We start from the raw sequence: 461,373 nt of genomic DNA, 5'->3' as shown, positions 1-461,373 counted from the left end.
CTGCCTGCCAGCAATTGGCCGGCGTCAGGGCCTTGGCCTCGCCCCTGGCGCTTCTTGTCTGATGTCGACCTTCTGCCCAGTCTTCTAGCCAGTCAGCCCGATAGACCTGGTACTGGTCGAACAGGTCCGCCAGACGCTCAGCCAATTGATAGCGTTTGCGCAGATCGGTGTCATGGGTCAGGAAGCGCTGCAGCGGCTCGAAGTGTGGCTGGTTGATCAACTGCGGCAGCAGACGCATCAATCGCCAGGTCAGCGGGGCTTTATCGAGCAGGGACTTGGCCGGAATTTCATCGCGCCCCAGGACCATGCGATAGAGCTGCCACATGAAACTGCCGGGCAACTGCACGTCGATGGCGGCGGCAATGCCGCAGCCGCCCATGTCGTCTTCTTCGGCATCTTCCGCCAAGGCCAGCTTCAGCCATTGGGCAATGCCGTTGCTTTGCACCAACGCGATTTCATTCTCCAGGGGAGCCAGCGGGTAGCGCCGCATCCAGCTGACCACCAGGCTGCGCAACTCGTCCAGGCGGTTGCCGTGAACCACCATGAATCCAGCACTGAGGGACGTTGCGTCCGGCATAAGGCTTCCTTGGAAAACACAAATTCGAGGGACGACTTTAGCATTTGTAGGAGCGAGCTCGCTCGCGAAGGTCGTCAACGATGACGGGGGTTGTCTGGGGTAATGCGGTGCCCTGAAGTTCTTCGTCGGAACGCCGCCCGGAGCAGGCTCGCTCCTACAGGGAACAGCGTTTGAGGTGTATGGAGGCGCAAAAACAAAACCCCAACTGCTTTCGCAATTGGGGTTTCGGAATTTAATCTTGACGATGACCTACTCTCACATGGGGAAACCCCACACTACCATCGGCGATGCATCGTTTCACTTCTGAGTTCGGGATGGGATCAGGTGGTTCCAACGCTCTATGGTCGTCAAGAAATTCGGGTACCGAGTCGTGGCCAGAGGGCCTCGCTTCAGCAAATTGGGTATGTGACAGCTGGTGTTTTGTGAGCATCTCGAACTTTCGGTTCGTTTCGTCTTCACACACCGCAATCTGGTGCCTTTTCAGGTCAGCAAATTGCTTGGGTGTTATATGGTCAAGCCTCACGGGCAATTAGTATTGGTTAGCTCAACGCCTCACAGCGCTTACACACCCAACCTATCAACGTCGTAGTCTTCGACGGCCCTTCAGGGGACTCAAGGTCCCAGTGAGATCTCATCTTGAGGCAAGTTTCCCGCTTAGATGCTTTCAGCGGTTATCTTTTCCGAACATAGCTACCCGGCAATGCCACTGGCGTGACAACCGGAACACCAGAGGTTCGTCCACTCCGGTCCTCTCGTACTAGGAGCAGCCCCTCTCAAATCTCAAACGTCCACGGCAGATAGGGACCGAACTGTCTCACGACGTTCTAAACCCAGCTCGCGTACCACTTTAAATGGCGAACAGCCATACCCTTGGGACCGGCTTCAGCCCCAGGATGTGATGAGCCGACATCGAGGTGCCAAACACCGCCGTCGATATGAACTCTTGGGCGGTATCAGCCTGTTATCCCCGGAGTACCTTTTATCCGTTGAGCGATGGCCCTTCCATACAGAACCACCGGATCACTAAGACCTACTTTCGTACCTGCTCGACGTGTCTGTCTCGCAGTCAAGCGCGCTTTTGCCTTTATACTCTACGACCGATTTCCGACCGGTCTGAGCGCACCTTCGTACTCCTCCGTTACTCTTTAGGAGGAGACCGCCCCAGTCAAACTACCCACCATACACTGTCCTCGATCCGGATAACGGACCTGAGTTAGAACCTCAAAGTTGCCAGGGTGGTATTTCAAGGATGGCTCCACGCGAACTGGCGTCCACGCTTCAAAGCCTCCCACCTATCCTACACAAGCAAATTCAAAGTCCAGTGCAAAGCTATAGTAAAGGTTCACGGGGTCTTTCCGTCTAGCCGCGGATACACTGCATCTTCACAGCGATTTCAATTTCACTGAGTCTCGGGTGGAGACAGCGCCGCCATCGTTACGCCATTCGTGCAGGTCGGAACTTACCCGACAAGGAATTTCGCTACCTTAGGACCGTTATAGTTACGGCCGCCGTTTACCGGGGCTTCGATCAAGAGCTTCGCGTTAGCTAACCCCATCAATTAACCTTCCGGCACCGGGCAGGCGTCACACCCTATACGTCCACTTTCGTGTTTGCAGAGTGCTGTGTTTTTAATAAACAGTCGCAGCGGCCTGGTATCTTCGACCGGCGTGGGCTTACGGAGCAAGTCCTTCACCCTCACCGGCGCACCTTCTCCCGAAGTTACGGTGCCATTTTGCCTAGTTCCTTCACCCGAGTTCTCTCAAGCGCCTTGGTATTCTCTACCCAACCACCTGTGTCGGTTTGGGGTACGGTTCCTGGTTATCTGAAGCTTAGAAGCTTTTCTTGGAAGCATGGCATCAACCACTTCGTCACCCAAAGGGTAACTCGTCATCAGCTCTCGGCCTTAAGATCCCGGATTTACCTAAGATCTCAGCCTACCACCTTAAACTTGGACAACCAACGCCAAGCTGGCCTAGCCTTCTCCGTCCCTCCATCGCAATAACCAGAAGTACAGGAATATTAACCTGTTTTCCATCGACTACGCTTTTCAGCCTCGCCTTAGGGACCGACTAACCCTGCGTCGATTAACGTTGCGCAGGAAACCTTGGTCTTTCGGCGTGGGTGTTTTTCACACCCATTGTCGTTACTCATGTCAGCATTCGCACTTCTGATACCTCCAGCAAGCTTCTCAACTCACCTTCACAGGCTTACAGAACGCTCCTCTACCGCATCACCCGAAGGTGATACCCGTAGCTTCGGTGTATGGTTTGAGCCCCGTTACATCTTCCGCGCAGGCCGACTCGACTAGTGAGCTATTACGCTTTCTTTAAAGGGTGGCTGCTTCTAAGCCAACCTCCTAGCTGTCTAAGCCTTCCCACATCGTTTCCCACTTAACCATAACTTTGGGACCTTAGCTGACGGTCTGGGTTGTTTCCCTTTTCACGACGGACGTTAGCACCCGCCGTGTGTCTCCCATGCTCGGCACTTGTAGGTATTCGGAGTTTGCATCGGTTTGGTAAGTCGGGATGACCCCTAGCCGAAACAGTGCTCTACCCCCTACAGTGATACATGAGGCGCTACCTAAATAGCTTTCGAGGAGAACCAGCTATCTCCGAGCTTGATTAGCCTTTCACTCCGATCCACAGGTCATCCGCTAACTTTTCAACGGTAGTCGGTTCGGTCCTCCAGTCAGTGTTACCTAACCTTCAACCTGCCCATGGATAGATCGCCCGGTTTCGGGTCTATTCCCAGCGACTAGACGCCCTATTAAGACTCGCTTTCGCTACGCCTCCCCTATTCGGTTAAGCTCGCCACTGAAAATAAGTCGCTGACCCATTATACAAAAGGTACGCAGTCACCCAACAAAGTGGGCTCCCACTGCTTGTACGCATACGGTTTCAGGATCTATTTCACTCCCCTCTCCGGGGTTCTTTTCGCCTTTCCCTCACGGTACTAGTTCACTATCGGTCAGTCAGTAGTATTTAGCCTTGGAGGATGGTCCCCCCATATTCAGACAAAGTTTCTCGTGCTCCGTCCTACTCGATTTCATGACTAAGAGATTTTCGCGTACAGGGCTATCACCCACTATGGCCGCACTTTCCAGAGCGTTCCGCTAATCTCAAAGCCACTTAAGGGCTAGTCCCCGTTCGCTCGCCACTACTAAGGGAATCTCGGTTGATTTCTTTTCCTCAGGGTACTTAGATGTTTCAGTTCCCCTGGTTCGCCTCTTGCACCTATGTATTCAGTACAAGATAACCATCTTATGATGGCTGGGTTCCCCCATTCAGACATCTCCGGATCAAAGTCTGTTTGCCGACTCCCCGAAGCTTTTCGCAGGCTACCACGTCTTTCATCGCCTCTGACTGCCAAGGCATCCACCGTATGCGCTTCTTCACTTGACCATATAACCCCAAGCAATCTAGTTATACTGTGAAGACGACATTCGCCGAAAATTCGCGATTAAACTCACAAATTTTACCTTAGCCTGAATAAACACCAGTGAAAGTGCTATCCAGTCTATCTTTCTATCACATACCCAAATTTTTAAAGAACGATCTAATCAAAAGACTAGAAATCAATATTCATTGCAGAATATTCATTTCTAAACTCTCAAACTTTCGAAGCAGTTAATGGTGGAGCCAAACGGGATCGAACCGTTGACCTCCTGCGTGCAAGGCAGGCGCTCTCCCAGCTGAGCTATGGCCCCATACAAAATTGGTGGGTCTGGGCAGATTCGAACTGCCGACCTCACCCTTATCAGGGGTGCGCTCTAACCAACTGAGCTACAGACCCAATTTCGAGCGCGTAACTGTTAGCGTTGAGCTATCAGCTTGGAGCTTAAAGCTGCTTCTATCGTCTTCTTCAATGAATCAAGCAATTCGTGTGGGAACTTATGGAGCAGCTGAGTCGTCGATTAAGGAGGTGATCCAGCCGCAGGTTCCCCTACGGCTACCTTGTTACGACTTCACCCCAGTCATGAATCACACCGTGGTAACCGTCCTCCCGAAGGTTAGACTAGCTACTTCTGGTGCAACCCACTCCCATGGTGTGACGGGCGGTGTGTACAAGGCCCGGGAACGTATTCACCGCGACATTCTGATTCGCGATTACTAGCGATTCCGACTTCACGCAGTCGAGTTGCAGACTGCGATCCGGACTACGATCGGTTTTGTGGGATTAGCTCCACCTCGCGGCTTGGCAACCCTCTGTACCGACCATTGTAGCACGTGTGTAGCCCAGGCCGTAAGGGCCATGATGACTTGACGTCATCCCCACCTTCCTCCGGTTTGTCACCGGCAGTCTCCTTAGAGTGCCCACCATAACGTGCTGGTAACTAAGGACAAGGGTTGCGCTCGTTACGGGACTTAACCCAACATCTCACGACACGAGCTGACGACAGCCATGCAGCACCTGTCTCAATGTTCCCGAAGGCACCAATCCATCTCTGGAAAGTTCATTGGATGTCAAGGCCTGGTAAGGTTCTTCGCGTTGCTTCGAATTAAACCACATGCTCCACCGCTTGTGCGGGCCCCCGTCAATTCATTTGAGTTTTAACCTTGCGGCCGTACTCCCCAGGCGGTCAACTTAATGCGTTAGCTGCGCCACTAAGAGCTCAAGGCTCCCAACGGCTAGTTGACATCGTTTACGGCGTGGACTACCAGGGTATCTAATCCTGTTTGCTCCCCACGCTTTCGCACCTCAGTGTCAGTATCAGTCCAGGTGGTCGCCTTCGCCACTGGTGTTCCTTCCTATATCTACGCATTTCACCGCTACACAGGAAATTCCACCACCCTCTACCATACTCTAGCTCGTCAGTTTTGAATGCAGTTCCCAGGTTGAGCCCGGGGCTTTCACATCCAACTTAACGAACCACCTACGCGCGCTTTACGCCCAGTAATTCCGATTAACGCTTGCACCCTCTGTATTACCGCGGCTGCTGGCACAGAGTTAGCCGGTGCTTATTCTGTCGGTAACGTCAAAACACTAACGTATTAGGTTAATGCCCTTCCTCCCAACTTAAAGTGCTTTACAATCCGAAGACCTTCTTCACACACGCGGCATGGCTGGATCAGGCTTTCGCCCATTGTCCAATATTCCCCACTGCTGCCTCCCGTAGGAGTCTGGACCGTGTCTCAGTTCCAGTGTGACTGATCATCCTCTCAGACCAGTTACGGATCGTCGCCTTGGTGAGCCATTACCTCACCAACTAGCTAATCCGACCTAGGCTCATCTGATAGCGCAAGGCCCGAAGGTCCCCTGCTTTCTCCCGTAGGACGTATGCGGTATTAGCGTTCCTTTCGAAACGTTGTCCCCCACTACCAGGCAGATTCCTAGGCATTACTCACCCGTCCGCCGCTGAATTCAGGAGCAAGCTCCTGTCATCCGCTCGACTTGCATGTGTTAGGCCTGCCGCCAGCGTTCAATCTGAGCCATGATCAAACTCTTCAGTTCAAACATCTTTGGGTTTTGAGAAAACCCTAAACTTGGCTCAGCAATCGTTGGTTACATCTTTGATTTCTCGCGGAGTAACTTGCGATGCTGATAATCTGTTGACTAGCAGTCTGACTCCACAAGCACCCACACGAATTGCTTGATTCAGTTGTTAAAGAGCGGTTGGTTAAGATCTTTCGTCTCAACCGAGGCGCGCATTCTACAGCAGCCTCACTTGCTGTCAAGTGATTTTTTTTAGAAGCTTTCAAGGAATCCTTAACAACTTCAACCACTTGCGCCTTCGATCTCTCGTCAGCGGGAGGCGAATTCTACAGCGTTACACGCTGCTGTCAACACCTCTTTTTCAACTTCCTTGGCGCTTCGATGACCTGAAGCAACCTGCTGTCGAAAACTGCGTAACTCTTTGTTTACCAAGGAGTTTTTCGTTTCGACTGCGCCGGAAGTGGGGCGAATTATAGGCCTCCAGAATCTGCCGTCAAGCACTGTTTTTCACAAATCTGTCATATAGGTCAAAAAAGCCTCTAAAACAAAAAGGCCGACCCAATGGGTCGGCCTTCTACGCCCTTCTACTTACAAGCTAGGGAACGCGAACTGCGAAGCTTCATGGCTCGCACGCTGCGGCCAGCGCTGGGTGATGGCCTTGCGGCGGGTGTAGAAACGCACGCCATCCGGGCCGTAGGCATGCAGGTCGCCGAACAGCGAACGCTTCCAGCCGCCGAAGCTGTGATAGGCGACCGGCACCGGCAACGGTACGTTGACGCCGACCATGCCGACTTCGATCTCGTCGCAGAACAACCGCGCCGCTTCGCCGTCACGGGTGAAGATGCAGGTGCCGTTGCCATACTCGTGATCGTTGATCAGTTGCATGGCTTCTTCCAGGCTGTTGACCCGAACAACGCACAACACCGGCCCGAAGATCTCTTCTTTATAGATACGCATCTCTGGCGTGACGTTGTCGAACAGGCAACCACCCAGGAAGAAGCCTTCTTCATGACCGGCCACGGTCAGGCCACGACCATCCACCACCAGCGTCGCGCCGGCGGCTACGCCGTCTTCTACATAACCGCTGACTTTGTCGCGAGCCTGGCCAGTCACCAGTGGGCCCATGTCCAGACCGCAGGAAGTACCGGCACCGATTTTCAGCGCCTGGATTTGCGGAACCAGTTTGGCCACCAGGGCGTCTGCGACCTGGTCACCGACACACACGGCCACGGAGATCGCCATGCAGCGCTCACCGCAAGAACCGTAAGCCGCGCCCATCAGTGCGCTGACAGCGTTGTCCAGATCCGCATCCGGCATCAGCACGGCGTGGTTCTTCGCACCACCCAGGGCCTGAACGCGCTTGCCGCGCTTGGTGCCTTCGGAGTAGATGTATTCGGCAATCGGCGTCGAACCGACAAAGCTCAGCGCCTTGACTTCCGGCGCTTCGATCAACGCATCCACCGCCGTCTTGTCGCCGTGCACCACGCTCAGTACGCCTTTAGGCAAGCCGGCTTCCAGCAGCAACTGGGCAATCAGCAGCGTCGAGCTCGGGTCACGCTCGGACGGCTTGAGGATGAAGCAGTTGCCGCAGACGATCGCCAGCGGGTACATCCACAGCGGCACCATGGCCGGGAAGTTGAACGGCGTGATACCGGCGACAACGCCCAACGGCTGGAAGTCAGACCAGGCATCGATGTTCGGGCCGACGTTGCGGCTGTACTCGCCCTTGAGGATTTCCGGAGCCGCGCAAGCGAACTCGACGTTCTCGATGCCGCGCTTCAGTTCACCGGCAGCATCTTCCAGGGTCTTGCCGTGCTCTTCGCTGATCAGTTGCGAGATGCGAGCCTCGTTCTGCTCCAGCAGTTGCTTGAAGCGGAACATCACCTGGGCACGCTTGGCCGGCGGCGTGTTGCGCCAGGCCGGGAATGCAGCCTTGGCCGCGTCGATGGCGCTCTGGATGGTTTCGCGGGTCGCCAGCGGCAACTTGTGAATAGCCTGGCCGGTAGACGGGTTGAACACATCAACCGCGCGACCGTTCTCGGTCACCAGTTCGCCATTGATCAAATGCGGAATAACGCTCATGGAAGCTCCTGAAAAGTTGTCCACAGGCGCCCGTTCCCGAGCGCCCGTTGTTTATAGGTATATAGAAGGAGAAATCAGTCGATCTTGCTCAGCACTTCGCCGACCGCGTCGAACAGACGATCCAGGTCCTGCGGCTTGCTGTTGAAGGTTGGGCCGAACTGCAGGGTGTCGCCGCCGAAGCGGACGTAGAACCCGGCTTTCCACAGCGCCATGCCGGCTTCGAACGGACGCACGATCGCATCGCCGTCACGTGGTGCGATCTGGATCGCACCGGCCAGGCCGAAGTTGCGGATGTCGATAATGTTCTTGGTGCCTTTGAGGCCATGCAGCGCGTTTTCGAAATGCGGTGCGACTTCAGCCACGCTCTGTACCAGGCTTTCCTTTTGCAGCAGGTCGAGTGCTGCCAGGCCCGCCGCGCAAGCCACCGGGTGTGCCGAATAGGTGTAACCATGAGGGAACTCAACCGCGTATTCAGGCGTCGGCTGATTCATGAAGGTCTGGTAGATCTCGGAGCTGGCAATCACCGCGCCCATCGGGATCGCGCCGTTGGTGACTTGCTTGGCAATGCACATCAGGTCCGGGGTCACGCCGAAGGTGGTGGCGCCGAACATGGTGCCGGTACGGCCGAAACCGGTGATCACTTCGTCGAACACCAGCAGGATGTTGTGCTGGTCGCAGATTTCCCGCAGACGCTTGAGGTAACCCTGTGGTGGAACCAGCACGCCAGCGGAACCGGCCAATGGCTCGACGAATACCGCCGCGATGTTCGACGCATCGTGCAGTTCGATCAGCTTGAGCAGTTCGTCAGCCAGGGCGATGCCACCCTGCTCCGGCATGCCACGGGAGTAGGCGTTGCTTGCCAGCAGAGTGTGCGGCAGGTGGTCGACGTCCATCATCGCCTGACCGAACAGTTTGCGGTTGCCGTTCACGCCGCCGAGGCTGGTGCCGGCGATGTTCACACCGTGGTAGCCACGGGCACGGCCGATCATTTTGGTCTTGGTCGACTGGCCTTTCAGGCGCCAGTAGGCACGGACCATCTTCACCGCGGTGTCAGCGCACTCGGAGCCCGAGTCGGTGAAGAACACGTGGTTCAGGTTGCCCGGGGTCAGGTCGGTGATTTTTTCGGCCAACTGGAACGACAGCGGATGACCGTACTGGAAAGCTGGCGAGTAATCGAGGGTGCCCAGTTGCTTGGCGACCGCTTCCTGGATTTCCTTGCGGGTGTGGCCGGCGCCACAGGTCCACAGACCCGACAGCGAGTCATACACCTTGCGGCCCTTGTCGTCGATCAGCCAGCTGCCTTCGGCGCCAACGATCAGGCGCGGGTCGCGCTGGAAGTTACGGTTGGCGGTGTAAGGCATCCAGTGAGCATCGAGCTTGAGCTGGCTGGCCAGCGAAGTCGGGGCGTTTTCAGGCAAGTTCATGGGCAAAACCTCGCAAGGCAATAAGCGGCGTAATGATTGAAAACCGTTGTTGCAGCTAAATTGCCACGGGGATAAAGTCGGTGAAATGCAACTCTTCTAATGTTCAGTCAGACAATCACTAAACTTTCGAGTAACCCGCATGAGCACTCGCCGTCCCGATCCGCTGGCCCAGGTCAGCGACTTTGATATTCGCCTGCTGAGGATCTTTCGCAGCGTGGTGGAATGCGGCGGCTTCTCCGCGGCGGAAACCGTGCTGGGCATTGGTCGTTCAGCGATCAGCCAGCAGATGAGCGATCTGGAGCAACGCCTCGGCCTGCGCCTGTGCCAACGTGGACGCGCCGGTTTTTCCCTGACCGAGGAAGGTCGCGAGGTCTATCAATCGGCGTTGCAACTGTTGAGTGCGCTGGAAAGCTTCCGTACCGAGGTCAACGGCCTGCACCAGCACTTGCGTGGCGAATTGATCATCGGTCTGACGGACAACCTGGTCACCCTGCCCCACATGCGCATCACCCATGCCCTCGCGCAGTTGAAAGAGCGCGGCCCGGACGTGCAGATCCAGATCCGCATGATCGCGCCCAACGAAGTCGAACAAGGAGTACTCGACGGCCGCCTGCACGTCGGCGTGGTGCCGCAGGCCAGCGCGCTTTCCGGACTGGAATATCAACCGCTGTATAGCGAGCGATCGCTGTTGTACTGCGCGGTCGGCCATCCGCTGTTTTATGTCGACGACAAACAACTGGACGACGAGCGCCTGAACAGTCAGGACGCCATCGCCCCCACCTTCCGCTTGCCCGCGGAGATCCAGGCTCACTACCAGGCGCTCAATTGCACCGCCAGCGCCTCGGACCGCGAGGGTATGGCGTTCCTGATCCTGACCGGGCGCTATATCGGTTATCTGCCGGATCACTATGCGAGTCTTTGGGTGCAGCAGGGCCGGTTGCGAGCGTTGAAAGCAAACACGCGCTTCTATGACCTGAGCCTGGCGTCGGTCACACGCAAGGGCCGTCGCCCGCATCTGGTGCTGGAGAGTTTTCTCGAGAGCCTGGCCGCGACACGTTGAACAATCACGCCCCCTGTAGGAGCTGCCGAAGGCTGCGATCCTTTGATCCTTGAAATCAAGATCAAAAGATCGCAGCCTTCGGCAGCTCCTACAGGGTTGTGGCGGTTTCGGTTTTACGCTATCAACGCACTGGCTGCACCCACCTACCTGTTCGGAAGTGCCTATGACCTTTGAAGTCCCAGCCCACGGCGGAAAACCCGTCAGCCGCATTCGTCAGAAGAACGAAGAGACCATCATCAAAGCCGCCGAAGACGAGTTCGCCCGTCACGGGTACAAAGGCACGAGCATGAACACCATCGCCCAGAATGCCGGGCTGCCCAAGGCAAACCTGCATTACTACTTCACCAACAAGCTCGGTTTGTACGTGGCGGTGCTGAGCAACATCATCGAGTTGTGGGACAGCACCTTCAACACCCTCACCGCCGAGGATGATCCGACCGAGGCCTTGACCCGTTACATTCGCGCCAAAATGGAGTTCTCCCGCCGCCAGCCGCAAGCCTCGCGGATTTTCGCCATGGAAGTCATCAGTGGCGGTGAATGCCTGACCGAGTATTTCAACCAGGACTATCGCGCCTGGTTCCAGGGCCGTGCGGGCGTGTTCCAGGCCTGGATCGACGCCGGTAAAATGGACCCGGTCGACCCGGTGCACCTGATCTTCCTGTTGTGGGGCAGCACCCAGCATTACGCCGACTTCGCCACGCAGATCTGCCGCGTCACCGGGCGCACCAAGTTGACCAAGCAAGACATGGAAGACGCCGGGGACAACCTGATCCGCATCATTCTCAAGGGCTGCGGCCTGAAACCTGCCATCTAAATACATATGCCTTTTACCCTCAGCGGTTTTTGCGAATACCGCGAAGAGATTCGCAAGAGCCGCTTCATTACCTTCGCCGCGCCGATCTCCAGCCCGGCCGAGGCCCAGGCGTTCATTGAACAGCACAGTGACTTGAATGCCTCGCACAACTGCTGGGCGTGGAAGCTCGGCGATCAATATCGCAGCACCGATGATGGCGAGCCCGGTGGCACGGCAGGTCGGCCGATTCTGGCGGCGATCGAGGCGCAGGATTGCGATCAGGTCGCGGTGCTGGTGATTCGCTGGTACGGCGGCATCCAACTGGGCACCGGTGGTCTCGCCCGGGCCTATGGCGGCGGTGCGAACAAATGCCTGCAAGCGGCGCCAAAGGTTGAGTTGATCAGCCGGGTGCCGTTGCGTTGCGCTTGCGGGTTTGCCGAGCTGGCGTTGGTCAAGCTGCGGGTGGCGGAGGCAGGTGGACTGGTTGTGGATGAAAGCTTCACCGCCAATGGGGTCGAGTTGCGGTTGGCGGTGGGCGACGCGCAGATCGATACCTTGCAGTCACAGCTGGCCGATTTGAGTCGTGGACGTATTCTTTTGCAGCGCTGAAAACAAGGGCAAAAGATCGCAGCCTTCGGCAGCTCCTACAGGGGATCGTGCTGCGATCTTTTGGGGCACGCCGCTTTTCCACTTATTCCATATTTGCCCACATCTGCTGTGCACCCGGCTGTGGATAACCTGAGCACATACCGCTGTAACCCTTCTGTCATGCGGCTTTGCGGACTTTGCTCAATTTTCGTCCAATCTGCCATCAAGCGCATCAAATTCAAGTAAAAACAAACAGTTACAACGATTTATCACCTTTAGAAGAAAGCCACCCAGTGCTTATGCCCATGCCTTGAGCTTGCGCACAAATACTGTGGAGCAATCTGTGGATAACCCGTTCATGGCCGTCTCGGCACCCTGCACGGTATGGCTTGTGGTCGATTGATCATTTTTTAAGCAAAAGCCTACGAGCAAAATCGGGGCTTGATTTGCACCCTTGCCCCCATCTGGTGCCGGGTTCTGCGTGGCTCATTTGAAAGCCGCGGGCTCAACACCTCGGCTCACAGGACTTGAAAATTTTCCTGACCTGATGGCCAGAAAATTGCTTTATCCACAGGCACAAGTCCAACAGCACCGAGCCTGTCATGCCCAATCACGCTCCAATCCCGGATCCGGTTCCGCGCCTGCAACTGCGCGCAATCACAAAACGCTACCCCGGTTGCCTGGCCAACGATGCCATCGACCTGACCATTGCCCCTGGCGAGATCCATGCCCTGCTTGGCGAAAACGGCGCGGGCAAAAGCACGCTGATGAAAATCATCTACGGCGTCACACAGGCCGATTCGGGCGAGGTGATCTGGCAGGGGCAGCGGGTGAGCCTGCGCAACCCGGCCCAGGCGCGAGGCCTGGGCATTGGCATGGTGTTCCAGCACTTCTCGCTGTTCGAAACCTTGAGCGTGGCGCAGAACATCGCCCTGGCCATGGGCGCGGCGGCAGGCACACCCAGACAACTTGAGCCGAAGATTCGCGAGGTGTCGCGACGCTATGGCATGGCGCTGGAACCGGAGCGACTTGTCCACAGCCTATCGATCGGGGAACGGCAACGGGTGGAAATCATTCACTGCCTGATGCAGGACATCCGCCTGCTGATTCTCGATGAACCGACTTCGGTGCTGACGCCGCAAGAGGCCGACGACTTGTTCGTCACCCTGCGCCGGCTCGCCGCCGAGGGCTGCAGCATTTTGTTCATCAGCCACAAGCTCGGGGAAGTCCGCGCGTTGTGCCAGAGCGCGACGGTACTGCGCGGCGGGCGCGTGACCGGACATTGCGTGCCAGCCGACTGTACGGATCAGCAACTGGCGCGCCTGATGGTCGGTGAGGCGGCCGAGCTGAACGCAAACTATCCGAAGGTGACCGGGGGTGATGCGTTCCTTGAGGTACATGGATTGTCCTGGCACAACCCGGACCCGTTCGGGTGCTCGCTCAAGGACATCAATCTTGAAGTGCGCAGCGGTGAAATCGTCGGCATCGCCGGGGTCGCGGGCAATGGCCAGGACGAGCTGCTGGCCCTGCTCAGCGGCGAACAACGCCTCAATCGCAACGAAGGCGCAACCCTGCGCTTTGGCCAGGAACCGGTTGCCCATTTATACCCCGATGCACGTCGCAGACTGGGCCTGAGCTTTGTCCCTGCCGAACGCCTGGGCCATGGTGCGGTGCCAGAGTTGAACCTGGCAGACAACGTGCTGTTGACCGCTTTCCAGCAAGGACTGGTGAGCAAGGGTCTGATCCGGCGCAGCAGAGTCGAAACGCTGGCCGAGGAAATCATCCGCCGTTTCGGGGTCAAGACACCCGATAGCCAGACCCCGGCCCGCAGCCTGTCCGGCGGCAACCTGCAGAAATTCATCCTCGGCCGGGAAATTCTTCAGCAACCCAGGCTGCTGGTCGCCGCGCACCCGACCTGGGGGGTGGACGTCGGCGCCGCCGCCACCATTCACCGCGCCTTGATTGCCTTGCGCGATGCCGGCGCGGCGATCCTGGTGATTTCCGAAGACCTCGACGAACTGTTCCAGATCAGCGACCGCCTCGGCGCCCTGTGCGACGGTCGCCTGTCGGCGCTCCACGCCACGGTCGATACGCGCCTGAGCGATGTCGGCGGCTGGATGGCCGGTCAGTTCGCAGCCCCTCAATCACTCGCATCCGCCACGCGCTAACGGAGTGTCACATGCCGCTTTCTCTTGAACCCCGTGGCCAGCAATCGCGGCTGATGCTGTGGTGCTCGCCGTTGCTGGCGGCTGCGCTGACCCTGGGCTGTGGATCGTTGTTGTTCATCGCGCTCGGGCATGACCCGCTGCTGACCTTGCACACGCTGCTGATCGCTCCGGTCAGCGACCTGTATGGCGTCTCTGAATTGTTGGTCAAAGCCCTGCCGATCCTGCTGTGCGCATTGGGCCTGGCCGTCGCCTACCAGGCGCGCATCTGGAACATCGGTGCCGAGGGTCAGCTGCTGCTCGGTGCATTGGCCGGCAGTGCGCTGGCGGTCAATATCATCGATATGCAAAGCCGCTGGGCGCTGGTGGCGATTCTGCTCACCGGCACCCTGGCCGGTGCCGCCTGGGCCGGCCTGACCGCATGGTTGCGCACGCGCTTCAACGCCAATGAAATCCTGACCAGCATCATGCTCAACTACATCGCGCTGAACCTGTTGCTGTTTTGCGTTCACGGTCCGTTGAAGGATCCCGCCGGGTTCAATTTCCCCGAGTCAGCGATGTTCGGGGATGCCAGCCGCTTGCCGCTCCTGATGGAGGATGGACGGGTTCATGCCGGGGTGTATTTCGCCCTGCTCGCCTTGGTGGCGGTGTGGGTGCTGTTGCAGAAAAGCTTCATCGGTTTCCAGATCAAGGTGCTCGGGCTGGACAAGCGGGCCGCCGGATTCGTCGGCTTTCGCGAGAAACGTTTGATCTGGCTCGCGCTGTTGATCAGCGGCGGTCTGGCCGGCCTTGCCGGTGTGTGCGAAGTCACCGGGCCGATCGGTCAGTTGGTGCCGCAGGTCTCGCCGGGCTACGGCTATGCGGCGATCACCGTAGCGTTTCTCGGGCGCCTGAATCCGCTTGGCATCCTGTTTTCCAGCCTGTTGATGGCGCTGCTGTACATCGGCGGCGAAAGTGCACAAATGAGCCTGAACCTGCCGCAAGCGATCACCCAATTGTTCCAGGGCATGATGCTGTTTTTCCTGCTGGCCAGCGATGTGCTGATTCTCTACCGGCCGCGCCTGAACCTGCGCTGGACCCGCCGTGCCCAAGCCACCGCCGTACACGCAGGAGCGTTGTGATGGATATCGATCTGCTGAGCAATATTTTCTACGCCATGGTCCGCTGCGGTACGCCGTTGCTGTTGGTGGCGCTGGGGGAACTGATCTGCGAGAAAAGCGGCGTCCTCAATCTGGGCCAGGAAGGCATGATGCTGTTTGGCGCGGTGATCGGTTTCATCGTCGCGTTCAACACCGGGAACCTGTGGCTCGGCGTAGTGCTGGCGATGTTCGCCGGGATGCTGCTGTCATCGCTGTTTGCGCTGGTGGCGCTGGTGTTCAATGCCAATCAGGTGGCCACCGGTCTGGCCCTGACGATTTTCGGCGTGGGCCTGTCGACTTTTGTCGGGGCGGCCTGGGTCGGCAAGCCGCTGGCGGGTTTCGAACCCTTGGCGATTCCCTATCTGAGCGAGATCCCGCTAATCGGGCGGATGCTGTTTGCCCAGGACCTGTTGGTCTATCTGTCGTTCACACTGTTTGCGCTGGTGGCCTGGGTCATTCTGAAAAGCCGTGTCGGGCTGATCATTCAAGCCGTCGGGGAAAATCCCGCGGCCGCCAGTGCCATGGGTTTGCCGGTGTTGTCAGTACGTACGTTGGCGGTGTTGTTTGGTGGCGCCATGGCCGGATTGGCCGGGGCCTATCTGTCCCTGGCGTACACGCCGATGTGGGCGGAAAACATGAGCGCCGGGCGCGGCTGGATTGCCCTGGCGCTTGTGGTGTTCGCCAGTTGGCGGGTGTGGCGCCTGCTGCTCGGCGCGTACCTGTTCGGGCTCGCCAGCATCCTGCACCTGGTGGCGCAGGGATTGGGGCTGGCGATTCCGTCGAGCCTGCTGGCGATGCTGCCGTATGTCGCGACCATTGTGGTATTGGTGCTGTTGTCACGGGATGCGCTGCGGACACGGTTGTATGCGCCGGTGTCGTTGGGGCAGCCGTGGCAGGCCGGGCATTAGGTGGTGACCGGGCCGTCCCCTTCGCGGGCAAGCCCGCTGCCACAGGGAGTTGGCGTGAACTCGGTCAAATGTGGGAGCGGGCTTGCCCGCGAAGGCGTCCGAACAGGCAACACTTGAGCAATGCCCCAAACCAATTCAAACACCAGAAAAACCACCAGAATCGAACTCGCCCCCTGGATCAGGGCATAAGCCTGCCAGGCCGAGAACAGGAATCTGGCCACGGCGTCATACCGCCCGAAAACCTGCTGCGGATCACGAATCCGCAGCACCGCCCATACGCAGACGATCGAGCCCAACAGATTCGCCATCAACATGTGCAGCGGTTCGAACGGTGGCAACTCACCCGGCAAACTCAACGCCTGGCTCAGCGCAGTCAAAACCCCATGCAACGCTGCAAAACTCCACGGCGTGACAAACGCCATCGTCACCAACAAGTCATACCAGGCACTGCCTTGCACCAACCGGCGATATTGCGCTGTAGTCCACATCGTCATTGCTCCATCAATTCAGGGAGCAACAAGGCTAAAGCCTGGAGTATGCTCCAGGGTCAAGCCCCTTCGAGACGTCATGATGCGCATCGGTGAATTAGCCCGGGCCAGCGCCGTCAGCCGCGACACGTTGCGCTTCTACGAGCAACGCGGATTGATCGCGGCGCAACGCAGCGCCAACGGGTATCGCGACTATCCGCCAGACATGGTGCAACTGGTGCAGTACATCAAGACCGCTCAACGGCTGGGCTTTACCCTCGGCGAGATCGGCAACAGCGTCACGGCAATCTGGCAGTCGCCCGATCCGGACAGCGCCGTCACGCAACTGCTGCAAGACAAACTCAAACTGATCGAAGCCCGCATGGCCGAACTCGGCGCGCTACGCGAAGAGTTGCAACAACGGCTCGGGCAACAGTGTCCATTGAATCCACGATCCTGAACTCTCAAGGAAGCCACTCATGTCCAAGGCAAAAACCGCGCTCATCATCGGCGCCTCCCGAGGGCTCGGCCTCGGGCTGGTGAAAACCCTGCTGGCCGATGGCTGGCAAGTCACTGCCACCGTGCGCGACCCGCAAAAGGCCGAGGCCTTGCAGGCCCTGGGCAAGGTGCGGATCGAAAAGCTCGACATGGACGATCAGCCCGCGGTGTCCGCCCTGAGCCAACAACTCAAGGGCGAGGTGTTTGACCTGTTGTTCGTCAATGCCGGGGTCAAGGGGCCAGATGTCCAGACACCCAACGGTGGCGCGACGATGGCCGACGTCGGACAGCTGTTTTTCACCAACGCCGTGGCGCCGATCAACCTGGCCCAGCGTTTTGTCGAGCAGATCCGCCCGGACAGCGGCGTGCTGGCGTTCATGAGTTCCGTGCTGGGCAGCGTGACCATGCCCGATGCGCCGGAGCTGGCGCTGTACAAGGCCAGCAAGGCGGCACTGAATTCCATGACCAACAGCTTCGTCACTCAGTTGGGCGACACAACGCTCACTGTGCTGTCGCTGCACCCGGGCTGGGTGAAGACCGACATGGGCGGTGAAGGCGCGGACATCGATGTCGAAACCAGCACCCGTGGCCTGGTTGATCAGGTGAATGCGTACGTCGGCAAGGGCGGGCATCACTTCATCAATTACCGGGGTGAGACCATTCCCTGGTAACCCCTCAGATCAAAATGTGGGAGCGGGCTTGCTCGCGAAAGCGTAGTGTCAGCCAACATCAACGTTGCAGTTACACCGTCTTCGCGAGCAAGCCCGCTCCCACAGTATTACTCTTCGTCTGGTCGGGTTGGGCTTGCCCGCCAGAGCGTTTTGATCGAAACTGCCCACCTCGCCTCCCCGGCGAACCTGGATCAGCAGACAGGGCAACACTGAGCTGGCAACCCTGAACCCAATTTTCAGAGGAGCCGGCCAACATGCCTGCGACCCGTACCTGGTTAAAAAATCCCCTCGCCATTTTCACCTCCAACGGTCTCGATGCCCGAGGCGGCCTGGTGCTGCAAGACGGTTTGATCGTCGAAGTGCTAGGCGCAGGCCAGCAACCATCCGCGCCGTGCAATGAAGTGTTCGATGCCCGCGAGCATGTGATCCTGCCGGGCCTGATCAACACCCATCACCATTTCTATCAAACCCTGACCCGCGCCTGGGCACCGGTGGTCAATCAGCCGCTGTTCCCGTGGCTGAAAACCCTGTACCCGGTCTGGGCACGCCTGACCCCGGAAAAGCTCGCCCTCGCCACCAAGGTCGCACTGGCCGAATTGCTGCTGTCCGGCTGCACCACCGCCGCCGACCATCACTACCTGTTCCCGGAAGGTCTGGAAAATGCCATCGACGTGCAAGTCGAGAGCGTTCGCGAACTGGGCATGCGCGCCATGCTCACCCGCGGCTCCATGAGCCTCGGTGAAAAGGACGGTGGCCTGCCGCCGCAACAGACCGTGCAGGAAGGCGAAGTGATCCTCGCCGACAGCCAGCGGCTGATCGCCGAATACCACGAGCGCGGTGATGGCGCGCAAATCCAGATCGCCCTGGCACCCTGCTCGCCGTTCTCGGTGACCCCGGAAATCATGTCGGCCAGTGCCGAACTGGCGAACACACTCGACGTGCGCCTGCACACCCACCTCGCAGAAACCCTCGACGAAGAAGATTTCTGCCTGCAACGCTTCGGCCTGCGCACCGTGGATTATCTGGACAGCGTCGGCTGGCTCGGCCCACGCACCTGGCTGGCCCATGGCATCCACTTCAACCCGGACGAGATCGCCCGCCTCGGCGCCGCCGGAACCGGTATCTGCCATTGCCCGAGTTCGAACATGCGCCTGGCCTCGGGCATCTGCCCGAGCATCGAATTGACTGACGCCGGCGCCCTGCTGGGCCTGGGCGTGGACGGTTCGGCCTCCAACGATGCCTCGAACATGATGCTCGAAGCGCGCCAGGCCCTGTACATCCAGCGCCTGCGCTACGGCGCCGAGAAAATCACCCCGGAACGCGTGCTCGGCTGGGCGACCAAAGGTTCGGCCAGTCTGTTGGGACGTACCGATATCGGCGAGTTGGCAGTAGGCAAGCAGGCCGACCTGGCGCTGTTCAAGCTGGATGAACTGCGCTTCTCCGGCAGCCATGATCCGGTCTCGGCCCTGCTGCTATGCGGCGCCGATCGCGCGGACCGGGTGATGGTCGGCGGTAAGTGGCGAGTGATTGACGGGCAGGTCGAGGGGCTGGACCTGAAGGGCTTGATTGCCGATCACAGCCAGGCGGCGCGACAGTTGATCAGCGGCGTCTGATCGGACGCTATCGCCGGCAAGCCGGCTCCTACAGGTTTGCGGTCGACGCATAATCTGTAGGAGCCGGCTTGCCGGCGATGCTTTTTTACAGGCCCAACAAAGACAACATGATAAACGTCGCAAACAACACGAAATGGGTCATGCCTTCGATGGCGTTGGTTTCGCCGTCGTTGAGATTGATCGCGCTGACGATCAGGGTCAGAAACACCATCACGGTCTGCACCGGGGTCATGGCCATCTGGAATGGCTGGCCGGTATAGAGCGCCATCGCCTCCATCACCGGCACCGTCAGGATCACCGTCGACAATGACGCGCCCAAGGCGATGTTGACCACCGACTGCATGCGGTTGGCCAGTGCCGCGCGTAATGCGGTCAAGATCTCCGGCGCCGCAGAGATCGCCGCCACCAGGATCGCCGTAATCACCGGCGGTGCCCCCGTTCCTTCCAGCCCCAGATCAAGGGTCCTGGACATCACTTCGGCCAGTGCGCCAATCACCACCACCCCGAACACCAGGGTGCCGATACTCAGCACCAGATTGACCGACTGCGGTTCCGCGCCGGGCTCCTTCCGGCGGCGCTTGTCCGGGTAGCTGTAGCTGAAAAAATAACTGTGCGGCCCGACCTGCATGCGCAGGAACAAGGCGTAGAGCACCACCATGGTGCCGATGGTAAAGGCCGAATAGAGCTTCCATCGCGCTTCGGGAATGAACTCCGGCACCACCATCGAGACCCCCATGGCGGTGAGAATCATCACGCTGTAACTGCGCGCCGAATCGTCGTTATAGGACTGTTCGCCATGCTTGAGCCCGCCCATCAACGCCGCGAGGCCAAGGATGCCATTGATGTCGAGCATCACCGCCGAGTAGATCGTATCGCGCACCAGCGTGGCCGAGGCTTCGTTGCTCATCATGATCGCCAGGATCACCACTTCCACCAGCACGGCGGCCAGGGTCAGGATCATCGTGCCGTAGGGATCACCGACCTTCTCCGCCAGCAACTCGGCCTGATGGGCAACGCGCATGGAAGCGGCGACGATGAAGGCGATCAGCACCAACCCGCTGATCAATGCGATGCCCTGGCCGCTGTGCAGCATCCAGTGCTCCAGCGGATAGGCCACGCACGCGGCGATCAACGCCAACAGCAGGAAGCCTTCTTGCTTGAGGGTGGTGAGCATGGCGAGCCTTTTTGCCGAGTGGTGCCGATGAGCTACTGACTGCGGGGTGACGTTAACGTTTCGTTTTACCTTAGCGCACCATGGGCAGGCAGGAAGGTGCATTGGCGCACCGGAGTGTGTCATCGCTGGCAAGCCAGCTCCTACAGGGGAACGGTGATCCGGCTTTTGTAGGAGCTGGCTTGCCAGCGATAGCGCACTCACAACCGCCGCAAAACCTTCAGCCTTTAATTTTGTTGTCCGGTTGGTCAGCCATTTGCATTGCCCCTGCCAACCACAGAACAAAATGGAGCTCCAATTCATGCACAACCGTCCGTTGAAGAAGCTGCTTTGCGCCATTACCGCCGCCATCGGCCTCGGCGCCAGCCTGAGTGCCAGTGCCAACGACCCGCTGAAAGTCGGCTTCGTTTACATCGGCCCGATCGGCGACCACGGCTGGACCTATCAGCATGAACAGGGACGCAAGGAGCTCGCGGCAAAATTCGGCCCGCAGATCACCACCAACTACGTGGAGAACGTCGCCGAAGGTGCCGACGCCGAGCGGGTGATCCGCAACATGGCCAAGGACAAATACGACCTGATCTTCACCACGTCCTTCGGCTACATGAACCCGACCGTGAAAGTCGCCAGGCAGTTTCCCCAGGTGACCTTCGAACACGCCACCGGCTACAAGCAGGACAAGAACCTCGGCACCTATCTGGCACGCACCTATGAAGGTCGCTACGTCGGTGGCTTCCTCGCGGCGAAGATGACCAAGACCAAAAAAATCGGCTATGTCGCCTCGTTCCCGATCCCGGAGGTGATCCGCGACATCAACGCCATCCAGCTGGCCCTGAACAAGTACAACCCTGGCACTGAGATCAAGGTGGTGTGGGTCAACTCCTGGTTCGATCCGGGCAAGGAAGCGGATGCCGCCAATGCGCTGATCGACCAGGGCGTGGACGTGGTGTTCCAGCACACCGACAGCCCGGCGCCGATCCAGGCCGCCGAACGTCGCGGCGTGTATGCGGTGGGCTACGCTTCGGACATGGCGCACTTCGGGCCGAAGGCGGTGCTGACCTCCATCGTCAACGACTGGGGGCCGCACTACATTCAGGCAGCCCAAAGCCTGATCGACCATGACTGGAAGTCCCAGGACTACTGGGGCGGCTTGAAAGAGGGCACGGTTGAGCTGCCGATCAGCGACCTGGTGCCGGCAGCGGTGAAAAGCGAAGCCGAACAGCTCATCGCCAATATCAAGAGCGGTACGCTGCAGCCGTTCACCGGGCCGATCAAGGATCAGGCCGGCGTCGAAAAAATCCCGGCGGGCGTGAGCGCGACCACGGCGGAACTGGCGTCGATGAACTACTACGTGGAAGGCATGAAGGCGGAAATACCGAAGTAACACACATCCCCTGTAGGAGCTGCCGCAGGCTGCGATCTTTTGATCTTGCTTTTAAAAGATCGCAGCCTGCGGCAGCTCCTACATCGGAAATTCAGCGTTTTCAAGGATTGCGCATGACCAGCCTCCCCATCATCGACATCGCCCCGCTCTACAGCGACGACCAGAACGCCTGGCCAGCCGTGGCCGCACACATCGACCACGCCTGCCGCGAGTGGGGTTTCTTCTACATCAAGGGCCATCCAATCAGTGCCGTCCGCATCGACGCCCTGCTCGACCACGCCAGACGCTTCTTCGCCCAACCCACCGCCGAAAAACTCAAGATCGACATCACCCAGAGCCATCATCATCGCGGCTACGGCGCCATCGCCACCGAACAGCTGGACCCGAGCAAGCCCAGCGACCTCAAGGAAACCTTTGACATGGGCCTGCACCTGCCGGCCGACCACCCTGACGTACTGGCGGAAAAACCCTTGCGCGGCCCCAATCGCCATCCGTCCCTGCCCGGTTGGGAAGCGCTGATGGAGCAACACTACGTCGACATGCAGGCCCTCGCACAAACGCTGTTGCGGGCAATGACCATTGCGCTGGGGATCGAGCGCGACTTCTTCGACACTCGCTTCAATGACCCGGTCAGTGTGTTGCGCCTGATCCACTACCCACCGCGTCACACGGCCAGCTCCACCGAGCAGCAAGGCGCCGGCGCCCATACCGACTACGGCTGCATCACCCTGCTCTATCAGGACGCCGCCGGTGGCTTGCAGGTACGCAACGTCAAAGGCGAATGGATCGACGCGCCCCCCATCGACGGTACGTTCGTGGTCAACCTCGGCGACATGATGGCGCGCTGGAGCAACGATCGTTACCTGTCGACGCCGCACCGGGTGATCAGCCCGCTCGGCGTGGATCGCTATTCGATGCCGTTCTTCGCCGAGCCGCACCCGGATACCCGCATCGAATGCCTGCCCGGTTGTCAGGATGCATTGCACCCGGCGAAATACCCGGCCACCACCTGCGCCGGGTTCCTGCTCTCGCGCTTCGCCGATACCTACGCTTATCGACGGGAACAGGAAGCGGTGTGATGAACCGCCTGGTCAGGTTTTACCAATTGTTGCGGCAACCCTCTGTAGAATGGCGACCATTGCACCTGATGAGAAAAGAATCATGTATGACTGGCTGAACGCCCTGCCCAAGGCAGAATTGCACCTGCACCTGGAAGGTTCGCTGGAACCCGAGCTGTTGTTCGCCCTGGCCGAGCGCAACAAGATTGCCTTGCCATGGAGCGACGTCGAAACCTTGCGCAAGGCGTATGCCTTCAACAACCTGCAGGAGTTCCTCGACCTGTATTACCGGGGTGCCGACGTACTGCGCACCTCCCAGGATTTCTATGACCTGACCTGGGCATACCTGCTGCGCTGCAAAGAGCAGAACGTGATTCACACCGAACCGTTCTTCGACCCGCAGACCCACACCGACCGTGGCATCCCGTTCGAGGTGGTGCTCAATGGTATCGCCGCCGCGCTGAAGGATGGCGAGCAGCAGCTGGGCATCACCAGCGGTTTGATCCTGAGCTTCCTGCGCCATCTGAGCGAAAATGAAGCGCAGAAAACCCTCGACCAGGCACTGCCGTTCCGCGATGCGTTCGTCGCCGTGGGTCTGGACAGTTCCGAGATGGGCCACCCGCCGAGCAAGTTCCAGCGCGTGTTCGACCGTGCCCGTCACGAAGGCTTCCTGACCGTCGCCCACGCCGGTGAAGAAGGCCCGCCCGAGTACATCTGGGAAGCCATCGACCTGCTGAAAATCCAGCGCATCGACCATGGCGTACGCGCCATCGAAGACGAGCGCCTGATGCAGCGGATCATTGACGAGCAGATCCCGCTGACCGTGTGCCCTCTGTCGAACACCAAACTGTGTGTGTTCGATCACATGTCGCAGCACAACATTCTCGACATGCTGGAACGCGGTGTGAAAGTGACCGTGAACTCCGATGACCCGGCGTACTTCGGCGGTTATGTCACGGAGAACTTCCATGCCCTGCACACTCACCTGGGCATGACCCAGGACCAGGCCAGACGCCTGGCGCAGAACAGTCTCGATGCGCGGTTGGTGAAACCCTAGGGGCAAACGCAAACCGTGTAGGAGCTGGCTTGCCAGCGATGCTGGATGGGAGGCCGCCATCACTGGCAAGCCGGCGCCTACAACGCCATTTCCAGCTCGGTTTCCAGGGCAAAGCGATGAATTTCGCGTTGCCCGGAGGCCGTCACTTGCAAGGCCCGGGAATCGTTGGGCAGGCTCAGCCACCCCGACTGCATGAACAGCTGCAACAAGGCCGCCCCCAGCGAGCCGCCCATGTGCGGGCGTCTTTCGCTCCAGTCAGGGCACGCGCAGGCAACCCTGCCGTTGTGATGGGCCAGCGCCTGGATGAACACTCCCCGTGCCGCCAACTCCGTCGCGCCCTTGAGCGTGACCGTGACCCGCTGATCCGTATGTTCGATCCAGCCCGCTTCCAGCAGTCGCTGATACAGGTCGGCGGACAGGGTACCCCCCAAGTGATCGTCGCACAGCCGGGCACTCAGCAGTGACGAGCGCACAGCCCGAGGTTTGACGAGTGGCGCATTGCGCTTGAACACCTCCGGAATATCCTGGGGCGCGCTGGCGAAGGTCGCGCTGGCCAGCGCCTCGATAGCCGCCCCGACCTCGGGGGCAGCCAGGCGGAAGAAGCGTTTGCGGCCACGGTTTTCAACCCTTAACAGACCTCCAGCGGACAAACGTCCCAGGTGTGCACTGGCCGAAGACGGTGACAGGCCGGCCAGCAATGCCAACTCTTCGGTTGCTCGCGCCGAACCATCCATCAAGGCCCACATCATTGCGCTGCGCTTTGGGTCAGCCAGCAAAGTGGCGATCTGGCTGATGCAAGGTGCATGTTCCATGTATTCACTCCCTGTTGAATCGTTTCGTCTTCTGACCAGAAACATCTTGACCAGTAATGTGTCGTCGGCCAATCCGCGGAAACTGCCAAGAATCCGGCAACGCCTTGCTCACCCATCAGCGCTGCCTGGCCGATACCGCGAAGGCCAGAAGGATGACCGTGCTGCCGGGCCGACTCGAACGTGGACCCGCCATGGGGGGGATCGACGCTACTGACATGATGAGGGCGCTAGTATATGCGGGTTGGTCGGCGGATCCTGTCCTCCGCCCGGCATAGGTGGTGATCGTTCCTGAGGGAAATTTCTCTTTTTTTGTGCGACTAATCAGCGATATCCGAAAAACCCGAAAATTGACTGCTCAACAGGGCGCATCGGCTGACAAGCATTTCGCGCAACAGGTTCACCGGCTTACTCAATTGTGCGCGATGGGCGCACAACAGATTCAACGGTGCGCGCTCGCAGAGCAGTTCCGGCATCAGCACCTTCAAGCGGCCGGCCAGTACATCGGCGGCGACATCGAGCCAGGATTTGTAGGCGATCCCGGCACCGGCAACGGCCCAAAGCCGAACGACATCGGCATCGTCACTGAAGCGATCGCCGCTGACGGTCAGGCTGACTTCGCGTTTGCCGTCGTGAAAACTCCAGTGATCGTGGACCCTGCTGCCGAGCATGTACAACAGGCAATTGTGCTGTGCCAGTTGCTCAAGGTGCCGCGGTTCGCCGTGGCGAGCCAGATAGTCGGGAGCGGCGCACAACACCCGGCGGTTCTGCGGGGCGATGGGCAGCGCCACCAGGCTGGAGTCTTCCGGTTCACCGTAGCGCAGGGCAATGTCTACCGGCTGGCGGAACAGGTCGGCGATGCGATCCCCCAGCAGCAGGCGCACGGTCAGTTTCGGATGCTCGCGCTGAAACTGGTCAAGCCAGGGCAACAGCAGATGGCGGCCAAAGTCCGACGGCGCCGACAGTTGCAGAACCCCGCTGACCTGGTCCTGACCGCTGGCCAGTAATCGCCGGCCCTCGTCGAGATTGCTCAGGGCCGCGCGGGCATATTCGAGAAAGCCCTCGCCTTCGGCGGTCAGGCGCAAGCTGCGGGTCGAACGGGCCAATAGACGGGCGCCGAGTTGCCGTTCGATGCGCTTGAGCGCTGCACTGGCCACCGCCGCCGACATGTCCATACCCCGCGCGGCGGCGGACAGACTGCCCAGGTCAGCCGCCCGGACAAACAACTGCAAGTCATCGAAACGCAGCATCAAGAGCACCGATTATCAAAAAAACATTGAAAGAGACTGCTCTTTTAGCCGGTTTTATCTTCAGGAGAAATAGCCAATCATCTCCCCCATCGAATCACTTCTTTTATTAGTGTTCAGGAGTCGCCCATGAAAGCCATTGCCTACTACGCCTCGTTACCGATCAGTGACGACAAAGCCCTGCAAGACATCGAGCTGCCGGAGCCGGTTGCCGGACCTCGCGACTTGCTGGTGGAAGTCAAAGCCATCTCGGTCAACCCGGTGGACACCAAGGTGCGCCAGAACGTCCAGCCCGAAGGCGGTGCGGCCAAGGTGCTGGGCTGGGACGTGGCTGGCGTGGTCAAGGCCGTGGGCAGTGACGTGACGCTGTTCTCGGTCGGCGACAAGGTGTTTTACGCCGGTTCCATCGCCCGGGCGGGCGGCAACAGCGAATTGCATGTGGTGGACGAACGCATCGTCGGCCACATGCCCAAGACCCTTGGTTTCGCCGAGGCCGCCGCCCTGCCGCTCACCGCGATCACGGCCTGGGAACTGTTGTTCGAACGCCTGCAAGTGCGCGAAAGCAAAACCGACGAGGGCCAGAGCCTGTTGATCGTCGGCGCGGCAGGTGGCGTGGGCTCGATTCTTACGCAACTGGCTCACCAGCTGACGGCCCTGAAAGTCATCGGCACCGCTTCGCGTGCGCAGACCCAAAGCTGGGTGAAGGAGCTGGGTGCCGACCTGGTGATCGACCACGGCCAGCCACTGAGCGAAGCACTCAAGCGCGCCGGTGTGGATCAGGTCACTCACGTCGCCAGCCTGACCCAGACCGACCAGCACCTGGACCAACTGGTCGAGGCGTTGGCGCCCCAAGGCAAACTGGCGCTGATCGATGACCCCAAGTCGCTGGACGTGACCAAGCTCAAGCGCAAGAGCCTGTCACTGCACTGGGAGTTCATGTACACCCGTTCGCTGTTTGAAACCGCGGACATGATCGAGCAGCACAACCTGCTCAATCGCGTCGCCTGGCTGATCGATGCCGGGACACTGAAAACCACAGTGGGCGAACACTTCGGCACGATCAACGCGGCCAATTTGCGCCGTGCCCATGCCCTGCTGGAAAGCGGTAAGGCCAAGGGCAAGATCGTTCTGGAAGGGTTTTGAAACGCTGAAAAAAACCCTTTGCGGTTTCATCGTTTCTGCGTTTTTTCGTCTGCGACCGGAACATCCCGGTCGCAGACAACCCCTTTGGAGCGCCTCGAAAAGTCGTGTTTTTTTTAGTTACAAACCGTCAGTCCGACAGTTGATCCTTGTCACAATGCTGCTCGTATTCAGGACTACAATCGAATCTCCTGCGAGGCAGTCTTTTGCGTAACGTCTTTTACGAGAGGTGATCCGCTGTGAAGATCCTGATAAAAGAACTGGCAAAATCCCAGTGGCAAGTCCGTCTAGACCAGCATGCGGTGACGTTCCGCAGCGAAGCAGAAGCTCGCGCTTTCACGCGTACCCTCGAAGCCCGCATCCAGGCTCCTCACCAGATTCCCATCCTCCACCCGCAGCGTGCTGCCGGCTGATTCCGGCCTCAAGCCTGGGCTTGCGCCAGCGCCCGGGCATTTTGCAAACGCCGGGTGAGCACTGCAGCGCTCACCACCAGAATTCCGCACAGGCTGATGACCATGGCCATCGGCACGGCGCTGCCATCGTGCAAAACGCCCACCAGCGCGGAGGCGCCGGCCGCCACACTGAACTGCAGGCAACCGAGCAGCGCCGACGCGCTGCCGGCCCGTGCGCCCTGTCCGCTCATCGCACAGGCGGCGGCGTTGGGGCTGATGCAACCGAGGCTGGAAATACAGATGAACAATGGAATCAGCAGCGGCCACAGTTGGGCCGGATGCAGAGCGCTGACAGCGAGCAGGGTCAGACCGGCCGCGAGATAAACCCACACCGCGCGCGCCAGCAAGAAGGTCGGGCCACGTTTGGCCAGCAGCCGCGCGTTGACCTGCGCCACCAGAATGAAGCCCGCCGCATTGGTGCCGAACAACCAGCCGAAATGCTCGGCCGGAACGCCGTAGAGCTTGATGATGATGAAGGGTGAACCGGCGATGTAGGCAAACATCCCGGCGATGGCGATGCCCCCGGTCAAGGCGTGGCCAAGAAATATCGGGTCGGCCAGCAGCCGACCGTACTGGCGCAGCGCGCCCGACAGCGGTTGGCGCGGTATGTGGGCCGGCAAGCTTTCCGGCAATCCCGTCGCCACCGCCAACCCCGCCAACGCACTGAACCCGGTCAAGGCCAGGAAGATCGACTGCCAGCCAGTGGTGTTGACCAGCAACCCACCCAGCAAGGGCGCGAGGATAGGCGCGAGCCCCATCACCAGCATCAACTGGGAAAAGACTTTCGCCGAGCCCACCGCATCACATTTGTCGCTGACCACCGCCCGGGAAATCACCATGCCCGCGCAGCCACCCAACGCCTGGACGAAACGCGCACCGATCAGCCACTCCAGGTTCGGCGCATAGGCGCACGCCACGGAGGCGGCGGTGAACAGGCCGACACCGGTGAGCAACGGAATGCGTCGCCCGAAACGATCCGCCACCGGGCCATAGGCCAACTGACCGATGGACAAGCCGAGGAAGTAGGCCGCCAACGTCATCTGGACGTGATTTTCGTCCGTGCCGAAAGCCAGCGCCATGGCCGGGAAGGCCGGCAGGTAGAAATCGATCGCCAGCGGACCGAAAGCGCTCAAGGCGCCGAGAATCAGAATGGTACGGAAGTTCATCAGGCATCCAGTGAGGCAGGAGTCGGCAGCCCGACAGTCTAGCCGCGCATGGACGCCTTGAACATTCCGGTAGCTCGCTAACTATCAAAATCAGGCCAGTTTGACGCCATACCCCTCTTCACTGATCGCCTCGATCACTTGCTGGGCAGTCAGCGCACTTTCGACACCGACTTCTTTAGCCGCCAGATCGACCCGCACACTGGCTGCCGGGTCCCTGGCCTGCACGGCCTGAGTGATGGCCTTGACGCAGTGGCCACAAGACATGCCTTCAACGTTGAACACTTGCATGGGATGACTCCTTTTCCGAGGGTTGAGTCCAGTTTCGAGCTTGCCACCATGGCAAGGTCAAGTTCTGAAGTTAGCTGCCGGGCTGGCAATCGGCGCTACGCTCGGCCAAGCTGCGTCCATCAATGACTCGAACTCAGGAGATTCAGCCATGCGCTGGTCGGTTTTCAGCCTGTTTGGCTTTCTCAGCCTTTTCGCCGCCGTGCCTTCGGTCAATGCTGCCGGTCAGGATTATGGCGTGCTGATCATTTCCCGCGAGCGCCTGGAAGTCGCGACCAGCTGCGAGATCGGTGTGTACATCCAGGACCAATTGGCGGCGCGGCTGTTTCAGGAGCAGAGCACCTCGTTCAACCTGCCGCCCGGCGTTGTCTCGCTGCGCCTCAAGTTACTCCCGGGGCAGATGCCGGGTTGCAATCCGGGCATGCTCGCGCCGGGGTCGCAGGATATCCAGCTCAAGGCCGGCGATGTGCTCAAGTACCGGATCGCGATGACGCAGGAGGGCATGTACCTGAAACGCGCCGGTCTCGGCTACTGACACACCGTCCCTGTAGGAGCGAGCTTGCTCGCGATGAACGCCAACGGTAACGCTGGGTTTCTGAATGTACGCGTTGTCTGGACGTTCATCGCGAGCAAGCTCGCTCCTACAGGGGATCAGCGGTGGGTATAAGATTGGCACTTGACCTTGCCAGCATGGCAAGGTTGATCCTGTGGTCATCTACTACAGGGAGTGCGACCGATGTCCGAATCCACCACGTTCGACCTGCCGATTGCCGGCATGACCTGCGCCAGTTGCGCCGGGCGTGTCGAGCGCGCCTTGAGCAAAGTCATGGGCGCCAGTGCCGTCAGCGTCAACCTCGCCACTGAACAGGCCCGGGTCCAGGCACCCAGCGACAGCCTGCCGGCCCTGATGGATGCCGTGGCCAAGGCCGGCTACAGCGTGCCGCAGCAAAGCCTGGAACTGAGCATCGACGGCATGACCTGCGCGTCCTGCGTCGGTCGGGTCGAGCGGGCGCTGGGCAAGGTGGCGGGCGTGAAAAGCGTCAGCGTCAACCTGGCCAACGAACGCGCCCATCTTGAACTGCTCGGCCAGGTCGATCCGCAAACCTTGATCGCGGCCGTGACCAAGGCCGGTTACGCCGCCAGCGTATGGGAAGCCGAACACCCGCCGGCCGACAATCAGCAACAGCGCCTGCATCGCGAACGCCTGGCCTTGATCATGGCCATCGTCCTCGCCTTGCCGCTGGTCCTGCCGATGTTGCTGCAACCGTTCGGCGTGCACTGGATGCTCCCGGCCTGGGCGCAATTCACCTTGGCCACGCCGGTGCAATTCATCTTCGGTGCACGGTTTTACGTCGCGGCCTGGAAAGCCGTACGCGCCGGAGCCGGCAACATGGATTTGCTGGTGGCCCTGGGCACCAGCGCCGGTTATGGCTTGAGTGTGTATGAATGGGCCACCGCCGCCGGGCGCATGCCGCACCTGTATTTCGAAGCCTCGGCGGTGGTGATCGCCTTGGTGTTGCTGGGCAAGTACCTGGAAAGCCGCGCCAAGCGCCAGACCGCCAGCGCCATCCGCGCCCTCGAAGCCTTGCGCCCGGAACGAGCGATTCAGGTGCTCGATGGCCGCGAGCAGGAAGTCGCCATCAGCGCCCTGCGCCTCAATGACCTGGTGATGGTCAAACCCGGAGAGCGCTTCCCGGTCGATGGCGAAGTGATAGAAGGCCAGAGCCACGCCGATGAAGCCCTGATCAGTGGCGAGAGCCTGCCGGTGCCCAAACAGCCCGGCGACAAAGTCACGGGCGGCGCGATCAACGGTGAAGGACGGTTGCTGGTGCGGACCCAGGCCCTCGGTGCGGAAACCGTACTGGCACGGATCATCCGCCTGGTGGAAGACGCCCAGGCCGCAAAGGCGCCGATCCAGAAACTGGTGGATAAAGTCAGCCAGGTGTTCGTGCCCACCGTGCTGTTGATTGCCCTGGCAACCCTGATCGGCTGGTGGCTGTATGGCGCGCCGATGGAAACCGCGCTGATCAACGCCGTGGCGGTGCTGGTGATCGCCTGCCCTTGCGCACTGGGCCTGGCCACGCCGACGGCGATCATGGCCGGCACCGGCGTGGCGGCACGCTACGGGATTCTGATCAAGGACGCCGAAGCCCTGGAGCGCGCCCATGAAGTCAGCTCGGTGGTGTTCGACAAGACCGGCACCCTGACCTCCGGCGCCCCGCGCATTGCTCATCTGAGTGCCATCGACGGCAATGAAGCGAGTCTGCTGCAACTGGCCGGCGCCCTGCAACGCGGCAGTGAGCATCCGTTGGCCAAAGCTGTTCTGGATGTCTGCGCCGAACGCCACTTGAAGGTGGCCGACATCAGCGACAGCCAATCCCTGACCGGCCGCGGCATTGCCGGCACACTGGAGGGGCGTCGCCTGGCCCTGGGCAATCGTCGCCTGCTGGAAGACAGCGGCTTGAACGCCGGACCGTTGGCCGACTCGGCGATCGCGTGGGAACAAGAAGGCCGGACCTTGTCCTGGCTGATCGAACAATCCCCCGATCCCCAGGTGCTGGGCCTGTTCGCCTTCGGTGACACTCTCAAGCCCGGCGCGCTGCAAGCGGTGCAGCAACTGAGCGCACGGAACATCAGCAGCCACCTGCTGACGGGCGATAATCGCGGCAGCGCCAAGGTGGTGGCCGAGGCGTTGGGCATCACGGATGTGCATGCCGAAGTACTGCCGGCGGACAAAGCCGCCACCGTCGCCGCACTGAAAGAAACCGGCGTGGTGGCGATGGTCGGCGACGGCATCAATGACGCCCCGGCACTGGCCGCCGCCGACATCGGCATCGCCATGGGTGGCGGCACCGACGTCGCCATGCACGCGGCCGGTATCACCCTTATGCGCGGCGATCCGCGACTGGTACCGGCTGCATTGGAGATCAGTCGCAAGACCTACGCCAAGATTCGGCAGAACCTGTTCTGGGCCTTCGTCTATAACCTGATCGGCATTCCGCTGGCGGCGTTTGGATTCCTCAATCCAGTGCTGGCCGGTGCAGCCATGGCGTTGTCGAGCGTCAGCGTGGTGAGCAATGCGCTACTGTTGAAAACCTGGAAACCCAAGGACCTGGAGGACAACCGATGAACATCGGCCAAGCGGCCCGCCACAGCGGCCTGAGCGCAAAGATGATCCGTTACTACGAATCCATCGGCCTGCTCAAGGCCGCCCATCGCACCGACAGCGGTTATCGGGTGTATGGCGATGACGACCTGCACACGCTGGCGTTCATCAAGCGCTCGCGGGACCTGGGGTTTTCCCTGGAGGAAGTCGGCAAGTTGCTGACACTCTGGCAAGACCGCCAGCGCGCCAGCGCCGATGTGAAGGCTTTGGCCCGTCAGCATATCGATGAGCTGAACCGGAAGATCCGTGAACTGGGGCAGTTGCGCGATACGTTGCAGGATCTGGTTGAGCACTGCCATGGCGACCATCGGCCGGATTGCCCGATCCTCAAGAATCTGGAATCCGGCTGCTGCACTCCCACCCTGTAGGAGCTGCCGCAGGCTGCGATCTCTTGATCTTGCTTCTAAAAAACAAAATCAAAAGATCGCAGCCTGCGGCAGCTCCTACAGGAGGTACAAAAAACCCGGCCGAAGCCGGGTTTTTCTTTAGCCGATCACTGCATCCACGGTGGAGGCGGTTCTTCGGTCTTGCCCGGCGGTGCATCGTCCGCCGCGCGTGCCGCTTGCTTGCGCTCTTCATCCAGGCGTGCGGCCTCGATTTCGCGCATGATGCCGCCCACGTCGGCCAGCTCCTCCGTGTCGGCGAACTCGCCGGTCAGGACGCTGGCCGGGTGCAAGGTGCCAGCCTCGTACAAGGCCCACATTTCCTTGGCGTATTTGGTCTTTTTCAATTCCGGCGCAAACCGACCGAAGTAGGACGCCATGTTGCCCACGTCGCGCTCCAGCATGCTGAACGCATGGTTGTTGCCCGCCGCATCCACCGCTTGTGGCAGGTCGATGATCACCGGGCCGGTCGGCGTCAGCAGCACGTTGAACTCGGACAGGTCGCCGTGCACCAGACCGGTACACAACATCAGCACGATTTGCGAAATCAGGAACGCGTGATATTCCCGTGCCTGGTCCGGTTCCAGCACCACATCGTTCAGACGCGGCGCGGCATCACCGTACTCGTCGGCCACCAGCTCCATGAGCAGCACGCCTTCGAGGAAGTCGAACGGCTTGGGCACCCGCACACCGGCATTGGCCAGACGGAACAGCGCCGCCACTTCGGCGTTCTGCCAGGCGTCTTCGGTTTCCTTGCGGCCAAACTTGGAGCCCTTGGCCATCGCCCGGGCCTGACGGCTGTTGCGCACCTTGCGGCCTTCCTGATACTCGGCCGCCTGACGGAAACTGCGTTTATTCGCCTCCTTGTAGACTTTCGCGCAACGTAACTGGTTACCGCAGCGCACCACATAAACAGCTGCTTCTTTACCACTCATGAGTGGGCGCAGCACCTCGTCGACCAGACCGTCCTCGATCAGGGGTTCAATGCGTTTTGGAGTCTTCATCAGCTTTTATTGTGGGTCCTTTATTACCAAACACGCGAAAGTCATTCGTTATACGGCAATCCACTCACGGGGGGGAGGGGTTGCCGACTTATGAACATTGCACAAGCACACAATGTGCCGATTTCCACAGGTAAAACCGACGACCGCCACGGGCCGCTCCGGATCATAGCCGAGCCTGCGCCACTTGTTGTGCAAGGACATTGAGGGCAATTGCGACAGAAGCTGACACCACCTCTCAAGCCTTCCGTAGGATTTTTCTCAACAGGCCTCAATTTCCGCCGACAACAGCCGAAGTCCTTAGTGACAAAGTGATTTGTCCGACAATCGCTGCCACAACAAAAGCGATGCCGCACTCAAGGACCCGGGTTGACCAAGAACGATTACGGCTGCCAATAAACCGCGAGTCATCTGCACTGCGTGGGCCTACAAGAAAATCTGGAGCGCGGATGAACATCAAACAAAAGTTGACCTGGGCGTTTGCAATCATCGCCTGCCTGCCCGTGGTGCTGGTCGCCACCCTCGTTGTGCTGAACCTGCGCAGTGATGCCAGAGACGAATTTATCGACGGCAGTGCCCGAGAGATTCGTCAGGTCAGCAACGCCATGCAATTGTTTTTTGACGGCATCAGCCAGAACGTCGATTACCTGGCCAAGCAGCCGCTGATCCGAAACTCGGACGACAGCCTCAAGACTTACATGGCTGCCAACGCCGAGAGCGTTCCCCAGGGCGAGATGGACAAGAAAGTCTTCACCCTGCTCCAGGACCTGGGCAACAGCCACCCGTCCTACGCCTATGCCATCCTCGGCACGGCGGCGGGCGGCTACGTGTCGTGGCCGGATGATCCGAAACTGAGCAACTACGACCCGCGCCAGCGCCCCTGGTACAAGGCCGCCCAGGCCAAACCGGGCAAGCCGTTCCGCACCGAGGCCTACTACTGGGCCCAGGACGACGCGACCTACGTCAGCACCGTGCGCACCATCGACAACAAGCTGGGCACCAACGGTGGCGTGGTCAGCATCGACGTGACGCTCAAGCAGCTCACCGAAATCGTCAAACAGATCAAGCTCGGCGAAACCGGCTACCTGATGCTGCTGGAAAACACCGGCACGGTCCTGGTGGATCCGAAACAACCGGAACACAACTTCAAACCGCTGAACAGCCTGGGCGAGGGCTACGCGCAACTGGCCAAGGCCGGCAAGGGCCTGGTGGAAGTGGAGTTGAACGGCGAGCGCTACATGGCCAACGTCTGGCCGTCGGAGCAACTGGGCTGGACCTTCATCGGCCTGATCAAACAGAACGACGTGATGAGCTCCGCGACCCAGTTGACCTGGTTGATCGCCATCATCGCCGCCGTCCTGGCCGTCATCTTCGCCATCGTCGGCGCCAGTTTTGCCAGCCTCATCGTGCGTCCGATCCGCAGCGTGGCCAGCGGCCTGGAAGGCATCGCCCAAGGTGAAGGCGACCTGACCCAGAACCTGCAAATCCGTGGCAACGACGAAACCGCGCAGTTGGCCAACTGGTTTAACCAGTTCCTGACCGCGATTCGCAACCTGATCCAGAACATCGGCGGCGCAGCGGGCAAGATCCTCGCCACGTCCAAGAGTTCGACCCAGGTCTCCAGCGACATGGCCGAAGCCGCCGGACGCCAGCGTGAAGCGGTGGACATGGTGTCCACGGCGTTCCACGAAATGGTCGCCACCGCCAACGAAGTCGCGCGCTCTTGCAGCCAGGCCGCGGAATCCGCCGACAGTGGCCAGCGCCAGGCGCGCGAAGGTCAGCAACAGATCGATGCGGCCGTGAACAGCGTGGATCGCCTGAGCCAGGAAATCGAACAGTCGGCCCAGTCGATGCAACAACTGGAGCGCGACAGCAATGACATTCAGTCGATTCTCGGGACCATCCGTTCGATCGCCGAACAGACCAACCTGCTGGCGCTGAACGCCGCGATCGAAGCGGCACGGGCCGGTGAACAGGGTCGCGGCTTTGCCGTGGTGGCCGACGAAGTACGGGCCCTGGCCAAGCGCACGGCCGACTCCACGGCGGAAATCGACGGGCTGCTGGGCAACCTGGCCAAACGCACCAGCCAGGTGACCCAACAGATGCACGCCAGCCTGGAAGTGTCCCAGCAATCGGTGACGCGCATCGGTGAGGCGCGCAACAGCTTCGGGCAGATTCGCGAGTCGGTGGACGTGATCCGCGACATGAACACCCAGATCGCCACGGCGGCGGAACAACAGCATCAAGTGGCCGAAGACATCAACCGGCACATCAGCCAGATCCATGGCGATGCGCAACTGGTGGCGGAACTGGCCAACTCGGCACGCCTGGATTCCCAGAGCCTGGCCGGGCTGTCGAGCGAGCTGGACGGGCTGGTGCGCAGGTTCCGCACCTGAAAATCAAAAGATAAAAGATCGCAGCCTTCGGCAGCTCCTACAGGGTAGGTGTAGGAGCTGCCGCAGGCTGCGATCTTTTGTGCATCAACGCTCGATAATCGCTGTAACCCCCTGCCCGCCCGCCGCACAAATCGAAATCAGTCCCCGCCCCTTGCCCGCCGCATCCAGCAACTTCGCCAGGTTGGCGACGATGCGCCCACCGGTGGCGGCAAACGGATGCCCCGCCGCCAATGAACTGCCCTTGACGTTGAGCCGACTGCGGTCAATCGAGCCCAAGGGTGCATCGAGCCCGAGACGGGTCTTGCAGTACTGCGGATCCTCCCAGGCCTTCAATGTGCACAGCACCTGCGCGGCGAAGGCTTCGTGGATTTCGTAGTAGTCGAAGTCCTGCAGGGTCAGGCCATTGCGCGCGAGCAAGCGCGGCACGGCGTAGACCGGCGCCATCAACAACCCTTCGGCACCGTTGACGAAATCCACCGCCGCCGCCTCGCCGTCACGCCAGTAGGCAAGAATCGGCAACCCTCGCGCCTGCGCCCATTCCTCGCTGCCCAGCAGCACCAGTGACGCCCCGTCGGTCAGCGGCGTGGAGTTGCCCGCCGTCAGGGTGCCCTTGGCGCTTTTCTCGTAGGCCGGCTTGAGTGCGGCGAGCTTTTCCAGGGTCGAATCCGGGCGCAGGTTGTTGTCTCGAGTGAGTCCCAGGAACGGCGTCATCAGGTCGTTGTGCCAGCCTTCGGCGTAGGACGCCGCCAGCTTCTGATGGCTCTCAAGCGCCAATTGATCCTGGGCTTCGCGAGGGATGTTCCAGGTCTGGGCCATCAGTTCGCAGTGCTGCCCCATGGACAACCCCGTGCGCGGCTCACCGTTGCGCGGGAACTCGGGGATCAGATGTTTGGGACGCAATTGCAGGAAGGTCTTCAGTTTGTCGCCGGTGGTTTTCGCGCGGTTGGCTTGCAGGAGGATTTTGCGCAGCCCTTCGCTGACGCTGATCGGTGCATCCGAGGTGGTGTCCACGCCACCGGCGATGCCGCAGTCGATTTGGCCCAGGGCAATCTTGTTCGCCACCAGCAACGCCGCTTCCAGCCCGGTGCCGCACGCCTGCTGGATGTCGTAGGCCGGGGTGGCGGGCGACAACCGCGAGCCGAGTACGCACTCGCGTGTGAGGTTCATGTCCCGCGCCAACTTGAGCACGGCCCCGGCGACCACTTCGCCGATGCGCTGGCCATGCAGGTTGTAACGCTCGATCAGGCCTTCGAGGGCAGCGGTGAGCATCACCTGGTTACTGGCCGTGGCGTAGGGGCCGTTGGAGCGGGCGAAAGGAATCCGGTTACCGCCGATGATCGCGACGCGGCGCAGCTGGGTCATAAGAACTCCTGATGAAAAAGGAAACTGAAACTACCCCTGTAGGAGCTGCCGAAGGCTGCGATCTTTTGACTTGGCTTTTGGAATCAAGATCAAAAGATCGCAGCCTTCGGCAGCTCCTACAATGACCAAGCGTAGGCCTTATCTCGTGGATCGAACGACTGATCACCATTCATGGTCCACACTTTGAACCCCAGCTTTCGGAGCGCGTTCCATGTCTGACCGCTATATCGACTTCGCCAATTCGTCCATCGGCCATCGCCTGGTCGGTGCCCTGGGGTTGCCGACACCGACTCGACTGGAGCGCTGGCAGGCAGGCCGGCTGCGGCCCGTGGAAGGTGCGCTGCTGATCGGCGGCGGGCCATTGGCGGAACACGTCAGCGCTTTCGCCAACCGCCTGACCGACGCGATCTACAGCTACGGCACCGAGCCTTCGATGGCCACGGCCTGGATTCCCGGCCACGGACCGAAACTCAAGGCCGTGGTGTTCGACGCCAGTGACCTGCTGCACACCGATCAGCTCAAGCAACTGCGCGAGTTCTTCCAACCGTTGATGAAGAACCTCGATCACTGTGCGCACCTGGTGATTCTCGGACGCGATCCACAAACCCTGCGTGACCCCTTCGCCGCCAGCGCGCAGCGTGCCCTGGAAGGTTTCAGCCGTTCCCTGGCCAAGGAATTGCGCAGCGGTGGCACCCTGCAATTGATCTACGTCGGCGAAGGGGCCGAGGCGCAACTGGAAGGCCCGCTGCGATTTTTCCTCTCGCCGAAAAGCGCCTTCGTGTCCGGGCAGGTCATTCGCCTGAATCCGTGCTCGACGCCCGTCAGCGACTGGACGCGCCCGCTCGCCGGGCGCAAGGCACTGGTTACCGGCGCAGCACGCGGCATTGGCGCAGCCATCGCCGAGACCCTGGCCCGCGACGGTGCCGACGTCATCCTGCTCGATGTGCCGGCGGCCAAAACCGACCTCGAAGCCCTCGCCGCACGCCTCGGCGGACGCAGCATCAGCCTCGACATCTGCGCCGAAGACGCCGCCGCGCAGTTGATCGAACAATTGCCCGAAGGCCTCGACATCGTGGTGCACAACGCCGGCATCACCCGCGATAAAACCCTGGCCAACATGACCCCGGACTTCTGGGACGCCGTACTGGCCGTCAACCTCAACGCACCGCAAGTGCTGACCAAAGCCCTGCTCGATAGCGGCGCCCTGCACGACAACGCCCGGGTGATTCTGCTGGCCTCTATCAGCGGCATCGCCGGCAATCGCGGGCAAACCAACTACGCAGCGAGCAAGGCCGGGCTCATAGGCCTGGCACAAGCCTGGGCGCCGCTGCTCACCGAACGCGGCATCAGCATCAATGCCGTGGCACCCGGATTCATCGAAACGCAAATGACCGCGCACATCCCCTTCGGCCTGCGCGAAGCCGGACGGCGCATGAGCTCTCTCGGCCAGGGCGGCCTGCCACAGGACGTCGCCGAAGCCGTGGCCTGGCTCGCGCAACCGGGTACCGGCGCATTCACCGGGCAAGCGTTGCGCGTATGCGGGCAAAGCGCTCTGGGGGCTTGAGGATGATCACCGACTGGCACACTCTCAACCGCGAACCCAGCCTCCCGGGGTTGTACGCACGAGCGGCGACACGGCGAAAAATCACCGGCACCGCCCTGCCCGATTCGGGTTTGCGCTGCTGGGTCGACGTCGATCCCGAACGCCTGGCAGCCTATCGCAAGGTCTGTGGCTTCGCCGACAACGGCCTGCTGCCGCCGACCTATCCGCATATCCTCGGCTTTGCCTTGCAGATGCAATTGCTCACGGCCAGGGACTTCCCGTTCCCGCTGCTGGGGCTGATTCACCTGAGCAATCGAATTCGTCTGCTACGCCCCATGGGCGGGGTGAATCGGGCGCGTGTCAGCGTACAGGTGCAGAACCTGCAACCCCACGCCAAAGGCGCGACGTTCGATTTGCTGACCACCCTCGACGATCAACTGGGACCGCTGTGGGAGGCACAAAGCCGGATGCTCTGCCGCGGCGTCAAACTCGAGGGTGAACCGCTTGAGGAGAACCTGGTAACGAGTCTGGACATGAACCAAGTCGAGCACTGGAAAGCGCCCTCGGACATCGGTCGGCAATACGCCAAGGTGTCCGGCGACTACAACCCGATCCACCTGAGCGCGGCCAGCGCCCGACTCTTCGGTTTCCCGACCGCCATCGCCCATGGATTGTGGAACAAGGCGCGCACACTGGCGGCACTGGCCGGGCATCTGCCTGTGGCGAACGTCGAGATCGCGGTGCAGTTCAAGAAGCCGGTACGGCTGCCCAGTGAGGTGACGTTGCTGGCCAGCGAGGCGGGGGCGAGCGGGGACTTTCAGTTGGTGGGTGTCGGAGAGCTGGAGCACATGGTCGGGCATTGGCGGCCGGTGGCCTGATAAGCTTGCTCCTACCTTTGATTTTGACAATGTCGAAAGGGTGGAAGATCAAGATCAAAAGATCGCAGCCTGCGGCAGCTCCTACAGGCCGAGCGTTAGCTCGCCTGCCGCTCTTGATCTTGATCCACCCGCCCCCTCGGCAGGCTGAGCGGAGGTGTTCATCCGGGGATGGGCGCGCAGCGCCGTTCGACGCAGTCGAACTCATTGCATGTAGGTCGAAGCGAAGCCGACCGGAGGGCAATGCCCCCGGATGAATACCGGAGCGAAGGAACCCCGAGCCTCAGCGAGGGGCCGTACGTAAGGGGCGAGACTTTTTGGTTCCTTTTGTGTCGTTTGACAAAAGGGACTCGCCGTAAGGGCGAAACCATAAGTCGCCGTTACCTAAGAACCGGATATGTACTCAACCCAGAGGTCACCCAATCACCCCTTGACCAAATAAACCTGCGGCAACGGAAACAGATTATTCAACGTCTCCAACAACCGCACGTGATAAATCGGCTTGCGAAAAAGATCCAGCACCTGCAAGCGCAACATATCACTGACATCATCCATGCCCGCATGCCCCGACATCACAATCACCGGCAAATGTTCGCGAGACGTATGCTCGCGCAACCGTCTGATCAACGACATGCCGCTCTCCTCCGGCATGCGCAAGTCAGTGATCACCAAAGCGATATCGGGGTGCCGGGTCAGATGCTGCAGCGCAAGCTTGACCGAAGTGGCGGTAAAACAATTGAACCCCTCACCCTCCAGCAACTCCGCCAACTCAAGCAATGCGTCCTCTTCGTCATCCACCAGAAGCAGCTGTTGGCGTGGCTGTGCGTGAGCGTTCATGAGGTGACACCTGCAAGGGACGAAGCGCTGACGTTAGAAACCCTGTGAAGCGACAGCAAATTATCGACTTCCTCGTCAAAGCGCCGCTTGAATAGTGTTGAACGTGGCCGTGATGGCGCTCTGGACACCCGGGCTGAAACCGGCGAGCACCACCGCGACCATGGCGGCAATGATCGCGTACTCGATACCGGACGCACCCTCGGTATCCCTTGCCAGGCCCTTGTAAAAAACGATCCCGGATTTGACCTTCTCAACAAGCTTGGAAAAAGACATGACATTTCTCCTGGACGACGACGGGTGTTGCACGGACGCAACATGATTCCCCAGTGCCAGCACCAGCATTGTCGGCATTCCCCGGCCCAACAACTGTAAATACGCATTAACACTAAAGTATTAACCGTTTCGTTGACGTCAAAAACGGGTCGTTTTATCGCAACTTTGCACTTTCGTTAGATATTTCCCCCCGCGCTAATGGCATTTTGCTCTACCTGCGCTACGGTCAAATAGCGAAATAGTTCCATGTTCATAGCTGCCTGATTGCGAAGTTGTCTCGTCGGACTTGACGGGGTTTGCGCAGCAGGAAAGGGAGAGCCTTCATGAACAGCCGTGTCACTCTGGGTCTCGCCGGATTGTTTCTGGTCGGTGCCATCATTACCGGTTACTGGGGACTCACATTGAGTCGTCAACCGGCCCCCGAGGTCGTTGCCCAATCCACCGTCAATGCACCGCCGGCCATCCCACAGGGGCCACTGTCGACAAATGACCCGACCCGCCATCCCGTGGTCGTGCTGGTCAACGATGTCGCGCCCTATACGCCGATCACCGCCGCCGATGTCGTGTTGGAACAGTTGCACACCGCCCCGGCCGGCAGCCTGACCAGCCTCGACCAGGCGATTGGCCGCAGCCCTTGGCGCGCCCTCAGCGCCGGCAGCTGGCTCAACGACGAAAGCTTCGAAGCCGGCAGCAAGCTGTCGCGGATGATCCGCCCCAATGAACGCGCCCTGGCGGTCGCCACGGACGAAGTGGTCATTGTCGGCGGGCAACTGACGCCGGGCGACTATGTCGATGTGCTGCTGTTCCTGCGCATGGACACCCTCAATCCTCAGCCAACGGCCCAACTCGTGGTGCCGGCCTTGCGGGTGCTCGGGGTCGGCGAACAGTTGGGGTTGACCAACGACGGCCAGCCTTCCAGCCCGGCACGCAACGCCGAGGAAAAACTCAAACAGGATCAATCGCGCGCCGCAGCCCGGACCGTGTTGCTCGCGGTTCCTGAACAACTGGTGAGCCGCCTGATGCTCGCGACCCAGGCCGGCGTGCTGCGCCTGGCCGTGCGCAGCGCCGATGAGAAACGCCTGGCGCGCTACTGGGCCGGCGAAAGCAACTCTGCCGCCAACCTGGCCAATGCCAACCGCGAGTTATTGCAATTCAGCCAGCTGGCCATGACCGGGCCACCCAAACCTGTCACCACCAGCCCTGGCGCCGCGCCGCGCAAGCAGAGCGTGGAAGTCATTCGCGGTAACGAGATCACTCAACAAACACCCTGAGTCGAGCAAGGATGCCTTTCCATGCGCAGACCTTTTACGCCATTGTTCAACGGCTTGATCCGGGCCACTTTGCCCGGCGGCCTGCCGGCAAGTGCGATATCACGTAGCGAGTTATCGCAATGAGCCAGAACCTGAGTCAAACCTTCCTCGCGATCACGCGTAACAGCACCGACCTGGAATGGCTGCAAGGCGCCCTTGCGCCCTTGGGCCAGGTGGTCAGCGCCGGTGGCGGCAGCCTTGACGAACTGTTGGCACTGGTGGACGTGACCTGCGCCAGCCTGGTGTTCATCGGCCTGGACCGCGACCACGTGGTCACCCAAAGCGCGCTGATCGAAGGCGCGCTGGAAGCCAAGCCGATGCTGGCGATCGTCGCGCTGGGGGACGGCATGGACAACCAGCTTGTACTCAATGCGATGCGCGCCGGGGCCAGGGATTTCGTGGCCTATGGCTCACGCTCAAGTGAAGTCGCAGGCCTGGTGCGACGCCTGAGCAAACGCCTGCCCGCTGTCGCGCCGAATACGCACCTGGGCCGCCTGACCGTGCTGTATGGCGTGCAGAGCAGCGCCGACGGCGCGTTGCTGGCCATGCACATGGCGCAAGTGGTGCAAAAAAGCGGACAACACACGCTGCTGCTGGACCTTGGACTGCCCCGAGGCGATAGCCTGGCGCTGCTGGGCCTGGAAAGCTCGTTTCATTTCGGCGATGCATTGCGCCACTTGCGACGCCTGGACGCGACACTGATCGACAGCGCCTTCACCAGTTGCGAAGCCGGGCTGCGCATCCTCGCCTACGCCACTGGCGATGAACCGCTGGAGCACACCAGTGCCGCCGAGCTGTACATGTTGCTCAGTGCCCTGCGTCAACACTTCCAGCACATCGTGGTAAACCTCACCGGCCAACCCGACAGTGAAGCGCTGCGCACCTTCGTCAGCCATTGCGACAAACTGCTGTGGTACACCGATCAGAACGTGCTTGACTGCCGCCGCAACCTCACGGTGCTCAACTTGTGGCGCGAAAAAGGCATGAAGCTCGATCACGCCAAATTGCTCGTGGACCGCTACCTGCGCAACGTCGCACCGGACTCCGATACCCTGGGCAAGACGTTTGGCCTGGAGATCATCGCCACCCTCGCCTACAGCCCGGAAGTGCGGCTCAACGCCAAGAACCAGGGCCTGACCTTGTTCGAACTGGCCCCGCGCGAGGGCCTCACCCAGAGTCTGCGCGCACTCGGCGAGCGCCTGGCCAGGCACTCCGAAGGCCTGGTCAAACCCAAGACCGGCTGGTTCAACCGCTTGAGGGGCGCACAATGAGCAGTGAAAAACTCTTCGGCTCCCCCCATCGCGGCGCGGTCGGCAATACCGACCACGAAGGCCTGAAACTGGTGCTGCACCGCTACATCATCGACGCTATCGAAGAGTCGGGGAAAAACCTGCTGGAGGGCACGCGCCAGGCGCTGTCGCAATTCGTGATCGACAAGGTGGCCGAGTACATCGCGCGCCTGCACCTTGCGATTTCCCGCTATGAGATGGAGCGTCTGGCCGAGGAGATCGTCGACGAGCTCACCGGTTTCGGCCCGTTGGAAGTACTGCTGCGCGACCCGGCAGTGACCGAGATTCTGGTCAACGGTCCACACCGGGTATTTGTCGAACGCGAAGGCTTGCTGCATCTGAGTGACTTGCGTTTTATCGATTCGCACCACGTCGAACGTGTCATGCAACGAATTCTCGCGCCCCTGGGCCGACGGCTCGACGAGTCCTCGCCCATGGTCGACGCGCGCCTGCCGGACGGCAGCCGGGTCAACGCCATCATTCCGCCGATAGCCCTCGATGGCCCGTGCCTGTCGATCCGCAAATTCCGCCAGGACATGCTCAAAAGCTCTGACCTGGTGGCGATGCAAACCATCGATCACGCGATCTTCGAATTCATTCAGGAAGCCGTGGGCAAACGCTGCAACATCCTGATCAGCGGCGGCACCGGCACCGGCAAGACCACGCTGCTGAACATTCTCAGCCAGTTGATCAACCCTCAGGAACGCCTGGTCACCATCGAAGACGTCGCCGAACTGCAACTGGGCCACCCTCACGTCGTGCGCCTGGAAACCCGTCCACCGAATGCCGAAGGCCATGGCGAAGTAAAAGCCAGCGACCTTATTCGCAACGCCCTGCGGATGCGCCCGGACCGGATCATCCTCGGCGAGATTCGCGGCGTCGAAGTGGTCGATGTGTTGACGGCGATGAACACTGGCCACGATGGCTCGATGAGTACCGTACACGCCAACAACGCCCAGGATGCGTTGCTGCGCCTGGAGACCCTGGTGGGCCTGACCGGCCGCAGCATCGCCGAGCGCACCCTGCGGCAGATGATCTGCGCGGCGCTCGACGTGGTCATCCAGCTCACGCGCATGCCCGACGGCCGCCGCTGCGTCAGCGAAGTGGTGGAAGTCGTGGGTGTGCGCGACGACGTGTATGTCACCAACACGCTGTTCCGTTTCGACCGCCACACCGGGTTCGGTTTCCTGCGCGAAGCCCTGAACCCGGCTGGCGACAAATTGCGCCGGGACTCGGCGCTGTCTCCCTCGGCATACTGAGGCCACGGCATGCTCAAACCGGCGCTGCTCATCCTCGTTTGCCTGATCTTTCTCGGCCTGGCGCTGCGCCTGCTCTATAACGGCTTGCGCCAGACGGGCAACGAACGGATTCTGGGACGCCTGAGCCAGGGGCAACCCCTGCGGGTCGAGCAGAAGTCGTCATGGGCGGGCCTTGAGCGCGCGTTCCTGCGGGCCGGACTCGGACGTCCCACCGAACGCCTGGGTCGATGGCTGGTGTTCTGGATACTCGGGGTGCTGCTGGGAATTGCCCTGGGTGGCTGGATCGGCGCGCTGCTGGTGCTGCTGGTGCCTCCGGTGGCGTTACGACTGTTCGTCAGCTGGCGTTACCAGCGTCGCCTCAGTCGCATGATCGAACAGCTGCCGATGTTGCTCGACCATGCCGTGCGCAGCCTGAAGTCCGGGCGGACCCTGGCCGATGCCGTGCTCGGCGCCATCGATGCGGCCGAAGACCCGCTGAAAAATGCCATGGGCCGGATTCAACGCAATGTGCAACTGGGGGTCAACCTGGCAGACGCCGCTTCGGACTTCGCCGAGTTGTACGAGAAAGACGAACTGCGCTTGCTCGCACTCGGCTTGAAGGTCAACCACCGCTACGGCGGCAACGCCAGTGAGTTGCTGGAAAACCTGATCAAGATGATCCGCGAACGCGAGCAAGCGGCACGCCAGTTGAAGGCCATGACCGGCGAAACCCGTATCACTGCCGTGGTCCTGGCCCTGCTGCCGGTCTCGGTCGCAGGCTATTTCCTACTCACCAATCCGACCTACCTGCTTTCCATGTGGCACGACAGCTCGGGGCAAACCATGCTGGCGAGTGCCTTCGGATTTCAGGTGATCGGTTGCCTGGCGCTTTGGCGCATGTTGCGTAGCCTATGACTATGAAGATGCTCTTGCTGGTGAGCGCGCTGCTGCTTTTCGGGGCTGCGCTGTTGTTGCTCAGCGCTTTGCTGGAGCAAAGCCGACGGGCACGCCAGGTGGCCCAGCGACTGGATGGCAAGGCGTCGGGTGATAGCCACCTCACCCAACTGCTGCAAGCCCTGGGTGCCAGCCGCCTGGGGCAACAGTCGGTCAAAATGGACAACGAAACCCAGACCCTGCTCAACCGCCTGGGCTGGCGCAGTGTACGCCAACGCTCACTGTTCGCCGCCTTGCAGGTGGGCGTGCCGGTGCTGGCGCTGTCCTTGTGCCTGTTGATCCAGGGGCTGTTCTACCCGAATGTGGAGAACCACTGGATCGCCCCGATGCTCGCCACCAGCATGGGCTACCTGTTGCCCAAGCGCTGGCTGGCCGCCGCGGCACAGCGTCGGCAAAAACAACTGGCCACTGAAACCTCGACCTTCATTGCACTGCTGCGCACCCTGTTCGAATCGGGCATGGCGGTGGAGCAATCCCTGCGAGTGCTGAGCCAGGAGGGCAGACAGTTGTTGCCCGCCCTGACCCATGAACTGCGCCTGATTCTGACCCGCGTCGATTCAGGCCTGGAACTGGGCGAAGAGCTGAACAAGACCACCCGCTTGCTTGCGGTAGACGAGTTCACCGACACCTGCGTGATCCTTCAACAATTGATCCATCAGGGTGGCGGCGCGATGAAGTCCCTGCTGGCGCTCAAACAGTTGCTCGACGACCGGCGCCTGACGCGCCTGCAGGAATACATCTCCAAGATGTCCGCCAAAATGTCCGTCGTGATGATGCTGTTTCTCTTCCCGGCGTTGTTGATCGTCCTGGCCGGACCGGGCTTCACCGCCCTGGGTCGGGCCTTTGTCCACTAATCCTGCGGATCGAGATTATCCAGCGCCCGATTCACCTCCGCTCCCACAGGACAGGTTGGAGGGGCTGACTTGACCTGATACCCCCCTGTGGCGAGGGAGCTTGCTCCCGCTGGGCTGCGAAGCGGCCCCGACTCCGGCAAATGCTTTTTTCCTGACTCACCGTATTGGCTGGTTTTGCGGGTGCTGCGCACCCGAGCGGGAGCAAGCTCCCTCGCCACAAAAGCTCCGTTGTTCAGTCTTGCGGATCGAGATTATCCAGCGCCCGATTCACCGCCAGCTCACCCAGCATGATCACCTGCGCAATCCCCAGCATCGTATTGCGCTGCGAGCCCTGCAGAAACCCCGCGAAATCACTCGCCATCACACTCGCCGACGCCAGTGATTCACAGGCGTGGGCCAGCAGGGTTTCGGTGTTGATGTCCGGAGCGATGACGAACATCGTGCCGGGTTTGCGGGGGACAGGTTGTTTGGGGGGATTTGGGGTGGGTTTGATCATCGTTGCACCTCTGGGATGAAATGGAGCCACGTCCAAATTGCCGCGAAACAAATTGGGGTGGCAGCTGTACGCGGGTTCGCGGACCGATCCCAGAGGCAGCTCGGCATACCCGAAGGTATCCCGCGCACAGTCGCCATGACACAGAACAACAGACACACGAAAGTGTTGTCGTCAGGTGGAGCGATTATGCCTTAGGAATCGAGCCGCGACGCCCGGACGCTGAATTTTCAGCGACCGACAAATGCTAGAGATCGCGCTTCCGACGGACAACCTGAAAAGCGTGTCGGAGATTTCCCGGGGATTTGAGGAAAACTACACGGGAATGTGTTGGCTGGAAGGACGTCATCGCGAGCAAGCCCGCTCCCACAGGGTCGAGGTACATCCGCCAGATTCAGGTCGGCCGGCAGGCCGCCTTCGCGAGCAGGCTCGCTCCCACAGAAGAGAAAAGGCAGATCGGCGTACACCCCCGCTCTTCACCACTCATCAGGCCGAGCGTTAGCTCGCCTGCAGCTCTTGATCCACCCGCCCCCTCGGAAGGCTGAGTGGAGGTGTTCATCAGGGGGCAGGCGCGCAGCGCCGTTCGACGAAGTCGAACACATCGAGAGGAGGTCGTCGCGAAGCAGACCGGAGGCGATGCGCCCTGATGAATACCGGAGCGAAGGAACCCCGAGCCTCAGCGAGGGGCCGTACGTAAGGGGCGAGACCTTTTGGTTACTTTTGGCTGGGCCGGCACTCCGGGCGTTTGCCAAAAGTGACCCGCTGTAAGAGCGGAACCGTAAGCAGCCGTTACCGCAGCAACGGATATGTACTCCATCCAAAAAAGTTCAGTGCGCCGTAACCCGTTGCCGCCCCCCGGAACCATTGGGCGACAAAGCCAACGCCAACTGCGTCCGATTATGCATATGCGTCAACCGCAAAACCTGCGACACATACAACTTCACCGTGTTCTCGGTAATCCCCAACTCACAGGCAATCTGATAATTGGTCTGCCCCTTGCCCACCAACCGCGCCACTTCCAGTTGCCGCGGAGACAGCTGATTGAAAATCGCCGGAACCTCCACCGCATCAGCTTCAGCGACACCCCGACCACCCGCGTCTGCCGCCTGCGGCCCGCGCCGAACCTTGTCCAGGTCCTGGTACAGATCATCGATCGACTCGGACAAATACTGAAGCTTCTGGTTCAAATGCCCCAACTGCAGGTTCTTGTGCCTTTCCTGCAAGGCCACTTCCTGGCGCTGCAAACCTTCGAACAACTCATTCAGATCGATCGGTTTCTGGTAATAGTCAGACACGCCGGCGCGCAGGGCCTTGATCACATCCTGCTTGTCGGCACACCCGGTGAGCATGATCGCCTCGAACACCCGGTGCTTGCCCGACAGCCGTTGCAATTCCTGCATCAGCTCGATGCCGTCCATGCCGGGCATGTGAAAGTCCAGCAGCACCAGGCCGATATCGAGGTCTTCACTGAAACGCTTGATCGCCTGATAGCCCGATTCGCAGGGAACACAGCGGTAACCTTTGCCCTCCAGAAATTCGCAAAGCTCTTCAACGATCAATGGCGCATCGTCGACCACAAGGACTTTTACTGCCGAAGTAAACTTGCTCACGAGTAACTCCCTGTCAGGTCAAAGGTTGACCCGTCCCACACCGACAGCCAGCGGCTGTACAACGTCTGTCTGAAAAGTAGACGCAGTTTCCGGCTATGTACACAAAAGGGTCGACTAGTGGAGCCAGGCCAATGTCAGCATCAGCCCCGCCAGCACAAAGGGTGCAAATGGCTGCCTCTTTGACATTTCAGGCGCCATATAAAAAAGATGGGTTCTAAGCCCTTGACTCATATGGAGCCAGACTCTTGGCGCCAGCAGCAGCCAGAAAACACTGGCCAAACCGGCGCCAATAAACGTGCCGAGCACGTGCATACCGTCCGTCGCAAGACCCAGGGCGGCCATGAGTTTCACGTCCCCGCCGCCCATTCGCTTCATGGCGTAACCCGGTAGCGTGAAGCCCACGGCCAACAAAAAAGCCCAGCCGCCCTGTTGCGCCTCGGCCCCCAGCCAGGTCGTGCCGTTCCACAGCAACCACGCCAGGGCCAGGGCGCCGGCGCCCAGGGTCAGGCCATTGGCGATGTGCCGTTGCCGGGCATCCTGTGCGGCGCAAAGCGCCAGCCAGATCAATAGGACAAAGCTCTGCATTCGGTAAAAAACGTCCGTTTTGGCTGAATGATTCTATGCTGACATTACTCAGTGTTGGTCAGGGTAGACGCACTCATGAAAGCCAGCCTCCCCCACAAACAAAAAGGTGCCGCCGCGATTGAGTTCGGCCTGGTGTTCATCATTTTTTTTGGCGTGTTCTACGGCATCGTCAGCTATAGCCTGCCGCTGCTGTTGATGCAGTCATTCAACCAGTCGACCGCCGAAGCCGTGCGCCGCAGCGTAGCGCTGGACCCGGCCACCCCCGGCTACAGCGCCGCGCTGATTGCCCGCGCCACGACGGAGCTGACCACGCAAACGGCCTGGATTGCGCCGGCCCTGAACTTCAATGTCGCCACCGACGCCAACATCACTTATGTGGGCGGGCTGCTGACAGTCCGCATCAGTTACCCCACCAATAAAATCAGCGCCGTCATTCCGTTCCTGAATCTGCCCGGGATCGGTCGGGTACCCAATCTGCCGGCCACCCTCACGGCCAGTGCGAGCCTGCAATTTTGAGTGCCGGGGATAAACTGTTCGGGCGCCTGCTGCATCGCCACCCGCCGCCCCCACCGGAGCCGCCGGAGGCACTGCAGGTGCACAGCTTCGGATTGCAGATGCAGCTCAATCCCGATGGGCGTGTCGTTCAATTGAGCGGTCCACTGCGCCACTTGCTGGCCCAGCAAACCCCAGGCGCACAGGCACCGCACCTGCTCGATTTCCTGTTGCCCCACAGCGGCCTCGTCATCGAAGGCGCGCCGGCGCAATGGCAGGGACAAACCCTGGACCTGGACTTCTACAGTCTCAATGGTCCGCCCCTGCATTTGCGCGGCTGGGTGCAACCCTTGGCCGATGCCTGGTTGTTGCAGATGCTCGACATCGGCGACTTGTTGCTCGAGCGCCGGCAATCGCGCAACCGCGAGCAATGTCAGGTGTTGGCGCTGCATATCGCCGAACAGTTGCGCCTGTGCAGCCTGACACGCCTGCCCGAGATGCTGGGCGAACAACTGCAAAGCCTGGCCCAGCGCTTTCAGATCCCCTGCATTGCCCTGGCCTTGCTCGATGAGCAGGAACAGGGTTGGCAGATTCACCAGCACTACACGGCTTTCGATGCACCGCAGCTATGGCAAAACGAACAGCGCCTGGGCACGGGGCTGGACAGTTTGAGCGGCTCGGCACCTCAGTACCTGACCCCGCGCGAACACCCGCGCCTGCAAGGCACGTTCGGCAATACCGATGGCTTCGCCGTGCCCTACCACGATGCGCAAGGGGTGGTCGCCTGGTTACTGTGCGGTTTCTACACGCCACAACAACGCGCCCCCGATGTCACCGAACGCGACTGGCTGCAAATCACCGCCGCGCTCGCCAGCCCCTTGCTCGAGCGCCTGCGCGAGCACCGGCATCACCTGCAACTGGAACGCCTGGAGTCGCTGCAAGCGTTGCTGGGCACAGGCTGGTGGGAAGTCTTCAGCGACAGCGAAGAGGTGCAGTTGGCACCTTCGCTGGCGACAACCCTGAACCTTGGAGCATCGCGTTTATCCGTACAGGACTGGCTCAACCAGGTGTATCCCGCCGACCGTGAAGAGCTGCGCATCCGCCTGCAGGACTTGCAGGCGTCGGGCATGCCGCTGCTGTTGTGCGTGCGCCTGTATCGTCCCGACGATGCACTCGAACCCGTCTGGTACCGCCTGCAAGGCCAGGCGCTGGGCGTGGGCAAAAACCGTCGGCTGGTGGGCTTCATGCACGACATCAGCGACATCAAGAATCAGCAGCAGAGCGCCGCCGCCGCCCATGCACGCCTGGACAATCTGATCGCCAGTTCACCGGCGGTGATTTATGTACAGCACTATGACGAAGGCGCTCTGCAACCGGTGTTCTTCAGCGACAGCCTGTTCCCGTTGCTCGGCTGGACCCTGGCCGACTGCGCACCCGGAACACTGGTGGAGCGGGTGCATCCCGACGACCGCCTGCAGTATTTCGAGCGCACACGGCTGTTGCTGCGTGAAGGCTCGGTGCGCGCCCGCTATCGGTTGCGCGACAGTCACGGTGACTATCACTGGCTGCTCGATGAAGCGAAGTTGCTGCGCGACGACCTCGGCTTGCCGGTGGAAGCCGTGGGCCTGTGGCTGGACGTCACCGAAGCGACCCTGGCGACCGAGCAGGTCAGGCAGAGTGAGGAACGCTACCGGATTCTGGTGGAAGACTCGCCGGCGATGATCTGCCGCTACCAGCCAGACCTGACCCTGACCTTCGGCAACCGCCCGCTGGCCACCTATCTGGAATTGGCGCCCGAGCAATTGCCGGGGGTGAATCTGGGCAACTGGATGTCCGGGGAACAGCGCGAGGCATTCACCCGGCGGCTGAACCAGTTGAGCCCGGAGTTTCCGGTGAGCACCGCCGAGATCAACCTGCAACTGCCCGGGCGCGAACACGCCTGGTGGGTCTGGTCCGATCGCGGGGTGTTCGACGAACAGGGCCGTTTGCTCGAGGTCCAGGCCGTGGGGCGCGACAACACCGAGGTACGACGCTCGCAGCAGCAGCTCACACAAAGCGCGAAAATGGCCACCCTCGGTGAAATGGCCACCGGCCTGGCCCATGAGATCAACCAGCCGCTGAACGTGATGCGCATGGCCATCGTCAATGTCCTCAAGCGCCTCAACAACGGCGACGTACAGGTCGATTACCTGATCGACAAGCTCAGCCGTATCGACACCCAGGTGCAACGCGCCGCGCGGGTGGTGGACCACATGCGGGTGTTCGGCCGTCGCTCGGAAATCGAGCAGCAACCGTTCAACCCGGCCCAGGCCATCGAAGGCACACTGGCGCTGTTGTCCGAAGGGATGCGCGGCAAAGGTGTCGACCTGCGCATCAGCGAGACCGGTTTTGAAGTGCTGGTGCGCGGCTACGTCGATCAGCTTGAGCAGGTGCTGATCAACCTGATGGTCAACGCCCGGGATGCATTGCTCGGCAAGCGCGAGGCCAACCCCGATTTCAAACCGTGGATTTCGGTGTACGCCGAACGGGATACACACGCGGTACGCCTGTGGGTCGAGGACAACGGCGGCGGTATCGACCCGCGTTTGCTGGAGCGGATTTTCGAGCCGTTCTTCACCACCAAACCGGTGGGTGTCGGCACCGGTCTGGGGCTCTCGGTGAGCTATGGCATCGTCGAGAACATGGGCGGAAAACTGAGCGTGCAAAACGCCACCGAGGGTGCGCGTTTCTGCATTGAACTGCCGATCGTGACGCCGGACTAGATCACCAGCGCCGCTCGTCCCGAGTGACAACTGAGGTTGGCGCCCACCTCGACTTTGTTCAGGTCGATCCCCAGACTCGCCAGCAACGTATTGATCAGCGTATCCAGTAACGGACTGAGTACCGTATTGATCGCATTGACCAATGCAGTCGTCACCTCACTCAAAATACTGCCCAGGCCACCGACGATACTGCCCGACGGCCCATACATGTTCACGCCCAGGTTACTCACGGTGGTGCTCAGGCTGTTGACGATGTTGGTCGTGGTGTAGGCGTAGTAAAACGGTGGCTGATTGATCTCCGGCAGGTTGGTGGCCGCCGGCGCGGAATAGACGTGAGGCATGTTGGCATTCTGGGCAACCGCGGTGTTGACCATGATATCGACGCTTCCGCCAACGCCAGGCTTATGGTTGTAACAGGTTGGCGGCAAGATCAGCAGCCGCTGGCAGGTCTTCACGCCGATATCGATGACCTTCAAGGGATTGACGGTGTTGCTGGGTGGGACAGTGGGCGAGCCAAACACATCGGCAGGGTTGATCTGCCCGATCTTCAATCCGATCAGTGTGGTGGTGGTGTTGGTCGTCAGGCTTTTGTTCGTCGCACTCACACAACTGTAAGCCGTGACATAACTCCAGGCCCCGGCGGCCTCCAGCGCCACGTCGATGCGTATCGGAGGTGGCAAGAGCTTGATGTCCGGCGTGTCGCACGGCACGAGCAACGCGCAGGTCAATGAGTTGACGACGCCCACCAGGTCCAGATCAAGCAAAGCGTTCAAAGTGTTGGCCAAGGGCGCAGCGAGATCGATGACGGCGTTGACCAGAGGCGTGATGGCGTCCAGCACGGGCAGGTTGATCGACAACAATGTCTTGACCTGGGCCGTGCGTACATAGATGCGGTTGGGTCCCAAAGGGGCCAACGCCGCGTTTTTCGGATTGCCGATGGCCGACAGTTGCGGCGGCTCCATCACCTGCACCCGTGCAGTGATCTGCGCCAGGCCCGCGAGGTTGATCGGCAAAGTCGCGACCAAGGCATTTTTCTTGTTGGCCAGCTGCACAAACCCCTCAATCAGATCGAAGGCCTTGAGATTCACGGCAAGGGTCGAGATGTCGGTGCCACTTTCAACATGCAACATATTTCCCAGCACAACGGACGTCGTACCCGCTGCCACCTTCAACGCTTGCAGGCTGACAATGGTTGCGGAGGCTCCCAGTGTGCCGTTGGGGTCCAGTACGTTGATGGCGGTCTGGATCAACTGGCTGACATTGACCGTACTCCCGAGCACCTGGTCGTAGCCGCCAGCGATCAGGCCGAGGTCAACTTTCAACCGATTGAGGTAGCTGAGCAGGCTGATGTCGGTGTTGACCAAGCCGTTCCAGCCCGCCGCACTGATACTGACATTGCCGCCCAGCAAGCCCCCGAACAGCAGACTGGTAATGGCCGCCTTGCTGGTATCGAAAGTCAGGGTGGCACTGCGGATCGTCAATGAAGCCACGGGGGGCGGCAGCGCAGCGACCGCCGTAGCGCTCAGCGTCAGCGTCGAGCCCGCCGGTGCACCGCCGGCCAAGGCGCCGATGCCACCGGCAATGCTCTGTTGCACGACATGGCTGGCGATAACCCGGATAGCCTCGCTTTTGCTTGGGTCTGCACCGAATACCCGAAGGTTGTTGGCATCCAGGGTCAGCGTACCGCAGGCCACCGCCAGTGCGCGTCCTGTGGAGGGAATGGCGAAACCATTTCGTTGCGCGCTGGCCGTGGCATAGGTGTTCGCGGTTGATCCGGCGGAACAGTCTCCCCCCCTTGTGGCCGCCTCAAGGGCAGCCATGTCAGCCACGCGCTGCAAACTGCGTTTTTCCAGGTACAGCCTGCCGGTATCGACCACCAACAACATGAATGCCAAAGCCAAGGTCAGGGTCAAAGCGGCCATCAAGCCGATCGCCCCCCGTTGCCGGACCGGGCCGCGAAACTGCATGCGGGGAGACATGGCGCACTCCTTTGCCGGCGCACTGCCGGGCGCGACCTCCGTTGGTGAAAAGCAGTGTAGACAAGGGTGGCGAAGACTGCTGGCAACTCGCCAGCGCAGGCAATAAAAAACCCCTGTGAGGCACAGGGGTTGAGAGACTGGCTGATTCTAGGAGGCGTGCGGTGGATAGTTGGCCAATATCCGCGTGACTGTTTCCAGGATGGCATCACGACGATCCGACGGGTTCGGTGTGCGGCTCAGTATCTGTTCGTCACTGCCGCGCCACACCAGTTTGCCGTCCTTGCCGTCCAGCAGGTCGATCTGGATGGTGGCGACCTTGTAGCTGACGTTGCGGGTTTCGTTATACATGGGCGCGCCGTAGTAGCCATACCACGGGTACCCCCACCCGCCGCCGTAGTTGGTGGTCACCTGCTGTTGCCGCTCTTCGACAATCAGGTAGGTCTGCACATTCAAGTCACCCTTGGCACCCGCGGCGGCCGGGCGCAGACCGCGCTGGTCCAGTTGATCGGCAACCGCCTGACGGATGCGCTGGTCGGTCAGGTCGCTCTTGATCCGTGGATCATCGGGACGATATTGCACGGCGGGTTCTTTCCACGCCCAACTGCGATAGGCAGCAAAATCGCGGCTGGCGTCAAAATCATGATTGACCTGGTTGGCGGCGCAGGCACTGAGCAGCGCGACCATGGCCAGTAGAATGAAACGGCGGAACATGATGGTTCTCCTGCGAAATGCTTCTTATCTACAGAAGCTAACTGGGAGGATACGCCGACATCGCCTTTTCCACAGCCTCCCGTATGGCATCGGCGCGCTCGCTTTCGCTGCCCCGGTTGCCGGTTTCAGCGCTGGAGCTCCATATCGGCTGACCGCTTTTGGCGTCATACATATCCACCTGAACCACCACGACCTGTTCCTGATAGGTCCGGATGATCGGCACGGTGGCGTATGCGCCATATCCAGGGCCGTAGCCGTTGTAGCCGCCATAACCGCCGCCGTAATAGTCGTCCTGAACCTGACGCAAGCGGGTTTCCATCCGCAGGTCTGCGCTGACAAACAGGTCCGCTGGACGATTGTCGTGTAGCGGACGCAAACCCCGCTGATCCAGCGCATTGCTGACCGCTTCGGCAATCTGTGCGGAATCAGCCCAGGCCGTGCCCGGTGGCAGGTGCCCGTCGAGCCAGGCCCAACTGCGGTAGCGCCCATAGTCACGGGGTGCTGCCGGGTAAGCGCTGCGATCGAAGGTCTTGGCGGCCTGGGGCGGTGCCGGCGGCAAGGGGTTGGACGTGGCGACATAGGGATTGCTGCCCTGACAGGCCGCCAGCCCCAGGCAGAACAGCAGTACACCTGAATGACTTTTCATTGCGTGCTCCGATCAGACAGGCCGACAGATCCAGTGCAAGTAACGCCCAAGCCCGGCATAGGCTGGATGACGGCGGTGGGCCAGTTCCATTTCCAACAGGTCCACCAGCTCGGCGCGGGCCTGGAATTCCACCGGCATGTAATCGTGAAAAACCCGCACGCCACTCTGGGTTTCGACCCGCCACAGACCTTCAAGTTGCGCCGCCAGTTCACGCGGATCAAGGGGCTGCTGCGGGGTCAGGCTCTGCTTTTCACCGGCCATGTCGTTCTTGCGCATCTTGCGGAAATGGCCCTTGAGCAAGTTGCGGTAGATCAGCGCATCACGGTTATAGAACGCCAGGGACAGCCAGCCGTCCGCCTTGGTCAGCTGATGCAGCACCGGCAGGATGGCGTGGGGTTCGGCCAGCCATTCCAGCACGGCGTGGCACAGCACCAGGTCGTAAGGCTCGGTGAGCTGCCCGAGCAGTTCCTGCCAGGGTGCCTGAATGAAGGTGGCGCTCTGCCCGGCTTCGGCAAAACGTTGGCGGGCGCCTTCGAGCATCGGTTCGGCAGGTTCGGCGAGGGTCACCTGATGGCCGCGCTGGGCCAGCCACAACGACATGTGGCCAAGGCCCGCGCCGATGTCCAGCACGCGCAGCGGGCGATCGGGCAAGGCTTCGGCCAGATCGGCCTGCAACACCGCCAGACGGATCGCACCCTTGGCACCGCCGTAGATTTTTTCGGCGAAACGGGTCGCCAGTTGATCGAAATGACGGTCGCTCATCAGCTGAACCTCCGCTCGCTGTCCGCCAGTTTGCTGCGCACCACGGCCTCCATGTCCAGGCCCAGCTCGCTGCACAACAGCAACAGATAAAGCACGATGTCACCGACTTCCTGCCCGGCATGGGCGAGTTTGTCCGCCGGCAACTGGCGTGACTGGTCTTCGGTCAGCCACTGGAAAATCTCCACCAGCTCGGACATTTCCACGCTCGCGGCCATGGCGAGGTTTTTCGGGCTGTGAAATTGCCGCCAGTCATTGCGGTCACGGATGGCGTGCAGGCGTTCGGTCAGTTCAACAAGGTTCATCGGGCTCTCCTGAAGGCGTATAGCTTCGGGGGGATGACCGAGGATGGCAAGTGACAACGGTTGAGTGCCGTGCAGGTTTTTTGTGGGAGCGGGCTTGCTCACGAATGCGGCGGCACATCCAACATTGATGTGTCTGATCCAATGCCTTCGCGAGCAAGCCCGCTCCCACAGTTGCGGTGCAACCCTCTATGCTTGTGGGAACTCGGCAGCATGATCGACAGCCCAAGGCTCAATTCTCTTTAATCAGGACGTTCACTCCATGCAGGTAGAAGGTTTTTCCGAATGGCTCGGCCAGGTACTCGGCTCGATCATCCGCTTCATCGTTGATGGCCTCAGTGGGCTGTTCAATCTGTTGAGCAACGCCAGCAGCAATTTTGTCGAAGGCTTGTCCCAGACGCTGGGCATGGAGACTTCGGTCGTCAGCATCCTGACCTTGATCCTCGGGCTGATCCTGCTGTGGTCGGCTATCCGCGCCTTTCTCAATGCATCCTTCATCATGGGGATCATCTGGTTGATGCTGGGGCTTTGGCTGCTCAGCTGGATCATCCACTGACACCACCGGACACTGTGGGAGCGGGCTTGCTCGCGAAGACGGAGTGTCAGTCGAATCATTATTGACTGGACGACCGCATTCGCGAGCAAGCCCGCTCCCACAATTGATCAAGGCATGCTCTGAATGTGCCGCTACAATGCCCGCTCCCCAAGGAGCCTGCATGTCCAACCTGACCGCCGACTGGCGCGACCGCCCTACCCATCGCCGGGTCTGGGCACTCGCCGCGCCGATGATTCTTTCGAACATTTCCGTACCGTTGGTGGCACTGGTCGACAGCACCGTCATCGGTCACCTGCCCCATGCCCATCAACTTGGCGCCGTCGCGGTCGGGGCCAGTCTGTATACCTTCCTTGCCTGGGCCATGGGTTTTCTGCGCATGGGTTCCACCGGGTTCGCCGCCCAGGCGGCCGGGCGCGGGGATGGTGCGGCCTTGCGGCAGATTCTGTTGCAAGGCCTGTTGCTCGCCTTTGGCCTGGCCCTGGTCCTGGGTGCGGTGGGCGTGCCATTGAGTACGGTGGCGCTGCACTTCATGCAACCCTCGGCGGAGCTTGACCAGCTGACCCGCGAGTTTTTCCACACCCGTCTGTTCGGGCTGCCCGCGGCGCTGGCCAGTTATGCACTGGTCGGCTGGTTTCTCGGCACCCAGAATGCCCGGGCGCCGCTGGCGATTCTGCTGAGTACCAACCTGATCAATATCGCCCTGAACCTGTGGTTCGTCCTCGGCCTCGAATGGGGCGTGGTCGGTGCGGCCCGGGCCTCGGTTATTGCCGAATGGACAGGGGCGCTGATCGGTTTGCTGATGACCCGCAAGGCCCTGCGCGCCTATCCCGGGCATATCGTCTGGGCGGCATTGGCGCTGTGGCACAGTTGGCGGCCATTGCTGGCGGTCAACCGCGACATCTTCATCCGCAGCCTGGCGCTGCAATCGGTGTTTTTCCTGATCACGGTGCAGGGCGCGCGGCTGGGCGACGCCACGGTCGCGGCCAATGCCCTGCTGCTCAACGGTTTGCTGCTGACCGCCCACGCCCTCGATGGCCTGGCCCACGCCGTGGAAGCGCTGTGCGGGCATGCCCTCGGCGCCCGCGACCGTGATGCCCTGCGACGTTCACTGGTGGTGGCGGGCGGCTGGTCGTTGTTGGCAAGCCTGGGCTTTGCCGCGCTGTTTCTGTTCGCCGGGCATTTGTTCATCGAGATGCAGACCGACATTCAAAGTGTGCGCGACACCGCGTTCATCTACCTGCCCTACCTCGCCGTGCTGCCGCTGATTGCCGTCTGGAGCTACCTGCTCGACGGCCTTTTCATCGGCGCCACCCGCGCCAGGGAAATGCGCAACGGCATGGTGCTTACCGTGGTGCTGGTGCTGCCTTTCGGCTGGGCACTGCAAGGCTGGGGCAACCATGGCCTGTGGATAACCTTTTTGTTGTTCATGCTGCTGCGCAGCCTGACCCTCGGCGTGATCGCCTGGCGCCTGCGCCGTCACGATGGCTGGTTTGCCGGCAGCACTCACTGAGCGGATCGAGCTCATGGCCAGGGGCGGTCGTTCTGCCACAGGTGGCGCAGGCTATCGAGGCGTTCCTGCTGCGTCCTGCCCGGCAATGGCTGCACGGGCACGGCGTCGGGATACTGCAAACGTAGCCATATCCAGCCATCAAGCACCGGGCGCTCGCTGAAACCCAGCGTCAACCCTTCCTGCACATGGACCCACAGGCGGGAGAAATCGGCACCGGTGGATCGGTTCCAGCGCCAAGCATGTTGTTCGAGCAGGCAGGTTTGCAGTTTTCCCTGTTGCCCGACACTGAGGCTCTCCTCGACGGCCAAAGGGCTGACCGCCAACCCGGGGCTGGACAAGCGCTGCCACCCCTCACATCCCGTTGCCCGATCGGCCCAACTGCCGCCGAACCAACGCAACTGCTGGATGGGCCCTAGCCAGCGACTCAGTTCAGCGGCATCGCAGGCATCGAAAAAATAGCTGGCCGTGATCGGGTTGTAGTAGTTCAAAAGGGCCCGGTGCAAGCCAAGCGTCACCGTGAGCATGCGCCGTAAATGCGCGAGCAACGATGCAGCGTCGGCCTCGCTGACCATCAGCAATCCGGGCCAGCGTTGGCCGTCGACGATGCACAGATCGGCCAGTGCCGGGCAGGTGCGCAGATCGACCAGGAGCGGTCCCTGCTCACGCAGCGCATGCCACTCCGTACCTTCGAACAACTTGTACCACCGGGCTTGTGCAAACATCTGCCGAAGCATGACACCCGCCTGCGGCGTGCCCGGCACATCCAGCAACAACCACTGCGGGGGCGCCTCGGGCGTACGTGTGGCGATCATGCTCCAGAGCTCTGGCCAAGCTGCGTCGCCAGACGACAGGTGCACAACGCCTGTGCGCAATGATTGAAACTGCCACCGCCGGGCAGCAGGCACAGCATCAGCAGCGGCTCTGCCGAGTGCAACCATTGCTCCAGGCCCTCATCAGGGGTGCAAATGGCCTGGGGAGTGTCCGCGTTGGTCTCCTCGATCGTTGCCGGCGCATGCAGCACTCCGGTTATCTGCGGCTGGTCGGGATCACCTTCGATGAAACTCACGACCAACTCGGTTCCTTCGCGCAATGGCGAGCATGTCTCGGCCTGCAACGGCCCGGCCAATGGCAGCCAACAGTGACTGGGCGCTGCCCCTTCGCCCTGATAGAGCCAGTCGAATTGCACCGGGACCGGCCTTGCCGGATCGGGGGTTTGCTCATCGACCTCCACGACCCACGCCCGCTGCAGGCTGTGCATCTGTGGTTTGCTCGTCGCACTGGGTGGGTCGAAGCGGGTCGGCCATTGCAGGGCACGGGCCTGGTTGTGGTACGGCGTCGCCGTATCCTGGCAGCCCCAATGTTCAACGTGGGTCACCAGCCAGAGCCGATTGCAATCGGCAACCGGATGACCGGACAGCGGCATCACCCGACCGCTGCGCAAGGTCGCCAGGTCTGTCCGGCATTCGACACTTTGCGCCGCTGTCGCAGCGCTACGCTGGCGTTCGAGCTGCCGCACTCCCGGCTGATCGCCCTCGCAGCGCAAAACCGCAGGCTCTGCGGTTCGAAAATGTTGCTGATCGTCGCTGAACACCACGCAGTGCCCCCCGACGCGGTTTTCGAAGTGGTAATGCAATCCTTCCTGGGCGCACAGTCGCTGGACAAATTGCAGGTCCGACTCTCGATATTGCGTGCAGAAATCCCGGGGCGGGTGGTCGCCGCTCAGCGCCAGGCGTCGATCTTTACCAGTAATGCCGTGCTCCTTGAGCACCTGATCGAGAATTTGCGGCACCGAACGGGCGCTGAAAATTCGTTGGCTGAAGCGCTGGGCCAGACAAGCCAGTCCTGGTCCCAGGCGCACCTGGCAGAGTCGGGGCCCCGAGGCATGATCACGCTGGACGAGTTCATGCAATTGCCCATGCACATGGTTTCCGGCTGGCCCGAAATGCAAAGAGGCCGGGCGGTACAGCAAACTGGCAAGGTCAAGCACCGGGTCATCGATCAGCAGCTCCAGGTCGAACACGAACGGCTCGCTGATGGCTTCTCTACCGGTAAAGGCCAGGACCTCAAGGGAGTCGGGCAAACCTGCAACATCCAGACGAAATGGCGGTTCGCTGACTGGGTTGAACATCGGCGTTTCTCTACGGGAGGGGCGGCCGGGGATTCTCGCTGAGAGACATGGCCGAGTAGAGTGCCGAAATACAAATTAGGAAATAACCTACGCGAAAAGAAGACCAAATGCGTTGGGTAGTCGAAAAGGCAGGGAGTTTCCCGTGGAATAGGAGAATTGCCGCACCAGGTCATCTGAAAATTCCGAGGCAAAAGGAAAATTTTCAGACAACCTGATGAGCGTGGTGCTTACCTCAGGAAGACAGGTAAGACGAACGGGTCAGCCCCAGACGCAAGGCATCGAGGAACTGCGTGCGCTCGGTTGCACTGATACGGGCACTGGCGCACTTGTCGCGGTAGTGAGTCATCAGTTCCTCCGGCGACAAGTGCACGTAACGCAGCATGTCTTCGATGGTGTCGTGGGTTTCGATACCGGCGTGGTACACGCTGCCGTCGGCGTTCTGGTAGATGTTCACCGAGTCGGTGTCACCGAACAGGTTGTGCATGTCGCCAAGAATTTCCTGGTAGGCACCGACCAGGAACACACCCAGCAAGTAGTCTTCACCTTCGTTCAGCGCGTGCACCGGCAAACTGGTTTCGATGCTCTGCTCGTCGACGTACTGGTTGATCTTGCCGTCGGAGTCACAGGTCAGGTCTTGCAGCACCGCACGACGCAGCGGCTCTTCGTCGAGGCGGTGCAGCGGGATGATCGGCAGGACCTGGTCGATGGCCCAGGTGTCCGGCAGGCTCTGGAACACCGAGAAGTTGCAGATGTACTTGTCGGCCAGTTTGTCGTTGAGTTCGTCCAGCACCTGACGGTGGGAACGTTGGCGCGCCTTCAGCGAGTTGTGCAGGCGACGGCATACCGCGAAGTAGCATTGCTCGGCCAGGGCTTTCTCGGCCAGGGTCAGCTTGCCGTCGGCGTACTGGGAGGCAACGTCACTCATGTAGTGCGTGGCGCGCCAGTAGGTTTCGGTGACCATCTCGATATCGGTCGGGCCCAGCAGGTCCACCAGCCACTGTACGGTTTCCGGCAGTGCTTCCTTGTTCTCGATCTGTGGCACGTCGTCGTTGTGCTTCTCGACGTCGGTCACCTGGATCACCAGCATGGCGTGGTGCGCGGTCAGGGAGCGGCCGCTTTCGGAGAAGATGTTCGGGTGCGGCAGGCTCTGCGCATCGCAGAACTCCTTGAGCATCCCGACCACGACGCCGGCGTAATCGTCCATGTCGTAGTTGATCGAACTGGCGTTACGCGAGTGCGTGCCGTCGTAGTCCACGCCCAGGCCGCCACCGACATCGATGTGGTCCACCGGCAGGCCGAGGTTGCGCAACTCGCCGTAGTAACGGATCGCTTCCTTGAAGCCGTGCTGGTAGTCCGCCAGGTTGGCGATCTGCGAGCCCATGTGGAAGTGCAGCAGGCGGATGCCCTGGTCCAGGCCGGCCGCGCGGAAACGCTCGACCACCGACAGCAGTTGCGCCGCCGACAGGCCGAACTTGGATTTCTCGCCGCCGGTGTCTGCCCACTTGCTCGACGCCAGGGACGACAGGCGCACGCGCAGGCCGACCTGGGGCTTGACCTTGAGCGAGGTCGCTTCTTCGATCACCAGGCCGACTTCGGATTCTTTCTCGATCACGATGAACACGTTGTGGCCGAGCTTCTGGCCCATCAGCGCCAGGCGGATGAACTCACGGTCCTTGTAACCGTTGCAGACGATGGTGCCGCCCTTCGGCGCGAGTGCCAGCACCGCCAGCAGTTCGGGCTTGGACCCGGCTTCCAGACCGATGGAAACGTTCTGGGTGGCGATGATGTTTTCGATCACCGCTTCCTGCTGGTTCACCTTGATCGGATACAGCGCAGTGTACTTGCTCTGGTATTCCAGACGCTCGATGTTGGCATCGAACGCGCCCGTCAGCTGACGCACGCGGTCTTGCAGAATGTCCGGGAAACGGACCAGCAACGGCAAGGACAGGCCGCTTTTGCGCAGCTGGTCGACTTGCTCGAACAGGTCGATAGGCGAGCTGCTCGGACCGTTCGGACGAACTTCGACGCGACCGGCGTCATTGATCGCGAAATACCCGGCCCCCCAATGGCGAATCCCGTAAACACTGCGGCTGTCCGCAACTGTCCATTGGCTGCCATCGTCTTTGCGTGTGCGTCGTACGGACATCGAAGTCCCCTATAAAGAAGTCATAGTGCGTCGCCTGGGTTCAGGCCGGCGCAGTCTAAAGAATGAAAATGACGGTTCGTCAACGAGGCAATAGACCCCGCCGACCGCAGTGAGTTTAGAAACCGGTCATGAACAGGCTCTGTGAAAACCATGTGGACGGCGCCAGACCTGAATGCCATCAGGACCGGGTCAAGCCGAGGGTGGTTTTCACAGAGGCTGCTAGCCGCCGGACTTCTTCGCCTTGAAACCGAGCTTGATCAGTTCTGCCAAGAGTAGCTCGACATGATCGCCCTGGATTTCGATGACACCGTCTTTCAACGCCCCACCGGTACCGCAACGCTTCTTCAACGTCGTGGCCAGGTCCTTGAGCGCCTCTTCAGCCAACGGCACGCCGGTGATGGTGGTCACCGTCTTGCCGCCACGGCCCTTGCTTTCGCGACGCACGCGCGCAATGCCGTCGCCGGCCGGGATAACGGTCTGTTTGCAGATGCAGGCGTCCACCGGTTTACTGCATTCCGGGCAATGACGACCTGCGTCGGTGGAAAATACCAGGCCGCCCAGGGCGGCGAAGGATGCGGCTTTTTTGGCCACCGGCAATCCTCTTCGGAGGACAAAGACTGGTCGCAGCACTTGGGAAGGCTATCGACCGCGAAGCCCCACTCAGGCAGGGGCAGCGCTACTGAAACGGCAGAGCTTTTTCGAAACACGCTAACGTCCATCGGACAAAACGCATCTTCTATGTAGGAGCGAGCTTGCTCGCGATGAACTCAAGGACGACGCGTTCATTCTGGATGCCCGCGTTATCGTTGACGTCCATCGCGAGCAAGCTCGCTCCTACAGTTACAGCGATACCGTTACAGTTTAAAAAGGTCGCGCAGTGTAACGGCAAAAACGCCGATTGCTAAGAGCCAATCGGCGCCAATTTATAGCTGTTTTGCGACGTTGCTTTGTTGAGCCTTCAGATAGCGCTTCAACGCTGCCAGAGAGTCCGGGCAGTAAGGCTTTTGCTCGATCTCCTGCATGACCTGATCGATGGGGATAAAGCGGGCTTCGAGCACCTCTTCCGGTTGCAGGGTCAACGGGCCATCCCACACCGCCGAGAACGCCGAGCACCACAGGCGATTGCCCGTGTCCTCGAAGAAGAAATGGTCATGGGCGGTCAGCTCCACGCCACTCACGCCCAGTTCTTCTTCCAGTTCCCGGGCTGCCGATTCGGCGTAGGTTTCGGTAGCGAGCACCATGCCCCCCGCTGCCACGTCCCAGTAACCGGGATAGATCGCCTTGCTCAGGGTGCGGCGATGCACGCACAGCTCGCCAGCGGAATTGAACAACATGATGTAGGTACCGCGCCCGATCAGCCCGCGCTCGCGCAAATCGGAACGGACCAGGGCGCCCAGCAGGTTGTCCTGCTCGTCGACCCAGGCGATGTGTTCGGCATCGGAAGCCGCACGGTGTGCGGCTTCCCTGGTGTTTTCGACCATGACTCAGCCCTGATTGAGCAGTTGACGCAAATCGATCACCGCGGCGTTGGCCCGGGAAATGTAGTTGGCCATGACCAGCGAGTGGTTGGCCAATACGCCGAAGCCACTGCCGTTAAGAATCATCGGGCTCCATACCGGCTCCTGCGATGCTTCCAGCTCACGAATGATCTGGCGCACGCTGACCGTGGCGTTTTTCTTGGCCAGCACATCGGCGAAGTCGACTTCGATGGCGCGCAACAGGTGCGACAGCGCCCAGGCCTGGCCGCGGGCTTCGTAGAACACGTTGTCGATCTGCATCCACGGTGTCTCGACGATTTCCTCGTCGACCTGCGGCACTTCGCCCGGTGCCACGACTTCGGTTTTCAATGCGGTATTGAGCTTGACCCGACCCACACTGGCCGACAGCCGTTGCGACAGCGAACCCAGGCGGGTACCGACATCACCCAGCCAGTTGTTCAGGTTGTCGGCACGAGCATAGAACAGCGCGCTCTTCTGGTTCGGATCGGACAGGCGTGCCTGATAGCGACTCAGGGAGTTGATGCCTTCCTGGTACTCGGACTCACTGGACGGCAGCACCCAGCTCTTGTTGTCGAAGTTGAAACGCGGCTCGGCCTTGGCCAGGTCGGCGTCTTCGGCGGACTGCGACTGCGAACGGGCGAAGTCTTTGCGCAACGCCCGGCTCAGGTCGCGGACCTGCACCAGCACGCCATATTCCCAGCTCGGCATGTTGTCCATCCACAGGCCTGGCGGGAAACGGTCGTTGGATATATAGCCGCCCGGCTTGGTCAGCAAGGTGCCGGCGACGGTCTTGAGGGTTTCCACCGTGGTGTAGCCGACGACCATCTGCTTGCCTTCTTTCTCGGCCGCCAGTTGTGCGGTTTGCTGGACCGGGAAGAGCGCCGGCTCCTGGCTCCAGTACCAGCCCAGGACACTCGCCACCAACAGGTAGATGCCCAGTAGAGTGGCCAGCGCCCGGCTGAACAACAGACCCCCCAGGTAACTGCGGGCCTCCGACTTCGGTTCAGCGGTACGTTCAGGCGCACTGCCTGTGCGGTTCTTCCAGTCCAGCATGGCGGTATCCTTTCAATCTCTTGAGTTCAACGATTCGACCACAACCATACAACAACGTGCCTTGGCCCGGCACCCGCCATTGCATCAATGGGGGAAATTACCGGGCTTGTGGATGAAAAGTGTTTCTACCCACGCAACGATGCGGCGGCCGTCGAAATCCCCCTGAGGGTTTGCATTGTCCTCTCTAAGGGAATCCCTGATCCCCTGAAGCCAAAGAAAACAGCCAGATCAGCACGGGCCAAAGATCATGAATGATCAACTATCAGTCACGCGCCAATTGCCGGCCCGCGCCCACCAAGTGCCCTGAATAAAGCACTTCACCCCCACACACCGCGACTTTAAAGGCCCGAACCGGACTACCCGGTCACAAACTGAATAGGGTCGCATTGCAGATTATTGACGTACAGCACTCGTGTAATGGGAAAGTGATGCTAGCATAGAGCCACCAGTCGACCTCAGTGTGCACCCTAACTAGTAGTCAGGATATGACCGAGCCAGAAGACCCGAGCCGCGAGCGCCTCAAGCACCACTTTGCCCAGCGGGTAATTCATCAGGCTCGTCAGATTCTTGAGATATGGCAGCGCCTGCAACGCAGCGAGTGGTCCACCGCCGACCTGTCGGAACTGAGCGAGGCCAATCTGCGCCTGCTGCGTTTCGCCGAGCGCTTCGAGCAACCGGAACACACGCAGCTGGCGCGTCATATCGGTCAATCCCTGGAGGCGGTCGACGCCAACCGCGGACGCCTGAGCAGCGGCCTGATCACCGACCTCAATCGCTTGATGCAGCGTCTGTCACGCACCGGCCTGCGCCATGGCGACCAACTCGATCAAACCTTCCTGCCGCCACTGCGCAAGCCCATCTATGTGATGCTGCAGGATCACGACCGCGCCGAGCGCCTGGCCAAACAACTGGAATTCTTCGGGCTCAGCGCCCAGTCGCTGGACAGCGTAGACGCGTTTCGCTCGTCGATGGTCGAGCGCCTGCCGGCGGCGATTGTCATGGACGTGGACTTCAGCGGCCCCGGTGTCGGCCTGAAGCTGGCCGCCGAAGCCCAGGAAGGCCTGGACCATCGCTTGCCGCTGCTGTTCTTCAGCCTGCACGAAACCGACACACCAACCCGCCTCGCCGCCGTGCGTGCCGGCGGCCAGGAGTTCCTCACCGGCACCCTCGAAGCGTCGAGCCTGCTGGAGAAAATCGAAGTCCTGACCTGCGTCGCCCAATACGAACCTTATAAAGTGTTGATCATCGACGACTCCCGCGCCCAGGCCCTGCACACCGAGCGCCTGCTCAACAGTGCCGGGATCGTCACCCGGACGTTGATCGAGCCGATCCAGGCCATGGCCGAACTGGCGGACTTCCAGCCGGACCTGATCATCCTCGACATGTACATGCCGGCCTGCACCGGTACGGAACTGGCCAAGGTGATCCGTCACAACGACCGTTATGTCAGCGTGCCGATCATTTACCTGTCGGCCGAAGACGACCTGGACAAGCAACTCGACGCCATGAGCGAGGGCGGCGATGACTTCCTGACCAAACCGATCAAGCCCCGGCACCTGATCACCACTGTGCGCAACCGTGCAGCAAGGGCCCGCAACCTCAAGGCACGGATGGTCCGCGACAGCCTCACCGGCCTGTACAACCACACGCACATCCTGCAATTGCTCGAAGACTGCTCGTTCCGTGCCCGCCGCGAGAACAAGCCGCTGAGTTTTGCCATGCTCGACATCGACCACTTCAAACGGGTCAACGACAGCCACGGCCACCCCATGGGCGACCGGGTGATCAAGAGCCTGGCGCTGTTTCTCAAGCAACGCCTGCGCAAAACCGACTTCATCGGCCGCTACGGTGGCGAAGAGTTCGCCATCGTCATGCCGGACACCGATATCGAAGCGGCCTACAACGTTCTCGATGAAATCCGCCAGCGTTTTGCCGAGATTCATTACCCAGCCCAACCCCAGGACCTATGGTGCACCTTCAGTGCCGGGGTGGTGGAGTTCTGCGAAAGCTCCGATAGCCTGATGATGGCCAGCCTGGCAGACGAGGCGCTGTACCGTGCCAAGGGCGGCGGACGCAATCGCGTACAGGCCGCTCGCACATCAAAGCAAAGTGCCACTTTTTCATCGGAATCGACCGATACAGTCATAACCCTGTAACAGAAACGCAATAACTTCAGGCGCTTACCATTTCTGCCGTTGGTAGTCCTTAATGCGCCTGAAGCTGCTGACCAATCTCAACACCCTCCTTTTGGTGGCCGTGTGCGTGGCCCTCGGCGCCACGCTGTGGTGGTCGCAAAAAGCCCTTGAGCGTCCGTACTTATTAATGGAGCGCTACCTGGGCCTGTCGCAGCAGTTTCAGCATGAAGTCGCCCGCAGCGTCGAGGATTACCTTGGCAGCGGCGATGCCCTGCGCTTGAGCAGTGCCGCCCAAGGCATCGACAGCCTGCAAAAACAACTCGGCGAATTGCCACCCGCCCTGGCCGAGACCTTGCGCCCGAGCCTGTCGACCCTTGAAGAGTTCAGCAAGACCGACCTGCTGGCAGCCGGCAAACTGGCCGGCGATCCGCAGGCCCTGCTGTTGCAGGCCGAACGGGAATTGGGCGCCAGTCTCGATCAGCTCAGCCAGTACGCCAGTGGCAATGCCGCCTATCTGACGCCACTGCTCAGCGCATCGCAGCACCTGGGCAAATTGTCCCTGGCGCGGGAAAAGCTGGTCAGCAGCGGCCGCAGCGAGCTGGCCGCCGACGTCGAACGTGAAGTGAACAACATCCGCACCCAGGCAGAGAAACTCGATGCCCTGCCCTTGCTGGGCGTGACCTCCAGCAGCGAATCGAACACCGATGATTTCGCCGCGATGATGGGCCTTGAGAACAAGGAGAAAACCGTCGCCGAAGATGCCGGCGTCGGCCTCAAGCGTGAGCTCAACAGCCTGCTCACCCGCTACCCGGCCGAGCTCGCGCGCACCCGCGAGCAAATCGGCAAACGCGCTGAGCTGAGTACCGCGACTCACCTGAAAATCGCCGACGTGCAACAGGCCATTGCCGGGCTGGAGCCGGTGGTACGCGCCCAGCACGGGCAGATCCAGGGTGAAGTGCGGCTGATGCAAGGCGTGATGATCGGCTTGATCCTGTTGATCGCGCTGCTGATCGACACCCTGCAGCGCAAACTGGCCCGGACCCTGACCAACCTCGCCCCGGCCCTGTCGACCTGGGCCGAAGGCGACTTCAGCCGCGACATTCAACTGGGCAACACCAACCGCGAACTGCATGACATTGAAGCCTCGCTCAACCGCCTGCGCGCTTATCTGGTGGACCTGGTGGGGACCATTCGCCTCAATGCCGAGCAAGTGGCCGGCAGCAGCCGCACCCTGGCCGACCTGAGCAACGATTTGCATGACGGTGCGCAACATCAGGCCGGCGATACGGCACTGATCCGCGACTCCCTCAGCGAGCTGGAAGCGACCATTCAGCAAGTCGCCGGCGATGCCAGCCAGGCTGCCGACGCCAGCCGCCACGCCGGCCTGGCCGTGGAGCACGGACAGAAAGTCATCGGTCTGAGCCTCACCGGCCTGCACGCGTTGGTGGATGAAGTGCAAGGCAATGCGCAAATGATCGAACACCTGGCCGAGGAGTCGGCCACCATCGGCGGCGTGTTGACGGTGATCCGCTCGATCGCCGACCAGACCAACCTGCTGGCCTTGAACGCCGCCATCGAGGCGGCCCGGGCTGGGGAAATGGGCCGCGGCTTTGCCGTGGTGGCCGAAGAGGTGCGCTCACTGGCGCAACGTACCGCCGGGGCCACGGCAGAAATCCAGACGCTGATCGCCGGGCTGCAAACCGCCGCGCGGCAGTCGGTGGAAGGCATGCGTGCCCAGGTCGAACACGCCGAAGCTACGGCCAGCCAGGCCCAGGCCGCCGATGGCGCGCTGGATAAAATCGTCGGGGCGATCCAGACCATTTCCGACACGGCGGTGCGCATCGCCGATGTCACCGCCCAGCAAAGCGGCGCGGTCAGCGAGATTCGTGATCACAGCGAGCGGATTCATCAGTTGGGTGGGGATAACTTGCTGCGCATTGGCGAAGGCCGTGAGCAGGGAGAAAACCTGCTGGTGCTGGGTGGACGACTTCACACCGCCGTTCAAGCCTTCCGCGTCTGACCAACCACCCTGTAGGAGCTGCCGAAGGCTGCGATCTTTTGACTTTGATTTTAAAGATCAAGATCAAAAGATCGCAGCCTGCGGCAGCTCCAACAGGGGGGGCAGATGCGGAAGGCGGGTCGGCGTTGTAGTGCGCTCTCAGCTATCATCCCCCCAATTCCGATACGCGAGATTGTCATGCGCCGTTTGCTCTGCCTGCTGCTTTTAGTCTTCGCCCTGCCGGCCAGCGCCACCGGCTTGCTGGAAAATCGTCCCAGCGCCAGCCTGGGCTCGATCAACAACAGCGCCGACTTCCTGCCCGTGCGCGAAGCTTTCCAGTTGAGCCTGGTAGAAAGCACGCCGCAATCGATCAAGCTGCGCTTCGTCGCCACTGAAGGCTATTACCTCTACCGTCACCGCTTCCAGTTTCGCGCCGATCCGGCCGAAGTCGTGCTCGGCGCGGCGAAACTGCCCGATGGCCAGAAAAAGCACGACGAGTACTTCGGCGACGTCGAGGTCTACCACGGCATTCTCGACGTCGAACTACCGCGCACCGATCAGCGGGCCTTCACCCTGGCCGTGACCTATCAGGGTTGCGCCGATAAAGGCCTGTGCTACCCGCCCGAGACCGAGCGCCTGAGCATCGACGGCAGTGGCGTGGCGACGACGGCAACGGCATCTCAATGGAGCTGGCGCGAGCTGGCATTGTTTTTCCTCGCGGGCCTGGGCCTGACCTTCACACCCTGCGTGCTGCCCATGCTGCCGATCCTGTCCGGGGTGGTACTGCGCGGCCAGGTCGGCGGCTGGCGCGGCTTCAATCTGTCACTGGCCTATGTGCTGCCGATGGCCGCGTGCTTTGCCCTGCTCGGTGCGCTGATGGGCCTGTTCGGTGCCCAGCTCAATCTGCAGGCGCGGCTGCAATCGGCCTGGGTGCTGGTGCCTTTTGCGATGTTTTTTGCGCTGTTCGCACTGGCGATGTTCGGCGTCTTCGAACTGAAACTGCCGCACGCCATCAGCAGTCGCCTGGACCGCATCGCCGGCCGCACCGAAGGCGGATCACTGTGGGGCGCGGCGGTGTTGGGCGTGGTCTCCAGCTTGCTGGTTTCACCCTGTGTTTCGGCACCACTGGCCGGCGCGTTGCTGTACATCAGCGCCAGTGGCGATGCGCTGGGCGGCGGCCTGAAACTGTTCATGCTCGGCCTCGGCATGGGGGCACCGCTATTGCTGGTGGCCACCGGTGGCGCAGCCTGGTTGCCAAAAAGCGGTCCGTGGCTGGTCTACGTGAAAAACGCAATTGGCGTGTTGTTGCTCGGCCTGGCCGTCGGCCTGCTCAGCCGCGTCCTGCCGGGCCAGGTCACCTTGCTGCTGATCGGCTTGCTGGCCGGCGGCGTCGGCCTGTTCATGGGAGCGCTGGAATTCGTCTATAAACCACCACGCAAACGTCTCGGACAGTTGCTCGGCATGTTCCTGGTGTTTTACGCGCTGGCCTGCTGGTACGGCGCGTTCAGCGGCCAGACCGACCCGTTCAACCCGATAGGCCAGCCTCGCATCGTCGACAACCGCGGCCAGGAGCAAATCACCAGCGCCTGGCAAACCGTCAGCACGCCGGCCGATCTGGACCGCGCACTCGCCGACGCACGCTCCTCCGGCACACCGCTGCTGCTCGACTGGTATGCCGACTGGTGCATCAGCTGCAAAGTCATTGAGCGTGAGGTGCTGGAGGACCCTGTCGTCATCGAACGCCTCAAGGGTTACCGACTGATCCGCTTCGACATCACCGCCAGCAACGCCGAGCAACGCGCCCTGCTCGACCGCTACCAGTTGTTCGGCCCCCCGGCCCTGATGTTTTTCGGCAAGGACGGTGTCGAACGCACCGATGTGCGGGTGATCGGCGAGATCAACGCCAAAGACTTCGCCGAACGTGTTGCCAGGGCGAATGACCACATTTAATCAAGCAGTCATATATTTCGCGCAAACATCGGTCATCGTGCTGCCTATTGCAGAGAACTGGACAGTCACAAAGGCTTTGCGGCATAGTCGCCGGGTTCTGACAATTGCTCACGGAAAATAAAGGAACAGCCGATGGCGACCCTACTGGTTCTGCACGGACCCAACCTGAACTTGCTCGGCACTCGTGAACCGGGCACCTACGGCGCGACGACGCTGGCGCAGATCAACCAGGACCTGGAACGCCGTGCCCGCGAAGCCGGTCACCACCTGCTGCACCTGCAAAGCAATGCCGAGTACGAATTGATCGACCGTATTCACGCTGCCCGCAGCGAAGGCGTGGACTTCATTTTGATTAACCCGGCAGCTTTTACACATACAAGTGTCGCATTACGTGACGCGCTGCTGGCGGTGAGCATCCCATTCATCGAAGTGCATTTGTCCAACGTGCACAAACGCGAACCTTTCCGCCATCACTCTTACTTCTCCGACGTAGCGGTGGGAGTGATCTGCGGCCTTGGCGCCAGCGGTTACCGACTGGCCCTGGAGGCCGCCCTGGAACAGCTTGAACAACAAGTTAACCGCCCCTGACCGACCCTTGGGAGTTGATGATTCATGGATATCCGTAAAGTTAAGAAACTGATCGAATTGCTGGAAGAGTCCGGCATCGACGAGCTCGAGATCAAGGAAGGCGAAGAGTCCGTACGCATCAGCCGTCATAGCAAGACTCCGGCTCAGCAGTACTACGCACCGGCTCCAATGCCTGCTCCGGCTGCCGCGCCTGTCGCTGCCGCCGCTCCGGCTGCCGCTGCCGCACCTGCTGCTGCCGCCGCACCAGCGCTGAACGGCACCGTTGCCCGTTCGCCGATGGTCGGTACGTTCTACCGCAAGTCTTCGCCAACCTCGCCGTCCTTCGTTGAAGTCGGCCAGACCGTGAAGAAAGGCGACACCCTGTGCATCGTTGAAGCCATGAAGATGATGAACCACATCGAAGCTGAAACCAGCGGTGTGATCGAATCCATCCTCGTCGAAGACGGCCAGCCGGTTGAGTACGACCAACCGCTGTTCACCATCGTTTGAACCGCGGAGAGCCTTTGATGACTGCGAAGTTGGAAAAAGTTCTGATCGCCAACCGCGGTGAGATCGCCCTGCGGATCCTGCGCGCCTGCAAAGAGATGGGCATCAAGACCGTCGCCGTTTACTCCAAGGCTGACAAGGAACTGATGCACCTGGGCCTGGCAGACGAATCCGTCTGCATCGGACCGGCATCGGCCGCCCACTCCTACCTGCACATTCCGGCAATCATTGCCGCAGCTGAAGTGACGGGCGCCACCGCCATTCACCCGGGCTACGGCTTCCTTGCGGAAAACGCCGACTTCGCCGAGCAGGTCGAGAACTCCGGCTTTGCGTTCATTGGCCCGAAAGCCGAAACCATTCGCCTGATGGGCGACAAGGTATCGGCCAAGCACGCCATGATCGCAGCGGGCGTACCGACCGTTCCGGGTTCTGACGGCCCGCTGCCGGAAGACGAAGAAACCGCTCTGCGCATTGGTCGCGAAGTGGGTTACCCGGTGATCATCAAGGCCGCTGGCGGCGGTGGTGGTCGCGGCATGCGCGTTGTGCACAAGGAAGAAGACCTGATTTCCTCGGCGAAACTGACCCGCTCCGAAGCCGGCGCGGCGTTTGGCAACCCGATGGTCTATCTGGAAAAATTCCTGACCAACCCACGCCACGTGGAAGTCCAGGTTCTTTCCGATGGCCAGGGCCAGGCTATCCATCTGGGCGACCGCGATTGCTCGCTGCAACGTCGTCACCAGAAGGTTCTGGAAGAAGCGCCGGCACCGGGCATCGACGAACAGGCCCGCCAGGAAGTTTTGGCTCGCTGCGTCAAGGCGTGCATCGACATCGGTTACCGTGGCGCGGGCACTTTCGAGTTCCTGTACGAAAACGGTCGTTTCTACTTCATCGAGATGAACACTCGTGTCCAGGTAGAGCACCCGGTTTCGGAAATGGTCACCGGCATCGACATCGTCAAGGAGATGCTCAGCATCGCCGCCGGCAACAAGCTGTCGTTCACCCAGGATGACGTGGTCATCCGCGGTCACGCGCTGGAATGCCGGATCAACGCCGAAGACCCGAAAACCTTCATGCCGAGCCCTGGCACGGTCAAGCATTTCCACGCTCCAGGCGGCAACGGCGTTCGCGTCGACTCGCACCTGTACAGTGGTTATGCCGTTCCGCCGAACTACGATTCGTTGATCGGCAAGCTGATCACCTACGGCGCAACCCGTGACGAAGCCATGGCGCGCATGCGCAATGCGCTGGACGAGATCGTGGTTGACGGGATCAAGACCAACATCCCGCTGCACCGCGACCTGACCCGCGACGAAGGCTTCTGCAAAGGGGGCGTGAACATTCACTACCTCGAGCACAAGCTGGCTGGCGAGAAGCACTAAGCTTCAGCTGGTACACGACAAAGCCGCCTTCGGGCGGTTTTGTTGTATCTGGGCATGTCATCAGATAGGTGGCCTTGCACAATCCCTGTGGGAGCGGGCTTGCCCGCGAAGACGTCGGCACATCCGACATCAATGCGACAGACAGTACGCATTCGCGAGCAAGCCCGCTCCCACAGGCACAGCGGACTCCCACAAAACCCCCGCTCTCGCGTAAACTTGCGTCCTTCTCGCAGCCCGCCAGGCTGCAATCAACATTTTTCAAAGGTGCCCGCCATGCCTTGGCTGCAAGTACGTCTCGCCATCAGCCCAGAACAAGCCGAAACCTATGAAGACGCTTTCCTTGAAGTGGGCGCCGTATCGGTGACCTTCATGGACGCCGAAGACCAGCCGATCTTCGAGCCGGAACTCAATACCACGCCACTGTGGTCGCACACGCACCTGCTGGCCCTGTTCGAAGGTGGCACCGAGCCCGGCCCGGTACTGGCCCACCTGGAGCTGCTGACCGGCAGCCCGCTGCCTGAACACCACAGCGAAGTCATCGAAGACCAGGATTGGGAACGCAGCTGGATGGACGGATTCCAGCCGATGCGTTTCGGCCAGCGCCTGTGGATCGTGCCGAGCTGGCACGCCGCACCGGAACCTGACGCAGTGAACCTGTTGCTTGATCCGGGCCTGGCGTTCGGCACCGGCACCCACCCGACCACCGCACTGTGCCTGGAATGGCTGGACGGTCAGGACCTGAAGGACTGCAACGTGCTGGACTTCGGCTGCGGCTCGGGGATCCTGGCGATCGCCGCGCTGTTGCTGGGCGCCAGGGAAGCCGTGGGCACCGACATCGACGTGCAGGCGCTGGAAGCCTCCCGCGACAACGCCGGGCGCAACAACATCGCCGATCACCTGTTCCCGCTGTACCTGCCGCAAGACCTGCCACAAGTGCAGGCCGACGTGCTGGTGGCCAATATCCTCGCCGGCCCGCTGGTTTCCCTGGCGCCGCAGCTGTCCGGTCTGGTCAAGTCGGGCGGTCGCCTGGCGCTGTCGGGCATCCTCGCCGAACAAGGCGACGAAGTCGCTGCCGCCTACGCCAAGGACTTCGATCTGGATCCGATCGCCAATCGCGATGGCTGGGTGCGCATCACTGGCCGTCGGCGCTAGAATGGCCGCCTGCATAATCCGGAACGCCGCATGACCGATAGCTTCGTCACTCAGTGCCCGCATTGCCAAACCAGCTTCCGCGTCAGCCATGCCCAATTGAGCGTGGCTCGCGGCGTGGTTCGCTGCGGCTCCTGCCTGCAGGTGTTCAATGCCGCCAGGCAGTTGCTTGAGCAGGCCGGCAAGGAGCCACCGGTAGCGGCGCCGCTACCGCCTGTGCAGCCTGCCGAACCGCTTGAGGCATCGGCACCGCGCGCCATCAGCCAAAAGCAATGGAGCGCGACCGAACTGGACCTGGACAGTCTCGACCTCGACGAAGAACTCGCCCGGCTCGAACAGCGGGAAATCCAGCCCGCCACCGAACTCGGCCGCCATCGCGACGACTCGCTGAGCGCCCGTCGCGACAGCACCGGGCAGGATGACGAGGAGCCGTGGTCCGACAGTCTGTTCAGTGAGTCGGCGGCCGATCGTGCGCAAGTCGACGAACCGTTCGACCACCTAGAAACGCCAGAGCCGACGGTCGAACCGGGCAAAGCCTCGCGCACCGAACCTTCGCTGACCCTGGAACCGGTCGATCTCGACGACGAACTGCAACCACCCCAGTTGCGCTTGCACGACCCACTCGATGCGCCGCTGCACCACGAACGCCTTTCGGCCGCCGACGAGAACGAACTCGACGACAACCTGCCCTCGATCGAACCGCTGCGCAAGCGCCGCGAGACGGGCCCGCGTGCCGAAGTGCTGCAAGACCTGACCGACGACCCGCTGCAACTGGACTGGCAAAAACGCCGCTCTCCCTGGGGCCGACGGCTGTTGTGGTTGCTGCTGGTGCTGATCGCCGCTGGCGCGCTCGCCGGCCAGTACATCGCCTACCATTTCGACGAACTGGCGCGACAGGATCAATATCGCCCGTGGTTCCAGCAACTGTGCCCGCAAATCGGCTGCACCGTGCCCTCCAAGGTCGACATTGCAAAAATCAAAAGCAGCAACCTGGTGGTGCGCAGCCATCCCGAATTCAATGGCGCGCTGGTGGTCGATGCGATCATCTATAACCGCGCACCCTTTTCCCAGCCCTTCCCGCTGCTGGAATTGCGCTTCGCCGACCTCAATGGCCATCTGATCGCCAGTCGCCGCTTCAAGCCCGGCGAGTACCTCAATGGCGATCTCGAAGGCATGGCGGAAATGCCTCCGCAGACGCCGATCCACATCGCCCTGGACATTCTCGACCCCGGCGCCAAGGCCGTGAACTACAGTCTGAGCTTCCACTCTCCGGAGTGAAACACTTCATCGCTCCCCGATTGAAGTCGGCTTTCTGACTCCCCCTGGCCAACCAAACCACGGGTAATAACAGAATAACTGTTCAGATTTTGTTCAATTCAGCCTTTATCCAGTCATCGAGAGCGGGTATCATGCCAACCCTTTTTCGAACTCTCATGATCCGGCCCCACAACAGGGAAGTCCTATGTCGGCGGTACGCATCGGCCCATACACATTACATAACAGCTTGATTCTCGCCCCCATGGCGGGTGTCACCGACCAGCCCTTTCGTCAGCTGTGCAAGCGTTTGGGCGCGGGACTGGTCGTCTCGGAAATGGTCACCAGCGACATGAGTCTGTGGAACACCCGCAAGTCGCGCATGCGCATGATCCATACAGGTGATCCCGAGCCACGCTCGGTACAGATCGCCGGTGGGGATGCACAGATGCTGGCGGACGCGGCCCGTGCCAATGTTGAAATGGGCGCGCAGATTATTGACATCAACATGGGCTGCCCGGCCAAGAAAGTCTGCAACAAGGCTGCCGGTTCTGCACTGTTGAAGGATGAAACCCTGGTAACCGAGATCCTGCAGGCCGTCGTGGCTGCGGTCGATGTGCCGGTTACCCTGAAGATCCGGACCGGCTGGGACCGGGACAACAAGAACGGCCTGACGGTGGCGAAGATCGCCGAGCAGGCAGGCATTACGGCGCTGGCAGTGCATGGCCGCACCCGTGCCGACCTGTATACCGGTGAGGCCGAGTACGACACCATCGCCGCGATCAAGCAGGCGGTGTCGATCCCGGTCTTCGCCAATGGCGATATCGATTCGCCGGAAAAAGCCCGGTACGTGCTCGACGCGACCGGTGCCGATGGTTTGTTGATTGGCCGGGCTGCCCAGGGGCGGCCATGGATTTTTCGCGAGATCGACCATTTCCTGCGTACCGGCGAGAAACTCCCGGCGCTGGAACTGATCGAGGTGGAACGCATCCTGCTAGAGCATCTGGCTGCCCTGCACGCCTTTTATGGCGATGTCATGGGTGTACGCATTGCTCGAAAGCATGTGGGCTGGTATCTCGCAACCCTGCCGGGCGCCAGGGAGTTTCGCGCCCACTTCAATCGTTTGGATGGTACGGATACACAATGCGCCAACGTTCGGGCGTTTTTCGCCGAGCGTTACAAGAGCCTGACAGGGGACGGAGAGTGGGTGGCCGCATGACGATGATGACCGAGACTTTAGTGAGTGGAACAACACCCGTGAGCGACAACGTGAATTTGAAACAGCACCTCAATACACCGAGCGAAGAGGGCCAGACCCTTCGCGGGAGTGTCGAGAAGGCGCTGCACAATTATTTCGCCCACCTTGAGGGCGCTGCCGTCACTGATGTGTACAACCTGGTGCTCTCCGAAGTCGAGGCTCCCCTGCTCGAGTGCGTGATGAACTACGTCAAGGGCAACCAGACCAAGGCCAGCGAGATGCTCGGACTGAACCGGGGCACGCTGCGCAAGAAACTCAAGCAGTACGATTTGCTGTAAGCATTCAATCAAACCAGAAAGGCGCCCGCGTAAAACCGGTCGCCTTTTTTGCTGACTTCCTTTGCTTTTGATGGAAATTGAGATGACCGACCAGACTACCCGCCTGCCGATCCGCCGCGCCTTGATCAGCGTTTCCGACAAGACCGGGATCCTCGAATTCGCCAAGGAGCTTGAAGCCCTGGGCGTCGAGATCCTCTCCACCGGCGGGACGTTCAAGCTGCTGCAGGACAACGGCGTTGCCGCAGTGGAAGTCGCGGATTACACCGGTTTCGCCGAAATGATGGACGGCCGGGTGAAAACCCTGCACCCGAAAATCCACGGCGGGATCCTCGGTCGTCGCGGTATCGACGACGCGATCATGAACGAACACGGCATCAAGCCGATCGACCTGGTCGCGGTCAACCTGTACCCGTTCGAAGCCACCATCAACAAGCCAGGCTGCGACCTGCCGACCGCCATCGAGAACATCGACATCGGCGGCCCGACCATGGTTCGTTCGGCCGCGAAAAACCATAAAGACGTAGCGATCGTGGTCAATGCCAGCGATTACGCCAGCGTCCTGGAAAACCTCAAGGCCGGCGGCCTGACCTACGCTCAGCGCTTCGACCTGATGCTCAAGGCATTCGAACACACCGCCGCCTACGACGGCATGATCGCCAACTACATGGGCACCGTGAACCAGGCGGCCGACATCTTGAGCACAGAAGGCCGCAGCGAATTCCCGCGCACCTTCAACAGCCAGTTCATCAAGGCCCAGGAAATGCGCTACGGCGAGAACCCGCACCAGAGTGCGGCGTTCTACGTGGAAGCCAAGCCAGCCGAAGTCGGCATCGCCACTGCAACCCAGCTGCAAGGCAAGGAACTGTCGTACAACAACGTGGCCGATACCGACGCCGCGCTGGAATGCGTGAAGAGCTTCGTCAAGCCGGCTTGCGTGATCGTCAAGCACGCCAACCCGTGCGGCGTGGCTGTCAGCCCTGACGCCGAAGGCGGCATCCGCAAGGCCTACGACCTGGCCTATGCCACCGACACCGAATCCGCCTTCGGCGGGATCATCGCCTTCAACCGCGAACTGGACGCCGAGACCGCCAAGGCCATCGTCGAGCGCCAGTTCGTCGAAGTGATCATTGCCCCGAGCGTCAGCGAAGAAGCCCGCGCCATTGTCGCCGCCAAAGCCAACGTACGCCTGCTGGCCTGCGGCGAGTGGTCGGCTGATCGCGCCGCTGCCTGGGACTACAAACGCGTCAACGGTGGCCTGCTGGTGCAGAGCCGCGACATCGGCATGATCGGCGCCGACGACCTGAAAGTGGTGACCAAGCGCGCACCGACCGAACAGGAAATCAACGACCTGATCTTCGCCTGGAAAGTCGCCAAGTACGTGAAATCCAACGCCATCGTCTACGCCAAGAATCGCCAGACCATCGGTGTCGGCGCCGGCCAGATGAGCCGCGTGAACTCCGCGCGCATCGCTGCCATCAAGGCTGAACATGCCGGTTTGCAGGTGCAGGGTGCGGTCATGGCCTCGGACGCGTTCTTCCCGTTCCGCGACGGCATCGACAACGCAGCCAAGGTCGGCATCACTGCGGTGATCCAGCCTGGCGGCTCGATGCGTGACAACGAAGTGATTGCAGCCGCTGACGAAGCCGGTATCGCCATGGTCTTCACCGGCATGCGCCACTTCCGTCACTGATACGACGATCAACTGTGGGAGCGGGCTTGCTCGCGAAGACGGCGGCACATTCAATATTGATGTGACTGAAGCACCGCTTTCGCGAGCAAGCCCGCTCCCACATAAGAGCATCCCAGCGGTGCTATCAAGAATTAGCGTCATCCGAGGTTTTTGAAATGAATGTTTTGATCATTGGCAGCGGTGGCCGTGAACACGCCCTGGCCTGGAAAGTGGCTCAGGATCCGCGCGTGCAGAAAGTGTTCGTGGCGCCGGGCAACGCCGGTACCGCCATCGAAGCCAAGTGCGAGAACGTCGCCATCGACATACTGGCGCTTGAGCAACTGGCGGATTTTGCCGAGAAAAACGTTTCCCTGACCATCGTCGGCCCTGAAGTGCCGCTGGTTGCCGGTGTTGTGGACCTGTTCCGCAGCCGCGGCCTCGACTGCTTCGGCCCGACCGCTGGCGCTGCGCAGCTGGAAGGTTCGAAAGCCTTCACCAAGGACTTCCTGGCTCGCCACAAGATCCCGACTGCCGACTACCAGAACTTCACCGAAATCGAGCCGGCCCTCGCCTACCTGCGTGAAAAAGGCGCTCCGATCGTGATCAAGGCCGACGGCCTGGCCGCCGGTAAAGGCGTGATCGTCGCCATGACCCTGGCCGAAGCCGAAGACGCCGTGCGCGACATGCTGGCGGGCAATGCCTTTGGCGATGCGGGTTCGCGCGTGGTCATCGAAGAGTTCCTGGACGGCGAAGAAGCCAGCTTCATCGTCATGGTCGACGGCAAGAACGTACTGCCGATGGCCACCAGCCAGGACCACAAACGCGTCGGTGACGGCGACACCGGTCCGAACACCGGCGGCATGGGTGCTTACTCCCCGGCGCCAGTGGTCACCGCCGACGTGCACAAGCGCGTCATGGACCTGGTGATCTGGCCGACCGTGCGCGGCATGGCCGAGGAAGGCAACGTCTACACTGGCTTCCTGTACGCCGGCCTGATGATCGACAAGGCTGGTAACCCAAAAGTCATCGAATTCAACTGCCGTTTCGGCGACCCTGAAACCCAGCCGGTGATGCTGCGCCTGCAGTCGAGCCTGGTGTTGCTGGTCGAAGCCGCCCTGGCCCAGGCGCTGGATAAAGTGGAAGCGCAATGGGATCCACGTCCGAGCGTCGGCATCGTTCTGGCCGCTGGCGGCTATCCTGGTGACTACGCCAAGGGCACAGCCATCAAGGGGCTGGATGCAGCTGCCGCACTGGAAGGCAAGGTTTTCCACGCAGGTACCGCGCTCAAGGACGGTCAGGTAGTCACCGCCGGTGGTCGTGTGTTGTGCGCCACAGCCATGGGTGCCAGCGTCGACGCTGCACAGCAGCAGGCCTACAAGCTGGCGGCAACGATTGACTGGGAAGGCTGTTTCTATCGCAAGGACATTGGCTACCGCGCCATTGCCCGCGAGCGTGGCGAAAGCCAGGAATAAGGTAGACACCGCACCAGGCAATGAACACGGTTCATTGCCTGGCTATTCCGGCGCCGCGCATCGTTATATTCTGGCATCAACCTAACGAAGGGATTTCGCCGTGCGCTGGCTCAGGATTGCCATAAGCTTAACCGTCACATTGCTGACCCTGCTCTGCATGCTACCGGCCCAGGCCGCGCAAGGCAGTGGCTGGGCGGTATTGCTCGACGAACAGGGCGACCTGCAACTGAGCGACATCCGTTCCGCACGCTACACCAATCAATTCAGCCCCATCGAACTCGACCGCATTACCGCGGCTGAACCCGATGGCGCGCTATGGTTGCGATTCAAGCTTGCACCGGGCAAGCACGAACAGGTGCTGCGATTGTTCGCGCCTGACCTGCGCCAGTTCAACATGTACGTACTGGACGGCGACAAGCTGATCGACCAATCCAGCACAGGCAACGAACAACCCCAATCCGAGCGTCCATTGCCCAGCAGCGACTTCATGCTGCCCCTGCCGCAAAGCGACAGCCCTCTGGACATCTACCTGCGACTGGCCTCCGATCACCAGTTACGCCCCTACATCACTCTGCAATCGGCGGTCATCGCGGCTGCCAACCAGAACCAGACGCTGATCTATGGCCTGCTGTTCGGTTGCATCGCCATGCTGATCCTGCACAACCTCATCCGCTACGCCTACACCCGCTCGCACAGCGCCCTCTGGCTGGCAGCGTGCGAAGGGCTGTTGATGCTCAGCCTGCTGCTGTTGCTGAACCTCGCTGGCCCCTGGCTACCGGACTGGCACGCACTGCAAACACCGGGGGCTTACCTGGCATTGCTGCTGACGGCGCCCTGCGGCCTGATGCTTGCCTATCGCTTCTTCTCCCCGCTCGGGCCGCACCCGCTGAACCGGTTGCTGCTCGGCGAGGTCCTGCTGATCACCGCCTGCGGCCTGATGCTGCTGTTCGTCAATACCTTGCCGCTGAACTTCATTACCTACGGCCTGGTAGCCCTGGCTGGTCTGACCATGCTGTTCATCAGCGCCTATCACTGGCAAAAAGGCTATCGCCCGGCTCGTCTCTTCGTGGCGGCCATGGTGGTGTTCAACCTCGGCACCCTCGTCATCCTGCCTGCGCTGTTGGGGCTGACCCTGGTCGAACCCCATGGCCTGATCACCACCTTGCTGGTGTTCATCTGCATCAGCGGCCTGCTGATGAGCATCGCGTTGAGCGAGCGCCAGCGCCGCATCACCGAAGACCGCTTCAGCATCAGCCGCGACCTGGCGGCCAGCAATGCCGAGATCAATGCCAAGGCCGAGTTCCTGGCGAAGATCAGCCATGAAATCCGCACCCCGATGAACGGCGTTCTCGGCATGACCGAGCTGCTGTTGGGCACACCGCTGTCGGTCAAGCAACGCGACTATGTGCAGACGATCCACAGCGCCGGTAACGAGTTGCTGACACTGATCAACGAAATCCTCGACATTTCCAAACTCGAATCCGGGCAGATCGAGCTGGACGATGTGCAGTTCGACCTCAACGCGCTGATCGAAGACTGCCTGAGCATCTTCCGCGCCAAGGCCGAGCAGCAAAACGTCGAGTTGATCAGCTTCATCCAGCCGCAAGTGCCTCGAGTGATCAGCGGTGACCCGACACGCCTGCGCCAGACCCTGTTGAGCCTGCTCGAAAACGCCCTGAAAAAAACCGATGAAGGCGAAATCCTGATCGTCGTGGCGCTCGACGAACGCAACGCCAAACCGCGCCTGCGTATCGCCGTGCAGGACAGCGGCGAGCCGATGGACGCCGAAGAACGCGACGCCCTGATGCATGCCGAACTGCACAGCCGGCATTTTCTGTCGGCCACCCACCTGGGCGGCAACCTGGGCCTGGTGATTGCCCGGCAACTGATACGCTTGATGCAAGGGGAATTCGGCATCAAGAGTGGCAGCAACCAGGGCAGCACCCTGTGGCTGACCCTGCCGCTGGATCCGGATCGCCTCGAGCACCCGACCTCCGACCTCGACGGCCCGCTGCAAGGTGCACGGGTATTGGTGGTGGACGACAACGACACCTGTCGCAAGGTGCTGGTGCAGCAATGCAGCGCCTGGGGCCTGAACGTCAGCGCTGCGCCTTCCGGCAAGGAAGCGCTGGCACTGCTGCGCACCAAGGCGCATTTGCGCGATTACTTCGATGTGGTCCTGCTGGACCAGAACATGCCCGGCATGACCGGCATGCAACTGGCGGCCAAGATCAAGGAAGACCCGAGCCTGAACCATGACATCCTGCTGATCATGCTCACCGGCATCAGCAATGCGCCGAGCAAGATCATTGCGCGCAACTCCGGGATCAAGCGCATCCTCGCCAAACCGGTGGCCGGCTACACCCTCAAGACCACCCTGGCCGACGAACTGACCCAACGCAACAAAGGCCAGGTCGTCACGCAATCACTGCCAAGCGGCCCGCCCCCGCCGGTCAAGGTCCCCAGCGATTTCCGCATTCTGGTGGCCGAAGACAACAGCATTTCGACCAAGGTGATCCGCGGCATGCTGAGCAAGCTCAACCTGCAACCGGATACCGCCTGCAACGGCGAAGAAGCCTTGCAGGCGATGAAAGCCCAGCGTTACGACCTGGTGCTGATGGACTGCGAAATGCCGATCCTCGACGGCTTCTCGGCCACCCAGCAATTGCGTGCCTGGGAAGTCGGCAACCAGCGGGTCCGCACCCCCGTGGTGGCATTGACCGCCCACATCCTGGCCGAACACAAAGAGCGTGCGCGCCAGGCCGGCATGGACGGACACATGGCCAAACCGGTCGAACTGTCGCAACTGCGTGAGTTGATCGAACACTGGGTCGCCCAGCGTGACCAGCAGAATCGCGCAACGACCCAAACGTCCTGAGCCGACAGACTGCACAACCCCTGATAGACTCCCCCTCGACTTCCCTCGCCAGTGAGCCCGGCACCATGCTCCATGTGTTGTTCAGCGTTTACCTGAAGATGCTGGTGCTCTACAGCCCATTCTTCGTATTGTCCTGCTTCATCAGCCTGACCCGTGGTTATTCGCGCAAGGAACAGCGACGACTGGCCTGGAAAGTGGCGGTCGCCACACTGGTCTCCAGTGTGCTGCTGTACTTGTTCGGCCGAGTGATTTTCAGTGTTTTCGGCATTACCGTGGACGCATTCCGCATCGGCGCCGGTAGCGTCCTGTTCATCTCGGCACTGGGGATGGCACAAGGCAAATCGGCGGTACAGACCGACAACGTGCAGCAGGATGTGACCATCGTCCCGCTGACCATTCCACTGACCGTCGGCCCCGGCACCATCGGTGCGTTACTGGTGATGGGCGTAAGTCAGCCGCATTGGGACGACAAACTCACCGCCATTGTCGGCATTGCCATGGCCAGTTTTACCGTGGGCGTGGTGCTGTTTTTGTCCGGTCGAATCGAGCGCATTCTCGGTGATCAGGGATTACAGATCGTCAGCCGTTTGATGGGGCTTTTCGTTTGCGCACTGGCGGCGCAGATCATCTTCACCGGGGTGAGAGGCTACCTGGTGCCGTGAAGCGGCGGCTTGTCCAACCCCGAAAACAAGGCCCTGTGCATCAATCACAGGGCCTTGTCTTTTATTACATGCGCAGCCTTTGAGTCAGGACTGGAGTTTGCGCACGAAGACCTTGTTTGAATAAGCTTCGATTTTTTCGTGGACCCGTTTACGGTAGTTTTCAAACGCCCGTCGGTCGAACACAAACACCCCGCCACCGGGAATGATCGCCAGCTCTCGATCGAACTCGCTCCACAGGAAAAAGTCACTTTCAATCACGGTCGCGCTGTAGCGCAAGCCCAGCAGACAGACGACCACTTCACCCGAGGCGAGCCGCTCGCAAGGTGCGCACTTGAGGATACCCGAACCGCCATTGGCAACATTGCCGCGAAAGAAGTCCCAGGCAAACTCATCCAGCCGCAATGCCTGATAGGTGTCCTCGAGAAGCTGGCTCAAACGCTCCACGCCCAAGTGGCCGATCACGCTGTAACTGGCACCGAGCAATTGTCGGACACTCGTGACCCGGATCGGATCGGCTGGAATGATGGTCTTGAGCCTGTATCCCGCCTTGATCAATCGCCCTTGAAAATAATCGAACCAGGCCTTCCTCGACACCTGGCCAGGGTATTTCTCATTGGCCGCCAGTTCCGCGTACAACAGGCAATCCTGTATATCCTCCTGATCTTGCGAACTTACCTGCTGGGTAAAGGACAACAGGCAACCACCCACGACGACAGCATTAACAGACGCCGGCATATTCACCCCATACAGTCAGTGCTTTAATCGGTTAAATTGATCAAAGCCAGCCCGACTTATTGACCTGTCAATTGTTTGAAAAGACCATCGGCAAATTGGTCGTTATAGGCATATACCATGTTCTTCTTCCGCTCGAATGCACGTCGATTAAACTTGCGCACGCCGGCGCCCTGGAAAACCTGCAAACCTTGAGTCTTGTAAGTCACGAATAAAAAGTTGCCGTTGTATTCCTTGTCCACCAAGTCCAAGCCCCCCATCAACATGGACATGCCACCGCCTGGCGTCGTAATGCAAGGCACAGCCTTGAAGCTGATGACGTCGTTTTTCTTGCTGCCAGCATCGACAATCTTCAATGCATCCTTATCGCCTTTGAGCGTGCTGAAACCCGACGCCACCAGGTTCAGGACGCTGCTTGCCCCACCGGAAACAACAGTCTCAAGCACTTGCAAAATGGCTTCATTCATCGTGATGGTGAGCTTTTTGCTGACGTATTTCTTGTAGGTGAAGCTTTCCGTCACCCAGCCCACCGCCAACAATGCCTCGTTGTACTTCTTGTAGCGGTCTTCGTTACTGGTTTCGTTGGGCAGGCGCCGGACCACCGCTTCGGCAAACTGCTGGCAGTCCAGTGCATCCTGCCTGTCCTCCTCCGAAAGCGCCTGGTCGAACACCACCAGCGAGGGGCCTACTACCGAAGCCCCTAAACCTTGCGCTGACGAGTCACTCGATACTGCGCCCTGGGTCGAGGTGGAACGCCTGGTTCGCGCCCGTGGCACGACGTTTTCAAGTTCTGCCGCAATGCCTTCGAAATACTTATCCTGCAAGGCATCATCAAATGCGACCTGAGCCACTGAATAATTTTTTATATCGACCATTTAAATCTCCATTTAATCAATAAGCCGCTTCATGCGGCCCGCTGAAAACTAAAGCGAAGAATTGAGTCGGTCAAAGTAAAAACACTCAGGACTTATTTCAGGCGTTATTAGAAAACAAAAAGGCCCGCGACAACTTTCGTCAATCGCAGGCCTTATCGTTAGTTATTGCCTTGAACATCAGCGACTTTGAACAAAGCCGCTTTCACTCAGGTGGTTGGCTTGCTTGGGTACCAGCGCGGCGTGTACACCCAATCACCGCCGCCGACCCGCGGAAAAACACAGGTCAGGGATGAGCCGATCAATACCATCGTGCGCATATCGACCTGGTCGGGGGTCAATTGGCCGAGAGTCGTGACGCGCAGTGTCTGACCCGGCCGGCCAATGTCCCGCCCCAATACGACAGGGGTTTGCGGCATACGGTGCCGGGCGACGATTTCAAGCGCCTGGCCCAGTTGCCATGGCCGCGAACGGGAAATCGGGTTGTAGAACGCCAGGGCCAGATCGGCTTGAGCGGCCAGGTCCAGGCGTTTTTCGATGATTGCCCAAGGCTTGAGGTTATCCGACAGGGACAGCACGCAGAAATCATGACCCAGCGGTGCGCCGGCCTGGGCGGCCGTCGCCAGCGAGGCGGAGACCCCCGGCAGAATCTCGAGATCAACGTTATGCCAATGGACGTCGGTGGCTTCATGCAGCGCTTCCAGCACCGCCGCAGCCATGGCAAAAACCCCCGGATCCCCCGAAGAAACCACCACCACCGAACGCCCTTGGGCTGCCAGTTCGAAGGCGTGGCGGGCGCGTTGCATCTCTTCGCGGTTGTCGGTGCAATGCAGCACCTGATCGGCACGAAACGGCCCGGCCATGCGCACATAGGTTTCGTAACCCAGCACGTCGGTTGCGCGGGCCAGTTCCGCCTTCACTGCCGGCACCATCAACTCAGCGGCGCCCGGCCCGAGGCCGATCACTGCCAGCCGTCCACGCGGGCGGCCGATCTGCAACGGGTCCAGTGGCTGCTCTGCCACCGCAATGGCAACGGTGTCGCTACCCAGCATGGAAACAGGTTGGCCTATGGCAGTACTCAGACGTTCGCCAAGCACCTTCTCAGCGCTGGCAAAACGCAGCGGCACGCCCAATTCAAGCGCCGTTTCGCGCAACCCCGGGAAAGCCATTTCGGTGTCGGGAGCCAACAGGCAGGCCAGCGACTGCACGGCGATTTTTGCCTGATGCAATGCCTCGCGCACCGCCCCCGCGACGTTCACCAGCCCAGCATCCACAGCGACCACCACATTGCGCGGGTAGATCAACAATTCGTTGGTCGCGGGTGTCCGTTCGACATGACTGACATGCACCGCCAAGCGGGCCTGTGCATCTTCAGGCAACTGCGCCTGCGCCAGCCACGGGGCCTCACCCTCGATGCGCAGCGTTTCACCGGCGAGCAAATCGGAAACGAATCGCTTGCCCAGTTCCAGATCGCCAAGGGCATAACCGCTGGGCGGGTTGAGCAGGCAAGTGCCAAAACGCAACTCGCCGCTGGTGGTGATCGCCGCAGCGACTTCAAGCGCAGCGGCAATCTCCCGCGCCATCACATTCACCCCGCCGAGACCACCCAGCAGTGGAACCACGGCGCTGCCGTCCTCGGCCACCGCCAATACCGGTGGCTCGGCGCCCTTTTCCAGCAACAACGGCGCCAGCGTGCGGATCACGATCCCGGCGGCGCACAGGGCAATCACCGGTGTGCCCTGTTGATAGAGCTCGCGCAGGGTCGCACCGAATTCGTGATAGACCCGGTCCGCGCCGTCAACCCGTTCAGCCAGGCCGTGGATCAGCGCATCGGGATAAAGTTGTTGAATCCTGCGCGCGGTCGCGAGGCTGCCATTGCCGAGAATGACAATCGCCGGAACTGGTCGGGTCATCAGCCTTGCCACCTTTCACCGGGAACGATGATCAACGAGAAGTACGGCGAAGACATCGGCTCGACCTGGTCCAGCGGCACGATCTTCTGATTGGCCATGGTCGCGCGTTCGATGTACAGCGCACGCTCGGCCAGGCCGAGCTCTGCCAGCACCTGGCGGACCTTGGGAAAGTTGCGTCCCAGTTTCATGATCACCGCCGCATCGGCATCGGCCAGGCGACGCTTAAGTTCATCGTGCGGCAGCACACCGGACAACACCGACAGACTCTGATTGCGATACACCAGCGGCGCACCGAGCACCGAGGCACCACCGAGCATCGAGCACACGCCAGGCACGACTTCAGCCTGATAACGCTGGGCGAGCCGGTCGTGCAGGTACATGTAGGAGCCGTAGAAGAACGGGTCGCCCTCGCAGATCACCGCTACGTCGCGGCCGGCGTCGAGATGCGCGGCCAGTTCTGCGGCAGCGTCATCGTAGAAGTCGCTGATCACTTGCTCGTAGGACAACGGCGCCGGCAAGGCTTCGGTGGTCACCGGGTACACCAGTGGCAACAAATTCTGTGCGTCCTGCAGGTGGGCTTCGATGATACCGAAGGCGTTGCCCTTCTTGCCCTTGGCGACGAAGTACGCCACTACAGGCGACTCGCGCAGCAACCGCAGTGCCTTGACAGTAATCAGTTCCGGATCACCGGGACCGACACCGAGGCCGATCAAACGTCCAGGTTGCTGCATCATTCGATCTCCGTGGCGAGGGCATTGACGGCGGCGGCGGCCATGGCACTACCGCCCAGGCGACCCTGCATGATGACAAACGGCACGCCACGGCTGTCAGCCGCCAGCGCTGCCTTGGATTCGGCGGCGCCGACGAAACCCACAGGGAACCCGAGGATCAGCGCCGGTTTCGGCGCACCGGCGTCGAGCATCTCCAGCAAATAGAACAGCGCCGTCGGGGCGTTGCCGATGACCACCACGCTACCTTCCAGATGGGGACGCCACAGTTCCAGCGCAGCCGCTGAGCGGGTGTTGCCCAATTCACGGGCCAGTTCCGGAACGCTTTCGTCGCGCAGGGTGCAGATCACCGGATTGTTTGCCGGCAACCGCGCGCGGGTCACGCCTTCGGAGACCATTCGCGCATCGCACAAAATCGGCGCGCCGGCCGCCAGCGCATCACGCCCGGCCTTGCCCGCCCCTTCGGAAAACTGCAAACCGTCGATGGCCTCGACCATGCCGCAGGCGTGGATCACACGGACTGCGAGTTTCTCCAGATCGGCCGGAATTCGGTCGAGGTTGGCCTCGGCGCGAATGATCGCGAAGGAGTTGCGATAGATCTCCTGACCGTCGCGGATGTAATCAAGCATCAAGGGGGCTCCGTGAGTGGGCGTCGAGCAAGGCCGCGACCGCTTCAATAGTAAGGTTGTGTGCTTGCAGCGCGCCGAAACCCGGCTGCGCTGCATCGCGAAAATAGAGATCGTAGTGACCGGGGGCGACGGCCAGCAAGGTGACGGGCGCCGTATGCGCGGCGGCACAGGAACGCACGCACCCGCTCAAATGCACGCTCGGCGTTTGCCCGTGATGTTGCAGCAATGTAGCCAGTTGCAGGGCATCGCCCTTGGTCTCGGCCAGGCCTTTACCGCAGCCGTTTGAACCGGTGCAGGCGATCAACCGGGACAATGGCTGATCGGCATCGCACTGCAAGCCCAGACAGTGCAACTGCCGAATGACCTCGGCGGCGTCTTCCGCGCGGATATTGGGCAATAGCAGGCTTTGCCAAGGCGTGAAGCGCAGACTGGCATCACCGAACTCCCGTGCCAGTTGTGCCGCCCCCCGCAGCATCGCCGGATCGAGCCGCCCCAATGGCGGGACAGCCCCGACATAGACAACACCGGATTCGGCCTGGGGATACGCACCGATGTGCAAATCACTGCGCCCCCCAACCCGCTGCCAACCGACAACCGCTTGCATCGGTACTCGCTCAGCCAGCCGAAGCAAAACATCCTCGACCGAATACTCGGCCAGCAAATGACGCATCCGCGTCTGCTCGGGGCGCGCCAGTTCAAGAAACAACTCAAGGACAGCGACCACCAGCGCGTGCCCGTCAGCGAGTGCAACCGAACCGGCGGGTCTGTCCGTCGGGCATCCCGCCAAACCGAACGCCAACCGTTGCTCGCCGTCCTGATCAAACGCCGAGAGCCACAGGTCATGAGGATGTTCGAGCATCGCAAGGTCTTCACCGCCATCAAGCTGTACGGCGAACTTGGCACTGAGGTCGTGAAAAGCTTCGTGGCTTTGCAATGTGGCGAGGATCTGCCCGGCCAGCGGCCGAGTGTCGAACAGCATGCGCCGATCGATCCCGGCGCCGGGGCTGAGCATCAGGTTGCGCACATCGTCGCCAGCCGCCGTTCGCGGTCCCAGACCGGCAGCCAGCAGGCTGTCGATCAACGCCGATTGCTCGTTGCCAATTCCGCGGATCTGCAGGTTGGCCCGGTTGGTCGCCTCGATCGCTCCGCTGGCGTAACGCTCGGCTGCAGACGCCACGGCCTCGGCCTGGACGCTGTTGATCGAACCACCGTTCAACTTGATCCGACAGATGCCGCCATCCAGCGCCGGCACAATACGCAGCAACCCCGGGCAAGCCGAGGGGCGTAAGGCAGCGGACAGCGGACGTTCGTTCAAGGCGGACCCGTTCAGGTGGCGAGGCGATTCACGGCGAAAGTGCGCGGTATTATGCCTGCTTTACTTCGCCGCATGAAAAGACTCCGGTCGGGAAGAGAAGGCAGTCAGCTCAAGGAACCCGCGCTATCATGCCGCCCAACAATGTTGAACGCGTGATTGAGGAACGGCATGACACCCTGGCTGACGGTAGTAGGCATCGGCGAAGACGGTTTCAAGGGCCTGGGCAAGAACGCCCGGCATGCGCTGTTGCGCGCCGCGAAAATCTTCGGCGGCCAGCGGCATCTGGATTTGCTCCCGCCGTGCATACGCGGCGAGCGCCAGCCGTGGCCGAGCCCCTTCTGCCTTGAGTCGCTGCTGTCGCACCGTGGCGAACCCGTTTGTGTCCTGGCCAGTGGCGATCCGATGTTCTTCGGCGTCGGCGCCAGCCTGGCCAGGCAACTCCCCGCCGCCGAGATACTGACGCTTCCCGCGCCCTCCTCCTGCTCGCTCGCCGCAGCGCGAATGGGTTGGCCCTTGCAAGACGTGGTTACCCTTTCGGTGGTGGCCCGGCCGCTCGCTGCACTCAACGCCCAGTTGTCCAGCGGTGTGCGCTTGCTGGTATTGAGCAACGATGGCCGCAGCCCAGCCGCCATCGCTGCACTGTTGCGCGAACGAGGCTTTGGTCCCAGTCGACTCACCGTGCTGGAACACCTGGGCGGCGAAGCCGAGCGGCGTATCGACGGTATCGCCAGCGACTGGAACGATTCACCGATTGCCGACCTGAACCTGGTCGCCATCGAATGCATCGCTGAACCGAATACACCTCGCCTGTCGCGATTGGCCGGACTGCCGGACTCCGCTTTCAAACACGACGGCCAACTGACCAAACGCGATGTGCGCGCCATCACCCTCGCACGTCTGGCCCCGATCCCCGGCGAACTGTTGTGGGATGTCGGTGCCGGCAGCGGCTCGATCGGCATCGAATGGATGCGCACCCACCCCGGTTGTCGCGCACTGGCCATCGAGGCGGATGACGGCCGCCAGGCGTTGATCGAACACAACCGCGATGCCCTTGGCGTTCCCGGCCTGCAGCTGGTTCGTGGCAGTGCGCCGCAGGCCTTGGCCGGCCTGGAGCGACCGGACGCGATTTTCATCGGCGGCGGTGTCACCCGTGACGGCGTGCTGGATGCATGTTGGGCCGAACTCAAGCCCGGTGGCCGGCTGATTGCCAATGCGGTCACCCTGCAAAGTGAAATGACCCTGATGGCCTGGCGCGAGCAACACGGCGGAGAGCTGACGCGGATTCATATCGCGCAAGCTCAGCCGCTGGGCGATTTCGACACCTGGCGCCAGGCCCTGCCGATTACCTTGCTGGACGTGACGAAGCCTTTCGATGCGTGACGAAACCGCCGAACAACCCGCCCCGCTGCGCAGTGGCCTGACCACCGGCAGTTGCGCCACCGCTACCAGCCTCGCTGCCGCACGTCTGCTGTTGGCCGGTGTAACAGCCGACGCGGTGGACATCGTGCTGCCCAAAGGCAAGCACGTGCAGATGCGCCTGGAGTTCTGCCGCCTCACCGAGGACGGCGCCGAAGCGGGAACCCTCAAGGACGCCGGAGACGATCCCGACGTGACCCATGGCGCCCTGCTCTACTCGCAGGTGCGCCTGAGCGCCGAGCCGGGGATTCGCTTCCATGCCGGTCGCGGCGTCGGCACCGTGACCCGGCCCGGGCTGGTGCTGGGGGTCGGCGAACCGGCGATCAATCCGGTGCCACGCAAAATGATCGGCGATCACCTGGCGGGACTGGCCGACGAGCTCGGTTATGCCGGCGGTTTCGACGTGACGGTCAATGTCGAGAATGGCGAGGCACTGGCACTGAAAACCATGAACCCGCGCCTGGGCATTCTTGGTGGACTATCGATCCTCGGCACCAGCGGCATCGTCCGGCCGTTTTCATGCGCGGCCTACATTGCCTCGATCCACCAGGGCATCGACGTGGCGAAAACCAACGGTTACCTGCACATCGCCGCCTGTACCGGCAACGCCAGCGAAGACACCATGCGCCAGGTCTACAACCTGCCGGAAATTGCCCTGATCGAAATGGGCGACTTCGTCGGTGCCGTACTCAAGCACCTGCGCAAAGTGCCCGTGGACAGGCTCAGCCTGTGCGGTGGATTCGGCAAGATCAGCAAACTGGCGGCCGGGCATATGGATTTGCACAGTCGTCATTCGAGCATCGACCTGCCGCAACTGGCGCTATGGGCCGCACAGGTCGGCGCCGATACGGCATTGCAGCAAAGTATCCGCGAGGCCAACACCAGTCAGCAGGCACTGGCCATGGCCGCCGCAGCCGGGGTTGCCCTGGGTGATGCAGTCTGCCAGCACGCCCTGGACTTTGCCCGCAGCGTGGTGCCGGCGCAGGTTCAGGTGGAAGTCTTTGCCATCGATCGCCAGGGCGGGATTGTCGGCCATGCAGGCGCGTTCCAATGAAGCGCATCCTGTTGCTCGGCGGTGTGACCGAAGCCCTGGTCATTGCCCGCACGCTGGGGCCGCAGCACATTTACAGCCTGGCCGGTATCGGCCGGGTGCCGACGGACCTGCAATGTCAGATCCGCGTGGGCGGTTACGGCGGTGCCGAAGGTCTGGCGCAATTCATTCGCGATGAAGGTATCGAACTGCTGGTCGACGCCACTCACCCCTACGCCGCCCAGATCAGCCAGAACGCTGCGACCGCCGCGCGCTTGAGCGGTATTCCCTGCTGGGCGCTACGGCGTCCGGCCTGGCGAGCCCAGGCGGGTGATGACTGGCGGGAAGTCAGCGATTGGGCCGAACTGATCGAAGCCCTGAAACCCTTCCGCCGACCGCTGTTCACCCTCGGTCGCGAGCCCCTGCAACACCTGGATGAAATTCCTGCGGAGCAATTCTGGACCCTGCGTGCGCTGGACGTGTATCCGGGCAACCAGCGCTGCGAAGTGATCGGCGCACGGGGGCCATTCCTGATCGACGATGAACGAGCGTTGTTCGAACGGCGAAACATCGACGTGCTGATCAGCAAGAACAGCGGCAGCACAGCGACCGAGCCGAAGCTGGAAGTGGCGCGTGAGCGTGGGGTGCCGGTGATTGTTTTGAAGCGGCCGGTGTTGCCGGGGGTTGAGCGGGAGTTCCTGACGCTTGAGGAAATACTTGGCGCGTTGTCGGTCTTCGCCCGATAGATCAGGATCATTGGCTTGCATGATAAGTAACCTATTTGTTACCTTCAGAGCCGCCTGTGATCACACTCGAAGAATACGTTCAGGACAACGACAAAAGCCCCTTTGGCCGCTGGTTTTCCACCCTGGATGCGCAGGCAGCGCTTAAGGTATCCAGTGCGCTGCTTCGCCTGGAACTGGGAAACACATCAAACATCAAGTGGTTCGATGGTCTCGGCGAGTACCGGATCAATTGGGGGCCTGGCTACAGAATCTATCTTGTCCAAGAGGGGAAACGCCTGATCATCCTTTTTGGTGGTGGTGACAAGTCCACACAAAAAACTGACATCAAACAGGCGAAAACACTGATAGCCGAGTTTCGATCCCGAAAAAAGACTGAACGGCACCGGAGATAACGTCATGGCGCTCACCCGAAACTACAAACACACCATCGCCGAGCGTGCCCAACGTGATCCCGAGTTCGCCCAGGCATTGTTGGACGAGGCTGCTACTCTGTTTCTTAACGGCGAACCTGAAATGGCCCGTATCATCCTGCGCGACCTGATCAACGCCACCGTAGGTTTTGAAGAACTGGCAAAGGAAACGGCAAAGCCCAGCAAAAGCCTCCATCGCATGCTGTCTGCCAAAGGCAATCCGAGCATGGACAACCTGGCTGCAATATTCGCCGTAATTCGCGCTACGCTAGGAGTAGAAATACAAGTACATGCGGTACGTGCACACTGAGTCAGTGTCTTTTTACTGCGACACCAAACCGCACGCCACGTTTTTACTTATCGGCCCTGATCAGGCTAAATAGCCCGCGCCTGATCGCCCACCCAAACGGATTTTGCCCCATGTCCCGACAACGGCTCGCAATTGCCTGGATAGCCTGCTTCGCAGTGCTGTTCAATTTGCTCGCCATGCCGATGTCCGGAGCGATGGCGCAAACGTCGAAGTCACCTGCCGAACAGTTGTTGTGGGGCAGCTTCTGCAGCGCCAGCGGCACCAGGATGGTGGCGATCTCCATCGGCGACCTTGAACAGAAGGCCCCGCAAAACGACGATCATTCCAACATGCAGCATTGCTGGTGCTGCTCGGGTTCTGCGCCATTGATGGCGTTGCCGGGGCATTCGCCACAGCTGTATTTCGCGCACTTCGAATCCAACCGAAGCCTGCCTGCCACCTCGCTCACCAGCCCGTCACCGCGCCAGCAATGGCCGAGTCTCAACCCCCGCGCGTCCCCTCTGGTGTGATTTTTTCTCGCAATTGACCTGCGTTTAAATCGTTCCGGAGAACTGCCATGTTGAACAAACTCATCGTTCTGGCTGCGTTGCTGCTGCCTGCCTGCTTTGCCAATGCCCACGAATACAAGGTCGGCACGCTGGAAATCGCCCATCCGTGGTCCCAGGAGTTGCCACCCAATGCGCCCACCGTTGCGGCGTATTTCGTGATCGACAATGAAGGCAAGACCGCCGACCGCCTGCTCAGCGTCGACACCCCCATCGCCGGCGAAGCGCAATTGCATGAGCACGTGATGCAAGGCGACATGATGAAAATGCAGCACGTACCGAGCGTGGAAGTGCCCGCCGGTGGCGAGGTCACTTTCGCACCGATGGCCTATCACGTGATGTTGCTGGGCCTCAAGGACCGCAGCCTGCTGGTTGACGGCAAGCGCTTTCCCATGACGCTGCACTTCGAGAAGGCCGGTGACGTGACGGTCGAAGTCGCGGTGCAGAAGCAGGCGCCGGACGGCATGCAGGCGCACGCGCACAATCCATAATCGCCTGAGCTGAAAACGCCCATGCGCCCGCCTAGCGCCAGGTCATCCAGGCCACGCAGTCAGGTATTGAGCCTGACACGCGGCAGCTGGATCAGCCTGTTCGCCATGCTGATGATTTTTATCGGTCCGCTGATTTCCCAGTCGATGCCGATGGATTCGCGCGCCATGTCGATGAGCATGCCGGCGGGTATGAGCATGGACATGTCGATAGGCATGGACATGTCGGCAATGGAGCATGCCGACCACGGCAAGCAAACCTCCGCCGAGCATTGCCCGCCTGCCCCGGGGCACCGTGTGCTGTGGGAAAAGTGCGGCTATTGCAGCCTGCTGTTCAATTGCCCGGCGCTGACCGGCGGCGTGTCCTTCGCCAACTTCGTCATTCCACCCGTCAACACCTTCACCACGCCTTCTCCGCGCCTGGGCCACGCCCGGCAAACCTTCTTCCCCGGCGCCCGCACCCGCGCCCCGCCTGCCGTCGCGTAAACACCCACCTCCGATCTCACACGGTCCGCAAGACAACCCAAGCATCCGGTGGGAGCGGGCTTGCTCGCGAAGAGAGAGTGTCAGTCAACGCAGATGTCGCCTGGCACACCGCTTTCGCGAGCAAGCCCGCTCCCACAGGGACAGCTTCAGGCTGCCGGCCGTGTCGTTTACGACTGTTCGATGGAAATTTCATGTCCAGGTTTTCTGCTGACACAGGCTTGAGTCCAACCCAAGTCTCCATAACCCAAAACGAATCCGGCATTCGTTTCAGGCACGCCACTGCGATTTTGTGCAGTGCATTGCTGGCGCCTTCCGCGCTGGCCGATGAACACGCCGGTCACACTGAAGAACTGAGCCCGACGGTGATTACCGCCGTTGCTCCCAGCTCGCCATTGACCATCGTCACCAACCCCAAGGAGCCGCGCCAACCGGTGCCGGCCAGCGACGGCTCGGATTATCTGAAAACCATTCCCGGTTTCGCCCAAGTGCGCAACGGCGGCACCAACGGCGACCCGGTGCTGCGCGGCATGTTCGGCTCGCGGCTGAACATCCTCACCAACGGCGGCATGATGCTCGGCGCCTGCCCGGGCCGGATGGACGCGCCGACCTCCTACATTTCGCCGGAAACCTATGACCAACTGACCGTGATCAAAGGCCCACAAACCGTGCTGTGGGGACCGGGCGCTTCGGCCGGCACCATCCTGTTCGACCGCGAGCCGGAACACTTCGGCGAGCTCGGCACACGGGTCAACGCCAGCGTGCTGGCCGGCTCCAACGGGCGCTTCGACAAACTGGTGGACGCTGCTGCCGGCGGGCCACTGGGCTACGTACGGGTGATCGGCAACACCGCACATTCAGACGACTATCAGGATGGCAACAACGACACCGTCCCATCGCGCTACGACAAATGGAACGGCGACGTCGCATTCGGCTGGACCCCGGATGCCGATACCTTGCTGGAGCTGACCGCCGGCAAAGGTGACGGTGAAGCGCGCTACGCCGGGCGCAGCATGGACGGTTCGCAGTTCCTGCGTGAAAGCCTCGGCCTGCGCTTCGAGAAATCCAGCATCGGCGATGTGCTGGATACGATCGAGGCGCAGGTCTACTACAACTACGCCGACCACGTGATGGACAACTACACCCTGCGCACGCCGTCCGGTACCGGCATGATGGCCGGCCCCATGGCCTCCAACGTCGACCGCCGCACCCTCGGCGCACGGGTCAAGGCCACCTGGCGCTGGGCTGATGTGCAACTGATCAGCGGCATCGACGCACAGACCAACGAACATCGCCAGCGCAGCGCCATGGGCATCGACACCTACAAGGACCTGCCCTATACCAAGGATGCCGACTTCCATAACTACGGTGTGTTCGGCGAACTGACCTGGTACGCCGCCGACCGTGACCGTTTGATCAGCGGCGCACGCCTGGACCGCGCCTCGGCCAAGGACTATCGGCAGACCATCGGCTCGGGAATGATGACCCGCCCCAATCCAACAGCCGACGACACCCGCGCCGACACCCTGCCAAGCGGCTTCATCCGCTACGAGCATGACCTGGCCGACAGCCCGACCACCTTGTACGCGGGCCTCGGTCACACCCAGCGGTTCCCGGATTACTGGGAGCTGTTTTCACCCAAGTCGGGCCCCGCCGGTTCGGTGAATGCCTTCGACTCGATCAAGCCGGAAAAAACCACCCAGCTCGATTTCGGCCTGCAATACAAGACCGAAACACTCGAAGCCTGGGCCTCGGGTTACGTCGGGCAGGTGCGCGATTACATCCTGTTCAACTACACCCCGACGATGATGGGCACGACCTCGCAAGCCGAGAACATCGACGCACGAATCATGGGCGGCGAACTGGGCGCCGCGTACAGCCTCACTGAACACTGGAAAGCCGACGCGACCCTGGCCTACGCCTGGGGCAAGAACAGCAGCGATGGCTCTGCATTGCCGCAGATGCCGCCGCTGGACACCCGTTTCGGCCTGACCTACAGCGAAGACAACTGGAGTGCCGGCGCACTGTGGAGAGTGGTCGCCGCACAAAACCGCATCGACCAGAACAAGGGCAACGTGGTCGGCAAGGACTTCGGCAAGACGCCAGGGTTTGGCGTCTTCTCCCTCAACGGTGCCTATCGGATCAACAGCCACTGGAAGGTCAGCAGCGGCGTCGACAACCTGTTCGGCAAGGCTTACGCCGAGCACTTGAACCTGGCCGGCAACGCAGGTTTCGGCTATCCGGCCAATGACCCGCAAGCCATCAAGGAGCCGGGGCGCACGCTCTGGACCCGGGTGGATATGAGTTTCTGACAACAAGATCAAAAGATCGCAGGCTTCGCCAGCTCCTACAGGGAATGCGTACTGCGATCTTTTAAAAAAAACAATTGATTCGCCAATGCGGAGCACACGTGATGAAACAGCCCAAAGTGAATTTCTACAACCTGGCCTGGCGCTGGCATTTCTATGCCGGATTGTTCGTTGCGCCATTCATGGTGATGCTGGCCCTGACCGGCACCCTTTACCTGTTCAAGCCGCAACTCGATTCACTGATGTACAGCAGCCTGCTCAACGTACCGGCCGGTCATCACACTGTCCCGGCCGACGATCTGCTCAAGCGGGTAAAAGATGCGTATCCCCAAGCGACGATCAAACAGTACCTGCCACCGGTCAATGCCGAACGCAGCGCTCAGTTTGTCGTGCTCAACGACGGCAACGAGCTGAACGTTTTTGTCGATCCGTACCAAGGCGACATCCTCGGCGAGCAAGACGCCAAGAAGAACCTGCAAGCCATTGCGCGCGCGATTCACGGTGAGCTGATGATCGGCACCGTCGGCGATCGGCTGATCGAACTGGCCGCCGGCTGGGGTGTGGTGCTGGTGGTGTCCGGGGTATTCCTGTGGTGGCCGCGCGGTCAGGCCGCCGGCATTCTGTGGCCACGCCTGAGCAGTCGCGGGCGGGTGCTATGGCGTGACTTGCATGCCGTCACCGGATTCTGGGGCGCCTCCCTGCTGCTGGTGATGCTGCTCAGCGGCATGACCTGGACCGGCTTCTGGGGCCAGCAATACGCGGCCGTGTGGAACGTGTTTCCGGCGGCAATGTGGGACAACGTACCGAAGTCCGACGTCGAAGCGCGCAGCCTCAACAGCGCCACCCGCCAGACCGTGCCCTGGGCCATGGAAAACACGCCGATGCCCATGTCCGGCGAACACGCCGAACACATGGCCCACGATGGCGCGCAGGCCGGCCCGGCCGCACCGACCATCAGCCTGCAGGACGTGCAAAACATCGCCACCCAAAGCAAGGTCGAGCCTGGCTACAGCATCACCTTGCCAACGACCGCCACCGGTGTGTTCACCATCGCCGTGTTCGCCGATGACCCGCGCAATGACGCCACGTTGCACATCGACCAGTACACCGGCAAGGTCCTTGCCGATGTGCGTTACGAGCAATATGGCACCGTGGCCCGCGCCACGGAAATCGGCGTGATGTTGCACGAAGGCAAGATGTTCGGCACGTTCAATCAGATCATCGTGTTGCTGATCTGCCTGATGATCCTGCTCAGCGCGGTCAGCGGCGTGGTGATCTGGTGGAAGCGTCGTCCGCAAGGAAAACTCGGCGTACCGCCGCTGCGTCACGACCTGCCGAAATGGAAAACCGCCATGGTGATCATGTTCGTCCTCGCGGTGGCCTTCCCGTTGGTGGGCGCTTCGCTGGTGGTGGTGTGGGTGCTGGATCGTGTGCTGCTGTCGCGTTTTACCCGGCAGACTGAGAGCGCCTCATCTTCATCATGAAACAGCTGAGATGCGCGGGGCGCAAGGGGCTGTAAACTGCCCCGCGCGTCACCCTCTCGTATTCAGGGTGTCCTTTCGGGCCTCTTCGCGAGCAAGCCCGCTCCCACAGGATTTGCACATACCTGTGGGAGCGGGCTTGCTCGCGAAGAGGCCATCAGCTTCACCTCAAGAGTAACGGCATGACCTCGCTGCACCTCACCAACCTCACCTGGTACCCACTGGGCCACGGCCATTGCCACCATCAATTCCAGCTACGTGATGCCTCCGTTCACGTCGCCGCGGGTGAATTCGTCGGGTTGATCGGCCCCAACGGCAGTGGCAAGACCAGCCTGTTGCGTTGTGCCTGGCGCTTCAGTAAACCGGAGCACGGCGAGGTCAGGCTCGATCACCAGAATGTCTGGAAACAGTCTTCGCGCTGGTGTGCACAACGCATCGCCGTGGTCTTGCAGGAGTTCCCCGACGCCTTCGGCCTGACCGTCGAGGAAGTGGTCGCCATGGGCCGCACGCCGCACAAAGGTCTGTTCGATGGCGACACGCTCGAAGACTCGACACTCATTCATCAGGCGCTGGAGTCCGTCGGCCTCGAGGGCTTCGATGACCATGAGTTCGCCACCCTCTCAGGCGGTGAAAAACAGCGGGTAATCCTCGCCCGCGCCCTGGCCCAGCAACCGCAACTGCTGATCCTCGACGAGCCGACCAACCACCTCGACCCACGCTATCAGCTTGAGCTGTTGAAGTTGGTCAGGCGCTTGAACATCGGCACCCTGGCGAGCATCCACGACCTCAACCTGGCGGCGGCTTTTTGTGATCGGCTGTACGTGATCAACCATGGTCGCATCGTCGCCAGCGGCACACCGCAAGAGGTGCTCACCGCCGCCCTGCTGCGCAACGTGTTTGGCGTCGAAGCGCTTATCGATGACCATCCGCTGCACGGCTACCCACGAATCACCTGGATAACCCAACCATGAATTTGCGTTCCCTGCTGCGCTCCGGCCTCTGCCTCGTGATGCTGTCGATCAACGCCCAGGCCTTGGCCGAAGCCACCCATTACCCGCTGACAGTCAAAAGCTGCAACCGCGAAGTGACCTTCACGCAAGCACCGCAACACGCCCTCAGCCACGACATCAACATGACCCAGATGATGCTCGCCCTCGGCCTCAAGCCACGGATGGCCGGCTACAGCGGCGTCAGTGGCTGGAAGGCCGTGACTCCCGACATGCAGTCGCTGCTCGACGGTCTGCCGGAACTGGCGGCCAAGTACCCGTCGGTGGAAACCCTGCTCGATGCCAACGTCGATTTCCTCTTCGCCGGTTGGGACTACGGCATGCGCGTCGGCGGCGATCTCACTCCGCAGACCTTGCAACCGCTGGGCATCAATGTGTATGAGCTGAGCGAATCCTGCGCCTTCGTGATGAAGCGCCCACCGGCCAGCCTCGAAGACACCTACAACGACCTGCGCAACCTCGGCAGGATCTTCGACGTGCAGGACCGCGCCAACGCCCTGGTCGCCCACATGCAGGCACAAGTGGCGGACATTCGCAAAACCCTGCCCGCGCAAAGACCGCGGGTCTTCCTGTACGACAGCGGCGAAGACCGGGCCATGACCTCAGGCCGCCTGGGCATGCCGCAAGCACTGATCGACGCCGCTGGCGGGCGCAACATCCTGGAGGATGTCGATGCAAGCTGGACCCGGGTCAACTGGGAAAGCGTGGTCGAACACAACCCGCAGGTGATCGTGATCGTCGACTACAGCGAAATCACCGCCGAACAGAAGATTCAGTTCCTGCTGGCCAACAAGGCCCTGCAATCGGTGGAAGCGATCAAGCAGCGGCGCTTCATCGTCATTCCGTACGTGCAGGCCACGCCGGGGATCGATAACGTGCTGGCGGTCGCTACACTGGCCAAGGGTTTCCACGGCGAATGATCAACCGTCGCTACGCCTTGTTGCTGATCGCCCTCGGTGCCCTGTTGCTGGTGTCTTGCGTAGTGTCCCTGGGTTTCGGCCCGGCACGGGTACCGCTGGACGTGGTGTGGCGCATCCTGCTGCACAAACTGTTCGGCTTCGGTGTGCCGGACTGGAGCCCCGGGCAGGAGCATATCGTCTGGCTGATCCGCGTCCCGCGCATGTTGCTCGGCGCACTGGTGGGCGCCGGGTTGGCTTTGATCGGCGCGGTGCTGCAAGCGGTGACGCGCAATCCGCTGGCTGATCCGCATTTACTCGGCGTCACCTCCGGCGCGACGTTGGGCGCGGTGATCGTGGTGTTGCATGTCGGAGAAATCGTTGGCCTGCTGACCTTGCCGATCGCCGCCTTCATCGGTGCATTGCTGAGCATGCTGGTGGTGCTGATGATCGCCAGCCGCCACGGTCGCCTCGACAGTGACCGTCTGCTGTTGTGCGGCGTGGCGGTGTCGTTCGTGATGATGGCGATCGCCAATTTGTTGCTGTTCCTGGGCGACCATCGAGCCAGTTCGGCGGTGATGTTCTGGATGCTCGGCGGACTTGGGCTGGCGCGCTGGGAATTGCTGGCGGTACCGACCGCCAGTGTGTTGTTCGGGCTGGTGTTGCTGCTGGGCATGGCGCGACCGTTGAATGCGCTGATGGCCGGCGAGCAGACGGCAGTGACCCTGGGCCTGAATGCGCGCACCGTGCGCTTGCGGGTATTTCTGATTGCATCGCTGATGACCGGGGTGCTGGTGTCGATCAGCGGCTCGATCGGTTTTGTCGGGCTGATGGTGCCGCACATCGCGCGGCGTCTGGTCGGGGCTGAACACCGAAGAGTGCTGCCGGTGTGCGTGTTGCTTGGCAGCGTGTTTCTGGTCTGGGTCGACGTTGCTGCCCGGACGATGATCGCGCCCGAAGACTTGCCCATCGGGGTGGCCACGGCGGCGATTGGCGGGTTGTTCTTCATCGGCTTGATGCGACGTCGTTAACGCCATGTTTAATTAAAACAAACTTCAAAACTGCAGGTATGCCTGGAAAAACCTCGTATTGAGTTCGCACTTAACAAATCCATTACCACGCTCATACTCCGCTCCCGCGAGTTGAATAATAAAAAATACTCGCGCACTTCAATGACGATTATTCCTACATCTTAATCGTCACAACTCTTACAAGAGCGGAAAGAGGTAAGCATGTTCAAAAAACTCATCATATCCATCGCACTTGTCTCAACGCCTGCATGGGCCACCAACCCCCCCTTTACTGGCGTTGACTACAGCGGCCGATATCAATGCACCGGAATGGACAGCCATATCGGTGCGTTTGAAGGTGTGGTCGACATGAAATTCAATGCCGAACAAAGTACCGGCGAACATGGCGCCTACGGTATTACCCTGACGTTGCCCGACAACTCCCGGTATGACGGCTTTGCCGCCGCCAACTCGAGTTCCCTGGCGATTTACTTTGCCCATACGGATCCGTCGCTCAAGGATTACGGTGTCGGAATTGCGAACTTCGCTTCCACGCCCGACGGGAAAACTTCATTCACCAAGTACTACTACGGCCCGGAGTACAAAGGTGGCGGACATGGTTTTGAAACCTGCATCAAAAGCTGATCTGATGCGCCGCTGACTTTGTGGGAGCGGGCTTGCTCGCGAAGAGGGTGTGTCAGACAACATAAATGGCAACTGAAACACCGCTTTCGCGAGCAAGCCCGCTCCCACAATTGATCGATGCTACCCGCCCCAATCTGGCGCAACTCCTCGCACCAAAACGCCTGCCGCGATCCTTCCTGGTGCGCCATCAAACCGCACAACCGCTCTAAAACGCCATTCCCGTACCTTTCCCCGACCGGGCACAGCCCTTGCTAAAGACCCTTCAGTAGTCCGCATCTGCCAACCAAGAAAATTCATAAGTTCATGGAGATCGCACAATGAAGCGTCGCAGTTTGATCAAGGCTTTCACTCTCTCGGCATCCATTGCCGCAATGGGCATGACCTGGACCGTCCAGGCCGCCGAGACCATCAAGGTCGGTATTCTGCATTCGTTGTCCGGGACCATGGCGATCTCCGAAACGTCGTTGAAAGACATGGCGCTGATGACCATCGACGAGATCAACGCCAAGGGCGGCGTGAACGGCAAGATGCTGGAACCGGTGGTGGTCGACCCGGCGTCGAACTGGCCGCTGTTCGCCGAAAAGGGTCGCCAGCTGCTGACCCAGGACAAGGTCGCCGTGGTGTTCGGTTGCTGGACTTCGGTGTCGCGCAAATCGGTACTGCCGGTGTTCGAAGAGCTCAATGGCCTGCTGTTCTACCCGGTGCAGTACGAAGGCGAAGAAATGTCGCCGAACGTGTTCTACACCGGCGCCGCCCCGAACCAGCAGGCGATCCCTGCCGTTGAATACCTGATGAGCGAAGAAGGCGGCAGCGCCAAGCGCTACTTCCTGCTCGGCACCGACTACGTCTACCCGCGCACCACCAACAAGATCCTGCGTTCGTTCCTGCACTCCAAAGGTGTGGCCGACAAGGACATCGAAGAGGTCTACACCCCCTTCGGTCACAGCGACTACCAGACCATCGTCGCCAACATCAAGAAGTTCTCGGCGGGCGGCAAGACCGCCGTCATCTCCACCGTCAACGGCGACTCCAACGTGCCGTTCTACAAAGAGCTGGCCAACCAGGGCCTGAAAGCCACCGACGTTCCGGTCGTGGCGTTCTCGGTGGGCGAAGAGGAACTGCGTGGCATCGACACCAAACCGCTGGTGGGTAACCTGGCGGCGTGGAACTACTTCGAATCGGTCGAAAACCCGGTGAACAAGAAGTTCGTCGATGACTGGAAGGCCTACGCGAAGAAACACAACCTGCCGGGCGCCGACAAAGCGGTGACCAACGACCCGATGGAAGCCACCTACGTCGGCATCCACATGTGGGCCCAAGCCGCGGAAAAAGCCAAGTCCACCGATGTCGACAAAGTCCGCGAAGCCCTGGCCGGCCAGACCTTTGCCGCGCCGTCCGGTTACACACTGACCATGGACAAGACCAATCACCACCTGCACAAGCCGGTGATGATCGGTGAGATCCAGTCTGACGGTCAGTTCAACGTGGTGTGGCAGACCGAAGGACCGATCCGCGCCCAACCGTGGAGCCCGTTCATCCAGGGCAACGACAAGAAGCCGGAGTATGCGGTGAAGAGCAACTAAAGCCACAGGATGTCGGCCCCGGGCACTTTGTCTCAGGCCGACACAAATCCCTGTGGGAGCGGGCTTGCTCGCGAAGACGGCGGCACATCCAACAACTATGTGACAGACACACCGCTTTCGCGAGCAAGCCCGCTCCCACATTTAGTCCGAGCAAGGCGACTCTCTATGCCCACTGCCCTCTACCGCTTCATCCTCGCCCTCGCGCTGCTATTGCCGATGGCCACCCACGCCGATGACGCCGAAGACTTCGTCGCCGCCAATCCCGTGCAGCAAGCCAAACTCCTGGAAGCCTGGGCCGCGCAGCCCGATCCGGCCCGTATCGAATTGATCAATGCCCTGCAACAAGGCGAACTGACCATCGACGGGCAACCGAAAACCCTGCGCCTGAACAACCGCCTGCGGGGTCTGATCGACTCGGCCCTGGCCAGTCATCAGTTGCTCGCCGCCGACGCCAAAATCCGTCTGGCCGCCGCGCAGCAATTGCAGAAGAGTGCCAAACCGGCGCAGTTGAAATTCCTCGACCGGCAACTGGCGGGCGAAACGAATGAAGGCGTCCACGCCGCCCTCAGCCTGGCCCTGGCCAATCTGCAACTGGTCGACGGCGATCCGGCCGTGCGCCTCGCCGCGGTGCGCTTGCTCGGCGAGACCGGTGACCCGCTGGCCCGCACCCGCCTCGAAAGCCTGCTGGAGCCGGGCGTCGAAACCGACACGAATGTGCGCACCGCCGCTGAAACCAGCCTCGCCCAGGTCAAGCGCAAACTGCTGGTCGGCGAGATGCTGGGCCAGGCGTTCAGCGGCATGTCCCTCGGTTCGATCCTGCTGCTCGCGGCATTGGGCCTTGCGATCACCTTCGGCCTGCTCGGCGTGATCAACATGGCCCACGGCGAGATGCTGATGCTCGGCGCCTACTCGACCTATGTGGTGCAACTGATGTTTCAGCGATTCGCACCGCAGGCCATCGAGTTCTATCCGCTGATTGCACTGCCGGTGGCTTTTTTTGTCACCGCCGCCATCGGCATGGCGCTGGAGCGCACGGTGATTCGCCACCTCTATGGTCGCCCGCTGGAAACCCTGCTCGCCACCTGGGGCATCAGCCTGATGCTGATTCAGCTTGTTCGGTTGCTGTTCGGCGCGCAGAACGTCGAAGTGGCCAATCCGGCCTGGCTGTCGGGCGGGATTCAGGTGCTGCCCAATCTTGTGCTGCCCTACAACCGCATCGTCATCATTGCCTTTGCGCTGTTTGTGGTGGTGCTGACCTGGCTGCTGCTGAACAAGACGCGCCTCGGCCTGAACGTGCGAGCGGTCACCCAGAATCGCAACATGGCCGCCTGCTGCGGCGTGCCCACCGGACGCGTGGACATGCTCGCCTTCGGTCTTGGCTCGGGCATCGCCGGCCTCGGTGGCGTGGCCCTGAGCCAGATCGGCAACGTCGGCCCGGACCTCGGCCAGAGCTACATCATCGACTCGTTCCTGGTGGTAGTGCTCGGTGGTGTCGGCCAGTTGGCCGGTAGCGTGCTGGCGGCTTTCGGCTTAGGGATAGCCAACAAGATTCTCGAACCGCAGATCGGTGCGGTGCTCGGCAAGATCCTCATCCTCGCGCTGATCATTCTGTTTATCCAGAAACGTCCGCAAGGCCTCTTCGCACTCAAAGGACGGGTGATCGACTGATGAACCAGCCCCTGCTCGTTACCGCGACCCAAAAAGCCGGCCCCAAAGTCTCGATTGCCATTGGCGCAGTGATCCTCATTGTGCTGCTGGCGTTACCGCTGCTGTCGTTGTTACCAGTGGACAGCACGCTGCATGTTTCAGCCTATACGCTGACGCTGGTGGGCAAGATTCTCTGCTACGCCATCGTCGCCCTGGCGCTCGATCTGGTCTGGGGCTACGCCGGCCTGCTGTCCCTCGGGCACGGCCTGTTCTTCGCCCTCGGCGGCTATGCCATGGGCATGTACCTGATGCGCCAGGCCTCGGGCGATGGCTTGCCGGCGTTCATGACCTTCCTGTCGTGGACTGAAATGCCGTGGTTCTGGACCGGCACCAGCAGCTTCCTCTGGACCCTGTGCCTGGTGGTATTGGCGCCGGGGTTGCTGGCGTTGGTGTTCGGTTTCTTCGCCTTCCGTTCGCGGATCAAGGGCGTGTATTTCTCGATCATGACCCAGGCCCTTACCTTCGCCGGCATGTTGCTGTTTTTCCGCAACGAAACCGGTTTTGGCGGCAACAACGGCTTCACCAACTTCCGCACCATTCTCGGCTTTGGCATCACCGAACCGGGCACCCGCGCGGTGCTTTTTTTCGCCACGGTGTTGTTGCTGGTAGCGAGCCTTTACATCGGCTGGCGCCTGGCACAGAGCAAGTTCGGCCGGGTGCTGACCGCGTTGCGCGATGCGGAAAACCGCCTGATGTTCTGCGGCTACGATCCGCGCGGGTTCAAGTTGTTTGTCTGGGTGCTGAGCGCGGTGTTGTGTGGCCTGGCCGGTGCGCTGTACGTGCCGCAAGTCGGCATCATCAACCCGAGCGAGATGTCGCCGACCAACTCGATCGAAGCCGCCGTATGGGTCGCCCTCGGCGGGCGCGGCACGCTGATCGGTCCGTTGCTCGGTGCTGGCGTGGTCAACGGCATGAAGAGCTGGTTCACCGTGGCCTTCCCCGAATACTGGCTGTTCTTCCTCGGCGCGCTGTTCATCGTCGTGACCCTGTACCTGCCCAAAGGCGTGATCGGTCTGCTGAAGAAAAGAGGTGAATCATGAGAGTCACGGCAACCGCTGAATTCATGCTCGAACCGGCGTTTTTCCCCGTAGAACCCAACAAGGACGCTGGCAGCAGCCGGGACGCCATCGGTCTCGGCCAGCGCGCCGGCAAAGGCCTGAATACGCGCCACGGCACCATCCTGACCCTGGAAGACATCAGCGTCAGCTTCGACGGTTTCAAGGCGCTGAACGATTTGAACCTGTACATCGGCGTCGGCGAACTGCGCTGCATCATCGGCCCCAATGGCGCGGGCAAGACCACGCTGATGGACGTGATCACCGGCAAGACCCGACCCAGCCACGGCAAGGCCTGGTTCGGCGAAACCCTGGACCTGACGCAGATGAGCGAAGTGCAGATCGCCCAGGCCGGCATCGGGCGCAAGTTCCAGAAGCCGACGGTGTTCGAAGCCTTGAGCGTGTTCGAGAACCTGGAACTGGCGCAGAAAACCGACAAGTCGGTGTGGGCCAGCCTGCGGGCGCGCTTGAATGGCGAGCAGAAAGACCGCATCGCCGAGGTGCTGGAGACCATTCGCTTGACCAGCTCGGTCAATCGCCCGGCCGGCCTGCTGTCCCACGGCCAGAAGCAGTTCCTCGAGATCGGCATGCTACTGATGCAGGACCCGCAATTGCTGCTGCTCGATGAACCGGTGGCGGGCATGACCGACGCCGAGACCGAATTTACCGCCGAGCTGTTCAAACGCCTGGCCGGCAAGCATTCGCTTATGGTGGTGGAACACGACATGGGCTTCGTCGGCTCGATTGCCGACCACGTCACCGTGTTGCATCAGGGCAGCGTGCTGGCCGAGGGCTCACTGGAACAGGTGCAGGACAACGAGCGGGTGATCGAGGTGTATCTCGGTCGCTGACGCGACAGCTACAAGCTTTCAGCTACAAGCGGCAAGTTAAGAGCGAAAAGCGGTCCGGCTTTTTCTTGCAGCTTGTAGCTTGCCGCTTACAACTGCCCGGAGGGCCCTATGCTCCAAGTCGAAAAACTGCACCAGTACTACGGCGGAAGCCACATCCTGCGCGGCCTGACGTTTGACGTGAAGGTCGGCGAAGTCACCTGTCTGCTCGGGCGCAACGGCGTGGGCAAGACCACCCTGCTCAAATGCCTGATGGGCCTGCTGCCGGCCAAAGAAGGCGCGGTCAATTGGGAGGGCACGCCGATCACCACATTCAAACCGCATCAGCGCGTGCATGCCGGCATTGCCTATGTCCCGCAGGGCCGGGAGATCTTCGGCCGCCTGACCGTCGAGGAAAACCTGCTGATGGGCCTTTCGCGTTTTCCCGGCAGCGAAGCGAAGGAAGTGCCTGCGTTTATCTACGAGCTGTTCCCGGTGCTGCTGCAAATGAAACAACGCCGGGGGGGCGACCTGTCCGGCGGCCAGCAACAGCAACTGGCCATCGGTCGCGCGCTGGCCAGCCGCCCTCGCCTGCTGATCCTCGACGAGCCCACCGAAGGCATCCAGCCGTCGGTGATCAAGGAGATCGGTGCCGTGATCAAGAAACTCGCAGCCCGGGGCGACATGGCCATTTTGCTGGTGGAGCAGTTCTACGATTTCGCCGCCGAACTGGCTGACCAATACCTGGTGATGTCCCGGGGCGAGATCGTGCAACAGGGGCGCGGTGAAAATATGGAAGCCGAGGGCGTGCGCGGGCTGGTTACGATCTGAGCAGTGAACTGTCAGCGCTCATTCAGAATCCGGGGTGATGGGGTTTGACCCTGCATAAGGCAGCCAATCAGAACCCACCACGCCGCCAACATCCCAGAGCGGGCTGCTTTTTTCGACCGTCAGTACGCCCGTTACTGCAACACTCAAGACAAAATCCTTGGCGCTCAAATGCCCACCCAGCAAGAGCTTATCGATGTTGACGCCCATCGCCCCTTCAGTCTTGATAACCCAGGCTTCGGCTTCGGAAAACGTGCTGTGGTACTTCAGCAATGCACCGCCCGGGGTCTGGCGGAATACCGAATAACCCAAGGAGGAGTCCACCAATGCTGATCCCCGAGCCTGCAGGACACTGAATACCAATGACTGGGGTGAGAAAAACTGCTGATACAGATCAGCCTCATTTTCCGGTAGTAACGTCGCCAGCAACTCGGGTCCCAGGTACACACCTGCCAGCGTCTGATTTTCCGGTAACAGAAAACCGCCTGGCGTCGCGGGGAATGCCTGCTCGATTGCCAACAATCCATCAGGTCGGTGGAACGGCAATGTCGCGACATATTCGTCACGGTCGCGATGCTTGAGGATAAAACCCACACGCTGATGCCCTGCTGTCGCTGACACGCGACTCAAGGCATCGTTTAACGCCGAGGCCGGGTCTTCAAAAACACCCGTAAAAAACGGCTGGAGTTTGGGAGGCCCGGGTGTGACCGGTTGGTAGGGAATCCATTCAGCCGTGATCGGGCCGCGCAGGCCACCCCACAGGGTGCCGGGTTCCAGGACACGCATGTGACCGATGACCGCGATTCTCCTGACCATGTCTTCGGGGGTGCGGCCCATTCGGTAGACAGGACTGTAGTCTGAGTCCGGTGGATTAATGGAGTAAGCCACCAGAGAACCCGAGGGACCTGAAACATAACAATGTTTAAAAAAGTCCCGATGCCTGAACGCACCATGGACATCAGGCCTCGAAGGCAGCGCGTTGAACAACTTGACCTGATCATCGCTGAAGGATGGGTTCGCCTTGGCAATCCCCTCGGGAATGTCCGGATGGCTATGCCATTTGCCAACACAAAGGTACCCGGCCGGATGGCTGATCGTCAGGGTCTGCCGGTCGTAGTTCAGCAAACGCTCCATATCAAACGAAGTCGCCTTGTCCTGGATAGGTGTTGTCGCGACAAACTTGCCATCCGGGCGCTGCAAAATGAGTGCGCCGTACTCTCTGTCGCTCACGCGATCATGTTGATGAATCCAATACGCGGCATCGTCTTCGCAAATAAAGGACTGGCTGACAGGTGGCAACACCGGCGCGGTCGCCGGTGCAGGTTGTAAAGGCTCATAAGAAGTGGTCATCAAGAAACTCCAGAATGTTCGGTCGCCCCGCCGGAGGGGGGGAGCGTGCGATTGCATCCTGGGTTCTTCCTGACCGCCGATGGCGGTAGATATATATGTCTACACAGGCGCGAAGCACCAATTGGTTGCACGATGCTTCATGGCTCGCCCCTTAGTGGTGCATCAGCACAATCAATAGTCGCCTCCTGCCTGCAAATCCTTGCGGCACAGCCTTTGCAAACATCCTGATGACCTCTCGACAAGCATTGACTATGACTCTTCCGGCTTCAGGCGTTTTGTTCACCCCCAGTTGGCACGCCGAACTGGAGCTGGGCTATGCCCGATTCGACAACACCACACGCCCGGTCCAGCGCCGGCACAAAGGTCCGCTGCGGGTACAAAAACACCTGTATGCCGAAGGGCCGGAAGTCTGCCAGCACATCATCGTCCACCCACCCGGCGGAATTGCCGGCGGCGATCGTCTGGATATTTCGGTCAGCGTCGAGGGCGACGCCTGGGCGCAAATCACCAGCCCCGGCGCGGCCAAGTGGTATCGCGCCGCGGGTCCCGCCTATCAGCATCTGAATCTGAAGGTGGCGGCCGGTGCGACACTGGAATGGCTGCCCCAGGAGACGATCATTTTCAGTGCGGCCCAGGCTGAACTCAGCACCGCCATCGACCTTGAAGGCGATGCGCGCCTGTTCTACTGGGACGTCGTGGCCGTGGGCCGTCCGGCCAGTGGCGAGCGCTTCGACCTTGGGCATTTCCAGGCACGACTGGATGTGCGCCGCGACGGCCAGTTGCTCTGGCATGAACGTCAGCGCATTGTCGGAGCGGACGGTTTACTTGATTCGCCCATCGGGCTCGACGGGCAACCGGTGTTTGCCACGTTATTGGTGACGGGTGAAATCGATAGCGAACTGCTGGAGCGCTGCCGCTCGCTGCCCAACGACGTGCGCGGGGATTTGACCCAATTGCCGGGGTTGCTGGTTGCTAGGTGCCTGGCGAGTGAGGCGTTGTTGGCGCGGGGCTGGCTGATTGATCTGTGGCGATTGCTCAGGCCAGCATTGCTTGGTCGCGAAGCAGTCCCCCCAAGAATATGGAGCACCTGAATATGCATCCCCTGTAGGAGCTGCCGAAGGCTGCGATCTTTTGATCTTGATCTTCAGCGATACGGGAAAAAGATCGCAGCCTTCGGCAGCTCCTACAGTGGTATGGGTTGCAAGATTTAACCTTTTAAACTGCCGATTATGGATGTCTACGATGGACCTGACCCCACGCGAAAAAGACAAGCTGCTGATCTTCACCGCAGGCCTGGTGGCCGAGCGGCGTTTGGCGCGCGGCGTGAAACTCAATTACCCGGAAGCCATGGCCTACATCTCCGCGGCCCTGCTCGAAGGCGCCCGTGACGGCCAGACCGTGGCCGACCTGATGCACTTCGGCACCACCCTGCTGACCCGCGAACAAGTGATGGAAGGCATCCCGGAAATGATCCCGGAAATCCAGGTCGAGGCCACCTTCCCCGACGGCACCAAACTGGTCACCGTCCACCAACCCATCGCCTGAGGCCGCGCCATGACTTACCACATCCGCGATGCCGTGCCTGCCGACTTGCCGGCCATCTGTGACATCTACAACGACGCCGTGCTCAACACCACGGCGATCTGGAACGAGCAAGCGGTCGACCTCGACAACCGCCAGGCCTGGTTCAGCGCCCGGCAATCCCAGGCTTACCCGATTCTGGTGATCGTCGATGGTGAAAATTCGGTACTGGGCTATGCCTCATTCGGTGACTGGCGCCCCTTCGACGGTTTCCGCCACACCGTCGAGCACTCGGTCTACGTACGCAACGACCAGCGCGGCAACGGCCTCGGCCCACAACTGATGAAAGCGCTGGTCGAACGCGCCAAAGACTGCGGCAAACACGTGATGGTCGCCGCCATCGAAAGCGGTAACGCCGCCTCCATTCGCTTGCATGAGCGCATCGGTTTCATCACCACCGGGCAAATGCCTCAGGTGGGCACCAAATTCGGCCGCTGGCTGGACCTGACCTTCATGCAACTGACCCTCAATCCCGGCGCGCAACCGCCGAGCGTCAACCAGGAGTAACGCCCGATGAACGCCGCCCAACTGCGACGCGTCAACGTTGAAAGCTTTGCGCACTATCGTCAGGGATTGATTGAGCTGCTGCTCGATGCCGTCGGCTATGGCGCCAGTGTCGGCTTCATGGCCGACCTCGATGCGACCCAGGCCCACGCCTATTTCGATGAAGTCCAGGACAACCTGAACAAGGGCAATCTGTTGCTGTGGGTGGTGGTCAAGGACGAACAGGTGCAGGCCAGCGTGCAGTTGGGCTTGTGCCAGAAAGCCAACGGCCTGAATCGCGCCGAAGTGCAAAAGCTGCTGGTGCGTGAACATGCCCGGCGCCGCGGTCTGGGCCAGCAACTGATGAGCGCCCTCGAGGCCGCCGCCCTGCAGCACAAGCGCGGCATGCTGTACCTCGACACCGAGGCCGGTTCGCCCGCCGAAGCCTTCTATCAATCGCTGGGCTATACCCGCGCCGGTGAAATCCCCGACTACGCCTGCGACCCGAGCGGCCGCTACAAACCGACCGCCCTTTATTACAAGATTCTCCAAGGAGCCCATTGATGATTCCCGGTGAATACCAGATCCAGCCCGGCGACATCGAACTCAACGTCGGCCGCCGCACGATCAGCCTGAAGGTGGCCAACAGCGGTGACCGGCCGATCCAGGTCGGCTCGCATTATCACTTTTTCGAAACCAACGACGCCCTGGCGTTCGACCGTGCCGCCAGTCGCGGCATGCGCCTGAACATCCCGGCCGGCACGGCGGTGCGTTTCGAACCGGGGCAGAGTCGGGAAGTCGAGCTTGTCGAACTGGTGGGGTTGCGTCGGGTTTTTGGGTTTGCGGGAAGAATCATGGGCGACTTATAGATCGACTTCAGCAGCAAGTTACAAGCTTCAAGCTGCAAGGAAGAGCAGTTTGCGGCTCCCCCTATCTGCTTTTACTTGAGGCTTGCAGCTTGAAGCTTGCAGCTCAATTACGAGGAACGAGTAATTGAAGATTTCCCGTCAAGCCTACGCCGACATGTTCGGCCCCACCGTTGGTGACAAGGTGCGCCTGGCCGATACCGAGTTGTGGATCGAAGTGGAACAGGACTTCACCACCTACGGCGAAGAAGTGAAATTCGGTGGCGGCAAAGTCATTCGTGACGGCCAGGGTCAGAGCCAGTTGCTGGCCGCCGACGTGGTCGACACTCTCATCACCAACGCGCTGATCATCGATCACTGGGGTATCGTCAAGGCCGACGTCGGCCTCAAGGACGGGCGCATCGCGGCGATCGGCAAGGCTGGCAACCCGGACATCCAGCCCAACGTCAACATCGCCATTGGCGCCAGCACCGAAGTCATCGCCGGTGAAGGCATGATCCTCACCGCCGGCGGCATCGACACCCATATCCACTTCATCTGCCCGCAGCAGATCGAAGAGGCATTGATGAGCGGTGTCACCACCATGATCGGTGGCGGCACCGGCCCGGCTACCGGCACCAATGCGACCACCTGCACCTCCGGGCCCTGGCACCTGGCGCGCATGCTCCAGGCCGCCGATGCCTTCCCGATGAACATCGGCCTCACCGGCAAGGGCAACGCCAGCTTGCCGGAGCCGTTGATCGAACAGGTCAAGGCCGGTGCCATCGGCCTCAAGTTGCATGAGGACTGGGGCACTACGCCCGCAAGCATCGACAACTGCCTGAGCGTGGCCGACCGGTTCGACGTGCAGGTGGCGATCCACACCGACACCCTCAACGAATCCGGTTTCGTCGAGACCACCCTCGCCGCCTTCAAGGGCCGCACCATTCACACCTATCACACCGAAGGTGCCGGTGGCGGTCACGCACCGGACATCATCAAGGCCTGCGGTTTTGCCAACGTGCTGCCGAGTTCGACCAACCCGACCCGGCCGTTCACCCGCAACACCATCGACGAACACCTCGACATGCTGATGGTCTGCCATCATCTCGACCCGAGCATTGCCGAGGATGTGGCCTTCGCCGAAAGCCGCATCCGCCGCGAGACGATTGCCGCCGAAGACATCCTCCACGACCTCGGTGCGTTCTCGATGATCAGCTCCGACAGCCAGGCCATGGGGCGGGTCGGTGAAGTCATCACCCGCACCTGGCAGACTGCCGACAAGATGAAAAAACAGCGCGGCCCGTTACCGGGTGATGGCGCCGGCAACGACAACTTCCGCGCCAAGCGCTACATCGCCAAATACACCATCAACCCGGCGATCACCCACGGCATCAGCCATGAAGTGGGTTCGGTCGAAGTGGGCAAATGGGCAGACCTGGTGCTCTGGCGTCCGGCGTTTTTCGGCGTGAAGCCGACGCTGATTCTCAAGGGCGGCGCCATCGCGGCCAGCCTGATGGGCGACGCCAATGCCTCGATCCCGACACCGCAACCTGTGCACTACCGCCCGATGTTCGCCAGCTTCGGCGGTTCACTGCACGCCACCAGCCTGACCTTCATCAGTCAGGCGGCGCAGGAGGCAGGCTTGCCTGAAGCGCTGGGCTTGAAGAAGAAAATCGCGGTGGTCAAAGGTTGCCGCGACGTGCAGAAAACCGACCTGATCCACAACGACTACCTGCCGAAAATCGACGTCGATCCGCAGACCTATCAGGTCAAGGCCGATGGGGTTTTGCTGTGGTGTGAACCGGCTGAAACATTGCCGATGGCCCAGCGTTACTTCCTGTTCTGAACCGGCAACCACGACACGAGCAAAGGCCTCGCACACCCTGTGTCGAGGCCTTTGTTTTTTCCGTGACTACTGAACGGATTCAATCCGCAGCCGATCCAGCTTGGCCCGAATCATCGCTTCCCGTGTCAGTTTTTTCAGCAACTGCGTAATCTGCAGATCGATATCATCCAAGGCTTGAACATATTCCTCGTCAGTCATCAGCTTGCCGTTCGCAAAGTCAGTTTCACTTTTGCCCAACTCACTGCACAACCCCTTGATTTCCGCCTCCACCGCCGCCTTTCCCTCGGCGGTGAGCCGCGTCCCTTCGGCCCGGCGCTGTAAGGCATCCTGCAAATCGGTGGTGGCATCGATCCGGCGCTTCAAGCCGTTCAATTCTTCGCGGTAAGTAGACTCCAGCCAGGTTCGCCAGAGCGGTTGCTCGAAGAGGCGATCGATCAGCAGATCACCTTCCTCCAGCGCCTTGATCCGCTGGAACGCTGCTTCGATCATCTCCTTGCTCACACCGGCGATGTTGCGAAACTGCATGCCCCGCGCCTGCCACGGCAAATCCAGACGCTCCGCCAGATCGGTCATGTAGGCCAGGTGCACTTCCACTTCATCGATAGTGCCGATCACATCGCCATTGGCGTCGTAGCGACGGAACCGTTCGCCGTTAGCCAACCGCGCAGACACCCGCTGACGGGCAATGGCACCGAGTTCATCGAGCCGGGACTTGCCCAGGGCCAGTTCCAGCAATTGCGCCTCGATCAGGTCCGCACGCACCAGGGCGTAGGCTTCATGCACCATCACCTGCACGCCCATGGCATTGAACAGTTGCGTGCCGCCATCCACGCACTCGGTGGGCGTTGCCGCCTCGTTGAACAGCTTGATTCGCAGTTCGCTGTCGCTGGCCATGGCTTCGAGCATGCGCCAGACCTTGGTCGTCAGTTCCGTCTGATAGTCACCGCCGGCCTTGAAGTCGGCGGACTGGGTGAGCTTGCGCAGTTCATTGAAAAACGGCACCGAACCAAACTCGTCTTCGACCTCGTTCCAGACTTCCTGCTTTTCCTGCCACTGCCGCTCGGTCATGCCCATATCCCAATCCGCGCTGTCCAGTACGCCTCGGGGTGGATAAGGACGCTCCGGGTCCATTCCGACCGACTCGATGTAAGACTTGAGGATCTCGAGATTCTCCGACGATATCCAACGCGGGCCCCGGCTGATTACGGTGCGCGCCAGTAGCTCTGCGCGAAATGAACCGGGTGCGACCTCGGGTATCCGACTGATCGGGTTGCCGCTCAAGTCAAGGTAGATACTGCGCGGTCGCGATTGCGAAAACAGCCCGACGGGCCAGCTGTCCAGTCCGGTTTCGCCCAGCAACAACACCTGCAAATGCGGCATTCGGCTGATGTTCGGAATGAGCTTGAGCGGGTTGCCGCGCAAGCGCAGGAATGTCATGCGCGTCAGGTTTTTCAGGTGATCGAGCGCCAATGCATCCAGTTCAATGTTATTGCCGTCAAGAAACAGGTGAGTGAGATGACGCATGTCTTTCACTGCCTGCGGAAGCGTCGTCAGCAGATTGTCTTGCAGATTGAGGTAGCGCACCTGATGGAACGGGTCGAGGAACGACAGGTTCCCGGAACGCAACTGCCCACCGCGCAGGCTCAGGCTGGTGACATGATCGAAGTTGGCCTCCAGTTTCGGCAGGGTTTCCAGCAGTCGGCTCAGCCTGGGAATGTTGTCCAGACTCAACGCCTGCGGCCGCACGATCCCGTAAGCCTCGATGCCCTCCGGCCCGGTGCGCTGCCAGCATTGCCTGAGCGTTTTGTAGATGTTGTTTCGCGCATGCCACTCCGCCACGCCCGCCGGGGTAAACCGAGCGGATTGCGTCGGCGAATTCATCCAGCGTTGCAGGGTGCGGTTCAACTGGTTGAACTCGGCCTCCAGCAAGGTCAGCCGCGCATGCACCGCCCCTTCGCCCTGACCGAAACCCGCCAGCAGTGTCTCCACTTCCTCCGAGGTAAAATCCGGATACAGTGCATGAGCCCGTTGTCGCAGCCCCACGCCTTGCGGTGCTTGTCTGGCATAGCCACGCATGCCGCCACGCAAGCGCATGACGCTCGGGTCGTAAGCCGGCCTGGTGATCGGGTGGTCCCGCAGAATCAGCTCAAACCGGGATCGATCCAGCGGCTGCGCCCTGACCGCTTGCTCAAGGCGTGAAGACTCATGGATTTCAAAGCCAAGCGCTGTGCGCTCAGCGTCGGGCAAGGCATGCAGCACCGCCGCGTAAAGATTGTCCGCACCGTGCAGATGTTGATCGCTGCCGTCCCGCGCCTCGTATTGGCCATCCTCACCCAGGACCAGCACTTTGCGGGTCGTCGCGTCGACGGGGCCGAGACTGTCGGTCAGTGATCCCGTGAATGAATACTCACGGATTTCCAGACGCAGATCCGCCGGCCAGCCCGGCAATGCGGCCAGCGAGTGCAGCTCCAAGCGTGCGGTATCGCGATTGTGCAGTCCGTCGAGGTACAGGCCTTCATAAGCCCGTGTCACACGCAGTTGTTCCGCTGCCTCCCGAGCTTGTTGAGCCAGTCTCAACGGAACACGTTTTTTTTCGTTCAAATGCTGCACATCCGAGGGATGCGCTTCACTCAGCAACTCCTGCGCCTGACTGACAGAGATATCAGCCCCATCATCCTTGAGCATGTTCACCAACGGATCGTCCGACCGGGTACGGCGCTTGTACAACAGGTCGAACAACTGACTTTTGCGCTGACGCGCCAGCGCCGCCCATTGATCACAAAGTGCCTGTGCACGTTTCGCTTGGTCACCGGAATACCCTTCTCCAAGCAGTTCGCGTAGCGCTGTTTCGTCAAGGAAACCGACCACCCGTTCAGGCAACTCACCCGCAAGCAGTTCAGACCAGGTCATCTGCAAGGTATTGGTCTTTGACGCATTGGCATAGCCTTCCTTGATCGATACACCGGTCAGGCCCGGTCCCTGGAAGACTTCAATGGCCTTGTCGCCGGGCCAGCCGCGCAATTCCGTCATGAGTCGAAGCGAGTAATCCGCCCAATCGTTACTGATCCGATGGGCCAGAATCTGTTGCGCACCGGCTTCGGCATCGGCATCGGCCTCGAAGCGCTTGAGGGTATCGACCAATAACGCGGGCGGGGTTTCATGTTCGACATGAAGTCGGCGTAACACGTTTTCATGCACGCCGCTGGCAGTCAAAACCTGCTCCAGGGTCTCATCGGACAGCCCCTGCACCGAAGCGCCCAGACGCCTGAGCACTGCACGCCGATCCCATTCGAGCGGTCGATCGAGTTCGGTCTTCCAGCTGCCGGCACCGTTGTGCTCCAATAGCGGCTGATAGGCTTCGGCGCGAGTCGGGTGTTGCAGCCGGTGCTGGCCGGTTTCCGGGTCTTGCCTGACGGCATAGCATTTGTCGTCTAGCCGCAGCAGGTCCTGTTCCTGATGACGGTACAGCCCTGTGTCACCGGCCTTCGCCCCATCGGGCAATGTTATCGATTGCTCATAAGGCGCGAGGTCAGGGTTCCACAACCGCTCCTTGCCGCCGACTTCCACTGGCTTGAGCCCCTCGACAAATGGCGACACCTTGATCGGTGCGACAGTAGTGCCGGGCAACACATGTCCGGCGCCCATCAGTGCCAGTTGCGCGAAGTTGATCAAGACCCCGTTGAAGTACGCCGAAGCCTGTTCCTTGTCACCCTTGCTCCAGTCCTCTACACCTTCGGCAACCTCGGCGAGCATTTGCGCGACCATGATGCCGAGCATGGCTTCGCCCAGCCCCGGCACCAGCATTGCGGCGAAATTGAAAACATTCCAGCCGATCGACAGGTAACCGCTCAGGCGCTTGAAGCGTGCGTTGGCATCCTCGTCACCGGTCGGTACAGCGATCAGCCGGGCATCGGCGATGGCCTTGTTACGCCGTTCCACAAACAGGGTGATCCACAGATCATCCGCGATCTGGTTGGTCACCGGTTCCGCATCGGGATTTTCGACCGCCGTTTCACGCCACCATGGGCCCATGTCCAGCGGTTCGCGCTCGTGCCAGGTGTAGGTCGTGAGACGTTCTTTGACCCGGGCGAAAAACAGTCCCTTGTCCTTCTGCGCCACGAACCGGCTGAAAAACGCCTGGTAATCGGTACTTCTCAACTGCCCCAGGAGCACCTTCATGAACGCGGTCAGCGAGGGATACTCTTTCAACGGATGGTCAGGATCATCGGGCACATAGGCGATCAACGGACCGCTTACACGACTCTGTTGATAGATATCGTCGCGGCGCAACAGTTCATCGCTCAACCCCTGCGGCCCATTGGCGAAGAAGGCTTGCAGCAGTTTGAATTGATCGTATTCCCGGCCCGGCAGAACAGGAATGCGGCGCGACCAGTCGATCCAGAATTTCAACAGGGCCGGTGTCAACGCTTCAATTTCGCGCTTTATTTGCGATGGCTCGCTGACCGCGCTGAACAACACGATGCCGGTCAAGCGAAAGCCCATCAGCGACAATCGATGACTCTGCAACGGCCGGTCGTAGAGCGTGATGTTTGCCTGCCTCTCACGCACCTGGCCCAGTTTGACGTAGGCATGGTCACTGATATCGCCCTTCAAACGGGCAATCAGTGCGGCCACATGAAAGGCCGCCTGTTCACTGGCCACCGAGTCTTGTTGCAAGGTTCGCTGTGCTTGCGGGGTATCGGGCAACAGGACGGACTTGATGTGCCGCTGGTATTGCCCGCCGATGTCCAGGCTGCGGCACAACGCGGCAAAATCCGGCAGGGCAATGGCCGATTCCAGGCGCAGACTGCCCCGGTTGTCCTTGCGGTAAATACCGGAACTGTCTCGGAACGCCCCTTTGACGGTCTCGGACTCTTCGAAGTTGTGAAGTGCCGCCTCCAGCAAGGTCGACTGACGGACGCGACTGGCGCCGGTGTCGATGCCGAAGATGATCGTACTGGGCACCTCGAGCTGCACGCTGAGTTCGTCGGCGCGTTCTACCGAGTTGAAATTCGCCTGCAACCTCTCCCTGAGCAGCGGTTCGGCGAAGGCCTCGATGTCGTGCTGCAAGCTGCCCAGGGTTTTGTCCAGTACGCCCTGCGCGCGCCAGCGCTCCTCGATCAACTGCTTCAGGTACTGGCGGTCCATGGCCCGTGCGCCGCTGTACCACTCGGGCATCGCCGGCTTCAGGGTTTCAAGGGATTTGAGCCTTGCAGGCGGGGCATTTTTCAGGGCGCCCGGTATCCCGTCGAATACGCGACGGTAATGCACGCCCTGGTGTTCGACACCTGTGGTTTCAATCGTTTGCTGTGAATGGCTTCCATGCAATTCAGACACTGTTACATCACCTTGATGGCTGGATTTGAACCCACAGCTTCGCCAACCCGCCCGCCAAACAAAAGTCCAAATAACCGTTGGGCCGCCCCTGGAAAAAGGCCTCCACCGTTCGAAATTCAAAGAGCCTTCAATACATAAGTACCGCCATAGAGACCTGGACTTATGCCACCGAACGAGCGGTCGTGTTTTTTCCGGTAAAGGGACTACTATTCGATTCGCTGCCCCCCCGATTCATGCTCAGGTAACCACCATGCGTCTTTCCGAATTCATCGTGCTACAGGTTGATCGCATCGTCGATGAGTGGGAGCAGTTCGCCAAAACCATCACCCCGGCCGCCGAATCCATGGACAGCGCCGCCTTGCGCGACCATGCCCGGTCGATCCTGCTGGCCGCGGCCCGGGACATGTGCAAACCCCAGACACCCGCCGAACAAGCGGCCAAGGCACGCGGCGAAGGCCCGGAGAAAACCCCGAGCCTCGACGAGGCCGGTGCCAGCCATGGCGAGTTGCGCCATACCGTGGGTTTTGACCTGGTGCAGATGACCAGTGAATTCCGTCATTTGCGCGCCTGTGTCATCCGCCTGTGGGTCAACAGCCTGCAATCGCCTGACCTGGCCTACTTCCAGGACATGATCCGCTTCAACGAAGCCATCGACGAAGCCCTGGCCGAATCCACCGCCGCCTATGCCGAAATGGTCAACCGCTCCCGGGACATTTTCCTCGCGATCCTCGGTCATGACCTGCGCGCGCCCCTGCAGGCGGTGAGCATGTCCACCGAAATCCTGCTGCGCAAAGCCGCACTGGAAGGTGATGCGCTCAAGTGCGCGATCAATATCCAGCGCAGCTCCGGACATCTGGCGGTGATGGTCGGGGATTTACTGGAACTGGTGCGCAGTCGCCTGGGCAAGCACCTGCCGATCGAACCGGCGCCCATGGACCTGGCCGAAGCGGCACGGGAGGCGATTGCGCGGGCCTGTGCCGGTCAACCGGAGTGCGATCCGACCCTGACCGTGCAGGGTGACACCCGCGGTACCTGGGACCCGCGCAGGCTCGATCAGATGCTGCAAAACCTGATCGGCAATGCCTTGCAGCATGGCTCAAGCAAGCGTGAAGTGACCTTGACCCTCAAGGGCGAGGCCGACAGCGTTCGGCTGACGGTGCAGAACGACGGAGTCCCCATCCCCGGCGATGCGATCCCGACCATTTTCGACCCACTGGTGCGCAGTGCCAGCGAAGAACTCGGCGAGCCCACTACCAGCCTTGGGTTGGGGTTGTTTATCGTCAAGGAAGTGGTCGACGCCCATCAGGGGACGATTGAAGTCAGCTCCAGTGAGAGGGATGGCACGACCTTCACCGTGGTATTGCCACGCAAAACCTGAAGCCCCCCCGTGTAGGAGCTGCCGAAGGCTGCGATCTTTTGCTTTTGAAGCTTTGCATCAGCAGGAGCAATGAAACACAAGATCAAAAGATCGCAGCCTGCGGCAGCTCCTACTCGACCAGCAACCGTCCCAAGCGCTGCTTGAGCATGCGGTTCTCGGCGCGCAGCTGCTGCACTTCTTCAAGCAGGTCCAGCGCCAGGGCGACGCCTTCCCACTCCAGGTCAAGGTCGCGCCGCAGCTTGGCGGCGCGCTTGGCCAGGGTCAGCTCATAGTCGTTGAAAAGCCAGTCCTTGGGCTGAGCGCCCTGAGGTTCGAGGATGCCGTGCTCGACGATTTCGATCACGTAGACGTCCGACAGCTCGGTCGCCTCACAGAATTCTGCCATGTCCAGTTGAACGATCAGGGGACTGCTCATTGTCAGTGACTCCTTGGTTCTAAGGGATCAAAAATGCTCTCGCGGGTCGAATGCGGCTTTTTTCGCCAGTTCCTGCCACAGGGCCTTGATGTCATCGTCGGATTTCTTCGGCATCACGGCCTTCAATTGCACGAACAGGTAACCGCGCTCACCGGTCTTGTTCATCAGGCCATGGCCCTTGGCGCGCATGCGCTGGCCGTTCTGGCTGCCGGCCGGCACCTTGAGGTTGATCTTGCCGGTCAGGGTCGGCACGGCGACTTCGGCCCCCAGCGCCAGCTCCCACGGAGCCAGTGGCAAGGTGATGATCAGGTTATCGCCTTCGACGTCGAATTTCGGGTGCGGTGCGAAACGGATCGTCAGGTACAGGTCGCCATTGGCGCCGCCACCCACGCCCGGAGCGCCCTGCCCCTTGAGGCGAATGCGCTCGCCGTCGGCCACACCGGCCGGAATCTTCACGTTCAGGCTTTTGCTGGTGTTGCTCACATGCTGGCCGGCCGCGTTGTACTGCGGTACCTGGAAGGTGACCTTCTTCGATTCGGTCGACAGTGTTTCTTCGAGAAAAACCCCAAGCTCCATTTCCACGTCTTGCCCTCGACGTCCGGTGCTGCGACGCGACTGTCCACCGCCACTGAAACCCGGCCCACGGTTGCCGAAGATCGAACTGAAGAAGTCCGAGAAATCGCCCGTGTCCTGGCCACCGCCACCGAAACCGCCACGGCTCTGCCAGCCCGGCGGTCCCTGGAACGGCTGGCCGTGCTGGCCATAGCGGCGCAGATCATCGTATTCGGCGCGTTTGTCGGCGCTTTTCAGCGCTTCATAGGCTTCCGAGGCGTCCTTGAACTTGGCCTCGGCGTCCTTTTCCTTGCTGACGTCAGGGTGGTATTTGCGCGCCAGCTTGCGATAGGCGGCCTTGATCGCCTTATCGTCTGCGGTCGGCTCCACACCGAGAATCTTGTAATAGTCTTTGAAGTCCATCGCGGGAATCACCATCCGTTATCAAATCGCGCCACGGGCCACAGCATGCGCTTGTTTGCAGCCGTTGGTTTGACCGATCTCAAAATTGTGACCGGGCGGCGCAGCAGAAGTTTATCGGCAGCCGGCGGGGCTTCTTGCGAGCACGCCCGCCGCTGTCCGGTTGATGCAGGGTAGTTTGGGGGGGATGCCCCATCTTTCAAGGCATTGTTTGCGAAGAATTAGCAGATAACCGGCCTTCGAATCTGGCGCGCACTGGCATACACTGCGCGGCCGTTTTTTAACCGGAACCTGAAAGACATGAACAACGCATCTCCAGCCCGTGCCGTGGGTATCGACTTTGGCACGTCCAACTCCACCGTCGGCTGGCTGCGCCCCGGCGTGGAAACGCTGATCGCGCTGGAGGACGACAAGATCACCCTGCCGTCAGTGGTCTTCTTCAATATCGAAGAACGTCGCCCGGTGTACGGCCGGCTGGCGCTGCACGAATACCTGGAAGGCTACGAAGGCCGCCTGATGCGCTCGCTCAAGAGCCTGCTGGGCTCCAAGCTGATCAAGCACGACACCAGCGTCCTCGGCACGGCCATGCCGTTCAAGGACCTGCTCGGGCTGTTCATTGGCCAGCTCAAGAGCCGTGCCGAAGCCGCCGCCGGTCGGGAATTCGAAGAAGTGGTGCTGGGTCGCCCGGTGTTCTTCGTCGATGACGACCCGATGGCCGACAAGGAAGCCGAAGACACCCTGGTCGACGTGGCGCGCAAGATCGGCTTCAAGGAAGTCTCGTTCCAGTTCGAACCGATTGCCGCGGCATTCGACTACGAGTCGACCATCGAGAAAGAAGAGCTGGTACTGATCGTCGACATCGGCGGGGGTACGTCCGACTTCTCCCTGGTACGTCTGTCGCCGGAGCGGCGTGCTGTGGATAACCGCCAGGACGACATCCTCGCCACCGGCGGCGTGCACATCGGCGGCACCGACTTCGACAAGCAACTCTCGCTGGCCGGCCTGATGCCGCTGTTCGGCTACGGCAGCCGGATGAAGAGCGGCGCCTACATGCCCACCAGCCATCACATGAACCTGGCGACCTGGCACACGATCAACTCGGTGTACTCGCAAAAATCGCAACTGGCCCTGGGCAGCATGCGCTACGACATCGAGGACACCGGCGGCATCGATCGCCTGTTCAAGCTGATCGAACAGCGCGCTGGCCACTGGCTGGCGATGGAAGTGGAAGAAACCAAGATCCAGCTGACCCACGCCGACAACCGCCACGTGCCGCTGGACCGCATTGAAGCGGGCCTGAGCGTGGACTTGAGCCGTGCCCTGTTCGAGTCGGCCATCGACAACCTGCTGGAGCGGGTACGCAACAGCGTCACTCAATTGCTGACAGACGCCGACGTTCGGGTCGATCAGGTCGACACGGTGTTCTTCACCGGCGGTTCGAGCGGCATTCCGGCGCTGCGCAACAGTGTTTCGGCGATGCTGCCGAAGGCGCGGCATGTGGAAGGGAACATCTTTGGCAGTATCGGCAGCGGTCTGGCGATCGAGGCTGCGAAACGTTACGGTTGAAAAGCAGCTGTGAGCTTCAAGCTGCAAGCTTCAAGTAGGAGCAGGTGCGGTGTTCGCTCCTGGCTTTGACTTGCAGCTTGAAGCTTGAGGCTCGTAGCTGCTCTTAAACCATCCCCACCTGCTTCAACTCACTCTTCAGATACGCGTAGTAAATCGGCCCCGCCACCACCCCCGGCAGGCCGAACGCGGCCTCGAACACCAGCATCGCCAGCAGCAACTCCCACGACTTGGCACTGATCTGCCCGCCGACGATGCGCGCGTTGAGGAAGTATTCGAGCTTGTGGATAAAAATCAGGTACCCAAGCGCCGCGACGGCGACCCAGATCGACAGCGACAGACCGACGATGGTGATCAGGGTGTTGGACATCAGGTTGCCGATCACCGGCAGCAGGCCGAGGAGGAACGTCAGCACGATCAGGGTTTTGGTCAGCGGCAGCTTGATGCCGAACATCGGCAGGATCACCGCCAGGAAAATCCCGGTGAAGAAGGTGTTGAGCAGAGAAATCTTGATCTGGGCGAACACGATGTTGCGAAACGCCTGGACCAGCAGGTGCAGTCGATCAAACAGCGCCGCCGCCAGCGGTTTGCGCTTGGTCAGATCCGGCACACGCTGCAACGCAATGATCGCGCCCAGCACCATGCCGATCAGCAGGGTCACGAACATGTGTGCCGCGTCCTTGCCTACCAGCTGCAATTCGCTCAGGTGCTTGCTGACCCACTCGCCAATGGCCACACGAAACTCGGCGGCACTGGCCGGCAGATAGGCGTCGATGAACGGCGGCAGTTGCCCGCGTGCGCGGTCGACCACCCCCATGAATTTGTCGAGGGAAGCGCCAGGGTTTTCCGCCTCATGCAGCAGGAAGCTGAAGGCACCGGCAAAGATCAGCGACAGTACGCTGACAATCAGAGTCCCCAGCAATGCCACCGCCAGCCAGCGCGCACGCCGGCCTTCGATCAGCCGTTGCAGTTGCGGGGTGAGCATGTTGACCAGTTCGAACACCAGCAACCCGGCGAGCAGGCTCGGCAGCAACCGCAGCGGCAGGACCAGCAGCAGCCCGCCAAAAATGATGACCCAGCTGATGACCAGCAAAATTTGACGCTGAGAAAACGTTGGCATACAGCCTCAAAAACGAACGGCGTAAAAAGGATTGGCAGTCTGCCAGCGATCCGGTGCGAGCACTAGGATTGTGTGGGTCGACCTTAGTGGGATGGCAGCTCGAGTGCGGGTCCCATCGCGGATCGTCGTACACATATCTGAAAATCGCCATCAATCAGATGTGGGAGCGGGCTTGCTCGCGAAGGCGTCGTGTCAGTCAACTTCAATGCTGTTTGAAGCACCGCCTTCGCGAGCAAGCCCGCTCCCACACTCGACTGAGTTGATCCCTGTGAATTATTTTTTCTTCAGGCAATCACTCATGAACGCCTTGCGCTCATCACCCTTGAGGGCTTTGGTGGCGGCGTCGGCGTTGCAGGTTTTCATTTTCTCCTGCTGCGGCGTCAAGGCCTTGCCGGCATCGTTTGCCGCCGGAGTAGCCTTCAGGCAAGTGCTCATGAAAGCTTTGCGCTCGTCGCCCTTGAGGCTCTTGGCCGTGGCGTCGGCATTGCAGGTAGTCATCTTTTCCTGTTGGGCTGTGGCGGCGAAGCCCTGGGAGCAGAGCAGCAAACCGATCATCAACAACGGGACACGCAAATTCTTCATGGAGTTTTCTCCTTGTTGCCACACCGAGGGGCGCGGCCTCGTACTGAAGTGTAGACAACCCCTGTTACACCTTCCTGTTCTCCAGATGGCTGCGCCGATACTGCTCCGGCGTACACCCGGCCTGGCGCTGGAACATCGCGATAAACGCCGAGCCGGTGCTGTAGCCCATGTCGAAAGCGATTTCCTGAATGCTGCGCGGGCTGTCCAGCGCTTCGATCGCCGCCAGAAAACGCAGGCGCTGGCGCCACTCACCGAAGCTCATGCCCAGCTCCCGCACGAACTGCCGCGCCAGGGTGCGTTCGCTGACATGGATGCGTGCGGCCCATTCCGCCAGCGGCCGGTTATCCCCAGGGTCGGCCTGCAATGCTTCCAGTATCCCCAGCAATCCGGGGCTGCTGGCGTAGGGCAAGTAGCACTCGTGCACCGGGGCCTGTTGCAGTTGATCCACCAATACTTGGGCCAGACGCTGGTCGGCGGCCTGCTCGGGAATTTGCACATCCCGGGCGGCGAAGTCCTTGAGGATCGCCTTGAGGATGTCGCTGATGGCCAGGGTACAGGCTCGCGACGGCAGATCGGCGCACACCTTGGGCGCCAGGCACACGGCGCGGTAGTTGACCGGTTGGTGGCTATAGAAACTGTGCTCGATCTGTGGCGGCACCCACACCGCGTATTGCGGAGGCGACATGAAGCGGCTGCCCTCGACGTCCATGTGCAGTACGCCGTGGGCTGCATATTCCAGCGTGCCCCAGGGATGTCGGTGGGGGGCGGCGTATTCGTGGGCGTCAAAGTCGGCGTAGCGGAAGTACACCGCCGACGGCAGTTCGCTGAAATCCAGCAGGTCGATGTGTTTACTGCTCATGCTGTCCGTCATCAGGGGCGACTTGTCTGGATTGAAGTATAGGCTTGCATCCAGACAAGCGGATAATTGCACTTCATTAACGTTCTGGTTTTTCCCGATGCAATACGCTTATCCCCTGCTGGCCATTTTCATCTGGGCCGGCAACACCGTGATCACCAAAATGTCGGCCGGGGCGATCTTCCCCGCCGAAATCGGTTTCTACCGCTGGCTGCTGGCCGGGTTGCTGTTCACGCCCTTCATGCTCAAGCCGGTGCTCACCCATTGGCCGCTGATCCGCCCGAAACTGGGCAAGATCTTTGTCCTCGGTGTTCTTGGCATGGCGGTCTATCAAAGCCTGGCGTACTTCGCCGCGAGCCTGACCTCGGCCACCAACATGGGCATCATCCTGTCGCTGATGCCACTGATGTCGCTCGCGATGGCGATCATCAGCCTCGGCCAGCGCCTGACCATGGGTGCCCTGGCCGGTGCGGTGCTGTCGTTCGCCGGCGTCTTGGTGGTGGTGTCGTCCGGCAGCCTGGGCGCATTGCTCGAACACGGGGTCAACCTGGGCGACGCAATGATGCTGATCGCCACCCTGGCCTACGCGGTCTACAGCACCCTGTTGAAAAAATGGCAGCTGAAACTGCCGCCGCTGGTGCTCTTGTATCTGCAGGTGCTGGTGGCCGTGGTGGTGCTGTTTCCGCTGTTCCTCGCCTCACCGAAAGTCGGCCCGACCCTGCAGAACATTCCGCTGGTGCTGTACGCCTGCCTGCTGGCTTCGATGGTCGCGCCGTTGGCGTGGATGCAGGCGGTGGTACGTTTGGGGCCGAGCCGGACCACGCAGTTCTTCAATTTGCTGCCGTTGATTACCGCCTTGATTGGAGCGGTGGTGCTGCATGAACAACTGGCGATGTACCACCTGGTGGGCGGGGTGTTGACCCTGGGTGGGGTGATTGTTTCCGAGCGCTGGACGACAGTGTTGGGGCGTAAGGTCGGTGTTGCCTGATTGAAAAGATCGCAGCCTTCGGCAGCTCCTACAGTTGGAATGCGTTCCCCTGTAGGAGCTGCCGCAGGCTGCGATCTTTTGATCTTATAAACCCGCCGCCTGCAGTCGCGCCGCATGCTCGACAAACAACCGCACCGGCGTGGCCCCCTTGCCCACCAGCCCCAGCGACTGGTTGACGATATCGAAGTGATCCAGCGGATACTCATCGCCAATCACCGTGCCCAGGTGCGAGCTGTAGCGCCCGACCATGCCGTCGCAATGCCCGGCTTCACGGACGAAGGTTTTGGCGAATAACCGGCAACTGCGGTTGGTACCGTCCAGCAGATTGCGCCCGCGATCGGTGATGCCCGGCTGCAACGTGCCGGACCAGGAGTAATAGCGCACGCCATTGACCTCTTCCGGCCCGTGACCGCCCCAGGTTTCAGGCAAGCCCTGTGGATAACGCTGGTTGAACAGCGCGACGCCAGCGCTGGTGAGGGAGAGATGGGACGCATGGATATCCACCGGCAGCTTCGGCCCGCGGTAACCGGTATCCAGCAACCCCATCAGCGCGCTGACCATCCGCAGCAAAAAACACAGCAGGTGACCACGGACGCTGTCATGGGGGTAATGCTTGTGCAGATAATCGGCAAGCTCCGAACCATGGTTCGGCCCCGCCACCGAGGTCACCGATGCCACCAGGTCCGGGCGTTTGGCCGCGGCGTAACGGGCGGTCAGCGAGCCCTGGCTATGACCGATCAGGTTGACCTTGTCGGCCCCGGTTTCCCGCAGGATTTCGTCGATGCGCGCCAGCAATTGCTCGCCGCGTACTTCGTTCGAATTAAGCGGCGAGACCTGCACGGCGAACACCACGGCCCCACCACGGCGCAGCGCCTCGACGATCCCGTACCAGTACGGATAAAGCACCAGGCGGATGAACCCGAGCATTCCCGGGACCAGCACCAGCGGGTAGCGCGGGGTAGAACCTTGCGACATGGGTGGACATCCTTGTGGTCGGGTGGTGACGCAAGCGCAATGCAAGACATCCGCCAAGCTACGCCTGCGAAGATGACAACTCGACGACAAGTCTATGTCATCCGCCCTACTTCAACCCCGCCACGCCCGCCACGATCAGCCCGACCGAGACCAGCTTGATCACGCTCAGGCTTTCCCCCAGCAGCGCGACCCCGAGAAACACCGTGCCCAGCGAACCGATGGCGGTCCAGATCGGGTACGCGATGCTCACGGGTAACTCGCGCATGGCCAGGGTCAGGAAGTAGATCCCACCCACAGCGGCCACCACCGTGATCAGCGAAGGCCAGAGCCGGGTGAAGCCCTCGGCGTACTTCATGCCCATGGCGAAGATGACTTCGAACCCGGCGGCGACCAGCAGAAACACCCAAGCCATCTAGAACTCCCCGGCCAGCGCCAGCAAGCGCTGCTCAGCCTCGGCGGCAGAGATCTCAAAGCTGCGCTCGGCGGACTCCTCGCCCTCGGCAGCGACCACCGTGACATCGCTGATGCCGATGAAGCCGAGCACCGTACGCAATAGTGTATCGGCATGGTTCATGGCTTCCAGCTCGCCGCCCGGACCAAAACCGAAGCCGCCACGGCTGGTGATGATCAGGGCTTTTTTGCCTTGCACCAACGGTTGGTACTGGGCCACGCCATTGTCCAGGGTGTGATCGAAGGTCAGACCCACCCGCACGATCTGATCGATCCAGGCCTTCAAGCCGCTGGGTACGCTGAAGTTGTGCATCGGTGTGGAAATCACCAGCACATCATGGCCAAGCAGTTCGCCGACCAATTCGTCGCTGAACGCCAAGTCGGCCTGCATCGACAGTGGCCGTGCGTCGGGCTCGGGGTAAAACGCGGCGGCCACGAATGCCTCGTTGACCGGAGGGATCAGCGCCCGACCGACTTCGCGCCGGGTCAGTGACGAGTGTGGATGACGGGCCTGCCAGGTCGACAGAAACACTTCGGCCAAACGCCGGGAGTGCGAACGATCGCCACGGGGGCTGGCATGAACGGCAAGAATTTTACTCATCTGTCTCTCCTCAGGGCTAAACTCAAACGGCTTGTGGCTTGCAGCTTGAAGCTCGTAGCTGCGCCCCTTCAAATGAGTAAAAATCAGCCAAGGTGAATCTATTTCACCTGTGGAGCTTCCGATGTTCGCCTCGCTGCCCTTGACCGCCCTGCGCGCCTTCGAATCCGCCTCACGCCTGTTGAGTTTCAAGGCCGCCGCCGAAGAACTGTCCGTCACCCCGACGGCGGTGTCCCATCAGATCCGTTCCCTGGAGAGCTGGCTCGGCGTGCCGCTGTTCGAACGCCTGCCACGCCAGGTGCGCCTGACCGAATGCGGCGAACGGCTGTTCCAGAGCCTGCACGGGGCTTTCCTCGAAGTGGCGCAAAGTGTCGATACCCTGCGCCCGCAACGCAGCGGCGCCAACCTGACGGTCTCCACCACCGCAGCCTTCGCCGCACTGTGGCTGGTACCTCGGTTGGGACGCTTCTACGCCCGGCACCCGAACATCAACGTGCGCCTCGACACCCACTGCGAAGTCATCGATTTGCATCAGGACGCCAGTGTCGATCTGGTGCTGCGCTACAGCCTCGACGACTACCCCAACCTGTATGGCCAGTGCCTGTTCGATGAGTCCTTCGGTGTCTACGGTTCGCCCGAACAAGTGGCGCTGGCGTTGAACCGGGCCCCGACGCTGATCAGCGTGCGCTGGCACAACTCGAAACTCTATGCCCACGGCTGGGAGGCCTGGTGCGCGCAATCGGGCGAAACCTGGCTGAGCGGTCGGCCAGCGGTGCGCGAATACGACGAAGAGCATTACGCCCTGCAAGCGGCGATTGCCGGGCAGGGCCTGGTACTGGCCAGCAATATTCTGGTGTCGGAAAGCGTGGCCAGTGGTCTGTTGTTGCCGTACCGGGGAGACATCCAGGTCGATGGCGCCGGCTACAGCGCACTGTGCGTGCCGGGACGCGAACGCCATCCACCGGTTCGGGCGTTTTTTGCGTGGCTGCGTGAAGAGGCCTTGGCGTCGGGACATGCTCTGGCGTGAGAATGGTTGCGCCTGTCAGGCCGCCATCGCGAGCAAGCTCACTCCCACATTGGTTCTGCATACTCAGATCATTGTGGGAGATTCTATGGTTGAGGGAAAGCCCTCAACTGGCTTTTTGGTTGATATTCGCTTTGCCCTTTCAGCAAGGCGAATACCACCCGAGCAAGCTTGCGAGCCAGCATCACCAACGCCTGAGTGGTGCTGAACCCCCGAGTTCTTTGTTCTTCGTAATACCCTTTCCAGGCTTTCGTACGGCTAGCCGACATCGCTGCATTGTGCAGAAGTCGGCGGGCCTCGGGGTCACCGCGCTTGGTCAAACTGCGGCGAGCGTCTTTCTGTCCTGATTTCGCCACCCGTAAATCCATGCCCAGGAAGGCGATAAATGCATCCGCGTTTCTAAAATCCCCTCGCTGAAATGCGGTTATCAAGCGGGCCCCAGTCAAAAAACCAATACCCTCAACTTTCAGGCAGCGCTTCAATTGACCGAGCAAACCGGCTTCTTTGAGCTGATCGTTGATCGTCTTTTCGATCAGCGTCTCAAGCTGCTGCATGGACTTCACTTGCTCGGCAAAAGCCGCCTTGAGCAGCGGCTCATTCGACCAGCTCTGCACCAGGCCGACCCTGGCCTGGACCAAGGCTGCGCGACGGCGGAAAAGGCTCAGGAGCTGGCGGTACAGCGGTGAGGGCGGGGTCCAAGGACGCAACTCCTCGGCTTCGTTCTTCAGGTAACGAGCCAGTAGCTTGGCATCCAGCGCGTCGGTTTTGGCGCGGATTTTCACGCCTTCGCGATAATGTTTGAGTTCATAGCCTCCCACCATGTAAATCGTGCAACCGGCCTCATAGGCCAGATCAGCGAAGTCCAGGTGGTAGATGTTGGTCGCCTCAATGGCAATAGCCACCGTCCCCGACAACGCCTTCAGCCACTGCTTGATGGATGTTTTGGTGTTGGCAATCTCTTCAAGAAAATCACCATCAGACTGATAAATCACCAGTTCATTCTTGGCGACATCCACACCCACGATCGGTTTTGATAGAGAGACCGGCATTGCCACAGGATTTCCTCCGGGATAAGGTTTGAGCACTTGAAGGGCTCACCCAGAGGCGCAGGCTTGTTCCTATCGTCGGTCTAGCCAGATGCATTCTTTATCGGCGCTTGGGTGAAAGGAGGAGGGGCGATATCTCCCACGGTCTGTACTGCGTCAACAGTCAGAATCGAGCCTTGTCCCTCCTCCTCCCTTCAAGTCCTACCATACAAGCGAGCCTGCTCGCGAAGGGGCCCCTAAAGACGCCCAATCATTTGCCTGGCTTGACGGTGACAGGCGCCTTGCCCGACTTCATCTGCTCCAGCAACGGTGCGCATTGATTCGGCTCACCGCCACTCGGTGCCACCAGCGCCAGCAATCCTGCCGCCGGTGCGGCGATCACGCCCAGCGCCACCATTCCCGCGCCACGCAGCATCAACGGCACGGCCTTGACCCCGGCATCGGGTTTGATGAACTTGCCGCGCACATACAGCGGCGAACGCAATGAAATCAGGCGCCAGCCCTTGGATTCCGGGGTGATGGTCAGGTCCAGTTGTTCCGTCGCCATGTTAGCGGTGCCGTCGATGTAGACGATGGCGTTCTCGGTGTCGAACACGAACAACCGGGTGGTTGCCAGTCCGGACTGGATACCGAAGTCGGCGGCCGCGCAGTTGATCCTCACTTCCTTGTCGCCAAAGATCTTGCCAACCACATAGTTGCCGACGTTCAGGCCCGCCAGCTCCATCAGTTCGCGACTGATGGCCCCATCGTTGATCAGCATCTTCAGATCGCCATTGGCGCTGCCCAGCAGCCTGGCCACCGAATTACCGCGCCCGCTGATATCAGCATCGCCATTGAGTTCGCCAAAACTGGTCTTCATCGGTTCAAAGCCGGGGAACAACTGTTTGAGCTTGAACCCCCGCGCCGTGAGCCTGGCGTGGCCTTCCAGGGGATCGGTGTGGCCGTTCAGGCGAATCTGCGCGTCCAGCTTGCCGCCGGCCACGCCGAAGCGCAGCGGTTCGAGGCTGAGCACGCCATCGGTGAGCACCAGATGGGTATAGAGGTCGTTGAATGGCAATTTTTCGCTGTGCACGATGCGCTTGCCGGTGAACTCGACATCGGCGTCCATATCGCGCCAGCGGTCGGTCTTGAACTCTTCGACCGGCAGCACCTTGTCCGCCGGTTGTTTGCTGTCACCGCCACGGGCCTTCTGTTTGGCGTTGGAATCGGCGCCGATCAGCGGCGCTAGGTCAGCGAACAGCAATTGATTGGACAACAGCGCGCCGCTGAGTTTTGGCCGTGGCTGGCTGGCGACGTAAGTCAGACTGCCGTGGATGTCACTCTCGCCGATCTTGCCGTTGAATTCTTCATAGCGGAACACCGCGCCACCCGGCTCGTGCAACTTGGCGATCAGGTGGCCGTCGGTGGCATAGGGTGGCGTGTCCGGCAGGATCACGCCGGTCAGCGGGTAGAGGTTGCCCAGGCTGGTGCCGGCCAGTTTCAGGCGCAGGTCCAGGGCGCCGAGATTCAGCGGATCGGTCAGGGTGCCTGCCAGTTCGACGCTGGAATCGGCAATCTTCACCTGTGCCTGCAGCGGAAACGGGCGCGCCGCATCCTGCAACGCCAACAGCCCGCCAATCTTGCCCTGGCCCGCGAGTTTCTGACCGTGGTACTGGCCGTTGACCTTGAGAGCGAACGCATAATCCTGGGGGGACGAGCCCTTTTCCTGCGCGGCTTTCGCCGCTTTGTCGCCGACGATATCGCTGAACGGAATCGGCTTGCCCAACGGATCGATCAGCACGTCGAGCTGCGTCTTCAGGCTCTGGTCGTCGAGGGTGACGTGGCCCTTGTCGAAGCCGATCGCACCGATATCCAGCACCCAACTGGAAGGCTCGGCGTTCGGGTCTTTGGGGTCGAACTTGAACGTCCAGTTGGCGCGCCCGTCGGCCAGGCGTTGCAGCTGCGCATTCGGCTCGGCGAGGTCGATACGCGGGATCACCACCCGCTGTGCCAGCAAAGCCAGTGGTGAGATGCGCAACTCGACACGCTTGAGAGTGGCCATCTGCAGTTGCTTCGACCAGTCCGGGTTACCCAGGCTGAGGTCCTCGGCCACAACATGGGGCCACGGCACCCAGGCGCGCCAGCCGCTTTCATCGGGCTCGGTCTGCCAGACCACCGACAGATTGCCGTTGATGGCAAAAGCGCGGTGCAGTTCTTCGGAAACCTTGGCATTGAGCGGCGGTTTGATCCGGTTCCAGTCGAAGAACACGATGATCAGCACCAGCAACGCCAACAGGGTAAGGAAAGTGGATAGGGTCCAGACAAACGTCTTTTGGGTGCGCGTCATTGCACAGAGCTCCTGATACGACTGAGCGCCCCGACTGCGACGCACAGGTGAAACGGTGAGCCGGAAGCGGCTCGCCATGAAGTCTACGACTGATAAAAACCCGGCAGGTTTAATCGATAGGCCGATTTCACCGAATTCAGCCAGTCCAATACTGACCCATCAGTCGAACAGCGTTACCGACCCCGCACTTTTACACTTCAGATATGGGTCGAAAATACCCAAACCGGTGCAAGACAACTCGCCGGAAACGCCCGTCCTAGAGCCTCCCCAGCAAACAATCAATTCCGTTGATTATTACCATTGCGTTTATGAACTTTTATATCGATTTATCGAGAGTAGCATTGCCCTCGTACCCACTTTTTCGCACCCCCGAGGAGCACAACAATCATGAAACGCCAATTACTGCTTAGCCTTTCACTCTCGATGCTGGCCAGCACTGCTTTTGCCCTGCCAGCAGCTGACCAGGCCACCCCACAAGTGAAACAAGACCACTCGGTGTTCAGCCAGACCGTCGCCGCCGATGGCTCCGACCGTACTCCTCAGGGTCAAACCCTTGCCGAAGGCGGTAATGATCGCCTGAAAGAAAAAGGCCTGATCACTCAAGATGGCTCTGACCGTACTCCACAAGGCCAGACCCTCGCCGCTGACGGTTCGGATCGCACCCCACAAGGCCAGACCCTCGCCGCTGACGGTTCGGACCGCACCCCACAAGGTCAAACCCTTGCTGCTGACGGCTCGGATCGCACCCCACAAGGCCAGACCCTCGCCGCTGACGGTTCGGACCGCACCCCACAAGGTCAAACCCTCGCTGCCGACGGTTCGGATCGCACTCCACAAGGTCAAACCCTCGCTGAAGGCGGTGGTGACCGTGTGATCGAACGCAACAGCACTCTGAGCTAAGCCCCATGGCCGCCCAGAAAAAAAGCCCAATCCCCGGATTGGGCTTTTGACTTTTCAGCACCCCCGCTTGATAACTGCCGCACTTCCCCGCTTGATCCCTCACAGTCGTTCGACGCCGGCAAAGCCGATTTGCTAGAGTGCGCCGCGTCCCTGTCCAGAAAACGCCCTTGCGATGCTGCCCCGCGCCGAACAGAAACAACAGACCCGTAATGCCCTGATGGACGCTGCCCGGCGCCTGATGGACGGCGGCCGAGGATTCGGCAGCCTGAGCCTGCGTGAAGTCGCGAAAACCGCCGGCATCGTACCGACCGGTTTCTACCGCCATTTCGCCGACATGGATGAACTGGGCCTGGTGCTGGTCAGCGAAGTCGGCCAGACCTTCCGCGAAACCATTCGCCTGGTACGGCACAACGAATTCGTGATGGGCGGCATCATCGATGCCTCGGTGCGGATCTTTCTCGACGTGGTCAGCGCCAACCGCTCGCAGTTCCTGTTTCTCGCCCGCGAGCAATACGGCGGTTCGCTGCCGGTGCGCCAGGCCATTGGCCGTCTGCGTGAAGGCATCAGTTCGGACCTGGCGGCGGATTTGTCACTGATGCCGAAACTGCAGCACCTGGACATCGCCGACCTGAGCGTCATGGCGGACCTGATCGTCAAAAGCGTGTTCGCCACCCTGCCGGACATCATCGATCCGCCCGCCGAGGCCTTGCCTGAGCACCTGACGCCCCAGGCCAAGATCACCCAGCAACTGCGCTTCATCTTTATCGGCCTCAAGCATTGGCAAGGGCTCGGCAGCACCGAGTAACCTCTTGAGGAAGCCCATATCCCTGTGGGAGCGGGCTTGCTCGCGAAAGCGCCGGCACATTCAACATTGATGTGACAGGTACACCGCCTTCGCGAGCAAGCCCGCTCCCACAATGAACTTGCATCGCTTCAACTTGGTGCGTAACTCAAAAACAACGCACCAACTTCAACCAAAAAGCCCACTCAATCGATACCCCTCCTACGCCTCCGTCAGCCATTTCCTACGCATCCTGTCGATTGGCAAGCCCCTTGCTCTAGCCTGAGCATCGTCCATTGCTGGAAGCCTTCCGATGCTGGTGATTCATCGCAGAATCGACCCCCGACCCGTTTGGGCCGCTGAACTGCACCTGACGTTCGAAGCCCGCAGCAAAAGCCGTTTGCGCTGTTTCAGTGCCGAGGGCGAAGACGTCGGGTTGTTTTTGGAGCGTGGCCAACCGCCCCTGCATGACGGCGAATGCCTGCAAGCCGAAGACGGGCGGATCGTGCGTGTCTGCGCCCGCCCCGAGCAACTGCTGCACGTCACCTGCGCCAATGCCTTCGAACTGACTCGCGCGGCCTATCACCTGGGCAACCGCCATGTCGCCCTGCAAGTCGGCGACGGCTGGTTGCGACTGCTCGACGACTACGTGCTCAAGGCCATGCTCGAACAACTCGGTGCCATGGCCTCGAACATCGAAGCGCCGTTCCAGCCGGAACATGGCGCCTACGGCGGTGGCCATCATCATTCGCGCCACGGTGATGAAGACTTCAACTACGCGCCGAAACTGCACCAGTTCGGCGTACGCCCATGAGCCCGGCCTGGGCGCTGCTGCGCCTGGCCAGCCCGCAATTGCCGATTGGCGGCTACAGCTACTCCCAAGGGCTGGAAATGGCTGTGGATAACGGCCGGGTAAACGACCCCGACAGTGCGCGACGCTGGATCAGCGATCAGTTGCTGTTGAATCTGGCACGTTTCGAAGCACCCTTGTTGCTTGCTCATTGCGTGGCCGCCAACGAGGACAACTGGAGCCAATTGCTGCAACGCTGCGAGGAACATCGCGCCAGTCGCGAAACCCGCGAGCTGCATCAGGAAAGCCGGCAGATGGGTTACTCGTTGCAGCAATTGCTCAACGGCTTGCCGGAACTCGACTCAGCCGCACGCACCTTCCTCGAACAACGCAGCGAGCCCCATCTGGCCCTGGGATGGGCCTTGGCCGCACGCGCCTGGCAGATCAGCCCGCAGGACGCATTGGCTGCGTGGCTATGGAGCTGGCTGGAAAACCAGTTGGCGGTGCTGATGAAGACCTTGCCACTGGGTCAGCAAGCCGCCCAACGCCTGACCAGCGAACTGTTGCCGCTACTTCAACAGGCTCAACAGAACGCCACCCGAATCGATCCCGATCACTACGGCAGCGCCGCTTTCGGCCTGTCCCTGGCGTGTATGGCCCATGAGCGCCAGTACAGCCGTCTGTTCCGTTCCTAGGGCCTGTTATTTTGGAGAATCACATGAACACACAACCCCTGCGCGTGGGCATCGGCGGCCCGGTCGGTTCCGGCAAAACCGCCCTGACCCTGGCCCTGTGCCTGGCCCTGCGCGAGCGCTATAACCTGGCCGTGGTGACCAACGACATCTATACCCGCGAAGACGCCGACTTCCTGGTGCGCAACGAAGCCCTGGCACCGGAACGCATCATCGGCGTGGAAACCGGCGGCTGCCCGCACACGGCCATCCGCGAAGACGCCTCGATCAACCTTGAAGCCGTGGATCAACTCAATCGCCGTTTTCCGGGGTTGGACCTGATTCTCGTGGAGTCCGGAGGCGACAACCTCTCCGCGACCTTCAGCCCGGAACTGTCCGACCTGACGATCTACGTGATCGACGTCTCCGCTGGCGACAAGCTGCCGCGCAAGGGTGGACCGGGGATCTGCAAATCCGACCTGCTGGTGATCAACAAGATCGACCTGGCGCCGCTCGTCGGTGCCTCGCTGGAGATGATGAACAGCGACACCCAGCGCATGCGCAACGGCAAGCCATTTGTCTTCAGCAACCAGAAAACCGGCCAGGGTCTGGAACAGATTATCGCCTTCATCGAACGCCAGGGCTTGCTGACCGCGGCCTGATCACCCCTTCAACAAGGAAGCTTATCCATGACACTGAAACGCATTCTGGGCGCCCTGGCCCTGCTGCTGACGCCAGCCCTTGCCCTCGCCCATCCGGGGCACGGCGACAATGGCTTGATCGCCGGTATCAGCCATCCCCTTGGCGGTCTCGATCACCTGCTGGCGATGCTCGCGGTCGGCCTGTGGGCCGCACAGCAGCAAGGTGCTGCGCGCTGGGCGCTGCCATGCACCTTCGTCGGGACCCTGCTGATTGGCGGGATGCTGGGCTTTGAAGGAATGAACCTGCCCGCACTGGAGAGCGGGATTGCCGCTTCCCTATTGGCCTTGGGGTTGGCGGTGGCGCTGGCTGTGCGTCCACCGTTGGTGATGGCGGTAGGTGCGACAGCGTTGTTTGCGCTGTTTCATGGTGTGGCGCATGGGCTGGAACTGCCGGACATGTCGAGTCCATGGACCTATGCCGCAGGCTTTGTCGCCGCGACGGCGGTGCTGCATGCGGTAGGTTATGCGCTGGTGCGGACCTTGCCGCTGGCGGCAGCACCACTGGTTCGACTGGCGGGCGCGGCTTCGGCGGCGACCGGGGTGTGGTTGCTGGCGGGTTGATTCTCTAGTGCCTGAACTGGCCTCTTCGCGGGCAAGCCCGCTCCCACAGGGTTCCTGGTGTGAATGCTATCTAAGTCACACAGCAAACTACTGTGGGAGCGGGCTTGCCCGCGAAGGCGGCCTGACAGACACAGCCTCTCTCAAGTCAGCCTCTCTGCTAACATGTCGCGCAATCGCCCCTGCCGTGACGACGCCAGCCAATGCCACCTGTTCCCCGCTCCGCCTCCCAGCCTGAATTGACCGCCCTGTTCGCCTCGGTGCAACAGCATTTCCTGAACGTCATCGTGCCGCTCTGGCAAGGTCCGGGCTGGAATGCCGACATGGCGTTGCCCTACGAGGCGCTGGATGCCGAACACCAGCCGCTGCCACCGCAACGCTACCGGGCCATGGCCTGTGCGCGGCAGCTGTATCTGTTTGCCAGCCTGATCGGTCAGGTGCCGGGCGCCGAAGAGCGCGCCGCCGCGTTGTTCCGCTCGTTGCAGCGGCACTTCCACGATGCCGAGCACGGTGGCTGGTTCTACAGCGTCGATGCACAAGGGGCGCCGCTGGATCAGCGCAAGGACCTCTACACCCACGCGTTCATCCTGTTCGCCTGCGCCCATTACTGGGACAAGGTCCGCGAGCCATTGGTCGAGTCGGTACTCAACGCCTCGCTGGAAGTGATCGCGCAGCGTTTCGCCACGGACGACGGTCTGTATGAAGCCACGCTCGACCTCGACTGGGCATCGCTGGGCAGCGGCCCCTTGCAAAACCCGCTGATGCACCTGGCCGAAGCATTCCTCGCCACCCTGTCGGTGCGTGAAGATCTCGACGTGCAACACGCACTCATCGAGTTATGCACAGCCATGCACGCGCGCTTCATCGATCCGCAGCACGGCGTGTTGATGGAAAAGCCGCTGGGGTCTGTGGATAACTGGTTTGAACCGGGGCATCAGTTCGAATGGTATTTCCTGCTGGAGTCCTCGGCGCTGCTGCGCACTTCAACCCTGCATGCCGATCTGGAAAGGGCCTTCGCCTTTACCGAGCAGTTGGGCGTCGATCAACAGACCGGTGCGGTGCGGGCCATGCTCGACCTCGAGCCAGGTAGCGGCGTCCGGGACGCCACGCAGCGCATCTGGGCCCAGGCCGAATACCTGCGCGCCCTGACGCTGCGTCCGGACAGCGAAGCGGATGTAATGCGTCAATTGCAGGCGTTGCAGCAGCGTTCGCTGCATGCAGGAGGCTGGTTTGAGTGTCGTGATGAGCACGGTGAAGTCAGCCGCCGCGACATGCCGTCGACCACGCCTTATCACCTGGCGACCTGTTATCGCGGGCTGGCTGAATATCTGGCTTGACCATGTGGAGTGCAATCACTCAATCCACTTGCGATCCCCGGTAAAGCTGATGGTCAGCCATCGTGCGGCATCCGGCTCGCCAAGCTTCGCGGAAATGTCCTCGCGCAAGCTGTCCAGCTGCCCCACGCCGTCCAGCCAGTAATCCTTCGGCAATACGATGTGGATCTCGATAAAACACGCCCTGCCGTGCTTCTGCACATAGGAAATGTAGTCGTCGAAACCATGCTCGACCTTCGCCACCTCCATCACCTGACGCACCTTGTCGTCCAGTTGATCCGGGACGATCCCCAACACATCGCGCAAGGCCGGTCCGAGGATTTTCAGCGCCGGGGGGAGCATGCCCAAGGCCAGCAGAATCAGGATCATCGGGTCGACGTACACCGCCCACTTGTCGTAACCCTGCGTCTTGAGCAGCAGCGCGATGAGGAAACTCACCAGCAGGCCCGCCGACAGCATCGCGTCCACCAGCCAACTGATGTTGTCGAACTGGATCAAAGATGAGTTGAGCGTGCGGTTGCGATGGCGGACGTAGAAAAAGTAAATGAGCTCAACGACAGTGAAGAACGCCGCGTAGAAGATCACCAGCCCCAATTCGACCTCGCGGCCTCCGCTGATGATGCCGAACACGCCGTTGAGAAAGGCGTAAATGGCGACCAGGAAAATGAAGCAGCCCTCGATCACCAGCACCATGGGTTCCAGATGCCAGGAACCGAACTGGAAGCGCTGGTTGCTTTCCTTGGCGATCAGCCTGGCGGTGATCAGCATCAGGACCTTGATGAAGGCCGCGATCAACGAAAAGAAGCCATCGAACAGGATGGATTGGGCGCCCGACACAAAACCGGTGATGATCCCGGCGAATGTCACGGCGAGCATCAGGAAGGTCGATTGTTTGAGCAGCGACTGCTCGCCTCGATTACTCACTGGATCTCCTCTGGAACTCTAGCCCGCCGGGTGTGGCGGGGTTGTTGGGTGAGGAGTCTAGCTGATGTCCTGATTTGTCTGTTCCGGCCCCTTCGCGAGCAAGCCCGCTCCCACAGGGATCACATGAAACCTGTGGGAGCGGGCTTGCTCGCGAAGAACGATGACTCGGTATTAAGCCTTGCCACCACTGCGATCAATAGCAAACCCAGCCCAGGTCTGGCTCACCGGCATCAGCTCCAGGCTGTTGATGTTGATGTGCGCAGGCGCATTGAGTACCCAGAAAATGGTCTCGGCGATGTCTTGCGGCTGGATCGGCTCGGCGCCGGCGTAGGTGGCGTTGTAGCGCTCCTGGTCACCGGCAAAACGCACCAGCGAGAACTCGCTCTCGCACAGGCCCGGCTCGATGTTGCTGACCCGTACGCCTGTGCCCTGCAGGTCGCAGCGCAGGTTCAGCGAGAACTGTTTGACGAACGCCTTGGTCGCGCCATACACGTGGCTGCCCGGGTACGGGTAGTTGCCGGCGATGGACCCCAGGTTGACGATACCGGCGCCACGACCGTGGGCGATCAGGCGCGGCAACAGCAGACGGGTGCTGTACATCAGGCCTTTGACGTTGGTATCGACCATGGTGTCCCAATCATCCAGGTCGCACTTGGGTGCCGGATCGACGCCTAGGGCCAGCCCGGCGTTGTTGATCAACCCACGCAGCTTGGCAAAGGACGGCGGCAGATTGGCAATCGCCTCCTCCATAGCCTTGCGATCACGCACATCGAGCACCAGGCCATGGACTTCGGTCTGCTTCGACAGCTCGGCGCACAGCGCATTGAGGCGCTCTTCACGACGGCCTGTCAGCACCAATTTCCAGCCTGCGTCGGCAAAACGACGGGCACAGGCTTCACCAAAACCGGAGGTCGCGCCGGTAATAAACAGGGTGTTGGACATCGTGTTCTCCTTGCTTCGGCTGATCGCCAGCCATTGGAATGGTAAATCAGCAGGCAGAATGCCCGGCCTTGCCCATAGCGGCAACCGCACTTTCTGTACAAAAAACGATCAACCCTCGCAATCCCTTGGCCAGCCTGGCTTGCAGCCATGTGCGCGCACGTTATCCACAGGCCGGTCCACAGTCTTTGGGGGCAAGTGGAAAAGCTGCAAGCCGCTGTCCACAAGGCTTTGCGCGGTTTCTTGAAACTTTTTTGCTTGACCCTCAATAGCCTGCCGTGTAGCCCCTGGGGATTTTCATGACTGACGGGTCAAACCAGCGATGGCGCCAAGCCAGTAACCACGGCCTTCAGCCGGGTCTTTCCAGAGTTTAATCACAGACTTATCCACAGGCTTGTCCACGCTGATTCCACCCACTTTCATCTCGAACAAAAAGGTTGACAAAGCGCTCTCCAAGTTGCGCAAAAACACTTGATCAAAAACTGAACATACCTCTGCAGGCCACGGTTTAAAAGGCCTGCAGCCAGCTACTCCCACGTTATTCACAGCCGGCTCCACAGCAAACGGGGACAAGTCAAAACCGTGACAAAACAACTATTTGCAGCGGCTTTATGTCGCGCTTCGGGAGCTCTTGAATATTGTTTTCCACAATTTCCTTTACCTCACACCGCCGCTCTTGTAGGAGCTGCCGCAGGCTGCGATCTTTTGATTCTGAAGCATGGAACAAAGTCAAAAGATCGCAGCCTGCGGCAGCGCCTACAGCGCACATAAAAAAACGCCCTGACGTTGAGAGCGTCAGGGCGTTTTTTTGAACGTTGAGAATCAGTGCCCGCCGAGATAAGCGTTACGCACATCCTCGTTGACCAGCAGCTCCTTGCCGGTACCGGTCATGCGGATTTCGCCGTTGACCATCACGTACGCCCGGTCCGACAACCGCAGGGCGTGGTTGGCGTTCTGTTCCACCAGGAAGATGGTCATGCCGGTCTTGGCCAGTTCTCGCAGGGTCGCGAAGATCTGTTTCACCACGATCGGCGCCAGGCCCAGGCTCGGCTCATCGAGCAGCAACAACTTGGGCCGGCTCATCAGGGCGCGGGCGATGGCCAGCATCTGCTGCTCGCCACCGGACATGGTCATCGCCCGCTGGGTACGCCGCTCTTCAAGCCGCGGGAACAGCTCGAACATGCGTTGCATGTCTTCCTTGGCGTACTTGTCACCGATAGGGATGGTGCCCATCAGCAGGTTTTCCTCGACTGTCATGTCAGGGAACACCCGCCGCCCTTCCGGCGACTGCGCGATGCCGTTGGAGGCGATGTAGTGGGAAGACTTGTGGGTAATGTCCACGCCCTGATAAAGGATCTGCCCGTCGGCGGCCCGTGGCTGGCCGAAGATCGACATCAGCAGGGTCGATTTGCCGGCGCCGTTGGAGCCGATGAGGCTCACTGTCTCCCCTTCGTTGATGTGCAGCGAGACGCCTTTGAGGGCCTGGATCGGGCCGTAGAACACGTCCAGGTCCTTGAGTTCGAGGATGGGTTTGCTCATACCACCTCCTCTTCGTCGGCGCCCAGGTACGCGGCAATCACTTTCGGGTCGTTGCGGATGTCGTCGGGACCACCCTCGGCGATGACGATGCCGTGGTCCAGCACCACGATGTGGTCGGAAATGCTCATTACCATGCCCATGTCGTGTTCGATCAGCACCACGGTCAGATCGTGCTCATCGCGCAGCAGCCGGATCATCGCGCTCAGCGCTTCGGTTTCCTGAGGGTTGAGGCCGGCAGCCGGTTCGTCGAGGCAGATGATCTGCGGACGGGTGCACATGGCGCGGGCGATTTCCAGGCGGCGCTGCTGGCCGTAGGACAGTTCACCGGCCAGGCGGTTGGCGCAGTCCACCAGGTCCACCACTTCCAGCCAGTAGAAGGCATGGTCCAGCGCATCGCTTTCAGCCTTGCGATAGCCCTTGGTGTTGAGGATGCCGGCCAGCATGTTGCGGTTGACCCACATGTGCTGGGCGACCAGCAGGTTTTCCAGCACCGACATTTCCTTGAACAGGCGAATGTTCTGGAACGTCCGCGCCAGGCCGGCACGGTTTACCAGGTGGGTGCCGCCGAACATCTTGTAGCGCAGCCGGGTGATGAAGCTTTTTGGCGAAACGAAATCGGTCGGCTTGAACGATTCGCCCAGCAACTGGATGACGTTGGTCTTTTGCCCGCGCACGTTCAGCTCGATCTTGCCGCCGGAGGCCTTGTAGAACCCGGTCAGGCAGTTGAACACCGTGGTCTTGCCGGCGCCGTTGGGGCCGATCAGGGCGAAGATCGAGTTGCGCTTGACCTTCAGGCTCACATCATTCAATGCCTTGATGCCGCCGAAGTGCATCATCAGCTTCTCTACGGAGAGTACGACTTCGCTCATGGCGCTACTCCTTTACGCGGCGTCACACCGGTACGGCTGATCCGAATCAGGCCGCGCGGTCGCCAGATCATCATCAACACCATCAGGATGCCGAACAGCAGCACGCGATACTCGGCGAAGCCACGCAGCAGTTCCGGGGCGACGGTCAGCACGAAGGCTGCAATCACCACGCCGATGGTCGAACCCATGCCGCCCAGTACCACGATGGCGAGGATCAACGCCGATTCGAAGAAGGTGAACGAGGTCGGGTTGACGAAGCCCTGGTAAGTGGCGAAGAACACCCCGGCCAGACCGGCCGTCGAGGCACCGATGGTGAATGCCGAGAGCTTGACCAGTACGTGGTTCAGGCCCATGGAGCGGCAGGCGATTTCGTCTTCGCGCAGGGCTTCCCAGGCGCGGCCGACCGGCATGCGGGTCAGGCGATGCTTGATGTACAGCACAGCCAGCACCACCAGGAACAGCACCGCGTAGATGAAGTAGTACTTCACGTCTGGGTTGTAGGCGATGCCGAAGAACTCATGGAACGGCACGCCGCCGTCCTTGGCTCGCTTGCCGAACTCCAGGCCGAAGAAAGTCGGCAGCGGTGCCGGCATGCCGTTCGGGCCGCCAGTGAGCGACAACCAGTTGTTGAGGATCAGGCGGATGATTTCACCGAAGCCCAGGGTCACGATCGCCAGGTAGTCGCCGTGCAGGCGCAGCACCGGAAAACCGAGGATGCAACCGGCCAGGCCGGCGGTGATCGCCGCCAGCGGCAACACCGTCCAGAAGCCCAGCCCGAGGTATTGGTAGCCGAGTGCCAGGCCGTAGGCGCCGATGGCGTAGAACGCCACGTAACCGAGGTCGAGCAGGCCGGCCAGGCCGACCACGATGTTCAGCCCCAGCCCCAGCAGTACGTAGATCAGCCCGAGGATGACCACGCCCAGCAGGTAGGAGTTGGAGAAAAACGGCAGTGCCACGGCGATGACGATCATCAGCGGGATGATCCAGCGCAGCCGCGACTTGTAGTCCGGCGCCAGCACATGCACCCCGGAGCCTGTCGTTTCAAAGCCTTCGAGGATTTTCAGGCCCTTGGCTGTCTGCAGGAACAGGCTCAGGGCAAAACGTCCGGCCATGACGATCGCCACGATCCACGCCACCCGGGTGGTTTCAAGGTTGAAGCCATAGCCATCGAGAACGACGCCGACAATCGGCCCGAACACAATCAGGGCAATGAGGCCGGCAAGAATCGCGTCAACCAGACTTTTTTTGATATCAATGGTTTTTTTAGTGGTTGAAGACATCGCTTACACCTTCGACACAAGAGGACGGCCGAGCAGGCCTTGAGGCCGAAAGACCAGAACGAGGACCAACAGCGAGAAGCTGAAAACGTCTTTGTAGTCCGAGTTCACCAGACCGGAAAACAGCGACTCGGAAATCCCGAGAATGATCCCGCCGAGCATCGCGCCTGGCAGTGAGCCAATCCCGCCGAGCACCGCGGCGGTGAACGCCTTGATCCCGATGATGAAGCCGGCATAGAAGTCGAATGTGCCGTAGTTCATGGTGATCAGCACGCCGGCCAGGGCCGCCATCGCTGCACCGATGATGAACACGTAGGAAATCACCCGGTCGGTGTTGATCCCCAGGATCGAAGCCATCTTGCGGTCTTGCTGGGTTGCACGGCACATGCGGCCGAGCTTGGTGTACTTGATGACGTAGGTCAGCAGGCCCATCCCGACGAACGCGGCGACCAGAATGAAGACCTTGGTGTAGGTCAACTGAACGAAACCGCTACCGATATCAACGCGCCAGGCACCCGTGAGCAAAGTCGGAACGCCTTGTTGCTTCGCGCCCTGGGAGATCTGTGCGTAGTTTTGCAGGATCAGGGAGATACCGATCGCACTGATCAGCGGTGCGAGTCGAGTGGAGTTGCGCAGGGGTTTGTAGGCGACACGCTCGATGACCCAGCCATACACCGCCGTGACGACGATGGTGAAGATCAGTGTGCCAAGCATCAGCAGCGGGAAGGATTCGATACCGAAGTAAGCCAGCAGAGCCAGACTGATTGCCGCGAGGTAAGCGGAAATCATGTAAACCTCGCCGTGGGCGAAGTTGATCATGCCGATGATGCCATAGACCATTGTGTAGCCGATGGCGATCAGGCCATAGACCGACCCGAGGGTCAGGCCGTTGACCAGTTGCTGCAGGAAAATACCATCCATAACGCAATCTCACGCAATGAGAACCTGCACATGTGGCTGTGCGGTTCTTCTAAGGAAAATACAGATATACGTCGGAGCAATGACAACCACGATCAGGCTGGCCACCACCGCCCCCTGTAGGAGCGAGCCTGCTCGCGAAGAACCTGAGGACAACGCGCTGAACCAGCAAGCACGCGTTATCGTTGACGTTTTTCGCGAGCAGGCTCGCTCCTACAAGGGGTCAGTGGGGTTCAGGTGATCGAGTCAGCCCTTACTTCTGTTTTTCCAGCTGGTGGTATTTGCCGTCCTTGTCCCACTGGTAAACCACGTAGTCGGAGACTTTCAGGTCGCCCTTGCTGTCCCAGGTCTTCTCGCCCATGACGGTCTTGACCGGGTTCTTCTTCAGCCATGCGGCCGCTTCTTCGCCCTTGTTGGACTTGGCGCCGTTGAAGGCTGCCGCCAGGGCCTGGACCGAAGCGTAGGCGTACAGGGTGTAGCCTTCAGGCTCGGTACCGGCCTTGCGGAAGGCGTCTACCACGGTCTTGCTGTCTGGCAGCAGGCGTGGGTCGGCGCCGAAGGTCATCAGCACGCCGTCAACAAATTGCGGACCACCAGCGGTGGTCACCAGTTCGTCGGTCACGATGCCGTCGTCGGACATGAACTTGACGTCTTTCAGGCCCTGTTCACGCAGTTGACGCACCAGAGGACCGGCTTCCGGGTGCAGGCCACCGAAGTAGACGACGTCAGCGCCAGCGCCGCGGATCTTGGTCACGATGGTGCTGAAGTCTTTCTCGCCGCGGGTCAGGCCTTCATACAGCACAGGCTTCACGCCACGCTTCTCAAGTTGAGCCTTGGTGGCATCCGCCAGGCCCTGACCGTAGGTGTCCTTGTCGTGCAGCACGACCACTTTCTTGCCTTTGAGCACGTCGACGATGTAGTCGCCGGCCACGATGCCTTGCTGGTCGTCACGCCCGCACATACGGAACATGGCGCTCAGGCCGCGCTCGGTCACAGCCGGGTTGGTGGAGCCAGGCGTGATGGCGATGATGCCTGCTTCGTCGTAGATCTCGGAGGCCGGGATGGTCGACGAAGAGCAGAAGTGACCGACCACGCCGGCGACTTTCTGGTTGGTCAGGTCCTTGGCAACCGTCACAGCCTGCTTCGGTTCGCAGGCGTCATCGCCCTTGACCAGTACGATTTTTTCCCCGTTGACGCCGCCCGACGCGTTGACCGCATCGGCCGCCGCCTGTGCACCCTTCATGTACTGTTCGCCAAATGCCGCGTTGGCGCCTGTCATTGGTCCCGCTACGCCGATCTTGATGTCAGCCTGAGCAAACGCAGAAACACCCAGCGCAGTTGCCACTGCGAGGGCCAGAAAGCCTTTCTTGTAAAACGTCTGGGACATGAGGTGGTGCTCCATGGTTTTTTTTAATTGGCACTGCGACTTCACTGAATGCTCAGAGCAAGGGCCGTGCCATCGGTTTTTTATTCTTAAAAAAGTCGCTGCTTTCTTGTTATTTCGACTGTTTCGGACCCATTTTCATTGGGCGTGCAACCGTCTAAACCGCGGAAGGTAAAACCATTATTTTTTTGAGGCGCAACCCGCCTGCGCCATCATTGCAACCGCGGCTTTAAACGACGTGCAACCAGCCTGTAACAACGTGCGTCACCGAAGTGCACACTGCTGGTGCGAGACTGCTACAACCCGCACCACTACAGGCTAGCTGCAGATCGAAAAAGCGCCGCTTGCGCCCTGCAAAAATCAACATTCAGATCACGATCCGCAGGCACTGGCCTGCGTGATACAGCGAGAATCCCGCCTCGTACAGACAGCTGCGCAACCCCACGCCGGCCAATGGCTGCATGGGCGCGAAAGGAATCGGTAGCGCTTGAGGATTTCCGTTACACAGGTAATCGGCAAAGGCCTTGCCGACCACCGTACCCGTGGTCACGCCCCGCCCGTTGTAACCGGTGACGGCCACTAAACCGGGCGCTGGCTCGAACAGGCGCATCAAATGATCGGGGGTGAAGGCGATGCGACCGGTCCAGGTGCACTCCCATTCCACCGGTTTGAGGTATGGGAAATAGTGCTGCTGCACGCGGTCGGCCCAGGCCTTGAGGAACCAGGTCGGCTTCTGATTGCCATTGCCCAGGCTGCCAAGCAACAGGCGACCGTCTTTATCCCGGCGGATGCTGCTGAGTACCTGTCGAGTGTCCCAGGAGCCCTGGCCACCGGGCAGAATTTGCCGGGCGGCTTCTTCGGTTAGCGGCACCGAGGCCACCTGATAGTAATAACCGGGGAAGAAATTGCGCCGCAGTTCCGTCCAGTCGCCTTCGGTGTAGGCATTGGAGGCAATCACCACTTTCTCGGCCATCACCGAACCCTGGGCGGTTTGCACCGACCAGCGCTGGCCCTGGCGTTCGAGCCGGGTGACCGGGGAATGATCGAACAATTGACCGCCCAGGCCGATGGCCGCCTTGGCCAGCCCGGTGGTGTAGGCCATCGGGTTGAGCGTGCCGGCGCGGCGATCGAGCAATGCTGCGGCAATCTTTTTCGTGCCGGTGGCTTGCTCGCAGGCCTGACCGGTGAGCAGCTCTACCGGCGCACCGCGACGCTTCCATTGTTCTTCACGACTGCGCAAGTCGGCTTCGCCACGGCCGTTGTGCGCCATGTGCAGCGTGCCTTCGCGGCGCAACTGGCAATCGATGTTGTACTTGTCCACAAGGCTGAACACCAGGGATGGCGCCGCCCCCAGCATGCGGTTGAGCTGGCTGCCGACCTCAGTGCCGAACCCTGCTTCGATCTCGTCCGGGGGAATCCACATCCCGGCATTGACCAGCCCGACGTTGCGCCCCGAACCACCATGGCCGGCACGATGGGCCTCCAGCACACAAACGGTCTTGCCTTGCTCCAGCAGATGCACCGCCGCCGACAAACCGGTAAACCCGGCGCCGATGACGCAGACATCCACCGTGACCTCACCCTTGAGGGCCGAATTGTCCGGCCTCTGTGGCGTCAGTTTTTCCCACAGACACTCTTCGCGTAACGGCATTGCCAGACTCCAACAGAAACCTAACCAACACACAAATCACTGTAGGAGCGAGCTTGCTCGCGAAAAACGTCATGGCAACGCGTTTAAACAGCAAGCCCGCGTTATCGTTGACGATCATCGCGAGCAAGCTCGCTCCTACAATCAATCGAACGTGATGCCCTGCGCCAACGGCAACTCCAGCGAATAGTTCACGGTGTTGGTCTGGCGGCGCATGTAGCCGCGCCATGCATCGGAGCCGGACTCGCGACCGCCACCGGTTTCTTTCTCGCCGCCAAACGCGCCACCAATTTCCGCGCCGCTCGGGCCGATGTTGACGTTGGCGATGCCGCAGTCGCTGCCCACCGCCGACATGAACTGCTCGGCTTCACGCACGTCGGTGGTGAAGATGCACGAGGACAGGCCTTGTGGCACGGCGTTGTTCAGGCGCAGCGCTTCCTGGAAGTCGGTGTAGCCGACCACGTACAGGATCGGGGCGAAGGTTTCGTGGCACACGACGTCGCTCTGCTCAGGCATTTCGACGATGGCCGGCGAAACGTAGTAAGCGTTCGGGAACTGGTCTTCCAGCTGACGCTTGCCGCCAAAGACTTTGCCGCCTTCGCTCAACGCCTGCTCCAGCGAATCCTGCATATTGTCGAAGCTTTGCTTGTCGATCAGCGGGCCGACCAGGTTGCCTTCCAGCGGATGGCCGATACGTACTTTCGAGTACGCGGCTTTCAGGCGGGTGACGATTTCTTCTTTCACCGATTCATGAGCGATCAGTCGACGCAGGGTGGTGCAGCGCTGACCGGCGGTGCCGACGGCGCTGAACAGGATCGCACGAACAGCCATGTCCAGGTCGGCGCTCGGGCCGAGGATCATGGCGTTGTTACCGCCCAGTTCGAGAATGCTGCGGGCAAAGCGCGCGGCCACTTTCGGTGCCACTTCGCGGCCCATGCGGGTGCTGCCGGTGGCGCTGATCAGGGCTACGCGCGGGTCGTCCACCAAGGCTTCGCCGGCATCGCGGCCACCGATCACTACCTGGCACAAATTCGCAGGCGCATCGCTGAAGTTCTTCACGACGCGGTCGAACAGCGCCTGGCAGGCCAGCGCGGTGAGCGGGGTCTTTTCCGACGGTTTCCACACCACCGGGTTGCCGCACACCAGTGCCAGCGTGGTGTTCCAGGCCCAGACCGCGACCGGGAAGTTGAACGCACTGATCACCCCGACGACGCCCAGCGGGTGCCAGGTTTCACGCATATGGTGGCCAGGGCGCTCGGAAGCGATGGTCAAACCGTACAGTTGACGGGACAGGCCGACGGCGAAGTCGCAGATGTCGATCATTTCCTGAACTTCACCCAGGCCTTCCTGAGTGATCTTGCCGGCTTCCCAGGACACCAGTTCGCCGAGGTCGGCCTTGTATTCGCGCAGCACTTCACCGAATTGACGCACCAACTCACCACGGCGCGGTGCCGGAACCTTGCGCCACAGTTCGAACGCATGATCTGCGCGACTGATGTGCTGCTCGACCTCAGCCGCGCCTTCCCAGTTCACGGCGGCGATCCTGCTGCCATCGACCGGCGAATGCACCGGCACTTTGCCGTTCTGGTACAGGGCCGGGTTCACACCTAGACGATCAAGCAATGCGGCAACCATGGGTCACTCCTCAAGCAAAAGACAGAACACGTGCAGCCGGAAAATCGCGGCTGATCAGAGCTGTAGTTTTAGCTGCCCGGAGGTTACTCAACAAACGACCTTTAAGAGAGATATCATTCCGTTTATTCATGCTGTGCATTGCTGGCAATAAGAAACAAGAACCAAGGACCGCCCATGCTGAATAAACGCTACCTGCCATCGATCGCTGCGTTGCAGTGCTTCGAAGCCGTCACCCGGCACTTGAGCTTCACCCGGGCTGCCGAAGAGCTGAACCTGACCCAGAGCGCCGTGAGCAAACAGGTCGCGCAACTCGAAGAGCTGTTGCAGCACCTGCTGTTCCGCCGGGTGCGTCGCCGCCTGCAGATGACGCCGGCCGGCGATCTGTACCTGGTCGAGGTGCGAAAGATCCTCACTCAGGTCGAGATGTCGACCCACTACCTGCGCTCCTACGGTGGCGAAACCGAAGTCCTGCGGGTTTCGACGCCGCCCACCTTCGGCGCCCGCTGGCTGGTACCCCGCCTGAAAGGCTGGCGCCTGCGGCATCCGTCGATCCATCTGGACCTGTGCAGCGAACAGGAAGCCGACGACCTTCTGCAAGGTCGCAGCGACCTGGCGTTCTACTTCGGCCAGGGCTCGCGGCCCGGCACCGAATGCCTGAAGCTGTTCGGCGAAGAGCTGGTGCCAGTGTGCGCCCCGGGTAGCCTGCCGGATACGCCATTCACCGACCCGACGCAACTGACCGACCTGGTCCTGCTGCAAAACGCCTCCCGCCCCCAGGCCTGGCATGACTGGTTCGACCACCAGGGCTACCACACCGAGCACAGCTACCACGGTCCGCGTTTCGAAACCTTTTATATGTGCATCCGCGCCGCCCAGGTTGGCTGCGGCGTGGCGCTGCTACCGCGCTTTCTGGTGGAAGAGGAACTGGCGGACGGTAAGTTGGTCATTCCCTGGCAGCATGCAATGCCCAGCAGCGATGCCTATTACCTTGCGTACCCGGAGCACTCGGCGGAAGTGCCCAAGGTGCGGGACTTTGTGAAGTGGATGCTGGAGCAAGTCGATAGCCCCGCAACCACCGATTGATTGCTTGTGTAGGAGCTGCCGAAGGCTGCGATCTTTTGATTTGGTTTTTCACGATCAAAAGATCGCAGCCTGCGGCAGCTCCTACAAAAAGCAAATCCGGGCGCCAGGTAAAAAATGCTGGCAATCCGAGCCACCGATATGCGCCACTAGCGCCATTGATCAATACCGCTGCAACGCTGGAGAACCCCCGTTATGAGCGAGAGTGTGTTTGCCGATCGCATCGTGCAGAACCTGCTCGACACCGACTTCTACAAACTGACGATGATGCAGGCGGTGCTGCACAACTACCCCAACGTCGAAGTCGAATGGGAGTTTCGTTGCCGTAACGGCGAGGATTTGCGCCCCTACCTGGCGGAAATCCGTTTCCAGATCGAACGCCTGGCCGAACTGAGCCTGAGCGCCGATCAATTGAGCTTTCTGGAACGCATCAGCTTCCTGAAGCCGGATTTCCTGCGCTTTCTCGGCTTGTTTCGCTTCAACCTGCGCTACCTTCACACCGGTATCGAAAACGGCGAGCTGGTCATCCGCCTGCGCGGCCCCTGGCTGCATGTGATCCTGTTCGAAGTGCCGCTGCTGGCGCTGGTCAGCGAGGTACGCAATCGTTATCGCTACCGCGAAGTCGTGCTGGAGCAGGCCCGCGAGCAGCTCTACCGCAAGTTCGACTGGCTGAGCGCCAACGCCAGCAGCGATGAATTGTCCGAGTTGCAGGTGGCCGATTTCGGCACGCGCCGCCGCTTCTCGTATCGCGTACAGGAAGAAGTGGTGAATGTGCTCAAGCACGACTTCCCCGGACGCTTTGTCGGCACCAGCAACGTGCACCTGTCCCGGGAGCTGGACATGAAACCGCTGGGCACCATGGCCCACGAATGGATCATGGCCCACCAGCAGCTCGGCCCGCGGCTGATCGACAGCCAGATCGCCGCACTCGATTGCTGGGTCCGCGAATACCGTGGCCTGCTGGGAATTGCCCTGACCGACTGCATCACCATGGATGCCTTCCTCGGCGATTTCGATCTGTTTTTCGCCAAGCTTTTCGACGGTTTGCGCCATGACTCGGGCGATCCGGTGGTCTGGGCGGAAAAAGCCATCGCCCACTATCACAAGCTCGGCATCGACCCGATGAGCAAGACGCTGACCTTCTCCGACAGCCTGACCCTGCCCAGGGCCCTGGAGATATTCCGGGCGCTGCGCGGTCGGATCAATGTCAGCTTCGGCATCGGCACCAACCTGACCTGTGACATTCCGGGTGTCGAACCGATGAGCATCGTGCTTAAAATGGCCGCCTGCAACGGCCAGCCGGTGGCGAAGATCTCCGACGAGCCCGGCAAGACGCACTGCAAAGACCCGAATTTCGTCGCGTACTTGCGACACGTTTTCCAAGTACCTGCCGCCCTTTCAAGTCCATCAAGCAAGGAGTGAATTCATGCAAGCCGTACAGCGTGAGATTGCTGAACAGCTCAAGGTCCAGCCGCCATTCGCCGACGAAGCCGCCCTTGAGGCCGAAGTCGCCCGGCGGGTGACCTTCATTCAGGACTGCCTGGTCAACTCCGGGCTCAAGACCCTGGTCCTGGGCATCAGTGGCGGTGTCGACTCCCTGACCGCCGGCCTGCTGGCCCAACGGGCCGTGCGTGAACTGCGCCAGCGCAGCGGTGATGCCGCGTACAAATTCATTGCCGTGCGCCTGCCCTACGAAACCCAGTTCGATGAACACGACGCCCAGGCTTCGGTGGATTTCATCAAGCCGGACGAGCGCCACACCGTGAACATCGGCCCGGCGGTCAAATCCCTGGCCAATGAAGTCGCAGCCTTCGAAGGCAAACATGCGGTGTCGGTGGACTTCGTGCTCGGCAACACCAAGGCACGCATGCGCATGGTCGCCCAGTACACCATCGCCGGTGCGGCCCATGGCCTGGTGATCGGCACCGATCACGCGGCGGAAGCGGTGATGGGGTTCTTCACCAAGTTCGGTGACGGCGCCTGCGACCTGGCGCCACTGAGCGGCCTGGTGAAAAACCAGGTCCGCGCCATCGCCCGCAGCTTCGGCGCGCCGGAATCGCTGGTGGAAAAAGTCCCGACGGCGGACCTGGAAGACCTGTCGCCCGGCAAACCGGACGAAGCCTCCCACGGCGTGACCTATGCCGAGATCGACGCGTTCCTGCACGGTCATCCGGTGCGTGAAGAGGCGTTCAAGATCATTGTTGATACCTACAACAAGACCCATCACAAGCGTGTAATGCCGTTTGCGCCTTGAAGCGTGAGTGAATGAAAAAGCCCGCTGAAGTGTTGAGCTTCAGCGGGCTTTTTCTTTGGCCAAAACATATGTCGATGCTTCTGGCCCCTTCGCGAGCAAGCCCGCTCCCACATTTGAACGTGGTCTAAATGTGGGAGCGGGCTTGCTCGCGAAGAACGATAACGCGGTGTGCCTGATTACTTCAGGGTAACCGTGCCTTTCATCATCGAGATGTGGCCCGGGAACGAGCAGAAGAACCCGTACTTTTCACCGGCCGCGAGCTTGGAAACGTCGAAGGTCACCGAATCGGTTTCGTTGGCGCCGATGACCTTGGTGTGGGCAATCACACGGGCGTCGCCTTCTTTCAGGTAGTTCTTGTCGATGCCGGCGCTCAGGCCGTCGGTGGCGATCGGCTGCATGTCGGCTTCTTTACTCAGCACCCAGTTATGGCCCATGACGTTCTTCGGCAAGCTGCCGGAGTGCTTGAGTTCCACGGTAAACGTCTTGCAGCTCTTGTCGATTTCAATGGCCTTCGTGTCGAAAGACATCTGGTCGGTGGAGTCGACAGTGACTTTGCACTCGGCAGCCATCAGTTGGCTGCTGGCCAGTGTCAACAGGGATACCGCAACAAGTTTGGCAAACATGGTGAATCTCCAAGGCAGGGTTAGCGAAATCGCGAATAAACAGAAGACTGCCTGAAAACTTCGCAAGTTCATATGACTTGAATCAAAAATTGTATACAACTTTCGCGCTATGGCACCGATACGAAATATCTACCGGCCAAGTGTCTGGCCCGGGCCTATCATCAGGCCGTCCCCCTTCAAATGGAATGCCTGTCATGTCGATCAACAGCCTGTTGTGCAGTTTGCTGGCCGCCTACGCCTGCGGCGCCAGCGGTACGTACGAAACGCCAAAACACCAAGTCTAGTCCTTGGAGTACCACGCGCCTGCCTTTACTCTGTGGCCCTGATCGACCATGGAGCAAGGCATGTCTTTAACATCCGTTTGTGTATTTTGTGGCGCCAGCACCGGCACCCACCCGGCTTACCGCGAAGCCGCCGTGGCCCTTGGCCGGGCTCTGGCCGAACGCAAGCTGACCCTGGTGTATGGCGGTGGCGCCGTGGGGCTGATGGGCATAGTCGCTGATGCGGCCCTGGCAGCCGGCGGTGAAGTAATCGGCATCATCCCGCAAAGCCTCAAGGACAAGGAAATCGGCCACAGCGGCCTGACCCGCCTGGAAGTTGTCGATGGCATGCACGCACGCAAGGCGCGGATGGCCGAACTCAGCGATGCCTTTATCGCGTTGCCCGGTGGCCTTGGCACCCTCGAAGAACTGTTCGAAGTCTGGACCTGGGGCCAGCTCGGCTACCACGGCAAACCGCTGGGATTGCTGGAAGTGAACGGTTTCTACAGCAAATTGACGTCTTTTCTTGATCACATCGTCGGCGAAGGCTTCGTTCGCGGGCAGCACCGTGACATGCTGCAGGTGAGCGAATCGCCGCAAAACCTGCTCGATGCGCTGGATGCCTGGCAACCGTCCGTAGCGCCAAAGTGGGCCGAGCAAAAACCCAGCTAACGGCTCGGCACCGATACAGGGCAGAATATGCGCCGCTCAACCTCACCTTCGACCCCAGAGGATCGCCCATGGCTAAACCTAATTATTCCTTCGCCAAACGTCAGAGAGACTTGGCCAAGGAGCAGAAGAAAGAGGAAAAGCTTCAGCGCAAGAAAGCTACAGCTGAAGAAGCGGCACTGAACCCTGAGGGTGAAGTGGCGGCAGAAGACGATGTTGATGCACCGAAAGACTCGGCGCCCGACGCCTGAGAACCTCCGGGCCGGTTGATCTGATCTGGCCCACCGGATCTGTGTAATGGATTGGCAGCTTGGCTGCCGATCCTCACAGGCCGATCTGAAATACCCCTCTCCAGACTCGCTATACATACGCCCCTTGTAGGAGCTGCCGCAGGCTGCGATCTTTTGACTTTGATTTTTAAAAAAACAGATCAAAAGATCGCAGCCTGCGGCAGCTCCTACAAGGATCGGCGGGGGCTATTCCAGTGGCATCACGGTTACCCGAACTTCCGGGTCGTGGTTCCCTCCTCCCAGAATTACCCCCCGCAACGGCGACACATCGGAAAAATCCCGACCCCAGGCCAGGGTGATGTGCTCCAGCGCCGGCTGCACATTGTTGGTCGGATCGAAATCCACCCACCCCGACACCGGGCAAAACACCGATATCCAGGCGTGGGACGCATCGGCACCGATCAGCCGTGGCTGGCCCGGTGGTGGCTGGGTCAGCAGGTAGCCGCTGATATAACGCGCGGCCAATCCACGGGAACGCACGCAAGCGAGCATCAGGTGAGCAAAGTCCTGACAGACCCCGCGTCGGCGCTCCAGCACTTCCACCAGCGGCGTCGCCACCTGGGTAGCTTCGGCATCGAAGGTGAACTCGTTGAAGATTTTCTCCATCAGCGCCTGCACGCCGAGCAACAACGGTCGACAGGGTGGAAAACAGCTTTGCGAGAACTCGACGAAGTTTTTCTTCAAATGCACATACGGCGATTCGAACCGGTATCGACAGGCTTCGAGCAATTCCGGCGACAACGGTTGGCTGCTGTAGGTCAGCGCGCTTCGTGTGTGCTCCCACGCCGCAGACCGGCTGAAGTCCGGCACAGGTCGGGGCAACACTTCGATGGTGAGACTGGCGTTGACCAGCAACTCATCGTGGGGACGCTCGAATGCCAGCCGGGTCAGCGGATTGCCGAATACATCCAGCTCATCGCGACGCGAGGTCGGCTGCGGACTGATCTGCAATTGCCGGTCGGTGCAGCGCTGCCAGGCACAAGGCCGCGGCCACAAATGCGCCAGTTGCTGGGCCAGGGACACCGGGCTGTCGTAGTGATAATGGGTGTCGTGGAAAATCTGGTAACGGGCGCTCATCAGACGGACACCGTGCGCTGGCTGACATCGTCGACATGGGCGAAATGCCGCAGCGCCAGGCGATCGGAGACTTGCCCGCTGGCGTCGGCGATCTCCTGCAACAGTGCGGCCAGCCCTTCGATGGCGGCGCGAACACTGGCGTCGCCGAACAACGGGTTTTCCAGGCACCCCAGATCGAATCGCGCCAGACGCTCGACCAATTGCGGCAGAACAGTTTCACGCGGTACGCCAAAGTCGTCGTTGAGGCGCTTGAGGGTGCGCGTCACCAGTTTCAACTGGAACAACACGGCGTGTGGGTTCTGCTCGTCGAGCAACAACAGGTCGAGCACCGGGATCAATTGCGCGACCGCCAGATAGCGCGACCGGTAGGTGATGCTGCTGTTGCCCAGTTCCAGCAACCACTCCAGCCCGGCCTGATCGAAGGCCCCGGCGCCCCGCAGGAACGCCGCCAGGCTGCCGCTGAGAAATTGCAGGCGTTCGATCCGCCGGCCAGTCATCAGGAAACGCCAGCCCTCGTCCCGGGTCATGTCGTCCAGGGCAAAGCCGGACAGCGCCGCCAGGGACATCACCAGACGGTTGAGAAAATCCAGCAACTCGCCGAAATCCGACTCTTCGGTTTCCAGCTCCATGGCTTCGCGCTGCAACTCCACCAGCGCCTGCCAGTTTTCCCGCGAGAGCTTGCCGCGCACTTGCGAAGCGGCCCACTGCAAGCGTTGCAGGTTGGACCGCAGACTGAACGGCCAATCGTCACCGAGCAATGCTGCCAACAGGCGTTCAGGCAATTCGCCCTCATCGGGCAGCAGCATCAACCGTTCGCCGAGATCGACTGCGGCCTGCAAGGCTTGCGGGTCGTCGCCGTCGACATAGCGCGCAAGCACGATGCGCAGCAAACGGGCACTGTCGTCGCAACGTTCGCAGTAACGACCAAACCAGAACAGGTTTTCCACCACCCGCGATGGCAGATACGGATCGCGCCGCACCAGATCATGCACGCCGATGTTGCGTTGGGCCTTCCATTGCTCGCCGCTGGGCGCACGATCGCCCAGTACCCAAGTGTCCTTGCTAGCGCCACCGCGCTGCATCGACACCACTTCGGCATCGGCTTGCGCGGCGACCCGGGTCAGGCCACCGGGCAACACCCGATATCCCTCGCGGCTGGCCACCGCATAGACGCGCATGCCGATGGCCCGGGGTTGCAGTTGACCGTCTTCGGCTTGCCAGATCGGCGCCTGGGACAATTGCGCAAGTTCTTGCGCGACATAAGCGTATGGCCGTGCCTGCATGCGCTCGGCGAGCTCATGGCGCTGTTTTTCACTCAAGTCGCGGCCAAATACCGGTGCAAAGCTCTGGGACGGAAACGCCGGCTTGATCAGCAGCTCCGGCAGTTTTTCCAGGGCCTGGGCCAATACCGGCGCTTCGCCGCACCACCAGGTGGCGATGGACGGCAGGATCAGCTCTTCGCCGAACAGGAACTGATTGATCTTCGGCAGGAAACCCAGCAAGCCCGGCGACTCCAGCACACCACTGCCGAGCGCGTTGGCCACCAGCACCCGCCCCTGCCGCACCGCTTCCAGCAGGCCCGGCACACCGAGGGCCGAATCGGTGCGCAGTTCCAGGGGGTCGCAGAAGTCATCGTCGAGCCGACGCATGATCGCGTGCACCCGGCGCAGTCCACTAAGGGTCTTCAGGTAGACCGTGGCATCGCGCACCGTCAGGTCGCCGCCCTCCACCAGTGGATAACCGAGCTGGCGGGCCAGGTACAAATGTTCGAAATAGCTTTCGTTGAAACGCCCGGGTGTCAGCAGCACCACCAAGGGTGCGTCCTCGTCACTCGGAGCCTGACGAGCCAGTGTTTCCTGCAAGGTACGGAAGAACCCGGCCAGGTGTTGCACCTTCAAATCACGGTACAACTCGGGGAAGGCCCGGGACACGATCGTGCGGTTTTCCAGCGCATACCCGGCACCCGAAGGCGCCTGGGTACGGTCCGCCGTGACCCACCAGCGGCCATCGGGTGTGCGCGCCAGATCCACGGCATACAGATGCAGAAAGGCTCCGTCAGGCGGGCTGATGCCCTGACAGGGCCAAAGGAAATTGTTGTGACCGAACACCAGCTCGGCAGGCAGCAGCCCCTCGGCAATCAGCCGTTGCGGACCGTAGAGGTCAGCCAGCACAGCATTGAGCAAACGCGCCCGCTGCGCGATGCCGGCCGACAACTGCTGCCACTCATCGGCAGCGATGACGTGGGGCAGCAGGTCCAGCTCCCACGGCCGGTCAGCGCCCTTGGGATCGGCATAGACGTTATAGGTAACGCCGTTTTCCTGGATTTGCCGGGTCAGCAGGGCCTGACGCTGCACCAATTGCGCCGGCGTGCTGCGTTGCAACTGCTCGAACAGCCGGCGCCAGTGCGGGCGCACGGCGCCACTGTCGTCGAGCAGTTCGTGATAGGTGCCCGCCGTCAGCGGGTAGCGGTCTAGCAGGTCAGGCATGGAAAGCTCGGCAGACAGCAATGATCGGTCAGACTAGCGCAGGCTCGTGACGCCCGGATATACGAAAAATCCGAGCGTCGCGGACGGTTTAGAAACGTCGCAAATCGAGCGTCATCGGTAGCTCATCGTTAATGTCCAGCTGGGGTACAGGCAGTTTCCCCGGCGTGTGCCCGATGCGGAAGAAGCGCGCCATCCGCCGGCTCTCGGCCTCGTTGGCATTGACCGGCAAGCTGTCGTAATTGCGCCCGCCCGGGTGGGCGACGTGGTACTGGCAGCCGCCCAGCGAACGCTGCATCCAGGTATCGAGCAGGTCAAATACCAGCGGCGCGTGGACCGGGATGGTCGGCTGCAGGCAGTTGGCCGGTTGCCAGGCACGAAAACGCACACCCGCGACGAACTCGCCGACCCGCCCCGTGGGTTGCAATGGCACCGGGACGCCATTGCAGGTCAACAGGTAACGCTGGGGCGGCAAGCCGCTGAGCTTGACCTGCAAACGCTCCAGCGACGAATCCACGTAACGCACCGTGCCGCCCATGGCGCCCTCTTCGCCCAGCACGTGCCAGGGCTCGAGCGCCTGGCGCAGTTCCAGGGCAATACCACTGACGGCGTAATCGCCCACCTTGGGAAAACGGAACTCCAGATGCGCGGCGAACCATTCGGCCCGCACCGGATAGCCGGCGGCGTTGAGGTCGACAATGACATCGGCAAAATCCTGCTCGATAAAGTGCGGCAACAGGAAGCGATCGTGCAGCTCCGTGCCCCACCGCGCCAGCTTCGGCGGTGCATAGGGCTCGCGCCAGAACCGCGCGACCAGCGCCCGCAGCAACAATTGTTGCGCCAGGCTCATGCGCGCGTGGGGTGGCATCTCGAACGCACGCAGCTCCAGCAATCCGAGGCGCCCGGTGGCACCGTCCGGCGAATAGAGTTTGTCGATGCAGAACTCGGCGCGGTGGGTGTTGCCGGTCACATCGATCAGCAGATTGCGCAGCAGCCGATCCACCAACCATGGCGGACACTCCTCACCCGGTGAGGGCATTTGCGCAAAAGCGATTTCCAGTTCGTACAAGGCATCGTTGCGTGCTTCGTCGACGCGGGGCGCCTGGGACGTCGGGCCGATGAACAATCCGGAAAACAGGTAGGACAAGGACGGGTGGTTGTGCCAGTAGCTGATCAGGCTGCGCAGCAGATCCGGGCGACGCAGAAACGGCGAGTCCCCCGGGGTCGCGCCACCCAGCACGAAATGGTTACCGCCGCCCGTACCGGTGTGTCGGCCGTCAATCATGAATTTCTCGGTGGTCAGGCGAGTCTGGCGCGCTTCTTCATAGAGGAACTCGGTGCGCTCGACCAATTCATCCCAGGTCGCGGACGGCTGCACGTTGACCTCGATCACCCCCGGGTCCGGGGTGATGCGGAAGTTGCTCAGGCGCGGATCGTTCGGCGGCTCATAGCCCTCCAGCAATACCGGGCACATCAGTTCTTCAGCGGTGGCTTCGATGGCAGCGACCAGTTCAAGGTAGTCCTCGACCCGTTCCAGCGGCGGCATGAACAGGTACAACCGGCCTTCCCGCGCCTCGGCACAGAAGGCCGTGCGGGTCAGCCAGTCGGCGGACTCGTCGATTTTGGGCGCGCGCTCTTCTGTGACGGCTGCGCCCTGGCTCTGAAGCTGGCCGCTGTCAGGCAGCGGCGGGAACACCTGATTCGGGTCTTGCGCATGAATGAATGGATATTCCGCCGCTTTCACCCAGGGTTGCGACCCCAGCGGCAAGCGATAGCCCAGCGGCGAGTCCCCCGGCACCAGTCGGCAGTGCTCGTCGCGCAGATACCAGCGACCGCTCTGCCACTGATCGCCCTTGGCGGTGCGCGCCAGCGGAAGGACCTGGCCAATCACCTTGTCCAACCCCTGGTTGAACACTTTGCGCAGACGCGCCCGCTCCAGCGGTTCCTCCAGACGCGAATCTTCGGCGCTGACGTTTTGCGGCAGCATCCCTTCGCGCCAGAGGTAATAGAAGTTGTCTTCGTAGGCTGGAAAAACGAAGCGTGTCGGAATGTTCAGGCGTTCGGCGACACTCGCCAGAAAACGTCCGGCCAGCGCGCCATCGGCACCGTAGTCTTGTTGTTCGTCGGCAATCAGCGCGCTGTTGCGCCAGATCGGCACACCGTCGCGGCGCCAATAACAATTGAGCGACCAGCGCGGCAGTTGCTCGCCGGGGTACCACTTGCCCTGCCCGAAATGCACCAGTCCATTGGGCGCGTAGTGTTTACGCATGCGCTGGAACAATTCGGCGGACAACCGCCGCTTATCCGGCCCCAGTGCCGCGGTATTCCACTCGGCGCCGTCGGGGTCATCGATGGACACAAAGGTCGGGTCGCCGCCCATGGTCAGGCGCACATCGCCTTCCAGCAAGTCGGCATCGATCTGTCGGCCCAGGGCTTGAATCGCCAGCCACTGGTCGTCGGTGTAGGGCTTGGTGACCCGCGACGCTTCCCAAATCCGCTCCACGGACATTTCGTGGCTGAATTCGCACTCGCAGGGTTCCACCAGGCCACTGATCGGCGCCGCAGAAGAAGGATCGGGACTACAGGCCAACGGAATATGTCCTTCGCCGGCAAACAGCCCGGAGGTAGCGTCCAGGCCGATCCAGCCGGCACCGGGCAAGTACACCTCGCACCAGGCGTGCAGGTCGGTGAAATCCACTTCGGTGCCCGACGGGCCGTCGAGACTTTTCACGTCGGCGGTGAGCTGAATCAGGTAACCCGACACAAAGCGCGCCGCCAGTCCGAGGTTGCGCAGCAGTTGCACCAACAACCATGCCGAGTCGCGGCAGGAACCGGAGGCGTGTTCGAGGGTGTGTTCCGGCGTCTGCACGCCGGGCTCCATGCGAATCAGGTAGTCGATGTCTTCGCTCAGGCGTTGGTTGAGGGCGACGAGGAAGTCCACGGCGGGCAATGGTGTGCGGTCGATGCCGTCCAGATAGGCCTTGAACTTCGGCGTCAGGGGCAGGGTTTCCAGGTACGGCGCCAGTTCCTTGCGCTCATCTGCGGCATAGGTGAAGGGGATCTTTTCCGCGTAGGGTTCGAGGAAGAAGTCGAACGGATTGAAGATCGCCATTTCTGCCAGCAGATCGACCTCAATCCGCAGTTCTTCGGTTTTCTCCGGGAACACCAGCCGCGCCAAGTAATTGCCCTGAGGGTCCTGCTGCCAGTTGATGAAGTGCTGCTCGGGCGAGACTTTCAGCGCATAAGACAGAATCCGCGTGCGGCTATGGGCGGCGGGACGCAGGCGAACAATCTGCGGACCCAGCTCGACAGCGCGGTCATAGCGGTAATGCGTGACATGGTGCAATGCGACATGAATCGACACGGCGTGCCTCCTGCGAGCCTTGAGCGTATTGGAAAGCGCGCAAGACTTATGCCATCGCGCATTGCTGGCGCTTTCTTCGATTACTGGAGGCAGTACAGCACCAAAACCGGGCGAGGCAGGAAATTGATTGAAGGCGATTGCACGTATATGTGGCAGCCAGCTACGAAGTCGTCGCCTGAGCCGGCCTCTTCGCGGGCAAGCCCGCTCCCACAGGTTTAGAGGCGTTCGCAAAATTTGTATTCAACTCGGACACTGTGGGAGCGGGCTTGCCCGCGAAGAGGCCAGCAGCCCTCGCATACCTTTCAAGCCCGGAATGCAAAACGCCAACCCGAAGGTTGGCGTTCTGTTCAGCGCAGGCGCGGCTTAGCGTGGTACGACGGGTTTGCGAGCCGGCTTCGGCCCCTTGCCCTTGGCCGCGTCCTTGCGTTCCTTGGCCGCCTGCTGGTTGCGGGCGAACGCCGCCGCCTTGGCCTGTTCGCGCTTGTCCCACGGGTTGCCGCCATCGCTGGCGCGCGGTGGCAGGCCAGTGTGCTGGGTGAGGATCTTGGTGGTTTTTTCCTTGGCCACCTTATGGCTGCCAGCTGGCGTCGAGTTCTTGCGACGGGCGCTCTGGTAGCTGTCGGTCGACGGCTGGTGCAAAGGAATCAACTGGTTCTTGCCCGGCCCGATCAGGTCGGCGCGGCCCATGCGGGTCAGTGCTTCACGCAGCATCGGCCAGCCTTTCGGGTCGTGATAACGCAAGAACGCCTTGTGCAGACGACGCTGCTCTTCGCTCTTGACGATGGTCACCGCGTCACTCTTGTAGGTGACCTTGCGCAGCGGGTTCTTGCCCGAGTGGTACATCGCGGTGGCGGTGGCCATCGGCGACGGGTAGAACGCCTGCACCTGGTCGGCACGGAAACCGTTGCCCTTGAGCCACAGGGCCAGGTTCATCATGTCTTCATCGGTGGTGCCCGGGTGGGCGGCGATGAAGTACGGAATCAGGTACTGCTCCTTGCCCGCTTCCTTGGAGTACTTCTCGAACATGCGCTTGAACTTGTCATAGCTGCCAATGCCCGGTTTCATCATCTGGTTGAGCGGACCTTCCTCGGTGTGTTCCGGGGCGATCTTCAGGTAACCACCGACGTGGTGGGTCACCAGCTCTTTAACGTATTCCGGCGACTCGACCGCGAGGTCATAACGCAGGCCGGAAGCGATCAGGATCTTCTTCACACCCGGCAATTCACGGGCACTGCGATACAGCTTGATCAGCGCCGAGTGGTCGGTGTTCAGGTTCGGGCAAATACCCGGGAACACGCAGGATGGCTTGCGGCACGCGGATTCGATTTCCGGGCTCTTGCAGGCGATGCGGTACATGTTCGCGGTCGGGCCGCCTAGGTCGGAGATCACGCCGGTAAAACCCGGGACCTTGTCACGAATCTCTTCGATTTCGCGAATGATCGACTCGTGGGAACGGTTCTGGATGATCCGCCCTTCGTGCTCGGTGATCGAGCAGAAGGTGCAGCCGCCGAAGCAGCCACGCATGATGTTGACCGAGAAACGGATCATGTCGTAGGCCGGGATTTTCTCCTTGCCATACGCCGGGTGCGGAATGCGGGCGTAAGGCATGCCGAACACGTAGTCCATTTCTTCGGTGGTCATCGGAATCGGTGGCGGGTTGAACCAGACGTCGACTTCGCCGTGCTTCTGGACCAAGGCGCGGGCGTTGCCCGGGTTGGTTTCCAGGTGCAGCACACGGTTGGCGTGGGCGTAGAGCACCGCGTCGTTGCGGACCTTTTCCACCGACGGCAGACGGATCACAGTCTTGTCGCGGGTCATGCGCGGGCTGGCGAGGATCTGCACGACTTTAGCTTCTTGCGGATCCTCAACCGGACCTTTTTCCTGCTCGATAGCGCAGGCCTGGGTGTCCTGGGTGTTCACATACGGGTTGATGATCTTGTCGATCTTGCCCGGACGGTCGATGCGCGTGGAATCGACTTCGTACCAGCCTTGCGGCGTATCACGACGGATGAACGCGGTCCCGCGCACGTCGGTGATGTCTTCGATCTTGTGACCGTAGGACAGACGCTGGGCGACCTCGACGATCGCGCGCTCGGCGTTGCCGTAGAGCAGGATGTCGGCGCTGGCGTCGATCAGGATCGAGTTGCGCACGCGGTCCTGCCAGTAGTCGTAATGCGCGATGCGCCGCAGCGACGCTTCGATGCCGCCGAGCACGATCGGCACGTGCTTGTAGGCTTCCTTGCAGCGCTGGCTGTAGACCAGGCTCGCGCGGTCCGGACGCTTGCCCGCCAGGCCACCCGGCGTGTAGGCATCGTCGGAACGGATTTTCTTGTCCGCGGTGTAGCGGTTGATCATCGAGTCCATGTTGCCGGCCGCGACACCGAAGAACAGGTTCGGCTCGCCGAGCTTCATGAAGTCGTCTTTGGACTGCCAGTTCGGCTGGGCAATGATCCCGACGCGGAAGCCCTGGGACTCCAGCAGCCGGCCGATGATCGCCATGCCGAACGACGGGTGATCGACATAGGCATCACCGGTGACGATGATGATGTCGCAGGAATCCCAGCCGAGCTGATCCATCTCCTCCCTGCTCATGGGCAGGAACGGCGCTGGCCCGAAACATTCGGCCCAGTACTTGGGATAGTCAAATAACGGCTTGGCTGCTTGCATGTCGATAACCGGTGTTGGCTTTCATTGAATTTCGCGGGCGCGGAATATAGCACAAATTTTGACCAATTCCGACGGCTGTGGTCGGAAATTGGTGGGAGCTACTCTAGCGTGGCCCCCCTAGCAACACACAACCCTTGTGGCGAGGGGGCCCTGCGTCAACAGTTACTCGTCGTCGTCGAAGTTGTAGCTACCCGGCGCCAGGTTCTCGAATCGGGTGTACTTACCGATAAAGGCCAGGCGGATAAAGCCGATCGGCCCGTTCCGCTGCTTGCCGATGATGATTTCGGCGATGCCCTTGTGCTCGGTTTCCGGGTGATACACCTCGTCGCGATACACGAACATGATCACGTCGGCGTCCTGCTCGATCGCTCCGGATTCCCGCAAGTCGGAGTTCACCGGGCGCTTGTTCGGCCGTTGTTCCAGGGAACGGTTGAGCTGCGAGAGCGCCACCACCGGGCAGTTGAATTCCTTGGCCAGGGCTTTCAGGGATCGGGAGATCTCGGAAATCTCGTTGGTCCGGTTGTCACCGCTGGAACCCGGGATCTGCATCAGTTGCAGGTAGTCGATCATGATCAGGCCGACATCGCCGTGTTCGCGCACCAGACGGCGGGTCCGGGCGCGCATTTCCGACGGGCTGATGCCCGCGGTATCGTCGATGAACAGCTTGCGGTCGTTGAGCAGGTTGACCGCCGAGGTCAGGCGCGGCCAGTCGTCGTCTTCCAGCTGACCGGAACGCACCTTGGTCTGGTCGATGCGGCCGAGGGAAGACAGCATACGCATGATCAGCGATTCACCTGGCATCTCGAGGGAGTACACCAGGACAGCCTTCTCGCTGCGCAGCACGGCGTTTTCCACCAGGTTCATCGCAAAGGTGGTTTTACCCATGGACGGACGGCCGGCGACGATGATCAGGTCGGCCGGTTGCAGGCCGCTGGTTTTCTCGTCGAGGTCGGTGTAGCCGGTGGACAGGCCGGTGATGGCGTTGTCGGTGTTGAACAGGGTGTCGATGCGGTCGATGGCTTTGGTCAGCAACTCGTTCACACCCACCGGGCCGCCGGTTTTTGGCCGGGCCTCGGCGATCTGGAAGATCTGCCGCTCAGCTTCATCGAGGATTTCTTCTGCCGTGCGCCCTTCAGGGTTGAAGGCGCTATCGGCGATTTCGGTGCTGATGCCGATTAATTGACGCAGGGTCGCGCGCTGGCGAACGATCTGCGCATAGGCCTTGATGTTGGCGACGGACGGTGTGTTTTTCGCCAGCTCGCCGAGGTATCCGAGACCACCGACTTGCGAGGTCTGACCTTCCTTGTCCAATTGCTCGGCAAGGGTCACGACGTCGATCGGCGAGTTCTGATCGGCCAGTTTGGCGATCGCACGGAAAATCAGGCGGTGGTCATGTCGATAGAAATCGCCGTCGGAGACTTGATCGAGCACGCGCTCCCAGGCGTTGTTGTCCAGCATCAGACCACCGAGCACGGCCTGTTCGGCCTCGATGGAATGCGGCGGCACCTTCAGCGCGGCGGTTTGCAGGTCGTATTGCTCGGGAGCTAAGATTTCGTTCATGGCCACTTGGTTTTTTTTTGGAAAACAGGAATGTAAAAACTGGGATGCCAGAAAGACAAAGGGCACGACCTGTAAACAGGATCGTGCCCGATGTTACCGGCAAGCACCCGAGGGTGCCAGCCGACAAGTGCTGCTTAAGCTGCTACCACGACAACGCGTACGGTGGCTTCAACTTCGGCGTGCAGGTGCACGGCTACGTCGAATTCGCCTACGTTGCGGATGGTGCCGTTCGGCAGACGAACTTCGCTCTTCTGCACTTCAACGCCGGAGGCGGTCAGTGCGTCAGCGATGTCGTGAGTACCGATCGAACCGAACAGCTTGCCTTCGTCGCCAGCGGTGGCAGTGATGGTCACTTCCAGCTCGGCCAGTTGGGCAGCGCGGCTTTCAGCCGATGCTTTGCGATCTGCTGCAGCTTTTTCCAGCTCAGCACGACGCTCTTCGAACGCAGCCAGGTTGGCTGGGGTCGCAGCGGTAGCTTTGCCGTAAGGCAGCAGGTAGTTACGACCGTAACCAGCCTTAACGTTCACTTTGTCACCCAGGTTGCCCAGGTTGGTGACTTTTTCCAGAAGGATCAGTTGCATGTGAAAATCCTCTTAACTTTTAACCTTCACCGTTCGCGTTATCGGCATCTTTCGGCGCCGAACGACCGCGAAAATCAATCAGGCTGTCGACGATGGCCAGGACCACCAGCAACGGATAGATCAGTTGCATGAACAGCAACAGCGTCACGTACAACCCCACCAGCCAGAACCTGGCCAGTCGCTTCTGCGCCACCAGCCCGTGAATCAGGGCCAGCCCGGCGAACACCAGCGGTACACTGCACAACGGCGTCAACATGGCCATCTGTGAACCGAGATTCGGCCCCAGAAGCATGCACGCCAGCAGCAACATCGCCGGCAACAGCGGGAAGCGGATGGCGCGAAACTCGCGACCAAAACCGCCCGGGTTGTACAACAACGCCTGCCAGTAGCGCCCGACAAGCAGGCTCAGCAAGCTGACGATTTGCAACAATGCCGCAATCAGGCCGGTCAGGACCGGTGCAATCAGGGACGCGAAACGCGCTTGTTCGTCTACCGACAACTTCTGGTAGACATCGCCGAGTAGCGACGGCATGACTTTGATCAAAGCCTGCGCCAGCATCTCGATCTGGGGAGCAAAAGCTGTCCCCAACACCACTGAAAACACCACTCCCATCGCTATGCTGACCAGCAGCACGCGGTTCCAGGACTCGCTTGCGCGCAAAACCAACGCAAGGCTCGCAGACCCCAGCAGCACCAGAAGTGCCCGTGGGTCGTCGGAGTAAAGCCACCAGGCCAATGCCGGCAGCAGTCCCAGAGCAAGAACGCCCAGGGCGTCCCTCAATCCGCGCCGCAGGAGCACAAGGCATCCGGCGGCAGCACCCAACCAATACAACAACGGCAATGCCGCGCATCCAGCCACTACCAGAGTGGCCTGCATACGGCCGCGCATGATGAACTCAGCTATGGCCCGCATGCATTCAATCCTTTGCTACGTGTCGACTGCCCGGTCTCAGCGGCCGTGGCTGTCGGTGTAGGCCAGCAGGGCCAGGAAGCGGGCGCGCTTGATAGCGGTGGCCAGCTGACGCTGATAACGAGCTTTGGTACCGGTGATGCGGCTTGGAACAATTTTGCCGGTCTCGGATACGTAGGCTTTCAGAGTGTTGAGATCTTTGTAATCGATCTCTTTCACGTCTTCAGCGGTGAAGCGGCAGAATTTACGACGACGGAAGAAACGTGCCATTTGATAGGCTCCTTAAAAGGTCCGTGGATTACTCGTCAGCGTTATCGCTGTTGTCGCTGTCATCACTGTCAGCGCTTTCAACGCCTTCGTGCTCAGGACGGTCGCGACGCTCACGGCGCTCACTGCGGTTTTCTTCAGCCTTGAGCATCTCGGACTGGCCGGTAACGGCTTCGTCGCGACGGATGACCAGGTTACGGATCACTGCATCGTTGTAGCGGAAGTTGTCTTCCAGCTCGGCCAGGGCCTTGCCAGTGCACTCAACGTTCAGCATCACGTAGTGAGCCTTGTGAACATTGTTGATTGCGTAGGCCAGTTGACGACGGCCCCAATCTTCCAGACGGTGGATTTTGCCGCCGTCTTCTTCGATCAGCTTGGTGTAACGCTCAACCATGCCGCCGACTTGCTCGCTTTGATCCGGGTGGACCAAAAAGATGATTTCGTAATGACGCATGAATGCTCCTTACGGGTTGTAGCCTGCCGCTCAAAAGCGGTCAGACAAGGAGTGAATGACACTTATGGACTTGCGGACGCTAGACACGTTGGTGCCTGCCATCACAGCAAGGGGCGCAATTGTAGAGAAGGGATGAGGGAGGCGCAAGGCAATTGGTGATTATTTGAACAGCCACACATTCATGCCACACCACAAAACACTGTGGGAGCGGGCTTGCTCGCGAATGCGGTACGACATTCAACATCTTTGCTGAATGTTACTCCGCTTTCGCGAGCAAGCCCGCTCCCACAGGGACTGCAACTGGATCAGGACTTCTTGGCAGCAGCCTTGGCTTTGACGCTGCGCTGGCGCTGCGCTTCGAACAGGCAAACGCCTGTCGCCACGGAAACGTTGAGGCTGCTGACGCTACCGGCCATCGGCAGGTTCACCAGATAATCGCAATGCTCGCGGGTCAGGCGGCGCATGCCCTTGCCTTCGGCGCCCATGATGAGGATGGTCGGGCCGGTGAGATCCTGATCATACAGACTGACCTCAGCCTCGCCGGCCGTACCGACAACCCACAAGCCACGCTGCTGGAGTTTTTCCAGGGTGCGTGCCAGGTTGGTCACGGCAACCAGCGGAATCACTTCGGCGGCACCGCAGGCGATTTTCCGTACGACCGGGGTCAGGGTCGCCGACTTGTCCTTCGGCACGATCACTGCCAGCGCGCCCGCCGCATCGGCGGAGCGCAGGCAGGCGCCGAGGTTGTGCGGATCGGTCACGCCGTCGAGCACCAGCAACAACGGCGCGCCGTCGGTGCGATCGAGCAGTTCGTCGAGCATTGCCTCGCCCCAGACCTGGCTCGGACTCACGTCCGCGACCACGCCCTGGTGCACGCCCTCAACCCAGGCGTCCATTTCGCGGCGCTCGGCCTGGCCGACCTGGACCCGGTTTTCGTTGGCCAGCTCAATCAGCGTCTGGACCCGAGGATCATTGCGGCCTTCAGCCAGCCAGATCTGCTTGACGCGTTTCGGGTGGTGACGCAACAACGCTTCTACGGCATGGACGCCGTAGATCTTTTCCAACTGACTCATGGCTTGGCCTTAGGTTTACGCGCCCCGCCACTCTTGGCTGGAGCCGAGCCCGCTTTTGGCGGGCCTTTACGATGTTTGCTCGGTTTGGCTGGCTTGCCGCCGACGGCCTTGTCAGGCGCCGACCGGCTGGTCTTTCCCCCAGACGCCGCTTTACCGCCGCTTTTCGCACCGGCCAGCAACGCCTGTTTCATTTCACGACTTTTGCGCACTTCGGCGTTTTTCGCCGCGGCATCGCTCGGGCGATAGGCTTCCACAGCCTTTTCCTTGGCAGGACGGCGACCGGTTTTCGCCGGGGCCGGTTCTGCGACTGTTTTTGTAGAGAGGGCTGCAGGTGCTGCCGCTTCCGTACCGCGCTTTTTACGGCCAATCGGCGCGCTGATGGTTTTTTCAGCCATCTCGAAGTCGATCTTGCGCTCGTCGAGGTCGACGCGCATGACTCGCACTTCCACGGTGTCGCCCAGGCGGAAACTGCGACCGGTACGCTCACCGGCCAGGCGGTGGTGCACAGGATCGAAGTGGTAGTAATCGCCCGGCAGCGCGGTGACATGCACCAAGCCTTCGACGTAGATATCGGTCAGCTCGACGAACAGACCAAAACCGGTCACGGCGGTGATCACACCCGGGAACGATTCGCCCACGCGATCTTTCATGAACTCGCACTTGAGCCAGTTCACCACGTCGCGGGTCGCTTCGTCGGCACGGCGCTCGCTCATCGAGCACTGCTCGCCGAGTTGCTCCAGGGCCGCTTCGTCGTACGGATAGATGCGCGCCTTCGGAATGGTCATCGCACCGGCACGGCGAACGTGCGGGGTGTCTTGCTTGGAGTGGATCACGCTGCGGATTGCGCGGTGCGTGAGCAAATCCGGGTAGCGGCGGATCGGCGAGGTGAAGTGGGTATAGGCTTCGTAATTCAGGCCGAAGTGGCCCTGGTTATCGGCGCTGTACACCGCCTGGCTCAACGAACGCAGCATGACGGTCTGGATCAGGTGGAAATCCGGACGATCCTTGATACCAGCCAGCAATGCCTGGTAATCCTTCGGCGACGGACCGTCCTTGCCTTTGTGCAGGGACAGGCCGAGCTCGCCGAGGAAAGCGCGCAGTTTTTCCAGACGCTCCGGTGGCGGACCATCGTGAACACGGTACAACGCAGGAATTTCGTGCTTTTTCAGGAATTCGGCAGTGGCCACGTTGGCCGCCAGCATGCATTCCTCGATCAGCTTGTGTGCATCGTTGCGCACGGTCGGACGGATTTCGGCGATTTTGCGCTCGGAACCGAAGATGATCCGGGTTTCCTGGGTCTCGAAATCGATCGCGCCACGAACGTGACGGGCCGCCAGCAACACCTTGTAAAGCGAGTACAGCTGCTTGAGGTGCGGCACGACGTCGGTGTATTCGCCACGCAGTTTGCGCGCCTCGGTGGCTTTCGGCGTTTCGAGCATGGCGCTGACTTTGTTGTAGGTCAGGCGCGCATGGGAGTGGATCACCGCTTCGTAGAAGCAGTAGTCGGTCATTTCGCCGGATTTGGAGATGGTCATCTCGCAAACCATGGCCAGACGATCGACTTGCGGGTTCAGCGAGCACAGGCCGTTGGACAGCTGCTCGGGCAGCATCGGGATCACGCGCTCGGGGAAGTACACCGAGTTGCCGCGAACCTGGGCTTCGGCATCCAGCGCCGAACCAAGCTTCACGTAGCTGGATACGTCGGCAATCGCCACGTACAGCTTCCAGCCGCCCGAAAACAGACGCAGCTTGCCCGGACGGGCTTCGCAATAGACCGCATCGTCGAAGTCGCGGGCATCTTCGCCGTCGATGGTGACGAACGGCAGATGACGCAGGTCGATGCGCTTCTCTTTGTCTTTCTCTTCGACCTCCGGCTTGAGCTTGCCGGCTTCCTTGAGCACGGCGTCAGGCCAGACGTGAGGGATGTCATAGGTACGCAGGGCGACGTCGATTTCCATGCCCGGCGCCATGTAGTTGCCCACGACTTCAACCACGTCGCCTTGCGGCTGGAAGCGTGGCGTCGGCCAGTGAGTGATCTTCACTTCGACGAACTGACCGATCTGCGCGTTGGCATTACGGCCCGGCGTCACCAGCACTTCCTGCTGGATCTTCGGGTTATCCGCGACGACGAAACCGATACCGCCCTCTTCGAAGTAGCGACCGACGATGCTTTCGTGAGCACGGGATACCACTTCGACGATCATGCCTTCGCGGCGACCACGACGATCCAGACCGGAAACACGCGCCAGGGCACGGTCACCGTCGAACACCAGACGCATCTGCGCCGGGCTCATGAACAGATCGTCACTGCCGTCGTCCGGCACCAGGAAGCCGAAGCCGTCGCGGTGACCGCTGATGCGGCCCAGGATCAGGTCAAGCTTGTCCACCGGCGCATAAGTGCCGCGTCGGGTATAGATGAGTTGAGCATCGCGCTCCATGGCGCGCAGGCGGCGGCGCAGGGCTTCGATCTGGTCTTCTGTGGTCAGACCAAACTCTTCGACCAGTTGCTCGCGGTTAGCAGGCGAACCACGATCAGCAAGATGCTGAAGGATCAGTTCGCGGCTAGGAATAGGGTTTTCATATTTTTCCGCTTCACGAGCGGCCTCGGGATCGAGGGACTGCCAATCGGCCATTAGAGAGTTTTCACCTTGTCTATATGCGGGTTAGTTTGGCATAGGCGTAATGAAACGGGAAATTTCAGGCTAAGACGACCCATCTAAAGCCCTGTATCGACACCGCAAAGCTGTTTTGAAGACCGCTGGCGAAATTTTCCAGGTTTTTTTGATGCCGGGGGTTTACAGTTAAAAAGACGCTCCGTATAGTGCGCGCCATCGACGACGGAGACGTTGCCGATACTGCCCAGATGGTGAAATTGGTAGACACGCCAGCTTCAGGTGCTGGTGACCGCAAGGTCGTGGAAGTTCGAGTCTTCTTCTGGGCACCAATTTCGAGCTTGAGATTAGATCAATTTCAAGGCTCACACAAAAACCCGCGAAAGCGGGTTTTTGCATTCTGGAACACTGGTTTATTAATTTTTAAAATCAGGGGTTTACAGATCAAAATGCTCTCCGTATAGTGCGCCACATCAACAGCGGCAACGCTGAAGATGAATGCCCAGATGGTGAAATTGGTAGACACGCCAGCTTCAGGTGCTGGTGACCTTACGGTCGTGGAAGTTCGAGTCTTCTTCTGGGCACCAATTCAAATTCAAGGTTACGGCCTTGAATTTCACAAAAACCCGCGAAAGCGGGTTTTTGCGTTTCTGGCATTCGAAAATATCCGCATGACCGGTGTAGGAGCTGCCGAAGGCTGCGATCTTTTGATCTTGGTCTTTAAAATCAAAAGCAAAAGATCGCAGCCTTCGGCAGCTCCTACAGGATTGTGTGTCGCTCCGGTAAACCCGAGGCGCATTTGAGAAACAATATCGTTTATCATTGTTGCAAGTTTTTGCAATGCGACAGTGAGGAACCCTGCGAATGATGTTTCGAAATACCCTGCGCCGCGGCTTGACCATCACCCTGCTCGGTCTGGCTCTCGCCACTCCCCTCACCCAAGCCGCCGACCCGGTTTCCCTGACGCTCTACAACGGCCAACACAAAGAAGTCGGCGAGGCGGTCGCCAAAGCCTTCGAAGCCAAGACCGGGATCCACGTCAACGTACGTAAAGGCAGCAGCAACCAGCTCGCCAGCCAGGTCGTCGAAGAGGGCGATCGCTCCCCTGCCGACGTGATCTACACCGAAGAATCGCCGCCACTGAACAAACTTGGCGAACAAGGTCTGCTGGCCAAGGCGGATGACGCCACGCTGGCGGTTCTGCCCAAGGAATACGTCGCCAGCAATGGCACCTGGATTGGCGTGACTGCCCGAGTGCGCGTCGTCGCCTACAACCCCAAGCTGATTGATGAAAAAGACCTGCCGACCTCGGTGATGGACTTCTCCGATCCAAAATGGCAAGGCAAGGTCGGCTTCGTGCCCACCAGCGGCGCCTTCCAGGAACAAGCCGTCGCCATCATCAAAGTGCACGGCATGGACGCCGCCGAAGAATGGCTGACCGGGCTGCGCGCATTCGGCAAGACCTACAGCAACAACATGGTCGCGCTCAAGGCCGTGGAAAATGGCGAAGTGGCCACCGTGCTGGTCAACAACTACTACTGGTTCGCCTTGCAGCGTGAAAAAGGCCAGCTCGATTCGAAACTGCACTACTTCACCGGCGGCGACGTCGGCGGGCTGATCACCGTGTCCAGCGCAGCCGTCCTGAAATCCAGCAAACACCCCAAAGAAGCACAACAATTGCTCGCCTACATGGCCAGCGAGGAAGGCCAGCGCGTGATCACCCAGACCACCGCCGAATACCCGCTGCACAAAGGCATGGAGTCTGATCGCGGGCTCAAGCCATTCAGCGAGCTGCAAGCACCGAAAGTCACGCCAGCCGACCTGGGCAACGCCGAAGAAGCCCTGGATCTGGAACGTGATGTTGGCCTGAACTGATGAGCGCATCGCTTTCCGCGCATGGCGGGTACATGCCACGGCGCAAGCGGCCGTCGATCTGGCTGGTCCTGCCGGTTTTGCTACTGGTGGTGCTCAGCCTGCTGCCGCTGGCCTATGTCGGACTCAAGGCCTGGCAAGCAGGCTGGGCCGAGGCGCTGCATTTGCTGTGGCGCCCCTATGTGTTCGGACTGCTCCGCAATACCCTGGCGCTGATGATCGGCGTGACGCTGGCCTGCGGCGTGATTGGCCTGTCGCTGGCGTGGCTGCTGGAGCGCAGCAGTCTGCCGGGGCGACGACTGTGGGGCGTGATCCTCTGCCTGCCCTTCGCCGTGCCGGCGTTTGTCAGCAGTTTCACCTGGGTTTCATTGAGCGCTCATTTCGAGGGACTCGGCGGGGCGATTCTGGTGATGACGCTCTCTAAATACCCGCTGATTTTCCTGCCGGTGGCGGCGACCCTGCGCAACCTCGACCCATCCCTGGAAGAGTCGGCGCGCACCCTGGGACAGAACCGCTGGGGCGTGTTCTTCAAGGTCACCCTGCCCCTGCTCTGGCCGTCGCTGCTCGCCGGTTCCTTGCTGATTGCCCTGCACATGCTGGTGGAGTTCGGCGCGCTGTCGATCATCGGCCTGCAAACCTTCACCACGGCGATCTACCAGCAGTTCGAATTGGAGTTCAGCAATGCCAACGCGGCGATGCTCTCCGCCGTACTGCTGATGCTGTGCCTGGTGCTGTTGTGGCTGGAGCTGCGCGTGCGCGGCAAGGGTCGACACGTACGCACTGGTCAGGGTGCGGCACGACGCGCGGAACAGGTTCACCTGGGACGCTGGGCTGTGGCAGGACAGCTTTATTGCCTGCTGCTGGCAATCGTCGGCAGCGGGATTCCGCTGGGGATGCTGGCTTACTGGCTGGCAGTCGGATCATCGGCAGCATTTCCAATGGCAGCCATCGGCGAAGCATTGCTGTCATCCCTCGCGCTGTCGCTGGGTGGCGCTGCGTTTTGCCTGGTGCTGGCGGTGCCGGTCGGTCTGCTGGTCGTGCGCTACAAGGGCCAACTGGCGATCTGGGCCGAGCGCTTGCCGTATCTGCTGCACGCCCTGCCGGGACTGGTCATTGCCCTGACCCTGGTGTATTTCGCCCTGCACTACGTACCGATGCTTTACCAGACTTCGGCATTGCTGCTGATCGCGTACGCCCTGCTGTTTCTGCCGCTGGCCCAGGCGCCGATCCGCACCGCCCTGAACAAGGCGGCACCGCAGCTTGAAGAAGCGGCACGCACGCTGGGCGCCTCGTCTTTCAGCGCTTTCTGCCAAGTGACACTGCCGATCATTTTCCCGGCACTGGGCGCGGCGTTTGCCCTGGTGTTCCTGGATGCGATGAAGGAGCTGACGGCGACCTTGCTGCTGAGTCCGACGGGGCTCAATACATTGGCAACGGAAGTCTGGGCACACACCGCGAATGTGGAATTTGCCGCGGCGGCGCCTTATGCGGCGTTGTTGATCGTGGTATCGGGGTTGCCGGTTTATCTACTGACGACGCGGATGTATTTGAGCCGCTGACAAAGCAAAAGATCGCGGCCTGCGGCAGCTCCTACATGGAAATATGCGTTTTCCTGTAGGAGCTGCCGCAGGCTGCGATCTTTTGATCTTAAGCCCTGAACTGCCCCAGGCTCGCCTTCAACTGCGCCGCCAACCCATCCAGCACCTTGCCGCTGGCCGTGGTCTCCACCACCGCCTGAGCCGCTTTCTCGGCCTGGGCATGAATGGTCTCGACCCGACCACGCACCGCCTGCGCCCCCTGCGCCTGATGCGCCGCGGCCTGGGTCGCCAGACCGATCGCTGCATGCACCTGCTCGACCGACGCCTGCACCGACTGCTGCAACCGTGCACTGTCACGCAGCACCACCAAACCTTCGTTGGCCTGGCGTCCGGCCTGACCGATTGCCGCGACCGCCTCGCGCGCGCCCTGCTGCAACGCCACGATGTGCGCCTGGATATCGCCGGTGGAGCTCTGCGTCTTGCTCGCCAGCGCCCGCACCTCATCTGCCACCACCGCAAACCCGCGCCCGGTCTCGCCGGCACGCGCCGCCTCAATCGCCGCGTTCAGCGCCAGCAGGTTGGTCTGTTCGGCGATGCCGTGAATCACCGTCAGCACCACCTCAATCTGTTCGCTTTGCTGCGCCAGACGCTCAATCACCTGAGCGCCGGTATTGACCTGCCCCGCCAGCTCCTCGATCAGGCTGCCGACTTTCGCCGAGGTCCGGGTGTTTTCATCGGTGGCCTGACGAATCTCCACCACCTGCTTCAGCGCCGCCTGCATGGCGTGGCTTTCCGACTGCGCCTCATCCGCCATTTGCGACAGGGCACGCAAACTCTCCGCCACTTCGTCGCGCTGCATGCCAGCCGCTGCGTCCGCACCCGCGTTGCGCAGGGTCATGGCACCAATCTCGACGCCGGTCCGCTGAGCCACATCGCCCGCCTCGCGCACGATCGGCTGCAACTTATCCACAAAGCGATTGACCGCCGAGGCCATGTCGCCGATTTCGTCCTTGCTGTTGATCTGCACACGCTTGGTCAGGTCGCCCTCGCCCGCTGCCAGGTCATCCATGGCAACGATCAGCATTTTCAGGCGATTGACCACTCGACGACCGAGCACCACCGCCAGCAACAGCAGGACACCAAAGCCCACGACTGCCAGACACACGCCGATACGCCAGCGCAATGTTGCAGCCGCTTCCTGTACGGTGCTGGTGGTGTTGGCTTTCATTTCAGCCGCTGTGGACTGCGCCGACTGCAGACGCGCGCGCATCGCCGTTGCGCTGTCGGCAGCGGCGCCTTTGAGGCTGTCACCGACCAGTTGATCGCTGCTGGCGATCAAGGCCGAGAAACGCTTGTCGAGGGCTGCGAGATCCGTCTCCACCGACGCAGTCGAGACCCCCATCAGGACCTTGCCGATTTCCACGCCATTGGGGTTGATCGAGGCCTCGATGTAGAAGACCGAAGGATCGTTCTTCGCTGCATCCAGCACCTTGTCGAGCGCCCGCTCGCCCTGGCCTTTTTCCAGCAGCGCCTTGTTGATCGGGTTTTCTCGATTAAGGTAGCGCGTCAGGTGCTGACCGGTAGCGTCGTCATACACCACGAACAGCACATTGGGATTGCGCTGGGCCCGGCGGGCGAATTCGGACAGCGTCGGAACGTCGTTGTCCCACATGGCGCGGGGCGCGACCGAAGCCAGAAGCTGCGCCATATCGTTGGCGGAGTCCTTCAGGTCCTTTTCCAGGGTCGAACGCAGTTGCGCCTGCTCTTCCTCAAGACGCGAGGACAAACCGGCCGTGAGGCGCTGACGTGTACTGGTAGAAAGGCTGTCCAGACTGGACGTGACTTCACGCCCGGCTTGCTCGAGCTCGGCGGAAAGTTTTTGACTGTCCGCGCCCAGGCGTGTGCCGAGATCGGCTTCGAGCGCGGTCACCGTGCTCCGGGTCAGAGCAACAGCCACCAGCACCTGCACCAAAAGGGCGATACCCAGGGTAACGAACACAGGCCGCAACAAACGGCTTTGTAACAGTGAGAGAACGGCCGACACTGTGAATCCCTCTACTTGGACGCCATTAATTTGATGGCATTCTTTTGAAGATATTTACAGCAAAGGTCATGCCGTCCTACAGGCAAATACGACAAAGGCCCCGATTAAGGAGCCTTTGTGTTTTACATCAACGACTTATCAAGCAAACGGATGACGCAGAACGATGGTTTCGTTGCGGTCCGGGCCCGTCGAAATAATGTCGATCGGTGCGCCGATCAGCTCTTCAACGCGCTTGATGTAGGCACGGGCGTTAGCTGGCAGCTCTTCCAGGGTCTTGGCACCCACGGTCGACTCGGTCCAGCCCGGCACTTCTTCGTACACAGGCTGCAGGCCCACGTAGCTGTCGGCATCAGTCGGGGCAACGGCCTTGCCTTCTGCGTCTTTGTAGCCGACGCAGATGTTGATGGTTTCCAGACCGTCGAGCACGTCCAGCTTGGTCAGGCAGATGCCCGAGATGCTGTTCACATCGATAGCGCGACGCAGGATAACAGCGTCGAACCAGCCACAACGACGAGCACGGCCGGTAGTCGCGCCGAACTCGTGACCTTGTTTGGCCAGGTGCGCACCGACTTCGTCGAACAGCTCCGTCGGGAATGGACCCGAACCTACACGCGTGGTGTACGCCTTGGTGATGCCCAGGATGTAGTCCAGGAACATAGGGCCGACACCCGAACCGGTAGCAACGCCGCCAGCGGTGGTGTTGGAGCTGGTCACGTACGGGTAGGTACCGTGGTCGATGTCCAGCAGGGAGCCTTGGGCGCCTTCGAACATGATGTCTTTGCCAGCGCGACGCAGGTCGTGCAGCTCGGCCGTCACGTCCAGCATCAGCGGCTTGAGCAGCTCAGCGTATTCCTTGCACTCGGCCAGGGTCTTGTCGAAGTCGATGGCCGGCTCTTTGTAGTAACCCACCAGCATGAAGTTGTGGTAATCCACCAGTTCACGCAGCTTGTCTTCAAAGCGCGGCATGTTGAGCAGGTCGCCCACACGCAGGCCACGACGTGCAACCTTGTCTTCGTAGGCCGGGCCGATGCCGCGACCGGTGGTACCGATCTTCAGCTCGCCACGGGCCTTTTCACGGGCCTGGTCCAGCGCAACGTGGAAGGACAGGATCAGCGGGCAGGACGGGCTGATACGCAGGCGCTCGCGCACCGGCACACCTTTTTCTTCCAGCTTGGTGATCTCGCGCAGCAGGGCGTCAGGTGCAACCACCACGCCGTTGCCGATCAGGCACTGTACGCCTTCGCGCAGCACGCCCGACGGGATCAGGTGCAAGACGGTTTTTTCGCCATCGATCACCAGAGTGTGACCCGCGTTGTGGCCACCCTGGTAGCGCACTACGGCGGCAGCATGTTCGGTCAGCAGATCAACGATCTTGCCTTTGCCCTCATCACCCCATTGGGTGCCCAGGACTACGACATTCTTACCCATAACACTTGTCCTCATTCGCGCAAACTTGGTGCCGGCGGCAGCCGGCGGGAAAACTCAAGAAGCCAGTGGCGATACTTGCCAAAGCCCGTTCTGCTGAATCAATTGCCGGTCGCAGTCCGCTTCACGGGCGGCGGCCAAAGGTTGTCCAGGCAAAGCCTGAACGACACGCTGACCCTCACTGCGCAACTGGCAAACCTGCTGCCAGAGTGCCGCATCCGTACTGTCAGGCATCCAGATACCGCCAGACGGTAGCTCGATCTCAGCACGCCCCAGGGTCACCAGGGTTTTCAAATCGGTGGAAAAGCCGGTCGCCGGACGGGCACGACCGAAGTCGGCGCCGATGTCGTCGTAACGACCGCCCTGGGCAATGGACTGGCCAACACCCGGCACGAACACGGCGAACACCACACCGGTGTGGTAGTGGTAGCCACGCAGTTCGCCCAGGTCGAAATACAGCGGCAGCTCAGGGAAACGCACGGACAACCGCTCGGCAATTGCCAGCAAGTCGTCCAGCGCCGCCAGAACCGGGGCAGGCGCCTTGGCCAGACGCTCGCGGGCCGCAGCCAGCACTTCACGACCGCCACACAGGTCGACCAACGCCCGCAGCATGCCCGACAGATCGGCAGGCAAGCCTTCGGTCAAGGTAATGACCTCGTCGATGGCCTTGCGTTGCAAGGCATCGAACAACTGCTGCTCGACTTCACCGGACAAACCGGCTGCGCGGGCCAGGCCGCGATAGATGCCGACATGACCGAGGTCCATGTGCACATCCGGCACATCGGCCAGTTGCAGCATGGCCAGCATCAGGCTGATGACTTCGACGTCGCTGCTCGGGCTGCCGTCGCCGTACAACTCGGCACCCAGTTGAATCGGGCTGCGCGAGGACGACAAGGCACGCGGCTGAGCATGCAGCACGCTGCCGGCATAGCACAGGCGGCTCGGGCCTTCACGACGCAGGGTATGCGCATCGATGCGCGCCACTTGCGGCGTGATGTCGGCACGGAAACCCATCTGGCGGCCCGATTGCGGGTCGATGACCTTGAAGGTGCGCAGATCCAGGTCCTGGCCCGCGCCGGTCAGCAGGGATTCCAGGTACTCGATATGGGGAGTCACGACAAACTCGTAACCCCAGCTCTGGAACAGATCCAACACCTGACGACGCGCGACTTCAATACGCGCAGCTTCCGGTGGCAGTACTTCTTCGATGCCATCTGGCAGAAGCCAGCGGTCTACCGTTGCCATTACGCCTTCCCCTATCTCCGGGCGACCAGCCTGTCGGCGAGCCTTGAGTGAAGCAGAAAATGATCGGCTTGCGCACAAACCACGCGCATGAGCGACGGAGCGAAAAGCCCTTCTACCGGCTTCGCCAACCACTTTCCTCGAAAAACTGTCGAGCCAATCGGCCCGGCATCTGCTTTAAAACAGCAATCAAACATGCAGACGCAAAAAAGCCGGGAATTTCCCGGCTGCCGCATCATACACACGTTTTCCCAAAGGATCACCCCGCCAGAGGTTTTAGCCGCCCGGCGGGGGGATAATTCAGGTCAACGCCGTATCAAGGCTTGGCTTTTTCCAGGTAGTGGAAGAAGTCGCTGCTTGGGTCGAGGACCATGACGTCGGATTTGTTCGCGAAGCTTTCACGGTAGGCACGCAGGCTACGGTAGAACGCGTAGAACTCCTGATCCTGGCCGTAGGCCTTGGAGTAGATCGCAGCGGCCTGGGCATCGCCGTCACCGCGAACCTCTTCGGATTCACGATAGGCTTCAGCCAGCAGCACGCGGCGTTGACGATCGGCGTCGGCACGGATGCCTTCGGCCAGCTCGTTACCCTTGGCGCGGTGCTCGCGAGCTTCACGCTCACGCTCGGTGCTCATGCGTTCGAACACGCTGCGGTTCACTTCTTTCGGCAGGTCGATGGTCTTGACCCGGACATCGACCACTTCGATGCCCAGTTCTTTTTCAGCCATCTTGTTCAGCGAAGCCGTAATGTCCGCCATCAACGCATCGCGCTCACCGGAGACCACTTCGTGCAAGGTGCGCTTACCGAACTGGTCACGCAGGCCCGATTCGAGACGACGGGACAGACGCTCGTCGGCGATCTGCTTGAGGCCGGAAGTCGCGGTGTAGTAACGCTCTGCGTCCTTCACGCGCCACTTGGCGTAGGCATCGACCATCACGGCTTTCTTTTCCAGCGTCAGGAAGCGTTGTGTCGGTGCATCCAGCGTCATCAGGCGTGCGTCGAATTTACGCACCTGGTTAACGTAAGGCACTTTCACATGCAGGCCTGGCTGAACATCGGTCTGGACCACGCGACCGAACTGCAGCAACACCGCACGCTCGGTCTGAGCCACGATGTAGAAGCAGTTCCAGGCAGCGATCGCCACGACGACGCCGACAATAAGGGCGATCAGCGATTTATTGCTCATCAGCGACTCTCCCTGGTACGTGCTTGCTGTTGCTGCAGATCAGCTGCCGCACGCGCATTCGCTTCATTGCTGGTGGCTGCCGCACTGGTCACCGGAGTGCTGGTGTTGCGACCACTTTCGACCATCTTGTCCAGCGGCAGGTACAACAGGTTGCTCTGGCCATTCTTGTTGCCGGTCACGAGTACCTTGCTGGTGTTGCTGAAGACTTCCTGCATGGTGTCCAGGTACAGACGCTGGCGGGTAACTTCAGGCGCCTTGCGGTACTCGGCGACCAGCTTGGTGAAGCGATCGGCCTCACCCTTGGCGCGCGAGACGGTCTCGTCACGGTAACCATTGGCATCCTCGAGGATGCGCTGGGCCTGACCACGGGCTTCCGGCACGACGCCGTTGGCATAGGTTTCGGCCTGGTTGCGCGAACGCTGCTCGTCTTCCCGGGCACGGATCACGTCATCGAAGGCTTCCTGGACTTCGCGCGGTGCCGCTGCGCTCTGAACGTTGACCTGGGTAACGGTGATACCGGTGCGATAGGTGTCCATGAAGCGTTGCAGACGCTCCTTGATTTCGCTGGCCATCAACTCACGACCTTCGGTCAGTACCTGGTCCATTGCGGTGGAACCCACCACATGGCGCAAGGCGCTGTCGGTCGCGTGCTGCAGGCTGATTTCCGGCTGATCGACGCTCAGCACGAAGTCCTGCAGGTTGCTGATCTTGTACTGCACGGTCAGCGGCACTTCGACGATGTTCTCGTCTTCGGTCAGCATCTGGCCCTGCTTGGTGTAGGCACGCTCACGCGTGACGTTTTCCATGTACTTCTTGTCGATCGGCGGGAAATAGATATTCAGGCCCGGACCCACGGTTTCGTAGTACTTGCCGAAGCGCAGCACCACGGCTTGCTCCTGCTCGTCGACGACATAAACCGCGCTGTACAGCCAAACGGCGGCCAACACGACCAGGCCGATGCCGAGAAGGCCGCCAAAGCCGCCACTCTTGCCCGGACCACCGCCGTCGTCGCCACCACGTTTCTTACCACCACCGAACAAACCGTTCAGGCTTTCCTGCAGCTTTCGGAAGGCCTCGTCGAGATCCGGTGGCCCCTTGCGGTCGCCGTTGTTACGACGCTTGCCACCCCAAGGATCCTGATTATTCGAGTTGCCACCCGGCTCATTCCAAGCCATAGCGCTCTCCATCTGATAAAGCAAAGACGCACCCACGGCGCGCCGACCAATGCTACAGAATGCCTGTCACCACGGCACAACCGCTTTCTCAGGCTTTTATTGCAAAGTGTGTTGCTCGATAAACTCCGTCGGCACAACGCCTTCACGGCTGACCAGTCGATTGAGCTCCGAGCGCGGCAATCGAACGGCCAGCAAGCTGACACCTTCTTCGTCGTATTCTTCTTTCTGTACCGCGCCCAGCTCGAAAAACTGTGCACGCAGACGCGCAAAGCGCTGAGGCAAGCGCAAGGTACCGACAAACAAATCACTGCCCAGCAACTCGGCAATGGCTTGCTCAAGCAATTCCAGACCTGTGCCATCACGCGCCGAGAGCCAGACCCGCTGGGGCCTGCCGTTTTCGTCGCGCTGGATTTGTGGCTCAACGCCTTCAAGCAAATCGAGTTTGTTATAGACCTCGAGGATCGGCAAGTCCTGGGCACCAATCTCGCCCAGCACCACCATCACCTGCTCGATCTGCAACATGCGATCCGGTTCGGCCGCATCGATCACGTGCAACAGCAGGTCGGAGTTGCTCGACTCTTCGAGCGTAGACCGAAATGCCTCGACCAGCTTGTGCGGCAAGTGGCGAATGAAACCCACAGTGTCGGCCAGGACAATCGGCCCCAGGTCGTCCAGTTCCAGACGGCGCAAGGTCGGGTCCAGCGTGGCAAACAACTGGTCAGCCGCGTACACGTCGGATTTCGTCACGTTATTGAAGAGCGTGGATTTGCCGGCGTTGGTATAGCCCACCAGGGACACGGTAGGAATATCCGCACGGGAACGGCCGCGTCGCGACTGTTCGCGCTGACTGCGCACTTTTTCCAGGCGGCCCTTGATCTGCCGCAGGCGAACCCGGAGCAGACGACGGTCGGTTTCCAGCTGGGTTTCACCCGGGCCACGCATGCCGATGCCGCCACCCTGACGCTCAAGGTGGGTCCAGCCACGAACCAGCCGGGTACTCATGTGGTCAAGCTGGGCCAGTTCTACCTGGAGCTTGCCTTCATGGGTGCGGGCGCGTTGGGCGAAAATATCGAGAATCAGACCGGTGCGGTCGATCACGCGACACTCGAAGACACGTTCGAGGTTACGTTCCTGACTGGGTGTGAGGACGTGATTGAAGATGACCAGGTCTGCTTCTTCGGCATGGACCAGATCGCGTAGCTCCTCGACCTTGCCGCTGCCAATCAGAAATTTGGCGGTTGGCCGATGACGCGGCACGTTAAAAAACGCAACGGTCTCGGCGCCGGCCGAATTAGCCAATTCCTGAAACTCCTGCGGATCTTCGCGCGCCTCAGGGTCCTGTCCATCCAAGTGAACGAGGATCACTCGCTCACCACCACCGTGGCGCTCAAAGAACAAAGGAGACTCCTATCAGGCGTTACCTGGCTCAGCGTCACCTGCATCGGATTCGGTTGCGCTAGGCAGACGAATTGGACGAACCGGTACCACTGTAGAGATAGCGTGCTTGTAGACCATCTGGCTTACGGTGTTTTTCAGCAGGATGACGAACTGGTCGAACGACTCGATCGTTCCTTGCAGTTTGATACCGTTGACCAGGTAGATGGACACCCCAACTTTCTCTTTACGTAAAGTATTCAAGTAAGGGTCTTGTAGCGAATGCCCTTTTGACATGTGCCGCACTCCTTTAAGGATTCAATATAAAAAATAGGTAAACAGATGGCTTTAGCCGCCACACCCCCAAGGATAGACGGCAATTGCAAGGACTCAGCTCAATATGGAGATGGTCCCAAGGTATTTCAAGGCGCGCGGCAGATTGTCGCAATCCAGACTGTCCAGCCAATGCAGGTCAGTCCAACTGCGCAGCCAGGTGAACTGGCGTTTCGCCAATTGGCGCGTGGCAATGATTCCACGCTCCTGCATCTCGGCTGACGTCAGCTTGCCATCCAGGTAGTCCCAGACTTGGCGATAGCCTACTGCACGTATAGACGGCATCCCGGCATGCAGGTCACCTCTATTACGCAGGGCTACGACCTCGTCAATGAATCCCTGTTCCAACATTAAAGTGAATCTTTGTTTAATTCGCTCGTGCAGTACCTGGCGATTTGCCGGGGCAATAGCCAAGTTCGCGACAGTATAGGGCAATTGTTGCTGTCCCGAAGCGGCTGCTTCGGTACTTTGCACAGATTGTTGCAAGCGTAGCGCAGTCATGCTCTGACCGCTTACCCGATAAACTTCCAGCGCTCGACTCAGACGCTGCGGATCGTTCGGATGAATACGCGCGGCAGAAACCGGGTCGATCACCGCCAACTGGTCGTGCAGGGCTTGCCAGCCAAGGCGTGCAGCCTCTTCTTCGATCTGTGCACGCACTTGCGGGTCGGCGGCCGGCATCTCCGCCAGGCCTTCAAGCAAAGCCTTGTAATAGAGCATCGTGCCGCCTACCAGCAGCGGAATTTTTCCGCGCGCGGTGATCTCGGCCATGGCTTCCAGGGCGTCACGGCGGAAATCCGCAGCCGAATAGCTCTCGGCCGGGTCGAGAATATCGATCAGACGGTGCGGATATTGCGCCAGCAGCTCTTTGGAAGGCTTGGCGGTGCCGATGTCCATGCCACGGTAGACCAGTGCCGAATCGACGCTGATCAACTCGCAAGGCAGGACTTTGGTGAGTTCGATGGCCAGGTCGGTCTTGCCGGCGGCGGTCGGGCCCATCAGGAAAATCGCAGGTGGGAGCTGGCTCATCAACGACCGCGCAAGAACAGTTTGTCCAGATCGTCCAGGCCCAGTTGGGTCCAGGTCGGTCGGCCATGGTTGCATTGACCGCTGCGTTCGGTGTTTTCCATGTCACGCAGCAGGGCATTCATTTCCGGCAGGGCCAGACGCCGGTTCGCCCGAACCGCACCGTGGCAGGCCATGGTCCCGAGCAACTCGTTCAGGTGCGCCTGAATGCGGTCGCTGGTGCCGAATTCCATCAGATCCGCCAGGACGTCCGCCACCAGCCGGTTGGCTTCGGCCTGCTTGAGCAGTGCCGGGATCTGTCGGATGGCCAGGGTTTCCGGGCCCAGGCGCTGTAACTCAAAGCCCAGTCGCTGGAACCAGGCGACATGTTCCTCGGCGCAATCGGCTTCACGCTGGCTGACGGCCAGGGACTCCGGCACCAGCAACGGCTGGCCACTCAGGCCCTCGCTGGCCATCGCCACCTTCAGGCGCTCATACATGATCCGCTCGTGGGCGGCGTGCATGTCCACCAGCACCAGGCCCTGGGCGTTTTCCGAAAGGATGTAGATGCCCTTGAGTTGTGCCAGCGCATAACCCAGCGGCGGGATGTCGTCCTGCCCGGCCGGCAGCGCGACGGCATTGGCCTCGGGCAGCGGCGCAAAAAACTCGCGGTAGGCGGCCTGCGCTTCGGCGACAGGCACACCGGACTGCGGGCGCGGCGTGTATTGATACTGATAACCCGCGCCAGCACCCGAGCCTGCCGGCGCATTGAACGACGGCTGGGCCTGAGGCTGTTCCAGCAGCGCATTGGCGGCCAGGCGCATTTCGCCCTGGGGTCCGAATTCACCGGCCTCGAGACCGGTAGGCCGGACGATGGCCGTGGCAACCGGTGCCGCCAGATGATCGTCCGGTCGCACATCGCCCAAGGCACGGTGCAAGGTGCCGTAGAGGAAATCGTGGACCATGCGTCCTTCGCGGAAGCGCACTTCGTGTTTGGTCGGGTGCACGTTGACGTCGACCCCGGTCGGATCGACCTCGAAAAACAGTACGAAGGTCGGGTGCCGACCGTTGAACAGCACGTCGCGATAGGCCTGGCGTACCGCGTGGGCCACCAGCTTGTCGCGCACGGCACGGCCATTGACGAAGAAATACTGCAAATCGGCCTGGCTGCGATTGAAGGTCGGCAGGCCGACCCAGCCCCATAGATGCAGGCCGTTGCGCTCGATTTCGATCGGCAGGGCCTGTTCCAGGAAGCCCGGCCCGCAAATCGCCGCCACGCGCCGGGCACGGGCCGCATCGTCATGGGCCTCGTGCAGACTGAGGATGGTCTTGCCGTTGTGGCGCAGATGGAACGCCACATCGAAGCGCGCCAGGGCCAGACGCCGGATCACTTCCTGCAGGTGATCGAATTCGGTTTTTTCGGTCTTGAGAAACTTGCGTCGTGCCGGCGTGTTGAAGAACAGGTCGCGCACTTCAACCGAAGTGCCCACCGGATGCGCCGCAGGCTGCACGCGCGGCGCCATGTCACGGCCTTCGGTCTCGACCTGCCAGGCCTGATCGGCGTCGCGGGTGCGGGAGGTCAGGGTCAAGCGCGCGACGGAGCTGATCGATGCCAGGGCCTCACCGCGAAAGCCCAGGCTCATGACCTGTTCGAGGTCTTCCAGGTTGCGGATCTTGCTGGTGGCGTGGCGGGCCAGCGCCAGCGGCAGGTCATCGGCGGAAATGCCGCTACCGTCGTCGCGCACCCGTAGCAACTTGACGCCGCCCTGCTCCACATCGACGTCGATGCGTTTGGCACCGGAGTCGAGGCTGTTTTCCAGCAGCTCCTTGATCACCGAAGCCGGGCGCTCAACCACCTCACCGGCGGCAATCTGGTTCGCCAGTCGCGGGCTGAGCAGCTCGATACGAGCGCCGCTGGTCACGACCTGATTCATTCTTTGGCCGCCAGTTCAGTGCCCGGAATGGTCAGGTGCTGACCGATCTTGAGCTCATCGCTCGACAGGTTGTTGGCACTGCGCAGGGTCGCGGGCGACACCTGATAGCGCACGGCAATCATCGCCAGGGTCTCGCCCGGGTTGACGCGGTGGTCACGTGGCCCCTGCACAATCTTGCCGGAGTCGCGCAGCCAGGCAATGTAAGTGCCTGGCGGCGGGTTTTGCTGGAAGAACTGGCGCACGCCGCTGCTGATCGAACGCGCCAGTGCCTGCTGGTGGTTCGATGCCGCGAGTTTCGAGGCTTCGTTGGCGTTGGAGATGAACCCGGTTTCCACCAGGATCGACGGAATATCCGGCGACTTCAGCACCATGAACCCGGCCTGTTCGACCCGCTGCTTGTGCAGAGGCGTGACCCGGCCAATGTTGCTCAGCACCTTCTGGCCAACGTTCAGGCTGGACGTCAGGGATGCCGTCATCGACAGATCGAGCAGCACGCCGGCGAGCATGCGGTCCTTGTCATCGAGGCTGACGTTGCCGGCCCCCCCGATCAGGTCGGAACGGTTTTCGCTGTCAGCCAGCCAGCGGGCCGTCTCCGAGGTCGCACCGCGATCGGACAGGGCAAATACCGAGGCACCGAAAGCGGCGGCAGAAGGCGCGGCGTCGGCGTGGATCGAGACGAACAGGTCGGCGCCTTTCTTGCGGGCAATTTCGGTACGGCCGCGCAACGGAATGAAGTAATCGCCGGTTCGGGTCAGTTCGGCGCGGAAACCTTTCATGCCGTTGATCTGGCGCTGCAATTCACGGGCGATCTGCAACACCACGTCTTTCTCACGCTGACCGCGAGAACCCGATGCGCCCGGGTCTTCGCCACCGTGTCCGGCGTCGATCACCACAATGATGTCGCGCTTGCCGGCCGGGGCCGGCGGCAACTTGATCGCAGGCTCCACAGGCGTGACCGGCACGGCGGGCATCGTGGCGACCGACGGTGTCGGCGCTGGGGGAGGCGCGGCATCCGCGGCGTTATCGAACAGATCGACCACCAAGCGGTTGCCGTACTGGGCGTTCGGCGCCAGGGAGAAGCTTTTTGGTGTCACCGCCTTTTTCAGGTCGATGACCACCCGCAGGTCGGTCGGCGTGCGTTGAGCCGAGCGCATGGCGGTAATCGGGGTGTTCGACGTGTTGACGTTGAGTGGCGCACCGAGGGTCGCGCCATTGATGTCGATGACCAGGCGATCCGGCGCGGTCAGGGTAAAGACGCTGTGTTGCACCGGGCCGGTCAGGTCAAACACCAGACGTGTGTTGTCCGGTGCCCGCCACAGACGAACACTGTTGACCTTCGAATCGGCCACAGCGTCGACGGTCACCGCCAGAAACAACACCCCTACGGCAGCAACCAACGCGCGAAAGCGCATACCTAACCCCATCATTTATTTGGATTCCAATGCCAAAGCGGCACACCAGGCCTCGCCACGCGAGCCCTGGGATAAAATTTTCAGCGAACGCCCGCTGTCTTGCGGGCTAATGGTAATGGTCAGGTCCGGCTTTGGCAAAAAGCCTGCACCTTTGTCGGGCCACTCGATCAGACACAGGGCGTCGTCTTCGAAATAGTCGCGAATACCGAGGAACTCCAGTTCTTCCGGATCGACCAGACGGTACAAATCGAAATGGAAGGCGCGAATGTCGCCAATCTCGTAGGGTTCAACCAAAGTGAAGGTCGGACTTTTTACCGCCCCGACATGCCCCAGGCCACGGATGATGCCTCGGGACAACGTGGTTTTGCCCATCCCCAGGTTACCCTCGAGGAAGATCAGGCCATGGCCTTGGGTGATTCGGGCAATGCGTGCGCCAAAGTCGCTCATGGCCTGCTCATCGGCCAGGTACAGGGTTACTTCAGACACGGTGCTTGCTCCTCCAACAACTGACGAATGGCTGGGATCAGATCACTGGCCGCCAGCCCACGGCCGAATTTTCCTTGTTGCTCGCCGGCATTGGCGTGCAGCCAGACCGCCAGGCAGGCCGCGTCGAAGGGTTCCATGCCCTGGGCCAGCAATGCGCCGAGCAAGCCGGCCAGTACATCGCCCAAACCGGCAGTAGCCATCGCCGGGTGGCCCTGATGACAGACGGCCAGCCGCCCGGCGGGACAGGCAACCAGGCTCCCGGCCCCCTTGAGCACCACGACCGCCGAATATTTTTTGCTCAATGCATGGGCCGCTGCCGGTCGGTCGGCTTGAACCTGCGCCGTACTCATTCCGAGCAAACGCGCCGCTTCGCCCGGATGCGGGGTGATCACGCAATCCCTGGGCAAACTCACACGTTCCTCGGCCAACAGGTTCAGCGCATCGGCGTCCCAGACTTGCGGCAACGCTGCATTAGCCGCAGCCGACAACAAGCTGCGCCCCCAACCCGCCTGCCCCAGCCCCGGACCGACAACCAACACGGAAACCTTTTGCAGCAAATCCATCAACTGATTGGCCGAGGAAGTGCCCAGCACCATCGCCTCGGGGATCCGCGCCAGCGCGGCCGCGACATGTTCGCTGCGGGTCGCCACCGACACCATGCCCGCCCCGCTGCGTAGCGCACTTTGCGCGCTCAGCAGGATGGCGCCACCCAACCCGCGGTCGCCGCCAATCAGCAACACATGGCCGAACCTGCCTTTGTGGGAAGCCGGTGCCCGCGCCGCTGGACGCGGCAGGTTAGCCGCAGTCAGGCGACGGGCGGTGAAAGCAGCGCTTTCTATCAACCGGGGGTCTGCATGCAAGTCGTTGAACAGCAGTTCGCCGACCACATCCGCCGCCTCGCCGGTGAACAATCCCAATTTCAAGCCGATGAACGTCACTGTCAGGTCGGCCTGCACCGCCACGCCGAGGATACGACCGGTATCGGCGCACAGTCCTGAAGGAATATCCACTGCCGCGACCGGCAGCCCGCTCACATTGATCGCGGTGATCGCACCGACATAAGGCTCACGCACCTCGCCACTCAGGCCGGTGCCGAGCAAAGCATCCAGGACGATGCCGCGCAATCCGGATTGTGCCGTCCAGGGCTCGATGAGCACGTTTTCAGAAACCGCCTCGGCATGGGCCAAGGCCGCGTCCCCCAGCAGACGCTGCGGATCTGCCACCGCCAACACCCGGACGGACCATCCTGCACGCTGGGCCAACACGGCCACCAGATACCCGTCCCCTGCGTTGTTGCCATGGCCGGTGAGTACAGTCAGTTCGTTCGCTGTCGGCCAATGCCGCACCAGCGCCCGCCACGTCGCCCGCGCCGCGCGCTGCATCAATTCGAAGCCCGGTGTGCCGGCGGCGATCAGGCTCGCGTCGAGTGCTCGCACTTGCGAGGCACTGTACAGCGCGTCGGGTAATTCATCTTTAGTGTGCGGCATGCGTCTTCGGGCTCCGATGTCTGGCAGAATTATACGCACCTCAGCTCCGGTTTCTCTCGCCTCATGCCTGCTATTACCACAGACCTGCCTGCCCTCGCCCAATCCATCAAGGACTGGGGCCGCGAGCTGGGCTTTCAGCAAGTCGGCATCAGCGGCCTCGACCTGGGCGAGCACGAGCAACATCTGGAGCGCTGGCTCGCCGCCGGCTACCACGGCGAGATGGACTACATGGGCGCACATGGCAGTAAACGCTCACACCCGGAGGAACTGGTGCCCGGCACTTTGCGCGTGGTTTCGCTGCGCATGGACTACCTGGCGGGCGACACCCACATGGCGAAAATGCTCGCCCAACCGGAAAAAGCCTACGTCTCGCGTTATGCCCTGGGTCGCGATTACCACAAGTTGATCCGCAAGCGCGTGCAACAACTGGCGGACAAGATTCAGGCAGAAATCGGCCCGTTTGGTTTCCGTGCCTTTGTCGACAGTGCACCGGTGCTGGAAAAAGCCATCGCCGAACAGGCCGGACTGGGCTGGATTGGCAAAAACACCCTGGTGTTGAATCGCAAGGCAGGCAGTTATTTCTTCCTCGCCGAGCTGTTCGTTGACTTGCCGCTGCCGGTAGACCCACCCCACGCCACCGAACACTGCGGTCGGTGCAGTGCCTGCCTCGACATCTGCCCAACCAATGCTTTCGTCGGCCCTTATGTGCTGGATGCCCGGCGCTGCATTTCCTACCTCACCATCGAACTCAAAGGTGCGATCCCGCAAGACCTGCGGCCGCTGATCGGCAATCGGGTGTTCGGTTGCGATGATTGCCAGATTGTCTGCCCCTGGAACCGCTTCGCCCGCCCGTCCGGTGAAGGCGATTTCAAGCCGCGGCACAACCTGGACAACGCCGAACTGGCGGAACTGTTCATGTGGGATGAGGAGAAATTCCTGAGCAGTACCGAAGGCTCGCCGTTGCGTCGGACCGGTTACGAAAACTGGTTGCGCAACCTGGCGGTAGGCCTGGGCAATGCGCCTTCGACGATTCCGGTGCTGGAGGCGTTGAAAGCGCGGCGCGAGCATCCGTCCGAACTGGTCCGCGAACACGTCGAATGGGCCCTGAAACAACACGGCCTCATGTAGGAGCTGCCGCAGGGGATCGCGGTGTCAGGCCTCGTCGTTGTAGACGAACTTGGGCATTTCCCAGTGGAAACGAATCGCCAGCAAGCGCAACAGGAAACCGCCGAACAGGGTGATCAGAATCGCCTGTTCCCCTGGCAAGTTCAGGTATAGACAGAGCATGTAGCACCACGCTGCCGCAAACGAGACGCTGGCATACAGCTCACGCCGGAAGATCAGCGGAATATCGTTGCAGAAAATGTCCCGCAGGATGCCGCCGAAGACGCCGGTGATTACGCCGCTGACCGACGCGACCAACATGCCATGGCCCATTTCCAGGGCGGTGATGCAGCCGATCAGGGTGAAGGCCACCAGCCCCATGGCATCGAGCACCAGAAACAGTGAGCGCAAATGCCGCATCCAGCGCGCCGTGAACACGGTAATCATCGCCGCAGCCGTGGTCAGCACCAGGTATTCCGGGTGTTTGACCCACGTCAACGGGTAATGCCCGAGCAGCACATCGCGCACCGAGCCGCCCCCCAGCGCCGTGACGCAAGCGATCAGCACCACGCCAAACCAGTCCATGCCACGACGCCCGGCAGACAGGGCGCCGGTCATGGCTTCGGCGGTAATGGCGATCAGGTAGAGCATCAGCAACATGGTGGCGGTCCTTGCGAAAAGGCGCGCAGTCTACCCACTTCACCAAAGCCCACAACCCCCTGTAGGAGCTGCCGCAGGCTGCGATCTTTTGACTTTGGCATTCAAGATCAAGAGATCGCAGCCTGCGGCAGCTCCTACAGGGGAATCCGGTCAGGACTTGATGAAATGCTTGCGGTAGTGCTGCAACTCGGCGATGGACTCGCGGATGTCGTCCAGCGCCAGGTGAGTGCTGCCCTTCTTGAAGCTGTCACGCACGTCCGGTGCCCAGCGCGCCGCCAGCTCTTTGAGCGTGGACACGTCGAGGTTGCGGTAGTGGAAATAGCTTTCCAGGGATTTCATGTGGGTATAAAGGAAGCGACGGTCCTGGCAGATGCTGTTGCCGCAGATCGGCGATTTGCCCTTCGGCACCCACTTTTCCAGGAAGGCGATGGTTTCGGCTTCGGCTTCGGCCATGCTGATACGGCTGTCGCGAACCCGCTGGGTCAGCCCGGAACCGCCATGCTGACGGGTGTTCCACTCGTCCATGCCGGCGAGGATTTCGTCGCTGTGGTGAATGGCGATCACCGGGCCTTCGGCCAGGGTGTTCAGGTCACTGTCGGTGACGATGGTGGCCATTTCGATAATGACGTCGGTATCAGGGTTCAGACCGGTCATTTCCAGGTCGATCCAGATCAGGTTCTGCGGATTTTGCATGTTCGGCTCCTAAGCAATGCTGCGCAGTTTAGCCTAGGCCGGTGGCCGGGCGTGCTAAACTCGCGGCCGTTTTACCTAATCGCTGCATTCTTTATACGGAACACCCATGGCCAAACGCCAACTCAATCGCCGCCAAAACTGGCGCATCGAAAAGATTCAGGGCGAACGCGCTGCCCGCGCCGCCAAACGCGAGTCCTCGGCTGTCGAGGCACTTGAGGGCGGCGACCTGGGCCCGGAACAGCACGGTCTGGTGATCGCGCACTTCGGTGTGCAGGTCGAGGTCGAGGCTCGCGACGGCGAACTGGCCGGCCAGGTGTTCCGTTGCCACCTGCGCGCGAACCTGCCGGCGCTGGTGACCGGTGATCAGGTGGTGTGGCGCGCCGGCAACCAGGGCATCGGCGTGATCGTGGCGCAACTGCCGCGCAACACCGAGCTGTGCCGCCCGGACAGCCGTGGTCAGCTCAAGCCGGTGGCGGCCAACGTCGACATGATCGTCATCGTGTTTGCACCGCTGCCCGAGCCCCACGCCAACCTGATCGACCGCTACCTGGTGGCGGCCGAACATGCGGGCATCAAGCCGCTGCTGCTGTTGAACAAATTCGACCTGATCGACGAAAACAACGCCCCTGCGCTGAATGCCTTGCTCGCCGTATACCGCACCCTCGGTTACCCGGTGCTGGAAGTGTCGGCGCATCACGGTAACGGGATGGAGCAGTTGCAGACGCAACTGGACGGACGCATCAGCGTGTTCGTCGGCCAGTCCGGCGTCGGCAAGTCGTCGCTGGTCAACAGCCTGCTGCCGGATGTCGAAACCCGCGTCGGCCCGCTGTCCGAGCTGTCCGGCCAGGGTACCCACACCACCACTACCGCGCGGTTGTTCCACTTCCCCGGCGGCGGTGAGTTGATCGACTCCCCGGGCATCCGCGAATTCGGCCTGGGCCACGTCAGCCGTGCCGACGTCGAAGCCGGCTTCATCGAGTTCAACGACCTGCTGGGTACCTGCCGCTTCCGCGACTGCAAGCATGACCGCGAACCCGGTTGCGCCCTGCTCAAGGCCCTTGAAGATGGCCGCGTGCAGCAGCAACGGATGAACAGCTACCGCTCGATCATCGCCAGCCTGCCGGAAAACGGCTACTAAACAGAGGTGCCGACCACCCGGCTTTACGCGGGGTGGTCGGCGGCTGGATCTTCCCCCGCTTAAACATCAGACCTTTCTGTAAGACGTGCGCACGCTCGCCTGTAGGGCATTTCTCTTTCCGCGCCGACCTCTTGTAGCCGCCCTGTAATCGCCTAGTTTCAAACCCTCTTCGCACTCCAGCGACACCGAGGGACACCCATGCAAACCTACCATCTGTTCATCAGCCACTCGTGGAACTACTCCGACGCCCACGACAATCTCGTGCGCCTGCTCAACGCCAAGCCCGGTTTCACCTACAAGAATTTTTCGGTGCCACCGGACAACCCGATTGTCGGCGCGAAAACCGACAAACAACTCGAGGAGGCCATCGAAAACAAGATCCGTCCATGTTCGGCGGTATTGATCATGGCCGGGATGTATTCCACCTACAGCAAGTGGATCAACAAGGAAATCGAGATCGCCAAGCGCATGGGCAAAGTGATCATTGCGATCAAACCGTTCGGCGCCGAGCGGATTTCCACGGTGGTACGTGAGGCGGCACATGCCGAGTGTGCCTGGAACACCAACAGCATCATCAGCGCCATTCGCCAGCATACGGCGGTGTAACCATGCGCAAAGGACTGTTTATCGGCATCAACGACTACACCCACGTTTCGCGGCTGAGCGGTTGCAGCAATGACGCCATGGCCATGGCTTCCGTGCTCAAGACCGACGCCAATGGCGATCCGAACTTCAAGAATATCGTGCTGACCTCCGCCGAGGACTACCTGAGCAGGGAAAAGCTCGAAGACCAGATCCGCGAGCTGTTTTCCGGGGACTGCAATGTCGCGCTGCTGTATTTCGCCGGCCACGGCAGCTTCGACACCGACACCGACGAAGGCATGTTGATCCCGCAGGATTACAAGAGCGCCAAGGACGGGATACGCCTCAGCGACATTCTCAACTGGGCGAGCAAGGCCACGAAGATCAAAAACAAAGTGATCATCCTCGATTGCTGCCAGAGCGGCTCGGCCGGCGAACTGCGCGCCTTGCGCAGTGAGGGCAGCGTGGTCGGCGAAGGCATGACCATTCTGACCGCCTGCAAAAAGGAAGAGCCGGCGATGGAGGGCGGGCAACACGGCGTATTCACCGGACTTTTGCTCCAGGCCCTGCACGGCGGAGCAGCAAACATCCTGGGCAAGATCACACCTGGCAGCCTCTATTCGTTTGTCGACAACGCCCTCGATGCCTGGGAACAGCGCCCGGTGTTCAAGACCAACGTCTCGCAGTTCATTTCCCTGCGCGAAGTGTCGCCGCTGATCCCCAAGGAGATCCTGCGCAAACTCCCCGAATGGTTTGCCGAAGCGGAGTCGGTGTACCCCCTCGCCCCCAGCTTTGAGCCCACCGAGCCAGAATTCAACCCGGAGCACGGCGACGTCTTCGCCCAGTTGCAAAAGTGCAATCGCCACAGCCTGGTCGAACCGGTGGACGCCGAGCATATGTACTACGCCGCCATCCACTCCACCGGCTGCCGCCTCACCGCCCTCGGCGCCTATTACCGCGAACTCGCGATCAAGGGACATTTCTGATGCCAGTGTTTATCAGCTACCGCCACATGGACCGCGCCCACGCGGTCAAGATCAACGCGCGCCTGATCCAGGCCAACATCAAGACCTACCTCGATGTGCTGGATGCCGAATCCCAGACCACCGACGACATCACCGGGGTGATTACCCGCAACATCAGCGAATGCACGCACCTGCTGGCGGTGGTCTCGGAGAAAACCGCGCTGTCCTGGTGGGTGCCGTTCGAAATCGGCGAGGCGACCATCACCCACCGACGCATCTGCTCGTTCAAGACCGGCCCGACCGAGCTGCCACTGTACCTGGACAAATGGCCGAAGCTGACCAGCGACCGGGACATCGAGTTCTTTATCGATGCCTATCGCAACGAAGCGACGCTCAAACGCTCGATGTCACTGGAATCGGTGACCGGCAGCGAGTCGGTGCGCAGCGTGAACAAGTCCAATGCGGATCGCTTTCACGCCGAGCTCAAGACGCGGATCATTCGTGGTTTCTGACCTCACTCTGCTCCCCGATCCTTCCTCGTGACCGGTCGGGGTTTCTCCCACCCATCATCTGTAGGAGCCAGCTTGCTGGCGATGGACTCCAGTACGCCGAGTGGATTCAGTCAGCACGCGTTATCGTTGACGACCATCGCCAGCAAGCTGGCTCCTACAGGGGATCGCCCCTGATGGCCTCCAAACCAGTGAAAGCGCACAAAAAAGCCGACATCGCTGTCGGCTTTTTTGTACGTCACGGCTTGGGTGGTTCAGCCGGTTTCGGTGCCGGATCATCAAACAGATTCAAACGCTCGCGCAGTTCATGGGCCGGCAGCGGTTCCTTGTCCGCCGGCAATGCGTTCGGGTCGACCGGCGCGATCGGTGCTGCGCCTGGTGCAGCCGAACCTTGCGGAACATCGGGAGCAGGCTCTGCGCCTTGCGAACCTTCGATGGCCCGCTGGGCTTTCTTGGTCAGCACCACGATGTCGATACGGCGGTTGACCGGGTTGAACGGATGCTCACGATCGAACAACGCCGACGAGGCATAACCGACCACGCGCGCCACCTGTGCATCCGGATAGCTGCCCGCCACCAGCGCACGCCGTGCGGCGTTGGCACGGTTGGCCGAGAGCTCCCAGTTACCGAAATCACCGGTGCCGGTGTACGGCTTGGCATCGGTGTGGCCGCTGATGCTGATCTTGTTCGGCACCGCCTTGATGGTGTCGGCCATGGCCAGCAGGATGTCTTCGAAATACGGCTTCAAGCGAGCTGAGCCTGAATCGAACATCGGGCGGTTTTCCGCGTCCATGATCTGGATACGCAGGCCGTCCGGGGTGATTTCGAACAGGATCTGGTCCTTGAACTTCTGCAGCTGCGGGTTCTCATCAACCTTGTTCTGCAGTTCCTGCAGCAACAGTTCGAGGCGTTCCTTTTCGACCTGCTCGGCCATGCCTTCGACCTGGTCGGTATCCACAGTGACCTTGTCCGGCTGCGGCTGGGACTTGACCTCGGGGTTGAGGGTGTTTTCCGGCGCCAGGGTCGGCGTGCCGCCCAGATCGATGATGTACGGCGTGCCGCTTTCGGAAAAGCCGATCGGGTCCTTGAAGTAACCGGCGATGGCGATCTTCTGTTCCGGCGTGGCGGTGGACAGCAGCCACAACACCAGGAAGAACGCCATCATCGCCGTGGCGAAGTCGGCGAAGGCGATTTTCCACGCCCCGCCGTGATGCCCGCCGGCGTAGCGCTTGACGCGCTTGATGATTATCGGCTGATTATTTTCCATGGCTTAACGACCGCGAACCGCTTGTTCCAGCTCGGCGAAGCTTGGACGGTGCGCCGGGTACAGAACCTTGCGCCCGAACTCGACGGCCAGCGATGGCGGCATGCCGGAGGCCGAAGCCACCAGCGAGGCCTTGATGGCTTCGTAGACATTCAGCTCTTCCTTGGCATCGTGGGCCAGGGAATGGGCCAGCGGGCCGAAGAAACCGTAGGCGGCGAGAATACCGAAGAAGGTACCGACCAGTGCCGCACCGACGTGCAGGCCGATGGACTTCTGGTCGCCCTCACCCAGCGAAGCCATGGTCACCACGATCCCCAGTACCGCCGCGACGATACCGAAACCTGGCATGGCGTCGGCGATGCCGTTGACCGCGTGGGAGGGGTGTTCCAGGTCTTCCTTGAGGCTGAACAGCTCCATGTCGAACAGGCCTTCCAGCTCGTGCGGGGCCATGTTGCCGGAGGACATGATGCGCAGGTAATCACAGATGAACGCGGTCATGCGCTCGTCCTTGAGGACCGTCGGGTACTTGGCGAAGATCGGGCTCGCGGCGGCATCTTCGATGTCGCCTTCGATGGCCATCATGCCTTCGCGGCGGCTCTTGTTGAGGATCTCGTAGATCAGGCCCAACACCTCAAGGTAAAAGGCGTGGTTGAAACGCGAACTGAACATGCCCAGGGATTTCTTGAGCACGTGCATCGTCATGTAGCCGGGGTTGGCCTGCAAGAATGCGCCGAGGGCTGCACCGCCAATAATCATGACCTCGAAAGGCTGGATCAGGGCGGCAATCTTGCCGTGGGAAAGCACGTATCCGCCGAGCACGCTCGCGAATACGACGATGATGCCGATAATTTTAGCCATAGGTTAGGAGAGCACTTACTGAGTCGGGTTCAAGGTCATATTCGGAAGTTAAAAAATCTCTTCTTCTACTTATCGGCAAAACTGCGCCAGACTATAGCCAGTTCAGGCGAAAAGCTAATTTGACCCCTTCCGGGCACAGGTATTGTTGACGATGATCGCCTCCCACCATGGTTAACGAAACGAACGTTCCAACCCCAAAACCGACGACGCTCGAAGGCTGGGTCAAGCTGCTCGACGGCGTACGCCTTCCCGTCCCGCAAGCCAACCACGACCGGGTCTGCAAGGCCATCCGCGACAATCGCAGCTCGCTGCGCGATATCGCCGACCTCATGCAAGGCAGCCCCGCCCTGGCCTTGAGCGTGATTCGCGAAGCCAACCGACACACTCACGGTGGCATGACCGAGCCGGCGGAAAACCTTGAGGTTGCGATCAATCGCCTCGGCCTCAAACGCACCGAAGAATTGCTCGCGCGCCTGCCCGCCAAACCCCAGTCCGAGATCCCCAAAGCCCTGCGTCAGCTGCAGATGATCAGCCAGCACGCCACGCAACAGGCCAATGGTTTTTTTGCCAGTCGCCTGGCGCGCCTGTGGCAGGACATCCACTGGGGCAGCCTGCTGTTTCTTTCACCCCTGTGGCCTTTGGCGCTGACCCATCCAAAACTGCTCGAAGACTGGGAACTGCGGGTCATCCATAAAGGTGAGTCGGCACGTAAAGTCGAAATGCAACTGTTTGGCGTACGCCTGCTGGACATCGGCCAGGCGCTGGTGGAGGTCTGGCGCTTGCCGATCTGGGTGCAACAGGGCTATCGACTGTTGCTCACCGAGCAGCGGGAGCTGGTGAAAGTCCTGCGCATCGCCCGTGACAGCGAGCACCCGTTGCGCCAGCAGAACCGCCTCGATGACGATCCGACCCTGCGCCGCTGGCTCAATCAACCGGCCAATACCGTGCTGCTGGCCAACGGGTTGGCGCTGTCGGCACAACACGCCTGGGACAGCCCGCACAGTGAACGCTGGCAGTACCTGACCAGCCTTTACCTGCAAATGCCGATGGATGAGGTACAACAACAACTGCACCAGCAAGCCGCCAACAGCGCACGCCATCACGCCATGCCCGACCTCTGGCACCCCGCCGAATCGCTGATCTGGCCGTGGGGCATGAACCGTATCCACTCAGGTTTGCTACCGGCCGCGGCACCCACCGCCGAAGATCTGGCGAAATGGCGCAAGCAATGCGCCGAATTGCTGGTCGAGCCGAGTCGGTTCACCAACGCCATGCACCTGACCATTGCCGCCCGTGATGCTCTGGTGGCCTGCGGCATGCGTCGGGTGATGATCCTGATGGCCGACCGTACCCACGCCAACCTGCGTGTGCACCAGACGGCCGGCTTGGCGAAGGAAGCAGCCGGGATGAACTTCGTGGTCAGCCAGAGCAACGTCTTGCAACGCCTGCTCGCGCAACAGGCCCAGGTCCGCCTGACGCCGGCCAACAACGCGCAATTCTCGGCCCTGCTGCCCAACAGCCTGCGCTCGCAGTTCAGCGGCGAACACCTGCTGTTGCGCTCGCTGGTCAATAATGGCCGGGTGATCATGATCGTCGTGGCGGATCAGGGCGGCGGGCCGTTTTCGGAAATTTCCGTACAGGCCTTCGGTAAAACCGCGCAGTGCATCGAGAAAGCCCTGCACAGCTTTAGCCACCGTGGCCAATAAGGCTGCGCTACAATCCTCCCTTTTGTGCTCTGGAGACCTCACATGTCTGACTTCTCTGGCTTGCCGCTGGTGATCGAGCCGAGCGACTTGCTCCCTCGCCTCGACGCTCGCGAACTGATTCTGGTGGACTTGACCAGTGCCGCCCGCTACGCCGAGGGACACATTCCCGGCGCGCGCTTTGTCGATCCGAAACGCACGCAACTGGGGCAGGCACCCGCCCCGGGACTGATGCCCCCGCAGGCAGCGCTCGAAACGCTGTTTGGCGAGCTGGGACACAATCCCGATGCGGTCTATGTCGTGTATGACGATGAAGGCGGCGGTTGGGCCGGGCGCTTTATCTGGCTGCTGGACGTCATCGGCCACAGCAAGTACCACTATGTCGACGGCGGCCTGACGGCCTGGCTGGCGGAAGGCTTGCCCATGTCAATCCAGATCCCGCCAGCCGTGGGCGGCCCGGTTTCACTGACCTTGCACGACGAACCCACCGCCACCCGTGAGTACCTGCAAAGCCGCCTCGGCGCCGCCGACCTGGCGATCTGGGACGCACGCGGACCGCTGGAGTATTCCGGCGAGAAGGTCCTGGCAGCCAAGGGCGGGCACATTCCCGGTGCGGTCAATTTCGAATGGACCGCCGGCATGGATCAGTCGCGCCAACTGCGCATCCGCACCGACATGCCGCAGATCCTCGAACAACTCGGGATCAGCAAAGACAAAGAAGTGATTACCCACTGCCAGACCCACCACCGTTCTGGCTTCACCTATCTGGTGGCCAAGGCTCTCGGTTATCCGCGGGTCAAGGGCTACGCCGGCTCCTGGGGCGAATGGGGCAACCATCCCGATACCCCGGTAGAAATTCAAGATTTTTAAGGACTGTTAATGAACAAGCGTCTGTTTCTCCTCGGCCAGTACCTGCTGCCCCACAACTTGCTATCGCGATTGGCCGGCTGCATCGCCGAATGCCGCGTGCGCTGGTTCAAGAATGCCTTTACCGCCTGGTTCGCCAAGCGCTATCAGGTGGACATGTCCCAGGCGCTGGTCGAAGACCTGACTGCCTACGAGCACTTCAACGCGTTCTTCACCCGCGCACTGAAAGACGGTGCCCGTCCGCTGGACGAAACGCCGGGCGCGATCCTCAGCCCGGCCGACGGCGCGATCAGCCAGCTCGGCCCGATCGAGCACGGTCGTATTTTCCAGGCCAAGGGCCACAGCTTCAGCGTGCTGGAACTGTTGGGTGGCGATGCGGCGAATGCTGCGCCGTTCATGGGCGGTGACTTCGCGACCATCTACCTGTCGCCGAAGGACTACCACCGCGTGCACATGCCGCTGGCCGGCACCCTGCGCGAGATGGTCTACATCCCGGGTCGTCTGTTCTCGGTCAACCAGACCACCGCTGAAAACGTTCCGGAACTGTTCGCCCGCAACGAGCGTGTGGCGTGCATTTTCGACACCGAGCGCGGCCCGATGGCCGTGGTGCTGGTGGGCGCGATGATCGTGGCCTCGATTGAAACCGTCTGGGCCGGCCTGGTCACACCGCCGAAACGCGAACTGAAAACCTTCCGCTACGACGAAACCGCTCGCGCGCCGATCCATCTGGAAAAAGGTGCGGAACTGGGCCGCTTCAAGCTGGGTTCGACCGCCGTCGTGCTGTTCGGGCCGGATCAGGTGAAGTGGGCTGAGGAGATGACTGCGGGTACAGCGGTACAGATGGGTCAGGGCATGGGCTCACCAAAAGCCTGATCAACGCACATCCCTGTAGGAGCGAGCTTGCTCGCGATGGTCGCCAACGATGACGCGGGCTTCCTGAATGCCCGCGTTGTTCTCAGGTTCATCGCGAGCAAGCTCGCTCCTACAGGTGTTTTGCGGTGTTACAGCTGGCCGTCGCGATCGCGGAAGCCCAGCAGGTACAGCACGCCATCCAGGCCCAGCGTCGAAATGGCCTGTTTGGCCGACTGCTTGACCAGCGGCTTGGCGCGGAACGCCACGCCCAACCCGGCAATCGCCAGCATCGGCAAGTCATTGGCACCGTCGCCGACCGCAATGGTCTGCTCCAGGCGCAAGCCTTCCTTGTGTGCCAGTTCCCTCAGCAAATCCGCCTTGCGCTGCGCATCGACAATTGGCTCGATCGCCACGCCGGTGACTTTGCCGTCGACCACTTCCAGTTCGTTGGCAAACACATAGTCGATACCCAGCTTGGCCTGCAATTGCTTGGCGAAGTAGGTGAAGCCGCCCGACAGGATCGCGGTCTTGTAACCCAGGCGCTTGAGTTCGGCGAACAGGGTTTCCGCCCCTTCGGTCAGGCGCAACGAAGCACCGATGGAGTCCAGCACGCCAACGTCCAGACCTTTGAGCAAGGCCAGGCGTTCCTTGAAGCTGGCGCGAAAATCCAGTTCACCGGCCATTGCCCGCTCGGTGATTTCCGAAACCTTGTCACCCACGCCAGCCGCCTTGGCCAACTCGTCGATCACTTCGGCTTCGATCAGGGTCGAGTCCATGTCGAACACCGCCAGGCGACGGTTACGACGGAACAGCGAATCTTCCTGGAAGGCGATGTCGACGTTCAGTTCCTGGGCGACGCTGAGGAATTCGGCCCGCAGTGCCTGCGGATCAGCCGCCTCGCCACGCACGGAAAACTCGATGCAGCCCTTGCCCTTGTCGGCCGGGGTGTCCAGCGGCATGCGCCCGGACAGACGATCGATGTGATCGATGTTCAGGCCATACTTGGCGGTGATCGAACTCACGGCCTGCAACTGCCCGGCTGTCACCTTGCGGGTCAACAGGGTAACGATGTGGCGCTTTTTGCCCTGGTTGCCGACCCACTGCTGGTAATCCTGTTCGGACACCGGCGTGAAACGCACCTGTTGATCGAGCTCGTAGCCCTTGAACAGGATGTCCTTGAGCACGGACTTGCCTTGTTCGGTATCGGGAATTTCAACCAGGATGCCGAACGACAAGGTGTCGTGGATCACCGCCTGACCGATGTCGAGAATGTTCACACCACCCTGGGCCAGAACGCCGGTAATGGCCGCAGTCAGACCCGGACGGTCGACTCCCGTGATGTTTATCAGGACGATTTCGCGCAAGGCGCACCCCCGCAGGTGGAAAAAAACCGCATTCTACCCACTTTCAGTGACCATCGGGCACCGTGAGCGCTTTGACGGTCTAGGGCCTGTCGCTATACTGCGCGTCAACTTCACGGACAAAAGAGCCGAGCTCAAGTGAACCGGCCCACGCCAGTAAAAACCGATAACTTCTTCCTGCTGATCTTCCGGGCACTGCGCCACCGCCGTGTACCGATTGCATTGCGCATCGCCAGCCATAACGTGATCCTGGTCGCCCTGGCCCTGGTCATCTATGCCGGTGTGATGGGCCTTCAGTTCAAGCAGGCCATGCACGAGCAGGCGGATGCGCTGGGCGAAAGCCTGACGACGCAGACGGCCACTTCGGCCACGGAGCTGTTGGTGTCCAACGACATCCTCAGCCTCAATGTGCTGCTCAATAACCTGACCAAGAACAAGCTGGTGGCCCACGCCGCCATCTACAGTCCGGACAACCGCATCCTTGCCGAATCCGGCCAACGTCCCAAGCATGGCCTGCTGGGCGAAGCCGAAGGCATGTACCAGAGCAAGATCACCTTCCAGGACGTGACCGCCGGGCAATTGCGCATCAGCCTGGACATGGACCAGTTTCAGCAGCCGATGACCATCAGCCTGCAAAGCATGGGCATCCTCAGCGCCATCCTGCTGGCCCTGTCCCTGGCCCTGAGCCTGCGCATGGGGCGTTATCTCTCGACGCCCCTGCTGCAATTGCGGGTGTGGCTGCGCAATATCGATGAATACACCCCGGCCACCGACCGCCAGGACGAAATCGGCGACCTGGCGCGCCAGCTGCACGCCAACTTCGCCCCGGAGCCAGCCCCTGTGCCGGAACCGGAGCCGGAATTCGACGACGCCGATGACGAGGCCGACCCGACCTTCGAAGTCCGCAACCTGCGCGATCCGAGTTTCGACGAGAGCCGCCCGGTAGCGGCGCTCAAGCCAGCGCCACGACAGATCGTCAGCACCGTCGAAGACGACGATGACGAAGACCCGTTCGCCGATCTGCGCGACGAGTCGCTGGACAGCACCCCGCAACCGGTGATTCGCAAGGCCACGCCGAGCGTGCCGCAACACAGCGCGGTACTGGCGGTGCAACTAGGTTCCCAGGAGCAACTGCGACGCCTGCCGCGGGCGCGACTTGAAGAACTGCTGGAGCGCTATCGCGATTGCCTCGACCAGGCCGCATCGCTGTATCAAGGCGAAGTGGAGACCTTGAACGATGGCAGCACGCTGATGCTGTTCCACACCGAAGACAGCGGCGACGATTACCTGACCAACGCCATTTGCTGTGGTGAGCTGCTGCGAGCCCTGGGCCACCAGCTGCAGATCGAAGTCGCGGACAGCGGCATCACCCTGCAATTGCAGCTGGGCCTGACCCTGGGCGACGAACTGTTCGGCCTGAGCCAGATCGACCTGTTGCTGACCGACCCTGCCCAGGACGCCCTGGCCCTGTCGCAGCACAGCCGCAACCTGCTGCTGGTGGAGCGCAAGATCAGTGACGACGCGTTGATCCGCCAGCGCGCACGGATCCGCCCGATTGCCAGCCCTGAAGGTGCATGCTGCGTGGAGCGGTTGATGGAGCCGTATCCATCGATGCTTGAACGGCAACTGGCGCGCATGCACGAACGCCGGGCGTAAACCTTAGGCCCGGCCACAATGAAGCCCGCAGATGAGTGATCGTCTGCGGGCTTTTTTGTTGTCTGTGCTGACGCCTTCGCGGGCAAGCCCGCTCCCACAGGTTCAAGGGCGTTCACATAATTTGTGTACGACGCGGACACTGTGGGAGCTGGCTTGCCAGCGAAGAGGCCGGAACTGACGCCAGATATCCCCAGCCGGCAGAAACAATAAAGCCCGCACAAGGCGGGCTTTATTGGGGGAACAGCTTGAGTCGAAGCTTAGAAGCGGAACACTTCCATATCCGTACGAATAGGCGCAGCCATCGGGATCTTCGGCTGCTTTTCCTGTTCTACCGCAGGTGCTGGCGCCTTGGCTGGCGCTTTACGCGGGGCTTCGGCGATCGGCGGCTGATTGGCCAGCGGCTTGAGCGCCACCGACAATTGCTCGGCCAGGCGTTGCAGCAACACGCCCTGCGCCTGTACCTGAGCCGCCGTACTACCGGCATGCTGTTCCTGCAAATGGATGATGCGGTTGTCGCGGACCTGCCCGCGACGGTCGATCAGGCGCCATTGGGCATCGAGGATCGCCGGTTGCTTTGCACCCGAATCCAGGCGCGTGATGGTCAGCAGCACCTGAACGTCCGGGGTGAACCCCAATGTTGCCGGGGCCAGCACTACGCGCTGGCTGTCCAGGTGACCTGCGACCTGACGCAGCAGCAACTGATCGATATCCGACGAAAGGCTGCCGGCCCAACGACCGTCGGTCGATGCTTGCAAGCTGCCATCCGGCTGACGCTGCAACAGGGTTTCGCGCTGCAGGTAGTCGGCCACGGTAACCGGGCCCAACAATACCGCCATGCCCGCGTTCTGTGCAGGCTGAACCGGGGTTCCAGCGTCCAGCTGATACAACGACACCGGTTGGTGAACGCTGCAACCCGCCAGGCCAAGAATGCCGGCGAGCATAAGAATAAAAGGAAGGCGCAGAGCAGTCATCGTCCCATCCAGGTGATCGCTAAAAGGCTGATCACAGTGAAAATACTCAACAAATATGAAGAACGCGCGGCAGTGCCGGCGCTTGAAAGGCCATATCATCCGTGAATATTCGTTCCGACTCCAGCGCAAAGCGCCGAACTACGGGTTAAATCGTAGTTCGGCGCTTCTAAGTCGCCTAATTGAGGTTTTCGACGAGCAGCGCATCTACCCGCTGGAAGCCACGCGGCAGCTTGTTGCCGCGACGGCCACGTTCACCCTTGTAGTGTTCGAGGTCGTCCGCTTTCAGTGACAAGGTACGTTTCCCGGCCTGCAACACCAGTGTTGCACCGTCCGGCAATACGGCGATGTCCGTCACATACTCTTCGCGACTGGCCACTCGCTCACCGGGAATCCCGATGATCTTGTTGCCTTTGCCTTTTCCTAATTGTGGCAGGTCGCTGATCTTGAAGATCAACAGGCGACCTTCGGTCGTCACCGACGCCAGCCAGTTCTGTTCACGATCGGCCACAGGGCGCGGCAGCATGACCTTGGCGTTGTTCGGCAGGCTCAGCAGGGCCTTGCCCGCCTTGTTCTTGGCTTGCAGGTCCTCGCCCTTGACCACGAAACCGTAGCCGGCGTCGGAGGCGATCACGTACAACGCGTCATCTTCCGGCATCAGAACGCATTCGAAACTCGCTCCAGGCGGCGGCGTCAGGCGGCCGGTCAGCGGTTCGCCCTGGCCACGGGCCGACGGCAAGGTATGGGCGGCCACCGAATAACTGCGGCCGGTGGAGTCGATAAACACGGCAAACTGGTTGGAACGCCCGGCGGCCAGCGCCTTGAAACCGTCCCCGGCCTTGTAGGAAAGCCCGGTGGCATCGATCTCGTGGCCTTTGGCGGAACGAATCCAGCCTTTTTCCGACAATACGACCGTCACTTTCTCGTTCGGCAGCAGATCGTGCTCGGTCAGGGCCTTGGCTTCGGCGCGCTCTACGATAGGCGACCGGCGGTCGTCACCGTAGGTTTCGGCGTCCTTGATCAGCTCGGTGCGCACCAGCTTTTTCAGCTTGGCTTCGCTGCTCAGCAGGGCTTGCAGCTTGGCTTGTTCCTTGAGCAGTTCATCCTGCTCGGCACGCAGTTTCATTTCTTCCAGTCGCGCCAACTGACGCAAACGGGTATCGAGGATGTAGTCGGCCTGGATCTCGCTCAGGGCGAAGCGTTCGATCAGTTTGGCCCGTGGATGCTCCTCGGTACGGATGATGTGGATCACTTCATCCAGATTGAGGTAGGCAATCAGCAAACCGTCCAACAGGTGCAGGCGACGCTCGACCTTGTCGAGGCGGAATTGCAGGCGACGACGCACGGTCTGCACCCGGAACTCCAGCCATTCGACCAGCAACGCGCGCAGGTTTTTCAGCTGCGGCTTGCCGTCCAGGCCGATGATGTTGATGTTGACCCGGTAGCTCGACTCCAGCTCGGTGCTGGCGAACAGGTGTTGCATCAGCGCATCGTGGTCGAAGTTCTTGCGCGCCCCCGGAATGATCACGATCCGGCACGGGTTTTCATGGTCGGATTCGTCGCGCAGGTCGGCGATTTGCGGGGCCTTGGACGGCTTGGCCTGCATCATCGCGGCGATCTGTTCCAGCACCTTGGCGCCCGAGACCTGATGCGGCAACGCGGTGACGATGATGTCGCCGTCTTCGATGTGATACACGGCACGCATGCGCACCGAACCGCGACCGGTTTCGTAGATTTTCAGCAGGTCGGCGCGCGGGGTGATGATTTCCGCTTCGGTCGGGTAGTCCGGGCCCTGGATGTGTTCACAGAGCTGTTCGACCGTGGCCTTGGGCTCATCGAGCAAACGCACGCACGCCGTGGCGACTTCGCGCAGGTTGTGCGGCGGCACGTCGGTGGCCATGCCCACGGCGATGCCGGTGGTGCCGTTGAGCAGGATGTTCGGCAAACGGGCCGGCAGGACCAGCGGCTCGTCCAGCGTGCCGTCGAAGTTCGGCCCCCAGTCCGCCGTGCCTTGGCCCAGCTCGCTGAGCAGCACTTCGGAATAACGCGACAGCCGCGCTTCGGTGTAACGCATGGCGGCGAAGGACTTGGGATCATCCGGCGCACCCCAGTTGCCCTGGCCATCGACCAGCGTGTAGCGATAGCTGAACGGCTGGGCCATCAGGACCATGGCTTCGTAGCAGGCCGAGTCGCCGTGGGGGTGGAATTTACCGAGCACGTCACCGACGGTACGCGCCGATTTCTTGTGCTTGGAATCGGCATCCAGCCCCAGCTCGCTCATGGCGTAGACGATACGCCGCTGTACCGGTTTCAGACCGTCGCCGATATGCGGCAGGGCACGGTCCATGATCACGTACATGGAGTAGTTGAGGTAGGCATTTTCGGTGAAGTCAGCCAATGACCGGCGTTCTACACCGTCCAGGCTGAGATCAAGGGAGTCGCTCATGCGGGCCTCATCGGTTCGTTGTCTGGCGCAGCAGCATGGTGCCACCGCGCTGGGTAAATTCAAGTTTGTTCAGTGCGCTCATGCCGAGCAGCACCTGATCGCCGTGCAGCCCCGGAGCCACCAGTGCGCGCACATCCCGCAGCACGATGTCGCCCAGTTGCAGCCGTTCAATACGGGTGCGATAGCCCTGGCTCAGGCCATTGGCCGTACTCAGGGTCACGCCGAATCCTTCTTCGAGCTTCAAACGCTTGGCCAGGTCCGCCGGAATCGACACATCGGTCGCCCCGGTATCGAGCATGAAGTCCACCGGCTGGCCGTTGATCTGACCGCTGGCAACGAAATGCCCCTGCACATTGCTGACCAGTTTCACCTCGATGAAACCTTCGCCCTGCTCCGAGCTGACTACCACGTTCGGATTTTGCTGTCGTGCTTCCCACTGGCCGAAAAACCGCGTGGCCAGAAACAGCGCTGCGCACCAGGCCAGCACCATGAACACCCGGCCGATGCGCTGCCCCGGCGTTTGTCGGCTCATGGCTTGGCACTCCAGCCACCTTCCGGCGCAGCGAAACGCCAGACCACCGGACGCACTTCGCCATCGACACGGGCGCCAAAATTGTTGTCAACGCCAATCCAGGCGCCATCGGCATCCACGATCAACGCCTCTTCCAACCCGTAGTTCTGTGGATAACGACGGTTTTCCTGCAACAACTCCGCGGCATAGGACCAGCAGCGCTCGACCCTGGCCGTTTGCGGATCCCGGCGACAAATCTGATAGGCGTTGCGTTCAAGGGTGAACAGCTTGCCGTTGAACAGCGACAGGTCAGAGAAATCCTGCGAGACAGCTTTGGCGTGGGGAAACTGCTCGGGTTGCATTTCCATGCCCGCCTCGCTCAGCAGCACGCAGCCACCGTCGCAATCCCACAACGTCTGTTTGCGCTTGACCATCAACAGCCCGCGACCTTGACGCTCGGCAGCGAGCCACATCTGATCGCCCGCCGGATTGATCGCCAGCCCTTCGAACAGCGCATTGAATTGCAGCAACAGACCTCTGGCCCGCGCCTCGCGAACCATCATCGGCGAAATTTTCAACCAGGTAGCAGGCCCCGTTGGCGGCACTTGCAAGACAGCGGCATGCCCTTCGCTGACGATGTAGCGATTGCCGGCGCTGTCGCAGGTGATGCCTTCGAAGTCCAGATCGCCGCCACGCACGAACGAAGCCCCCCAGACACTAGACTTCAACCCCCAGGGCAAGCCGCTGTCGGGCACCGGCGGCACGTCAATGTGCACCGCTTCGGCCTGCCAGGCAGGTCCGCGGGTATCGAGGCGATAGATCTGGTCATCGTCGCGGTCGGAAACTGCCCACAGGTCATTGCCGCACTGCGCCAGCCCGGACAGGTTGCCGCCACGCATACTGTCGACGACATGCCCGGACAACAGGCGCAGCTGTGGCGCCGGCTCGGCAGATACCGTAATCGACGTCAGCAGCAACGCACAGGCCAGGGCAAAGCCCAGACGCATCAGCCCAGTACCTCGGCCAGGTTGCCCTTGGACTCCAGCCAGGTCTTGCGATCACCGGCGCGTTTCTTCGCCAGCAGCATGTCCATCATTTCCGAGGTCGCCTCGAAATCTTCCAGGGTCAACTGCACCAGACGCCGAGTGTTCGGGTCCATGGTGGTTTCACGCAACTGCGGCGGGTTCATTTCACCCAGGCCTTTGAATCGGGTGACCTGCGGCTTGCCGCGCTTCTTCTCGGCTACCAAACGATCAAGGATGCCATCGCGTTCGGCTTCATCCAGGGCGTAGTAGATTTCCTTGCCCAGGTCGATGCGGTACAGCGGCGGCATGGCCACGTAGACGTGACCGGCATCAACCAGCGGGCGGAAATGCTGGACAAACAAGGCACACAGCAAGGTCGCGATGTGCAGACCGTCGGAGTCGGCGTCGGCGAGGATGCAGATCTTGCCGTAGCGCAGTTGGCTCATGTCGGCAGCGCCCGGGTCGACACCGATCGCGACGGCGATGTTGTGCACTTCCTGGCTGGCCAGCACTTCGCTGCCGTCGACTTCCCAGGTGTTGAGGATCTTGCCGCGCAACGGCAGGATCGCCTGGAATTCTTTGTCCCGCGCCTGCTTGGCCGAGCCGCCGGCGGAATCACCTTCCACCAGGAACAGCTCGGAACGCATCGGGTCCTGTCCGGCACAGTCGGCCAGCTTGCCCGGCAGCGCCGGGCCCTGGGTAATGCGTTTGCGCTCGACCTTCTTGCTGGCCTTGAGGCGACGGCCGGCGTTGTTGATCGCCAGTTCCGCCAGCAGCATGCCGGTTTCCGGGTGAGCATTGAGCCACAGGCTGAACGCATCCTTGACCACACCGGAGACGAACGCCGCCGCTTCGCGGGACGACAGGCGCTCCTTTGTCTGGCCGGAAAATTGCGGCTCCTGCATCTTCATCGACAGTACGAAGGCAATGCGTTCCCAGACGTCTTCCGGCGCCAGCTTCACGCCGCGCGGCAACAGGCTGCGGAATTCGCAGAACTCGCGCATGGCGTCGAGCAGGCCTTGGCGCAAGCCGTTGACGTGGGTACCGCCCTGGGCGGTCGGGATCAGGTTGACGTAGCTTTCCTGTACCGCGTCGCCACCTTCAGGCAGCCACAGCAGCGCCCAATCCACCGCTTCCTTATTACCGGCCAGGCTGCCGCAGAACGGCTCGTCCGGCAGGCGCTCGAATTCGCTGACCGCGTCCACCAGGTAGGAACGCAGGCCGTCTTCGTAATGCCATTCGACTTTTTCGCCGGTGGCCTTGTCTTCAAAACTGACCAGCAGCCCCGGGCACAACACGGCCTTGGCCTTGAGCACGTGCTTGAGGCGGCTGATGGAGAATTTCGGGGAGTCGAAGTATTTCGGATCCGGTGCGAAGAACACACTGGTGCCGGTGTTGCGTTTGCCGACAGTGCCGACGATCTCCAGTTCGGTGGCCTTGTAGCCATCCTTGAAGGTCATCTGGTACTCGTTGCCGTCACGCTTGACCCGCACCCGCACTTCGGTGGACAAGGCGTTGACCACGGAAATACCCACCCCGTGCAAACCGCCGGAGAACTGGTAGTTCTTGTTGGAAAACTTGCCACCAGCATGAAGCTTGGTGAGGATCAACTCGACGCCCGAAACGCCTTCCTCAGGGTGAATGTCCACCGGCATGCCACGGCCGTCATCGCTGACTTCCAGGGAATGGTCGGCATGCAGGATCACCTGTACCGATGAGGCATGTCCGGCCAAGGCTTCGTCGACACTGTTGTCGATGACTTCCTGGGCAAGGTGGTTCGGCCGACTGGTGTCGGTGTACATGCCGGGGCGTTTGCGCACCGGGTCGAGGCCCGAGAGGACTTCGATGGCGTCGGCGTTATAAGAGCTAGCGCTGGGAGTGGCCATGGGGTCTCGTCGTCAGTGTTCGGTGAAAAAAGAATTCATGGGGCTATCGCTCACAATGCGCTGAAATCGATTGCCTGATACAAATCGGCGCCGATGCCGGCAAAACTCAACATGGCCGGCAGTCGCGTGGCAAAACCCTGGAAACTGTGGTCGCCACCGGCCTGGATACGCAAGGCGCATGCCCGGTAATACTGCTGGGCGAGACGATAGTCCAACGTTTCGTCAGCTGTCTGCAACCATACCTGATAACGCTGCGGATCCCGGGGTGCCGGCACTTCCAGCTCGGCCAGGGCCGTCACGTGGTCGTGGGTCAATTCCCAGGCCTCTTCGGTATACAGGTTTTTCTGCGTCCCCAGATAGCCGTCGAACATCCGGTGAGGGCTGACGGCAGGGTTGATCAACAGGGCTTTCAAGCCATGGCGCTCGGCCAGGTGAGTGGCATAGTAGCCGCCGAGGGAGCTGCCGACCAGCAGTGGCCGCCCCAGTTCGGCGATCGCCTGCTCCAGCTGGGCAATCGCCTGGCGCGGGTGATGGTGCAATGCCGGAACGCGCAACTGTTCACTCAGGCCCAGACGTTCCATCACCTCGATCAACTGGCAGGCCTTCTTCGACAACGGCGAGCTGTTGAAGCCGTGGATATAAAGGATCGAACCGGACATTTGAGTTCCCTGTACGTCGGTAAAAAGGCGCAGTTTACAGGGACTCGGACGCGTTGGGTGCCGATGAAATGCGATCCCTGTAGGAGCTGCCGCAGGCTGCGATCTTTTGATTTTGATTTTTCAAGATCAAGAGATCGCAGCCTCGTTGCACTCGACAGCTCCTACAAGGGATGTATCAGTAGCCGTTGGAGCCGTAATCCACGGTGAAATCGAACCCGGTGACCCGCTCTACCCCGGTTTCCAGCCCCCCATCGGGCAGCAGTCGCAACCAGCGATACCCCGGTGCCTGTTCCCCGACCTTGAAATCCTCGCTGCCCGGCTCGAACTGGATGCAGGTCGAGGGTGAGGCGATCAAACGTACACCGTTGCGCCTCTGATCGATTTCCTGGTGCACATGCCCCCACAACACCGCGCGCACCTGCTCGAATCGGTCCAGCACGGCGAACAACGCCTCGGGATTGCGCAAGCCAATCGGTTCCATCCAGGCACAACCGATGGACACCGGGTGATGGTGGAAGCACACCAGATGATGGCGTTCCGGCGCTTCGCTCAGCGAGCGGGCGAGCAACTGCAGCTGTTCATCCTGCAAATATCCCGGCACCGAGCCCGGCACCGCCGAATCGAGCATCGTGACCCGCCAGTTGCCGATATCCACCACCGGCTCGAGCAAAGCGCTCTGCACCGCCGCCTCGGCCATGATCTGCGGCTCATCGTGATTGCCGGGAATCCAGCGTGCCGGCGCATCGAGCTGGCGCGTCATCTCGCGAAATTGTCGGTAGGACGCCAGCGTCCCGTCCTGGGACAGATCACCCGTGGCCAGGATCAAATCGATCCGCGGCTGTTGCGCGCGCACCAGTTCGATGACCTTTTGCAGGCTGTCGCAGGTATTCATGCCCAGCAACGCACCGTCCGCTTCGGCAAACAGATGGCTGTCGGAGAGTTGCACCAGCAACGCCGGATCGGCGGTGGTCAATGTGGATACGCTCGGCAAGGCGTTCTCCCAGGGCGTGATCACGGGGATGGGTAAGTGCCGCAATTATGCTGGGGGACGATCGAAAGGGGAAATCCGTGAACCTGACGCAGTTCACAACTGCGCTTCACGGTTAACGTACGACTTCGTACTCATGCCCCAGCGCCAGGCAATGGCTCAGCCATTCGCCCAGAAACATGTTCAGCTGGGCCTTTTCGTCCGGCTGGTGCATCGAGGCGTTCGGGTAAGGATAGATGCCGCGAAAGCGTCGTGCATGTTCGGCGCTGACCACTTCGGCCATGCGCGCGTCGTGATAGACCTGCACTTCCAGTTGCGGCACCGGCAGCCACGGCAGGCTGTGCTCCTGGCGCACTTGCAGGGTCGTGGTGTAAGGACAGGTCAGCAATACCTCCAGGGCCAGCACGCCGAGCATCTGGTCGCCATGGGTCACGGCGATGCGCCGCGCGGCAGGCTCGCTGCGCATGTCCGGCAGCAGTCGCATCAGGCGCGCGTAGTTCGCCTCGCAGGACGCTTGCAGCCCCACCAGATCTACCCGATAGCGATCGCGCAGCTTGTTTACGACCATAACCCCCTCACTTCAACGCGGTTCAAAGCCAGCCATTGCAAGGCAATGATGCTCGCCGCGTTGGCAATACGCCCGTCGCGCACGGCTTGCAGGGCATCTTCGAAAGCCCAGACCGTGACGCGGATGTCTTCTGCCTCTTCCTCCAGCCCATGCAGGCCGCCAACCCCGGTAGTGTCACAACGCCCCAGGTACAAATGCACGAATTCGTTACTGCCGCCCGGCGATGGAAAATATTTGAGCATCGGCCAGAGCGCCCCGATTTCCAGCCCAGCTTCCTCCTGCGCTTCGCGGTGAGCAACTGCTTCCGGCACTTCATCCTTGTCGATCAGACCAGCGACCAGTTCGATCAGCCAAGGGTTGTCGGCCTTGCCCATGGCGCCGACGCGAAACTGCTCGATCAGCACCACTTCATCGCGCTGCGGATCGTAAGGCAACATGCAGACCGCATCATGGCGAACGAACACTTCACGATTGATCTCACGGCTCATGCCCCCGGCGAACAATTCGTGGCGCAAGTGCACGCGTTCGAGCTTGTAGAAGCCCTCGTAGCATTTTTCGCGCCGCACGATATCAACGGCGGTCGGAATGGCGCTGGCAAAATCCGTCATGACAATCCTCGTGACTGCGAATCCTGAACGAGGCTCCTTCTTCCTGGGCCTCGACTTCGCGCCATCCTAACGCGCCCGTGATGTTTGATGCAGCCCCTTTCCCGTCAGCGGGATGGACGGTGAAGGCGAAACCCTCTCTAATTAGCTTAGTGGCGAACTGATTGCTTTGTTGAGAGTCGAAGCCGGTAACTTTTTGCCTTCCCCTGTTTCAGAAAGGACGCCCATGTCGCTTTTCAAAATCGCCTCCGTGGCCGCCATCGCCTTGACCCTGGGCGCTTGCGCGAGCCTGTTCCAGCCCAACTACCGGACGCCGCTGGAAACCACCCGCGACGCTTCCGAGCAACTCAAGCCCGGTTGCAGCAACCCGGAATGCCCGCTGGTCAACATCGACACCCTGCACTTTCCGGACGAGCCTGCCCTGGACGGCATCATCGAAAAACGGCTGCTGCAAATGACCCGCACCTCGCCCGACGCGCCGGTCGCCCCGACCCTGGCAGCCTATCGCGAAGAGTTTTTGCGCACCGCCGGCCCGCGCAACAGCAGCTATCTGCAAGCGAAGGTACGTGAGCAGCATGACGGCTTGGTGATCATCGAATTGTCCAGCTACCTGGACACCGGCGGTGCCCATGGCACGCCGGGGCGGGGTTTCATCAACTACTCGCGCCAGCAGCATAAAGTGCTGACGTTGTCCGACATGTTGGTGCCGGGACAGGAAGACGCGTTCTGGAAAGCCGCGCAAGTGGCGCACAACAGCTGGCTGATCAGCACCAAGCTCGATCAGGAACCGGAGTTCGTCAAGAGCTGGCCGTTCCAGAAAACCCAGAACGTGGCGCTGACCTACGGCGGGGTGATCCTCAAGTACGAAACCAGCACCATTGCGCCTTACGCGCTGGGCCATGTCGAACTGAAGATCCCCTACCCTCGCCTGAACGGCATCATCAAGCCCGAGCTGTTTCCCGGCCGTAACTGAAGGCCCGGCCCAGTACCAGCTGCAGCAACCCTGCCAGGACCAGCGCCGGCAGGGTCGCACCCACGTCCGGATACAGGTTGGCGAGCAGATGGTAAGTGCTGATCCCACCCAGCCAGGCCAGCAGCGCCGGCCAGCGCAAAGCGGCTGAAGCCACCTGGCCACTGCGCTTGCGCAGGATGAAGTGGTCCACCAGCACTACGCCGAACAACGGCGCAAACACCGAACCGATCAGCAGCAGGAAGTTCTGGTACTGGGCCAATGGCGCCAGCAGGGCAATCAGCGTGCAGATAACGCCGATGGCCAGGGCCAGATGCTCGACTTTGGCACGCAACAGAATCCCGCTGGACACCGCCGCCGAGTGAATATCGGCAAAGGCGTTTTCCGATTCATCCAGAAGAATCAGCAGCAGCGGAATCCCCAGGCCGGCCCCGGCCAGCGCCAGCAGCAAGGCATTGACTTCACCGCTCGGCGCGAATGCCAGGGTGTAGGCCACGCCCAGGCTCATCAGCCAGAAGTTACCGATGAAGAATCCGATGGCGGTGCCACCGAAGACGTTTTTCGCCCGTTTGCCGAACCGCGAGTAATCGGCGATCAGCGGCAGCCAGGAAAGCGGCATGGCAATGGCGATGTCGAAACCCACGGCGAACGGCATCGAACCGTCACCGGCCTGGGCCCACAATGCAGCCAGGTCAGCCTTGGCGAACAGGTTCCAGGTCAGCCAGATGCACGCGGCCAGCAGCAGCCAGATACCCCACTTGCGCAGGATCTGCCGGACGAAAGTCAGCGGGCCACTGACCGCCAACAGGGTCGCCAGGGCGCCGAAGAACAGGGTCCAGAGCAGCGGATTGGACAGCAGGCTGCCTTCGCTGAAGGCCTTCGCGCCCAACAGGCTGGCGGCATCGCGCATGACAATGATTTCGAACGAACCCCAACCGATCAGTTGCAGCAGGTTCAGCACTGCCGGCAGGCTCGCCCCCTTGGCACCGAGGCTGAGCTTGAGCGCGGCCATCGACGACAGGCCGGTGTCACTGCCAATCACCCCGACCGCCGCCAGCAGCAGAACGCCGACCAGGGTGCCGAGGAAAATCGCCAGCAACGAACCAGACAGGCCCAGGCCCGGCGCGAGCAACGCGCCGGTCTGCAACACCATCAGGCCGATGCCGAGGGAGAACCACAGGGAAAACAGATCGCGACCGCCGAACACACGTTTGTCGGTTGGCACCGCGATGTCGGGGGAGTAAGTGCTGGGTTGAATGCTCAAGGGTGTTATCTCAGAGGGACATTTGTTGTTGTGTTGATCAATCGCCAGCAGGCTGGCTCCCACACGGAACTGTAGGAGCTGCCGCAGGCTGCGATCTTTTGATCTTCAAGACAAAGTCAAAAGATCGCAGCCTGCGGCAGCTCCTACAGGGAGGGCGTGTTCACAAATCCACGGTGGGGCTCAGATCAAACCTTCTTGTACAGCTGACTGCCTTCCTGCTTGAAGCGCTCGGCCTGTTCGGCCATGCCTTGGGCGACGTCCACGTCGACCGCTTCGATCCGTTGGTTGGCCGCATACTCGCGCACTTCCTGGGTGATTTTCATCGAGCAAAACTTCGGCCCGCACATCGAGCAGAAGTGCGCGACCTTGGCCGAATCCTTCGGCAGGGTTTCGTCGTGATACGAGCGCGCGGTGTCCGGATCGAGGCCCAGGTTGAACTGATCTTCCCAGCGGAACTCGAAACGCGCCTTGCTCAAGGCATTGTCGCGGATCTGTGCGCCCGGGTGCCCCTTCGCCAGATCGGCGGCGTGCGCGGCGATCTTGTAGGTGATGATGCCGGTCTTCACGTCATCCTTGTTCGGCAGCCCCAGGTGCTCCTTCGGCGTCACGTAGCAGAGCATGGCGCAACCGAACCAGCCGATCATCGCCGCACCGATGCCCGAGGTGATGTGGTCGTAGCCCGGCGCGATGTCAGTGGTCAGCGGACCGAGGGTGTAGAACGGCGCCTCGTCGCAGCACTCCAGCTGCTTGTCCATGTTCTCCTTGATCAACTGCATCGGCACGTGGCCCGGACCTTCGATCATGCACTGCACGTCGTGTTTCCAGGCAATCTTGGTCAGCTCGCCGAGGGTTTCCAGTTCGCCGAACTGCGCTTCGTCGTTGGCGTCGGCAATCGAACCCGGACGCAGGCCGTCGCCCAGCGAGAAGCTGACGTCGTAGGCCTTCATGATTTCGCAGATTTCGTCGAAGTGGGTGTAGAGGAAGTTCTCTTTGTGGTGCGCCAGGCACCACTTGGCCATGATCGAACCGCCACGGGACACGATGCCGGTCACGCGCTTGGCGGTCATCGGTACGTAGCGCAGCAACACGCCGGCGTGGATGGTGAAGTAGTCGACGCCCTGCTCGGCCTGCTCGATCAGCGTGTCGCGGAACAGCTCCCAGGTCAGGTCTTCGGCCACGCCGTTGACCTTCTCCAGCGCCTGGTAGATCGGTACCGTACCGATCGGTACCGGCGAGTTGCGGATGATCCACTCACGGGTTTCGTGGATGTGCTTGCCGGTGGACAGATCCATGACCGTGTCCGAACCCCAGCGAATGCCCCAGGTCAGTTTCGCCACTTCTTCTTCGATGGACGAACCCAGGGCGCTGTTGCCGATGTTGCCGTTGATCTTCACCAGGAAGTTACGGCCGATGATCATCGGTTCCAGTTCGGTGTGGTTGATGTTGGCCGGGATGATCGCGCGGCCGCGGGCGATTTCTTCGCGGACGAATTCAGGGGTGATTTCTTTCGGGATGCTCGCGCCGAAACTGTGGCCGGCGTGCTGTTGCTTCAACAGACCGGCGGCGCGGGCCTCTTGCAGCTTCATGTTTTCGCGGATGGCGACGTATTCCATCTCGGCAGTGATGATGCCTTTGCGCGCATAGTGCATCTGGCTGACGTTGGCCCCGGCCTTGGCGCGGCGCGGGTTGTTCACGTGGGCAAAGCGCAGTTTGGTCAGCTCAGGATCGGCAAGGCGCTCCTGACCGAAGTTCGAGCTCAGGCCACTCAGGCGTTCGGTGTCACCACGGTCGTCGATCCACGCCGAACGCACGTCGCCCAGGCCTTTACGCACGTCAATCACAACGTTGGGATCGGTGTAGGGACCCGAGGTATCGTAGACAGTCACCGGGGCGTTGATTTCGCCACCGAAGTCAGTCGGCGTCACGTCCAGGGTGATTTCGCGCATCGGCACGCGGATGTCCGGACGAGAGCCCTGGACGTAGATTTTTTGCGAACGGGTAAAGGGTTGAACCGACTGCTCATCGACCTTGGCCGACTCACTGAGGTTGATCGCGTTTTTTGCTTTTATGGTCATCACGGGCTCTCCAGACAGCATCCAGGCAGTGGATTGTCGGAGCAGAACCTGAAAGGCACGGACGCACCAGGACTGGTGCTGTGCGTCGTCACACGGGGAGCGTTCGATTGTCGAACAATTTCCCGGACGAAGCACAAGAGGACTCGCCGGGTGACGAGAAATCTTGTTCCCTACGCAGGCGCTAACCTGATCAGGTTCAACGGGATCCGAAATTATTCGATCTCAGCCTCATAGCAAGGCACCCCGACAAGAACCCGGCCAGTCTAGACACAACTGGCAAAGAACGCCAACCCCCCGGCAAATACCATGATGAATGGCGTATTAACACGCAGTATCAGGATTGTTGCCACCCCAATGCGCAACTACACTCGCTACGCTGAGCCGCGCATTGACGCTGTCGAAGCAGAGCCTTAGCCTTGGCGCTCAAATTACCTTTGTAATATCAATTCTAGGGATCGTCTATGCTGCGCAAACTCTCACTGGCCCTTGCCGTGTCTTGTGCGTCCAACGGATTGGCCTGGGCAGCAGATGCGCCCTTATCGAACAAGACGGACCTTGTCAGCGTTTATCAGGAAGCCGTCAACAACAACGCCGATCTGGCGGCCGCCATCGCCCAATACGGCGCGCAGAAGGAAGTCGTGCCCCAGGCCCGCGCCGGGCTGTTGCCGAACCTCTCGGGCGGCGCGAATGTTTCCGAGGTGCGTACCTCGCTCGATCAACCTTCGGGCACGACCAACCGCGATGCTCATTCCTACCAGGCCACTTTGGCGCAGCCGCTGTTCCGGGCTGACCGCTGGTTCCAGTTCCAGGCCGCCAAGGAAGTCAACGAACAGGCCGCCCTGCAACTCTCGGCGACCGAGCAGAACCTGATCCTGCAAACCGCCGACAGCTATTTCAACGTGCTGCGCACCCAGGACAACCTGGCCTCGACCAAGGCCGAAGAAGCGGCGTTCAAGCGCCAGCTCGATCAATCCAACGAACGATTCGATGTCGGCCTCTCGGACAAGACCGACGTATTGAACTCACAGGCCAGCTACGACACCGCACGCGCCAACCGCATCGTTGCGCAGCGCCAGGTGGACGACGCCTTTGAAGCATTGATCACCCTGACCAACCGTCAGTACAACTCGATCTGGGGCATCAGCCATAACCTGCCGATCCTGCCGCCGGTACCGAACGACGCCAAGGCCTGGGTCGAAACCGCGGGCAGGCAGAACCTCAATCTACTGGCCAGCAACTATGCCGTCAGCGCCGCCGAGCAAACCCTCAAGCAACGCAAGTCCGGGCACTTGCCAACGGTTGATGCGATCGCCAAGTACGAGAAAGGCGACAACGACGCACTGGGCTTCAGCAACCCGAACAACCTGCCCCAGGCGTACGGTGGCGACGTCGATCAAACCACCGTCGGCCTGCAACTGAACATCCCGATCTACAGCGGCGGCCTGATCAACTCCCAGGTGCGTCAGTCGTATGCACAACTGGACCAGACCGAGCAGCAACGCGAAGCCCTGCGCCGCAGCATCGTGGAAAACACCCGCGACCTGCACCGCGCGGTGAACACCGATGTCGAGCAGGTACAGGCGCGCAAGCAATCGATCATCTCCAACCAGAGCGCGGTGGAAGCGACTGAAATCGGCTATCAGGTGGGTACGCGAAACATCGTCGACGTGCTGGATGCGCAGCGCTCGCTCTACAACTCGGTGCGCGACTACAACAACACCCGCTACGACTACATCCTCGACAACCTGCGCCTGAAGCAACAGGCCGGCACGTTGAATCCGGGGGACCTGCAAAACCTCGCACGCTGGCTCAATCCCAACTACAACCCGGACAAGGATTTCCTGCCACCGGATCTGGCCAAGGCGGCAGCGGAGCAGTTGAAAGCGCGGCCGGAGCAATAAAGCAAAAGATCGCAGCCTGCTGTAGGAGCTGCCGCAGGCTGCGATCTTTTTCTGCCAGACGACTCGGTCTACCGCTCGATCAACCGCCCCAACCCGTCCAGCAAGCGCTGCAACGCCCCCTGGTTGGCGCGCATCACCTTCAACCCGGCCTCTGCCATGCGCTGTGCATCACGCGGCAGTTCGAACAGCCGCTGCACCGCCACCGCCAACCCTTCGGCATCCTCCACTTCCTGCAACGCCCCGGCACTGCGCAACTGCGCAGCGATTTCGAGGAAGTTGAAAAGATGCGGCCCGCTCAGCACCGGTTTGGCGAGGGCCGCCGGCTCCAGCAGGTTATGCCCGCCATTCGGCACCAGGCTGCCGCCGACGAAAGCACTGTCAGCCAGGGCGTAGAGAAACAACAACTCGCCCATGGTGTCGCCCAGCAGCACTGAAGTATCGGCACTGACCGCGTCGCCACTGGAGCGCCGGACAGTGGCAAACCCTTGTTGCTGGCACAGCCCGTAAACCGAATTGAAGCGTTCCGGATGACGCGGCACCAGAATCAGCAACGCATCGGGGTGACTGGCCAGCAACTGACGATGAGCCGCCAGCACGACCTCGTCTTCGCCATCATGGGTACTGGCCGCGATCCACACCGGTCGCTCCAGCGCCTGCCATTGCCCGCGCAACTGGCTGGCGCGCTCGAGCAGTTGCGGGTCGATGGTCAGGTCGAACTTGATCGAACCGGTGACCTCGACGGTTTCCGGTCGCGCACCCAGATCACGGAAGCGCTGGGCTTCGGCCTCGGTCTGCACCGCGAACAGGCTCATCTCGGCCAGCATCGGCTGGGTCAATTTACGGAAGCGACCATAGCCCCTGGCCGAACGCTCGGACAGTCGTGCATTGGCCAGCGCTACGGGAATCCCGCGTTTGGCACATTGATGGATATGGTTGGGCCACAGCTCGGTTTCCATGATCACCGCCAGTTTTGGCCGGACCCGATCGAGGAAGCGCCGGGCGGCGCACGGCAAATCGTAAGGCAGATAGCAGTGCTGGATGCGCGGCTCATTGGCAAACAGCGCCAGGATGCGCTCCGAACCGGTCGGCGTCATGCAGGTCACGGTGATCGGCAGATTCGGGTAACGCGCCAGCAAGGCGCGGATCATCGGCGCGGCGGCAATGCTTTCGCCCACCGACACGGCATGCACCCAGATCCCGCCCGGTTTCATCGTCGGCATCCCGCAGGAGAAGCGCTCGCCGATGCGCCTGGCATACGCCGGCGCCTTGCGCGCGCGCAGCCAAAGCCGAATCGCTACCAATGGCAGCCCCAGATAAAACAGCGCGGTGTAGAGAGTTCTATTCATGGCGGCGGAGTTTATCGGCTTTTTTCGCCAATCGTCTGCAAGTGCACGGCAAAACGTTCGGCGAGCCAGCGCGCGGCCGGACCAAGCGGCTCGTCCCGGCGCCATACCAACTCCACCACCAGGGCCGGCGGGGTCCATTCGCTGACCAGTTCGACCATTTGGTTCTGATAGGTCGGGTATTGCACCACGTGGCGCGGCAACCACGCCCAGCCGAGGCCGCGCACCAGCCATTCGGCCATTACATAGAAACTGTCGGCGCGCCAGACTTGCGGGCTGGCGGGATCACTGCCGGGATAAATGCTCGACTCCGTGGACATCAGCAACTGCCGATGCTGCGCCAATTGCTGGCCGTCCACCGTGCCTTTGCCCGCCAACGGATGATCCTTGCCGCACACCGTGACCATTTCCACGCTGCCCAGCACACGACGCTCAAGCGCCTCGGGAATCTGATCGTGGAAGAACAGCAACCCCAGATCGGCGCGCCGCTCCACCAGCTTGCGCGCGACATCACCCTGGGCGGCACTGGTCAGTTGCACTTCAAGGCTGGGGAATTTTTCCGCCAGGGCCTCGAAGCTTTCGATGATCGGCTGATAAGGCATCGCCTCATCCTGCGCCACACGCAGTCGGGCCTCCTGACCGCGCATCATCGCCAACGCCCGGCCATTGAGTCGCTCACACTGACGCAACACTTCCCGTGCTTCCTCCAGCAACGCGGTACCGGCTTCAGTGAGCTTCGGCTGACGGCCGCTGCTGCGGTCGAACAGGCTGACGCCAAGGTCATCCTCCAGCAACGCTATCGCACTGCTGACCGCCGACTGCGCCTTGCGCTGATCCCGCGCCACGGCAGAAAACGATCGCTGCTCCGCTACGCTGACAAACAACCGCAGTTGCTCCAGATTCCACTGCATGCTCATGGCTCAACCCATCTTCAAAACAGATAGGTAATGACTTTACCGCATCTGGCGAATCACTAGAATGCCGACCTCAGAGAGCAACACTTCACACGAGGATTGACCCATGACCGCTTACTACTACCTGGCCATTGCCATCTGCGCCGAAGTGATTGCCACTGTTTCGATGAAAGCGGTCAAAGGCCTCAGCACCCCGCTGCCACTGGTGCTGGTCATCCTTGGCTACGGCATTGCCTTCTGGATGCTGACCCTGGTGGTGCGCAGCGTTCCGGTGGGTGTGGCGTATGCCGTGTGGGCCGGCATGGGGATCGTGATGGTCAGCGTCGCGGCGCTGTTTATCTACGGGCAGAAGCTGGATGTGCCGGCGATGCTGGGGATGGCGTTGATTGTGCTGGGGGTTGTGGTGATTCAACTCTTTTCCAAAACCGCGGGGCACTGAAAGAAAAGATCGCAGCCTTCGGCAGCTCCTACAGGAGCACGCTGCCGAAGGCTGCGATCTTTTTTCCCGTCTCAGCTCTGTATACTGCGCCCTCGTCTTGAACACAGAGGTCGCTGCATGCCATCCGTTATTTCCACCGACGTTCTGATTGTCGGCGCTGGTGTCGCCGGCCTCTGGCTGAACGCGCGCCTGCGCCGCCAGGGTTTTTCGACCGTGCTGGTGGAAAGCGCCAGCCTCGGCGGCGGACAGACCGTGAAGTCCCAGGGCATTATCCACGGTGGTGCCAAGTACGCATTGCACGGAGCCCTGACCGGCGCTTCGGAAGCCATCGCCGATATGCCGCGCCGCTGGCGTGAAGCCCTGGCCGGTGACGGCGAGCTGGACCTGTCGGGTGTGCGCCTGCTCTCCGAAGCCCATTACCTGTGGTCCCCCGGCACCCTTGCCGGCAACCTGACCAGCTTCTTCGCCAGCAAGGCCGTGCGCGGTCGCGTCGATCAGGTCAAGGGCGACCAGTTACCGCCCGCGTTGCAGGACAAGCGCTTCAAGGGCAAGGTCTATCGCCTGGCGGAACTGGTGATCGATGTGCCGAGCCTGATCCAGCGCCTCGCCGACCTCGCCGGTGACGGCTTGCTCGCCGGGCAGAAGATCGAACCGCTGCTGGAGGGTGGCAAGCTGGTCGGCCTGATCGTCGATGAGCGCGAGATCCGCGCCCAGCGCATCGTCTTGAGCGCCGGCGCGGGCACAGCGCAACTGCTCGAAGCACTGGGCCTCAGCGAGCCGGCGATGCAGCGTCGACCGCTGCACATGATCATCGCCAAGGGGCCGAGCCTCAAACCGCTGTACGCCCACTGCCTGGGCGGCGGCACCAAACCGCGCATTACCGTCACCACCCACCCGGCCGCCGACGGTCAATGGGTCTGGTACATGGGTGGCGACATCGCCGAAAGCGAAGGCGTGCTCCGTGAGCCTGCTGAGCAAATCGCCACCGCACAGAAAGAACTCGGCCAGTTGCTGCCGTGGATCGACTTGAGCACGGTGCAGTGGGCCACCCTGCGCGTTGATCGCGCCGAACCTCTGCAATCGGGCCTGACCCGCCCCGACAATGCGTTTCTCGCAGAAGAAGGCCGGCTGCTGGTGGGCTGGCCAACCAAACTCGCCCTGGCGCCGGACTTCGCTGACCGCGTGATCGCCAGCCTGACCCGCGACGGTATCCAGCCAGGCCACCCGGCAGCGCTGCCTGTACTGCCGAAGCCGCCGATGGGCATACCGGCCTGGGAGCAACTGTTGCCATGAGCCAACCGACCCTGCATGACTTGCATCGCCCCCTGGGCAGCAGCGGCCTGCTGGTTTCACCCCTGGGCCTGGGCACGGTGAAACTGGGCCGCGACCAAGGGGTGAAATACCCCAGCGGCTTCCGGATTCCCGATGACGATGAAGCGCGCATGCTGCTCAAGCTTGCCCGCGACCTGGGCATCAACCTGATCGACACGGCCCCGGCCTATGGCCGCAGCGAAGAACGCCTCGGCCCGTTGCTGCGCGGCCAGCGTCAGGATTGGGTGATTGTCAGCAAGGTGGGTGAAGAATTTGCCGACGGCCAGTCCCGTCACGATTTCAGCGCGGCACACACGCGCATGTCGGTAGAGCGCAGCCTGCAACGCCTGGAAACGGACTTCATCGATCTGGTGCTGGTGCACTCCGATGGCAACGACCTGGCGATCCTCAATGACTGCGAAGTCTACGAAACCCTCGCCGAACTCAAGGCCGAAGGCAAGATTGGCGGCTTCGGGTTTTCCGGCAAGACCGTCGAAGGCGGATTGAAGGCGCTGGAGCAAGGCGACTGCGCGATGGTCACCTACAATCTGAACGAACAAAACGAGAAGGCCGTCATTGACTATGCTGCTGCACACGGCAAAGCCATTCTGGTCAAGAAAGCCCTCGCCAGCGGTCACGTATGCCTGAGTCCTGGCGTGGACCCGGTGCGCGCCAGTTTCGAGTTGCTGTTTGAATATCCGGGCGTTGCCAGTGCTATTGTCGGTACCATCAATCCGCTGCACCTCGCCCACAATGTCGCGACCGTTGCCCAGGTCCTACGTAGCCACTGACGCCGCTCACGCGGCCTTAAGCAGGAGCCGAAATGTCGCGCACGCTCATCAGAAAGAACCCGAGCAACTTCAAGACCCTGCCGTTATTCGTCGAAGCGACTCCTGAAGGCCTGAGCTACCAGAGCGTCGGCAGGCCGCTGAATTTCTCCCAGACACTGCAACGTCGTCGGCCGGTCACGGTGGGCGACAGCGAACGATTTGCCCTGGAACTGGCCAATCTCGGGGTCTCGGTGCGCCTGACCCTGCATTGGCAGAATCGCGACTACTGGGTGCTGGTGCGTCAGCGTCGGCAGGACCGTGGCGACGTGGTGCTCAAGCTGATCTCCGGTTACGTGCCGGCCCACGAACTGAACCTCCCCCTGCACACGGCGATCCAGGAGATTGCCGAGGAATGCCTGCTGGAAACTCCGGAAGGCTGGCTCGGTGGCCGGTTCAATGACACCTGGCTGCCGGCGCCCTACTCGGCCGCCCTGCATTACCGCGAAGCCCTGCCGTTTCGCTTGTCGCCACTGTCCGGTTCGGCGCGGCCGGTGCGTTGCGCCAACCTGACGTTGATGGAGCGTCCGCGGGCTTACGTGCATTTGCCGACGGCGTCGCTGCAACTGATTTACGACCTGCGCCTGGACGTTCCCAAGGAAGCCAAATCCCTGAGCCTGTTCCATGTCGATGAAAGGCTGGAAGGCGATCAACTCGTCGCCCGTCTCGATCGCAAGCGCCCCGACCTGTACTTGATGCCCTTGCAGGACGGCCACCCGATGGCTGAGCTCTACACCTTGAAAAAGGATCAACTGCACCCGGCCAGCACGCGCGGCCTGTACCTGGCCGAGAGTTTTGCCCGACAGGAAGGCTGGCTGGTGCGCGATGAACGAATCCGCTGGAAGGACTGGGTGAGGCAGCAGGGGTTGACCCCGCCGGGGAAGGATTCGGGTTTGGCGCGGTTACGCGGGAAGGCCAAGCTGCTGCTGAAGAAGATTGTACCGCGCAAGAAGGTCAGCTCTTAAAAGCAAAAGATCGCAGCCTGCGGCAGCTCCTACACAGGTATACATATAACCCTGTAGGAGCTGCCGCAGGCTGCGATCTTTTACGGCTTCATTCGGACTTGCGGATCTTCTCGACAATCGCCGTGGTCGAGCTGTTTTCCACCAGCCCCAACACTTTCACGGTACCGCCGTAGGCCGTCACGATGTCCGCGCCAACCACCTGGTCGATTCCGTAGTCGCCACCCTTGACCAGCACGTCCGGCTTGATCGCGCTCAGCAGGTTTTCCGGGGTGCCTTCCGGGAAACTGATGACCCAGTCCACCGCGCCCAACCCGGCCAGCACCGCCATGCGCCGGTCGACACTGTTGATCGGACGGCCCGGCCCTTTCAGGCGGCTGACCGATGCATCGTCGTTGATCGCGACGATCAGACGATCGCCCTGGGCCCGCGCCTGTTCCAGATAGGTCACGTGGCCGGCATGCAGGATGTCGAAGCAACCGTTGGTGAACACGATCCGCTCGTTATGCGCACGCGCATCATCGACCGCCAGCAACAGCTGCTCAAGACCCAGCACACCGCGCTCGGAGCCCTCCGCGCGCTGAATCGCGCGACGCAGTTCCGGAGCACTGATGGCCGCCGTACCGAGCTTGCCGACCACGATACCGGCCGCCAGGTTGGCCAGGGCCACGGCGTGAGGCAGCTCTTCACCGGCGGCAATCGCCGCTGCCAGGGTGGAAATCACTGTATCGCCGGCACCGGTCACGTCGAACACTTCACGGGCACGGGCCGGCAAGTGCAGCGCCGGATGATCCGGACGCAGCAAAGTCATGCCGTGTTCGCCACGGGTCACCAGCAAGGCACCGAGGTCCAGGTCGTGCATCAGCTGCGCGCCCTTGTTGACCAGCTCGTGTTCATCGGCGCAACCACCGACGATGGTTTCGAATTCGCTGAGGTTCGGCGTGATCAGGCTGGCGCCACGGTAGATCGAAAAGTCCTTGCCCTTTGGATCGGCCAGCACCGGAATGCCACGGGCCCGGGCGGCCTGGATCAGCGCCTGGTGATTTTTCAGTGCGCCTTTGCCGTAGTCGGACAGCACCAGCACCTTGATGCCTTCGAGCAACTCGTCGACCTGCGCGGCCAGCGCCAGCGCGTCGGTGGCGAAGGGTTCTTCGAAATCGATCCGCAGCAGTTGCTGGTGACGACTCATGACCCGCAGCTTGACGATGGTCGGCTGGTGCGCAATGCGCTGGAAGATGGCGCGCACGCCAGCGCCCTTGAGGCTGTTGACCAGGCTATTGGCGGCTTCATCGTCACCGGTTACACCGACCAGCGAAGCCGGAGCCCCCAGGGCGGCAATGTTCAAGGCAACGTTGGCAGCGCCACCCGGACGGTCCTCGATGTGATCGACCTTGACCACCGGCACCGGCGCCTCAGGGGAAATCCGTGAGGTACCACCATGCCAGTAACGGTCGAGCATGACATCGCCGACCACCAAGACAGGGGCTTGATCGAATCGCGGCATGGACAACTTCATGGTGCAACCCACATACAGAATGAACAGGGGCGCGATATTAACACAGGGTTGGTGTCGGCTTGTGCGGTGGCTGCAACGGGATGATTTGCCGGGTGTTTTTGCTCATTTTTTGAGCAAAAGAGCCGCCAGGCAACGACACCCGCGCGAAAGGGCGAGCCAGGCTCGCCCTTTCGGGGTCAGGCGATGTCTTCGGCCGGGGCGTCGAGGCCCATCGCGTTGAGGCGCGAGTAGTAGCCGTTTTGCGCCAGCAGTTGCTCGTGGGTGCCACGCTCGACGATTTTCCCCTGATCCATGACCAGGATCAGGTCGGCCTTCTCGATGGTCGACAAACGGTGAGCGATCACCAGTGTGGTGCGACCTTTCATGACCTGATCCAGGGCAGCCTGGATATGCCGCTCGGACTCGGTGTCGAGTGCCGAAGTCGCCTCGTCGAGAATCAGCAGCGGGGCATTCTTCAACAGCGCCCGGGCAATCGCCAGGCGCTGACGCTGGCCACCGGACAACAGCACGCCGTTTTCCCCGACCTGGGTATCCAGGCCTTCGGGCAGTTGAGCAATGAAGTCCATTGCGTAGGCATCTTTCGCCGCTTTTTCGATGTCTTCACGGGGCGCCCCGGCCAGGTCGCCATAGGCGATGTTGTTGGCCACCGTGTCGCTGAACAGAGTCACGTGCTGAGTCACCTGGGCGATATGCCGACGCAGGTTCAACAGCTTGTACTGTTCCACTTCGACGCCATCGATGAGGATTTCGCCCTTGTCGTGGTGATAGAAACGCGGAATCAGGTTGGCCAGGGTCGACTTGCCGCTGCCCGAACGCCCCACCAGCGCCACCATTTGCCCGGGTTCGACCGAGAAACTGATGTCATTGAGCACCTGACGCTCGGTGTCAGGGTAGGTAAAGCTGAGGTTGCGCACGTCCAGGCGGCCGTTGACGACATCACGCTCGACGGTGCCGGTATCGACTTCAGGCTCGACATCCAGTTGCTCGAAGATACTTTCAGCACCGGCCACACCTTTCTGGATGGTCGAGCTCACTTCGGACAGCTGGCGAATCGGCTTGGGCAGCAGGCCGGCCAGGGTGATGTAGGCCACCATGTCGCCGGCGGACGCATCGCCACGCAGGAACAGCACCAGGAACATCAGCACGGCCATGGCGGTGTAGATCACCAGTTGCAGCAGCGGCGTATAGATGGCGCCGGTGCGGGTCATGCGCAATTGCTTGTCGGTATTGCCCTGGCTGGCGTCGAAGAAGCGTTTCTCTTCGTACTTTTCACCGCCGAAGCTGCGCACCACGCGATAGCCCTGGATCGTTTCGGACGCCACGTGCGTCACGTCTCCCATGGCCAGCTGGATTTTCTTGCTCTGCTTGCGGAATTTCTTGCTGGCCGTGCGCACCATGATGGCAATCAGCGGCAGGATGGCGACCATCACCAGCGTCAGGCGCCAATTCATGAACAAGAGTGAGGCAAACAGGAAGATCACTGTCATGCCTTCACGAATTACGACCTTGATCGCATCTGTTGCCGCCCCCGTGACCATGGTCACGTTGAAGGTGATGCGTGAAATCAGGTGCCCCGAGTTATGCTTGTCGAAATAACGGTTCGGCAACACCAGCAGGTTGTTGAACAGCTGGACCCGCAAGTCATGGACCAGGCCCAGGGAAACCTTGGCCAGGAAGTAGTTGCCCAGGTACGACCCCAGCCCCTGCCATGCGGCGATCAGGATGATCAGCAACGGCACCGCCTGCAGCAGTTGCAGGTCGCGCAGGTAGGGCACTGTTGGAAACAGCGCCGCTTCAGGATTGGATAGACCGTCGACGAAGTACTTGAGGATGTAGCCCAGCATTGGCTGCGTCGAAGCGAAAATCAGAAAACCGACGATGCTGATCAGGAACAGGCTGATATACGGCCGGACATAGCCGAGCAGACGGAAGTAGATTTTCAAGCTCGATGGGCTTGCGGAGAGACTGGAGTCGGTCATATCACGCGAATGTCGATGAAAAGGACGCTGACTTTAGCACAGCTTCCCCAGGGTTCTGGCAATCGCATACAGTCTGTGTATTGTGGCGCGTCAAATAGCCACCCGCTGTCCCTGCCTGGGTACGGTCGCTCAATTCAGGAATAAGTTACTCAGCATGCAATTAAACGCTTTGAACAGCACGTCCAATAGAACCTTCGATTTCATTTGTTTGTGGATCCTTCCACTCGGTTACTTATTGCTGCTTTGCGCCCTGTTTTTCCTGCCCGGGCGCAGCGTGCTCCACAAGCTCTACTATGGCCTGTTCAGCATTCCGGCACTGATTGCGCTGTGCTTGCGTCCGCGGCTCGCCAAGGAACTGCTGCACGAACCGATTGTCATCGCAGTCCTGCTGTTTGTCGCTTGGGCGATGCTCAGCCTGGGCTGGGGCCCGGGCGACGAAATCGACTTCGGTCAGTTCAAACCGCCATTGCATACCCTGATGCTGTTCGTTGGCTGCTGCCTGCTGGTGCGCTATCGCAGCGAAATCATCCAGCCGCTGCTGTTCTGCGCCGCAACGGTGGCGCTGATCACCTCTGTCTACAACCTGTACCGGTTCGGCCTGATCTACCAGCCGGAAATGCGCATGATCGGTGTCGGCGCGTTCGACAATCCACTGCTCAGCTCCCACGTCTTCGGCTTTTTCTGTACCTATTGGCTGAGCCTGAGCATGACCTGCAAGCGACGCCAGGTACTCTGGTTGAGCATACCGGCGATGGCGATCATGTTCGCCGCCGTGCTGGCCACCGGCTCCAGGACCCCATTGGTTGCATTGACGCTGGCGGCGCTATGGCTCTGCCTCATCTCCTGGAACCGACGCTCGGTCGTTCTGCTTGGCTCCATGTTCATTGCCGGAACGGCGACGTTCGCGCTGTTTGCGGACAAAATCATTGAGCGAGGCAGCTCCTTCCGTATCGAACTCTGGCAAATGACCCTCGGCAGGATCGCTGAACATCCGTGGATCGGACATGGCTACAACGCCGAGCTGGCCCTGGACCCAGGCGTCGGCTACACCCTTGAGGAGCCCCATAGCTTTGCCCTCGGCGTGCTTTACTATGTCGGCATTATCGGTCTGCTGCCATGGCTGTTTTTCCACGCGTGGGGCCTCATCAGAAGCTGGCGTCATCGCGTGCAACCGCTGTTCATCATCGCCTCGGCCTGGCTGGCCTTCGGCATCGGCGCGGGCCTGACTGAAGGTGGCGGGATTATCTCGCGCCCCAAAGAGCACTGGTTCCTGCTGTGGATCCCCCTGGCGCTGGTTGCCGCATTGAGCATCAATCAGCGCGCCAGACGCCTGTTGGAAACACCGATCAAGGTCGTGACGCCGAGCGCCCTGCAGCAGCTGATTGCCGATGCCAGGGTCATCGAAGAAGACGGTTTGGGCCCCAAAGTCCTGCGCCTGACCGACGGCAGCTTTCTCAAGCTGTTCCGCCGTCGTCGCTGGTATACCTCGGGCAGTTTCACGCCCTATTCCGATCGTTTTGCCGTCAACAGCGTGCAACTGCGCGGCATGGGCATCCCGACCCCGCAAATCCTCGATCTCTACCGGTTCGAAGACGGCAGCACTGCGGTGCACTACTCGCCGTTGTCGGGCAACACGCTGCGCCAGATCCTGCAAGGCATCACCGCCCCGGCGGTGCGCCAGGCTCTGGTGGAACGCTTCGGCAAATTCATGGCTCAACTGCACCAGAAAGGGGTCTACTTCCGCTCCCTGCACCTGGGCAATGTGCTGGTACTGGAGGATGGCGAGTTCGGCCTGATCGACTTGGCCGACCTGCGAATCTACCCTTCTTCATTGAGCCCTTCCCTGCGTCGGCGTAATCTGCGCCACATGCAGCGCTACGCAGAAGATCGGCGTTGGCTGTTCGAAGACCACTTCGAAGCGCTACTGCAGGGATACGCCGCGGCGGCCTCGAAAGCCGACGTGGATAATTTGCACAGGCAAGTGCTGGCAGGGAGTCCTCCGGCCCAGGCTCACTGATGACAGAAACCAACCCGCTTATCGCGATGACGGGCTATCTGCTTGCCATCGCGACCGCTGCGCTTGTGCTGCGCACGGTGCCAGGATTCACCCGACAGTTGGAGCATGGCGGTGAAAGCCGCTTTGCCAGCATCGACGGCTTGCGCGGGTACCTGGCTTTCGGCGTGTTCGTGCACCACTCGGTCATTACCTGGATCTTTCTGCGAACCGGCGTGATCGATTTTCCGCCGAGCAATTTCTACTCGCAGCTCGGCCAGGGCAGTGTTGCCCTCTTCTTCATGATCACCGGCTTTCTGTTCTGGGACCGCTTGCTCACCCACGGGAGGCAACACGACTGGCTGGCATTTGCGGTATCGCGGCTGTTTCGCCTCTACCCGCTCTACCTGCCGCTGATGTTGACCGTGTTTGTCTGCGTGTTCTATCTGCAGGACTGGGAACTCAAGGACTCTGGTATCCAGCTTATCGGCCAGACCCTTGCCTGGCTGACCTTCGACCGGCCAGACGTCAACCAATACCACCAGACGGGCATGCTGATCTCCAATGTCACCTGGACGCTGGCGTACGAGGTTTTTTTCTACCTGGCCCTGCCACTGGCCGCCATGGTGTTCATTTATCGCGGTGGCTGGATGCAGACGGTGCTGTGCCTGATCGGCATCTACGCCCTGTACCAGGTGCTCGGCTGGGAACACTCGCTGAAGAAGCACTTCCTGGCCAGCTTCCTCGGTGGCATCGCAGCGGCGTACTGGATTCGCCGACCACAATGGGTCGCCTGGAGCCTGACTCCACTGGCGGGCGTCATCGCCCTGCTCGCCCTGGCCATCGCCTTTACGGTGTTCAGCCGTGCATTCAACCTGGGGGCGCTGCTGCTGCTGTCACTGTTTTTTGTGATCGTGGCATCCGGCAATACCCTCTTCGGCGCCCTGAAGCCACGCAGCATTCGCTGGCTGGGGGAAATCAGCTACAGCACGTATTTGCTGCACGGTTTCGTGCTCTGGATTCTGCTGCAGCGACTGCCGCCGTTGTTGCATCTTGACGCCCGGCAAGCCTGGGTCTTCCTGCCGTTGCTGGCCGTGTGCAGTTGCCTGCTGATCATCATCAGCAGCCTGACTTACCAGTACATCGAAAAGCCCGGTATCAATGCCGGCAAGAAAACCCTGCACTGGTTGCGCCAGAACAGGAAGACCGGGGAAGAACTGGAGAAGACGGCTCAACAACGCTGAGTATTCCCCCCTTCCCCCCTGCCTCAGCCTTTCTCCAGCCGTGAGAAATACATCCGCCCCAACCCGCGCCAGGTTTTCTTGTTCCAGGCCTTGAAGGGAATCTGCGCCAGCAACTCACGGGCCAGCTTGCGATCACGGTTGGCGGTCTTGAGGAACATGGAATTGAGAAACTTGTAGCGCACCTCGTCATACAGCGGGTGATCGCTGAAGAGCGCGTAGGTGCGCAGGATGCTGTCGATCATGAAGCGGTGATTCTTGTAGGAGTTGGTGGCGTGCTTGCGATAGCGCGCCATCAATACGTTCAGACCATCGATGAAGTAACCGGCATGGGTCACCTTCAACTCGATCAGCAAATCTTCCAGGCGAATGGTCGGGTCGAAACCGCCCACCTTCTCCAGCGCTTCGCGCCGGATCATCAGGGTGGGTGCCGGAGGATAGGGCTTGCGCTCCAGGAACATGTCATCGAAGTCCAGGCGACGGAACGGCACATCCCGGCGCTGGCGCTTCTCCGGGTAGAGGTTGCCGTCGGCATCGATCAGCTCGATGTTGCCGGCGCAAATGCCGACCTCGGGCTTGCCGTCCATATGCGCGACCTGGATGGCGATTCGCTCCGGCAACATGATGTCATCCGAACCGAACGGCACGATCAGGCTGCCCTTTGCCCGGGCAATCGCACCATTGAGGGTGTTGGTCAGCCCCTGGTTTTCCTGGACCCGAAAGTCGAAACCATGGGTGGCCTGCAACGCCTTGATCCGCTCGACGCTGTCATCCTTCGACCCATCGTCGACCACCAGCAACTCAATATTCTGGTAGGTCTGATTGAGGACGCTGAGAATGCTCTGCTCGATGTAGGGGCCGTGGTTGTACGACGCGATAATGACCGTGACGATGGGTTGCGCGTCGTTCATGGCTGTTCCTTGCGGGCCTGTTCCAGGCCGGAGTCGATCAGATTGAGGTATTCACGACGGAACTCCTCGATGTCATGGTGTTGTTGCAGATAACGGAAAGCCTGCTCGCCCTTGGCCTTGAGTTCGTCATCCGACAGCCCGAGGTAAGTGTCCAGCGCAGCCTGCAGCGTCGGCACATCCTTGGGTGTAATCGCCAGGCCACCGGCCCCCTCGATGAGCGGCAACATGGCTGGCACGTTGGAGGCAATCACCGGCAAATGCCCGCTCATGCCTTCCAGCAGCGCCAACCCGAGGCCCTCGGCCAGGGACGGCATGGTCCAGATGTCGAAAGCGCGAATGTACTGCAGGGCAATTTCCTTGAACCCCAGCAAATGGGCGCGACCGCCGAGGCCGAGACGGTCGATTTCCGCGGCCAGGCGCGACTCTTCGCGGCCGGCACCGATGATCGCCAGCTGGGTATTCGGGTATTTGTCCTTGAGCGCGGCAAAGGCCTGCAGCAAATAGATATGGCCCTTGACCGGCACCAGCCGCCCCAGTGCACCGATCAGCCGTACCGACGGATCGATGCCGAGCATTTCACGGGCTTTCTCGCGGCTGTGCTGCAAAGCCTCGGCCTGCTCGATGTCGATGGCGTTGGTGATGGCATAGGTATTCTGGTCGGTGAAGCCACAGTCGCAGTCCAGCAGATACTGCTTGACCGCTGGCGACACGCCGACGAAACGCCAGTGACGATCGATCAGGCGCTGGGTCTGGCGGCGCCGGTAAAAACGGTCGTACTCGCCAAAGCCATGGGAAATGCCGATGCACAGCGGCACTTTCAACCAGCGGTTGAGCGCCAGCATCATGTTCACCGGCTTGAAGCGGTTGCAGATCACCACATCGAATTTTTCCCGGCGGCAGAACTTGTACAACTGCCACATCGCCCGCAGGCGCATGCCCTTGAGGGACTTGTCGGAAAACTCGAAGTACACCGAACGATCGGCCCGGCTCACCGCTTCGCCCGGCCCGGGTTTGCCCCGCAGAAACGCGGCGGTCACTTCATATCGATCGGTGGGCAGGGCCTTGACGATTTGCTCCGCGAGGTCGGCGAAATCATGGGCTTTGACGTTGTAGTCAGGCTGCAGTTGCAGGACCTTTGACCGCTGACTCATAACTCTCCCCGCTGAGAAACATTGCCTGGTGTGTGCTTGATCGACCACAAAAGCTCGTGGCGCCGGACGGCCTTGCGAAAGAATTCGTTCTCGCCATAGGTGGGCGGCACCCGGCCAGCCAACAACCGCTGGATCAAGCGACGCAGGCGGCGCTTGAACGGCATCGGCGGCTGCAGGTCGTGCATCATGCCCAACGCCATGGCCTTGTCCCGCTGTTGCTCCAGCGGCATCGGCAGGCAATAGGGCTGCATCGGCTGGACGGAATCGAAGGCCGGCGGCAAGGCGATGCCGTCACCGCTATCGCCCATCGGCCAACGGTCGTTGTCGTGCAAGTGGTTGGCGTATCCCAACAGCGTGGTCGGTTGCCAGTCCAGGCCTTGCAAGGCCTCGAGGACTGCGGCTTGGGCGCAGATATGATCGGGGTGCGGATCCAGGGTCGGATGCGGCAGCACGATGACCTCGGGCCGGGCCCGCAGCAGCAATTCGCGCAGATCGGCCAGCAGATTGTTCCAGGTCGGTGCGCCATCGGCATCGCCTGGCAGTGCGAAAGGATTCAGCTGGCGAAATAGTCGGGTGTCGCTCAGGTCGGCTTCCCGCGATCCCGCCGGCACGCCAGGCGCGGCCTGCATGCTCGCCAGTTGCAGGCAGAAATAACCCAGCTGTACACAGCGAGCCTCGGGCACACCGGCCCAACGCGGTACGGCAATGCTGTCCCAGGTGCGCAGGCGGCCTTTCAAGCGGGCCGCATCGACCTTGTTCAGGCCCATCTGCCGGTAGTGTTCGGCTTCGATTTCACCGGCAGTCAGCGTGACGATCCAGGTTTCGTCGGCCTGGCTGTACAAACCGTAAGCCGCCAGCTCGGCGTCATCGGCGTGGGGCGCGATGACCATCACTCGCTGACGCCGGTAATCCGGATGTTCCAGCGCCCACAGCACCGGCTCGCCGAACACTCGACAGAAACGCCCGCGCAAGCGCAGGTCACCACGGGACAGCGCCTGAGCCTGACCACTGAGATTGAGGTAACGCAGGCCGTTTACGCCCCGCTCGAAGGTTTGTCGGTCAGGGTTTTCGCCCCCCGCCAACTCGACCACCGGATCGAAAAAACGACCCAGCCAGCTGCTTTTTACCCGCAGGGCCAGCACCAGCGTGGCATCGTCGACCAGCATCACGCCCTCGTCCAGCCGCAAATGCTCACCGCTCAGGTGCACCTTGGGCTGTGGCGTGTACGGGGGAAAGCTGTACTGGTAATCGTCTTTCGGCGAGTAGAACAGATGGTCGGCAAACCAGGCTTCGTGGGCCATCCAGCCCAGAACCGCGAGCACCAGCGGCAACCACCAGGCCACCAGCACACCGATGACGATCAACAGCACCAGCGCAATCAACAGGCCGATACGTTTAGTGCGCCGATGGCGCTTGAGCAGTTGCTGTTTGCGACTCATGGCTTGGCTCATACGGTGAAGACCGGCACAGGGTTGCACCAGCGATCCTTGTATTCACGGTCGGCGCGACCGAAAGAAAAACGCAACGGTTTGTCCTGCGCCCGGGCATGTTCCCAAGCGCTTTGCGTATTGAGGAAACTCAGCACACTGCCAGGGCTGAACTCGCGAGTCTCGGGATCGACCCCACCGTTGATGTACTCGACGCTGATCCACTGCGGGGTTTCGACGCGGTACACCAATTGAATCGCAATCGGCGCGTCGTTGAGAAAAATCACCGAACCGATCAGCAACTCGCGCAGCAACTCGATGACCTCGGCCATGCGTTCGGCTCCCGTCGCCGGGAAACCCCAGCGGCGTTGGAACAGGTCGCAATAAATCGCCGCCAGCTCAGCGCTGGAAAATTCGGACACCGGCCGCACCACGCCGCCGGCCTCTTCCAGCAGACGCAATTCACGGCGCTGGTTGTAGCGAAACTTTTTCGATAGTTCTTCCGGTGTGCGGGCCATCGCCAATTGTTCGGTCTGCAACCGGATGCCGGTGAAGCGCCCCTCGTTCAACGCCGACAGATAGCGCCCGCGATGGCGCAAAGGCGCCTGGGCATCGGCCGCGGCAGGCAGGATGATCTCGGCGTTGCCCAGGTCGAACAGGCCTTTCTTGCCGCGACGCTTGAGCACGTCCTTGGACAAGGCCAGGTCGCGACCCCAGGTCGGGATCGCCGCCTTGATCTCGTCACCCTGCATCCAGGCCAGGTAACGCACCGGGATGTCGGCCAGTTGCGCCAGGCGCTCGACCACCATGGGATGAGTTGCGACGCTGCCGCCATAACGCTGCCAGGTTTCGGCGTAAGTCGAGGCGTCGACTACCGCCCAGCCACGCTCGCGCCAGCCTTGAAATCGGTTGAGCATCAGCCCCTCTGTGCCAGTTCGGTAACGTGCGGCAAGTGCCAGAAAGCATCGCGCACTGCGCGGTCGGAAAAGCGTTCGCGCAAGCGCTCGAGCATCATCTCGGCACACTGTCGGCGTTGCTGATCATCCATGGCAGCCAGGTGTTGCAGGCCCTGGGCCAGATGTCCGGCATCGCCCAACGGGAACAGGATGCCCACGCCTTCGACCACTTCCTTCGCGCCGCCGCACGCCGTGGCGAGCAAGGGCACGCCGGCGGCCATGGCCTCCAGCAGCACCATGCCGAACGGTTCGTGATCGGAACTCAGGGCGAACACGTCGAAGGCGCGGAAATAGTTGCGCGCATCCGGCACCTGGCCGAGGAACAGCACCCGGTCGCCGATACCCAGCTCGCGGGCCTGAGCCTTGAGGTCTTCCTCCAGGCGCCCCTTGCCGAGAATCACCAACTGGCTGTTGGCCGGCAACTGCGGCAATGCCTCGGCGAAACCATCGAGCAGCGTGGCCTGGTCCTTGTCCGGATGCAGGCGTCCGACGTTGCCGACAATCCAGGCATCCGCCGCCAGCCCGAGGGTTTCCCGGGCCTCGCGAGCCGACACCTGGGTGGCTTGCAAGGCATCGACGTCGATGCGGTTGTACAACGTCTGAATTCGCGAGGCCGGCCACTTCGGCAGGCAACTGCGCATGTCGTCGCGCACCGCGTCGGACACGCCGAGCAGGCTCAAACGCTTGCGGAATATATGGGCGAACAGTTTGCGGCTGCCGCGCTTGTAGTCTTCAAACCCGTGGTGCACGCCAATGACCGGCAACGACGTACCGAGCAGAGCGATATAGATAGGCTTGAAGCGATGAGCGATGCAGAAACTGAAGTTGCGCGACGCGGCGATCTTGCGCAGATCGCCGATGGCGCCCAGTTTCAGGCCACGAATGGCCTTGGAACTGTACTCCATGAACAGCACCTCGTCGGAGGCGCAGCCCGCGGCGACTTCGGCATCGGCAACCCCGGTGAGAAACACCGTGGTCACGCGATAGCCAGTCCCCGCGAACAGGCTGGCGTACTGCCGTGCGCAGTCCAGGAACGGCCCGTCATAGCCGTGGCAGAACTGCAGCACATGACGTTCAGCCGAACGTGTCATAGGCGTTTGCGCCCTCTTTGACCACCAGGATGTCTTCCATGATCAGATACTGTAGATCCGAACCGAAGAACATGTTCAACGCGTCAGTCGGCGAGCAGATCATCGGTTCGCCGCGACGGTTGAGCGAGGTGTTGAGCGACACGCCGTTGCCGGTGAGCACTTCCAGCGCTTTCATCATGTCGTAGTAGCGCGGGTTGTATTCGCGCTTGAGCACCTGGGCACGGGAGGTGCCGTCTTCGTGGACAACTTCCGGCACGCGGGTCTTCCATTCTTCCGCCACTTCGAAGGTGAAGGTCATGAACGGAGCCGGGTGATCGATCTTGATCATCTGCGGCGCCACGGTGTCGAGCATCGACGGGCAGAAAGGCCTCCAGCGCTCGCGGAACTTGATCTGGTGGTTGATGCGATCGGCCACGCCGGGCACGCTCGGGCAACCGATGATCGAACGACCACCCAGTGCACGCGGACCGAACTCCATGCGGCCCTGGAACCAGGCCACCGGGTTGCCATCGACCATGATTTTGGCGATCTGCTCCGGCATGTTGTCGAGCTTGCGCCACGTCGGCTTGTTGGCGTGACGGGCGCAGGCCGCGATCACGTCTTCGTTGCTGTACGACGGGCCGAGGTAGACGTGTTCCATCTTCTCGACCGGTACGCCACGGGCGTGGGACACATAGGCTGCCGCGCCCACTGCAGTACCGGCGTCACCAGACGCCGGCTGTACGAACAGCTCCTTGACGTCGTCGCGAGCGATGATTTTCTGGTTGAGCTTGACGTTCAACGCACAGCCACCGGCGTAAGCCAGCTTGCCGGTTTCCTTGAGCACGTCGCCCAGGTAGTAGTCGATCATCTGCAGCGCAATTTTCTCGAACAGCGCTTGAATGCTGGCGGCGTAGTGGATGTAAGGCTCGTCGGCGATGTCGCCTTCGCGCTTGGGCCCCAGCCACTCGATCAGCTTCGGCGAGAAGTAGTAACCCTTGCCCTTCTCTTTATAGCGACGCAGGCCGATGACGTTGGCGTAGTCGGTGTTGATCACCAGTTCGCCGTTTTCGAACGAAGCCAGGCGCGAGAAATCGTATTTGCTGGCGTCGCCGTACGGCGCCATGCCCATGACCTTGAACTCACCGTCGAGCATGTCGAAACCGAGGAACTCGGTGATCGCGCCGTACAGGCCGCCGAGGGAGTCCGGATCGAAGAATTCCTTGATCTTGTGGATCTTGCCGTTTTCGCCGTAACCGAAGAAGGTCGTGGCGTACTCGCCCTTGCCGTCGATGCCCAGGATTGCGGTTTTTTCCTTGAAGCCGGAGCAGTGGTAGGCGCTGGAGGCGTGGGCCAGGTGATGCTCGACCGGCTCGATCTTGATCTTCTTCGGATCAAAGCCCAGTTGCTCCAGGCACCAGACGATCTTGTTGCGATAGCGCTTGTAGCGACGGTTGCCCATCAGGATCGCGTCGAGTGCACGGTCCGGGGCGTACCAGTAACGCTTGGCGTACTGCCAGCGAGCCTTGCCGAAAATGCTGATCGGGGCGAACGGGATCGCTACCACGTCAACGTCGGACGGCTTGATACCGGCCTGTTCCAGGCAGAATTTCGCCGATTCGTAGGGCATGCGGTTCTTTGCATGTTTATCGCGTACGAAGCGCTCCTCTTCAGCCGCCGCGACCAGCTTGCCGTCGATGTACAGGGCTGCGGAAGGATCATGGCTAAGGGCGCCGGACAGGCCAAGAATCGTCAATGCCACAGGGGTCTAGCCTCTTTAGTCTGCATGCAGGCGCAAGCGCCTCAAAAATTAATGTGCCCTCGCAAGGGGCGAGAGACAGCTAAAGGGCGGGATTATAGCGTAAAAGCGGCGGCTAGCCTCTAGCCGCAAGCGGCGAGCAACTGCAGCGGGGACCTCAGGGTATTTTCAGCCGCTCGAAGGCCGCCAGTAGACAAGGATATTGCCGTCCACGCTTTGCCGGTAAATCGTGTAGGGCAAGGCGGCGGTGTCCAGTGCGCCGGACAGGGCCAGGTCGAGCAAAATGAGCGGTACGAGGATCCCCGTGGGATCGGGCGGTGCGTTCAGTACGCAGAAGTCATAAGCGAGGCCGCTATAGACCCGGGGAATGGATTGACAATAGGTTTTTTGCCTGCGCAGCCCGTGCGCTGCATCGGCTTCATCCTGGAGGACCGTAGCGGCGGTCCCGCAGCCCATTAACGACACGGATAAAACGCCTGATGAAACTGCCATTTTGATCGACACAGCCTGCCCTCCGAGAACGTCAGGCAAACTAGCATCGGGGCAATTTCGGCCACAGTTCATGGCTTCCCAAGATCGCGTAGGACGGTTCACAAGAACCTGTCTGCTTTCTCGGTTGGCTGTTACGGCCCCTTCGCGAGCAAGCCCGCTCCCACAGAGGTTCCGGTCACTCAGAAATCCCTGTGGGAGCGGGCTTGCCCGCGAAAGGACCGAAGGTCCGATTCAGGCCGCGCTGGAGATATCTTTGGGAAGACGCTGATCGATGACCTGATAAAGGGCACTGCCTTCAGGCCAATTACGCATGAACCGCGCCCGATCCCGCGCATATGCCGGTGCATAACTGCCGAGCGAGCCGTGCTGGCACATCGAATCGAGGTCGATCAACGCCCAGCGATCCTGCTGCCAGAACAGGTTATGGCCCTTGAAATCGCCATGACTGATACGCAAACGAATCAGCTCGGCAAACAGATGATCCAGCGCCGCCAGTTCGGCCTGCGGTGCATCACCGCTTTCAACGTAGGGCGCAAAACGCTCGATGATGTCCGGCCCCGGCAGATACTCGGTGATCAGGTACGCCCGGCTGCGCAGCCACAGGAAACGCTTCTCCAGCAACGCCAGCGGCCTGGGCGTGGCAATCCCGAGGAACGCCAGGCGATTGCCTTCGCGCCATGAATGCCAGGCCCGGCTCGGGCGCCAGAAACGCTTGAGCCAGTGGGCAAAACCCTTGATGTTGTAGCGCTTGATCACCAGCGTGCGGCCATCCACTTCGACCTTGCCAACACTCGCCGCGCCGCCGGTCTTGTACAGATGCCCCTGATCGAGCAAGGCATCGGCCTGCTCCAGCACCGGCACCATCGACGCCTCTTCCTCGCGGCGAATCGCCCGCAGTCCGAAGGCCCCGCGCTGGACGCTGAACAGCGTGCACTCGCGGCCGACCTTGATCAGGTAGTCCTTGAGGCGCCAGTTGCGGACCTTGTCGATCTGCTTCTGCAGCGCCTCCATGGGCAAGGCATGCTCGCCGTTGCTGAGCAGGTAATACACCAGCAACTCTTCAATGAAGGGCTCGATCGACTTCGGCAACTGGGCGAAGAACACCCCGAGGTTTTCCAGGACTTTCTGCCGCGACAGCGGCTGGCCAGGCGTCTCACTGCAGATACCGGCACCATCGATCAGGTACAGGCGGCCGCCCTGGCGCAGTAGATTGTCCAGGTGCAGGTCTTCCTGCCACAGGCCCTTGCGATGCATCTGACCGATCGCGCCCAACGCCTCGGCCAGCACCGCACCTTGTCCATCGGACAGTACGGGTTGCTGCTCAACCTGCTTCCAGGTGTCGCCCAGGCTTTCGGCATGCTCAAGGAAATCAAACAGCAGCCAGCCACCCTCGCCGTCTTTCAGGCCGTCGGCCAACAACTGCGGCGTGGTCAGGCCCTGGTCGGAGAGCAGGCGCACGCCGTCCAGTTCACGCTGAAAATGCCGTGCAGCCTTGCTGCCGACCAGCAACTTGGCCAACACCGGCCGGCCACGCCAGACACCGGCACCGACATAACGCTGCCCCGGCAATACCCGCAACAGGCTCAACAGTTGCAAATCGGCGGGGCCGGCGGCATCGGCCAACGAAACGCTCAGCGGCAACGCCGGATGGCGGCCAGCGGATTTCAAGTCGGACAAACGCATCAACGTGGCCCCTTTTGGCTGCGCCGGGCGGTCAAGCGCTGCAGCCAGCTGTCGATCAGCGAGCTGTCCTGCGGCTGATCCAGATAGGCCGCCAGCAATTGCCGCAGCTGCGATTCGCCCCACTCGGGCGCGCGGCGCGTCAGCGGTTCCAGGTCCTTGATGCGGTCACGCTGCCCGTACAGCAGCGGCCGGGTCTTTTCCAGGTCGATCAATTGAGCCTGGTAGCCGTGGCCGGTGGCACGCATGAAAATGTGCTTGGGATAGAAACACCCGTGCACCTGGCGTGCAGCGTGCAGTTGCCGGGCCAGTTCGCCACTGGCCTTGAGGATCTCCGAGTGCTGCTCAGGACTCAATTCAGCCCAGCGCTGCAACAGCGAGTCGAGGTCGTCCCAACCGTCCAGGGCGCGGGTCAGCAGGATCGCGCGGACTTCGCCATTGACCTTGCGCTGCCCGTAGAACACCGCTTCCAGCGCTGGAATGCCCATCTTCCGATAACGGGAGATGTTGCGAAACTCGCGGGCGAAACTCGGCTCGCCGAACGGCGCGCGCAAGGTGCGGGTCAGGTAGTTGCTTTGCCGCTTGAGGTAGTAACCATGACCTTCCAGATCCAGTCGAAACACGCTGCTCCAGCCGCCGCGACCGGTGTTGGGTTCGTCCACCGCATCGAGCTGTTTGGCCCAGAGCGCCTCGAACGTGCCGAGACCATGGCGCTCAAGCAGCGCACGGTCCTCAGCGGCCAGAAAATCAGTCATTCGCGTCCCTCGAAAAATCTCACCACGTGCCGGATGCGTTTCTTGTCCGCGGCGTTGAGCCGGGTCCGGTTGCGGTATTGCAGGTAAAAGCGCAGGCGCTGGGTAGCCGACAATTGATACTTGGCGACCTTGTCCAGGCACGCCAGATCCTTGGTGATGCGGTACTTGAGCCAGAAACCGCGCCAGAAATCGCCGTTGGGGCAATCGATCAGAAACAGTCGCGCCTGATCGTCGATCAGCAGGTTGCGCCACTTCAGATCATTATGGGTAAAACGGTGGTCGTGCATGGTCCGGGTGTACTGGGCCAACTGACGACTGACGGCATCGACCCAGGCGCGATCCGACAATTTCGGATCGCGGCGCTCGGCCAGTGCCGACAAGTCTTCGGTACGCGGCAGTTCCCGGGTAATCATCGCGCCGCGAGCGTAGGCCGCACCGCGCCGCTCCAGCCCCCAGGCCACCACCTCGGCCGTGGGAATGCCCCACTTGGCAAAGCGCTTGAGGTTCTGCCACTCCATCTTCACCCGAGGCTTGCCGAGGTAACGCCGCAAGCCTTTGCCGGCACCCACGTAGCGTTTGACGTAATAGTTGACGCCATTGCGCTGAACGCGAATGACCTCGGAGAGCAGGTCCTTGGTCAACTGCTCGCCCTGAAGTGCAAACACCGCCTCCAGGCTGCCGAAGTCCTCTGCCAGATCGCTGTAGGCCGGCTCCAGTTTCCAACCCGACATCAGAGCGCATCCCCGTATCGCTGTTTACGCTCGTAGAGCTTGTTGGCCTTGCCATCGAGCCAGCTCAGCAGCCCGGCTTCTTCGCTCAGGATCTGCCGCAGCGGCTGCTGGAAATAGCCTTTGAGAAAACGCAATTTGTCGCGGCGGGTCAGGCCGATGTCCAGGGCGGAAAAGTACAGGGCGGCCAGATCCTTGTTGCGCCAGCGCGAGGTGATCGCCGGACGGGTCTGGGCGCGGTGCAGGTCGATCACTGAAAGCTTGAAGTCGTCAGCGGTCACCGGTTTGTCGGTGTGCAGCAGGAAATGACAGATGTAGCAGTCGCGGTGGTTGACCCCGGCGCGGTGCATCATGCCGGTCATGCGTGCGACTTCGGCGATCAGCGCGCGCTTGAGTTTTGGCTCGGGCGGCTGCTTGACCCAGTTGACGCTGAAGTCTTCGAGGCTGACGGTGGGCGCCAACTCTTCGGTAACGATGAACGAGTGCTGGTCGGCCGGGTTACTGCCCTTCTCGCCATACGCGACGGCGGTCATGGTCGGCACGCCGGCTTCCTGCAGGCGCTGAATGGCCTTCCACTCCTGACCGGCACCCAGTACCGGGAGCTTGGCAGTGAGCAGGTTCTTGAAGATTTCGCCCCAGCCGATGCCACGGTGGATTTTCACGAAAAACCCGTTGCCGTCGACTTCCGTGCGCAATGTCCGGCGTGCTTCCAGCTCGCGGTAAACCTCGCCCTTGAGCCCCTCGACTTCGGCGAACGGGTCGCGTCCGGCCCAGAGGCTCTTGAACGGTTCAGCCAGCATCAACTTCATTTAGCGTGCTCCGCCAGAATCACATCGGCCGCGTGTTGCGGCATGCTGTAGAGGTCGGCCGTTTCGGCGAAGGCCAGACCATTGCGGCTCCAGGCCGCCCTTGCTTGAGCGTCGTTCAACATGCCGGTCAGGTATTGCGTCAGCTGTGCCTGATCGAAGGGTTCGTCCAACACCAGGCCCGCATCGGCCTCGGCGATGTAATGGGCGTAACCGCACACCGCGCTCACCAACACCGGCAAGCCGGCCACCAGTGCTTCGAGCAGCACGGTGCCGGTATTTTCGTTGTACGCCGGGTGGATCAACAGATCGGCACCCAACAGGAAACGCGGGATATCGCTGCGCCCCTTGAGGAACGTGACGTTGTCGCCCAACCCCAATGTCGCGCTCTGCATCTGGAATAACTTGGGGTCATCCTGGCCAATTACAAACAGCCGGGTGCGCTTCCTCAGCTCGGCAGGCAATGCCGCCAGTGCCTTGAGGCTGCGGTCCACACCCTTGGTCTTGAATCCGGAGCCGATCTGCACCAGCAGCAGTTCGTCGTCCTTGAGGTCGAATTCGGCACGGAACCCGGCGCGAATGTCATCGGCATCAGCCGGCCGGCGACGGTCCTGGGCGATACCCGGTGGCAGCAGGTGGAAACGCTCCAGCGGCGTGTCGTAATGCTTGATGAACAGTGGCTGCTGGACCTCGGAAATCATCAGCACTTCGGTCTTGGCGTCCTTGGCGAACACCGCGCGTTCGTATTCGGCGAAGTGGCGATAGCGGCCCCAACGGCGATACAGCGAGTTGCGCAGGTTCTGCGCCTTGTCTTCGAAGCAGCCGTCGGCGGCGTAGTAGACGTCCAGGCCCGGCATTTTGTTGAAGCCGATCAGGCGGTCGACCGGGCGCCTGGCCAGGTCGGCTTCCATCCATTCGCTGAGTTTTTCGTTGCGTCGATGGTTGAAGAACGCCTTGACCGGCGCCACCAGCACTTCGAAACCCGGCGGTACGTCGCCCTCCCAGATCAGCGTGTAGACGCGAATCTGATGGCCGCGCTTCTGGCACTCCAGGGCAATCCGCATGAAATCGCGCTGCAAGCCACCGAACGGAAAATATTTGTACAGGACAAATGCCAATTGCATCAGCGCAGCTCCTCAGCCATTAACAACGTGCTCAGTCGGCTGGCGACACGCTCGGGGTTCAGACGCGTGAAGCACAGGGGCCACTCGCGTTTCAGGTCAAACTGACGGGCATCTTCGGCCGTCGGTTGATAGGTGCATTTCTTTTGCAGGCACGGCGCACACGGGAAGTCGCTGGCCAGGTGAATCTGCACCTTGCCGTAGGCGCCGGTCAGGCCCGGATTGGTCGGGCCGAACAGCGACAGCGTCGGCACATCCAGCGCGGCGGCCAGGTGGCCCAGGCCGGTATCCACGGCCACGCAGGCTTGCGCGCCGGCCAATACCTTGCCGACACCGGCCAGGTTCAATTTGGGCAACACTTCGGCGTGTTTGAAACCGGCGGCGATGCGCTCGGCCCGGGCTTTCTCCTGCGCATTGCCCCAAGGCAACTTGACCCCGACGCCAAGGTAGCCGACCCGTTCGGTCAGCTCCCGCCAGTAAGCTTCAGGCCAGTGCTTGGTGTCCCAGGTCGTGCCATGCAGAAACACCACGTACGGGTTCTTGCGCGGCAACTCCACCAGGCGCTCGACATTCAGACCGTAGTCGCCCATGCCTTTTGGCAAGTCATAGCCCAAGGCGATGGCGAACAACTGACGCACTCGCTCCACCGCGTGCTGCCCACGGGCAACGGCCAGACGCCGATTGTAAAAACGCGCAGCGATGGGCTCGCGCGCCGAGCTTTTATCGAGGCCGGCCACCGGTGCCTTGACGTAGCGGGTCAGCCAGGCGCTTTTAAGCAAGCCCTGGGCGTCGATCACCAAGTCGTATTTCGTGGCGCGCACGCTTTGCTTGAAGCGCTTCCACTCACCGCTCTTGATGGTCTGCCAGAGGTTTTTGCGCCAGCGACGGATCGCCACCGGAATCACCTTGCCCACCGCCGGATGCCAGGTCGGGATTTCGGCAAAGCCTTCTTCCACCACCCAGTCGAATTTGATGCCGGGAATCGCCCGCGCCGCGTCGGTCAACGCCGGCAACGCATGAATGACGTCGCCCAGCGAAGATGTCTTGATCAACAGAACCCGCAAGCTATTTGACCTCGACCACAGTGCCTTGCAACCGCTGCAAGGCTTCGTTCACGGCTTGCGGCATGAGCTGGCGCAAGCAGTTGTAATGGCCGAAACGGCAGGTGCGATCGAAGCACGGGCTGCACTCGATGCCCAGGCGTACGATTTCCACGTGCTCGGCCAACGGTGGCGTGAAACCCGGCGACGTCGAGCCGTAGACCGCAACCAGCGGGCGGTTCAGCGCGGCAGCGACGTGCATCAGGCCGGAATCGTTGGACACCACCGAGTCGGCACAGGACAGCAGGTCGATGGCTTCGGCCAGCGAGGTGCCGCCGCTGAGATTGACCGATTCTTCGCGCAGGCCGGGAATCAGCCGCGCGCGGATGTCTTCGCCGACGGCGTGGTCGTTTTTCGAACCGAACAGCCAGACTTGCCAGCCTTCACGGATCTTGGTTTCGGCGACCTTGGCGTAATGCTCGGACGGCCAGCGCTTGGACTCGCCAAACTCGGCGCCGGGGCACAGGGCCAACACCGGACGGTCGAGGGCCAGGCCGAACTTGGCCAGCGCCGCCTCGCGGGTGACCGGGTCGATCTGCAGCGTCGGACGCGGATAGGGTTTCGGCAACTCGACTCCTGGCTCGTAGGCCAGGGCCATGAAGCGCTCGATCATCAGCGGATAACGATCCTTATCCAGCGTGCGCACGTCATTGAGCAGGCCATAGCGGAATTCGCCACGCCAGCCGGTGCGTTTCGGGATGCCGGCAAAAAACGGCACCAGCGCCGACTTCAGGGAATTGGGCAACAGGATCGCCTGGTCGTACTGGCCGGCCAGGGATTTGCCGATGCGCCGGCGCGTCGCCAACTCCAGCACGCCATGACCGAGCGGAAAGCTCAAGGCCTGGCGAACTTCGGGCATGCGCTCAAGAATCGGCCGGCTCCACTCGGGGGCCAGCACGTCGATTTCGCACTGCGGGTGGCGTTGCTTGAGACACTGGAAAAGTGTCTGCGCCATCACCATGTCACCGACCCAACTGGGCCCAACGATCAGAATTTTCATGTGGTTTCCATAAACGAACCGGGGAGGCCTACGCCTCCCCGCCTCGAGAATCTCTGCGGGAGCATGCTGGCTTGCGATGGGTCATCACCTTCAACATTGCTGTCGACTGTCACTCCGCTATCGCGAGCAGGCTCGCTCCCACATTGGGTATTGGTGTACTTCGATCGGCATGACACTGCAGATCGACTGTGGGAGCGGGCTTGCCCGCGAAGGGGCCATCACATCCAATATCTCTATCGACTGACACTCCGCCTTCGCGAGCAAGCCCGCTCCCACCTTTGAATCCTGTCGCTGCGACTGACGCGTTTCAGCGTAGCCCCAGCTCACGCCAGATCCGCATGACCTGCTGCCGTTCGTCCGCGAACTGGTCGGCCGGTATCACCCCCGGGTTCTTCTGCAGAGCCTGTCGGTGGGCGGCGGAACGGTATGCTTTATACGCTTCACGCAACAGGCTGGCATCTTCGACGGGCATCAGCCCTTCGTGCTCCAGTTCTTCCAGAATGCGGATGTTATCGGTCCAGCGCAGCAATGGCGGGTGTGTTTCGGACCACGCCAGGGCCGCGTATTGCACCATAAATTCAATATCGACGATACCTCCGGCGTCCTGCTTGATATCGAACGGCGCCGTGGCTTCGAAGGCATTTGCCCCGGTGCCGGCCGCCGTGCTCTTGCTGCCGAGGTTATCGCGCATCTTGGCGCGCATCTCGCTGACCTCCTGGCGCAGGGTCGGCAAATCACGCGCCTTGCCCAATATCGCGGCGCGGACTTTCTCGAAGGCCTGGCCGACATCCTGACTGCCCACCAGCACGCGCGCCCGCACCAGTGCCTGATGCTCCCAGGTCCAGGCTTCGTTCTCCTGATAACGGGCAAACGCCCCCAAAGAACTCACCAGCAACCCCGACGCACCGGACGGCCGCAGGCGCATGTCCACTTCATACAACTGCCCGGAGTTGGTCTGCGCCGTCAGCAGGTGAATGATCCGCTGCCCCAGCCGGGTGAAAAATTGCGCGCCGTCGATGGGTTTGAGCCCATCGGTTTCAGCTTGCGGATCACCGTCGTGGATGAACACCAGGTCCAGGTCCGAACCATGCCCGAGTTCCAGGCCGCCGACTTTCCCATAACCGACAATGATGAAGCCGGGATCGCACAAGGTGCCATCGGTGCGTAGCGGCGTGCCGTACTTGGCCACGGTCTGGCGCCAGGCCAGTGCGAGCACCTGTTCAAGAATCGCTTCGGCGAGCCAGGTCAGGTAGTCGCTGACTTTCATCAGCGGCAGGCTGCCGGCGATTTCCGACGCAGCCACCCGCAAGCGGTGCGCCAACTTGAAGTGACGCAGCGCTTCCATTTGCTGTTCGAGGTCGTCCTCGGGAATCCGCGTCAGGCGCTCACGCAACTCGGCTGCCAGTTCTGGCGCCAGTGGCGGCTTGAACAGTCGGCCTTCGTTGAGCAATTCGTCGAGCAGCAGCGGGAAACGGGTGATTTGCTCGGCGATCCACGGGCTCGCGGCGCACAGCGTCAGCAAACGCCGCAAGGCGCCAGGGTTCTCGGTCAGCAGCACCAGATATGCGGAGCGACGGGCCACGGCTTCGACCAGCGGCAACACGCGTTCCAGCACCAGATCCGGATTGGCATGCTCCACGGCCTGCGCCAGCAAACGCGGAATAAACGCATCGAGACGTTCGCGCCCCAGACGCTGCATAGCCCGCAATTGCGGACTGCTGCGCAAGCCGGCCAAGGCTTTCAGGGCCTTGGGCGCGTCCTTGAAACCACCCTCTTCCAGTTGGCGGCAAGCGGCCTCATCGTCCTGAGCCTCTTCCCACAGCGGCAACCACTCGCCGCCGACCACCACTTCGCTTTCGGCACCCTGCTCTTCGTCGGGATCGGCGATCACCTGCCCGAAGTGCCAGGCTACCCGGCCACGCCAGTACATCAGTTGTTCGTGGAACGCCGTCCAGTTGGCAAAGCCCAGCATAAAGGCAATGCGCGCCTGATCCTGCTCGCCATCGGGCAACATTTGCGTCTGGCGGTCAGCGATCGCCTGAATCGCGTGTTCGGTGTAACGCAGGAACTCGTAGCCTTCACGCAGCTCGCTGATCACGGCCGGCGGCAGATAACCCTGACCTTCCAGAGTGCTCAGCACCTTTAATAGTGGGCGCTGCTGCAAGCTCAGGTCGCGGCCGCCGTGGATCAGCTGGAACGCCTGGGCAATGAACTCGACTTCACGAATACCGCCAGAGCCGAGCTTGATGTTGTCGGCCATGCCCTTGCGCCGCACTTCCTGCTGGATCAACTGCTTCATGGTGCGCAGCGCTTCGATGGCCGAGAAGTCCAGGTAACGCCGGTAAACGAACGGCCGCAGCATCTCTTGCAGTTGCGCGCCAGCCACCTGGTCGCCGGCCACCACCCGCGACTTGATCATCGCGTAGCGTTCCCAGTCGCGACCCTGGTCCTGGTAATACTGCTCCAGCGCATTGAAGCTCAGCACCAGCGCGCCCGCCGAACCGTAGGGGCGCAAGCGCATGTCGACGCGGAACACAAAGCCGTCGACGGTCATCGGGTCCAGGGCCTTGATCAGCCGCTGGCCCAGACGAATGAAGAACTCCTGGTTATCCAGCGCGCGTTTCACACCGACGGTTTCGCCGCCCTCCGGATAGGCGAAAATCAGGTCGATGTCCGACGACAGGTTCAACTCCACGGCACCGAGCTTGCCCATGCCGAGGATGACCATCTGCTGCGGCTCACCGCTGCGCCGCCCGGTTGGCACGCCGAATTGCTGGCAATGCCGCACGTACAACCATTGATAGGCCTTATCGATGCTGGCATCGGCCATGTCCGAGAGGTCGCGGCAGGTCTGGATCAAATCGGCCTGGCGGGTCAGGTCGCGCCAGATGATCCGCACCTGATGGCGCGCGCGCTGGCGGCGCAGGGCACGGCCAAGCTGATCTTCGGTCTCGGCCGTGCTCACGGCGGCCGCGATCTGCGCGCACAATTCACCGGGCGCGTAGCTGCGGTCCAGCTCACCGGACTGCACCAGCTGCAGCAACATCAAAGGGTCACGAACAGACTGTTCAATCACGAAATCGCTGGCGGCGGTGACGCGGGCAAATTGCGCCCAGCGCTCCGGCGACCAGGCAGACAGCCCGTGATCATCGTCCAGAGTGGCGACGGCAGCCCGGAACGACTGCTCGGCACGGGTGACAAACGGCTGGAGAATGGCGGGCAGTTCGGCAAGCGAAGGGAGGCTCATGGTCTATCCTTGATCGGCGTACAACGGACTGCATGTAGTGGTTTTCGAAAACCCACTACCTGAGGGAGTGTCGAACAAAAGTTAGAAATAGCTGAAATTTCTTTTATTTTGGCAGCCAGCATCAAGCTTTTACCTTTTGTAGTTGGAAAAAGACCAACCTTAACGATTATTCTCACAACGCAGCCGGGGGCCACAAGCCGCTCATCTGTAGTTTTACTACTCGTATATACATTAGACGGGCTGAAATGCCGGAAGATTTGTAGTAAAACTACACGCCGCCGGAACAACCTGTCGGCAATCCAAGAATTCATAACGTCTGCCCACAAGGCCAGTCGCTAACTCAGGCAACCGATTCTGGTAGCCTTTCCGCCCTGGAGCAAGCCATGCAAGACCTCGATCCCGTCGAAACCCAGGAATGGCTGGACGCCCTGGAATCGGTTCTCGACAAAGAAGGCGAAGACCGTGCTCACTATCTGATGACCCGTATGGGTGAACTGGCGACCCGCAGCGGTTCGCAGTTGCCTTACGCCATCACCACGCCTTACCGCAACACGATCCCCGTTACCCACGAAGCACGCATGCCTGGCGACCTGTTCATGGAACGCCGCATTCGCTCGCTGGTACGCTGGAACGCGATGGCCATGGTGATGCGTACGAACCTGAAGGATTCTGACCTCGGCGGTCACATCTCCAGCTTCGCTTCCAGTGCGACCCTGTATGACATCGGCTTCAACTACTTCTTCCAGGCCCCGACCGACGAACACGGCGGCGACCTGATCTACTTCCAGGGCCACACCTCGCCAGGCGTTTACGCCCGCGCATTCATGGAAGGCCGCATCACCGAAGACCAGATGAACAACTTCCGCCAGGAAGTCGACGGTCAGGGCCTGTCGTCCTACCCGCACCCTTGGCTGATGCCTGACTTCTGGCAGTTCCCGACCGTTTCCATGGGTCTGGGCCCGATCCAGGCGATCTACCAGGCACGCTTCATGAAGTACCTGGAACACCGCGGCTTCATCCAGCCAGGCAAACAGAAAGTCTGGTGCTTCCTGGGCGACGGCGAGTGCGACGAGCCGGAATCCCTGGGCGCGATCTCCCTGGCCGGCCGCGAGAAGCTGGACAACCTGATCTTCGTCATCAACTGCAACCTGCAGCGCCTCGACGGCCCGGTTCGCGGCAACGGCAAGATCATCCAGGAACTCGAAGGCGTGTTCCGCGGTGCTCAGTGGAACGTGACCAAAGTCATCTGGGGCCGTTTCTGGGACCCACTGCTGGCCAAGGACGTCGACGGCATCCTGCAACGCCGCATGGACGAAGTCATCGACGGCGAGTACCAGAACTACAAAGCCAAAGACGGCGCGTTCGTGCGTGAACACTTCTTCAACACGCCGGAACTCAAGGCGATGGTTGAAGACCTGTCCGACGACGAGATCTGGAAACTCAACCGTGGCGGCCACGACCCGTACAAGGTCTACGCGGCGTACCACGAAGCGGTCAACCACAAGGAACAACCGACCGTCATCCTGGCCAAGACCATCAAGGGTTATGGCACCGGTGCCGGCGAAGCGAAGAACACCGCGCACAACACCAAGAAAGTCGACGTCGAAAGCCTGAAGTTGTTCCGCGATCGCTTCGACATCCCGGTCAAGGACGACGAGCTGGAAAACCTGCCGTTCTTCAAACCGGAAGAAGGCAGCGCCGAAGCCCGTTACCTGAGCGAGCGCCGTACCGCACTGGGCGGTTTCGTGCCACAGCGTCGCGCTCACAGCTTCAACATCCCGACTCCGCCACTGGATACCCTCAAGGCGATCCTGGACGGTTCGGGCGACCGTGAAATCTCCACCACCATGGCCTTCGTGCGGATCCTCGCGCAACTGGTCAAGGACAAGGAAATCGGTCCGCGCATCGTGCCGATCATCCCGGACGAAGCCCGTACCTTCGGTATGGAAGGCATGTTCCGTCAGTTGGGCATCTACTCCTCCGTCGGCCAGCTCTACGAGCCAGTCGATAAAGACCAGGTGATGTTCTACAAGGAAGACCAGAAGGGCCAGATCCTCGAAGAAGGCATCAACGAAGCGGGCGCCATGAGCTCCTTCATCGCTGCCGGTACTTCGTACTCCAGCCACAACCAGCCGATGCTGCCGTTCTACATCTTCTATTCGATGTTCGGCTTCCAGCGTATCGGTGACCTGGCCTGGGCCGCTGGCGACAGTCGCACCCGTGGCTTCCTGATCGGCGGCACCGCCGGCCGTACCACCCTGAACGGTGAAGGCCTGCAACACGAAGACGGTCACAGCCACCTGCTGGCTGCCACCATCCCGAACTGCCGCACCTATGATCCAACCTACGGCTACGAGCTGGCGGTGATCATTCAGGACGGCATGAAGAAGATGACCGAAGAGCAACAGGACGTCTTCTACTACATCACCGTGATGAACGAGTCGTACCAGCAGCCAGCCATGCCGGCCGGTGCCGAAGAAGGCATCAAGAAAGGCATGTACCTGCTCGAGGAAGACAACCGCGAAGCGGCGCACCACGTTCAGCTGATGGGCTCCGGCACCATCCTGCGTGAAGTCCGTGAGGCGGCGAAGATCCTGCGTGAAGAGTTCAACGTCGGCGCCGACGTGTGGAGTGTTACCAGCTTCAACGAACTGCGTCGCGACGGCCTGGCCGTTGAGCGCAGCAACCGTCTGCACCCTGGCCAGAAGCCTAAGCTGAGCTATGTCGAAGAGTGCCTGAACGGCCGTAAAGGTCCGGTCATTGCCTCTACCGACTACATGAAACTGTTCGCCGAGCAGATCCGTCAGTGGGTACCGTCCAAGGAATTCAAAGTCCTGGGCACCGACGGTTTCGGCCGCAGCGACAGCCGCAAGAAACTGCGTCATTTCTTCGAAGTCGACCGTCAATTCGTGGTGTTGGCAGCCCTGGAAGCACTGGCTGACCGTGGTGACATCGAACCTAAGGTTGTGGCCGAGGCCATCGCCAAGTTCGGTATCAACCCGGAAAAACGCAACCCACTGGACTGCTGAGGAGAGATTCTGTGAGCGAACTCATTCGCGTACCTGACATCGGCAGCGGTGAAGGTGAAGTAATTGAACTGTTTGTGAAGGTCGGCGACCGTATCGAAGCCGACCAGAGCATCCTGACACTTGAGTCGGACAAGGCGAGCATGGAAGTGCCTGCGCCGAAGGCCGGCATCATCAAGAGCCTGAAAGTGAAGCTGGGCGATCGCCTGAAAGAAGGCGACGAACTGCTGGAGCTGGAAGTCGAAGGTGCTGCTGCGCCAGCCCCTGCGGCTGCCGCTGCGCCGGCTGCCAAGGCTGAAGCCAAACCGGCTGCTGCCCCTGCCGCCGCTCCTGCTGCTGCGCCGGCTGCCGCCAGCGTTCAGCAAGTGCACGTGCCGGACATCGGTTCGTCGGGCAAGGCCCAGATCATCGAGATCCAGGTCAAGGTCGGCGACACCGTCGCGGCTGATCAGTCGCTGATCACCCTGGAATCCGACAAGGCGAGCATGGAAATCCCGTCGCCTGCCGCTGGCGTGGTCAAGGCCATCAGCGTCAAGCTCAACGACGAAGTCGGCACCGGCGACCTGATCCTGGATCTGGAAGTGGCAGGTGCTGCCGCAGCGCCTGCCGCCCCGGCCCAGGCTGCCGCACCAGCTGCTGCCGCAGCGCCTGCACCTGCACCCGCAGCAGCTCCGGCTGCACCGGTTGCCGACAGCGTCCAGGACATCCACGTTCCGGACATCGGTTCGGCGGGCAAGGCCAAGATCATCGAAGTCCTGGTCAAGGCCGGCGACACCGTTGAGGCCGACCAGTCGCTGATCACCCTGGAATCCGACAAGGCCAGCATGGAAATTCCATCGCCAGCCGCTGGCGTGGTGGAAAGTGTTTCCATCAAGCTCGATGACGAAGTCGGTACTGGCGACCTGATCCTCAAGTTGAAAGTCAAAGGCGCTGCACCGGCTGCTGCACCGGCACCTGCCGCTGCTGCTCCGAGCGCTCCTGCTTCGGCTCCAGCCGCTGCTGCACCGGCCGCCGCACCTGCTGCCCCGGTTGCCGCTCCAGCCAAGCCGGGCGCAAAAGTTCACGCCGGCCCTGCCGTGCGTCAACTGGCCCGCGAGTTCGGCGTCGAGCTGAGCGCCGTCGGCGCCAGCGGTCCGCACGGTCGCATCCTGAAAGAAGACGTGCAGGTTTACGTCAAGGCCATGATGCAGAAGGCCAAGGAAGCACCGGCCGCTGCTGCCGGCGCAACCGGTGGCGCGGGCATCCCGCCGATTCCGGTCGTGGACTTCAGCCGCTTCGGTGAAATCGAAGAAGTGCCGATGACCCGCCTGATGCAGGTCGGTGCTGCCAACCTGCACCGCAGCTGGCTGAACGTGCCGCACGTGACGCAATTCGATTCGGCGGATATCACCGAACTCGAAGCGTTCCGTGTTGCCCAGAAAGCCGTTGCAGAGAAGGCCGGCGTCAAGCTGACCGTCCTGCCGTTGCTGCTCAAGTCCTGCGCACACCTGCTCAAGGAACTGCCGGACTTCAACAGCTCGCTGGCACCAAGCGGCAAGGCGATCATCCGCAAGAAATACGTGAACATCGGCTTCGCCGTCGACACCCCGGATGGCCTGCTGGTACCGGTCATCAAGAACGTCGACCAGAAGAGCCTGCTGCAACTGGCTGCCGAAGCCGCTTCCCTGGCTGAAAAAGCCCGGACCAAGAAGCTCTCGTCGGACGAGATGCAAGGCGCCTGCTTCACCATTTCCAGCCTCGGCCACATTGGCGGCACCGGCTTCACGCCGATCGTCAACGCGCCGGAAGTGGCGATCCTCGGTGTTTCCAAGGCCACCATCCAGCCAGTCTGGGACGGCAAAGCCTTCCAGCCGAAACTGATGCTGCCACTGTCGTTGTCCTACGATCACCGTGTGATCAACGGCGCCGCTGCTGCACGCTTCACCAAGCGTCTGAGCGACCTGCTGGGCGACATCCGCACCATGCTCCTGTAATACCGACCGGCCCTCCTTCACCGGAGGGCCGATCGCGTTCCACGTTTCCGAGCGCCACGCTCGTACCTCAACCCCGCCAATTTGGCGGGGCTTTTTTTTGGCTCATCACATCATTCCGGGAAACTGCAGGAGCTGCCGGTCGACGCTCGACCTCGTTGTTTGGTGGTGCACGCGTTCCCCTGTAGGAGCTGCCGAAGGCTGCGATCTTTTGATCTTCAGCAATCTGCAGATCGCAAAAGCAAGATCAAAAGATCGCAGCCTTCGGCAGCTCCTACAGATGCTCCGTAAAGTATCTTTTTTGCCTGAAGTTCTTGTTTAAACACCTTCCTACATTTGTGGCTGATATCGCCCACAACTTGAATCCATTTCTGCCAGGTATTTATTCAGGCCAAATAATTAGTCTTGGCTGAATACCTATTAGATCCGAAACAAGCAACTTCCTGATTAACTGGCAGCGAATGGACTCAAACATGCTCAAACCCACTGTCGGCCCGATTATTGGCCATACAACAACTGATCACGCGCGTATTTTCGTGCGCGGCGAAGCGCAAAACAATGCCCCCGTATTTGCCGGCATTCGTTATCGGCAGTCCGGGCAAGAACAATGGCTTGACCGTGTCTTTGCAAGGCTGACAAACCTGTATGACATGTCCGATGTCATCGTTCTCAAAAACCTGGCAGCCGATACCGAGTACGAATACCAGGCCGGCTGGTTCAGCACCCGGAGTGCCGAACACACCGCGGATTCGCTGCGGGAACTGCCGCTGCAATGGCCGCAAGAGCTCTATCGCTTGCGCACCCGGTCCGGCGCGGCCAGTACCCCACGAGCCTATTTTGTCGGTTCATGCCGTTACCTGCGGATGACCGCCGGCATCCCGTCGGCACCCCAACAGGGTGACCGGATATTTGCCTCGATGGCTCAACTGGCAAGGCAAGCCAAGCCACCGGTCAGCGCCATGCTGATGACGGGCGACCAGATCTATGTCGACGACTTGAATTTTTTTGCACCTGATCGCGAATATCAGCAAATACTCGCAAAGTACCGTGCCGCTTTCTCCCAGCCGCATATTTCCAGGTTAATGGCCAACATATCGACTTACATGATCCTCGACGATCATGAAATTGAAGATAACTGGCCGAACAAGAAAAAATCGACCGATGAGGCGCTATACAAAAACGCCATCACTGCATATGAGTTATATCAAGCCAGCCACAGCCCGGTATTTGAACTACTTGACGATGGCCGGATCGGCCGGATTCCGAATCACTACTGGTATCAGTTCGCCGATGGCGATATCGAATGGTTCGTCACCGACAGTCGCACCCGGCGCAACTTGTCCGCCGAGGATCGACGCATGCTTGATGTCGAACAGGAACATGCCTTGTGCCGATGGCTGATCCACAGCCCTGCCCGGGTCAAGCTGGTGGTTACCAGCGTGATGTTCTTTCCCGACGCCAAACAGGATGGGAATGACGCCTGGGCCGGTTTCCCCGGGCAACGGCTGCGGTTGCTGGAGACCATTCGTTCGCACCGACTGAAGAATGTCATTTTCGTGTCCGGTGACGTCCACGCCTCCTTGACCAGTCGACTGACCCACAGCGAAGACCCGGACTTCGAAGTGCACACCATTGTGTCGTCACCTTTGTGCAATACCAAACTGCTGCCCTATGCCAGTCAATCCAGCTTTATCCTCGACCGGCCGCTGGCACGGAACGCTGCTGGCGAATATCGCCAGGAATTGACCGGCAAAGTCATCAGTCAGGATAACTTCGCGCACCTGGTCATCGATGCACAACGCATTCAGGTGAATTACCACGATCGGGACGGCAAGTGGCTGCAATCGACAGGCATTAATTTGCGTTGATGGCAAAAAATCACAGCCTTCGAGACGCCCCCTCAAGGCTGCGATCTGATCAATAGCCATACTTTTTCCGGAAACTGCAGAAATCTTCGAGCCTGCCGACATATTCTTATAGCACTTAGCCTTCATCTCTCTTGTCAGTCGGTGTCGCAATGATGCAACCTTGCCGCAGGCAACAGTAAAGAGGGCGTGAGCCCAGCGCGTTCAGCATATTCGAAGCGAGTTTCCCTCCATGAAAAGCCAACCCGATGCCGCCAGCCGTATGGTGGCCGAGGTAGTGACGCAGTTGCCTGTGCCCTCGCGGCTCGGCATGCTGCGTTTCGAACGGCTTAATGAACCCAGCTGGGCGCTCCTGTTTCTCGACCCCAATTGCGAACGCCAGTTCGGCCTGCCCGCCGTGGAGCTGTGTGCACTGGTAGGTTCGCCCTACGCCAGCCTGATGGAGCCGGAAGCGCGCTATCAACTTCATGACGCGGTCCAGCACCAGCTGACTCAAAGCACGCACTACCTGATCCGCTACACCCTGCATACGGCCTCCGGCTCCCTGAATCTGCTGGAATTGGGCGAAGCCTACAAACAACACAATCGCCACCTGTTGCGCGGCTACCTGTTGGTCATTGACGGCCTGTTCGAGGATGACCCGCTGCAACCGGCCCTGGATCTGGAAACCCAGAACTCGCGCCTGCAAATCGCCCTGGAGCTCAATCAGCGCGCCCAACAGGAGCAACTGCTGCATCTGGACCGGGTGCGTGCCCAGCAGGACCTGATCCTGCTGCTTACCCGTCAGCGCTACAGCAGCAACAACTCCTTGCGCGAAGCCGCCGAGTTGATCACCCGCAGCGCCTGCGACATTTACCAAATCGACTGCGCCAGCCTGTGGAGCCTCGAAGGTTCGATGCTGGTGCCGATCTCGGCCTATCACCGCACGAATCAGGAATACCTGCTGCCGCAGCCGATCGACGTCAGCGTGTTCCCCGACTACCTCGACGCCCTGCACACAGGCCGTGCCATCGACGCCCATAACGCCATGCACGACCCGCGCACCCGGGAGATGGCCGAAAGCCTGCGCCCGCGCGACGTCAACGCGATGCTCGACGCCAGCATCCGTGTCGATGGCCAGGTGGTTGGCGTTTTGTGCCTGGAACAAATCGGTGCGACCCGTGCCTGGCAGTCCGATGAAATCGCCTTCGCCGGAGAACTGGCCGACCAGTTCGCCCAGGTCATCAGCAACCACAACCGGCGCACCGCAACCAGCGCCCTGCACCTGTTCCAGCGTGCGGTCGAGCAAAGTGCCAACGCCTTTCTGCTGGTCAACTGCGATGGCGTGGTGGAGTACGTCAACCCGAGTTTCACCGCCATCACCCAGTACTCCACCGAAGAAGTGCACGGTCAGCGCCTGTCGGAATTGCCGGCCCTGGAGAACCTCAGCGAACTGCTGTTCGACGCGCCTTCGGCACTGGCCAAGAGCAACAGTTGGCAGGGCGAATTCAAGAGCCGCCGGAAAAACCTCGAACCCTACTGGGGCCAGTTGTCGATCTCCAAGGTGTACGGCGACAACCGCGAGCTGACCCACTACATCGGCATCTACGAAGACATCACCCAGACCAAGCTCGCTCAGCAGCGCATCGAGCGCCTGGCCTACACCGACAACCTGACCAATCTCGGCAACCGCCCGGCGTTCATCCGCAACCTCGATGAACGCTTCGCCCGCGACAGCGACGCGCCGATCAGCCTGTTGCTGGTGGACATCGACAACTTCAAGCGGATCAACGACAGCCTCGGCCACCAGACTGGCGACAAATTGCTGATCAGTCTGGCCCGACGCCTGCGCAACAGCCTGATCCCGAGCGGCAGCCTGGCGCGATTCGCCAGTAACGAATTCGCCGTGTTGCTGGACAACAGTGACCTCACGACGGGTCAGCAAGTGGCCAATCAGTTGCTGGCGACCCTCGACAAACCGATGTTCGTCGACAACCAGTTGATCAGTGTCACGGGGTCCGTGGGCCTGGCGTGCGCGCCACTGCACGGGCGCGACCCGCAAACCCTGATGCGCAACGCCGGGCTGGCGCTGCACAAGGCCAAGGCCAATGGCAAACATCAGGTGCAAGTGTTCACCGAAGCATTGAACGCCGAGGCCAGCTACAAGCTGTTCGTCGAAAACAACCTGCGCCGGGCCCTGACCCAGAACGAACTCGACGTGTTCTACCAGCCCAAGCTGTGCCTGCGCAGTGGTCGCTTGCTGGGCATGGAAGCACTGCTGCGCTGGGATCATCCGGAAAAGGGCATGATCCGCCCGGATCAGTTCATCAGCGTCGCCGAAGAAACCGGGCTGATCATCCCGATCGGTAAATGGATCGCCCGCCAGGCTTGCCGCATGAGCAAAGCGCTGACCGCCGCCGGCCTGGGCAACCTGCAAGTGGCGATCAACCTGTCGCCCAAGCAATTCTCCGACCCGGACCTGGTGGCCTCCATCGCCACCATCCTCAAGGAAGAAGCCCTGCCCGCGCATTTGCTGGAGCTGGAGCTGACCGAAGGCCTGCTGCTGGAGGCCACCGAAGACACCCACTTGCAACTCGACCAGCTCAAGCGCCTGGGCCTGACCCTGGCCATGGACGACTTCGGCACCGGTTACTCGTCGCTCAGTTACTTGAAAAAATTCCCCATCGACATCATCAAGATCGATCGAAGCTTCATCCACGAAATCCCTGACAACCAGGACGACATGGAAATCACCTCCGCGGTGATCGCCATGGCCCACAACCTGAAACTCAAGGTCGTGGCTGAAGGCATCGAAACCGCCGATCAGCTGTCGTTCCTGCGCCGTCACCGCTGCGACGTCGGCCAGGGCTACCTGTTCGACCGTCCGATCCCGGGCAATGAGTTGATCGAAAAGCTCAAACGCTACCCGCGTGGCCCAATCGCCTGACCCTGTGGGAGCGGGCTTGCTCGCGAAAGCGGTAGATCAGGCAACATTGATGTCGACTGTCCCAACGTCTTCGCGAGCAAGCCCGCTCCCACCTTGATAGTGCTTAACCGGCAGTATTTGGGCACACTGACGGTCTGCTTATTTACAACCCATCCTGACTGAGAGGACTGATCATGGTTCTGCGCTCGGAAATTCTGGTGAACAAAAACGTGCTCCCTACTAAAGAACAAGCTCTGCCCGGTCGCGAAACCGCAATGACCCTGCCTGAAAAGCACTTTGTGTTTAAAGACACCCCCTTGCTTGGCCCGTTCTTCGAAGACGTCGACTTCGCGATCTTCGGCCTCGGCTGCTTCTGGGGAGCGGAACGCCGCTTCTGGCAGCGCGACGGCGTGGTCAGCACGGTTGTGGGTTACGCTGGCGGCTTCACGCCGAACCCGACCTACGAAGAAGTCTGCTCGGGCCTCACCGGCCACGCCGAAGTGGTACTGGTGGTGTATGACAAGGCCAAGGTCAGCTACCAGGAACTGCTGGCGATGTTCTGGGAACTGCACAACCCGACTCAGGGCATGCGTCAGGGCAACGACATCGGCACCCAGTACCGCTCGGTGATCTACGCCACCTCGCCTGAACAACTGGACGCAGCGCTCAAGAGTAAAGAAGCGTACCAGGCTGAGCTGTCCAAGGCCGGCCTCGGTGAAATCAGCACCGAAATCGACCAGGCCCCGACCGTCTACTTTGCAGAGACGTATCACCAGCAGTACCTGGCCAAGAATCCGGAAGGCTACTGCGGGATCGGCGGTACAGGCGTGACTTGCCCGATCTGACACAGATCACTCGTAGGAGCCGGCTTGCCGGCGATAGCGGCAGTGGGTCCAGCGGTGACCTCTAGGCCGCCATCGCCGGCAAGCCGGCTCCTACAGGCCGAGCATTACTCGGCAATCAACCAATCCATCCGCCACCCACCCTGGGTCTGCCCAAGCTTCTCGGACAACCACGGCAGCAGCTCACGCAACTCCTCCTCCAGCCCCCACGGCGGATTGGCAATCGCCAGCCCGGAGCCGTTCAGGCTGTTCGGCGTATCCAGCGGATGCACCAGCAACTCCACCCGCAACAACTTCGGCGCACCGGTACCGGCCAGGTCCTGGTAGAAACGACGCAGCGCGCGCTGATCCTTCACCGGGTACCAGATCGCCGCCACAGTCTGGCGCATCCGGCCAATCGCTTCCTTGAGCGACGCGGCACAACGCTGCATCTCGTCGAGCTTCTCGAACGGCGGATCGATCAACATCACCGCACGCTTCTCCGGCACCGGCAACAAGGCCCGCGACACATGCCAGCCTTCGCCCAGGTGCACCTTGACCCGACGATCACCGGCCATGTTGTCCTTGAGTAAAACGCCATCTTCCGGGTGCTTCTCGTTGAGCAACACGCGGTCCTGCGGGCGGGTCAAACGTCGCGCCAACTCTGGCGACCCCGGGTAATAGCGCAACTGGCCATCCGGGTTCATCTCGTGCAGCACCTGCATGTAATCGGCGGTCAGGATCGGCAGATCCGGCTGATCCCACAAACGCGCAATGCCTTCCAGGTACTCGCCGGTACGGTTGGCCTGATCACCCTGAAGGTCATACAGACCGATGCCGGCGTGAGTGTCGAGATAGGCAAACGGCTGCTCCTTGCGCGACATCAGGGCGATGAGGCGGGTCAAGGTCAGGTGTTTGAACACATCGGCGTGATTGCCGGCATGGAAGGCGTGACGATAATTCATGGTTGCTCCTGCGAAGGCCGGGAAGTTTACCTTTTACCGGCCGGCAAGTCAGGGGTTGGCGACTGAGCGGACACTTCAAGCATTCATAGCGGCAACAAGCACGCACCATCACTCGACAAATTCACAAACGCCTCACAACAGGAAGACTCCCGAACCTGCAAACCGGTGTGATAGCGTTCTTTGTCGAAAAAGGCAAAGGACGCACAAATGACCATTCGCTACGCAAAGATTGCAATGACCCTGGCGCTCGCCGCATTCGCCTTCATGACCGTGTTCAACAACATCACCGACTACGGTTCCAACTTCAACTTCGTCCGGCATGTGCTGAGCATGGATACCACCTTCCCTGACAACGCCGCCCGGTATCGCGCAATTGATCTGCCTTGGGTGTGGCATGGGGCTTACTGGCTGATCATCCTTGGCGAAGCCATTACCTGTGGACTTCTTGGTTACGGCGCACTACAGCTCTGGCGCTCACGATCAGCCGGTGGGCATGAGTTCAGACAGGCCAGGAAGTGGGCCGTAGCGGGTTTGACGACCGGGTTTTTCGTGTGGTTTTTCGGCTTCATGGTTGTTGGAGGTGAGTGGTTTCTGATGTGGCAATCCGATATTTGGAATGGTCAGGACGCAGCCTTCAGGTTCTACATGGCAATACTGGGCGTGCTGATCTTTCTGAATCAGCCTGATGCCGATCTTGACTGATCCCCAATAAAAAACGGCCCGCACCAAAAGCTGCGAGCCGCTCTTTTAACAGGGATGGGAAGCGCTCCCCCCATCACTCATCACTTGTTCAGACGATAATCATTCTCTGCAGCCGCAAAACGCTGGAACATGCCGGCAGTCGGCGTGCCCATTTTGCTGACGATGTAGATCGCCAGGCTGGCGAAGATGAAGCCCGGGATGATTTCGTACAGGCCCAGCAGTTCGAAGTGTTTCCAGACGATCACAGTGATCGCGCCGACCAGGATGCCGGCCAGTGCGCCGTTGCGGGTCATGTCTTTCCAGATCACGGAGATCAGTACAACCGGACCGAATGCGGCACCGAAACCGGCCCAGGCGTAGCTCACCAGGCCCAGTACACGGTTTTCCGGGTTGGCTGCCAGTGCGATAGCAATCAGGGCGACCAACAGGACCATGGCACGACCGACCCAGACCAGTTCCAGCTGCGAAGCGGATTTACGCAGGAAGGTCTTGTAGAAGTCTTCGGTCAGGGCGCTCGAGCACACCAGCAACTGGCAGCTCAGGGTGCTCATCACCGCAGCCAGAATGGCCGACAGCAGGACACCGGCGATCCATGGGTTGAAAAGGATCTTGGCCAGCTCGATGAACACACGTTCGTGGTTCTCGGAGACCGCGCCAGCCACGTCCGGGTGCGCCGAGAAGTAGGCAATACCGAAGAAGCCCACAGCCACGGTGCCGCCCAGGCACAGGATCATCCAGGTCATGGAGATGCGTCGGGCCTTGGCAATCGATTTCACCGAATCAGCCGCCATGAAACGCGCGAGGATGTGCGGCTGACCGAAGTAGCCCAGACCCCAGCCCATCAGCGAGATGATGCCGATGAAAGTGGTGCCCTTGAGCATGTCGAAGTTACTTGGATCTTGCGCTTCGATGGCCAGGAAGGTGGTGTCGACACCACCGGTGGCCAGCAGCACGATGACCGGCGTCAGGATCAACGCGAAGATCATCAGGGTGGCCTGTACGGTATCGGTCCAGCTTACGGCCAGGAATCCGCCGATAAAGGTGTAGGCAATCGTCGCCGCAGCACCGGCCCACAGCGCCGTCTCGTAGGACATGCCGAAGGTGCTTTCGAACAGACGGGCACCGGCCACGATGCCGGAAGCGCAGTAGATGGTGAAGAACACCAGGATCACGACCGCAGAGATGATCCGCAGCAGGCCGCTCTTGTCTTCGAAACGGCTGGCGAAGTAGTCCGGCAGGGTCAGTGCATCACCGTTGTGCTCGGTCTGTACACGCAGACGGCCGGCGACGAACAGCCAGTTCAGGTAGGCGCCGACGATCAGGCCGATGGCGATCCAGCTTTCGGAAAGACCGGACATGTAGATTGCACCGGGCAAGCCCATCAACAACCAGCCGCTCATGTCGGAGGCACCGGCAGACAGTGCAGTCACGACGCTGCCCAGGCTGCGACCGCCCAGGATGTAGTCGGAAAGGTTGTTGGTGGAGCGATAGGCCATCAAGCCGATCAGCACCATTGCTGCGATGTAGATCACGAACGTGATCAGGGTTGGATTGCTTACGCTCATTAAGTTACGCCCTGGCTTTGTTTTTATGTAGCGGCGGCTGGTGAACCGCTCGCAAACGCATACGTTTGACAGACGATCCGGATTCCCGCGCATTTATGACTGATGTTTCCCCAGGAAAGCCATCAGCCGGAGCACCCGGATTTTTCCGGGTTGCACCTTGGGCGCGAATGCTATTCAACAAAGCAAATAAGGTGCAACCTGTTTCGCGAGAATAAGTTGCACCTAGTCGGAAATAAATAGTAAACACCGGTTTTTGCTCCTTTTCGGAGCAAGAAACAGAGCCAACCGCGTGAAAAAGCACCAAGCAGATACGGCACACCCGTACCAGAATTTATTTCCTGACGAGCTGCTTAATATTCCGACAAAAAAAGGGTTGCACCCGGTTGCACCTCAACAGTCGCACGGCTAATCTTGCCGCCAGCTGATGCCACGCAGTCGTGGCAAACATGAGGATAAAAACATGGCTACCACCACCCTTGGGGTCAAACTTGACGACCCGACCCGCGAACGCCTCAAGGCCGCCGCGACCTCGATTGATCGCACGCCGCACTGGTTGATCAAGCAGGCAATCTTCAATTACCTGGAAAAACTCGAGGGTGGTGCAACCCTGACCGAGCTGAGCGGTTTGACCAAGGACTCCGACGACAGCGTCGACGCGCCTCTGGATCACGCCCACCAGTGCTTCCTCGAATTCGCCGAAAGCATCCTGCCGCAGTCGGTACTGCGCGCCTCGATCACCGCCGCCTACCGCCGCCCTGAGCCGGAAGTCGTGCCGATGCTGATCGAGCAGGCTCGCCTGCCGGCACCGATGGCCGAAGCCACCAACAAGCTTGCCGCCTCGATTGCTGAAAAACTGCGCAATCAGAAGAGCGCTGGCGGCCGTGCCGGCATCGTTCAGGGCCTGCTGCAGGAATTCTCCCTGTCGTCCCAGGAAGGCGTGGCGCTGATGTGCCTGGCCGAAGCGCTGCTGCGCATCCCGGACAAAGGCACCCGTGACGCCCTGATCCGCGACAAGATCAGCACCGGCAACTGGCAGCCGCACTTGGGCAACAGCCCGTCGCTGTTCGTCAACGCTGCCACCTGGGGCCTGCTGCTGACCGGCAAGCTGGTGTCGACCCACAACGAAGCCGGCCTGACTTCGTCCCTGAGCCGCATCATCGGCAAGAGCGGCGAGCCGATGATCCGCAAGGGCGTCGACATGGCCATGCGCCTGATGGGCGAGCAGTTCGTGACCGGCGAAACCATCGCCGAAGCCCTGGCCAACGCCAGCAAGTTCGAAGCCAAGGGCTTCCGCTATTCCTACGACATGCTGGGTGAAGCCGCACTCACCGAGCACGACGCACAGAAGTACCTGGCCTCGTACGAACAAGCCATCCACTCGATCGGCAAGGCGTCCCACGGTCGCGGGATTTATGAAGGCCCGGGCATTTCCATCAAGCTGTCCGCCCTGCACCCGCGCTACAGCCGCGCTCAGTACGAGCGTGTGATGGATGAGCTGTACCCGCGCCTGCTGTCGCTGACCCTGTTGGCCAAGCAATACGACATCGGCCTGAACATCGACGCCGAAGAAGCCGACCGCCTGGAGCTCTCGCTGGATCTGCTCGAGCGCCTGTGCTTCGAGCCGCAACTGACCGGCTGGAACGGCATCGGTTTCGTGATCCAGGCTTATCAGAAGCGTTGCCCGTACGTGATCGACTACGTGATCGACCTGGCTCGTCGCAGCCGTCATCGCCTGATGATCCGTTTGGTAAAAGGCGCGTACTGGGACAGCGAAATCAAGCGCGCCCAGGTCGAAGGCCTGGAAGGCTACCCGGTCTATACCCGCAAGGTGTACACCGACGTGTCCTACATCGCTTGCGCGCGCAAGCTGCTGTCGGTGCCGGAAGTCATCTACCCGCAGTTCGCCACGCACAACGCCCACACCCTGTCGGCCATTTATCACATCGCCGGTCAGAACTATTACCCGGGCCAGTACGAGTTCCAATGCCTGCACGGCATGGGTGAACCGCTGTACGAACAGGTTGTAGGTAAAGTCTCCGAAGGCAAGCTGAACCGTCCGTGCCGCGTGTACGCACCGGTCGGTACCCACGAAACCCTGCTGGCTTACCTGGTGCGTCGCCTGCTGGAAAACGGCGCGAACACCTCGTTCGTGAACCGTATCGCCGACCAATCGATTTCGATCCAGGAACTGGTAGCCGATCCGGTAGCCAGCATCGAGCAGATGGCGACCGTGGAAGGTGGTTTCGGCCTGCCGCACCCGCGCATTCCGCTGCCGCGTGACCTGTATGGCGCCGAGCGCGCCAACTCCAGCGGCATCGACATGGCCAACGAACATCGTTTGGCGTCGCTGTCCTGCGCACTTCTCGCTACCGCGCACAACCACTGGAAAGCCGCACCGATACTCGGCTGCGCGTCCAGCAACGAAGCCCCGGCTCCCGTGCTGAACCCGTCCGATCTGCGTGACGTGGTCGGCCATGTACAGGAAGCGACCGTCGAAGACGTCGACAACGCGATCCAGTGCGCCCTCAACGCTGCGCCGATCTGGCAGGCCACGCCGCCCGCCGAACGCGCCGCGATCCTGGAACGTGCCGCCGACCTGATGGAAGCCGAGATCCAGCCGCTGATGGGCCTGCTGGCCCGCGAAGCCGGCAAGACCTTTGCCAACGCCATCGCTGAAGTGCGTGAAGCCGTGGACTTCCTGCGTTACTACGCGGTGCAGGCACGCAACGACTTCACCAACGACGCTCACCGCCCACTGGGCCCAGTCGTGTGCATCAGCCCGTGGAACTTCCCGCTGGCGATCTTCAGTGGCCAGGTGGCTGCTGCATTGGCCGCCGGTAACCCGGTACTGGCCAAACCTGCGGAACAGACACCGCTGGTCGCCGCTCAAGCCGTGCGCCTGCTGCTCGAAGCCGGCATTCCCGAGGGCGTACTGCAATTGCTGCCGGGTCGCGGTGAAACCGTCGGTGCCGGTCTGGTCGGCGACGATCGCGTCAAAGGCGTGATGTTCACCGGTTCCACCGAAGTCGCGCGCTTGCTGCAACGCAACATCGCCGGCCGCCTGGACAGCCAGGGCCGTCCGATCCCGCTGATCGCCGAAACCGGTGGCCAGAACGCGATGATCGTCGACTCTTCGGCACTGACCGAACAAGTGGTGATCGACGTGGTTTCGTCGGCATTCGACAGTGCCGGCCAGCGTTGCTCGGCCCTGCGCGTCCTGTGCCTGCAGGAAGATTCCGCTGATCGCGTCATCGAAATGCTCAAGGGCGCGATGGCTGAAAGCCGTCTCGGCAACCCTGAGCGTTTGTCCGTGGACATCGGCCCGGTGATCGACGCCGAAGCCAAGGCTGGCATCGAGAAGCACATCCAGGCCATGCGCGACAAAGGTCGCAGCGTGTACCAGGTGGCCATCGCCGACGCCGAAGAAGTCAAACGCGGCACCTTCGTGATGCCGACCCTGATCGAACTGGAAAGCTTCGACGAACTGCAGCGGGAGATCTTCGGCCCGGTGCTGCACGTGGTTCGCTACAAGCGCAAGGACATCGATCAACTGATCGGCCAGATCAACGCTTCCGGCTACGGCCTGACCCTGGGCGTGCACACCCGCATCGACGAAACCATCGCCAAGGTGATCGACAACGTCAATGCCGGTAACGTCTACGTCAACCGCAACATCGTCGGTGCCGTGGTCGGCGTGCAGCCATTCGGCGGCGAAGGCCTGTCGGGTACCGGCCCGAAAGCCGGTGGCCCGCTGTACCTGTACCGCCTGCTGTCGACCCGCCCTGCGGATGCGATCGAACAATCCTTCGCTCGTGGCGATGCCGCCGCAGCACCGGACGTTCGTCTGCGCGACGCCATGAGCAAGCCGCTGACCGCTCTGAAAGCCTGGGCCGACAGTAACAAGTTTGCCGACCTGAGCACCCTGTGCGTGCAGTTCGCCGCACAATCGCAAAGCGGGATCACCCGCGTTCTGGCCGGCCCGACCGGCGAGCGCAACAGCTACGCGATCCTGCCACGGGAACACGTGCTGTGCCTGGCGGAAGTCGAAGGCGACCTGCTGACTCAACTGGCGGCGGTACTGGCTGTCGGCGGTTCGGCAGTGTGGCCGGAAGGTGAATTGACCAAGGCGCTGTTCGCACGCCTGCCGAAGGAGATTCAGGCGCGCATCAAGCTGGTTTCCGACTGGAACAAGGACGAAGTGGTGTTTGACGCGGTTGTGCATCACGGCCACTCCGACCAGTTGCGTGCGGTTTGCCAGCAGGTTGCCAAGCGTGCCGGTGCGATTGTCGGGGTTCAGGGCCTGTCGCAGGGCGAGACCAACATTGCGCTGGAGCGTTTGGTGATCGAGCGTGCGTTGAGCGTCAACACGGCGGCGGCGGGTGGTAATGCCAGCTTGATGACGATTGGCTAAGCCGTAACAGGACCGGGCAGCTGCGGCTGCCCGAGCTTTAAAGCAAGATCAAAAGATCGCAGCCTTCGGCAGCTCCTACATTTGGAATGCGTTTTCCTGTAGGAGCTGCCGAAGGCTGCGATCTTTTGCTTCTCCATCACCAAGATCAATCATCCTGTTCAGCCTCTATTCCCAACCTTAGACTCGGCCCATCCCAATAAAAGGTAGGCCGCCATGTCCGAGACGCTGCTCAGTTCCCGCAATCTGGCTTTCGAGCTGTATGAAGTCCTCGATGCCGAGGGCCTGACCCAGCGTGAGCGTTTCGCCGAGCACAATCGCGAAACCTTCGATGCGGCCATTGGCACCGCCCGCAGTATCGCCGAGAAGTTCTTCGCCCCGCACAACCGCAAGGGCGACGAGAACGAGCCGCGCTACGAAAACGGTCAGGCGATTCTGATTCCGGAAGTGAAACCGGCGGTGGATGCTTTCCTCGAAGCCGGCTTCCTCAACGCCGCGCGCAGTTTCGACGCCGGCGGCATGCAACTTCCTACGCTGCTGTCCCAGGCCTGCTTTTCGCACTTCCAGTCGGCCAACGCCGCCTCGACCTCTTATCCGTTCCTGACCATGGGCGCGGCCAACCTGATCGAAAGCTTCGGTACCGAGGAGCAGAAGCGCCGCTTCCTGCAACCGATGATCGACGGCCGCTTCTTCGGCACCATGGCCCTGACCGAACCCCACGCGGGCTCGTCGCTGTCAGATATTCGTACCCGCGCCGAGCCTGCGTCCGACGGCACTTATCGCCTCAAGGGCAACAAGATCTTCATCTCCGGCGGCGATCATCCGCTGTCGGAAAACATCGTGCACATGGTGCTGGCCAAGCTGCCGGACGCACCGGCCGGTGTGAAAGGCATTTCGCTGTTCATCGTGCCCAAGTTCCTGGTCAACGACGACGGCAGCCTCGGCCGGCGCAACGACGTGCTGCTGGCCGGGCTGTTCCACAAGATGGGCTGGCGTGGCACCACCTCCACCGCGCTGAACTTCGGCGATAACGGCGATTGTGTCGGCTATCTGGTGGGCAAGCCGCACCAGGGCTTGAGCTACATGTTCCAGATGATGAACGAGGCGCGGATCGGCGTCGGCATGGGCGCGGTGATGCTCGGCTACGCCGGCTACCTGTATTCGCTGGAATACGCCCGTGAACGTCCGCAAGGCCGCGTGCCGGACAGCAAGGACCCGAATACCGCGCCGGTGGCGATCATTCAGCACGCCGACGTCAAACGCATGCTGCTGACACAAAAGGCCTACGTTGAAGGCTCGTTCGACCTCGGCCTGTACGCGGCGCGACTGTTCGACGACACCACGACGCTGGAGACCGAAGCCGAGCGCAAGCAGGCCCACGAACTGCTGGACCTGCTGACGCCGATCGTCAAATCCTGGCCGTCGGAGTTCTGCCTGAAGGCCAACGAACTGGCGATCCAGATCCTCGGTGGCCACGGTTATACCCGTGAATACCCGGTGGAGCAGTACTATCGCGACAACCGCCTGAACCCGATCCACGAAGGCACCCACGGCATTCAATCGCTGGACCTTTTGGGCCGCAAACTGGCGCAGAACGGTGGCGCGGGGCTCAAGCAACTGATCCGCCTGATCGCCGACACCGCCGAACGTGCCCAGGCGTTCGAGTCGCTGACGCCGCTGCGCGAGCCGCTGGAGAAACTGGTGGCGCGCCTGCAAACCGTGACAATCGGCCTGCTGACCGACCTGGCCCAGGGCAAGGTCAACAGCAGCCTGGCGAACTCGGCGCTGTACCTGAAGGTGTTCGGGCACACCGTCATTGGCTGGCGCTGGCTGGAACAGGCCATTCGTGCCGAGGAAGGTCTGGCCAAGGGCAATGCAGCGGATGTGAGCTTCTATAAAGGCAAGTTGCAGGCAGCCCGCTACTTCCTGACATGGGAAGTGCCGGGGTGCCACCATGAGCTGGCGATTCTTGAGGCGCGGGACGATGCGTGCCTAGGCATGCAGGATGAGTGGTTTTGATCCCCGACGGCGGGTGAGCGGGTCATTGACCTCCTATTAAAATTTTTCCCACACCTGTCATCTTTGACAGGTGTGGAAAACAATGATGCAAGATAAGGTGTTTTCGCCTGACATGTAGTTTGCCCGGCAAGTAGGACTCGAGGTCCACCTCTTACATCCGAACGAGCGAATCACCATGCGCAAACACACTTTCGAAGAGCGATCCATAAAGCTTTCCGGGCTTGTCACACAAGATTACTGCATCCTAGCCTCTGTCTCATCCACACCTTTACGACGTGGCACTGTCTGGACGAATATAGATTCAACACTGTCCACTGTTCTCAGCAAAAACCATCACCGTCTTACTGATGAAAAAACACGGATCATCATCACGACATCGAACAACATAGAATTAAGTGTAGAAACCACTTCTACGACAATGTTTGAGGTCACGTCGGTAGACGATCATTACCTGAGCACCCACCGTGTCACTTTCAAAGACTTCACGCGTATCGGCCCCGATCAATGGAATGCAACAGTTTATGGCACGCCATTAAGGGGCAAGAAGTCAAAAACACTTATAGATCCTTATGTAATGCTAACCGACTCTCAGTTTTACAAGTCGGCCAGAGTCAACGATGTTGTAAAGGATCAAGGCAACGTACGTATCAGCGAAAAAAGATACAGAAAAGTTAGCAACAACCTTTACCTTAACGAAATTATAACTCCCACAGATACTTACACTAATCCTGTAGCGTTCACACAAGACGACATGTTCAGAACGCTAGCGGCGGATGACATCTATATTGATGAGCAATTTGTAGAATGGATAGTTAAGGAAAAACAGGTTTTTTATTTGCAAACCACCGGTGGAGTTCACTTCTATGGGCGGGAAATATTGCTGATAAAGGTATAGTTCTTCACCTTGCAGACGCGCCCTTATCGGCGCGTCTTATTATTAAAACTATCAGCTCAACCGAAACCCACCCATCTGCCGCGCCAGGTCATCCGCCAACCGCTGCAACGTCTGGCAATCCTCACGGCAAGCCCTGACCTCCCCCGCCGTCGCCCGCGCCAGATCGGAAATGCCCTGCACGTTGCGATTGATTTCCTCGGTGACTGCCGACTGCTCTTCCGTCGCCGTCGCCACCTGATGGTTCATGTCGCTGATGCGCTCCACTTGCCCGGTAATCGCGGTCAACGAGGTGCCGGTACGCTGGCTCGATTCGACACCCGTGCCCGTCGCAGCTTGCCCGGAATGCATCGACGACACCGCGTTCTCCGCACCTTGCTTGAGGCTGCCGATCATCTGCTGGATTTCATCGGTGGACGATTGCGTACGCCGCGCCAGGGTGCGCACTTCATCGGCCACCACGGCGAACCCACGCCCCATGTCGCCAGCGCGCGCCGCTTCGATAGCCGCGTTGAGCGCCAGCAGGTTGGTCTGCTCGGAAATCCCGCGAATCACCGCCAGCACCTGATCGATGGATGCCACTTGATGAGCCAGCTCGGCCACCGCCGTGGCCGCTACACCGATTTCCCGGGACATGCTTTCAATGTGGCGGATAGAACCACCCACCACTTCCCGCGCCTGCAGCGCTTCATCACGGGCGGTTTGTGAGGCGAACGCCGCGTTGCCGGCATTCTGCGCAATGTCCTGCACGGTCAGGCCCATTTCGTGAACAGCGGTGGCGACCATGTCGGTCATTTCCTGCTGACGACCAGAGCGTTCGGCGGTGTTGTCCACCACCCGCGCCACCTGGCCGACAGCGGTGCGCAGGCGCTCGCTGGTGGTCAGTACTTCACCGATCATGTCGCGCTGGCTATCCAGGAAGCGATTGAAGCCACGCGCCAGATCACCCAGCTCATCGGCGCGGCTGGCATCCAGCCGCTGGGTCAAATCTCCACCACCGCTACCGATGGCCACCAGCGCCGCTGTTACCTGGCGAATCGGCCGCACCAGCCCACGGGCCAGCAACACCACCAGCAACAGGCACACAATCGCCACCGCCAGGCCAATGCCGCTGCTCATCCACATGGCGCGGCGGGCTTCAGCGTAGATCTGCGATTGCGGCACTTCGGCCACCAGGCTCCAGCCGAGATCGCGCAGCGGCAAGCTCAAGGCGAGGAAGTCTTCGCCGTCGCGCTGGAAGTCGCTGCTGGTGGCGGCTTTTTGACTCATCAGCGTTTGCGCTGCCGTAGCGCCGATCTGCTCGGTCAAGGTGCGTTTGCCGCTGAATTGCGCCTCGGGATGGACCTGGATCAAACCGTCGGAACGCACGAGATAGACCTTGCCGCGCTCCCCGAAGCTGAAATTGTGGATCAGCTCCGACAGCTCTTTCATGCTCAGGCCAAGCCCCGCAACGCCCACGACTTTACCGGCCTGTTCGACCTTGAGATCGATGAACAGCGCCAATTCTCCGGTGGCTGTGTCGTTATCGATATTGAGGGTGCGCGGCTGATTGCTGTCGAGGAACGCGTAGAACCAGGCATCTTTCGGATTGGATCGGCTGAGGGTGCGGTCCAGGCCTTTTTCGGTGAAGTAGTGGTTGGTCGCGGTGCCGACAATCAGCGCGGTAAAGGCTTTGTGCTCGGCGCGAATGCCTTCGAGATAGGTAGTAAACGTGCCGGCCTGGGCACTGTCTTCACCCCCGGCCAACCAGTCGCGCACCATACTGTTGCTGGCGATGTCCTTGGCGGCGGTGAGGGGTTGGACAAGGATCCGCTCGATGTCGTTGCGCATCGCTTCGATGCTCGACGGCAAGGCTTGCTCGACCAGATAGCTCTGGGCGAGACGATTGACCACGAGGGTATAAATGCCAACCACGATCAGGATACTGACCAGAAGGGCGGTGCCCATGCTCAGGATCAACTGCCATTGAATACTGCGTCGCCAGAACTGCATGGAGCACCCCCAAAGAATAAGAGGCTGAAACACTGCAACAGCCGTGCCGATTGTATACAAACCAACCGACAATCTATTCTTTGGTTGTGCGCAAAGCCGATCAGGCCTGATTGATCGTCTTGGAGATCACTTCAACCGTGGCGCTGACTTGCTCTTGGTAACGGTCGAGTTCGAGCTTGTGCTGTTTCTGCATTTCAATCTGCTGGGAGCACAGATTCATCGCCGCCAGCACCAGCAGTCGGTCACCGATCAGCGTCGGGTACTTCCTCTTGGTTTCGGCCAGGGCTGCCTTCAACATCATCGCGGCGTCCAGCAGGGTTTGTTCTTCCCCGGCCGGTGCCTTGATCGAATAGTCCTCCCCCAGGATCGAGACGACTTTTACCCCTGCGGCGTTGTAACTCATGCGCTGACAGGGCCTGCGCTGACGCGCTCAACCAGGGCCTGGATGCGAGCCGCCGTGGCGCCTTGTTTCTCTTCCTGCTCCATCAGGCTCAGTTGCAGGCTTTCGTTTTCATCCTTGGCCTGGGCCAGTTCTGCAGTCAGGGTCTGGTTGGTGCCGAGCAGCGTCTGGTTCTGCTGCACCAGGTCGCTGACCAGTTGTTCCAATTGGCTTAGGGATGCTTCCAACATTTTGATATTCCGGGCTTTTTCAAAGGGCGCGTACGATAAAGAAAAGTCACTGTGGATGCCAGGGTTATACAGGCGCAAAGCCTTGATTTTGCTGACGGGCGACCTTCCTCGCGAGTTTTAAAGACTGCGGCAGGCCGATCTGGTTCCTGCACTTCGTCGCCGAGTCGTTTGCTCTGATGCCGAAAAGATCGCAGCCTGCGGCAGCTCCTACATGTAACGCGGGTCTGTGTAGGAGCTGCCGCAGGCTGCGATCTTTTGCTCTGCAAAAGCTTTTTGACAGCATCACATTTCAACAGGTTAGAATCGCTGGCACGCAGACTGCATGGTCAGTTTGTGCCCGCCTTTCAGCTTTCTGGAGTACTGCCTTTGAATGCGACGACCATCAACAGCCTGTTCTTGATCGGCGCGTTGCTGGTAGGTGCGAGCATTCTGGTGAGTTCCCTTTCGTCCCGCCTCGGCATCCCGATTCTGGTGATCATCCTGGCCGTCGGCATGGCGGCCGGCGTCGATGGCGGCGGCATTATCTTCGACAACTACCCCACGGCTTACCTGGTCGGCAACCTCGCACTGGCGGTGATCCTGCTCGACGGCGGCTTGCGCACCCGGGTCTCGAGCTTCCGCGTGGCGTTATGGCCGGCGCTCTCATTGGCCACGGTCGGGGTGCTGATTACCACCGGCCTGACCGGCATGGCGGCCGCCTGGCTGTTCGACCTGAACCTGATCCAGGGCCTGCTGATCGGCGCCATCGTCGGCTCCACCGACGCCGCGGCGGTGTTCTCGCTATTGGGTGGCAAAGGCCTGAACGAACGGGTAACCGCCAGCCTGGAAATCGAATCCGGCAGCAACGACCCGATGGCGGTGTTCCTCACCGTCACCCTGATCGACATGCTCGCCAGCGGCCAGACCGGCCTGCACTGGAGCCTGCTGACCCATCTGCTGCGCGAATTCGGCATCGGTGGCGTCATTGGCCTGGGCGGTGGCTGGCTCATGCTGCAACTGGTCAACCGCATCAACCTGGCCACCGGCCTGTATCCGATCCTGGTCATTGCCGGTGGCCTGGTGGTGTTTGCCCTGACCAACGCCCTGCACGGCAGCGGCTTCCTTGCCGTGTACCTGTGCGGCCTGGTGATCGGCAACCGTCCGGTGCGCAGCCGCCACGGCATTTTGCACATGCTCGACGGCATGGCCTGGCTGGCGCAGATCGGCATGTTCCTGGTGCTGGGGCTGTTGGTGACACCTCACGACCTGCTGCCTATTGCCTTGCCGGCGCTGGCACTGGCGCTGTGGATGATTCTGTTTGCCCGGCCACTGTCGGTGGTGGTCGGCCTGCTGCCGTTCAAGGCATTCCATGGTCGTGAGAAAGCGTTCATTTCCTGGGTCGGCTTGCGCGGCGCGGTCCCGATCATTCTCGCGGTGTTCCCGCTGATGGCCGGCCTGCCCAACGCCCAGCTGTATTTCAATCTCGCCTTCTTTATCGTGCTGGTGTCGCTGCTGGTTCAGGGCACGAGCCTGCCTTGGGTCGCCAAGCTGCTGAAGGTGACGGTACCTCCGGAGCCTGCACCCATCTCGCGCTCGGCCCTGGAGGTGCATGTCACCAGCGAGTGGGAGCTGTTCGTTTATCGCCTCGGCGCGGAAAAATGGTGCATCGGTTCGCCCCTGCGCGAGCTGAAAATGCCCGAAGGCACCCGTATTGCCGCCCTGTTTCGTGGTCAACAATTGCTCCATCCGTCGGGTAGTACGGTGCTGGAAGTCGATGATTTGCTGTGTGTTATCGGCCACGAACACAACCTGCCGGCCCTCGGAAAACTCTTCAGCCAGGCGCCACAACGGGGCCTCGACCTGCGCTTCTTCGGCGACTTCGTACTCGAAGGAGACGCCCAGCTGGCCGCGGTTGCGGCCCTGTATGGCCTTAAGTTCGAAGGCATCGATCCGGACATGTCCCTGGGCCGCTTCATTGCCCAGAAAGTCGGCGGCGCGCCGGTGGTGGGTGACCAGGTGGAATGGAACAACACCATCTGGACCGTGGCGGTCATGGACGGGAACAAGATCGGCAAAGTGGGCGTCAGATTCCCCGAAGGAAGTCGCCCGGGTCCCGGACTCTTCCTCTAAACTGCTTCCACTCTCACTTGCTTGACCGGTCTTTATGCCTAACCTGCGCTCCTTTTTCGCCATTGCCCTTCTGGGCTTGAGTCTCTCTGTCGGCCCCCTTGGTTTTTCACAAGCGGCGCAAGCGGCCGAACCGCCCTCCAGCGAAGCCGTGCAAGCGAGCCTGGACAAGATCGCCGACCGCAAACTGCCGGAAGCCGATCAGAAGGCCCTGCAAACCGTCCTGCAAAACACGTTGACCCAACTCAACAACAAGCGTGATTACGAGCAGAAGCTGGCCGAACTCAAGCAAACGTTGAGTTCGGCACCCAAGCAGACGGTGGAAAACCAGCGTGAACTGACCCGCCTCAAGGCCAGCGCCGTGGTGCCGGTGGCGCAGCGCTTCGCCAAGGAAACGATCCAGCAGCTGGAGCAAATGCTCACTGAGCGCTCCACCCAGCAAAGCGACCTGCAAAAAGCCCTGGGCGATGCCAACAGCCTGATCATCACTGCCCAGACCCGCCCCGAGCGCGCCCAGGCGGAGATATCCAGCAGCCAGACACGCATTCAGCAGATCAACAATATCCTCAAGAACGGCAAGGACGCCGGCAAGACCCTGAGCGCCGAGCAGCGCGACCAGCTCAATGCCGAACTGGCGGCACTGAACGCCCTGATCCCGCTGCGCCGCCAGGAACTGGCCGGCAATACCCAATTGCAAGACCTCGGCAACAGCCAGCATGACCTGTTGTCGGAGCGATCCGACCGCCTGGACAAGGAAATCCAGGACCTGCAAACCCTGATCAATCAGAAGCGTCTGGCGTTGTCCCAGGAGACGGTCACCCAGCAATCCATCGAAGCGCAAAAGGCTGGCGGCAGCAGCCTGCTGGCCACCGAAAGCGCGGCCAACCTGAAGCTCTCGGACTACCTGCTCAAAAGCACCGACCGCCTCAACGAAGTCACCCAGCAGAATCTGCAGACCAAGCAACAGCTGGATAGCCTGACCCAGAGCGATGCGGCGCTGGACGAGCAAATCAACGTGCTCAAAGGCAGCCTGCTGCTCTCGAAGATTCTCTACAAACAGAAACAGGCCTTGCCGCGCCTGCGGCTCGACCGCAACCTGGCAGACCAGATCGCTGACATTCGCCTGTATCAGTTCGAAGTCAGCCAGCAACGGGAACTGCTGAGCAACCCGACCACCTACGTTGAAAACCTGCTGTCGACCCAGCCCCCCGAGCAAGTCACGCCGCAGTTGCGCAAAAGCCTGATGGAACTGGCCACCACCCGCGCCGACCTGCTGGAGCGGCTCAATCGCGAACTGAGTGCGGTGCTCAATGAATCCATCACCCTGCAACTGAACCAGAAGCAACTGCTCAGCACCGCGCAAAGCCTGCGGGCGACGCTCGATGAACAGATGTTCTGGATTCCCAGCAACAAGCCGCTGGACCTGGAGTGGATTCACAGCGTGCCGGACCGCCTCCAGCGGCAACTCGATTCGCTGCCGGTACTGTCAAGCCTGAGCGAATTGACCGATGGCCTGACCCAGCGCCCGCTGCTGTTCCTGCCATTGGCGCTGCTGATCGGTGCGCTGCTGTGGCGGCGCAAGAGTCTGTACGCACGACTGAACAAGGTTCACCAGGACATCGGTCACTTCAAGCGCGATAGCCAGTGGCACACCCCGCAGGCGATTCTGATCAACGTCCTGCTGGCGATGCCGGTTTCCCTGGGCCTCGCCTTGTGCGGGCTGGCCCTGCAAATCGACGCCCGTGGGCAGAACGCCAACATGGGCGCGGCGCTGCTGCAAATGGCCGGGGCCTGGCTGGTGTTCTACACCGCCTACCGGATCCTCGCGCCGGGTGGCGTGGCAGAACTGCATTTCCGCTGGGAAAAGCCCCAGGTGGAGTTCCTGCGCAGATGGATCCGCCGCCTCGGCATCGTGGTCATGGCCCTGGTGACCGTAGTGGCCGTTGCCGAACTGCAACCGGCGGCACTGGCCGATGACGTGCTCGGCATGCCGGTGGTGCTGATCTGCTACGCCTTGATGACCTTGCTGCTCAGCCGCTTGCTCATCAGCAGCCCGACCCACGAGAACGCCTCGCTGTTCCGCAAACTGGTGGGGATCCTGTTCACCGCCCTGCCCGTCGCGCTGTTCGTGGCGGTGTGCTTCGGCTACTACTACACCGCACTGAAGCTCAGCGACCGCTTGATCAACACCCTGTACCTGCTGATGTTCTGGCTGGTGATCGAAGCCACCTTCGTGCGCGGCCTCAGCGTGGCGGCCCGGCGTCTAGCCTACCAGCGCGCCCTGGCCAAGCGCCTGGCCGCCAAAGAGGCCGGCGACGGCGAAGCGGTGATCGAAGAACCGACCATGGACATCGAGAAGGTCAACGAACAGTCCCTGCGCCTGATCCGCCTGGCGCTGCTCGGCGGCTTCATGGCGGCGCTGTACTGGGTCTGGGCCGACCTGATCACCGTGTTCTCGTACCTGGACAACATCACCCTCTACGAATACACCAGCGGCACCGGCGCCAACATGAGCATGGTGCCGATCAGCATCGGCGACATGCTCGGTGCGCTGATCATCATCGGCATCACCTTCGCCCTGGCGCGCAACTTGCCCGGCCTGCTGGAAGTCTTCGTGCTGTCCAAGCTCAACCTGGCCCAGGGCAGCGCCTACGCGACCACCACGCTGCTCTCGTACGTGATCGCCGGCGTCGGCTTCGTCTCGACCCTGTCGACCCTGGGCGTGAGCTGGGACAAGTTGCAATGGCTGGTGGCGGCGCTGTCGGTCGGCCTCGGTTTCGGCATGCAGGAAATCTTCGCCAACTTCATTTCCGGCATCATGATCCTGTTCGAACGTCCGGTGCGGATCGGTGACACCATCACCATCGGCAACCTGTCGGGTACGGTGAGCAAGATCCGCATCCGTGCCACGACCATCACCGACTTCGACCGCAAGGACATCATCGTCCCGAACAAGACGTTCATTACCGGGCAACTGATCAACTGGTCGCTGACCGACACCATCACCCGGGTGACCCTCAAGCTCGGCGTCGACTACGGCTCGGACCTGGACCTGGTGAAAGAACTGCTGCTCAAGGCTGCACGGGACAACCCGCGCGTCCTGAAAGACCCGGAGCCGCATGTGTACTTCCTGAATTTCGGCGAAAGCACCCTCGACCACGAGTTGCGCATGCACGTGCGCGACCTCGGCGACCGCAACCCGGTGCTCGACGAGGTCAACCGCTTCATCAACCGCGAGTTCAAGAAGCAGCACATCAACATCTCGTTCCGGCAGATGGAGGTCTACCTCAAGAACCTGCACGGCCAGGAATACAAGATGGTGCCGATCGAGCCGGAAGCGAAAACCATCGTGCCGATCGTCGACGGCAAGCCGGCGCAAGAACCGCCCGCCGCCAAACTCGACTAACCGGCCTTTCCCCAGCAGAATGCTCGGACATTCTGCTGGAGCCGGCCCTTGAAAGCCCTCGACGAACTCACCTTCGATAATCGCTTCGACCGCCTGGGCGACGCGTTTTCCGCCCATGTGCTGCCCGAGCCCATCGACAATCCGCGCCTGGTCGTGGCCAGCCCCGCCGCCATGGCCCTGCTGGACCTCGACCCGGCCGAGGCCGAAACCCCGGAGTTCGCCGAACTGTTCAGCGGCCACAAGCTCTGGGCCGATGCGATTCCGAGGGCGATGGTCTATTCCGGACACCAGTTCGGCTCCTACAACCCGCAACTGGGCGACGGTCGCGGCCTGTTGCTCGGCGAGGTGTACAACGAAGCCGGCGAACACTGGGACCTGCACCTCAAGGGTGCCGGCCAGACGCCGTTTTCACGCATGGGCGATGGCCGGGCGGTCCTGCGTTCGTCGATCCGCGAGTTTCTCGCGTCCGAAGCCCTGAATGCCCTGAACATCCCGACCACCCGCGCCCTGTGCGTGATCGGCTCCGACACCCCGGTGTGGCGCGAAAAGCAGGAGCGCGCGGCCATGGTCCTGCGCCTGGCGCCAAGCCATGTGCGCTTCGGTCACTTCGAATATTTCTACTACACCAAACGCCCCGAGCAGCAGAAAGTGCTGGGTGACCACGTGCTGGCCATGCACTTCCCCGAGTGCCTGGAACAACCGGAACCGTACCTGGCGATGTTCCGCGAAGTGGTCGAACGCAATGCCGAACTGATCGCCAAATGGCAGGCCTATGGCTTCTGCCACGGAGTGATGAATACCGACAACATGTCGATCCTGGGCATCACCTTCGATTTCGGCCCGTTCGCCTTCCTCGACGACTTCGACGCCAACTTCATCTGCAACCACTCCGACGACCAGGGTCGTTATTCCTTCAGCAACCAGGTGCCGATTGGCCAGTGGAACCTCAGCGCGTTGGCGCAGGCCCTGACGCCGTTCATCAGCGTCGAAGCCCTGCGCGAAACCCTCGGCCTCTACCTGCCGCTGTTCCAGGCCCATTACCTGGACCTGATGCGCCGTCGTCTCGGCCTGACCACGGCGGAGGATGACGACCAGAAACTGCTGGAGAACCTGCTGCAACTGATGCAGAACAGCGGCGTCGACTACAGCCTGTTCTTCCGCCGCTTGGGTGATGAAGCACCGGAACAGGCGATCACCCGCTTGCGCGACGACTTCGTCGACCTCAAGGGCTTTGATGCCTGGGGCGAACTCTACGTCGCCCGGGTCGCCCGTGAAGGCACGCTGGATCAAGCGCAGCGCCGCCAGCGGATGCACGCGGTCAACCCGCTGTACATCCTGCGCAATTATCTGGCGCAAAAGGCCATCGATGCGGCAGAGAGCGGCGACTATTCAGAAGTTCGACGACTGCACGCAGTGCTGAGCAACCCGTTCGAGGAACAACCGGGGATGGAAAGCTACGCCGAGAGGCCGCCGGAATGGGGCAAGCATCTGGAGATCAGTTGTTCGTCGTGAGGCGCTACACAATTGAAAATCTGGAGACCTGTCTCCAGATAAGGATCATTCGATTTCGACTGGACTACTTGTCATGACCGACCCACTCCTCATCCCCTGCCCCCATTGCAACGGCCTCAACCGCATCCCCGCCGAGCGTCTCAACGACCACCCGAAATGCGGACGCTGCAAGGCCGACGTCCTGCTGAACAAGCCGTTTGAATTGAAACAAGGCGATTACGCCAGCCAGATCAAGGGCGATCTGCCGCTGCTGGTGGACGTGTGGGCGGACTGGTGCGGGCCGTGCAAGTCGTTTGCACCGGTGTTCGAGCAGGCGGCCGGGCAACTGGAGGGCAAGTGCCGGTTGGCCAAGCTGGACAGCGAGGCGAACCAGCAGTTGTCGGCGCAGTTGGGGATTCGCTCGATCCCGAGCCTGATCCTGTTCAAGAACGGTCGGGAAGTCGCGCGGCAGAGCGGGGCTTTCCCGTTGCCGCAGTTGATGGGCTGGTTGCGTAGTCAGGGGGTGTGAAGCCGCATTGAAAAGATCGCAGCCTGCGGCAGCTCCTACGGTGTCCGTGTAGGAGCTGCCGCAGGCTGCGATCTTTTTATCTTCACGCGTTTTCCAGCAGGCTGTGCAATTCGACAAACTGCTGGGTCAGCTTGTGCCGCGGGTCGAGATGGATCAGCGGCGTGTTGGCCTGGTGGGATTCGCGCATGCGTACCGAGCTGGCCAGGTACACCGGCAGCACCGGCAGACCTTCGGCGATCAGTTCGTCGAGGATTTGCTGGGGCAGGCTGGCGCGGGCCTGGAACTGGTTGACGACGATGCCTTCGACTTCCAGGCCTTCGTTATGGTCGTCCTTCAACTCTTCGATTTCCGCCATCAGGCCGTAGAGTGCCTGGCGTGAAAAACTATCGCAATCGAAGGGAATCAACACACGATCGGCGGCAATCAATGCAGAAACCGCATAGAAATTCAGCGCCGGCGGGGTATCGAGGTAAATCCGGTCGTAGTCTTCGCTCAGTTCCTCAAGCAACTTACGTAGCTTGTTGATCTTGTGCTTGGCTTCAAGCTTTGGCTGCAAGTCCGCCAGTTCGGCGGTGGCGGTAATGACGTGGAGGTTATCGAAGGGGGTTTCGTAGATGTCGACCTGATTCTTTTTGGAGAACGGCCCGGAAGACAGCGTCTGCTTGAAGAAATCGGCGATGCCCATCGGGATGTCGCTACCCGTGAGCCCCGTCAGGTACTGAGTGGAGTTGGCCTGGGCATCGAGATCCACCAACAAGGTGCGAAAACCCTCGCTGGCACTGACCGCCGCCAGATTGCAGGCAATGCTGGACTTGCCAACACCACCCTTCTGATTGAACACCACGCGCCGCATGTCAAAACCCCCGTGTATCAAAGAATGACCGAGTGTAGTGGTGCACGGCGTTGCTTCGCTACCTTGTCGACACAGGGACTACACAGTCAGTTGCCTTCTCCTGCTTGAAAAGCCTTGAACGTCCCGAAGGTTTGACGCAGGAGCCGACAGACGGAGCAGTGATTGTGTGAATAATTACCAATCACTCAGTTTTTGCGAGCCAGTCGCCGCATCTTGTTGAGCAAAATGTAACCAGCATTTGCTACAGGTTCCCGGCACCGGGATAATGCGCGCCACTCGGCGGCAAACGCCGCGCTGGGTGAGTCTCGGCTCTCGGCCACTCCCCGCGTCAAGTAAGCCCGAGAGGGCGGGATGAATGTCTGTGATCAACTTCAACATCGCCCAATGGCGCGCCTGGGCCCCGGGGCTTGAGAGCGTGAGCGACTGGCAGGCCTGGAGCCGACAACCTGTCGTGCTGCCGGACAGCGATGCCGCTCCCGACGTTTCCTTTCTACCGGCCATGCAGCGCCGCAGGCTCAGCCGCCTGGCACGGATGGCATTCAGTGTCGGCTGGCCATTGGCCGAAGGCCGGCAGGATCTGCCATTGGTCTTTGTTTCCCGTCACGGCGAAACGCCGCGCACCGTCGACATTCTGAGTGATCTGGCCGCCGAGCAGCCGCTGTCGCCGACCCGGTTCAGCTTGTCTGTACATAACGCGATTATTGGCTTGTGGTCGATCATGCGCGGCGAAACCAGCGAAATGACGGCCCTGGCCGCCGCAGGCGACGGCCTGGAGCATGGCATGCTCGAAGCGGCCGCGCTGCTGGCCGAAGGCGCTGGCGCGGTACTGCTGGTGGTCACCGAAGAGCGGCCGCCCGAGGCTTACACGACCTGGATCGACGACGTGCCGTTCCCTTATGCCGTCGGCCTGCTGGTTACTCCCGGTACCGACTGGCAGTTGTCCCTGAACAGCCCGTCGGATGCGTTGTCCAAGTCCCGCTGGCCACACGCGCTGAATCTGTTGCGCATGCTGCTCGGCCAGCAAACCACCTGCCAACATGCCTGGAAAAATCGTGTATGGACCTGGCAACGCAACCCGTGACCGAGAAAAACCGCGACGCCTATTACTGGCGCTTGCTGGCCACCGCCGCGAGCTTTGCCCTGTTCGGGTTGGGCGGCCTGTGCCTGCGCCTGGTGATTTTCCCTGTGCTGAACTGCCTGCCCGGCGACGCCCGCACCCATCGGCTGCGGGCCCGGCGAACCGTCAGCCGCTGTTTCTGGATTTTTGTGCGCTTCATGGCCCGTACCGGGGTGCTGACCTACGACATTGAAGGCGCGGAAAAACTTGGTCGCCCCGGGCAAATGATCCTTGCCAATCACCCCTCGCTGATCGACGTGGTGTTTCTGATCGGCCTGGTGCGTCACGCCAATTGCGTGGTCAAGCAAAGCCTCTGGGAAAACCCGTTCACCCGCGGTCCGCTGCGCTGCACCGAATACATCAGCAACGACGGCAGCATGGACATGCTCGACGCCGCTGCCGACGCGCTGAAAGACGGCCAGACCCTGATCATTTTCCCCGAAGGTACGCGCACCCAACCCGGCCAGGCACCGGCCTTTCATCGGGGCGGTGCGGCAATCGCCCTGCGGGGTGCGAAAATCCTCACCCCGGTCATTATCAAGGTCAGCCCGACCACATTGACCAAGGCCGAGCCCTGGTATCGCATCCCCAAGCGGCGCGTGCACTTCAGTTTCCGGGTCGGGGCCGATATAGACCCACAGGCCTTCGCTTCGCTGGGGCCGGCTCCGCAGGCCTCGCGCAAGCTCAACGATTATCTACATTCTTACTTTATTAAGGAGCTCGCCGAAGATGAGCGATCTGCACCGTGATATCAAAATGCTTATCATCGACGCCCTTGGCCTGGAAGACATCAGCGCCGAAGACATCGGCAACGAGCAGACGCTGTTCGGCGAAGGCCTGGGCCTGGACTCGGTGGACGCCCTGGAACTGGGCCTGGCCATCCAGAAAAAGTACGGCATCAAAATCGATGCCGATGCCAAAGACACCCGTAACCACTTCAGTAACGTGGCGAGCCTTGCGGCGTTCGTCACTGCAAAACAGGCAGCTTGAGACCGGACCATGCAAACTCGTGACGACATTTTCAACACCCTGCGCGATGCCCTGGTCGAGCTCTTCGAACTGGACCCCGGGCGTGTGAGCCTGGAATCCAACCTGTATCAGGACCTGGAAATCGACAGCATCGACGCGGTCGACCTGATCGATCACATCAAACGCCAGACGGGCAAGAAAATCGCCGCCGAAGAATTCAAATCGGTGCGTACCGTCAGTGACGTGGTCGAGGCGGTCTACCGTCTGGTTCAACCGGCCGCATGAGTCGACTGATCGGCCTCGGCCTGCTGCTGGCAGGCCTTTTGTATCCCTTTGCGGTGTATTTCGGCATGGAGCACTTCGCCCCCTGGCAGTTCGGCCTGCTGCTGGGCGGACTGTGGCTGGCCCGGGCGCTGACCGGCAAACGTCGGCCCGGCAGCCTGTGGATGGCGACGGTGGCCATGGTGTTCTGCCTGTTGCTGGCACTGTTCGACAGCCCGGCGCTGTTGCGCTGGTATCCGGTATTGATCAGCGCCTTCATGTTGGTGCTGTTCGGCTCGAGCCTGACGTTCGGCCCACCGATCGTCGAACGCCTGGCCCGGGTGCGCGAACCGCAATTGCCGGCCGAGGGCATTCGCTATACCCGCCAGGTGACCGTCGCCTGGAGCGTCTTTTTTCTATGCAACGGTGTATGCGCCGCCGCCCTGACCCTTTGGGCGCCGCTGAGCTGGTGGACGCTGTACACCGGCCTGATCTCCTACGGATTGATAGGCCTGATGTTTGCCATTGAATGGCTGATACGACTGAGGGTACGAGGCCACCCATGAATTGGATAAAACTTGAGCACCTGCTGCTCAAGGCCCGGCCGGACCGCGCCATCACGACCGGTCCGGCACTGGATCACGCCCGACTGTGCGAGCTGGCGCTGAGCCTGGCCGCCGGCCTGCAAGCCCGGGGTATACGGCAGATGGCTGTGCACCTTGAGGATGCCGCCGACCTGGCGATTGCCCTGCTCGGTGCCTGGCGTGCCGGGGTCAGTGTGCTGCTGCCGTCCGACCTGCAACCGCAGACCCGCCAACGCTGGTCAGGCGAAGTTGATCTGTGGCTGACCGATCTGCCCGACGACACGCACTTTGGCGATTTCCAACAGTCACCGCTCAGCGCCGCCGCACTGGACCTGGATAACTGCCGACTCAGCCTGTGCACATCCGGTTCCAGTGGCGAGCCCAAGCGCATCGAAAAAAACCTGCGTCAACTGGCCAATGAAGTCGAGGCCCTGGAACAGCTATGGGGACCTGGCCTGGGCCCGGCGTGCATCATTGGCAGCGTCGCCACCCAGCACATCTATGGTTTGTTGTTTCGGGTCCTGTGGCCGTTGTGCGCTGGGCGTCCGTTCGTACGCAAGCAACTGGCGTTCCCGGAAGACCTGCAACGTGCCAGCCGCGAGCACCCGGCCTTCGCCTGGGTGGCCAGCCCGGCGCTGCTCAAGCGCATGGGTGACAACCTCGACTGGCCGGCCTTGAGCTGCGTTCGCCGGGTGTTTTCCTCCGGCGGCGCATTGCCGGTCGAGGCCGCACAGAGCCTGCATGAGCGTCTCGGGCAATGGCCAACGGAAATTTTCGGCAGCTCGGAAACCGGCGGCATCGCCTGGCGTCAGGGCGCTGAACTCTGGCAGCCATTTGCCGATGTCACGCTGACTCAAGACAGTGAAGGGGCGCTGCTGATCGCTTCGCCCTACTTGCCTGACGGTCATGTCGAACAGACTGCCGATTCAGCACGCATCGCCGTCGATGGTCGCTTCGAATTGCTCGGGCGACTGGACCGGATTGTCAAACTGGAAGAAAAACGCATCTCGCTGCCGATGCTGGAACAGGCGCTAATGGCCCATGACTGGGTCAGCGAGGCGCGGCTCGGCGTGGTTCGGGAAAACCGCGCTTCCCTGGGGGCGTTGTTGGTCCCGAGCGAAGCCGGTTTGCATGCTCTGCGTAATCTGGGCCGACGCAGCCTCACCGAGCACCTGCGCCAACACCTGAGCCAACACTGCGAAACCCTGGCCCTGCCGAGACGCTGGCGCCTGCTGCGACAACTGCCGCTGAACGCTCAGGGCAAACTGCCCCAGGCCGACGTCGACGCCCTGCTGTTGGCGCCGCGTCCCAAAACCCCGGAGGTGCTGGAGCAAGTCGAAAGCGATGGCGAGTGGAGCCTGCAACTGGCCGTGCCAGCGGACCTGGCCTATTTCAGCGGTCATTTCCCCAAGGCGCCGGTATTGCCTGGCGTGGTGCAGGTGGACTGGGCGCTGAGCCTGGGCCGGCAACTGATGAACCTGCCGGAGAAATTCGCCGGCATGGAAGTCTTGAAGTTCCAGCAACTGGTGCGCCCGGGCGATGAAATCCAGCTGCACCTGCGCTTCGACCCGGTGCGCGGCAAATTGTATTTCGCCTACCGCAACGAAACTGCCACCTGCTCCAGCGGGCGGATCTTGCTGGAGGTGGCGCATGTGTAAGTTTGGTGAGTGCTGCGCACTCATTCGCGAGCAAGCCCGCTCCCACACTGGATTTGTGAGCGCCGTGGACCCCATGTGGGAGCGGGCTTGCTCGCGAAGCAGACACCTCGGTCTTTCAGGTGTACACCAACATGCATAGCCCCTGCGCTGTCGTCCCGGTGTACAACCACGAAGGCGCCATCACCACAGTGGTCGATGCGCTGATCGCCAGCCATCTGCCGTGCATCCTGGTGGACGATGCCAGCAGCCCGCGCTGCGCCCGGGTACTGGACCGCCTGGCCCAACGTGAAATGGTTTACCTGATCCGCCTCGCCGAAAACCAGGGCAAGGGCGGCGCGGTCATGACCGGCTTGCGCGAAGCTTCACGCCTGGGCTTCAGCCATGCCTTGCAGGTGGATGCCGATGGCCAGCATGACCTGCAGGACGTCAAACGCTTCATCGAACAATCACGCCGCTACCCACAGGCGGTGATCTGCGGTTATCCGCAATATGACGCCAGCGTGCCGAAAGGCCGTTTGTATGCGCGCTACCTCACCCACGTCATGGTCTGGATCAACACCCTGTCGTTGCAGATTCGCGACTCCATGTGCGGTTTCCGGGTCTACCCGTTGCCACCGGTTCTGGCGTTGATCGAGTCGGCGAAAATCGGCAAGCGCATGGACTTCGACTCGGACATCCTGGTGCGCCTGGCCTGGCGCAATCAGCCGATGTTATGGCTGCAAACCAAAGTCCGTTACCCGCTGGACGGCGTTTCGCATTTTCGGATGTTCCACGACAACGTACTGATTTCCAGCATGCACACGCGGCTGTTCTTCGGCATGTTGCTGCGCTCACCCATGATCCTCTGGCGACGGTGGCGGTCATGAGTGCCGACAAACAACACTGGGCCGACCGCGAGGAGCGCGGCAGTTTCTGGCTGATGAAGCTCACCGCAATCGGTGCCAAAGTGCTGGGCCGTCGAGTACTGAGTCCGGTGTTGTACGGCATCGTCCTGTACTTCTTCCTGTTCGGTCGCAGTGCCCGACACAGCGCCTGGCAATACCAGCAACGCCTGGCCGACTGGAGCGGGCGCAACGAACTGCGCCCGAGCCATTGGCGGGTATTCGGCCAGTTCATGGCGTTCGCCGACTCCATGCTCGACAAACTCGACGTCTGGAACGGCAGGCTGAGCATCGAGCAAATCGAAATCATCGACCCGGCGCTGCTGCGCGAGCAGTTGCGCGCTGCCCGCGGCCAGATGCTGGTGGGCGCACACTTGGGCAATCTGGAAGTCTGCCGCGCACTGGCGGAAATCGGCGAAAAGGTCACGATGAACGTGCTGGTGCACACCAAGCACGCCGAACAGTTCAACCGTTTGCTGGGCGAAGCCGGGGCGACCAACTTGCGCCTGATTCAGGTCAGCGAACTGGACCCCGGGATCATGCTGCAATTGAGCGAGCGCCTGGAGCGTGGCGAGTGGCTGGCAATTGCCGGCGACCGCGTGCCGCTGCATGGCGGGCGCAGCGTGACCGTGGATTTTCTCGGCCATCCGGCCAGATTCCCTCAAGGCCCGTGGTTGCTGGCCGGCCTGCTGAAATGCCCGATCAATCTGCTGCTGTGCCTGAAAAAGCCCGACGGCGACTATCGACTGACCATTGAACCCTTCGCTGAGGCAATCACCTGGATACGCAGCGACCGTGAACAGGTCATTCATCAGTGGGCGTCCCGCTACGCCGAGCGCCTGAGTCACTATTGCCTCGAAGCGCCCCAACAATGGTTCAACTTTTACCCTTTCTGGAAGACCGATGACGACGCCAACGCTTGAGCCGGTAACCTTCGGCGAACGCCCTCTGCGCATTGAAGATGTGCTGGCACTGGCCAACCGCAAGGTGCCGACGCAGTTGCAAAGCGATCCCGCCTACCGCGAGCGCATCGCCAAGGGTGCGCGTTTTCTCGACTCGCTGCTGGACAAGGAAGGCGTGATCTACGGCGTGACCACCGGTTATGGCGATTCCTGCGTGGTCGCGGTGCCGCTGCATCACGTCGAAGCGCTGCCACAGCATCTGTACACCTTCCACGGCTGCGGGCTGGGCAGACTGCTCGACGCCCAGGCCACCCGCGCGGTATTGGCGGCGCGTCTGCAGTCGCTGTGCCACGGTGTTTCCGGGGTACGCGTGGAGCTGCTGGAACGCCTGCAGGCGTTCCTTGAACACGACATCCTGCCGCTGATTCCGGAGGAAGGTTCGGTCGGCGCCAGCGGTGACCTGACGCCGCTTTCGTACGTTGCCGCCACGCTGTCCGGTGAACGCGAAGTGATGTTCCGCGGCGAACGCCGGCAGGCTGCCGAGGTGCACCGCGAACTCGGCTGGCAGCCGCTGGTGTTGCGGCCGAAAGAAGCCCTGGCGCTGATGAACGGCACTGCCGTAATGACCGGCCTCGCCTGCCTGGCATTCGCCCGCGCCGATTACCTGCTGCAACTGGCCACCCGCATCACCGCGCTGAACGTGGTCGCCCTGCAGGGCAACCCGGAGCACTTCGACGAGCGCCTGTTCGCCGCCAAGCCACATCCGGGGCAGATGCAGGTCGCCGCGTGGCTGCGCAAGGACCTGGCCATCGACGCGCCGACCGCCCCCTTGCATCGCCTGCAAGACCGCTATTCCCTGCGCTGCGCGCCCCATGTGCTGGGCGTACTGGCCGACAGCCTGAACTGGCTGCGTTCGTTCATCGAAATCGAACTCAACAGCGCCAACGACAACCCGATCATCGACGCCGAAGCCGAGCGCGTGCTGCACGGCGGGCACTTCTACGGCGGGCACATCGCGTTCGCCATGGACAGCCTGAAAAACCTCGTGGCCAATGTCGCCGACCTGTTGGACCGGCAACTCGCGCTGCTGGTGGACGAGCGCTACAACCATGGCTTGCCGAGCAACCTGTCCGGCGCCACGGCTGACCGCGCCATGCTCAACCACGGCTTCAAGGCCGTGCAGATCGGCACCAGCGCCTGGACCGCCGAAGCGCTGAAAAACACCATGCCGGCCAGCGTCTTCTCGCGCTCCACCGAATGCCACAACCAGGACAAAGTCAGCATGGGCACCATCGCCGCCCGGGATGCGATCCGCGTATTGGAACTCACCGAACAAGTGGCCGCCGCCACCCTGTTGGCGGCCAATCAGGGCGTCTGGCTGCGCGGCCAGGCCGAAGATGCGCGACCGCTGCCACCCGCACTGGCCGCCATGCACGAAGCCTTGGCCGGGGACTTCCCACCGGTCATCGAAGACCGCGCGCTGGAAGGCGAGTTGCGCCTGTGCCTGCAGCGCATCGCCGAACAACACTGGAGGCTGCATGCGTAGCAAGGGACTTCTGCACACCGACACGGAAATCGTCGTACCGTTCTTTGACGTCGACAGCATGCACGTGGTCTGGCACGGCCATTACGTCAAATACCTGGAAGTCGCTCGCTGCGCGCTGCTGGACCAGATCGGCCACAACTACACGGCGATGAATGAATCCGGCTACGCGTGGCCGGTGATCGACCTGCAATTGCGCTACGTGCGCGGCGCGGTGTTCGGCCAGAAACTGAACGTGCGCGCCAACCTGGTGGAGTGGGAGAACCGCTTGAAGATCAACTACCTGATCAGCGATCTGCAGACCGGTGAGCGCCTGACCCGGGCCATGACGGTACAGGTCGCCGTCGACCTCGCCAGCCGCGAGATGCAACTGGCCTCGCCGAAGGTCTTCACCGACGCCGTTGAAAGGGCCCTGCCATGATTTTCTGCCACCCACGTTCCCCTGTGGGAGCGGGCTTGCCCGCGATGGTCGTTAACGATGATGCTGGGAACCTGACACCCCGCGGTGCTCTCAGGCTTTTCGCGAGCAAGCTCGCTCCTACAGTGTTCTGCGTGTTACTGGGCATTCCAGGGCTGGCCAACGCCTTCGACCTGCAACAACTCAGCGAGCAACTGGCCAAACCCGAGGTGATCCACGGCAACTTCATCCAGGAGAAACACCTGCGCGCCCTGCCCCAGCCGCTGACCAGCAAGGGCTCGTTCGTGCTGGCAAAAAACCATGGCTTGCTGTGGCTGCTGAAAACACCGTTGCAGCAGGACTATCGCATCACTGCCAAAGGCATTGCCCGGCGTGACGGCATTGTTTGGCAAATGCTGCCGGGCAAAAGCGCCGGTGCCGAGCAGAACCGATTGTTCCTCGCCGTGCTGCAAGGCGACAGCAGCGGACTGCAGCGGGATTTCGAATTGTCCCTGAGCGGCGACGCACAGAACTGGAAGCTCACACTGGTGCCGCGCTCGATGCTGCTCAAGCAGGTCTTCAACCAGATCAACATTACCGGCGCAGCACTGGTGCAGAGCATCGAACTGCTCGAAACCCAGGGCGACAGTACGTTGTTGCGCATGCAGGACAGCACCAGCGCCCAACCGTTGAGCGACGCGGAGCAACATGACTTTGCCGAGTGAACGGTGGTTGCCACGGCTGTTTCTGATCCTGCTGCTGGCAGTACTGGCGCTCGCGGGTTGGCAATGGCGTGACGGCGCGCCACTGTCGGCGAACCTGATGGAACTGGTGCCCGGCACGGCGCCCGACGCCCTGGAACTGCGCGCCGAACAACGCATGCAAGAACCGCTGAACCGCGAAATGCTGGTGCTGGTCGGCCACGCCGATCGCCAGCAAGCCGTCGCCATGGCGCAAACCCTCGGCGAGCAATGGCAGGCCAGCGGACTGTTCGAAAAGGTCCAGTGGACCCTGCAGGCCGACTTGCCGGCGCTGCGCACGCAATTGCTGCAAGGTCGCCTGGCGATGCTCTCGGCGGTGGACCGACAGCTGCTGATCGAGCACCCCGACACCTTTATCCAGCAACGCGTGCAAGCCTTGTTCGATCCGTTCAACGGTTACAGCCTGGTGCCGAGCCAGGATGACTGGCTGGGGCTGACCGGGCGTATCCAGAACAGCCAGCCGCAACGCGGTTCGGTGCAACTGGACATCGGCAGTGGCACCCTGATCGCCGATGCCGATGGCAAAAGCTGGGTGCTGCTGCGTGCGCGCACCACCGGCAACGCCTTCGACATGAACCTGCCGCTGCAAGTGGCCGACCTGCTTGAGCACAGCCGCGAACAAGCTGCGCAGTACGAGGTGCAACTGCTCGCCGCCAGCGGCTTGCTGTATGCGGCCCACGGGCAACAACAGGCCGCCCGGGAGATGACCTGGGTCGGTGGCGGTGCCACCGTGGGGATTCTGTTGCTGCTGCTGTTGGCCTTCCGGCGCTGGCGCGTGTTGCTGGCGTTCGTGCCGGTGCTGGTGGGCATGCTCTTCGGAGCGGTGGCCTGCGTGGCGCTGTTCGGCCATATGCATGTGATGACCCTGGTACTGGGTTCGAGTCTGATCGGTGTGGCGGTCGACTACCCGCTGCACTACCTGTCCAAAAGCTGGAGCCTGAAACCCTGGCACAGCTGGCCGGCCCTGCACCTGACCCTGCCAGGGTTGACCCTGAGCCTGATCACCAGCGGAATCGGCTACCTGGCCCTGGCCTGGACACCCTTCCCGGCGCTGACCCAGATTGCCGTGTTCTCTGCCGCCGGTTTGCTCGGCGCCTATTTGTCCGCCGTGGGTCTGCTGCCAGCCTTGCTCAAGGGCGTGGAGCTGCGTCCGGCGCAGTGGCCATTACGCGTTTGCGAGCTGTTGCTGGGCTGTCGAGAAGCGCTGCTCAATCAGGTGAAAACGCCAGTCCTGCTGGCGCTGCTGATCGCCTTTTGCGTGGGCGGGCTGTTGCAGCTGAGCAGCAAAAACGACATCCGCCAGTGGATCAGCGCACCACAAAATCTGACCGACGAAGCCCGGACCATTGCACGGATCACCGGCTATCAACCCACCAGCCAGTTTTTCCTGATACGCGCCGCCAATCAGCAGCAACTGCTTGAACGCCAGACCGCCCTGAGCGAACGACTGGATCAATTGATTGGCCTGGAAAAACTCCAGGGGTATCTGTCGCTCAATCAGCTGGTCAGCCCGCCGAACGCACAGCAGCAGGTGCGCGAAGCGTTGAGCAGACTGCCGGCGCTCTGGCAGCCGTTGCTCGACATCGGTGTACCGGCCGAGGCGCTGCAAGCCGAGCTGACGAAGCTACAGGCACTGCCGGCCGTGGACATTGACGCAGCGCTCAGTGGCCCGCTGGCAGAACCCTACCGGCCCCTGTGGCTGGGGCAGACCGATGACGGCGTGGCCGCGATGGTCAGCCTGCAAGGCATCAACAACCCGGCCCTGCTGCGGCTCCAGGGCGAGGACCTACCCGGCGTGACACTGGTGGATCGACTGGGTGAATTGAACACTGTTTTCGCCGCCACCCAAATCAGCGCCGCTGAACTGAAACTCGCCTCCTGCGTGCTGATCGTACTGGTGCTGATCCTGCCGTTCGGTCTCGGCGGTGCATTGCGCATCGTCTCCCTGCCGCTGCTGGCGGCGTTGTGCAGCCTGGCCAGCCTCGGTTGGCTGGGGCAGCCGTTGACTCTGTTCAGCCTGTTCGGCCTGCTGCTGGTGACGGCGATCAGCGTCGATTACGCGATCCTGATGCGCGAACAGGTCGGCGGCGCGGCCGTGAGCCTGTTGGGCACCCTGCTGGCGGCGTTGACTACCTGGTTGTCGTTCGGTCTGCTGGCGGTGTCGAGCACCCCGGCGGTGAGCAACTTCGGATTGTCGGTGAGCCTCGGCCTGGTCTTCAGCTTCCTGCTGGCACCCTGGGCCGGTCGACAGGTGCACGAGCCCACGGCCGCGGAGCATGCAACGTGATGATCGTTCTGTTCTGGGCGATGGCCCTGGCGTTGTTCGCGCTGGCGACCCGTGTCGGCCGGCATTTTGGCCTGATTCCCATCGTCAGCCAGTTGTTGCTGGCAACCCTCGGTCTGCCGCTGCTGATGTATTTCTGGATCGAGCCGCAATGGCAGCTGAGCGGTGCGCAACTGGTGTCGCCCGGCTGGCTGAAGAACCTCTACAGCCTGAGTTTTGCCCTGTTGTTGGGCTACATCCTCAGCGATGTGATCGACCTGCAACTGGAGCGCCAGAGCCTGAAAATCGCCCTGCCGAGCTTTTGCATTCCGTTTGCCTGCGGCCTGGCCACGGCGGTCTGGCTGTTGCCACCGCAACCCTGGATCAGCTCGCTGGCCGTCGGCCTGTTGTTCGCCATCACCGCGATTCCGGTGCTGTACCTGTACCTGCGACACATCGATTACCCGCCCGCCGCCACCCGGCGTCTGGTGCAAACCGCGATCCTCATCGACCTCGCCTGCTGGACTGTGTTCGGCCTCGCCCAGGGCAGCCTGCACCTGAGCAGCCTGTTGCTGCCACTGGCCGGCGCCTGTCTGCCGGTACTGCTGCGGCTGCTTGGCTTGCGCCAGACGTGGCTCTACAGCTTGTGTTTTTTCGCCCTGCTGATCGTCGCCGAGCACTACAAGCTCAATGCGCTGATTTTCGGCATCGGCTATGTGTTGATCATGGCCGCCTTGAAAGCGCCGCTGGTGCTGCCGCTGCCGGCCATCTGGATGAGTCGTTTGCAGACGTACATCGCCATCCCGTTGATCCTCACGTTCGGCATCGTGCAGATCAACGTGCACAGCGCGATGGACAGCCTCGGCTGGGTGCAACTGGTCGCCCTGCTGCTGTTGCCGATGCTGAGCAAACTGCTGGGCAACTGGCTCGGCCTCGGCTGGGCCGGGGCCTCGTTCAAGGGCGCCAACCGCTGGCGGGAAAGTGTGCTGCTGAACATCCGCGGCTTGAGCGAGATCGTCTTTCTCAACCTGTTGCTGCAACAGCAACTCATCAGCCCGCCGCTGTACTTTGCCCTGATGCTGATGGGCCTGATCGCTACACTGCTGCCAGCCCTGACCGGTATGCACCGAATTCCCCTGAAAACCGCTGTCCCGGCAAGGAGCCCTCATGCCAACCGTTGAAATGGAATGCCGCCAGGTCGTGGTCATCGGCGCCGGTCCTTCGGGGGCCATCGCCGCCGCGTTGCTCAAGCGCAAGGGACACGATGTGCTGGTGATCGAGCGTCAGCATTTTCCACGTTTTTCCATTGGTGAAAGCCTGTTGGCCCATTGCCTGGATTTCGTCGAAGAGGCGGGCATGCTCGACGCCGTCAACGCGGCCGGCTTCCAGGTGAAAACGGGCGCTGCCTTTGCGTGGGGTGAGCGTTACAGCGCGTTCGATTTCGGCGAGACGTTCAGCCACGGCAAATCAACGACATTTCAGGTCCAGCGCGCCGATTTCGACAAGCTGCTGGCCGATCAGGCCACGCTGCAAGGCGTGGAGATCCGCTATGGCGAAACCATCGTCAGCGTCGACATCGCCCCGGAAAAACCGCAGCTCGGCGTGCGCCGCGAAGACGGCAGCGAGTACCGCATCGAGGCCGGTTTCATGCTCGATGCCAGTGGCTACGGCCGCGTGCTGCCGCGCTTGCTCGACCTCGAGGCGCCGTCGAACTTCCCGGTGCGCCAGGCCGTGTTCACCCATATCGAAGATCGTATCGACCACCCGGCCTTCGACCGCAGCAAGATCCTCGTGACCACTCATCCGACCCAGCGAGACCTTTGGTTCTGGACCATCCCGTTCAGCAACGGACGCTGCTCGGTCGGCGTGGTTGCCGCCGAGGAACATTTCGCCGGCCGCAGCGACAATCTGGACGAGTGCCTGCGCGGCTTTATCGGCGAGACGCCAAGCCTGGCTGGCGTGTTGCAAAATGCGCAGTGGGACACCGCGGCCCGAACCATTGGCGGTTACTCGGCCAACGTCAAAACCCTGCACGGTCCGGGCTTCGCACTGCTGGGCAATGCCGCGGAATTCCTCGACCCGGTGTTTTCCTCCGGGGTGACCATCGCCATGCGTTCGGCGAGCATGGCGGCCGGGGTGTTGCACCGCCAGCTGCAAGGCGAAGCCGTCGACTGGCAAACCGAATTCGCCGAGCCGCTCAAGCGCGGCGTCGACACCTTCCGTTGCTACGTCGAAGGCTGGTACGCCGGGACCTTCCAGGATGTGATTTTCCATGAGAGCAGCTCGCCGGAAATTCGCGGAATGATCAGCTCCATCCTTGCAGGGTATGCCTGGGACCCACGCAACCCGTTCGTCAGCGAAGCCCGGCGCCGGTTGAAGGTGATATCGGAGTTCTGTGCAGGGGCTGCGTCATGAACCACTTGAGCGATAACTACGTCGAAGAAACCCGTTTCGGTTTGTGGTTCCTGCGCAGTCGGATCTGGCAACACTATGTGCTGCGGCTGGCGGTCAACGATTTGCGCGGCCTGTTCAGCGAAGCGCCGCCTGCCGACCCGGTACTGCTGGATGCCGGCTGTGGTCAGGGCAAGTCATTCGCGCTGCTGCGCCAGGCCTTTGTGCCCGCTCGCCTAATCGGCATCGATGCCGACCCGCAGAGCCTCACCCAGAGCGCCGAAGAAGCGGCCCGCCAGGGCATGGACGTGGAGCTGATCGGCAGCGACTGCGCGAGCCTCAAGCTGGCGGACGCCAGTATCGACCTGCTGTTCTGTCACCAGACCTTCCATCACCTGGTGCAGCAGGAACAAGCCCTGGCCGAGTTCTACCGTGTGCTCAAGCCGGGCGGTTATCTGCTGTTCGCCGAGTCCACCGAGGCCTACATTGATACTTGGGTGATCCGCTGGTTGTTCCGCCACCCGATGCACGTGCAGAAAAGCGCGGCGCAGTATCTGCAAATGATCCGACAACAGGGTTTCGAATTTACCGCGCAAAACGTGTCTTATCCGTACCTGTGGTGGAGTCGCGCCAAGGATTTCGGCCTGCTCGAATACTTGGGTGTGTGCAAGCCAAAACCCTTTGGCCAACGGGAAGAAACCCTGGTCAATGTAGTGGCGCGCAAACCTTTTGAAGGAACTGTGTGATGTCGATTACCCGTCGCCTGAAATACTCAACCTGTGGGAGCGGGCTTGCTCGCGAAAGCGGTGGGTCAGCCAGCGGATATGTCGGATGTACTGCCGCTTTCGCGAGCAAGCCCGCTCCCACAGGGGTCGCCAGTGTGTTGCGATTTCTGTTGGTCGCCGCGGCACTGCTTCTGAGCGCCTGCACCAGCCGGGCGCCATTGCCCGAGAAAAATCCGGATCTGCCGTTGCCGCTGCAACTGCATATCCAGCTATTGAAACCCGACGACCGCCTGGACTGGGTAGTGGTGATCCAGCGCGAAGAAGCGGGCATTCGCTGGTCGATGATGGACCTGCTGGGCATTCCCCAGGCCCGCCAGCTATTGAACGATAAAACCTGGCACGCCGACGGCCTGTTGCCACCCAACCCGCAAGCCCGGGAACTGTTCGCAGCACTGCTGTTTGCGCTGACGCCGGATGATGAACTGGCGGCCAACTATCCCGGCGCCTGGCAGCACGGCAGACAACGGTCCCTGCCAGAGCGCTGGGACGTCCGCTACACACAACCGCAGAATTTTGAATTGATGATTACGAAAGGTGCGACCTATCAAGTCACGCCCCTGAGCGGTGAAGCACCATGACGGCTTACCTCAATGCCCTCGGGCTGGTCTGCGCGCTGGGCCGCGACAAGCAGGAGGTTGCCCGCCACCTGTTTGCCGGCGACTGCGGCGGCATGCGCGAGCAAGCCGGGTGGGTGCCGCAACGCACGCTGCCGGTCGGCGCGGTCCAGGGCAACCTGGCAACCCTTCCAGCCGACATGTCGCGCCATCACAGTCGCAACAATCAGCTGTTGCTGGAAGCCACGCTGCAAATCCGCCCGGACATCGACAGCGCCATCCAGACTTACGGCCGCGATCGCATCGGCGTCGTGCTCGGCACCAGCACTTCGGGCATCGACGAGGCCAGCCAGGGCCTGGCGCACTACCTGCGCGAAAAGCAGTTCCCGCCCGAGTACGACTACCAGCAACAGGAGCTGGGTGCGCCGGCAAACTTCCTCGCCGAATGGCTACAACTGAGCGGGCCGGCCTATGTCATTTCCACGGCTTGCACCTCCAGCGCCCGAGCCCTGATGAGCGCCCAGCGCCTGTTGGACCTGGGCATCTGCGACGCGGTGCTGTGTGGCGGTGTCGATACCCTGTGCAAGCTGACCCTCAACGGTTTCTCGGCGCTGGAAGCGGTCTCTGAACAACGTTGCAATCCGTTTTCAGTGAACCGCAACGGCATCAACATTGGCGAAGCGGCGGTGCTGTTCCTGATGACCAGACACGCAGGCGACAACCCGCCGATTGCCTTGCTCGGCAGCGGCGCCAGCTCCGATGCACACCACATTTCCGCCCCCGAGCCGACGGGTCGAGGCGCCCTGCAGGCCATGCGCAAAGCCTTGGGCCGCGCCAACCTGCAACCGGAGCAGATCGCTTACCTGAACCTGCACGGTACTGCCACCCAGCACAACGACGCCATGGAAAGCCTGGCCGTGGCAACGCTGTTCCCGGCCGGCGTGCCCTGTTCGTCGAGCAAACCCATGACCGGCCACACCCTCGGTGCCGCCGGGGCGCTGGAAGCGGCGTTCTGCTGGTTGAGCCTGAGTGCCGACAATCGCGGGCATGCCCTGCCGCCGCACGTCTGGGACGGACAGCCTGATCCCGAACTGCCGCCACTGCAATGGGTGACCCCAGCCACTCGCCTGACGTCCATTGCACCCCGTTACCTGATGAGCAATTCCTTTGCCTTCGGTGGCAATAACGTCAGCCTGATTATCGGAGACGCCCCATGATTGACTGGCCGCTCGCCGAACTGCTGCCCCACGCTGGCGACATGATCCTGATCGATCAGGTCCTGGCGTTCGATGAAGAGCAGATTCACACCCGCCTGACCGTCAAGCCCGATGGCCTGTTCAACCTCCCCGACGGCAGCCTGCCGGCCTGGGTCGGCATCGAACTGATGGCGCAGAGCGTGGCCGCCTTTGCCGGTTGCCATGCGCGTCAGCGCGGCGATGCGGTGGAGTTGGGCTTTCTGCTCGGCAGCCGCAAATTCGAATGCAACGTTGAAAGCTTCCCGGCCGGCACCGAGTTGACCCTCCACGGGATTCGCTCCCTGGAGGACGACAACGGCATGGGCGTGTTCGAGTGCCACATCAACGGCAACGGTATCCACGCCACAGCCCGTCTGAACGTGTTCCGCCCACCTCAGGCCGCTCAATATCTCCATGAACCCGAAGGAGTCCAGTCATGACTGAATCCGTACTGGTCACCGGTTCCAGCCGTGGCATCGGCCGCGCCATCGCCTTGCGCCTGGCCCAGGCCGGGCACGACATCGTGCTGCATTGCCGTAGCGGCCTGGCCGACGCCGAAACCGTCAAGGCCGAAGTCGAGGGCTTGGGTCGCCGTGCGCGCATCCTGCAATTCGACGTGGCCGACCGCGCCCGTTGCAAGGAGATTCTCGAAGCCGACGTGGAAACCCACGGCGCCTATTACGGCGTGGTGCTCAATGCCGGCCTGACCCGCGACGGTGCCTTTCCGGCCCTGAGCGAGGACGATTGGGATGTGGTGATGCGCACCAATCTCGATGGTTTCTACAACGTGCTGCACCCGGTAATGATGCCGATGATCCGTCGTCGCGCCGCCGGGCGGATTGTCTGTATCACCTCGGTGTCCGGGCTGATCGGCAACCGTGGCCAGGTCAACTACAGCGCTTCCAAGGCCGGGCTGATCGGCGCGGCCAAGGCATTGGCGATCGAGCTGGGCAAGCGCAAAATCACCGTTAACTGTGTCGCCCCCGGCCTGATCGACACAGCCATGCTCGACGAAAACGTGCCGGTGGAAGAACTGATGAAAATGATCCCCGCACAACGCATGGGCACCCCTGAAGAGGTGGCTGGCGCGGTGAATTTCCTGATGTCGGCGGAAGCCTCGTACATCACCCGGCAGGTTCTGGCCGTCAACGGAGGCCTGTGCTGATGAAGCGCGTCGTCGTCACCGGCATGGCCGGCATCACCTCACTGGGCAGCGACTGGGACACCATCGCCGGCAACTTCGCGGCCAACCGCAGCGGCATCCGGCGGATGGACGAGTGGGATCGTTTTACCGAACTCAACACACGCCTGGCAGCCCCCATCGATGACTTCACAGTGCCAAGCCACTGGACCCGCAAGCAACTGCGCAGCATGGGCCGGGTCTCGCGGCTGGCTGTGGGCGCGGCGGAGATGGCCCTGGCCGATGCCGGCCTGTTGGGCGACGAATCGATCAAGGACGGGCGCATGGGCGTCGCCTGCGGTTCCTCGACCGGCAGCACCGACGAGATCAAGGCGTTCGGCAACATGCTGCTCAACTCGGTGGCCGAAGGCCTGAACGCCAATTCCTACGTGCGCATGATGCCGCACACCACCGCGGCGAACATCAGCATCTTCTTCGGCCTCACCGGCCGCCTGATTCCCACCTCCAGCGCCTGCACCAGCGGCAGCCAGGGCATCGGCTATGCCTACGAGGCCATCAAGTTCGGCCGCCTGCCGCTGATGCTCGCCGGCGGTGCCGAGGAACTGTGCCCGACCGAAGCCATGGTCTTCGACGCGCTCTACGCCACCAGCCTGAAAAACGAAACCCCACAACGCAGCCCGCGCCCTTACGACACCGCTCGCGACGGCCTGGTGATCGGCGAAGGCGGCGGCATGCTGGTGCTCGAAGAACTGGAGCACGCCCTGGCCCGTGGCGCCCGCATCCACGCCGAGATCGTCGGTTTCGGCAGCAACGCCGACGGCCAGCACACCACCCGTCCGGAGCAAATCACCATGCGCCGGGCCATGGAACTGGCCCTGGAAGACGCCGGGCTGAAACCTTCGGACATCGGCTACGTCAACGGCCACGGCACCGCCACCGAACAGGGCGACATCGCCGAAACCCTGGCCACCAGCAGCCTGTTCGGCGAACACATGCCCATCAGCTCGCAGAAGAGCTTCCTCGGCCACACCCTCGGCGCCTGCGGTGCACTGGAATCCTGGTTCAGCATCGAAATGATGAACCGCGACCTCTACGCCCACACCTTCAACCTCGACGAAGTCGACCCGCATTGCGGCAAGCTCGACTACCTGCGCGGCGAGTTTCGGCAGATGAGCAACCGGTATGTGATGAACAATAACTTTGCGTTTGGCGGGGTGAATACTTCGCTGATTTTCAAGCGCTGGTCGTAAGCAACGTCAAAAGATCGCAGCCTTCGGCAGCTCCTACAGGTTCCTTGTAGGAGCTGCCGAAGGCTGCGATCTTTTTGATGTGCGATGTAGTTATCAGGGCGGATCAAGATTATCCAACACCCGATTCACCGCCATTTCCCCCAACATGATCGACTGCTGAATCCCCAGCAGGGTGTGGCCCTGCGATCCCTTCAAGTCTCTGGCGAAGTCACTCGCCATGACGCTTGCCGAGGCCAGCGACACGCAGGCGTATTCCAGCAGGGTGCGGTTGTCGATGTCGGGGGCGATGAGGAAGATTGTACTGGTCATGATTCAGCGTCCTGAAAATGGGCGGCCACGCCGAATCGTTGCTGATCATAAGGGTGGCAGCTGTACGCAGGTTAGCAGACCGGACGAAGTAAACCGGCGCGCCCTAAGGCGCCCTGCGCACAGCCACCGTCAAGGGCAGGTATGGACATACCTGCCTATCAGGAGCGCAAATGCGCTTACTTCGATACGGGCTGCTAAACCCGATCACTGACAATCAGTGACGCGAATCAAGTTAGCGATGCCCCTCAAAGCGCACAAGCCGGCGGATTCTGGAGTAGTTGTAGGCAACGCCGCAAGGCGCTGTAGCCGTTGCGAAGGTTTTCGGAAATGTCCTACAGAAGGTGGTAAAGCATTCCGAAGGGGATGATACATCCTCATCTCAAAATGCTGGTTTTTTAGTATTCTTGCAGGCGCTTTTAGCGAGCAATTACTTTCGCGGCGAGTTCCAACAGATGAGTATCCAGTAAAACAGGAACAACAACTTTGCATATGGCAATGCGAGCAACTATCTAATTATCACACCGAGTTCGCATCCGCATTAGTCAGAATCAAGAAAATCCTAATGGTCGGATCATTCCGCAATCTTTGTAATACAATTCCGAGAGTACATTTACCCCATTGAGCGCTTTTTCCTGTTCATATTTAATTACCAAGGAGTCCAAATAAAGAACTCAGAAACTACATATCAATACCGAACAAGGATGTAGGTAATGACTCAAAATGGAATCAATTTGCCCGCCACAGATGTTATTGGAACATGGAGAGGATCATCAGGTGGATATTGGTCTACAGACGGAATCATCATTGATGGCACTTACGTTCTTCCACCACCTCAACCCGAGGTGGTTACTGAAGAAAACAAATTCTACAATATCGATATGATAAAGCGTCAAACAGGGCTTGATGAATTTACTTTCAACTTAAAAATTCTAGACAAAGCAATAAACAAAAACGATGCATATGGCGCAATAAAAGATATCTGGCGTATCGTGGAAAGCGATCGTGGGTGGGTAGATCCACACTGGAGAATCAACGATGATCTTTTCAAAAATAAAATTGTAAATTTTAGCTTGGCTGACGCCCTACAAAAAAGCGGTTTCAGTGCAAGAGAAGCTATTATTGCAGTCGCCAGTTCCAGGCATGCAGACAGCACTTCATACAAGCTGGAAACCCCAAAACTTTCTGGAGGTACATTCAGTCCTGTCAAGGCACTTGGGCATTACCTATGGGGTAATGGACAAAAGCTCGAGGTCGACATCAATACCATTGGGCTTAATATTCAAGAGCACAAACTACCCTTATTAAGACAGGCTATTGAACATACAAAATCACCTGGCACATATAATCTTATCGACCCGCGTGTTGGATACAATACATATGATGACAGCAATATAACCGGCCCTTATCTTGGCAGAATTACTTTGAGCATGGCCGGCGATTTTACACGCAGCTATGATGGGTCCTGGCGATTCATTGGTGTAATAAAGGCTTACCATGACATATACGATTTCGACAAGAGTGACAGACCACCTGCATTAGAAGAGTTAACTACTGCTGGCCGGGCACTTCCAGGAACACGTTACGAAATTGACATTTCAGGCGAACACAAAATACATCTGATAGGCAAAGGCTACCAACCTCAGCTTTTCTAACTTTCATCAAGGCAGCCAGATCATACCTGACTGCCTTCTCAATAGAACACCATGACTATGATCAACAAAAAAACTCGAACACTGTACCTCACAACATTGCTGATCTCTTCATTCACAAACTGCCATATAATCTATTTAAATTATGCAGATGAGATTTATCCCAGCACACAAGACACAATAGCAATTCCCTTGATTTCCATAATCGGAGTAATGACTATACTCCTAACACTATCCGTCGTCCAAAATCCGTTCTACAAGCAACAACGCAACAAAAAGACAACCAACATCATATCGACTATTCTTGCATTATTTGCCACAACAGCCTCCTCAATACTTCTCATTGAAAGCATTTATTACTGGCTAGCCCCGAATCACCTAGTTGTTTCTACACTCTACTTCATCGTACTTCTCACCTATTTGATTCACCAATTCAACCTTTATAAAAAAACCGTCTTTTGAACAAAGCAATCAACATACAGGGGACGTCTTTTGTGATGACCAAACGCCTCTAGCATTTAAACTAAGTAATTATCATAAAAATATCGTTATGCTTTGGACTCAACCTTCCTAGTCAACAACTCCACAAACGCCCTAGCCATCGCCGACTTCTGATCATTGCGCTGCACCAACCACACCGCCGACACCGCCGCCGGATCCAGCAACGGCCGATAGACCACACCATCAATACGCATCCGCTGATAAGACGCCGGCAACACCGACACACCGAGCCCCGCCGCCACCAACCCGATGATGGTCATCGCCTCGCCGGCCTCCTGGGCGAAGTGCGGGCTGAAACCGGAATCCCGGGCCAGGCTGAGCAGTTGTGCATACAGGCCACTGCCATAGCTGCGTGGAAAAAACACAAAGGGCTCAAGCGCCAGGGCTGACAGAAACAGGCCCTCTTCGCTCCCCTCTACCAACGGGTGCTTGGAACTGAGCACCGCGACCAGCGGCTCACGCATCAGTTCGACCACGCTGAGGCAGTCCGGCAGCCCGAGCGGGCGCATGATGCCGACCTCAATCGACTCGTCCACCAAAGCATCGGCCACCTGGGTGCTACTCATTTCCCGCAGGTTCAGATGCACCGCCGGGAAGCGCTGGCGAAAAGAGAAAATCGCCTGGGGAATGGTCGAGTTGAACGGGGCCGACGAGGTGAAGCCAATCTTCAATTCACCCAACTCACCCAGTTGCGCCCGTCGCGCGACATCCGCCGCTTTGTCGACCTGCGCCAGCACCAGCCGCGCCTCTTCCAGGAACAGCCGACCAGCCTCGCTCAGCTCGACCCGACGATTGGTACGCTCGAACAGCCGCGCGCCGACTTCCTGTTCCAGGGCCTGGATCTGCTGGCTCAGCGGCGGCTGGGAGATGCCCAGCACCTGTGCGGCGCGGCCGAAGTGCAGTTCTTCGGCGACGGCGATGAAGTAGCGCAGATGACGCAATTCCATGGAAACCCCATTAGGTCGTAAAAGCTATCAAACAGGTCGAACAATATATTGGATTGAATCATTAGCCAGCTATATGCTTTTTTCATTGCCTGACCGGCTGCGTCCTCCGAGGTCCCCCGTGAAAACTGCTGTCGCCCCACTCGCCCATGAAGTTCCTCCCGCCGCAAAGGACGATATCGCCGTCGAGCTGGCGGAGATCTACATCGAAAAAGGCACGCCAGCGTTCATGCGCACGGTGCTGGCACTGTTCTGCGGCGGCTTCGCGACCTTCGCCCTGCTGTATTGCGTGCAACCGATGATGCCGCTGCTGTCCCACGAATACTCCATCAACGCGGCGCAAAGCAGCCTGATCCTCTCTGTCGCCACCGGCATGCTCGCTTTCGGCCTGCTGATCACCGGCCCCATCTCCGACCGCGTCGGGCGCAAACCGGTGATGGTTGCCGCGCTGTTCGCCGCCGCCCTGTGCACCCTTGCCAGCGCGATGCTGCCGAGCTGGCACGCGGTGCTGGCGATGCGGGCGCTGGTGGGCCTGTCATTGAGCGGGCTGGCGGCGGTCGCCATGACCTATCTGAGCGAAGAGATCCATCCGCAGCACATCGGCCTGGCGATGGGCCTGTATATCGGCGGCAACGCGATTGGCGGGATGAGCGGGCGCTTGATCACCGGGGTACTGATCGACTTCGTCAGTTGGCACACGGCAATGCTGGTGATCGGTGGCCTGGCCCTGATTGCGGCGGCGGTGTTCTGGAAAATCCTCCCCGAATCACGCAACTTCCGTTCGCGCTCGCTGCACCCGCGCAGCTTGCTCGACGGCTTCACCATGCACTTTCGCGACGCCGGCTTGCCGCTGCTGTTCCTCGAAGCCTTTGTGCTGATGGGGGCGTTCGTCACGCTGTTCAACTACATCGGCTATCGCCTGCTGGCCGAGCCGTATCACATGGAACAGGCGTTCGTCGGGATGCTTTCGGTGGTGTACCTGTCGGGTATCTACAGCTCGGCGAAAATCGGTGCCCTGGCCGACAAGCTCGGTCGACGCAAAATGCTCTGGAGCACCATTGCGCTGATGATCGCCGGCCTGGCGCTGACGATGTTCACACCGCTGCCGCTGGTGATCATCGGCATGCTGGTGTTCACCTTCGGTTTCTTCGGCGCCCACTCGGTGGCCAGCAGCTGGATCGGCCGCCGCGCCACCAAGGCCAAGGGCCAGGCGTCGTCGCTGTACCTGTTCAGCTACTACGCCGGGTCGAGCATTGCCGGCACGGCGGGTGGCGTGTTCTGGCATCTGGGTGGCTGGAACGGGATCGGGCTGTTCATCGGCACGCTGCTGGTGATTGCGCTGCTGATCGCGTTGAAGCTGGCGAAGTTGCCGCTGCTGCCGGGTACAGCGCAGGTTTAGCCACAACTGCACCCTAGCGGTAATCGCGAGCCAAGGTACACTGACGGCATTCGTCAGTCTTGGTAAAGGGAAGCCAGAATGCGCCTGGACCGTCTCCACATTCAGAATTTTCGTTGCTACGAAGATGCCACTTTCGACTTTCAGCCGGGTTTCAATCTGGTGGTAGGGGTTAATGGGAGCGGGAAGACTTCGTTGTTGCAGGCGGTGGCCGTTTCGTTCATTGAATATGCGAATTCGATAAAACCTCAGCCAATCGGCCTAGACCAAAACGACGTGCGCTTTGTCATCAACAAATTTGAAAGTCGTAGCCGCTTCGAAAGAGAGTTCCCGCTTCTGCTTGTAGCTAAGGGGGATATCTTAGGAGTCAATAAATGGGAAACCACTCAAGCGGGTGACCATCTCCCACCTCTGGCAGACCTCGATTTAATGCTCGCAACAGATAAAGAGCTCGCAAGGTTCGATCTCGGAGAAAGTGTCGAGCTACCTGTTCTCGCTTTCTATCGATCTAATCGTCAATGGAAAGGCGCAAATATTTCGGCCGAGTTTGCGGCACAACAAAAAATCTCCCGCCTGGATGGTTACACGAACTGGTTTGATGCAGTTACCGACTTAAAAGACTTCGAAAGTTGGCTGATCGGCAAGACGCTCGAACGCATGCAAAATTTGCTGGATTCAAAAACGCTAACATCGACATTCGATGACGAACTGGCGTTGGTCAATCAAGCAATCGAGATCGCTCTGCCGAATGCAAAAGACCTTCGTTACGACCTCAGACTTCAAAGCCTACTGATCGATGTTGAAGGTGGTACAACCATTCCCTTCAACAACCTCAGTGACGGCCAGCGAGGCATGGTCGCCCTCTTCGCCGACATCGCCCGCCGCATGTGCATCCTCAACCCTCACATGGGCAAGGACGTCCTGAAAAACACTTCAGGCATAGTCATCATCGACGAGTTGGACATCCATCTTCACCCAGCCTGGCAACGCAACATCGTGCCTGCGCTGAAACAAGCTTTCCCGAAAGTCCAGTTCATCGCCGCCAGCCACTCCCCTCAAATCATCGGCAGCCTCCAACCCGAAGAAGTCATCGTTCTGCACAACGGCGATCCGTCCCACCCTCGGGTCACCTATGGTCTGGACTCCAGCAGCGTGCTGGAGGAAGTCATGGGGGTTACACAACGCGAACCCGAAATTGAAAAATTGCTCTCGGAACTGTTTTCAACACTGGAAGACAACGACCTGAAGAAAGCCAAGGCGCAACTCAAGGCACTGAAGCTGAGAGCCCCTGATCTTCCGGAGTTCGCTGGAGCAGAGGCGCTGATCAGGCGCAAGGAGATCCTCGGAAAATGAAACGAGTGCTCAAAGGAATTGAACCCGTTTCATTTACAAGATGGAAAAGCTCGGCAAACGAAGAGTGGAGTACTACTTATCCAACACTGCAAAATCCGCAAAAGCGTGATTTGCACAACAGTTTGCTGCAAGAACAAGGTTTCCTCTGTTGCTACTGCGGTAGAGAGATAGATGCTGCCAGCAGTCATATCGAACACTTCAGACCTCAAGAACACTATGAGGCGTTGGCATTGGAGTACCACAACCTCCACGCCTCCTGCCTGCGGGAGACAACACCTGGCAATCCATTGCACTGTGGTCATCGCAAAGGCAACTGGTTTGACGAGGCGCAGCACATATCTCCAATGGATGAGCATTGCGAACACCGTTTCCGTTATCTGCAAACCGGCGAAATTCAAGCCACCAAGCGGGACGATCTGCCGGCCACGAAAATGATTGAAGTACTGGCACTCGATATTGCCTACCTCAACAATCGCCGGCAGAGCACACTCCGTGGCCTGTTCGATGACGAGTTCATCACACAGGCCAGCGAGGAAGATCTGACCCGCCTCGTTGATGCAATTCGCTCTAACAGCGCTCTTGAGCAACAAGCTTTCGATCATGTGATCGCGCGCTACGCCGAACAGCTAATCGGACACTGAAAGTCTGCACAATGAAAAGCGCCCAGCATAAGCCGGGCGTTTTTTATTGAAAGGAAGTGCAACTACCTGAGCACCAGCTGCGCCTCCAAAGCATCGTCACGTTTTTCCAGGGTCAGCGACTGCAACGCGACACCGTTGCGCTCCATAGCGTCGAGCCACTGTATCAACGGCTGCGCGTTGCCATTGAGGGTCAGGCGCAGCAGCTCGCTGTCGCTCTCCATCTGACGGATTTCCAGCCCCGCTGCCGCTGCGCTCTCACTGATGCGCAGCGATAGCGGTTGACCGGTGTCGGCGGGGACATGGTTGCGCGGTGACGCCCGCTGCAGTTGCGCGGCCAGCCCCGCCTGCCGTTGATACTGGCGCTCGACAGTTTCCAGGCGCTGCCGGTTCGGTTGCCAGATCAGGCTGAAAGCCACAACCGCCAACAGAAAAGCGCCCAACACCTGCAACAGCCGTTGTTCGCGCACAGAAATGCGCCGCCATGCCTGGATCATGCCTCGTCCTCCACGGTGAGGGTGGCGTGCACCCGGTCTGCTGCTTTGTTCGCACTATCGAGCCGGATAGGTATGCCTTGTTGGCGTCCGCGCTCACGCAATTGCTCCAGCTCGGCAAAGCCGCTGGCGGTCAGCTGGATTTTCCAGCCTTCACCGGCCCTGAATTCGATGCGCCGGACCTCGACCGGGCTGGCGCCGATCACCTGCTCAATCAATTGGACCAGCCCCGCCATGCGGGTGTTTTGCGATTCGACAGGCTGGCTTTGCAGGGCCTTGAGTTGCGCTGCCATGTCGACGATGCGGTCTTGCTCCGGGTAAAGCGCCTTGAATCGCAGTTCATTTTGGCTGGCGAGGTGGCGGGCCTCGCTGTCGATGAAGCGAATGCGCGTCTCGCTGGCCCCCCAGGTCAACAGCGCCAGCGTCACCATCACCCACCCGCCAGCACGCCAGGGTAGACGCTTGCCGCGCGGGGCGAATGCGCCTTGCAACAGGTTGATGGCCCGAGTCGGGCGGTGGGTCAGGCATTGGTCGATGACAGCGGGGTCCTCACGTTCGTCCAGCCATTGCATGTCCTTGGGCAATAACGGGGTGAGCAACGCCAGGTGGTCTTGCAACAACGCCATGCGTGCCGAGAGGCTTCCACCCAACAGCCAGCGACCGAACCACCACGCACCGCACGGTTGAGCGCCGGACAACACATCGGCATCGACGAACACCCCACGCACCGCGATACCCGCCTCGCGCAGCAGGGCGAGCACGGCGGCCAAGCGTTCCCGGCCGATGACCATGGCCGGGTAGCAGCCGTCGCGATCACGAGCGCCAACACCCAGATGCACAACATCCAGCGCCTCGCTCAGTTGATCTTCCACGGCGAAGGCTATGGCCTGGGCCTCGGGTTGACGCCGCGCCGGCCAGGGCTCGCTGCGTACCCAACTGCACATTTCCATGGGCAGCAGCACATCGACCGACTTTCCCTGCAATGCCGAGGCCGCCTGACTCAGTGGCATCGGCTGGCGTTGACCGGTGGGGGACCACAGCACGCAAGGCCAGAGTGCGGATGGCGCATCCCGGCCCTCGGCGGTCAGGTAAAGCCAAGTATTCATCGCGGTTTCTCGTGGCTACTGGTAGGAAGAAAACGTCGTTGCAGCACCGTCAGCCGCTGAGTCTTGGGGTCGTACCCGACATCCGTGGCCAGATGCAATTGGCGCCCGTCCCGGATCACCTGCACGCCGATCCGATACCAGCGGCTATGGGTGCCAAGGCCGTGACTGCTCAAGCCCTGCCCGGAGAGCAAGGGGTCCTGGGTAAACGCCTGGACACTCGCCCAGGGCGCGGTTGCGGCCTGAAGCGCCAGCGCATCGGCGGTCGCGGCGTCCACCTCGCCGAGCGTTCTCAACACCAGCGTCGGTGCGGTGTTGATGTTCAAGGTGACGTCGGTGGGCAGCAGTGCCACCCAGGGCTCCAGTGTTTGCAGCAGGCGAGCGTCAATGCCGGGAAGCAAGCGCAGCTGGCTCAGTTCCCGCAGCGGCCCGACCTGGCTCAGTTGCACTGGAGGAAGCTCGAGCAGCTCGAGCAGGCGCGCCCAACGGTTGAGGGTGACCTGGTCCACCTGGCCCTGGCGTAACAAAGCGTTGAGATTGAAGCGCCCGGAGAGGTCATCGATATCGATGCGGATCTGTGCATCCTCAACCTCGAAACCCGGCGCCATGGCCCTCCAGCCCTGAATCCGCTCGACGGGTTTTTCCCTGTCCTGTAACGCGTCGCGCAACAGCAGCAACGCCCAGCTTTCCCCGCCCGATGCGAGTTGGCGCAGGTGTATCTGCTGCAACTGCTGCCCGCTGCTTTGCAGCGACAGGTGATGGCTGCGCAACAAGCCAGCGGTGATCAGCAACGCCAGGCTCAGGACCAGCAAAACACTGATCAACGCCATGCCGCGTTGATGCCCGTTCATGGCAATGCACGCGGCATCGGCAACACCCGACGAATCGATTCGAAGCGACCGACCGAGACCTGCACCTCCAGCGCCAGGGGCGCCTTCGCGTCCTGCCCGGGCGACCATTGAGCGACCCAGCCGGACTGGCTGTCGAACAGGCGCCAGTTCAACTCGCGAACGTCCTCCAGCAGTTTTTGCCGCTGCACGAGTTCTGTGCCTTCGCCCTGGCTCTCGCGCCACAGCACGTCGCCGTCGAGTCGATAGATCAGCGCTTGAAGCTCACTGCGCGGCTGGTCCAGCGGATTGCGCCAGTGACTGCGCTGGAATTGCAAAAGCGGCGGTGCGAGCACCATCGGCTGCGCAGTGACATGCAGCAGATCCCGCTCGATCACCGCCACCGCACGCTGCAGGCTCCTGAGTTCTCGCTCGTGGGTCGTCACGCCCCGTTGCACCCGCACCACGCTATCGAACAAGCCCCAACTGGCCAGCCCCAGCACGGTGAAGATCGCCAGGGCGATGACCAGCTCCAGCAAGGTGAACCCGCGCTGCTTATTCATCAACCGCGAGTATCCAGCCGCTGGCACGATGCAAGGCGTGCGTACTGTTTGCGGGGCTGACTTGAATGTCGACCTGGAGCAAACGCGGATCACCGGTGGCGCTGATGTGTTGCTGCAACACCCAGTCGCGCTGATCCATGGACACCACCTGTTGTTGCTGCCCAACCGCCAACCCGGGTTGCAGGCGCAATTCGTTCAACCGGTTGTCCGCCAGCCACGCCGCGAACAGTCGCGCCTCAACGGCGCCACGCTGTTTGACCACGTATTGACTGGCCGACAGCACGGCAGCCGCCAGTGTCGCGAAGACCGCCAGGGCCACCATGATTTCCAGCAGTGTGAAACCGCCAATGGCGGATCGGGATCGCGAGCTAGCCATCGATCGCCACCTCGCCAAGGCCATCGCCGGACAGACTCAGCCAGGTCCGGTTGCCGGACTCGAATGTCAGGGTGAAGACGCTGGTCTCATCGTTGCTGAATATCAACAACTGCGGCGGTCCTTCATCAGCGTCCAGGTCTACCGCATAGCCGTCTTGCCGAAAATGCACCCGCACGCTCAGGGGCCAATCAGTAAGCTCCGCCACCGATTCCCATCCGTGAACACCCTGGCGCATCGGCCGGTGGCCATCGGTACTCAGCCGCAAGCCATAGTCCTGCCCCTCGAATACCGCTCGCTCGCGCAATTGATGGATCGCCTGCACCATCGCCTCAGCCTCCTGCCTGACCTCGCGCGCGGGATTGCCCCCACCGGCAAGGCTCACCATGCCCAGCAAAAAGCCGACCATGACAATCACGATCATCAACTCCAACAACGTAAATCCCCGGCAACGGTAGCCCACGGCTCAATGACCCCAATTGCCGATTTCCGCTGCAAACCCTTCACCGCCGGCTACGCCATCGGCCCCCAGGGAATACAGGTCGTACGTGCCATCCGTCGATCTCACACCCGGATTGAGGTACTGATAAGGCGTGTTCCACGGGTCGACCGGCATGCTCTTGAGGTAGCCCTGAGGGTTCCAGCCGCGCGGCGTGGGCAATCCCGAGGGACGTTTGACCAAGGCTTCCAGGCCTTGCTGGGTCGAGGGGTAATGGGCATTGTCGAGGCGATACATTTCCAGGGCGGTGGCGATGGCCTGGATATCGATTCTGGCGGCGGTGACCTTGGCCTGATCGGGACGGCTCATGAACTGCGGCACCACAATGGCCCCCAGCACGCCGATGATGACCACCACCACCATGATTTCGATCAGGGTAAAACCGCGTTGCACGCGGGAAAAGCTTTTGCGGGCAGGTTGCATGGATCAATTCACCAATTGGTTGAGGCTGAGAATCGGGAGCAGGATGGCCATGACGATCAGCAGCACAACGCCGCCCATCAGCACCAGCATGGCCGGCTCGAACAGGCTCACCACCAGCGCAATGCGCGCGGCGAGGCTGTTTTCCTGTTGTTCGGCGGCGCGGGCCAACATGCGGTCGAGTTCGCCGGCACGTTCACCGCTGGCGATCATGTGCAGCATCATCGGCGGGATGTCGCCGCTCAGTTCCAGGCCGCGGGTGAGCGTTCCGCCTTCGCGCACGGAACGGGCGACATCGACCATCCGCGCGCGAATGCTCAGGTTGCCGATGACCGCGGCGGAAATTTCCAGTGCGTCCACCAAGGGCACGGCACTTTTGCCGAGGATCGCCAGGGTGCTGGCAAACCGCGCGGCTTCCATGGCCCGCAGTACTTCACCGATGACGGGCGCACTCAGCAGCCAACGATGCCAGCGCAGACGCCATTGCGGCTGCTGCCAGCTCCAGCGCCACAGGCCGAACAGCGTCACCAGCACGCCTGTCAGCAACAGGAAATGGTTGCGCAGGCCGTTGCTCACGCCGATCAGTGCCTGGGTCAGCCAGGGCAACGGCTGGCCGCTGTCGACGAAGATCTTCACCACATCCGGCACCACGTAGCCGAGCAGAAAACCGACGATTGCCACGCTGGCCAGCATCAGGATCAAGGGATACACCAGGGCCATCTGGATCTTTTGCCGCGAGGCCTGGCGGGCCTGCGTGTAGGCCGCCAGTTGCTCCAGCACATGGCCCAGATGCCCCGAGCGCTCGCCGGCGGCCACGGTGGCGCGGAACAACTCGGGGAAGGCCCTGGGAAATTGTCCCAGGGCCGAGGCCAGGGCGTGGCCTTCCATCACCCGGCTCCTGACCGCCGAGAGCAGGCCTGCGACCTTGCGCTTCGAGCTCTGTTTCGTCACCGCCTCGAGTGCCTCTTCCAGAGGCAGCCCGGCCTGAACCAGCGTTGCCAGCTGCAAGGTCAACAACGCCAGATCAGCCGCGCTCAGGCCTGCGCCGCGAGGTTGCTTGCCTGTATCGCTGCCGACCCGGACCTCGATCAACACACGCGGCCACACGCCACGCTCGCGCAACAGTTGTCGCGCATGACGAGGTCCATCGGCCTCCAGGCGTCCCTTGCAGGATCGGCCTTGGGCATCAAGGGCGCGGTAGTCGAAGGTGGGCATCCGTCAGTGCTCCTGGGTCACGCGCAGCAACTCATCGAGGCTGGTCAAGCCTTCCAGCACCCGCTGACGCCCGTCCTGGAACAGGCTGCGCGAGACCTTGCGCGTTGCGTCGACGAGGATTTGCTCACTGGCGCCCTGATGGATCAGCGCCGAGAAGGCGGGCGTCACGCTGATCAGTTCGTAGATGCCGATGCGCCCGCGATAGCCGTGCTGGCACTGCGCGCAGCGCGAGGCTTTGCACAGGGTGTGCGACATGGCCGGGTCGAGCCCCAGGCGCTCACAGGCCGCCGCATCGGCGGTGTACGAAACCTTGCAATGGGGGCACAGGGTGCGCAGCAGGCGCTGGGCCAGAATGCCCACCAGCGAGGACGCCAGCAGGTAGGCATCGACGCCCATGTCGACCAGCCGCGTGACGGCGCCGACCGCACTGTTGGTGTGCAAGGTCGACAGCACCAGATGCCCGGTCAAAGACGCCTGCACGGCGATCTCGGCGGTTTCGCGGTCGCGGATTTCGCCGACCATCACCACGTCCGGGTCCTGGCGCAGAATCGCCCGCAGGCCGCGGGCAAAGGTCATGTCGACTTTCGGGTTGACCGGCATCTGGCCCACACCCGGCAGGTGATACTCGATCGGGTCTTCGACCGTGAGAATGTTGCGCGTCTGGTCATTCAGACTGCTCAACGCCGCGTACAGGCTGGTGGTCTTGCCGGACCCGGTCGGCCCGGTCACCAGCAGGATGCCGTGGGGTTTACCCAACAACTGGCGCAGAGCCGCGAGGGTATCGTCCGGCATGCCCAGCCGATGCAGGTCCAGGCGTCCGGCCTGCTTGTCGAGCAGGCGCAGCACCACCCGTTCACCGTGGGCCGAAGGCAGCGTCGAGACCCGCACATCGACTTCATGCCCGGCCAGACGCAAGGCCATTCGCCCATCCTGGGGCACGCGTTTTTCCGCGATGTCCAGGCGCGCCATGACCTTGATCCGCGACACCAGCAACGTCGCCAGTTCGCGCTTGGGCCTGAGCATTTCACGCAGTTGACCGTCCACCCGCATGCGCACCGACAGGTACTGCTCGAAGGTTTCCAAGTGCACGTCCGAGGCGTGCTCGCGCACGGCCTCACCGAGCAGTGCGTTGATCAGGCGAATGATCGGCGCATCGCCCTGTTGCTCCAGCAGGTCGGCGGTCTGCGGCACCTGATCGACCAGGCTGAGCAAGTCCAGCTCTTCGTCCAGCCCTTGGGCGACCTGCTCCACCGCGCTTTGCCCCTTGCGATAGGCAGCCGCCAGCCGTGAGGCATATTCGTCGGCGTCGACGATGACGAACGGCAGCGTCGACCCGCACACCCGGCGCGCCTCTGACAGTGCGCTGAGTGGTGCATCGCTGCGCAGGGCAAGGCGCAGATCGTCGCCGTCACGCTCCAGCAACACACCAAAACGCCGGGCGAAGCCGAAGGGCAACTGCTCACTGAATTCGCCCATGGGTTACTGCGCCTTGCCGCGCAAGTCGAACACTGGCGCGTCGCTGGCCGGTTCAAACAACCCGCGTGCCTCGGATGGCAGCAACAACGAGTTGTTTTCCCCCGCTCCTGACTTGCTCAGGTCACGCAGTGCGTTGTAACGCTGCTGGCTGACCTGGGACAGGTCCTCCTTGCTGCGCACGATGGTCGGGCGCAAGAACACCATCAGATTGCTTTTGGTCTGGGTGTCGCGGCTCCAGCGGAACAACGCGCCGAGGTAGGGAATGTCTCGCAGCAGCGGCACGCCGCTTTTCTGGGTGCGCACGCTGTCGCGGATCAGGCCGCCGATCACGATGATTTCGCCATCGTCGGCGAGGATGGTGCTTTTGAGCGCGCGCTTGTTGGTGATCAGGTCCGAGGAGTCGATGCCCGACACCGAGGGGGCGATGTCCGACACCTCCTGCTCGACCTCCAGGCGCAACGTCGAGCCTTCGTTGATGTAAGGCTTGATCTTCAGGCTGATGCCGACGTCCTTGCGCTCGACGGTGGTGAACGGATTCTCCGCGCCGTTGCTGTTGGTGGCGTAGGAACCGGTCTTGAACGGCACGTTCTGGCCGACGATGATTTCCGCTTCCTGATTGTCCAGGGTCAACAGGCTCGGGGTAGACAGCAGGTTGCTGTGGGTGTTGCTGGCCAGGGCCGAAATCAGCGCACCGAAGCGGTCGCTGCCCAGTTGCACGATCGCCCCTTCCGGCGCCGATCGTTTCTCGTCGAACTTCAGCCCGCCGACAATCGGAATGTCGGTGCCGGGAAAGTTGATGAAGCCCTTGGCGTCGCCGGTGTTGAGGTTCCACTGCACTCCGACGGCCTCGGCGATGTCGCCGGAGATTTCGACGATGGCGGCATGGATCAACACCTGGGCCCGCGGCTGGTCCAGCTGGCGCACGATGCTTTCGATGGTCCGCACCTGTGCCGGCTCGGCAATCAGCACCAGTGCGTTCTGGCTTTCGTCGGCCTTGATCATGAAGGCTGCGCCGCCCGACATGTCCTTGGCGCTGCCGGTGGCGGACGTCTGTTTCCTGCCCTGCCCCATCGACTCCAGAATCTCGGCCAACTGCTTGGCATCGCTGTGGCGCAGGCGAATCACCCGGGCGTTGTCGAGGGTCGTGGTGGCCGGTGTATCGAGCCCGCGGGCCAGTTCGATCAAACGCTGGCGAACGACCGGCGGGCCAATGAAAATCAGGCGATTGGTCCGGGTGTCAGCCAGTACCTGTATCGCCGACTCGGCATTGCGCTTGCCCATGGAGGCCTCGATCACCGGCGCGACATCCCCCGCCTGGGCATGCTTGAGCTGAAGCACCGCGTGCAGGTTGTTCTGCCCGGAGTCCAGTTCACGGATCACCCGGGCGATGCGCTTCACATTGGCGGCCGTATCGGTCAGCACCAACGCGTTGGCCGACACCGAGGGGCCGACATAACCGTTGGCAGAAACCAACGGCCGCACCAGCCCGGCGATATCGGTGGCGCTACCGGTGTTCAACCCGATGACTTCGGTCACGAACTGCGACGCCGTGGTGGTTTTTACCGTGCCCTGACCGGCCCGGGTCCTGGCCTCGGCAACCGGGGTGATGAGAATCCGGTCGCCCTCATCGATCACCGTAAAATTGTGGGCGTCGAGCACTGAATAGAACAACCGGCGCACCCCTTCACGATCGAGGGCCTGCCGGGACATGACGGTGATACGACCGGAGACCTTGGGGTCCAGCACTACCGTGGTCCCGAGAATGCTGGAGATCTCTTCGACGATGTCGCGCAGCTCTGCGTTGTTCATCGCCAGTTGCCATTTTTCTTCGGCGCCTCGAAGCGTGTCCGGGAAGGCTGCAGCCGCCAGAACGGCAAGCAAAAGCATGGAACGCAACCAATGCGCGCCGACGAAGCTGTTCATGAAATTCATCACTCTGGCTGCCCGGAGAGCGGGCGTAAAAAATGCGTGGTCGTGGTGACCGATTGAGCATCGGCGGATGATTCGAGTCCCGTCAGGAACCGTGCGCCAGAGGGGACGAGCGTTAGCAGCTCTTCCCGGCCCTTGTTCCACAGCACAACCTGGTGGGTCTCGATACGACGCAGGACACTGCCGCCGGGCAAACGCTCGCCCACCTGATAGAGACGAGAACCTTGAGCATTGGCCAGCAGTGCCTTGGATAGTCCGCTGCTGACAAAGCTCGCTTGCAGGGTCAGCGGTTCGGCGCTGGGCCGCGGTGTGGCCTCCGTCGTCAGGCCGAACACAATGGCAATCGATGTTGTTTCGAGCGGTTCACGTGCCGGCACCGTCTCCAGAGCTGCGATGTCGGGCAACGGTGAAACCAGATGCTCGCGAAACGTCCGTTCCTGCCACGCCAGAAACACCGCCGCGCCCGCTGGCAACGCGAGCCAGCAAATGCTGCTCAGGCATGCCCGAAAGCGTTGTCCGGAAAAATTCGAAACCTTCATTTTCAACTCGGTACTCAGCAGAAGTGCCTGGCTTCAGGCGACCTTTTTTGAGGTCGCCTGAAGCCAGTTGCGGGGACTTACAACTTGTCCCACGCCATGTGCGAGTGAGCACCGACACCTGGCTCGAAGCCGCTGGCGGTAGGGGTGTACTGCTTGCAATAACCCGACGCAGGGAACGGCTTGCACTCGAAGACTTCGTCGGTCTTCGGTTGCAGCACCTTGGTGCCGGCGGTGTAGTCGCTGAGGCCTTCAGGGAATACGAAGTCGTATTCGATGACCGCGCCTTCACCGGTCAGTTGGGTGGTCTTGGTGTCCTGACGGGTGGTGCGGCCATCCAGGGTGGTGCCGACCAGGGTCAGCGTGTGCGCACCAGGATTGCTGCGCACATCCAGGGACAACGAGGTGGAGCCGGTGGCCACTTGTGCCGATGTGGTGCCGACCGGTTTGTTGTTCTGATCGAACAAGGTCGCTTCGACGTCCATCGCGCGGTTCGCAGTCATGCTGAATTCGACTTTGGCCCGGCCTTTATCCAGGACGTATTCGGCTTGCTGAGAGGTCACCGCCATGTGCGCAGCGGCGTCTTCCTTCATGTCCAACTGCACTTCATAGCGGACTACGCCGCTTTCTTTTTGCACGTAGAGGCGATTGGTGCCTTTGACCGGGACAACATTGCCACTCTCGTCGCGGATACCGGCGCGAACCAGGGTGTGGGTCTGGTTGATTTTTTCCGCCAGCTTGTACGACCAGTCTTGCGGTGTGCCTTCTTCAGCGTTATCGATACTGATTTCCACGCTGTATTGCGCACTCTCGCCCTTGGCGGTAAACGCGCGGGCCTTGACCTTGTCACCCACCAGCAACGGGGTCGATGACGCAATGCTGCCTACTGGCGACCAGCCGCCCGGCAAGTCGGGTTCGGCGAGGATGTTCACGTCTGCGACGTTGTAAAACGCGGCGTCGGTGTCACCGACAGTCCAGATGGCCAGGATGACGTGGTGGCCGGATTTGTCAGACGGGAGGGTGCAACTGTGCCTGGCACCCGACACAGGCAACTGGTTGCCGCCATCGATGGTGCAGAACGGCGTGCTTTCGAAGGTGGCGCGCTTGAGCGACTCGTTCGGGTTCCAGCCGTCACTGGAGATGAAATACTCGTGCTTGGTCGCCGGGTGGACGGCGGTGTAACGCCATTGGAAATCGATGTTGCGATCCTTGATTTCCGTCAGGTGCCAGCGGGTGGCGGACTGTGCGTCCAGTGCGGAGAACAGCGCGTGACCGCCGCTGGCGATCTTGCCATCCACCGGCCCCTGCAAGGGGGCACCGCCGACACCTGCCGGAAAGCCCTTGAAGGTTTCACCGACGCTCTGCGGCTCGTACTGCGCGCCGCCACAATTGGTGTTCAAACCTTTCTGGCAGGCCAGTGCGCGTGACGGCGGCACATCCAGATAGCCATGGGCAGAAACGGTTTGAGAGGCCAGCATTGCCGATAACAGGATCATCGAAGAGGTGCAGGCCGTTAATGCACTTCTTTTATCAAATGTAATTTTCATGATGTGTTCCAGACTGCTTATCGAAAACAAGGCGCCTTGCAGGCGGCGATGTTTGCTTCGTTACCGTTCAGCGTTGTGCTGAACAGGGGGTCTGGAACCTTACGGGGATGACGAGGAATTCTATGTAGGAGTAATCATCGAGCCGGGCAGGAATGGTCTGCTCATTCGAATTTCAATCAGGAAAGAAAATACCCTGCCAACAGAAACGCTACATCCGGAGATGTATTTCTGCAGGGCATAAAAAAGGTTCTTCACGGAATCCCGGGGGAACACAGAAAACGAAATATCTGTAGGAGCTGCCGAAGGCTGCGATCTTTTGATTTTGATCTTCAGCTATCTCCAGATAGCAAAATCAAGATCAAAAGATCGCAGCCTTCGGCAGCTCCTACAGGGGAACACGTGCACCACCAAACAGTTATCGGTGCTCCCCGGCATGGCGTGAACAACCATAAAAAAACCTGTCCGGCACGAGGCGGGACAGGTTTCTGGAAAACGGTGCTGGCCGTTACTCGTGATATTGCGCCGACAATTCATGCACGGCGCGCAGGAATGCACCGGCGTGTTCCGGATCGACTTCCGGCGTAATGCCATGACCGAGGTTGAACACGTGGCCGCTGCCCTTGCCGTAGCTGGCGAGAATGCGCCCGACTTCAGCGCGAATGGCTTCCGGTTTGGCGTAGAGCACGGTCGGGTCCATGTTGCCTTGCAGTGCGACCTTGTCGCCAACACGGGCACGGGCATTGCCGATGTCGCAGGTCCAGTCCAGGCCCAATGCATCAGCACCGGCATCGGCGATGCTTTCCAGCCACAGGCCGCCGTTCTTGGTGAACAGGATGACCGGCACCTTGCGGCCTTCGTGCTCGCGGATCAGGCCGCTGACGATTTTGCGCATGTAGGCCAGGGAGAACTCCTGGTACGCCGCTGCCGACAGGTTGCCGCCCCAGGTGTCGAAGATCTGCACCGCTTGTGCACCGGCCATGATCTGGCCGTTGAGGTAGCTGGTGACCGACTGCGCAAGCTTGTCCAGCAACAGGTGCATGGCTTGCGGGTTGTCGTAGAGCATGGCCTTGGTCTTGCGGAAGTCTTTCGACGAGCCGCCTTCGACCATGTAGGTCGCCAGGGTCCATGGGCTGCCGGAGAAACCGATCAACGGCACACGACCGTTCAGTTCGCGGCGGATGGTGCTGACCGCGTCCATCACGTAGCCCAGGTCTTTCTGCGGGTCGGGAATCGGCAGGGCTTCGATGTCGGCCAGGGTGCTGACGACTTTCTTGAATCGCGGACCTTCGCCGGTTTCGAAGTACAGGCCCTGGCCCATGGCATCGGGGATGGTCAGGATGTCGGAAAAGAGGATCGCCGCGTCCAGTTGCGGATAGCGGTCGAGCGGTTGCATCGTGACTTCGCAAGCGAACGCCGGGTTCATGCACAGGCTCATGAAATCGCCGGCCTTGGCGCGGCTGGCGCGGTATTCAGGCAGGTAGCGACCGGCCTGACGCATCATCCACACGGGGGTGACGTCTACGGGTTGCTTGAGCAGGGCGCGCAGGAAACGGTCGTTCTTCAGGGCAGTCATGTCGGCATCCGGAAAAAAAGTGAGGGCATTTTCTCAGAGCCGGACGCAAAAGGCACGGCAAGAGCGGAGGCTTTTGTCTATCGGGTCAATTTGTCGCAATGAAATACAGAGTTTAGCAACACCAAGAAACAACTGTGGGAGCGGGCTTGCTCGCGAATGCGGTTTGTCAGGCAACAAAACTGTCGACTGACACTCCCTCTTCGCGAGCAAGCCCGCTCCCACACTTTTACTGCATTTCAAGGCTGGATCGGGTGCTTAGACGCCCAGGTAATCCAGGATCCCTTCAGCCGCATTACGGCCTTCGAAGATCGCCGTCACCACCAGATCCGAACCGCGCACCATGTCGCCACCGGCGAAGATTTTCGGGTTGCTGGTCTGGTGCTTGTACTGACCCTGCTCCGGAGCCACAACGCGGCCCTGGCTGTCGGTCTGGATCTCGAACTGCTCGAACCACGGCGCCGGGCTAGGACGGAAACCGAACGCGATGACCACGGCGTCGGCCGGGATGATCTCTTCGGAACCCGGGATCGGCTCGGGGCTGCGACGGCCACGGGCGTCCGGTTCGCCGAGACGGGTCTCGACCACTTTCACGCCTTCGACCTTGTCTTCACCAACAATCGCAATCGGCTGGCGGTTGTAGAGGAATTTCACGCCTTCTTCCTTGGCGTTCTTCACCTCTTTGCGCGAGCCCGGCATGTTCGCTTCGTCACGACGATAGGCGCAGGTCACCGACTTGGCGCCCTGGCGGATCGACGTACGGTTGCAGTCCATCGCCGTGTCGCCACCGCCCAGTACCACGACCTTCTTGCCTTTCATGTCGACGAAATCTTCCGGCGACTTTTCAAAGCCCAGGTTGCGGTTGACGTTGGCGATCAGGAAGTCCAGCGCGTCGTACACGCCCGGCAGGTCCTCACCGGCAAAGCCGCCCTTCATGTAGGTGTAGGTGCCCATGCCCATGAATACCGCATCGTATTCTTCGAGCAGCTGCTCCATGGTCACGTCCTTGCCCACCTCGGTGTTGAGGCGGAACTCGATGCCCATGCCGGTGAAGACTTCGCGGCGATTGCTGAGCACGGTCTTTTCCAGCTTGAACTCGGGAATGCCGAAGGTCAGCAGACCGCCGATTTCCGGGTTCTTGTCGAACACCACCGGGGTCACGCCGCCGCGCACCAGCACGTCGGCACAGCCCAGGCCCGCAGGCCCGGCACCGATGATCGCGACACGCTTGCCGGTCGGCTTGACCTTGGACATGTCCGGGCGCCAGCCCATGGCGAACGCGGTGTCGGTGATGTACTTCTCAACCGAACCGATGGTTACCGCGCCGAAGCCGTCGTTGAGGGTGCACGCACCTTCGCACAGACGGTCCTGCGGGCACACGCGGCCGCAGACTTCCGGCAGGGTGTTGGTCTGGTGCGACAACTCGGCGGCCTGGAGGATGTTGCCCTCGGCCACCAGCTTCAGCCAGTTGGGAATGAAGTTGTGCACCGGGCACTTCCATTCGCAATACGGGTTACCGCAACCCAGGCAGCGGTGGGCCTGGTCGGCCGACTGCTGGGGTTTGAAGGGTTCGTAGATTTCCACGAACTCTTTCTTGCGTTGACGCAACAGTTTCTTCTTCGGATCCTTGCGCCCGACCTCGATGAATTGGAAGTCGTTGCTGAGACGTTCGCCCATCTTCAAAACCTCTTACACGACAGCTTCAAGCTACAAGCTTCAAGCTGCAAGACAATCACGGTGGCAGGCACAACGCGCTCTGCTGTTAACTTGCGGCTTGAAGCTTGCCGCTTGCAGCTGCGTCGTTACTGCGGATTCGCACGAGTACTGGAGAGCAGAGATTTCAAGCTCGCCGCCTTAGGTTTGACCAGCCAGAAACGACGCAAGTAATCATCGAGGTTCTCGGCGAGCTCACGACCCCACTCGCTGTCGGTTTCCTCGACGTACTCGTTCAGCACGCGTTGCAGGTGGCTACGGTAGGCTTCCATCGCCTCGCCGCTGATCCGCTGGATTTCCACCAGTTCGTGGTTGACCCGGTCAACGAAGGTGTTGTCCTGGTCGAGCACATAGGCGAAACCGCCGGTCATGCCAGAGCCGAAGTTGTAACCGGTCTTGCCCAATACGCAGACGAAACCACCGGTCATGTACTCGCAGCAGTGATCGCCAGTGCCTTCCACCACGGTGTGGGCACCGGAGTTACGCACGGCGAAGCGCTCGCCCGCGGTGCCGGCGGCGAACAGCTTGCCGCCCGTGGCGCCGTACAGGCAGGTGTTGCCGATGATGGCACTGTCCTGGGTGCGGTAGACGCTACCCTTCGGCGGAACGATCACCAGCTTGCCGCCGGTCATGCCCTTGCCGACGTAGTCGTTGGCGTCGCCTTCCAGGTACATGTTCAGGCCGCCGGCGTTCCACACACCAAAGCTCTGGCCCGCAGTGCCCTTGAAGCGGAAGGTGATCGGCGCATTGGCCATGCCCTGGTTGCCGTGCTTGCGCGCGATTTCGCCGGAGATCCGTGCACCGATGGAACGGTCGCAGTTGCAGATATCCAGGGCGAATTCAGCGCCGCTCAGGTCGTTGATCGCCGAGGTGGCCATGTCGACCATCTTCTCGGCCAGCAGGCCTTTGTCGAACGGCGGGTTGCGGTCTACGCCACAGAACTGCGGTTTGTCCGCCGGCACGTGGTCGCTGCCCAGCAACGGAGTCAGGTCCAGGTGATGCTGCTTGGCGGTCTGGCCTTCGAGGACCTCCAGCAGATCGGTACGGCCGATCAGTTCCTCGAGGGAACGCACGCCCAGCTTGGCCAGCCACTCACGGGTTTCTTCGGCGACGTAGGTGAAGAAGTTCACCACCATGTCGACGGTGCCGATGTAGTGGTCCTTGCGCAGCTTCTCGTTCTGGGTCGCAACGCCGGTGGCGCAGTTGTTCAGGTGGCAGATGCGCAGGTATTTGCAGCCCAGGGCGATCATCGGCGCGGTGCCGAAGCCAAAGCTTTCAGCGCCGAGGATGGCCGCCTTGATCACGTCAAGGCCGGTTTTCAGGCCGCCGTCGGTCTGTACCCGGACTTTGCCGCGCAAGTCGTTGCCACGCAGGGTCTGGTGGGTTTCGGCCAGGCCGAGTTCCCACGGCGCGCCCGCGTATTTGATCGAGGTCAGCGGCGATGCACCGGTGCCGCCGTCGTAGCCGGAGATGGTGATCAAGTCCGCGTAGGCCTTGGCCACACCGGCGGCGATGGTGCCGACGCCGGCTTCCGCTACCAGCTTCACCGAAACCAGCGCCTTCGGGTTGACTTGTTTCAGGTCGAAAATCAGCTGCGACAAGTCTTCGATCGAGTAGATGTCGTGGTGCGGCGGTGGCGAGATCAAGGTCACGCCCGGCACTGCGTAACGCAGCTTGGCGATCAGACCGTTCACTTTACCGCCCGGCAGTTGACCGCCCTCGCCCGGCTTGGCGCCCTGGGCGACCTTGATCTGCAGCACTTCGGCGTTGACCAGGTACTCCGGGGTCACACCGAAGCGGCCAGTCGCAACCTGCTTGATTTTCGAGCTCTTGATGGTGCCGTAGCGCGCCGGGTCTTCGCCGCCTTCGCCGGAGTTGGAACGCGCACCGAGGCGGTTCATGGCTTCGGCCAGGGCTTCGTGAGCTTCCGGCGACAGGGCGCCCAGGGAGATACCGGCGGAGTCGAAGCGCTTGAGCACCGATTCCAGCGGTTCGATCTCGCTCATGTCTAAAGGAGTGTCGAGGGTTTTGACTTTCAGCAGGTCGCGGATCATCGACACCGGGCGGTTATCCACCAGCGAGGTGTATTCCTTGAACTTGCTGTAGTCGCCCTGCTGCACCGCAGCCTGCAGGGTGTTGACCACGTCCGGGTTGTACGCGTGATATTCGCCACCGTGGACGAACTTCAGCAGGCCGCCTTGCTGGATCGGCTTGCGCGGACTCCAGGCTTCGGTGGCCAGGGCTTTCTGCTCGGCTTCGATGTCGACGAAACGCGCACCCTTGATGCGGCTCGGCACGCCACGGAAGCTCAGGTTGCAGACTTCCTCGGACAGGCCGATGGCCTCGAACAACTGTGCACCACGGTACGAAGTGATGGTCGAGATGCCCATCTTCGACAGGATCTTGAGCAGGCCCTTGGTGATGCCTTTGCGGTAGTTCTTGAACACCTCGTAGAGGTCGCCCAGCACTTCACCGGTACGGATCAGGTCACCCAGCACTTCGTAAGCCAGGAACGGATAAACGGCAGAGGCGCCGAAACCGATCAACACGGCGAAGTGATGCGGATCGCGAGCGGTCGCGGTTTCCACCAGGATATTGGAATCGCAACGCAGGCCTTTTTCGGTCAGGCGGTGGTGCACCGCGCCGGTAGCCAGAGACGCGTGGATTGGCAACTTGCCCGGGGCGATGTGACGGTCACTCAGCACGACCTGGGTACGACCGGCGCGCACGGCTTCTTCGGCCTGATCGGCAACGTTGCGGATGGCCGCTTCGAGGCCGACGCTTTCGTCGTAGTTCAGGTCGATGATCGCGCGCTCGAAGCCCGGACGATCGAGGTTCATCAGCGAGCGCCACTTGGCCGGGGAAATGACCGGCGAGCTGAGGATCACGCGCGAGGCGTGTTCCGGCGACTCCTGGAAAATGTTGCGCTCGGCACCGAGGCAGATCTCCAGCGACATGACGATGGCTTCACGCAGCGGGTCGATCGGCGGGTTGGTGACCTGCGCGAACTGCTGGCGGAAATAGTCGTACGGCGTGCGCACTCGCTGGGAAAGCACGGCCATCGGCGTATCGTCGCCCATCGAGCCCACGGCTTCGTAGCCCTGTTCACCGAGCGGACGCAGCACCTGGTCGCGCTCTTCGAACGTGACCTGGTACATCTTCATGTATTGCTTGAGCTGATCGACGTCGTAGAACGCAGAGCCGTGGTCGTTGTCTTCCATAGTCGCCTGGATGCGCAGGGCATTCTTGCGCAGCCATTGCTTGTACGGATGACGCGACTTCAAACGGTTGTCGATGGCATCGGTGTCGAGGATCTGACCGGTCTCGGTGTCCACGGCAAAGATCTGCCCCGGGCCTACGCGGCCCTTGGCGATCACGTCTTCAGGCTGGTAGTTCCAGACACCGATTTCCGAGGCCAGGGTGATGAAACCGTTCTTGGTGGTGACCCAACGCGCCGGACGCAGTCCGTTACGGTCGAGCAGGCACACCGCGTAGCGACCGTCGGTCATTACCACGCCGGCCGGGCCGTCCCACGGTTCCATGTGCATCGAGTTGTATTCGTAGAACGCGCGCAGATCCGGGTCCATGGTCTCGACGTTCTGCCACGCTGGCGGAATGATCATCCGCACGCCACGGAACAGGTCGATGCCGCCGGTGACCATCAGCTCCAGCATGTTGTCCATGCTCGAGGAGTCGGAACCCACACGGTTGACCAGCGGGCCGAGTTCTTCCAGATCCATCAGGTCGTTGGTGAACTTGGTGCGACGGGCCACGGCCCAGTTGCGGTTGCCGGTGATGGTGTTGATCTCGCCGTTGTGCGCCAGGAAGCGGAACGGTTGAGCCAGCGGCCATTTCGGCAGGGTGTTGGTGGAGAAGCGCTGGTGGAACACGCAAATCGACGTTTGCAGGCGCTCATCGCTCAGGTCCGGATAGAAGGCGGTCAAGTCCGCCGGCATCATCAGGCCTTTGTAAATGATGGTCTTGTGCGAAAAGCTGCAGACGTAGTGGTCGGTGTCGGCGGCGTTGGCCACGGACGAGCGACGACGGGAGGTGAACAGCTTGACGGCCATGTCCTGGTCGCTCAGGCCTTCACCACCGATGAACACTTGCTCGATCTGCGGCAGGCGCTCAAGGGCCAGACGGCCGAGGACGCTGGTGTCGATCGGCACTTTGCGCCAGCCGACCAGTTGCAGGCCAGCGGCCAGGATCTCGCGGTTCATGTTCTCGCGAGCGGCTTCGGCTTTGACCGGGTCCTGGTTGAAGAAGACCATGCCCACCGCATATTGCTTGGGCATTTCGACGCCGAAGGTTTCCTGGGCGATGGCTCGCAGGAACACGTCCGGCTTTTGAATCAGCAGACCGCAACCGTCACCGGTCTTGCCGTCGGCATTAATCCCACCGCGGTGGGTCATGCAGGTCAGGGCCTCGATGGCCGTTTGCAAAAGGGTATGACTGGGCTCGCCCTGCATATGGGCTATCAGGCCGAAACCACAGTTATCCTTGAATTCATCTGGTTGGTACAGACCTGCTTTCATAGACACTTTCTCACCAGGCTGCCTCTGTACGAGGCAAATTTCTTTTCAATTCAACCACTTGCCATCCGCGCCGAACGTACGCCAGCTTTGCGGGGACAAAAGGGAGGTCATTGTACACACCGACACTTGGCCTCACAAATTTGACGACGAAATGTCGCAAATCCATGTCGCATTTGTGAAAGGTTTAAAGGGATCTGCTGTGCTAGTCAAAACTTTTTTAATTTTGACCGCAACGACTCAAAGACTACTGTGACGCAGACACCACAAGGCACGCAGCCCGAAAGGTTGCGCGCACTTGTAGAAATTTTGAGGTGCTTGGAGAGGCGGCCTGGGTAAGGCCGCCGAATCTTCAGCGAGTTGTTGCCAGTTCCTGTTGGACGCTGGCGACAGTGCGAGGCCAAGGTTTACCAGCCTGAACCTTCGCTGGCAAGGCCTTGATGGCGGAAACGGCTGCATCACGATTGGCGAAGTTGCCGTAGGTGATCACGTAGAGCGGCTTGCCATTGAGGACTTTCTTGAAATAACGGTACTCGCCGCCCTGCTCTTTGACGAAGCTTTGTGCGGCAGTCTCGGAGCTGGTGCCGAGGATTTGCACCACGTAGTTGCCCGGAGCCTGACCGGCGTACCAGGTGCCGCCAGCAGCCTTGGCTGCCGGAGCCGGTTTCTCGGCAGGCTTGGTCGCCGCCGCAACGGCTGGCTTGGCTGGCGCTGGAGCAGGCTTGGCCACTGGAGCTGGCGCTGGCTTGGCCGTGGCGACCTGAGTCGGCGCAGGTGCAGGCTTGGCCGCTGGTGTCGGCGCAGGGCCGGCAGGAACGCCCACAGGCGGCGCCGTAGTGGTCACCGTCGGCGGTGTGGCGCTGGAGCCTTCAACCGGAACGCCGTCGTCGCCTTCGGTGATGCCGCCTGCAGCCTCAGCCAGCGGGGCGCGCATGACCGGTTGCGAGTTACCGACCAACGGCAATGGCATCGGCTGCGTGTTGCCGGCGAATTCGACGGCCGGAGCACCGCCATTTGCGGTTGGCTGGCCCTGGCCAAGCGGCAGTTGCGCCTGTTCATTGGCCGGCGCACCGGTGGTCGGTGCCTTGTTGCGACCCGGCATCATCCAGGCGGCAGCTACCGCAACCACGACAACGGCGGAAATCGCCAATACGTGTTTCTTCGGCATATTGAACCCCATTTTTGGACGCTTGACCGCAGAGCGGCTGGCGATCATGGCTTCGATCATTGCATCGCGAGCGACCTGATTGATGCTGCCAGGCCAGCCTTCGGAGCTTTCGTGAATATCAGAGATCTGATTCGCGGTGAAAAGTTCGATGCCGCGGCCAGCGCCCTCGAGCCGCTGCTCCAGATACTCGCGGGTTTCGTCCTCGGTATAGGGCTGCAGTTCGATGACGTGGAATCGCTCCTCCTCGAGATGCAAAGCCTCAAGCTGAGCGATCAGCGAGGTTTCACCGAACAGGAACACATGCGGGCGACCTTCAGGCGCACCGGCCCCCAGGACCATCAGAACCTCAAGGCCGGACTCATCGAGCTGTTCGGCGTCATCGACCAGCAAATAGACTTCCTGGCCGGTGAGCGCAAGCTGCACCACCTGGGCCAGGATAGCGTCGGCATCCGCCTGGGCGACATTCAGCGCCTGGGCCACCTGACGCAGCACACCGGCCGCATCGCCGGCGCCACGGGCGGACACCACCACGCTTTGTACCGACTGCTTGTTGGTGCTGGCGACCAGGGCCTGACGCAACAGGGTCTTGCCGCTGCCCTCGGGGCCAGTGACCACCAGCAGCAACTGACTGTAGCGGGCCAGGTGATGCAACTGTCCCAGCACGGGTTTGCGCTGGGCCGGGAAAAATTTGAAGCCAGGCACCCGTGGAGCGAAAGGGTCGTGACTCAACTGGTAATGGCCGAGGAAAGCCTCGTCGGCATGCAAACTAGTCATCGTGTTCTTATTAACCTTTAAGCTGAGCCAGGGCGCGGTAGTCTGCCCCCAGCGTGGCCTGTAGAACCTCTTTCGGATAATCGTCGGTCACCACCGCTTCACCCATGTGGCGCAGCAGCACCAGGCGCAAACGACCGTCGATCACTTTTTTATCAATGGACATATGTTCGAGGAAATCGGCTTCTGTCATCTCTTCTGGCGGAATGACCGGCAGCCCTGCTCGCTGGAACAGACGAATGCCGCGATCACGCTCCTGCTCGCTGATCCAGCCCAGTCGCGCGGACATTTCCAGCGCCATTACAGTGCCAGCAGCCACCGCTTCTCCATGTAGCCAGACACCATAGCCCATGTGGGTTTCGATGGCGTGGCCAAACGTGTGGCCCAGGTTCAACGTGGCACGAACGCCCGTCTCTTTCTCATCGGCACCGACCACCGCGGCCTTGGCCGCGCAGGAGCGCTCGATGGCATAGGTCAGGGCTTGCTGGTCCAGGTTGCGCAGACGGTCGACGTTGTCTTCGAGCCAGGTCAGGAACGGCTCATCACAGATCAGCCCGTACTTGATGACTTCCGCCAGACCGGCGGACAGTTCGCGCGCCGGCAGGGTATTGAGGCTGGCGGTATCGATCAGCACCACGTTCGGCTGATAGAAGGCGCCGACCATGTTCTTGCCCAGCGGATGGTTGATCCCGGTCTTGCCGCCCACCGAGGAGTCGACCTGCGACAGCAGCGTGGTCGGGACCTGGATGAAATCGACGCCGCGCTGGTAGCAGGCGGCGGCAAAGCCGGCCATGTCACCGATCACACCGCCACCGAGGGCGATCACCGTTGTACGGCGATCATGCCGCGCGGTCAGCAGACCGTCGAAAATCAGTTGCAGGGTTTCCCAGGTCTTGAAGGCTTCACCGTCGGGCAGCACCACGGAAATCACCGAGAACTGCGCCAGGCTGCGGGTCAGACGCTCGAGATAGAGCGGTGCAACAGTCTCGTTGGAGATGATCGCCACTTGCCGCCCGCGAATGTGCGGGGCCAGCAGCTCAGGCTGATCCAACAAACCTTCGCCAATATGAATCGGGTAGCTGCGCTCGCCTAGATCGACCTTGAGTGTCTGCATGTGTCCCCACAGTGAAGATGAATCAGGCGTCCTGCCTTGAGTTAACGAATATCCACGGCATCTGCTGGTGTGACGCCGTTCGGTAGCCATCCGCCACAACCTTGAGCGGTCATGGCGAGACGCCGAGGATAGCGCATTTCGCGCGGCGCTTTAACGGGGTGGCAACTGCTGCAGGCGCTCTAGAATGTCGAGTACGACCATTCGCGGTGGTCGCTCATCGGTTTCGACCACCAGGTCGGCAATTTCCCGGTAAAGCGGATCGCGGATCGCCAACAGGTCCCGAAGGGTCTTGGCCGGATCGGCGGTACGCAACAATGGCCGATTGCGGTCACGGGCCGTGCGGCCGACCTGCTGCTCGACCGAGGCATGCAGATAAACCACCCGCCCACCGGCATGCAGTGCCCGACGATTGGCTTCGCGCATGACCGCGCCCCCACCTGTCGCCAGCACCACACCGTCGTAGTCGCACAGCTCGGCAATCATTGCCTGCTCGCGATCACGAAAGCCCGGTTCGCCTTCTTTATCGAAGATCCAAGGGATATTGGCGCCCGTGCGCAATTCAATTTCCTTATCGGAATCTTTGAATGGCAGGCGCAGCTCTTTGGCCAGCAACCGGCCGATGGTGCTTTTTCCAGCACCCATCGGTCCTACAAGAATCAAATTTCGCACAGAATCAATGACTCACAGCAATCGCCTGATTATTCATGATACGCGGAGTGAGGAATACCAACAGCTCGGATTTTTTCTCCGAAACCACATCACGCCGGAAAAGGCGGCCAAGATACGGCACATCGCCAAGAAATGGCACCTTATCTACGACCTTGCTCTGAGTATTTGAGAAAACACCGCCAATGACGATGGTCTCGCCATCGTTGACCAGGACCTTGGCGTTGACTTCGTTTTTCTTGATGGGTGGTACATCCTGGACCTTGTTCAGGTAGTCCGGCTCGTCCTTGGTCACCTTCACTTCCATGATGATCCGGTTGTCGGGCGTGATCTGCGGCGTCACCTCCAACGACAGCGAAGCCTCCTTGAACGACACCGAAGTCGCGCCACTGGAACTGGCCTCCTGATAGGGAATCTCGGTGCCCTTGAGGATCTTGGCGGTTTCCTTGTCGGACGTGACCACCTTGGGTTGCGAGACGATTTCGCCGTTGCCGGTTTTCTCCATGGCTGTCAGCTCCAGGTCCAGCAAGACGTTATCGGTGATGAACGCGATGCCGATTCCCGAGGTGTTGTTGGCGACGCCCATGTCGACGAACGGTGAGTTGGTGCTGGTACTGCCGGGCGTGCCGATGGTCGATGACCCGTTGAGTCCATTGCTCACACCGGAGGTGTTCCAGTTGCCCCTGTTCTGTATCGATCCGCCCCAGCGCACCCCGAGGCTTTTGTCATAGTCGACGTTGGCTTCGACAATCCGCGCCTCGATCATGACCTGACGCACAGGGATATCCAGCTGCGTGACGATCCTGCGCAGCTCATCAAGCCGCTCCTGGGTCTGGTAGGCAATGATGTTGTTGGTGCGCTCGTCGACAGTGATCGACCCCCGTTCGTCGGGTTTCGCTTCGGCACTGGTCACCGACTGGAAGAGCTTGGCGATGTCCGCCGCCTTGGCGTAATTCACCTGCAACAGCTCCCGGCGCAACGGCGCCAGATCGGCAATCTGCTTTTGTGATTCCAGTTCCTGACGCTCACGGGCAGCAATTTCATCGGCCGGCGCAACAAGCAGGACATTGCCGACCTTGCGCTTGTCCAGCCCCTTGGTTTTCAGCACCAGATCCAGCGCCTGATCCCACGGCACGTTCTGCAGGCGCAACGTGATGCCACCCTGCACCGTGTCGCTGGCCACCAGATTGAGGTTGGTGAAATCGGCGATCAATTGCAGCACCGAACGCACATCGATGTCCTGGAAATTCAGCGAAAGCTTCTCGCCGCTGTAAGCCTGTAGCCCGGCATTGCGCTTTTGCAGGTCGTCGACCGTCGCCGGGCGAACGCTGACCGTGAGCTTGCTGTCGGTCTGATAGGTCGAGTAGTCGAACGCACCACCGGGCTCGATGCTGATGATTGCTCGATCGCCGCTTGCGCTGGCATTGACGAACTGCACAGGCGTGGCGAAATCCTTCACATCCAGACGCACGCGCAGCGGCTCGGGCAATCGGGTTTTGGCAAACCCGACAATAATCTTGCCCTCGCGCTGCTGTATGTCGGGAGCAATCGATGGATCCGACAAGTCGATCACCACGTTGCCCTCGCCCTGCGTGCCTCGCTGAAAATCCACACCCCGAATGGCCTTGCCCGGCGTCGCAGCGGCGCGTACCGGCATTGCCGGGGCCGCCGACCTGAGTGTCGACGGTTTGACACCCTGCCCGACTACCACCAGCAAATTGTTGCCTTCAATTCGCGAGTCGTACGGGGCCGACTGAGCCAGGTTGATGATCAATCGCGTACGGTCCCCGGCCTCCACCACCGTTGCACTACGGGCATTTCCACTGCCGAGATCGCGCGTCTTGCTGGCCAGTTGACTGGTGACACCCGGCAAATCCAGCGCAATCCGGGCCGGCGACTCCGTCATGTAGCCCTGAGGCAACGGGGGCGGTGCATCGAACGACAACTTCAACTCGACCCGGTCTCCCGGCAGCGCAGCGACATCCAGCGCCTTGAGATTGGCCGCTTGTACCATCGGCGACAACATCGCTATCCATAGCGAAAGGCCGAAGGCGGAGAAAATCCTGTTCATTATGCGGGTTCCACTATGAGTGCTCTTTCAAAGGGATGGTCCGGGGACGCTCCAGCCACGCACCCTGACCATCAGGGACAATTTCAACCACATCGACTTGCGAACCACTGATCGCAACGATTCGTCCGTCGTTACGCCCCAGGTAATCACCGACCTTCAGGCGGTGCACGCCACCCGCCCCGCGCAACAGGGCAAAAGAGCCCTTTGCATTGGAAAGGGTGCCGACCATTTCAAACTGCTCGATGTTGAAACCTTCGAGGTATTGCCTGACCCGGTCAGGGTCGGGTTTGACGTTGCGCGAACCCCGCCGATGGGCCGCCAGATCAGTGCTGAGCTGTGGTGAAAACGGACTGCGCAGGTTCGCTGCGTCGTAGATGAATGTCGGGTAAGACCGGAATACCGGCGTTGGTTCAATACTGCCCGGGCCGCGCAGGCGTATTTCGCTCAGGTAGGCGTCCAGATCGCTGTAGTCATCGCCAGCGCCACAGCCGGACAGAACAGACAGCAACAGCACCATCGAAAAACAACGCGCCGGGGTCATTGATGTCGCCCCGTTTCGCTGTAGCGGTAGGTCTTGGCGAGGATACTCAAGCGCAGTTTCGGAGCACCCTGGGGACTGACGGGGGCAAGGTCGAAATCGTGCAAGGTGACGATTCGCGGCAACCCGGCCACACCACTGACGAAGGTCGCCAGGTCGTGGTAACCGCCGGTGACCGTGATCTGGATCGGCAACTCGATGTAGAACGGCTGGGCGACTTCCGGCAGCAGCTTGATCTCCTCGAACTCCAGGCCACTACCCAGACCTGTACGCGTGATGTCTTCCAGCAAGCCGGGCACTTCGGTGTCGCCGGGCAGTTGCCGCAACAGCACGCCGAAAGCGTTCTCCATCTCTTTCAACTGCTGGGTGTAGAGATCGAGATTCGCCGCCATGCGGGCTTTGCCGGCGAACTGTTCCTTGAGCGCCGACTCTTCCTCACGCTTCAGATCGAGCTGGCTCTCGAGGTCGCGAGTGGAAAAGTTGTAACCCAAGGTCAGCACCACAAGCATGAGCAAACCGGCCACCAGACACTTGATCGCCGGTGGCCAGGCCCCCATGTTTCCGGTGTCCAGATCGTTGAAGTCGATCTTGCGCAACCCTTCGAACCATTCGGACAGCCTCATTTGCCGCCCTCCGGTGCTGCGGGTTGAGTCTGGCGAACGGTCAACTGGAAGATGTTGGCCTGCGCCACCTGACCGGCAGCCGCGGCCTTGACTTCAGTCAGGCTCGGCGCATCGAACCAGTCTGATGCTTCGAGGTTGCGCATCAAGTCTGAAACACGGCTATTGGATTGCGCGGCACCGGTGATGGACAAGGTCTTTGCGGCCATTCTCACGTCGGTGAAATACACGCCGTCAGGCAGTGCTCGCGCCAACTGGTCAAATATTCGCCCGCTGATTTGGCGGTTGTCTTGCAGGCCCTGGATGATGCGCATGCGCTCGACCAGTTGCTGGCGGCGCTCCTTGAGATCATTGATCTGTGTGATCCGCTCATCGACCACGGCGATTTGCCTGCCGATGTAATCGTTACGGGCGATTTGCCGGTCGATGGCACGACTGATGGCCTGGTTGGCAACCAGCACTGCGCCCATAGTGCCCGCCATAGCAACCACCAGGACCAGCAGGAAACGTTTGCGGCGAACTTCACGCCGCTCCTCGCGCCAGGGTAAAAGGTTGATCCGCGCCATCAGTCGAAGCTCCTGAGGGCCAGACCACAGGCGATCATCAACGCCGGGGCATGACTCGCCAGGGCAGCACCGTTGACCTTGCTGCCCAGCGTCATTGCGGAAAAAGGGTTCGCGATCAGGGTCGGCGTACCCAATTGCCGCTCGACCAAACAGTCCAGCCCCGGGACCGACGCGGTACCGCCGGCCAGCAGGATATGGTCGACGGCGCTGTACTGGCCGGCGGCAAAGAAGAATTGCAACGAGCGCGACACCTGCTGCACCAGTGCCTGTTGAAAGGGCTGCAAGACCTCACCGGCATAGTCATCCGGCAGGCCGCCCTTCCTTTGCGCCAGACTCGCCTGCTCCAGCGTCAGGCCATAGCGACGCTGGATTTCCCCGGTCAACTGCCGACCGCCGAACAGTTGCTCGCGGGTGTAGATAATTCGCCCGTCGTGCAGCACGCTCAGTGTGGTCATGGTGGCGCCGATATCCACTACTGCGACCGTCAACGGTTTCTCGGAGACCGCTAGCCGACCGGCCAGCAACCCGAATGAGCGCTCCAGTGCATAGGCCTCGACATCGACTACGCGGGCAGTCAGCCCGGCCAGGGCCAGGGCGGCCTCGCGGACCTCGAGGTTTTCCTTGCGGCAAGCCGCGAGCAGCACGTTGACGCGCTCCGGGTTGCGCGCGGAGGAACCCTGGACTTCAAAGTCGATCGCGACTTCATCCAGGGGATAAGGGATGTATTGATCCGCCTCGATCTTCAGCTGGCTTTCCAACTCGTCTTCGGAAAGAGCGGCATCCATTTCGATGATCTTGGTGATCACTGCCGAGCCTGCCACAGCCACGACCACGCCCTTGAGGCCGGTTCTGGCCCTGGTCAGCGCGCGCGAAAGGGCCAGCCCCACGCCTTCGAGGTCAGCAATGTTCTTTTCGATCACCGCGCCGACCGGCAACGGCTCGACCGCATAAGCCTCGACCCGGTAGCGTTCGCCCTGGCGGCTCAATTCCAGAAGCTTTACCGAGGTAGAGCTGATATCGATTCCCAGGAGCGTACTGGATTTTTTGTTGAAGAGTCCTGGCACTACCAATTCCCTATGACTTTCCGTGAGTTACGGACTCTGCAATGTCCATTGCGTTCAATCCGCCCGTCTTGACAGCAGCGCCAACCGCGCTCCCGATCAGAAAAATGCTTATAATGCCCAGCGTTTTTTTCCGCATTTGCTCAAGCGCGGGTCGTTCTCATTTAGCCTGAACCCTGTTGCCCAATTCATTTTTGCCCTGGATATCCAAAAGCCTTGATTCGTCTGCTGAAATTTTTCGGTTGGTCCATCGTCGCGGTTTTCTGCGGACTCCTTCTGGGTCTGAGCGGGGCGTACCTCTACCTTAGTCCCGGGCTGCCGTCCGTGGAGGCGCTGAGAAGCATCCAGTTGCAGATTCCTTTGCGGGTCTACAGCAGCGATAACAAGTTGATCGCAGAATTCGGCGAAATGCGCCGTACACCGATCCGTTTCGCCGACATTCCCCCCAATTTCATTAATGCGTTACTAAGTGCTGAAGACGACAATTTCGCCAACCACTACGGCGTCGATCCCAGCAGCCTGATGCGTGCCGCGACCCAACTGGTCAAAAGCGGACACATCCAGTCCGGTGGCAGCACGATCACCATGCAGGTGGCGAAGAACTTCTTCCTGACCAGCGAACGCAGCTTTTCGCGCAAGACCACCGAGATCCTGCTGGCCCTGCAGATCGAACGTCAGCTGACCAAGGACGAAATCCTCGAGCTGTACGTCAACAAGATCTATCTGGGTAACCGTGCCTACGGCATCGAAGCGGCGGCGCAGGTCTATTACGGCAAATCGATCCGCGATGTCAGCCTGGCGCAGATGGCAATGATTGCCGGCCTGCCCAAGGCGCCGTCGCGCTTCAACCCGCTGGCCAACCCCGCGCGCAGCAAGGAGCGTCGCGACTGGATCCTGGGGCGCATGTACAAGCTCGGCAAAATCAGCGAGGCCGACTACACCGCCGCGATCAACGAGCCGCTGAACGCCAGCTATCACGTACCGACTCCGGAAGTGAACGCTCCCTACATCGCCGAAATGGCCCGCGCCGAAATGGTCGGGCGTTATGGCAGCGACGCGTATACCGAAGGTTTCCGCGTCACCACCACGGTGCCGAGCGACCTCCAGGAACTGGCCAACACCGCAGTTCACGAAGGCCTGATGACCTACGATCAGCGCCACGGCTATCGCGGCCCCGAGTCGCGGCTTCCGGGCAAGACGCGTGAAGCCTGGGTAACCGAACTGACCAAGCAACGCACCATCAGCGGCCTGGAACCGGCCATCGTGACCCAGGTCGACAAGAGCGGCCTGCAGGTGCTGACCCGCACCGGCCAGGAACACGTCAACTGGGACACCATGAAGTGGGCCCGTCCATTCCTGAACACCAACAGCATGGGCGCCAACCCGAAGCAGCCTTCGGACGTGGCCCAGGTCGGTGACCTGATTCGCGTGCAGCGTCAGCCGGACAACTCGCTGAAGTTCAGCCAGATCCCGCTGGCCCAGGGCGCGCTGGTGTCCCTGGACCCACAGAACGGTGCCATTCGCGCCCTGGTTGGTGGCTTCGCCTTTGAACAGAGCAACTACAACCGCGCACTGCAGGCCAAACGCCAGCCGGGTTCGAGCTTCAAACCGTTCGTCTACGCCGCCGCACTGGATAACGGCTACACCGCCTCCAGCCTGGTGAACGACGCCCCGATTGTGTTCGTCGACGAGTACCTGGACAAGGTCTGGCGGCCGAAAAACGACACCAACACGTTCCTCGGCCCGATCCGCCTGCGTGAAGCGCTCTATAAGTCGCGCAACCTGGTGTCGATCCGTTTGCTGCAGGCGATGGGTGTTGGCAAGACCATCGACTACATCGCTCGCTTCGGCTTCAACAAACAGGACCTGCCACCCAACCTGTCCCTGGCGCTGGGCACCGCGACCCTGACGCCAATGGAGATCGCCACCGGCTGGAGCACCTTCGCCAACGGCGGCTACAAGATCACCCCGTACATCATCGACAGGATTGAAAGCCGCAACGGCGACACGCTGTTCGTCGCCAATCCGCCGAGCGTGCCTCAGGGCGGCGCTGCCAGCGATGGCATTGCCGCACCCGCGCCTCAAGCCTTCACGGTCAATGCAACGCCGGGCGAAGTCCCTGGTGCTGCTGCGTCGACACCACAGGCACCCGCCGTAGCCGAACGCATCGTTGACGGGCGCACCACGTACATCCTCAACAGCATGCTTGAGGACGTGATCAAGCTCGGTACCGGTCGCCGCGCGCTGGCCCTGGGCCGCCCTGACATTGCCGGCAAGACCGGTACGACCAACGAATCCAAGGACGCCTGGTTCTCCGGCTACAACGCCGATTACGTGACCACCGTATGGACCGGCTTCGACCAGCCGGAAAGCCTGGGCCGCAAGGAATTCGGCGGCACCGTCGCGCTGCCGATCTGGATGAACTACATGGGCGCTGCACTCAAAGGCAAGCCGCCGCATACGCAGCCGGAGCCGGAAGGCCTCCTCAGCCTGCGAGTCGATCCGGTCAGTGGCCGTGCGGCCAGCCCGGGCACGCCAGGCGCCTACTTCGAGCTGTTCAAGGCCGAAGATACGCCACCGTCGGCCAACGAGCTCGGCAATGGCAATGCGCCGGGCAGCCCATTGCCAGCGGATGAAGCAGCGCCGATCGATTTGTTCTGATTACAGCAATATTGAAAAGCCCCGCCTTCGAAAGAAGAGCGGGGCTTTTTTTCAGGGCAAGATCAAGAGATCGCAGCCTTCGGCAGCTCCTACAGAGGTCTGCAACCTGCGATCTTCTGTCCCATAAAAAAACCCGGCCAGTGGCCGGGTTTTTTATGGAGCGACTACTTAGCCGTTGAACACATCATCCACGCTTTTCAGCGGGTAGTTCTTCGGATACGGCAGGGTCGCCACGCCGGTCTCGATGGCGGCTTTGGCCACGGCATCGGAGATCAGGGTGATCAGACGGGCATCCATTGGCTTCGGAATGATGTACTCACGGCCGAATTCCAGCTTGATGCCGCCGTAGGCGTCGCACACTTCCTGAGGCACTGGCAGCTTGGCCAGTTCACGCAGGGCGTTGGCCGCGGCTACTTTCATCTCTTCGTTGATGCGCTTGGCGCGAACGTCCAGGGCACCACGGAAGATGAACGGGAAGCCCAGTACGTTGTTGACCTGGTTCGGGTAGTCGGAACGACCGGTGGCCATGATCACGTCGCTACGGGTGGCGTGTGCCAGCTCCGGAGAGATTTCCGGATCAGGGTTGGAGCACGCGAACACGATCGGGTTGGCCGCCATGGACAGCAGGCCTTCAGGGCTCAGCAGGTTCGGGCCGGACAGGCCTACGAACACGTCAGCGCCTTGCAGGGCGTCAGCCAGGGTGCGCTTGTCGGTCGCGTGAGCGAACACAGCCTTGTACTGGTTCAGGTCGTCACGGCCGGAGTGGATCACGCCGGTACGGTCGACCATGTAGATGTTTTCGATGTTGGCGCCCATGCTCACCAGCAACTTCATGCAGGAGATGGCGGCGGCGCCGGCACCCAGGCAGACGATCTTGGCTTCCGACAGGGTTTTGCCAGCGATTTCCAGGGCGTTGATCATGCCGGCCGCGGTCACGATAGCGGTGCCGTGCTGGTCATCGTGGAATACCGGAATATCGCACTGCTCGATCAGAGCGCGTTCGATTTCAAAGCACTCGGGTGCCTTGATGTCTTCCAGGTTGATGCCACCGAAGGTGATGGAGATGCGCTTGACGGTGTCGATGAAGGCCTGCGGGCTTTCGGAGTCGACTTCGATGTCGAAAACGTCGATGCCGGCGAAGCGCTTGAACAGTACGCCTTTACCTTCCATCACTGGCTTGGAAGCCAATGGGCCGAGGTTACCCAGGCCGAGAATCGCGGTGCCATCGGAAATGACTGCAACCAGGTTGCCTTTGCCGGTGTACTTGTAGGCCAGCTCGGGATCGCGGGCGATCTCGCGTACTGGCTCGGCTACGCCCGGGCTGTAGGCCAGCGACAGGTCGCGAGCGGTAGCAGTGGCCTTGGTGAGCTCGACACTCAGCTTCCCTGGACGAGGATTGGCGTGATATTCGAGAGCGGCAGTTTTCAGATCAGACATTTTGGCATTCCGCTTTTTACTGTTGGACAGACTGGTCAGCGAGGATACGCGCCTCGCAAAGTCCCCACAAGACTGACTGGTCACCCCTGTCAAGCGCCCGCCCCTACGACTTTGGGCCAAGAGCCACGGCTCACAAGGGCTGGACTGTTCACAATCGACAGAAAAAATGTCTACAATTTTTTATCACTGCACCGCTTGAAGCATCGCCGGGTCGGACAAGGGCAACATCCAGCGCGCCTGCCCCTCTTTCAGTCCGCCACGTCGCGAACGATCCAGCACCCAGCCACGCGCCTCGATCTGCTTGCCCTTGAGGCTTTCCAGCGAGTTCACATCGAAACGCGCCAGCAGATTGGGTGCAACGCGCAATACAACCGAGTCCTGCAACTCGATCCAAACCCCACCTCGATTGCGCTGCACCTTGCTCACGCGACCGCTGAGCACGGCAAAACCGGAAGAGCTGATCTGTTCCGCTTTCAGTACAGGCGACTGGCGCCACACACCGAGCCCGGCCTGTCGAGCATTGCGCTCTGCGGCTTGTTGACAGGCAACCAGATCGACATTCGGCGCCACGGCCACCTGGAAACCCAGGCCCTCGGCGAGCATTTGCGCTTCGAGGTTGGCGCCATCTGCACCGTAGACATGGGCCAGCGTGCGGCCGTAATGGTCCTTGCTTTCTTTGCCAGGCACCAACCCGACCCGCCCGTCACTGGCCGCCACCAATGCCTCAAGGCGTTTGCGCGCGGCCACGGCGAAGGGCTCGTCGGAACGGCCTTGCTTGCCCAGCTCCGGCGTATTCAAGCCGATCATGCGCACATTGCGGCCATCGCTCAGGCGCAGGGTGTCGCCATCCACTACCCGCTGCACCGCGACGGGCGTCAGGCCGCCTGGCGTCGGACAAAAGGCCTGCGCGCCAGACAGCCAAATCGCGGACACAAAAAAGGCGCCCGCGAGGGACGCCTTTTTCATCAGCATGGAAAAACCGCAGCGGCTTCCCAAGTTGATCGGCCTTAGGCCTTTTTCGCGCCGAAAGCACCGAAACGGTCGGCGAACTTCTGTACGCGACCACCGGTGTCCAGAGTCTTTTGCTTACCGGTGTAGAACGGGTGGCATTCGTTGCAAACGTCGATCGCCAGGGCTTTGCCGAAGGTCGAACGGGTTTCGAACTTGTTGCCGCAGCTGCAGGTAACAGCAACTGCCGGGTATTCTGGATGGATATCAGCTTTCATGGTGTTTTCCTCGGGCTAGCGTGCCGCCACCCAACACTATTGTTGAATACCGCACGTAATTAGGCCGCGGATTCTACCAGACAATCCCGTTCACGCAAGCTGTCGCTCAAACCAGTCGTCTGCTAGGCTCCCGGCCCAATACGCGATCCCCTGTGGGAGCGGGCTTGCTCGCGAAAGCGGTGTGTCAGACGACTTGAATGCCGACTGGCACACTGCATTCGCGAGCAAGCCCGCTCCCACAAGTTATGTGCCAAACCCCATATTGCCTGTTTATCGAGATCCCCCCGCGTGCCCGACGCCATTCTGCGCCTCGCCCTGCCTTCGCCGCTGCGCCGCCTGTTCGACTACCGCGCTCCGGCCGGTGTCCTGCGTGCCCAACTGCACCCCGGCATGCGCCTGCGGGTACCGTTCGGCCGGCGCGAGATGATCGGAATCCTGGTGGAAATCACCGACACCAGCGAAGTACCGGCCGAGAAACTCAAGCCGGCCCTGGCCCTGCTCGACGCTACGCCACCGCTGCCGCCCGCGCTGTTCAAGCTGTGCCTGTGGACCTCTCAGTACTATCAACACAGCCTCGGCGACACCTTGAGCTGGGCGTTGCCGGTGCTGCTGCGCCAGGGTGAGCTGGCCGAAGCGCGCCAGGAACGCTTCTGGTCTGCCGCGCCAGGCGCCAGCCTCGATGATCCGCGCATCGCCCGCGCCCCGCGCCAGCGCGAAGCCCTGGCCACGCTGGCCCAGCATCCCCACGGCGTCGCCCATCAGTTGCTGAGCAAGCTGATGCTGAGCAAGGACAGCCTGGACTTGCTGCTGGCCAAGGAACTGGTGCAGGTCGAGATCCGTCGCCACGCCCCCGGTGCACGCCACGAACACTGGCTGGCGCAACCTGAACTGCCGCTGAACCCGGAGCAGCGCGCCGCCTATGAGGCCATTCGCGCCGGCTTCGACAGTTACCACGCGTTCCTGCTGGCCGGCGTCACCGGCAGCGGCAAGACCGAAGTCTATCTGCAGTTGATCCGCGAAACTCTGGAGGCCGGCAAGCAGGCACTGGTGCTGATCCCGGAAATCAACCTCGGCCCGCAGACCCTGGCGCGCTTCGAACAGCGCTTCAATGCCCGCATCGCGCTGATCCACTCGGCGGTCAATGACCGCGAGCGCCTCGATGCCTGGCTGGCCGCCCGGGACGGTGAGGCTGACATCATTATCGGCACGCGTTCGGCTCTGTTCACGCCGATGAAGAACCCCGGCCTGATCATCATCGACGAAGAGCACGACGGCTCCTATAAACAGCAGGAAGGTTTGCGCTACCACGCCCGCGATCTGGCGCTGGTGCGGGCGCGACAGGAAAACATCCCGATCGTCCTCGGCTCCGCCACCCCTTCGCTGGAAAGCCTGCACAACGCCTACACCGGCCGCTACGGACTGCTGCGCCTGAATGAGCGCGCCGGTGGGGCCAAGCAGCCGCGCTTCCTGCGCCTGGACGTGAAAAGCCGCCCGCTGGACAGCGGCATTTCCGGGCCGATGCAGCAAGCCATTGGTCAGACCCTGGCTGCCGGGCAGCAGGTACTGGTGTTCCTCAACCGCCGCGGCTTCGCCCCGACCCTGCTGTGTCACGATTGCGGCTGGATGTCCGAGTGTCAGCGCTGCGATGCGCGAATGACCGTGCATCAGCGTTACGGCGAGTTGCGCTGCCACCATTGCGGCTACGTCGAACGCGTGCCGCGCCAGTGCCCGAAGTGCAACAAGGTCGATCTGCGCCCCGTTGGTGCAGGCACCGAGCGGGCCGAGGAGCGCCTGGCGATTCTGTTCCCGGACTATCCGGTGCTGCGGGTCGACCGCGACAGCACATCGCGCAAGGATGCGATGAACCAGCTGTTCGCGACTATTCAGAAAGGCCAGCCGTGCATCCTGATCGGTACGCAAATGCTCGCCAAAGGCCACCACTTCCCACGAGTAACACTGGTGTCGATCCTCGACGCCGACGGCGGCCTGTTCTCCGGCGACTTCCGCGCCAGCGAACGCATGGCGCAATTGATCGTCCAGGTCGCCGGCCGTGCAGGCCGGGCCGAAGAGCCGGGCAAAGTGATTATCCAGACGCACCTGGCCGACCACCCGCTGCTGGTGCAACTGACCGAACAAGGCTATTTCGCCTTCGCCGAACAGGCCCTGAGCGAACGCCGCGCGGCTGGCTTGCCGCCGTTTGCGCATTTGGCGTTGTTGCGGGCCGAAGCGCATAAACCGGGCCAGGCCGAAGGTTTTCTCGATGAGGCGTGCAGCGAGGCCGAGCGCTTGCTGGCAGAACAGGGTTTGACCGGGATCGAACTGTTGGGGCCGGTGCCGGCGCCAATGGAGCGGCGGGCCGGGCGTTATCGTGCGCAGTTGTTGTTGCAGGCTACGGCGCGGGCGCCGTTGCATCGGTTGTTGGCCAGTTGGCTGTTGGTGCTGGAGCAGATGCCGAGTGGGCGGGCGGTGCGCTGGTCTTTGGATGTCGATCCTGTCGATTTGTATTGAGATCAAAAGATCGCAGCCTTCGGCAGCTCCTACAGGGATTTTGTGAAACGCCTGGGCTGCGATCTTTGCTTCTTTTGTCACCACACATCCACAAGCTGCCTGCTAAGGTTGGCAAGCCCGTCTTCGCAACGGATAATGCCCAGTTTTTCCACCAGCGCATGATGCGCCGCCGCGCCTGCGGTCGAAAGAGAAGACCATGAAAGACACCATTCGCCAGCTGATCCAACAAGCCATCACCCAACTCGTCAACGAAGGTGTGTTGCCTGAAGGCCTGACGCCGGCGATCCAGGTGGAAAACTCCCGCGACAAGAAGAACGGCGACTTCGCCAGCAACATCGCCATGATGCTGGCCAAGCCTGCGGGCATGAAGCCCCGCGATCTGGCGGAAAAAATCATCGCCGCGCTGCCGGCTGACGAAAATGTTTCCAAGACCGAAATCGCAGGTCCCGGCTTCCTGAACTTCTTCCAGAACACCGACGCCCTGGCGACCCGCCTGGACGCCGCCCTGGCCGATGACCACATCGGCGTGCGCAAGGCCGGCCCGGTACAGCGCACCGTGGTCGACCTGTCGGCACCGAACCTGGCCAAGGAGATGCACGTCGGCCACCTGCGGTCGACCATCATCGGCGACGGCGTGGCCCGCGTTCTCGAATTCCTCGGCGACACCGTGATCCGTCAGAACCACGTCGGCGACTGGGGCACCCAGTTCGGCATGCTGATGGCGTACCTGCAGGAAAACCCGATCACCAGCGACGAGCTGTCGGACCTGGAGAACTTCTACCGCGCCGCCAAGCAGCGCTTCGACGAATCCGAAGAGTTCGCCGACCGCGCACGTGGCCTGGTGGTCAAGCTGCAGGCCGGCGATGCCGACTGCCTGGCACTGTGGACCAAGTTCAAGGACATCTCGCTGTCCCACTGCCAGAAGATCTACGAACTGCTCAACGTCAAACTGACCATGGCCGACGTGATGGGCGAAAGCGCCTACAACGACGACCTGATCAACGTGGTCAACGATTTGAAGGCCGCTGGCATGCTGGTCGAGAGCAACGGCGCCCAGTGCGTGTTCCTCGACGAGTTCAAGAACGCCGACGGCGACCCGCTGCCGGTGATCATCGTCAAGGCGGACGGCGGTTACCTCTACGCCACCACCGACCTGGCGGCCGTGCGCTACCGCAGTGGCAAGCTCAAGGCCGATCGCGCGCTGTACTTCGTCGACCAGCGTCAGGCCCTGCACTTCCAGCAAGTGTTTGCCGTGGCGCGCAAGGCCGGTTTCGTGACCCATCCGATGGAAATGGAACACATGGGCTTCGGCACCATGAACGGCGCTGACGGCCGTCCGTTCAAGACCCGTGATGGCGGCACCGTGAAGCTGATCGACCTGCTGACCGAAGCCCAGGAACGTGCCTACACCCTGGTCAAGGACAAGAACCCGGAGCTGGCCGAGGCCGAGTTGCGCAACATCGCCAAGGTGGTGGGCATCGGCGCAGTGAAATACGCCGACCTGTCCAAGCACCGCACCAGCGACTACAGCTTCAACTTCGACCTGATGCTCAACTTCGAAGGCAACACCGCGCCGTACCTGCTGTACGCCTACACCCGCGTGGCCGGTGTGTTCCGCAAACTCGGCAAGGACTTCAGCGAAGTCGACGGCCAGATCGTCCTCGAAGCGACGCACGAAATCGAACTGGCAGCGAAGCTCGCGCAGTTTGGCGAGATCCTGAACAACGTGTCCGAAAAAGGCACCCCGCACATCCTCTGCACTTACCTGTACGACGTCGCCGGCCTGTTCTCCAGCTTCTACGAGAACTGCCCGATCCTCGCCGCCGACACCCCGGCACAAATGCAGAGCCGCCTGCGCCTCGCCGCGCTGACCGGACGCACCCTCAAGCAAGGCCTGGAACTCTTGGGCCTGGAAACTCTGGAGCGTATGTAAGTTGGCTGCCAAGAAAAAACCTGCACCCAAGCGTGGCGCCAGCCGTTACCAAGCTCCTGCAAAGCAACCGATCCCGGGCTGGCTGTGGATGGCCATCGGCCTGACGGTCGGCGCGTTCATCGTGTTCCTGATGAAGCTGGAACCGGGCAAGGGCAGCGACACGGTCAAGCGTGAAAAGGTCGAGCAACAGCAACAGCAGAAAGCCAGCAAGATCGCCGAGGCCAACAAGACCCCGCCGAGCCCGACGCAACCGGTGAAGCCGAAGTACGACTTCTACACCTTGCTGCCGGAATCGGAAGTCATCGTGCCGCCGGATGCCGTGCCGGAAAAAACCCTGCCGACGCCGCAAGTGCCGGCCATCCCGACTACGCCGGTCACCCCGGCCGAAGCGGCGAAGATCGACACGGCTCGCGCCCAGGCTGCATTGGCCGGGATCACGCCGCCGCCAGCGCCACCGGTCAAGGCGGCGCCTGTGACGAAGTTTTTCCTGCAGGCTGGCTCGTTCCGCAAAGAGACCGATGCGGACAAGGTTCGGGCGCAGATCATTCTGCTGGGCCAGGCTGTGGCGGTTGAATCCGGGACGGTGAAGGACGAAACCTGGTATCGGGTGCTGGTCGGACCGTTCAGCAACCGCGAACAACTGACGACCGCCCAGAAACAACTGGCCGGCGCCGGCTTCAGCAATCTGTTGTTACAACAACGCCAGAGCCGCTGATTACCTGTCTGCCCGGAAGTCACCGCCCCCTGTAGGAGCTGCCGCAGGCTGCGATCTTTTGATCTTGCAAAAAACAAAGTCAAAAGATCGCAGCCTTCGGCAGCTCCTACGCGCCTCGCACCACTCGTCCCCTCTCCCGTCCTACAGTTGAAATCCACTCCAGCACCCCCATATGAATGGGCATAAGGCATTTTCGCCCCGCTGCGTGGAGACTCTTCCCTTGACCACCATCGTTTCAGTTCGCCGCCACGGCAAAGTCGTCATGGGCGGCGACGGCCAGGTTTCCCTTGGTAATACCGTGATGAAAGGCAACGCGAAAAAAGTTCGCCGCCTGTACCACGGCCAGGTCATTGCCGGTTTTGCCGGTGCCACCGCCGACGCCTTTACCCTCTTCGAACGTTTCGAAGGCCAGCTTGAAAAACACCAGGGACACCTGGTGCGCGCCGCTGTCGAACTCGCCAAAGAATGGCGCACCGACCGCTCCCTGAGCCGCCTTGAAGCCATGCTCGCGGTCGCCAACAAGGACGCCTCCCTGATCATTACCGGCAACGGTGACGTGGTTGAACCCGAAGACGGCCTGATCGCCATGGGTTCCGGTGGCGCATACGCCCAGGCCGCGGCCAGCGCGCTGCTGAAAAAGACCGACCTGTCAGCCCGGGAAATCGTCGAAACCGCCCTCGGCATCGCCGGCGACATCTGCGTATTCACCAACCACACCCAGACCATTGAGGAGCAGGACTGCGCCGAGTAAGTCCGTGCAGCCACCGCACCACGGCTCATTCTTGCTTGAGGTCCACTGAATATTATGTCCATGACTCCCCGTGAAATCGTCCACGAACTCAACCGCCACATCATCGGCCAGGACGATGCCAAGCGCGCCGTCGCCATTGCCCTGCGCAACCGCTGGCGCCGCATGCAGCTGCCTGAAGAGCTGCGTGTTGAAGTCACACCAAAGAACATCCTGATGATCGGCCCGACCGGCGTCGGTAAAACCGAGATCGCCCGTCGCCTGGCGAAACTGGCCAATGCGCCGTTCATCAAGGTCGAAGCGACCAAGTTCACCGAAGTCGGCTATGTCGGCCGCGACGTCGAGTCGATCATTCGTGACCTGGCCGATGCCGCGATCAAGCTGCTGCGCGAGCAGGAAATCGTCAAGGTTCGCCACCGCGCCGAAGACGCCGCCGAAGAGCGCATCCTCGACGCCCTGCTGCCACCGGCGCGCATGGGCTTCAGCAACGATGATGCCCCGACTGCCGATTCCAACACCCGCCAGTTGTTCCGCAAGCGCCTGCGCGAAGGTCAGCTGGACGACAAGGAGATCGAAATCGAAGTCGCCGAAATGGCCGGCGTCGACATCTCCGCGCCACCGGGCATGGAAGAAATGACCAACCAACTGCAAAGCCTGTTTGCCAACATGGGCAAGGGCAAGAAAAAAGCTCGCAAGCTCAAGGTCAAAGAAGCGCTGAAGATGGTGCGCGACGAAGAAGCCAGCCGCCTGGTCAACGATGAAGAGTTGAAGGCCAAGGCCCTGGAAGCCGTCGAGCAGCACGGCATCGTGTTCATCGACGAAATCGACAAGGTCGCCAAGCGTGGCAATTCCGGTGGCGTCGATGTATCCCGCGAAGGCGTGCAGCGCGACTTGCTGCCGCTGATCGAAGGCTGCACCGTCAACACCAAGCTGGGCATGGTCAAGACCGACCACATCCTGTTCATTGCTTCCGGTGCGTTCCACCTGAGCAAGCCAAGCGATCTGGTGCCCGAGCTGCAAGGCCGTCTGCCGATCCGTGTCGAACTCAAGGCTCTGAGCCCGGAAGACTTCGAACGCATCCTCAGCGAACCGCACGCCTCGCTCACCGAGCAATACTGCGCGCTGCTGAAAACCGAAGGCCTGGGCATCGAGTTCCAGCCGAGCGGCATCAAGCGCATCGCGGAGATCGCCTGGCAGGTCAACGAAAAAACCGAAAACATCGGTGCCCGTCGCCTGCACACCCTGCTCGAGCGCCTGCTCGAAGAGGTGTCGTTCAGCGCCGGCGACCTGGCCAGCACCCATGACGGCAAGGTAATCCAGATCGACGCCGACTACGTCAACAGCCACCTGGGCGAATTGGCGCAGAACGAAGACCTGTCCCGTTATATCCTGTAGGTCAACTGTTCCCCTGTGAAACGCTACACCTGTAGGAGCTGCCGAAGGCTGCGATCTCTTGATCCTGAAAAGCAACATCAAAAGATCGCAGCCTCCGGCAGCTCCTACAGGGCATTTCACGCATACGGATGACTGTCATGACCCAACTCCCCACCGACATCAAACTGCACAAAGCCTCGAAAACCCTGTCGCTGAAATACGCGTCCGGCGAGGAATACACCCTGCCCGCCGAGTTCCTGCGCGTGCACTCTCCTTCCGCCGAGGTCCAGGGCCACGGCAAACCCATCCTGCAATTTGGCAAGATCAACGTCGGCCTGACCAAGGTAGAACCGGCCGGTCAGTACGCACTGAAACTGACCTTCGATGACGGTCACGACAGCGGCCTGTTCACCTGGGAATACCTCTACGAACTGGCGCGACGTTATGACGCACTGTGGGAAGATTATCTGGCCGAACTCAAAGCGGCCGGAAAAACCCGCGACCCGAACGAATCCGTCGTCAAGCTGATGCTCTAATTCGAGCCTCTTGCTCTTTAGAGGGCATTTTCTAATTTCATCTGTTTGAATGCTCCGCTCCAGGGCCGTCGATTGGCCTGCTTGCGAAAAAAATTAAACTCGGGTAACCAATGGAACTGGCAAGTTCCCTGCAGTGCTCACTGCGAACAAAAGCAGCGATGCAGTATTAACGGTCACCCGAGCAGCAGTACCTGGAATTGGTTGTGTGACTGCACAGCAGGCCCCGGGTACTCGTCTCAGGACATTGGAGCGTCGTAGATGAGTAACAAGAATAACGATGACTTGAAGCAGCAAGCCTCCGAAAACACCTTGGGGCTGAATCCTGTCGTTGGATTGCGTGGAAAAGATCTACTGGCTTCTGCTCGCATGGTGCTCAGGCAGGCCATCAAACAACCGATTCACAGCGCCAAGCATGTCGCTCATTTCGGTCTTGAACTCAAGAACGTACTGCTAGGCAAATCCGAGCTTCTTCCGAATGGCGATGACCGTCGCTTCGCCGATCCGGCCTGGAGCCAGAACCCGCTCTACAAACGTTATTTGCAAACCTACCTGGCGTGGCGCAAGGAACTCCACGACTGGATCGATGACAGCAACCTGCCGGCCAAGGATGTCAGCCGCGGGCACTTCGTGATCAACCTCATGACCGAGGCCTTGGCCCCGACCAACACGGCGGCCAACCCGGCGGCGGTCAAGCGTTTCTTCGAGACCGGCGGTAAAAGCCTGCTCGACGGCCTCTCGCATCTGGCCAAGGACCTGGTACACAACGGCGGCATGCCGAGCCAGGTCAACATGGGGGCATTCGAGGTCGGCAAGACACTGGCCGTGACCGAAGGTGCAGTGGTGTTTCGCAACGACGTGCTGGAGCTGATCCAGTACAAGCCCACCACCGAACAGGTGCACGAGCGCCCTTTGCTGGTGGTGCCACCGCAAATCAACAAATTCTACGTTTTCGACCTCAGCCCGGAGAAAAGCCTGGCGCGGTTCTGCCTGCGCAGCAACGTGCAAACCTTCATCGTCAGCTGGCGCAATCCGACCAAGGAGCAGCGTGAGTGGGGCCTGTCGACTTACATCGAAGCGCTCAAGGAAGCGGTCGACGTGGTCACCGCGATCACCGGCAGCAAGGACGTGAACATGCTCGGTGCCTGCTCCGGCGGCATCACCTGCACCGCGCTGCTGGGCCATTACGCAGCGATTGGCGAGAACAAGGTCAACGCCCTCACCCTGCTGGTCAGTGTGCTCGACACCACCCTGGACAGCGATGTGGCGCTGTTCGTCGATGAACAAACCCTCGAAAGCGCCAAGCGCCACTCCTATCAGGCTGGCGTGCTGGAAGGCCGCGACATGGCGAAAGTCTTTGCCTGGATGCGCCCCAACGACCTGATCTGGAACTACTGGGTCAACAACTACCTGCTGGGCAACGAGCCACCGGTATTCGACATCCTGTTCTGGAACAACGACACCACCCGCTTACCGGCTGCGTTCCACGGCGACCTGATTGAAATGTTCAAAAGCAATCCATTGATTCGCCCGAATGCACTGGAAGTGTGCGGCACCCCGATCGACCTGAAGCAGGTCACCGCCGATATCTTTTCCCTGGCCGGGACCAGCGACCACATCACCCCGTGGCGCTCCTGCTACAAGTCGGCGCAACTGTTCGGCGGCAATGTTGAATTCGTGCTGTCCAGCAGCGGGCATATCCAGAGCATCCTGAACCCGCCGGGCAATCCGAAATCGCGTTACATGACCAGCACTGAAATGCCCGCCAATGCCGATGACTGGCAGGAAGAGTCGACCAAGCACGCCGATTCGTGGTGGCTGCATTGGCAGGCCTGGCAGGCACAGCGCTCGGGCAACCTGAAAAAAGCTCCGCTGAAACTGGGCAACAAGGCGTACCCGGCGGGCGAAGCCGCACCGGGCACTTATGTACACGAGCGGTAACTGACACACCCGCCCCACACTGTGGGAGCGAGCTTTTGTGGCGAGGGGGCTTGCCCCCGTTGGTGCGCGAAGCGCACCTGAAACCAATCAGTGCGGTCTGGTATCAGAACGCGGTGACTGATTGACGACTGCTTCGCAGTCGAACGGGGGCAAGCCCCCTCGCCACAAAGCCCGCGCCCACAAGGGGATCGGGAAGAATTCGAAAGAACGACCCACAGGGCCTGAAGCATGCCGCAACCCTTCATATTCCGTACCGTCGACCTGGATGGCCAGACGCTCCGCACGGCGGTACGCCCCGGCAAGCCTCACTTGACGCCCCTGCTGATTTTCAACGGCATCGGCGCCAACCTGGAGCTGGTGTTCCCGTTCATTGCCGCGCTGGACCCGGACCTGGAAGTCATTGCCTTCGACGTCCCCGGAGTCGGCGGTTCGTCGACGCCAAACCGGCCGTATCGTTTTCCGGGGCTGGCCAAGCTCACGGCGCGGATGCTCGACTATCTCGACTACGGGCAGGTCAACGTCATCGGCGTGTCCTGGGGTGGCGCCCTGGCCCAGCAGTTCGCTTATGACTATCCGGAGCGCTGCAAGAAACTCGTGCTGGCCGCCACGGCGGCGGGTGCGGTGATGGTACCGGGCAAACCGAAAGTGTTGTGGATGATGGCCAGCCCGCGACGCTACATCCAGCCGTCCCACGTGATCCGCATTGCGCCGATGATCTACGGTGGTGCGTTCCGTCGCGACCCGACGCTGGCCGCCAGCCATGCGGCCAAGGTGCGCTCGGCGGGCAAGCTCGGTTACTACTGGCAACTGTTCGCCGGCCTCGGCTGGACCAGCATCCACTGGTTGCACAAGATCCGTCAGCCGACCCTGGTGCTGGCCGGCGACGATGACCCGTTGATCCCGTTGGTCAACATGCGCTTGCTGGCCTGGCGGATTCCCAACGCCCAGTTGCACATCATCGATGACGGACATCTGTTCCTGATTACCCGGGCCGAAGCGGTGGCCCCGATCATCATGAAATTCCTCGAGGAGGAGCGCCAGCGCGCGGTGATGCATCCGCGTCCGGCGCCACTGGGCAGTTAAAGCGCTGCCTCAGCGGTCGGCAGGACGCCACGCCGCGCAACAACCCGTTACAGCGTCTATGGTGTTCTGGTTCAGTGTGTTTGTTTTTGGCCTGAAGACGAAGGAGTGTTGAATCATGCGCGAGAAACCAGCGAGGGAGTCCTTGGCGACTCCCGCCGCGTTCATCAATGCACAGAGTGCGATTACCGGCCTGCGCGGCCGGGATCTGCTGTCGACCCTGCGCAGTGTGGCCGCCCATGGCTTGCGCAACCCACTGCACAGCGCCCGGCATGCCCTCAAACTCGGCGGTCAGCTTGGCCGTGTGCTGCTGGGCGAGACCCTGCACCCGACCAACCCGCAGGACGCTCGCTTCGCCGACCCGGCGTGGAGTCTCAACCCGTTTTATCGCCGTAGCCTGCAGGCCTACCTGAGCTGGCAGAAGCAGGTCAAAAGCTGGATCGACGAGAGCAACATGAGCCCGGACGACCGCGCCCGCGCCCACTTCGCCTTCACCTTGCTCAACGACGCCGTATCGCCCTCCAACTCCCTGCTCAACCCTCTGGCGGTCAAGGAGCTGTTCAATTCCGGCGGTAACAGCCTGGTGCGGGGCATCAGCCATCTGGTGGACGATCTGCTGCATAACGACGGCCTGCCCCGGCAAGTCACCAAGCAAGCGTTCGAGGTCGGCAGGACGGTCGCCACTACCACCGGAGCCGTGGTGTTTCGCAACGAGCTGCTGGAGTTGATCCAGTACAAGCCGATGAGCGAAAAGCAGTATTCCAAGCCCCTGTTGGTGGTGCCGCCGCAAATCAACAAGTACTACATTTTCGACCTGAGCCCGCACAACAGTTTCGTCCAGTACGCCCTGAAAAACGGCCTGCAGACCTTCATGATCAGCTGGCGCAACCCGGATGTGCGTCACCGCGAATGGGGGCTTTCGACCTACGTCGAAGCCGTGGAAGAAGCGATGAATGTCTGCCGGGCGATCACCGGCGCACGCGAGGTCAACCTGATGGGCGCCTGCGCCGGCGGGCTGACCATTGCCGCGCTGCAAGGTCATTTGCAGGCCAAGCGGCAGCTGCGCAGGGTGTCCAGCGCGACGTATCTGGTGAGCCTGCTCGACAGTCAGCTGGACAGCCCCGCTACGCTGTTCGCCGACGAGCAGACGCTGGAGGCTGCCAAGCGCCGCTCCTATCAGAAAGGTGTGCTGGACGGACGTGACATGGCCAAGGTCTTCGCCTGGATGCGCCCCAACGACTTGATCTGGAGCTACTTCGTCAATAACTACCTGCTGGGCAAGGAGCCACCGGCGTTCGACATCCTCTACTGGAACAACGACAACACGCGCCTGCCGGCGGCCCTGCATGGCGACCTGCTGGACTTCTTCAAGCACAACCCGCTGACACACCCGGGCGGGCTGGAAGTGTGTGGCACGCCGATCGATTTGCAGAAAGTCACCGTCGACAGCTTCAGCGTCGCCGGCATCAACGATCACATCACACCGTGGGACGCTGTGTATCGCTCGACGCTGTTGCTTGGCGGCGAGCGACGCTTCGTGCTGTCCAACAGCGGTCATGTGCAGAGCATCCTCAACCCGCCGAGCAACCCGAAAGCCAACTACGTCGAGAACGGCAAACTGAGCAGCGACCCCCGCGCCTGGTATTACGACGCCAAACATGTCGACGGCAGTTGGTGGACCCAATGGCTGGGCTGGATTCAGGAACGCTCCGGCGCGCAGAAGGAAACCCACATGGCCCTCGGCAACCAGAACTACCCACCGATGGAGGCAGCACCCGGTACTTACGTGCGCGTGCGCTGACGTTCAACGCGCCACGGCCGCTGCCGGCCGTGGCAAGACCCGATCATTAAGAAGACTGGATGAAAACCCGCGACCGGATCCTCGAATGTGCCCTGCAGTTGTTCAATCAGAAGGGCGAACCGAATGTCTCCACCATGGAAGTTGCCAATGAAATGGGCATCAGCCCGGGCAACCTCTACTACCACTTTCACGGTAAGGAACCGCTGATACTCGGGCTATTCGAGCGCTTTCAATGTGAACTGCAACCGCTGCTCGACCCACCGTCCGACGTCGAATTGGGCCCCGAAGATTACTGGTTGTTCCTGCATCTGATCGTCGAGCGCCTGTCCCACTACCGGTTTCTGTTCCAGGACCTGTCGAACCTCGCCGGACGCCTGCCGAAACTGGCCAAGGGCATTCGCAATCTGCTCAATGCACTCAAGCGCACACTGGCTTCGTTGCTCGCACGATTGAAGGCTCAAGGGCAATTGGTCAGCGACACTCAGGCGTTAGGGCAACTGGTGGAACAGATCACCATGACCCTGCTGTTTTCACTGGATTACCAGCGGATTCTCGATCGCGAAGGCGAGGTACGGCTGGTGGTTTACCAGATCATGATGCTGGTGGCGCCGCACTTGCTGCCGGCGATGAAGGCTGCGACCGAACAGATGGCGATGGCGTACCTGGAAGAGCATTAAGATCAAAAGATCGCAGCCTTCGGCAGCTCCTACAGGTAAACGCGATCCCATGTAGGAGCTGCCGAAGGCTGCGATCTTTTTTCTATACCCAAACAAAAACGCCCGACCTTGGCAGGCCGGGCGTTTTCTTGAGTCCTGAAAATCAGGACTGACTGGTTGGCGTCGATGGAGCTGGCGCGGCAGTCGGGGTGACAGCAGGGGTTGGCGCGGTCGCGGAGTTCGAGGCGCTGACCGGAGCGGCTGCCGGGGTTGCCGGGGTTGCCGGCTTGGCAGCTGCTACTGCTGGTTTTGGCGCGGCGGCTTTTGGAGCTGCCGGCTTCTTCACTGCTGGCTTTTTCGCAGCAGCAGGTTTGGCTGCCGGCTTGGCGGCGGCGGGTTTTGCTGCAGCCGTTTTAGCCGCAGGCTTGGCCGCTGCTGGCTTGGCAGCCGGTTTGGCGACAGCTTTCGCCGCAGCCGGTTTGGCCGCTGCAGGTTTGGCGGCTGCAGTTTTTGCGGCAGGCTTGGCAGCAGGTTTAGCCGCTGCTTTTGCCAGAGGCTTGGCGGCGGTTTTCGCGGCTGGCTTGGCGGCGGCAGTCTTGGCAGCAGGCTTGGCCGCCGCGGTTTTCGCCGCAACAGGCGCAACCTTGGCACCGGTCAGTTTTTCGATTTGCTTGGTCAGGGTCTCGACCTTGCTGTGCAGTGCCTTGACTTCGTTGCGGCTCGGTACGCCCAGACGCGAGATGGCGCTGTTCAGACGCTTGTCGAAAGCACCTTCGAGCTCATCCCACTTGCCCAGTGCACGATCTTTCACGCCGCTGATGCGCGATTTGGCCGAAGAAGCGGAGTCCTTGGCGGCGTCGACTGTCTTGCCAACAGCGCTCTTGGTGAGCTTCTCGGCTTTCTCGCCGTCCTTAACCAATGCATCGAAGAGTTTGCTGCCGTCAGTGTCGATCTTCGAGTACACGCCTAAACCAGCCAGCCAGATTTTTCGGGAGTAATCTTCAACCTTCCCGATCCACGAGCTGCCTTCTTTTTCGGTTTTCTTTTTAACAGCCATCCCGTTCTCCTTAAGATTTACGCGCGACACGTTCGAGCAATGCCGTCAGCTCATCGAGCTTAGCAGAGAGTGTCTCAACGTCATGTTTAGACGGAATGCCGATACGATTCAAGGCACTTGCGACACGCGTGTCGAACGCCTTCTCGACCTTGTCGAGTTGAACTTCGACACGGCCTTTGAAAGTGCTGACTTCACTCTTGACTTCATCGATCTCGGCATTGGCCGCTTCAAGTTTCTCAGCGACTACCTTTTTGCCTTTCTTTTCAACAACCTGACCAGCCTTGATCAGCTCTTGAAAGTATTCGCTGCCCTCTTGGCCGACCTTGGCGTAGGCGCCCAGGCCTGCCAGCCAGATCTTGCGGGCATAGGATTTGACGTCGCCCAGCGTGCTGGTCGATGCGTCGATTTTTTTCTTCAAAATAACTTTGGCCATGGTGCACCTCACGCGCAGAAGGTTTGAGGAACTGCCCGGATAAGTGTCGGGCTCTGGCACAAAGTAGGGAGAAAAATTAGAAACGGCACCCTAACAACTGACATAAAAGGCCGGGCGCACCACAAAACAAATGTGGGAGCGGGCTTGCTCGCGAAGGCGGTGGGTCAGTTGATAAAAATTTCACTGACACACCGTCTTCGCGAGCAAGCCCGCTCCCACAGGGGATCTCATTTCAACCAGAAAATCAGACCAGGGCTTTATCCAGCGCCTTTTCGATTTCCGCTTTGATCATGCCGCTCATGGCCGACATCATCAGGCCCAGTTCCACATCGACCTTGATCGAATCTTCACTGACATGCACCGCACCCTTCACGCCCGAACGCTTGAGGTTCAAGGTGTCGCCGGACCACTGCGGCTCCAGGCCATACTGATCGGAAAGTTTCTGCGCCAGCTTGTCGGCCTTCTCGCGAGCCGCTTCCTTACCCAGGCCGTGGGCACGTTCAACACTAATACGGGCCATCGAATGACTCCTGCTTTATGGATGCTTTCCCGGGGCATCTTGACCTCTGCTGCGTCAAAACGTCCCGATGGTTGCCCATCTTACCTTCAGCCTTGCCAAGACAAAGCATGCCTTGGGGATTAGAATGTCGCGCATTCTCTTTTGGTGACAGCGATATGACTGATCAGCGCAAAGGCAGCGATGCCGAACCCACCACTCACTTCGGCTTCAAAAACGTTCCGGAAAGCCAGAAAGCGGAAAAAGTCGCTGAGGTTTTCCATTCGGTAGCCGCCAAGTACGACCTGATGAACGACCTTCTGTCGGGCGGCATGCACCGTCTGTGGAAGCGTTTCGCGATCGAACTGTCGGGCGTTCGTGCCGGCAATCGCGTGCTCGACATTGCCGGTGGCACCGGCGACCTGACCAGGAAGTTCTCGCACCTGGTAGGCCCGACCGGTCAGGTCGTACTGGCCGACATCAACGAGTCCATGCTCAAGGTCGGCCGTGACCGCCTGCTGGACCTGGGTGTGGCCGGCAACGTCGAATTCGTCCAGGCCGATGCGGAAAAACTGCCGTTCCCGGACAACCATTTCGACTGCGTGACCATCGCCTTCGGCCTGCGCAACGTGACCCACAAGGAAGACGCCCTGCGCTCGATGCTGCGCGTGCTCAAGCCGGGTGGCCGTTTGCTGGTGCTGGAGTTCTCCAAGCCGACCAACGCGCTGATGTCCAAGGCCTACGACGCCTACTCGTTCGCCTTCATGCCGCTGATGGGCAAGCTGATCACCAACGACTCGGAAAGCTATCGCTACCTGGCCGAATCGATCCGCATGCACCCGAACCAGGAAACCCTGAAGTCGATGATGGTCGAGGCCGGTTTCGACCGCGTGACCTATCACAACATGACCGCAGGCATCGTGGCCCTGCACCGCGGCATCAAGCCCTGATGCTGCTCGCCGGCCTGCTCGCCAGCGTTGAACTCGGCCTGAACCGGGTGCTGCGCCTCGACAGCACGGCGCTGCCGCGGCTGGCACATCTGACCGGCAAAGTGATAGCCGTCGATTGCCGCAGCCCGGCGCTGCACCTGTTCATCCTGCCCAGCGACGAAGGCCTGATGCTCGCCTCCCAGTGGGAAACCGGCGCTGACTGCACCTTGCGTGCACCGGCTTCGAGCCTGTTGAAACTGGCCATGAGCAAGGACAAGACCTCGAGCCTGCACAGCCCGGAAGTCGAACTCGACGGCGACAGCGGCGTGCTGCTGGAACTGGCGGCGATCCTTCAGGACCTCGAGCTGGACTGGGAGTACGAGCTCTCGCGCTGGCTCGGCCCGGTCGCCACACAACTGGTCGGCGGCCACCTGCGCAGTCGCGCCCGCTGGTACCAGCAAGGCTTTGCCAGCCTGGGCCAGAACCTGGGCGAATACCTGGCCGAAGAATCGCGCACCCTTGTCGGTCAGCGCGAAGCCGAAGCCCGATTCAGTGAACTGGACCAGATCAAGCTCGATCTGGAACGTCTCGAGGCGCGTTTCGAGCGCCTTTCCCGATCCCTCGACCCAAGCGATAACGCATGAAGCTGCTTGCCGTCCGCCGTTTGTTGCGCATCCAGCGCGTCGTGATCCGCTACCGCCTCGATGACCTGCTGTTCGCCCTGCCGTTGCCCTGGTTTCTGCGGGCGCTGCGCTACGCCTTGCCGTGGCGCTGGTTCCCGCGCAAGACCCTCGATCTGAGCCGTGGCGCGCGCCTGCGCCTGGCGTTGCAGGACCTGGGGCCGATTTTCATCAAGTTCGGGCAGATCCTGTCCACACGCCGCGACCTGCTGCCAGAAGACATCGCCGATGAGCTGATGAAGCTGCAGGACCGCGTGCCGCCGTTCGACTCGCAAGTGTCGGTCAAGCTGATCGAAGAACAGCTGGGCAAGAAAATCAGCGACGTGTTCAGCCGTTTCGATGTCGAGCCGCTGGCCTCGGCTTCGGTGGCGCAGGTGCATGCCGCGCAACTGAAAACCGGTGAAGAAGTGGTGGTCAAGGTGATCCGCCCCGGTCTCAAACCGGTGATCGCCCAGGACCTGGCATGGCTGTTCATCCTCGCCCGCGCCGCCGAAAAACTCTCCGCCGATGCGCGCCTGCTGCACCCGGTGGACGTGGTCAGCGATTACGAAAAAACCATCTACGACGAACTCGACCTGCTGCGCGAGGCGGCCAATGCCAGCCAGTTGAAGCGCAACTTCGACGGCTCGCCGCTGCTGTACGTGCCGCAAGTCTATTGGGACTGGTGTCGGCCGAAAGTACTGGTGATGGAGCGCATCTACGGGATCCAGGTCACCGATCTGGCGACCCTGGCCGACCAGCGCACCGACATGAAAATGCTCGCCGAGCGTGGCGTGGAGATTTTCTTCACCCAGGTGTTCCGCGACAGCTTCTTCCACGCCGACATGCACCCCGGCAACATCTTCGTCAGCACCGTGAATCCGTGGAGCCCGCAGTACATTGCGATCGACTGCGGCATCGTCGGCAGCCTGACCCCGGAAGACCAGGATTACCTGGCGCGCAACCTGTTCGCCTTCTTCAAGCGCGATTACCGGCGCGTGGCGCAGTTGCACATCGATTCGGGCTGGGTGCCGGCGGAAACCAAGCTCAACGAATTCGAAGCGGCGATCCGTACCGTGTGCGAGCCGATCTTCGAAAAACCGTTAAAGGATATTTCCTTCGGTCAGGTGCTGATGCGCCTGTTCCAGACCGCTCGGCGATTCAACATGGAGGTTCAACCGCAGTTGGTTTTGCTGCAAAAAACCTTGTTGAACATCGAAGGTCTGGGCCGCCAGCTGTACCCGGACCTCGATCTGTGGAACACCGCGCAGCCGTTCCTCGAACGCTGGATGCGCGAGCGGGTCAGCCCCAAAGCCCTGCTCGGCAACGTGCAGAGCCAGTTCGAACAGATCCCGCACCTGGCGAACATGGCCCGCGACCTGCTCGAACGCATGTCCCAGCCCCACGCCTACGATCCGCCGCCACCGTGGCATCGACGCCGGGACGACTGGTTCCTGCGCCTGCTCGGTACAGCCCATCTGGCCGGTGGCGCCATCCTTGCCGCTGGCGGGCCTCTGAATCAGTTGGATTACTGGCCGGCCGGCATCATGATGGCCGTCGGTTTGTATCTGGTCGTGCGTCGATAGCATGAATCAGCTGCAAGTTATAAGCTGCAAGCTTCAAGCGATGTTCGTAGCACTCATGTTTAATTCACGCCTGTAGATATGCGTTGCACAATACGAAGGATCGAAGCGCACTGGCTTTTACTTGCGGCTTGAAGCTTAAGGCTTGGGGCTGCTTCAGGAACTGAAGATGAAAAACTGGCTGGACGAGATCAAGTGGGACGCTGATGGCCTCGTGCCGGCTATTGCCCAGGATCACAAGACCGGGCGCGTCCTGATGATGGCCTGGATGAACCGCGAAGCACTGGAACTGACCGCTGCCGAGAACCGCGCCATTTACTGGTCGCGCTCCCGTGGCAAGCTGTGGCGCAAGGGCGAAGAGTCCGGCCACGTGCAAACCCTGCACGAGATGCGCCTGGACTGTGACGCCGACGTCATCATCCTGATGGTCGAGCAGATCGGCGACATCGCCTGTCATACCGGCCGCCAGAGCTGCTTCTACCGCGTCTACGAGAACGGCGACTGGACAACGGTCGACCCGGTCCTGAAAGATCCGCATGCCATCTATTCCGCAGGGCACAAACATGAGTGACACGCTGACCCGTCTGGCCGAGGTACTGGAGGAGCGCAAGGGCGCTGCCGCCGACAGCTCGTATGTCGCCAGCCTGTACCACAAGGGCTTGAACAAGATTCTGGAAAAAGTCGGCGAAGAGTCGGTCGAGACCATCATTGCCGCCAAGGACGCCGCCGTCAGCGGCGACTGCAGCGATGTGATCTACGAAACCGCCGATTTATGGTTCCACAGCATGGTCATGCTCGCCCAATTGGGGCAGCATCCACAGGCTGTACTCGATGAACTGGACCGTCGTTTCGGTCTCTCCGGACACGCCGAGAAAGCCTCGCGCCCGTCCGCCTGAATAACTATTAGAGAGGAGCAGCAGCATGGGCATTTTTGACTGGAAACACTGGATCGTCATCCTGGTTGTCGTGGTACTGGTATTCGGCACCAAGAAACTGAAAAACCTCGGCACTGACGTCGGCGAATCGATCAAGGGCTTCAAGAAAGCCATGAACGACGACGAAAAACCGGCCGACCCGAATGCGACCCCGGCCCAACCGGTTCCGCCGGTACAGCCTCAGGCCTCTGTGAACCAGCCGCACACCATCGACGTGCAGGCGCAGAAAGTCGAAGAGCCGATCCGCAAAGACGTGTGAGCGCAGACTAATGTTTGGTATCAGCTTCTCTGAACTGCTGCTCGTCGGCCTCGTTGCCCTGCTGGTGCTGGGCCCCGAGCGCTTGCCGGGCGCTGCGCGCACCGCTGGCCTGTGGGTCGGGCGCCTGAAGCGCAGCTTCAACGCGATCAAACAGGAAGTTGAACGTGAAATCGGTGCCGACGAGATTCGTCGGCAACTGCACAACGAACACATCCTGTCGCTTGAGCAGGAGGCGCGGAAAATCTTCACGCCGACCCAGCAGGAGCCGACGCCGGTCGAGCATGTGGGTGCGCAGACGATTCAAGCGCCTGCCGCTACTGTCGACTCGACACCTGCTCCCGTTGTAGCGCCTGTCGAACCTGCGCCCGTTGTCGCAGCCGCTCCGGTTGAACCCGCTGCGCCTGTTGCGCCAGCCCCTCATGACCCAACATTGCCGCCGCGAGCCCCATGAGCGATCTCCCAGAAAACGACCAGCACATGCCGCTGGTTTCGCACCTCACCGAGTTGCGTACCCGACTGCTGCGCTGCGTAGCGGCGATTTTCATCATCTTCGCCGGCCTGTTTGCCTTTACCCAGCAGATCTACACCTTCGTCTCGACTCCGCTACGTGCGTACCTGCCCGCTGGCGCGACGATGATTGCCACCGACGTGTCGTCGCCGTTCCTGACGCCGCTGAAGCTGACGATGATGGTCTCGCTGTTCCTGGCGATTCCGGTGATCCTGCACCAGATCTGGGGTTTCATCGCCCCCGGCCTGTACAAGCATGAAAAGCGTATTGCCGTGCCTTTGCTGGTCTCCAGCATCTTTCTGTTCTACGCCGGCATGGCCTTCGCCTACTTCCTGGTGTTCCCGCTGATCTTCAAGTTCTTCGCCGCCGCCACCCCGGCCGGTGTGGAAATGATGACCGACATCACCAGCTACCTCGATTTCGTCATGACGCTGTTCTTCGCCTTTGGCGTGGCGTTCGAAATTCCGGTGGCCGTGGTGCTGCTGGTGTGGATCGGCGTGGTCGACGTCAAATACCTGAAGAAGATCCGCCCGTACGTGATCATCGGCTGTTTCGTGGTCGGCATGATCCTGACGCCGCCGGACATCTTCTCGCAGACCCTGCTGGCCGTGCCGATGTGGCTGTTGTTCGAGATCGGCATTCTGTTTGGCAGCCTGATCAGCAAGCGTGGCGACCATCCGGAAGACCAACCGGCTGACGATCACAACGACCAGCCGCCAGCGACCCAAGCGTGAACCTGCTGCTCCTGGAAGAGGCCGACTTCATTGCGGCCGACCGGGTGATCCTGCGTGATCGCCGGCTGACCCACATGCAGGAAGTCCACCGCTGTGAAGTGGGTGACAGTATGCGCGTCGGGCGGATCGGCGGACTGATGGGTTCGGCCGAAGTGCTGCGCCTGGACGCCGACGAAGCGGAATTGCGCGTCACCCTCGACCAGCCGCCACCGGCCAAGCTGCCCTTGACCCTGGTATTGGCCCTGCCACGCCCCAAGATGCTGCGCAGGGTGTTCCAGACCGTGGCGGCAATGGGTGTGCCACGTATCGTGCTGGTCAACAGCTATCGCGTCGAGAAGAGCTTCTGGCAGACCCCATTCCTGGAGCCCGAGGCCATTCGCGAGCAATTGATCCTCGGCCTCGAACAGGCCCGGGACAGCGTGCTGCCGGAAGTGGTCATCGAGAAGCGCTTCAAGCCGTTCGTCGAGGACCGTTTGCCGGCGATCACCGACGGCACCCTCGGCCTGGTGGGGCATCCCGGCAATTACCCGCCCTGCCCTCGCGCACTCAGCGAACCGGTGACCCTGGCCATCGGCCCCGAGGGTGGCTGGATTCCCTACGAAATCGACCTGCTGGGCAAATCCGGCCTGCAACCGGTGCAACTGGGCGAGCGCATCCTGCGCGTTGAAACTGCCGTGACCGCGCTACTGGCCCGCCTCTTCTAACACTGCTCCCCTGTAGGAGCTGCCGCAGGCTGCGATCTTTTGACCTGAAAAATCAAAATCAAAAGATCGCAGCCTTCGGCAGCTCCTACAGAATCTCTGCGCGCCGCCGATACAGCCCCCATAAAACCAAATTGTGGTCCGGGGAGATTCAGCATGTACCAATGGCTAGCCGAGAATCTGGGAAACGTCAGCGTCAAACGCAAACTGGGGATCGGCTTCGGTCTGGTGCTGTTACTGACCCTGCTGATCACCTTCACCGGCTGGACCGGCCTGAGCGGCGTCACCAGCCGTGGCGATAAACTGGGGTTCATCGCCAGCCTCAACGACCTGACCAAGGATCTGCGCATCGCACGCCTGGATTACGAGATGCGTCGCGGGGAACAAGGCCCCGGTGCCGTCAACGATCTGCTGGGCAAACTCGAAAGCGGCCTGCAGACCGCCCGCGGCCTGATCGAACAACCGGCAGACACGGCCATGGTCGATCAACAACTGGCCGCTGTCGCCGAATACCGTCGTGCCTTCAACGACATGACCCAGGCGGGTGCCCAGCGTGAAGATGCCCGCAGCAAACTCGGCGCCACCGCCGACAACGCCGTGGCCCGCGTCGCCGAAGTGGAAAAATCCATGCTGCAAGGTGACAGCGTTGCAGCATTCAATAGCGTGATCGACCTGAGCAAACTGATCCAGCAAGCGCGCTTCCAGGTTCGCGGCTACACCTACAGCGGCAAGAGCGAAGCCGAACAGCCAGCCCTCGACGCGATCGACAACGCCCTGAAGAATCTCGAGAGCCTGCCGGCCAAACTGCCTGGAGAACACATCGCCAACCTGCAACAGGCGACTGACTCACTGAAGGCCTACCGCGCCGCCGTCAGCCAGTTCCGCGACTCCCAGGTGGCCAGCGCCAAGGCTCTGGTGCGCATGTCTAGCCAGGGTGAAATCCTGTTGGACATGAGCCAGAAACTCACTGTCTCGCAAACCGTCGTGCGTGACAACGATGCCGCCCACGCCAAGAACATGCTGACCCTAGCCACCGTTCTGGCCATCGCCTTCGGCCTGCTGGCCGCCTGGGCGATCACCCGGCAGATCATCATTCCGTTGAACCAGACCCTGGCCGTCGCTGAACGCGTTGCCAGCGGCGACCTGACCCACAACCTGACGTCCCAGCGTCGCGACGAACTCGGCCAGTTGCAACGCGCCATGCAGAGCATGACCCAAGGCCTGCGCGAACTGATCGGCGGCATCAGCGATGGCGTCACACAGATCGCCAGCGCCGCTGAAGAGCTGTCCGCGGTCACCGAGCAGACCAGCGCCGGGGTCAACAGCCAGAAAGTCGAGACCGATCAGGTCGCCACCGCCATGAATGAAATGGCCGCCACCGTGCAGGAAGTGGCGCGCAACGCCGAAGAGGCCTCCGAAGCGGCCGTCGCCGCCGACCAGCAGGCCCGTGAGGGCGACAAAGTGGTGGCTGAAGCCATCGCCCAGATCGAGCGCCTGGCCGCGGAAGTCGGCCACTCCACCGAGGCCATGGGCGAGCTCAAGCGCGAAAGCGACAAGATCGGCAGCGTGCTCGATGTGATCAAGTCCGTGGCCCAGCAAACCAACCTGTTGGCGCTCAACGCCGCGATTGAAGCCGCCCGTGCCGGTGAAGCCGGACGGGGTTTTGCCGTGGTCGCGGACGAAGTCCGTAGCTTGGCCCAGCGCACCCAGAAATCCACCGAAGAGATCGAAGAGCTGATCGTCGGCCTGCAAAGCGGCACGCAGCAAGTGGCGACCATCATGGACAACAGCCGCACCCTGACCGACAGCAGTGTCGAACTGACCCGTCGCGCCGGTGGCTCACTGGAAAGCATCACCCGCACCGTCTCGGCGATTCAGGCGATGAACCAGCAGATCGCCGCTGCCGCCGAACAGCAAAGCGCCGTGGCCGAAGAGATCAACCGCAGCGTGCTGAACGTGCGGGATGTGTCGGATCAGACCTCGGCAGCCAGTGAAGAGACCGCAGCCTCCAGCGTTGAGCTGGCACGACTGGGGACGCATTTGCAGATGCTGGTGGGCAAGTTCAGGGTTTGAGGTGATCTGCATACCTCGGCTCACTCAGGACCGAGGTGATGCCTTCGCGGGCAAGCCCGCTCCCACAGGTATTTTCGGTGTTCACACAATGTGTGCCTCACCTTGAACCCTGTGGGAGCGGGCTTGCCCGCGAAAGCGATCGACCAGACACCGCAGTTACAGAATCTGCTGCAAGCTCAAGAACAAACTTCAAGCCATAAAAAAACCCGCTTTCGCGGGTTTTTTTATCATGCCAACTGAGGCTGTTCGCTCATCGGCTTGAGCGGCAGCAACGGAGCATGGGGGTCGGCCTGGACCGACTTGCGCCATGCGCCCAGCCACTCGGCATGCCCTTCGCTCCAGACCTGCTCGTGCAAGCGGGCCAAGGCTACCGGGTCGCTCAACAACTGCACTCGCTCGTTGTTGGTCAGGCCTTCAGGACCCACCTTCATCGCGTGCCGCACCCGCTCGATCCGCAACCACTCGATCGGCTCAGCCTGATTGTGCCGCGAGGTCGCCAGCGAGCACGCCAGGGCGTTCTGCTGTGGATCGACCACCGAACGGACGAAGCCGTCGTTCAGCGCGTGCCAGCGGTTTTCATGGGTGTACTGGTCAGTGGCCAGCAAGGCCTGCGGCGGATTGTATTCCTCAGGGATCAGGAACAGGCTCTCGTCACGGGACTTCAGGCCCAGGCCGACGCGGCTGGAGATCACCGACACCGGGATCGACAGCATCAACGAACCGACGATCGGCACCAGCCACCACAGGAAGCTCGGGTTCAGCCAGATCACCAGCATGGCCCAGAAAAAGCCCAGCAGGGTTTGCGGACCATGGCGCTTGATCGCTTCGCTCCACGGGGTGGAGTCGTCGTCACGCTGCGGCGAGTTCCAGGTCGCGGCCCAGCCGAGGAACGCGGCGAGGACGAAACGGGTGTGGAAGATCATCCGCACCGGTGCCAACAGCATGGAGAACAGCATCTCCAGCAGCATCGACAGGGTCACCTTGAACTTGCCACCGAACTCTTTCGCACCCTTGGCCCAGATCAGGATGATGCTCAGCAGCTTCGGCAGGAACAGCAGCACGATGGTGGTCGAGAACAGCGCAATCGCCTTGTCCGGGTGCCATTGTGGCCACAGCGGATAGAGCTGGCGCGGCTCGAGGAAGTACTGCGGCTCCATCAGCGTGTTGACCGCCAGCAGCGCGGTCGACAGCACCAGGAAGAAGAACCACAACGGCGCCGACAGGTAGGACATCACGCCGGTCAGGAACACCGCGCGGTGCACCGGGTGCATGCCCTTCACCAGGAACAGGCGGAAGTTCATCAGGTTGCCGTGGCACCAGCGACGGTCACGCTTGAGTTCGTCCAGCAGGTTCGGCGGCAGTTCTTCATAGCTGCCCGGCAAGTCGTAGGCAATCCACACGCCCCAACCGGCACGGCGCATCAGCGCGGCTTCAACGAAGTCGTGGGACAGGATCGAGCCGGAGAACGCGCCTTTACCGGGCAATGGCGCCAGGGCGCAGTGGTCGATGAACGGCTTCATGCGGATGATCGCGTTGTGGCCCCAGTAGTGCGACTCGCCCAGTTGCCAGAAGTGCAGGCCGGCGGTGAACAGCGGGCCATACACGCGGGTGGCGAACTGCTGCATGCGCGCATACAGGGTGTCCATGCCCGACGCACGTGGCGCGGTCTGGATGATCCCGGCATCCGGCGTGGCTTCCATCAGGCGCACCAGACTGGTCAGGCACTCACCGCTCATCACCGAGTCGGCGTCGAGTACGACCATGTACTTGTAGTCACCGCCCCAACGACGGCAGAAGTCGTCGAGGTTGCCGCTCTTGCGTTTTACGCGACGACGGCGGCGGCGATAGAAGATCTTGCCGAAGCCACCGGCTTCGCGGCAGACGTCCAGCCAGGCCTGTTGCTCGGCCACACAGATATCGGCGTCGTTACTGTCGCTGAGGACGAAGAAATCGAAGCGGTCCAGGTCACCCGTGGCCGCAACCGACTCGAAGGTCGCCCGCAGACCGGCGAATACCCGAGGCACGTCTTCGTTGCAGATCGGCATCACCAGTGCGGTGCGCGCATCCTTTGGAATCGGCTCGTTACCGGCACTTTTACCGGAGATACGGTATTTATCGTGGCCGGTCAGCAATTCGAGGAAGCCCATCAGCGCGGTCCAGAAACCGGCCGATACCCAGCAGAACAGAATCCCGAACAGGATCAGGATGCTGGTCTGCAAGGCGTACGGCAGCACTTGCGTGGCGGTTTGCAGCAGCGGTTGGTGCAGCACTTCGTTGAGGTCGACGAACGACCAGCCCTGGTACGGCATGATGCCTTTCATGTACCAGCCGGCGACGATGGTCTGACCGAGCATCAGCAGCAACAGAATGTAGCGACGGATCGAACCGACGGTCCGCCAGCGCGCAGCCGGCAGCACACGCTCGTCCTTCGGCGGCTTCGGCGGGTTGGTACGACCGGTCATCCGCCGCCAGCCACGCACCAGAATATTGGTGCGCCACGGCTCCGGCACGACCTTGGTCCGCCGGATCGGCGGGGTCGCCTTGAGGCAGACCCGGCCGTTGGCGTCGAGCACCAGCATTTCCGCGTCCTGCAGCTCTTCGGCAGTGCTCAGGGTCAGGCGTTTGCCGACCGAAGCCTGGGCGGCTTCGGTCGGGGCGTCGAACGTCGAAGACGACAGGCGTTCGTGCAATTCGCTGAAAGACTGGCAGCCCGCGAGTTCCGCGCGCTGCTCGTCGGTCATCGGCAGATGCGCCAGATACTCGGAAAGAGTTTCTGGCCGTACTTGAGAGTTACTCATCGGCAGGCAACTGATAGCTCCAGGTCTCGGTCAGGACTTCTTCAGTCGGCGCCGATTCCGGTGTGGCTGGGGCCGCGTCGGCAGCGACGGGCTGCTTGGCGTCTTTATTGGCCTTGTCCTTGGCATCTGCAACAGGCTTGGCTTCAGCCTGCTTGGCCTCCGCTTGCTTGGCTTCCTTGTCCGCTTTCTCTTGTTGCTTGGCGGCAACCTTGTCGGCCTTGGCAACCGACGAGTTGGACGACGGAATCGAGGTCTTGGCCAGGTCTGCCGGCACGATGTTCTGCACCAGCGCGGCACGCATCTCGGTGGCCTTGCCCGGGTCCTTGATCTTCATCCGCAGGGTCAGGCGCCAGCCCTTGGTTTCAGGGTTGTAGCGCACGCTGTTTTCCACCAGCTCGGCGTTGTCGCCGACGCTGACCTGGCTGCGAACCTCGGCATCGACCGGCAATGCCGCCAGGGACGGGCCTTCGAAGTCTACCAGGTAGGCAACGCTGCCATCGGGCTGACGAATCAGGTTGGATTGCTTGACGTCACCGGTCGAACGCAGGGTCTGCTTGACCCAGGCGCTGTCCGGCGCGTGAATCGCCGCTTCGTCCATGGTCCAGTGCATACGATAAGCGACATCGAGCGGCTGGCCAGGTTCCGGCAATTTTTCCGGGTTCCAGAAGGCCACGATGTTGTCGTTGGTTTCGTCGGCGGTCGGAATCTCGACCAGGTCGACGGTACCCTTGCCCCAGTCACCCTTCGGCTCGATCCAGGCGCTTGGACGTTTGTCGTAGCGGTCGTCGAGGTCTTCGTAGTGACTGAAGTCGCGGCCACGTTGCAACAGACCGAAGCCACGCGGGTTTTCCACGCTGAAGTTGCTCACGGCAAGGTGTTTCGGGTTGTTCAGCGGACGCCAGATCCACTCGCCGTTGCCGGCATGGATCGCCAGGCCGCTGGAATCATGCAATTCACGACGATAGTTCAGCACTTTCGACGGCTGGTTGGCGCCGAACAGGTACATGCTGGTCAACGGGGCAATACCCAGTTTGCCGACCTTGTCGCGCAGGAACATCTGCGCCTTGACGTCGACGATGGTGTCGCTGCCCGGACGCAGGGTCAGGCGATAGGCGCCGGTCGCACGCGGAGAGTCCAGCAGGGCGAAGATCACCAGGTGCTTGTCGCCCGGCTTGGGCTGTTGAATCCAGAACTCGCGAAAACGCGGGAATTCTTCACCGGACGGCAAGGCGGTATCGATGGCCATGCCGCGAGCGGACAAGCCATAGACGTGACCCTTACCGACGACGCGGAAGTAGCTCGCGCCAAGCATGGTCATGATTTCGTCTTGCTTGTCGGCCTTGTTGATCGGGTACAGCACACGGAAACCGGCATAACCCAGCTGTTCGGTGGCCTTCGGATCGAACTGCATGTCGCCGAAGTCAAAACGACTCGGGTCGTATTTGATCTCTTCGACGGTGTTCGCAGTGATTTCGTTGATTTTCACCGGCGTATCGAAATGCATGCCCTGGTGATAGAAGGACAGCTTGAACGGCGTCTTCTGATCGGCCCATTCGGCTTTTTCCGTCAGAAAACGAATTTTCTGATAGTCCGCGAACTTCATGTCACGGAACTCGTTCGGCAGGTTACTGCGCGGCGCTTCGTATTTCTGCGCGGCCAGCTCTTTTGCCTTGGCCGATACATCGTCCAGACTGAATGCCCAAAGCTGGCCGGCGCTGAGCAGGCAGAGCAGTGCAGAGCCCGCTACCAGGGCGCTGCGTAACCGTTTGGCAGACAATTTTGGTGCGTTACAGGGACTAACAATCACGAGCAACCCTCGCCGAAAACAGATCAAAAAACCAACGGCCAGTTAAAGGGTCTGCACGGTGTACGGTATGAAAAAACCGCCCTTGCAAACCACTCTTGCCAAGTTGGCGAGCATTGTTCCGACTCCGCTGGGGCGAAATGATTCCCCAATCGGATCCAGACAAGTCTCTACCTAAGTCAAAATGGACCAACGAACGCTGATCCCCGTAGCGCGCGATTATCTAGTAGGCCGCGTTACAACGCATCAGGGGTAACAAAGTATTTATCGCGATAAAGCCCTGTTTTCAGTCGAAATGAGCTTAAAAACTTGTTTCAAGCGCTTTCAGGTCTGTAACAGGAAGGTTACCGGGCCATCATTGACCAGATGCACCTGCATATCCGCGCCGAATCTACCTGATGCCACAGTGCCATGCACCTGTTTCGCTTTGCTTAATAGATAGTCGAACAGTTCCTCGCCCAGGGCCGGAGGGGCCGCAGTCGAGAAACCCGGACGCAGCCCGCTTCGGGTATCGGCAGCCAGGGTGAACTGAGAGACCAGCAGCAGCCCGCCGCCCACATCCGCCAAGGACAGGTTCATCTTGCCCTCAGCGTCACTGAACACCCGATAGTTAAGCAGCTTATTAAGAAGTTTGTCGGCGCTGGCCCGCGTATCGTCTGGCTCAACGGCCACCAGGACCAGCAGTCCCTGATCAACGGCACCCACGACTTCGCCGGCAACCTCGACTCGTGCGCCACGCACCCGTTGCAGCAGGCCCTTCATGCCTCGTCAGGCGCCAGGTCGAGCAGACGCCGGGCCATCTGATCGGCGGCACGGACCAGCGCGTCGGTGATGCCCGGTTCGGAAGCGGCATGACCGGCATCGCGGATGACCTGCAGTTCGCTGTTCGGCCAGGCTTGATGCAATTCCCAGGCGTTATCCAGCGGGCAGATCACGTCATAGCGGCCATGGATGATCACGCCAGGCAAATGGGCGATCTTGCCCATGTCGCGGATCAACTGGTTCGGTTCCAGGAACGCATGGTTGCTGAAGTAGTGGCATTCGATGCGGGCAATCGACAATGCACGCTGTGGCTCGGAGAAGCGATCGACCACCAGCGGGTTCGGACGCAGGGTCGCAGTACGGCCCTCCCAGGTGGACCAGGCCTTGGCCGCGTGCATCTGGGCAATCTGGTCGTTGCCGACCAGACGCTTGTGGAACGCGGTGAGCAAATCGCCGCGCTCGTCCAGCGGGATCGGCGCGATGTAGTCCTGCCAGTAATCGGGGAACAGACGGCTGGCGCCGGCCTGGTAGAACCATTCGATTTCCTGCGGGCGGCACAGAAAAATCCCGCGCAGGATCAGACCGTGTACGCGCTCAGGATGGGTTTGCGCATAGGCCAGCGCCAGGGTCGAACCCCAGGAGCCGCCAAACAGCACCCATTTGTCGATGCCCAGGTGCTGGCGAATCCGCTCCAGGTCGGCGACCAGATCCCAGGTGGTGTTGTTTTCCAGGCTGGCGTGGGGAGTGGAGCGGCCACAGCCGCGCTGGTCGAAGGTAACAATGCGATACAGATTGGGATCGAAGAAGCAACGACTCTGGGCATCACATCCGGCACCAGGGCCGCCGTGGATGAACACCACCGGCAAACCTTCCGGTGAACCGCTTTCGTCGACATACAGCGTGTGGGTCTCGTCGACGGCCAGATCGTGCCGGGCGTAGGGTTTGATCTGCGGGTACAAAGTCTGCATTGCGCACTCCGTAAGGGGTCGAGGTCATCCCTGGGGGGACTTCTATTATTCTGCCGTCCGGCATCATAAACCCGAATTACGTCAATGAGCATGCCCGTGCGGAGTCAGATTCTTGCCGCCAGGTATCCGAACAGGGCCTGGTACAGCTCATCGACCTCGGCCACCTGCCCGCGGGCCCGCAAACAGCCATGAACCAGGCCCTCGCCGACATACAGCGTGGCAGCCCCGCCCGCAGCGTTCAGGCGCTCGGCATACCGCACGCCGTCATCACGCAACGGGTCGAACTGCGCCACGGCGATCCAGGCCGGTGGCAATCCCCTGAAATCCGTGGCGAGCAATGGCATGGCGTAGGCGCTCGGATGGCGGGTGCCCCGCAGGTAAAGGGCGTGATAGCAATCGACGTCACTGCTGCTGAGTAACGGCGCGTCGACGCACTCACTGCGCGATGGCAGCCGGTGATCGCCGCCCAACCCCGGATAGATCAGAACCTGCGCGCACGGCAACGGCTCGCCGGCATCGCGCAGTGCCAGGCACAACGCTGCTGCGAGATTGCCGCCGGCACTGTCACCGGCCACCAGCATGCGCTCCGGATCGAGTTGAAACGGTCCGGTGCGCAGCGCTCGCCAGACCTTCAGGCAATCATCGAAAGCAGCGGGAAACGGATGCTCCGGTGCCCGGCGATAATCGACGGCGATCACCAGCACACCGAGGGTCGAGGCCAGTTCGGCGCAGATGAAATCGTGGGAATCCAGGTCCCCCACCACCCAGCCGCCGCCATGCAGATAAACGATGCACGACGTACCACTGACCGGTGGCTGATAGGAGCGGACAGCAACGCCGGACAACACGAAGTCGACCACATACAACCCGGCGGGACGTGCCGGAGTAAACGCCCGGCACATCTCGCTGTAGGCCAGGCGCAATCCGGCGAGGCTGCTGTCGGTGCTGTTGAAACTGACGGTTTTCTCGACGAATGCCGTCATCTCTTTGGAAAGCGGGTAAGAAGCCATGAGCCGGGTGTCAGCCTTTTCAGAGGTGCACGGGGGACCAGGTTCCTGTGGGAGCGGGCTTGCTCGCGAAGAGGCCGGCACATTCAACCTCTATGTCGACTGTCAACCCGCCTTCGCGAGCAAGCCCGCTCCCAAAGGTTTTGGGGTCAGTTCTTCAGGCTGGCCTGAACCGTGGCCACGCCGTCCTTGCCATCGAAACTGCTGACCCCCGCCAGCCAGCGCTGCAGGTCTTCGGGATGCTCGCGCAGCCATTTTCTGGCCACATCCTGAGCCGTCTGGCGCTCCATGATCGGCACCATCAGCTGACTTTCCTGGGCAGCGGTGAACGTCAGGTTCTCCAGCAACCGATTGACGTTCGGGCAGCGCTCGGCGTAATCCGGGGCGGTGACGGTGGATACGGTCGCCGCACCTTCGTTCGGCCCGTAAACGTCTTCGCTGCCGGTCAGGTAGGCGATCTTCATGTTGATGTTCATCGGGTGCGGGGTCCAGCCGACGAATACCACGAACTCCTTGCGATTCACCGCCCGCTGCACGGCCGCCAGCATCCCGGCCTCTCCGGACTCGATCAGTTTGAAGTCCTTCAGGCCGAAGTGATTGGTCTCGATCATCGTCTTGATCGTGGTGTTGGCACCACTGCCCGGCTCGATGCCGTAGATCTTGCCGCCGAGCTGGTCTTTGAACCTGGCGATGTCGGCGAAGGTTTTCAGGCCCGCCGCTGCCACATAGTCAGGGACCGCGAGGGTGGCCTGGGCATCGGCCAGGCTCGGCTTGTCCATGACCTTGACCTGATTGGCAGCGACGAAGGGGGCGATGTTCTTGTCCATCGCCGGTTTCCAGTAACCAAGGAAGATATCGAGGCGCTTGTCACGGATGCCGGCAAAGATGATTTGCTGCACGGCGCTGGTTTGCTTGCTTTCGTAGCCCAGACCGTTGAGCAGCACATCGGCCATGCCACTGGTGGCAATCACATCGGTCCAGTTGACCACGCCCATGCGCACGGCCTTGCAGGAGGGATCGTCCGCGGCCAGGGCGCTGGTGCTCAGGAGAGCGGTGCCGCAGAGGATTGAGAGACAGCGGGCGAACAGACCTTTGGGGCTTGTCATAGAGAGTATTCTCGTGCGGCAGCGGATTATTGTCGGGCCGGTGTCTTTGTGCACCGTGGCCAGAACAATACGCAGCAGACGAGCGGTAAAAGCGACCTGTGGCGACCGTGTTTTGCACGGTGGCGACAAAAAAGATCGCAGCCTTCGGCAGCTCTTACAGGGTTTTGCGAACACCCGTAGGAGCTGCCGAAGGCTGCGATCTTTTGATCTTCAGCCCTTGTAGTGCTGCTGCCCCCAGGCCAGCAGCCCTTGCAGCAACTCCTTCAACACCATCCGCGTAGGCTCCGCCAGATCCGCCCGATAACGGAACGGCTCGAACTCTTCCATGTACGTGCACTGCCCGAGTTCCAGTTGCACAGCGTGGATGTTCTCGCCCGGGTTGCCGTAATGACGGGTGATGTGGCCGCCCTTGAAGCGTCCGTTCAGCACGTGGGTGTAATTGTCGTGACGCGCGCAGATCGCTTCCAGCTGACTGGCCAACTGTGGATCGCAACTGGCGCCATTGAAGGTGCCGAGGTTGAAGTCCGGCAGCTTGCCGTCGAACAGGTGCGGGATGATCGAGCGGATCGAGTGTGCGTCGAACAGCAGCGCGTAGCCAAACTCGGCCTTCAGTCGCGCCAGTTCCTGCTGCAGGGTGCTGTGGTACGGCGTCCAGATCTTTTCCAGATAGGTCGCACGCTCTTCTTTCGAAGGCTCCAGCCCTTCACGGAACAACGGCACGCCGTCGAACAGCGTGGCCGGATACAGGCCGGTGGTCGCGCCCACATACAGCGGCTTGTCGTCGGACGGACGGTTCAGGTCGATGACGAACCGCGAGTATTCAGCGGCCAGGGTGCTGGCGCCCAGTTCGCTGGCGAAGTCATAGAGTTGAGGGATGTGCCAGTCGGTGTCCGGCAGGCTTTTCGCGTCGGGGATCAATCCAGCCTCGACCGCAGGCGTCAGACGTACGCCAGCGTGAGGCATGCTGATCAGCAGCGGTACGCGGCCTTGTTTGAAGTTAAGTACCTTATCCACAACGGCTCTCCTACAGATGTGTCTCGACGCCGTGGCGCACGACGCGTTTTTCCAGGTCGCCGCCCAGCCAGTACGACAGGTCGGCCGGACGATCGATTTGCCAGGCGACGAAATCCGCGACCTTGCCGGCTTCCAGCGAGCCGTGGGTATCGGCCATGCCCAGCGCGGTAGCGGCGTGAATCGTGGCACCCGCCAAGGCTTCTTCCGGGGTCATGCGGAAGCAGGTGCAGGCCATGTTCAGCATCAGGCGCAACGACAGTCCCGGTGAGGTGCCCGGGTTGAGGTCGCTGGCGATGGCGATTTTCACGCCGTGCTTGCGCAGGGCATCCATCGGCGGCAATTGGGTTTCGCGCAGGAAGTAAAAGGCCCCGGGCAACAACACCGCGACGGTACCGGACTCGGCCATGGCGATGGCGTCGTCTTCGGTCATGAACTCCAGGTGATCGGCGGACAACGCGTGGTAACGCGCCGCCAGGCTCGAGCCGTGCAGCGACGACAATTGTTCGGCGTGCAGCTTCACCGGCAAACCCAGTTCCCGGGCGGTGATGAATACGCGCTCGACCTGCGCCGGCGAGAACGCCAGGTATTCACAGAATGCATCCACCGCGTCGACCAGCCCTTCGGCCGCCAGGGCCGGGAGCATGTCAGCGCAGATGTGATCGATGTAGTCGTCGGCGCGATCGGTGTATTCCGGCGGCAAGGCGTGAGCCGCCAGACAGGTGCTGCGCACGCTGACGGGCAGTTCGGCGCCGAGGCGACGGGCCACGCGCAGAATCTTGCGCTCGTTGGCCAGGTCCAGGCCGTAGCCGGACTTGATTTCGATGCTGGTGACGCCATCGCGCATCAGGCTTTTCAGGCGCTTGGCGGCACTGACGAACAGTTCGTCTTCGCTGGCCGCGCGGGTGGCGCGCACGGTGCTGGCGATGCCACCACCGCTGGCGGCGATTTCCGCGTAGCTGACGCCTTGCAGGCGCTTTTCGAATTCACCGCTGCGGTTACCGCCGAACACCGTATGGGTGTGGCAGTCGATCAGTCCCGGGGTGACCCAGGCGCCTTCGAGATCATTGACGGCCGGGTAATCCCCCGCCGGCAGTTCAGCGCGCGGGCCGATCCACTCAATGAGCGCGCCTGACGTCACGATGGCCGCATCCTCGATGATCGAGTAGACGCCTTGCGCCATGGTTGCGACGTGACAGTGTTGCCAGAGCGTTTTCATCCTTGGCCTCCGTTAGGTTATCGATGAGAAAAAGTCGGGTCCGGCGTCACCAGGGCAGCCTGGCCTGCCGCCGGTTTCACCCAGGTCAGGTAGGCCAGCACCAGCAGCACGATCCACACCACGCCGACTATCAAGGCCGCCTGGGTGTCCGGGAAGTAGCCCAACACGCCGAAGACGAACAGCATGAAGGCAATTGCCGCTATCGGTGCATAAGGCCAGAACGGTACCGGGAATTTCAATTGTGCGACCTGCTCGGCGCTCATGGAACGACGCATGGCCACCTGGGTAAACAGAATCATCAGCCAGACCCAAACCGTGGCAAAGGTCGCGATGGAGGCGATCAGCAGAAACACGTTTTCCGGGATCAGGTAGTTCAGCAACACGCCCAGCAACAGCGCGGCGCTCATCACCACAACGGTCATCCATGGCACGCCGTTGCGCGACAACCGCGCGAAGCCCTTGGGTGCGTGGCCCTGCTGAGCCAGGCCGTACATCATGCGGCCAGCACCGAAGATGTCACTGTTGATGGCCGAGATCGCCGCCGAGATCACCACGATATTGAGGATGGTCGCCGCCGAGCTGATGCCCAGATTGTCAAAAATCTGCACGAACGGGCTGCCCTGGCTGCCGATCTGCTGCCATGGAAAGATCGACATCAGCACCAGCATCGTCAGGACGTAGAACAACAGGATCCGCAACGGCACGGCATTGATCGCCCGGGGCAGCACATGCTGCGGGTCTTTGGCTTCACCGGCGGTCACACCGATGATTTCAATCCCGCCGAACGCGAACATCACCACCGCGAACGAGGCGATCAGACCGCCCACGCCATTGGGCATGAAGCCGCCATGGCTCCAGAGATTGCTGATGTCGGTCGCCTGGGCGCCGGGCGCCGTGCTGATGCCGAACAACATGATGCCGAAGCCACCCAGGATCATCGCGACAATGGCCCCGACCTTGAGCAGCGACAGCCAGAACTCCATTTCACCGAAGACCTTGACGTTGCACAGGTTCAGGCCGCCTACCACCGAGACGATGCCCAGCACCCAGATCCAGCGGGAAACTTCCGGGAACCAGAAGCCCATGTAGATACCGAATGCAGTGACGTCGGCCATGCCGACGATGACCATTTCGAATGCGTAGGTCCAACCGAGGATGAAGCCCGCCATCGGCCCCAGATAGGTGCTGGCGTACTGGCCGAAAGACCCGGCCACCGGATTGTGCACCGCCATCTCACCGAGGGCGCGCATGACCATGAACACCGCCGCGCCACCAATCAGGTACGCGAGCAGCACCGCAGGCCCGGCCATTTGAATGGCCGAGGCAGAACCGTAAAACAGCCCGGTGCCGATTGCCGACCCCAGCGCCATGAAGCGAATATGTCGGGCAGAGAGCCCGCGTTTCAAACCCTTTGCTGGCTGTTGCATTGCTCGTCCTTAATTGTTGTTATTCGACGCAAAATCGAATCGCCTCCTGTAGGAGCTGTCGAGTGAAACGAGGCTGCGATCTTTTAAAAGCAAGATCAAAAGATCGCAGCCTGCGGCAGCTCCTACAGAGAAGACCGCAGCCCCCCTGTAGGAGCTGTCGAGTGCAACGAGGCTGCGATCTTTTAAAAAGCAGGATCAAAAGATCGCAGCCTGCGGCAGCTCCTACAGAGAAGACCGCAGCCCCCCTGTAGGAGCTGTCGAGTGCAACGAGGCTGCGATCTTTTAAAAGCAAGATCAAAAGATCGCAGCCTGCGGCAGCTCCTACAGAGAAGACCGCAGCCCCCCCCCTGTAGGAGCTGTCGAGTGCAACGAGGCTGCGATCTTTTAAAAAGCAAGATCAAAAGATCGCAGCCTGCGGCAGCTCCTACAGAGAAGACTGAAGCCCCCCTGTAGGAGCTGTCGAGTGCAACGAGGCTGCGATCTTTTAAAAAGCAAGATCAAAAGATCGCAGCCTGCGGCAGCTCCTACATTGGAGCCCTTACAGGCTCGGCAGCAACTTCGCCGAAACCAGCTCGTTCAGGCAACGTGAAGCCAACAGCTCGGTGGCGGCGTTGATGTCCGGTGCAAAGAAGCGGTCCTTCTCATAGAACGGCACCTCGTTGCGCAGGATGGCGCGGGCCTTTTCCAGCTTCGGCGAAGTCTTCAGGCCATTGCGCAGGTCCAGGCCCTGGACTGCCGCGAGCCATTCCACCGCGAGAATCCCACGGGTGTTTTCAGCCATTTCCCACAGACGCTTGCCAGCCGCCGGCGCCATGGACACGTGGTCTTCCTGGTTGGCGGAGGTCGGCAGGCTGTCCACCGAATGCGGATGGGACAGCGCCTTGTTCTCGCTGGCCAGTGCCGCGGCGGTCACCTGGGCGATCATGAAGCCGGAGTTCACGCCGCCGTTGGCCACCAGGAACGGCGGCAGTTGCGACATGTGCTTGTCCATCATCAGCGAGATGCGACGCTCGCTCAGCGAGCCGATTTCGGCGATGGCCAGGGCCATGTTGTCGGCGGCCATGGCCACCGGCTCGGCGTGGAAGTTGCCACCGGAGATCACGTCACCTTCAGCAGCGAACACCAATGGGTTGTCGGAGACGGCGTTGGCCTCGATCGCCAACACTTCGGCGGCCTGACGGAACTGGGTCAGGCAGGCGCCCATGACTTGCGGCTGGCAACGCAGGGAGTACGGGTCCTGGACCTTCTCGCAGTTCTCGTGGGAATCGGAGACTTCGCTGCGCTCACCCAGCAGATCGCGATAAGCGGCGGCCGCGTCGATCTGGCCTTTCTGGCCACGGGCCGCGTGGATGCGGGCGTCGAACGGCGAGCGCGAGCCCAGTACCGCTTCCACGGTCAGGCCGCCCAGTGCCAGGGCACCAGCGAACAGGTCTTCACCTTCGAACAGGCCGCGCAGGGCAAAAGCGGTGGACACTTGGGTGCCGTTGAGCAGCGCCAGGCCTTCTTTCGCGGCCAGGGTCAGCGGGGTCAGGCCGGCGACTTTCAGCGCTTCGGTGGCTTCCATCCACTCGCCCTTGTAGCGCGCCTTGCCTTCGCCCAGCAGCACCAGCGACATGTGGGCCAGAGGCGCGAGGTCACCGGAGGCACCCACCGAACCTTTCAGTGGAATGTGCGGGTACACCTCGGCGTTGATCAGGGCGATCAGCGCGTCGATCACCACGCGGCGGATGCCGGAGAAACCACGGCTCAGGCTGTTGACCTTGAGTACCATGATCAGGCGCACCAGCTCATCGCTGATCGGCTGGCCGACACCGGCGGCGTGGGACAGCACCAGCGAGCGCTGCAGGTTTTCCAGGTCTTCGCTGGCGATACGGGTCGAGGCCAGCAGGCCGAAACCGGTGTTGATGCCGTAGGCGGTGCGGTTCTCGGCGAGGATCTGCTCCACGCAGGCCACGCTGGCTTCGATCTGCGCTGCAGCGCTGTGATCGAGGGTGATTTTGACCGGTTGCTGATAGACATCACGCAGTTGGGCAAGGCTCAGTTGGCCGGGAATCAAATTAAGCGCAGTCATGTTCATTCTCCTTTTGAGAGTTTGTTGTTAACTACCAGACGCTCCGGAAATATCCGTTGTCCGTCGCTTCCCCCTTTTTAAGGGGGCTGGCGCCTTGGCACGCTGGTCTTGTTTGGAAATCAGTTCAGGTTCGGTAAGGTTTTTTGCAGCAAAGCAGGGTCTTTCAGAACGCCGGCAGCGGCAGCGATGTCCGGCGCCAGCCAGCGATCCTGGTCATAGGCAGGAACGTGCTCACGCAGCAGACGCCAAGCGGCATCGGTGCCCGCGCCGAAGCGTTGTTCTTTCAAGAATTCGAACGCCTGGGCCGCCAACAGGTACTCGATGGCGAGGATCTGCGTGCAGTTTTCCAGTGCGCGATGCAGCTTCAGCGCAGCGTTGGTGCCCAGGCTCAGGTGGTCTTCCTGCAGGCCCGACGTCACGTAGTTATCCAGCACCGCCGGTTGTGCCAGCTGACGGTTTTCCGCACACAGGGACGCGGCCACGTATTGCACGATCATCATCCCGGAGTTCACCCCCGGGTTGGCCACCAGGAACGCCGGCAAGCCGCTGACGTGCGGGTTGATCAAGCGGTCCAGGCGACGTTCGGCAATGGAGCCGATTTCCGCCATGGCAATCGCCAGCAGGTCCGCGGCCATGGCCACGGATTGGCCGTGGGGGTTGGCCTGGGACACCACGCGGTAGTTGTCCGCAGTGCCCAGCACCAGCGGGTTGTCGGTGGCGCCGTTGAGTTCGGTTTCGATCTGTTTGGTCGCGTGCACCAGTTGATCGCGCGCAGCGCCGTGCACTTGCGGGATCGAGCGAATGCTCAGCGCATCTTGCGTGCGAATGCCTTTGCTCTGGGCAATCACTTCGCTGCCGTCGAGCAAGGCACGCAGGTTGATCCCGACCTGTTGCATGCCAGGGTGCGGCTTGAGCGCGATGATCTCGGCATCGAACGCGTCGATCTGCCCGCGCTGGGCTTCGAAGCTCATGGCGCCGATCACGTCGGCCCACTCCAGCAGGCGCGTAGCGTCGGCAATGGCCAGGCAGCTCAGACCGGTCATGCACGGTGTGCCGTTGACCAGGCACAAACCATCTTTCGCCCCTAGCTTGACCGGTTGCAGGCCTTCTTCGGCCAGCGCTTGCTGCGCGGAAACGATCTGCCCGCGATAGCTGACATTGCCCACGCCCAGCAACGCGATGCCGATGTGCGCCATGTGGGTCAGGTAGCCCACGGAACCCTGGGACGGCACCTGCGGGGTGATGCCACGGTTGAGCAGCGCCAGCAGCGCTTCGACGACCTGACGGTGCAGGCCGGATTTGCCGTGGCTGTAGTTGACGATGGCGGCACACATGATCGAACGGGTCTGCTCGTCGGCCAGGGGTGCACCAACGCCGCAGGCGTGGCTGAGCAAGGTATTGCGCGACAATTGGCTGAGTTGTTCGTCCTGCAGCGAGACGTTGCACAGCGCGCCCAGGCCGGTGTTGATGCCGTAGGCACGTTCGCCGCTGGTGACGATGCGCTGGACGATGGCCTGGGCGTTTTCGATGCGCGCCCAGATCGGCGCCGACAGCTCAAGCTGCGCGCCATGACGAGCGACGGCGACCACATCCTGCCAGGTGACCTGCGCTTGGGTGATAACGATTTTTTCAGCCTGGGACATCTTCAACCTCATCCAAATAACAGTCAAAAGATCGCAGCCTTCGGCAGCTCCTACAGAAGCCCCGCAGGCTGCGATCTTTCAGAGCCTTAAACCACCGCCGCCCGACGCTGCACAAAGCGGTCGACATACTCATCCGCCGGCGAGTGCAGGATCTCCCTCGGCGTGCCGACCTGGATCAGGCGGCCGTCCTTGAGGATCGCGATGCGGTTGCCGATGCGCACGGCCTCGTCGAGGTCGTGGGTGATGAAGACGATGGTCTTGTGCAGGGTCTTTTGCAGTTCCAGCAACTGGTCCTGCATCTCCGCACGAATCAGCGGGTCGAGGGCACTGAAGGCTTCGTCCATCAGGATGATGTCAGTGTCCGCCGCCAGGGCGCGGGCCAGGCCCACACGCTGGCGCATGCCGCCGGAAAGCTGATGCGGGTATTTGTTTTCGTAACCCTTGAGGCCCACGGTGTTGATCCAGTGCAGCGCACGCTCGGCGCACATGGCTTTGCTTTCGCCACGGATTTTCAGGCCGTAGGCGACGTTGTCCAGCACGCTCTTGTGCGGCAACAGGCCGAAGCTCTGGAATACCATGCTGATCTTGCGCCGGCGAAATTCGCGCAGGGCTTCCATGTCGTATTGCAGGATGTCCACGCCGTCCACCAGGATCGCGCCGCTGGTCGGATCGATCAGGCGGTTGAAGTGGCGTACCAGGGTCGACTTGCCGGAACCCGACAGGCCCATGATCACGAAAATCTCGCCGCTGCCGATGCTCAGCGACAGGTCGTTCACGCCGACCACGCAGCCGGTTTCGGCCAGCACCTGATCCTTGGTCTTGCCCTGGCCGACCATGGCCAGCGCGTCCTTGGCACGGTTACCGAAAATCTTGAAGACGTTCTTGACTTCGATCTTGCTCACGGTTGCGTTGTTCATTTGCTCACCTCATGCCGTGCACGACCGTACGCCTGTGTAATGCGGTCGATCACCACAGCCAGAATCACGATCGCCAGACCAGCTTCGAGGCCACGTCCGACGTTCAGGGTCTGAATCCCCACCAGTACGTCTTCACCCAGGCCACGGGCACCGATCATCGAGGCGATCACGACCATCGACAGGGCCATCATGGTGGTCTGGTTGATGCCCGCCATGATGCTCGGCAGGGCCAGCGGCAGTTGCACTCCGAACAGTTGCTGCCAGCGGTTGGCACCGAAGGCGTTGATCGCTTCCATCACTTCGCCGTCGACCTGGCGAATGCCCAGATCGGTCAGGCGGATCAACGGCGGCGCGGCGTAGATCACGGTGGCGAAAATCGCCGGGACCTTGCCCAGGCCAAACAGCATCAGCACCGGGATCAGGTACACGAAGCTCGGCATGGTCTGCATGATGTCCAGCAACGGCATCAGCACCGAACGCAGGCGATTGCTGCGTGCCGAGAGAATGCCCAGCGGAATGCCGATCAACACCGAAATGATCGTCGCCACCATCATCAGCGCCAGGGTCTGCATCAGCTTGTCCCAGAGGCCGACCGCACCCACCAGGAACAGCAGGCCGACGATCACTGACGTGGTCACGACTTTACGGGTCGCGTGCCAGGCCACGCCCGCCACGATCGCCAGCATCAGCCACCAGGGCGCTGCACGCAGCAGGCTTTCAAGATTGACGATGGCCCACAGCAGCGTATCGGAGATGTGCCGGAACACGTCGCCGTAGTTGGTGACCAGCGAATCGACCCAACCGTTGACCCAGTCGGCGATGGAAAAGGTAAAGCTTTCGGGAAACATAAGAGACTCTCAATCAAGGGGTTGCGATCAAGCGTCCGACTGCCGTTGCCGGCAGTCGGAAAAGCCCAACCTACAAGGCCGCGTCGATTTTCTTGGCTGCGTCTTCGCTCACCCACGCGTGCCAGACTTCAGGATGTTCCTTCAAGAAGATCTTGGCCAGTTTTGGCGACTCGATCCGCTCTTTGGTCATGCGTCCCAGGTTCTGGTTCAGCAGGTCGATCGGCACGTTGACCTTTTCCAGTACGGACACCAGTTCCGGCGCTTCGTCGTGGAAAGTCTTGGACAGGCCGACCTTGATGGTCACAGTCTTGTTCACGCCTGGTTTTTCTTCGAGTTTCACCACGTCGACCTGGCCCATCAGCGGGGTTGGCGACCAGTAGTAGAACAGGATCGGCTCGCCACGCTTGTAGCTCGACAGCACGGCGGCATCCAGCGCCGGGCCGGTGCCCGGGCGGAAGTTGGTGTAGGTGCTTTCCAGGCCGTAGCTTTTCAGCATTTCGCTGTTGTCGAGTTCACAGGTCCAGCCGGCCGGGCAGTTGTAGAAACGCCCCTTGGATGGCTCTTCGGCGTCCTTGAAGATCGCCGAGTATTTGCCCAGGTCAGCAATGTTCTTCAGGTCTGGCGCCTTGGCTTCCAGCTTGCGCTTGGCGTCGCCTTCGATCACGTAGCGCGGCACGTACCAGCCTTCGATAGCACCCACCACCGGCGCGCCGACACCGACGACCTTGCCGGCCTTCTCAGCCTTGTTCCAGACTTCGCTGCGGCCGACCCACTCTTCGGCAAACACTTGAATATCGTTGCTGCTCAGGGCGTTTTCCATGGTGATGGAGTTGCCCGGCAGGCTGTCGGTCTTGCAGTCGTAGCCTTTCTCCAACACGACTTGCATCACGTCGGTCAGCAGCATGGCGCTTTCCCAGTTCAAACCGGCGAATTTCACCGGTTTGCCCGACTCGCACCAACCCGCCGCCTGAGTGGCGCCAGCGCTGGCCAGCAGGCCCATGGAAAGCAATGTGGTCAGCAGGGTCTTGTTCGATTTCATTGTTGTGACGCTCCTAATCATGAATTGGCTTACGGCAGTCAAGAGGCATCCAGCCCTGTCCACGTCCAATCAGGCCTGCGCCGCAGCGCGACCGACATTCAGCTTTTGTTCGGTGACCGCGTCCTGCTCGACCGGCAGGATCAAACGATCAGGCACTGTGCCGTGCCATTTTTTCGCACACAGGTAATACAGGGCTGCGGGAATCACCAGACCGATGATCCAGGAAATATCCACATCACCCAGGGCCGCCACCAGCGGACCGGTATAGAACTTGGTGGAGATGAACGGCAGTTGAACCAACACGCCGAACACATAGACGCTGATACCGAGAAGGTTCCAACGACCGTAGCGACCTTTCGGATCGGCCAGCGCCGGCACGTCATAGCGCTCGCGAGTGATGCAGTAGTAGTCCACCAGATTGATCGCACTCCATGGCGTGAAGAACGCCAGCAGGAACAGGATGAAGGACTTGAACGCACCGAGGAACGAGTGCTGGCCGAGCAACGCCATCAGGGTCGCAGCACCGACGATGACCAGCACGAACACCAGACGCTGCAAGCGCGTGACCTTCAGGTCTCCACGGAAACCGCTGATGATGGTCGCGATGCACATGAAGCTGCCATAGGAGTTCAGTGTGGAAATGGTGACCTTGCCGAACGCGATGCTGAAGTACAGCAGCGCAGCGGTGGCACCGGTACCACCCAGACCCACGATGTACGCCACTTCGTGGCCAGCGAATTGCCCGTTGGCCGAAGCGGCAGCGAACACCCCGAGGACCATCGCCACCTGTGCACCAATGACCGAACCTGCACCTGCGGCGAAAAAGGTTTTCACCGAGGAAATCTTGCTCGGCAGGTAGCGAGAATAGTCAGCCACATAAGGGCCGAAGGCGATCTGCCAGGACGCCGCGAGCGACACCGCGAGCAAGAAACTGCTCCAGCTGAAGTGGCGGATTTGCAACAGAGCGCCAACGTCAACCTGGCTCATCAGACGGCTGAACAGATAAACAAAGGCAATCACGCCAATGACGCTGGCCACACGGCCGATCCAATGGATCACCCGATAACCGAGCACCGTGACCAGCACGATGACACTGGCGAAAAGGAGGATACCGACGGTGTCGCTGACGCCAAACAACTGGCCCAGCGCCTGGCCGGATAACACGGTTCCCGTAGCGGTGAAGCCCAGGTACATCAAGCAGACCAGCACGATCGGGATGGCCGCACCGTACACGCCGAACTGTACCCGGCTGGAAATCATCTGCGGCAGGCCAAGCTTGGGGCCTTGCGCCGCATGCAGTGCCATCACGCCGCCACCGAGCAATTGCCCGATCAGCAGGCCGATCAGCGACCAGAACACATCACCGCCCAGCACCACGGCGAGTGCCCCGGTGACAATCGCGGTGATTTGCAGGTTGGCACCCATCCACAGGGTGAATTGGCTAAACAGACGACCGTGTCTTTCCGCTTCCGGGATGTAGTCGATCGAGCGTTTCTCGATCACCGGTTTACTGCCTGCACGCTCGCTGTTGACAGCCATGGTTCAACCTCTATGGATTGTTATTCTTGGTTAACTCGATCCCTGTAGGAGCTGTCGAGTGAAACGAGGCTGCGATCTTTTCAAAGATCAAGATCAAAAGATCGCAGCCTGCGGCAGCTCCTACAGGGCAAGCATTACTTGCCAGTAATCATCGGCAGGTTCAGCCCTTGTTCCTTGGCGCAGTCGATGGCGATCTGGTAACCGGCATCGGCGTGACGCATAACGCCAGTGGCCGGGTCGTTGTGCAGCACGCGAGCGATACGCTCGGCCGCTTCGTCAGTACCGTCGCAGACGATCACCATGCCCGAGTGCTGGGAGAAGCCCATGCCGACGCCGCCGCCGTGGTGCAGGGACACCCAGGTCGCGCCACTCGCGGTGTTGAGCAGGGCGTTGAGCAGCGGCCAGTCGGACACGGCGTCGGAACCGTCTTGCATCGATTCGGTTTCGCGGTTCGGGCTCGATACCGAGCCGGAGTCCAGGTGGTCACGACCGATCACGATCGGCGCCGACAGCTCACCGCTGCGCACCATTTCGTTGAACGCCAGGCCCAGCTTGGCGCGCAGGCCCAGGCCAACCCAGCAGATACGTGCCGGCAGGCCCTGGAAGCTGATGCGTTCGCGCGCCATGTCCAGCCAGTTGTGCAGGTGGGCGTCGTCCGGGATCAGCTCTTTGACTTTAGCGTCGGTCTTGTAGATGTCTTCAGCGTTGCCCGACAGCGCAGCCCAACGGAACGGGCCGATACCGCGGCAGAACAGCGGACGGATGTAGGCCGGTACGAAGCCTGGGAAGTCGAATGCGTTTTCCACGCCTTCTTCCTGGGCCATCTGACGGATGTTGTTGCCGTAGTCGAAGGTCGGCACGCCCATTTTCTGGAAGTCCAGCATCGCCTTGACGTGCACGGCCATCGATTGCTTGGCGGCCTTGATCACAGCGGCAGGTTCAGTCTTGGCACGTGCGCGGTACTGGTCCCAGGTCCAGCCGGCAGGCAGGTAACCGTTGAGCGGGTCGTGGGCGCTGGTCTGGTCGGTGACCATGTCCGGACGCACACCGCGCTTGACCAGTTCCGGCAGGATTTCAGCCGCGTTACCCAGCAGCGCGATGGAGATCGCCTTGCCTTCTTTGGTGTACTTGTCGATACGCGCCAGCGCGTCGTCGAGGTCTTTGGCTTGCTCATCGACATAGCGGCTTTTCAGACGGAAATCGATGCTGACCTGCTGGCATTCGATGTTCAGCGAGCAAGCACCGGCCAGGGTTGCCGCCAGAGGCTGGGCACCGCCCATGCCGCCGAGACCAGCGGTCAGGACCCACTTGCCCTTGAGGTTGTCGTTGTAGTGCTGGCGACCGGCTTCGACGAAGGTTTCGTAGGTGCCCTGGACGATGCCCTGGCTGCCGATGTAGATCCAGCTGCCGGCGGTCATCTGGCCGTACATGGCCAGGCCTTTGGCGTCGAGTTCGTTGAAGTGTTCCCAGCTCGCCCAGTGCGGTACCAGGTTGGAGTTGGCGATCAGCACGCGCGGCGCGTTGGCGTGGGTCTTGAACACGCCAACCGGCTTGCCGGATTGCACCAGCAGGGTCTCGTCGTCGTTGAGGTTGGTCAGGCTTTCGACGATCTTGTCGTAGCATTCCCAGTTACGGGCAGCGCGACCGATACCACCGTAAACCACCAGTTCCTTAGGGTTCTCGGCGACTTCCGGGTCGAGGTTGTTCATCAGCATGCGCAGCGGCGCTTCGGTCAGCCAGCTCTTGGCGGTCAGCTTGTTACCGCGGGCAGCGCGGATTTCAACGTCACGAAATTTAGTCACGAAAAGAACTCCTCAGCAATCAATCCAAAACCAACCCAGGCAGTGGGCGAGCAAGCCAATGGGCATCAGTGCACACCGGCGAATCAGTGGACGATGGTTGAGTCCTCGTGACTCATACGCATACGTCTTTACTTGTACATACAAGCATATGCAATCAAGCGGCCAACTTGTTGGATGAGCATTCAAGAAAAACGCTGAAACGGCTGGAGAGCCATTGGAACAAGGGTTCTGGGGAAGATGAAATATTTTTCGGGGAGTTTTTGTGGCGAGGGGACTTTGTTACTTGAGCGGGGTTTTGCGCCACGCTGGGGCGTTCGGTAACAACATGGTGCGCTTTCGGGAACGCTCAAAAGCAAAAGATCGCAGCCTGCGGCAGCTCCTACAGGGGATGGTGTGCACCCTGTAGGAGCTGCCGAAGGCTGCGATCTTTTGAAAACCCGGAATCAGTGTGCGGCCAGCTCAATCACACAGCATGGGCCGTTGGCGGAGATTTCCAGCAGGCCAGTGTTACCGTCGAATTGCAGACAATCATGCCGGCCAAGCCGGGAAGTGCTGTTACCGACTTTCACTTCCAGTGTTTCGCTGATGCTGAACACCAACACCGTGCCCGCCGAACTGAAAAACCGCTGCTCGCCCGACAACCACTGCAACCGCGCGCTGTAACGCTGCGGCGCGTAAATCAGGTTGAAATCGCGGATCGGACCACCGAGCAAGGTGCAGGACACCTTGCTTTCACCACTGAAGGCAAACGGGTCCAGCGGTAACAGTGGTCGTGTGTTCTGGCCGTCCACCGTCAGGGTCATGCCGTCGCCCTGCAGCACGGTGATGATCCGCTCGTAACCGGCAAAAGTGGAAAACCCGCCCGACTCGCCAATGTCGGCAATCGACAGGCGCCAGCCGAAGCCATCCAGCCCAGTGCCGGCATCGCGGGTGATTTCTTCGGTGCTGCCGCCGCCGTTTTTCCACGGCATGCGCGGGTAATCCTTGGCGCGTAAAACCTTTGCGTTACTCATTTATGGCTCTCTATTTATGAAACCGACCTTCCAGGCGATGACGGGAACCGGGGTGGATCAAGCGAGCGGCGGTCACCGGCTGGCGGCCGGACCAGGTGCGGCGACGGATCAGCAGGCACGGCTCGCCTTTTTCAATCTGTAGCAATTTGCATTCGGACGGCTCGGCCAGGATCGCCTCGACCACGTGCTCGCCTTCGGTCAGCGGCGCGACCTGGTTCAGGTAGGCGTAGGGCGTTTGCAGGGTGAAGTCCTGCTTGAGGTAATCCGGCGCCACCAGCGCGTTGACGAAACGGTCTTCGATCTGTACCGGAATATCGTTTTCGAAATGCACGATCAGCGAATGGAACACCTTCTGCCCTTCGCGCATGTCCAGCGCCAGGGCGCGCTCGGAGCCGGCGGCCTCTTCTTCAAGGGTGATGACCTTGCAGGTGTGGCGATGACCGCGGGAAGCGATTTCGTCGGCGATGTTGTGCACTTCGAACAGCGCGGACTGGCTTTTCGGCTCGGCGACGAAGGTGCCGACGCCTTGCATGCGCACCAGCAGACCGTCGGCAGTCATCTCGCGCAGTGCGCGGTTGATGGTCATGCGGCTGAAGCCCAACTGGTTGACCAGCTCGCTTTCCGACGGAACGCGGTAGTGCGGCGGCCAGTTTCCACTGTCGATTTGCTGGGTGATCATTTGTTTGACGCGGGCGTACAAGGGCGCCGGACTGTCGCCCATGTTCGCGGCCAACGGAGAGACTGGAGGCGGAGTCGGCACGGTTAATCCTTGGTCGTTTAGTTGATGTCGCTAGCTTGCCGGAGTTTACCGGGCAGGCAAACGTCTGTATATGTATATACAAATAACACACGATGGGGTGCTTAACCATGTCCGCCTTCTTTGCCGAACGCGCGCTGCTGCCTAGTGGATGGGCCAACAATGTACGTCTTGAGGTCAGCGCCGATGGCGTATTGACCCATATCCAGGCCGATTCTCATGCAGATGGCGCCGAACGGTTGAGCGGTCCGCTGCTGCCTGGCATGCCGAATCTGCACTCCCACGCCTTCCAGCGGGCCATGGCCGGGCTGGCGGAAGTGGCGGGCAATCCGAACGACAGTTTCTGGACCTGGCGCGACCTGATGTACCGCCTCGTCGGAAAAATCAGCCCGGAGCAACTTGGCGTCATCGCCCGTCAGCTGTACATCGAAATGCTCAAGGCCGGTTACACCTCGGTGGCGGAATTTCATTACGTACACCATGACATCAGCGGCCAGCCTTATGCCGACCCGGCTGAACTGGCCCTGCGTATCAGCCAGGCAGCAGGTTCCGCGGGCATCGGTTTGACCCTGCTGCCGGTGCTCTACAGCCACTCCGGTTTCGGTGGCCAGACCCCGAACGAAGGCCAGCGCCGCTTCATCAACAGCACCGAAAACTACCTCAAGCTGCAGTCACGCCTGCAACCGGTCCTTGCGCAGCAACCGGCGCAAGCCCTGGGCCTGTGTTTCCACTCGCTGCGCGCGGTCACACCGCAGCAGATCAGCGAAGTGCTGGCAGCCAGCGACAAGCAGTGCCCGGTGCACATCCACATCGCCGAGCAGCAGAAGGAAGTCGACGACTGCCTGACCTGGAGTGGTCGTCGTCCGCTGCAATGGCTGTACGAGAACGTCGACGTCGATCAACGCTGGTGCCTGGTCCACGCGACCCACGCCAACCCGGAAGAAGTCACGTCGATGGCCAAGAGTCGCGCCATCGCCGGCCTGTGCCTGACCACCGAAGCCAACCTCGGCGACGGGATCTTCCCGGCGGTGGACTTCCTCGCCCAGGGCGGCCGCATGGGCATTGGTTCCGACAGCCATGTGTCGTTGAGCGTGGTGGAAGAATTGCGCTGGCTGGAGTACGGCCAGCGACTGCGTGACCAACGGCGTAATCGTTTGTATGGCGCGGAGCAGCCGATGGTCGGCCGCACGCTGTTTGATGCCGCGCTGGATGGCGGCGCTCAGGCACTGGGTCAGCCGATTGGTGCGCTGGAAGTTGGCAAGCGCGCTGACTGGCTGGTACTGGATGGCAGCGATCCGTACCTGGCAACGGCCAGCGGCGACGGGATTCTCAACCGTTGGCTGTTTGCCGGTGGCGATCGTCAGGTGCGGGATGTGCTGGTCAATGGCCAGTGGGTGGTGCGTGACGGGCGCCATGCCGGCGAAGAGGAAAGTAGCCGCGCCTTCACCCAAGTCCTGCGCGAATTGCTCGGTTAAAAAGCAAAGATCGCAGCCTTCGGCAGCTCCTACAGGGTGAACATCAATCCCCTGTAGGAGCTGCCGCAGGCTGCGATCTTTTTTTCAGTTCGAGGTCTTGGCCATCTGCTGTTCCGACGCCCGCCAGATCAACCGGGTGGTGTCATAACCCTGCTGACGCGCCTTGCTCAGCAACTCCTCACGCACCACTCCATTCACGGTCGGCGTGCGCGACAACAGCCACAAATATTTCCGGCTCGGATCACCGACGATGGCGGTCTTGTAGTCATCGCTGACGTACAGCACCCAGTACTCGCCCTTCGCCGTACCCGGGATCAGCCTGGAAAACCAGGTATCGAACTCGACCTTCAGCTTGTCGTTCTTGCCGGGCACCTCCGGATAAGCCGTGCCCTTGACCTCTTCCCATTGCCACTGCGCTGTCAGGCAGCGGTTCAATACCGCGACGTTGCCATCGGGTTTTAGCGTGTAATGGGCTTCGGATTGCGCGCAGTCGCGCTGGAAGTACATCGGCAGACGGGCCAACTCGTACCAGGTGCCCTGGTAGCGCTTGAGGTTGACGCTGTTGGCCGTCTTGGGCGCCAAAGGGTCCTGGCCAGACGTGGCACAGCCAGCCAACACCAGGCCGGCAAAAAGGATGATCAATAACCGCTTCATTATTTTTCTCCCGTGGGCGATCGCCCCGGTTTACTTCAGGCCTTGGCCGGAAAACATCAGCACTTTGTCACCGGCGAACTGCACGCTGATAAAGCTGTTCTTGTCGCCCCAGGTGCAACTGGACATGCCGAGCGCGCCTGAACAATCGGCGGGTTTGCCCAACAGGGTTTCCACATCGGCCTTGGCCATGCCGGCCGAGAGCTTCGAGTAGTTTTCCTGATTGACCTTGCTGCAGGCAGCGAGCAATACGCAGAACGAAAGCAGGGCGATGGAACGCAGCGACATGGTGAAACTCCGGGGGGCGTAGGGGATTGGCATGGCTGCCAAGCTGAAGCTTAGAAGAGAAAACCCCTGTGAGGTTCCGTGCCCGGCAGGCTATTTATCGGGCCACTCGTCTGCCTTTTGCGGAAAATCAACCACTTTCCTCGTTCACCGGGCATTTCATCGTTTTTCAGCAAAATCCGCCTAATCTTTGGCGCCGCTCAGTCGACATAAATGCAACGCAATGCCGCGTCGGTGGCATTTGCTCCCCCATTTTGTAGAACAGCCCCTCTGCGGTAGCTCATCCCATGACCAGAAACATGAAGTTCAGCCACAAGATCTTGCTGGCTGCCGCCCTCGTGGTGGCCGTCGCATTCGCTTGTTTCATCCTGTTCAACGACTATCGCCAGCGCGAAACCCTGCGCAACAGTACCGAAGCCTCGATGCAGGAACTCGGCAGCCTGACCACCAGCAACATCCAGACCTGGCTGGAAAGCCGCATGCAGTTGCTGCAATCGATGGCCCAACAGGTCAGCGCCGATGGCAATGCCCCCGCCGGCCTGAAACGGATCATCGACCTGCCCGCCTACACCGGCAACTTCCAGCTGAGCTACTTCGGTGGCGCCGACGGCGTGATGTTCTCGGTCCCGGCCGGCAACCGCGCGGCGGACTACGACCCACGTGCCCGTGGCTGGTACAAGGCGGCCAATAGCGCACAACAGACCATCGTCACCGAACCGTATATCGCTGCGTCCTCCGGCAAGCTGGTGATCACCGTGGCCACCCCGGTAAGGCACCAGGGCCAGATGATTGGCGTCGCCGGCGCCGATATCGATCTGTCCAGTGTCAGCGCGATCATCAACTCGCTGAACTTCGGTGGCCACGGTCATGCGTTCATCGTCGGCGCCGACGGCAAGATCCTGATTCACCCGGACAGCAAGCTGGTTCTCAAGAGCCTGGCCGAGGCCTATCCGAGCGACACGCCGAAAGTCAGCCCGGGCCTGAAAGAAGTCGAGATCGACGGCAAGCGCCAGTTCATCTCCTTCACCCACGTCAACGGCGTGCCATCGGCGGACTGGTACGTGGCACTGGTGCTCGACCAGGAAACGGCGTTCTCGATGCTCAGCGAATTCCGCACCTCGGCGATCATCGCCATGGTGATCGCCGTAGTGATCATCATCGCCCTGCTGGGCATGCTGATCAGCCTGCTGATGCAGCCGCTGCTGACCATGGGTCGCGCCATGCACGACATCGCCGAAGGCGAAGGTGACCTGACCAAACGCCTGACCATTCACGGTCACGACGAATTCGGCGCGCTGGGGCTGTCGTTCAACCGCTTCGTCGAACGCATTCACACCTCGATCATCGAAGTGGCCTCGGCCACCGGGCAGGTCAATGAAGTAGCGCTACGGGTAGTGGCTGCGTCGAACTCGTCGATGTACAACTCCGACCAGCAAGCCTCGCGCACCAGCAGCGTGGCCGCGGCGATCAACCAGCTCGGCGCCGCCGCCCAGGAAATCGCGCAGAACGCCGCCCTCGCCTCGCAGCACTCCAGCGACGCCCGCAGCCTGGCCGAAGACGGCCAACAGGTGGTGGATAAAACCATCGCGGCGATGCAGCAGTTGTCGGCGAAGATCAGCGACTCGTGCGGCAACATCGAAACCCTCAACAGCAACACGGTCAACATCGGGCAGATCCTGGAAGTGATCACCAGCATCTCCCAGCAGACCAACCTGCTGGCGCTCAACGCCGCCATCGAAGCGGCCCGCGCCGGTGAGGCCGGTCGCGGTTTTGCCGTAGTGGCCGATGAGGTACGCAACCTCGCTCACCGCACCCAGGACTCAGCGCAGCAAGTGCAGACGATGATCGAAGAGCTGCAAGTCGGCGCCCGCGCAGCGGTGGGCATCATGACCGACAGCCAGCGCCAGAGCGAAAGCAGCGTCGGCATCGCCAACCAGGCCGGCGAACGCCTGGGCAGCGTGACCCAGCGCATTGGTGAGATCGATGGGATGAACCAGTCCGTGGCGACAGCGACCGAAGAGCAGACCGCCGTGGTGGAGTCGATCAACGTCGACATCACCGAGATCAACACGCTGAACCAGGAAGGCGTGGAGAACCTGCAGGCGACCTTGCGTGCGTGTGCCGATCTTGAGCAGCAAGCGGCGCGATTGAAGCAGTTGGTGGGAAGCTTCCGCATCTGAAAATCAAAAGATCGCAGCCTTCGGCAGCTCCTACAGGGAAATGAGTTCTCCTGTAGGAGCTACACCGAAGGCTGCGATCTTTTCGGTGGCACTAAAACCGTGACCCAGGCTTCGACAGAAACGCCAGCTCCTCAGCCGTAGACGCCCTTCCCAACACCGCATTGCGATGCGGAAACCGCCCAAACTGCGCAATCACTTGCTGATGCCGCTCGGCATAGTCCAGGTAATCGCTGAACAGTGCCCGATCGCTCTCCGGCTGCTGCGCCACCAATTCGATATAGCGCGAGACGCCTTCGTTCTGCACCGCCAGGTTCTCGCTGTGCTCGAACACCAGGTAGATGAACACCCGCTGAATCGGCTGCAACTGCCGGTCGAAATCCGCGGCAATGCCTTGTGCCACCAGTGTCTGAGCCCTGATGTCACCGGAAAAAGCCTTGGGAGAATCGCGAAAGATCATTCGCGGGAGTTGATCGAGCAACAGCACCAGGGCCAGCCAACCTTCGGGACGTTGCATCCACTCGGTCAATCCGCCGGCCAGTGCCTGCTCGACCCAGTCCCCGAAACGCTCACGCGCTTCGAGGTCCTGGCTGTCGCGCTTGCCGAACCATAACCTGCCCTTCTGCGCCGCCACTTCGCTCGCCGATCCGGAACTTCCGAACCACCAATCAAGCAACGGCTGCCAGGGCGCGGTCATGGTTTATTCCTTGTGGTAAGCCGTGACGCGGGCCACTTCTTCTTTCGAACCGAGGAACACCGCCACACGCTGGTGCAGGCCTTCCGGCTGGATGTCGAGGATACGCTGGTGGCCGTCGGTGGACGCGCCGCCCGCCTGCTCCACCAGGAACGACATCGGGTTGGCTTCGTACATCAGGCGCAGCTTGCCCGGCTTGGACGGCTCGCGGCTGTCACGTGGGTACATGAACAGACCGCCGCGGGTCAGGATGCGGTGCACGTCGGCTACCATCGCGGCGACCCAGCGCATGTTGTAGTTCTTTTTCAGCGGGCCTTCATCGCCGGCCAGCAATTCGCTGACATAGCGCTGTACCGGTGCTTCCCAGTGACGCTGGTTGGACGCGTTGATGGCAAATTCCTGGGTGGCTTCAGGAATGGTGATGTTCTCGTGGGTCAGCACGAAGCTGCCCATTTCACGGTCCAGGGTGAAGCCTTTCACGCCGTCGCCCAGGGTCAGGATCAGCATGGTCTGTGGACCGTAGATCGCGTAACCGGCGGCCACTTGCTGGGTGCCTGGCTGCAGGAAGGCCTTTTCATTCAAAGGTTCGTTCTGGCTCAGGTATTCGTTCGGGCAACGCAGTACCGAGAAGATGGTGCCGACCGGGGCGTTGATGTCGATGTTCGACGAACCGTCCAGCGGGTCGAATACCAGCAGGTACGCGCCTTTCGGGTATTTGCCCGGGATCTGGTAGGCGTTGTCCATTTCTTCGGACGCCATGCCGGCCAGGTGACCGCCCCATTCGTTGGCTTCGAGCAGGATCTCGTTGGAGATCACGTCGAGCTTCTTTTGCACTTCGCCCTGGACGTTTTCAGTGCCCATGCTGCCCAGTACACCACCCAGGGCGCCTTTGGACACGGCGTGGTTGATCTCCTTGCAGGCACGCGCCACCACTTCGATCAGGAAGCGCAGATCGGCAGGAGTGTTGTTGCTGCGGGTCTGCTCAATCAAATAGCGACTCAAGGTAACGCGGGACATGGAAGGCTCCGGTGGAATGGGGGGGCTAAAAACCCGCGCAGTTTAACGCGAGTCGGGGCGCATTTCCTCCTATCAGACGTGATCCGCCGAAGAGAGTTCATGCGCGGGGTTGAGCGTAGATGGAAATGGGCGGGGTGTGAGCTGGAAAGTAGCGCTCATCTCAGCATTTTTATTGACTGATATACCGCTATCGCGAGCAAGCTCGCTCCCACAGGGACAGCGCAATACCTGTGGGAGCGGGCTTGCTCGCGAATGGCGCGTAGCGCCAGCCATTCTCAGGATTTGGCAGAAGGCTTGCGCAGCAGACTGAACGCCATCGCCGCCAGAAACACCACGCAGACCAACAACACCGCCCACAACCCGAATTTCTTCCAGCCGGTGTCGATCGGCGCCGACGAGGTGACTGCCGAAGGCTGTGCAGCCACCGTCCCGACATTCACCATGGCCCGGCCCAGGGTCGCCAGCTTCTGCGGGCTGTAATCCGGAATCAGCGTCGACAGCGGCAAGTTCGCCGCCTTCGCCGTCGAGCTCCCCACCGCCAGCGTGTAAGGCCCCGGCCCACGTGCCAGAAACACCAGTTGCGTGGCGCGCATGGCAAACTTCAGCGTCGGCGCCTGATCACCCAGGCCGCCGCCGCGTTCGTCCACGGTCAGTTTCAATTGCTGGACGATTTGCCCGGACAACTGCAATTGGTTTTGCACCACCTCCTGACCATTCTGCGTCAGGCGATAGAGCAAACCACTGCCCAACGGCTGCCATGGCAGGCTGCTGTCGCGCCGACCGGCCAGACTCACCGGCGCCAGGCTGTTGGGCTGGCTCAACCCGACCTGAACCCGCTCGACATTCAGCCCCATCGGCAACTGCCAGGTGTATACACCCGCCTTCTCGGTGCTGCCGGTCAACGCCTGGGACCAGACCAACGGCAGCGGCAGGTTGCGGGTATTGGCGCTTTGCAGTTGCGCCGAAGTCAGTGTCGGCGCCGAATGCGGGGTGATCCATAGCAACCGCAGATAGCGCGCCGACTGTCCCGGCAGGTTGACCTCATGCTGTTCGACCCGCTCGTCGGAAAAGGTCAGGCGCGCCACCTGCCCTTCGCCCCAGGACTGCCAATGCTGCAGATCATCGCTGGCTTCAACGGTGAAACGCTGGAAGCCGTCGCGTTCGCTGGTCCAGTCGAGAATCAATTGCTGCAATGGCGCCTTGATCGAGGAAGCGTCGAGCAACCAGCCGCGCAGCTCCTCCTCACCCGGCTCCAGCTGACTGGAGGGCTGCACCTCGACCAAGGTGCCATTGGCGCTCGATTGCACCCGCACGCTTGGTGCGGTTTCAGTGGCGTCCTCCGAGTTGTACAGCGCAAACCGCTTCACCTCGGTCAGGGTGCGCGTTTCACTGCTCTGCGCAGACTCCCGGGCCAGGGCGTACGCCTGAACATCACCGACGGCATTGAACACCCGCAGGTCGCTCAGGTCGGCCTGGCGCGCACTCAGTTGCACGCTCAACGGCAGTTCAAGGCGATACCAAGGGCCTTCGCCCGCGACCGACAAAGGCACTTGGGTGGTGAAGTCCGCCGGTTTTTCCTGGGCGACCGCCGACAACACCACACCCATGGCAACAATACCCAGCCAACCCAGGTTCAGCTTCTGACTCAAGACGACACTCCTTGTGATTCCGGGACTGGTTTGCCGGTATCCGGCACAGCTTCGGCGCGCTTGGGCGGTAGCGGAGCGAAATACCCCACTACCAGCAACAGCACGCCGACACCGATAAACGAAACGATCCGCGCCAGCCCGCCGCGATTGCTCAACTCGACAAAAAACAGCTTGGCCACGACCACGCCAATCAAGGCCGCACCGATCAGCCAGACTTCGCGACGGCGACGCAAATGGCCGCCGATCATCAGGCTCAGGGCCATCAAGGTCCAGACAATGGACAGGCCGGCTTGCACCCGCATCGACTCCAGCAACGGATCCAGCTCGAACGGCACTCCGCTCCAATGGTGCGCCGTGCGCATCACCAAGGCCGTAAAGAATGCGAACAGCGAGGCACCTGCGAGCCCTTGCGTGGCGATGGCGGCGTAATCCTTGCGGACAGCCAGTTGGGGCATGGCGCTGCGGGACCAGACATAGACGCCGAACAACGCAAACAACAGGCCCAGCTCCAGCGGGTTGATCAATGGCACATAAGGCAGTGGCTCGGCGTTGCCCTCACTGGCGACATTCGCCAGCCAGAACCAGCCGAGCATCAGCAAGGCCAGCGGCGCAGCGGCGTACACGCGGTATTCCCGAGGATAGGCCGACACCGGCCAAGGCCATGCGCGAGGTGCTGCCATCAACACCAGATACAGGCTTGGCAGAATCGCCCAGCCCAACCAGCGCCAGGCGTTGTATTGCTCGGACAACACCAGCAAGGCGTAACGCAGTTCCAGCGCCAGCACGCCCATCAACAGCCAGCAGCCGAGCACATGGGCGACGCTCAACACGGGCGCTGGCAGCATGGGCGCCAGGCGTCGCAGGGAGATGAAATGCACGACGAACACGGCGGCCCACGCCAGCCAGCCGAAGTTGGCCGCCGGGTGATAACGCGAGTGCCAGGCCGCGAGCAGCACCAGCGCCGCAGCGGGAATCAACACCGTGCCGAGCCCCGCCAGTGACGGCCATTTCAGGCGCAGCGCCAATACCGTCCACAGCGCAACACTCACGGCAGTGATGCCCAACAACAAAGTCGCCTGCATCGACTGCGGCGCAAAATGCAGCACTTCGATAACCCAGGCCAGCGCCCACCAACCCGCGCCCCATACCAGCAACGCCTGGGACAATCGCAACAGACTCAGCCCTTTGAACGCGGTGAACGAATGGCCGATCTGCAAACGCCAGGCCCCGACCATCGCGGCCAGCCCCAGCACCAGCGGCGCCCAGAACCCGCCATGGGCCAGGGGCTGCAGACCGTCACTGAACTGCGGCCCTGCCGTCAGGAACAGCGCGCCACCCAACAATTGCACAGCGAGCGCGGTGAATACGAACGTGCGCGATTGCAGGTGCAAGCCAACAAACAGCGTGAGCGCCCCGGCCAAGGCCCAACTGATCACCGTGCCGTGGCTGAAGAAAAACAAGGGTGCCAGCAAATAGAGAAACGCCAGCCCGAGACAAGCCAATACCGGCAGGCCTTTGAGCTCCCATGGCCTTATCTGCTCCGGCAAGGCTTTACGCAATTGGTAGAAGCTGAACAGCAATGCGACGCCCAGCAACAGCGCGCCCAGCGGTACACCACCGAGCAGGCTGCTCTCGCTGTCGTGCAGCTCGCTGAGAAACGCCAGCGCCGCCCCCAATTGCAGCAGCAAGGCAAAGGCCCGGCCCAGGGGCCTTTGTTGGCGCAGACCGAGCCAGAAGATCCCCGCGCCTTCCACCGCCCATGCCGCCGTCGTCCAGCGCGCATCGAGCCCCAGCGGTATCGCCAGGCTGGCGAAGATCACGCCCAGCGCCAGGCAGGTTTCCCCCAACAACAGCGTGCGCCCGACCATCAGCCAACGGGCAAGCCCCATGTAAATCATGCCCATTGCCAAGGCACTGAATGCAGCAGCGAACTCCAGATGCTGCACCAGCGCGAACTGCAAACCGAAACCCGCCAATGGCGGGCCGAACAGCAGTGTGCCGTCGACGTAGTCACCCTTGCGCGCCGACCAGCGCAGCAGTGCTTCGCGACTGCCGTCTGCGGGTGTATCGCCCATCTCCATCAATCGGCGCCGGGCGAACAGCAGACCAATGGCCAGGTACATCAGGAAAAACAAAATCAGAAACGGCTCGGTGCTCCACAACAGCTCCGGCGAGTAGGAGCGCAGGCCCCAGGCAAACCCGATGCCGAAGGTGCCGGTGAAGCCGATGACATTCAACAGCCGCCAGGCCTTGAACCAGGCGATGGCGAAGATGCCGGCGTTGAGCAGGGTAAAGTAGCTGAACAGTGCGACATGGCTGCCGGCGCCGGTGGAGGCCAGAATGGGCGCGGCGAATCCGCCCAGTGCAGCCGCGGCGGCCAGCCCCAGGGAATCCTGGGCAATGGCGAGAATCGCCGAACAGACTGTCACCGCCACCAGCAGGCCAAATCCCGCCGAGGGATCGAGCAGCGGATGCAGGCGCATCGCGGCAAACACCGTCAGGTACAACACGGCGATCCCGGCGCCCTGCAGGATCAAGGCGTAACTGCTGTTGCGGGCCCTCAACCACCAGCCCAGCCCGAGCAACCCCAGTGCAGCCGCCGCAACGCCTGCGTAGCGCAACTCAAGCGGCACCACCATGCCTTCGGTGGCGTAACGCAGCAGAAAGGCCAGGCCGAGGAACAGCAACACCACGCCGACGCGCAACACGGTATTGCCACCGAACAACCAGGCGCGGGCACGACTGATGGCACGCTCGATGAGATTCGGGCCACGGGGGGAGGCCGGCGTTTGTGCTTCGCGAACGGTAGGCTCGGGCTTCCAGGCATCGGCGGCCGGACGACCGATTTCGCTGGCCGCGGCCTGGATTGGCTCGAGTTCGGGCGGCAGTTCCCAGACCAATTCCGTGGCTGCGGCAGGGGCTTCATCAAGGACGGTTTCAGGTGAGACAAGCGGTTCGCGGGTTTCCGGCACCTTGACGCCCGATGCTTCGAGCAGCGCCAGCCGTTGCTCGACCGCTTGCAGGGCTGCCTGCGCCTGAGCCAGCAAACGCTGCTGCTCCACAGCCTGCGAGTCCATGCGGGCCAAGCGAAGGGCCTGGCCGATACCCAGCCCGAGTAACGCGCCCAGCAGCGCATCGCTGAATGACTCGTCGAGTATCCAGCCGAGCACCAGCCCTATCAGCATGAACATCCATTGCATGGTCGATATCCCTAAGCGCAATCCAGAAAGATTAGCGTAACCAGCGCCCAAAAGATCGCAGCCTTCGGCAGCTCCTACAGGATGGGTGTAGGAGCTGCCGAAGGCTGCGATCTTTTCCGGCGTGCCAGTATATCCACCCGCCTGAAGACTTACTCCAGCGCCTTCCAGATTTCCGTGGCGTACTCGCGAATGGTCCGGTCCGACGAGAACCAGCCCATCCGCGCCGTGTTCAACACCGCTGAACGCCACCACTCCTTCGAGTCGTGCCAATGGGCTTCGACACGCATCTGCGCGTGCCAGTAGGAATCGAAGTCGGCACAGACCAGGAAGCGGTCGTAATCCACCAGCGAATCGATCAACCCGGTGTAACGGGACGGATCATCCGGCGAGAACACCCCGCCACGAATCGCTTGCAGCACATCGCTCAGGCGATGGGACGCGGCGATGTCCGGTACGGCGCTGAACTCATGGTTCTGCTTGCGCGCCTCCACCTGCTGCGCGCTGAGGCCGAAGATGAACATGTGCTCGGCACCGATGCGGTCGCACATTTCCACGTTGGCCCCGTCCAGGGTGCCGATGGTCAGCGCGCCGTTCAGGCCGAACTTCATGTTGCTGGTGCCTGACGCTTCGAAACCGGCGGTGGAAATCTGCTCGGACAAATCCGCCGCCGGAATGATGCTCTCCGCCAGGCTGACGTTGTAGTTGGGCAGGAACACCACTTTGAGCAAGCCGCGCACGGTCGGGTCGTTGTTCACCACCCGGGCGATGTCGTTGGTCAGCTTGATGATCAGTTTGGCCTGGTGATAACTCGCGGCTGCCTTGCCGGCGAAGATTTTCACCCGTGGTACCCAGTCGATTTCAGGTTCGGCGCGGATCGCCTGGTACAACGCCACGGTGTGCATCAGGTTGAGCAACTGGCGTTTGTATTCGTGGATACGCTTGACCTGCACGTCGAACATCGCCGCCGGGTTGACCGCCACGCCCAAGCGCTCATGAATCAGGTACGCCAGGGCTTTCTTGCTGTGCAGGCGTTGCTCGGCGAATGCCTTGCGGAACGCGCTTTTCTCGGCGAACGGCTCGAGGGCGAGCAAACGCTCTTCCGGGTTGTCCAGTACCTCGGGGCCCAGGGCATCGACCAGCATCGAGGTCAGCTCGGGGTTGGCCTGGTACAGCCAGCGGCGGAAGGTAATGCCATTGGTCTTGTTGTTGATTCGCTCCGGGTACAGCTTGTGCAGTTCGGAGAACACTGTCTTGCGCATCAGTTGCGTGTGCAAACCGGACACGCCGTTGACGCTGTGGGAGCCGAGAAACGCCAGGTTGCCCATGCGCACCCGACGACCGTTGTCTTCCTCGATCAGCGACACCGCGCGCAGCACGTCGAAGTCGTGGATGCCTTTGGCCCGCAGGGAGTCGATATGGTGGGCGTTGATCAGGTAAATGATCTGCATGTGCCGCGGCAACATGCGCTCCATCAAGCCGACCGGCCAGGTTTCCAGCGCTTCGGGCAACAAAGTGTGGTTGGTGTAGGACAGTGTATCGACGGTGACCTGCCACGCTGCATCCCATGCCACGTCATAGACGTCGACCAGTTGCCGCATCAGTTCAGCCACGGCAATCGAGGGGTGGGTGTCGTTGAGCTGGATCGAGGCGTGATCGCCCAGGGTCAGCACCGAGGTGTGCATGTTGCGATGGCGGCGCAACAGATCCTGCAACGAGGCGGCGACGAAGAAATACTCCTGGCGCAGGCGCAACTCCTGGCCGGCCTCGGTGCTGTCCGCCGGGTACAGCACCCGGGAGATACTCTCGGCCCGGGCCACTTCAGCCACGGCGCCCAAGTGGTCGCCGGCGTTGAAACGCTCCAGGTGCAGATCTTCCATGGCCCGGGCGCGCCACAGGCGCAATGTGTTGACGCTCGCCCCGCGCCAGCCGACCACCGGCGTGTCGTAGGCAATCGCCCGCACGGTTTCCGCCGGGGACCAGACTTGTCGGGACTTGCCGGTGTCGTCGGTCAGAGTCTCGACACTGCCGCCGAAACCGATGGTGTAGACCACTTCCGGCCGCTCGAACTCCCAGGGGTTACCGAAATCCAGCCAGTGCTCGGTCTGCTCCTGCTGCCAGCCATCGACAATCGCCTGGCGGAACAACCCGTGCTCATAGCGGATGCCGTAACCATGACCGGCGATGCCGAGGGTCGACATGCTTTCCAGGAAACACGCCGCCAGACGCCCGAGGCCGCCGTTGCCCAGGGCCGCGTCAGGCTCCAGCAGACGGATGCGCTCAAGGTCGACGCCGAGTTCGGTCAGGGCTTCACGCGCCACGTCGAGCAGGCCGAGGTTGCTCAGGCTGTCGAACAGCAGCCGGCCGATGAGGAATTCGAGGGAAAGGTAATAAACGCGCTTCTGGCCTTTGCGGTAGATCTGCCGCGTGTGGTCCATCCAGTGCTCGACCATGTGATCCCGCGCGGCCAGGGCGATGGCTTCGAACCAGTCATGGTCGAAGGCGTGATCCGGGTCTTTACCCACTGCATAAGTGAGCTTGGTCAAGACGGCGTCGCGGAATGCGGCCACCTCTGCTTCGCGAACAAGTGGTTCTTGAGTCATCGATAGGACCTCGAGCGAGCTTGGAGTTGTCTGAGCCTAGACGGTCTGACAGGCGGTAGAGGCTCTGGTTCGGCAGTTTTTCCTGTAAGTGCGAATCGGGTCGGCAATACATTGTCGAGTACCTGATTCAATGCAGGGGCCGTGCCGGGTTAGCGGTTTATTGGCCGGCAGTGAAAAAATCTGGCGAAAGGTTGTTCAAAAATCCACCAGTCCCGGTATGATCGCGCGCCCTGATGCACACGCTGGTAACAAACGATGATGAAGCCGAACCTGATCGCTGCCGCAGAGATCGACCGCCTCGATACCTGGGCCAAGTACTCTGCCCCGATGTGCGGCTCGTGCATGTCCAGCTGCTGCACCCTGCCCGTCGAGGTCAAGATCAAGGACCTGATCCGTATCGGCGTGGTCGACGAGTTCGAGCTGGGCGATCCACCGAAGAACATCGCCAAGCGCCTGCAAAAGGAAGGTCTGGTCGAGCGTTTCAACCAGAAGTCGGGAATCTTTACCCTCCAGCGCATGAGCAACAACGATTGCCTGTATCTGGATCGTAAGAGCCGTCTGTGCACTATTTATGATAAGCGCCCGGATACTTGCCGCAATCACCCGAAAATCGGCCCGCGGCCGGGGTATTGCGCGTACAAGCCCAAGGAAGTGGAGCGTGAAACCAGCAGCCGTCGGACTTTAGAAAAGTTTTAAACCTGAAAAGATCGCAGCCTTCGGCAGCTCCTACAGAGACGCGCACGACCGAGCCTTTGTAGGAGCTGCCGAAGGCTGCGATCTTTTGATCTTTACATCCCACACAAACAAAAACGCCCCCGGCCTTTCGACCGGGGGCGTTTTCGTTCAGCCGGGGCTAAATCTTATGCCTTGGCTTTCTTGGCAGCGCGGGTACGCTCGCTTTCGTCCAGGATCTTCTTGCGAAGACGGATGGACTTAGGCGTCACTTCACACAGCTCGTCGTCCTGGATGAATTCCAGAGCCTGTTCCAGGGTGAAGCGAACAGGTGGAACCAGGGCGATGGTTTCGTCTTTACCCGAAGCACGCATGTTGTCGAGCTTCTTGCCCTTGGTAGGGTTGACGCCCAGGTCGTTGTCACGGCTGTTCAGACCAACGATCTGACCGTTGTAGATTTCCTGACCGTGTTCTACGAACAGCTTGCCACGCGCCTGCAGGGTTTCCAGGGAGTAGGTCAGCGCCTTGCCGGTTTCAACCGAAACCAGAACGCCGTTCTGACGGCCGGACATGTCGCCGGACTTCATCACGTCGTAACGGTCGAAGATCGAGGTCAGGATGCCAGCGCCGTTGGTCAGGGTCAGGAACTGGTTACGGAAACCGATCAGACCACGAGCAGGGATGTTGTATTCCAGACGTACACGGCCCTTGCCATCCGGCACCATGTTGGTCAGGTCGCCCTTACGCAGGCCCATCTCTTCCATCACCTTGCCCTGGGATTCTTCCGGCAGGTCGATGGTGACGTTTTCGAACGGTTCGTGCTTCACGCCGTCAACCAGACGGATGATCACTTCCGGACGGCCTACAGCCATTTCGAAGCCTTCGCGACGCATGGTTTCGATCAGTACCGAGAGGTGCAGTTCGCCACGGCCGGAAACCTTGAACTTGTCAGCCGAGTCGCCTTCTTCAACGCGCAGTGCAACGTTGTACAGCAGCTCTTTGTCCAGACGTTCCTTGATGTTACGGGAAGTCACGAACTTGCCTTCTTTACCGCAGAATGGCGAGTCGTTTACCTGGAAGGTCATGGAAACGGTTGGCTCGTCGACGGTCAACGGCTTCATCGCTTCAACGGTGTCCGGGTGGCACAGGGTGTCGGAGATGAACAGCGAGTCCATACCGCTGATGCACACGATGTCGCCTGCAGCCGCTTCTTCAACGTCTACACGGTGCAGACCGTGGTGACCCATCAGCTTCAGGATACGACCGTTACGCTTCTTGCCGTCGGCGCCGATAGCCACAACCGGGGTGTTCGGCTTGACGCGACCGCGAGCGATACGGCCAACGCCGATAACACCCAGGAAGCTGTTGTAGTCCAGTGCGGAGATCTGCATCTGGAACGGACCGTCACGGTCGACTTTCGGCGCAGGTACGTTGTCGACGATCGACTGGTACAGCGGGGTCATGTCTTCAGCCATTTCGGTGTGGTCCAGACCGGCAATACCGTTCAGGGCCGAGGCGTAGACGACTTTGAAGTCCAGCTGTTCTTCGGTGGCGCCCAGGTTGTCGAACAGATCGAAGATCTGGTCCAGAACCCAGTCCGGACGCGCGCCTGGACGGTCAACCTTGTTGATGCACACGATCGGACGCAGGCCGGCTTCGAAAGCCTTCTTGGTCACGAAACGGGTTTGCGGCATAGGGCCGTCTTGAGCGTCAACCAGCAGCAGAACGGAGTCGACCATCGACATTACGCGTTCAACTTCGCCGCCGAAGTCGGCGTGGCCCGGGGTGTCCACGATGTTGATGTGGTAGCCGTTCCAGTTGATGGCGGTGTTTTTCGCCAGAATGGTAATACCGCGCTCTTTTTCCTGGTCGTTGGAGTCCATCACGCGCTCGTCGTTGAGCTCGTTGCGCTCCAGGGTGCCGGATTGACGCAGGAGTTTGTCTACCAGGGTGGTTTTACCATGGTCAACGTGGGCAATGATGGCGATGTTGCGTAGATTTTCGATCACTTGTGTATCTCGATCAGAGGATTCGGTGTGCTGACAAGTCTTGGCAGCGATTAACAGTAGCGTCCGTGAAAGCCGTTACAGCTTGACGGTGGCGTCGGGGGGCCGGTGACGCAGGCCACAGGCAAACAGCCCCGGGCACTTAGCTCGGTCGATAAACGCGCACATTGGCATGCCCCTCACTGAGCAAATGGTGGGCATGCAGGCGACTCATCACGCCTTTGTCGCAATACAGCAGGTACTGGCGAGTAGGGTCCAGTTCCTTGAAACGAGCGTTCACTGCATAAAACGGCATCGTTTGTACCTCGACGCCAGCGAGTTCCAGCGGGTCGTCTTCAGCGGCATCCGGGTGACGGATATCGATGACGATCTGACCGGCCAGCGCTTCGCTGACTTCTTCAATCTGCAAGTCCTGGCCCAATTCGTCGATCACGCGATCGATCGGCACCAGCTTGGCGTTTTCGAGCGCACGCTCGAGCACCGCCATATCGAATTCTTTCTCTTCGTGCTCGACGCGATAGCGCTTGGCCGCGGTCTTCGGATTGACCGAGATGACGCCGCAGTATTCCGGCATGTGCCGGGCGAAATCGGCGGTGCCGATCTCGTTGGCCGTGTCGATGATGTCCTGCTTGTGCGCGACGATCAGTGGACGCAAGACCAGCTTGTCGGTCACGCAATCGATCACCGACAGGTTCGGCAACGTCTGGCTCGACACCTGGGAGATCGCCTCACCGGTGACGAGGGCCTCGATGTGCAGTCGATCGGCAATCCGGGACGAAGCGCGCAACATCATACGCTTCAATACTACGCCCATATGACTGTTATCGACTTTGCCGAGAATTTCGCCCAGCACTTCCTCGAACGGCACACTGACAAATAGCACGCGTTGGGAGCTGCCGTACTTCTTCCAGATGAAATGCGCGACTTCCATGACGCCCAGTTCGTGGGCACGTCCGCCCAGGTTGAAGAAGCAGAAATGCGCCATCAGGCCGCGGCGCATGATCTGGTAGGCCGCCACGGTGGAGTCGAAGCCACCGGACATCAGCACCAGCGTCTGCTCCAGGGCGCCCAGCGGATATCCGCCGATGCCGTTGTGCTGGCTGTGGATCACGAACAACCGTTGGTCGCGAACTTCAATGCGGACTTCGATTTCAGGCTTTTTCAGGTCGATCCCGGCGGCACCACACTGACGGCGCAACTGGCTGCCGACATATTTCTCGATATCGATCGAGCTGAACGGGTGCTTGCCGGCACGCTTGCAGCGCACCGAGAAGATCTTGCCGGCCAGTGCATCGCCGTAGTGCTGCTTGCACTTCTCAACGATGTCGTCGAAATCGCCCAGCGGGTACTCGTCGATCTGCAGGAAGTGCGCGACGCCGGGCATGCAGCTCAGGCGCTCGCCCATCTCCTTCAGGGCCTTGGGGTCGCTGACGCGGGTTTCCAGCTCGAGGTTGTCCCACACGCCGTTCACCACCACAGCCGGGTCCAGATCGCGGAGCACGGCACGGATGTTCTTGGCCAATTGGCGGATGAAACGCATCCGTACCGGGCGGCTCTTGATGGTGATCTCAGGGAAGACTTTTACGATTAATTTCATGGAAACAGCGCGCGCAGGGCCTGCCGAAAAAGGGGGGCGCGGATTATAGCGGAAATTGCTCAAGGTTTAACCAGTTAATGTGCAGAAGGTTTTGCACGCACCAAAACGGGTCACTTATTCATTTTGACGCCACATTACGGGGCGGTATTTTCGCCTTTGAAGCGCATTAATGGCTGATAAGCGTGTTTTTGGGGCAAAAAACCCATGCTGGGGCACTGGCATGCAATTTGCTCCCTTGTGAGGCAGGTTGCCTTGGCAGAGTATTCGCGCCGGCATCACCCACATTTAAGGGCATCCACTACTAGCCCGAAGCCACCCGGAGGACACTATGTCGAAGTCGGTTCAACTCATCAAAGATCATGACGTCAAATGGATTGATCTGCGCTTCACGGACACCAAAGGCACTCAGCACCACGTGACCATGCCGGCTCGCGATGCGCTGGATGACGACTTCTTCGAAGTCGGCAAAATGTTCGACGGTTCCTCCATCGCTGGCTGGAAAGGCATCGAAGCCTCCGACATGATCCTGATGCCGGACGACTCCACCGCCGTTCTCGATCCGTTCACCGAAGAACCGACCCTGATCCTGGTCTGCGACATCATCGAGCCTTCGAGCATGCAAGGCTACGACCGCGACCCACGTGCGATCGCCAAGCGCGCCGAAGAGCACCTGAAAGCCACCGGTATCGGTGACACCGTATTCGCAGGTCCAGAGCCAGAGTTCTTCATCTTTGACCAGGTGAAGTTCAAGTCCGACATTTCCGGTTCCATGTTCAAGATCTACTCCGAACAAGGTTCCTGGATGTCCGACCAGGACATCGAAGGCGGCAACAAGGGCCACCGTCCAGGCGTCAAAGGCGGCTACTTCCCGGTTCCACCGTTCGACCACGACCACGAAATCCGTACCTCCATGTGCAACGCACTGGAAGAAATGGGCCTGACCGTCGAAGTTCACCACCACGAAGTGGCAACTGCCGGCCAGAACGAAATCGGCGTCAAGTTCAACACTCTGGTGAAGAAAGCCGACGAAACCCAAACCCTGAAGTACGTCGTGCACAACGTTGCCGATGCCTACGGCCGCACCGCGACCTTCATGCCTAAGCCGCTGTACGGCGACAACGGCTCGGGCATGCACGTGCACATGTCCATCTGGAAAGATGGCAAGAACACCTTCGCAGGCGAAGGCTATGCCGGCCTGTCCGACACCGCCCTGTACTTCATCGGCGGCATCATCAAGCACGGTAAGGCCCTGAACGGCTTCACCAACCCGGCGACCAACTCCTACAAGCGTCTGGTTCCAGGCTTCGAAGCACCAGTGATGCTGGCCTACTCGGCTCGCAACCGTTCCGCTTCGATCCGTATTCCTTACGTGTCGAGCCCGAAAGCCCGCCGTATCGAAGCACGCTTCCCAGATCCGGCTGCCAACCCGTACCTGTGCTTCGCCGCACTGTTGATGGCTGGCCTGGACGGCATCCAGAACAAGATCCACCCTGGCGACGCGGCTGACAAAAACCTGTACGACCTGCCGCCTGAAGAGGCGAAAGAGATTCCACAAGTTTGCGGCAGCCTGAAGGAAGCCCTGGAAGAGCTGGACAAAGGTCGTGCGTTCCTGACCAAAGGCGGCGTTTTCAGCGATGACTTCATCGACGCTTACATCGCCCTGAAAAGCGAAGAAGAAATCAAGGTACGTACCTTCGTACACCCACTGGAATACGAGCTGTACTACAGCTGCTGATCCGGTAGCGCTGCTGCACGCGGCGTGACAAAAGAGGCCTCCTTCGGGAGGCCTTTTTTATTGCCAGCGATTCAACGGCTGACGCACATCCCTGTGGGAGCGGGCTTGCCCGCGAAGGCGTCAGTACACTCAACATCTGCTTATCAGACAGACCGCTTTCGCGAGCAAGCCCGCTCCCACCGGGATTTGTAGCGCCTTGGAATATCTCGCAAACCATACCCAGATGTTTAGCGGCCTGGTTCAAACATACCGCCTGACCTATGCTGCAACCCAACGCTTTCGCTTCCGGTCGATTCCATGGGTCGTGGTTTTCTGTTCATCCTGCTGCTGATCGCCCTGCCCGCCATGGCGCAGATCTACAAATACACAGACGCCAACGGCGCCACTGCGTACAGCAATCAACCGCCTGACGGCACCAGCGCCCAACCGGTCCACTTGCCGCCCCTCAACAGCATTGAGCGCCAGCCTACCGGCGAAGCCATGCCTGTTACTGAAGCCGCCCGAAATGAGCAGCCCCAAAAGCCCTATGAAGTGCTGGAGCTGACCGGCCTGCCCAATACCGAAGCTCTGCGCGCCAACAATGGCACCTTCACGATAAACGTACTGATCAAGCCGCGCCTGCAAGCCCCCCACCTGCTGCGCCTGCTGCTGGACGATCAACCCTACGGCCAACCAGTCAACGTGCCCATCCTGCAACTGGTGAATATCGATCGCGGCGAGCATCGCCTCGCCGTGCAAGTGATCGATGGCGAAAACGTTGTGCAGCAGAGCCCTACCGCAACCTTCACCTTGCAACGAGTGCACACACGCTGAAGGCCTGGCTGTTGATTGCCGGCTTCATCGCACTGCTTATGTCGGCACGAAAAACCCCTTTCCTGCGACTTTTCTAACCTCATTCAGGTTTGCGCACTATATTGGTGCAACTGCTTGCACCGTACTCACATTCCAACCCATTTTGGTTCGAAATTACCCGTGAACGCCGGCAGAACGCCAAGCAAGCGAGCTTCATACGCCCGTTTCAGGCCTTTGGCGCTTCTTTTCGGAGCCTTGGTTTGGTTTTTGCATTTTCCCTGTATCAACGCTTGTTTCTTGCGCATGCTCCGCCCCAAAAGAGGTCCCGATGACCATTAGCGACGCACTCCACCGTTTGCTACTCGACAACCTCACCACCGCCACCATTCTGCTCGATGCCGAACTACGCCTCGAGTACATGAACCCGGCGGCGGAGATGCTGCTGGCCATCAGCGGCCAGCGCAGCCATGGGCAGTTCATCAGTGAACTGTTTACCGAATCGACTGAAGCGCTGAACTCCTTGCGCCAGGCTGTCGAACAGGCCCACCCGTTCACCAAGCGCGAAGCCATGCTCACCGCCCTGACCGGCCAGACCCTGACCGTCGACTACGCGGTAACGCCGATTCTGAGCAATGGCGACACGATGTTGCTGCTGGAAGTCCACCCGCGTGACCGTTTGCTGCGAATCACCAAGGAAGAAGCACAGCTTTCCAAGCAGGAGACCAGCAAGATGCTGGTGCGCGGGCTCGCCCATGAAATCAAGAACCCCTTGGGCGGGATTCGTGGCGCGGCGCAATTGCTGGCCCGGGAACTGCCGGAAGAAAGCCTGCGCGACTACACCAACGTCATCATCGAAGAAGCCGACCGCCTGCGTAACCTGGTCGATCGCATGCTCGGCTCCAACAAGCTGCCGTCACTGGCCCTGTGCAATGTCCACGAAGTGCTGGAGCGCGTCTGCCAACTGGTGGAAGCCGAAAGCCAGGGTTGCATCACCCTGGTGCGCGACTACGACCCAAGCATTCCCGACGTATTGATCGACCGCGAACAGATGATCCAGGCAGTACTGAACATCGTGCGCAACGCGATGCAGGCCATCAGCAGCCAGAACGAGCTGCGCCTGGGCCGGATCAGCCTGCGCACCCGTACCATGCGCCAGTTCACCATCGGCCATGTGCGCCATCGCCTGGTGACCAAGATCGAGATCATCGACAACGGTCCGGGCATCCCTGCGGAACTTCAGGAAACCATCTTCTTTCCCATGGTCAGCGGTCGCCCCGACGGTACCGGGCTCGGCCTGGCCATTACCCAGAACATCATCAGCCAGCACCAGGGCCTGATCGAATGTGACAGCCACCCCGGCCACACCACCTTCTCGATCTTTCTGCCACTGGAACAAGGAGCCCCATCGACATGAGCCGTAGTGAAACCGTGTGGATCGTCGATGACGACCGTTCTATCCGTTGGGTCCTGGAAAAAGCCTTGCAACAGGAAGGCATGACCACGCAAAGCTTCGACAGCGCCGATGGCGTGATGAGCCGCCTGGCACGCCAGCAACCGGACGTGATCATTTCCGACATCCGCATGCCCGGTGCCAGCGGCCTGGACCTTCTGGCGCGGATTCGCGAGCAGCATCCACGGCTGCCGGTCATCATCATGACCGCTCATTCCGATCTGGACAGCGCTGTCGCGTCCTATCAGGGCGGCGCCTTCGAATACCTGCCCAAGCCGTTCGATGTCGACGAAGCGGTTTCCCTGGTCAAGCGCGCCAACCAGCACGCCCAGGAGCAGCAGGGCCTGGAAGTCGCCCCGGCGCTGACCCGCACCCCGGAAATCATCGGCGAGGCGCCGGCGATGCAGGAGGTGTTTCGCGCCATCGGCCGCCTGAGCCACTCCAACATCACCGTGCTGATCAACGGCGAGTCCGGTACCGGTAAAGAGCTGGTGGCCCACGCCCTGCACCGTCACAGCCCGCGCGCCGCTTCGCCATTCATCGCGTTGAACATGGCGGCGATCCCCAAGGACCTGATGGAATCCGAACTGTTCGGCCACGAAAAAGGCGCGTTCACCGGCGCGGCCAACCTGCGTCGCGGGCGCTTTGAACAGGCGGACGGCGGCACGCTGTTCCTCGATGAAATCGGCGACATGCCGGCCGATACCCAGACCCGTTTGCTGCGGGTGCTGGCCGATGGCGAGTTTTACCGCGTCGGCGGTCATGTGCCGGTGAAGGTCGATGTGCGCATCATTGCCGCGACTCACCAGAACCTGGAAACCCTGGTGCACGCCGGGAAATTCCGCGAGGACTTGTTCCATCGCCTCAACGTGATCCGCATCCATATCCCGCGCCTGTCGGATCGTCGCGAAGACATCCCGACCCTGGCCAAGCACTTCCTCAGCCGCGCAGCCCAGGAGCTAGCAGTCGAGCCCAAGCTGCTGAAAAGCGAAACCGAGGAATACCTGAAGAACCTGCCGTGGCCGGGCAACGTGCGCCAACTGGAGAACACCTGCCGCTGGATCACGGTGATGGCTTCGGGTCGCGAAGTGCACATCGGCGACCTGCCGCCGGAGCTGCTGAGCCTGCCGCAGGATTCGGCACCGGTCACCAACTGGGAGCAAGCCCTGCGCCAATGGGCCGACCAGGCGCTGGCCCGTGGTCAATCGAGCCTGCTCGACAGCGCCGTGCCGGCCTTCGAGCGGATCATGATCGAGACCGCCCTCAAACACACCGCCGGTCGCCGCCGCGATGCCGCCGTCTTGCTGGGTTGGGGGCGTAATACCCTGACGCGCAAGATCAAGGAGTTGGGGATGAAGGTGGATGGTGGGGACGATGATGAGGGGGATGAAGGTTAAGTTCGGCTTCGGTATTTAGTCGTCGGCGAAAAGATCGCAGCCTTCGGCAGCTCCTACAGGCGTACGCAAGACCCTGTAGGAGCTGCCGAAGGCTGCGATCTTTTTTACCCGGCGTGCACCGACTGGATGCACCGTGAACCGCAATCGCGCACGGCAACCGATCCGAAACCCTGCGTGCGTTCACAATCGAACCCCTATCGAAAAAACACGAAAGCCCCGGATTACGGGGCTTTCGACGTTTATACGCGGGTTTCTGTTTCAACTTGTTAAAACCTGGCACGCCCCCTGCAATAACCTTTTCAAGTGATTCAGATCACCGACTCGGTTTCGGGGACCTTGGTACAGGCAGGCCGGGGATTCCCCTCTTTACACCGGGCTCACAGCGCAGCCGCGACGAGCCCAGCCGTTTTGGGGCCCTTGATACAGGCAGGTCAGGGGTTCCTTCTTTACACCAGGCTCACACCGCACTCGCGACGAGCCTCCCGTTTCGGGAACCTTGGTACAGGCAGGCCGGGGATTCCCTCTTTTATTGCTCCCGGAGATGGATCTCCAGCCGCCAGCGGTCATCGACCTCGCTACCGGCCCACTCGCCCTGCAGTGGCCGGGCCGCCACCAACGTCAGCAGCAACCCTCCTTCGCTCAAACGTACCCGCCAGTTCACATCCTTGCCGCCAAGCTTGAGCTGGCCTTTCTGCACCTGGCCCTCGGCGCCAAACAGCAGCGCGACACTGCCGTCGACGATTTCGCCATGGACCTTGGGTTCGTTGTTGAACCACACCACCAGCCCGTCGCCCGTCACCTCAACCTGCTGCAGCTGACTCGGGTCTGGCGTGGTCAGGCGACCGATCATCAGACCGATCATCATCCCGACAATCGCCAGCGAGCCCATCACCTGCAGGAATAGTTTCGAACGCACGCCTGCTTGCGGCGTAGAATGCGCGTCATCTTTACCTTCGGAGCCGTGCATGTTTCACGTCATCCTTTTCCAACCAGAAATTCCGCCGAATACCGGCAACGTTATCAGGCTGTGCGCCAACAGTGGCTGCCACCTGCATTTGATCGAGCCGCTGGGCTTCGAGATGGACGACAAGCGCCTGCGCCGCGCCGGCCTCGACTACCACGAGTATGCCACCCTGCAACGTCACGCCGACCTCGCCAGCTGCCTGGAAAGCCTCGGTCATCCACGGCTGTTCGCCTTCACCACCAAGGGCTCGCGGCCATTCCACGATGCCAGCTTCGCCCCAGGCGATGCGTTCCTGTTCGGCCCGGAAAGCCGGGGTTTGCCCGCCGAGGTCCTGGACGCCCTGCCCCCTGAGCAACGCCTGCGCCTGCCGATGCGCGAAGGCTGCCGCAGCCTGAACCTGTCGAACACCGTGGCGGTGGCCGTGTACGAAGCCTGGCGCCAGAACGACTTCAAGTAACACCACGACCCAATGTAGGAGCTGCCGAAGGCTGCGATCTTTTGATCTTGATTTTTAAGATCAAAAGATCGCAGCCTTCGGCAGCTCCTACAGGGGGCAGGCATCCAGCGGTTTCGTTTGCTCCATGAAAAAAGCGCCTTCAGAGGCGCTTTTTTCATGGAGCAAACGAAGCTTTTATTGAACGGTCGGCGTCTCGCCGGCAGCCTGCATGCGTTGCAGCTCTTGTGCGTACAGCGCATCGAAGTTCACCGGGGCCAGCATCAGTGCCGGGAACGAACCGCGGGTCACCAGGCTGTCCAGGGTTTCGCGAGCGTACGGGAACAGGATGTTCGGGCAGAACGCACCCAGGGTGTGGCTCATCGAAGCATCGTCCAGGTTCTTGATCAGGAAGATACCGGCCTGCTGCACTTCAGCGATGAACGCCACTTCGTCACCGTTTTTCACGGTAACCGACAGGGTCAGCACGACTTCGTGGAAGTCCGACTCCAGTGTCTTTTGACGGGTGTTCAGATCCAGGGCGACGCTCGGCTCCCACTGCTGGCGGAAGATCGCCGGGCTTTTTGGAGCTTCGAAGGACAGGTCACGCACATAAATGCGCTGCAAGGAGAATTGCGGTGCAGTTTCTTCTTCGTTCGCAGCAGTGTTCTGTTGGTCAGTCATCGCAGATCCTTCTTGATCCAGGGTTCTTTTAGGTTTGCTTGTTTGGGGTATTGCCGTCAGGCCCTGAGCAGCGCGTCGAGCTTGCCGGCGCGCTCCAGGGCGAACAAATCATCACAACCGCCCACGTGGGTGCTGCCGATCCAGATTTGCGGCACGGACGTACGTCCGGCCTTCTGGGCCATCGCGGCGCGCACCTGCGGCTTGCCATCGACCTTGATCTCTTCGAAGGCCACGCCTTTGTTCTCGAGCAGGTATTTGGCTCGCGAGCAGTAAGGGCAGTAATCGCTGGAATAGACGACGACGTTGCTCATATCACTTCACCAGCGGCAGATTGTCGGCTTTCCAGCTGGAGATACCGCCGGACAGCTTGGCGGCGGTGAAGCCGGATTTCATCAATTCGCGGGCGTGAGTGCCGGCGGTCTGGCCCATGGCATCGACCAGGATGATGGTCTTGGCCTTGTGCTTTTCCAGCTCGCCAACGCGGGCGATCAGTTTGTCCTGGGGAATGTTAAGCGCGCCGACAATGTGACCGGCGGCGAAATCCTTGGTTGGACGAATGTCGATCACCACGCCTGCGTCCTTGTTGACCAGGCCGGTCAGTTCGCCAGTGCTCAGGCTACGGCCGCCGCCCTGCATTTGATAGGCAATCAGCAACGCCAGCAGTACGACGAAGATACCGACGAGAATGTAGTGGTTAGTGGCGAATTCAATCAGGTGAGCAACCATCGAAGGAGGTTCCAGGGCGTTAAAATGTCGGCCAGTATACACAGCCACTATGGTGGGCCAAACCCCGTCCGGCGGTGACGTGGCCGGAACTTCGCTTTAAACTGCGACTCCCTTTTCCATCGCCCCTTTTTACTTGAGCCAGAGCGAATTCCATGACTACCACGCCTAAACCTTTGGTCCTGATGATTCTCGACGGCTTCGGTCACAGCGACAACCCCGAATCCAACGCCATTTTCGCGGCGAAGAAGCCTGTACTGGACCGCCTGTGGGCCACCGTGCCGAACGGCCTGATCTCGGGCAGTGGCATGGACGTCGGCCTTCCGGATGGCCAGATGGGCAACTCCGAAGTCGGTCACATGAACCTCGGCGCCGGTCGCGTGGTGTATCAGGACTTCACTCGCGTCACCAAATCGATCCGCGACGGCGAGTTCTTCGAGAACCCAACCATCTGCGCCGCCGTGGATAAAGCCGTCGCCGCCGGCAAAGCCGTGCATTTCATGGGCCTGCTGTCCGACGGCGGCGTGCATAGCCACCAGGACCACCTGGTCGCCATGGCCGAACTGGCCTTCAAGCGCGGCGCTCAAGACATCTACCTGCACGCCTTCCTCGATGGCCGCGACACGCCACCGAAAAGCGCTGAGTCCTCCATCGAACTGCTCGACGCGACCTTCCAGGCCCTGGGCAAAGGCCGGATCGCAAGCCTGATCGGCCGTTACTACGCCATGGACCGCGACAACCGTTGGGACCGTGTGTCCCAGGCCTACAACCTGATTGTCGATGGCCAGGGCGAATTCAACGCCGCCACCGCCCAGGAAGGCCTGCAGGCAGCCTACGAGCGCGGCGAGAGCGACGAATTCGTCAAAGCCACCTCCATCGGTGAGCCGGTAAAAGTCGAAGACGGCGATGCCGTGGTGTTCATGAACTTCCGCGCCGACCGCGCCCGCGAGCTGACTCGCGTGTTCGTCGAAGACAACTTCACTGAGTTCGAGCGTGCCCGCCAGCCGAAACTGGCCGGTTTCGTCATGCTGACCCAATACGCCGCGAGCATCCCTGCTCCATCGGCCTTCGCTGCCGGCAGCCTGGAAAACGTGCTGGGCGACTACCTGGCGAAAAACGGCAAGACCCAGCTGCGCATCGCCGAAACCGAAAAATACGCCCACGTGACCTTCTTCTTCTCCGGCGGTCGCGAAGAACCGTTCCCGGGCGAAGAACGCATCCTGATTCCGTCGCCGAAAGTCGCCACCTATGACTTGCAGCCGGAAATGAGTGCGCCGGAAGTCACCGACCGCATCGTCGACGCCATCGAAAACCAGCGTTACGACGTGATCGTGGTCAACTACGCCAACGGCGACATGGTCGGCCACAGCGGCGTGTTCGAAGCGGCGGTCAAGGCCGTCGAATGCCTTGACCAGTGTGTGGGCCGCATCGTCGATGCCCTGGAAAAAGTCGGTGGCGAAGCCTTGATCACCGCCGACCATGGCAACGTCGAGCAAATGTCCGATGAAACCACTGGCCAGGCGCACACTGCACACACCACCGAGCCGGTGCCGTTCATCTATGTCGGCAAGCGCGACCTGAAGGTCCGCGAAGGCGGCGTGCTGGCGGACGTGGCACCGACCATGCTGAAGCTGCTGGGCCTTGAGCAACCGGCGGAAATGACCGGGACTTCGATTCTGGTCTGATCAGATCTCCAAAACGCCACAAACCCTGTGGGAGCGGGCTTGCTCGCGAAGGCATTGTGCCAGTCGACATTAAAGTTGCCTGACACACCGCTTTCGCGAGCAAGCCCGCTCCCACATTGGTTTTGGGGTGTTTTCAGGGGCAACTTCGCTCCAGTCATCACACAGTCAGAAATGGGCATTTTTTTTGCCGCCCATGGCGGGCATACTAGGCCGTCCCTTTCCCTGGTGCCGCCCGCCCCTATGCTTCGCGTCCTGATAGCCCTAGCTCTGACTTGCCTGCTCCAACCGGCCTTTGCTGACGAGCGCGCAGATACCCAACAACAGTTGGACGCCACGCGTCAGGACATTGCCGAGCTGAAGAAGCTGCTGGGCAAGCTGCAGGAAGAAAAATCCGGCGTGCAGAAAGAGCTCAAGGGCACCGAAACCGAAATGGGCAAGCTCGAGAAGCAGGTCGAAGCCCTGCAAAAAGAGCTGAAGAAAAGCGAAGCCGAGTTGCAGCGACTCGATGCAGAGAAAAAAAAACTCCAGAGCGCGCGCATTGAACAGCAACGACTGATCGCCATTCAGGCCCGGGCGGCCTACCAGAACGGTCGCCAGGAATACCTCAAGCTGCTGCTCAACCAGCAGAATCCGGAAAGATTCGCCCGTACCCTCACCTATTACGACTACCTGAGCCAGGCTCGCCTGGAGCAGTTGAAGAATTTCAACGAAACCCTGCGCCAACTGTCCAATGTCGAGAAAGACATCGCCATGCAGCAGGCGCAACTGCTGGTGCAGCAAAGCAGCCTCGACACCCAGCGTGACGAGCTCGAGAAAGTCCGCAAGGAGCGCCAGCAAGTCCTGGCCAAGCTCAATGACGACGTAAAGGCTCGCGATCAGAAACTGGCGGCGCGCGAGCAGGATCAGGCAGACCTGTCTAAAGTCCTTAAAACCATTGAAGAAACCCTGGCCCGCCAGGCCCGTGAGGCAGAAGAAGCGCGACAGAAAGCGCTGATTGCCCAGCAGGAAGCCGAAAAAAAGCGTTTACGTGAGGCCCAGGCGCAGGCAGATGCCAGCGACGATGCCCCACGCAAACCGGTCAAGTCGACTCCCGGCGCACTGGTTTCCAGTTCCGGCGAGACCTTTGGTGGCCCGTTTGCGTCAACCCGCGGCAAACTTCCCTGGCCTGTCGATGGTCGACTGCTGGCGCGCTACGGTGAAAGCCGTGGCGACGATGCCCGGACCAAGTGGGATGGCGTGATGATCGGCGCGTCTGCCGGCAGCACCGTGCATGCGGTGCATGGTGGTCGCGTAGTGTTTGCCGACTGGCTGCGAGGCGCCGGGTTGCTGGTGATCCTCGACCACGGCAACGGTTTTTTGAGTCTTTATGGTCACAACCAGACGCTGCTCAAGTCTGCGGGTGATGTGGTTAAAGCCGGCGAGTCCATCTCCACTGTCGGCAACAGTGGCGGGCAGGACACGCCAGCGCTGTATTTTGCTATTCGTCAGCAGGGTCACCCGAGTGATCCGGCGCAATGGTGCCGCGCGCAAGGATAAGCGCGTTACCTAATTCAGGAGTTCGTTCGACATGCTGCATTTGTCCCGCCTTACCTCGCTGGCCCTGACGATCGCCCTGGTGATCGGCGCGCCTCTGGCGTTTGCCGCTCAACCAGCCCCGGCGGTTGCGCCTGCGGGCACTGCTGCGACCACCAAGGCGCCACTGCCGCTGGATGAGTTGCGCACCTTTGCCGAGGTGATGGACCGGATCAAGGCCGCTTATGTCGAACCGGTGGACGACAAGACCCTGCTGGAAAACGCCATCAAGGGCATGCTCAGCAACCTCGACCCCCATTCGGCTTACCTCGGCCCTGAAGATTTCGCCGAGTTGCAGGAAAGCACCAGCGGCGAATTCGGCGGCCTGGGCATCGAAGTCGGCGCCGAAGACGGCTTCATCAAGGTGGTGTCGCCGATTGACGACACCCCGGCTTCCAAGGCCGGTATTCAGGCCGGCGACTTCATCGTCAAGATCAACGGCCAGCCCACCCGCGGCCAGAGCATGACCGAAGCCGTCGACAAGATGCGCGGCAAGATCGGCCAGAAAATCACCCTGACCCTGGTGCGCGACGGCGGCACGCCGTTCGACGTGACCCTGTCCCGCGCCGTCATCCAGGTCAAGAGCGTGAAGAGCCAGCTGCTGGAATCGGGCTACGGCTACATCCGCATCACCCAGTTCCAGGTCAAGACCGGTGAAGAGGTTTCCAAGGCGCTGGCCAAGCTGCGCAAGGAGAACGGCAAGAAGCTCAACGGCATCATCCTCGACCTGCGCAACAATCCGGGCGGTGTGTTGCAGGCGGCGGTGGAAGTGGTCGACCACTTCATCACCAAAGGCCTGATCGTCTACACCAAGGGCCGCATCGCCAACTCCGAGCTGCGTTTCTCTGCCACCGGCAAGGACGAAAGCGAAGCCGTGCCAATGGTCGTGCTGATCAACGGCGGCAGCGCCTCGGCTTCGGAAATTGTCGCCGGCGCCCTGCAGGACCAGAAACGCGCCGTGGTGATGGGCACCACCAGTTTCGGCAAGGGCTCGGTGCAAACCGTGCTGCCGCTGAACAATGACCGCGCATTGAAGATCACCACGGCGCTGTATTACACGCCGAACGGCCGCTCCATCCAGGCCCAGGGCATCGTCCCGGACATCGAAGTGCGCAAGGCCAAGATCACCAGCGAGCAGGACAACGACTACTTCAAGGAAGCCGACTTGCAGGGTCACCTGGGCAACGGCAACGGCGGTGCGGACAAACCGTCCGGCTCCAGCAAGGCCAAGCCGATGCCACAGGACGATGATTACCAACTGGCCCAGGCCCTGAGCCTGCTCAAAGGGCTGAGCATCACGTCCGGCCGTTGAGGATGCGCCTGCGGTACATTCTCGGTCTGCTTTGCTGTCTGGCGGGTGTTGTTCACGCAACGCCCGCCTCGACCACCCCGCAAAAAGCCTACCTGACGCTGATCATCGATGACCTGGGGCAGAACCTGCCCCGGGATCGCCGCGTGTTGGCGCTGCCCGGCCCGGTGACCACGGCGATCATGCCCGACACGCCTCACGCCACCGAATTCGCCCGCGAAGCCCATCGCGCTGGCAAGATCGTCATTCTGCACATGCCCATGGATCCGGCCACCGGACCGTTCGCCTGGCATCCGGAATTGCCTGTCGAAGAGCTGGAAAAGCGCCTGAACGCTGCGTTCAAAAGGGTCCCGTACACCAGCGGCATCAACAATCACATGGGCAGCCGCATGACCGCACAACCCGCGGCCATGGCCTGGTTGATGGCAGACTTGCAACAACGGCACAAATTCTTCGTCGACAGCCGCACCAGCGCCCAGACCGTAGCCGCGGCCGAAGCGCAGAAGATCGGCCTGGCCAGCGTTTCGCGGGATGTGTTTCTCGACGATGAACGCACCGAAGCAGCGATCTTCAGCCAGTTGCAGTCAGCGATCAGCCTCGCGCGCAAGCAGGGTTCGGCGGTGATGATCGGGCATCCATATCCACAGACGCTCGCGGTGCTGGAGCGGGAGTTGCCGAAGCTGAAGGCTCAGGGCATTGAGTGGATTGATATCCGGCAGATGATCAGTGTGCGCGGGAATCGGGCGACTGCGGCGCATGGGAAGGATGGGGTGTACCGCTAGTAGCTACACCGCAGAACCCCTGTGGGAGCGGGCTTGCTCGCGAAGGCGGCTTGCCAGACGCCATTAATATCGACTGACACGACGCCTTCGCGAGCAAGCCCGCTCCCACATTTGAGCACTGGGTGTTAGAGGTACCGCGCCATGATCTCGTCGACCTTGCCTTCCTTGCGCATCTGGTCCAGCGCCGCCTGGAGCTTGGCCACCGTCTCGTCGGGCACGTCCTTGTTCAGTGCCAGGTACAGCTCGGCACTGTTGAAACGCAGTACGGTTTTCAACCCGTTGACCCCTTCCTGACGCGCCAGGTAGCGCCCGGCCGGGTCACCGGTGGCCCACAGCTCGATCTGCCCGTTGACCAGTTTTTTCGCGTTGTCCTGATCGCGCAGTACAACAATCGGATTGAGCCCCTGCTTGGCCAGCGTCTCGGCAATCGCGTCGCCCTTGTAGGCGCCGATCTTGTACTTGCGCGCGTCATTCAAGGTTTCGAGGGTGATCTTGCTGTCAGCCTTGGCCAGCATGATCCAGTCGTCCGGGCCGATTGGGCCGACCCATTTGAACAGCTTCTCGCGATCCGGCAACCGCGCCATGACGAACACGCCATAGCCGGGTTTTTCCAGGGTGAGTTTGTAGATTCGCTCCCAAGGGAAACGCAGCGTCAGGCTGTAGGTAATGTTGGCGCGCTTGAATATCTCGCGGACGATATCGGTGGCGATGCCATCGATGTTCTCGTCCTGAGCGAAGTTCTTGCCATTCTTCGCCATGTTGTAGGGCGGGAAGTTTTCAGTCAGCAACACCATGTCGGTATCGGGGCTGTCTTTTGCGTGTGCTCCGTTGATGAACAACAGAGAAGCGCTGGCAAGGACGAGAAGAAAGCGTTTAAGCATGTCTGGCTACCGAAATCCATGGCGTACCCAAGAGTGCCTTGGGCACGCCATGATGTCCACTGGCCTGCATTGGTTTATTCAGCGCATCACAATTCCGCGATGGGCCATATAAGCCTTGGCTTCCTGCACGGTGTATTCGCCGAAGTGGAAAATACTCGCCGCCAGAACCGCGCTGGCATGACCTTCGATAATGCCGTCGGCCAGGTGTTGCAGGTTGCCGACGCCGCCGGAAGCGATCACCGGAATGCCCAGCGCATCGCTGATGGCGCGGGTGACGCCCAGGTCGAAACCGTTTTTCATGCCGTCCTGGTCCATGCTGGTCAGCAGGATCTCACCGGCACCCAGGCCTTCCATTTTCTTTGCCCACTCAACGGCGTCGAGGCCAGTTGGCTTGCGACCGCCATGGGTGAAGATTTCCCAGCGCGGGGTTTCGCCAGGTCCGGAAACCTTCTTCGCGTCGATCGCGACCACGATGCATTGCGAACCGAAATGCTGCGCGGCTTCGCCGACGAACTCAGGGTTGAACACCGCTGCAGTGTTGATCGAAACCTTGTCCGCGCCGGCATTGAGCAGGTTGCGGATGTCCTGCACGGTGCGTACGCCACCGCCCACCGTGAGCGGGATGAACACCTGGCTGGCCATGCGCTCGACGGTGTGCAGCGTGGTGTCGCGGCCATCGACGCTGGCGGTGATGTCGAGAAAGGTAATCTCGTCGGCGCCCTGCTCGTCATAGCGACGGGCGATTTCCACCGGGTCGCCGGCGTCGCGGATGTTTTCGAATTTCACACCCTTGACCACCCGGCCGTTGTCCACGTCCAGGCAAGGGATGATGCGTTTGGCCAGCGCCATGATCAGTCCTCAGCCTTTGTACGAATCGCAGAAAGCTTGCGCTTCGGCGACATCGAGGGTGCCTTCGTAAATCGCACGGCCGGTGATTGCGCCGATGATGCCCGGCGCCTTGGCGTCGAGCAGGGTCTTGATGTCGCCCAGGTTGTGGATACCGCCGGAAGCGATCACCGGGATCTTCGTGGCAGCAGCCAGCGCAGCGGTGAACGGTACGTTGCAGCCCTGCATCATGCCGTCTTTGGCGATGTCGGTATAAACGATCGCGGAAACGCCGTCGGCTTCGAACTGCTTGGCCAGGTCGATGACCTGAATGGTGCTGATTTCAGCCCAGCCGTCGGTGGCGACGAAGCCGTCCTTCGCGTCCAGACCGACAATCACCTTGCCCGGGAACGCGCGGCAGGCTTCGGCAACGAAGGCCGGATCTTTCACAGCCTTGGTGCCGATGATCACGTAGCTGACGCCCGCTTTCACGTAGTGCTCAATGGTTTCCAGGGAGCGGATACCGCCGCCGATCTGGATCGGCAGGTTCGGATAACGCTTGGCGATGGCGGTGACCACTTCACCGTTGACCGGCTGGCCTTCGAAGGCGCCGTTCAGGTCGACCAGATGCAGACGGCGGCAACCGCCCTCTACCCACTTGGCAGCCATGCTCACCGGGTCATCGGAGAACACTGTGGAATCTTCCATGCGGCCCTGGCGCAGACGAACACAGGCACCGTCTTTAAGATCGATAGCGGGAATAATGAGCATGCTTTTTCCTTCGTCAAAAGAGCTGCAAGCTGCAAGCTATAAGCTGCAAGCAGGCACGCGTACTAATTCTTGCAGCTTGAAGCTTGTAGCTTTCAGCTGCTCTTTTCGAGCGCCCACAGGTCGCTTTCGATGCTTTCGAACCTCTCTTTGAGGTGCGCCTGCACATCGAAAATCGCCCTGTTGTAATAGTGCGGAGCAATTTCACGGGTAAACAGCTCAAGAATCTCCGCCGCCTCGAACGAGCCGAGGTCGAGTTCGAAGCGGTCTTCCATGAAACGCTTGATCTTGCGATTGGCCTCGCTCTCCTGCTCGGGAGTGAGGGTCAGAATCGGCGGTTTCTTCTTGACGGCCATTTACCAGCGACCGTCCCACGCAGCGAAGTTCTGCAGCAACTGCAGGCCATGGGTATGGCTTTTCTCCGGGTGGAACTGCACGGCGAAACGCGAGCCTTCGGCCAGCGCCGCAGCGAAATCGACACCGTAGTGACCGCCACCCACCACCTGCCGCGCGTTGGCGGCGGCGATGTAGTAGCTGTGCACGAAGTAGAAACGCGCCAGGTCCGGAATGTCGTGCCACAGCGGGTGACTGACCTTCTGCTTCACTTCGTTCCAGCCCATGTGCGGGACTTTCAGGTGTTCGCCGTCTTCGACCAGATCCTTGCCGAAGAACTTCACCGCGCCCGGGAACAGGCCGATGCAGTCGACGCCATCGTTCTCTTCGCTGGTGTCGAGCAAGGCTTGCATGCCTACACAGATGCCGAGGAACGGACGGTCCTGGCTGACTTCACGCACCAGCGAATCGAAACCGAGGCGACGGATCTCCGCCATGCAATCGCGAATCGCGCCAACGCCAGGGAAAACCACCCGGTCGGCTTCGCGAATCACGTTGGCATCGCTGGTGATCAGCACCTTGCCGGCACCGACGTGCTCGAGGGCCTTGGCCACCGAGTGCAGGTTGCCCATGCCGTAATCGATAACCGCGACTGTCTGCATTACAGGACGCCCTTGGTCGAAGGCATTTGCCCGGCCATGCGGTCATCGAGTTCGACGGCCATGCGCAGGGCGCGACCGAAAGCCTTGAACACGGTTTCGATCTGGTGGTGGGTGTTGTGCCCACGCAGATTGTCGATGTGCAAGGTGACGTTGGCGTGGTTGACGAAGCCCTGGAAGAATTCCTGGAACAGGTCAACGTCGAAGCCACCGACGGTGGCACGGGTGTAGGGAACATGCATCTGCAGGCCTGGACGGCCGGAGAAATCGATCACCACGCGCGACAGCGCTTCATCGAGCGGCACGTAGGCGTGACCGTAGCGACGGATGCCTTTCTTGTCGCCGATGGCTTTGGTGAAGGCCTGGCCGAGAGTGATACCGACGTCTTCCACGGTGTGGTGGTCATCGATATGCAGGTCGCCCTTGCTGACAATATCCAGGTCGATCAGCCCGTGACGGGCGATCTGGTCCAGCATGTGCTCAAGAAAAGGTACACCGATATCGAATCGGGCCTTTCCGGTGCCATCGAGGTTGATCGAGGCTTTGATCTGGGTTTCCAGAGTGTCGCGCTCGACAGACGCCTTACGTTCGGCCATCACCAGCTCCGCAAAATCATTGGGCGAAAAAGGCAGCCATTATAGGCGTGCGGGCGCCAAACAGAAACATCAGAGGTGATATGGCTGACGGAGTGAATCCAATGCAGCCGGGGGTGTACCTGTCATGACAAGCAAAAGATCGCAGCCTCCGGCAGCTCCTACAGGGATATGTGTACACCTGTAGGAGCTGCCGAAGGCTGCGATCTTTTATGGCATGAGCCAATACTCTTAGTGGAACAGCACCGCCGTTTTCTGCAAGGTCACCCACACACCCCACGCCAACGGAATGCCCACCACCAGCCACGCCGCCACTGCCAGCGGCTTGGTGCCAGGCGCGGCTTTCCACTCCAGCACGGTGCTGCTGTCAGCGCCTTTGTCATGGCCCAGCGCCTGTTCGGCGGCCAGTTCGGCGTCGGTCATGAAGTACTTGTCGGCCACCGGGCGCACCAGCAGATTGCACAGGAAACCCAGCACCAGCAGGCCGGCGAGGATGTACAGCGTGATGTCGTACGCGGCTGCACGCTCGACACCGATGCTCAACTGATACTCACGCAGGTAGTTCACCAGCACGGGACCGAGCACGCCGGCAGCCGCCCACGCCGTCAGCAGACGACCGTGAATCGCACCGACCATTTGCGTACCGAACAGGTCCGCCAGATACGCCGGAACAGTCGCGAAACCACCGCCGTACATCGAAAGGATGACGCAGAACGCCGCCACGAACAGCGCGATGCTGCCCAGGTGACCGAGGTTCGGAATCAGCCCGTACAGGGCAAAGCCCAAGGCGAAAAACACGAAGTAGGTGTTTTTGCGACCCAGGTAATCCGAGAACGAAGCCCAGAAGAAACGTCCGCCGATGTTGAACAGGCTCAGCAAACCGGTGAAACCGGCCGCGATGGCGGCGATCGAAGCCAGTTGCGAAGCGTCGAGTTGGCCGAACGCCAGGTCATTGCCCAGCAACTTGCCACCGAACACCTCCTGCAGCAGCGGCGACGCCATGCCGAGGATGCCGATACCGGCCGATACGTTCAGGCACAGCACCAGCCACACCAGACGGAACTGCGGGGTCTTCCAGGCTACATTCACGTGAACATGACGATGAGTAATCATCGCGTTGGAGGCTTTTTTCGCCGGGGCGGTCCAGCCTTCAGGCTTCCAGCCGGTTGGCGGAACGCGGTAGGACAGCGCGCCACCGATCATGAACACGAAGTAGATCGCGGCCATGACCAGGAAGCTCTGCCACACGCCGACGCTGGTGGGCGAAGCGAAATGCCCCATCAGCGCCGCCGCCAGCGGAGCACCGACCATCGCACCACCGCCGAAGCCCATGATCGCCATGCCGGTGGCCATGCCGCGCTTGTCCGGGAACCACTTGATCAGGGTCGAGACCGGCGAAATGTAGCCCAGGCCCAGGCCGATACCACCAATGACCCCGGAGCCGATCCACATCAGCCAGATCTGGTGGGTATACACGCCCAGCGCCGAAATCAGCAGACCGCCGCACCAGCACAGCGCCGATACAACCCCTGCCTTGCGTGGCCCAGCCAGCCACCCCAGATGGCGGCCGAGCAACCCAGGAAGATGAAGAACAGGGTGTAGATCCAGCCGAGCATCGAGATCGGCCAGTCACACTGGGACGAAAAGACCTGTGCGATAAAACCCGTGTCCGGTGCGCAAGCCACTGGCGCCGTGATGCCCAGCGCCTTGGACAGCGGCAACCAGAACACCGAAAAGCCGTAGGCCATGCCGATGCACAAGTGGATGGCCAGCGCGGCCGGCGGCACCAGCCAACGGTTGAAGCCGGGCTTGGCGATGATCCGCTCCTTGGACAGGAACGCGGGCTGGTCGGCGCCGAGGCCGTCCGCCGTGATGCTCGTGGTCATTGTAATTCCCCCAATTATTAGTAGGGTTCGCCAGCCACGCTCCCGGCCTTTATGCACGCAGACATGACCGTTTTTTGCTGGAGCGCGTTGTTGTGCGACAACAGGTCGCAGAAGGACGGGCGAACGGGCAAAGGTTACCATCTGCCAGTAACGGAAAAACCAAACTGACATCACCTTTTGTACGTCGTCTGATCTCCATAGCTTCATGACCCCACAGGAATCACCATGCCGATCATTGTCGAGCCGCTCAACCAAGCCACGTCCCAGGATCGGCAGGATCTGCAGAAGATCTACCGCGACGCTCCAGACTGGTTGTTCGCCCCGTTTTCCGGCGAAGCGCAGCTGATCGAGGACTGCTTGCGCGACGGCACACTGCTCGCCGGACGCTTCAACGATCGCCTGCTGGGCGCGGCCCGCTTGCAAAGGCACCAAGACGCCTGGCATTTGTCACAAATATGTGTGCGAAAAATTACCCGTCGCCGTGGTGTTGCCGAGCGACTGGTGGCCGAAGCGCAAAAAATGGCCGCTCAATCGGGCATGACGCTACGCCTGCTGGCGCCTGCCGGGCACCTGGAGGCGCAGGCGCTGGCCGCCAAGCTGAAACTGCCGCTGGATGTGCTGCCGGAGTGATCGCTGACCGGTCGTCCGTTCCGGGGCGCTATACTCCCCGGCTAAATTTTGAATTCGACTAATTACAAGGACTCGCCCATGAAAGCGTTCGGCAAAATCCTGGGTCTGGTACTTCTCGGGCTGTTGCTGATCATTGTGGCGCTGGGCTTTGCCCTGACCCACCTCTTCGATCCCAACGACTACAAAGACGAGATTCGCCAGATTGCCCGCGACAAAGCCCACATCGAGCTGACGCTCAATGGCGATATCGGCTGGAGCCTGTTCCCGTGGCTGGGCCTGGAGCTGCACGACGCCAGTGTCGCGACCATGGTCAAACCGACCGAACCGTACGCCGACTTGCAGATGCTCGGCCTGTCGGTGCGCGTACTGCCGCTGCTGCGCCGTGAAGTGCAGATGAGCGACGTACGCGTCGAAGGCCTGAACCTGCGCCTGACCCGCGACAAGGAGGGTCATGGCAACTGGGAGGACATCGGCAAGCTGCCTGCAACGGCCGGCACCGACGCGACCGGCACCCCGCCAGCCGCTACCGAGCCCGCGCCCGAAACCGGCACCGTGGCGGAAAAACCGCCTCAGCCGATCCGCCTGGACATCGACAGCCTGACCGTGAACAACGCACGCGTCGAATACACCGACGAACGAACCGGCAAGACCTTCAGTGCCGAAAGCATTCAGTTGAGCACCGGCGCGGTCCATGACTCCGTCAACATTCCGCTCAAGCTCACGGCTTTCCTGTCAGCCAACCAGCCGGCACTGCGGGTGCGTACCGAACTCAACGGTGAGTTGCGCATCGCACGTGCCCTGCAGCGCTATCAGTTCGAAGACATGAGGCTGTCGGGTGAAGTGACCGGCGACCCCTTGCAAGGCAAGGCCGTGACGTTCTCCGCCCAGGGCCAGTTGGTGCTGGACAAGGCCGCCAACGTGGCCGAGTGGACCGGCATCAAGGTCTCTGCCAACCAGTTGCGGGCACTGGGTGAACTGAAGGTCAACGATCTGGACAAGACCCCACAGATCAGCGGCGGCATCTCGATTGCCCAGTTCGACCTGGCTAAATTCGTCGACAGCATCGGCCAGAAACTCCCGGCCATGGCCGAAGGCAGCCTGAGCAAAGTCGAGCTGGTCAGCCGGTTGGCCGCGACACCGACCAGCCTGGCGCTCGACGACCTCAACCTGAAAGTCGACGACAGCACCTTCAGCGGCCGCATCGCGGTGGAAGACTTCGCCAAGCAATCGCTGCGCGCTGTGCTCAAGGCCGACACCTTCAACGTCGACCGTTACCTGCCGCCGAAATCCACCGAGGCCAATAGCGCGACACAAGTGCGTCAGGCCGAAGTCGCCAGCACCGAAGCCGATGCGATGGCCGGCGCCGGCAGCACACCGTTGCCACCCGCGCCGACCAAGGACGCGTGGAGCAGCGAGCGCCTGCTGCCAGTGGAACGCTTGAGCAAGCTCGATGTGGACGCCGACCTGACCTTTGGCCAGTTGACCCTGCAAAAACTGCCGATCCATAACGCTGCGCTCAAGGCCACTGGCCAGGGCGGCCTGCTGACACTGGCCAACCTGCGCGGCGACCTGTACGAGGGCAACTTTGAAACCACCGGCACGCTCGATGTGCGCCAGCCAGTGCCGGCGCTGAACCTACAGACGAAGATCAGCCGGGTACCGGCGGAAAAAATCCTCGAAAGCCAGGGCAAGAATCCACCGGTCAAGGGCCTGGTCACGCTCAACAGCAACCTGACCGGCAACGGCAACAGCCAGAAGGCGTTGATCGAAACCCTCAACGGCAACGCCAGTTTCGTCATCAACAATGGCGTGCTGCTCAACGCCAACCTCGAGCAACAGCTGTGCAAAGGCATCGCTACGCTCAACCGCAAAACCCTCAGCGGCGAGCCACGCGGCAAGGACACCCCGTTCCAGGAGCTCAAGGGCAACCTGACCTTGCGTAACGGTGTCGCCAGCAATCCGGACCTGAAAGTGCGCATCCCGGGCATGACCGTCAACGGTGACGGTGACATCGATCTGCGCGTGTTGGGCATGGACTACCGCGTCGGCATCATCGTCGAGGGCGATACCAGCGCCATGCCGGACCCGGCCTGTCAGGTCGGCGACAAGTTTGTCGGCATCGAGTGGCCACTGCGCTGCCGTGGCCCACTGGAGCTGGGTGCCAAGGCCTGCCGTGTGGATAACGAACGCATGAGCCAGGTCGCGGCCAAACTGGCCGGCGAGAGAATCAGCGAAAAGATCGACGAGAAACTGGGCGACAAGGTCAACCCGCAACTCAAGGACGCGCTCAAGGGGCTGTTCAAGCGATGAGAGCCGAGCAGTTTTCAACGGCGGTGCTGGACTGGTTCGACCGCCACGGCCGTCACGATTTACCCTGGCAGCAGGACATCAACCCGTATCGGGTATGGGTCTCGGAAATCATGCTGCAGCAGACCCAGGTCAGCACCGTGCTGAACTACTTCGACCGCTTCATGGCCTCATTGCCAACGGTCGAAGCCCTGGCCGCAGCACCTGAAGACGAAGTGCTGCACCTGTGGACCGGCCTGGGTTACTACACCCGCGCGCGCAATTTGCAGAAAACCGCGAAGATCGTCGTCGAGCAGTACGGCGGCGAATTTCCCCGGGACGTGGAAAAGCTCACGGACCTGCCCGGGATCGGCCTGTCCACCGCCGGTGCCATTGCCAGCATCAGCATGGGCCTGCGCGCGCCGATCCTCGACGGCAACGTCAAGCGCGTCCTGGCGCGCTTTACCGCGCAAGAGGGCTACCCGGGCGAGCCGAAGGTCGCCAAGCAGCTCTGGGCCAACGCTGAGCGCTTTACGCCGCACGACCGGGTCAACGCCTACACCCAGGCGATGATGGACCTTGGAGCCACGCTCTGCACTCGCAGCAAACCGAGCTGCCTGCTGTGCCCGCTGGAAAAAGGCTGCGAGGCGCACCTGCTCGGCCTGGAAACCCGTTACCCGATCCCCAAGCCGCGCAAGGCCATCCCACAGAAGCGTACGCTGATGCCGATGCTGGCCAACGCCGAAGGTGCCATCCTGCTTTACCGTCGCCCCTCTACGGGCCTCTGGGGCGGCTTGTGGAGCTTGCCGGAACTCGACGACCTCGACGACCTGTCACACCTGGCCGAGCAGCACTCGCTGGAACTGGGCACCCAACAGGCATTGCCGAGCCTGGTGCACACCTTCAGCCATTTTCAGTTATCCATCGAACCCTGGCTGGTTCAGGTCCAGGAGACCGGCCACCACGTGGCCGAGGCCGACTGGCTCTGGTATAACCTCGCCACCCCGCCGCGCCTGGGCCTTGCCGCCCCGGTCAAAACCTTGCTCGAACGCGCGGCCGCCGTATTGAACGCAGGAGAGTCGTCATGACCCGCACCATCATGTGCCGCAAGTACAAAGAAGAATTGCCAGGCCTGGAGCGCGCTCCCTTCCCGGGCGCCAAAGGCCAGGACATTTTTGACCACGTCTCGGCCAAGGCCTGGGCCGACTGGCAAAAACACCAGACCCTGCTGATCAATGAAAAACGCCTGAACATGATGAACGCCGAAGATCGCAAATATCTTCAGGGCGAAATGGACAAGTACTTCTCCGGCGAGGATTACGCCAAGGCCGAAGGCTACGTACCGCCGTCGGAATAACCCCGATATTTCGGGGGTCGGAACGTAAGCGACGGTAATAATTAAAATTTTTTTGAAAACTTGCTTGACGCCCCCCTGAAAAACCCGTTTAATGCGCCCCGTTGCCCAGATAGCTCAGTCGGTAGAGCAGGGGATTGAAAATCCCCGTGTCGGCGGTTCGATTCCGTCTCTGGGCACCAAAATACCGAAAAACCCCAAGCGAAGATGATTCCTTGGGGTTTTTTATTGCCTGCGATTTGATGGTCGCCGGACCACCTCCAGACCAAGTCACTCTCCACCCCCGCCTTAACTCCCCCACCCGATACGCCCGACGAATGATGGCAATTTGACGCCATCGTTTTGCGCTGTAAACTGCCAGCCACTTCCGTTTTCTTTGCATAAAAGGAATTTGCAATGCCAACCCTGGGCGAAATCCGCGTCAACACTACGACTGGCAAAAACTCCGAGCCCTCCCTCACGGCTCTGAAGGACGGTGGTTACATCGTGGCGTGGAGCGATCAGGGAACAAGCTTTACCGATTACATCTATACCCAGCGCTATAACGCCAGCGGCGTGAAGGTCGGCGGGCCAGCCCTGGTCAACAAAGTGACCAACAGCGCACAGGAAGATCCCACCATCATCGCATTGGCCAACGGTGGCTACGTGGTCGCCTGGAAGTCGGATACCTTCGACGACATGGCCGACATCGCCGCCCAGGTCTACAACGCCAATGGCGTCAAGGTTGGAAGCGAGTTCATCGTCAACACAACCAGAATCGGCACGCAGGACAGCCCGGAGATCACCTCGCTGAAGGACGGCGGTTTCGTGGTGACCTGGGCTTCGTTCGGCCAGGACGGCAGCGGTTGGGGCGGTTACTTGCAGCGCTATGACGCCAGCGGGGCGAAGGTCGGGGTGGAGACTCGCGTCGCTACCACCACTCTGTCCGACCAGGATGGCCCTACTGTCACCGACCTTGCCGATGGCGGCATCATGGTGGTTTGGGAGGGCAACGGAAAAGACGATGCATACGGCATCTTCGGCCAACGATTCAAGGCCGACGGCAGCAAGTCGGGCGCAGAGGTCCGCATCAGCACCAGGGTTGCCGACGAGCAGACAGACCCTGTCGTGAAGGTCCTGAGTAACGGTAACTACGTCGTCACCTGGCAATCGGCCCCCGATGATGGCGATGGCAACGACGAAACCGATGCACCGGGCGATATCTACGCGCAGCTTTTCAATGCCGCTGGCGTAAAAGTGGGCGTGGAAACCCGGGTGAACACCACCACCGCAGGCAATCAGGAAGAGCCTAATGTCACCGCCATGACGGATGGCGGTTATCTGGTGACCTGGGCAGGCCAGGGCACCGGTGATGTCAATGGCATCTTCTGCCAGCGCTTCAATGGCAGCGGCGTCAAGGTGGGCACAGAAACCCGCATCAACACCACGACAACCGACAATCAATTGTTCTCCCAGGTGACTGCATTGGCCGATGGCGGCTACGTGGTTGCCTGGGAGTCCTCGAAGGCGAGCGGGCAAGTTGACGTTTACAGCCAGCGCTTTGACGCGAACGGCAACAAGGTTTCCAGCCTGTCAGGCGATGCCCTGGCCAACACCCTGACCTGGACCGGTGCCGGCAGCGTGATCATCGACAGCGGCGCGGGCAATGACACGCTTACAGGTGGCCGCGCCAACGACCATCTGAACGGCGGTGCAGGCAATGACTCGCTCGATGGCGGCGCCGGGGCCGACCGCCTGATCGGCGGCGATGGCTCGGACCGCTACTACGTCGACAATGCCGGCGACATCGTCAGCGAAGCCAATGCCACGGCCAGCACCGGCGGCACCGATAGCGTCTACAGCTTCCTCGGCGCCTACACCTTGGGCGACAACGTCGAGAACCTGCGCCTGCTGGCGACCGGCAATGCCAACGGCACCGGCAACAGCCTCAACAACATCATCGATGCCGGGGCCGGCAACAACATCCTCAATGGCGGCGCCGGTATCGATACCGCGTCCTATGCCTATGCCACGGCGGCGGTAACGGCCAGCCTGAGCCTGACCACCGCGCAAGCCACCGGTGGCTCCGGCACAGACACCCTGTTGAACTTCGAAAACCTCACGGGCAGCGCCTATCACGACACCCTGACCGGTAATGCGCTTGCCAACACCCTCACGGGTGGTGCCGGCAACGACATTCTCAATGGCGTTGCCGGTGCCGACCGCATGGTCGGTGGCGATGGCTCGGACCGCTACTACGTCGACAATGCCGGCGATATCGTCAGCGAGACCAACGCCACGGCCAGCACCGGCGGCACCGATAGCGTCTACAGCTTCCTCGGCGCCTACACCCTGGGCGACAACGTCGAGAACCTGCGCCTGCTGGCGACCGGCAATGCCAATGGCACCGGTAACAGCCTCAACAACGTCATCGACGCCGGGGCCGGCAATAACATCCTCAATGGTGGCGCCGGTATCGACACTTTGTCCTATGCCTACGCCACGGCGGCGGTGACGGTCAATCTGGGCCTGACCACCGCGCAAGCCACCGGCGGCTCTGGCTCCGACACCCTGTTGAACTTCGAAAACCTCACGGGCAGCGCCTATCACGACACCCTGACCGGCAATGCGCTCGCCAACACCCTCACCGGCGGTGCCGGCAACGACACGCTCACCGGTGGAGCCGGCAACGACCTGCTGATCGGCGGCACGGGCCTGGACAAGCTTTATGGCGGCGCCGGGGCCGACACATTCGACTTCAACGCCTTGAGTGAAATGGGCCTGGGCGCCGCCCTGCGCGATGTCATTGGTGATTTCAAGGCCAGCGAAGGCGACAAGATCGACCTGTCGACCCTGGACGCCAACCTGGCGACTGTGACCAACGATGCGTTCAGCTTCATCGGCTCCAACGCGTTCAGCAGCAATGCCACGGGGCAGCTACGGTTCGCCGACGGCATTCTCTACGGCAGCACCGACGCCGACACCGCCGCGGAGTTCGAAATTCAGTTGCTTGGGGTAAGCAACCTGCAAACTGCCGATCTGATTGCCTGATAGAGGGTGGTTGTGCCGGCATAACACCCGCACCCAATACCGAAACCCTGAGTCGCAGGATTCAGGGTTTTTTATGCCCGGGATTTGATGAGGCACCGCTCCAGATACCCTCGAAACGCCGGGCGAAGCATCAATTCCCCCTCCGCCCTATCGCCCTATCGCCATGCCAGCAAGCGCCTGTAACGCTTGCCGGGGTTGAGGCCCAGATGCGTCAGGTATTTATGTTCGGCCATTCCTGGCAGTCTCTCGGGTCTGTCGGAACGCTCCGTATGCTGTAACGGAAACGGATGACATACGCTGACCCAGGAATCGGCCATGATCATCAATAACATCCGGGCACTGCACTGTCGCGATGTCATCAGAGACAACAGACGGGTCTTGGTTCGTATTTTCGGACTTTCAAAATTTTCTACCCCCATCGTTGTTTCAGAGGACCCGTTAGTGCTGCAGGGCTGATTCCTTATGTGATCAGGCTGTTGAACGACCCGTCATGTGATGACCGGCCAATAACCATAAAGAGAGAATGCAATGTCCTTGGATGTAATTGGCATGTTGGCGCTCGTCGCTTTTTGCGCTGGCTTTTTTGATGCGATTGCTGGTGGGGGCGGTTTGATCACCCTGCCTGCATTGTTTCTGGCAGGTGTAGATCCGATCAGTGCAATTGCAACGAACAAGTTCCAGGCAGCTTCGGCCACTGTTTCGGCAACGGTGACCTTCGCTCGCAAAGGAATGATCGAGTGGCGCGAAGGCCGTTTCCTGGTTATTTGCGGATTTATTGGTGGCGCCAGTGGTGCCTTGCTGGTCAGCTCTATTGATAAACACTACCTGGAAGTTTGCGTGCCTATCATGCTGATTCTGGTAGCCATCTATTTTGCGTTTTCTCCAAAGCTGGCCAACGAAGATCGACGCAAGAGAATTGGTGTTCTGTTCTTTTCCTTTACCGTGGCGCCGATCCTGGGTTTTTACGACGGTATATTTGGCCCCGGCGTGGGCTCTTTCTTCATTGTCGGATTTGTACTGCTCTGCGGCCTGGGCATGATGCGGACCATGAGTTTTACCAAGCTTGCCAACGCCTCTTGCAATCTCGGCTCTCTGTCGGTCTTTATCACCAAAGGTGTGATTATCTGGCCGGTAGCCATAGCCATGGCTTTGGCGGCCTTCATCGGCGCTCAATTGGGTGCACGGGCCGCTGTTCGGGTCGGACCACGGCTGATCAAACCCATGTTGATCGTGGTCTGCTGCGCCTTGGCCATCAAGCTGCTGAGCGTAGAAACCAACCCTTTGCGCGTTGCTCTCCTCCAAGCGTACGCGGGCGTTAATAACGAAAAACCCTGAGTCGCAGGACTCAGGGCTTAGAGCCTCTCGCTAACTCGCATCATTCCAGTGAAAAACCAGGTTACGGGCTGCACCACTGCCAACATCGGCAACGTCCTGCCGGGTTTCGCCCTTGCGCGTCGCAATGACCGTGTATTTACCGGCAGGCAGCTTCACGTAAACCAGCGGACCGGCGTCATTGAGCATCAGCACGGTTTGCCCCGGGGCTTTCTGGATGACCACGCTCACGTCAGGAATGTATTCATTTCCCGTCCCGACAGAGAACGTCATGTGCAGGTTATAGCCGGTGGTCTGCTGGATGGCCCTGGACTCATCCTCGCCGATACCGCCGGACAGGTAGGCGATGCCGTTTTGCTCCTGGCGCTGCACCTGTACGCCAGTACTGTCGACTGGATCAAGGCTGGCGGCGGGTGATATCGATGGAAACATCAGCACGCCGACGGCGGTGAGTGGTAACAGGAGTGAATGGAGGTACTTCATGATGACGACTCCCGGGTTCTGCCGAACCCAATCGTTACACTCTTTGGATTTCCAGTCGCAGGGAGGTGTTTTAGATTGATTTGACCTGAGTACGAAACGTACTACGCCATTTGCTCCTCAGCCCTCGCCTGCCCTCCGACACGTCCTGCCAGTGAATCCGGTTTTCCCTGCCTGTTTTTCAGTCACTCCCGGCAGCTTCGAAGGGGGTTCACTGGTCATTCTCTTTCGCTTATCCAATCTGCGGCGGAAGACCTCATGACAGCCCTCACACCCAACGACACTCACGATCCCTATCTGGTTTCACTGCTTGGAAACCTTGGCAAATCGATCCATCAGGCACGTCAGAAGGTGCTTCGGGCGGTCGATACCGTTCAGGTGCAAACCTGTTGGCAGATCGGGCGACATATCGTCGAGCTCGAGCAGGAAGGCGCTCGGCGGGTAAGGTATGGCAAAGAGTTACTGTCGACCCTGGCAAACAGGCTTACTGCAGAATTCGGGAAAGGCTTTGACGAAACCAATCTGCGGAAAATGCGCCAGTTTTATCAGGCGTTTCCAATTCGCAACGCACTGCGTCACGAATTGAGCTGGACCCACTATCTGCACCTGCTTCGGGTCGACAACGACAGTGCCCGTCTCTGGTACATGAACGAATCAGCCACCCAAAAGTGGTCAAGCCGCGCCCTGGAACGCCAGATCAATACGCTGTACTACGAACGCCTGCTGGCGAGCCGCGATCGCGGCAGTGTCAAGCAGGAGGCCGCCACCAACATTCAAAACATGAAGGCCAGCCCTCGGGACTTCATCCGTGATCCGGTGGTCCTGGCGTTTCTGGGTTTGCCCAATGCCGGCAAACTTCAGGAAAGCGAGATCGAACAGGCGCTGATCGAACAACTGCAAGGCTTCTTGCGGGAGCTGGACAAGGGCTTCGCGTTCATAGCCCGCCAGCAACGCATCAGTACCGACAGCAAAGACTTCTACATCGACCTGGTGTTCTACAACTACTTGCTCAAGTGCTTCGTCATCTTCGATATCAAGCGCGGTGAACTGAGCCATCAGGATGTGGGGCAGATGGACATGTACGTGCGCATGTACGACGACCTGAAACGCGGCGTGGAAGACGGCCCCACTGTCGGCATCATTCTCCGGGCGCAAAAAGATGAATCCGTGGTGCGCTACTCAATGCAGGAAGGAAGCGAACAACTGCTCGCCAGCAAGTACAAGCTCGTCCTGCCGAGTGAAGAGGAGCTCCGTAACGAACTGGATCGGGAATGGGCGGCTCTTGAAAAACGCCTGCTCGATCAATCACTGCGTTGAGGCCAATGGATTGTTCATCAACGCCATCAAGACTATCGTTGGCAGCTACCCGCAAAGGTCCGACGCCGATGAATTTGCAGGACACGCCTTCACTCGCTCCAACTCAAATCGAGTTGCCATTGCAATGCGTCGCGTCCGGCGAACCATTCAAGGAAACCGCTGCAGACGGCTTTGTCCTCGGTGGCTTCACCTGGCGACACCCTTCTCACGATGCCGCTCGTCCGGTCGTGATCATCAATGCCGCCACCTCGGTTCGTTGTCGTCATTACTCGCGCTTCGCCGACTATCTGTCCGATCATGGCTTCGATGTCATCACCTATGACTACCGTGGCATCGGCGAGTCGCGGCCGGCATCGCTCAAAGGCCTGAAGGCTTCATGGACCGATTGGGGAGCGCTGGATTTCGAGGCGATGCTCAAGCGCGCACAGCGTGAGTTCCCCGGACAGCCTGTCGATGTGGTCGGCCACAGCTTTGGCGGCTGTGCAGCGGGCCTGGGGGCCTCCGGGCACCTGATCCGGCGTCTGGTGACGGTCGGAGCGCAATTCGCCTACTGGCGCGACTATGCGCCCGCCCATCGCTGGCGGATGTTTGCCAAGTGGCATGTGCTGATGCCACTGGTGACGATGATCTACGGTTACTTCCCGGGCAAACGCCTCGGATGGCTCGAGGACACACCCGCCGGCGTGGTCCGTGACTGGAGCCTGTCCACTGCCCGTTACGAGAAACGCTCCAGCGGCCGCGCGATCAGCACAACAAGCGGGCAACTGCCCTTTGCCGATGTCACCGCACAAACCCTGGCCATCAGCATCAGCGACGATCCCTACGGCACGGTCCCGGCCATCGAACGCCTGCTCGGCTACTTCACCGGCAGCACAAACTCCCACCTGCGTATCCATCCCGAAGACATCGGCGAAGAAGAAGTCGGACATTTCGCCTTTTTTCGCAGCCCATACCAAGCCACACTATGGCCCATTGCATTGGCCTGGCTGCAAAACGGCGAACTGGCCCCCGATACCCCCGGGCGGCGAGTGCCGCGCAGCTAAGTCAGTTGCCCTTTCAACGAATACGGAACGACACCCATGGCCTCCGCCAACAAGCAGCACAAACGCGCCTCCCGCGCCAAGGCCAAGGCCAAGCAGAACCGCACCCAGCGGGCCGCCGCGCCGGTCGAACTGGACCCGAACGACGATCGCATCGACTTCGAGTCGGTGGATCTGACCGAACTGTTCAAGAAAATGATCGACGCCGAAAAGATCAGCCAGCAAGCCATGTGCACGGCCTTCCTCGAAGACCCGTTGCTGGAACTGGTGTACGAGCAGGAAGGCGAAGAAGGCGCGATGGACTTCATCCTCGCCGCGCTGATCGAATATCGCCAATGGTCGGCCGAAACAGACGAAGCCGGCGCCCTGGCGTGGATCGAATCACCGGCCTTCCAGGCCGACTACGTGGCGGCGTCCGACGCCATTGCCGCGCAAACCCAACAGAAACCGAACTGAGTTCCCATGGCCTCCCTGAACAAGCAACAGAAACGCGCCAAGCGTGCAAAAGCCAAAGCCAAGCAGATCCGCATGGTCGGCAGAAAATCCATCGTGGATCAGGACCTGCCCGATTTCCCCGAGCCGATCCCGGAATACACCCTGGCGATGTTCAGCAAAATGCGCGACGCCGAAGCCGTCAGCCGCAGCGAAATGCTCTCGGTCCTGCTGACGAATCTCGCCTTTATCATCGTCGACCACCCAGAACTGCTGGACATGGAAAACGCCGACGACGAAGGCATGGCCGCCACCCACCTGGCCGCCGACATGCTGATCGACTACCGTATGTGGGCCGACGGCATGGACCGCGACGCCGCCCAGGCATGGCTGAGCGAGCCGCAGTTCATTACTGACTTCGGCACCGCGTTGGACGCCTACCGCGAGTCGCAGGAAACGCCGGAAGAAAAAGCCGAGTAAGAGTTACGGCGCAAACACAAACGGCCGCTTGTCATCACAGACAGCGGCCTTTTTTTGCTCCGAATTGGGCACTTTCCTTCCGTCAGGCACCACGTATATCCCATTGACATATCCAACACAAAACCTATCCTTTTGACTCAAAGCGCCAGCAACGGTGCAGGAGGTCCAAATGGAACAGACAACCCTTTTCATGAGCAATCGAAGCCAGGCCGTTCGCCTGCCAAAAGCCGTGGCCATGCCAAGCGACGTGAAACGGGTCGACGTCGTCGCCGTCGGCAGAAGCCGCATCATCACGCCCGCGGGTGAAACCTGGGACAGTTGGTTCGATGGCGAAAGCGTCACTGCAGACTTCATGACCGATCGCGAGCAACCTGCCGAGCAGGAGCGTGAGTCGTTCTGATGATCAAGTACATGCTCGATACCAACATCTGCATCTTCACCATCAAGAACAAACCACAGGCGGTACGGGAGGCGTTCAACCGTCATCACGGCCAACTGTGCATCAGTGCGATAACGCTGATGGAACTGATCTACGGAGCGGAAAAGTCAGCAGCACCCGAAAAAAACCTGGCGGTCATCGAGGGCTTTGCTGCCCGACTTGAAGTCCTGCCCTTCGACAACGAAGCAGCAGCGCACACCGGAATGATTCGATCCGAACTGGCAAAGACCGGCACCCCCATAGGCCCGTACGACCAAATGATTGCCGGGCACGCACGCTCACGCGGATTTATCGTGGTCACCAACAATCTGCGGGAGTTTGAGCGCGTTCCGGGGTTACGCGTGGAAGACTGGGTTCATGTCGAATGAACACAGAGCAATCGCCAGAAACAAAAACGGCCGCTTGTCATCACTGACAGCGGCCGTTTTGCGTTACGCGATATGGATCAGTTCAGCACTACCGCGCCACGCTTTTCCAGTTTGCGACGGCGAGCCACCAGCAAGCCGGCCGCTACCACCAGGGCGCTGAGCAAGCCGGTCGCGAGGATTTCCACGCGATGGGCATCCTGGAACAGCATGATGGTCAGGGCCGCAACGATGAAGACGATCACCGCGTAGGTCAGGCCCGGGAACAGCCACATGCTGAAGACGATTTTCTCACCACGGGCCATACGCTGCTTGCGCATGCGCAGTTGCGAAATCGCGATCACCAGGTACACCAGCAACGCGATGGCGCCGGAGCTGGCCAGCAGGAATTCGAACACGGCAGCCGGGGCCACGTAGTTGGCGAATGTTGCCAGGAACGCAGCGCCGGTGGACAACATCACCGCCCAGTAAGGCGTGCCACTTTTGTTGGTGCGCGTGGACATGGCCGGTGCATCACCGCGTTTGCCCAGGGAGAACAGCATCCGCGACGAGGTGTAGAGCGCCGAGTTCAGGCAGCTGGTCACAGCAACCAGTACCACGATGTCGACAATCATCTTGGCGTTCGGGATGCCCATGCGCTCAAGCACGGTCTGGTAGGAGCCCAGGCTTGCCAGTACCGGGTCGTTCCATGGCACCAGGGCCACAACGATGAAGATCGACACGAGGTAGAACAAGCCGATCCGCCAGATCACCGAGTTGGTGGCCTTGGAGATTTGCTTGCCAGGGTTTTTCGATTCCGCGGCCGCGATGGTCACGATCTCGGTGCCCATGAAGGAGAACATGGTGGTCAGGATCGCGCCCAGTACCGCGCCCATGCCGTTTGGCAGGAAGCCCTGGGTGTCGAACAAGTGCGATACGCCGCTGACCTGGCTGTTCGGCAGGAAGCCGAAGATCGCCGCTACGCCGAGAATGATGAAACCGATGATGGCCAACACTTTGATCAGGGCGAACCAGAACTCGAATTCACCGTAGTTCTTCACGCTGAACAGGTTGGTCACGGTCAACAGCATCGTGATGACCAGGGCGAAGGCCCAGATGTCCACGCCTGGGAACCAGGCATGCAGGATGGTCGCGGCAGCGTTGGCTTCCAACGGGATCACCAGAACCCAGAACCACCAGTACAACCAGCCGATGGTGAAGCCGGCCCAGTGACCGATCGCGCGGTCGGCGTAAGTCGAGAACGAACCGGTGTCCGGCGAGGCAACGGCCATTTCGCCGAGCATGCGCATCACCAACACCACCAACATGCCGGCGGCGGCGTAAGCCAACAGAACAGCCGGACCTGCAGCGGCGATGGCGTGACCCGAGCCGACGAACAAGCCGGCGCCGATAACCCCGGCAATCGACAGCATGGTCACATGACGCGGTTTGAGCCCCTGTTCGAGGCCGTTAGAGCTTTGGGTACTGCTCATTGAAACTACCTTTGTAAGGAAAAGCGAATGCGTGCATCCCGTTCAGCGATCCTTCTCGTAAAAAGAAGCCAACGGGGCGTTCTGGATTCTGCACGCAATAATTGCGCCAAAATGTTTCAAATCCCTCTAGCCCGGTGATCTCACTTCGACCGGACGGTCATCGCAACCCATTGAATTTAATGGCACTTTGCCAGAACGTTACTCTGCGACCCACTTTGCGGGGCAAATTCGCGCACCGGAAACACTCCTGAAAATGGCCCGGCGCACATTAAAAGTGCACAACCGCTGCATTTGGCCGGATAGCGCTTCCAACACCCCGTCAAAGCTGGCAACATCGCGCCTTTTTTTGCGACAGCCACCGCGCTTTTTACCCACAGGCAAGGTTCAAACAGCTGTTCGGTTGTTGATGGGGCGACAGTCTGCTGCGCCGATGCGACAACCTGCCACACGCCAGCCGTTTACCGTCCGTAGCGCTGTTGGCTGCCATTGAAACGCTATGCTAGGTTGGCCGCCTCGCCAGGAAGGCCACCAACAGCAGGAGCGCAACATATATGAGGAACGCACATGGCTGAGGCCACGCCCGCGCTTGAAATCCGCAACTTGCACAAACGCTACGGTTCGCTGGAGGTGCTCAAAGGCATCTCGCTGACCGCCCGCGACGGCGATGTGATCTCGATCCTGGGTTCCTCCGGCTCCGGCAAGTCCACGTTCCTGCGCTGCATCAACCTGCTGGAAAACCCGCACCAGGGCCAGATCCTGGTCGCCGGCGAAGAACTCAAGCTCAAGGCTGCGAAGAACGGCGAACTGGTGGCCGCCGACGGCAAGCAGATCAATCGCCTGCGCAGCGAAATCGGTTTTGTGTTTCAAAACTTTAATCTGTGGCCGCACATGAGCGTGCTCGACAACATCATCGAAGCCCCGCGCCGCGTGCTCGGCCAGAGCAAGGCCGAAGCCATCGAAGTCGCCGAAGCCCTGCTGGCCAAGGTCGGCATCGCCGACAAGCGCCACGCCTACCCGGCGCAATTGTCCGGCGGCCAGCAACAACGCGCGGCCATCGCCCGCACCCTGGCCATGCAGCCCAAGGTCATCCTGTTCGACGAGCCCACCTCCGCGCTTGACCCGGAAATGGTCCAGGAAGTACTTAATGTCATCCGCGCGCTGGCCGAAGAAGGCCGCACCATGCTGCTCGTGACCCACGAAATGGGCTTCGCCCGTCAGGTGTCCAGCGAAGTGGTGTTCCTCCACCAGGGCCTGGTAGAAGAGCAAGGATCGCCACAGCAGGTGTTTGAAAACCCGCTTTCGGCGCGCTGCAAACAATTCATGTCCAGCAACCGCTAACGGAGCTACCCACATGCAGAACTACAAAAAGGTCTTCCTGGCTGCCGCCGTCACCCTGGCGTTCAGCGCCGGTGCCATGGCCGAGACCCTGAAGATGGGCATCGAAGCGGCCTACCCGCCGTTCAACAACAAAGATGCCAGTGGCAATGTCGTCGGCTTCGACAAAGAGATCGGCGACGCCCTGTGCGCCAAGATGAAAGTCGAGTGCACCGTCGTGACCTCCGACTGGGACGGCATCATCCCGGCCCTGAACGCCAAGAAGTTCGACTTCCTGATCTCCTCGATGTCGATCACCGACGAGCGCAAGCAAGCGGTGGACTTCACCGACCCGTACTACTCCAACAAGCTGCAGTTCATCGCCAAGAAAGACGTCGACTTCAAGACCGACAAGGCCTCGGTCAAAGGCAAGATCATCGGCGCCCAGCGCGCGACCCTGGCCGGCACCTTCCTGGAAGACAACTATGGTGACGACATCACCATCAAGCTCTACGACACCCAGGAAAACGCCTACCTCGACCTGACTTCCGGCCGTCTGGACGGCATCCTGGCCGACAAGTACGTCAACTACGAGTGGCTGAAAAGCGACGCTGGCCGTGCCTACGAGTTCAAGGGCGACCCGGTGGAAGAAAGCGACAAGATCGGTATTGCCGTGCGTAAAAACGATCCGATCCGCGCGAAGCTGAACACCGCGCTGAAAGAAATCGTCGCTGACGGCACCTACAAGAAAATCAACGACAAGTACTTCCCGTTCAGCATCTATTGATTCTGACCTGCCTGACCGGCGCCTGATGGCGCCGGTTCTCGGCCTTGCCTGCCGCGATTTGAAAAGAAATCCATGATTATCGACCTCTACGGATTCGGCCCGGCGCTCGCCGCTGGCGCGCTGATGACTGTGAAACTGGCACTCTCGGCCCTGTGCCTGGGGCTGGTGCTCGGTCTGCTCGGCGCCTTGGCCAAGACTTCCCCGTACAAGCCGCTGCAATGGCTTGGCGGTACTTATTCGACCCTGGTTCGCGGCATCCCGGAATTGCTCTGGGTGCTGTTGATCTACTTCGGCACGGTCAACCTGATGCGTGCCCTGGGCGAGTTCTTCGGCAACCCCGACCTAGAACTCAATGCCTTCGCCGCTGGCGTGATTGCGCTGGGCCTGTGCTTCGGCGCCTACGCCACGGAAGTGTTTCGCGGCGCGATCATCGCCATCCCCAAAGGCCATCGTGAAGCCGGCGTGGCCCTGGGCCTGTCGAAATGGCGCATCTTCACCAAACTGATCATGCCGCAGATGTGGCGCATCGCCCTGCCCGGCCTGGGCAACCTGTTCATGATCCTGATGAAAGACACTGCGCTGGTGTCGGTGATCGGCCTGGAAGAAATCATGCGTCACGCGCAAATCGGCGTGACCGTATCCAAACAGCCGTTCACCTTCTATATGGTCGCCGCCTTCATGTACCTGGGCCTGACGGTGCTGGCGATGACCGGCATGCACTTCCTGGAAAAACGCGCCGCCCGCGGCTTCGCGAGGAGCACCCAATGAACTGGGAAGTCATCATCAAGTGGCTGCCGAAACTGGCCCAGGGCGCGACCCTGACCCTGGAACTGGTGGCCATCGCCGTCATCGCCGGTTTGCTGCTGGCCATTCCGCTGGGCATCGCCCGCTCGTCGCGCCTGTGGTGGGTGCGGGCCTTTCCCTACGGCTACATCTTCTTTTTCCGGGGCACGCCGCTGCTGGTTCAACTGTTCCTGGTCTATTACGGCCTGGCGCAGTTCGACGTGATCCGTAACAGTTCGATGTGGCCCTATCTGCGCGATCCCTTCTGGTGCGCCACGGCGACCATGACCCTGCACACGGCGGCCTACATTGCGGAAATCCTGCGCGGCGCCATTCAGGCGATTCCACCGGGCGAGATCGAAGCGGCACGGGCTCTGGGCATGTCCAGGCCAAAAGCGCTGTTCTTCATCATGCTGCCGCGCGCGGCACGCATCGGCCTGCCCGCCTACAGCAACGAAGTGATCCTGATGCTCAAGGCCAGCGCCCTGGCCAGCACCGTGACCTTGCTGGAACTGACCGGCATGGCCCGCACCATCATTGCCCGGACCTACCTGCCGGTGGAGATCTTCTTCGCCGCGGGCATGTTCTACCTGGTGATGGCTTACGTGCTGGTGCGCGGCTTCAAGCTGCTGGAGCGCTGGTTGCGCGTCGATGCCTGCCAAGGGCGTTGATACAGACGTGTTGACGGGCGAGGCCCTGCTCGCCCGCTTCACCGCGCTGGATGCGTTTCTGACAGAGCACCAGGCACTGTGGAAACCTCGGCCGTTTACTCATCTGCAGCTTCCCTGGGAAGCGTCCTACCCAGCGTTGGCCGCATGGCTACGCGAACGGTCACTGGAAGACGCGGAAAACGCCCACAATCAACCTGCCCTCCTGAATGCGCCGGAACCCTTTGCTTCCTTGGCATCGATGTCCGTTGCATTGAGTGCTGTGGATGAATTGCCTGCACACGCACTCGAAGCGGCCGGCCATCGACTGAACGTCGATGTTCCGGGGCGTAAATGGCAGCAGATCGAAGCCTTCGCCAGTCGATTGCAGTTCTGCGAAACACCGAAGCATTGGCTGGACTGGTGCTCGGGCAAGGGACACTTGGGGCGCCGTCTGCTGCAACCGGGGCAACAACTGACTTGCCTGGAATACGACCCGGCACTGGTAACCAGCGGCCAGACACTCAGCCAGCGTCATCACCTGCATGCGCTGCATATTCAACAGGATGTGCTCGCGGCAGACGCCGCTACTTTCCTGAGTGCGCACCACACGCCCGTCGCGCTTCACGCCTGCGGTGATTTGCATGTGCGGCTGATTCAACTCGCCAGCGCGACTGGCTGCAAACAACTCGCCATTGCGCCGTGCTGCTACAACCGGATCAGTCTTGCCCATTACTCGCCGATTTCCTCGGCCGCCCAAGGCTCCGGCCTGCAGCTTTCCCTCGACGACCTCGCGTTGCCCATGAGCGAAACCGTCACCGCTGGCGCCCGCGTGCGCCGTCAACGCGACACCTCCATGGCCCGGCGCCTGGGTTTCGACTTGCTGCAACGGCAACTGCGCGGCATTGACGAGTACCTGCCAACCCCTTCGCTGCCCAGCGCCTGGCTGGACAAGCCCTTCGCCGATTACTGCCATCACCTGGCCGCACTCAAAGAGTTATCCACAGTCGGCCCGCAAGATTGGCCAGCGCTTGAAGTTGCCGGTTGGCAGCGTCTGGCCGAGGTGCGCAACCTTGAGCTGCTACGCGGACTTTTCCGGCGTCCGCTGGAGCTTTGGCTGGTTCTCGACCGGGCACTTTTCCTCGCCGAACAGGGCTACAGGGTCCGCGTCGGTACCTTCTGCGAAACCCCGCTCACGCCGCGTAATTTCCTGCTCCTGGCCGAACGCGCTCAAACACCCCCAACCTGTGGATAACTCTGTTGATGAAATAATCGTGGATCCAATATCCACGCCTGTTTCAGGGTCGAAACCTTCTGTTCATATTTTGTACATCTGCATAAAAAATCGAAAAAACAGGTATTTGCGGACAAATGAGAACAGATCCACAAATTTGGCCTAAACCCGGTGCGCTGCCAACGCCATTGTGCATAAGCATTTAATCAAAACGACATAAACGCCTAATCCCGGACCGCAGACAGGGGAAATTGCACCCTTTCCCTTCTCTTGATATACACACACGCAAGGCAGCCCGTAGCGCGGCCACGAACAAGAAAATTCTTTCGACAGGATGCGCCCGTGACGTTCATTTCTTACGCACAGAATTTCGAAGACATACGCCTGTGGCGCGCCCTCAAAACCGTCGAGAACGGCTTCTACATCGACGTCGGGGCAAACGATCCCACCCATGACTCGGTCACCAAGGCGTTCTACGACAACGGCTGGACCGGTATCAACGTCGAACCGATGCCCAACTACCACGAAGCCTTGTGCCAGCAACGCCCCAAGGACACCAACCTGCAATGCGTGGCCGGCGAAAGCGCCGACAGCCTGACCTTCTACGGCATCGCCGACACCGGCCTCTCGACCGCCGACCCGGCCATGGCGCAGATGCACAAAGACGCCGGCATGGACGTGCGCAGCCAAACCGTCCAATCGCGCACCCTGACATCCATCTGCGAAGAACACGCCCAGGGCCGCGCTATCCACTTCCTGAAAATCGATGTCGAAGGCCACGAAGAGACCGTCCTGCGCGGCATGGACTTCACCCAGTGGCGGCCGTGGGTCATCCTCATCGAAACCCCGTGGGAGCGCGACCAGACCTGGGAAACCCTCGTCACCGACGCTGGCTATCAGTCCATCCTGTTCGACGGCATCAACACCTACTACCTCGCCGATGAACACCTGAACCTCAAACCCGCCTTCGACATCCCGCCGTGCAACCTGGACGAGTTCCAGTTCTGCAAAGGCCACAACTTCAGCCACCCCGTCAGCGACACCGAAAACCAGCTCGCCGCCGCCCTGCACCGCGCCGAACAGGCCGAAGCACAGCTGCGCGCAATGCAAAACAGTCGAACCTGGAAAGCCATTCAGAAACTCAAGAAAACCCTGCTGCGCGCCTGACCCGAAGCCCGCGTAAAAATAGTCAGAATTCAGGGGTTTACAGAACCTATCCAATCGCTATAATCGTCGCCCTGACACGCCGGTATAGCTCAGATGGTAGAGCAACTGACTTGTAATCAGTAGGTCCCGGGTTCGATTCCTGGTGCCGGCACCATACAAAACAAAGCCCCTGCAGAAATGCAGGGGCTTTGTTGTTTCCGGGGATCACTAAAAGCGCTTTTAGTGGCCCGCGCTCTGACCACCGTCCACGTGCAGGATTTCGCCAGTAACAAACTTGGCGCCGTCCAAATACACGACCGCTTGCGCAATATCATCGACCTCGCCCATGTGCCCGACCGGGTGCAGATTGCCCAGTGCTTCATGAGTTTCTGCGCCGTGCATCGGGGTCTTGATGATGCCCGGGCTGACCGCGTTCACCCGAATCCCGCGCTTGGCGTACTCGATGGCCAGGGATTTGGTGGCCGCGTTGAGGCCGCCCTTGGTCAGCGAAGCCAATACCGATGGCACGCCGTCGATGGCGTGGTCCACCAGGCTGGTGGTGATGTTGACGACGTGGCCGCTGCCCTGCTTTTCCATTTCGGCGATGGCGAGCTGGGTGATGTAGAAGAAGCCATTGACGTTCACCGACAGCACATTGGCATAGTCTTCTGCGGTGTACGCGGTGAACGGCTTGGCGATGAAGATCCCGGCGTTGTTGACCAGGGTATCGATGCGACCGAAACGGGACATCGCTTCACGGATGACGCGCCGGGCGGTTTCCGGCTCGCCGATGTCGCCGGCCACGGTGAGAATGTCCGGATCGGTGGACGGTTTGATCGAACGCGAAGTGGCGACGATCCTATAACCGAGTTCACGAAAGGCTTTGACCATACCGTCGCCGAGACCTTGGGATGCGCCGGTGATTACGATGACTTTTTTCGAAATGCTCATGATGAAGACCTCTAATTAAAAGTGGGTAGAAAATCTGTAATCAGGCGTCGGCATGTGCCTTGGCCATTTCTCTCAACATCTGTTCGTAGTACTCGACCGATTGCGAACCGGACACCAGGTGGCGACCGTTCAGCACCATGGCCGGGACCGAATTGATGCCGCGCTGCTGGTAGTACACTTCAAGCTCCCGCACCTCAGCGGCGAACGCACCGGACGCCAGCACCTCTTGTGCAACTGCCCCGTCCAGCCCCGCTTCAGTCGCCAGACTCACCAGCGCCTGGTGATCACTCGGGTTCTGGCCCTCACTGAAATAGCCCCGCAGCAGCACCTTCTTCAGCTCGACTTGCCGGCCTTCCTGCAACGCCCACAGCAACAAGCGGTGTGCATCGAAGGTGTTGTAGAAGTGCGTGCGCTTCTCCAGATCGAATTTGAAGCCGATGGCCTCGCCGCGAGCGATCTGCATGGCCTTGCCGGCAGCGACGTCTTCAGCAGTGCGCCCGTATTTGCGCATCAAGTGCTCGACCGCTGGCTCACCTTCGGCCGGCATGTTCGGGTTCAATTCGAACGGCTTGTAGGTCAGCTCGACCGAGACTTCCCCGGCCACGTTCTCGATCGCCTGCTCCAGCGCCGTCGCCCCCAGCGCGCACCAGGGGCACACCACATCGGAGATGAAATCGATGGTGACGGAGGACGTCATGACTGCCCCTCCGCCTCAGCCAGTTGCTTGCGGTACTGGGTGGTGGTGATACCGGCGTAACCCCAGTTATCGGTGTCGACTTCCTCGATCACGATGTGGGTCAGGTCAGGGCGCTTGTTGAGGACGCGTTCCAGTGTTTCAGTGATTTCGGCGATCACCTGAGCTTTCTGCTCAGTGGTAACGCCATCGCGGGTGATGCGTACGGTTACGAAAGGCATGAGGGCAACTCCAGTGACCTTCCCGTCGAGATGATGGGAGAGGCGTTGGAGGTGAATGTATGGGGTTGGCGGGAGGGGATAAAGGTGGGGGCGGGAACTTCATTCGTTACGTGGTGTAATGAATTAAAGAGAGGACGTGCAAAGTACTCGCGCCCATCGAGAGACTTGGCAACTTTCTCAATTTCGGCGATGTGTCGAGAAGAGAGTTTGGCTTCTTAGCTAAATCGCTTGAAGGTCAAGTAAGGCCTCTGGATGCTGACTCGCCACACGCAGAAGCGTTTGTGCGGCTCCCGTCGGTTGCCGTCGCCCTTGCTCCCAGTCCTGTAGCGTACGCAAACTGACTCCAATCAGCTTGGCGAATGCACTTTGAGACACACCTACTTTGGCCCGTGCTTCAGCTGCCGCAGATAGCGGCACCTCTGTCACGCGAGCGGCTTTGCCTGCTTTCATTTGACGCACAGAGTCCAGCAAGTCCTGCTGGAATTGCTCCAGTTCATTGGCCATTGCTGATTTCCTCCTTCAGCTGTTTAAGGAAGGCTGCGGGCAAATTATCGAACTTCGCCTTGGTATAGGCGATTAACAACCAGATTGAGCCTTCAGAAAGCGTGTTGTAGTAAATGACACGAGTACCGCCTCGTTTGCCCATCCCGCTACGGGACCAACGAACCTTGCGCAGACCACCGCTACCAGGAACCACATCGCCGGCCAACGGATTAGCCGCCAGCCAGGTAATGAATTCATGACGTTCGCCATCGTCCCAGATGGACTCAGCATAACGCTTGAAAATTTCGGTTTCGACAATCGTGAACATGGGCCGAACTATACGGCATTGCCGTATACACGAGCAATCGGTTCGAAGTGCCAAGACATGTCGCCGCGGACGACACGTTCGCAAGACGTGTTACCGAAATCGAGTTTTGACGACATGAGCATATCAACAGCACAAAAAAGCCCCGAACCAGTCGGGGCTTCTTCTTTTTTCTCAGCCTCTGATCAGGCCTCGATACCACACCCCATCATCAGAAGATATTGATCGGGTAATCCACAAACACACGCACTTCATTGCCGCTGACGTTGTACTCGCTCGACTTCTGCGACACACGCAGGACCGAGCTGCGCAGTTTCACGCTGAGGTCTTTGGCAGGGCCGCTTTGGACGACGTATTTGATCTGGTTGAAGATCTCGCGCTCGGTGCCGCCTTCGCTGGTGGAGGTGGTGATGTTGTCACCGCGTACGTAGGCGAAGTTGTAGCTCAGGCCCGGTACACCGAAGGTGCTGAAGTCCAGGCCGTAGCCCAGTTGCCAGCTGCGCTCGTCTTCGGCGTTGAAGTCGGACCAGTAGGAGTTCGCCAGGTAGATGGTGTTGCCACCGTCGCCGATGCGACCTTGATCTTTCTGGTAGCCGCCGTAGGCGTAGCCCAGGTTGCTGTCGCCGGTACTGCGCTGGTGCGCGAGGGTGAACGAGTGCGGGCCGGTGATGAAGGTGGCCGCCAGGCTCCAGATTTTGTTGTCGTCGCCGGTGATACCGTTTTCGCGGACGTAGGAGTCGTCCAGCTTGGTGCGGTAGCCGTTGAAGTCCAGGGTCAGGGACTGATCCTTGTCGATCGGGAACACGTAGTTGGCGTTCACGTATTGCTTCTTCAGCACGTCTTCGACGTCGGAAGCGTACAGCGCGGCCTTGAATTGTTCGGTGAACTGGTAGCTACCGCCCAATACGTTGATCGACTTCAAGCCACCGCTGTCACGGCCTTCGGCGCTTTTACGCGATTCGGCGGTGAAGCGCCCGGCGTCCAGTTGCAGGCCTTTGATCTCCCTGGAGGTGATCAAGGTGCCGGTGTAGCTTTCCGGCAGCAGGCGCGAGTTGTCGTAGTTCAGCACCGGCAGGGCCGGCATCTGGTCGCCGTAGGTCAGGGTGGTGCTGGACAGGCGGAACTTGATCGCTGCGCCGCCCTTGGACAGGTCGTCAGCCGGCTGGCCGCTGTCGCCCTTTTTGAAGAAATCGATGCCTTGCGCACCGCTACGGTCTTCGCTGCGCTCCAGGTTCAATGCGTACAGGCCGAAAGCGTCCACACCCACACCCACGGTGCCTTGGGTGAAGCCGGACGAGAACGTGCCGATGGCCGCCTGGCCCCACTCGGACTTATCCGGGTTGCCGTCTTTGTAGTCACGGTTGATGTAGGCGTTGCGCAGTAGCACTTTGAGGCTGCTGTCTTCAACGAAACCCTTGGATTCGGCCTGGTCGTTCGCCATGGCCTGTGTAGCGCTCAACATCCCCAGAGCGATCAGGCTGATTCGCTTGTTCAACATTTTGTTTTTTCCTTGATGCGGTTGATACGCGCTGTGTCGAACGGCCGAAACGGCGCTATTGCGCTCTTATTTCGAGGCGAAAACAAAAAGGCCCGCACACGATTTCTCGCGGCGGGCCTTTTATTGTTTTTGAGTCGTGGCGGTCGGCCACAGGCGTTGGGCCGAATCGTAGCTGCGCCCTTAACGACGTGTCAATTTCATGAATCTTCTAGAAATAGGCGAAAAACGTCTAAGAAACTGCTTTACGCGGCAGAAATATTCAATCATCGCAGCCTTCGAGACCACAGGCTGCTACGGAATGGGATGAGTCCTGCTCCGGCAGCGACTGTCCCAGCCACTGCGCAAATGCCTGGGGTTTGCCCAGCCAAGGCCCGATATCGATCAGGGTGAATTGACCATTGTGCTCAAGCACCAGGGTCGGAAAACCCTGCCCGCCCACCTTGGCCAGCAAAGCCCGGCTGTCCTTGATATGGCCTTCGGTGTCGGCCGCCCCGAAGGCCCTTTCGAAGGCTTGAGGCTCCAACCCCATACCGTGGGCCAGTTCAAACAGCACCGATTCGTCGGCGATGCGGCGCCCTTCCACGTAGTGAGCACTTTGCAAACGCCCCAGCAACTCCAGCCCGCGACCTGCCATTTGTTCGGCAGCCAGCACCGCAGCGATGGGTGGGGCCGAGTCGAACACGGCGCTGTGATCTCGCAGCAAACCTTCGAAATAGGCTTCACCGAACGGCTGCCCGCTGTATTCGGCAATGCGCCGCTCATGGGGCATGACGTAACTGCGCAGTTGTGGCGAAACCCTTTGCCGATTGGCCCCCGTCATCATGCCGCCACCGTGGGCAAGCACGGGCAGCACAGCCTGGGCGGCTTGAACCAGCGGTTTGGCGCCGTAGCACCAACCGCACAACGGGTCGTAGATGTAATGCAGGATCATGGGAAAGCTCCGACAGAAATTCAGGAAAATTCAATGTCGGCAGATTAGTGTCGCCGCAACTCCGAAAAAACGCCGGATCTGCTTTCAGTCTGTTGCATGAATCGGTCGAATGACTGCGTAAACCCTTTGTATCGACTCAGAAATAATTCGAAACAATCAAATGAGACAAGTTATCAATAACAACTAACAGAAGTAAATGACAAGCATTACTATTCGCGCCCTCGCCTGTTTCAACCTGAAACTCCTACGGATGCGCTCTTCAATGCCTGCCCCTTTTCGCCTTGCGCCCTGCAGCCTTGGGCTCTCTGCCTTGTTGTCTGCCGGTTTTTCCTTCGCTGCACCGACCACCCTGCCTGCCACATCGATCAGCGCCGAAGCTGAAGCCGACGACCCGCGCGTGACACAAACCAACACGGCGACCCGGACCGCCACCCCGGTGCGCTACGTGCCACAAGCCATCGACTCGATCAAAACCTCGAACGTGATGGATTACGGCACCAACGATCTGGGCACGGCGCTCAGTGGCATCCCCAACGTCAGCAGCGGCGCCGACACACGCTTCGACAGCCTGCGCATCCGCGGTTTCGACGCCAGCAACGATTTCTATCTCGATGGCATCCGCGACGACAGTCAGTACGTGCGAGACTTGCACAACATCGAACGCATCGACGTCCTGAAAGGCCCTGCCGCCGTGTTGTATGGCCGTGGCAGCCAGGGCGGGATCGTCAACCGGGTGAGCAAACTGCCCGAGTTCGGTCGCCGCTCGACCCTTGAAGCCCAGGGCGGTAGCGAGGACTTGCGCAGCCTGTATGCAGACCTCAGTACCGATCCTTCCGAAAACATCAGCCTGCGCCTGAATATGGGCAACATGGACGAGAACAGCTTTCGCGATGGCGTGAGTGGCAATCGCCAGCTGTTCGCACCCTCGATGAGCTGGCAGCTGACACCCGACCTGAACTGGTTGGTGCAGTACGAATACAGCCGCTACAACCGCACGCCGGATCGTGGCATTCCCGGTGTAGACGGTCGCCCGGCCGACGTAGGACGCGATACCACCTACGGCAGTGAAAACGATTTCATCGACGACAAGGCGCAATCCCTGCGCTCGAAACTCACTTATGAACTGAGCGACAACTGGCAACTGCGCCAGACCCTGGGCGTGTTCAAGCTCGACAGCGATTTCGACAATACTTACTTGAGCGGCTATGTCCCGGCCACCAACAAGGTCACGCGCCAGCACTGGCAGCAGGACCTGAATACCCGCAACGTCTACAACAACGTCGAGCTGGAAGGTGGCTTCGATACTTTCGGCCTGGAGCACCGCTTGCTCACCGGCATCGAGATCGGCAGCCAGCGCCGCGACCCGCTGCTGTACACCGCCGCCACTTCCGGGCCGGGCAGCTCCCCGGTGCCGGCGCTGGACCTGTACGCCCCCGACCGCAATTTGCGTCATACCGGGCGCATGGTAGTGTCGAGCAACACCCACACCGAGGTCGAAAGCCGGGCGGTGTATGTGCAGGATCAACTGCGCCTGAACGATCAATGGCAGTTGCTCGCCGGCCTGCGTTACGACACGTTCGATATCGAGTCGACCAACAAGGTGCGCAACATTTCCGAAGACCGCGACAGCCATAGCACCAGCCCTCGCGTTGGCGTCGTCTGGACGCCGCTGCAAAATCACTCCTTCTACGCGTCCTGGAGCAAGACGTTCTCGCCGGTCGGTGGTGGCTTGATCGGCATCACTCCGGGCGCTGCGGGCAACAGCAATGACCTGAGCCCCGAGCTGACCAGGCAGAAGGAAATCGGGGTCAAGAGTGACTGGCTCGATGACCGCCTGAGCACCACGCTGGCCATCTACGAGCTGGAGCTCTACAACCGCCGCACCAGCGATCCGAACAACCCGACCATTACCCTGCTCTCCGGGCTGCAACGTTCACGCGGGATCGAGCTGACCGCTGCCGGCAGGATTACCGGCAACTGGTACGTGCGCGGTGGCGTGGGTCTGCAGGACGCAACCATCGAAAAGGACAACAACGGCCTGGAAGGCAAGCGCATCAACAACGTGGCCAAGCACAACGGCAGCCTGTTCCTGACCTGGAAACCGGAAATGGGCTGGTACGCCGAAACCGGCCTGACCCTGGTTGGCGACCGCTATGCCGACAACCTCAACACCGTCGTGTTGCCGGGTTATGGCCGCTGGGACGCCTTGGCGGGTTTCCGTCAGAAAGATTGGGATTTGCGCGCGGCGCTGAACAACATCAGCGACAAGACGTATTACTCGTCGGCGACCAGTGCATTCCAGATTCAGCCGGGGGCACCGCGTAGCCTGGTGGTGACGGGCACCTACAGCTTCTAGACACCACAAAAACTGTGGGAGCGGGCTTGCTCGCGAAGGCGTCGTTTCAGCCGATGACAACGTTGCTGACACACCGCTTTCGCGAGCAAGCCCGCTCCCACAGGGTTCAGCGTGTTGAAAAAAAAAGCGCTGCCATCCCGGCAGCGCTTTTTCTTGATCAATCCGTTGTTGTTCTTCTTATCCTTCCATTACATCCCACAACGCATCCAGTTCCGCCTCGCTGAATAAACCAGCAGGGTAACGCTCGATCATCGTCCGGCGCGGATCAGTTTCGCTGATCTGACGCATTCCATTGGACTTGAACCAGTGCGCCAGAATCTGGAGCGATTCGCTGTTTACGGCCAGGGGATGCAACGCCTTGTCGCTCACTACGTTCACTTCGGCGTTCATTTCAGCGCTCTCTCCCGGTTTGTGAGCGGCTAACTTATCCAAGGTTTATGACAGAACATCGAAGTCCTCCCCCTCCCCGAGTTACAACCGCAGAGATACAAGAGCTGTGCCAAGGTGTCTGAAGTGTGGCCCTGCAGATACAAAAAAGCCCGCAACCCTGAAGGGCTGCGGGCTCTGTGCATGGCGGGAAGCCGATTTACAGCTTGAGAAATTTCGCAATCAACTCAAGATGTTACAACCTCACTCACTCCTTGTGCGGCGCGGGTTGCTGCTGGGTAAGGCAGTGAATATTGCCGCCCCCCAGTAACAGTTCGCGACCAGGCACCATCACCACTTCATGCTGCGGGAACAGGTTCTGCAGGATTTCCTTTGCCGGGCCATCCTGGGGGTCGTCAAAGCACGGCGCGATGATGCCGCCATTGACGATCAGGAAGTTCACATAGGAACCGGCCAGACGCACAGTCGGGTTACGTTCCTGAGTACCGTCCACCGGATCGACGCCGGCACATTCTTCCTCGGTCGCAAACAGCGGGCCCGGGATCGGCATTTTGTGCACCGTGAACGGGCGACCCTTGGCATCGGTGCTGCTTTGCAGCACGTTCATCGCCGCCTGGCAGCGCGGGTAGTTCGGGTCCTGCGGATCATCGGTCCAGGCCAGCAGCACTTCACCCGGACGCACGTAGCAGCAGAAGTTATCCACATGGCCGTCGGTTTCGTCGTTGAACAAGCCATCCGGCAGCCAGATGATTTTATCCACAGCCAGGTTCGCACTCAGGACCGCTTCGATTTCTTCGCGGTTCAGGTGCGGGTTGCGATTGCGGTTGAGCAGGCACTCTTCGGTGGTGATCAGCGTGCCTTCGCCGTCGACGTGAATCGAACCGCCTTCAAGTACGAAGCCTTCGGTGCGGTAACGCGGGCTGCGTTCGATCTCGAGGATCTTGCCGCCGACCTGCGAATCACGGTTCCACGGCGAATACAGGCCGCCGTCAAAACCGCCCCAGGCATTGAAGTCCCAGTTCACGCCACGGACTTCGCCACTGTTATTGATGACGAAAGTCGGGCCGGAGTCGCGAACCCAGGCGTCGTCACTGGACATTTCCACTACGCGAATATTCGGCACGTCCAGACGGGCACGGGCGTTTTCGTACTGGCCGGCGGAAACCGCCACGGTGACCGGTTCGAAACGGGCGATGGCCTTGGCCACGGCCACGTGGGCGGCCTGTGCCGGTTTGCCACCCAGGCGCCAGTTGTCCGGCCGCTCGGGCCAGATCATCCAGGTCTGGGTTTGGGGTGCCCATTCGGCTGGCATGTAGAAGCCGTCGGCGCGAGGGGTGCTGTTCAACGTGGTCATGACTCAGGACTCCGGAGTGGCGTTGATGCCTGACAGAAAAGAAAGCGCATGGGTACACGCCGTGGACTGGTCACTTTATATCCGATAAATATCGGCTTTTAAAGCACCGTCAATCCAAAGTTACAAAAATAACCGACAGAAAGCCGATATCAATCGAATTAACACCACCCTTCCTGTGGGAGCGGGCTTGCTCGCGAAGAGGCCGGTACATCCGACGCAAATATTGAGCCTTGAATGCCGCTTTCGCGAGCAAGCCCGCTCCCACAGTGGCCCGCATTTACAGGGGGATGTGTTTACAAGCCTTCCGCCAGCACCTTCGACAGCATGTCCACGAAGAAATCCACGCTCTGGCGCGAAGTAACCATCGGCGGCTTGATCTTGAGGATGTTCAGGTAATCGCCGGTCGGCTGCATGAAGATCCCCAGCTCGCGCAAACGATCACACAGTGCGGTGGTTTCTTCAGTGGCCGGCTCCAGTGTGTCGCGGTTGCGGATCAACTCGACGCCCAGGTAAAAACCGGAACCGTGCACCGCGCCCACTAACGGATGAATATCGATCAACGCTTCGAGGCGTTGCTTGAAGTGTCCGCCCACGACCTGGGCGTTCTCCCAGAGTTTTTCTTCTTCCATCACATCCAGCACAGCCATGCCGACCTGGCAGCTGACCGGGCTACCACCGGCGGACGAGAAGAAATAACCCTCGGCCTCCAGCGCCTCGGCGATTTCCCGGCGGGTGATGACCGCGCCCAATGGCTGGCCGTTGCCCATGCCTTTGGCCATGGTGATGATGTCCGGTACCACGCCTTGCTCTTCGAAGCCCCAGAAGAAATCGCCCATACGTCCGTAGCCGACCTGCACTTCGTCGGCAATGCACACGCCGCCCTGGGCCCGGACCATGCCATAGACTTGCTTCAAATAGCCCGGTGGCAGCGAGATACCGCCGGCATTGCCGTACACCGGTTCGCAGATGAAGCCCGCCAGTTGGCGTTTCTGCTCGGCGATTTTCGCCAGGTTGTGCTCGACGCTGCGCACATAATCCGGCGCACTGTCGGGGCCACGGAACTCACCGCGATAGGTGTTTGGCGCGGTCACCGGGTGTACCCAGTCCGGGCGGCTGCTCAAGGCCTTGGGGTTGTCGGCGATCGAGGTCGAGACCGAGTCGGCACCCACCGTCCAGCCGTGATAGGCCTCCAGCACGCTGAGCATGTCGCGGCCGCCGCTGTAGGCCCACGCCAGGCGAATCGCCAGGTCATTGGCCTCGCTGCCGCTGTTGACCAGGAACACGCGGTCCATGCCATCAGGGGACAGTTTCAGCAAGCGTTCGGAGAACTCGGCCACGGCCGCGTAATTGAAACGCGAGTTGGTGTTGAGCAACGACCACTGGCGGCTGGCAACTGCCGCCATGCGCGGATGACCGTGGCCCAATACCGCGACGTTGTTGAGCATGTCGAGGTAGGAGCGCCCCTGCATGTCGATCAAATGGTTGCGCCAGCCACGCTCGATGCGCGGCGGGTCGACGTAATAATGTTTTTGCGTGCGGGCGAAACTGGCATCACGCCGGGCCAGCAAGGTCGCGCCGTCGAGTTCTGCTTCGGCATCACAGGCCAGCCCCAGCAGTGCCGCGGGTGATGGGCACAGTGCCTGCCAGGCAGCGGCGCGCGATGGCGTGCAGAACAACGGCGCATCGATCGACGCGCCACGGCTCAACTGCACGATCAATGGCCCGCTGACCGAACCCAGCACCTGGCCTTTGACCAGCGCCGCGCCACTGTGCAGCGACGGCGTGACACCCCAAAGCCGCACACTCAATTGCGGGCCGTCCAGTTGCAGCACGCCCGCCGACGGCTGATGCACCACACCGGCAAACGGTGCTTCGACCGTCGTGCCCTGAGGTACACGCAGTTCAACGTGCAAGGGGCAAGTGTCCGGTTCAGTGGCGCTGTCCGGGCGGGTGTGGGACAGGCGGTATTGTCCATAGCGACTGGCTGCCAGGCCATGAGCCGCGGCCGCTTCATCCAGCAGGCGCTGGTCGACACCCTGCTGCTCCCAGTTCCCGGCCTCGAAATGCGGGCTAAGCACCCCCAAGTCGATCAAGGCGAACTCTCGCCCCACCAGGCTTGGCAACAGCGGTGCAAAGCCTTCACTGCCGATGGTGGGCAGGTTCTGGCCGACGGCAGTGAGGATCGCCGCTTCCATCAATGCCAACGGCACCGACGTGGCCACCCGGAAGAT

At 60.8% G+C, this 461,373-nt stretch carries 392 protein-coding genes, 6 tRNA genes, 3 rRNA genes, 7 pseudogenes and 1 riboswitch (2 of these 409 only partly in view); of the genes and pseudogenes, 200 read left to right on the top strand and 208 right to left on the bottom strand.

Annotated elements, in window-relative coordinates; all coding sequences use genetic code 11:
- The 8 genes from recC to aptA all read right to left on the bottom strand — a co-directional run.
- Positions 1–577 carry the 5' portion of an exodeoxyribonuclease V subunit gamma gene (gene recC / locus ACEN83_RS02710; protein WP_495579431.1) on the bottom strand. It extends 2,873 nt beyond the left edge of the window, so 577 of the gene's 3,450 nt are visible here — the first part of the coding sequence; its start codon is at positions 575–577; the stop codon falls past the left edge of the window.
- A 236-nt stretch (positions 578–813) separates the two neighbouring features.
- Positions 814–929: ribosomal RNA gene (rrf, locus tag ACEN83_RS02705) — 5S ribosomal RNA — on the bottom strand.
- 156 nt (positions 930–1,085) lie between these two features.
- Positions 1,086–3,978: ribosomal RNA gene (locus ACEN83_RS02700) — 23S ribosomal RNA — on the bottom strand.
- A 229-nt stretch (positions 3,979–4,207) separates the two neighbouring features.
- Positions 4,208–4,283: transfer RNA gene (locus tag ACEN83_RS02695), tRNA-Ala, on the bottom strand.
- A 9-nt stretch (positions 4,284–4,292) separates the two neighbouring features.
- A tRNA-Ile gene (locus tag ACEN83_RS02690) sits at positions 4,293–4,369 on the bottom strand.
- Positions 4,370–4,491: 122 nt separating this feature from the next.
- Positions 4,492–6,028 (bottom strand): 16S ribosomal RNA (locus ACEN83_RS02685).
- Together the 16S, 23S and 5S rRNA genes with 2 tRNA genes alongside form the textbook arrangement of a ribosomal RNA operon.
- Before the next feature lie 570 nt (positions 6,029–6,598).
- Entirely contained in the window at positions 6,599–8,092 is a 1,494-nt protein-coding gene (locus ACEN83_RS02680) for a CoA-acylating methylmalonate-semialdehyde dehydrogenase (protein ID WP_046816441.1), read from the bottom strand.
- Between the two features lie 74 nt (positions 8,093–8,166).
- Positions 8,167–9,516: an omega-aminotransferase AptA gene (aptA, locus tag ACEN83_RS02675; RefSeq protein WP_495579430.1), complete on the bottom strand. Its 1,350-nt coding sequence runs from the start codon at positions 9,514–9,516 to the stop codon at positions 8,167–8,169.
- 139 nt (positions 9,517–9,655) lie between these two features.
- Between aptA and ACEN83_RS02670 the strand changes: the two genes are divergently transcribed.
- The 6 genes from ACEN83_RS02670 to ACEN83_RS02645 all read left to right on the top strand — a co-directional run bounded on the left by ACEN83_RS02670 (position 9,656) and on the right by ACEN83_RS02645 (position 16,169).
- Positions 9,656–10,576 (top strand): LysR family transcriptional regulator, encoded by a 921-nt coding sequence (locus ACEN83_RS02670; protein WP_495579429.1) that lies wholly within the window; start codon positions 9,656–9,658, stop codon positions 10,574–10,576.
- 163 nt (positions 10,577–10,739) lie between these two features.
- Positions 10,740–11,390: a TetR/AcrR family transcriptional regulator gene (locus tag ACEN83_RS02665; RefSeq protein ID WP_007971879.1), complete on the top strand. Its 651-nt coding sequence runs from the start codon at positions 10,740–10,742 to the stop codon at positions 11,388–11,390.
- A 6-nt stretch (positions 11,391–11,396) separates the two neighbouring features.
- A complete protein-coding gene (locus tag ACEN83_RS02660) occupies positions 11,397–11,978 on the top strand; it encodes an IMPACT family protein (RefSeq protein ID WP_495579428.1) in 582 nt (193 codons plus the stop codon).
- 581 nt (positions 11,979–12,559) lie between these two features.
- Positions 12,560–14,125, top strand: a complete 1,566-nt coding sequence (locus ACEN83_RS02655) for an ABC transporter ATP-binding protein (protein WP_495579427.1) — start codon at positions 12,560–12,562, stop codon at positions 14,123–14,125.
- 11 nt (positions 14,126–14,136) lie between these two features.
- A complete protein-coding gene (locus ACEN83_RS02650; protein WP_495579426.1) occupies positions 14,137–15,243 on the top strand; it encodes an ABC transporter permease in 1,107 nt (368 codons plus the stop codon).
- Entirely contained in the window at positions 15,243–16,169 is a 927-nt protein-coding gene (locus ACEN83_RS02645; RefSeq protein WP_495579425.1) for an ABC transporter permease, read from the top strand. Before ACEN83_RS02650 ends, ACEN83_RS02645 begins: the two co-directional genes overlap by 1 nt.
- Here the strand turns inward: ACEN83_RS02645 and ACEN83_RS02640 are convergent.
- Complete coding sequence (locus tag ACEN83_RS02640; protein ID WP_495579424.1) at positions 16,166–16,657, bottom strand: hypothetical protein; 492 nt, start codon at positions 16,655–16,657, stop codon at positions 16,166–16,168. The two genes, ACEN83_RS02645 and ACEN83_RS02640, sit on opposite strands and share 4 nt — an antisense overlap.
- 82 nt (positions 16,658–16,739) lie before the next feature.
- On the opposite strand from ACEN83_RS02640, the gene ACEN83_RS02635 reads away from it, so the two are divergent.
- From ACEN83_RS02635 to ACEN83_RS02625, 3 genes are all read left to right on the top strand, one after another.
- Positions 16,740–17,096 carry a MerR family transcriptional regulator gene (locus ACEN83_RS02635; protein ID WP_033047544.1) on the top strand — a complete coding sequence of 119 codons (357 nt, stop codon included), beginning with the start codon at positions 16,740–16,742 and terminating at the stop codon, positions 17,094–17,096.
- A gap of 19 nt (positions 17,097–17,115) precedes the next feature.
- Positions 17,116–17,805 (top strand): SDR family oxidoreductase, encoded by a 690-nt coding sequence (locus ACEN83_RS02630; RefSeq protein ID WP_007971868.1) that lies wholly within the window; start codon positions 17,116–17,118, stop codon positions 17,803–17,805.
- A gap of 254 nt (positions 17,806–18,059) precedes the next feature.
- The gene (locus tag ACEN83_RS02625; RefSeq protein ID WP_495579423.1) at positions 18,060–19,418 is read left to right on the top strand and encodes an 8-oxoguanine deaminase; all 1,359 of its coding nucleotides are present in this window, start codon (positions 18,060–18,062) and stop codon (positions 19,416–19,418) included.
- Positions 19,419–19,503: 85 nt separating this feature from the next.
- On the opposite strand, the gene ACEN83_RS02620 is transcribed toward ACEN83_RS02625, so the two are convergent.
- Positions 19,504–20,592 carry a calcium:cation antiporter gene (locus tag ACEN83_RS02620; RefSeq protein ID WP_495579422.1) on the bottom strand — a complete coding sequence of 363 codons (1,089 nt, stop codon included), beginning with the start codon at positions 20,590–20,592 and terminating at the stop codon, positions 19,504–19,506.
- Between the two features lie 298 nt (positions 20,593–20,890).
- Here ACEN83_RS02620 and ACEN83_RS02615 point away from each other — a divergent pair, with 298 nt between their 5' ends.
- The 3 genes from ACEN83_RS02615 (at position 20,891) to ACEN83_RS02605 (ending at position 24,088) form a co-directional block, all read left to right on the top strand.
- On the top strand, positions 20,891–21,973 hold the full coding sequence (locus ACEN83_RS02615) for a BMP family ABC transporter substrate-binding protein (protein WP_007971863.1): 1,083 nt from the start codon (positions 20,891–20,893) through the stop codon (positions 21,971–21,973).
- 113 nt (positions 21,974–22,086) lie between these two features.
- The gene (locus ACEN83_RS02610) at positions 22,087–23,052 is read left to right on the top strand and encodes an isopenicillin N synthase family dioxygenase (RefSeq protein WP_495579421.1); all 966 of its coding nucleotides are present in this window, start codon (positions 22,087–22,089) and stop codon (positions 23,050–23,052) included.
- 82 nt (positions 23,053–23,134) lie between these two features.
- Positions 23,135–24,088, top strand: coding sequence for an adenosine deaminase (locus ACEN83_RS02605; protein WP_495579420.1), 954 nt, complete (start codon positions 23,135–23,137; stop codon positions 24,086–24,088).
- Between the two features lie 77 nt (positions 24,089–24,165).
- Here ACEN83_RS02605 and ACEN83_RS02600 read toward each other — a convergent pair whose 3' ends face one another.
- Both ACEN83_RS02600 and vimR read right to left on the bottom strand, forming a co-directional pair.
- Complete coding sequence (locus tag ACEN83_RS02600; RefSeq protein WP_495579419.1) at positions 24,166–24,900, bottom strand: ArsR/SmtB family transcription factor; 735 nt, start codon at positions 24,898–24,900, stop codon at positions 24,166–24,168.
- 317 nt (positions 24,901–25,217) lie between these two features.
- Positions 25,218–26,147, bottom strand: coding sequence for a transcription regulator VimR (gene vimR / locus ACEN83_RS02595; RefSeq protein ID WP_495579418.1), 930 nt, complete (start codon positions 26,145–26,147; stop codon positions 25,218–25,220).
- A gap of 126 nt (positions 26,148–26,273) precedes the next feature.
- Here vimR and ACEN83_RS02590 point away from each other — a divergent pair, with 126 nt between their 5' ends.
- Both ACEN83_RS02590 and ACEN83_RS02585 read left to right on the top strand, forming a co-directional pair.
- Positions 26,274–27,287: a zinc-binding alcohol dehydrogenase family protein gene (locus ACEN83_RS02590; RefSeq protein WP_495579417.1), complete on the top strand. Its 1,014-nt coding sequence runs from the start codon at positions 26,274–26,276 to the stop codon at positions 27,285–27,287.
- 236 nt (positions 27,288–27,523) lie between these two features.
- Complete coding sequence (locus tag ACEN83_RS02585; RefSeq protein ID WP_007971850.1) at positions 27,524–27,697, top strand: hypothetical protein; 174 nt, start codon at positions 27,524–27,526, stop codon at positions 27,695–27,697.
- Positions 27,698–27,705: 8 nt separating this feature from the next.
- Here the strand turns inward: ACEN83_RS02585 and ACEN83_RS02580 are convergent, their stop codons facing one another.
- A complete protein-coding gene (locus ACEN83_RS02580; protein ID WP_495579416.1) occupies positions 27,706–28,902 on the bottom strand; it encodes a multidrug effflux MFS transporter in 1,197 nt (398 codons plus the stop codon).
- Positions 28,903–28,992: 90 nt separating this feature from the next.
- Entirely contained in the window at positions 28,993–29,190 is a 198-nt protein-coding gene (locus ACEN83_RS02575) for a cation transporter (RefSeq protein ID WP_007971846.1), read from the bottom strand.
- A gap of 148 nt (positions 29,191–29,338) precedes the next feature.
- Here ACEN83_RS02575 and ACEN83_RS02570 point away from each other — a divergent pair, with 148 nt between their 5' ends.
- The 3 genes from ACEN83_RS02570 (at position 29,339) to cueR (ending at position 32,721) form a co-directional block, all read left to right on the top strand.
- Positions 29,339–29,722, top strand: coding sequence for a hypothetical protein (locus ACEN83_RS02570; RefSeq protein WP_007971844.1), 384 nt, complete (start codon positions 29,339–29,341; stop codon positions 29,720–29,722).
- 201 nt (positions 29,723–29,923) lie between these two features.
- Positions 29,924–32,317 (top strand): heavy metal translocating P-type ATPase, encoded by a 2,394-nt coding sequence (locus ACEN83_RS02565; protein ID WP_495579415.1) that lies wholly within the window; start codon positions 29,924–29,926, stop codon positions 32,315–32,317.
- Entirely contained in the window at positions 32,314–32,721 is a 408-nt protein-coding gene (cueR, locus tag ACEN83_RS02560) for a Cu(I)-responsive transcriptional regulator (protein ID WP_116582417.1), read from the top strand. Before ACEN83_RS02565 ends, cueR begins: the two co-directional genes overlap by 4 nt.
- Before the next feature lie 125 nt (positions 32,722–32,846).
- On the opposite strand, the gene ACEN83_RS02555 is transcribed toward cueR, so the two are convergent.
- Positions 32,847–33,740 (bottom strand): PA4780 family RIO1-like protein kinase, encoded by an 894-nt coding sequence (locus tag ACEN83_RS02555; RefSeq protein WP_015093327.1) that lies wholly within the window; start codon positions 33,738–33,740, stop codon positions 32,847–32,849.
- Between the two features lie 344 nt (positions 33,741–34,084).
- On the opposite strand from ACEN83_RS02555, the pseudogene ACEN83_RS02550 reads away from it, so the two are divergent.
- Together ACEN83_RS02550 and ACEN83_RS02545 are read left to right on the top strand one after the other, a co-directional pair.
- Positions 34,085–35,275, top strand: a pseudogene (locus ACEN83_RS02550) (cache domain-containing protein); the annotation flags it as partial.
- Between the two features lie 90 nt (positions 35,276–35,365).
- Complete coding sequence (locus tag ACEN83_RS02545; protein WP_371917236.1) at positions 35,366–36,133, top strand: methyl-accepting chemotaxis protein; 768 nt, start codon at positions 35,366–35,368, stop codon at positions 36,131–36,133.
- An 84-nt stretch (positions 36,134–36,217) separates the two neighbouring features.
- Here the strand turns inward: ACEN83_RS02545 and ACEN83_RS02540 are convergent, their stop codons facing one another.
- The gene (locus tag ACEN83_RS02540) at positions 36,218–37,495 is read right to left on the bottom strand and encodes an acetyl-CoA C-acetyltransferase (RefSeq protein ID WP_218483020.1); all 1,278 of its coding nucleotides are present in this window, start codon (positions 37,493–37,495) and stop codon (positions 36,218–36,220) included.
- Positions 37,496–37,706: 211 nt separating this feature from the next.
- On the opposite strand from ACEN83_RS02540, the gene ACEN83_RS02535 reads away from it, so the two are divergent.
- Positions 37,707–39,059, top strand: coding sequence for a 3-oxoacyl-ACP reductase (locus ACEN83_RS02535; RefSeq protein WP_495579414.1), 1,353 nt, complete (start codon positions 37,707–37,709; stop codon positions 39,057–39,059).
- 2 nt (positions 39,060–39,061) lie between these two features.
- On the top strand, positions 39,062–39,916 hold the full coding sequence (locus ACEN83_RS02530) for a MaoC family dehydratase (protein ID WP_495579413.1): 855 nt from the start codon (positions 39,062–39,064) through the stop codon (positions 39,914–39,916).
- 420 nt (positions 39,917–40,336) lie between these two features.
- Here ACEN83_RS02530 and ACEN83_RS02525 read toward each other — a convergent pair whose 3' ends face one another.
- Both ACEN83_RS02525 and ACEN83_RS02520 read right to left on the bottom strand, forming a co-directional pair.
- Complete coding sequence (locus ACEN83_RS02525) at positions 40,337–40,750, bottom strand: response regulator (protein WP_007980910.1); 414 nt, start codon at positions 40,748–40,750, stop codon at positions 40,337–40,339.
- A 75-nt stretch (positions 40,751–40,825) separates the two neighbouring features.
- Positions 40,826–41,023 carry a Flp family type IVb pilin gene (locus ACEN83_RS02520; protein ID WP_495579412.1) on the bottom strand — a complete coding sequence of 66 codons (198 nt, stop codon included), beginning with the start codon at positions 41,021–41,023 and terminating at the stop codon, positions 40,826–40,828.
- A 323-nt stretch (positions 41,024–41,346) separates the two neighbouring features.
- On the opposite strand from ACEN83_RS02520, the gene cpaB reads away from it, so the two are divergent.
- The 5 genes from cpaB (at position 41,347) to ACEN83_RS02495 (ending at position 46,668) form a co-directional block, all read left to right on the top strand.
- Positions 41,347–42,294 carry a Flp pilus assembly protein CpaB gene (gene cpaB, locus ACEN83_RS02515; protein ID WP_495579411.1) on the top strand — a complete coding sequence of 316 codons (948 nt, stop codon included), beginning with the start codon at positions 41,347–41,349 and terminating at the stop codon, positions 42,292–42,294.
- A gap of 119 nt (positions 42,295–42,413) precedes the next feature.
- The gene (locus ACEN83_RS02510; protein WP_495579410.1) at positions 42,414–43,604 is read left to right on the top strand and encodes a CpaE/TadZ family protein; all 1,191 of its coding nucleotides are present in this window, start codon (positions 42,414–42,416) and stop codon (positions 43,602–43,604) included.
- Complete coding sequence (locus ACEN83_RS02505; protein ID WP_495579409.1) at positions 43,601–44,881, top strand: TadA family conjugal transfer-associated ATPase; 1,281 nt, start codon at positions 43,601–43,603, stop codon at positions 44,879–44,881. Before ACEN83_RS02510 ends, ACEN83_RS02505 begins: the two co-directional genes overlap by 4 nt.
- A gap of 9 nt (positions 44,882–44,890) precedes the next feature.
- Positions 44,891–45,775, top strand: a complete 885-nt coding sequence (locus ACEN83_RS02500; RefSeq protein ID WP_116582428.1) for a type II secretion system F family protein — start codon at positions 44,891–44,893, stop codon at positions 45,773–45,775.
- A 2-nt stretch (positions 45,776–45,777) separates the two neighbouring features.
- Positions 45,778–46,668 carry a type II secretion system F family protein gene (locus tag ACEN83_RS02495; protein WP_495580839.1) on the top strand — a complete coding sequence of 297 codons (891 nt, stop codon included), beginning with the start codon at positions 45,778–45,780 and terminating at the stop codon, positions 46,666–46,668.
- 232 nt (positions 46,669–46,900) lie between these two features.
- On the opposite strand, the gene ACEN83_RS02490 is transcribed toward ACEN83_RS02495, so the two are convergent.
- From ACEN83_RS02490 to ACEN83_RS02480, 3 genes are all read right to left on the bottom strand, one after another.
- Positions 46,901–47,164 (bottom strand): DUF6124 family protein, encoded by a 264-nt coding sequence (locus ACEN83_RS02490; RefSeq protein ID WP_495579408.1) that lies wholly within the window; start codon positions 47,162–47,164, stop codon positions 46,901–46,903.
- Between the two features lie 824 nt (positions 47,165–47,988).
- Positions 47,989–48,771 carry a response regulator transcription factor gene (locus ACEN83_RS02485; protein ID WP_116582431.1) on the bottom strand — a complete coding sequence of 261 codons (783 nt, stop codon included), beginning with the start codon at positions 48,769–48,771 and terminating at the stop codon, positions 47,989–47,991.
- Between the two features lie 114 nt (positions 48,772–48,885).
- Entirely contained in the window at positions 48,886–49,356 is a 471-nt protein-coding gene (locus tag ACEN83_RS02480) for a prepilin peptidase (protein WP_116582432.1), read from the bottom strand.
- Positions 49,357–49,431: 75 nt separating this feature from the next.
- Between ACEN83_RS02480 and ACEN83_RS02475 the strand changes: the two genes are divergently transcribed.
- Positions 49,432–49,872 (top strand): TadE/TadG family type IV pilus assembly protein, encoded by a 441-nt coding sequence (locus ACEN83_RS02475; protein WP_116582433.1) that lies wholly within the window; start codon positions 49,432–49,434, stop codon positions 49,870–49,872.
- Positions 49,869–52,610 carry a PAS domain-containing sensor histidine kinase gene (locus ACEN83_RS02470; protein ID WP_495579407.1) on the top strand — a complete coding sequence of 914 codons (2,742 nt, stop codon included), beginning with the start codon at positions 49,869–49,871 and terminating at the stop codon, positions 52,608–52,610. The genes ACEN83_RS02475 and ACEN83_RS02470 overlap by 4 nt, the downstream gene beginning before the upstream one ends.
- Here the strand turns inward: ACEN83_RS02470 and ACEN83_RS02465 are convergent.
- From ACEN83_RS02465 to ACEN83_RS02445, 5 genes are all read right to left on the bottom strand, one after another.
- Positions 52,607–54,589, bottom strand: a complete 1,983-nt coding sequence (locus tag ACEN83_RS02465) for a pilus assembly protein TadG-related protein (protein ID WP_495579406.1) — start codon at positions 54,587–54,589, stop codon at positions 52,607–52,609. The genes ACEN83_RS02470 and ACEN83_RS02465 overlap by 4 nt on opposite strands.
- A 147-nt stretch (positions 54,590–54,736) precedes the next feature.
- Positions 54,737–55,300, bottom strand: coding sequence for a DUF4136 domain-containing protein (locus tag ACEN83_RS02460; RefSeq protein WP_102700481.1), 564 nt, complete (start codon positions 55,298–55,300; stop codon positions 54,737–54,739).
- 37 nt (positions 55,301–55,337) lie between these two features.
- The gene (locus ACEN83_RS02455; protein ID WP_102700480.1) at positions 55,338–55,946 is read right to left on the bottom strand and encodes a DUF4136 domain-containing protein; all 609 of its coding nucleotides are present in this window, start codon (positions 55,944–55,946) and stop codon (positions 55,338–55,340) included.
- Between the two features lie 12 nt (positions 55,947–55,958).
- Positions 55,959–56,708: a methyltransferase domain-containing protein gene (locus tag ACEN83_RS02450; RefSeq protein ID WP_495579405.1), complete on the bottom strand. Its 750-nt coding sequence runs from the start codon at positions 56,706–56,708 to the stop codon at positions 55,959–55,961.
- Positions 56,708–57,010, bottom strand: a complete 303-nt coding sequence (locus tag ACEN83_RS02445; RefSeq protein ID WP_007971343.1) for a MazG-like family protein — start codon at positions 57,008–57,010, stop codon at positions 56,708–56,710. The genes ACEN83_RS02450 and ACEN83_RS02445 overlap by 1 nt, the downstream gene beginning before the upstream one ends.
- A gap of 259 nt (positions 57,011–57,269) precedes the next feature.
- On the opposite strand from ACEN83_RS02445, the gene ACEN83_RS02440 reads away from it, so the two are divergent.
- Complete coding sequence (locus ACEN83_RS02440; RefSeq protein WP_495579404.1) at positions 57,270–57,563, top strand: hypothetical protein; 294 nt, start codon at positions 57,270–57,272, stop codon at positions 57,561–57,563.
- Positions 57,564–57,723: 160 nt separating this feature from the next.
- Entirely contained in the window at positions 57,724–59,073 is a 1,350-nt protein-coding gene (locus ACEN83_RS02435; protein ID WP_495579403.1) for an MATE family efflux transporter, read from the top strand.
- A gap of 11 nt (positions 59,074–59,084) precedes the next feature.
- On the opposite strand, the gene ACEN83_RS02430 is transcribed toward ACEN83_RS02435, so the two are convergent.
- The 6 genes from ACEN83_RS02430 to ACEN83_RS02405 all read right to left on the bottom strand — a co-directional run bounded on the left by ACEN83_RS02430 (position 59,085) and on the right by ACEN83_RS02405 (position 65,899).
- Entirely contained in the window at positions 59,085–59,885 is an 801-nt protein-coding gene (locus ACEN83_RS02430) for a DUF4123 domain-containing protein (protein WP_495579402.1), read from the bottom strand.
- Positions 59,882–61,201: a type VI secretion system Vgr family protein gene (locus tag ACEN83_RS02425; RefSeq protein ID WP_495579401.1), complete on the bottom strand. Its 1,320-nt coding sequence runs from the start codon at positions 61,199–61,201 to the stop codon at positions 59,882–59,884. Before ACEN83_RS02425 ends, ACEN83_RS02430 begins: the two co-directional genes overlap by 4 nt.
- 232 nt (positions 61,202–61,433) lie before the next feature.
- Positions 61,434–63,347, bottom strand: a complete 1,914-nt coding sequence (gene speA, locus ACEN83_RS02420; protein ID WP_007971353.1) for an arginine decarboxylase — start codon at positions 63,345–63,347, stop codon at positions 61,434–61,436.
- 219 nt (positions 63,348–63,566) lie between these two features.
- Positions 63,567–63,938, bottom strand: a complete 372-nt coding sequence (locus ACEN83_RS02415; RefSeq protein ID WP_007971354.1) for a translation initiation factor Sui1 — start codon at positions 63,936–63,938, stop codon at positions 63,567–63,569.
- Positions 63,939–64,270: 332 nt separating this feature from the next.
- The gene (locus ACEN83_RS02410; protein WP_116582440.1) at positions 64,271–64,828 is read right to left on the bottom strand and encodes an NUDIX hydrolase; all 558 of its coding nucleotides are present in this window, start codon (positions 64,826–64,828) and stop codon (positions 64,271–64,273) included.
- Between the two features lie 3 nt (positions 64,829–64,831).
- Complete coding sequence (locus tag ACEN83_RS02405; protein ID WP_116582441.1) at positions 64,832–65,899, bottom strand: DUF2333 family protein; 1,068 nt, start codon at positions 65,897–65,899, stop codon at positions 64,832–64,834.
- A gap of 485 nt (positions 65,900–66,384) precedes the next feature.
- Here ACEN83_RS02405 and gcbA point away from each other — a divergent pair, with 485 nt between their 5' ends.
- The 14 genes from gcbA (at position 66,385) to ACEN83_RS02335 (ending at position 85,056) form a co-directional block, all read left to right on the top strand.
- The gene (gene gcbA, locus ACEN83_RS02400; protein ID WP_104451493.1) at positions 66,385–68,055 is read left to right on the top strand and encodes a diguanylate cyclase GcbA; all 1,671 of its coding nucleotides are present in this window, start codon (positions 66,385–66,387) and stop codon (positions 68,053–68,055) included.
- A 52-nt stretch (positions 68,056–68,107) separates the two neighbouring features.
- Positions 68,108–70,054 (top strand): methyl-accepting chemotaxis protein, encoded by a 1,947-nt coding sequence (locus ACEN83_RS02395; RefSeq protein WP_495579400.1) that lies wholly within the window; start codon positions 68,108–68,110, stop codon positions 70,052–70,054.
- A 177-nt stretch (positions 70,055–70,231) separates the two neighbouring features.
- Entirely contained in the window at positions 70,232–71,983 is a 1,752-nt protein-coding gene (locus ACEN83_RS02390) for a protein-disulfide reductase DsbD (protein ID WP_495579399.1), read from the top strand.
- Positions 71,984–72,115: 132 nt separating this feature from the next.
- Positions 72,116–72,571 carry a type II 3-dehydroquinate dehydratase gene (gene aroQ, locus ACEN83_RS02385; protein WP_007971361.1) on the top strand — a complete coding sequence of 152 codons (456 nt, stop codon included), beginning with the start codon at positions 72,116–72,118 and terminating at the stop codon, positions 72,569–72,571.
- A 24-nt stretch (positions 72,572–72,595) separates the two neighbouring features.
- Complete coding sequence (gene accB, locus ACEN83_RS02380) at positions 72,596–73,060, top strand: acetyl-CoA carboxylase biotin carboxyl carrier protein (protein WP_007971363.1); 465 nt, start codon at positions 72,596–72,598, stop codon at positions 73,058–73,060.
- A 17-nt stretch (positions 73,061–73,077) separates the two neighbouring features.
- Positions 73,078–74,436: an acetyl-CoA carboxylase biotin carboxylase subunit gene (gene accC / locus ACEN83_RS02375; protein ID WP_007971365.1), complete on the top strand. Its 1,359-nt coding sequence runs from the start codon at positions 73,078–73,080 to the stop codon at positions 74,434–74,436.
- 273 nt (positions 74,437–74,709) lie between these two features.
- Entirely contained in the window at positions 74,710–75,588 is an 879-nt protein-coding gene (gene prmA / locus ACEN83_RS02370) for a 50S ribosomal protein L11 methyltransferase (protein ID WP_007971366.1), read from the top strand.
- A 30-nt stretch (positions 75,589–75,618) separates the two neighbouring features.
- Positions 75,619–76,863, top strand: coding sequence for a DUF3426 domain-containing protein (locus ACEN83_RS02365; protein ID WP_495579398.1), 1,245 nt, complete (start codon positions 75,619–75,621; stop codon positions 76,861–76,863).
- 184 nt (positions 76,864–77,047) lie between these two features.
- Positions 77,048–78,058: a tRNA dihydrouridine synthase DusB gene (gene dusB / locus ACEN83_RS02360; RefSeq protein WP_007971370.1), complete on the top strand. Its 1,011-nt coding sequence runs from the start codon at positions 77,048–77,050 to the stop codon at positions 78,056–78,058.
- Positions 78,055–78,375 carry a DNA-binding transcriptional regulator Fis gene (gene fis / locus ACEN83_RS02355; RefSeq protein WP_015093301.1) on the top strand — a complete coding sequence of 107 codons (321 nt, stop codon included), beginning with the start codon at positions 78,055–78,057 and terminating at the stop codon, positions 78,373–78,375. Before dusB ends, fis begins: the two co-directional genes overlap by 4 nt.
- 82 nt (positions 78,376–78,457) lie before the next feature.
- A complete protein-coding gene (gene purH, locus ACEN83_RS02350) occupies positions 78,458–80,065 on the top strand; it encodes a bifunctional phosphoribosylaminoimidazolecarboxamide formyltransferase/IMP cyclohydrolase (protein ID WP_495579397.1) in 1,608 nt (535 codons plus the stop codon).
- Positions 80,066–80,220: 155 nt separating this feature from the next.
- Positions 80,221–81,516 (top strand): phosphoribosylamine--glycine ligase, encoded by a 1,296-nt coding sequence (purD, locus tag ACEN83_RS02345; RefSeq protein ID WP_495579396.1) that lies wholly within the window; start codon positions 80,221–80,223, stop codon positions 81,514–81,516.
- Positions 81,517–81,616: 100 nt separating this feature from the next.
- Complete coding sequence (locus ACEN83_RS02340) at positions 81,617–84,394, top strand: hybrid sensor histidine kinase/response regulator (RefSeq protein ID WP_116582446.1); 2,778 nt, start codon at positions 81,617–81,619, stop codon at positions 84,392–84,394.
- A gap of 65 nt (positions 84,395–84,459) precedes the next feature.
- Positions 84,460–85,056, top strand: coding sequence for a MarC family protein (locus ACEN83_RS02335; RefSeq protein ID WP_116582447.1), 597 nt, complete (start codon positions 84,460–84,462; stop codon positions 85,054–85,056).
- 84 nt (positions 85,057–85,140) lie between these two features.
- Here the strand turns inward: ACEN83_RS02335 and ACEN83_RS02330 are convergent, their stop codons facing one another.
- From ACEN83_RS02330 to cobG, 6 genes are all read right to left on the bottom strand, one after another.
- On the bottom strand, positions 85,141–85,692 hold the full coding sequence (locus ACEN83_RS02330) for a hypothetical protein (protein ID WP_495579395.1): 552 nt from the start codon (positions 85,690–85,692) through the stop codon (positions 85,141–85,143).
- A gap of 155 nt (positions 85,693–85,847) precedes the next feature.
- Entirely contained in the window at positions 85,848–86,663 is an 816-nt protein-coding gene (locus ACEN83_RS02325; protein WP_495579394.1) for a hypothetical protein, read from the bottom strand.
- Between the two features lie 206 nt (positions 86,664–86,869).
- Complete coding sequence (gene cobJ, locus ACEN83_RS02320; protein WP_495579393.1) at positions 86,870–88,573, bottom strand: precorrin-3B C(17)-methyltransferase; 1,704 nt, start codon at positions 88,571–88,573, stop codon at positions 86,870–86,872.
- Entirely contained in the window at positions 88,573–89,307 is a 735-nt protein-coding gene (locus ACEN83_RS02315; RefSeq protein WP_495579392.1) for a precorrin-2 C(20)-methyltransferase, read from the bottom strand. The genes cobJ and ACEN83_RS02315 overlap by 1 nt, the downstream gene beginning before the upstream one ends.
- Positions 89,304–89,930 (bottom strand): precorrin-8X methylmutase, encoded by a 627-nt coding sequence (locus tag ACEN83_RS02310; RefSeq protein ID WP_007979603.1) that lies wholly within the window; start codon positions 89,928–89,930, stop codon positions 89,304–89,306. Before ACEN83_RS02310 ends, ACEN83_RS02315 begins: the two co-directional genes overlap by 4 nt.
- On the bottom strand, positions 89,923–91,245 hold the full coding sequence (gene cobG, locus ACEN83_RS02305; RefSeq protein ID WP_495579391.1) for a precorrin-3B synthase: 1,323 nt from the start codon (positions 91,243–91,245) through the stop codon (positions 89,923–89,925). The genes ACEN83_RS02310 and cobG overlap by 8 nt, the downstream gene beginning before the upstream one ends.
- Before the next feature lie 168 nt (positions 91,246–91,413).
- Here cobG and cbiE point away from each other — a divergent pair, with 168 nt between their 5' ends.
- From cbiE to urtE, 19 genes are all read left to right on the top strand, one after another.
- Positions 91,414–92,625 (top strand): precorrin-6y C5,15-methyltransferase (decarboxylating) subunit CbiE, encoded by a 1,212-nt coding sequence (gene cbiE, locus ACEN83_RS02300; RefSeq protein ID WP_495579390.1) that lies wholly within the window; start codon positions 91,414–91,416, stop codon positions 92,623–92,625.
- A complete protein-coding gene (locus tag ACEN83_RS02295) occupies positions 92,618–93,715 on the top strand; it encodes a cobalt-precorrin-5B (C(1))-methyltransferase (protein WP_007979609.1) in 1,098 nt (365 codons plus the stop codon). Before cbiE ends, ACEN83_RS02295 begins: the two co-directional genes overlap by 8 nt.
- Positions 93,712–94,437, top strand: coding sequence for a cobalt-precorrin-6A reductase (locus ACEN83_RS02290; RefSeq protein ID WP_495579389.1), 726 nt, complete (start codon positions 93,712–93,714; stop codon positions 94,435–94,437). Before ACEN83_RS02295 ends, ACEN83_RS02290 begins: the two co-directional genes overlap by 4 nt.
- Positions 94,438–94,493: 56 nt before the next feature.
- Entirely contained in the window at positions 94,494–94,829 is a 336-nt protein-coding gene (locus ACEN83_RS02285) for a type II toxin-antitoxin system RelE/ParE family toxin (RefSeq protein WP_007979613.1), read from the top strand.
- 4 nt (positions 94,830–94,833) lie between these two features.
- Positions 94,834–95,157, top strand: coding sequence for a helix-turn-helix domain-containing transcriptional regulator (locus ACEN83_RS02280; protein ID WP_007979614.1), 324 nt, complete (start codon positions 94,834–94,836; stop codon positions 95,155–95,157).
- Between the two features lie 110 nt (positions 95,158–95,267).
- Positions 95,268–95,666 (top strand): DUF2946 domain-containing protein, encoded by a 399-nt coding sequence (locus ACEN83_RS02275; protein WP_495579388.1) that lies wholly within the window; start codon positions 95,268–95,270, stop codon positions 95,664–95,666.
- Positions 95,667–95,713: 47 nt separating this feature from the next.
- On the top strand, positions 95,714–96,193 hold the full coding sequence (locus ACEN83_RS02270; RefSeq protein ID WP_007979618.1) for a copper chaperone PCu(A)C: 480 nt from the start codon (positions 95,714–95,716) through the stop codon (positions 96,191–96,193).
- Positions 96,194–96,214: 21 nt separating this feature from the next.
- Positions 96,215–96,676, top strand: coding sequence for a DUF2946 domain-containing protein (locus ACEN83_RS02265; protein ID WP_495579387.1), 462 nt, complete (start codon positions 96,215–96,217; stop codon positions 96,674–96,676).
- Between the two features lie 191 nt (positions 96,677–96,867).
- A complete protein-coding gene (locus ACEN83_RS02260) occupies positions 96,868–98,985 on the top strand; it encodes a TonB-dependent copper receptor (RefSeq protein WP_495579386.1) in 2,118 nt (705 codons plus the stop codon).
- A 101-nt stretch (positions 98,986–99,086) separates the two neighbouring features.
- Positions 99,087–100,466 carry a PepSY-associated TM helix domain-containing protein gene (locus ACEN83_RS02255; RefSeq protein ID WP_495579385.1) on the top strand — a complete coding sequence of 460 codons (1,380 nt, stop codon included), beginning with the start codon at positions 99,087–99,089 and terminating at the stop codon, positions 100,464–100,466.
- A gap of 179 nt (positions 100,467–100,645) precedes the next feature.
- Entirely contained in the window at positions 100,646–101,434 is a 789-nt protein-coding gene (locus tag ACEN83_RS02250; RefSeq protein WP_495579384.1) for an ABC transporter ATP-binding protein, read from the top strand.
- Entirely contained in the window at positions 101,431–102,390 is a 960-nt protein-coding gene (locus tag ACEN83_RS02245) for an ABC transporter substrate-binding protein (protein ID WP_495579383.1), read from the top strand. The genes ACEN83_RS02250 and ACEN83_RS02245 overlap by 4 nt, the downstream gene beginning before the upstream one ends.
- The gene (locus ACEN83_RS02240) at positions 102,387–103,397 is read left to right on the top strand and encodes a FecCD family ABC transporter permease (protein ID WP_495579382.1); all 1,011 of its coding nucleotides are present in this window, start codon (positions 102,387–102,389) and stop codon (positions 103,395–103,397) included. The genes ACEN83_RS02245 and ACEN83_RS02240 overlap by 4 nt, the downstream gene beginning before the upstream one ends.
- 201 nt (positions 103,398–103,598) lie before the next feature.
- Positions 103,599–104,021 carry a hypothetical protein gene (locus tag ACEN83_RS02235; RefSeq protein ID WP_495579381.1) on the top strand — a complete coding sequence of 141 codons (423 nt, stop codon included), beginning with the start codon at positions 103,599–103,601 and terminating at the stop codon, positions 104,019–104,021.
- Positions 104,022–104,338: 317 nt separating this feature from the next.
- A complete protein-coding gene (gene urtA, locus ACEN83_RS02230) occupies positions 104,339–105,604 on the top strand; it encodes an urea ABC transporter substrate-binding protein (protein WP_007979634.1) in 1,266 nt (421 codons plus the stop codon).
- A 165-nt stretch (positions 105,605–105,769) separates the two neighbouring features.
- Positions 105,770–107,272 (top strand): urea ABC transporter permease subunit UrtB, encoded by a 1,503-nt coding sequence (gene urtB, locus ACEN83_RS02225; protein ID WP_495579380.1) that lies wholly within the window; start codon positions 105,770–105,772, stop codon positions 107,270–107,272.
- Positions 107,272–108,351, top strand: coding sequence for an urea ABC transporter permease subunit UrtC (gene urtC, locus ACEN83_RS02220; protein WP_102700441.1), 1,080 nt, complete (start codon positions 107,272–107,274; stop codon positions 108,349–108,351). The genes urtB and urtC overlap by 1 nt, the downstream gene beginning before the upstream one ends.
- Entirely contained in the window at positions 108,348–109,217 is an 870-nt protein-coding gene (urtD, locus tag ACEN83_RS02215; RefSeq protein ID WP_116582464.1) for an urea ABC transporter ATP-binding protein UrtD, read from the top strand. Before urtC ends, urtD begins: the two co-directional genes overlap by 4 nt.
- 108 nt (positions 109,218–109,325) lie before the next feature.
- Positions 109,326–110,024, top strand: coding sequence for an urea ABC transporter ATP-binding subunit UrtE (gene urtE, locus ACEN83_RS02210; RefSeq protein WP_116582465.1), 699 nt, complete (start codon positions 109,326–109,328; stop codon positions 110,022–110,024).
- Between the two features lie 18 nt (positions 110,025–110,042).
- Here the strand turns inward: urtE and ACEN83_RS02205 are convergent, their stop codons facing one another.
- Entirely contained in the window at positions 110,043–111,371 is a 1,329-nt protein-coding gene (locus ACEN83_RS02205; protein WP_495579379.1) for a DUF4329 domain-containing protein, read from the bottom strand.
- A gap of 251 nt (positions 111,372–111,622) precedes the next feature.
- On the opposite strand from ACEN83_RS02205, the gene ACEN83_RS02200 reads away from it, so the two are divergent.
- The 6 genes from ACEN83_RS02200 (at position 111,623) to ureC (ending at position 116,129) form a co-directional block, all read left to right on the top strand.
- Positions 111,623–112,462: an urease accessory protein UreD gene (locus ACEN83_RS02200; protein ID WP_495579378.1), complete on the top strand. Its 840-nt coding sequence runs from the start codon at positions 111,623–111,625 to the stop codon at positions 112,460–112,462.
- 151 nt (positions 112,463–112,613) lie between these two features.
- Positions 112,614–112,916, top strand: a complete 303-nt coding sequence (locus tag ACEN83_RS02195; RefSeq protein WP_007945249.1) for an urease subunit gamma — start codon at positions 112,614–112,616, stop codon at positions 112,914–112,916.
- A 9-nt stretch (positions 112,917–112,925) separates the two neighbouring features.
- Positions 112,926–113,459 (top strand): GNAT family N-acetyltransferase, encoded by a 534-nt coding sequence (locus ACEN83_RS02190; RefSeq protein ID WP_495579377.1) that lies wholly within the window; start codon positions 112,926–112,928, stop codon positions 113,457–113,459.
- Positions 113,460–113,465: 6 nt separating this feature from the next.
- Positions 113,466–113,999, top strand: a complete 534-nt coding sequence (locus tag ACEN83_RS02185; protein ID WP_116582468.1) for a GNAT family N-acetyltransferase — start codon at positions 113,466–113,468, stop codon at positions 113,997–113,999.
- Entirely contained in the window at positions 113,999–114,304 is a 306-nt protein-coding gene (locus tag ACEN83_RS02180; protein WP_495579376.1) for an urease subunit beta, read from the top strand. Before ACEN83_RS02185 ends, ACEN83_RS02180 begins: the two co-directional genes overlap by 1 nt.
- Before the next feature lie 124 nt (positions 114,305–114,428).
- The gene (gene ureC, locus ACEN83_RS02175) at positions 114,429–116,129 is read left to right on the top strand and encodes an urease subunit alpha (RefSeq protein ID WP_218483108.1); all 1,701 of its coding nucleotides are present in this window, start codon (positions 114,429–114,431) and stop codon (positions 116,127–116,129) included.
- Between the two features lie 66 nt (positions 116,130–116,195).
- Here ureC and ACEN83_RS02170 read toward each other — a convergent pair whose 3' ends face one another.
- On the bottom strand, positions 116,196–121,466 hold the full coding sequence (locus ACEN83_RS02170; RefSeq protein ID WP_495579375.1) for an NEL-type E3 ubiquitin ligase domain-containing protein: 5,271 nt from the start codon (positions 121,464–121,466) through the stop codon (positions 116,196–116,198).
- A gap of 250 nt (positions 121,467–121,716) precedes the next feature.
- On the opposite strand from ACEN83_RS02170, the gene ACEN83_RS02165 reads away from it, so the two are divergent.
- Entirely contained in the window at positions 121,717–122,844 is a 1,128-nt protein-coding gene (locus ACEN83_RS02165; RefSeq protein ID WP_116582472.1) for a sensor histidine kinase, read from the top strand.
- A 109-nt stretch (positions 122,845–122,953) separates the two neighbouring features.
- Here ACEN83_RS02165 and ACEN83_RS02160 read toward each other — a convergent pair whose 3' ends face one another.
- Positions 122,954–123,259: a chaperone modulator CbpM gene (locus ACEN83_RS02160; protein ID WP_495579374.1), complete on the bottom strand. Its 306-nt coding sequence runs from the start codon at positions 123,257–123,259 to the stop codon at positions 122,954–122,956.
- Positions 123,260–123,286: 27 nt separating this feature from the next.
- Complete coding sequence (locus ACEN83_RS02155) at positions 123,287–124,234, bottom strand: DnaJ C-terminal domain-containing protein (protein ID WP_116582473.1); 948 nt, start codon at positions 124,232–124,234, stop codon at positions 123,287–123,289.
- Positions 124,235–124,531: 297 nt separating this feature from the next.
- On the opposite strand from ACEN83_RS02155, the gene ACEN83_RS02150 reads away from it, so the two are divergent.
- Positions 124,532–125,797: an Hsp70 family protein gene (locus tag ACEN83_RS02150; RefSeq protein WP_102673138.1), complete on the top strand. Its 1,266-nt coding sequence runs from the start codon at positions 124,532–124,534 to the stop codon at positions 125,795–125,797.
- Between the two features lie 103 nt (positions 125,798–125,900).
- On the opposite strand, the gene ACEN83_RS02145 is transcribed toward ACEN83_RS02150, so the two are convergent.
- The 3 genes from ACEN83_RS02145 to ACEN83_RS02135 form a co-directional block, all read right to left on the bottom strand.
- Positions 125,901–126,914, bottom strand: coding sequence for an AI-2E family transporter (locus ACEN83_RS02145; protein WP_007990865.1), 1,014 nt, complete (start codon positions 126,912–126,914; stop codon positions 125,901–125,903).
- Between the two features lie 273 nt (positions 126,915–127,187).
- Positions 127,188–127,496, bottom strand: a complete 309-nt coding sequence (locus ACEN83_RS02140) for a PsiF family protein (protein WP_007979669.1) — start codon at positions 127,494–127,496, stop codon at positions 127,188–127,190.
- 64 nt (positions 127,497–127,560) lie between these two features.
- Positions 127,561–128,355, bottom strand: a complete 795-nt coding sequence (locus ACEN83_RS02135; RefSeq protein ID WP_495579373.1) for an AraC family transcriptional regulator — start codon at positions 128,353–128,355, stop codon at positions 127,561–127,563.
- 97 nt (positions 128,356–128,452) lie between these two features.
- Between ACEN83_RS02135 and ACEN83_RS02130 the strand changes: the two genes are divergently transcribed.
- Complete coding sequence (locus ACEN83_RS02130; RefSeq protein ID WP_495579372.1) at positions 128,453–129,340, top strand: DMT family transporter; 888 nt, start codon at positions 128,453–128,455, stop codon at positions 129,338–129,340.
- Positions 129,341–129,424: 84 nt separating this feature from the next.
- Here ACEN83_RS02130 and ACEN83_RS02125 read toward each other — a convergent pair whose 3' ends face one another.
- The 3 genes from ACEN83_RS02125 to ACEN83_RS02115 form a co-directional block, all read right to left on the bottom strand.
- A complete protein-coding gene (locus tag ACEN83_RS02125; protein WP_495579371.1) occupies positions 129,425–130,315 on the bottom strand; it encodes an alpha/beta fold hydrolase in 891 nt (296 codons plus the stop codon).
- A 106-nt stretch (positions 130,316–130,421) separates the two neighbouring features.
- The gene (locus tag ACEN83_RS02120; RefSeq protein WP_495579370.1) at positions 130,422–130,727 is read right to left on the bottom strand and encodes a DMT family transporter; all 306 of its coding nucleotides are present in this window, start codon (positions 130,725–130,727) and stop codon (positions 130,422–130,424) included.
- Entirely contained in the window at positions 130,728–131,366 is a 639-nt protein-coding gene (locus ACEN83_RS02115) for an FMN-dependent NADH-azoreductase (RefSeq protein WP_495579369.1), read from the bottom strand.
- Between the two features lie 109 nt (positions 131,367–131,475).
- Here ACEN83_RS02115 and ACEN83_RS02110 point away from each other — a divergent pair, with 109 nt between their 5' ends.
- On the top strand, positions 131,476–132,390 hold the full coding sequence (locus ACEN83_RS02110; protein WP_495579368.1) for a LysR substrate-binding domain-containing protein: 915 nt from the start codon (positions 131,476–131,478) through the stop codon (positions 132,388–132,390).
- A gap of 83 nt (positions 132,391–132,473) precedes the next feature.
- Here ACEN83_RS02110 and ACEN83_RS02105 read toward each other — a convergent pair whose 3' ends face one another.
- On the bottom strand, positions 132,474–133,436 hold the full coding sequence (locus ACEN83_RS02105; protein WP_495580838.1) for an IS110 family RNA-guided transposase: 963 nt from the start codon (positions 133,434–133,436) through the stop codon (positions 132,474–132,476).
- A 247-nt stretch (positions 133,437–133,683) separates the two neighbouring features.
- Positions 133,684–135,759, bottom strand: a complete 2,076-nt coding sequence (locus tag ACEN83_RS02100) for an AsmA family protein (RefSeq protein WP_495579367.1) — start codon at positions 135,757–135,759, stop codon at positions 133,684–133,686.
- Positions 135,760–136,146: 387 nt separating this feature from the next.
- Between ACEN83_RS02100 and ACEN83_RS02095 the strand changes: the two genes are divergently transcribed.
- The 7 genes from ACEN83_RS02095 (at position 136,147) to ACEN83_RS02065 (ending at position 141,497) form a co-directional block, all read left to right on the top strand.
- The gene (locus tag ACEN83_RS02095) at positions 136,147–136,659 is read left to right on the top strand and encodes a hypothetical protein (protein WP_126048950.1); all 513 of its coding nucleotides are present in this window, start codon (positions 136,147–136,149) and stop codon (positions 136,657–136,659) included.
- Between the two features lie 172 nt (positions 136,660–136,831).
- Positions 136,832–137,464: a TetR family transcriptional regulator gene (locus ACEN83_RS02090; protein ID WP_007979686.1), complete on the top strand. Its 633-nt coding sequence runs from the start codon at positions 136,832–136,834 to the stop codon at positions 137,462–137,464.
- 289 nt (positions 137,465–137,753) lie between these two features.
- Entirely contained in the window at positions 137,754–138,254 is a 501-nt protein-coding gene (ureE, locus tag ACEN83_RS02085; RefSeq protein WP_116582482.1) for an urease accessory protein UreE, read from the top strand.
- A complete protein-coding gene (locus tag ACEN83_RS02080) occupies positions 138,251–138,925 on the top strand; it encodes an urease accessory protein UreF (protein WP_495579366.1) in 675 nt (224 codons plus the stop codon). The genes ureE and ACEN83_RS02080 overlap by 4 nt, the downstream gene beginning before the upstream one ends.
- A gap of 23 nt (positions 138,926–138,948) precedes the next feature.
- Entirely contained in the window at positions 138,949–139,563 is a 615-nt protein-coding gene (gene ureG / locus ACEN83_RS02075) for an urease accessory protein UreG (protein ID WP_007979691.1), read from the top strand.
- Between the two features lie 27 nt (positions 139,564–139,590).
- Positions 139,591–140,163, top strand: a complete 573-nt coding sequence (locus tag ACEN83_RS02070) for a HupE/UreJ family protein (RefSeq protein ID WP_495579365.1) — start codon at positions 139,591–139,593, stop codon at positions 140,161–140,163.
- 200 nt (positions 140,164–140,363) lie between these two features.
- The gene (locus ACEN83_RS02065; protein ID WP_495579364.1) at positions 140,364–141,497 is read left to right on the top strand and encodes an AGE family epimerase/isomerase; all 1,134 of its coding nucleotides are present in this window, start codon (positions 140,364–140,366) and stop codon (positions 141,495–141,497) included.
- A gap of 15 nt (positions 141,498–141,512) precedes the next feature.
- Here ACEN83_RS02065 and ACEN83_RS02060 read toward each other — a convergent pair whose 3' ends face one another.
- The 10 genes from ACEN83_RS02060 to amaB form a co-directional block, all read right to left on the bottom strand.
- A complete protein-coding gene (locus ACEN83_RS02060; RefSeq protein ID WP_495579363.1) occupies positions 141,513–142,418 on the bottom strand; it encodes a cation diffusion facilitator family transporter in 906 nt (301 codons plus the stop codon).
- Positions 142,419–142,589: 171 nt separating this feature from the next.
- Positions 142,590–143,360 carry an SDR family oxidoreductase gene (locus ACEN83_RS02055; RefSeq protein ID WP_095964716.1) on the bottom strand — a complete coding sequence of 257 codons (771 nt, stop codon included), beginning with the start codon at positions 143,358–143,360 and terminating at the stop codon, positions 142,590–142,592.
- 294 nt (positions 143,361–143,654) lie between these two features.
- Positions 143,655–143,903, bottom strand: coding sequence for a hypothetical protein (locus ACEN83_RS02050; protein WP_495579362.1), 249 nt, complete (start codon positions 143,901–143,903; stop codon positions 143,655–143,657).
- Between the two features lie 276 nt (positions 143,904–144,179).
- Complete coding sequence (locus ACEN83_RS02045; protein WP_007979701.1) at positions 144,180–144,896, bottom strand: ABC transporter ATP-binding protein; 717 nt, start codon at positions 144,894–144,896, stop codon at positions 144,180–144,182.
- Positions 144,893–145,765 carry an ABC transporter ATP-binding protein gene (locus tag ACEN83_RS02040; RefSeq protein WP_007979702.1) on the bottom strand — a complete coding sequence of 291 codons (873 nt, stop codon included), beginning with the start codon at positions 145,763–145,765 and terminating at the stop codon, positions 144,893–144,895. The genes ACEN83_RS02045 and ACEN83_RS02040 overlap by 4 nt, the downstream gene beginning before the upstream one ends.
- The gene (gene livM, locus ACEN83_RS02035; RefSeq protein ID WP_116580692.1) at positions 145,762–147,045 is read right to left on the bottom strand and encodes a high-affinity branched-chain amino acid ABC transporter permease LivM; all 1,284 of its coding nucleotides are present in this window, start codon (positions 147,043–147,045) and stop codon (positions 145,762–145,764) included. Before livM ends, ACEN83_RS02040 begins: the two co-directional genes overlap by 4 nt.
- A gap of 3 nt (positions 147,046–147,048) precedes the next feature.
- Positions 147,049–147,963, bottom strand: a complete 915-nt coding sequence (locus ACEN83_RS02030) for an ABC transporter permease subunit (protein WP_495579361.1) — start codon at positions 147,961–147,963, stop codon at positions 147,049–147,051.
- A 250-nt stretch (positions 147,964–148,213) separates the two neighbouring features.
- Positions 148,214–149,347, bottom strand: coding sequence for an ABC transporter substrate-binding protein (locus ACEN83_RS02025; protein ID WP_007979707.1), 1,134 nt, complete (start codon positions 149,345–149,347; stop codon positions 148,214–148,216).
- Positions 149,348–149,711: 364 nt separating this feature from the next.
- A complete protein-coding gene (gene amaA / locus ACEN83_RS02020; protein ID WP_495579360.1) occupies positions 149,712–150,995 on the bottom strand; it encodes an L-pipecolate oxidase in 1,284 nt (427 codons plus the stop codon).
- A gap of 141 nt (positions 150,996–151,136) precedes the next feature.
- A complete protein-coding gene (amaB, locus tag ACEN83_RS02015; protein ID WP_102698672.1) occupies positions 151,137–152,627 on the bottom strand; it encodes an L-piperidine-6-carboxylate dehydrogenase in 1,491 nt (496 codons plus the stop codon).
- Positions 152,628–152,801: 174 nt separating this feature from the next.
- On the opposite strand from amaB, the gene ACEN83_RS02010 reads away from it, so the two are divergent.
- The 3 genes from ACEN83_RS02010 (at position 152,802) to nadE (ending at position 155,961) form a co-directional block, all read left to right on the top strand.
- Positions 152,802–153,710, top strand: coding sequence for a LysR family transcriptional regulator (locus ACEN83_RS02010; protein WP_495579359.1), 909 nt, complete (start codon positions 152,802–152,804; stop codon positions 153,708–153,710).
- A gap of 192 nt (positions 153,711–153,902) precedes the next feature.
- Entirely contained in the window at positions 153,903–155,129 is a 1,227-nt protein-coding gene (gene pncB / locus ACEN83_RS02005) for a nicotinate phosphoribosyltransferase (protein ID WP_007973300.1), read from the top strand.
- Positions 155,130–155,133: 4 nt separating this feature from the next.
- On the top strand, positions 155,134–155,961 hold the full coding sequence (gene nadE, locus ACEN83_RS02000; RefSeq protein ID WP_104451550.1) for an NAD(+) synthase: 828 nt from the start codon (positions 155,134–155,136) through the stop codon (positions 155,959–155,961).
- 176 nt (positions 155,962–156,137) lie between these two features.
- On the opposite strand, the gene azu is transcribed toward nadE, so the two are convergent.
- Positions 156,138–156,584, bottom strand: coding sequence for an azurin (azu, locus tag ACEN83_RS01995; protein WP_495579358.1), 447 nt, complete (start codon positions 156,582–156,584; stop codon positions 156,138–156,140).
- 344 nt (positions 156,585–156,928) lie between these two features.
- On the opposite strand from azu, the gene ACEN83_RS01990 reads away from it, so the two are divergent.
- Both ACEN83_RS01990 and ACEN83_RS01985 read left to right on the top strand, forming a co-directional pair.
- A complete protein-coding gene (locus tag ACEN83_RS01990; protein ID WP_007973290.1) occupies positions 156,929–157,516 on the top strand; it encodes a cytokinin riboside 5'-monophosphate phosphoribohydrolase in 588 nt (195 codons plus the stop codon).
- A gap of 68 nt (positions 157,517–157,584) precedes the next feature.
- On the top strand, positions 157,585–157,764 hold the full coding sequence (locus ACEN83_RS01985; protein ID WP_007973286.1) for a hypothetical protein: 180 nt from the start codon (positions 157,585–157,587) through the stop codon (positions 157,762–157,764).
- 225 nt (positions 157,765–157,989) lie between these two features.
- On the opposite strand, the gene ACEN83_RS01980 is transcribed toward ACEN83_RS01985, so the two are convergent.
- The 11 genes from ACEN83_RS01980 to rnr form a co-directional block, all read right to left on the bottom strand.
- On the bottom strand, positions 157,990–158,880 hold the full coding sequence (locus ACEN83_RS01980; RefSeq protein WP_495579357.1) for a transglutaminase family protein: 891 nt from the start codon (positions 158,878–158,880) through the stop codon (positions 157,990–157,992).
- Positions 158,880–161,366: a circularly permuted type 2 ATP-grasp protein gene (locus ACEN83_RS01975; RefSeq protein WP_495579356.1), complete on the bottom strand. Its 2,487-nt coding sequence runs from the start codon at positions 161,364–161,366 to the stop codon at positions 158,880–158,882. Before ACEN83_RS01975 ends, ACEN83_RS01980 begins: the two co-directional genes overlap by 1 nt.
- Positions 161,367–161,454: 88 nt before the next feature.
- Positions 161,455–164,727, bottom strand: coding sequence for a transglutaminase family protein (locus tag ACEN83_RS01970; RefSeq protein ID WP_495579355.1), 3,273 nt, complete (start codon positions 164,725–164,727; stop codon positions 161,455–161,457).
- 363 nt (positions 164,728–165,090) lie between these two features.
- Complete coding sequence (locus ACEN83_RS01965; protein ID WP_218476037.1) at positions 165,091–167,394, bottom strand: YgiQ family radical SAM protein; 2,304 nt, start codon at positions 167,392–167,394, stop codon at positions 165,091–165,093.
- A 162-nt stretch (positions 167,395–167,556) separates the two neighbouring features.
- Positions 167,557–168,954: a replicative DNA helicase gene (gene dnaB / locus ACEN83_RS01960; RefSeq protein ID WP_007973277.1), complete on the bottom strand. Its 1,398-nt coding sequence runs from the start codon at positions 168,952–168,954 to the stop codon at positions 167,557–167,559.
- Positions 168,955–169,088: 134 nt separating this feature from the next.
- On the bottom strand, positions 169,089–169,535 hold the full coding sequence (gene rplI, locus ACEN83_RS01955) for a 50S ribosomal protein L9 (protein ID WP_007973276.1): 447 nt from the start codon (positions 169,533–169,535) through the stop codon (positions 169,089–169,091).
- A gap of 19 nt (positions 169,536–169,554) precedes the next feature.
- Positions 169,555–170,448: a YybS family protein gene (locus ACEN83_RS01950; protein WP_046039838.1), complete on the bottom strand. Its 894-nt coding sequence runs from the start codon at positions 170,446–170,448 to the stop codon at positions 169,555–169,557.
- 36 nt (positions 170,449–170,484) lie between these two features.
- Entirely contained in the window at positions 170,485–170,715 is a 231-nt protein-coding gene (gene rpsR / locus ACEN83_RS01945) for a 30S ribosomal protein S18 (protein ID WP_002551829.1), read from the bottom strand.
- A 28-nt stretch (positions 170,716–170,743) separates the two neighbouring features.
- Positions 170,744–171,166: a 30S ribosomal protein S6 gene (rpsF, locus tag ACEN83_RS01940; RefSeq protein WP_007973274.1), complete on the bottom strand. Its 423-nt coding sequence runs from the start codon at positions 171,164–171,166 to the stop codon at positions 170,744–170,746.
- Between the two features lie 305 nt (positions 171,167–171,471).
- Positions 171,472–172,239 carry a 23S rRNA (guanosine(2251)-2'-O)-methyltransferase RlmB gene (gene rlmB / locus ACEN83_RS01935; protein ID WP_007973273.1) on the bottom strand — a complete coding sequence of 256 codons (768 nt, stop codon included), beginning with the start codon at positions 172,237–172,239 and terminating at the stop codon, positions 171,472–171,474.
- On the bottom strand, positions 172,236–174,872 hold the full coding sequence (rnr, locus tag ACEN83_RS01930) for a ribonuclease R (RefSeq protein WP_495579354.1): 2,637 nt from the start codon (positions 174,870–174,872) through the stop codon (positions 172,236–172,238). The genes rlmB and rnr overlap by 4 nt, the downstream gene beginning before the upstream one ends.
- 224 nt (positions 174,873–175,096) lie before the next feature.
- Between rnr and ACEN83_RS01925 the strand changes: the two genes are divergently transcribed.
- From ACEN83_RS01925 to ACEN83_RS01910, 4 genes are all read left to right on the top strand, one after another.
- A tRNA-Leu gene (locus ACEN83_RS01925) sits at positions 175,097–175,183 on the top strand.
- A gap of 168 nt (positions 175,184–175,351) precedes the next feature.
- Positions 175,352–175,438, top strand: a tRNA-Leu gene (locus ACEN83_RS01920).
- Between the two features lie 277 nt (positions 175,439–175,715).
- Complete coding sequence (locus ACEN83_RS01915; RefSeq protein WP_495579353.1) at positions 175,716–176,726, top strand: iron ABC transporter substrate-binding protein; 1,011 nt, start codon at positions 175,716–175,718, stop codon at positions 176,724–176,726.
- Entirely contained in the window at positions 176,726–178,282 is a 1,557-nt protein-coding gene (locus ACEN83_RS01910; RefSeq protein WP_495579352.1) for an ABC transporter permease, read from the top strand. The genes ACEN83_RS01915 and ACEN83_RS01910 overlap by 1 nt, the downstream gene beginning before the upstream one ends.
- Before the next feature lie 88 nt (positions 178,283–178,370).
- On the opposite strand, the gene ACEN83_RS01905 is transcribed toward ACEN83_RS01910, so the two are convergent.
- The 12 genes from ACEN83_RS01905 to ACEN83_RS01850 form a co-directional block, all read right to left on the bottom strand.
- Complete coding sequence (locus ACEN83_RS01905; protein WP_104451558.1) at positions 178,371–180,305, bottom strand: methyl-accepting chemotaxis protein; 1,935 nt, start codon at positions 180,303–180,305, stop codon at positions 178,371–178,373.
- Positions 180,306–180,443: 138 nt separating this feature from the next.
- A complete protein-coding gene (locus tag ACEN83_RS01900) occupies positions 180,444–181,733 on the bottom strand; it encodes an adenylosuccinate synthase (RefSeq protein ID WP_007973267.1) in 1,290 nt (429 codons plus the stop codon).
- A gap of 54 nt (positions 181,734–181,787) precedes the next feature.
- Positions 181,788–182,975 (bottom strand): ATP phosphoribosyltransferase regulatory subunit, encoded by a 1,188-nt coding sequence (locus tag ACEN83_RS01895; RefSeq protein WP_007973265.1) that lies wholly within the window; start codon positions 182,973–182,975, stop codon positions 181,788–181,790.
- 313 nt (positions 182,976–183,288) lie between these two features.
- Positions 183,289–184,158 (bottom strand): protease modulator HflC, encoded by an 870-nt coding sequence (gene hflC, locus ACEN83_RS01890; RefSeq protein ID WP_007973264.1) that lies wholly within the window; start codon positions 184,156–184,158, stop codon positions 183,289–183,291.
- Positions 184,158–185,333 carry an FtsH protease activity modulator HflK gene (gene hflK, locus ACEN83_RS01885; RefSeq protein ID WP_102698659.1) on the bottom strand — a complete coding sequence of 392 codons (1,176 nt, stop codon included), beginning with the start codon at positions 185,331–185,333 and terminating at the stop codon, positions 184,158–184,160. Before hflK ends, hflC begins: the two co-directional genes overlap by 1 nt.
- A 96-nt stretch (positions 185,334–185,429) precedes the next feature.
- Entirely contained in the window at positions 185,430–186,731 is a 1,302-nt protein-coding gene (gene hflX / locus ACEN83_RS01880) for a ribosome rescue GTPase HflX (protein WP_007973259.1), read from the bottom strand.
- 12 nt (positions 186,732–186,743) lie between these two features.
- Positions 186,744–187,004 carry an RNA chaperone Hfq gene (gene hfq, locus ACEN83_RS01875; protein ID WP_003221112.1) on the bottom strand — a complete coding sequence of 87 codons (261 nt, stop codon included), beginning with the start codon at positions 187,002–187,004 and terminating at the stop codon, positions 186,744–186,746.
- Between the two features lie 93 nt (positions 187,005–187,097).
- Positions 187,098–188,069 (bottom strand): tRNA (adenosine(37)-N6)-dimethylallyltransferase MiaA, encoded by a 972-nt coding sequence (gene miaA / locus ACEN83_RS01870; protein ID WP_495579351.1) that lies wholly within the window; start codon positions 188,067–188,069, stop codon positions 187,098–187,100.
- Positions 188,069–189,979: a DNA mismatch repair endonuclease MutL gene (gene mutL, locus ACEN83_RS01865; RefSeq protein ID WP_495579350.1), complete on the bottom strand. Its 1,911-nt coding sequence runs from the start codon at positions 189,977–189,979 to the stop codon at positions 188,069–188,071. The genes miaA and mutL overlap by 1 nt, the downstream gene beginning before the upstream one ends.
- The gene (locus tag ACEN83_RS01860; protein WP_495579349.1) at positions 189,976–191,406 is read right to left on the bottom strand and encodes an N-acetylmuramoyl-L-alanine amidase; all 1,431 of its coding nucleotides are present in this window, start codon (positions 191,404–191,406) and stop codon (positions 189,976–189,978) included. Before ACEN83_RS01860 ends, mutL begins: the two co-directional genes overlap by 4 nt.
- The gene (tsaE, locus tag ACEN83_RS01855; RefSeq protein ID WP_007973252.1) at positions 191,407–191,877 is read right to left on the bottom strand and encodes a tRNA (adenosine(37)-N6)-threonylcarbamoyltransferase complex ATPase subunit type 1 TsaE; all 471 of its coding nucleotides are present in this window, start codon (positions 191,875–191,877) and stop codon (positions 191,407–191,409) included.
- Positions 191,865–193,364 carry an NAD(P)H-hydrate dehydratase gene (locus ACEN83_RS01850; protein ID WP_495579348.1) on the bottom strand — a complete coding sequence of 500 codons (1,500 nt, stop codon included), beginning with the start codon at positions 193,362–193,364 and terminating at the stop codon, positions 191,865–191,867. The genes tsaE and ACEN83_RS01850 overlap by 13 nt, the downstream gene beginning before the upstream one ends.
- Positions 193,365–193,427: 63 nt before the next feature.
- Between ACEN83_RS01850 and queG the strand changes: the two genes are divergently transcribed.
- Positions 193,428–194,492, top strand: a complete 1,065-nt coding sequence (gene queG, locus ACEN83_RS01845; protein ID WP_495579347.1) for a tRNA epoxyqueuosine(34) reductase QueG — start codon at positions 193,428–193,430, stop codon at positions 194,490–194,492.
- 24 nt (positions 194,493–194,516) lie between these two features.
- On the opposite strand, the gene ACEN83_RS01840 is transcribed toward queG, so the two are convergent.
- Both ACEN83_RS01840 and orn read right to left on the bottom strand, forming a co-directional pair.
- Entirely contained in the window at positions 194,517–195,128 is a 612-nt protein-coding gene (locus ACEN83_RS01840) for a trimeric intracellular cation channel family protein (protein WP_007973246.1), read from the bottom strand.
- Positions 195,129–195,278: 150 nt separating this feature from the next.
- Complete coding sequence (gene orn, locus ACEN83_RS01835; RefSeq protein ID WP_116580709.1) at positions 195,279–195,821, bottom strand: oligoribonuclease; 543 nt, start codon at positions 195,819–195,821, stop codon at positions 195,279–195,281.
- Positions 195,822–195,927: 106 nt separating this feature from the next.
- Here orn and rsgA point away from each other — a divergent pair, with 106 nt between their 5' ends.
- The 4 genes from rsgA to ACEN83_RS01815 all read left to right on the top strand — a co-directional run bounded on the left by rsgA (position 195,928) and on the right by ACEN83_RS01815 (position 199,018).
- Positions 195,928–196,959, top strand: a complete 1,032-nt coding sequence (rsgA, locus tag ACEN83_RS01830) for a small ribosomal subunit biogenesis GTPase RsgA (protein ID WP_007978809.1) — start codon at positions 195,928–195,930, stop codon at positions 196,957–196,959.
- A gap of 198 nt (positions 196,960–197,157) precedes the next feature.
- Entirely contained in the window at positions 197,158–197,565 is a 408-nt protein-coding gene (locus ACEN83_RS01825; protein WP_007978807.1) for a TIR domain-containing protein, read from the top strand.
- A gap of 2 nt (positions 197,566–197,567) precedes the next feature.
- On the top strand, positions 197,568–198,527 hold the full coding sequence (locus tag ACEN83_RS01820) for a caspase family protein (RefSeq protein WP_007978805.1): 960 nt from the start codon (positions 197,568–197,570) through the stop codon (positions 198,525–198,527).
- Positions 198,527–199,018, top strand: coding sequence for a toll/interleukin-1 receptor domain-containing protein (locus ACEN83_RS01815; protein WP_116580711.1), 492 nt, complete (start codon positions 198,527–198,529; stop codon positions 199,016–199,018). The genes ACEN83_RS01820 and ACEN83_RS01815 overlap by 1 nt, the downstream gene beginning before the upstream one ends.
- A gap of 235 nt (positions 199,019–199,253) precedes the next feature.
- Here the strand turns inward: ACEN83_RS01815 and motB are convergent, their stop codons facing one another.
- Together motB and motA are read right to left on the bottom strand one after the other, a co-directional pair.
- A complete protein-coding gene (gene motB / locus ACEN83_RS01810) occupies positions 199,254–200,282 on the bottom strand; it encodes a flagellar motor protein MotB (protein WP_495579346.1) in 1,029 nt (342 codons plus the stop codon).
- A 3-nt stretch (positions 200,283–200,285) separates the two neighbouring features.
- A complete protein-coding gene (gene motA / locus ACEN83_RS01805) occupies positions 200,286–201,137 on the bottom strand; it encodes a flagellar motor stator protein MotA (RefSeq protein ID WP_046039800.1) in 852 nt (283 codons plus the stop codon).
- Between the two features lie 167 nt (positions 201,138–201,304).
- Here motA and ACEN83_RS01800 point away from each other — a divergent pair, with 167 nt between their 5' ends.
- From ACEN83_RS01800 to asd, 3 genes are read left to right on the top strand one after another with little or no spacing between them, the layout of a single operon-like run.
- Positions 201,305–202,843, top strand: a complete 1,539-nt coding sequence (locus ACEN83_RS01800; RefSeq protein WP_495579345.1) for an HDOD domain-containing protein — start codon at positions 201,305–201,307, stop codon at positions 202,841–202,843.
- 42 nt (positions 202,844–202,885) lie between these two features.
- A complete protein-coding gene (locus ACEN83_RS01795; protein ID WP_116580714.1) occupies positions 202,886–203,710 on the top strand; it encodes a rhodanese-like domain-containing protein in 825 nt (274 codons plus the stop codon).
- Between the two features lie 9 nt (positions 203,711–203,719).
- A complete protein-coding gene (gene asd / locus ACEN83_RS01790) occupies positions 203,720–204,580 on the top strand; it encodes an archaetidylserine decarboxylase (protein ID WP_495579344.1) in 861 nt (286 codons plus the stop codon).
- A gap of 128 nt (positions 204,581–204,708) precedes the next feature.
- On the opposite strand, the gene serB is transcribed toward asd, so the two are convergent.
- Positions 204,709–205,923, bottom strand: a complete 1,215-nt coding sequence (serB, locus tag ACEN83_RS01785) for a phosphoserine phosphatase SerB (RefSeq protein WP_204934689.1) — start codon at positions 205,921–205,923, stop codon at positions 204,709–204,711.
- 135 nt (positions 205,924–206,058) lie between these two features.
- Here serB and ACEN83_RS01780 point away from each other — a divergent pair, with 135 nt between their 5' ends.
- Positions 206,059–207,576: an AhpA/YtjB family protein gene (locus ACEN83_RS01780; RefSeq protein ID WP_495579343.1), complete on the top strand. Its 1,518-nt coding sequence runs from the start codon at positions 206,059–206,061 to the stop codon at positions 207,574–207,576.
- A gap of 257 nt (positions 207,577–207,833) precedes the next feature.
- Here ACEN83_RS01780 and ACEN83_RS01775 read toward each other — a convergent pair whose 3' ends face one another.
- From ACEN83_RS01775 to ACEN83_RS01735, 9 genes are all read right to left on the bottom strand, one after another.
- Positions 207,834–208,547, bottom strand: coding sequence for a PqiC family protein (locus tag ACEN83_RS01775; protein WP_116580717.1), 714 nt, complete (start codon positions 208,545–208,547; stop codon positions 207,834–207,836).
- 175 nt (positions 208,548–208,722) lie between these two features.
- Positions 208,723–210,990, bottom strand: a complete 2,268-nt coding sequence (gene parC / locus ACEN83_RS01770; RefSeq protein ID WP_102698647.1) for a DNA topoisomerase IV subunit A — start codon at positions 210,988–210,990, stop codon at positions 208,723–208,725.
- Positions 210,991–210,997: 7 nt separating this feature from the next.
- Complete coding sequence (locus tag ACEN83_RS01765) at positions 210,998–211,522, bottom strand: retropepsin-like aspartic protease family protein (protein WP_007977469.1); 525 nt, start codon at positions 211,520–211,522, stop codon at positions 210,998–211,000.
- A complete protein-coding gene (locus tag ACEN83_RS01760; protein WP_495579342.1) occupies positions 211,519–212,508 on the bottom strand; it encodes an esterase-like activity of phytase family protein in 990 nt (329 codons plus the stop codon). The genes ACEN83_RS01765 and ACEN83_RS01760 overlap by 4 nt, the downstream gene beginning before the upstream one ends.
- Positions 212,508–214,412: a DNA topoisomerase IV subunit B gene (parE, locus tag ACEN83_RS01755; protein WP_007977465.1), complete on the bottom strand. Its 1,905-nt coding sequence runs from the start codon at positions 214,410–214,412 to the stop codon at positions 212,508–212,510. Before parE ends, ACEN83_RS01760 begins: the two co-directional genes overlap by 1 nt.
- Before the next feature lie 50 nt (positions 214,413–214,462).
- Positions 214,463–215,071 (bottom strand): YqiA/YcfP family alpha/beta fold hydrolase, encoded by a 609-nt coding sequence (locus tag ACEN83_RS01750; RefSeq protein WP_495579341.1) that lies wholly within the window; start codon positions 215,069–215,071, stop codon positions 214,463–214,465.
- A gap of 175 nt (positions 215,072–215,246) precedes the next feature.
- Complete coding sequence (cpdA, locus tag ACEN83_RS01745) at positions 215,247–216,062, bottom strand: 3',5'-cyclic-AMP phosphodiesterase (RefSeq protein WP_495579340.1); 816 nt, start codon at positions 216,060–216,062, stop codon at positions 215,247–215,249.
- 112 nt (positions 216,063–216,174) lie between these two features.
- Entirely contained in the window at positions 216,175–216,627 is a 453-nt protein-coding gene (locus ACEN83_RS01740; protein ID WP_007977461.1) for a DUF1249 domain-containing protein, read from the bottom strand.
- The gene (locus ACEN83_RS01735; protein ID WP_495579339.1) at positions 216,618–217,235 is read right to left on the bottom strand and encodes an NUDIX domain-containing protein; all 618 of its coding nucleotides are present in this window, start codon (positions 217,233–217,235) and stop codon (positions 216,618–216,620) included. Before ACEN83_RS01735 ends, ACEN83_RS01740 begins: the two co-directional genes overlap by 10 nt.
- Before the next feature lie 223 nt (positions 217,236–217,458).
- Here ACEN83_RS01735 and ACEN83_RS01730 point away from each other — a divergent pair, with 223 nt between their 5' ends.
- The gene (locus ACEN83_RS01730; protein WP_104451577.1) at positions 217,459–218,205 is read left to right on the top strand and encodes an RsiV family protein; all 747 of its coding nucleotides are present in this window, start codon (positions 217,459–217,461) and stop codon (positions 218,203–218,205) included.
- On the opposite strand, the gene cytX is transcribed toward ACEN83_RS01730, so the two are convergent.
- Positions 218,174–219,466 (bottom strand): putative hydroxymethylpyrimidine transporter CytX, encoded by a 1,293-nt coding sequence (gene cytX, locus ACEN83_RS01725; RefSeq protein WP_007977456.1) that lies wholly within the window; start codon positions 219,464–219,466, stop codon positions 218,174–218,176. The genes ACEN83_RS01730 and cytX overlap by 32 nt on opposite strands.
- A gap of 185 nt (positions 219,467–219,651) precedes the next feature.
- Positions 219,652–221,541: a phosphomethylpyrimidine synthase ThiC gene (gene thiC / locus ACEN83_RS01720; RefSeq protein WP_015093206.1), complete on the bottom strand. Its 1,890-nt coding sequence runs from the start codon at positions 221,539–221,541 to the stop codon at positions 219,652–219,654.
- Between the two features lie 150 nt (positions 221,542–221,691).
- Positions 221,692–221,797, bottom strand: a riboswitch (TPP riboswitch).
- A gap of 205 nt (positions 221,798–222,002) precedes the next feature.
- On the opposite strand from thiC, the gene ACEN83_RS01715 reads away from it, so the two are divergent.
- The gene (locus ACEN83_RS01715; RefSeq protein WP_495579338.1) at positions 222,003–223,442 is read left to right on the top strand and encodes a TolC family outer membrane protein; all 1,440 of its coding nucleotides are present in this window, start codon (positions 222,003–222,005) and stop codon (positions 223,440–223,442) included.
- A gap of 68 nt (positions 223,443–223,510) precedes the next feature.
- Here ACEN83_RS01715 and waaA read toward each other — a convergent pair whose 3' ends face one another.
- Together waaA and ACEN83_RS01705 are read right to left on the bottom strand one after the other, a co-directional pair.
- The gene (gene waaA / locus ACEN83_RS01710; protein ID WP_495579337.1) at positions 223,511–224,788 is read right to left on the bottom strand and encodes a lipid IV(A) 3-deoxy-D-manno-octulosonic acid transferase; all 1,278 of its coding nucleotides are present in this window, start codon (positions 224,786–224,788) and stop codon (positions 223,511–223,513) included.
- An 11-nt stretch (positions 224,789–224,799) separates the two neighbouring features.
- Positions 224,800–225,702: a LysR family transcriptional regulator gene (locus ACEN83_RS01705; protein WP_495579336.1), complete on the bottom strand. Its 903-nt coding sequence runs from the start codon at positions 225,700–225,702 to the stop codon at positions 224,800–224,802.
- A gap of 103 nt (positions 225,703–225,805) precedes the next feature.
- On the opposite strand from ACEN83_RS01705, the gene ACEN83_RS01700 reads away from it, so the two are divergent.
- From ACEN83_RS01700 to ACEN83_RS01685, 4 genes are all read left to right on the top strand, one after another.
- On the top strand, positions 225,806–226,138 hold the full coding sequence (locus tag ACEN83_RS01700; RefSeq protein ID WP_007977444.1) for a DMT family transporter: 333 nt from the start codon (positions 225,806–225,808) through the stop codon (positions 226,136–226,138).
- A 117-nt stretch (positions 226,139–226,255) separates the two neighbouring features.
- Complete coding sequence (locus ACEN83_RS01695; RefSeq protein ID WP_495579335.1) at positions 226,256–227,431, top strand: NAD(P)/FAD-dependent oxidoreductase; 1,176 nt, start codon at positions 226,256–226,258, stop codon at positions 227,429–227,431.
- On the top strand, positions 227,428–228,240 hold the full coding sequence (locus tag ACEN83_RS01690; RefSeq protein WP_495579334.1) for an aldo/keto reductase: 813 nt from the start codon (positions 227,428–227,430) through the stop codon (positions 228,238–228,240). The genes ACEN83_RS01695 and ACEN83_RS01690 overlap by 4 nt, the downstream gene beginning before the upstream one ends.
- A 32-nt stretch (positions 228,241–228,272) precedes the next feature.
- A complete protein-coding gene (locus ACEN83_RS01685) occupies positions 228,273–229,241 on the top strand; it encodes a hypothetical protein (RefSeq protein WP_007977441.1) in 969 nt (322 codons plus the stop codon).
- A gap of 88 nt (positions 229,242–229,329) precedes the next feature.
- Here ACEN83_RS01685 and hldE read toward each other — a convergent pair whose 3' ends face one another.
- Both hldE and msbA read right to left on the bottom strand, forming a co-directional pair.
- Positions 229,330–230,754, bottom strand: a complete 1,425-nt coding sequence (hldE, locus tag ACEN83_RS01680) for a bifunctional D-glycero-beta-D-manno-heptose-7-phosphate kinase/D-glycero-beta-D-manno-heptose 1-phosphate adenylyltransferase HldE (protein WP_116580725.1) — start codon at positions 230,752–230,754, stop codon at positions 229,330–229,332.
- Positions 230,755–230,930: 176 nt separating this feature from the next.
- Entirely contained in the window at positions 230,931–232,733 is a 1,803-nt protein-coding gene (msbA, locus tag ACEN83_RS01675) for a lipid A export permease/ATP-binding protein MsbA (protein ID WP_007977438.1), read from the bottom strand.
- A gap of 154 nt (positions 232,734–232,887) precedes the next feature.
- Here msbA and ACEN83_RS01670 point away from each other — a divergent pair, with 154 nt between their 5' ends.
- Both ACEN83_RS01670 and ACEN83_RS01665 read left to right on the top strand, forming a co-directional pair.
- Positions 232,888–234,750 carry an O-antigen ligase family protein gene (locus ACEN83_RS01670; RefSeq protein ID WP_495579333.1) on the top strand — a complete coding sequence of 621 codons (1,863 nt, stop codon included), beginning with the start codon at positions 232,888–232,890 and terminating at the stop codon, positions 234,748–234,750.
- Positions 234,750–235,970: an acyltransferase family protein gene (locus ACEN83_RS01665; protein WP_495579332.1), complete on the top strand. Its 1,221-nt coding sequence runs from the start codon at positions 234,750–234,752 to the stop codon at positions 235,968–235,970. The genes ACEN83_RS01670 and ACEN83_RS01665 overlap by 1 nt, the downstream gene beginning before the upstream one ends.
- A gap of 23 nt (positions 235,971–235,993) precedes the next feature.
- On the opposite strand, the gene ACEN83_RS01660 is transcribed toward ACEN83_RS01665, so the two are convergent.
- The 15 genes from ACEN83_RS01660 to glnE all read right to left on the bottom strand — a co-directional run bounded on the left by ACEN83_RS01660 (position 235,994) and on the right by glnE (position 254,170).
- Positions 235,994–236,878: a glycosyltransferase gene (locus ACEN83_RS01660; protein WP_495579331.1), complete on the bottom strand. Its 885-nt coding sequence runs from the start codon at positions 236,876–236,878 to the stop codon at positions 235,994–235,996.
- On the bottom strand, positions 236,875–238,029 hold the full coding sequence (locus ACEN83_RS01655) for a glycosyltransferase family 4 protein (protein WP_218501289.1): 1,155 nt from the start codon (positions 238,027–238,029) through the stop codon (positions 236,875–236,877). Before ACEN83_RS01655 ends, ACEN83_RS01660 begins: the two co-directional genes overlap by 4 nt.
- Positions 238,026–239,468: a PIG-L deacetylase family protein gene (locus tag ACEN83_RS01650; RefSeq protein WP_495579330.1), complete on the bottom strand. Its 1,443-nt coding sequence runs from the start codon at positions 239,466–239,468 to the stop codon at positions 238,026–238,028. The genes ACEN83_RS01655 and ACEN83_RS01650 overlap by 4 nt, the downstream gene beginning before the upstream one ends.
- Positions 239,469–239,476: 8 nt before the next feature.
- Positions 239,477–240,373: an antimicrobial resistance protein Mig-14 gene (locus ACEN83_RS01645; RefSeq protein ID WP_495579329.1), complete on the bottom strand. Its 897-nt coding sequence runs from the start codon at positions 240,371–240,373 to the stop codon at positions 239,477–239,479.
- Positions 240,373–241,503: a glycosyltransferase gene (locus ACEN83_RS01640; protein WP_218475965.1), complete on the bottom strand. Its 1,131-nt coding sequence runs from the start codon at positions 241,501–241,503 to the stop codon at positions 240,373–240,375. The genes ACEN83_RS01645 and ACEN83_RS01640 overlap by 1 nt, the downstream gene beginning before the upstream one ends.
- Positions 241,487–243,244, bottom strand: coding sequence for a carbamoyltransferase family protein (locus ACEN83_RS01635; protein ID WP_495579328.1), 1,758 nt, complete (start codon positions 243,242–243,244; stop codon positions 241,487–241,489). Before ACEN83_RS01635 ends, ACEN83_RS01640 begins: the two co-directional genes overlap by 17 nt.
- A 165-nt stretch (positions 243,245–243,409) precedes the next feature.
- A complete protein-coding gene (locus ACEN83_RS01630; RefSeq protein ID WP_495579327.1) occupies positions 243,410–243,745 on the bottom strand; it encodes a YceK/YidQ family lipoprotein in 336 nt (111 codons plus the stop codon).
- Between the two features lie 219 nt (positions 243,746–243,964).
- Entirely contained in the window at positions 243,965–245,416 is a 1,452-nt protein-coding gene (locus tag ACEN83_RS01625) for a lipopolysaccharide kinase InaA family protein (protein WP_495579326.1), read from the bottom strand.
- Positions 245,416–246,168 (bottom strand): lipopolysaccharide kinase InaA family protein, encoded by a 753-nt coding sequence (locus ACEN83_RS01620; RefSeq protein ID WP_104451063.1) that lies wholly within the window; start codon positions 246,166–246,168, stop codon positions 245,416–245,418. The genes ACEN83_RS01625 and ACEN83_RS01620 overlap by 1 nt, the downstream gene beginning before the upstream one ends.
- Positions 246,165–246,899, bottom strand: a complete 735-nt coding sequence (locus tag ACEN83_RS01615) for a lipopolysaccharide kinase InaA family protein (RefSeq protein ID WP_495579325.1) — start codon at positions 246,897–246,899, stop codon at positions 246,165–246,167. The genes ACEN83_RS01620 and ACEN83_RS01615 overlap by 4 nt, the downstream gene beginning before the upstream one ends.
- Positions 246,899–247,705 (bottom strand): lipopolysaccharide core heptose(I) kinase RfaP, encoded by an 807-nt coding sequence (gene rfaP / locus ACEN83_RS01610; protein WP_218483235.1) that lies wholly within the window; start codon positions 247,703–247,705, stop codon positions 246,899–246,901. Before rfaP ends, ACEN83_RS01615 begins: the two co-directional genes overlap by 1 nt.
- A complete protein-coding gene (locus ACEN83_RS01605) occupies positions 247,702–248,826 on the bottom strand; it encodes a glycosyltransferase family 4 protein (protein ID WP_495579324.1) in 1,125 nt (374 codons plus the stop codon). Before ACEN83_RS01605 ends, rfaP begins: the two co-directional genes overlap by 4 nt.
- Complete coding sequence (gene waaC, locus ACEN83_RS01600; RefSeq protein WP_495579323.1) at positions 248,826–249,887, bottom strand: lipopolysaccharide heptosyltransferase I; 1,062 nt, start codon at positions 249,885–249,887, stop codon at positions 248,826–248,828. The genes ACEN83_RS01605 and waaC overlap by 1 nt, the downstream gene beginning before the upstream one ends.
- Before the next feature lies 1 nt (position 249,888).
- Positions 249,889–250,923, bottom strand: a complete 1,035-nt coding sequence (waaF, locus tag ACEN83_RS01595) for a lipopolysaccharide heptosyltransferase II (protein WP_429382598.1) — start codon at positions 250,921–250,923, stop codon at positions 249,889–249,891.
- A 307-nt stretch (positions 250,924–251,230) separates the two neighbouring features.
- Positions 251,231–254,170, bottom strand: a complete 2,940-nt coding sequence (gene glnE / locus ACEN83_RS01590; RefSeq protein WP_495579322.1) for a bifunctional [glutamate--ammonia ligase]-adenylyl-L-tyrosine phosphorylase/[glutamate--ammonia-ligase] adenylyltransferase — start codon at positions 254,168–254,170, stop codon at positions 251,231–251,233.
- A gap of 383 nt (positions 254,171–254,553) precedes the next feature.
- Between glnE and aceE the strand changes: the two genes are divergently transcribed.
- The 5 genes from aceE to msrA all read left to right on the top strand — a co-directional run bounded on the left by aceE (position 254,554) and on the right by msrA (position 264,781).
- Complete coding sequence (gene aceE, locus ACEN83_RS01585) at positions 254,554–257,199, top strand: pyruvate dehydrogenase (acetyl-transferring), homodimeric type (RefSeq protein WP_116580741.1); 2,646 nt, start codon at positions 254,554–254,556, stop codon at positions 257,197–257,199.
- A gap of 11 nt (positions 257,200–257,210) precedes the next feature.
- Positions 257,211–259,169: a dihydrolipoyllysine-residue acetyltransferase gene (gene aceF, locus ACEN83_RS01580; protein ID WP_495579321.1), complete on the top strand. Its 1,959-nt coding sequence runs from the start codon at positions 257,211–257,213 to the stop codon at positions 259,167–259,169.
- A 470-nt stretch (positions 259,170–259,639) separates the two neighbouring features.
- Entirely contained in the window at positions 259,640–261,034 is a 1,395-nt protein-coding gene (locus ACEN83_RS01575) for an alkaline phosphatase D family protein (protein WP_495579320.1), read from the top strand.
- A gap of 229 nt (positions 261,035–261,263) precedes the next feature.
- Positions 261,264–263,957 carry a putative bifunctional diguanylate cyclase/phosphodiesterase gene (locus ACEN83_RS01570; protein ID WP_495579319.1) on the top strand — a complete coding sequence of 898 codons (2,694 nt, stop codon included), beginning with the start codon at positions 261,264–261,266 and terminating at the stop codon, positions 263,955–263,957.
- A gap of 173 nt (positions 263,958–264,130) precedes the next feature.
- Positions 264,131–264,781, top strand: a complete 651-nt coding sequence (gene msrA / locus ACEN83_RS01565) for a peptide-methionine (S)-S-oxide reductase MsrA (RefSeq protein ID WP_007971822.1) — start codon at positions 264,131–264,133, stop codon at positions 264,779–264,781.
- Positions 264,782–264,885: 104 nt separating this feature from the next.
- On the opposite strand, the gene ACEN83_RS01560 is transcribed toward msrA, so the two are convergent.
- Positions 264,886–265,722: a 23S rRNA (adenine(2030)-N(6))-methyltransferase RlmJ gene (locus ACEN83_RS01560; protein WP_007971823.1), complete on the bottom strand. Its 837-nt coding sequence runs from the start codon at positions 265,720–265,722 to the stop codon at positions 264,886–264,888.
- A gap of 207 nt (positions 265,723–265,929) precedes the next feature.
- On the opposite strand from ACEN83_RS01560, the gene ACEN83_RS01555 reads away from it, so the two are divergent.
- The gene (locus tag ACEN83_RS01555; protein ID WP_095943224.1) at positions 265,930–266,424 is read left to right on the top strand and encodes a DUF2165 family protein; all 495 of its coding nucleotides are present in this window, start codon (positions 265,930–265,932) and stop codon (positions 266,422–266,424) included.
- Positions 266,425–266,504: 80 nt separating this feature from the next.
- Here ACEN83_RS01555 and putP read toward each other — a convergent pair whose 3' ends face one another.
- Complete coding sequence (gene putP, locus ACEN83_RS01550; protein WP_116580746.1) at positions 266,505–267,989, bottom strand: sodium/proline symporter PutP; 1,485 nt, start codon at positions 267,987–267,989, stop codon at positions 266,505–266,507.
- A gap of 460 nt (positions 267,990–268,449) precedes the next feature.
- Between putP and putA the strand changes: the two genes are divergently transcribed.
- The 3 genes from putA to ACEN83_RS01535 all read left to right on the top strand — a co-directional run bounded on the left by putA (position 268,450) and on the right by ACEN83_RS01535 (position 275,311).
- Positions 268,450–272,400 carry a trifunctional transcriptional regulator/proline dehydrogenase/L-glutamate gamma-semialdehyde dehydrogenase gene (putA, locus tag ACEN83_RS01545; protein ID WP_495579318.1) on the top strand — a complete coding sequence of 1,317 codons (3,951 nt, stop codon included), beginning with the start codon at positions 268,450–268,452 and terminating at the stop codon, positions 272,398–272,400.
- A gap of 213 nt (positions 272,401–272,613) precedes the next feature.
- Positions 272,614–274,416: an acyl-CoA dehydrogenase gene (locus tag ACEN83_RS01540; protein WP_495579317.1), complete on the top strand. Its 1,803-nt coding sequence runs from the start codon at positions 272,614–272,616 to the stop codon at positions 274,414–274,416.
- Positions 274,417–274,591: 175 nt separating this feature from the next.
- Entirely contained in the window at positions 274,592–275,311 is a 720-nt protein-coding gene (locus ACEN83_RS01535; RefSeq protein ID WP_495579316.1) for a hypothetical protein, read from the top strand.
- Between the two features lie 51 nt (positions 275,312–275,362).
- Here the strand turns inward: ACEN83_RS01535 and ACEN83_RS01530 are convergent, their stop codons facing one another.
- The 4 genes and pseudogenes from ACEN83_RS01530 to ACEN83_RS01515 form a co-directional block, all read right to left on the bottom strand.
- A complete protein-coding gene (locus ACEN83_RS01530; protein WP_495580837.1) occupies positions 275,363–276,094 on the bottom strand; it encodes a methyl-accepting chemotaxis protein in 732 nt (243 codons plus the stop codon).
- Between the two features lie 132 nt (positions 276,095–276,226).
- A pseudogene (locus ACEN83_RS01525) lies at positions 276,227–277,255 on the bottom strand (HAMP domain-containing protein); the annotation flags it as partial.
- A gap of 145 nt (positions 277,256–277,400) precedes the next feature.
- Complete coding sequence (locus tag ACEN83_RS01520; RefSeq protein WP_007981180.1) at positions 277,401–277,703, bottom strand: cell division protein ZapA; 303 nt, start codon at positions 277,701–277,703, stop codon at positions 277,401–277,403.
- Entirely contained in the window at positions 277,700–277,930 is a 231-nt protein-coding gene (locus tag ACEN83_RS01515) for a hypothetical protein (RefSeq protein ID WP_007971835.1), read from the bottom strand. Before ACEN83_RS01515 ends, ACEN83_RS01520 begins: the two co-directional genes overlap by 4 nt.
- A 366-nt stretch (positions 277,931–278,296) precedes the next feature.
- On the opposite strand from ACEN83_RS01515, the gene ACEN83_RS01510 reads away from it, so the two are divergent.
- The 4 genes from ACEN83_RS01510 to trxC all read left to right on the top strand — a co-directional run bounded on the left by ACEN83_RS01510 (position 278,297) and on the right by trxC (position 285,462).
- A complete protein-coding gene (locus tag ACEN83_RS01510) occupies positions 278,297–280,039 on the top strand; it encodes a potassium/proton antiporter (protein WP_116580750.1) in 1,743 nt (580 codons plus the stop codon).
- A gap of 34 nt (positions 280,040–280,073) precedes the next feature.
- Positions 280,074–283,442: a mechanosensitive channel MscK gene (mscK, locus tag ACEN83_RS01505; RefSeq protein ID WP_495579315.1), complete on the top strand. Its 3,369-nt coding sequence runs from the start codon at positions 280,074–280,076 to the stop codon at positions 283,440–283,442.
- A 48-nt stretch (positions 283,443–283,490) separates the two neighbouring features.
- Positions 283,491–284,954, top strand: coding sequence for a protein adenylyltransferase SelO (selO, locus tag ACEN83_RS01500; protein ID WP_495579314.1), 1,464 nt, complete (start codon positions 283,491–283,493; stop codon positions 284,952–284,954).
- 73 nt (positions 284,955–285,027) lie between these two features.
- Positions 285,028–285,462: a thioredoxin TrxC gene (gene trxC / locus ACEN83_RS01495; protein ID WP_495579313.1), complete on the top strand. Its 435-nt coding sequence runs from the start codon at positions 285,028–285,030 to the stop codon at positions 285,460–285,462.
- Positions 285,463–285,544: 82 nt separating this feature from the next.
- Here the strand turns inward: trxC and ACEN83_RS01490 are convergent, their stop codons facing one another.
- Positions 285,545–286,315: a ParA family protein gene (locus tag ACEN83_RS01490; RefSeq protein WP_007972195.1), complete on the bottom strand. Its 771-nt coding sequence runs from the start codon at positions 286,313–286,315 to the stop codon at positions 285,545–285,547.
- 355 nt (positions 286,316–286,670) lie between these two features.
- On the opposite strand from ACEN83_RS01490, the gene ACEN83_RS01485 reads away from it, so the two are divergent.
- From ACEN83_RS01485 to ACEN83_RS01390, 20 genes are all read left to right on the top strand, one after another.
- Positions 286,671–287,396, top strand: coding sequence for a beta-ketoacyl synthase chain length factor (locus ACEN83_RS01485; protein ID WP_495579312.1), 726 nt, complete (start codon positions 286,671–286,673; stop codon positions 287,394–287,396).
- The gene (locus tag ACEN83_RS01480) at positions 287,372–288,181 is read left to right on the top strand and encodes a lysophospholipid acyltransferase family protein (protein ID WP_495579311.1); all 810 of its coding nucleotides are present in this window, start codon (positions 287,372–287,374) and stop codon (positions 288,179–288,181) included. Before ACEN83_RS01485 ends, ACEN83_RS01480 begins: the two co-directional genes overlap by 25 nt.
- Complete coding sequence (locus ACEN83_RS01475) at positions 288,162–288,422, top strand: phosphopantetheine-binding protein (protein ID WP_095943238.1); 261 nt, start codon at positions 288,162–288,164, stop codon at positions 288,420–288,422. Before ACEN83_RS01480 ends, ACEN83_RS01475 begins: the two co-directional genes overlap by 20 nt.
- A 9-nt stretch (positions 288,423–288,431) precedes the next feature.
- Entirely contained in the window at positions 288,432–288,686 is a 255-nt protein-coding gene (locus ACEN83_RS01470) for an acyl carrier protein (protein ID WP_007972204.1), read from the top strand.
- Positions 288,683–289,228, top strand: a complete 546-nt coding sequence (locus ACEN83_RS01465; RefSeq protein WP_102673197.1) for a COG4648 family protein — start codon at positions 288,683–288,685, stop codon at positions 289,226–289,228. Before ACEN83_RS01470 ends, ACEN83_RS01465 begins: the two co-directional genes overlap by 4 nt.
- On the top strand, positions 289,225–290,904 hold the full coding sequence (locus ACEN83_RS01460) for an ApeI family dehydratase (RefSeq protein ID WP_495579310.1): 1,680 nt from the start codon (positions 289,225–289,227) through the stop codon (positions 290,902–290,904). Before ACEN83_RS01465 ends, ACEN83_RS01460 begins: the two co-directional genes overlap by 4 nt.
- A 131-nt stretch (positions 290,905–291,035) precedes the next feature.
- Positions 291,036–291,770: a glycosyltransferase family 2 protein gene (locus ACEN83_RS01455; protein WP_495579309.1), complete on the top strand. Its 735-nt coding sequence runs from the start codon at positions 291,036–291,038 to the stop codon at positions 291,768–291,770.
- Positions 291,767–292,708: a lysophospholipid acyltransferase family protein gene (locus tag ACEN83_RS01450; protein WP_495579308.1), complete on the top strand. Its 942-nt coding sequence runs from the start codon at positions 291,767–291,769 to the stop codon at positions 292,706–292,708. Before ACEN83_RS01455 ends, ACEN83_RS01450 begins: the two co-directional genes overlap by 4 nt.
- Positions 292,689–294,233 (top strand): HAL/PAL/TAL family ammonia-lyase, encoded by a 1,545-nt coding sequence (locus ACEN83_RS01445; protein ID WP_495579307.1) that lies wholly within the window; start codon positions 292,689–292,691, stop codon positions 294,231–294,233. The genes ACEN83_RS01450 and ACEN83_RS01445 overlap by 20 nt, the downstream gene beginning before the upstream one ends.
- Positions 294,226–294,651 carry an acyl-CoA thioesterase gene (locus ACEN83_RS01440; RefSeq protein ID WP_015093159.1) on the top strand — a complete coding sequence of 142 codons (426 nt, stop codon included), beginning with the start codon at positions 294,226–294,228 and terminating at the stop codon, positions 294,649–294,651. Before ACEN83_RS01445 ends, ACEN83_RS01440 begins: the two co-directional genes overlap by 8 nt.
- On the top strand, positions 294,648–295,352 hold the full coding sequence (locus ACEN83_RS01435) for an outer membrane lipoprotein carrier protein LolA (RefSeq protein WP_495579306.1): 705 nt from the start codon (positions 294,648–294,650) through the stop codon (positions 295,350–295,352). Before ACEN83_RS01440 ends, ACEN83_RS01435 begins: the two co-directional genes overlap by 4 nt.
- Positions 295,336–297,675, top strand: coding sequence for an MMPL family transporter (locus tag ACEN83_RS01430; RefSeq protein ID WP_495579305.1), 2,340 nt, complete (start codon positions 295,336–295,338; stop codon positions 297,673–297,675). Before ACEN83_RS01435 ends, ACEN83_RS01430 begins: the two co-directional genes overlap by 17 nt.
- Complete coding sequence (locus ACEN83_RS01425) at positions 297,675–298,832, top strand: sodium:proton antiporter (protein WP_495580836.1); 1,158 nt, start codon at positions 297,675–297,677, stop codon at positions 298,830–298,832. Before ACEN83_RS01430 ends, ACEN83_RS01425 begins: the two co-directional genes overlap by 1 nt.
- Positions 298,819–300,066 carry an NAD(P)/FAD-dependent oxidoreductase gene (locus tag ACEN83_RS01420; protein WP_495579304.1) on the top strand — a complete coding sequence of 416 codons (1,248 nt, stop codon included), beginning with the start codon at positions 298,819–298,821 and terminating at the stop codon, positions 300,064–300,066. Before ACEN83_RS01425 ends, ACEN83_RS01420 begins: the two co-directional genes overlap by 14 nt.
- Entirely contained in the window at positions 300,063–300,788 is a 726-nt protein-coding gene (locus ACEN83_RS01415; protein ID WP_495579303.1) for a class I SAM-dependent methyltransferase, read from the top strand. The genes ACEN83_RS01420 and ACEN83_RS01415 overlap by 4 nt, the downstream gene beginning before the upstream one ends.
- On the top strand, positions 300,788–301,405 hold the full coding sequence (locus ACEN83_RS01410) for a hypothetical protein (protein ID WP_495579302.1): 618 nt from the start codon (positions 300,788–300,790) through the stop codon (positions 301,403–301,405). Before ACEN83_RS01415 ends, ACEN83_RS01410 begins: the two co-directional genes overlap by 1 nt.
- Positions 301,402–302,598, top strand: a complete 1,197-nt coding sequence (locus ACEN83_RS01405) for a beta-ketoacyl-[acyl-carrier-protein] synthase family protein (RefSeq protein ID WP_495579301.1) — start codon at positions 301,402–301,404, stop codon at positions 302,596–302,598. Before ACEN83_RS01410 ends, ACEN83_RS01405 begins: the two co-directional genes overlap by 4 nt.
- Positions 302,595–303,056, top strand: coding sequence for a hotdog family protein (locus tag ACEN83_RS01400; RefSeq protein WP_007974617.1), 462 nt, complete (start codon positions 302,595–302,597; stop codon positions 303,054–303,056). The genes ACEN83_RS01405 and ACEN83_RS01400 overlap by 4 nt, the downstream gene beginning before the upstream one ends.
- Entirely contained in the window at positions 303,053–303,781 is a 729-nt protein-coding gene (gene fabG / locus ACEN83_RS01395; RefSeq protein ID WP_495579300.1) for a 3-oxoacyl-ACP reductase FabG, read from the top strand. Before ACEN83_RS01400 ends, fabG begins: the two co-directional genes overlap by 4 nt.
- Positions 303,781–305,007 (top strand): beta-ketoacyl-ACP synthase, encoded by a 1,227-nt coding sequence (locus ACEN83_RS01390; RefSeq protein WP_495579299.1) that lies wholly within the window; start codon positions 303,781–303,783, stop codon positions 305,005–305,007. The genes fabG and ACEN83_RS01390 overlap by 1 nt, the downstream gene beginning before the upstream one ends.
- Positions 305,008–305,100: 93 nt before the next feature.
- On the opposite strand, the gene ACEN83_RS01385 is transcribed toward ACEN83_RS01390, so the two are convergent.
- Positions 305,101–305,316, bottom strand: coding sequence for a DUF6124 family protein (locus ACEN83_RS01385; RefSeq protein WP_015093148.1), 216 nt, complete (start codon positions 305,314–305,316; stop codon positions 305,101–305,103).
- A gap of 710 nt (positions 305,317–306,026) precedes the next feature.
- On the opposite strand from ACEN83_RS01385, the gene ACEN83_RS01380 reads away from it, so the two are divergent.
- On the top strand, positions 306,027–306,968 hold the full coding sequence (locus ACEN83_RS01380; protein ID WP_495579298.1) for a lipid II-degrading bacteriocin: 942 nt from the start codon (positions 306,027–306,029) through the stop codon (positions 306,966–306,968).
- Positions 306,969–307,513: 545 nt separating this feature from the next.
- Here ACEN83_RS01380 and ACEN83_RS01375 read toward each other — a convergent pair.
- Positions 307,514–308,413 (bottom strand): LysR family transcriptional regulator, encoded by a 900-nt coding sequence (locus tag ACEN83_RS01375; protein ID WP_495579297.1) that lies wholly within the window; start codon positions 308,411–308,413, stop codon positions 307,514–307,516.
- A gap of 118 nt (positions 308,414–308,531) precedes the next feature.
- On the opposite strand from ACEN83_RS01375, the gene ACEN83_RS01370 reads away from it, so the two are divergent.
- The 3 genes from ACEN83_RS01370 to ACEN83_RS01360 all read left to right on the top strand — a co-directional run bounded on the left by ACEN83_RS01370 (position 308,532) and on the right by ACEN83_RS01360 (position 311,800).
- Positions 308,532–309,809 carry an MFS transporter gene (locus ACEN83_RS01370; protein WP_495579296.1) on the top strand — a complete coding sequence of 426 codons (1,278 nt, stop codon included), beginning with the start codon at positions 308,532–308,534 and terminating at the stop codon, positions 309,807–309,809.
- 78 nt (positions 309,810–309,887) lie between these two features.
- A complete protein-coding gene (locus tag ACEN83_RS01365) occupies positions 309,888–311,159 on the top strand; it encodes an AAA family ATPase (protein ID WP_493725303.1) in 1,272 nt (423 codons plus the stop codon).
- Positions 311,156–311,800 (top strand): retron system putative HNH endonuclease, encoded by a 645-nt coding sequence (locus ACEN83_RS01360; RefSeq protein WP_495579295.1) that lies wholly within the window; start codon positions 311,156–311,158, stop codon positions 311,798–311,800. Before ACEN83_RS01365 ends, ACEN83_RS01360 begins: the two co-directional genes overlap by 4 nt.
- A 62-nt stretch (positions 311,801–311,862) precedes the next feature.
- Here ACEN83_RS01360 and ACEN83_RS01355 read toward each other — a convergent pair whose 3' ends face one another.
- The 23 genes from ACEN83_RS01355 to ACEN83_RS01245 form a co-directional block, all read right to left on the bottom strand.
- Positions 311,863–312,294, bottom strand: a complete 432-nt coding sequence (locus ACEN83_RS01355; RefSeq protein WP_495579294.1) for a type II secretion system protein M — start codon at positions 312,292–312,294, stop codon at positions 311,863–311,865.
- Complete coding sequence (gspL, locus tag ACEN83_RS01350; protein ID WP_495579293.1) at positions 312,291–313,397, bottom strand: type II secretion system protein GspL; 1,107 nt, start codon at positions 313,395–313,397, stop codon at positions 312,291–312,293. Before gspL ends, ACEN83_RS01355 begins: the two co-directional genes overlap by 4 nt.
- On the bottom strand, positions 313,394–314,245 hold the full coding sequence (locus ACEN83_RS01345) for a type II secretion system protein GspK (protein WP_495579292.1): 852 nt from the start codon (positions 314,243–314,245) through the stop codon (positions 313,394–313,396). The genes gspL and ACEN83_RS01345 overlap by 4 nt, the downstream gene beginning before the upstream one ends.
- Positions 314,242–314,784 carry a type II secretion system protein GspJ gene (locus ACEN83_RS01340; RefSeq protein ID WP_495579291.1) on the bottom strand — a complete coding sequence of 181 codons (543 nt, stop codon included), beginning with the start codon at positions 314,782–314,784 and terminating at the stop codon, positions 314,242–314,244. The genes ACEN83_RS01345 and ACEN83_RS01340 overlap by 4 nt, the downstream gene beginning before the upstream one ends.
- Positions 314,777–315,160 carry a type II secretion system minor pseudopilin GspI gene (gene gspI, locus ACEN83_RS01335; protein ID WP_116580776.1) on the bottom strand — a complete coding sequence of 128 codons (384 nt, stop codon included), beginning with the start codon at positions 315,158–315,160 and terminating at the stop codon, positions 314,777–314,779. The genes ACEN83_RS01340 and gspI overlap by 8 nt, the downstream gene beginning before the upstream one ends.
- Positions 315,153–315,620, bottom strand: a complete 468-nt coding sequence (gene gspH, locus ACEN83_RS01330) for a type II secretion system minor pseudopilin GspH (protein WP_116580777.1) — start codon at positions 315,618–315,620, stop codon at positions 315,153–315,155. The genes gspI and gspH overlap by 8 nt, the downstream gene beginning before the upstream one ends.
- Positions 315,621–315,623: 3 nt before the next feature.
- Positions 315,624–316,079, bottom strand: a complete 456-nt coding sequence (gspG, locus tag ACEN83_RS01325) for a type II secretion system major pseudopilin GspG (RefSeq protein ID WP_495579290.1) — start codon at positions 316,077–316,079, stop codon at positions 315,624–315,626.
- Between the two features lie 3 nt (positions 316,080–316,082).
- Positions 316,083–317,291, bottom strand: coding sequence for a type II secretion system inner membrane protein GspF (gspF, locus tag ACEN83_RS01320; RefSeq protein WP_495579289.1), 1,209 nt, complete (start codon positions 317,289–317,291; stop codon positions 316,083–316,085).
- A 3-nt stretch (positions 317,292–317,294) separates the two neighbouring features.
- The gene (gene gspE / locus ACEN83_RS01315) at positions 317,295–318,767 is read right to left on the bottom strand and encodes a type II secretion system ATPase GspE (RefSeq protein ID WP_495579288.1); all 1,473 of its coding nucleotides are present in this window, start codon (positions 318,765–318,767) and stop codon (positions 317,295–317,297) included.
- Positions 318,768–318,770: 3 nt separating this feature from the next.
- A complete protein-coding gene (gspD, locus tag ACEN83_RS01310; protein ID WP_495579287.1) occupies positions 318,771–320,690 on the bottom strand; it encodes a type II secretion system secretin GspD in 1,920 nt (639 codons plus the stop codon).
- Positions 320,691–320,698: 8 nt separating this feature from the next.
- On the bottom strand, positions 320,699–321,235 hold the full coding sequence (locus tag ACEN83_RS01305) for a type II secretion system protein N (RefSeq protein WP_495579286.1): 537 nt from the start codon (positions 321,233–321,235) through the stop codon (positions 320,699–320,701).
- A gap of 77 nt (positions 321,236–321,312) precedes the next feature.
- Positions 321,313–322,779, bottom strand: a complete 1,467-nt coding sequence (gene gbpA / locus ACEN83_RS01300; protein WP_495579285.1) for an N-acetylglucosamine-binding protein GbpA — start codon at positions 322,777–322,779, stop codon at positions 321,313–321,315.
- A gap of 505 nt (positions 322,780–323,284) precedes the next feature.
- On the bottom strand, positions 323,285–324,352 hold the full coding sequence (gene hemE, locus ACEN83_RS01295; protein ID WP_095964623.1) for a uroporphyrinogen decarboxylase: 1,068 nt from the start codon (positions 324,350–324,352) through the stop codon (positions 323,285–323,287).
- A 255-nt stretch (positions 324,353–324,607) separates the two neighbouring features.
- On the bottom strand, positions 324,608–326,026 hold the full coding sequence (locus ACEN83_RS01290; protein WP_095964622.1) for an FAD-dependent oxidoreductase: 1,419 nt from the start codon (positions 326,024–326,026) through the stop codon (positions 324,608–324,610).
- Positions 326,027–326,151: 125 nt separating this feature from the next.
- Positions 326,152–330,597 carry a glutamate synthase large subunit gene (gene gltB / locus ACEN83_RS01285; protein ID WP_495579284.1) on the bottom strand — a complete coding sequence of 1,482 codons (4,446 nt, stop codon included), beginning with the start codon at positions 330,595–330,597 and terminating at the stop codon, positions 326,152–326,154.
- Between the two features lie 349 nt (positions 330,598–330,946).
- Positions 330,947–332,536, bottom strand: a complete 1,590-nt coding sequence (locus tag ACEN83_RS01280) for an ExeA family protein (RefSeq protein WP_495579283.1) — start codon at positions 332,534–332,536, stop codon at positions 330,947–330,949.
- A 10-nt stretch (positions 332,537–332,546) separates the two neighbouring features.
- A complete protein-coding gene (gene aroB, locus ACEN83_RS01275; protein ID WP_007975598.1) occupies positions 332,547–333,647 on the bottom strand; it encodes a 3-dehydroquinate synthase in 1,101 nt (366 codons plus the stop codon).
- Between the two features lie 150 nt (positions 333,648–333,797).
- Positions 333,798–334,316 (bottom strand): shikimate kinase AroK, encoded by a 519-nt coding sequence (gene aroK, locus ACEN83_RS01270; RefSeq protein WP_015093141.1) that lies wholly within the window; start codon positions 334,314–334,316, stop codon positions 333,798–333,800.
- 4 nt (positions 334,317–334,320) lie between these two features.
- Positions 334,321–336,384 carry a type IV pilus secretin PilQ gene (locus tag ACEN83_RS01265; protein ID WP_495579282.1) on the bottom strand — a complete coding sequence of 688 codons (2,064 nt, stop codon included), beginning with the start codon at positions 336,382–336,384 and terminating at the stop codon, positions 334,321–334,323.
- A 13-nt stretch (positions 336,385–336,397) separates the two neighbouring features.
- Positions 336,398–336,925 (bottom strand): pilus assembly protein PilP, encoded by a 528-nt coding sequence (locus tag ACEN83_RS01260; protein ID WP_258683173.1) that lies wholly within the window; start codon positions 336,923–336,925, stop codon positions 336,398–336,400.
- Positions 336,922–337,545 carry a type IV pilus inner membrane component PilO gene (locus ACEN83_RS01255; protein ID WP_116580787.1) on the bottom strand — a complete coding sequence of 208 codons (624 nt, stop codon included), beginning with the start codon at positions 337,543–337,545 and terminating at the stop codon, positions 336,922–336,924. The genes ACEN83_RS01260 and ACEN83_RS01255 overlap by 4 nt, the downstream gene beginning before the upstream one ends.
- Positions 337,542–338,108: a PilN domain-containing protein gene (locus ACEN83_RS01250; protein WP_495579281.1), complete on the bottom strand. Its 567-nt coding sequence runs from the start codon at positions 338,106–338,108 to the stop codon at positions 337,542–337,544. The genes ACEN83_RS01255 and ACEN83_RS01250 overlap by 4 nt, the downstream gene beginning before the upstream one ends.
- Positions 338,108–339,172, bottom strand: a complete 1,065-nt coding sequence (locus tag ACEN83_RS01245) for a pilus assembly protein PilM (protein WP_495579280.1) — start codon at positions 339,170–339,172, stop codon at positions 338,108–338,110. The genes ACEN83_RS01250 and ACEN83_RS01245 overlap by 1 nt, the downstream gene beginning before the upstream one ends.
- A 216-nt stretch (positions 339,173–339,388) precedes the next feature.
- Between ACEN83_RS01245 and ACEN83_RS01240 the strand changes: the two genes are divergently transcribed.
- Complete coding sequence (locus tag ACEN83_RS01240) at positions 339,389–341,830, top strand: penicillin-binding protein 1A (protein ID WP_495580835.1); 2,442 nt, start codon at positions 339,389–339,391, stop codon at positions 341,828–341,830.
- A 168-nt stretch (positions 341,831–341,998) separates the two neighbouring features.
- On the opposite strand, the gene ACEN83_RS01235 is transcribed toward ACEN83_RS01240, so the two are convergent.
- The 3 genes from ACEN83_RS01235 to rpmE form a co-directional block, all read right to left on the bottom strand.
- The gene (locus ACEN83_RS01235; RefSeq protein WP_218483343.1) at positions 341,999–343,267 is read right to left on the bottom strand and encodes a malic enzyme-like NAD(P)-binding protein; all 1,269 of its coding nucleotides are present in this window, start codon (positions 343,265–343,267) and stop codon (positions 341,999–342,001) included.
- A gap of 183 nt (positions 343,268–343,450) precedes the next feature.
- Positions 343,451–344,239, bottom strand: coding sequence for a thermonuclease family protein (locus ACEN83_RS01230; RefSeq protein ID WP_495579279.1), 789 nt, complete (start codon positions 344,237–344,239; stop codon positions 343,451–343,453).
- 35 nt (positions 344,240–344,274) lie between these two features.
- Entirely contained in the window at positions 344,275–344,493 is a 219-nt protein-coding gene (gene rpmE / locus ACEN83_RS01225) for a 50S ribosomal protein L31 (protein ID WP_007975586.1), read from the bottom strand.
- Between the two features lie 288 nt (positions 344,494–344,781).
- Here rpmE and ACEN83_RS01220 point away from each other — a divergent pair, with 288 nt between their 5' ends.
- The 10 genes from ACEN83_RS01220 to ACEN83_RS01175 all read left to right on the top strand — a co-directional run bounded on the left by ACEN83_RS01220 (position 344,782) and on the right by ACEN83_RS01175 (position 357,803).
- On the top strand, positions 344,782–347,001 hold the full coding sequence (locus ACEN83_RS01220; RefSeq protein ID WP_495579278.1) for a primosomal protein N': 2,220 nt from the start codon (positions 344,782–344,784) through the stop codon (positions 346,999–347,001).
- Between the two features lie 196 nt (positions 347,002–347,197).
- The gene (gene argS / locus ACEN83_RS01215) at positions 347,198–348,934 is read left to right on the top strand and encodes an arginine--tRNA ligase (RefSeq protein ID WP_495579277.1); all 1,737 of its coding nucleotides are present in this window, start codon (positions 347,198–347,200) and stop codon (positions 348,932–348,934) included.
- 1 nt (position 348,935) lies between these two features.
- Positions 348,936–349,649 carry an SPOR domain-containing protein gene (locus ACEN83_RS01210; RefSeq protein WP_007975583.1) on the top strand — a complete coding sequence of 238 codons (714 nt, stop codon included), beginning with the start codon at positions 348,936–348,938 and terminating at the stop codon, positions 349,647–349,649.
- Between the two features lie 220 nt (positions 349,650–349,869).
- Positions 349,870–350,400: an ATP-dependent protease subunit HslV gene (hslV, locus tag ACEN83_RS01205; RefSeq protein ID WP_007975582.1), complete on the top strand. Its 531-nt coding sequence runs from the start codon at positions 349,870–349,872 to the stop codon at positions 350,398–350,400.
- 54 nt (positions 350,401–350,454) lie between these two features.
- On the top strand, positions 350,455–351,792 hold the full coding sequence (gene hslU, locus ACEN83_RS01200) for an ATP-dependent protease ATPase subunit HslU (protein ID WP_007975581.1): 1,338 nt from the start codon (positions 350,455–350,457) through the stop codon (positions 351,790–351,792).
- Positions 351,793–351,929: 137 nt separating this feature from the next.
- Positions 351,930–352,307, top strand: coding sequence for a gamma-butyrobetaine hydroxylase family protein (locus tag ACEN83_RS01195; RefSeq protein ID WP_007999201.1), 378 nt, complete (start codon positions 351,930–351,932; stop codon positions 352,305–352,307).
- Positions 352,308–352,565: 258 nt separating this feature from the next.
- Complete coding sequence (phaC, locus tag ACEN83_RS01190; RefSeq protein ID WP_007975578.1) at positions 352,566–354,245, top strand: class II poly(R)-hydroxyalkanoic acid synthase; 1,680 nt, start codon at positions 352,566–352,568, stop codon at positions 354,243–354,245.
- A 228-nt stretch (positions 354,246–354,473) separates the two neighbouring features.
- Complete coding sequence (gene phaZ, locus ACEN83_RS01185; protein WP_007975576.1) at positions 354,474–355,328, top strand: poly(3-hydroxyalkanoate) depolymerase; 855 nt, start codon at positions 354,474–354,476, stop codon at positions 355,326–355,328.
- Positions 355,329–355,443: 115 nt separating this feature from the next.
- Positions 355,444–357,126, top strand: coding sequence for a class II poly(R)-hydroxyalkanoic acid synthase (gene phaC / locus ACEN83_RS01180; RefSeq protein ID WP_495579276.1), 1,683 nt, complete (start codon positions 355,444–355,446; stop codon positions 357,124–357,126).
- Between the two features lie 59 nt (positions 357,127–357,185).
- Positions 357,186–357,803, top strand: coding sequence for a TetR/AcrR family transcriptional regulator (locus tag ACEN83_RS01175; protein WP_495579275.1), 618 nt, complete (start codon positions 357,186–357,188; stop codon positions 357,801–357,803).
- 142 nt (positions 357,804–357,945) lie between these two features.
- Here the strand turns inward: ACEN83_RS01175 and ACEN83_RS01170 are convergent, their stop codons facing one another.
- From ACEN83_RS01170 to ACEN83_RS01160, 3 genes are all read right to left on the bottom strand, one after another.
- Positions 357,946–358,839 (bottom strand): phasin family protein, encoded by an 894-nt coding sequence (locus ACEN83_RS01170; RefSeq protein WP_126048768.1) that lies wholly within the window; start codon positions 358,837–358,839, stop codon positions 357,946–357,948.
- Between the two features lie 10 nt (positions 358,840–358,849).
- Positions 358,850–359,272: a phasin family protein gene (locus ACEN83_RS01165; protein WP_104451116.1), complete on the bottom strand. Its 423-nt coding sequence runs from the start codon at positions 359,270–359,272 to the stop codon at positions 358,850–358,852.
- A gap of 244 nt (positions 359,273–359,516) precedes the next feature.
- Positions 359,517–359,792 (bottom strand): polyhydroxyalkanoic acid system family protein, encoded by a 276-nt coding sequence (locus ACEN83_RS01160; RefSeq protein ID WP_015093124.1) that lies wholly within the window; start codon positions 359,790–359,792, stop codon positions 359,517–359,519.
- Positions 359,793–359,947: 155 nt separating this feature from the next.
- Here ACEN83_RS01160 and ubiE point away from each other — a divergent pair, with 155 nt between their 5' ends.
- The 11 genes and pseudogenes from ubiE to ACEN83_RS01105 all read left to right on the top strand — a co-directional run bounded on the left by ubiE (position 359,948) and on the right by ACEN83_RS01105 (position 368,149).
- Positions 359,948–360,718, top strand: coding sequence for a bifunctional demethylmenaquinone methyltransferase/2-methoxy-6-polyprenyl-1,4-benzoquinol methylase UbiE (gene ubiE / locus ACEN83_RS01155; RefSeq protein ID WP_007975568.1), 771 nt, complete (start codon positions 359,948–359,950; stop codon positions 360,716–360,718).
- Positions 360,718–361,341, top strand: coding sequence for a ubiquinone biosynthesis accessory factor UbiJ (locus ACEN83_RS01150; protein ID WP_495579274.1), 624 nt, complete (start codon positions 360,718–360,720; stop codon positions 361,339–361,341). Before ubiE ends, ACEN83_RS01150 begins: the two co-directional genes overlap by 1 nt.
- Positions 361,338–362,942 (top strand): ubiquinone biosynthesis regulatory protein kinase UbiB, encoded by a 1,605-nt coding sequence (gene ubiB / locus ACEN83_RS01145; protein WP_102673225.1) that lies wholly within the window; start codon positions 361,338–361,340, stop codon positions 362,940–362,942. The genes ACEN83_RS01150 and ubiB overlap by 4 nt, the downstream gene beginning before the upstream one ends.
- Positions 362,943–363,108: 166 nt before the next feature.
- The gene (hisI, locus tag ACEN83_RS01140; RefSeq protein ID WP_007989281.1) at positions 363,109–363,510 is read left to right on the top strand and encodes a phosphoribosyl-AMP cyclohydrolase; all 402 of its coding nucleotides are present in this window, start codon (positions 363,109–363,111) and stop codon (positions 363,508–363,510) included.
- Positions 363,503–363,835 (top strand): phosphoribosyl-ATP diphosphatase, encoded by a 333-nt coding sequence (locus ACEN83_RS01135; RefSeq protein WP_007975564.1) that lies wholly within the window; start codon positions 363,503–363,505, stop codon positions 363,833–363,835. Before hisI ends, ACEN83_RS01135 begins: the two co-directional genes overlap by 8 nt.
- 25 nt (positions 363,836–363,860) lie before the next feature.
- A complete protein-coding gene (locus ACEN83_RS01130) occupies positions 363,861–364,133 on the top strand; it encodes a twin-arginine translocase TatA/TatE family subunit (protein WP_007989280.1) in 273 nt (90 codons plus the stop codon).
- Between the two features lie 10 nt (positions 364,134–364,143).
- Positions 364,144–364,584: a Sec-independent protein translocase protein TatB gene (tatB, locus tag ACEN83_RS01125; protein WP_007975561.1), complete on the top strand. Its 441-nt coding sequence runs from the start codon at positions 364,144–364,146 to the stop codon at positions 364,582–364,584.
- A complete protein-coding gene (gene tatC / locus ACEN83_RS01120; RefSeq protein WP_057712372.1) occupies positions 364,581–365,375 on the top strand; it encodes a twin-arginine translocase subunit TatC in 795 nt (264 codons plus the stop codon). Before tatB ends, tatC begins: the two co-directional genes overlap by 4 nt.
- Positions 365,372–366,079 (top strand): 16S rRNA (uracil(1498)-N(3))-methyltransferase, encoded by a 708-nt coding sequence (locus ACEN83_RS01115; protein ID WP_495579273.1) that lies wholly within the window; start codon positions 365,372–365,374, stop codon positions 366,077–366,079. The genes tatC and ACEN83_RS01115 overlap by 4 nt, the downstream gene beginning before the upstream one ends.
- Positions 366,080–366,232: 153 nt before the next feature.
- Positions 366,233–367,294: pseudogene (locus ACEN83_RS01110) on the top strand (methyl-accepting chemotaxis protein); the annotation flags it as partial.
- Complete coding sequence (locus tag ACEN83_RS01105) at positions 367,277–368,149, top strand: methyl-accepting chemotaxis protein (RefSeq protein ID WP_443200848.1); 873 nt, start codon at positions 367,277–367,279, stop codon at positions 368,147–368,149. The pseudogene ACEN83_RS01110 and the gene ACEN83_RS01105, both read left to right, overlap by 18 nt.
- A gap of 227 nt (positions 368,150–368,376) precedes the next feature.
- On the opposite strand, the gene mdoH is transcribed toward ACEN83_RS01105, so the two are convergent.
- From mdoH to hutC, 18 genes are all read right to left on the bottom strand, one after another.
- Positions 368,377–370,947 (bottom strand): glucans biosynthesis glucosyltransferase MdoH, encoded by a 2,571-nt coding sequence (mdoH, locus tag ACEN83_RS01100; RefSeq protein ID WP_104451122.1) that lies wholly within the window; start codon positions 370,945–370,947, stop codon positions 368,377–368,379.
- On the bottom strand, positions 370,940–372,754 hold the full coding sequence (locus ACEN83_RS01095) for a glucan biosynthesis protein G (RefSeq protein ID WP_007975556.1): 1,815 nt from the start codon (positions 372,752–372,754) through the stop codon (positions 370,940–370,942). Before ACEN83_RS01095 ends, mdoH begins: the two co-directional genes overlap by 8 nt.
- Before the next feature lie 321 nt (positions 372,755–373,075).
- Positions 373,076–373,513, bottom strand: coding sequence for a D-aminoacyl-tRNA deacylase (gene dtd, locus ACEN83_RS01090; RefSeq protein ID WP_015093112.1), 438 nt, complete (start codon positions 373,511–373,513; stop codon positions 373,076–373,078).
- Positions 373,510–374,481, bottom strand: coding sequence for a prolyl aminopeptidase (gene pip / locus ACEN83_RS01085; protein WP_095964593.1), 972 nt, complete (start codon positions 374,479–374,481; stop codon positions 373,510–373,512). Before pip ends, dtd begins: the two co-directional genes overlap by 4 nt.
- 104 nt (positions 374,482–374,585) lie before the next feature.
- Positions 374,586–375,491, bottom strand: coding sequence for an alpha/beta hydrolase (locus tag ACEN83_RS01080; RefSeq protein WP_495579272.1), 906 nt, complete (start codon positions 375,489–375,491; stop codon positions 374,586–374,588).
- 146 nt (positions 375,492–375,637) lie between these two features.
- The gene (locus ACEN83_RS01075; protein ID WP_495579271.1) at positions 375,638–376,594 is read right to left on the bottom strand and encodes a choline ABC transporter substrate-binding protein; all 957 of its coding nucleotides are present in this window, start codon (positions 376,592–376,594) and stop codon (positions 375,638–375,640) included.
- A 210-nt stretch (positions 376,595–376,804) separates the two neighbouring features.
- Positions 376,805–377,608, bottom strand: coding sequence for an N-formylglutamate deformylase (hutG, locus tag ACEN83_RS01070; RefSeq protein ID WP_495579270.1), 804 nt, complete (start codon positions 377,606–377,608; stop codon positions 376,805–376,807).
- A gap of 10 nt (positions 377,609–377,618) precedes the next feature.
- Positions 377,619–378,824, bottom strand: coding sequence for an imidazolonepropionase (gene hutI / locus ACEN83_RS01065; protein ID WP_495579269.1), 1,206 nt, complete (start codon positions 378,822–378,824; stop codon positions 377,619–377,621).
- Between the two features lie 17 nt (positions 378,825–378,841).
- Positions 378,842–380,251, bottom strand: a complete 1,410-nt coding sequence (locus ACEN83_RS01060) for an amino acid permease (RefSeq protein WP_104451130.1) — start codon at positions 380,249–380,251, stop codon at positions 378,842–378,844.
- Positions 380,252–380,789: 538 nt separating this feature from the next.
- The gene (hutH, locus tag ACEN83_RS01055; protein WP_007975546.1) at positions 380,790–382,322 is read right to left on the bottom strand and encodes a histidine ammonia-lyase; all 1,533 of its coding nucleotides are present in this window, start codon (positions 382,320–382,322) and stop codon (positions 380,790–380,792) included.
- Positions 382,323–382,441: 119 nt separating this feature from the next.
- A complete protein-coding gene (gene hutH, locus ACEN83_RS01050; protein ID WP_116580805.1) occupies positions 382,442–383,965 on the bottom strand; it encodes a histidine ammonia-lyase in 1,524 nt (507 codons plus the stop codon).
- A gap of 86 nt (positions 383,966–384,051) precedes the next feature.
- On the bottom strand, positions 384,052–384,882 hold the full coding sequence (locus tag ACEN83_RS01045; protein WP_007975542.1) for a quaternary amine ABC transporter ATP-binding protein: 831 nt from the start codon (positions 384,880–384,882) through the stop codon (positions 384,052–384,054).
- A complete protein-coding gene (locus tag ACEN83_RS01040; RefSeq protein ID WP_007975541.1) occupies positions 384,879–385,730 on the bottom strand; it encodes an ABC transporter permease in 852 nt (283 codons plus the stop codon). Before ACEN83_RS01040 ends, ACEN83_RS01045 begins: the two co-directional genes overlap by 4 nt.
- A gap of 70 nt (positions 385,731–385,800) precedes the next feature.
- A complete protein-coding gene (locus tag ACEN83_RS01035; protein ID WP_007975540.1) occupies positions 385,801–386,769 on the bottom strand; it encodes an ABC transporter substrate-binding protein in 969 nt (322 codons plus the stop codon).
- Positions 386,770–386,838: 69 nt separating this feature from the next.
- Positions 386,839–388,308 carry a purine-cytosine permease family protein gene (locus tag ACEN83_RS01030; protein WP_495579268.1) on the bottom strand — a complete coding sequence of 490 codons (1,470 nt, stop codon included), beginning with the start codon at positions 388,306–388,308 and terminating at the stop codon, positions 386,839–386,841.
- Between the two features lie 134 nt (positions 388,309–388,442).
- Entirely contained in the window at positions 388,443–390,110 is a 1,668-nt protein-coding gene (hutU, locus tag ACEN83_RS01025; RefSeq protein ID WP_007975538.1) for a urocanate hydratase, read from the bottom strand.
- A 443-nt stretch (positions 390,111–390,553) separates the two neighbouring features.
- Complete coding sequence (locus tag ACEN83_RS01020; protein WP_495579267.1) at positions 390,554–391,123, bottom strand: HutD/Ves family protein; 570 nt, start codon at positions 391,121–391,123, stop codon at positions 390,554–390,556.
- 10 nt (positions 391,124–391,133) lie between these two features.
- On the bottom strand, positions 391,134–391,844 hold the full coding sequence (gene hutC / locus ACEN83_RS01015) for a histidine utilization transcriptional repressor HutC (protein WP_161793960.1): 711 nt from the start codon (positions 391,842–391,844) through the stop codon (positions 391,134–391,136).
- 146 nt (positions 391,845–391,990) lie between these two features.
- On the opposite strand from hutC, the gene ACEN83_RS01010 reads away from it, so the two are divergent.
- Positions 391,991–393,355: a formimidoylglutamate deiminase gene (locus tag ACEN83_RS01010; protein WP_492585353.1), complete on the top strand. Its 1,365-nt coding sequence runs from the start codon at positions 391,991–391,993 to the stop codon at positions 393,353–393,355.
- A gap of 84 nt (positions 393,356–393,439) precedes the next feature.
- Here ACEN83_RS01010 and ACEN83_RS01005 read toward each other — a convergent pair whose 3' ends face one another.
- Positions 393,440–394,009 (bottom strand): lipocalin family protein, encoded by a 570-nt coding sequence (locus ACEN83_RS01005; protein ID WP_116580809.1) that lies wholly within the window; start codon positions 394,007–394,009, stop codon positions 393,440–393,442.
- A gap of 30 nt (positions 394,010–394,039) precedes the next feature.
- Positions 394,040–394,294 carry a hypothetical protein gene (locus ACEN83_RS01000; RefSeq protein ID WP_007975531.1) on the bottom strand — a complete coding sequence of 85 codons (255 nt, stop codon included), beginning with the start codon at positions 394,292–394,294 and terminating at the stop codon, positions 394,040–394,042.
- Between the two features lie 284 nt (positions 394,295–394,578).
- Between ACEN83_RS01000 and ACEN83_RS00995 the strand changes: the two are divergent.
- Together ACEN83_RS00995 and ACEN83_RS00990 are read left to right on the top strand one after the other, a co-directional pair.
- A pseudogene (locus ACEN83_RS00995) lies at positions 394,579–395,613 on the top strand (HAMP domain-containing protein); the annotation flags it as partial.
- Between the two features lie 93 nt (positions 395,614–395,706).
- Positions 395,707–396,471, top strand: a complete 765-nt coding sequence (locus ACEN83_RS00990; protein ID WP_371317842.1) for a methyl-accepting chemotaxis protein — start codon at positions 395,707–395,709, stop codon at positions 396,469–396,471.
- A 91-nt stretch (positions 396,472–396,562) separates the two neighbouring features.
- On the opposite strand, the gene ACEN83_RS00985 is transcribed toward ACEN83_RS00990, so the two are convergent.
- The 5 genes from ACEN83_RS00985 to ACEN83_RS00965 form a co-directional block, all read right to left on the bottom strand.
- Positions 396,563–397,165, bottom strand: coding sequence for a DUF924 family protein (locus ACEN83_RS00985; protein WP_407799812.1), 603 nt, complete (start codon positions 397,163–397,165; stop codon positions 396,563–396,565).
- Between the two features lie 3 nt (positions 397,166–397,168).
- On the bottom strand, positions 397,169–398,179 hold the full coding sequence (locus tag ACEN83_RS00980) for a class 1 fructose-bisphosphatase (RefSeq protein ID WP_007975526.1): 1,011 nt from the start codon (positions 398,177–398,179) through the stop codon (positions 397,169–397,171).
- 275 nt (positions 398,180–398,454) lie between these two features.
- Positions 398,455–399,828, bottom strand: a complete 1,374-nt coding sequence (locus ACEN83_RS00975) for a DUF3999 domain-containing protein (RefSeq protein WP_495579266.1) — start codon at positions 399,826–399,828, stop codon at positions 398,455–398,457.
- Positions 399,825–403,028, bottom strand: a complete 3,204-nt coding sequence (locus ACEN83_RS00970; protein ID WP_495579265.1) for a DUF2339 domain-containing protein — start codon at positions 403,026–403,028, stop codon at positions 399,825–399,827. The genes ACEN83_RS00975 and ACEN83_RS00970 overlap by 4 nt, the downstream gene beginning before the upstream one ends.
- A gap of 149 nt (positions 403,029–403,177) precedes the next feature.
- Positions 403,178–405,628: a glycogen/starch/alpha-glucan phosphorylase gene (locus tag ACEN83_RS00965; protein ID WP_116580814.1), complete on the bottom strand. Its 2,451-nt coding sequence runs from the start codon at positions 405,626–405,628 to the stop codon at positions 403,178–403,180.
- 255 nt (positions 405,629–405,883) lie between these two features.
- Between ACEN83_RS00965 and ACEN83_RS00960 the strand changes: the two genes are divergently transcribed.
- On the top strand, positions 405,884–406,324 hold the full coding sequence (locus tag ACEN83_RS00960) for a YkgJ family cysteine cluster protein (protein ID WP_495579264.1): 441 nt from the start codon (positions 405,884–405,886) through the stop codon (positions 406,322–406,324).
- A gap of 164 nt (positions 406,325–406,488) precedes the next feature.
- Here the strand turns inward: ACEN83_RS00960 and typA are convergent, their stop codons facing one another.
- Both typA and thiI read right to left on the bottom strand, forming a co-directional pair.
- Positions 406,489–408,309, bottom strand: coding sequence for a translational GTPase TypA (gene typA / locus ACEN83_RS00955; protein ID WP_007970631.1), 1,821 nt, complete (start codon positions 408,307–408,309; stop codon positions 406,489–406,491).
- A 139-nt stretch (positions 408,310–408,448) separates the two neighbouring features.
- Positions 408,449–409,903, bottom strand: coding sequence for a tRNA uracil 4-sulfurtransferase ThiI (gene thiI / locus ACEN83_RS00950; RefSeq protein ID WP_495579263.1), 1,455 nt, complete (start codon positions 409,901–409,903; stop codon positions 408,449–408,451).
- A 328-nt stretch (positions 409,904–410,231) separates the two neighbouring features.
- On the opposite strand from thiI, the gene glnA reads away from it, so the two are divergent.
- Both glnA and ACEN83_RS00940 read left to right on the top strand, forming a co-directional pair.
- A complete protein-coding gene (gene glnA, locus ACEN83_RS00945; protein WP_007970634.1) occupies positions 410,232–411,638 on the top strand; it encodes a glutamate--ammonia ligase in 1,407 nt (468 codons plus the stop codon).
- Between the two features lie 297 nt (positions 411,639–411,935).
- Positions 411,936–412,451 carry a DUF4124 domain-containing protein gene (locus ACEN83_RS00940; RefSeq protein ID WP_495579262.1) on the top strand — a complete coding sequence of 172 codons (516 nt, stop codon included), beginning with the start codon at positions 411,936–411,938 and terminating at the stop codon, positions 412,449–412,451.
- A gap of 125 nt (positions 412,452–412,576) precedes the next feature.
- Here ACEN83_RS00940 and ACEN83_RS00935 read toward each other — a convergent pair whose 3' ends face one another.
- Positions 412,577–412,735, bottom strand: coding sequence for a hypothetical protein (locus ACEN83_RS00935; protein WP_495579261.1), 159 nt, complete (start codon positions 412,733–412,735; stop codon positions 412,577–412,579).
- 23 nt (positions 412,736–412,758) lie between these two features.
- On the opposite strand from ACEN83_RS00935, the gene glnL reads away from it, so the two are divergent.
- Positions 412,759–413,844, top strand: a complete 1,086-nt coding sequence (glnL, locus tag ACEN83_RS00930; protein WP_095964571.1) for a nitrogen regulation protein NR(II) — start codon at positions 412,759–412,761, stop codon at positions 413,842–413,844.
- Positions 413,841–415,277 carry a nitrogen regulation protein NR(I) gene (ntrC, locus tag ACEN83_RS00925; protein WP_008002922.1) on the top strand — a complete coding sequence of 479 codons (1,437 nt, stop codon included), beginning with the start codon at positions 413,841–413,843 and terminating at the stop codon, positions 415,275–415,277. Before glnL ends, ntrC begins: the two co-directional genes overlap by 4 nt.
- A gap of 526 nt (positions 415,278–415,803) precedes the next feature.
- Here ntrC and ACEN83_RS00920 read toward each other — a convergent pair.
- Positions 415,804–416,244 carry a hypothetical protein gene (locus tag ACEN83_RS00920; protein WP_495579260.1) on the bottom strand — a complete coding sequence of 147 codons (441 nt, stop codon included), beginning with the start codon at positions 416,242–416,244 and terminating at the stop codon, positions 415,804–415,806.
- On the opposite strand from ACEN83_RS00920, the gene ACEN83_RS00915 reads away from it, so the two are divergent.
- Positions 416,243–416,698, top strand: a complete 456-nt coding sequence (locus ACEN83_RS00915) for a tRNA (cytidine(34)-2'-O)-methyltransferase (RefSeq protein WP_015093085.1) — start codon at positions 416,243–416,245, stop codon at positions 416,696–416,698. The two genes, ACEN83_RS00920 and ACEN83_RS00915, sit on opposite strands and share 2 nt — an antisense overlap.
- 174 nt (positions 416,699–416,872) lie before the next feature.
- On the opposite strand, the gene secB is transcribed toward ACEN83_RS00915, so the two are convergent.
- From secB to ACEN83_RS00900, 3 genes are read right to left on the bottom strand one after another with little or no spacing between them, the layout of a single operon-like run.
- Positions 416,873–417,358: a protein-export chaperone SecB gene (gene secB / locus ACEN83_RS00910; protein ID WP_007972740.1), complete on the bottom strand. Its 486-nt coding sequence runs from the start codon at positions 417,356–417,358 to the stop codon at positions 416,873–416,875.
- Positions 417,359–417,414: 56 nt separating this feature from the next.
- Positions 417,415–417,669 (bottom strand): glutaredoxin 3, encoded by a 255-nt coding sequence (gene grxC / locus ACEN83_RS00905; protein WP_007972741.1) that lies wholly within the window; start codon positions 417,667–417,669, stop codon positions 417,415–417,417.
- A gap of 1 nt (position 417,670) precedes the next feature.
- On the bottom strand, positions 417,671–418,084 hold the full coding sequence (locus tag ACEN83_RS00900) for a rhodanese-like domain-containing protein (protein ID WP_007972742.1): 414 nt from the start codon (positions 418,082–418,084) through the stop codon (positions 417,671–417,673).
- 152 nt (positions 418,085–418,236) lie between these two features.
- Here ACEN83_RS00900 and gpmI point away from each other — a divergent pair, with 152 nt between their 5' ends.
- The 4 genes from gpmI (at position 418,237) to ACEN83_RS00880 (ending at position 423,429) form a co-directional block, all read left to right on the top strand.
- Positions 418,237–419,766 carry a 2,3-bisphosphoglycerate-independent phosphoglycerate mutase gene (gene gpmI, locus ACEN83_RS00895; protein WP_495579259.1) on the top strand — a complete coding sequence of 510 codons (1,530 nt, stop codon included), beginning with the start codon at positions 418,237–418,239 and terminating at the stop codon, positions 419,764–419,766.
- 240 nt (positions 419,767–420,006) lie between these two features.
- Positions 420,007–421,302 carry a murein hydrolase activator EnvC family protein gene (locus tag ACEN83_RS00890; protein ID WP_033047655.1) on the top strand — a complete coding sequence of 432 codons (1,296 nt, stop codon included), beginning with the start codon at positions 420,007–420,009 and terminating at the stop codon, positions 421,300–421,302.
- Positions 421,303–421,333: 31 nt separating this feature from the next.
- A complete protein-coding gene (locus ACEN83_RS00885; RefSeq protein WP_495579258.1) occupies positions 421,334–422,650 on the top strand; it encodes a S41 family peptidase in 1,317 nt (438 codons plus the stop codon).
- 2 nt (positions 422,651–422,652) lie between these two features.
- Positions 422,653–423,429 carry a divergent polysaccharide deacetylase family protein gene (locus tag ACEN83_RS00880; protein WP_116580823.1) on the top strand — a complete coding sequence of 259 codons (777 nt, stop codon included), beginning with the start codon at positions 422,653–422,655 and terminating at the stop codon, positions 423,427–423,429.
- A 125-nt stretch (positions 423,430–423,554) separates the two neighbouring features.
- On the opposite strand, the gene ACEN83_RS00875 is transcribed toward ACEN83_RS00880, so the two are convergent.
- From ACEN83_RS00875 to ACEN83_RS00845, 7 genes and pseudogenes are all read right to left on the bottom strand, one after another.
- Positions 423,555–424,310, bottom strand: coding sequence for a substrate-binding periplasmic protein (locus tag ACEN83_RS00875; protein ID WP_495579257.1), 756 nt, complete (start codon positions 424,308–424,310; stop codon positions 423,555–423,557).
- A gap of 78 nt (positions 424,311–424,388) precedes the next feature.
- Positions 424,389–425,159 carry an imidazole glycerol phosphate synthase subunit HisF gene (hisF, locus tag ACEN83_RS00870; protein WP_007972752.1) on the bottom strand — a complete coding sequence of 257 codons (771 nt, stop codon included), beginning with the start codon at positions 425,157–425,159 and terminating at the stop codon, positions 424,389–424,391.
- 9 nt (positions 425,160–425,168) lie between these two features.
- On the bottom strand, positions 425,169–425,906 hold the full coding sequence (gene hisA, locus ACEN83_RS00865) for a 1-(5-phosphoribosyl)-5-[(5-phosphoribosylamino)methylideneamino]imidazole-4-carboxamide isomerase (RefSeq protein WP_007972753.1): 738 nt from the start codon (positions 425,904–425,906) through the stop codon (positions 425,169–425,171).
- 92 nt (positions 425,907–425,998) lie between these two features.
- Entirely contained in the window at positions 425,999–426,259 is a 261-nt protein-coding gene (locus ACEN83_RS00860) for a DUF2164 domain-containing protein (RefSeq protein WP_095964564.1), read from the bottom strand.
- Complete coding sequence (hisH, locus tag ACEN83_RS00855) at positions 426,260–426,898, bottom strand: imidazole glycerol phosphate synthase subunit HisH (RefSeq protein WP_007972757.1); 639 nt, start codon at positions 426,896–426,898, stop codon at positions 426,260–426,262.
- Positions 426,898–427,491, bottom strand: a complete 594-nt coding sequence (hisB, locus tag ACEN83_RS00850) for an imidazoleglycerol-phosphate dehydratase HisB (RefSeq protein ID WP_003186751.1) — start codon at positions 427,489–427,491, stop codon at positions 426,898–426,900. The genes hisH and hisB overlap by 1 nt, the downstream gene beginning before the upstream one ends.
- A 228-nt stretch (positions 427,492–427,719) precedes the next feature.
- Positions 427,720–429,374: pseudogene (locus tag ACEN83_RS00845) on the bottom strand (OFA family MFS transporter).
- A 225-nt stretch (positions 429,375–429,599) separates the two neighbouring features.
- Here ACEN83_RS00845 and panM point away from each other — a divergent pair.
- From panM to ACEN83_RS00805, 8 genes and pseudogenes are all read left to right on the top strand, one after another.
- A complete protein-coding gene (gene panM / locus ACEN83_RS00840) occupies positions 429,600–430,004 on the top strand; it encodes an aspartate 1-decarboxylase autocleavage activator PanM (RefSeq protein ID WP_495579256.1) in 405 nt (134 codons plus the stop codon).
- 78 nt (positions 430,005–430,082) lie between these two features.
- Positions 430,083–432,314: an AsmA family protein gene (locus ACEN83_RS00835; protein ID WP_495579255.1), complete on the top strand. Its 2,232-nt coding sequence runs from the start codon at positions 430,083–430,085 to the stop codon at positions 432,312–432,314.
- Positions 432,311–433,378, top strand: coding sequence for an A/G-specific adenine glycosylase (mutY, locus tag ACEN83_RS00830; protein WP_495579254.1), 1,068 nt, complete (start codon positions 432,311–432,313; stop codon positions 433,376–433,378). Before ACEN83_RS00835 ends, mutY begins: the two co-directional genes overlap by 4 nt.
- A complete protein-coding gene (locus ACEN83_RS00825) occupies positions 433,375–433,647 on the top strand; it encodes an oxidative damage protection protein (protein WP_007972770.1) in 273 nt (90 codons plus the stop codon). Before mutY ends, ACEN83_RS00825 begins: the two co-directional genes overlap by 4 nt.
- A 103-nt stretch (positions 433,648–433,750) precedes the next feature.
- Positions 433,751–433,826, top strand: a tRNA-Phe gene (locus tag ACEN83_RS00820).
- Between the two features lie 214 nt (positions 433,827–434,040).
- Positions 434,041–435,393: pseudogene (locus ACEN83_RS00815) on the top strand (calcium-binding protein); the annotation flags it as partial.
- A gap of 336 nt (positions 435,394–435,729) precedes the next feature.
- Positions 435,730–436,674, top strand: a pseudogene (locus tag ACEN83_RS00810) (calcium-binding protein); the annotation flags it as partial.
- 528 nt (positions 436,675–437,202) lie between these two features.
- Positions 437,203–438,009 carry a TSUP family transporter gene (locus ACEN83_RS00805; protein ID WP_495579253.1) on the top strand — a complete coding sequence of 269 codons (807 nt, stop codon included), beginning with the start codon at positions 437,203–437,205 and terminating at the stop codon, positions 438,007–438,009.
- A 30-nt stretch (positions 438,010–438,039) separates the two neighbouring features.
- Here the strand turns inward: ACEN83_RS00805 and ACEN83_RS00800 are convergent, their stop codons facing one another.
- Entirely contained in the window at positions 438,040–438,489 is a 450-nt protein-coding gene (locus tag ACEN83_RS00800) for a carboxypeptidase regulatory-like domain-containing protein (RefSeq protein WP_495579252.1), read from the bottom strand.
- A gap of 255 nt (positions 438,490–438,744) precedes the next feature.
- Here ACEN83_RS00800 and ACEN83_RS00795 point away from each other — a divergent pair, with 255 nt between their 5' ends.
- The 6 genes from ACEN83_RS00795 to vapC all read left to right on the top strand — a co-directional run bounded on the left by ACEN83_RS00795 (position 438,745) and on the right by vapC (position 442,562).
- Complete coding sequence (locus tag ACEN83_RS00795; RefSeq protein ID WP_495579251.1) at positions 438,745–439,803, top strand: PDDEXK nuclease domain-containing protein; 1,059 nt, start codon at positions 438,745–438,747, stop codon at positions 439,801–439,803.
- 68 nt (positions 439,804–439,871) lie between these two features.
- The gene (locus tag ACEN83_RS00790; RefSeq protein ID WP_495579250.1) at positions 439,872–440,846 is read left to right on the top strand and encodes an alpha/beta hydrolase family protein; all 975 of its coding nucleotides are present in this window, start codon (positions 439,872–439,874) and stop codon (positions 440,844–440,846) included.
- A 36-nt stretch (positions 440,847–440,882) separates the two neighbouring features.
- Positions 440,883–441,299, top strand: a complete 417-nt coding sequence (locus ACEN83_RS00785; protein ID WP_007972780.1) for a hypothetical protein — start codon at positions 440,883–440,885, stop codon at positions 441,297–441,299.
- A 6-nt stretch (positions 441,300–441,305) separates the two neighbouring features.
- Positions 441,306–441,755, top strand: coding sequence for a hypothetical protein (locus tag ACEN83_RS00780; RefSeq protein ID WP_218485850.1), 450 nt, complete (start codon positions 441,306–441,308; stop codon positions 441,753–441,755).
- A gap of 169 nt (positions 441,756–441,924) precedes the next feature.
- Positions 441,925–442,155 (top strand): type II toxin-antitoxin system VapB family antitoxin, encoded by a 231-nt coding sequence (vapB, locus tag ACEN83_RS00775; RefSeq protein ID WP_116580835.1) that lies wholly within the window; start codon positions 441,925–441,927, stop codon positions 442,153–442,155.
- The gene (gene vapC, locus ACEN83_RS00770; RefSeq protein WP_495579249.1) at positions 442,155–442,562 is read left to right on the top strand and encodes a type II toxin-antitoxin system tRNA(fMet)-specific endonuclease VapC; all 408 of its coding nucleotides are present in this window, start codon (positions 442,155–442,157) and stop codon (positions 442,560–442,562) included. Before vapB ends, vapC begins: the two co-directional genes overlap by 1 nt.
- Before the next feature lie 77 nt (positions 442,563–442,639).
- Here vapC and gabP read toward each other — a convergent pair whose 3' ends face one another.
- Positions 442,640–444,031 (bottom strand): GABA permease, encoded by a 1,392-nt coding sequence (gabP, locus tag ACEN83_RS00765; RefSeq protein WP_015093062.1) that lies wholly within the window; start codon positions 444,029–444,031, stop codon positions 442,640–442,642.
- A 564-nt stretch (positions 444,032–444,595) separates the two neighbouring features.
- Between gabP and ACEN83_RS00760 the strand changes: the two genes are divergently transcribed.
- From ACEN83_RS00760 to ACEN83_RS00730, 7 genes are all read left to right on the top strand, one after another.
- Positions 444,596–445,369, top strand: a complete 774-nt coding sequence (locus tag ACEN83_RS00760; protein ID WP_007972784.1) for an ABC transporter ATP-binding protein — start codon at positions 444,596–444,598, stop codon at positions 445,367–445,369.
- A gap of 13 nt (positions 445,370–445,382) precedes the next feature.
- Complete coding sequence (locus ACEN83_RS00755; protein WP_007972785.1) at positions 445,383–446,132, top strand: ABC transporter substrate-binding protein; 750 nt, start codon at positions 445,383–445,385, stop codon at positions 446,130–446,132.
- Between the two features lie 72 nt (positions 446,133–446,204).
- Positions 446,205–446,900: an ABC transporter permease gene (locus tag ACEN83_RS00750; RefSeq protein WP_495579248.1), complete on the top strand. Its 696-nt coding sequence runs from the start codon at positions 446,205–446,207 to the stop codon at positions 446,898–446,900.
- A complete protein-coding gene (locus tag ACEN83_RS00745; protein WP_007972788.1) occupies positions 446,897–447,586 on the top strand; it encodes an ABC transporter permease in 690 nt (229 codons plus the stop codon). The genes ACEN83_RS00750 and ACEN83_RS00745 overlap by 4 nt, the downstream gene beginning before the upstream one ends.
- Positions 447,567–448,817: a methyltransferase gene (locus tag ACEN83_RS00740; RefSeq protein ID WP_495579247.1), complete on the top strand. Its 1,251-nt coding sequence runs from the start codon at positions 447,567–447,569 to the stop codon at positions 448,815–448,817. The genes ACEN83_RS00745 and ACEN83_RS00740 overlap by 20 nt, the downstream gene beginning before the upstream one ends.
- Positions 448,818–449,138: 321 nt before the next feature.
- Complete coding sequence (locus ACEN83_RS00735) at positions 449,139–449,963, top strand: FkbM family methyltransferase (protein ID WP_495579246.1); 825 nt, start codon at positions 449,139–449,141, stop codon at positions 449,961–449,963.
- Between the two features lie 78 nt (positions 449,964–450,041).
- Positions 450,042–450,117 (top strand) — tRNA-Thr (locus ACEN83_RS00730).
- 65 nt (positions 450,118–450,182) lie between these two features.
- Here the strand turns inward: ACEN83_RS00730 and ACEN83_RS00725 are convergent.
- From ACEN83_RS00725 to ACEN83_RS00695, 7 genes are all read right to left on the bottom strand, one after another.
- Entirely contained in the window at positions 450,183–450,893 is a 711-nt protein-coding gene (locus ACEN83_RS00725; protein WP_007972810.1) for an SDR family NAD(P)-dependent oxidoreductase, read from the bottom strand.
- 40 nt (positions 450,894–450,933) lie between these two features.
- Complete coding sequence (locus ACEN83_RS00720; protein WP_495579245.1) at positions 450,934–451,590, bottom strand: DsbA family oxidoreductase; 657 nt, start codon at positions 451,588–451,590, stop codon at positions 450,934–450,936.
- Positions 451,587–451,808, bottom strand: a complete 222-nt coding sequence (locus tag ACEN83_RS00715) for a tautomerase family protein (protein WP_008046542.1) — start codon at positions 451,806–451,808, stop codon at positions 451,587–451,589. Before ACEN83_RS00715 ends, ACEN83_RS00720 begins: the two co-directional genes overlap by 4 nt.
- A gap of 219 nt (positions 451,809–452,027) precedes the next feature.
- Positions 452,028–452,312 carry a helix-turn-helix domain-containing protein gene (locus ACEN83_RS00710; RefSeq protein ID WP_495579244.1) on the bottom strand — a complete coding sequence of 95 codons (285 nt, stop codon included), beginning with the start codon at positions 452,310–452,312 and terminating at the stop codon, positions 452,028–452,030.
- Complete coding sequence (locus ACEN83_RS00705; RefSeq protein WP_015093053.1) at positions 452,302–452,619, bottom strand: hypothetical protein; 318 nt, start codon at positions 452,617–452,619, stop codon at positions 452,302–452,304. The genes ACEN83_RS00710 and ACEN83_RS00705 overlap by 11 nt, the downstream gene beginning before the upstream one ends.
- 208 nt (positions 452,620–452,827) lie before the next feature.
- Positions 452,828–454,114 (bottom strand): OprD family porin, encoded by a 1,287-nt coding sequence (locus ACEN83_RS00700; RefSeq protein ID WP_495579243.1) that lies wholly within the window; start codon positions 454,112–454,114, stop codon positions 452,828–452,830.
- Positions 454,115–454,373: 259 nt separating this feature from the next.
- Positions 454,374–455,045, bottom strand: a complete 672-nt coding sequence (locus ACEN83_RS00695) for a DsbA family protein (RefSeq protein WP_495579242.1) — start codon at positions 455,043–455,045, stop codon at positions 454,374–454,376.
- Positions 455,046–455,307: 262 nt separating this feature from the next.
- On the opposite strand from ACEN83_RS00695, the gene ACEN83_RS00690 reads away from it, so the two are divergent.
- On the top strand, positions 455,308–457,401 hold the full coding sequence (locus ACEN83_RS00690; RefSeq protein ID WP_495579241.1) for a TonB-dependent receptor: 2,094 nt from the start codon (positions 455,308–455,310) through the stop codon (positions 457,399–457,401).
- A 177-nt stretch (positions 457,402–457,578) separates the two neighbouring features.
- Here the strand turns inward: ACEN83_RS00690 and ACEN83_RS00685 are convergent, their stop codons facing one another.
- From ACEN83_RS00685 to ACEN83_RS00675, 3 genes are all read right to left on the bottom strand, one after another.
- Positions 457,579–457,791, bottom strand: coding sequence for a hypothetical protein (locus tag ACEN83_RS00685; protein WP_007972820.1), 213 nt, complete (start codon positions 457,789–457,791; stop codon positions 457,579–457,581).
- Between the two features lie 244 nt (positions 457,792–458,035).
- Positions 458,036–459,142: an agmatine deiminase gene (gene aguA, locus ACEN83_RS00680; RefSeq protein ID WP_116580862.1), complete on the bottom strand. Its 1,107-nt coding sequence runs from the start codon at positions 459,140–459,142 to the stop codon at positions 458,036–458,038.
- A gap of 293 nt (positions 459,143–459,435) precedes the next feature.
- Positions 459,436–461,373 carry the 3' portion of an aminotransferase gene (locus ACEN83_RS00675; protein ID WP_495579240.1) on the bottom strand. It continues 975 nt past the right edge of the window, so the window shows 1,938 of its 2,913 coding nt (coding positions 976–2,913); the start codon falls outside the window, past its right edge; its stop codon occupies positions 459,436–459,438.

It is taken from the genome of Pseudomonas sp. Pseusp49 (assembly GCF_059491875.1).
The sequence above is the reverse complement of the archived record's forward strand: the minus strand, read 5'-3'. Positions and strand labels throughout refer to the sequence as shown.

Excerpts from the sequence above, each read along its gene's own strand:
- hflC (WP_007973264.1), bottom strand. The coding sequence starts at position 184,158 with ATGAGCAATAAATCGCTGATCGCCCTTATTGTCGGCGTCGTCGTGGCG.
- gcbA (WP_104451493.1), top strand. The coding sequence starts at position 66,385 with ATGACCGAGCCAGAAGACCCGAGCCGCGAGCGCCTCAAGCACCACTTT.
- ACEN83_RS01535 (WP_495579316.1), top strand. The coding sequence starts at position 274,592 with ATGCGCAAACACACTTTCGAAGAGCGATCCATAAAGCTTTCCGGGCTT.
- ACEN83_RS01985 (WP_007973286.1), top strand. The coding sequence starts at position 157,585 with ATGGCTAAACCTAATTATTCCTTCGCCAAACGTCAGAGAGACTTGGCC.
- ACEN83_RS02180 (WP_495579376.1), top strand. The coding sequence starts at position 113,999 with ATGATTCCCGGTGAATACCAGATCCAGCCCGGCGACATCGAACTCAAC.
- ACEN83_RS01010 (WP_492585353.1), top strand. The coding sequence starts at position 391,991 with ATGTCCGCCTTCTTTGCCGAACGCGCGCTGCTGCCTAGTGGATGGGCC.
- pncB (WP_007973300.1), top strand. The coding sequence starts at position 153,903 with ATGAGCGAGAGTGTGTTTGCCGATCGCATCGTGCAGAACCTGCTCGAC.
- ACEN83_RS01695 (WP_495579335.1), top strand. The coding sequence starts at position 226,256 with ATGCCATCCGTTATTTCCACCGACGTTCTGATTGTCGGCGCTGGTGTC.
- ACEN83_RS02280 (WP_007979614.1), top strand. The coding sequence starts at position 94,834 with ATGGCGCTCACCCGAAACTACAAACACACCATCGCCGAGCGTGCCCAA.
- ACEN83_RS02080 (WP_495579366.1), top strand. The coding sequence starts at position 138,251 with ATGAGCCCGGCCTGGGCGCTGCTGCGCCTGGCCAGCCCGCAATTGCCG.
- ACEN83_RS02480 (WP_116582432.1), bottom strand. The coding sequence starts at position 49,356 with ATGCAGAGCTTTGTCCTATTGATCTGGCTGGCGCTTTGCGCCGCACAG.
- ACEN83_RS01540 (WP_495579317.1), top strand. The coding sequence starts at position 272,614 with ATGTCCGAGACGCTGCTCAGTTCCCGCAATCTGGCTTTCGAGCTGTAT.
- ACEN83_RS01840 (WP_007973246.1), bottom strand. The coding sequence starts at position 195,128 with ATGTTGCTGATGCTCTACCTGATCGCCATTACCGCCGAAGCCATGACC.
- ACEN83_RS01965 (WP_218476037.1), bottom strand. The coding sequence starts at position 167,394 with ATGCAAGCAGCCAAGCCGTTATTTGACTATCCCAAGTACTGGGCCGAA.
- hldE (WP_116580725.1), bottom strand. The coding sequence starts at position 230,754 with ATGAAGTTGTCCATGCCGCGATTCGATCAAGCCCCTGTCTTGGTGGTC.
- hutH (WP_116580805.1), bottom strand. The coding sequence starts at position 383,965 with ATGTCCCAGGCTGAAAAAATCGTTATCACCCAAGCGCAGGTCACCTGG.
- ACEN83_RS01915 (WP_495579353.1), top strand. The coding sequence starts at position 175,716 with ATGATGTTTCGAAATACCCTGCGCCGCGGCTTGACCATCACCCTGCTC.
- ACEN83_RS02435 (WP_495579403.1), top strand. The coding sequence starts at position 57,724 with ATGTCCAACCTGACCGCCGACTGGCGCGACCGCCCTACCCATCGCCGG.
- amaA (WP_495579360.1), bottom strand. The coding sequence starts at position 150,995 with ATGCCGTTACGCGAAGAGTGTCTGTGGGAAAAACTGACGCCACAGAGG.
- ACEN83_RS01615 (WP_495579325.1), bottom strand. The coding sequence starts at position 246,899 with ATGTCGGGTTGGAAACTGGAGCCGGCCTACAGCGATCTGGCAGAGGAC.
- hutI (WP_495579269.1), bottom strand. The coding sequence starts at position 378,824 with ATGAAAACGCTCTGGCAACACTGTCACGTCGCAACCATGGCGCAAGGC.
- ACEN83_RS01465 (WP_102673197.1), top strand. The coding sequence starts at position 288,683 with ATGAGTCGACTGATCGGCCTCGGCCTGCTGCTGGCAGGCCTTTTGTAT.
- ACEN83_RS02255 (WP_495579385.1), top strand. The coding sequence starts at position 99,087 with ATGAAACAGCCCAAAGTGAATTTCTACAACCTGGCCTGGCGCTGGCAT.
- accB (WP_007971363.1), top strand. The coding sequence starts at position 72,596 with ATGGATATCCGTAAAGTTAAGAAACTGATCGAATTGCTGGAAGAGTCC.
- ACEN83_RS01655 (WP_218501289.1), bottom strand. The coding sequence starts at position 238,029 with ATGAGTCAGCGGTCAAAGGTCCTGCAACTGCAGCCTGACTACAACGTC.
- ACEN83_RS01760 (WP_495579342.1), bottom strand. The coding sequence starts at position 212,508 with ATGCGTCTGGGCTTTGCCCTGGCCTGTGCGTTGCTGCTGACGTCGATT.
- ACEN83_RS02055 (WP_095964716.1), bottom strand. The coding sequence starts at position 143,360 with ATGTCCAACACCCTGTTTATTACCGGCGCGACCTCCGGTTTTGGTGAA.
- rpsR (WP_002551829.1), bottom strand. The coding sequence starts at position 170,715 with ATGGCACGTTTCTTCCGTCGTCGTAAATTCTGCCGCTTCACCGCTGAA.
- ACEN83_RS01425 (WP_495580836.1), top strand. The coding sequence starts at position 297,675 with ATGATCGTTCTGTTCTGGGCGATGGCCCTGGCGTTGTTCGCGCTGGCG.
- ACEN83_RS02530 (WP_495579413.1), top strand. The coding sequence starts at position 39,062 with ATGATCACCGACTGGCACACTCTCAACCGCGAACCCAGCCTCCCGGGG.
- ACEN83_RS00725 (WP_007972810.1), bottom strand. The coding sequence starts at position 450,893 with ATGAGCATTTCGAAAAAAGTCATCGTAATCACCGGCGCATCCCAAGGT.
- ACEN83_RS00835 (WP_495579255.1), top strand. The coding sequence starts at position 430,083 with ATGAAAGCGTTCGGCAAAATCCTGGGTCTGGTACTTCTCGGGCTGTTG.
- ACEN83_RS00940 (WP_495579262.1), top strand. The coding sequence starts at position 411,936 with ATGGGTCGTGGTTTTCTGTTCATCCTGCTGCTGATCGCCCTGCCCGCC.
- ACEN83_RS00710 (WP_495579244.1), bottom strand. The coding sequence starts at position 452,312 with ATGGCCAATGAACTGGAGCAATTCCAGCAGGACTTGCTGGACTCTGTG.
- ACEN83_RS00700 (WP_495579243.1), bottom strand. The coding sequence starts at position 454,114 with ATGTTGAACAAGCGAATCAGCCTGATCGCTCTGGGGATGTTGAGCGCT.
- ACEN83_RS02030 (WP_495579361.1), bottom strand. The coding sequence starts at position 147,963 with ATGGATGGTATTTTCCTGCAGCAACTGGTCAACGGCCTGACCCTCGGG.
- ACEN83_RS01515 (WP_007971835.1), bottom strand. The coding sequence starts at position 277,930 with ATGTTGGAAGCATCCCTAAGCCAATTGGAACAACTGGTCAGCGACCTG.
- ACEN83_RS02630 (WP_007971868.1), top strand. The coding sequence starts at position 17,116 with ATGTCCAAGGCAAAAACCGCGCTCATCATCGGCGCCTCCCGAGGGCTC.
- gspF (WP_495579289.1), bottom strand. The coding sequence starts at position 317,291 with ATGCCCACCTTCGACTACCGCGCCCTTGATGCCCAAGGCCGATCCTGC.
- ACEN83_RS02625 (WP_495579423.1), top strand. The coding sequence starts at position 18,060 with ATGCCTGCGACCCGTACCTGGTTAAAAAATCCCCTCGCCATTTTCACC.
- ACEN83_RS00985 (WP_407799812.1), bottom strand. The coding sequence starts at position 397,165 with ATGACCGCGCCCTGGCAGCCGTTGCTTGATTGGTGGTTCGGAAGTTCC.
- parE (WP_007977465.1), bottom strand. The coding sequence starts at position 214,412 with ATGGCCACTCCCAGCGCTAGCTCTTATAACGCCGACGCCATCGAAGTC.
- orn (WP_116580709.1), bottom strand. The coding sequence starts at position 195,821 with ATGCAAAATCCGCAGAACCTGATCTGGATCGACCTGGAAATGACCGGT.
- ACEN83_RS00990 (WP_371317842.1), top strand. The coding sequence starts at position 395,707 with ATGTACAACTCCGACCAGCAAGCCTCGCGCACCAGCAGCGTGGCCGCG.
- putA (WP_495579318.1), top strand. The coding sequence starts at position 268,450 with ATGGCTACCACCACCCTTGGGGTCAAACTTGACGACCCGACCCGCGAA.
- ACEN83_RS01265 (WP_495579282.1), bottom strand. The coding sequence starts at position 336,384 with ATGAACAGGATTTTCTCCGCCTTCGGCCTTTCGCTATGGATAGCGATG.
- ureG (WP_007979691.1), top strand. The coding sequence starts at position 138,949 with ATGAACACACAACCCCTGCGCGTGGGCATCGGCGGCCCGGTCGGTTCC.
- ACEN83_RS01345 (WP_495579292.1), bottom strand. The coding sequence starts at position 314,245 with ATGAACGGGCATCAACGCGGCATGGCGTTGATCAGTGTTTTGCTGGTC.
- secB (WP_007972740.1), bottom strand. The coding sequence starts at position 417,358 with ATGACTGACCAACAGAACACTGCTGCGAACGAAGAAGAAACTGCACCG.
- ACEN83_RS02665 (WP_007971879.1), top strand. The coding sequence starts at position 10,740 with ATGACCTTTGAAGTCCCAGCCCACGGCGGAAAACCCGTCAGCCGCATT.
- ACEN83_RS02365 (WP_495579398.1), top strand. The coding sequence starts at position 75,619 with ATGACCGATAGCTTCGTCACTCAGTGCCCGCATTGCCAAACCAGCTTC.
- ACEN83_RS01405 (WP_495579301.1), top strand. The coding sequence starts at position 301,402 with ATGACGGCTTACCTCAATGCCCTCGGGCTGGTCTGCGCGCTGGGCCGC.
- glnL (WP_095964571.1), top strand. The coding sequence starts at position 412,759 with ATGACCATTAGCGACGCACTCCACCGTTTGCTACTCGACAACCTCACC.
- hisB (WP_003186751.1), bottom strand. The coding sequence starts at position 427,491 with ATGGCCGAACGTAAGGCGTCTGTCGAGCGCGACACTCTGGAAACCCAG.
- aroB (WP_007975598.1), bottom strand. The coding sequence starts at position 333,647 with ATGCAGACACTCAAGGTCGATCTAGGCGAGCGCAGCTACCCGATTCAT.
- ACEN83_RS01555 (WP_095943224.1), top strand. The coding sequence starts at position 265,930 with ATGACCATTCGCTACGCAAAGATTGCAATGACCCTGGCGCTCGCCGCA.
- accC (WP_007971365.1), top strand. The coding sequence starts at position 73,078 with ATGACTGCGAAGTTGGAAAAAGTTCTGATCGCCAACCGCGGTGAGATC.
- ACEN83_RS02430 (WP_495579402.1), bottom strand. The coding sequence starts at position 59,885 with ATGATCGCCACACGTACGCCCGAGGCGCCCCCGCAGTGGTTGTTGCTG.
- ACEN83_RS01150 (WP_495579274.1), top strand. The coding sequence starts at position 360,718 with ATGCTGCTCGCCGGCCTGCTCGCCAGCGTTGAACTCGGCCTGAACCGG.
- ACEN83_RS02240 (WP_495579382.1), top strand. The coding sequence starts at position 102,387 with ATGATCAACCGTCGCTACGCCTTGTTGCTGATCGCCCTCGGTGCCCTG.
- urtC (WP_102700441.1), top strand. The coding sequence starts at position 107,272 with ATGAACCAGCCCCTGCTCGTTACCGCGACCCAAAAAGCCGGCCCCAAA.
- ACEN83_RS02185 (WP_116582468.1), top strand. The coding sequence starts at position 113,466 with ATGAACGCCGCCCAACTGCGACGCGTCAACGTTGAAAGCTTTGCGCAC.
- ACEN83_RS02615 (WP_007971863.1), top strand. The coding sequence starts at position 20,891 with ATGCACAACCGTCCGTTGAAGAAGCTGCTTTGCGCCATTACCGCCGCC.
- ACEN83_RS01195 (WP_007999201.1), top strand. The coding sequence starts at position 351,930 with ATGACCCAACTCCCCACCGACATCAAACTGCACAAAGCCTCGAAAACC.
- ACEN83_RS01460 (WP_495579310.1), top strand. The coding sequence starts at position 289,225 with ATGAATTGGATAAAACTTGAGCACCTGCTGCTCAAGGCCCGGCCGGAC.
- ACEN83_RS02610 (WP_495579421.1), top strand. The coding sequence starts at position 22,087 with ATGACCAGCCTCCCCATCATCGACATCGCCCCGCTCTACAGCGACGAC.
- ACEN83_RS02520 (WP_495579412.1), bottom strand. The coding sequence starts at position 41,023 with ATGTCTTTTTCCAAGCTTGTTGAGAAGGTCAAATCCGGGATCGTTTTT.
- trxC (WP_495579313.1), top strand. The coding sequence starts at position 285,028 with ATGACCGACCCACTCCTCATCCCCTGCCCCCATTGCAACGGCCTCAAC.
- ACEN83_RS01665 (WP_495579332.1), top strand. The coding sequence starts at position 234,750 with ATGACAGAAACCAACCCGCTTATCGCGATGACGGGCTATCTGCTTGCC.
- ACEN83_RS01290 (WP_095964622.1), bottom strand. The coding sequence starts at position 326,026 with ATGGGCGAACGTCTCAGCAACGACTTCCAATTCATCGAGGTCGGGCGC.
- asd (WP_495579344.1), top strand. The coding sequence starts at position 203,720 with ATGAACAAGCGTCTGTTTCTCCTCGGCCAGTACCTGCTGCCCCACAAC.
- ACEN83_RS02535 (WP_495579414.1), top strand. The coding sequence starts at position 37,707 with ATGTCTGACCGCTATATCGACTTCGCCAATTCGTCCATCGGCCATCGC.
- ACEN83_RS01735 (WP_495579339.1), bottom strand. The coding sequence starts at position 217,235 with ATGACGGATTTTGCCAGCGCCATTCCGACCGCCGTTGATATCGTGCGG.
- ACEN83_RS01605 (WP_495579324.1), bottom strand. The coding sequence starts at position 248,826 with ATGCAATTGGCATTTGTCCTGTACAAATATTTTCCGTTCGGTGGCTTG.
- ACEN83_RS02295 (WP_007979609.1), top strand. The coding sequence starts at position 92,618 with ATGCGTGACGAAACCGCCGAACAACCCGCCCCGCTGCGCAGTGGCCTG.
- ACEN83_RS01365 (WP_493725303.1), top strand. The coding sequence starts at position 309,888 with ATGCGCCTGGACCGTCTCCACATTCAGAATTTTCGTTGCTACGAAGAT.
- ACEN83_RS02145 (WP_007990865.1), bottom strand. The coding sequence starts at position 126,914 with ATGCCAACGTTTTCTCAGCGTCAAATTTTGCTGGTCATCAGCTGGGTC.
- ACEN83_RS02620 (WP_495579422.1), bottom strand. The coding sequence starts at position 20,592 with ATGCTCACCACCCTCAAGCAAGAAGGCTTCCTGCTGTTGGCGTTGATC.
- ACEN83_RS01105 (WP_443200848.1), top strand. The coding sequence starts at position 367,277 with ATGCAGAGCATGACCCAAGGCCTGCGCGAACTGATCGGCGGCATCAGC.
- ACEN83_RS02105 (WP_495580838.1), bottom strand. The coding sequence starts at position 133,436 with ATGCCGGTCTCTCTATCAAAACCGATCGTGGGTGTGGATGTCGCCAAG.
- gbpA (WP_495579285.1), bottom strand. The coding sequence starts at position 322,779 with ATGAAAATTACATTTGATAAAAGAAGTGCATTAACGGCCTGCACCTCT.
- parC (WP_102698647.1), bottom strand. The coding sequence starts at position 210,990 with ATGAGCGACTCCCTTGATCTCAGCCTGGACGGTGTAGAACGCCGGTCA.
- ACEN83_RS00790 (WP_495579250.1), top strand. The coding sequence starts at position 439,872 with ATGAATTTGCAGGACACGCCTTCACTCGCTCCAACTCAAATCGAGTTG.
- ACEN83_RS02070 (WP_495579365.1), top strand. The coding sequence starts at position 139,591 with ATGACACTGAAACGCATTCTGGGCGCCCTGGCCCTGCTGCTGACGCCA.
- ACEN83_RS01420 (WP_495579304.1), top strand. The coding sequence starts at position 298,819 with ATGCCAACCGTTGAAATGGAATGCCGCCAGGTCGTGGTCATCGGCGCC.
- ACEN83_RS00705 (WP_015093053.1), bottom strand. The coding sequence starts at position 452,619 with ATGTTCACGATTGTCGAAACCGAAATTTTCAAGCGTTATGCTGAGTCC.
- ubiE (WP_007975568.1), top strand. The coding sequence starts at position 359,948 with ATGACTGATCAGCGCAAAGGCAGCGATGCCGAACCCACCACTCACTTC.
- ACEN83_RS02250 (WP_495579384.1), top strand. The coding sequence starts at position 100,646 with ATGACCTCGCTGCACCTCACCAACCTCACCTGGTACCCACTGGGCCAC.
- cpaB (WP_495579411.1), top strand. The coding sequence starts at position 41,347 with ATGAACAGCCGTGTCACTCTGGGTCTCGCCGGATTGTTTCTGGTCGGT.
- ACEN83_RS00755 (WP_007972785.1), top strand. The coding sequence starts at position 445,383 with ATGCAGAACTACAAAAAGGTCTTCCTGGCTGCCGCCGTCACCCTGGCG.
- ACEN83_RS01075 (WP_495579271.1), bottom strand. The coding sequence starts at position 376,594 with ATGACAAGCCCCAAAGGTCTGTTCGCCCGCTGTCTCTCAATCCTCTGC.
- ACEN83_RS02495 (WP_495580839.1), top strand. The coding sequence starts at position 45,778 with ATGAAGATGCTCTTGCTGGTGAGCGCGCTGCTGCTTTTCGGGGCTGCG.
- ACEN83_RS02120 (WP_495579370.1), bottom strand. The coding sequence starts at position 130,727 with ATGGCTTGGGTGTTTCTGCTGGTCGCCGCCGGGTTCGAAGTCATCTTC.
- ACEN83_RS01625 (WP_495579326.1), bottom strand. The coding sequence starts at position 245,416 with ATGCGTTTGTCCGACTTGAAATCCGCTGGCCGCCATCCGGCGTTGCCG.
- glnE (WP_495579322.1), bottom strand. The coding sequence starts at position 254,170 with ATGAGCCTCCCTTCGCTTGCCGAACTGCCCGCCATTCTCCAGCCGTTT.
- ACEN83_RS01045 (WP_007975542.1), bottom strand. The coding sequence starts at position 384,882 with ATGAACAACGCAACCGTGAGCAAGATCGAAGTCAAGAACGTCTTCAAG.
- waaF (WP_429382598.1), bottom strand. The coding sequence starts at position 250,923 with ATGAAAATTCTGATCGTTGGGCCCAGTTGGGTCGGTGACATGGTGATG.
- ACEN83_RS02140 (WP_007979669.1), bottom strand. The coding sequence starts at position 127,496 with ATGAAGAATTTGCGTGTCCCGTTGTTGATGATCGGTTTGCTGCTCTGC.
- ACEN83_RS02580 (WP_495579416.1), bottom strand. The coding sequence starts at position 28,902 with ATGAACTTCCGTACCATTCTGATTCTCGGCGCCTTGAGCGCTTTCGGT.
- ACEN83_RS00795 (WP_495579251.1), top strand. The coding sequence starts at position 438,745 with ATGACAGCCCTCACACCCAACGACACTCACGATCCCTATCTGGTTTCA.
- ACEN83_RS02275 (WP_495579388.1), top strand. The coding sequence starts at position 95,268 with ATGTCCCGACAACGGCTCGCAATTGCCTGGATAGCCTGCTTCGCAGTG.
- rsgA (WP_007978809.1), top strand. The coding sequence starts at position 195,928 with ATGGCCAAACGCCAACTCAATCGCCGCCAAAACTGGCGCATCGAAAAG.
- mutY (WP_495579254.1), top strand. The coding sequence starts at position 432,311 with ATGAGAGCCGAGCAGTTTTCAACGGCGGTGCTGGACTGGTTCGACCGC.
- gspG (WP_495579290.1), bottom strand. The coding sequence starts at position 316,079 with ATGCAACCTGCCCGCAAAAGCTTTTCCCGCGTGCAACGCGGTTTTACC.
- ACEN83_RS01260 (WP_258683173.1), bottom strand. The coding sequence starts at position 336,925 with ATGACCCCGGCGCGTTGTTTTTCGATGGTGCTGTTGCTGTCTGTTCTG.
- ACEN83_RS00805 (WP_495579253.1), top strand. The coding sequence starts at position 437,203 with ATGTCCTTGGATGTAATTGGCATGTTGGCGCTCGTCGCTTTTTGCGCT.
- ACEN83_RS02670 (WP_495579429.1), top strand. The coding sequence starts at position 9,656 with ATGAGCACTCGCCGTCCCGATCCGCTGGCCCAGGTCAGCGACTTTGAT.
- ACEN83_RS01005 (WP_116580809.1), bottom strand. The coding sequence starts at position 394,009 with ATGAAGCGGTTATTGATCATCCTTTTTGCCGGCCTGGTGTTGGCTGGC.
- ACEN83_RS01560 (WP_007971823.1), bottom strand. The coding sequence starts at position 265,722 with ATGAATTATCGTCACGCCTTCCATGCCGGCAATCACGCCGATGTGTTC.
- ACEN83_RS01750 (WP_495579341.1), bottom strand. The coding sequence starts at position 215,071 with ATGTCCGGTTCGATCCTTTATATCCACGGCTTCAACAGCTCGCCGTTG.
- ACEN83_RS01950 (WP_046039838.1), bottom strand. The coding sequence starts at position 170,448 with ATGCGGGCCATAGCTGAGTTCATCATGCGCGGCCGTATGCAGGCCACT.
- ACEN83_RS02130 (WP_495579372.1), top strand. The coding sequence starts at position 128,453 with ATGCAATACGCTTATCCCCTGCTGGCCATTTTCATCTGGGCCGGCAAC.
- ACEN83_RS02545 (WP_371917236.1), top strand. The coding sequence starts at position 35,366 with ATGGCCGAAGCCGCCGGACGCCAGCGTGAAGCGGTGGACATGGTGTCC.
- queG (WP_495579347.1), top strand. The coding sequence starts at position 193,428 with ATGCCTGCTATTACCACAGACCTGCCTGCCCTCGCCCAATCCATCAAG.
- thiC (WP_015093206.1), bottom strand. The coding sequence starts at position 221,541 with ATGACCATAAAAGCAAAAAACGCGATCAACCTCAGTGAGTCGGCCAAG.
- dnaB (WP_007973277.1), bottom strand. The coding sequence starts at position 168,954 with ATGAACGAAATCTTAGCTCCCGAGCAATACGACCTGCAAACCGCCGCG.
- ACEN83_RS02425 (WP_495579401.1), bottom strand. The coding sequence starts at position 61,201 with ATGTTCAACCCAGTCAGCGAACCGCCATTTCGTCTGGATGTTGCAGGT.
- ACEN83_RS01160 (WP_015093124.1), bottom strand. The coding sequence starts at position 359,792 with ATGGCCCGTATTAGTGTTGAACGTGCCCACGGCCTGGGTAAGGAAGCG.
- dtd (WP_015093112.1), bottom strand. The coding sequence starts at position 373,513 with ATGAAGGGCCTGCTGCAACGGGTGCGTGGCGCACGAGTCGAGGTTGCC.
- vapC (WP_495579249.1), top strand. The coding sequence starts at position 442,155 with ATGATCAAGTACATGCTCGATACCAACATCTGCATCTTCACCATCAAG.
- ACEN83_RS01850 (WP_495579348.1), bottom strand. The coding sequence starts at position 193,364 with ATGCCGCACACTAAAGATGAATTACCCGACGCGCTGTACAGTGCCTCG.
- fis (WP_015093301.1), top strand. The coding sequence starts at position 78,055 with ATGACGATGATGACCGAGACTTTAGTGAGTGGAACAACACCCGTGAGC.
- ACEN83_RS01430 (WP_495579305.1), top strand. The coding sequence starts at position 295,336 with ATGACTTTGCCGAGTGAACGGTGGTTGCCACGGCTGTTTCTGATCCTG.
- ACEN83_RS01775 (WP_116580717.1), bottom strand. The coding sequence starts at position 208,547 with ATGACTGCTCTGCGCCTTCCTTTTATTCTTATGCTCGCCGGCATTCTT.
- ACEN83_RS02500 (WP_116582428.1), top strand. The coding sequence starts at position 44,891 with ATGCTCAAACCGGCGCTGCTCATCCTCGTTTGCCTGATCTTTCTCGGC.
- hisI (WP_007989281.1), top strand. The coding sequence starts at position 363,109 with ATGAAAAACTGGCTGGACGAGATCAAGTGGGACGCTGATGGCCTCGTG.
- ACEN83_RS01795 (WP_116580714.1), top strand. The coding sequence starts at position 202,886 with ATGTCTGACTTCTCTGGCTTGCCGCTGGTGATCGAGCCGAGCGACTTG.
- urtA (WP_007979634.1), top strand. The coding sequence starts at position 104,339 with ATGAAGCGTCGCAGTTTGATCAAGGCTTTCACTCTCTCGGCATCCATT.
- ACEN83_RS01825 (WP_007978807.1), top strand. The coding sequence starts at position 197,158 with ATGCAAACCTACCATCTGTTCATCAGCCACTCGTGGAACTACTCCGAC.
- gspI (WP_116580776.1), bottom strand. The coding sequence starts at position 315,160 with ATGGCTAGCTCGCGATCCCGATCCGCCATTGGCGGTTTCACACTGCTG.
- ACEN83_RS02410 (WP_116582440.1), bottom strand. The coding sequence starts at position 64,828 with ATGGTCGAAAACACCAGGGAAGCCGCACACCGTGCGGCTTCCGATGCC.
- urtD (WP_116582464.1), top strand. The coding sequence starts at position 108,348 with ATGAGAGTCACGGCAACCGCTGAATTCATGCTCGAACCGGCGTTTTTC.
- ACEN83_RS01130 (WP_007989280.1), top strand. The coding sequence starts at position 363,861 with ATGGGCATTTTTGACTGGAAACACTGGATCGTCATCCTGGTTGTCGTG.
- ACEN83_RS02100 (WP_495579367.1), bottom strand. The coding sequence starts at position 135,759 with ATGACGCGCACCCAAAAGACGTTTGTCTGGACCCTATCCACTTTCCTT.
- ACEN83_RS02040 (WP_007979702.1), bottom strand. The coding sequence starts at position 145,765 with ATGAGCGAAGTCGTACTCTCCGTAGAGAAGCTGATGATGCACTTCGGC.
- ACEN83_RS02660 (WP_495579428.1), top strand. The coding sequence starts at position 11,397 with ATGCCTTTTACCCTCAGCGGTTTTTGCGAATACCGCGAAGAGATTCGC.
- ACEN83_RS01360 (WP_495579295.1), top strand. The coding sequence starts at position 311,156 with ATGAAACGAGTGCTCAAAGGAATTGAACCCGTTTCATTTACAAGATGG.
- ACEN83_RS02605 (WP_495579420.1), top strand. The coding sequence starts at position 23,135 with ATGTATGACTGGCTGAACGCCCTGCCCAAGGCAGAATTGCACCTGCAC.
- ACEN83_RS01800 (WP_495579345.1), top strand. The coding sequence starts at position 201,305 with ATGGTTAACGAAACGAACGTTCCAACCCCAAAACCGACGACGCTCGAA.
- ACEN83_RS01570 (WP_495579319.1), top strand. The coding sequence starts at position 261,264 with ATGAAAAGCCAACCCGATGCCGCCAGCCGTATGGTGGCCGAGGTAGTG.
- ACEN83_RS01080 (WP_495579272.1), bottom strand. The coding sequence starts at position 375,491 with ATGGCTTCTTACCCGCTTTCCAAAGAGATGACGGCATTCGTCGAGAAA.
- ACEN83_RS01490 (WP_007972195.1), bottom strand. The coding sequence starts at position 286,315 with ATGCGGCGCGTGGTGTTCAATCAGAAGGGTGGTGTTGGCAAGTCCAGC.
- mscK (WP_495579315.1), top strand. The coding sequence starts at position 280,074 with ATGCCTAACCTGCGCTCCTTTTTCGCCATTGCCCTTCTGGGCTTGAGT.
- ACEN83_RS02045 (WP_007979701.1), bottom strand. The coding sequence starts at position 144,896 with ATGAGCAAACCCATCCTCGAACTCAAGGACCTGGACGTGTTCTACGGC.
- ACEN83_RS01820 (WP_007978805.1), top strand. The coding sequence starts at position 197,568 with ATGCGCAAAGGACTGTTTATCGGCATCAACGACTACACCCACGTTTCG.
- rfaP (WP_218483235.1), bottom strand. The coding sequence starts at position 247,705 with ATGAAGTTGATGCTGGCTGAACCGTTCAAGAGCCTCTGGGCCGGACGC.
- fabG (WP_495579300.1), top strand. The coding sequence starts at position 303,053 with ATGACTGAATCCGTACTGGTCACCGGTTCCAGCCGTGGCATCGGCCGC.
- hisA (WP_007972753.1), bottom strand. The coding sequence starts at position 425,906 with ATGCTCATTATTCCCGCTATCGATCTTAAAGACGGTGCCTGTGTTCGT.
- ACEN83_RS01355 (WP_495579294.1), bottom strand. The coding sequence starts at position 312,294 with ATGATCCAGGCATGGCGGCGCATTTCTGTGCGCGAACAACGGCTGTTG.
- ACEN83_RS02135 (WP_495579373.1), bottom strand. The coding sequence starts at position 128,355 with ATGAGCAGTAAACACATCGACCTGCTGGATTTCAGCGAACTGCCGTCG.
- purD (WP_495579396.1), top strand. The coding sequence starts at position 80,221 with ATGAATGTTTTGATCATTGGCAGCGGTGGCCGTGAACACGCCCTGGCC.
- ACEN83_RS02450 (WP_495579405.1), bottom strand. The coding sequence starts at position 56,708 with ATGAGCGACCGTCATTTCGATCAACTGGCGACCCGTTTCGCCGAAAAA.
- azu (WP_495579358.1), bottom strand. The coding sequence starts at position 156,584 with ATGTTTGCCAAACTTGTTGCGGTATCCCTGTTGACACTGGCCAGCAGC.
- panM (WP_495579256.1), top strand. The coding sequence starts at position 429,600 with ATGCCGATCATTGTCGAGCCGCTCAACCAAGCCACGTCCCAGGATCGG.
- ACEN83_RS00745 (WP_007972788.1), top strand. The coding sequence starts at position 446,897 with ATGAACTGGGAAGTCATCATCAAGTGGCTGCCGAAACTGGCCCAGGGC.
- msbA (WP_007977438.1), bottom strand. The coding sequence starts at position 232,733 with ATGACCGACTCCAGTCTCTCCGCAAGCCCATCGAGCTTGAAAATCTAC.
- ACEN83_RS02390 (WP_495579399.1), top strand. The coding sequence starts at position 70,232 with ATGCGCCGTTTGCTCTGCCTGCTGCTTTTAGTCTTCGCCCTGCCGGCC.
- ACEN83_RS02645 (WP_495579425.1), top strand. The coding sequence starts at position 15,243 with ATGGATATCGATCTGCTGAGCAATATTTTCTACGCCATGGTCCGCTGC.
- phaC (WP_007975578.1), top strand. The coding sequence starts at position 352,566 with ATGAGTAACAAGAATAACGATGACTTGAAGCAGCAAGCCTCCGAAAAC.
- ACEN83_RS02190 (WP_495579377.1), top strand. The coding sequence starts at position 112,926 with ATGACTTACCACATCCGCGATGCCGTGCCTGCCGACTTGCCGGCCATC.
- ACEN83_RS02510 (WP_495579410.1), top strand. The coding sequence starts at position 42,414 with ATGAGCCAGAACCTGAGTCAAACCTTCCTCGCGATCACGCGTAACAGC.
- ACEN83_RS02655 (WP_495579427.1), top strand. The coding sequence starts at position 12,560 with ATGCCCAATCACGCTCCAATCCCGGATCCGGTTCCGCGCCTGCAACTG.
- grxC (WP_007972741.1), bottom strand. The coding sequence starts at position 417,669 with ATGAGCAACGTCGTCGTCTATTCCAGCGATTACTGCCCTTACTGCTCG.
- ACEN83_RS01250 (WP_495579281.1), bottom strand. The coding sequence starts at position 338,108 with ATGGCGCGGATCAACCTTTTACCCTGGCGCGAGGAGCGGCGTGAAGTT.
- hflK (WP_102698659.1), bottom strand. The coding sequence starts at position 185,333 with ATGGCTTGGAATGAGCCGGGTGGCAACTCGAATAATCAGGATCCTTGG.
- ACEN83_RS00935 (WP_495579261.1), bottom strand. The coding sequence starts at position 412,735 with ATGCGCAAGAAACAAGCGTTGATACAGGGAAAATGCAAAAACCAAACC.
- ACEN83_RS02290 (WP_495579389.1), top strand. The coding sequence starts at position 93,712 with ATGAAGCGCATCCTGTTGCTCGGCGGTGTGACCGAAGCCCTGGTCATT.
- ACEN83_RS00825 (WP_007972770.1), top strand. The coding sequence starts at position 433,375 with ATGACCCGCACCATCATGTGCCGCAAGTACAAAGAAGAATTGCCAGGC.
- hslU (WP_007975581.1), top strand. The coding sequence starts at position 350,455 with ATGTCCATGACTCCCCGTGAAATCGTCCACGAACTCAACCGCCACATC.
- ACEN83_RS01660 (WP_495579331.1), bottom strand. The coding sequence starts at position 236,878 with ATGAACGACGCGCAACCCATCGTCACGGTCATTATCGCGTCGTACAAC.
- ACEN83_RS01670 (WP_495579333.1), top strand. The coding sequence starts at position 232,888 with ATGCAATTAAACGCTTTGAACAGCACGTCCAATAGAACCTTCGATTTC.
- mdoH (WP_104451122.1), bottom strand. The coding sequence starts at position 370,947 with ATGAGTAACTCTCAAGTACGGCCAGAAACTCTTTCCGAGTATCTGGCG.
- ACEN83_RS01375 (WP_495579297.1), bottom strand. The coding sequence starts at position 308,413 with ATGGAATTGCGTCATCTGCGCTACTTCATCGCCGTCGCCGAAGAACTG.
- ACEN83_RS01900 (WP_007973267.1), bottom strand. The coding sequence starts at position 181,733 with ATGGGTAAGAATGTCGTAGTCCTGGGCACCCAATGGGGTGATGAGGGC.
- hisH (WP_007972757.1), bottom strand. The coding sequence starts at position 426,898 with ATGCAGACAGTCGCGGTTATCGATTACGGCATGGGCAACCTGCACTCG.
- ACEN83_RS01475 (WP_095943238.1), top strand. The coding sequence starts at position 288,162 with ATGAGCGATCTGCACCGTGATATCAAAATGCTTATCATCGACGCCCTT.
- urtB (WP_495579380.1), top strand. The coding sequence starts at position 105,770 with ATGCCCACTGCCCTCTACCGCTTCATCCTCGCCCTCGCGCTGCTATTG.
- ACEN83_RS02095 (WP_126048950.1), top strand. The coding sequence starts at position 136,147 with ATGAAACGCCAATTACTGCTTAGCCTTTCACTCTCGATGCTGGCCAGC.
- gspD (WP_495579287.1), bottom strand. The coding sequence starts at position 320,690 with ATGAACAGCTTCGTCGGCGCGCATTGGTTGCGTTCCATGCTTTTGCTT.
- ACEN83_RS00685 (WP_007972820.1), bottom strand. The coding sequence starts at position 457,791 with ATGAACGCCGAAGTGAACGTAGTGAGCGACAAGGCGTTGCATCCCCTG.
- ACEN83_RS01175 (WP_495579275.1), top strand. The coding sequence starts at position 357,186 with ATGAAAACCCGCGACCGGATCCTCGAATGTGCCCTGCAGTTGTTCAAT.
- gspL (WP_495579293.1), bottom strand. The coding sequence starts at position 313,397 with ATGAATACTTGGCTTTACCTGACCGCCGAGGGCCGGGATGCGCCATCC.
- hutC (WP_161793960.1), bottom strand. The coding sequence starts at position 391,844 with ATGGGCGACAGTCCGGCGCCCTTGTACGCCCGCGTCAAACAAATGATC.
- ACEN83_RS00880 (WP_116580823.1), top strand. The coding sequence starts at position 422,653 with ATGCGCCTGCGGTACATTCTCGGTCTGCTTTGCTGTCTGGCGGGTGTT.
- ACEN83_RS01620 (WP_104451063.1), bottom strand. The coding sequence starts at position 246,168 with ATGACTGATTTTCTGGCCGCTGAGGACCGTGCGCTGCTTGAGCGCCAT.
- ACEN83_RS02440 (WP_495579404.1), top strand. The coding sequence starts at position 57,270 with ATGCAGGTAGAAGGTTTTTCCGAATGGCTCGGCCAGGTACTCGGCTCG.
- ACEN83_RS00750 (WP_495579248.1), top strand. The coding sequence starts at position 446,205 with ATGATTATCGACCTCTACGGATTCGGCCCGGCGCTCGCCGCTGGCGCG.
- ACEN83_RS01895 (WP_007973265.1), bottom strand. The coding sequence starts at position 182,975 with ATGGCAACGGTAGACCGCTGGCTTCTGCCAGATGGCATCGAAGAAGTA.
- ACEN83_RS00800 (WP_495579252.1), bottom strand. The coding sequence starts at position 438,489 with ATGAAGTACCTCCATTCACTCCTGTTACCACTCACCGCCGTCGGCGTG.
- ACEN83_RS01975 (WP_495579356.1), bottom strand. The coding sequence starts at position 161,366 with ATGCCTGACCTGCTAGACCGCTACCCGCTGACGGCGGGCACCTATCAC.
- ACEN83_RS00695 (WP_495579242.1), bottom strand. The coding sequence starts at position 455,045 with ATGATCCTGCATTACATCTACGACCCGTTGTGCGGTTGGTGCTACGGC.
- ACEN83_RS02200 (WP_495579378.1), top strand. The coding sequence starts at position 111,623 with ATGACTCTTCCGGCTTCAGGCGTTTTGTTCACCCCCAGTTGGCACGCC.
- cueR (WP_116582417.1), top strand. The coding sequence starts at position 32,314 with ATGAACATCGGCCAAGCGGCCCGCCACAGCGGCCTGAGCGCAAAGATG.
- ACEN83_RS02635 (WP_033047544.1), top strand. The coding sequence starts at position 16,740 with ATGCGCATCGGTGAATTAGCCCGGGCCAGCGCCGTCAGCCGCGACACG.
- motA (WP_046039800.1), bottom strand. The coding sequence starts at position 201,137 with ATGGCTAAAATTATCGGCATCATCGTCGTATTCGCGAGCGTGCTCGGC.
- ACEN83_RS01520 (WP_007981180.1), bottom strand. The coding sequence starts at position 277,703 with ATGAGTTACAACGCCGCAGGGGTAAAAGTCGTCTCGATCCTGGGGGAG.
- ACEN83_RS01705 (WP_495579336.1), bottom strand. The coding sequence starts at position 225,702 with ATGAGCATGCAGTGGAATCTGGAGCAACTGCGGTTGTTTGTCAGCGTA.
- ACEN83_RS01020 (WP_495579267.1), bottom strand. The coding sequence starts at position 391,123 with ATGAGTAACGCAAAGGTTTTACGCGCCAAGGATTACCCGCGCATGCCG.
- ACEN83_RS01380 (WP_495579298.1), top strand. The coding sequence starts at position 306,027 with ATGACTCAAAATGGAATCAATTTGCCCGCCACAGATGTTATTGGAACA.
- ACEN83_RS01730 (WP_104451577.1), top strand. The coding sequence starts at position 217,459 with ATGTCGCTTTTCAAAATCGCCTCCGTGGCCGCCATCGCCTTGACCCTG.
- ACEN83_RS00760 (WP_007972784.1), top strand. The coding sequence starts at position 444,596 with ATGGCTGAGGCCACGCCCGCGCTTGAAATCCGCAACTTGCACAAACGC.
- ACEN83_RS01480 (WP_495579311.1), top strand. The coding sequence starts at position 287,372 with ATGGACCTGGCAACGCAACCCGTGACCGAGAAAAACCGCGACGCCTAT.
- ACEN83_RS00875 (WP_495579257.1), bottom strand. The coding sequence starts at position 424,310 with ATGCTTAAACGCTTTCTTCTCGTCCTTGCCAGCGCTTCTCTGTTGTTC.
- ACEN83_RS02570 (WP_007971844.1), top strand. The coding sequence starts at position 29,339 with ATGCGCTGGTCGGTTTTCAGCCTGTTTGGCTTTCTCAGCCTTTTCGCC.
- rpsF (WP_007973274.1), bottom strand. The coding sequence starts at position 171,166 with ATGCGTCATTACGAAATCATCTTTTTGGTCCACCCGGATCAAAGCGAG.
- ACEN83_RS02065 (WP_495579364.1), top strand. The coding sequence starts at position 140,364 with ATGCCACCTGTTCCCCGCTCCGCCTCCCAGCCTGAATTGACCGCCCTG.
- thiI (WP_495579263.1), bottom strand. The coding sequence starts at position 409,903 with ATGAAATTAATCGTAAAAGTCTTCCCTGAGATCACCATCAAGAGCCGC.
- ACEN83_RS01030 (WP_495579268.1), bottom strand. The coding sequence starts at position 388,308 with ATGGCTGTCAACAGCGAGCGTGCAGGCAGTAAACCGGTGATCGAGAAA.
- hfq (WP_003221112.1), bottom strand. The coding sequence starts at position 187,004 with ATGTCAAAAGGGCATTCGCTACAAGACCCTTACTTGAATACTTTACGT.
- ACEN83_RS00690 (WP_495579241.1), top strand. The coding sequence starts at position 455,308 with ATGCCTGCCCCTTTTCGCCTTGCGCCCTGCAGCCTTGGGCTCTCTGCC.
- livM (WP_116580692.1), bottom strand. The coding sequence starts at position 147,045 with ATGTCTTCAACCACTAAAAAAACCATTGATATCAAAAAAAGTCTGGTT.
- ACEN83_RS01910 (WP_495579352.1), top strand. The coding sequence starts at position 176,726 with ATGAGCGCATCGCTTTCCGCGCATGGCGGGTACATGCCACGGCGCAAG.
- argS (WP_495579277.1), top strand. The coding sequence starts at position 347,198 with ATGAAAGACACCATTCGCCAGCTGATCCAACAAGCCATCACCCAACTC.
- ACEN83_RS01450 (WP_495579308.1), top strand. The coding sequence starts at position 291,767 with ATGAGTGCCGACAAACAACACTGGGCCGACCGCGAGGAGCGCGGCAGT.
- cbiE (WP_495579390.1), top strand. The coding sequence starts at position 91,414 with ATGACACCCTGGCTGACGGTAGTAGGCATCGGCGAAGACGGTTTCAAG.
- urtE (WP_116582465.1), top strand. The coding sequence starts at position 109,326 with ATGCTCCAAGTCGAAAAACTGCACCAGTACTACGGCGGAAGCCACATC.
- ACEN83_RS01690 (WP_495579334.1), top strand. The coding sequence starts at position 227,428 with ATGAGCCAACCGACCCTGCATGACTTGCATCGCCCCCTGGGCAGCAGC.
- ACEN83_RS01060 (WP_104451130.1), bottom strand. The coding sequence starts at position 380,251 with ATGCAACAGCCAGCAAAGGGTTTGAAACGCGGGCTCTCTGCCCGACAT.
- ACEN83_RS02465 (WP_495579406.1), bottom strand. The coding sequence starts at position 54,589 with ATGTCTCCCCGCATGCAGTTTCGCGGCCCGGTCCGGCAACGGGGGGCG.
- ACEN83_RS01340 (WP_495579291.1), bottom strand. The coding sequence starts at position 314,784 with ATGAATAAGCAGCGCGGGTTCACCTTGCTGGAGCTGGTCATCGCCCTG.
- ACEN83_RS02125 (WP_495579371.1), bottom strand. The coding sequence starts at position 130,315 with ATGTCGCAAGGTTCTACCCCGCGCTACCCGCTGGTGCTGGTCCCGGGA.
- rnr (WP_495579354.1), bottom strand. The coding sequence starts at position 174,872 with ATGGCCGATTGGCAGTCCCTCGATCCCGAGGCCGCTCGTGAAGCGGAA.
- vapB (WP_116580835.1), top strand. The coding sequence starts at position 441,925 with ATGGAACAGACAACCCTTTTCATGAGCAATCGAAGCCAGGCCGTTCGC.
- ACEN83_RS01740 (WP_007977461.1), bottom strand. The coding sequence starts at position 216,627 with ATGGTCGTAAACAAGCTGCGCGATCGCTATCGGGTAGATCTGGTGGGG.
- ACEN83_RS02010 (WP_495579359.1), top strand. The coding sequence starts at position 152,802 with ATGCTGAATAAACGCTACCTGCCATCGATCGCTGCGTTGCAGTGCTTC.
- ACEN83_RS02160 (WP_495579374.1), bottom strand. The coding sequence starts at position 123,259 with ATGAGCAGTCCCCTGATCGTTCAACTGGACATGGCAGAATTCTGTGAG.
- ACEN83_RS00780 (WP_218485850.1), top strand. The coding sequence starts at position 441,306 with ATGGCCTCCCTGAACAAGCAACAGAAACGCGCCAAGCGTGCAAAAGCC.
- aguA (WP_116580862.1), bottom strand. The coding sequence starts at position 459,142 with ATGACCACGTTGAACAGCACCCCTCGCGCCGACGGCTTCTACATGCCA.
- hutH (WP_007975546.1), bottom strand. The coding sequence starts at position 382,322 with ATGACTGCGCTTAATTTGATTCCCGGCCAACTGAGCCTTGCCCAACTG.
- cobJ (WP_495579393.1), bottom strand. The coding sequence starts at position 88,573 with ATGACCCGACCAGTTCCGGCGATTGTCATTCTCGGCAATGGCAGCCTC.
- ACEN83_RS01650 (WP_495579330.1), bottom strand. The coding sequence starts at position 239,468 with ATGAGTCGCAAACAGCAACTGCTCAAGCGCCATCGGCGCACTAAACGT.
- aceE (WP_116580741.1), top strand. The coding sequence starts at position 254,554 with ATGCAAGACCTCGATCCCGTCGAAACCCAGGAATGGCTGGACGCCCTG.
- waaA (WP_495579337.1), bottom strand. The coding sequence starts at position 224,788 with ATGAATAGAACTCTCTACACCGCGCTGTTTTATCTGGGGCTGCCATTG.
- ACEN83_RS02245 (WP_495579383.1), top strand. The coding sequence starts at position 101,431 with ATGAATTTGCGTTCCCTGCTGCGCTCCGGCCTCTGCCTCGTGATGCTG.
- ACEN83_RS02315 (WP_495579392.1), bottom strand. The coding sequence starts at position 89,307 with ATGATGCAGCAACCTGGACGTTTGATCGGCCTCGGTGTCGGTCCCGGT.
- ACEN83_RS02270 (WP_007979618.1), top strand. The coding sequence starts at position 95,714 with ATGTTGAACAAACTCATCGTTCTGGCTGCGTTGCTGCTGCCTGCCTGC.
- ntrC (WP_008002922.1), top strand. The coding sequence starts at position 413,841 with ATGAGCCGTAGTGAAACCGTGTGGATCGTCGATGACGACCGTTCTATC.
- mutL (WP_495579350.1), bottom strand. The coding sequence starts at position 189,979 with ATGAATCAGGTCGTGACCAGCGGCGCTCGTATCGAGCTGCTCAGCCCG.
- ACEN83_RS01235 (WP_218483343.1), bottom strand. The coding sequence starts at position 343,267 with ATGTCTGATCTGAAAACTGCCGCTCTCGAATATCACGCCAATCCTCGT.
- ACEN83_RS01440 (WP_015093159.1), top strand. The coding sequence starts at position 294,226 with ATGCGTAGCAAGGGACTTCTGCACACCGACACGGAAATCGTCGTACCG.
- ACEN83_RS02445 (WP_007971343.1), bottom strand. The coding sequence starts at position 57,010 with ATGAACCTTGTTGAACTGACCGAACGCCTGCACGCCATCCGTGACCGC.
- hemE (WP_095964623.1), bottom strand. The coding sequence starts at position 324,352 with ATGACTGCCCTGAAGAACGACCGTTTCCTGCGCGCCCTGCTCAAGCAA.
- ACEN83_RS02575 (WP_007971846.1), bottom strand. The coding sequence starts at position 29,190 with ATGCAAGTGTTCAACGTTGAAGGCATGTCTTGTGGCCACTGCGTCAAG.
- ACEN83_RS00970 (WP_495579265.1), bottom strand. The coding sequence starts at position 403,028 with ATGCAATGGATGTTCATGCTGATAGGGCTGGTGCTCGGCTGGATACTC.
- motB (WP_495579346.1), bottom strand. The coding sequence starts at position 200,282 with ATGGAAAATAATCAGCCGATAATCATCAAGCGCGTCAAGCGCTACGCC.
- ACEN83_RS00785 (WP_007972780.1), top strand. The coding sequence starts at position 440,883 with ATGGCCTCCGCCAACAAGCAGCACAAACGCGCCTCCCGCGCCAAGGCC.
- putP (WP_116580746.1), bottom strand. The coding sequence starts at position 267,989 with ATGAGCGTAAGCAATCCAACCCTGATCACGTTCGTGATCTACATCGCA.
- ACEN83_RS01715 (WP_495579338.1), top strand. The coding sequence starts at position 222,003 with ATGCTGCGCAAACTCTCACTGGCCCTTGCCGTGTCTTGTGCGTCCAAC.
- ACEN83_RS01305 (WP_495579286.1), bottom strand. The coding sequence starts at position 321,235 with ATGAAGGTTTCGAATTTTTCCGGACAACGCTTTCGGGCATGCCTGAGC.
- ACEN83_RS01035 (WP_007975540.1), bottom strand. The coding sequence starts at position 386,769 with ATGAAATCGAACAAGACCCTGCTGACCACATTGCTTTCCATGGGCCTG.
- phaC (WP_495579276.1), top strand. The coding sequence starts at position 355,444 with ATGCGCGAGAAACCAGCGAGGGAGTCCTTGGCGACTCCCGCCGCGTTC.
- ACEN83_RS02600 (WP_495579419.1), bottom strand. The coding sequence starts at position 24,900 with ATGGAACATGCACCTTGCATCAGCCAGATCGCCACTTTGCTGGCTGAC.
- ACEN83_RS02650 (WP_495579426.1), top strand. The coding sequence starts at position 14,137 with ATGCCGCTTTCTCTTGAACCCCGTGGCCAGCAATCGCGGCTGATGCTG.
- ACEN83_RS01470 (WP_007972204.1), top strand. The coding sequence starts at position 288,432 with ATGCAAACTCGTGACGACATTTTCAACACCCTGCGCGATGCCCTGGTC.
- ACEN83_RS00890 (WP_033047655.1), top strand. The coding sequence starts at position 420,007 with ATGCTTCGCGTCCTGATAGCCCTAGCTCTGACTTGCCTGCTCCAACCG.
- ACEN83_RS01685 (WP_007977441.1), top strand. The coding sequence starts at position 228,273 with ATGTCGCGCACGCTCATCAGAAAGAACCCGAGCAACTTCAAGACCCTG.
- ACEN83_RS01640 (WP_218475965.1), bottom strand. The coding sequence starts at position 241,503 with ATGACACGTTCGGCTGAACGTCATGTGCTGCAGTTCTGCCACGGCTAT.
- nadE (WP_104451550.1), top strand. The coding sequence starts at position 155,134 with ATGCAAGCCGTACAGCGTGAGATTGCTGAACAGCTCAAGGTCCAGCCG.
- ACEN83_RS01700 (WP_007977444.1), top strand. The coding sequence starts at position 225,806 with ATGACCGCTTACTACTACCTGGCCATTGCCATCTGCGCCGAAGTGATT.
- ACEN83_RS02460 (WP_102700481.1), bottom strand. The coding sequence starts at position 55,300 with ATGTTCCGCCGTTTCATTCTACTGGCCATGGTCGCGCTGCTCAGTGCC.
- ubiB (WP_102673225.1), top strand. The coding sequence starts at position 361,338 with ATGAAGCTGCTTGCCGTCCGCCGTTTGTTGCGCATCCAGCGCGTCGTG.
- aptA (WP_495579430.1), bottom strand. The coding sequence starts at position 9,516 with ATGAACTTGCCTGAAAACGCCCCGACTTCGCTGGCCAGCCAGCTCAAG.
- ACEN83_RS00885 (WP_495579258.1), top strand. The coding sequence starts at position 421,334 with ATGCTGCATTTGTCCCGCCTTACCTCGCTGGCCCTGACGATCGCCCTG.
- ACEN83_RS01485 (WP_495579312.1), top strand. The coding sequence starts at position 286,671 with ATGTCTGTGATCAACTTCAACATCGCCCAATGGCGCGCCTGGGCCCCG.
- tatB (WP_007975561.1), top strand. The coding sequence starts at position 364,144 with ATGTTTGGTATCAGCTTCTCTGAACTGCTGCTCGTCGGCCTCGTTGCC.
- pip (WP_095964593.1), bottom strand. The coding sequence starts at position 374,481 with ATGCAGACTTTGTACCCGCAGATCAAACCCTACGCCCGGCACGATCTG.
- ACEN83_RS01410 (WP_495579302.1), top strand. The coding sequence starts at position 300,788 with ATGTCGATTACCCGTCGCCTGAAATACTCAACCTGTGGGAGCGGGCTT.
- aroQ (WP_007971361.1), top strand. The coding sequence starts at position 72,116 with ATGGCGACCCTACTGGTTCTGCACGGACCCAACCTGAACTTGCTCGGC.
- ACEN83_RS02150 (WP_102673138.1), top strand. The coding sequence starts at position 124,532 with ATGAACAACGCATCTCCAGCCCGTGCCGTGGGTATCGACTTTGGCACG.
- ACEN83_RS00915 (WP_015093085.1), top strand. The coding sequence starts at position 416,243 with ATGTTTCACGTCATCCTTTTCCAACCAGAAATTCCGCCGAATACCGGC.
- purH (WP_495579397.1), top strand. The coding sequence starts at position 78,458 with ATGACCGACCAGACTACCCGCCTGCCGATCCGCCGCGCCTTGATCAGC.
- ACEN83_RS02205 (WP_495579379.1), bottom strand. The coding sequence starts at position 111,371 with ATGACCACTTCTTATGAGCCTTTACAACCTGCACCGGCGACCGCGCCG.
- ACEN83_RS01765 (WP_007977469.1), bottom strand. The coding sequence starts at position 211,522 with ATGAGCCGACAAACGCCGGGGCAGCGCATCGGCCGGGTGTTCATGGTG.
- ACEN83_RS02310 (WP_007979603.1), bottom strand. The coding sequence starts at position 89,930 with ATGCTTGATTACATCCGCGACGGTCAGGAGATCTATCGCAACTCCTTC.
- ACEN83_RS00860 (WP_095964564.1), bottom strand. The coding sequence starts at position 426,259 with ATGGCCGTCAAGAAGAAACCGCCGATTCTGACCCTCACTCCCGAGCAG.
- ACEN83_RS02025 (WP_007979707.1), bottom strand. The coding sequence starts at position 149,347 with ATGTCCCAGACGTTTTACAAGAAAGGCTTTCTGGCCCTCGCAGTGGCA.
- ACEN83_RS01230 (WP_495579279.1), bottom strand. The coding sequence starts at position 344,239 with ATGCTGATGAAAAAGGCGTCCCTCGCGGGCGCCTTTTTTGTGTCCGCG.
- rlmB (WP_007973273.1), bottom strand. The coding sequence starts at position 172,239 with ATGAGTCAGTTGGAAAAGATCTACGGCGTCCATGCCGTAGAAGCGTTG.
- ACEN83_RS02505 (WP_495579409.1), top strand. The coding sequence starts at position 43,601 with ATGAGCAGTGAAAAACTCTTCGGCTCCCCCCATCGCGGCGCGGTCGGC.
- ACEN83_RS02155 (WP_116582473.1), bottom strand. The coding sequence starts at position 124,234 with ATGGACTTCAAAGACTATTACAAGATTCTCGGTGTGGAGCCGACCGCA.
- ACEN83_RS01530 (WP_495580837.1), bottom strand. The coding sequence starts at position 276,094 with ATGGTCGCCACCGCTGTTCACGAAATGGGCCTGACCGTGCAGGACATT.
- ACEN83_RS02265 (WP_495579387.1), top strand. The coding sequence starts at position 96,215 with ATGCGCCCGCCTAGCGCCAGGTCATCCAGGCCACGCAGTCAGGTATTG.
- ACEN83_RS01455 (WP_495579309.1), top strand. The coding sequence starts at position 291,036 with ATGCATAGCCCCTGCGCTGTCGTCCCGGTGTACAACCACGAAGGCGCC.
- ACEN83_RS01385 (WP_015093148.1), bottom strand. The coding sequence starts at position 305,316 with ATGACCAGTACAATCTTCCTCATCGCCCCCGACATCGACAACCGCACC.
- msrA (WP_007971822.1), top strand. The coding sequence starts at position 264,131 with ATGGTTCTGCGCTCGGAAATTCTGGTGAACAAAAACGTGCTCCCTACT.
- ACEN83_RS02165 (WP_116582472.1), top strand. The coding sequence starts at position 121,717 with ATGCGTCTTTCCGAATTCATCGTGCTACAGGTTGATCGCATCGTCGAT.
- ACEN83_RS01415 (WP_495579303.1), top strand. The coding sequence starts at position 300,063 with ATGAACCACTTGAGCGATAACTACGTCGAAGAAACCCGTTTCGGTTTG.
- ACEN83_RS01000 (WP_007975531.1), bottom strand. The coding sequence starts at position 394,294 with ATGTCGCTGCGTTCCATCGCCCTGCTTTCGTTCTGCGTATTGCTCGCT.
- ACEN83_RS01165 (WP_104451116.1), bottom strand. The coding sequence starts at position 359,272 with ATGGCCAAAGTTATTTTGAAGAAAAAAATCGACGCATCGACCAGCACG.
- ACEN83_RS02335 (WP_116582447.1), top strand. The coding sequence starts at position 84,460 with ATGCTCCATGTGTTGTTCAGCGTTTACCTGAAGATGCTGGTGCTCTAC.
- ACEN83_RS02115 (WP_495579369.1), bottom strand. The coding sequence starts at position 131,366 with ATGAGTAAAATTCTTGCCGTTCATGCCAGCCCCCGTGGCGATCGTTCG.
- phaZ (WP_007975576.1), top strand. The coding sequence starts at position 354,474 with ATGCCGCAACCCTTCATATTCCGTACCGTCGACCTGGATGGCCAGACG.
- ACEN83_RS00965 (WP_116580814.1), bottom strand. The coding sequence starts at position 405,628 with ATGACTCAAGAACCACTTGTTCGCGAAGCAGAGGTGGCCGCATTCCGC.
- ACEN83_RS01280 (WP_495579283.1), bottom strand. The coding sequence starts at position 332,536 with ATGACTAGTTTGCATGCCGACGAGGCTTTCCTCGGCCATTACCAGTTG.
- ACEN83_RS02525 (WP_007980910.1), bottom strand. The coding sequence starts at position 40,750 with ATGAACGCTCACGCACAGCCACGCCAACAGCTGCTTCTGGTGGATGAC.
- ACEN83_RS00920 (WP_495579260.1), bottom strand. The coding sequence starts at position 416,244 with ATGCACGGCTCCGAAGGTAAAGATGACGCGCATTCTACGCCGCAAGCA.
- vimR (WP_495579418.1), bottom strand. The coding sequence starts at position 26,147 with ATGCTGCGTTTCGATGACTTGCAGTTGTTTGTCCGGGCGGCTGACCTG.
- ACEN83_RS00740 (WP_495579247.1), top strand. The coding sequence starts at position 447,567 with ATGCCTGCCAAGGGCGTTGATACAGACGTGTTGACGGGCGAGGCCCTG.
- ureE (WP_116582482.1), top strand. The coding sequence starts at position 137,754 with ATGCTGGTGATTCATCGCAGAATCGACCCCCGACCCGTTTGGGCCGCT.
- speA (WP_007971353.1), bottom strand. The coding sequence starts at position 63,347 with ATGTCCGTACGACGCACACGCAAAGACGATGGCAGCCAATGGACAGTT.
- ACEN83_RS02235 (WP_495579381.1), top strand. The coding sequence starts at position 103,599 with ATGTTCAAAAAACTCATCATATCCATCGCACTTGTCTCAACGCCTGCA.
- miaA (WP_495579351.1), bottom strand. The coding sequence starts at position 188,069 with ATGAGCCAGCTCCCACCTGCGATTTTCCTGATGGGCCCGACCGCCGCC.
- ACEN83_RS01170 (WP_126048768.1), bottom strand. The coding sequence starts at position 358,839 with ATGGCTGTTAAAAAGAAAACCGAAAAAGAAGGCAGCTCGTGGATCGGG.
- ACEN83_RS01815 (WP_116580711.1), top strand. The coding sequence starts at position 198,527 with ATGCCAGTGTTTATCAGCTACCGCCACATGGACCGCGCCCACGCGGTC.
- prmA (WP_007971366.1), top strand. The coding sequence starts at position 74,710 with ATGCCTTGGCTGCAAGTACGTCTCGCCATCAGCCCAGAACAAGCCGAA.
- ACEN83_RS00715 (WP_008046542.1), bottom strand. The coding sequence starts at position 451,808 with ATGCCTTTCGTAACCGTACGCATCACCCGCGATGGCGTTACCACTGAG.
- ACEN83_RS01390 (WP_495579299.1), top strand. The coding sequence starts at position 303,781 with ATGAAGCGCGTCGTCGTCACCGGCATGGCCGGCATCACCTCACTGGGC.
- dusB (WP_007971370.1), top strand. The coding sequence starts at position 77,048 with ATGTCGGCGGTACGCATCGGCCCATACACATTACATAACAGCTTGATT.
- ACEN83_RS00900 (WP_007972742.1), bottom strand. The coding sequence starts at position 418,084 with ATGGTTGCTCACCTGATTGAATTCGCCACTAACCACTACATTCTCGTC.
- ACEN83_RS01645 (WP_495579329.1), bottom strand. The coding sequence starts at position 240,373 with ATGCTCAACCGATTTCAAGGCTGGCGCGAGCGTGGCTGGGCGGTAGTC.
- ACEN83_RS02455 (WP_102700480.1), bottom strand. The coding sequence starts at position 55,946 with ATGAAAAGTCATTCAGGTGTACTGCTGTTCTGCCTGGGGCTGGCGGCC.
- ACEN83_RS01990 (WP_007973290.1), top strand. The coding sequence starts at position 156,929 with ATGTCTTTAACATCCGTTTGTGTATTTTGTGGCGCCAGCACCGGCACC.
- ACEN83_RS02490 (WP_495579408.1), bottom strand. The coding sequence starts at position 47,164 with ATGATCAAACCCACCCCAAATCCCCCCAAACAACCTGTCCCCCGCAAA.
- amaB (WP_102698672.1), bottom strand. The coding sequence starts at position 152,627 with ATGGTTGCCGCATTGCTTGATCGTCTAGGTGTGAACCCGGCCCTGTAC.
- ACEN83_RS00720 (WP_495579245.1), bottom strand. The coding sequence starts at position 451,590 with ATGACGTCCTCCGTCACCATCGATTTCATCTCCGATGTGGTGTGCCCC.
- ACEN83_RS00980 (WP_007975526.1), bottom strand. The coding sequence starts at position 398,179 with ATGTCCCGCGTTACCTTGAGTCGCTATTTGATTGAGCAGACCCGCAGC.
- ACEN83_RS01445 (WP_495579307.1), top strand. The coding sequence starts at position 292,689 with ATGACGACGCCAACGCTTGAGCCGGTAACCTTCGGCGAACGCCCTCTG.
- gltB (WP_495579284.1), bottom strand. The coding sequence starts at position 330,597 with ATGAAAGCAGGTCTGTACCAACCAGATGAATTCAAGGATAACTGTGGT.
- ACEN83_RS01575 (WP_495579320.1), top strand. The coding sequence starts at position 259,640 with ATGCTCAAACCCACTGTCGGCCCGATTATTGGCCATACAACAACTGAT.
- ACEN83_RS01435 (WP_495579306.1), top strand. The coding sequence starts at position 294,648 with ATGATTTTCTGCCACCCACGTTCCCCTGTGGGAGCGGGCTTGCCCGCG.
- ACEN83_RS01255 (WP_116580787.1), bottom strand. The coding sequence starts at position 337,545 with ATGAGGCTGTCCGAATGGTTCGAAGGGTTGCGCAAGATCGACTTCAAC.
- ACEN83_RS01135 (WP_007975564.1), top strand. The coding sequence starts at position 363,503 with ATGAGTGACACGCTGACCCGTCTGGCCGAGGTACTGGAGGAGCGCAAG.
- ACEN83_RS02195 (WP_007945249.1), top strand. The coding sequence starts at position 112,614 with ATGGACCTGACCCCACGCGAAAAAGACAAGCTGCTGATCTTCACCGCA.
- rpmE (WP_007975586.1), bottom strand. The coding sequence starts at position 344,493 with ATGAAAGCTGATATCCATCCAGAATACCCGGCAGTTGCTGTTACCTGC.
- ACEN83_RS00960 (WP_495579264.1), top strand. The coding sequence starts at position 405,884 with ATGATGAAGCCGAACCTGATCGCTGCCGCAGAGATCGACCGCCTCGAT.
- ACEN83_RS01980 (WP_495579357.1), bottom strand. The coding sequence starts at position 158,880 with ATGAGCGCCCGTTACCAGATTTTCCACGACACCCATTATCACTACGAC.
- ACEN83_RS02260 (WP_495579386.1), top strand. The coding sequence starts at position 96,868 with ATGTCCAGGTTTTCTGCTGACACAGGCTTGAGTCCAACCCAAGTCTCC.
- ACEN83_RS02640 (WP_495579424.1), bottom strand. The coding sequence starts at position 16,657 with ATGTGGACTACAGCGCAATATCGCCGGTTGGTGCAAGGCAGTGCCTGG.
- tatC (WP_057712372.1), top strand. The coding sequence starts at position 364,581 with ATGAGCGATCTCCCAGAAAACGACCAGCACATGCCGCTGGTTTCGCAC.
- ACEN83_RS01040 (WP_007975541.1), bottom strand. The coding sequence starts at position 385,730 with ATGTTTCCCGAAAGCTTTACCTTTTCCATCGCCGACTGGGTCAACGGT.
- ACEN83_RS02680 (WP_046816441.1), bottom strand. The coding sequence starts at position 8,092 with ATGAGCGTTATTCCGCATTTGATCAATGGCGAACTGGTGACCGAGAAC.
- ACEN83_RS02555 (WP_015093327.1), bottom strand. The coding sequence starts at position 33,740 with ATGAAGACTCCAAAACGCATTGAACCCCTGATCGAGGACGGTCTGGTC.
- ACEN83_RS02475 (WP_116582433.1), top strand. The coding sequence starts at position 49,432 with ATGAAAGCCAGCCTCCCCCACAAACAAAAAGGTGCCGCCGCGATTGAG.
- ACEN83_RS02590 (WP_495579417.1), top strand. The coding sequence starts at position 26,274 with ATGAAAGCCATTGCCTACTACGCCTCGTTACCGATCAGTGACGACAAA.
- gpmI (WP_495579259.1), top strand. The coding sequence starts at position 418,237 with ATGACTACCACGCCTAAACCTTTGGTCCTGATGATTCTCGACGGCTTC.
- rplI (WP_007973276.1), bottom strand. The coding sequence starts at position 169,535 with ATGCAACTGATCCTTCTGGAAAAAGTCACCAACCTGGGCAACCTGGGT.
- ACEN83_RS02090 (WP_007979686.1), top strand. The coding sequence starts at position 136,832 with ATGCTGCCCCGCGCCGAACAGAAACAACAGACCCGTAATGCCCTGATG.
- ACEN83_RS01860 (WP_495579349.1), bottom strand. The coding sequence starts at position 191,406 with ATGATGGGGTTAGGTATGCGCTTTCGCGCGTTGGTTGCTGCCGTAGGG.
- ACEN83_RS01400 (WP_007974617.1), top strand. The coding sequence starts at position 302,595 with ATGATTGACTGGCCGCTCGCCGAACTGCTGCCCCACGCTGGCGACATG.
- ACEN83_RS02540 (WP_218483020.1), bottom strand. The coding sequence starts at position 37,495 with ATGACCCAGCTGCGCCGCGTCGCGATCATCGGCGGTAACCGGATTCCT.
- ACEN83_RS02395 (WP_495579400.1), top strand. The coding sequence starts at position 68,108 with ATGCGCCTGAAGCTGCTGACCAATCTCAACACCCTCCTTTTGGTGGCC.
- glnA (WP_007970634.1), top strand. The coding sequence starts at position 410,232 with ATGTCGAAGTCGGTTCAACTCATCAAAGATCATGACGTCAAATGGATT.
- ACEN83_RS02325 (WP_495579394.1), bottom strand. The coding sequence starts at position 86,663 with ATGGTCGATATAAAAAATTATTCAGTGGCTCAGGTCGCATTTGATGAT.
- hisF (WP_007972752.1), bottom strand. The coding sequence starts at position 425,159 with ATGGCGCTGGCCAAACGCATCATCCCTTGCCTGGACGTGGACAACGGC.
- ACEN83_RS02405 (WP_116582441.1), bottom strand. The coding sequence starts at position 65,899 with ATGCTGGACTGGAAGAACCGCACAGGCAGTGCGCCTGAACGTACCGCT.
- gspE (WP_495579288.1), bottom strand. The coding sequence starts at position 318,767 with ATGGGCGAATTCAGTGAGCAGTTGCCCTTCGGCTTCGCCCGGCGTTTT.
- gabP (WP_015093062.1), bottom strand. The coding sequence starts at position 444,031 with ATGAGCAGTACCCAAAGCTCTAACGGCCTCGAACAGGGGCTCAAACCG.
- ACEN83_RS02565 (WP_495579415.1), top strand. The coding sequence starts at position 29,924 with ATGTCCGAATCCACCACGTTCGACCTGCCGATTGCCGGCATGACCTGC.